The sequence below is a fragment of the Acinetobacter sp. ABJ_C5_2 genome, assembly GCF_044538485.1.
Taxonomy (GTDB): domain Bacteria; phylum Pseudomonadota; class Gammaproteobacteria; order Pseudomonadales; family Moraxellaceae; genus Acinetobacter; species Acinetobacter nosocomialis_A.
This window is the reverse complement of record NZ_JBIUCS010000002.1, coordinates 1-461373: the sequence shown is the minus strand read 5'-3', so window position 1 is coordinate 461373 and position 461373 is coordinate 1. Positions and strand designations below refer to the sequence as shown.

423 protein-coding genes, 10 tRNA genes, 1 rRNA gene, 4 pseudogenes and 2 riboswitches (1 of these 440 only partly in view) are annotated in these 461373 nt (G+C 39.6%); of the genes and pseudogenes, 262 read left to right on the top strand and 176 right to left on the bottom strand.

Going from position 1 to position 461373, the window contains the following annotated elements:
• A protein-coding gene (locus ACH8JV_RS04840) for a PLP-dependent aminotransferase family protein (RefSeq protein ID WP_396519974.1) crosses the window boundary here: on the top strand, positions 1 to 479 show its 3' portion. It extends 955 nt beyond the left edge of the window; only the last 479 of its 1434 coding nucleotides appear in the window; its start codon lies beyond the left edge, outside the window; the stop codon is at positions 477 to 479.
• Between the two features lie 24 nt (positions 480 to 503).
• On the opposite strand, the gene ACH8JV_RS04835 is transcribed toward ACH8JV_RS04840, so the two are convergent.
• The gene (locus ACH8JV_RS04835; RefSeq protein ID WP_396519972.1) at positions 504 to 1049 is read right to left on the bottom strand and encodes an NADPH-dependent FMN reductase; all 546 of its coding nucleotides are present in this window, start codon (positions 1047 to 1049) and stop codon (positions 504 to 506) included.
• 102 nt (positions 1050 to 1151) lie between these two features.
• Positions 1152 to 1766, bottom strand: a pseudogene (locus ACH8JV_RS04830) (ATP-binding protein); the annotation flags it as partial.
• Positions 1767 to 2029: 263 nt separating this feature from the next.
• Here ACH8JV_RS04830 and ACH8JV_RS04825 point away from each other — a divergent pair.
• The 3 genes from ACH8JV_RS04825 (at position 2030) to ACH8JV_RS04815 (ending at position 7656) form a co-directional block, all read left to right on the top strand.
• A complete protein-coding gene (locus tag ACH8JV_RS04825) occupies positions 2030 to 3895 on the top strand; it encodes a hypothetical protein (RefSeq protein ID WP_396519970.1) in 1866 nt (621 codons plus the stop codon).
• Between the two features lie 73 nt (positions 3896 to 3968).
• A complete protein-coding gene (locus ACH8JV_RS04820; RefSeq protein WP_396519968.1) occupies positions 3969 to 6053 on the top strand; it encodes an AAA family ATPase in 2085 nt (694 codons plus the stop codon).
• A 115-nt stretch (positions 6054 to 6168) separates the two neighbouring features.
• Positions 6169 to 7656, top strand: a complete 1488-nt coding sequence (locus ACH8JV_RS04815; RefSeq protein WP_396519966.1) for a hypothetical protein — start codon at positions 6169 to 6171, stop codon at positions 7654 to 7656.
• 5 nt (positions 7657 to 7661) lie between these two features.
• Here the strand turns inward: ACH8JV_RS04815 and ACH8JV_RS04810 are convergent, their stop codons facing one another.
• The 3 genes from ACH8JV_RS04810 to ACH8JV_RS04800 all read right to left on the bottom strand — a co-directional run bounded on the left by ACH8JV_RS04810 (position 7662) and on the right by ACH8JV_RS04800 (position 10438).
• Positions 7662 to 8480 (bottom strand): hypothetical protein, encoded by an 819-nt coding sequence (locus tag ACH8JV_RS04810; protein WP_396519964.1) that lies wholly within the window; start codon positions 8478 to 8480, stop codon positions 7662 to 7664.
• Between the two features lie 177 nt (positions 8481 to 8657).
• Positions 8658 to 10145 carry a YifB family Mg chelatase-like AAA ATPase gene (locus ACH8JV_RS04805; protein WP_396519962.1) on the bottom strand — a complete coding sequence of 496 codons (1488 nt, stop codon included), beginning with the start codon at positions 10143 to 10145 and terminating at the stop codon, positions 8658 to 8660.
• Between the two features lie 65 nt (positions 10146 to 10210).
• Positions 10211 to 10438 carry an accessory factor UbiK family protein gene (locus tag ACH8JV_RS04800; RefSeq protein WP_002048939.1) on the bottom strand — a complete coding sequence of 76 codons (228 nt, stop codon included), beginning with the start codon at positions 10436 to 10438 and terminating at the stop codon, positions 10211 to 10213.
• Positions 10439 to 10717: 279 nt separating this feature from the next.
• Between ACH8JV_RS04800 and glnK the strand changes: the two genes are divergently transcribed.
• The 6 genes from glnK to ACH8JV_RS04770 all read left to right on the top strand — a co-directional run bounded on the left by glnK (position 10718) and on the right by ACH8JV_RS04770 (position 16224).
• Complete coding sequence (gene glnK / locus ACH8JV_RS04795) at positions 10718 to 11056, top strand: P-II family nitrogen regulator (protein WP_000780326.1); 339 nt, start codon at positions 10718 to 10720, stop codon at positions 11054 to 11056.
• 57 nt (positions 11057 to 11113) lie between these two features.
• Positions 11114 to 12511, top strand: a complete 1398-nt coding sequence (locus ACH8JV_RS04790) for an ammonium transporter (RefSeq protein WP_311070224.1) — start codon at positions 11114 to 11116, stop codon at positions 12509 to 12511.
• A gap of 162 nt (positions 12512 to 12673) precedes the next feature.
• Complete coding sequence (gene nrdR / locus ACH8JV_RS04785; protein WP_000543541.1) at positions 12674 to 13132, top strand: transcriptional regulator NrdR; 459 nt, start codon at positions 12674 to 12676, stop codon at positions 13130 to 13132.
• A gap of 15 nt (positions 13133 to 13147) precedes the next feature.
• Positions 13148 to 14233: a bifunctional diaminohydroxyphosphoribosylaminopyrimidine deaminase/5-amino-6-(5-phosphoribosylamino)uracil reductase RibD gene (gene ribD, locus ACH8JV_RS04780; RefSeq protein ID WP_396519960.1), complete on the top strand. Its 1086-nt coding sequence runs from the start codon at positions 13148 to 13150 to the stop codon at positions 14231 to 14233.
• Positions 14230 to 15522 carry a DNA adenine methylase gene (locus ACH8JV_RS04775; RefSeq protein ID WP_001083669.1) on the top strand — a complete coding sequence of 431 codons (1293 nt, stop codon included), beginning with the start codon at positions 14230 to 14232 and terminating at the stop codon, positions 15520 to 15522. Before ribD ends, ACH8JV_RS04775 begins: the two co-directional genes overlap by 4 nt.
• A 42-nt stretch (positions 15523 to 15564) precedes the next feature.
• The gene (locus ACH8JV_RS04770) at positions 15565 to 16224 is read left to right on the top strand and encodes a riboflavin synthase (protein ID WP_004710964.1); all 660 of its coding nucleotides are present in this window, start codon (positions 15565 to 15567) and stop codon (positions 16222 to 16224) included.
• Positions 16225 to 16284: 60 nt separating this feature from the next.
• On the opposite strand, the gene ACH8JV_RS04765 is transcribed toward ACH8JV_RS04770, so the two are convergent.
• From ACH8JV_RS04765 to ACH8JV_RS04750, 4 genes are all read right to left on the bottom strand, one after another.
• Positions 16285 to 16503, bottom strand: coding sequence for a hypothetical protein (locus ACH8JV_RS04765; protein ID WP_396519959.1), 219 nt, complete (start codon positions 16501 to 16503; stop codon positions 16285 to 16287).
• 130 nt (positions 16504 to 16633) lie between these two features.
• Positions 16634 to 17272 carry a hypothetical protein gene (locus ACH8JV_RS04760; RefSeq protein WP_022575135.1) on the bottom strand — a complete coding sequence of 213 codons (639 nt, stop codon included), beginning with the start codon at positions 17270 to 17272 and terminating at the stop codon, positions 16634 to 16636.
• 38 nt (positions 17273 to 17310) lie between these two features.
• Complete coding sequence (locus ACH8JV_RS04755) at positions 17311 to 17718, bottom strand: DNA polymerase III subunit chi (protein ID WP_006581179.1); 408 nt, start codon at positions 17716 to 17718, stop codon at positions 17311 to 17313.
• Positions 17711 to 19159 carry a leucyl aminopeptidase gene (locus ACH8JV_RS04750; RefSeq protein ID WP_396519957.1) on the bottom strand — a complete coding sequence of 483 codons (1449 nt, stop codon included), beginning with the start codon at positions 19157 to 19159 and terminating at the stop codon, positions 17711 to 17713. Before ACH8JV_RS04750 ends, ACH8JV_RS04755 begins: the two co-directional genes overlap by 8 nt.
• A 143-nt stretch (positions 19160 to 19302) precedes the next feature.
• Here ACH8JV_RS04750 and lptF point away from each other — a divergent pair, with 143 nt between their 5' ends.
• The 4 genes from lptF (at position 19303) to ACH8JV_RS04730 (ending at position 24346) form a co-directional block, all read left to right on the top strand.
• Positions 19303 to 20403, top strand: a complete 1101-nt coding sequence (gene lptF, locus ACH8JV_RS04745; protein ID WP_205200467.1) for an LPS export ABC transporter permease LptF — start codon at positions 19303 to 19305, stop codon at positions 20401 to 20403.
• Positions 20403 to 21473: an LPS export ABC transporter permease LptG gene (gene lptG / locus ACH8JV_RS04740; RefSeq protein WP_039249061.1), complete on the top strand. Its 1071-nt coding sequence runs from the start codon at positions 20403 to 20405 to the stop codon at positions 21471 to 21473. Before lptF ends, lptG begins: the two co-directional genes overlap by 1 nt.
• 125 nt (positions 21474 to 21598) lie before the next feature.
• Positions 21599 to 23146, top strand: coding sequence for a 2,3-bisphosphoglycerate-independent phosphoglycerate mutase (gene gpmI, locus ACH8JV_RS04735; RefSeq protein WP_002048914.1), 1548 nt, complete (start codon positions 21599 to 21601; stop codon positions 23144 to 23146).
• A 15-nt stretch (positions 23147 to 23161) separates the two neighbouring features.
• On the top strand, positions 23162 to 24346 hold the full coding sequence (locus ACH8JV_RS04730) for a S41 family peptidase (RefSeq protein WP_396519955.1): 1185 nt from the start codon (positions 23162 to 23164) through the stop codon (positions 24344 to 24346).
• Positions 24347 to 24349: 3 nt separating this feature from the next.
• Here ACH8JV_RS04730 and ACH8JV_RS04725 read toward each other — a convergent pair whose 3' ends face one another.
• Genes ACH8JV_RS04725 through ACH8JV_RS04715 form a run of 3 tightly spaced genes read right to left on the bottom strand, consistent with a single transcriptional unit; the run spans position 24350 to position 28013 of the window.
• Positions 24350 to 25774, bottom strand: a complete 1425-nt coding sequence (locus tag ACH8JV_RS04725) for a sigma-54-dependent transcriptional regulator (protein WP_396519954.1) — start codon at positions 25772 to 25774, stop codon at positions 24350 to 24352.
• Between the two features lie 24 nt (positions 25775 to 25798).
• Complete coding sequence (locus ACH8JV_RS04720) at positions 25799 to 27367, bottom strand: sensor histidine kinase (protein ID WP_396519952.1); 1569 nt, start codon at positions 27365 to 27367, stop codon at positions 25799 to 25801.
• Positions 27368 to 27377: 10 nt separating this feature from the next.
• Positions 27378 to 28013 carry a response regulator gene (locus tag ACH8JV_RS04715; RefSeq protein ID WP_000633799.1) on the bottom strand — a complete coding sequence of 212 codons (636 nt, stop codon included), beginning with the start codon at positions 28011 to 28013 and terminating at the stop codon, positions 27378 to 27380.
• Between the two features lie 211 nt (positions 28014 to 28224).
• Between ACH8JV_RS04715 and pbpG the strand changes: the two genes are divergently transcribed.
• Positions 28225 to 29271: a D-alanyl-D-alanine endopeptidase PBP7/8 gene (gene pbpG / locus ACH8JV_RS04710; RefSeq protein WP_311070215.1), complete on the top strand. Its 1047-nt coding sequence runs from the start codon at positions 28225 to 28227 to the stop codon at positions 29269 to 29271.
• Between the two features lie 106 nt (positions 29272 to 29377).
• Here pbpG and thrC read toward each other — a convergent pair whose 3' ends face one another.
• The 4 genes from thrC to xerD all read right to left on the bottom strand — a co-directional run bounded on the left by thrC (position 29378) and on the right by xerD (position 34000).
• Positions 29378 to 30517 (bottom strand): threonine synthase, encoded by a 1140-nt coding sequence (gene thrC / locus ACH8JV_RS04705; protein WP_019457006.1) that lies wholly within the window; start codon positions 30515 to 30517, stop codon positions 29378 to 29380.
• 54 nt (positions 30518 to 30571) lie between these two features.
• Positions 30572 to 31873: a homoserine dehydrogenase gene (locus ACH8JV_RS04700; protein WP_263612743.1), complete on the bottom strand. Its 1302-nt coding sequence runs from the start codon at positions 31871 to 31873 to the stop codon at positions 30572 to 30574.
• Between the two features lie 244 nt (positions 31874 to 32117).
• Positions 32118 to 32933 carry a DsbC family protein gene (locus ACH8JV_RS04695; protein ID WP_311070214.1) on the bottom strand — a complete coding sequence of 272 codons (816 nt, stop codon included), beginning with the start codon at positions 32931 to 32933 and terminating at the stop codon, positions 32118 to 32120.
• Between the two features lie 146 nt (positions 32934 to 33079).
• A complete protein-coding gene (gene xerD, locus ACH8JV_RS04690; protein WP_396519950.1) occupies positions 33080 to 34000 on the bottom strand; it encodes a site-specific tyrosine recombinase XerD in 921 nt (306 codons plus the stop codon).
• Between the two features lie 143 nt (positions 34001 to 34143).
• Between xerD and ACH8JV_RS04685 the strand changes: the two genes are divergently transcribed.
• The 5 genes from ACH8JV_RS04685 to ftsW all read left to right on the top strand — a co-directional run bounded on the left by ACH8JV_RS04685 (position 34144) and on the right by ftsW (position 39236).
• Entirely contained in the window at positions 34144 to 34404 is a 261-nt protein-coding gene (locus ACH8JV_RS04685; RefSeq protein ID WP_002053176.1) for a FeoA family protein, read from the top strand.
• The gene (locus ACH8JV_RS04680; RefSeq protein ID WP_311086982.1) at positions 34401 to 36257 is read left to right on the top strand and encodes a ferrous iron transporter B; all 1857 of its coding nucleotides are present in this window, start codon (positions 34401 to 34403) and stop codon (positions 36255 to 36257) included. The genes ACH8JV_RS04685 and ACH8JV_RS04680 overlap by 4 nt, the downstream gene beginning before the upstream one ends.
• A 12-nt stretch (positions 36258 to 36269) precedes the next feature.
• Complete coding sequence (locus tag ACH8JV_RS04675) at positions 36270 to 36521, top strand: DUF6587 family protein (RefSeq protein WP_191108825.1); 252 nt, start codon at positions 36270 to 36272, stop codon at positions 36519 to 36521.
• 147 nt (positions 36522 to 36668) lie between these two features.
• Positions 36669 to 38015, top strand: a complete 1347-nt coding sequence (gene murD, locus ACH8JV_RS04670) for a UDP-N-acetylmuramoyl-L-alanine--D-glutamate ligase (RefSeq protein WP_396519948.1) — start codon at positions 36669 to 36671, stop codon at positions 38013 to 38015.
• Positions 38016 to 38039: 24 nt separating this feature from the next.
• A complete protein-coding gene (ftsW, locus tag ACH8JV_RS04665; protein ID WP_004710933.1) occupies positions 38040 to 39236 on the top strand; it encodes a putative lipid II flippase FtsW in 1197 nt (398 codons plus the stop codon).
• Between the two features lie 50 nt (positions 39237 to 39286).
• Here ftsW and gluQRS read toward each other — a convergent pair whose 3' ends face one another.
• From gluQRS to ACH8JV_RS04635, 6 genes are all read right to left on the bottom strand, one after another.
• Positions 39287 to 40270 carry a tRNA glutamyl-Q(34) synthetase GluQRS gene (gluQRS, locus tag ACH8JV_RS04660; protein WP_396519946.1) on the bottom strand — a complete coding sequence of 328 codons (984 nt, stop codon included), beginning with the start codon at positions 40268 to 40270 and terminating at the stop codon, positions 39287 to 39289.
• Between the two features lie 2 nt (positions 40271 to 40272).
• Positions 40273 to 40809 (bottom strand): RNA polymerase-binding protein DksA, encoded by a 537-nt coding sequence (dksA, locus tag ACH8JV_RS04655; protein WP_263612749.1) that lies wholly within the window; start codon positions 40807 to 40809, stop codon positions 40273 to 40275.
• 210 nt (positions 40810 to 41019) lie between these two features.
• On the bottom strand, positions 41020 to 41832 hold the full coding sequence (gene cpdA / locus ACH8JV_RS04650) for a 3',5'-cyclic-AMP phosphodiesterase (RefSeq protein WP_396519944.1): 813 nt from the start codon (positions 41830 to 41832) through the stop codon (positions 41020 to 41022).
• A 4-nt stretch (positions 41833 to 41836) separates the two neighbouring features.
• Positions 41837 to 42463 (bottom strand): NUDIX domain-containing protein, encoded by a 627-nt coding sequence (locus ACH8JV_RS04645; RefSeq protein ID WP_396519942.1) that lies wholly within the window; start codon positions 42461 to 42463, stop codon positions 41837 to 41839.
• A 75-nt stretch (positions 42464 to 42538) separates the two neighbouring features.
• Entirely contained in the window at positions 42539 to 44416 is a 1878-nt protein-coding gene (gene thiC, locus ACH8JV_RS04640; RefSeq protein ID WP_151762841.1) for a phosphomethylpyrimidine synthase ThiC, read from the bottom strand.
• Positions 44417 to 44506: 90 nt separating this feature from the next.
• A riboswitch (TPP riboswitch) is annotated at positions 44507 to 44641 on the bottom strand.
• A gap of 34 nt (positions 44642 to 44675) precedes the next feature.
• Positions 44676 to 45758: a hypothetical protein gene (locus ACH8JV_RS04635; RefSeq protein ID WP_396519940.1), complete on the bottom strand. Its 1083-nt coding sequence runs from the start codon at positions 45756 to 45758 to the stop codon at positions 44676 to 44678.
• 110 nt (positions 45759 to 45868) lie between these two features.
• Between ACH8JV_RS04635 and ACH8JV_RS04630 the strand changes: the two genes are divergently transcribed.
• From ACH8JV_RS04630 to phoU, 4 genes are all read left to right on the top strand, one after another.
• The gene (locus tag ACH8JV_RS04630) at positions 45869 to 46450 is read left to right on the top strand and encodes a TetR/AcrR family transcriptional regulator (RefSeq protein WP_263612753.1); all 582 of its coding nucleotides are present in this window, start codon (positions 45869 to 45871) and stop codon (positions 46448 to 46450) included.
• The gene (locus ACH8JV_RS04625) at positions 46443 to 47348 is read left to right on the top strand and encodes a DMT family transporter (protein WP_396519938.1); all 906 of its coding nucleotides are present in this window, start codon (positions 46443 to 46445) and stop codon (positions 47346 to 47348) included. Before ACH8JV_RS04630 ends, ACH8JV_RS04625 begins: the two co-directional genes overlap by 8 nt.
• Before the next feature lie 96 nt (positions 47349 to 47444).
• A complete protein-coding gene (locus ACH8JV_RS04620) occupies positions 47445 to 48776 on the top strand; it encodes a TolC family outer membrane protein (RefSeq protein WP_396520018.1) in 1332 nt (443 codons plus the stop codon).
• A gap of 107 nt (positions 48777 to 48883) precedes the next feature.
• Positions 48884 to 49606 (top strand): phosphate signaling complex protein PhoU, encoded by a 723-nt coding sequence (gene phoU, locus ACH8JV_RS04615; RefSeq protein ID WP_000075183.1) that lies wholly within the window; start codon positions 48884 to 48886, stop codon positions 49604 to 49606.
• A 314-nt stretch (positions 49607 to 49920) separates the two neighbouring features.
• Here the strand turns inward: phoU and ACH8JV_RS04610 are convergent, their stop codons facing one another.
• The gene (locus ACH8JV_RS04610) at positions 49921 to 50190 is read right to left on the bottom strand and encodes an oxidative damage protection protein (protein WP_002053140.1); all 270 of its coding nucleotides are present in this window, start codon (positions 50188 to 50190) and stop codon (positions 49921 to 49923) included.
• Positions 50191 to 50199: 9 nt separating this feature from the next.
• On the bottom strand, positions 50200 to 51633 hold the full coding sequence (gene argH, locus ACH8JV_RS04605) for an argininosuccinate lyase (protein ID WP_087605894.1): 1434 nt from the start codon (positions 51631 to 51633) through the stop codon (positions 50200 to 50202).
• On the opposite strand from argH, the gene ACH8JV_RS04600 reads away from it, so the two are divergent.
• From ACH8JV_RS04600 to ACH8JV_RS04455, 30 genes are all read left to right on the top strand, one after another.
• Positions 51624 to 52763, top strand: coding sequence for a sensor histidine kinase (locus tag ACH8JV_RS04600; protein WP_263612755.1), 1140 nt, complete (start codon positions 51624 to 51626; stop codon positions 52761 to 52763). The genes argH and ACH8JV_RS04600 overlap by 10 nt on opposite strands.
• A 60-nt stretch (positions 52764 to 52823) precedes the next feature.
• Positions 52824 to 53564, top strand: a complete 741-nt coding sequence (locus ACH8JV_RS04595; RefSeq protein WP_151983946.1) for a LytTR family DNA-binding domain-containing protein — start codon at positions 52824 to 52826, stop codon at positions 53562 to 53564.
• 100 nt (positions 53565 to 53664) lie between these two features.
• Positions 53665 to 54582, top strand: a complete 918-nt coding sequence (hemC, locus tag ACH8JV_RS04590; protein ID WP_396519936.1) for a hydroxymethylbilane synthase — start codon at positions 53665 to 53667, stop codon at positions 54580 to 54582.
• Positions 54583 to 54586: 4 nt separating this feature from the next.
• Positions 54587 to 55354 (top strand): uroporphyrinogen-III synthase, encoded by a 768-nt coding sequence (locus ACH8JV_RS04585; RefSeq protein WP_396519934.1) that lies wholly within the window; start codon positions 54587 to 54589, stop codon positions 55352 to 55354.
• Between the two features lie 8 nt (positions 55355 to 55362).
• Positions 55363 to 56199, top strand: coding sequence for a hypothetical protein (locus ACH8JV_RS04580; RefSeq protein WP_396519932.1), 837 nt, complete (start codon positions 55363 to 55365; stop codon positions 56197 to 56199).
• 9 nt (positions 56200 to 56208) lie between these two features.
• On the top strand, positions 56209 to 57402 hold the full coding sequence (locus ACH8JV_RS04575) for a heme biosynthesis protein HemY (RefSeq protein WP_396519930.1): 1194 nt from the start codon (positions 56209 to 56211) through the stop codon (positions 57400 to 57402).
• Between the two features lie 7 nt (positions 57403 to 57409).
• Entirely contained in the window at positions 57410 to 57850 is a 441-nt protein-coding gene (locus tag ACH8JV_RS04570) for an acyl-CoA thioesterase (RefSeq protein WP_396519928.1), read from the top strand.
• A 194-nt stretch (positions 57851 to 58044) separates the two neighbouring features.
• Complete coding sequence (locus ACH8JV_RS04565; protein WP_002053185.1) at positions 58045 to 58371, top strand: H-NS family nucleoid-associated regulatory protein; 327 nt, start codon at positions 58045 to 58047, stop codon at positions 58369 to 58371.
• A 332-nt stretch (positions 58372 to 58703) separates the two neighbouring features.
• Positions 58704 to 59447 carry a type II secretion system protein N gene (gene gspN, locus ACH8JV_RS04560; protein WP_004710896.1) on the top strand — a complete coding sequence of 248 codons (744 nt, stop codon included), beginning with the start codon at positions 58704 to 58706 and terminating at the stop codon, positions 59445 to 59447.
• Positions 59447 to 60289 carry a type II secretion system protein N gene (locus ACH8JV_RS04555; RefSeq protein WP_396519925.1) on the top strand — a complete coding sequence of 281 codons (843 nt, stop codon included), beginning with the start codon at positions 59447 to 59449 and terminating at the stop codon, positions 60287 to 60289. Before gspN ends, ACH8JV_RS04555 begins: the two co-directional genes overlap by 1 nt.
• A 41-nt stretch (positions 60290 to 60330) precedes the next feature.
• Entirely contained in the window at positions 60331 to 62610 is a 2280-nt protein-coding gene (gene gspD / locus ACH8JV_RS04550; protein ID WP_396519923.1) for a type II secretion system secretin GspD, read from the top strand.
• Positions 62611 to 62650: 40 nt separating this feature from the next.
• Positions 62651 to 63280 (top strand): FHA domain-containing protein, encoded by a 630-nt coding sequence (locus ACH8JV_RS04545; protein WP_016805439.1) that lies wholly within the window; start codon positions 62651 to 62653, stop codon positions 63278 to 63280.
• Positions 63281 to 63345: 65 nt separating this feature from the next.
• Positions 63346 to 64014, top strand: coding sequence for a phosphoglycolate phosphatase (locus ACH8JV_RS04540; RefSeq protein ID WP_396519921.1), 669 nt, complete (start codon positions 63346 to 63348; stop codon positions 64012 to 64014).
• Positions 64015 to 64122: 108 nt separating this feature from the next.
• A complete protein-coding gene (gene trpE / locus ACH8JV_RS04535; RefSeq protein ID WP_396519919.1) occupies positions 64123 to 65616 on the top strand; it encodes an anthranilate synthase component I in 1494 nt (497 codons plus the stop codon).
• Between the two features lie 98 nt (positions 65617 to 65714).
• Positions 65715 to 65790 (top strand) — tRNA-Thr (locus tag ACH8JV_RS04530).
• A 56-nt stretch (positions 65791 to 65846) separates the two neighbouring features.
• Positions 65847 to 65930 (top strand) — tRNA-Tyr (locus tag ACH8JV_RS04525).
• A 36-nt stretch (positions 65931 to 65966) separates the two neighbouring features.
• Positions 65967 to 66042: transfer RNA gene (locus ACH8JV_RS04520), tRNA-Gly, on the top strand.
• A 13-nt stretch (positions 66043 to 66055) separates the two neighbouring features.
• Positions 66056 to 66130, top strand: a tRNA-Thr gene (locus tag ACH8JV_RS04515).
• 159 nt (positions 66131 to 66289) lie between these two features.
• The gene (tuf, locus tag ACH8JV_RS04510; protein ID WP_002157016.1) at positions 66290 to 67480 is read left to right on the top strand and encodes an elongation factor Tu; all 1191 of its coding nucleotides are present in this window, start codon (positions 66290 to 66292) and stop codon (positions 67478 to 67480) included.
• A gap of 60 nt (positions 67481 to 67540) precedes the next feature.
• Positions 67541 to 67616 (top strand) — tRNA-Trp (locus ACH8JV_RS04505).
• Positions 67617 to 67691: 75 nt separating this feature from the next.
• Positions 67692 to 68132: a preprotein translocase subunit SecE gene (gene secE, locus ACH8JV_RS04500; RefSeq protein WP_002157045.1), complete on the top strand. Its 441-nt coding sequence runs from the start codon at positions 67692 to 67694 to the stop codon at positions 68130 to 68132.
• A 7-nt stretch (positions 68133 to 68139) separates the two neighbouring features.
• The gene (gene nusG / locus ACH8JV_RS04495; RefSeq protein WP_002115092.1) at positions 68140 to 68673 is read left to right on the top strand and encodes a transcription termination/antitermination protein NusG; all 534 of its coding nucleotides are present in this window, start codon (positions 68140 to 68142) and stop codon (positions 68671 to 68673) included.
• Positions 68674 to 68782: 109 nt separating this feature from the next.
• Positions 68783 to 69211: a 50S ribosomal protein L11 gene (gene rplK / locus ACH8JV_RS04490; protein ID WP_001074682.1), complete on the top strand. Its 429-nt coding sequence runs from the start codon at positions 68783 to 68785 to the stop codon at positions 69209 to 69211.
• Positions 69212 to 69214: 3 nt separating this feature from the next.
• On the top strand, positions 69215 to 69910 hold the full coding sequence (gene rplA, locus ACH8JV_RS04485; protein WP_002156922.1) for a 50S ribosomal protein L1: 696 nt from the start codon (positions 69215 to 69217) through the stop codon (positions 69908 to 69910).
• 319 nt (positions 69911 to 70229) lie between these two features.
• Positions 70230 to 70736: a 50S ribosomal protein L10 gene (gene rplJ, locus ACH8JV_RS04480; protein WP_002157004.1), complete on the top strand. Its 507-nt coding sequence runs from the start codon at positions 70230 to 70232 to the stop codon at positions 70734 to 70736.
• Between the two features lie 42 nt (positions 70737 to 70778).
• Positions 70779 to 71150, top strand: coding sequence for a 50S ribosomal protein L7/L12 (gene rplL / locus ACH8JV_RS04475; RefSeq protein ID WP_174728237.1), 372 nt, complete (start codon positions 70779 to 70781; stop codon positions 71148 to 71150).
• 304 nt (positions 71151 to 71454) lie between these two features.
• On the top strand, positions 71455 to 75543 hold the full coding sequence (rpoB, locus tag ACH8JV_RS04470) for a DNA-directed RNA polymerase subunit beta (RefSeq protein ID WP_263612767.1): 4089 nt from the start codon (positions 71455 to 71457) through the stop codon (positions 75541 to 75543).
• Between the two features lie 86 nt (positions 75544 to 75629).
• On the top strand, positions 75630 to 79823 hold the full coding sequence (gene rpoC / locus ACH8JV_RS04465; RefSeq protein ID WP_311070310.1) for a DNA-directed RNA polymerase subunit beta': 4194 nt from the start codon (positions 75630 to 75632) through the stop codon (positions 79821 to 79823).
• 180 nt (positions 79824 to 80003) lie between these two features.
• On the top strand, positions 80004 to 80369 hold the full coding sequence (locus tag ACH8JV_RS04460) for a DNA transfer protein p32 (RefSeq protein WP_263612769.1): 366 nt from the start codon (positions 80004 to 80006) through the stop codon (positions 80367 to 80369).
• Between the two features lie 214 nt (positions 80370 to 80583).
• Positions 80584 to 80940, top strand: a complete 357-nt coding sequence (locus ACH8JV_RS04455) for a DNA transfer protein p32 (protein WP_311087016.1) — start codon at positions 80584 to 80586, stop codon at positions 80938 to 80940.
• Between the two features lie 39 nt (positions 80941 to 80979).
• Here the strand turns inward: ACH8JV_RS04455 and ACH8JV_RS04450 are convergent, their stop codons facing one another.
• A complete protein-coding gene (locus ACH8JV_RS04450) occupies positions 80980 to 81465 on the bottom strand; it encodes a DUF4442 domain-containing protein (RefSeq protein WP_263612771.1) in 486 nt (161 codons plus the stop codon).
• 117 nt (positions 81466 to 81582) lie between these two features.
• Between ACH8JV_RS04450 and ACH8JV_RS04445 the strand changes: the two genes are divergently transcribed.
• From ACH8JV_RS04445 to htpG, 5 genes are all read left to right on the top strand, one after another.
• Complete coding sequence (locus tag ACH8JV_RS04445) at positions 81583 to 82461, top strand: alpha/beta fold hydrolase (RefSeq protein ID WP_396480243.1); 879 nt, start codon at positions 81583 to 81585, stop codon at positions 82459 to 82461.
• Positions 82462 to 82565: 104 nt separating this feature from the next.
• Positions 82566 to 83990 carry a Na+/H+ antiporter family protein gene (locus ACH8JV_RS04440; RefSeq protein ID WP_396519917.1) on the top strand — a complete coding sequence of 475 codons (1425 nt, stop codon included), beginning with the start codon at positions 82566 to 82568 and terminating at the stop codon, positions 83988 to 83990.
• Positions 83991 to 84317: 327 nt separating this feature from the next.
• Complete coding sequence (locus ACH8JV_RS04435; RefSeq protein WP_263612774.1) at positions 84318 to 84899, top strand: OmpW family outer membrane protein; 582 nt, start codon at positions 84318 to 84320, stop codon at positions 84897 to 84899.
• A 183-nt stretch (positions 84900 to 85082) separates the two neighbouring features.
• Positions 85083 to 85436, top strand: coding sequence for a lysozyme inhibitor LprI family protein (locus ACH8JV_RS04430; RefSeq protein ID WP_396519915.1), 354 nt, complete (start codon positions 85083 to 85085; stop codon positions 85434 to 85436).
• 102 nt (positions 85437 to 85538) lie between these two features.
• Complete coding sequence (gene htpG, locus ACH8JV_RS04425) at positions 85539 to 87458, top strand: molecular chaperone HtpG (protein ID WP_004710874.1); 1920 nt, start codon at positions 85539 to 85541, stop codon at positions 87456 to 87458.
• A gap of 85 nt (positions 87459 to 87543) precedes the next feature.
• Here the strand turns inward: htpG and ACH8JV_RS04420 are convergent, their stop codons facing one another.
• The 3 genes from ACH8JV_RS04420 to ACH8JV_RS04410 form a co-directional block, all read right to left on the bottom strand.
• Positions 87544 to 88446 (bottom strand): selenocysteine synthase, encoded by a 903-nt coding sequence (locus ACH8JV_RS04420; RefSeq protein ID WP_396519913.1) that lies wholly within the window; start codon positions 88444 to 88446, stop codon positions 87544 to 87546.
• A 122-nt stretch (positions 88447 to 88568) separates the two neighbouring features.
• Positions 88569 to 89708 (bottom strand): hypothetical protein, encoded by a 1140-nt coding sequence (locus ACH8JV_RS04415; RefSeq protein ID WP_396480253.1) that lies wholly within the window; start codon positions 89706 to 89708, stop codon positions 88569 to 88571.
• A 352-nt stretch (positions 89709 to 90060) separates the two neighbouring features.
• Positions 90061 to 90771 (bottom strand): DsbA family oxidoreductase, encoded by a 711-nt coding sequence (locus ACH8JV_RS04410; RefSeq protein ID WP_263612779.1) that lies wholly within the window; start codon positions 90769 to 90771, stop codon positions 90061 to 90063.
• A gap of 177 nt (positions 90772 to 90948) precedes the next feature.
• Here ACH8JV_RS04410 and ACH8JV_RS04405 point away from each other — a divergent pair, with 177 nt between their 5' ends.
• Positions 90949 to 91707 carry a hypothetical protein gene (locus ACH8JV_RS04405; protein ID WP_396519911.1) on the top strand — a complete coding sequence of 253 codons (759 nt, stop codon included), beginning with the start codon at positions 90949 to 90951 and terminating at the stop codon, positions 91705 to 91707.
• A gap of 21 nt (positions 91708 to 91728) precedes the next feature.
• Here the strand turns inward: ACH8JV_RS04405 and ACH8JV_RS04400 are convergent, their stop codons facing one another.
• A complete protein-coding gene (locus ACH8JV_RS04400) occupies positions 91729 to 92094 on the bottom strand; it encodes a MerR family transcriptional regulator (protein WP_396519909.1) in 366 nt (121 codons plus the stop codon).
• A 71-nt stretch (positions 92095 to 92165) separates the two neighbouring features.
• Here ACH8JV_RS04400 and ACH8JV_RS04395 point away from each other — a divergent pair, with 71 nt between their 5' ends.
• Complete coding sequence (locus ACH8JV_RS04395; RefSeq protein WP_396519907.1) at positions 92166 to 92810, top strand: RBBP9/YdeN family alpha/beta hydrolase; 645 nt, start codon at positions 92166 to 92168, stop codon at positions 92808 to 92810.
• A gap of 70 nt (positions 92811 to 92880) precedes the next feature.
• Here the strand turns inward: ACH8JV_RS04395 and ACH8JV_RS04390 are convergent, their stop codons facing one another.
• Positions 92881 to 93597, bottom strand: a complete 717-nt coding sequence (locus tag ACH8JV_RS04390; RefSeq protein ID WP_348900972.1) for a hypothetical protein — start codon at positions 93595 to 93597, stop codon at positions 92881 to 92883.
• 286 nt (positions 93598 to 93883) lie between these two features.
• On the opposite strand from ACH8JV_RS04390, the gene ACH8JV_RS04385 reads away from it, so the two are divergent.
• A complete protein-coding gene (locus ACH8JV_RS04385; protein ID WP_396519904.1) occupies positions 93884 to 94375 on the top strand; it encodes a hypothetical protein in 492 nt (163 codons plus the stop codon).
• Between the two features lie 47 nt (positions 94376 to 94422).
• Here the strand turns inward: ACH8JV_RS04385 and fadA are convergent, their stop codons facing one another.
• Positions 94423 to 95595, bottom strand: coding sequence for an acetyl-CoA C-acyltransferase FadA (gene fadA, locus ACH8JV_RS04380; protein WP_019456791.1), 1173 nt, complete (start codon positions 95593 to 95595; stop codon positions 94423 to 94425).
• Positions 95596 to 95607: 12 nt separating this feature from the next.
• A complete protein-coding gene (gene fadB / locus ACH8JV_RS04375; RefSeq protein ID WP_396519902.1) occupies positions 95608 to 97761 on the bottom strand; it encodes a fatty acid oxidation complex subunit alpha FadB in 2154 nt (717 codons plus the stop codon).
• 477 nt (positions 97762 to 98238) lie between these two features.
• Here fadB and ACH8JV_RS04370 point away from each other — a divergent pair, with 477 nt between their 5' ends.
• From ACH8JV_RS04370 to ACH8JV_RS04325, 10 genes and pseudogenes are all read left to right on the top strand, one after another.
• Positions 98239 to 99243, top strand: a complete 1005-nt coding sequence (locus ACH8JV_RS04370) for a hypothetical protein (RefSeq protein ID WP_396519900.1) — start codon at positions 98239 to 98241, stop codon at positions 99241 to 99243.
• Between the two features lie 171 nt (positions 99244 to 99414).
• Entirely contained in the window at positions 99415 to 100329 is a 915-nt protein-coding gene (gene lpxO / locus ACH8JV_RS04365) for a lipid A hydroxylase LpxO (protein WP_004699120.1), read from the top strand.
• An 80-nt stretch (positions 100330 to 100409) separates the two neighbouring features.
• A pseudogene (locus tag ACH8JV_RS04360) lies at positions 100410 to 100542 on the top strand (hypothetical protein).
• Positions 100539 to 101582, top strand: a complete 1044-nt coding sequence (locus ACH8JV_RS04355) for a DUF1311 domain-containing protein (RefSeq protein ID WP_396519898.1) — start codon at positions 100539 to 100541, stop codon at positions 101580 to 101582. Before ACH8JV_RS04360 ends, ACH8JV_RS04355 begins: the two are co-directional and overlap by 4 nt.
• A 227-nt stretch (positions 101583 to 101809) precedes the next feature.
• Positions 101810 to 102340, top strand: a complete 531-nt coding sequence (locus ACH8JV_RS04350; protein WP_077162870.1) for a CHAP domain-containing protein — start codon at positions 101810 to 101812, stop codon at positions 102338 to 102340.
• Positions 102341 to 102473: 133 nt separating this feature from the next.
• The gene (uvrC, locus tag ACH8JV_RS04345; RefSeq protein ID WP_396519896.1) at positions 102474 to 104273 is read left to right on the top strand and encodes an excinuclease ABC subunit UvrC; all 1800 of its coding nucleotides are present in this window, start codon (positions 102474 to 102476) and stop codon (positions 104271 to 104273) included.
• Positions 104274 to 104393: 120 nt separating this feature from the next.
• Positions 104394 to 105188: a thioesterase family protein gene (locus ACH8JV_RS04340; protein ID WP_396519894.1), complete on the top strand. Its 795-nt coding sequence runs from the start codon at positions 104394 to 104396 to the stop codon at positions 105186 to 105188.
• Positions 105189 to 105306: 118 nt separating this feature from the next.
• The gene (gene pgsA / locus ACH8JV_RS04335; RefSeq protein WP_002156973.1) at positions 105307 to 105894 is read left to right on the top strand and encodes a CDP-diacylglycerol--glycerol-3-phosphate 3-phosphatidyltransferase; all 588 of its coding nucleotides are present in this window, start codon (positions 105307 to 105309) and stop codon (positions 105892 to 105894) included.
• A 62-nt stretch (positions 105895 to 105956) separates the two neighbouring features.
• Positions 105957 to 106067, top strand: a pseudogene (locus ACH8JV_RS04330) (cysteine methyltransferase); the annotation flags it as partial.
• Entirely contained in the window at positions 106064 to 106675 is a 612-nt protein-coding gene (locus ACH8JV_RS04325; protein WP_000171257.1) for an alpha-ketoglutarate-dependent dioxygenase AlkB, read from the top strand. The pseudogene ACH8JV_RS04330 and the gene ACH8JV_RS04325, both read left to right, overlap by 4 nt.
• 194 nt (positions 106676 to 106869) lie before the next feature.
• Here the strand turns inward: ACH8JV_RS04325 and ACH8JV_RS04320 are convergent, their stop codons facing one another.
• Positions 106870 to 107643, bottom strand: a complete 774-nt coding sequence (locus tag ACH8JV_RS04320) for an IclR family transcriptional regulator (RefSeq protein ID WP_001018361.1) — start codon at positions 107641 to 107643, stop codon at positions 106870 to 106872.
• A gap of 495 nt (positions 107644 to 108138) precedes the next feature.
• On the opposite strand from ACH8JV_RS04320, the gene ACH8JV_RS04315 reads away from it, so the two are divergent.
• Genes ACH8JV_RS04315 through ACH8JV_RS04305 form a run of 3 tightly spaced genes read left to right on the top strand, consistent with a single transcriptional unit; the run spans position 108139 to position 111478 of the window.
• Entirely contained in the window at positions 108139 to 110238 is a 2100-nt protein-coding gene (locus ACH8JV_RS04315) for an FUSC family protein (protein WP_396519892.1), read from the top strand.
• Positions 110231 to 110437 (top strand): DUF1656 domain-containing protein, encoded by a 207-nt coding sequence (locus tag ACH8JV_RS04310; RefSeq protein WP_000503613.1) that lies wholly within the window; start codon positions 110231 to 110233, stop codon positions 110435 to 110437. The genes ACH8JV_RS04315 and ACH8JV_RS04310 overlap by 8 nt, the downstream gene beginning before the upstream one ends.
• 39 nt (positions 110438 to 110476) lie before the next feature.
• On the top strand, positions 110477 to 111478 hold the full coding sequence (locus tag ACH8JV_RS04305; protein ID WP_001072475.1) for an HlyD family secretion protein: 1002 nt from the start codon (positions 110477 to 110479) through the stop codon (positions 111476 to 111478).
• A gap of 56 nt (positions 111479 to 111534) precedes the next feature.
• On the opposite strand, the gene ruvX is transcribed toward ACH8JV_RS04305, so the two are convergent.
• The 3 genes from ruvX to recN all read right to left on the bottom strand — a co-directional run bounded on the left by ruvX (position 111535) and on the right by recN (position 114323).
• Entirely contained in the window at positions 111535 to 111975 is a 441-nt protein-coding gene (gene ruvX, locus ACH8JV_RS04300; RefSeq protein ID WP_000127528.1) for a Holliday junction resolvase RuvX, read from the bottom strand.
• Entirely contained in the window at positions 111975 to 112529 is a 555-nt protein-coding gene (locus ACH8JV_RS04295; RefSeq protein WP_001979301.1) for a YqgE/AlgH family protein, read from the bottom strand. The genes ruvX and ACH8JV_RS04295 overlap by 1 nt, the downstream gene beginning before the upstream one ends.
• A 126-nt stretch (positions 112530 to 112655) precedes the next feature.
• Positions 112656 to 114323: a DNA repair protein RecN gene (recN, locus tag ACH8JV_RS04290; RefSeq protein ID WP_396519890.1), complete on the bottom strand. Its 1668-nt coding sequence runs from the start codon at positions 114321 to 114323 to the stop codon at positions 112656 to 112658.
• Positions 114324 to 114437: 114 nt separating this feature from the next.
• On the opposite strand from recN, the gene ACH8JV_RS04285 reads away from it, so the two are divergent.
• The 4 genes from ACH8JV_RS04285 to ACH8JV_RS04270 all read left to right on the top strand — a co-directional run bounded on the left by ACH8JV_RS04285 (position 114438) and on the right by ACH8JV_RS04270 (position 117952).
• The gene (locus tag ACH8JV_RS04285; RefSeq protein ID WP_396519888.1) at positions 114438 to 115748 is read left to right on the top strand and encodes a tetratricopeptide repeat protein; all 1311 of its coding nucleotides are present in this window, start codon (positions 114438 to 114440) and stop codon (positions 115746 to 115748) included.
• Positions 115749 to 115824: 76 nt separating this feature from the next.
• Positions 115825 to 116151: a pyrimidine/purine nucleoside phosphorylase gene (locus ACH8JV_RS04280; protein WP_000099685.1), complete on the top strand. Its 327-nt coding sequence runs from the start codon at positions 115825 to 115827 to the stop codon at positions 116149 to 116151.
• A 101-nt stretch (positions 116152 to 116252) separates the two neighbouring features.
• Positions 116253 to 117002: a 23S rRNA (guanosine(2251)-2'-O)-methyltransferase RlmB gene (gene rlmB / locus ACH8JV_RS04275; protein ID WP_396519886.1), complete on the top strand. Its 750-nt coding sequence runs from the start codon at positions 116253 to 116255 to the stop codon at positions 117000 to 117002.
• A 35-nt stretch (positions 117003 to 117037) separates the two neighbouring features.
• Positions 117038 to 117952, top strand: coding sequence for a DMT family transporter (locus ACH8JV_RS04270; RefSeq protein ID WP_396519884.1), 915 nt, complete (start codon positions 117038 to 117040; stop codon positions 117950 to 117952).
• Here ACH8JV_RS04270 and coaE read toward each other — a convergent pair.
• Genes coaE through pilB form a run of 4 tightly spaced genes read right to left on the bottom strand, consistent with a single transcriptional unit; the run spans position 117949 to position 122373 of the window.
• Positions 117949 to 118545, bottom strand: coding sequence for a dephospho-CoA kinase (gene coaE / locus ACH8JV_RS04265; protein WP_396519882.1), 597 nt, complete (start codon positions 118543 to 118545; stop codon positions 117949 to 117951). The two genes, ACH8JV_RS04270 and coaE, sit on opposite strands and share 4 nt — an antisense overlap.
• 1 nt (position 118546) lies before the next feature.
• The gene (locus ACH8JV_RS04260) at positions 118547 to 119407 is read right to left on the bottom strand and encodes a prepilin peptidase (RefSeq protein ID WP_396519880.1); all 861 of its coding nucleotides are present in this window, start codon (positions 119405 to 119407) and stop codon (positions 118547 to 118549) included.
• A complete protein-coding gene (locus ACH8JV_RS04255) occupies positions 119407 to 120633 on the bottom strand; it encodes a type II secretion system F family protein (RefSeq protein ID WP_396519878.1) in 1227 nt (408 codons plus the stop codon). The genes ACH8JV_RS04260 and ACH8JV_RS04255 overlap by 1 nt, the downstream gene beginning before the upstream one ends.
• Positions 120634 to 120660: 27 nt before the next feature.
• Entirely contained in the window at positions 120661 to 122373 is a 1713-nt protein-coding gene (gene pilB, locus ACH8JV_RS04250; protein ID WP_396519876.1) for a type IV-A pilus assembly ATPase PilB, read from the bottom strand.
• Positions 122374 to 122662: 289 nt separating this feature from the next.
• On the opposite strand from pilB, the gene tpiA reads away from it, so the two are divergent.
• The 9 genes from tpiA to ACH8JV_RS04205 all read left to right on the top strand — a co-directional run bounded on the left by tpiA (position 122663) and on the right by ACH8JV_RS04205 (position 129594).
• Positions 122663 to 123457, top strand: coding sequence for a triose-phosphate isomerase (gene tpiA / locus ACH8JV_RS04245; protein ID WP_263612803.1), 795 nt, complete (start codon positions 122663 to 122665; stop codon positions 123455 to 123457).
• Positions 123458 to 123469: 12 nt separating this feature from the next.
• Positions 123470 to 123799, top strand: coding sequence for a preprotein translocase subunit SecG (gene secG / locus ACH8JV_RS04240; protein ID WP_057054585.1), 330 nt, complete (start codon positions 123470 to 123472; stop codon positions 123797 to 123799).
• A gap of 56 nt (positions 123800 to 123855) precedes the next feature.
• Positions 123856 to 123940 (top strand) — tRNA-Leu (locus ACH8JV_RS04235).
• A 38-nt stretch (positions 123941 to 123978) separates the two neighbouring features.
• A tRNA-Met gene (locus ACH8JV_RS04230) sits at positions 123979 to 124055 on the top strand.
• 89 nt (positions 124056 to 124144) lie between these two features.
• Positions 124145 to 124221 (top strand) — tRNA-Met (locus tag ACH8JV_RS04225).
• A 215-nt stretch (positions 124222 to 124436) separates the two neighbouring features.
• Positions 124437 to 124961 carry a ribosome maturation factor RimP gene (gene rimP, locus ACH8JV_RS04220; protein WP_151283486.1) on the top strand — a complete coding sequence of 175 codons (525 nt, stop codon included), beginning with the start codon at positions 124437 to 124439 and terminating at the stop codon, positions 124959 to 124961.
• A gap of 37 nt (positions 124962 to 124998) precedes the next feature.
• Positions 124999 to 126483, top strand: a complete 1485-nt coding sequence (nusA, locus tag ACH8JV_RS04215) for a transcription termination factor NusA (RefSeq protein ID WP_263612804.1) — start codon at positions 124999 to 125001, stop codon at positions 126481 to 126483.
• A 10-nt stretch (positions 126484 to 126493) separates the two neighbouring features.
• Positions 126494 to 129193, top strand: coding sequence for a translation initiation factor IF-2 (gene infB / locus ACH8JV_RS04210; protein ID WP_396519873.1), 2700 nt, complete (start codon positions 126494 to 126496; stop codon positions 129191 to 129193).
• Entirely contained in the window at positions 129193 to 129594 is a 402-nt protein-coding gene (locus tag ACH8JV_RS04205) for a ribosome-binding factor A (RefSeq protein WP_002157043.1), read from the top strand. Before infB ends, ACH8JV_RS04205 begins: the two co-directional genes overlap by 1 nt.
• Positions 129595 to 129650: 56 nt before the next feature.
• Here ACH8JV_RS04205 and ACH8JV_RS04200 read toward each other — a convergent pair whose 3' ends face one another.
• The 15 genes from ACH8JV_RS04200 to ACH8JV_RS04130 all read right to left on the bottom strand — a co-directional run bounded on the left by ACH8JV_RS04200 (position 129651) and on the right by ACH8JV_RS04130 (position 146038).
• Positions 129651 to 130055 (bottom strand): Na+/H+ antiporter subunit G, encoded by a 405-nt coding sequence (locus ACH8JV_RS04200; protein ID WP_343568488.1) that lies wholly within the window; start codon positions 130053 to 130055, stop codon positions 129651 to 129653.
• Positions 130056 to 130067: 12 nt separating this feature from the next.
• A complete protein-coding gene (locus ACH8JV_RS04195) occupies positions 130068 to 130343 on the bottom strand; it encodes a monovalent cation/H+ antiporter subunit F (protein WP_002053531.1) in 276 nt (91 codons plus the stop codon).
• The gene (locus tag ACH8JV_RS04190; protein ID WP_311070250.1) at positions 130340 to 130867 is read right to left on the bottom strand and encodes a Na+/H+ antiporter subunit E; all 528 of its coding nucleotides are present in this window, start codon (positions 130865 to 130867) and stop codon (positions 130340 to 130342) included. The genes ACH8JV_RS04195 and ACH8JV_RS04190 overlap by 4 nt, the downstream gene beginning before the upstream one ends.
• Before the next feature lie 2 nt (positions 130868 to 130869).
• Positions 130870 to 132681 (bottom strand): monovalent cation/H+ antiporter subunit D, encoded by a 1812-nt coding sequence (locus tag ACH8JV_RS04185; protein WP_396519871.1) that lies wholly within the window; start codon positions 132679 to 132681, stop codon positions 130870 to 130872.
• Entirely contained in the window at positions 132681 to 133049 is a 369-nt protein-coding gene (locus ACH8JV_RS04180) for a Na+/H+ antiporter subunit C (protein WP_000624229.1), read from the bottom strand. The genes ACH8JV_RS04185 and ACH8JV_RS04180 overlap by 1 nt, the downstream gene beginning before the upstream one ends.
• Positions 133046 to 135895 carry a monovalent cation/H+ antiporter subunit A gene (locus ACH8JV_RS04175; RefSeq protein ID WP_396519869.1) on the bottom strand — a complete coding sequence of 950 codons (2850 nt, stop codon included), beginning with the start codon at positions 135893 to 135895 and terminating at the stop codon, positions 133046 to 133048. Before ACH8JV_RS04175 ends, ACH8JV_RS04180 begins: the two co-directional genes overlap by 4 nt.
• A 314-nt stretch (positions 135896 to 136209) precedes the next feature.
• Positions 136210 to 137592, bottom strand: a complete 1383-nt coding sequence (locus tag ACH8JV_RS04170) for an AAA family ATPase (protein WP_396519867.1) — start codon at positions 137590 to 137592, stop codon at positions 136210 to 136212.
• 23 nt (positions 137593 to 137615) lie between these two features.
• A complete protein-coding gene (locus tag ACH8JV_RS04165; RefSeq protein WP_343568494.1) occupies positions 137616 to 139118 on the bottom strand; it encodes a UvrD-helicase domain-containing protein in 1503 nt (500 codons plus the stop codon).
• Between the two features lie 9 nt (positions 139119 to 139127).
• A complete protein-coding gene (gene hisIE / locus ACH8JV_RS04160) occupies positions 139128 to 139901 on the bottom strand; it encodes a bifunctional phosphoribosyl-AMP cyclohydrolase/phosphoribosyl-ATP diphosphatase HisIE (RefSeq protein ID WP_396519864.1) in 774 nt (257 codons plus the stop codon).
• 173 nt (positions 139902 to 140074) lie between these two features.
• On the bottom strand, positions 140075 to 140461 hold the full coding sequence (locus ACH8JV_RS04155; protein WP_014208236.1) for a VOC family protein: 387 nt from the start codon (positions 140459 to 140461) through the stop codon (positions 140075 to 140077).
• A gap of 26 nt (positions 140462 to 140487) precedes the next feature.
• Positions 140488 to 141801 (bottom strand): FAD-dependent oxidoreductase, encoded by a 1314-nt coding sequence (locus ACH8JV_RS04150; protein WP_396519862.1) that lies wholly within the window; start codon positions 141799 to 141801, stop codon positions 140488 to 140490.
• Positions 141802 to 141922: 121 nt separating this feature from the next.
• Positions 141923 to 143542 carry an AarF/UbiB family protein gene (locus tag ACH8JV_RS04145; RefSeq protein WP_311070258.1) on the bottom strand — a complete coding sequence of 540 codons (1620 nt, stop codon included), beginning with the start codon at positions 143540 to 143542 and terminating at the stop codon, positions 141923 to 141925.
• 12 nt (positions 143543 to 143554) lie between these two features.
• Positions 143555 to 144223, bottom strand: a complete 669-nt coding sequence (locus ACH8JV_RS04140) for an SCP2 domain-containing protein (protein WP_396519860.1) — start codon at positions 144221 to 144223, stop codon at positions 143555 to 143557.
• Between the two features lie 11 nt (positions 144224 to 144234).
• Positions 144235 to 145182, bottom strand: a complete 948-nt coding sequence (gene ubiE / locus ACH8JV_RS04135) for a bifunctional demethylmenaquinone methyltransferase/2-methoxy-6-polyprenyl-1,4-benzoquinol methylase UbiE (protein WP_263612816.1) — start codon at positions 145180 to 145182, stop codon at positions 144235 to 144237.
• A gap of 148 nt (positions 145183 to 145330) precedes the next feature.
• A complete protein-coding gene (locus ACH8JV_RS04130) occupies positions 145331 to 146038 on the bottom strand; it encodes an FFLEELY motif protein (protein ID WP_396519858.1) in 708 nt (235 codons plus the stop codon).
• A gap of 209 nt (positions 146039 to 146247) precedes the next feature.
• Here ACH8JV_RS04130 and ACH8JV_RS04125 point away from each other — a divergent pair, with 209 nt between their 5' ends.
• Positions 146248 to 147666, top strand: a complete 1419-nt coding sequence (locus ACH8JV_RS04125; RefSeq protein WP_263612818.1) for a phosphate--AMP phosphotransferase — start codon at positions 146248 to 146250, stop codon at positions 147664 to 147666.
• 22 nt (positions 147667 to 147688) lie between these two features.
• Here ACH8JV_RS04125 and ACH8JV_RS04120 read toward each other — a convergent pair whose 3' ends face one another.
• Positions 147689 to 148195, bottom strand: coding sequence for a hypothetical protein (locus tag ACH8JV_RS04120; protein ID WP_263612819.1), 507 nt, complete (start codon positions 148193 to 148195; stop codon positions 147689 to 147691).
• A gap of 170 nt (positions 148196 to 148365) precedes the next feature.
• Between ACH8JV_RS04120 and ACH8JV_RS04115 the strand changes: the two genes are divergently transcribed.
• The 3 genes from ACH8JV_RS04115 (at position 148366) to recD (ending at position 157563) form a co-directional block, all read left to right on the top strand.
• Positions 148366 to 152001 (top strand): exodeoxyribonuclease V subunit gamma, encoded by a 3636-nt coding sequence (locus tag ACH8JV_RS04115; protein WP_396519856.1) that lies wholly within the window; start codon positions 148366 to 148368, stop codon positions 151999 to 152001.
• A gap of 3 nt (positions 152002 to 152004) precedes the next feature.
• Positions 152005 to 155703 carry a UvrD-helicase domain-containing protein gene (locus ACH8JV_RS04110; protein ID WP_396519854.1) on the top strand — a complete coding sequence of 1233 codons (3699 nt, stop codon included), beginning with the start codon at positions 152005 to 152007 and terminating at the stop codon, positions 155701 to 155703.
• Positions 155704 to 155811: 108 nt separating this feature from the next.
• The gene (gene recD / locus ACH8JV_RS04105; RefSeq protein WP_343568512.1) at positions 155812 to 157563 is read left to right on the top strand and encodes an exodeoxyribonuclease V subunit alpha; all 1752 of its coding nucleotides are present in this window, start codon (positions 155812 to 155814) and stop codon (positions 157561 to 157563) included.
• Positions 157564 to 158280: 717 nt separating this feature from the next.
• On the opposite strand, the gene ACH8JV_RS04100 is transcribed toward recD, so the two are convergent.
• Positions 158281 to 159579, bottom strand: a complete 1299-nt coding sequence (locus ACH8JV_RS04100; RefSeq protein WP_263614938.1) for a serine hydrolase domain-containing protein — start codon at positions 159577 to 159579, stop codon at positions 158281 to 158283.
• 212 nt (positions 159580 to 159791) lie between these two features.
• Here ACH8JV_RS04100 and rpsO point away from each other — a divergent pair, with 212 nt between their 5' ends.
• From rpsO to ACH8JV_RS04085, 3 genes are all read left to right on the top strand, one after another.
• Positions 159792 to 160061 carry a 30S ribosomal protein S15 gene (rpsO, locus tag ACH8JV_RS04095; RefSeq protein WP_001229357.1) on the top strand — a complete coding sequence of 90 codons (270 nt, stop codon included), beginning with the start codon at positions 159792 to 159794 and terminating at the stop codon, positions 160059 to 160061.
• 257 nt (positions 160062 to 160318) lie between these two features.
• A complete protein-coding gene (pnp, locus tag ACH8JV_RS04090; protein WP_396520016.1) occupies positions 160319 to 162406 on the top strand; it encodes a polyribonucleotide nucleotidyltransferase in 2088 nt (695 codons plus the stop codon).
• An 84-nt stretch (positions 162407 to 162490) separates the two neighbouring features.
• A complete protein-coding gene (locus ACH8JV_RS04085; protein ID WP_311087186.1) occupies positions 162491 to 163702 on the top strand; it encodes a magnesium transporter CorA family protein in 1212 nt (403 codons plus the stop codon).
• 246 nt (positions 163703 to 163948) lie between these two features.
• Here the strand turns inward: ACH8JV_RS04085 and ACH8JV_RS04080 are convergent, their stop codons facing one another.
• From ACH8JV_RS04080 to ACH8JV_RS04055, 6 genes are all read right to left on the bottom strand, one after another.
• Positions 163949 to 164278 (bottom strand): chaperone modulator CbpM, encoded by a 330-nt coding sequence (locus tag ACH8JV_RS04080; protein WP_396519851.1) that lies wholly within the window; start codon positions 164276 to 164278, stop codon positions 163949 to 163951.
• Between the two features lie 11 nt (positions 164279 to 164289).
• A complete protein-coding gene (locus tag ACH8JV_RS04075) occupies positions 164290 to 165252 on the bottom strand; it encodes a DnaJ C-terminal domain-containing protein (protein WP_311070267.1) in 963 nt (320 codons plus the stop codon).
• Positions 165253 to 165402: 150 nt separating this feature from the next.
• Positions 165403 to 166014, bottom strand: coding sequence for a LysE family translocator (locus tag ACH8JV_RS04070; protein ID WP_396519849.1), 612 nt, complete (start codon positions 166012 to 166014; stop codon positions 165403 to 165405).
• Positions 166015 to 166151: 137 nt separating this feature from the next.
• Positions 166152 to 167027, bottom strand: coding sequence for an Hsp33 family molecular chaperone HslO (locus ACH8JV_RS04065; protein WP_004699009.1), 876 nt, complete (start codon positions 167025 to 167027; stop codon positions 166152 to 166154).
• Positions 167028 to 167192: 165 nt separating this feature from the next.
• Positions 167193 to 169034 (bottom strand): monovalent cation:proton antiporter-2 (CPA2) family protein, encoded by a 1842-nt coding sequence (locus tag ACH8JV_RS04060; protein WP_396519847.1) that lies wholly within the window; start codon positions 169032 to 169034, stop codon positions 167193 to 167195.
• 75 nt (positions 169035 to 169109) lie between these two features.
• Positions 169110 to 171338, bottom strand: a complete 2229-nt coding sequence (locus ACH8JV_RS04055; RefSeq protein WP_396519845.1) for a primosomal protein N' — start codon at positions 171336 to 171338, stop codon at positions 169110 to 169112.
• 148 nt (positions 171339 to 171486) lie between these two features.
• On the opposite strand from ACH8JV_RS04055, the gene gspF reads away from it, so the two are divergent.
• From gspF to ACH8JV_RS04040, 3 genes are all read left to right on the top strand, one after another.
• Positions 171487 to 172692, top strand: coding sequence for a type II secretion system inner membrane protein GspF (gspF, locus tag ACH8JV_RS04050; protein ID WP_396519843.1), 1206 nt, complete (start codon positions 171487 to 171489; stop codon positions 172690 to 172692).
• Positions 172693 to 172715: 23 nt separating this feature from the next.
• Positions 172716 to 173297, top strand: a complete 582-nt coding sequence (gene gspG, locus ACH8JV_RS04045) for a type II secretion system major pseudopilin GspG (protein WP_396519841.1) — start codon at positions 172716 to 172718, stop codon at positions 173295 to 173297.
• Positions 173298 to 173563: 266 nt separating this feature from the next.
• A complete protein-coding gene (locus ACH8JV_RS04040; protein WP_311070272.1) occupies positions 173564 to 173908 on the top strand; it encodes a hypothetical protein in 345 nt (114 codons plus the stop codon).
• 63 nt (positions 173909 to 173971) lie between these two features.
• Here the strand turns inward: ACH8JV_RS04040 and ACH8JV_RS04035 are convergent, their stop codons facing one another.
• The gene (locus ACH8JV_RS04035) at positions 173972 to 174232 is read right to left on the bottom strand and encodes a DUF2798 domain-containing protein (protein ID WP_002156931.1); all 261 of its coding nucleotides are present in this window, start codon (positions 174230 to 174232) and stop codon (positions 173972 to 173974) included.
• A 232-nt stretch (positions 174233 to 174464) separates the two neighbouring features.
• Between ACH8JV_RS04035 and ACH8JV_RS04030 the strand changes: the two genes are divergently transcribed.
• Entirely contained in the window at positions 174465 to 174803 is a 339-nt protein-coding gene (locus tag ACH8JV_RS04030; protein ID WP_396519839.1) for a tRNA-binding protein, read from the top strand.
• 1 nt (position 174804) lies between these two features.
• Here the strand turns inward: ACH8JV_RS04030 and lnt are convergent, their stop codons facing one another.
• Together lnt and ACH8JV_RS04020 are read right to left on the bottom strand one after the other, a co-directional pair.
• Positions 174805 to 176364: an apolipoprotein N-acyltransferase gene (lnt, locus tag ACH8JV_RS04025; protein WP_396519837.1), complete on the bottom strand. Its 1560-nt coding sequence runs from the start codon at positions 176362 to 176364 to the stop codon at positions 174805 to 174807.
• Entirely contained in the window at positions 176361 to 177200 is an 840-nt protein-coding gene (locus tag ACH8JV_RS04020; RefSeq protein WP_004883488.1) for an HlyC/CorC family transporter, read from the bottom strand. The genes lnt and ACH8JV_RS04020 overlap by 4 nt, the downstream gene beginning before the upstream one ends.
• 184 nt (positions 177201 to 177384) lie before the next feature.
• Here ACH8JV_RS04020 and tusA point away from each other — a divergent pair, with 184 nt between their 5' ends.
• On the top strand, positions 177385 to 177642 hold the full coding sequence (gene tusA, locus ACH8JV_RS04015) for a sulfurtransferase TusA (protein WP_002053527.1): 258 nt from the start codon (positions 177385 to 177387) through the stop codon (positions 177640 to 177642).
• 84 nt (positions 177643 to 177726) lie between these two features.
• Positions 177727 to 178254: a hypothetical protein gene (locus ACH8JV_RS04010; protein ID WP_396519835.1), complete on the top strand. Its 528-nt coding sequence runs from the start codon at positions 177727 to 177729 to the stop codon at positions 178252 to 178254.
• 42 nt (positions 178255 to 178296) lie between these two features.
• Here ACH8JV_RS04010 and ACH8JV_RS04005 read toward each other — a convergent pair whose 3' ends face one another.
• Positions 178297 to 180009: an electron transfer flavoprotein-ubiquinone oxidoreductase gene (locus ACH8JV_RS04005; protein WP_077169109.1), complete on the bottom strand. Its 1713-nt coding sequence runs from the start codon at positions 180007 to 180009 to the stop codon at positions 178297 to 178299.
• A gap of 184 nt (positions 180010 to 180193) precedes the next feature.
• Between ACH8JV_RS04005 and ACH8JV_RS04000 the strand changes: the two genes are divergently transcribed.
• The 5 genes from ACH8JV_RS04000 (at position 180194) to ACH8JV_RS03980 (ending at position 184603) form a co-directional block, all read left to right on the top strand.
• A complete protein-coding gene (locus ACH8JV_RS04000) occupies positions 180194 to 180805 on the top strand; it encodes a DUF1285 domain-containing protein (protein ID WP_396519833.1) in 612 nt (203 codons plus the stop codon).
• A 48-nt stretch (positions 180806 to 180853) separates the two neighbouring features.
• Positions 180854 to 181720 carry a glutamate racemase gene (gene murI, locus ACH8JV_RS03995; protein ID WP_086495901.1) on the top strand — a complete coding sequence of 289 codons (867 nt, stop codon included), beginning with the start codon at positions 180854 to 180856 and terminating at the stop codon, positions 181718 to 181720.
• 120 nt (positions 181721 to 181840) lie between these two features.
• Entirely contained in the window at positions 181841 to 182845 is a 1005-nt protein-coding gene (locus ACH8JV_RS03990; RefSeq protein ID WP_086495902.1) for a DUF4062 domain-containing protein, read from the top strand.
• A gap of 73 nt (positions 182846 to 182918) precedes the next feature.
• Positions 182919 to 183935, top strand: coding sequence for a ferrochelatase (gene hemH / locus ACH8JV_RS03985; RefSeq protein ID WP_343568532.1), 1017 nt, complete (start codon positions 182919 to 182921; stop codon positions 183933 to 183935).
• Positions 183936 to 183958: 23 nt separating this feature from the next.
• Complete coding sequence (locus ACH8JV_RS03980) at positions 183959 to 184603, top strand: MBL fold metallo-hydrolase (protein WP_396519831.1); 645 nt, start codon at positions 183959 to 183961, stop codon at positions 184601 to 184603.
• Here ACH8JV_RS03980 and ACH8JV_RS03975 read toward each other — a convergent pair.
• Positions 184600 to 184794: a DNA gyrase inhibitor YacG gene (locus tag ACH8JV_RS03975; protein WP_004698974.1), complete on the bottom strand. Its 195-nt coding sequence runs from the start codon at positions 184792 to 184794 to the stop codon at positions 184600 to 184602. The genes ACH8JV_RS03980 and ACH8JV_RS03975 overlap by 4 nt on opposite strands.
• 87 nt (positions 184795 to 184881) lie before the next feature.
• Here ACH8JV_RS03975 and ACH8JV_RS03970 point away from each other — a divergent pair, with 87 nt between their 5' ends.
• The 4 genes from ACH8JV_RS03970 to crcB all read left to right on the top strand — a co-directional run bounded on the left by ACH8JV_RS03970 (position 184882) and on the right by crcB (position 187818).
• Entirely contained in the window at positions 184882 to 185520 is a 639-nt protein-coding gene (locus ACH8JV_RS03970; protein WP_396519829.1) for an SAM-dependent methyltransferase, read from the top strand.
• Positions 185510 to 186715: a TIGR03862 family flavoprotein gene (locus ACH8JV_RS03965; protein WP_396519827.1), complete on the top strand. Its 1206-nt coding sequence runs from the start codon at positions 185510 to 185512 to the stop codon at positions 186713 to 186715. The genes ACH8JV_RS03970 and ACH8JV_RS03965 overlap by 11 nt, the downstream gene beginning before the upstream one ends.
• A gap of 77 nt (positions 186716 to 186792) precedes the next feature.
• Positions 186793 to 187203 (top strand): GFA family protein, encoded by a 411-nt coding sequence (locus ACH8JV_RS03960; RefSeq protein WP_000075988.1) that lies wholly within the window; start codon positions 186793 to 186795, stop codon positions 187201 to 187203.
• 44 nt (positions 187204 to 187247) lie between these two features.
• Positions 187248 to 187314: riboswitch (Fluoride riboswitch) on the top strand.
• A gap of 123 nt (positions 187315 to 187437) precedes the next feature.
• On the top strand, positions 187438 to 187818 hold the full coding sequence (gene crcB, locus ACH8JV_RS03955) for a fluoride efflux transporter CrcB (protein WP_396519825.1): 381 nt from the start codon (positions 187438 to 187440) through the stop codon (positions 187816 to 187818).
• Positions 187819 to 188282: 464 nt separating this feature from the next.
• Here crcB and ACH8JV_RS03950 read toward each other — a convergent pair whose 3' ends face one another.
• From ACH8JV_RS03950 to ACH8JV_RS03940, 3 genes are all read right to left on the bottom strand, one after another.
• A complete protein-coding gene (locus ACH8JV_RS03950) occupies positions 188283 to 188618 on the bottom strand; it encodes a HopJ type III effector protein (protein ID WP_119684834.1) in 336 nt (111 codons plus the stop codon).
• A gap of 250 nt (positions 188619 to 188868) precedes the next feature.
• Entirely contained in the window at positions 188869 to 189123 is a 255-nt protein-coding gene (locus ACH8JV_RS03945) for a type B 50S ribosomal protein L31 (protein WP_032027678.1), read from the bottom strand.
• Positions 189124 to 189225: 102 nt separating this feature from the next.
• Positions 189226 to 190524, bottom strand: coding sequence for an ABC1 kinase family protein (locus ACH8JV_RS03940; RefSeq protein WP_396519822.1), 1299 nt, complete (start codon positions 190522 to 190524; stop codon positions 189226 to 189228).
• A 257-nt stretch (positions 190525 to 190781) separates the two neighbouring features.
• On the opposite strand from ACH8JV_RS03940, the gene ACH8JV_RS03935 reads away from it, so the two are divergent.
• Together ACH8JV_RS03935 and ACH8JV_RS03930 are read left to right on the top strand one after the other, a co-directional pair.
• Entirely contained in the window at positions 190782 to 192029 is a 1248-nt protein-coding gene (locus ACH8JV_RS03935; RefSeq protein ID WP_396519820.1) for an SfnB family sulfur acquisition oxidoreductase, read from the top strand.
• 32 nt (positions 192030 to 192061) lie between these two features.
• Positions 192062 to 193312, top strand: a complete 1251-nt coding sequence (locus ACH8JV_RS03930) for an acyl-CoA dehydrogenase family protein (protein WP_396462743.1) — start codon at positions 192062 to 192064, stop codon at positions 193310 to 193312.
• Between the two features lie 33 nt (positions 193313 to 193345).
• Here the strand turns inward: ACH8JV_RS03930 and abeM are convergent, their stop codons facing one another.
• Together abeM and ACH8JV_RS03920 are read right to left on the bottom strand one after the other, a co-directional pair.
• Entirely contained in the window at positions 193346 to 194692 is a 1347-nt protein-coding gene (abeM, locus tag ACH8JV_RS03925; RefSeq protein ID WP_396519818.1) for a multidrug efflux MATE transporter AbeM, read from the bottom strand.
• A 32-nt stretch (positions 194693 to 194724) separates the two neighbouring features.
• Positions 194725 to 195186 (bottom strand): DMT family transporter, encoded by a 462-nt coding sequence (locus ACH8JV_RS03920; RefSeq protein WP_064479811.1) that lies wholly within the window; start codon positions 195184 to 195186, stop codon positions 194725 to 194727.
• Positions 195187 to 195303: 117 nt separating this feature from the next.
• Between ACH8JV_RS03920 and hemW the strand changes: the two genes are divergently transcribed.
• Positions 195304 to 196458: a radical SAM family heme chaperone HemW gene (gene hemW / locus ACH8JV_RS03915; protein ID WP_396519816.1), complete on the top strand. Its 1155-nt coding sequence runs from the start codon at positions 195304 to 195306 to the stop codon at positions 196456 to 196458.
• A 51-nt stretch (positions 196459 to 196509) separates the two neighbouring features.
• Here the strand turns inward: hemW and ACH8JV_RS03910 are convergent, their stop codons facing one another.
• Positions 196510 to 197265, bottom strand: a complete 756-nt coding sequence (locus ACH8JV_RS03910) for an SDR family oxidoreductase (protein ID WP_396519814.1) — start codon at positions 197263 to 197265, stop codon at positions 196510 to 196512.
• Between the two features lie 113 nt (positions 197266 to 197378).
• Here ACH8JV_RS03910 and ACH8JV_RS03905 point away from each other — a divergent pair, with 113 nt between their 5' ends.
• Entirely contained in the window at positions 197379 to 198275 is an 897-nt protein-coding gene (locus ACH8JV_RS03905; RefSeq protein ID WP_396519812.1) for a LysR family transcriptional regulator, read from the top strand.
• Positions 198276 to 198340: 65 nt separating this feature from the next.
• On the opposite strand, the gene ACH8JV_RS03900 is transcribed toward ACH8JV_RS03905, so the two are convergent.
• The 4 genes from ACH8JV_RS03900 to ACH8JV_RS03885 all read right to left on the bottom strand — a co-directional run bounded on the left by ACH8JV_RS03900 (position 198341) and on the right by ACH8JV_RS03885 (position 204004).
• Positions 198341 to 198416, bottom strand: a tRNA-Lys gene (locus ACH8JV_RS03900).
• Positions 198417 to 198438: 22 nt separating this feature from the next.
• Positions 198439 to 198514: transfer RNA gene (locus ACH8JV_RS03895), tRNA-Lys, on the bottom strand.
• A gap of 120 nt (positions 198515 to 198634) precedes the next feature.
• Complete coding sequence (locus tag ACH8JV_RS03890) at positions 198635 to 200476, bottom strand: long-chain-acyl-CoA synthetase (RefSeq protein WP_263612841.1); 1842 nt, start codon at positions 200474 to 200476, stop codon at positions 198635 to 198637.
• 192 nt (positions 200477 to 200668) lie between these two features.
• Positions 200669 to 204004 (bottom strand): Rne/Rng family ribonuclease, encoded by a 3336-nt coding sequence (locus ACH8JV_RS03885; protein ID WP_396519810.1) that lies wholly within the window; start codon positions 204002 to 204004, stop codon positions 200669 to 200671.
• Positions 204005 to 204726: 722 nt separating this feature from the next.
• Between ACH8JV_RS03885 and ACH8JV_RS03880 the strand changes: the two genes are divergently transcribed.
• The 4 genes from ACH8JV_RS03880 to ACH8JV_RS03865 all read left to right on the top strand — a co-directional run bounded on the left by ACH8JV_RS03880 (position 204727) and on the right by ACH8JV_RS03865 (position 207750).
• A complete protein-coding gene (locus ACH8JV_RS03880; RefSeq protein WP_212511967.1) occupies positions 204727 to 205659 on the top strand; it encodes an RluA family pseudouridine synthase in 933 nt (310 codons plus the stop codon).
• Positions 205656 to 206330 (top strand): HAD-IA family hydrolase, encoded by a 675-nt coding sequence (locus ACH8JV_RS03875; RefSeq protein ID WP_106465282.1) that lies wholly within the window; start codon positions 205656 to 205658, stop codon positions 206328 to 206330. The genes ACH8JV_RS03880 and ACH8JV_RS03875 overlap by 4 nt, the downstream gene beginning before the upstream one ends.
• Positions 206331 to 206400: 70 nt before the next feature.
• Positions 206401 to 207096 (top strand): YafY family protein, encoded by a 696-nt coding sequence (locus tag ACH8JV_RS03870; RefSeq protein WP_263612844.1) that lies wholly within the window; start codon positions 206401 to 206403, stop codon positions 207094 to 207096.
• Between the two features lie 48 nt (positions 207097 to 207144).
• A complete protein-coding gene (locus ACH8JV_RS03865; protein ID WP_396519808.1) occupies positions 207145 to 207750 on the top strand; it encodes a glutathione S-transferase family protein in 606 nt (201 codons plus the stop codon).
• A gap of 54 nt (positions 207751 to 207804) precedes the next feature.
• On the opposite strand, the gene ACH8JV_RS03860 is transcribed toward ACH8JV_RS03865, so the two are convergent.
• Both ACH8JV_RS03860 and hcaR read right to left on the bottom strand, forming a co-directional pair.
• Positions 207805 to 208482: a DUF1345 domain-containing protein gene (locus ACH8JV_RS03860; RefSeq protein WP_263612845.1), complete on the bottom strand. Its 678-nt coding sequence runs from the start codon at positions 208480 to 208482 to the stop codon at positions 207805 to 207807.
• Positions 208483 to 208750: 268 nt separating this feature from the next.
• Positions 208751 to 209650 (bottom strand): DNA-binding transcriptional regulator HcaR, encoded by a 900-nt coding sequence (gene hcaR, locus ACH8JV_RS03855; protein WP_396519806.1) that lies wholly within the window; start codon positions 209648 to 209650, stop codon positions 208751 to 208753.
• 712 nt (positions 209651 to 210362) lie between these two features.
• Between hcaR and ACH8JV_RS03850 the strand changes: the two genes are divergently transcribed.
• On the top strand, positions 210363 to 211415 hold the full coding sequence (locus ACH8JV_RS03850; RefSeq protein WP_396519804.1) for an MBL fold metallo-hydrolase: 1053 nt from the start codon (positions 210363 to 210365) through the stop codon (positions 211413 to 211415).
• A 68-nt stretch (positions 211416 to 211483) separates the two neighbouring features.
• Here ACH8JV_RS03850 and katG read toward each other — a convergent pair whose 3' ends face one another.
• The 3 genes from katG to ACH8JV_RS03835 all read right to left on the bottom strand — a co-directional run bounded on the left by katG (position 211484) and on the right by ACH8JV_RS03835 (position 217020).
• The gene (katG, locus tag ACH8JV_RS03845) at positions 211484 to 213640 is read right to left on the bottom strand and encodes a catalase/peroxidase HPI (RefSeq protein ID WP_396519802.1); all 2157 of its coding nucleotides are present in this window, start codon (positions 213638 to 213640) and stop codon (positions 211484 to 211486) included.
• A gap of 515 nt (positions 213641 to 214155) precedes the next feature.
• The gene (gene ptsP / locus ACH8JV_RS03840; protein ID WP_263612849.1) at positions 214156 to 216450 is read right to left on the bottom strand and encodes a phosphoenolpyruvate--protein phosphotransferase; all 2295 of its coding nucleotides are present in this window, start codon (positions 216448 to 216450) and stop codon (positions 214156 to 214158) included.
• An 84-nt stretch (positions 216451 to 216534) separates the two neighbouring features.
• Positions 216535 to 217020, bottom strand: coding sequence for an RNA pyrophosphohydrolase (locus tag ACH8JV_RS03835; protein WP_019458019.1), 486 nt, complete (start codon positions 217018 to 217020; stop codon positions 216535 to 216537).
• Positions 217021 to 217203: 183 nt separating this feature from the next.
• On the opposite strand from ACH8JV_RS03835, the gene ACH8JV_RS03830 reads away from it, so the two are divergent.
• The 3 genes from ACH8JV_RS03830 to ACH8JV_RS03820 all read left to right on the top strand — a co-directional run bounded on the left by ACH8JV_RS03830 (position 217204) and on the right by ACH8JV_RS03820 (position 220246).
• Positions 217204 to 217854: an HAD family phosphatase gene (locus tag ACH8JV_RS03830; protein WP_199943537.1), complete on the top strand. Its 651-nt coding sequence runs from the start codon at positions 217204 to 217206 to the stop codon at positions 217852 to 217854.
• Positions 217855 to 218005: 151 nt separating this feature from the next.
• Positions 218006 to 219445 carry a DUF2252 domain-containing protein gene (locus ACH8JV_RS03825; RefSeq protein ID WP_396519800.1) on the top strand — a complete coding sequence of 480 codons (1440 nt, stop codon included), beginning with the start codon at positions 218006 to 218008 and terminating at the stop codon, positions 219443 to 219445.
• A 54-nt stretch (positions 219446 to 219499) separates the two neighbouring features.
• The gene (locus ACH8JV_RS03820) at positions 219500 to 220246 is read left to right on the top strand and encodes a sporulation protein (RefSeq protein ID WP_396519798.1); all 747 of its coding nucleotides are present in this window, start codon (positions 219500 to 219502) and stop codon (positions 220244 to 220246) included.
• Positions 220247 to 220275: 29 nt separating this feature from the next.
• Here the strand turns inward: ACH8JV_RS03820 and ACH8JV_RS03815 are convergent, their stop codons facing one another.
• Complete coding sequence (locus ACH8JV_RS03815; RefSeq protein WP_396519796.1) at positions 220276 to 221139, bottom strand: LysR family transcriptional regulator; 864 nt, start codon at positions 221137 to 221139, stop codon at positions 220276 to 220278.
• Between the two features lie 117 nt (positions 221140 to 221256).
• Entirely contained in the window at positions 221257 to 221505 is a 249-nt protein-coding gene (locus ACH8JV_RS03810) for a DUF2061 domain-containing protein (RefSeq protein WP_396520014.1), read from the bottom strand.
• A 243-nt stretch (positions 221506 to 221748) separates the two neighbouring features.
• On the opposite strand from ACH8JV_RS03810, the gene leuC reads away from it, so the two are divergent.
• From leuC to leuB, 4 genes are all read left to right on the top strand, one after another.
• Entirely contained in the window at positions 221749 to 223167 is a 1419-nt protein-coding gene (gene leuC, locus ACH8JV_RS03805; RefSeq protein ID WP_002053327.1) for a 3-isopropylmalate dehydratase large subunit, read from the top strand.
• Positions 223168 to 223185: 18 nt separating this feature from the next.
• Positions 223186 to 223833, top strand: coding sequence for a 3-isopropylmalate dehydratase small subunit (gene leuD, locus ACH8JV_RS03800; RefSeq protein ID WP_396519794.1), 648 nt, complete (start codon positions 223186 to 223188; stop codon positions 223831 to 223833).
• A 112-nt stretch (positions 223834 to 223945) separates the two neighbouring features.
• Positions 223946 to 224536, top strand: coding sequence for a hypothetical protein (locus tag ACH8JV_RS03795; RefSeq protein WP_086495924.1), 591 nt, complete (start codon positions 223946 to 223948; stop codon positions 224534 to 224536).
• A 31-nt stretch (positions 224537 to 224567) separates the two neighbouring features.
• On the top strand, positions 224568 to 225647 hold the full coding sequence (gene leuB / locus ACH8JV_RS03790; RefSeq protein ID WP_396519792.1) for a 3-isopropylmalate dehydrogenase: 1080 nt from the start codon (positions 224568 to 224570) through the stop codon (positions 225645 to 225647).
• 58 nt (positions 225648 to 225705) lie between these two features.
• Here leuB and ACH8JV_RS03785 read toward each other — a convergent pair whose 3' ends face one another.
• Complete coding sequence (locus tag ACH8JV_RS03785) at positions 225706 to 226113, bottom strand: hypothetical protein (protein WP_396519790.1); 408 nt, start codon at positions 226111 to 226113, stop codon at positions 225706 to 225708.
• Positions 226114 to 226280: 167 nt separating this feature from the next.
• Here ACH8JV_RS03785 and ACH8JV_RS03780 point away from each other — a divergent pair, with 167 nt between their 5' ends.
• Positions 226281 to 226655, top strand: coding sequence for a lysozyme inhibitor LprI family protein (locus ACH8JV_RS03780; RefSeq protein ID WP_086495926.1), 375 nt, complete (start codon positions 226281 to 226283; stop codon positions 226653 to 226655).
• A 51-nt stretch (positions 226656 to 226706) separates the two neighbouring features.
• Here the strand turns inward: ACH8JV_RS03780 and infA are convergent, their stop codons facing one another.
• Entirely contained in the window at positions 226707 to 226928 is a 222-nt protein-coding gene (gene infA, locus ACH8JV_RS03775) for a translation initiation factor IF-1 (RefSeq protein ID WP_001284370.1), read from the bottom strand.
• A 264-nt stretch (positions 226929 to 227192) separates the two neighbouring features.
• Here infA and ACH8JV_RS03770 point away from each other — a divergent pair, with 264 nt between their 5' ends.
• Positions 227193 to 228203, top strand: a complete 1011-nt coding sequence (locus tag ACH8JV_RS03770) for an AraC family transcriptional regulator (RefSeq protein WP_004710706.1) — start codon at positions 227193 to 227195, stop codon at positions 228201 to 228203.
• Between the two features lie 16 nt (positions 228204 to 228219).
• Here ACH8JV_RS03770 and truA read toward each other — a convergent pair whose 3' ends face one another.
• From truA to asd, 5 genes are all read right to left on the bottom strand, one after another.
• Positions 228220 to 229017 carry a tRNA pseudouridine(38-40) synthase TruA gene (gene truA / locus ACH8JV_RS03765; RefSeq protein WP_019458030.1) on the bottom strand — a complete coding sequence of 266 codons (798 nt, stop codon included), beginning with the start codon at positions 229015 to 229017 and terminating at the stop codon, positions 228220 to 228222.
• Positions 229018 to 229031: 14 nt separating this feature from the next.
• Positions 229032 to 230003, bottom strand: coding sequence for an asparaginase (locus tag ACH8JV_RS03760; protein WP_396519788.1), 972 nt, complete (start codon positions 230001 to 230003; stop codon positions 229032 to 229034).
• Positions 230004 to 230061: 58 nt separating this feature from the next.
• Positions 230062 to 231354, bottom strand: a complete 1293-nt coding sequence (locus ACH8JV_RS03755) for a hypothetical protein (RefSeq protein WP_396519786.1) — start codon at positions 231352 to 231354, stop codon at positions 230062 to 230064.
• Between the two features lie 59 nt (positions 231355 to 231413).
• Positions 231414 to 232775, bottom strand: coding sequence for a FimV family protein (locus tag ACH8JV_RS03750; protein ID WP_396519784.1), 1362 nt, complete (start codon positions 232773 to 232775; stop codon positions 231414 to 231416).
• 148 nt (positions 232776 to 232923) lie between these two features.
• On the bottom strand, positions 232924 to 234042 hold the full coding sequence (asd, locus tag ACH8JV_RS03745) for an aspartate-semialdehyde dehydrogenase (RefSeq protein ID WP_311069523.1): 1119 nt from the start codon (positions 234040 to 234042) through the stop codon (positions 232924 to 232926).
• Positions 234043 to 234229: 187 nt separating this feature from the next.
• Here asd and ACH8JV_RS03740 point away from each other — a divergent pair, with 187 nt between their 5' ends.
• Together ACH8JV_RS03740 and gltP are read left to right on the top strand one after the other, a co-directional pair.
• Positions 234230 to 235351 (top strand): endonuclease/exonuclease/phosphatase family protein, encoded by a 1122-nt coding sequence (locus tag ACH8JV_RS03740; protein WP_396519782.1) that lies wholly within the window; start codon positions 234230 to 234232, stop codon positions 235349 to 235351.
• A 686-nt stretch (positions 235352 to 236037) separates the two neighbouring features.
• Entirely contained in the window at positions 236038 to 237324 is a 1287-nt protein-coding gene (gene gltP, locus ACH8JV_RS03735; protein WP_343568571.1) for a glutamate/aspartate:proton symporter GltP, read from the top strand.
• A 55-nt stretch (positions 237325 to 237379) separates the two neighbouring features.
• Here gltP and ACH8JV_RS03730 read toward each other — a convergent pair whose 3' ends face one another.
• The 3 genes from ACH8JV_RS03730 to ACH8JV_RS03720 all read right to left on the bottom strand — a co-directional run bounded on the left by ACH8JV_RS03730 (position 237380) and on the right by ACH8JV_RS03720 (position 240433).
• On the bottom strand, positions 237380 to 238480 hold the full coding sequence (locus tag ACH8JV_RS03730) for a glycosyltransferase family 4 protein (RefSeq protein ID WP_396519780.1): 1101 nt from the start codon (positions 238478 to 238480) through the stop codon (positions 237380 to 237382).
• A gap of 265 nt (positions 238481 to 238745) precedes the next feature.
• The gene (gene lpxL / locus ACH8JV_RS03725; protein ID WP_396519778.1) at positions 238746 to 239681 is read right to left on the bottom strand and encodes an LpxL/LpxP family Kdo(2)-lipid IV(A) lauroyl/palmitoleoyl acyltransferase; all 936 of its coding nucleotides are present in this window, start codon (positions 239679 to 239681) and stop codon (positions 238746 to 238748) included.
• Positions 239682 to 239800: 119 nt separating this feature from the next.
• Complete coding sequence (locus ACH8JV_RS03720; protein WP_396519776.1) at positions 239801 to 240433, bottom strand: LysE family translocator; 633 nt, start codon at positions 240431 to 240433, stop codon at positions 239801 to 239803.
• Positions 240434 to 240573: 140 nt separating this feature from the next.
• Here ACH8JV_RS03720 and ACH8JV_RS03715 point away from each other — a divergent pair, with 140 nt between their 5' ends.
• Positions 240574 to 241581 (top strand): acyltransferase family protein, encoded by a 1008-nt coding sequence (locus ACH8JV_RS03715; RefSeq protein WP_396519774.1) that lies wholly within the window; start codon positions 240574 to 240576, stop codon positions 241579 to 241581.
• Between the two features lie 20 nt (positions 241582 to 241601).
• Here ACH8JV_RS03715 and ACH8JV_RS03710 read toward each other — a convergent pair whose 3' ends face one another.
• Entirely contained in the window at positions 241602 to 243512 is a 1911-nt protein-coding gene (locus ACH8JV_RS03710) for an ATP-binding cassette domain-containing protein (RefSeq protein WP_396519772.1), read from the bottom strand.
• 32 nt (positions 243513 to 243544) lie between these two features.
• On the opposite strand from ACH8JV_RS03710, the gene ACH8JV_RS03705 reads away from it, so the two are divergent.
• Positions 243545 to 243790, top strand: coding sequence for a SlyX family protein (locus ACH8JV_RS03705; protein ID WP_002053395.1), 246 nt, complete (start codon positions 243545 to 243547; stop codon positions 243788 to 243790).
• A gap of 54 nt (positions 243791 to 243844) precedes the next feature.
• Here ACH8JV_RS03705 and ACH8JV_RS03700 read toward each other — a convergent pair whose 3' ends face one another.
• Complete coding sequence (locus ACH8JV_RS03700) at positions 243845 to 244852, bottom strand: zinc-binding alcohol dehydrogenase family protein (protein WP_396519770.1); 1008 nt, start codon at positions 244850 to 244852, stop codon at positions 243845 to 243847.
• Between the two features lie 99 nt (positions 244853 to 244951).
• Between ACH8JV_RS03700 and ACH8JV_RS03695 the strand changes: the two genes are divergently transcribed.
• From ACH8JV_RS03695 to ACH8JV_RS03650, 10 genes are all read left to right on the top strand, one after another.
• Positions 244952 to 245329, top strand: coding sequence for a winged helix-turn-helix transcriptional regulator (locus ACH8JV_RS03695; protein WP_396519768.1), 378 nt, complete (start codon positions 244952 to 244954; stop codon positions 245327 to 245329).
• A gap of 147 nt (positions 245330 to 245476) precedes the next feature.
• Positions 245477 to 245926, top strand: coding sequence for a hypothetical protein (locus ACH8JV_RS03690; RefSeq protein WP_002053270.1), 450 nt, complete (start codon positions 245477 to 245479; stop codon positions 245924 to 245926).
• A gap of 35 nt (positions 245927 to 245961) precedes the next feature.
• Complete coding sequence (gene topA / locus ACH8JV_RS03685) at positions 245962 to 248598, top strand: type I DNA topoisomerase (RefSeq protein WP_212284979.1); 2637 nt, start codon at positions 245962 to 245964, stop codon at positions 248596 to 248598.
• Positions 248599 to 248684: 86 nt separating this feature from the next.
• Entirely contained in the window at positions 248685 to 249443 is a 759-nt protein-coding gene (locus tag ACH8JV_RS03680) for a hypothetical protein (RefSeq protein WP_396519766.1), read from the top strand.
• 137 nt (positions 249444 to 249580) lie between these two features.
• Positions 249581 to 250153, top strand: a complete 573-nt coding sequence (locus ACH8JV_RS03675; protein ID WP_019458042.1) for an HdeD family acid-resistance protein — start codon at positions 249581 to 249583, stop codon at positions 250151 to 250153.
• Between the two features lie 116 nt (positions 250154 to 250269).
• On the top strand, positions 250270 to 252249 hold the full coding sequence (locus ACH8JV_RS03670) for an ATP-dependent helicase (protein ID WP_396520012.1): 1980 nt from the start codon (positions 250270 to 250272) through the stop codon (positions 252247 to 252249).
• Positions 252250 to 252322: 73 nt separating this feature from the next.
• On the top strand, positions 252323 to 252562 hold the full coding sequence (locus ACH8JV_RS03665) for an RNA-binding protein (RefSeq protein WP_004698872.1): 240 nt from the start codon (positions 252323 to 252325) through the stop codon (positions 252560 to 252562).
• 7 nt (positions 252563 to 252569) lie between these two features.
• Positions 252570 to 252929 (top strand): ASCH domain-containing protein, encoded by a 360-nt coding sequence (locus ACH8JV_RS03660; protein ID WP_396519764.1) that lies wholly within the window; start codon positions 252570 to 252572, stop codon positions 252927 to 252929.
• Between the two features lie 80 nt (positions 252930 to 253009).
• Complete coding sequence (locus ACH8JV_RS03655) at positions 253010 to 253513, top strand: DUF6586 family protein (RefSeq protein WP_004710685.1); 504 nt, start codon at positions 253010 to 253012, stop codon at positions 253511 to 253513.
• Between the two features lie 112 nt (positions 253514 to 253625).
• Positions 253626 to 253904 (top strand): hypothetical protein, encoded by a 279-nt coding sequence (locus tag ACH8JV_RS03650; RefSeq protein WP_002053465.1) that lies wholly within the window; start codon positions 253626 to 253628, stop codon positions 253902 to 253904.
• A gap of 36 nt (positions 253905 to 253940) precedes the next feature.
• Here the strand turns inward: ACH8JV_RS03650 and ACH8JV_RS03645 are convergent, their stop codons facing one another.
• From ACH8JV_RS03645 to ACH8JV_RS03630, 4 genes are all read right to left on the bottom strand, one after another.
• Positions 253941 to 255650, bottom strand: coding sequence for a cation:proton antiporter (locus ACH8JV_RS03645; protein ID WP_396519762.1), 1710 nt, complete (start codon positions 255648 to 255650; stop codon positions 253941 to 253943).
• Between the two features lie 147 nt (positions 255651 to 255797).
• Positions 255798 to 255953 (bottom strand): 50S ribosomal protein L33, encoded by a 156-nt coding sequence (gene rpmG, locus ACH8JV_RS03640; protein ID WP_001205031.1) that lies wholly within the window; start codon positions 255951 to 255953, stop codon positions 255798 to 255800.
• A gap of 12 nt (positions 255954 to 255965) precedes the next feature.
• Complete coding sequence (gene rpmB / locus ACH8JV_RS03635; protein ID WP_000048256.1) at positions 255966 to 256202, bottom strand: 50S ribosomal protein L28; 237 nt, start codon at positions 256200 to 256202, stop codon at positions 255966 to 255968.
• A 167-nt stretch (positions 256203 to 256369) separates the two neighbouring features.
• The gene (locus ACH8JV_RS03630; RefSeq protein WP_311087147.1) at positions 256370 to 257818 is read right to left on the bottom strand and encodes a coniferyl aldehyde dehydrogenase; all 1449 of its coding nucleotides are present in this window, start codon (positions 257816 to 257818) and stop codon (positions 256370 to 256372) included.
• A 112-nt stretch (positions 257819 to 257930) separates the two neighbouring features.
• Between ACH8JV_RS03630 and ACH8JV_RS03625 the strand changes: the two genes are divergently transcribed.
• The 5 genes from ACH8JV_RS03625 to ACH8JV_RS03605 all read left to right on the top strand — a co-directional run bounded on the left by ACH8JV_RS03625 (position 257931) and on the right by ACH8JV_RS03605 (position 261830).
• Complete coding sequence (locus ACH8JV_RS03625) at positions 257931 to 258623, top strand: TetR/AcrR family transcriptional regulator (protein WP_396519760.1); 693 nt, start codon at positions 257931 to 257933, stop codon at positions 258621 to 258623.
• Between the two features lie 74 nt (positions 258624 to 258697).
• Complete coding sequence (purU, locus tag ACH8JV_RS03620) at positions 258698 to 259561, top strand: formyltetrahydrofolate deformylase (RefSeq protein ID WP_004698860.1); 864 nt, start codon at positions 258698 to 258700, stop codon at positions 259559 to 259561.
• Between the two features lie 390 nt (positions 259562 to 259951).
• Positions 259952 to 260779 carry a TonB family protein gene (locus tag ACH8JV_RS03615; protein WP_396519758.1) on the top strand — a complete coding sequence of 276 codons (828 nt, stop codon included), beginning with the start codon at positions 259952 to 259954 and terminating at the stop codon, positions 260777 to 260779.
• Between the two features lie 26 nt (positions 260780 to 260805).
• Positions 260806 to 261426: a MotA/TolQ/ExbB proton channel family protein gene (locus ACH8JV_RS03610; RefSeq protein WP_107972553.1), complete on the top strand. Its 621-nt coding sequence runs from the start codon at positions 260806 to 260808 to the stop codon at positions 261424 to 261426.
• Complete coding sequence (locus tag ACH8JV_RS03605; protein WP_396519756.1) at positions 261426 to 261830, top strand: ExbD/TolR family protein; 405 nt, start codon at positions 261426 to 261428, stop codon at positions 261828 to 261830. Before ACH8JV_RS03610 ends, ACH8JV_RS03605 begins: the two co-directional genes overlap by 1 nt.
• Before the next feature lie 57 nt (positions 261831 to 261887).
• Here the strand turns inward: ACH8JV_RS03605 and msrA are convergent, their stop codons facing one another.
• From msrA to lgt, 8 genes are all read right to left on the bottom strand, one after another.
• Complete coding sequence (msrA, locus tag ACH8JV_RS03600; RefSeq protein WP_032048138.1) at positions 261888 to 262412, bottom strand: peptide-methionine (S)-S-oxide reductase MsrA; 525 nt, start codon at positions 262410 to 262412, stop codon at positions 261888 to 261890.
• Between the two features lie 135 nt (positions 262413 to 262547).
• Positions 262548 to 263045, bottom strand: a complete 498-nt coding sequence (locus tag ACH8JV_RS03595) for an SRPBCC domain-containing protein (RefSeq protein WP_396519754.1) — start codon at positions 263043 to 263045, stop codon at positions 262548 to 262550.
• Between the two features lie 148 nt (positions 263046 to 263193).
• Positions 263194 to 264249 carry a DUF4105 domain-containing protein gene (locus ACH8JV_RS03590; protein ID WP_396519752.1) on the bottom strand — a complete coding sequence of 352 codons (1056 nt, stop codon included), beginning with the start codon at positions 264247 to 264249 and terminating at the stop codon, positions 263194 to 263196.
• Between the two features lie 14 nt (positions 264250 to 264263).
• The gene (locus tag ACH8JV_RS03585) at positions 264264 to 264773 is read right to left on the bottom strand and encodes a dihydrofolate reductase (RefSeq protein WP_032048141.1); all 510 of its coding nucleotides are present in this window, start codon (positions 264771 to 264773) and stop codon (positions 264264 to 264266) included.
• A gap of 44 nt (positions 264774 to 264817) precedes the next feature.
• The gene (gene thyA, locus ACH8JV_RS03580; protein ID WP_002115009.1) at positions 264818 to 265660 is read right to left on the bottom strand and encodes a thymidylate synthase; all 843 of its coding nucleotides are present in this window, start codon (positions 265658 to 265660) and stop codon (positions 264818 to 264820) included.
• Between the two features lie 203 nt (positions 265661 to 265863).
• Complete coding sequence (locus ACH8JV_RS03575; protein WP_343568591.1) at positions 265864 to 266229, bottom strand: hypothetical protein; 366 nt, start codon at positions 266227 to 266229, stop codon at positions 265864 to 265866.
• Positions 266230 to 266240: 11 nt separating this feature from the next.
• The gene (locus ACH8JV_RS03570) at positions 266241 to 266600 is read right to left on the bottom strand and encodes a hypothetical protein (RefSeq protein ID WP_032048365.1); all 360 of its coding nucleotides are present in this window, start codon (positions 266598 to 266600) and stop codon (positions 266241 to 266243) included.
• 73 nt (positions 266601 to 266673) lie between these two features.
• Positions 266674 to 267492 carry a prolipoprotein diacylglyceryl transferase gene (gene lgt, locus ACH8JV_RS03565; protein WP_396519750.1) on the bottom strand — a complete coding sequence of 273 codons (819 nt, stop codon included), beginning with the start codon at positions 267490 to 267492 and terminating at the stop codon, positions 266674 to 266676.
• A gap of 93 nt (positions 267493 to 267585) precedes the next feature.
• On the opposite strand from lgt, the gene ACH8JV_RS03560 reads away from it, so the two are divergent.
• On the top strand, positions 267586 to 268365 hold the full coding sequence (locus tag ACH8JV_RS03560) for an NRDE family protein (RefSeq protein WP_311069614.1): 780 nt from the start codon (positions 267586 to 267588) through the stop codon (positions 268363 to 268365).
• Positions 268366 to 268410: 45 nt separating this feature from the next.
• Here ACH8JV_RS03560 and ACH8JV_RS03555 read toward each other — a convergent pair whose 3' ends face one another.
• The 5 genes from ACH8JV_RS03555 to ACH8JV_RS03535 form a co-directional block, all read right to left on the bottom strand.
• On the bottom strand, positions 268411 to 270603 hold the full coding sequence (locus ACH8JV_RS03555; protein ID WP_396519748.1) for a PhoX family protein: 2193 nt from the start codon (positions 270601 to 270603) through the stop codon (positions 268411 to 268413).
• 204 nt (positions 270604 to 270807) lie between these two features.
• A complete protein-coding gene (locus tag ACH8JV_RS03550; protein ID WP_396519746.1) occupies positions 270808 to 272793 on the bottom strand; it encodes a PhoX family protein in 1986 nt (661 codons plus the stop codon).
• A gap of 176 nt (positions 272794 to 272969) precedes the next feature.
• Complete coding sequence (gene tatC, locus ACH8JV_RS03545; RefSeq protein ID WP_002053474.1) at positions 272970 to 273740, bottom strand: twin-arginine translocase subunit TatC; 771 nt, start codon at positions 273738 to 273740, stop codon at positions 272970 to 272972.
• Positions 273737 to 274174, bottom strand: coding sequence for a Sec-independent protein translocase protein TatB (gene tatB / locus ACH8JV_RS03540; RefSeq protein ID WP_396519744.1), 438 nt, complete (start codon positions 274172 to 274174; stop codon positions 273737 to 273739). The genes tatC and tatB overlap by 4 nt, the downstream gene beginning before the upstream one ends.
• 11 nt (positions 274175 to 274185) lie before the next feature.
• Positions 274186 to 274404, bottom strand: a complete 219-nt coding sequence (locus ACH8JV_RS03535; protein ID WP_002053267.1) for a Sec-independent protein translocase subunit TatA — start codon at positions 274402 to 274404, stop codon at positions 274186 to 274188.
• A 252-nt stretch (positions 274405 to 274656) separates the two neighbouring features.
• Here ACH8JV_RS03535 and ACH8JV_RS03530 point away from each other — a divergent pair, with 252 nt between their 5' ends.
• Positions 274657 to 275532 (top strand): AEC family transporter, encoded by an 876-nt coding sequence (locus ACH8JV_RS03530; RefSeq protein WP_396519742.1) that lies wholly within the window; start codon positions 274657 to 274659, stop codon positions 275530 to 275532.
• Positions 275533 to 275777: 245 nt separating this feature from the next.
• Here the strand turns inward: ACH8JV_RS03530 and rdgB are convergent, their stop codons facing one another.
• The 8 genes from rdgB to ACH8JV_RS03490 form a co-directional block, all read right to left on the bottom strand.
• Positions 275778 to 276404: an RdgB/HAM1 family non-canonical purine NTP pyrophosphatase gene (gene rdgB, locus ACH8JV_RS03525; protein WP_057070025.1), complete on the bottom strand. Its 627-nt coding sequence runs from the start codon at positions 276402 to 276404 to the stop codon at positions 275778 to 275780.
• Positions 276405 to 276463: 59 nt separating this feature from the next.
• Entirely contained in the window at positions 276464 to 276838 is a 375-nt protein-coding gene (locus tag ACH8JV_RS03520; protein ID WP_223237490.1) for a hypothetical protein, read from the bottom strand.
• A 312-nt stretch (positions 276839 to 277150) separates the two neighbouring features.
• Positions 277151 to 277738 (bottom strand): tetratricopeptide repeat protein, encoded by a 588-nt coding sequence (locus tag ACH8JV_RS03515; RefSeq protein ID WP_396519740.1) that lies wholly within the window; start codon positions 277736 to 277738, stop codon positions 277151 to 277153.
• A complete protein-coding gene (metW, locus tag ACH8JV_RS03510; protein ID WP_001217230.1) occupies positions 277735 to 278328 on the bottom strand; it encodes a methionine biosynthesis protein MetW in 594 nt (197 codons plus the stop codon). The genes ACH8JV_RS03515 and metW overlap by 4 nt, the downstream gene beginning before the upstream one ends.
• On the bottom strand, positions 278328 to 279488 hold the full coding sequence (locus tag ACH8JV_RS03505; protein ID WP_311087139.1) for a homoserine O-acetyltransferase: 1161 nt from the start codon (positions 279486 to 279488) through the stop codon (positions 278328 to 278330). The genes metW and ACH8JV_RS03505 overlap by 1 nt, the downstream gene beginning before the upstream one ends.
• 83 nt (positions 279489 to 279571) lie before the next feature.
• Entirely contained in the window at positions 279572 to 281269 is a 1698-nt protein-coding gene (gene leuA, locus ACH8JV_RS03500; protein WP_263612883.1) for a 2-isopropylmalate synthase, read from the bottom strand.
• Between the two features lie 459 nt (positions 281270 to 281728).
• The gene (locus ACH8JV_RS03495) at positions 281729 to 282412 is read right to left on the bottom strand and encodes a Fe2+-dependent dioxygenase (RefSeq protein WP_396519738.1); all 684 of its coding nucleotides are present in this window, start codon (positions 282410 to 282412) and stop codon (positions 281729 to 281731) included.
• A 107-nt stretch (positions 282413 to 282519) separates the two neighbouring features.
• On the bottom strand, positions 282520 to 284808 hold the full coding sequence (locus tag ACH8JV_RS03490) for a TonB-dependent siderophore receptor (RefSeq protein WP_263612885.1): 2289 nt from the start codon (positions 284806 to 284808) through the stop codon (positions 282520 to 282522).
• A 415-nt stretch (positions 284809 to 285223) separates the two neighbouring features.
• Here ACH8JV_RS03490 and tig point away from each other — a divergent pair, with 415 nt between their 5' ends.
• The 4 genes from tig to ACH8JV_RS03470 all read left to right on the top strand — a co-directional run bounded on the left by tig (position 285224) and on the right by ACH8JV_RS03470 (position 289637).
• Positions 285224 to 286558: a trigger factor gene (gene tig / locus ACH8JV_RS03485; RefSeq protein WP_263612886.1), complete on the top strand. Its 1335-nt coding sequence runs from the start codon at positions 285224 to 285226 to the stop codon at positions 286556 to 286558.
• 193 nt (positions 286559 to 286751) lie between these two features.
• A complete protein-coding gene (clpP, locus tag ACH8JV_RS03480) occupies positions 286752 to 287357 on the top strand; it encodes an ATP-dependent Clp endopeptidase proteolytic subunit ClpP (RefSeq protein WP_000289452.1) in 606 nt (201 codons plus the stop codon).
• A 101-nt stretch (positions 287358 to 287458) separates the two neighbouring features.
• Positions 287459 to 288772 (top strand): ATP-dependent Clp protease ATP-binding subunit ClpX, encoded by a 1314-nt coding sequence (gene clpX, locus ACH8JV_RS03475; protein WP_002053318.1) that lies wholly within the window; start codon positions 287459 to 287461, stop codon positions 288770 to 288772.
• A 148-nt stretch (positions 288773 to 288920) separates the two neighbouring features.
• Positions 288921 to 289637 (top strand): DUF2846 domain-containing protein, encoded by a 717-nt coding sequence (locus tag ACH8JV_RS03470; protein ID WP_284084288.1) that lies wholly within the window; start codon positions 288921 to 288923, stop codon positions 289635 to 289637.
• Positions 289638 to 289706: 69 nt separating this feature from the next.
• Here the strand turns inward: ACH8JV_RS03470 and ACH8JV_RS03465 are convergent, their stop codons facing one another.
• From ACH8JV_RS03465 to ACH8JV_RS03440, 6 genes are all read right to left on the bottom strand, one after another.
• Positions 289707 to 290114 carry a hypothetical protein gene (locus ACH8JV_RS03465; RefSeq protein ID WP_347913965.1) on the bottom strand — a complete coding sequence of 136 codons (408 nt, stop codon included), beginning with the start codon at positions 290112 to 290114 and terminating at the stop codon, positions 289707 to 289709.
• Positions 290115 to 290131: 17 nt separating this feature from the next.
• Positions 290132 to 292546, bottom strand: coding sequence for a DUF4116 domain-containing protein (locus tag ACH8JV_RS03460; RefSeq protein ID WP_396519735.1), 2415 nt, complete (start codon positions 292544 to 292546; stop codon positions 290132 to 290134).
• Between the two features lie 235 nt (positions 292547 to 292781).
• Positions 292782 to 293336, bottom strand: a complete 555-nt coding sequence (locus ACH8JV_RS03455; RefSeq protein WP_004710671.1) for a DUF2059 domain-containing protein — start codon at positions 293334 to 293336, stop codon at positions 292782 to 292784.
• A 140-nt stretch (positions 293337 to 293476) separates the two neighbouring features.
• Complete coding sequence (locus ACH8JV_RS03450) at positions 293477 to 295003, bottom strand: fumarate hydratase (RefSeq protein ID WP_396519733.1); 1527 nt, start codon at positions 295001 to 295003, stop codon at positions 293477 to 293479.
• A 226-nt stretch (positions 295004 to 295229) separates the two neighbouring features.
• Positions 295230 to 297374, bottom strand: coding sequence for a phosphate acetyltransferase (gene pta / locus ACH8JV_RS03445; protein ID WP_396480439.1), 2145 nt, complete (start codon positions 297372 to 297374; stop codon positions 295230 to 295232).
• 43 nt (positions 297375 to 297417) lie between these two features.
• Entirely contained in the window at positions 297418 to 298620 is a 1203-nt protein-coding gene (locus ACH8JV_RS03440; protein ID WP_134262239.1) for an acetate/propionate family kinase, read from the bottom strand.
• 760 nt (positions 298621 to 299380) lie between these two features.
• Here ACH8JV_RS03440 and edd point away from each other — a divergent pair.
• The 5 genes from edd (at position 299381) to ACH8JV_RS03415 (ending at position 305731) form a co-directional block, all read left to right on the top strand.
• Positions 299381 to 301234 carry a phosphogluconate dehydratase gene (gene edd, locus ACH8JV_RS03435; protein ID WP_396519731.1) on the top strand — a complete coding sequence of 618 codons (1854 nt, stop codon included), beginning with the start codon at positions 299381 to 299383 and terminating at the stop codon, positions 301232 to 301234.
• A gap of 20 nt (positions 301235 to 301254) precedes the next feature.
• Positions 301255 to 301884, top strand: coding sequence for a bifunctional 4-hydroxy-2-oxoglutarate aldolase/2-dehydro-3-deoxy-phosphogluconate aldolase (gene eda, locus ACH8JV_RS03430; protein ID WP_077169059.1), 630 nt, complete (start codon positions 301255 to 301257; stop codon positions 301882 to 301884).
• Between the two features lie 185 nt (positions 301885 to 302069).
• Positions 302070 to 303428 (top strand): gluconate:H+ symporter, encoded by a 1359-nt coding sequence (locus tag ACH8JV_RS03425; RefSeq protein ID WP_004698779.1) that lies wholly within the window; start codon positions 302070 to 302072, stop codon positions 303426 to 303428.
• 17 nt (positions 303429 to 303445) lie between these two features.
• Positions 303446 to 303958 carry a gluconokinase gene (locus ACH8JV_RS03420; RefSeq protein ID WP_087606373.1) on the top strand — a complete coding sequence of 171 codons (513 nt, stop codon included), beginning with the start codon at positions 303446 to 303448 and terminating at the stop codon, positions 303956 to 303958.
• A 144-nt stretch (positions 303959 to 304102) separates the two neighbouring features.
• On the top strand, positions 304103 to 305731 hold the full coding sequence (locus tag ACH8JV_RS03415) for an NADP-dependent glyceraldehyde-3-phosphate dehydrogenase (protein ID WP_274785914.1): 1629 nt from the start codon (positions 304103 to 304105) through the stop codon (positions 305729 to 305731).
• Between the two features lie 105 nt (positions 305732 to 305836).
• On the opposite strand, the gene ACH8JV_RS03410 is transcribed toward ACH8JV_RS03415, so the two are convergent.
• A complete protein-coding gene (locus ACH8JV_RS03410) occupies positions 305837 to 307102 on the bottom strand; it encodes a glutamate-5-semialdehyde dehydrogenase (RefSeq protein WP_343568604.1) in 1266 nt (421 codons plus the stop codon).
• 299 nt (positions 307103 to 307401) lie between these two features.
• Between ACH8JV_RS03410 and ACH8JV_RS03405 the strand changes: the two genes are divergently transcribed.
• Positions 307402 to 308715 carry an alpha/beta fold hydrolase gene (locus ACH8JV_RS03405; RefSeq protein WP_396519729.1) on the top strand — a complete coding sequence of 438 codons (1314 nt, stop codon included), beginning with the start codon at positions 307402 to 307404 and terminating at the stop codon, positions 308713 to 308715.
• 57 nt (positions 308716 to 308772) lie between these two features.
• Here ACH8JV_RS03405 and ACH8JV_RS03400 read toward each other — a convergent pair whose 3' ends face one another.
• Both ACH8JV_RS03400 and nagZ read right to left on the bottom strand, forming a co-directional pair.
• Complete coding sequence (locus ACH8JV_RS03400; RefSeq protein WP_396519727.1) at positions 308773 to 309615, bottom strand: class I SAM-dependent methyltransferase; 843 nt, start codon at positions 309613 to 309615, stop codon at positions 308773 to 308775.
• 345 nt (positions 309616 to 309960) lie between these two features.
• Complete coding sequence (nagZ, locus tag ACH8JV_RS03395) at positions 309961 to 310980, bottom strand: beta-N-acetylhexosaminidase (protein ID WP_396519725.1); 1020 nt, start codon at positions 310978 to 310980, stop codon at positions 309961 to 309963.
• Positions 310981 to 311172: 192 nt separating this feature from the next.
• On the opposite strand from nagZ, the gene ACH8JV_RS03390 reads away from it, so the two are divergent.
• From ACH8JV_RS03390 to ACH8JV_RS03230, 33 genes are all read left to right on the top strand, one after another.
• The gene (locus ACH8JV_RS03390) at positions 311173 to 313356 is read left to right on the top strand and encodes a carboxy terminal-processing peptidase (protein WP_396519723.1); all 2184 of its coding nucleotides are present in this window, start codon (positions 311173 to 311175) and stop codon (positions 313354 to 313356) included.
• Positions 313357 to 313494: 138 nt separating this feature from the next.
• Positions 313495 to 314793 (top strand): glycosyltransferase family 4 protein, encoded by a 1299-nt coding sequence (locus ACH8JV_RS03385; protein WP_396520010.1) that lies wholly within the window; start codon positions 313495 to 313497, stop codon positions 314791 to 314793.
• Between the two features lie 24 nt (positions 314794 to 314817).
• Complete coding sequence (locus ACH8JV_RS03380; RefSeq protein WP_039250407.1) at positions 314818 to 315369, top strand: phosphatase PAP2 family protein; 552 nt, start codon at positions 314818 to 314820, stop codon at positions 315367 to 315369.
• Between the two features lie 99 nt (positions 315370 to 315468).
• The gene (gene iscX, locus ACH8JV_RS03375; RefSeq protein WP_004698764.1) at positions 315469 to 315669 is read left to right on the top strand and encodes a Fe-S cluster assembly protein IscX; all 201 of its coding nucleotides are present in this window, start codon (positions 315469 to 315471) and stop codon (positions 315667 to 315669) included.
• 113 nt (positions 315670 to 315782) lie between these two features.
• Positions 315783 to 316214 carry a nucleoside-diphosphate kinase gene (gene ndk, locus ACH8JV_RS03370; protein WP_000963851.1) on the top strand — a complete coding sequence of 144 codons (432 nt, stop codon included), beginning with the start codon at positions 315783 to 315785 and terminating at the stop codon, positions 316212 to 316214.
• 122 nt (positions 316215 to 316336) lie between these two features.
• Complete coding sequence (gene rlmN / locus ACH8JV_RS03365) at positions 316337 to 317569, top strand: 23S rRNA (adenine(2503)-C(2))-methyltransferase RlmN (RefSeq protein WP_151682915.1); 1233 nt, start codon at positions 316337 to 316339, stop codon at positions 317567 to 317569.
• Positions 317570 to 317584: 15 nt separating this feature from the next.
• Positions 317585 to 318385, top strand: a complete 801-nt coding sequence (gene pilW, locus ACH8JV_RS03360) for a type IV pilus biogenesis/stability protein PilW (RefSeq protein WP_263612899.1) — start codon at positions 317585 to 317587, stop codon at positions 318383 to 318385.
• Positions 318376 to 319167, top strand: a complete 792-nt coding sequence (locus ACH8JV_RS03355; protein ID WP_263612900.1) for a RodZ domain-containing protein — start codon at positions 318376 to 318378, stop codon at positions 319165 to 319167. Before pilW ends, ACH8JV_RS03355 begins: the two co-directional genes overlap by 10 nt.
• Before the next feature lie 21 nt (positions 319168 to 319188).
• Positions 319189 to 320304 (top strand): flavodoxin-dependent (E)-4-hydroxy-3-methylbut-2-enyl-diphosphate synthase, encoded by a 1116-nt coding sequence (gene ispG / locus ACH8JV_RS03350; protein ID WP_000572095.1) that lies wholly within the window; start codon positions 319189 to 319191, stop codon positions 320302 to 320304.
• Positions 320301 to 321593 carry a histidine--tRNA ligase gene (gene hisS / locus ACH8JV_RS03345; RefSeq protein WP_311069560.1) on the top strand — a complete coding sequence of 431 codons (1293 nt, stop codon included), beginning with the start codon at positions 320301 to 320303 and terminating at the stop codon, positions 321591 to 321593. The genes ispG and hisS overlap by 4 nt, the downstream gene beginning before the upstream one ends.
• Before the next feature lie 28 nt (positions 321594 to 321621).
• Complete coding sequence (locus ACH8JV_RS03340) at positions 321622 to 322320, top strand: tetratricopeptide repeat protein (RefSeq protein ID WP_002053293.1); 699 nt, start codon at positions 321622 to 321624, stop codon at positions 322318 to 322320.
• Positions 322320 to 323465 (top strand): outer membrane protein assembly factor BamB, encoded by a 1146-nt coding sequence (gene bamB / locus ACH8JV_RS03335; RefSeq protein WP_396519720.1) that lies wholly within the window; start codon positions 322320 to 322322, stop codon positions 323463 to 323465. The genes ACH8JV_RS03340 and bamB overlap by 1 nt, the downstream gene beginning before the upstream one ends.
• 188 nt (positions 323466 to 323653) lie before the next feature.
• Complete coding sequence (gene der / locus ACH8JV_RS03330; RefSeq protein ID WP_005066184.1) at positions 323654 to 325063, top strand: ribosome biogenesis GTPase Der; 1410 nt, start codon at positions 323654 to 323656, stop codon at positions 325061 to 325063.
• A gap of 196 nt (positions 325064 to 325259) precedes the next feature.
• Positions 325260 to 325874: a beta-ketoacyl synthase chain length factor gene (locus tag ACH8JV_RS03325; protein WP_114270788.1), complete on the top strand. Its 615-nt coding sequence runs from the start codon at positions 325260 to 325262 to the stop codon at positions 325872 to 325874.
• Positions 325859 to 326662 carry a 1-acyl-sn-glycerol-3-phosphate acyltransferase gene (locus tag ACH8JV_RS03320; protein WP_077162756.1) on the top strand — a complete coding sequence of 268 codons (804 nt, stop codon included), beginning with the start codon at positions 325859 to 325861 and terminating at the stop codon, positions 326660 to 326662. The genes ACH8JV_RS03325 and ACH8JV_RS03320 overlap by 16 nt, the downstream gene beginning before the upstream one ends.
• Position 326663: 1 nt before the next feature.
• Positions 326664 to 326924: a phosphopantetheine-binding protein gene (locus ACH8JV_RS03315; RefSeq protein ID WP_039250423.1), complete on the top strand. Its 261-nt coding sequence runs from the start codon at positions 326664 to 326666 to the stop codon at positions 326922 to 326924.
• A gap of 5 nt (positions 326925 to 326929) precedes the next feature.
• Complete coding sequence (locus tag ACH8JV_RS03310; RefSeq protein WP_170318151.1) at positions 326930 to 327184, top strand: acyl carrier protein; 255 nt, start codon at positions 326930 to 326932, stop codon at positions 327182 to 327184.
• On the top strand, positions 327181 to 327735 hold the full coding sequence (locus ACH8JV_RS03305) for a septation protein IspZ (protein WP_077162755.1): 555 nt from the start codon (positions 327181 to 327183) through the stop codon (positions 327733 to 327735). Before ACH8JV_RS03310 ends, ACH8JV_RS03305 begins: the two co-directional genes overlap by 4 nt.
• 9 nt (positions 327736 to 327744) lie before the next feature.
• Entirely contained in the window at positions 327745 to 329403 is a 1659-nt protein-coding gene (locus tag ACH8JV_RS03300) for an AMP-binding protein (RefSeq protein ID WP_396519717.1), read from the top strand.
• Between the two features lie 2 nt (positions 329404 to 329405).
• Positions 329406 to 330146, top strand: coding sequence for a glycosyltransferase family 2 protein (locus tag ACH8JV_RS03295; RefSeq protein WP_396519715.1), 741 nt, complete (start codon positions 329406 to 329408; stop codon positions 330144 to 330146).
• Between the two features lie 2 nt (positions 330147 to 330148).
• Positions 330149 to 331075, top strand: a complete 927-nt coding sequence (locus tag ACH8JV_RS03290) for an acyltransferase (protein ID WP_396519713.1) — start codon at positions 330149 to 330151, stop codon at positions 331073 to 331075.
• Between the two features lies 1 nt (position 331076).
• Complete coding sequence (gene hutH / locus ACH8JV_RS03285) at positions 331077 to 332612, top strand: histidine ammonia-lyase (protein WP_396519711.1); 1536 nt, start codon at positions 331077 to 331079, stop codon at positions 332610 to 332612.
• Positions 332613 to 332621: 9 nt separating this feature from the next.
• Positions 332622 to 333050, top strand: a complete 429-nt coding sequence (locus ACH8JV_RS03280) for a thioesterase family protein (RefSeq protein ID WP_039250438.1) — start codon at positions 332622 to 332624, stop codon at positions 333048 to 333050.
• The gene (locus tag ACH8JV_RS03275; RefSeq protein WP_104074996.1) at positions 333050 to 333679 is read left to right on the top strand and encodes an outer membrane lipoprotein carrier protein LolA; all 630 of its coding nucleotides are present in this window, start codon (positions 333050 to 333052) and stop codon (positions 333677 to 333679) included. The genes ACH8JV_RS03280 and ACH8JV_RS03275 overlap by 1 nt, the downstream gene beginning before the upstream one ends.
• Positions 333654 to 335969 carry an MMPL family transporter gene (locus tag ACH8JV_RS03270; protein ID WP_396519709.1) on the top strand — a complete coding sequence of 772 codons (2316 nt, stop codon included), beginning with the start codon at positions 333654 to 333656 and terminating at the stop codon, positions 335967 to 335969. The genes ACH8JV_RS03275 and ACH8JV_RS03270 overlap by 26 nt, the downstream gene beginning before the upstream one ends.
• Before the next feature lie 30 nt (positions 335970 to 335999).
• Positions 336000 to 337295: an NAD(P)/FAD-dependent oxidoreductase gene (locus ACH8JV_RS03265; protein ID WP_396519707.1), complete on the top strand. Its 1296-nt coding sequence runs from the start codon at positions 336000 to 336002 to the stop codon at positions 337293 to 337295.
• Between the two features lie 2 nt (positions 337296 to 337297).
• Positions 337298 to 337843, top strand: coding sequence for a DUF3261 domain-containing protein (locus tag ACH8JV_RS03260; RefSeq protein ID WP_396519705.1), 546 nt, complete (start codon positions 337298 to 337300; stop codon positions 337841 to 337843).
• Complete coding sequence (locus tag ACH8JV_RS03255) at positions 337840 to 339042, top strand: beta-ketoacyl-[acyl-carrier-protein] synthase family protein (protein ID WP_396519703.1); 1203 nt, start codon at positions 337840 to 337842, stop codon at positions 339040 to 339042. Before ACH8JV_RS03260 ends, ACH8JV_RS03255 begins: the two co-directional genes overlap by 4 nt.
• On the top strand, positions 339042 to 339467 hold the full coding sequence (locus tag ACH8JV_RS03250; RefSeq protein ID WP_396519701.1) for a 3-hydroxylacyl-ACP dehydratase: 426 nt from the start codon (positions 339042 to 339044) through the stop codon (positions 339465 to 339467). The genes ACH8JV_RS03255 and ACH8JV_RS03250 overlap by 1 nt, the downstream gene beginning before the upstream one ends.
• A gap of 23 nt (positions 339468 to 339490) precedes the next feature.
• Positions 339491 to 340216, top strand: a complete 726-nt coding sequence (locus tag ACH8JV_RS03245) for a 3-ketoacyl-ACP reductase FabG2 (RefSeq protein ID WP_151793694.1) — start codon at positions 339491 to 339493, stop codon at positions 340214 to 340216.
• Positions 340216 to 341442, top strand: coding sequence for a beta-ketoacyl-ACP synthase (locus ACH8JV_RS03240; protein WP_311087117.1), 1227 nt, complete (start codon positions 340216 to 340218; stop codon positions 341440 to 341442). Before ACH8JV_RS03245 ends, ACH8JV_RS03240 begins: the two co-directional genes overlap by 1 nt.
• 11 nt (positions 341443 to 341453) lie before the next feature.
• A complete protein-coding gene (locus ACH8JV_RS03235) occupies positions 341454 to 341888 on the top strand; it encodes an excinuclease (RefSeq protein ID WP_396519699.1) in 435 nt (144 codons plus the stop codon).
• 26 nt (positions 341889 to 341914) lie between these two features.
• Positions 341915 to 342571 carry a 4'-phosphopantetheinyl transferase family protein gene (locus ACH8JV_RS03230; RefSeq protein ID WP_396519697.1) on the top strand — a complete coding sequence of 219 codons (657 nt, stop codon included), beginning with the start codon at positions 341915 to 341917 and terminating at the stop codon, positions 342569 to 342571.
• 71 nt (positions 342572 to 342642) lie between these two features.
• On the opposite strand, the gene secB is transcribed toward ACH8JV_RS03230, so the two are convergent.
• From secB to rsgA, 4 genes are all read right to left on the bottom strand, one after another.
• Entirely contained in the window at positions 342643 to 343101 is a 459-nt protein-coding gene (gene secB / locus ACH8JV_RS03225; RefSeq protein WP_002053511.1) for a protein-export chaperone SecB, read from the bottom strand.
• Between the two features lie 27 nt (positions 343102 to 343128).
• Positions 343129 to 343386 (bottom strand): glutaredoxin 3, encoded by a 258-nt coding sequence (grxC, locus tag ACH8JV_RS03220; RefSeq protein ID WP_000729828.1) that lies wholly within the window; start codon positions 343384 to 343386, stop codon positions 343129 to 343131.
• A gap of 11 nt (positions 343387 to 343397) precedes the next feature.
• Positions 343398 to 343814, bottom strand: a complete 417-nt coding sequence (locus ACH8JV_RS03215; protein ID WP_000443006.1) for a rhodanese-like domain-containing protein — start codon at positions 343812 to 343814, stop codon at positions 343398 to 343400.
• Between the two features lie 97 nt (positions 343815 to 343911).
• Complete coding sequence (gene rsgA, locus ACH8JV_RS03210) at positions 343912 to 344970, bottom strand: ribosome small subunit-dependent GTPase A (RefSeq protein WP_396519695.1); 1059 nt, start codon at positions 344968 to 344970, stop codon at positions 343912 to 343914.
• A gap of 125 nt (positions 344971 to 345095) precedes the next feature.
• On the opposite strand from rsgA, the gene orn reads away from it, so the two are divergent.
• The 3 genes from orn to ACH8JV_RS03195 all read left to right on the top strand — a co-directional run bounded on the left by orn (position 345096) and on the right by ACH8JV_RS03195 (position 347488).
• Positions 345096 to 345662: an oligoribonuclease gene (gene orn / locus ACH8JV_RS03205; protein ID WP_000099436.1), complete on the top strand. Its 567-nt coding sequence runs from the start codon at positions 345096 to 345098 to the stop codon at positions 345660 to 345662.
• 153 nt (positions 345663 to 345815) lie between these two features.
• On the top strand, positions 345816 to 346547 hold the full coding sequence (locus ACH8JV_RS03200; RefSeq protein ID WP_002053496.1) for a Bax inhibitor-1/YccA family protein: 732 nt from the start codon (positions 345816 to 345818) through the stop codon (positions 346545 to 346547).
• 137 nt (positions 346548 to 346684) lie between these two features.
• Positions 346685 to 347488: an enoyl-ACP reductase gene (locus ACH8JV_RS03195; protein ID WP_002027450.1), complete on the top strand. Its 804-nt coding sequence runs from the start codon at positions 346685 to 346687 to the stop codon at positions 347486 to 347488.
• 69 nt (positions 347489 to 347557) lie between these two features.
• On the opposite strand, the gene ACH8JV_RS03190 is transcribed toward ACH8JV_RS03195, so the two are convergent.
• From ACH8JV_RS03190 to ACH8JV_RS03160, 7 genes are all read right to left on the bottom strand, one after another.
• Positions 347558 to 348955: an efflux transporter outer membrane subunit gene (locus ACH8JV_RS03190; protein ID WP_396520008.1), complete on the bottom strand. Its 1398-nt coding sequence runs from the start codon at positions 348953 to 348955 to the stop codon at positions 347558 to 347560.
• A 22-nt stretch (positions 348956 to 348977) separates the two neighbouring features.
• Complete coding sequence (locus ACH8JV_RS03185) at positions 348978 to 350972, bottom strand: MacB family efflux pump subunit (RefSeq protein ID WP_396519693.1); 1995 nt, start codon at positions 350970 to 350972, stop codon at positions 348978 to 348980.
• A gap of 2 nt (positions 350973 to 350974) precedes the next feature.
• Positions 350975 to 352315: a MacA family efflux pump subunit gene (locus tag ACH8JV_RS03180; RefSeq protein ID WP_311069577.1), complete on the bottom strand. Its 1341-nt coding sequence runs from the start codon at positions 352313 to 352315 to the stop codon at positions 350975 to 350977.
• Positions 352316 to 352422: 107 nt separating this feature from the next.
• Positions 352423 to 353412: a DNA polymerase III subunit delta gene (gene holA, locus ACH8JV_RS03175; RefSeq protein WP_019458091.1), complete on the bottom strand. Its 990-nt coding sequence runs from the start codon at positions 353410 to 353412 to the stop codon at positions 352423 to 352425.
• 20 nt (positions 353413 to 353432) lie between these two features.
• Positions 353433 to 353942 (bottom strand): LPS assembly lipoprotein LptE, encoded by a 510-nt coding sequence (lptE, locus tag ACH8JV_RS03170; RefSeq protein ID WP_134262251.1) that lies wholly within the window; start codon positions 353940 to 353942, stop codon positions 353433 to 353435.
• A gap of 27 nt (positions 353943 to 353969) precedes the next feature.
• Positions 353970 to 356594, bottom strand: a complete 2625-nt coding sequence (leuS, locus tag ACH8JV_RS03165) for a leucine--tRNA ligase (protein ID WP_343568630.1) — start codon at positions 356592 to 356594, stop codon at positions 353970 to 353972.
• A gap of 187 nt (positions 356595 to 356781) precedes the next feature.
• The gene (locus ACH8JV_RS03160) at positions 356782 to 357129 is read right to left on the bottom strand and encodes a DUF4124 domain-containing protein (RefSeq protein ID WP_396519691.1); all 348 of its coding nucleotides are present in this window, start codon (positions 357127 to 357129) and stop codon (positions 356782 to 356784) included.
• Between the two features lie 502 nt (positions 357130 to 357631).
• On the opposite strand from ACH8JV_RS03160, the gene ACH8JV_RS03155 reads away from it, so the two are divergent.
• From ACH8JV_RS03155 to ACH8JV_RS03135, 5 genes are all read left to right on the top strand, one after another.
• Positions 357632 to 359356 carry an acetolactate synthase 3 large subunit gene (locus ACH8JV_RS03155; RefSeq protein ID WP_263612922.1) on the top strand — a complete coding sequence of 575 codons (1725 nt, stop codon included), beginning with the start codon at positions 357632 to 357634 and terminating at the stop codon, positions 359354 to 359356.
• Positions 359356 to 359847 (top strand): acetolactate synthase small subunit, encoded by a 492-nt coding sequence (gene ilvN / locus ACH8JV_RS03150; RefSeq protein ID WP_170247650.1) that lies wholly within the window; start codon positions 359356 to 359358, stop codon positions 359845 to 359847. The genes ACH8JV_RS03155 and ilvN overlap by 1 nt, the downstream gene beginning before the upstream one ends.
• A 32-nt stretch (positions 359848 to 359879) precedes the next feature.
• Complete coding sequence (gene ilvC / locus ACH8JV_RS03145) at positions 359880 to 360896, top strand: ketol-acid reductoisomerase (protein WP_263612923.1); 1017 nt, start codon at positions 359880 to 359882, stop codon at positions 360894 to 360896.
• Between the two features lie 327 nt (positions 360897 to 361223).
• Entirely contained in the window at positions 361224 to 363278 is a 2055-nt protein-coding gene (locus ACH8JV_RS03140) for an EAL domain-containing protein (RefSeq protein ID WP_396462486.1), read from the top strand.
• 606 nt (positions 363279 to 363884) lie between these two features.
• Positions 363885 to 364448 carry a TetR/AcrR family transcriptional regulator gene (locus ACH8JV_RS03135; protein WP_396519689.1) on the top strand — a complete coding sequence of 188 codons (564 nt, stop codon included), beginning with the start codon at positions 363885 to 363887 and terminating at the stop codon, positions 364446 to 364448.
• 223 nt (positions 364449 to 364671) lie between these two features.
• Here ACH8JV_RS03135 and ACH8JV_RS03130 read toward each other — a convergent pair whose 3' ends face one another.
• On the bottom strand, positions 364672 to 365244 hold the full coding sequence (locus ACH8JV_RS03130; protein WP_396519687.1) for a TetR/AcrR family transcriptional regulator: 573 nt from the start codon (positions 365242 to 365244) through the stop codon (positions 364672 to 364674).
• 330 nt (positions 365245 to 365574) lie between these two features.
• Here ACH8JV_RS03130 and ACH8JV_RS03125 point away from each other — a divergent pair, with 330 nt between their 5' ends.
• The 11 genes from ACH8JV_RS03125 (at position 365575) to ACH8JV_RS03075 (ending at position 378286) form a co-directional block, all read left to right on the top strand.
• Positions 365575 to 366438, top strand: coding sequence for a hypothetical protein (locus ACH8JV_RS03125; RefSeq protein WP_396519685.1), 864 nt, complete (start codon positions 365575 to 365577; stop codon positions 366436 to 366438).
• 589 nt (positions 366439 to 367027) lie between these two features.
• Positions 367028 to 367555, top strand: coding sequence for a GTP-binding protein (locus ACH8JV_RS03120; RefSeq protein ID WP_396519683.1), 528 nt, complete (start codon positions 367028 to 367030; stop codon positions 367553 to 367555).
• Between the two features lie 30 nt (positions 367556 to 367585).
• Entirely contained in the window at positions 367586 to 367984 is a 399-nt protein-coding gene (locus tag ACH8JV_RS03115; RefSeq protein WP_396464321.1) for a roadblock/LC7 domain-containing protein, read from the top strand.
• Positions 367985 to 368015: 31 nt separating this feature from the next.
• On the top strand, positions 368016 to 368945 hold the full coding sequence (locus ACH8JV_RS03110; protein ID WP_396519681.1) for a hypothetical protein: 930 nt from the start codon (positions 368016 to 368018) through the stop codon (positions 368943 to 368945).
• Between the two features lie 58 nt (positions 368946 to 369003).
• On the top strand, positions 369004 to 369360 hold the full coding sequence (locus ACH8JV_RS03105) for a roadblock/LC7 domain-containing protein (protein WP_396464159.1): 357 nt from the start codon (positions 369004 to 369006) through the stop codon (positions 369358 to 369360).
• A gap of 609 nt (positions 369361 to 369969) precedes the next feature.
• Positions 369970 to 371562 (top strand): peptide chain release factor 3, encoded by a 1593-nt coding sequence (locus ACH8JV_RS03100; RefSeq protein WP_263612928.1) that lies wholly within the window; start codon positions 369970 to 369972, stop codon positions 371560 to 371562.
• A gap of 69 nt (positions 371563 to 371631) precedes the next feature.
• Positions 371632 to 372474: a hypothetical protein gene (locus ACH8JV_RS03095; RefSeq protein WP_396519679.1), complete on the top strand. Its 843-nt coding sequence runs from the start codon at positions 371632 to 371634 to the stop codon at positions 372472 to 372474.
• 87 nt (positions 372475 to 372561) lie between these two features.
• Complete coding sequence (locus ACH8JV_RS03090; RefSeq protein WP_396520006.1) at positions 372562 to 373503, top strand: RsiV family protein; 942 nt, start codon at positions 372562 to 372564, stop codon at positions 373501 to 373503.
• Positions 373503 to 374315, top strand: a complete 813-nt coding sequence (locus ACH8JV_RS03085; protein WP_396519677.1) for a TatD family hydrolase — start codon at positions 373503 to 373505, stop codon at positions 374313 to 374315. Before ACH8JV_RS03090 ends, ACH8JV_RS03085 begins: the two co-directional genes overlap by 1 nt.
• A 124-nt stretch (positions 374316 to 374439) precedes the next feature.
• A complete protein-coding gene (gene acnA, locus ACH8JV_RS03080) occupies positions 374440 to 377196 on the top strand; it encodes an aconitate hydratase AcnA (protein WP_396519675.1) in 2757 nt (918 codons plus the stop codon).
• A 328-nt stretch (positions 377197 to 377524) separates the two neighbouring features.
• Positions 377525 to 378286, top strand: a complete 762-nt coding sequence (locus ACH8JV_RS03075; protein WP_004883258.1) for a ThiF family adenylyltransferase — start codon at positions 377525 to 377527, stop codon at positions 378284 to 378286.
• A gap of 62 nt (positions 378287 to 378348) precedes the next feature.
• Here ACH8JV_RS03075 and ACH8JV_RS03070 read toward each other — a convergent pair whose 3' ends face one another.
• Entirely contained in the window at positions 378349 to 378471 is a 123-nt protein-coding gene (locus ACH8JV_RS03070; RefSeq protein ID WP_001984446.1) for a hypothetical protein, read from the bottom strand.
• Between the two features lie 103 nt (positions 378472 to 378574).
• Between ACH8JV_RS03070 and ACH8JV_RS03065 the strand changes: the two genes are divergently transcribed.
• Complete coding sequence (locus ACH8JV_RS03065) at positions 378575 to 379468, top strand: LysR family transcriptional regulator (RefSeq protein ID WP_396519673.1); 894 nt, start codon at positions 378575 to 378577, stop codon at positions 379466 to 379468.
• 8 nt (positions 379469 to 379476) lie between these two features.
• Here ACH8JV_RS03065 and ACH8JV_RS03060 read toward each other — a convergent pair whose 3' ends face one another.
• Both ACH8JV_RS03060 and dusA read right to left on the bottom strand, forming a co-directional pair.
• Positions 379477 to 379986 carry a hypothetical protein gene (locus ACH8JV_RS03060; RefSeq protein ID WP_002050979.1) on the bottom strand — a complete coding sequence of 170 codons (510 nt, stop codon included), beginning with the start codon at positions 379984 to 379986 and terminating at the stop codon, positions 379477 to 379479.
• Positions 379987 to 380322: 336 nt separating this feature from the next.
• Positions 380323 to 381327, bottom strand: a complete 1005-nt coding sequence (gene dusA / locus ACH8JV_RS03055; RefSeq protein ID WP_396519671.1) for a tRNA dihydrouridine(20/20a) synthase DusA — start codon at positions 381325 to 381327, stop codon at positions 380323 to 380325.
• A gap of 493 nt (positions 381328 to 381820) precedes the next feature.
• On the opposite strand from dusA, the gene ACH8JV_RS03050 reads away from it, so the two are divergent.
• From ACH8JV_RS03050 to ACH8JV_RS03000, 11 genes are all read left to right on the top strand, one after another.
• Positions 381821 to 382960: a phosphoribosyltransferase domain-containing protein gene (locus ACH8JV_RS03050; protein ID WP_396519669.1), complete on the top strand. Its 1140-nt coding sequence runs from the start codon at positions 381821 to 381823 to the stop codon at positions 382958 to 382960.
• Positions 382953 to 383774 carry an HAD hydrolase family protein gene (locus ACH8JV_RS03045; protein ID WP_396519667.1) on the top strand — a complete coding sequence of 274 codons (822 nt, stop codon included), beginning with the start codon at positions 382953 to 382955 and terminating at the stop codon, positions 383772 to 383774. Before ACH8JV_RS03050 ends, ACH8JV_RS03045 begins: the two co-directional genes overlap by 8 nt.
• Positions 383758 to 384909 (top strand): cysteine protease StiP, encoded by a 1152-nt coding sequence (gene stiP, locus ACH8JV_RS03040; RefSeq protein ID WP_396519665.1) that lies wholly within the window; start codon positions 383758 to 383760, stop codon positions 384907 to 384909. The genes ACH8JV_RS03045 and stiP overlap by 17 nt, the downstream gene beginning before the upstream one ends.
• A gap of 4 nt (positions 384910 to 384913) precedes the next feature.
• Positions 384914 to 385795 carry an HpcH/HpaI aldolase/citrate lyase family protein gene (locus ACH8JV_RS03035; protein WP_396519663.1) on the top strand — a complete coding sequence of 294 codons (882 nt, stop codon included), beginning with the start codon at positions 384914 to 384916 and terminating at the stop codon, positions 385793 to 385795.
• A gap of 22 nt (positions 385796 to 385817) precedes the next feature.
• Positions 385818 to 387002 (top strand): TerD family protein, encoded by a 1185-nt coding sequence (locus ACH8JV_RS03030; protein ID WP_396519661.1) that lies wholly within the window; start codon positions 385818 to 385820, stop codon positions 387000 to 387002.
• A 100-nt stretch (positions 387003 to 387102) separates the two neighbouring features.
• Positions 387103 to 387681: a TerD family protein gene (locus tag ACH8JV_RS03025; RefSeq protein ID WP_396519659.1), complete on the top strand. Its 579-nt coding sequence runs from the start codon at positions 387103 to 387105 to the stop codon at positions 387679 to 387681.
• Between the two features lie 58 nt (positions 387682 to 387739).
• On the top strand, positions 387740 to 388804 hold the full coding sequence (locus tag ACH8JV_RS03020; RefSeq protein ID WP_396519657.1) for a DUF475 domain-containing protein: 1065 nt from the start codon (positions 387740 to 387742) through the stop codon (positions 388802 to 388804).
• An 88-nt stretch (positions 388805 to 388892) separates the two neighbouring features.
• Complete coding sequence (locus ACH8JV_RS03015) at positions 388893 to 389468, top strand: TerD family protein (RefSeq protein WP_396519655.1); 576 nt, start codon at positions 388893 to 388895, stop codon at positions 389466 to 389468.
• Positions 389469 to 389547: 79 nt separating this feature from the next.
• Positions 389548 to 390843: a VWA domain-containing protein gene (locus tag ACH8JV_RS03010; protein ID WP_396519653.1), complete on the top strand. Its 1296-nt coding sequence runs from the start codon at positions 389548 to 389550 to the stop codon at positions 390841 to 390843.
• 14 nt (positions 390844 to 390857) lie between these two features.
• Positions 390858 to 391571, top strand: a complete 714-nt coding sequence (locus ACH8JV_RS03005) for a TIGR00266 family protein (protein ID WP_396519651.1) — start codon at positions 390858 to 390860, stop codon at positions 391569 to 391571.
• A 48-nt stretch (positions 391572 to 391619) separates the two neighbouring features.
• Complete coding sequence (locus tag ACH8JV_RS03000; RefSeq protein ID WP_396519649.1) at positions 391620 to 392198, top strand: TerD family protein; 579 nt, start codon at positions 391620 to 391622, stop codon at positions 392196 to 392198.
• An 81-nt stretch (positions 392199 to 392279) separates the two neighbouring features.
• Here ACH8JV_RS03000 and ACH8JV_RS02995 read toward each other — a convergent pair whose 3' ends face one another.
• The 3 genes from ACH8JV_RS02995 to ACH8JV_RS02985 all read right to left on the bottom strand — a co-directional run bounded on the left by ACH8JV_RS02995 (position 392280) and on the right by ACH8JV_RS02985 (position 394891).
• Entirely contained in the window at positions 392280 to 393470 is a 1191-nt protein-coding gene (locus ACH8JV_RS02995; RefSeq protein ID WP_396519647.1) for an MFS transporter, read from the bottom strand.
• Between the two features lie 18 nt (positions 393471 to 393488).
• Entirely contained in the window at positions 393489 to 393896 is a 408-nt protein-coding gene (locus tag ACH8JV_RS02990) for a RidA family protein (protein ID WP_107973555.1), read from the bottom strand.
• 68 nt (positions 393897 to 393964) lie between these two features.
• Entirely contained in the window at positions 393965 to 394891 is a 927-nt protein-coding gene (locus ACH8JV_RS02985) for a DMT family transporter (protein WP_100290527.1), read from the bottom strand.
• Between the two features lie 240 nt (positions 394892 to 395131).
• Between ACH8JV_RS02985 and ACH8JV_RS02980 the strand changes: the two genes are divergently transcribed.
• From ACH8JV_RS02980 to ACH8JV_RS02965, 4 genes are all read left to right on the top strand, one after another.
• Positions 395132 to 396259, top strand: a complete 1128-nt coding sequence (locus ACH8JV_RS02980) for a Re/Si-specific NAD(P)(+) transhydrogenase subunit alpha (RefSeq protein WP_396519644.1) — start codon at positions 395132 to 395134, stop codon at positions 396257 to 396259.
• A gap of 11 nt (positions 396260 to 396270) precedes the next feature.
• Positions 396271 to 396585 carry a proton-translocating transhydrogenase family protein gene (locus tag ACH8JV_RS02975; protein ID WP_000230434.1) on the top strand — a complete coding sequence of 105 codons (315 nt, stop codon included), beginning with the start codon at positions 396271 to 396273 and terminating at the stop codon, positions 396583 to 396585.
• Positions 396586 to 396597: 12 nt separating this feature from the next.
• Positions 396598 to 398052, top strand: coding sequence for an NAD(P)(+) transhydrogenase (Re/Si-specific) subunit beta (locus tag ACH8JV_RS02970; RefSeq protein WP_106440434.1), 1455 nt, complete (start codon positions 396598 to 396600; stop codon positions 398050 to 398052).
• Between the two features lie 203 nt (positions 398053 to 398255).
• Complete coding sequence (locus ACH8JV_RS02965) at positions 398256 to 398819, top strand: hypothetical protein (protein WP_396519642.1); 564 nt, start codon at positions 398256 to 398258, stop codon at positions 398817 to 398819.
• An 86-nt stretch (positions 398820 to 398905) separates the two neighbouring features.
• Here the strand turns inward: ACH8JV_RS02965 and ACH8JV_RS02960 are convergent, their stop codons facing one another.
• Positions 398906 to 399727, bottom strand: coding sequence for an SDR family NAD(P)-dependent oxidoreductase (locus ACH8JV_RS02960; RefSeq protein WP_396519640.1), 822 nt, complete (start codon positions 399725 to 399727; stop codon positions 398906 to 398908).
• 240 nt (positions 399728 to 399967) lie between these two features.
• Here ACH8JV_RS02960 and ACH8JV_RS02955 point away from each other — a divergent pair, with 240 nt between their 5' ends.
• The gene (locus tag ACH8JV_RS02955; RefSeq protein WP_396519638.1) at positions 399968 to 401236 is read left to right on the top strand and encodes a hypothetical protein; all 1269 of its coding nucleotides are present in this window, start codon (positions 399968 to 399970) and stop codon (positions 401234 to 401236) included.
• A 47-nt stretch (positions 401237 to 401283) separates the two neighbouring features.
• On the opposite strand, the gene rsfS is transcribed toward ACH8JV_RS02955, so the two are convergent.
• The 5 genes from rsfS to ACH8JV_RS02930 all read right to left on the bottom strand — a co-directional run bounded on the left by rsfS (position 401284) and on the right by ACH8JV_RS02930 (position 407149).
• Positions 401284 to 401685: a ribosome silencing factor gene (rsfS, locus tag ACH8JV_RS02950; RefSeq protein WP_001047580.1), complete on the bottom strand. Its 402-nt coding sequence runs from the start codon at positions 401683 to 401685 to the stop codon at positions 401284 to 401286.
• A gap of 81 nt (positions 401686 to 401766) precedes the next feature.
• Entirely contained in the window at positions 401767 to 402561 is a 795-nt protein-coding gene (locus ACH8JV_RS02945) for a TIM barrel protein (RefSeq protein ID WP_348884821.1), read from the bottom strand.
• 16 nt (positions 402562 to 402577) lie between these two features.
• Positions 402578 to 403444, bottom strand: a complete 867-nt coding sequence (locus ACH8JV_RS02940) for an NAD(P)-dependent oxidoreductase (protein WP_396519636.1) — start codon at positions 403442 to 403444, stop codon at positions 402578 to 402580.
• An 11-nt stretch (positions 403445 to 403455) separates the two neighbouring features.
• On the bottom strand, positions 403456 to 404244 hold the full coding sequence (locus tag ACH8JV_RS02935) for a crotonase/enoyl-CoA hydratase family protein (RefSeq protein WP_016803787.1): 789 nt from the start codon (positions 404242 to 404244) through the stop codon (positions 403456 to 403458).
• A gap of 97 nt (positions 404245 to 404341) precedes the next feature.
• A complete protein-coding gene (locus ACH8JV_RS02930; RefSeq protein WP_396519634.1) occupies positions 404342 to 407149 on the bottom strand; it encodes an ATP-binding protein in 2808 nt (935 codons plus the stop codon).
• A gap of 172 nt (positions 407150 to 407321) precedes the next feature.
• Between ACH8JV_RS02930 and cysM the strand changes: the two genes are divergently transcribed.
• The 4 genes from cysM to ACH8JV_RS02910 are packed head-to-tail and all read left to right on the top strand — an operon-like array spanning position 407322 to position 412823.
• A complete protein-coding gene (gene cysM, locus ACH8JV_RS02925; protein WP_002054567.1) occupies positions 407322 to 408254 on the top strand; it encodes a cysteine synthase CysM in 933 nt (310 codons plus the stop codon).
• A 12-nt stretch (positions 408255 to 408266) separates the two neighbouring features.
• Entirely contained in the window at positions 408267 to 409085 is an 819-nt protein-coding gene (locus ACH8JV_RS02920) for a 3'-5' exonuclease (protein WP_396519632.1), read from the top strand.
• Positions 409086 to 409094: 9 nt separating this feature from the next.
• Positions 409095 to 410486, top strand: a complete 1392-nt coding sequence (rlmD, locus tag ACH8JV_RS02915) for a 23S rRNA (uracil(1939)-C(5))-methyltransferase RlmD (protein WP_343568696.1) — start codon at positions 409095 to 409097, stop codon at positions 410484 to 410486.
• A 30-nt stretch (positions 410487 to 410516) separates the two neighbouring features.
• Positions 410517 to 412823 carry a bifunctional (p)ppGpp synthetase/guanosine-3',5'-bis(diphosphate) 3'-pyrophosphohydrolase gene (locus ACH8JV_RS02910; protein ID WP_004698623.1) on the top strand — a complete coding sequence of 769 codons (2307 nt, stop codon included), beginning with the start codon at positions 410517 to 410519 and terminating at the stop codon, positions 412821 to 412823.
• A 40-nt stretch (positions 412824 to 412863) separates the two neighbouring features.
• On the opposite strand, the gene ACH8JV_RS02905 is transcribed toward ACH8JV_RS02910, so the two are convergent.
• From ACH8JV_RS02905 to ACH8JV_RS02885, 5 genes are all read right to left on the bottom strand, one after another.
• Positions 412864 to 413865, bottom strand: coding sequence for a CsgG/HfaB family protein (locus tag ACH8JV_RS02905; protein ID WP_396519630.1), 1002 nt, complete (start codon positions 413863 to 413865; stop codon positions 412864 to 412866).
• Between the two features lie 74 nt (positions 413866 to 413939).
• A complete protein-coding gene (lpoB, locus tag ACH8JV_RS02900; protein ID WP_348911196.1) occupies positions 413940 to 414542 on the bottom strand; it encodes a penicillin-binding protein activator LpoB in 603 nt (200 codons plus the stop codon).
• 85 nt (positions 414543 to 414627) lie between these two features.
• A complete protein-coding gene (locus ACH8JV_RS02895; RefSeq protein ID WP_004698617.1) occupies positions 414628 to 415038 on the bottom strand; it encodes a YcfL family protein in 411 nt (136 codons plus the stop codon).
• 19 nt (positions 415039 to 415057) lie between these two features.
• Entirely contained in the window at positions 415058 to 416368 is a 1311-nt protein-coding gene (locus tag ACH8JV_RS02890) for a COG3014 family protein (RefSeq protein ID WP_396520004.1), read from the bottom strand.
• A gap of 459 nt (positions 416369 to 416827) precedes the next feature.
• On the bottom strand, positions 416828 to 417601 hold the full coding sequence (locus tag ACH8JV_RS02885; protein ID WP_396519627.1) for an SDR family oxidoreductase: 774 nt from the start codon (positions 417599 to 417601) through the stop codon (positions 416828 to 416830).
• A 112-nt stretch (positions 417602 to 417713) separates the two neighbouring features.
• On the opposite strand from ACH8JV_RS02885, the gene mazG reads away from it, so the two are divergent.
• The 9 genes from mazG to yjgA all read left to right on the top strand — a co-directional run bounded on the left by mazG (position 417714) and on the right by yjgA (position 424351).
• A complete protein-coding gene (mazG, locus tag ACH8JV_RS02880) occupies positions 417714 to 418487 on the top strand; it encodes a nucleoside triphosphate pyrophosphohydrolase (protein WP_396480528.1) in 774 nt (257 codons plus the stop codon).
• Position 418488: 1 nt separating this feature from the next.
• The gene (locus ACH8JV_RS02875; protein WP_396480530.1) at positions 418489 to 418899 is read left to right on the top strand and encodes a ComEA family DNA-binding protein; all 411 of its coding nucleotides are present in this window, start codon (positions 418489 to 418491) and stop codon (positions 418897 to 418899) included.
• A 125-nt stretch (positions 418900 to 419024) separates the two neighbouring features.
• Entirely contained in the window at positions 419025 to 420488 is a 1464-nt protein-coding gene (gene pcnB / locus ACH8JV_RS02870; protein WP_396519625.1) for a polynucleotide adenylyltransferase PcnB, read from the top strand.
• Positions 420485 to 420967, top strand: a complete 483-nt coding sequence (folK, locus tag ACH8JV_RS02865; protein WP_031982042.1) for a 2-amino-4-hydroxy-6-hydroxymethyldihydropteridine diphosphokinase — start codon at positions 420485 to 420487, stop codon at positions 420965 to 420967. Before pcnB ends, folK begins: the two co-directional genes overlap by 4 nt.
• Before the next feature lie 43 nt (positions 420968 to 421010).
• Positions 421011 to 421820 (top strand): 3-methyl-2-oxobutanoate hydroxymethyltransferase, encoded by an 810-nt coding sequence (gene panB / locus ACH8JV_RS02860; RefSeq protein WP_032047472.1) that lies wholly within the window; start codon positions 421011 to 421013, stop codon positions 421818 to 421820.
• 3 nt (positions 421821 to 421823) lie between these two features.
• Complete coding sequence (gene panC, locus ACH8JV_RS02855) at positions 421824 to 422672, top strand: pantoate--beta-alanine ligase (protein ID WP_212285031.1); 849 nt, start codon at positions 421824 to 421826, stop codon at positions 422670 to 422672.
• A 22-nt stretch (positions 422673 to 422694) separates the two neighbouring features.
• Positions 422695 to 423546, top strand: coding sequence for an RNase adapter RapZ (gene rapZ, locus ACH8JV_RS02850; RefSeq protein ID WP_042076255.1), 852 nt, complete (start codon positions 422695 to 422697; stop codon positions 423544 to 423546).
• On the top strand, positions 423543 to 423812 hold the full coding sequence (locus tag ACH8JV_RS02845) for an HPr family phosphocarrier protein (protein WP_000567533.1): 270 nt from the start codon (positions 423543 to 423545) through the stop codon (positions 423810 to 423812). Before rapZ ends, ACH8JV_RS02845 begins: the two co-directional genes overlap by 4 nt.
• 2 nt (positions 423813 to 423814) lie before the next feature.
• Positions 423815 to 424351: a ribosome biogenesis factor YjgA gene (gene yjgA / locus ACH8JV_RS02840; protein WP_004883153.1), complete on the top strand. Its 537-nt coding sequence runs from the start codon at positions 423815 to 423817 to the stop codon at positions 424349 to 424351.
• 59 nt (positions 424352 to 424410) lie between these two features.
• On the opposite strand, the gene ACH8JV_RS02835 is transcribed toward yjgA, so the two are convergent.
• A complete protein-coding gene (locus tag ACH8JV_RS02835) occupies positions 424411 to 426039 on the bottom strand; it encodes an acyl-CoA synthetase (RefSeq protein ID WP_396519623.1) in 1629 nt (542 codons plus the stop codon).
• 412 nt (positions 426040 to 426451) lie between these two features.
• On the opposite strand from ACH8JV_RS02835, the gene thrS reads away from it, so the two are divergent.
• The 4 genes from thrS (at position 426452) to ACH8JV_RS02815 (ending at position 430241) form a co-directional block, all read left to right on the top strand.
• Positions 426452 to 428374: a threonine--tRNA ligase gene (gene thrS / locus ACH8JV_RS02830; RefSeq protein WP_396519621.1), complete on the top strand. Its 1923-nt coding sequence runs from the start codon at positions 426452 to 426454 to the stop codon at positions 428372 to 428374.
• Between the two features lie 5 nt (positions 428375 to 428379).
• Entirely contained in the window at positions 428380 to 428931 is a 552-nt protein-coding gene (infC, locus tag ACH8JV_RS02825; protein WP_079377112.1) for a translation initiation factor IF-3, read from the top strand.
• 206 nt (positions 428932 to 429137) lie between these two features.
• Entirely contained in the window at positions 429138 to 429758 is a 621-nt protein-coding gene (locus ACH8JV_RS02820; protein WP_000566575.1) for a glutathione S-transferase N-terminal domain-containing protein, read from the top strand.
• 54 nt (positions 429759 to 429812) lie between these two features.
• Positions 429813 to 430241, top strand: coding sequence for a YqaA family protein (locus tag ACH8JV_RS02815; RefSeq protein WP_004698584.1), 429 nt, complete (start codon positions 429813 to 429815; stop codon positions 430239 to 430241).
• Between the two features lie 40 nt (positions 430242 to 430281).
• On the opposite strand, the gene nreB is transcribed toward ACH8JV_RS02815, so the two are convergent.
• Positions 430282 to 431532 carry a nickel resistance MFS transporter NreB gene (gene nreB, locus ACH8JV_RS02810; RefSeq protein WP_396519619.1) on the bottom strand — a complete coding sequence of 417 codons (1251 nt, stop codon included), beginning with the start codon at positions 431530 to 431532 and terminating at the stop codon, positions 430282 to 430284.
• Positions 431533 to 431661: 129 nt separating this feature from the next.
• Between nreB and ACH8JV_RS02805 the strand changes: the two are divergent.
• The 5 genes and pseudogenes from ACH8JV_RS02805 to ACH8JV_RS02785 form a co-directional block, all read left to right on the top strand.
• Positions 431662 to 431769: pseudogene (locus ACH8JV_RS02805) on the top strand (hypothetical protein); the annotation flags it as partial.
• Positions 431770 to 431780: 11 nt separating this feature from the next.
• On the top strand, positions 431781 to 431975 hold the full coding sequence (gene rpmI / locus ACH8JV_RS02800) for a 50S ribosomal protein L35 (RefSeq protein ID WP_002054552.1): 195 nt from the start codon (positions 431781 to 431783) through the stop codon (positions 431973 to 431975).
• An 11-nt stretch (positions 431976 to 431986) separates the two neighbouring features.
• On the top strand, positions 431987 to 432346 hold the full coding sequence (gene rplT / locus ACH8JV_RS02795; protein ID WP_000124858.1) for a 50S ribosomal protein L20: 360 nt from the start codon (positions 431987 to 431989) through the stop codon (positions 432344 to 432346).
• Positions 432347 to 432436: 90 nt separating this feature from the next.
• Complete coding sequence (locus ACH8JV_RS02790) at positions 432437 to 432994, top strand: NADAR family protein (protein WP_396520002.1); 558 nt, start codon at positions 432437 to 432439, stop codon at positions 432992 to 432994.
• Between the two features lie 58 nt (positions 432995 to 433052).
• Positions 433053 to 433556: a GNAT family N-acetyltransferase gene (locus ACH8JV_RS02785; RefSeq protein ID WP_000803553.1), complete on the top strand. Its 504-nt coding sequence runs from the start codon at positions 433053 to 433055 to the stop codon at positions 433554 to 433556.
• Between the two features lie 6 nt (positions 433557 to 433562).
• On the opposite strand, the gene ACH8JV_RS02780 is transcribed toward ACH8JV_RS02785, so the two are convergent.
• Positions 433563 to 434564 (bottom strand): hypothetical protein, encoded by a 1002-nt coding sequence (locus ACH8JV_RS02780; RefSeq protein ID WP_396519617.1) that lies wholly within the window; start codon positions 434562 to 434564, stop codon positions 433563 to 433565.
• Between the two features lie 157 nt (positions 434565 to 434721).
• On the opposite strand from ACH8JV_RS02780, the gene pheS reads away from it, so the two are divergent.
• The 3 genes from pheS to ACH8JV_RS02765 are packed head-to-tail and all read left to right on the top strand — an operon-like array spanning position 434722 to position 438409.
• Positions 434722 to 435702, top strand: coding sequence for a phenylalanine--tRNA ligase subunit alpha (gene pheS, locus ACH8JV_RS02775; protein ID WP_002054514.1), 981 nt, complete (start codon positions 434722 to 434724; stop codon positions 435700 to 435702).
• Between the two features lie 32 nt (positions 435703 to 435734).
• Complete coding sequence (gene pheT, locus ACH8JV_RS02770) at positions 435735 to 438116, top strand: phenylalanine--tRNA ligase subunit beta (RefSeq protein WP_396519615.1); 2382 nt, start codon at positions 435735 to 435737, stop codon at positions 438114 to 438116.
• Positions 438113 to 438409 (top strand): integration host factor subunit alpha, encoded by a 297-nt coding sequence (locus ACH8JV_RS02765; RefSeq protein ID WP_000126166.1) that lies wholly within the window; start codon positions 438113 to 438115, stop codon positions 438407 to 438409. The genes pheT and ACH8JV_RS02765 overlap by 4 nt, the downstream gene beginning before the upstream one ends.
• 172 nt (positions 438410 to 438581) lie before the next feature.
• On the opposite strand, the gene ACH8JV_RS02760 is transcribed toward ACH8JV_RS02765, so the two are convergent.
• Positions 438582 to 438842: a hypothetical protein gene (locus ACH8JV_RS02760; protein ID WP_396519613.1), complete on the bottom strand. Its 261-nt coding sequence runs from the start codon at positions 438840 to 438842 to the stop codon at positions 438582 to 438584.
• 93 nt (positions 438843 to 438935) lie between these two features.
• Here ACH8JV_RS02760 and ACH8JV_RS02755 point away from each other — a divergent pair, with 93 nt between their 5' ends.
• Positions 438936 to 439094 carry a hypothetical protein gene (locus ACH8JV_RS02755; RefSeq protein ID WP_396519611.1) on the top strand — a complete coding sequence of 53 codons (159 nt, stop codon included), beginning with the start codon at positions 438936 to 438938 and terminating at the stop codon, positions 439092 to 439094.
• Between the two features lie 159 nt (positions 439095 to 439253).
• On the opposite strand, the gene rho is transcribed toward ACH8JV_RS02755, so the two are convergent.
• Both rho and trxA read right to left on the bottom strand, forming a co-directional pair.
• The gene (gene rho, locus ACH8JV_RS02750; protein ID WP_001054522.1) at positions 439254 to 440522 is read right to left on the bottom strand and encodes a transcription termination factor Rho; all 1269 of its coding nucleotides are present in this window, start codon (positions 440520 to 440522) and stop codon (positions 439254 to 439256) included.
• A gap of 320 nt (positions 440523 to 440842) precedes the next feature.
• Positions 440843 to 441169 (bottom strand): thioredoxin, encoded by a 327-nt coding sequence (gene trxA, locus ACH8JV_RS02745; RefSeq protein WP_002054512.1) that lies wholly within the window; start codon positions 441167 to 441169, stop codon positions 440843 to 440845.
• Between the two features lie 279 nt (positions 441170 to 441448).
• Here trxA and ppx point away from each other — a divergent pair, with 279 nt between their 5' ends.
• From ppx to ACH8JV_RS02720, 5 genes are read left to right on the top strand one after another with little or no spacing between them, the layout of a single operon-like run.
• Positions 441449 to 442969 (top strand): exopolyphosphatase, encoded by a 1521-nt coding sequence (ppx, locus tag ACH8JV_RS02740; RefSeq protein ID WP_311069605.1) that lies wholly within the window; start codon positions 441449 to 441451, stop codon positions 442967 to 442969.
• A gap of 18 nt (positions 442970 to 442987) precedes the next feature.
• Positions 442988 to 443809 (top strand): acetyl-CoA carboxylase carboxyltransferase subunit alpha, encoded by an 822-nt coding sequence (locus tag ACH8JV_RS02735; protein ID WP_213688850.1) that lies wholly within the window; start codon positions 442988 to 442990, stop codon positions 443807 to 443809.
• A complete protein-coding gene (tilS, locus tag ACH8JV_RS02730) occupies positions 443746 to 445146 on the top strand; it encodes a tRNA lysidine(34) synthetase TilS (RefSeq protein ID WP_396519609.1) in 1401 nt (466 codons plus the stop codon). Before ACH8JV_RS02735 ends, tilS begins: the two co-directional genes overlap by 64 nt.
• Positions 445121 to 445957 carry a pyrroline-5-carboxylate reductase gene (proC, locus tag ACH8JV_RS02725; protein ID WP_079377114.1) on the top strand — a complete coding sequence of 279 codons (837 nt, stop codon included), beginning with the start codon at positions 445121 to 445123 and terminating at the stop codon, positions 445955 to 445957. Before tilS ends, proC begins: the two co-directional genes overlap by 26 nt.
• A 21-nt stretch (positions 445958 to 445978) precedes the next feature.
• Positions 445979 to 446548: a YggT family protein gene (locus ACH8JV_RS02720; RefSeq protein WP_002054582.1), complete on the top strand. Its 570-nt coding sequence runs from the start codon at positions 445979 to 445981 to the stop codon at positions 446546 to 446548.
• 60 nt (positions 446549 to 446608) lie between these two features.
• Here the strand turns inward: ACH8JV_RS02720 and polA are convergent, their stop codons facing one another.
• A complete protein-coding gene (gene polA, locus ACH8JV_RS02715; RefSeq protein ID WP_396519607.1) occupies positions 446609 to 449380 on the bottom strand; it encodes a DNA polymerase I in 2772 nt (923 codons plus the stop codon).
• A 154-nt stretch (positions 449381 to 449534) separates the two neighbouring features.
• Between polA and ACH8JV_RS02710 the strand changes: the two genes are divergently transcribed.
• On the top strand, positions 449535 to 452339 hold the full coding sequence (locus ACH8JV_RS02710; RefSeq protein ID WP_396519605.1) for a DUF2339 domain-containing protein: 2805 nt from the start codon (positions 449535 to 449537) through the stop codon (positions 452337 to 452339).
• Here ACH8JV_RS02710 and ACH8JV_RS02705 read toward each other — a convergent pair.
• Both ACH8JV_RS02705 and ACH8JV_RS02700 read right to left on the bottom strand, forming a co-directional pair.
• Complete coding sequence (locus ACH8JV_RS02705) at positions 452329 to 453246, bottom strand: mechanosensitive ion channel family protein (protein WP_396480550.1); 918 nt, start codon at positions 453244 to 453246, stop codon at positions 452329 to 452331. The two genes, ACH8JV_RS02710 and ACH8JV_RS02705, sit on opposite strands and share 11 nt — an antisense overlap.
• A 9-nt stretch (positions 453247 to 453255) precedes the next feature.
• A complete protein-coding gene (locus ACH8JV_RS02700; protein ID WP_272238692.1) occupies positions 453256 to 454077 on the bottom strand; it encodes a hypothetical protein in 822 nt (273 codons plus the stop codon).
• Between the two features lie 96 nt (positions 454078 to 454173).
• Here ACH8JV_RS02700 and gspE point away from each other — a divergent pair, with 96 nt between their 5' ends.
• Complete coding sequence (gspE, locus tag ACH8JV_RS02695) at positions 454174 to 455664, top strand: type II secretion system ATPase GspE (protein WP_396519603.1); 1491 nt, start codon at positions 454174 to 454176, stop codon at positions 455662 to 455664.
• 56 nt (positions 455665 to 455720) lie between these two features.
• Here the strand turns inward: gspE and ACH8JV_RS02690 are convergent, their stop codons facing one another.
• The 7 genes from ACH8JV_RS02690 to ACH8JV_RS02660 form a co-directional block, all read right to left on the bottom strand.
• Entirely contained in the window at positions 455721 to 456152 is a 432-nt protein-coding gene (locus ACH8JV_RS02690) for an organic hydroperoxide resistance protein (protein WP_000051124.1), read from the bottom strand.
• Between the two features lie 87 nt (positions 456153 to 456239).
• The gene (locus ACH8JV_RS02685) at positions 456240 to 456677 is read right to left on the bottom strand and encodes a MarR family winged helix-turn-helix transcriptional regulator (RefSeq protein WP_396519602.1); all 438 of its coding nucleotides are present in this window, start codon (positions 456675 to 456677) and stop codon (positions 456240 to 456242) included.
• A 158-nt stretch (positions 456678 to 456835) separates the two neighbouring features.
• Positions 456836 to 457213: a DUF4951 domain-containing protein gene (locus tag ACH8JV_RS02680; protein WP_077169007.1), complete on the bottom strand. Its 378-nt coding sequence runs from the start codon at positions 457211 to 457213 to the stop codon at positions 456836 to 456838.
• A 14-nt stretch (positions 457214 to 457227) separates the two neighbouring features.
• Complete coding sequence (locus ACH8JV_RS02675; RefSeq protein ID WP_191106998.1) at positions 457228 to 458052, bottom strand: carbon-nitrogen hydrolase family protein; 825 nt, start codon at positions 458050 to 458052, stop codon at positions 457228 to 457230.
• A 26-nt stretch (positions 458053 to 458078) separates the two neighbouring features.
• Complete coding sequence (gigB, locus tag ACH8JV_RS02670) at positions 458079 to 458600, bottom strand: anti-anti-sigma factor GigB (RefSeq protein WP_396519600.1); 522 nt, start codon at positions 458598 to 458600, stop codon at positions 458079 to 458081.
• Positions 458601 to 458702: 102 nt separating this feature from the next.
• Positions 458703 to 459671 carry an RsbU family protein phosphatase GigA gene (gigA, locus tag ACH8JV_RS02665; protein WP_263612964.1) on the bottom strand — a complete coding sequence of 323 codons (969 nt, stop codon included), beginning with the start codon at positions 459669 to 459671 and terminating at the stop codon, positions 458703 to 458705.
• Between the two features lie 115 nt (positions 459672 to 459786).
• Positions 459787 to 460686, bottom strand: a complete 900-nt coding sequence (locus tag ACH8JV_RS02660) for a VacJ family lipoprotein (RefSeq protein WP_396519598.1) — start codon at positions 460684 to 460686, stop codon at positions 459787 to 459789.
• A 571-nt stretch (positions 460687 to 461257) separates the two neighbouring features.
• On the opposite strand from ACH8JV_RS02660, the gene ACH8JV_RS02655 reads away from it, so the two are divergent.
• Positions 461258 to 461373, top strand: a 16S ribosomal RNA gene (locus ACH8JV_RS02655); the annotation flags it as partial.

The window sequence follows — 461373 nt, the reverse complement described above, 5'->3', positions numbered from 1 at the left end:
CTAAAGTTTTTGCACCCGGTATTCGCTTGGGTTACATCGTGGCATCTTCACCAATCATTCAATCCATTACTGAAGATATTTTATTGATTGATCGGCAAGGTAATAACATTACGGAACTTGCGTTAGCAGATTTAATGCAGCGAGGGGAGATCAAACGACACATCCGTAAAATGAAAAAAATATATCAACTACGCCGTGACCATGCCTTAGCTGAGTTTGAGCGAGTTTTTGCTGAGTCTGTTCAGATACAACCACCTGCGGGCGGAATGGGTTTATGGGTGAAGTTCCAGAAACCATTTACTCAAGATCAGCTTATAAAGTTAAAACAACTCAATATTGATACAGAGCATAAGTTTAAACAAATTGGGTCTTCTAATTGTTGTATTCGCTTGGGTTTTGCTGCTTTATCAGAGAAAGAAATTACTGCTTTAATCGAGAAGCTAAATGAGATTCTTAATAAAAGAACAATGAACTCATAATCTGCTATTTCATTTTAAGAAAGTTCACTCTAATTGATCGTGATACTTTTGAATTTCTGAGACAAAGCTAAGCAGGAACGGTGTAATTTGTGACTTATATTCTTCAGTATGTAGCATTTCAAAAATTTGTTCAGGCGATTTGCTAAGAAGAGAGAAGCGTAAAAATAAATCTTCAAAAAAATTGCTACTCACTGTCGAAAGTACTCTTCTTAAAGAAACTAACATGTCATCACCGCGATTAGATGCATGAACTAGAACAATCGGCTTGTCTATGATTTCAGTACGGGAAACCATCCAGTCAATTGCATTTTTAAGACCACCTGGAATACAACGAATATATTCAGGACTTGAGATAATAATGCCGTCTGCGTCAGAAACCGATTTGATGAAATCTTCCACTACAGTAGGCGTTTTTTCTCCTTCATTATCTGGAGAAAAGATAGGAAGACTATTAATTTGATCGAAAACTGAAAACTCAATACTGGACGGTGCTATATCCTTCATTGCTTTTAATAGCGCTGTATTGGTAGATACTTTTCTTGCACTACCCGAGATAGCCAAAATTTTCATAGCATCCTCTTTTTGCCTTTTTATTTAGGCATTAATAAATTCTTTAATGAACAACTCATATATATATATTAAAAAAGCGGATACACGATCCGCTTTTTTATTTTAAGAATGATTGCCTCGATAAGAGAGTGCTTCTGTGAGATGAGGACTTTGAATCATCTCACTTTGAGCCAAATCGGCAATGGTCCGTGCTACTCGTAAAACCCGATGATAAGCACGTGCAGATAAATTTAAACGCTGCTGAGCCATTTCAATCATTCGCTGTGACGTGTCATCCAGAATAGCGAACTGCTCTAATTGTTTAGGCGAAAGCGCTTGATTTAAACAATTTTGTCTTTGCATTTGTTGTTCATAAGCTGAAATTACACGCTGTCTTACAGCCGTAGAACCTTCAACAGGCGTTGGATCTTGCAGTTCCTGAGCTTTTAAAGGTGGCACATCAATATGTAAATCGATACGGTCTAGTAATGGCCCTGATATACGGTTTTGATAGCGCTTAATACTCTCTGGTGAACACTGACAACGACTGTCTTGATTAAATGCGTAACCACATGGGCAAGGGTTCATCGCTGCAATGAGCTGAAAGTTTGCAGGATAAGTAATTTGCCGCGCTGCTCGTGAAATAATTATTTCTTTTGACTCAAGCGGCTGGCTTAAAACTTCTAATACTTTGCGATCAAACTCTGGAAGTTCATCTAAAAATAAAACGCCTAAGTAATATATTGAAACAACAGATAATATCAACACTTTTAAGTTCTGAATCAACTGTTAAAAATCATCTATTATAAAAAGTATTTACCTATATGCATAATATTGAATTTCCTAATTATTTAAAGAATGTGGATATTGTCAGATTGGTATGTGTAAAAAGTTCAGTTAGGTTAAAGGGTATAACCTTTTACCTTGGGTAGGATAGCTTGAACTTTACAAAATTAAATGCTACTAATGATTGAATTATAAGCAATTTGACGGTTAGTAGAGTGCTAGTAGAAGAATTTCCAGATGATAAAATTGAACGTATAGTCTACGCTACAGGTTCTATTCCGATTACGGATGATTTCGTATCAAATCCTCTAGTAAATATCTTTCTTGTACCAGCTCCTTGGCATTCTAAAACACATGAACCACAACTAATTCAAATTCCGATTGCTGAGCTAGATGTAGTGAGAAGAGGTACTGTTTGGCGTGGCAAAGAAAAAATCTTATATAACAAAAAAATTGGTGAAAGTAGACAACATCAGGATTTTTTTGAATTTAATAAATATTCAAAGGAAAAAGGTGGTGAAGAAACAGAAGTAGATTTTGAAATAAAAGTAATCCCCAATGAAAGCAAGATGATGAAATTTGGGTCGCAAGATGATGATGGGAACTACCTTATTCCATTTTCTTATTTTTCTTTGCCTCTAAATTATAACGGTCAGCCTAGAACTAAAGAAAATGCTAATTATCTAAATCAAGTAAATGTTAAAAATAGTTTTTGCAATGTCTTTACTGATAATGGCATCGAATATGTTATCCCATGTCTAGAAATTTTTACCGCTTTGTATGCTCCCATGAGAAAAGAGCTAAGGCGTATGATCCTGACACATACGAAAGAGGAAATTATTTCAAAGTATGTAGATAGAGATAGTGAGGATTTTAAAATAGGCTCTGATAAGCAAATAACTTTAAGACTAAAAGAAAATTTGGGGGATAGTAGCGCAATATTTCTTGCACACTTATTATTGTCTGATCATACAAATAAGGTATTCGATGAATTTAAAAAAAGTATAGCTTCTAAAGAAAATGATCATCTTAATGTAAGACTTGAAAGCTATTTTACAGGTGAAACAAATATTACTGGCAGGGGAATTTGGTTAAATGAGGAAAAAACTAGATTATTAGTACTTCGTATAGAGTCATTCCAACTTCCAACAGATATTCAAGTAAATATTATTGAAAAAAGAAAACTGAAAAATCCAAAAAACAAAGGATCATCGAATGATAGTAATCAGGGGGAAGAAGAAATAGAGGTTATAAGAACTGTTGTTAAAAAAAAGAAAATTAATCTCACCAATGAACGACCAAATGGCAAAGGTGATAGAAAAAATTATGTACTTTCAGAAGTTCAAACTTCTGCATTAGATGGAACAATAATAAGAACTGTTGAGATGGAATACTCTGAAACAGATGAGGATGCAAATGACAATGAATCTACATATGGTAAAGAAGAAATTAAGATTGTAGATCCTGATAAAGAAGAACTAATTAATGCTTCATCAGGAGAAAAACATACCCACCAAGGTGGAAAAGTGTGGACGAATGAAGTTAAACAAACCAATATTTTGAAAGATCCTCAAAGAGTTCCTCTTGACGTTTTTAATGCAATAATTGAATTGAATCAAGAAGATGATTCTTTTTTTCTGAAAATAGCTAACAAAGATGGCATTGTTTCAAGTTTAATTGATGACTTTAAAATTAGTTATTCTGATTATCGAGGCATTGATGAAAATACTTGGGTTCTAAAGAATAAAAAATACCGAGAAATAATACTTCTTCAATTGTATTTTATATATAAAAAGTTTGAAAATTTTGATTCAAATATGAATTATTATTTAGTTGAGATATTAAGACGTGAAAACTCTTCAGATAGTAATACTGGCTATTTAATAAAATTACCTTATAAATTAGGAAGTAATCACCTTCGAGAACTATTAATAGATTTGGCTGATACACAAGGTCGGTTAGATGAGAAAAAAGATGGTTCTGTTAAGCCTTTTAAACATTCGAAAGGTGGTCTTACTTGGGGTGCAAAAATGAAAAAAACAATTCTTGAAAAGTTTGAAATCAAGTTGGTGGACAATTAGGTTTAAGTTTTACTGATTATAGACTTGTACATATAAGCTATAAATTTTTTATTATAATTATGAGGGTTTGACAGTGTTATTGACTGGATTTCAAGTTGAAAATTTTAGATCAATTGATAAAAGTGAATGGATCGACGTAGAAGACGTTACTGCTTTAATTGGTACTAATGAATCAGGGAAAACTAACTTATTATGTGCTTTGTGGAAGCTTAACCCTGCAAGTAAAGATGGGGACATTAATCTCTTAACTGATGCACCACGTAAACTATATAGTCAGTTGAGGGCTAGTAATAAGGAAACAGTATTTATCCGTACTGAATTTTTATTGAATGACGAAGAGTCTCAACATGTTTCTAATTTAAGAAAAAGACCACCAAATGAGGTAAAAAAAGTTTCTGTTTCAAGAAAATATGATGGTGGATACTATGTTAGTTTTCCTGATGAAAAATCTCCTACTTTAAATCCAGATATTTTTCAGGAATTTATAGAAGAAAGAATCAAAAATATACAAGAACTACAATTGTTAAAAAGTGAAAATGAAGAGAAGCGGGATAATTTCTCTGATGTTTTTAATCAGCTTAAAGACTTATTTGAAAGTTCAGTAATCAATAAGGTACTTATTGATAACGCCAGTTTAATTTTATCAAATTTACGTGATGAGAAAGAACCAAAAACAAGTGAGTTAACTAAAACTTTAAATGAAACAGAAAGCTTTTTAAAAGATCATTCAACTGAAATTGATAGACCTAGTGATGATGAATTAGCTAATTCTAGACTCTATATCGTTAATAATCTTCCAACTTTTGTGTATTACTCAAATTATGGGAATTTGGATTCTGAAATTTATTTACCTCATGTTATTGAAAATATGAGTCGAACAGATTTGGGGGCAAAAGAGTCTGCCAAAGTAAAAACATTAAAAGTTCTCTTTGATTATGTGAAACTCGAACCTCAAGATATTCTGGATTTAGGACGTTCAGATTCAGATGATGAATTGTCAGAGGAGGAAATTGAATTAAAATCCAAAGAAAAAAAAGAACGTAGTATCCTTCTCCAATCGGCATCTACTGAGTTAACTGCAAAGTTTAGAGATTGGTGGAAACAAGGTGAATATAGATTTAGATTTGAAGCCGATGGAAATCATTTTAGAATTTGGGTGTCTGATGATAAAAGACCTGAGGATATTGAGCTAGAAGGACGTAGTACAGGTTTACAATGGTTTCTGAGCTTTTATTTGACATTTTTAGTAGAAAGTAAAGATTCCCATAAGGATTCTATCTTGCTATTAGATGAACCAGGTTTATCTTTGCATCCATTAGCTCAAAAAGATTTATCATTATTTTTTAGAAATTTATCTAAAACAAATTTGATACTCTATACAACTCATTCACCTTTTTTAGTAGATTCTAATCATTTAGATCGAGTGAAAGCCGTATTTATACAAGATGATGGAACTACAAATGTATCTTCTAATTTAAGAGCAAATGAATCTAATCCATCACAGACAAAATCAATTTATCCTGTACATGCTGCATTAGGTCTTAGTGTCTCTGAGATGCTATTTAACAACTGCACACCTGTTTTGGTAGAAGGACCTTCTGATCAAATATATCTCTCAGCAATAAAAACCTTGTTAATTGCATTTGGTGAATTAACGCCTAAGAAAGATATTATTTTTGTTCCTGCCGGTGGTACTAGAGGAGTAAAACCAATTGTTAGCCTATTGACTGGTAAAAATGAGGAATTGCCTAAAATTCTTCTTGACTCAGATAGTCAAGGAGAACAAATGGTACAAGCCTTAAGAAAAGATCTTTATAAGGATAATCCAGAATATGTGTTAGAAGTTTCAAAAATTGTAGATATGGAGCAAGCTGAAATAGAGGATTTAATACCTGCAAATGTAATAATTAAAATGGCAAGATATCAGTTGCGTTCAAATAATCCCGATGTCGAGTTCGAAGATGTATATGAAGAAGGTAAGCCTATTTTGAAGCAGTTGGAAAAATTTGCTCAAGATAATGAGATTCCTTTGGAAAAAGGATGGAAAGTTGATTTTTCTAGATTGGTAAAAAATAATTTATTAAAAACAGATAAAAACAAGATTGATCAGAATGATCTAGAGAGATGGAAGGCACTATTCGAAAAGATATCTATTTAGGATATTTTAAAGTTTAAGTGACATAGTATGTTTTTTGTACTTATTGTAGTATTCTTTATTAAATCAAGTGTTTGCTTCGACTTGCACTTGTTAACATTAAGTATTTAGGATAGAAATGAACTCTTTATCAGATTTAATAATAGTTTTTTTTAAAGTGCTAACTGTGAATTACAGTCTATATTTGGGGAGGATTAAAACTCATTATCCATCAAAAGCGTTGCTAGCGAAGATTATTGAAAATGACAAGAAAATTTCAGAGCTATCTTTAAAAATTAATGAAATAATGTCAATAGCTTCTAACTCTGTTAATGAAGAAGATATTATACAACTAAATATAATAAATAAATTGTTGGATAGAATGGATTGTGAGAAAAGGATCGAGCATATTCCTTTTGAAAATAAAGTTGATATAAAAAAGTATCCTTTATATTTTTGTTGTATAAAAGCTTTAGATTATGCACTGGATACGGTGGAATATAACGATAGTTATCATGATGAAGATGGTAATATTGTATCTAGTCAAATAAAAATAATAGTATGTAATATTTTGAATAAAAGGAGTTTATTTCAAAAATATACTAATGTTTTAAAAGATGATATCGATTTTATTTGTGAGGTTAGAGATAATGGTGGTGAGGATCTGGAGGATTTTCAATATGAAGCTTTGCTAATATTTTTGTTAATAAAAATATATATACTAAACTATTTAAATATTTCTTTGAATTATAGTTATGAGAGGAAAGTTGCACATTATACTAATATTGATGTTGCAATGATGCTGATAGAAAAAAATACAAAATTAAGACTAGTATCTCCAGAATTTATGAATGACCCTTCAGAAGGAAATATGTTATTTAAATTTATGAATATTAGCCCTGAAAGCTCAGATGATTTAGGTAAAGAACAACTTAACTTTTTTTCTTGTTTTACGTTTAATCATAATTCCTTAAATCAATTTCGATTGTATGGTCGGAAGGAACTTATTGAATGTTCAGGTGTCAGTCTAACTATAAATAATAAATTTTTTCAAGAAAATGACTCTTTTAACTTATATAGGTGTATTTATATAGAACCAAAGACAGGCTATCTAGAGGTAGCAAAAAGAAGTAAGTGGTCATTTTTTCAAGAATATGCGGATACAAAGTCAATAGATGACATTGAAAGACTTTATTGGAGATATAGTAAGAGTATTACTTTAAGGAATAAGCTTTTAAGCCATGGTGTTTTATTAATGAAAAGTTTGGCTAATATATATGATAATTCAAAAAATAAAATATTCTTAAAGATATTAGATCATATATTAACATCTTTAAAATTTCTATTTAAACATTTTTCTTTTAAAGAAGAAGAGGAGTGTAGGTTGATGACAATAGGTACGCTATCATCACCAAGTGTTACCTATGATAAGAAATTAAATTCAACATATATTGAATATAGCAAAGATGTAAGTGATTATCTTGATAATATATACTTAGGGGTGGCTTCGAAAGATTTACTAACCGCTATAAAGATTTCTGCTTTAGGTAAATGTTCAAATTTACCAAAAATTAAAGTTTCAGATAATCCTTATAGGGTGTATAAAACAATAGATAAATTATCTTAAATAATTTATCTAGTTTCTATTGGTTTTATCTTATGCAGGATGTTATTTTTAAAGAAGTCATACGGATATAAATTATCAAATTTAATATTTTGTATTTTTTCTAATGATTCATCTGAGATGCCTGTTGCTATAGGAATAAACTTCAACTTAGTGCCGTCATTGATATACCCAGTACTGTAAATATATTTTTGAAAGTTGGTTATTTGATTGAAATGGTTTTCTATTAAATTTTTGTCATTTCCCTTTACTATGATTGGATTGTAAATATCGGTTATTTCAGGGTGATGCCTTTTGATGCTTTTTCCAATAAAATAATTAGGCAAGTAGTCTGCCTCATTTTTTTTATAATGTTGGTACTTGATTGTTAAATCTATTACATTAAATGGTGGTGCATAAACCCAAGCATGAGGGGCTATAAAATCACCTGTATCTATAGCCCAAAAGTGTGTTTGAGGAAGGTTGGCTTCATTAGGATAGTTGATAGTTAAACTTCCTTTTATCACACAATTCCAAACACCGAGTTTATCTAGAATTCTAGATATAACTGTACTTACATCTACACATGCTCCTAAGGTGCTATTCTTTCTAATACTATTGTAAAATAATTTGCAAATTTCTTTTATTATTTGTTCTGTTTGTTCTAGATATTGGTTTGAATAGCTTCTTTTATTAACATATGCAGCATATAGTTCTAAAAACTTAGGATCTTTTTTTTCTTCATTTATAAAAGTTTTATGGTCATAAAAACCTGGAGTATAAAAAGGTATTTTCTTTTTGATAAGAAGTTCTTCTATTTCTGTTAATGATAATTCTATATATTCCATATTTTTGACCCTAAATTTACTAATAATTATTAAATTTATCAATGAACATTAGCAAATGGTAGAAAAATATTTTGTACAGTGGAATTAATTTTTAGAATTAACAGCAGTAATAACTTCTTTGATTAACGACTTATATAAATATTAAAGAACAGCGGACTCATCATCCGCTGCTTCATTTTAAGAATGATTGCCTCGATAGGAGAGTGCTTCTGTGAGATGAAGACTTTGGATCATCTCGCTTTGAGCCAAATCAGCAATGGTCCGTGCTACTCGTAAAACACGGTGATAAGCACGAGCCGATAGATTTAAACGTTGCTGTGCCATTTCAATCATTCGCTGTGAAGTACTATCAAGGACAGCATATTGTTCTAGTTGCTTCGGTGAAAGCGCTTGATTTAAACAATTTTGTCTTTGCATTTGTTGTTCATAAGCCGAAATTACACGCTGTCTTACAGCCGTAGAACCTTCAACAGGTGTTGGATCTTGCAGTTCCTGAGCTTTTAAAGGTGGCACATCAATATGTAAATCGATACGGTCAAGTAATGGCCCCGATATACGGTTCTGATAGCGCTTAATACTTTCGGGTGAACACTGACAACGACTGTCTTGATTAAATGCGTAACCACATGGGCAGGGATTCATCGCTGCAATGAGTTGAAAGTTTGCAGGATAAGTAATTTGCCGAGCTGCTCGTGAAATAATGATTTCTTTTGACTCGAGCGGCTGGCGTAAGACTTCTAATACTTTGCGATCAAACTCGGGCAATTCATCTAAGAATAGAACACCTAAGTGGGATAATGTAATTTCACCCGGTTTAGGGTGAGATCCGCCCCCAACTAGTGCAATTGCTGATGCTGTATGGTGGGGTGCACGAAAAGGACGCTGTCCAAAAGTATGGGGCGTATTTGAAATCGAATAAATGCTAGCAACTTCAAGCGTTTCTTGAGTAGAAAGTGGTGGCAAAATTGAAGGAAGACGTGAGGCGAGTAAAGTCTTACCTGTGCCCGGTGGTCCTTTAAAGAGCAAGGAGTGCCCTCCAGCGGCTGCAATTTCCAGTGCACGACGTGGGCGTAGCTGACCTTTTACATCTGCAAGGTCAAATTTATACGGCATGTCATTTGAGCGGGAAGAGGATTGCACCTGAGATAGCTTAGTACTTCCTAAAAAGTGCTCACAAACTTCTTTTAAATGGCTCACCGGATAACACTCAAGATTTGGTAAATGACTAATATCCTGACTATTATCGACTGGTAAAACAATTTTATGCTGAGCTTGCTGGCATGCCATGGCCAAAGTTAAAGCGCCTGAAACTGGTCTTACATGACCATCTAGTGCTAACTCTCCAATAAATTCAAAGTCTTCAGTGCAGTTCTCTGGAAGTTGACCTGAGGCAATTAATATCCCTAATGCAATCGGTAAATCTAAACGTGAACCATCTTTGGGCAAATCTGCGGGAGCAAGATTAATGGTCAGCCGTTTAGTCGGAAACTGAAATCCACTATTAATAATGGCTGAGCGAACCCTGTCTTTACTTTCCCTCACTGCCGCTTCAGCTAGTCCTACAATCGTCAGAGAGGGTAAGCCTTGACTCACATGCACCTCTACCTCTATGAGAGGGGCTTGCAAACCTAAAAGTCCCCGAGTATAAATTTTAGAAAAAGACATCTTATTGTTCCATTATGGTGCTTAATTTTTAATCGTTGTAAAGTATAAGTGCGCTACATTGGTGCTTATTTTTTATTCTTTAAAGTTTCTTCTAATAGACTCACTTGTTTTTGTAGCTCTTCTAAACGTTGGTTGGCTAAATGAAGTGCAGTTTTTTGTCTTTCGATTTCTTGTTTAGATACGAGGTCTAATTTCTCGACAGTTTCATTTAATAATGCACGTAAGTTTTTTTCTAAATCTTTTTTAGGCTCGTCAATTTGTTCCAAAATAGCCTGTAATAGAGTTTCTAGCATGAGATATCCAAACTGTTGTATTACCTTATGCTCGCCAGTTTAACACTGCTTGAATCTCGGATATAGGCTTCTCGGCTTTTCCATATTGGATAACGATAAAACGAAATAAAAACAGGACTGCAAATTCATTTTATTTTTAGTAGCTCATCTACATCTTGATAACTAAATAGGTTATAAAGAAAGCTCATGCAAAAGATTCATCTCCTCCAACCTTTGAAATATTGGCATGAAAATTGAACATAAAACCTTACTGGTGAAAAGAAGCCGAAGGAAACAAACATGAAGCTTGTAACTGCAATTGTAAAACCGTTTAAATTGGATGATGTGCGTGAAGCACTCTCTGACATTGGTGTACAAGGGATTACCGTAACTGAAGTTAAAGGTTTTGGTCGTCAAAAAGGGCATACAGAACTTTACCGCGGCGCGGAGTATGTGGTTGATTTCTTACCTAAAGTAAAAATCGAAATTGCGATTAGCGATGAAATGGTCGACGCAGTAATTGAATCAATTACACGTGTGGCAAGCACTGGGAAAATCGGCGACGGTAAGATTTTTGTGACTAACCTGGAACAAGTCATCCGTATCCGTACGGGTGAAACAGGACCAGATGCTGTCTAAATTGGCACAAAGCTTGCTGAGCAATAAATAGCTCGCAAATGAGGTTGGGGGACACGAATGAAAAAAATGCTTATGGCGCTGAGTCTAACAGGCGCACTTTTGGGTGGTACTGCCGCTTGGGCAGAAGAGACTGTAACAACACCGACATCTGAGGTTACAGCAACATCAACGTCTGCAGCTCCTGCAACAACTGCAGCAGCACCAGCCGCCGCAGTAACTCCGGCAGCTCCAGCACCGACACCAAAACTCGATACCGGCGATACATCTTGGATTTTAGTGTCAACAGCTTTAGTACTGTTGATGACGATTCCTGGCTTGGCATTATTCTACGGCGGTATGGTCCGTAAGAAAAACGTCTTAAGTACCATGATGTTCAGCCTTTCTGCTGCAATTTTGGTAAGTTTGCTTTGGGTGATTGCGGGTTATTCAATCGCGTTCTCTGGCACAGGTGCATACTTTGGTGACTTGTCTAAAGCTATGCTCAATGGCGTAGGCTTTAATGCACTAAGTGGAACAATTCCTGAAAGCTTGTTTGTTATTTTCCAAATGACTTTTGCCATCATTACTGTCGCAATTTTGAGTGGTTCGATTGCTGATCGTATGAAATATTCAGCTTTCATGGCCTTTATTACAATTTGGGTACTTGTGGTTTATGCGCCAATTACTCACTGGGTCTGGGCAACAGATGGTTGGTTATTTAAAGCAGGCGCATTAGATTTTGCTGGTGGTACAGTTGTACATATCAACTCTGGTGTTGCAGGTTTAGTCGCAGCTTACATGCTTGGCAAACGTATTGGCCTTGGCCGTGAATCTATGGCACCGCATAACTTAACTTTAACTGTAATCGGTGCAAGCTTACTTTGGGTGGGTTGGTTCGGCTTTAACGGTGGTAGTGCTTTAGGCGCTGGTGCTCGTGCAAGTATGGCAATTTTAGTAACTCAAGTTGCTGCCGCTGCTGCTGCGTTCTCTTGGTTAGTTGTAGAACGTATGATTCGTGGTAAAGCTTCTGTATTAGGTGGTGCATCTGGTGCTGTGGCTGGTTTGGTTGTGATTACACCAGCAGCTGGTTTCGTCGGTGTCGGCGGAGCTTTAGTGATGGGCTTAATTGGTGGTGTGGTCTGCTTCTGGGGTATTACAGCACTTAAACGCTTACTCAAAGCGGATGATGCATTGGATGCCTTTGGTTTACATGCAGTAGGTGGTATTGTCGGCGCGATTTTAACTGGCGTGTTCTATAGTGATGAAATCATCAAAGCAGCTAGTGTAACTTTAGCTCCAACATTTGCAGGTCAATTGTGGGTACAAGTTGAAGGTGTACTTGCAACTATGGTTTACAGCGGTATTGCAACTTTCATTATTCTTAAAGTGATTGATATTGTGATTGGTCTGCGTGTTAATGCCGATGATGAACGTATGGGTCTGGATTTAAGCCAACATGGCGAACGTATTGAATAATTCGTAATATATCTGCTGTCTTAAAAAAACAGTCTTGCGCTGTGATCAAAGCGATGCTTTGATCTTGCTCAGGACTGTTTTTTTGTCTCTTAGAATGCTGGTTCTGTAAGTGTAGAAATTTTGCTACACTAGGTCAAAGTAATTGACCCTATTAAGTCCGCTATGCATTGTCCATTTTGCAACGCCGCAGATAGTAAAGTCATCGATTCGCGTCTAGCCGCAGAAGGTTGTCAGATTCGTCGACGTCGTGAGTGTGTAAGTTGCGGTGAACGTTTTACCACTTTTGAAAGCTATGAAGTGGTGATGCCCCGTGTGATCAAATCGAATGGAAAAAATGAACCGTTCGATGAGGCGAAGCTACGTCGTTCGCTTATGCATGCCTTACAAAAGCGTCCAGTGACACAAGAGCAGATCGAAACGGTTCTAAGCGATATTCAATTACAGATTCGCCGTTTAGGTGAGCGTGATGTTAAGTCTAGAACTATTGGCGAAATTGTCATGCAATCTTTATTTGCACTTGACCACGTTGCCTATGTTCGTTTTGCTTCGGTTTATCAAGACTTTCAGGATGTTGAAGCGTTTCGCCGTCAAATTGAGCAAATGCAACAACGTGAGCACTAAACATTTGAGATTTATATGTCTGAGTTGAAACAAGATCAGTACTGGATGCAGCAAGCCATTGAACTTGCCAAACGAGGACTCTATTCGACAAAACCAAATCCAAATGTCGGTTGTGTCATTGTCAAAGACAATCAAGTGATTGGTGAAGGTTTTCATCCGAAAGCTGGTCAACCTCATGCTGAAGTTTTTGCGCTGCGTCAGGCGGGTGAACAAGCACAAAGCGCAACTGCTTATGTGACGCTTGAACCATGTGCTCATTATGGTCGAACTCCTCCATGTGCTGAGGCACTTGTAAAGGCACAGGTCAAAAAAGTGGTTGTGGCATGTCCCGACCCAAACCCGCTTGTTGCAGGTAAAGGTGTTCAAATTTTAAGAAATGCTGGTATCGAAGTAGAAATCGGTATTTGTGAAGATTTAGCGGCCAAACTTAATCAAGGCTTTTTAAAAGCGATGTCTACGGGCATGCCATATGTGCGTTTAAAAGTTGCTTCTAGTTTAGATGGGCGTACTGCAATGGCATCTGGTGAGTCGAAGTGGATTACGGGTTCTGCTGCCCGTCAAGATGTTCAACATTGGCGTGCGATTTCAGGCGTCGTGATTACAGGCATTGATACTGTAATTGCTGATGATTGCCAGCTGAATGTACGTTCACTCCATAATATTGATATCGAGATGGTTGCTCAGCCAAAACGAGTAATTCTAGATCGGAGAGGGCGTTTACCGCTCACCGCTAAAATTTTAGAAAATCCTGAAACTGTCATGGTCATGGGGCCATATCGTCAGGAACTCGCTGACTTAGGCGTGATACAATTAGAAATTCAGCCTTTAAAAACACTATTACAGACCTTATCTAAGCAATACCAAATTTATGATGTGTTGGTTGAAGCTGGCGCAACTTTGTCTACCGCCTTTTTACAAGAAGGTTTGGTGGATGAAATGATCAGTTATGTTGCCCCGACTTTATTGGGGCAAAGTGCAAGAGCCATGTTCAATGCAGATTTTGAATATATGGCACAGCAACTTCGTTTTAAACTTCTTGATGTAATACAACTTGATCAAGATATACGCTTAAGGTTAATCCCTACGCAAGAGAAAGTATGAATTCAGAGCCTTCGGTTTACCACAAACGTCGTCATGCAGCCCGCACGACAGACGAATATCTTTTTCATCAGCTTGTACCATACTTAGGTAACAAGCGCCGATTGCTCCACTTGATTTTAGAAGCTCTGGAAATTACAGGGACGCTGAATAGCAAGAAAAAGAATCCTCCGATTTTTGCCGACTTCTTTGCGGGTAGTGGTGTGGTGTCTCGTTTGGCACGTCAAAACGGTTACCGAGTTATTGCGAATGACTGGGAACCTTATAGCCATGCGTTAAATCATGCGATTTTAGCTTGTGTCGATGCACCTGCGTTTAAAGAGCTTGGTGGATATCAGAAAGCCATCGATTATTTAAATAGGCTGCCTGAGGTTAAAGGTTGGGTAACGCATAACCTTTGCCCACGTAACGATGATGTATACGATCCGTCGCGTGACCGTTTGTTCTTTAAGCGTCGTAATGGTATGCGCATTGATGCGATTCGCCAGCAAATTGCAACATGGCAGGCCCAAGGCGCAATCAATGATGTAGAAATGAGTGCTTTACTTGCGCCATTACTCTACTCAGCAAGTTTTGTGAGTAATACCAGTGGTGTATTTAAAAGCTTCCATCAAGGGTGGGGTGGACGTACACAAACGGCACTAGAACGTATTGAATCATTGCTGTGGCTTACACCTAGCCGTTTTTGTGAGATCGGTGACCGTAAACGCCCAGCTGCTGAAATGTGGTGCGTAGATGCTCAGCATCTAGCAAATCAGATGAGCGGTTTTGAAGTAGATGTAGCCTATCTTGATCCACCTTATAACCAGCATGCTTATAGTAGTAACTACCACGTTTTGAATGCATTGACGTTATGGGATCAAGTCGATTTACCACCGCCAGATACGAAAGGCTATAAAAGTGGTATTGACCGTGCATGGCGTAAAGAGCGTCCAAGTCCGTACAACTCGTCTAAACATGCAAAAGATGCGTATGAAAAATTACTTTCAACCATCAATGCACGTTATATTCTGACCAGTTATTCGACCGATGGTAATATTGAGCCAAAAGATTTACTGATGGCCAATCTGGAGCGCGGGAAAGTCACTTTACTGACTCAAGATGTTCCACGTTATCGCGTAAGTAAACAACGTCAGTCAGAGCGCGCACGTGTGCTTGAGTTTATTGTGATTACCGATACTCATGCCAAACCAGGACCGCCGTTACGTCAATTGTTAGGCCAGCTTTACCACTTTGCCGAGCTAGGTGGTGTAGATACTTCAGGTAACAGTACGCAGCTCGCACTTTGGTAAGCGCTGCAATTTAAGCAGTGTAAAAGATTTGGAGATTGAGCCATGTTTACAGGCATTATTGAAAGTTTAGGTAAAGTAGAAAGCCTGCAAAGTGTAGGTGGCGATGTGCGTTTACGTATTCAAACCGATTTGGATATGTCTGATGTACATTTGGGTGACTCAATTGCAACCAATGGAATCTGTCTCACCGTGATTGAGTGGGGTGACAATTGGTACGCAGCAGATGTTTCTCGCGAAAGTTTAAACCGTACTACTTTGGGTAACTGGAAAGTGGGTCAACGTGTCAATGTTGAAAAAGCGATGCTGCCGACAACCCGTTTTGGTGGACACATTGTTAGTGGTCACGTTGATGGCGTAGGTGAAATTACCGTAGTACGTGAAGATGCTCGCTCAATTTATTATGAAGTGACAGCGCCTGTAGAACTTGCTAAATATTTGGCAGAGAAAGGTTCTGTAACTGTAGATGGTATTAGTTTAACCATTAACCATTTGCGCGGTAATATTTTAAGTTTGAACTTAATTCCACACACAGCAGAACGTACCAATATTGGAACATGGCAAGTAGGTAGCAAAGTTAACCTTGAAGTCGATGTATTAGCACGTTATATCGAGCGTTTATTACTGGGTGATAAAGCTGCTGAACAGAAGACCGAGTCAAATATTAGTATGGCTTTCTTGGCTGAAAATGGTTTTTTAAAATAAAATTTTAAATCGCCAAAATAAAAAAACCGGACGCTTGTTCCGGTTTTTTTATTTTAAAAATTAATGCTTGGTGAGAGTAACCGAATGTGTACCGACCCATGGTTTATTGTGCTGGGTGCGTGTAATTGAAAACTTACCTTTTTCTGACGCTCGTGTAAGCAAGATTGAAAGTGAATTAAAGTCGTTGTGACTCATATAAAGTTCTTGTGCTGAAAATGTCCATTGCTCACCCTGATTAAGCTGCTCAAGTTGCGTTGAAATCTGATGTGGAATGTCCATTTTTACCCTCATTAATTTTCATAAATAACCATGCGTTATTCTAATAATTATTTGAACTAAAAGAATATTATGCATGACCATTTTGTGACAATTAAATGTCATTTTGATGACAAAGAGGGTTTTACAAACTTTACTTTTCTATTTTTTCATCAGAAAACTTAGAATTCTTTAAAATGTACTCAATTTCTTCTTGAGCTGCCGAATTTAGCTTAGCTCGGAAAGCCGTTACAGATTGTTCAATTAAGCTCTCAGCTTCAAGTTCTAAACGAATGCGTAAACTTTCAAGCTCAGATAAGATTTGATCATCGGTAATACTAAGTTTTACGCCAGAAGAGTAGTTAACTGCTGGTGTTTCAGGATTTTTCTGATAACGCGCAGTTTGTTCTGCAACTTCTTGTTCTAGGTGACTGCGGAAAGCTTGTAGAGCTTCTGTTTGTTCACTAAATTTACGAACTTCGTCTGCTTGTAATTCAGCAGCATAAGCTGCTTCCATTGCGCGCTTATCTGCAAGAGACTTTTCTAAAGCAAGCTGACGACGAATACGTGCCTGTTCGATTAACTCTGCTTTTAAGTCAGCATAAGCTTGTTCAATGTTTTGCTGTGACTCTAGTTGGGCCTTCTCGTCATTGAGTACCCAAAGTTGAATAGGCGTCTGAGGCTCTAATAAATCACAAATACGTGCCAAATCCTGTTGATAGGCATGACGGACAGCTTCAGGCGCATTTAACCATCTTTTTTTAAAATCTTGCCCGACATTTAATGCCACCACAGTTCTCCTTTGTTCAACAGTATCTACATTTTAGCGCGTTATAATTTAAAGGTTCGAGGTTCTATACCTAAACGACGATACATTTTAAATTTTTCTCGGCCAATTTGCTTGGCTGCTTCATTATTTTCAACAATTTCTATAATGTGGCTAAAATGATTCACTTGTTCAAGTGCATGATTGTTAAAATTAAATACCAACCAGCCTTGTTCAGATGGTTGTTTAGCCGAAATACATACGGCGGCGTCTGCCTGATCAATCCCATGTGCAATGAAACTGGTCGGATCAAAGCTCCACAATTTTTCATCAAGTGTTTGTTGTAACTGTACATCTGGGCAATACCACCAGATGTTTGAATGCTTCAGCAAAATCTTCCGACATAAACGGCAAGCACTATCGACTTGCCGTTCTTCACTGGTTTCAAACAGATAAAAGCTAACTTTAGCCATTCGTATTTACACGGTTAGCCAAGAATTGCATAAGTAGTGGTACTGGACGGCCAGTCGCACCTTTTGCTGTACCTGATAACCAAGCTGTTCCTGCTACATCTAGGTGAGCCCAACGATAGTCACGAGTAAAACGCTCAAGGAAGCAGGCCGCTGTAATTGCACCACCATGTGGTCCACCAATGTTAGCGATGTCTGCAAAAGGTGAGTCCAATAGTTCTTGATAATCATCAATCACTGGCATGCGCCACACACGGTCAAATGACTGCTCACCTGCTTGTTGAAGCTCAGCTGCTAAGGCATCGTCAGGAGAGAATAAACCGCTTAGCACTTTACCTAATGCAACTACACAAGCACCAGTTAATGTTGCGATATCAACAACGACTGCCGGGTTGAAACGTTTGATATAGGTTAACGTATCGCAAAGAACCAAACGGCCTTCTGCATCCGTATTTAAAATTTCAACAGTTTGACCACTCATGGTCGTTACGATATCACCCGGACGAGTCGCTTTACCCGAAGGCATATTTTCTGCTGCTGCAATCGCGCCCACCACATGGATTGGAAGGCGTGCTTCACATAATGCACGGATTGTGCCGAGTACAGAGGCTGCTCCACACATATCGAATTTCATTTCATCCATGCCAAGGCCTGGTTTTAAAGAAATACCACCTGTATCAAAAGTAACGCCTTTACCGACAAGTACGACAGGGGCTTGTTCAAGCTGTGCTTGGTATTCAAGAGTAACAATACGACCTGGACGCTCAGATCCTTTGCTGACTGCAAGGAAAGCATACATGCCTAAGTCAGCCATTTGCTGCTCATTTAAGACAGTCACTTTGAGTAAATCAGGGAATTCGGCAGCTAAAGCTAAAGCCTGTTCAGCCAAATATTCAGGGAAACAGATATTACCTGGACGGTTTCCTAAGTCACGAGCAAAAGACTGACCAGATTGTACTGCGTGCACTAACGCAAGTTGATTTTCATCAAGACTGGTTTGTGGACTAATTAAATCAACTTGTTGTAACACAAATTCATTTTTTTTCGATTTAAACTCATCATAACCATAAGCTGCTTGAGTTAAGCTTAAGGCGAATAAATAATGGTATTCGACAGGTAATGCAGCAATATCAATTGCGATATGCTTAAATTTATTTTGTGTCGATTTGATAATGGTTTGTGCCAATTTAGCTAACTTAACTGCTTGAAGTTCAGCTGCTTTTCCTAAACCAAGTAGTTGGCTGTGAGGTTGAGTGCTAAGCTGACCAAATAATGGCAGTGTCTCATTGAAGTTAGCTTTATATTGAGTCGCCGTAAGAATACTTTCTAGGTTATTGATTTGATATGTATTGAGGTTGCTTTGTAGCTGTTCTGAATCAACTAAAACCCACAAAGATTCATTAGATGTTTGTTCAGGAAAAGTTGTATAAGTTGTAAATTTCATGGCTGCCGTGATTGCCTATAGAAAGTTATGTTGGATTAAAACATTGAAACACTTTCAAGCATAGCGTTGCAATGTGCGGTTTTATATTTTTAACATTCGGGTAAACTAGCGTTCGTCCCGTTTAGCCTTTTGGAAGTATTAATTTGATTATTCGGCGTTATCTCGTCAAGCAAGTTGTCTCTACCTCATTGGTGGTCATTGCATTATTGACCCTAATCATGATGGGTGGTCGTCTGATCAAATACTTTGGTGTGGCGGCACAGGGGCGTTTAGATGCAAGTATTTTATTTAGCATCATTGGATACCGTTTACCTGAATTTTTAACACTCATTTTACCACTGGGATTTTTTATTGGTTTAATGTTGGTGTTTGGTCGTTTATATGTTGACCATGAAATGGCTGTTTTGAATGGTAGTGGGGTAAGCCGTCATCAGTTAGCGCGTTTACTCATTCCAATGACACTGGTTTATATGGTTTGTCAGTCTGTACTTATGCTATGGATGACGCCGTGGGGACTACGTGAATTTGAAAAACTAACGACGACCCAAGCTGTACGGACAGGCTTTGACTTGGTTCGACCAAGAGAGTTTATTTCTTCAGGGCCTTATACGATTTATGCAGGCTCATTGTCGGAAGACCGTAAAAACCTCAAGGATATTTTCTTTTATCAACGTGCGACCAAAGAAGGCAAGCCAGATGTCATGATTTTGGCAAAAGAGGCAACACGTGTTGAGATGGCTAATGATACAGCCAATGTTGTCGATCTGGTTCAAGGTCGCCGTTATGAAATATATCCGGGACAACCTAAATATACGCAAGCAGAGTTCCAGTCTTATCGTCTGCGTTTAGAAAATGATAAAGACGTCAAATTTGAAAGTAGCGAAGTAGAAGCACTTCCAACTTCTAAGCTATTGGCTAAAACTAATGATCCAGTCATTAGAAGTGAATTGGGATGGCGTTTATTTGGTCCGTTTACCATTATTGTTGCCCTAATGATGTCGGTTGCATTGTCTGAGGTGAGTCCTCGACAAGGTCGTTATTATCGTCTTATTCCATCTATTTTTATTTTCGCGAGCCTGATTGTGCTTATGATTGCGATTAAGACTCGTATTAGTAAAGGTGAATTGGATATTTGGGCTTATCCAGCGGCTTTATTGGTTTATGCAATTGCAGCTGCCTTATTTTCACGTAAACAGAAATTAGGGCCGAAAATCAAGAAACAGATCAAGCGAGTGAAATTATAATGTTAGCACGTCGAATAGTCGCCAAATATGTGACGAAAACCACTGCGCTTGCAATGTTTGGTACCACCATTGTCTTATCTGTTTTGCAAGTCTTGTTTACCTATTTGGGTGAGTTGGGTGAGTTAAAGCCTGACTATAATGCATGGCAAGCTTTTATCTATGTATTATGGGGCGCTCCTCGTTATCTATACGAAATTTTGCCTATCTCGGCCTTAATTGGTGCTGTGATTGGGTTGGGTGCTTTAGCATCCAACAGTGAACTCATCGTGATGCGCTCAGTCGGGATTAGTTTATGGCGTATTGTAGGCTGGGTGATGCGTTCAGCTTTGCTACTCATTGTTTTATCTTTTGCGCTAAGCGAGTGGGTTGTTCCCTATACCAATGAGAAAGCACAAAGTATCAAAAGCCATCGTTCAGTAGCGGCTTTAGGCGAAGTGAAAGGCTATTGGTCGCGAGAAGGGCAGCGCTTTATTTATATTGATTATGCAAACTCGCAAGGGAATCTAAGAGATATTCAGGTTGTCGACTTTGATAAAGAATATCACTTGCAGTCAGTAATTAATGCAGAGCAAGGAAAGTTTATCAAAGATGGTCAATGGTCTTTGCAAAAAGCCAGCCAGACCGACATTCTTACAGATGGTAATTCAATACAAAATAACCATGATCAGCAGTCTTTAGGGTTGGCTTTACAACCTAAATATGTACACATGGTGACTTTAGACCCTGAAGACTTATCTCCAAGTCAGCTCATTAGTTTTATGCGCTATATGGAGGAATATAGCCAAGTTCCTAAAACTTACCAATTGGCTTTCTGGCAAAAAGTTGCCTCTCCATTTTCATTGATTACGCTTGTATTAGTGGCGTGTTCTTTTATTTTTGGTCCACTACGTCAACAGTCAATGGGTTTCCGTTTGGTGATCGCACTCTTTATTGGTTTAGGCTTCTATTACTTGCAAGATTTCTTGGGTTACGCAAGTTTGGTATATGCACCTTCTCCAGCTTGGTTTGTACTTGTACCTATTATTTTAATGTTTGGTGCCGGAAGTTACTTACTTTACCGTGCCCGCTAATTTGAAAGAATATGAATGGCTTTCTCAATGATCTGCATTGGTGAAAGCCATAGGAAAAAATAGAGTCTTCACCGAAAATTCGGTAAGATATTGCGATGAAATTGTAGACAAAAGAGAAATTGATTATGACGGATGCAACTGCTGGCAAGATCCCTCACGTTCTGGTCATTATGGACGGTGTTGGACACCGTGAAGCGATTGAAGATAATGCTTTTCTTGCAGCAAAAACCCCGAATTTAACTGCAATGAAAGCAAAGCATCCAAATAGTCTGATCTCTGGTTCTGGCGAAGATGTAGGTCTACCTGATGGACAAATGGGTAACTCCGAAGTTGGCCATATGAACCTTGGCGCTGGCCGTGTGTTGTACCAAGATTTTACCCGTATTACTAAAGACATTCGTACTGGCGACTTTTTCAAACATGAAGTGTTGATTGACGCTGTTGAAAAAGCAAAAGCGGCAGGTGGTGCAGTTCATATTATGGGCCTACTTTCTGAAGGTGGTGTTCATTCACACGAAGACCATATTGTGGCAATGTGTGAGCTTGCATTAAAACGTGGTGCAAAAGTTTACCTTCATGCATTCCTTGATGGTCGTGATACTCCTCCACGTAGTGCTCAACCTTCATTAGAAAAATTAGATGCTTTATTTGCTCAATATGAAGGCAAAGGGCGCATTGCAACCATGATTGGTCGCTACTTTGCAATGGACCGTGACAATCGTTGGGACCGTGTAGAACAGGCTTACCGTTTATTGACTGAAGGTGAAGCAGTTCGTACTGCAAATACTGCAGTTGAAGGTTTAGAGCTTGCCTATGCAGCTAATGAAAATGATGAGTTTGTAAAAGCAACTCGTATTGGTGATGTGGCCAAAGTTCAAGACGGCGATAGCGTTGTTTTCATGAACTTCCGTGCTGACCGTGCTCGTGAAATTACTCGTGCATTTGTCGAAAAAGACTTCGCTGGCTTTGAGCGTAAAGTTGTACCGAACCTTTCTAAATTTGTCATGCTGACGCGTTATCAGGCAAGTATTGATGCACCTGTGGCATATATGCCTGAAGAGTTGAAAAACTCACTTGGTGAATATTTATCTTCTCTTGGCAAAACACAATTACGTATTGCTGAAACAGAAAAATATGCTCATGTGACATTCTTCTTTAGTGGTGGTCGTGAAGATGAATACCCAGGTGAGAAGCGTATTCTAATTCCATCACCAAACGTTGCAACATATGACTTGAAGCCTGAAATGAGTGCTTATGAAGTAACTGATGAACTCGTTAAGGCAATTAACTCAGGTGAGTACGATTTACTTGTTGTGAACTTTGCCAATGGTGATATGGTAGGTCATACAGGCGTATTTGATGCTGCGGTTAAAGCCGTTGAAGCAGTTGATACATGTTTAGGTCGTGTATACGAAGCTGTGATGGCGAAAAAAGGCCACATGCTTATTACTGCTGACCATGGTAACGTTGAGCAAATGCAGGACTACGAAAGTGGTCAGGTTCATACTCAACATACAACAGAGCTTGTACCGTTTATTTATGTTGGTCCAACACAAGCGACTATTGCAGAAGGTGGTGTACTTGCAGATGTTGCACCGACCATCCTTAATCTAATGCAGATTCCTGTACCTGCGGAAATGCAAGGTCGTAATCTGATTACATTATCTGCATAAGCGATAGGTGACTAAATGCTGCAACACAATATATATAAAGCTTTTTTTGGTAGTGTATTGATGTGTTGCAGCCACCTCGCTCTTGCTGCTCCTGTTGTAAAAGAAAAATTATCGCCTCAGCATGCTGATTCACAAGAATCTGAAGAAAGTTATGCAGAAGTCCCTATTGAGTCGATTCAGCAGTTTGTACAAATTTACGGAATTGTTCGCGATAACTATGTCGATGAAAAGTCGGACGACGCTTTATTTTTACAAGCAATTAAAGGCCTTGTTAGTGGTCTAGACCGTTACTCCCGTTATTTGTCAGCTGAAGAATATCGTCAACTCATTCAATATACCGAAGGTGATCTTGCTTCGGTTGATTTCGCGTTAAGTCCAGAAGCACATATTCATAAATGGATGATTCGTGACCTGAAGGTGGGTTCAGACTCATATAAATTAGGCTTAAGAAATGGCCAAACTATTTTAAAGATCGACAATCAAGAGCTTAAGAATCTGACGCAAGATCAAGTATTTGGTTTGCTTTATGGATCGATAGGGTCAACACTTCAAGTACAGACAGAAGAGTCAAATACCCCAATCAGTTTGGTTCGTAATAAAAAGATTGAAACCGATATTGAACCTGTCATGTTACATAATCAGGTATTGGTCTTAAAAATTAGAGTATTCCAGCAAGATACTGCCAATGAGATTAAACGTTTAATTGAAGAAAATAGTTCTTCGCGTTTAAAAGCCGTATTAATTGATTTACGAAATAACCCAGGTGGGCTGTTATCTGCTGCTGTTGAGTCAGCCGATTTATTTTTAAATCATGGCATTATTGTTTCTACAAAAAGTCGTTCGGAAGGCAATCAGCAATTTCAGGCTTTACCCGGGAATGATTTTCAAAATATAAAAGTTGGTATTTTAATTAATCACCGATCTGCATCAGCAGCAGAAGTTTTTACTGCTGCAATGAAAGAGCATCAACGTGCTTGGGTCATTGGTGAGAAAAGTTATGGAAAGGGCGTTGTACAAAAGCTTTTCCCTTTACCAAGTGGGGCAGCCTTACAAATGACGGTCTCACATTACTACACACCGAACGGTAATATGATTGAAGGGCAAGGTATTCAGCCTAATCAGACCTATCCCTTACCTCCAGAAATGAAAGAAGAAGTTTATTTAGATCGTGTTGCCGATCTACTTCTAAAAAGGAAGTAAGCTTTATACTTCCTGTTCAGTTTCAGTATCTAATCCAAATTTCTTCAAACGATAGCGTAAAGAACGGAAAGTCATTCCTAGTTTTTTAGCTGCTAAGGTTCGATTCCAATGGGTCATATTGAGTGCATTGAGCAAGATATCTTTTTCAATACTTTCTAAATAACGCTCCAAGCCCTCAGTAGGCAATTTCTTTACAGTCTGTGGAGCAGCAGTTACCGGACTCGGTAAGCTTTGAGATGCCGATGTTATTGGATGAGGAATATTTGCTCTTAAAGGTGCAGGATGCAAATGTGGTATATCAATGTTGGCATCGTCACTTAAGGTAATTGCTCGCTCAATCATATTTCTTAATTCGCGAACATTGCCCGGAAAGTGCTGCTGTAACAAGTAAGTTTCAGCTGCTTCGGTTAATTGCTTAGGTGGGGTTTCCCACTCCATACAAATTTTCTGAATAAAGTGATTTGCAAGTAACAAGACATCTTCACCACGTTCACGTAGAGGCGGTAACATCAGGTCCATAACGTGGATACGGAAGAATAAATCCTGACGGAATTTGCCTTGTCTAACCAATAAATCTAAGTCTTGATGACTCGCACTAATTACTCGAAAATCAACATCAATTTCCTGATCGGAACCGACGGGACGAATCTTTTTCTCTTGTACTGCACGGAGCAGTTTAACCTGCATACTTAATGGTAATTCGGCAATTTCATCTAAAAATAAACTACCGCCATGAGCCGATAAAATTAGGCCTTGTTTGTCTTGCGTGGCACCGGTAAAGCTACCTTTTTTATGCCCAAACAGCTCACTTTCCATGAGTTCGGTTGGAATAGCACCGCAGTTAATCGCAATAAAAGGACCTTCACTACGGTTACTCAGCCGATGAACTAGGTTAGCAACTACTTCTTTACCTGTTCCAGACTCACCCGTAACAAATACCGGTGCTTGAGAGCGAGCAATTTTTTTAATTGCGATGCGTAATTGTTGAATAGGCAGAGAACGACCGATTAATAATTTGTTTTCTAAAGCACTCTCGGCAAAATCATACTCTGTTTTTTGCCGATTCAAGGCTTTCTGTAATAACTGATCTAGATGTACTTGGTTGATGGGTTTGCTTACAAAATCAAAAGCACCTGCTTTTAATGCTGCAATTGCAATATCCATATTGCCGTAGGCAGTTAAAACCGCAATGGGTGTGTTGGTGTAATTTTGAGAGACATGTTTGACTAAATCTAACCCACTTCCATCGGGTAGGTTTAAATCGGTTAAACATGCATCGTAATGAAACTGTGTGAAGAGTTGTTTGGCCTGTTCAACCCGATAAGCAAGATGTGTTTTAATTCCCATTCGTGCAAGTGTCATTTGCATTAAAAGGCACAAATCTTCTTCATCGTCTACAAGCAAAACGAGTGGTTGCTGTTCTGCCATTTCCCCAAAAACCTAATAAAAAAATCAATATATTATTGGACATTCTATTCTGAAGCATGCCCCTTGTTTTTGCTCTACATAGGTGAGCTTTGCATGGTTTGCCTCACAAAAACTATGAGACAAGTATAATCCTAAACCAGTTCCATTAATTTCGGTACTAAAAAATGGTTTAAATAATTGAGATATATCACGTTTTGAAACACCTTCACCGTAATCGATCACATCAATATAAATTTTATTTGTTTGTGAATGAATATCGATCATGACATTCGATGAGTCGGGTGCATTATGCCGTAGAGCATTTCGCACCAGATTGATCATGACTTGTCTTAATTGTTTTTCATCAAATAAAAATTTTAAAGAACGATCAGAAATTTTGAGCTGAATAGAATGCTTAACGTCAGATAAATCTTCATCGAGTAATGTATTTATAAAGTAGTTTAAATCAATCTGAATGGGGTGTGTTCTTTCACTACGAGCAAGTCCTAAGGTGTCTTGAACAATACTATCAATGCGTTTGGTCTGTTTGCCAATCATCTGGCGTAAAGTATTTTGTTGTTCTGGGTCGCTGTCTTTAAGTAGCTCATTTGCTTGAACAATTGCAGCAAGGGGATTGCGAATTTCATGTGCAATACTTGCTGAGAGTTGCCCTAAAGCGGCAAGTTTGAGCTGCTGTGCTTGCTGATTAATTTGCTGGGCATCTTGTAAAATAAGCAGTGTTAGCGCTTGTTGCGGAACTAAAAGATGCTGCACTTTAATATTAATAGAATAGGCTGATAGCCGAGACTCAAAAATAAATCGGTCACCTTCTTGTAAATCACCAAACTTCAATATTTCAAATAAATCGGCATGCCATTTAGCCAAAGGATATTTTTCATTGGCAAATTGGGGAGGAATGCCAAGCAGTGAGCAAGCGGCTGGGTTGCTGACAACGATGTCGTAGTTTTCATCTAAAACTAAATAGCCTTCTTCAATTTGTTCTAAAATATAGCGGTTAATATTTTGTAATTGATAAAGTTCTATTGATTGGTGAAAGGTGAGTGCTTCAAGTAATTTAAAACGCTGCACGGCAATTTGTCCAATACCATGCACCACAAAAAATAAGAAGGCCAGTAGGGCGCTATTACTGATCGTGTTTAGATTATTGTAGTCGAACAAACTACCCACGAAGCGTTGGTAAATAACTGCAATGATCGCAAGTAAGGTAATGATTAAAGACATTCTTGCGCTGAGCAAAATTGCCGAGGTAAAGATTGCAATTACATAAAGTAGACTAAGCTGTAAATTTGGTTCACCAACAGAAAAAGTCAGCAAACTCAAACAAATAACATCGATAATAAAAAATAAAGCAAGCTGGCGTGTTGCCTGAGTCGCAACCAATTTAAAGCATAACAACTGGACAAGGCTTAAGAGCGAATAGCCGAGTAGTGTGTAGAAATATAAAGCAGGGTGCTGCAAGCTATTGTCGGTTTGCGCATTGGTTGAAACCAAAATAATAGTCAGGCTAACCGCAATAATAAGACGGTATAAACCATACCAAGTGCCCAAACGAAAAATCGTATGGGACAGGGATGAATTTAAAGGAGAGTGCATGTAAGTCTGATTATGGTTTGATCAGACCGTAACGAATCGCAAGATGTGTGAGTTTTACATCACTATCAATTCCTAACTTTTCAAAAATACGATAACGGTAAGTATTTACAGTTTTCACACTCACAAAAAGTTTATCGGCAATTTCTTGTGCGCTAATACAGTTGACGACCATCATCGCAACTTGCATTTCTCGCTCCGATAATGAATCAAAAGGGGATTGTTGAGTGTCTGATAAATAAGAGCTTGCTAGCTGCTCGGCAATATCAGCACTAAAATATTTACCGCCCTGCATGACTTTATTAATTGCTCGTACCATCTCGGCAATTGGCGCACCCTTGGTGATATAGCCTTTTGCTCCAGCTTTTAGCAATAAAGACGGGTAGGGTTCTTCAGCAAGGCCACTTACAGCAATGACTTTGGTCTCTGGGGCTGTTTGTAATAAACGACGAGTTGTTTCTACACCACCGATGCCCGGCATGTTGACATCAAGTAGTACGACTTGCGGATGTTGCTGGCGAACGATAGCAATTGCTTCTTCCCCAGATTCGGCTTGTCCAATTACCTCAACATCTGCATGATCTTCTAACATACGGCAAATACCCGTACGTACCAGTTCATGGTCATCGACAACTAAAACTGTAATCAAGAAGACCTCCTTTCTTTCAAAAAACAAGTTTTTTGTTACATAAAGCAAAATAAGCTTGCAATGGAATGACAAAATTAGCAATCCTATTCTTCTATAGTGAGCGAATAGTTGTGCACAATTGTGTCGGTAAAGCTTTATACCTTATATCCCAAATGTAAGGCATAATGATAGTAAGCGCAAATGTGTGTCACCCTGAGTCGAGTATTGTGCCGTGAAAAATTCTAAAAAGTCTTTAATGCATGTGCTAAGCATGTCTATTTTGCTTAGTTTGAGTTCAACAAGCTTTGCAGAACTCGTCAATAACCCGTCCTCAGGGAGTACTGGTACTGCAAGTTTAAATTGGTCAGCAGCGGATGCTAGTCAACTTTTAAATGATGAAGATGATGAGCCGACGCCGCAAGGTTCAACTTCTGTAACTACAACTTTGCGTGGCGGTAATGCGCCAAAAGTTATTAGCTCTACACCTAGAGTTGCTCCAATCCGTGATACTGGGGGTTATAACGCCCAGCCGAGTGTCAGCGCACGTGCTGCACTTGTGATGGATGCACAAACAGGTGAGGTCCTTTATAGTAAAAATACCAACGCATCGGTACCGATTGCGTCTATTACCAAATTAATGACAGCAGTTGTAACGGCAGATGCGCGTTTAAACATGTCAGAAGAAATTACACTTGAGCAAATCGATTTTGCTGGTGCAAATGGTAAAAACTCAAGCTCAACCTTACGTGTTGGCGACAAGATGAACCGTGCAGAAGTTCTTCTATTTGCTTTAATGAAGTCTGAAAACCCTGCAGCGGCAGCTTTAGCACGTACTTATCCGGGCGGTCGTCCTGCATTCGTAGCAGCGATGAATGCTAAAGCACGTTCTTTGGGTATGAGTGCAACTCATTATTATGAATCAACTGGTTTAGACCCACGCAACGTCTCTTCTGCGCGTGATTTAGGGATTTTGGCAAGTACAGCATCTCAGTATGGTTTGATCCGTCAATTCTCAACTACACCGACTTATGATTTTAACTTGGGTTATCGCGTGTTGAAATCTAACAACACCAATGCTTTAGTGCGTAATGGTGGTTGGAATATCAACTTATCTAAGACTGGTTATATTAATGAAGCAGGGCGCTGTGTTGTGATGCACACAACTGTAAATTCGCGTCCAGCAGTAATTGTATTGCTTGGAGAGCCAAGTACACAGGCACGTAATAACGACGCAACTAACTTATTAGGTTGGTTGAGTAATTTACCAAAACGTATTTAAGTTCAATATTTTAAAAACGCTTCTTTTAAGAAGCGTTTTTTTATAGCATTTTAAAAAGCATAAAAAAACGGCTGTTTAAAACAGCCGTTTTTATAAAACTCAGATCTTACATATTAGATAAAATTGAATCTTTAACTTGGTCCATCGTTGCATCAATTGACAACATCACTGCATCAGCACATTGTTTAATTGCAGTGTCAGGATCTTTCAAGCCATTACCAGTTACTGTACATACGATGACAGAACCTTCAGCAATTTTACCCGCTTTAATGTCACGGATTGCACCGCCGATAGAAGCAGCAGACGCTGGCTCAACAAATACACCTTCATACATAGAAAGTAAGCGTTGAGCTTCTAAAATCTCGCTGTCTTGAAGTTCATCAAACCAGCCTTTAGAGTCACGTACTACAGCTTTTGCATGGTTCCAGCTTTGTGGGTTACCAATACGGATTGCAGTTGCAACTGTTTCAGGGCTTTCAACTGGAGCACCACGTAAGAATGGAGCTGCGCCAGAAGCTTGGTAACCTACCATTGTTGGTAAGCCTTCTGGTTTAGGACCAGTGAATTGATCAGTCGCAGCATCATAAACAACTTGTTCGAACTGATCAGCAGGTTGGTTTGCTACAGCTTCTGTATAACCCATCCAGTGAGCGGTGATGTTACCTGCGTTACCTACTGGCAAGCAGTGATAATCAGGTGCACGGCCTAAAGCTTCAACGATTTCATAAGCAATGGTTTTTTGACCTTGCAAACGGTAAGGGTTGATTGAGTTTACAATCGTTACAGGTGCTTGATCAGCCACTTCTTTTACTAGACGCATACCATCATCGAAGTTACCACGGATTTGCATAGTGATCGCACCATACATCATGGCTTGAGCCATTTTACCCATCGCAATTTTACCTTCTGGAATCAAAACAAATGCTTTGATACCAGCGCGAGCAGCGTATGCAGCAGCAGCAGCAGACGTGTTACCCGTAGATGCACAGATAATCGCTTTAGAGCCTTCTTCAACCGCTTTGGTTACAGCCATGGTCATACCACGGTCTTTAAATGAACCAGTCGGGTTTAAGCCCTCATATTTCACATAAATTTCAACATCTTTGCCAATAATACGTGGAATATTCTCAAGTTTAATGAGTGGGGTGTTGCCCTCACCCAAAGAGATAGCACGAGTAGTTGCCGAAACTGGCAAACGGTCACGATAACGATCTACAAGACCAGTATAACGATTGGCATTAGACATGATGGTGTTCCAATTAGAGGTGAAGCGGGAGAGGGAATCTTTCCCTCAACCTGATTAACTATCGAGCGATTCTAAACGAATTCTTACGATTTCGCCACGAATAGCAGGTAATGCTTGGATTTGCGCAAGAGCATCATCCATTTTTGATTCAACGATTGGATCGGTCAAAATTACGATTGGAATGAGGTCTTTTAAGCGTGATTGTTGCATGATGGCATCAATACTGATTCCGGCACGGCTTAAGATGGTCGTTACATCTGCAAGTACACCAGTCTGATCTTCAGCATTTAAGCGGATGTAATAACCTGTGGTCATTTCTTCACGGCTTAAAATTGGCATATTTGTTAATGCTTCAAAAGCAAGTTGAGGAATTGTACCTGCGCCATCTTCTGTATAAGAGATGTCACGAACAATATCAATCACATCGGCAACAACCGCAGAAGCTGTTGGGCCTGCACCAGCACCAGCGCCGTAGTACAGCGTTGGACCAACTGCATTTGCCTGAACTAAAACAGCATTTTTAACACCGTTTACGTTAGCAATAAGTTGCTCATCTGGGATAAGTGTTGGATGAACACGTAATTCAATGCCATGTTCAGCACGACGGGCAATGCCTAAATGTTTAATGCGGAAACCAAGCTCTTCGGCATACTTCACATCTTGTGCAGTAATTTTGCTGATACCTTCGGTATAAACTTTATCGAATTGAAGAGGAATACCAAAAGCACAAGACGCTAAAATTGTAAGCTTGTGTGCAGCATCAATACCTTCAACGTCAAAAGTTGGGTCTGCTTCTGCATAACCGAGTTCTTGAGCTTCTTTTAATACATCATCAAATGCACGACCTTTCTCACGCATTTCAGTGAGAATAAAGTTACCTGTACCATTGATAATGCCTGCAAGCCACTCGATATGGTTTGCAGCAAGACCTTCACGGATTACTTTAATAATTGGAATACCGCCAGCTACTGCTGCTTCATAAGCAATTTGCACAGCATTGTCTTCAGCTGCTTTAAATAGTTCATTGCCATGTTCAGCGAGTAAAGCTTTGTTTGCAGTAACAACTTGTTTACCGTGTTTGATCGCTTCCATGATGACTTCGTAAGCAGGGTGAATACCACCCATCACTTCTACAACCACATCTACATCGGGTTGACGAACGATATCAAGTAAGTCTGCGCTTTGTTTAATCCCTTCTAATTCAAGATCTGGACGAGGGCGGCGTGTTCCAACGTGGGTAATTTGAATTTCTCGACCGGTGCGACGTTTAATTTCAGCGGCATTTTCTTGTAGTAGTTTAAGGGCTCCTCCACCAACGGTTCCTAAACCGAGTATTGCCAGGCGAACTGGTTTCACGTCACACTCCATATCATCATTTAATCATTTAGTTGAAGCTAGATCATAGCTAAAAAAAACGCCAGACTCTAGCGCTTTTCGTGCCTGTTCAATCAATTAGAGTGCGATGTTCGGAAAAGCAGAGTAGATCAGTCTTTAAACACTGATAGAAAAAGTATTAATTATTGGAAAAACAAAGCGCTGCGATAAGAGCAGCGCTTTGTTGAAGAGATAGCTGATGAATCATTCATCAGCTTAATGGATGTTATTTATCCAGTTTTTTAACCAATTCATCTGGTGTTAAGTAGCCACCCAAGTACTCGCCATCAACATTATAGATTGCAGGAGTACCATTCACGCCCATGTTTAAACCAAGTTGATATTGTTCGCGAACAGGGTTTTTACATTGCGCAGGTGGAATACTAACGCCTTGTACGGCTTGGTTAAATGCAGCTTTACGGTCTGCACTACACCAAACGGCTTCCATGGTTGGCATGAATTGCTCACCACGTGGCCAAGCAATATAACGAACCTCAATACCCTTTTCATTAATTTCAGGTATGTGCTCATGTAATTTGTGGCAATAAGGACAGCTTGCATCGGTAAACACATAAATCACATGTTTAGCCTTGCCACCTTTCGCTGGGTAAACAATCAAATCTTCATTTTTTAAAGCAGCAAGGTGCTTTTTATTTTCTGAAGCTTGAAGGTTATCGCCAATATTATGCAGCTCTTTACCGCCTAAACGGATGACATCACCTTGAATAAGATATTTACCATCACTGGTTGTATAAATCGACGTCATTCCTTCGAGATTTACCCAATATAAATTAGGAACTTCAGTAGGCTTAATGTCTAAAATTTTGGCGTTGATGTTTGCATTCTTAAATTGTTTTTGCAAAGTTTCAATTAAACGCTGTTTAGCATTACGTTCAATAATAGTTGAAGCTTCCCCAGTAGCAGGTGCGGTCGCTGTGAGCGCATCTTCTTTTTGTGGTTTGTTTTCTTTAGAACAAGCACTGAACAACAAGCTAGAAGCCAAAGCACAGGCAAGAAAAATTTGAGATCGGGTAAAGGACATAGATAACCCTTATTTCATCAGTATTTATAGTCAGAAGCTGCTAAGCATAACAAAAAATCTAGTATGTATTGTTAAAACTTTCTTAACCTTTGTGAACGAAATCAAACGATTGTTTGATGAATTTCAAATAATTCGTTTAAAAATTTTTAACCTCTAGGGTGATGTTTTTCATGTAATTGTTGCATTCTGACTTGTGCTACATGGGTATAGATTTGGGTAGTAGATAAATCACTATGACCCAGTAACATTTGTACTACGCGTAAATCGGCACCATGATTAAGTAGATGTGTTGCAAAGGCATGACGTAAGGTATGAGGCGACAGCTCAGCCTGAATATTGGCTTGTAAGGCATAACGTTTAATCGCATACCAAAAGTTCTGACGACTCATAATTCCGCCATGTTGGGTTAAAAAGAGATAGTCAGTAGAGCTTTTATAGAGTTGAGGCCGAGCATCTTGCAAGTAGCGCTCTACCCAGTCACAGGCATATTGCCCTAAAGGAACCAAACGTTCTTTATTACCTTTACCTGTAATACGTAAATAACCTTGTTTTAAATTGATCAGCTCTAAGCGTAAGTTGATTAACTCAGAAACACGTAAACCACAAGCATAAAGGACTTCAAACATTGCTCGGTCACGTAAGCCTAAGGCTGTGGTAATGTCAGGTGCTTGAATAAGTGCTTCGACGTCTTCTTCTGATAAATCTTTTGGTAAAGCTCGGCCAATTTTTGGTGAGTGATGAGTCGCTACAGGATTATCGCTTCGTAATTTTTGTTCACGTAGAAACTTATAAAACTGACGTAAGGCAGATAAACAACGTGCAATTGAGCGTGGACTTTTTCCTATTTTGGTAAGTTCAATCAGCACATCAGAAATGTCGTCGCTCGTCCATTTCGGCAAACTATTTTTTCTATGAAGTTCACTGCATTGAATAAGGTCAGATAAATAGGCATTTCGCGTATGCGGACTCACTGTTTGTGCAACTAAATAGTCACGAAAACCTTGTAAAAAGCTCAAATGTTCAGGAATTTGAACAGGGCTTGGAATACGCGGTTTTTTATTTATCATAAACAATATCCTCTAAACCACTGTACTTTAAAAGAAACTTTAAGATTTGTCGATTAAAGTAGGTGAGAATTGAAATCTAACCTTATTTGGTAATTATTCTCATTTATATGTATACTAGAAGAAAAGGTTTAGGATCGGATGCGGTGCGTTTATCAGCGTTGAAAGTGAAGCAAGCGGCTACCATCACCAAAGTAGATCGGATGACACAAACGTCCGAGCAACAAGATTTGGTCGCAATTCGTTTGGAAAGCTTGGGCTTTGTACCAGGTACTCGAGTGGAAGTGATTACCAAGGGCATTTTTGGTGGTGATCCGATCTTAATCCAAATTGGCTTTACTCGTTTCGCTTTACGTAAGGCGGAAGCGGAAAAAATCGAGATTCAGTTAGAAGGAGTACCCGCATGAGTGATGCGCTACGTATTGCCCTTGTGGGAAACCCGAACTGCGGTAAAACTTCTCTGTTTAACCATCTAACTGGAACAAGACAAAAAGTTGCTAACTATGCGGGCGTAACTGTAGAGCGTAAAGTCGGTAACTTTCAGTTACCTTCAGGTCGTGCAGTTCGTGTACTGGATTTACCAGGTACCTATAGTTTGCAGGCAACCAGTCCAGATGAAGAAATTACCCGTGATGTCTGCCAAGGCAAAATTGCCGAAGAAGGGCAGCAAGATGCATTTTTATGTATTGTCGATGCGACCAACTTAAAACTGCACTTGGGTTTGGTGCTTGAAATTATTGAATTAGGCCGCCCAATTCTGGTTGTGTTGAACATGATGGATGAAGCGCGTCGTCGTGGTATTCAAATCAATACACAGAAACTCTCTGAGCGTTTAGGTGTTCCTGTTGTTGAAACAGTTGCCGTACGCAACTCAGGCATTGAAAACTTATTGCATGCGCTTGACCAAGAGAAATATACCGTACCGCATACTGAGCTGAGTGGTTTAAGTGGTGGGCATCATCAAAAAATCGAAATGATTTTTAAAGATGTGGTTAATTTTGTCGATCATGATGATAAGCGTACTGATTTTCTAGATCGAATTTTCTTACATCCTGTGTTGGGTTTACTCAGCTTGGCAGTGATGATGTTTATTGTCTTTCAGGCGGTATTTGCTTGGGCTGAACCTTTTAAAGCTGCAATTGAAGATGGCGTAATCCCATGGTTAGGTGAATGGTTAAACGGGGCTATTCATCAGCCTGTGCTACGTAGTTTAGTGGTAGATGGTGTTCTCGCGGGAGCGGGCACAGTATTGGCATTCTTGCCACAAATTTTGATTCTTTTCTTCTTTATTTTGGTGCTTGAAGAATCAGGTTATTTACCGCGTGCAGCGTTCTTGCTCGATAAATTAATGTTTAAAGCTGGCTTGAGTGGCCGTTCTTTTATTCCATTATTGTCGAGTTTTGCCTGTGCGATTCCCGGCATTATGGCAACCCGAAGTATTAGTGATTCACGTGACCGTTTTACCACGATCATGGTTGCACCTCTCATGACATGTTCGGCACGTTTGCCTGTCTATGCCTTGTTAATCGGTGCATTTATTCCAAGTCAAACTGTTTTAGGGATCTTTAATTTACAAGGTTTGGTGCTGTTTGGTTTATACATGGCGGGTATCTTAAGTGCGCTTTGTGTTGCCTTTGTGATGAAGTTCTTGCGTAAAGACAAATCACAACATGCCCTGTTAATGGAGTTACCAAGCTATCGTTTTCCTGATCCAAAAAGTATTGCTATTGGGTTAATGGAACGCGCAAAGATTTTCTTACGTCGTGTTGGTGGGATTATTGTTGCATTAACCATTATTCTTTGGTTCTTGTGTACTTTCCCTCAAGCACCAGAAGGTGCAACGCTACCGGCAATTGATTATAGCTTCGCGGGTATGGCGGGGCACTTGATTCAGCCTTTGTTTGCACCACTTGGCTTTAACTGGCAAATCGTGGTGGCTTTAATTCCTGCGATGGCTGCCCGTGAAGTTGTGGTCGCAGCATTAGGTACGGTATATGCGTTGTCTGGTGCTGATGATAATGCTGTTGCACAGGGGCTAGCCCATTTGATTAGTGCAAACGGCACAGGCTGGTCATTGGCTACAGGCTTGTCTTTATTGGTCTGGTTTGTTTATGCACCACATTGTTTAGCAACCTTGGCTACGGTACGCCGTGAGACAGGTTCATGGAAACATGTGGCAGTCATGACGGCTTATCTCTTTGGTTTGGCTTATCTCATGTCATTTTTAACCTACCAAATTGCATCACGCATTTGGGGTTAATAGGAGGCGCTTATGTTTGATTACCTTATTGTTGCTGTATTGGTGTTGTGGAGTGCCATTGTTGTCTTTAAAAAGGTATTTCCTCAAACGTCCGCTTCAGTATTTCGTGTGCTATCAACCCAGTGTCAAAAGTTGGGCTGGCAGCGTTTGGCGACATGGCTGAAGCCTAAACAGGCTGCTGGTTGTGGCGGCAATTGTGGCTGTTCTACGGATGATGCCCCTGTACAAAAGTCCGCTCCTGTGCAAACGGTGAAGTGGCGCTAATTTTTCTGTATAAAAAGCCATCGAATGATGGCTTTTTTACGCACTGACACAAAAAAAGTAGAATAAAAGTCAAACTGAAAAAGTATTCAAAACAGCAAAGTGCTAACATTTTTGCCATTCTGTCGATTGATAAATTGTGGGGCAAAAATGTTAATACAACGTGGTGGGTTAAAAGTTGTAGCAGGCTTGGGTATATCAGGTGTTTCTGCTGTAAATTTCCTGCATGAACAAGGCTACCAAGTTGCAGTAACGGATTCCCGCCCCACACCTCCCGGACATGATCAAATTCCTGCAGAAGTGAAGACCAGTTTTGGTCAACTCGACCAAGAATTATTACTACAAGCAGAAGAAATTATTTTAAGCCCGGGCCTTGCCCCACAATTACCAGAAATTCAGGCTGCCATTGCTCAAGGGATTTCTGTGGTGGGTGATATTCAGCTACTTCGCCGTGCAACTGATGTGCCGATTGTTGCGATTACGGGTTCAAATGCAAAAAGTACCGTAACCACCTTAATGGGTTTAATGGCTAAAGATGCAGGTAAGAAAGTTGCCGTTGGTGGCAATCTTGGTCGCCCAGCTCTAGATTTATTAAAAGATCAACCAGAGTTATTGGTACTTGAGTTATCAAGTTTCCAGTTAGAAACCACCTCTCACTTAAATGCTGAGGTGGCTGTGGTATTGAACATGAGTGAAGATCACTTGGATCGTCACGGCAACATGTTAGGTTATCACCAAGCAAAACACCGTATTTTCCAAGGTGCTAAGAAAGTTGTATTTAACCGTGATGATGCTTTGAGCCGTCCTCTAGTACCTGATACAACTCCAATGCAAAGCTTTGGTCTAAATGCACCTGACTTAAATCAGTACGGCGTTTTAAGAGATGCTGACGGTACACTTTGGCTTGCTCGTGGCTTGCAGCGTTTAATTAAAAGCTCAGACTTATATATTCAAGGTATGCATAACGTAGCCAATGCTTTAGCGTGTTTAGCATTAGGTGAAGCAATTGGTTTACCTATGGACTCTATGCTTGAAACTTTAAAACACTTTAAAGGTTTAGAGCATCGCTGTGAGTATGTAAAGACCGTGCATGATGTACGTTATTACAATGACTCTAAAGGAACCAATGTGGGTGCGACCCTTGCAGCAATTGATGGTTTAGGTGCTGCGATTGAAGTGAAGAAAGGTAAGGTTGCCCTAATTTTAGGTGGACAGGGTAAGGGCCAAGACTTTGCTCCTTTACGTTCTTCTATCGAAAAGTATGCCAAAGTTGTGGTATTGATTGGTGAAGATGCTCCGGTCATCGAACAAGCCATTCAAGGTGCAACAAAAATTTTACATGCAGCAACGCTTACAGAAGCTGTAGAGCTGTGTCAACGTGAAACACACGCTGAAGATGTGGTATTGCTATCACCAGCGTGTGCAAGTTTTGATATGTTTAAAAGTTATAATGACCGTGGTCAGCAGTTTGTTGCCTGTGTCAATTCGTTGGTTTAAAGAAAATATGATTAGGAATGTAGTATGGCAGGCTTAGCTCAGACCACAATCCAGAAAATCAATCATTGGTATGAACGGATATTGCCGAAATGGCCAGCGGAAGTGACGCCACGTAATGTCTTGATTTTCTGTGTCGTTGCATTGTTATGTATCGGTTCGGTGATGGTAGCATCTGCTTCGATGCCTTATGCAGAATATATGCATGAGAACCCGTTTCACTATGTCATCCGCCATGCAATTTCTATTGCGGTTGCTGGGGTGGTGGCGTATTTGACCTACCGAATCTCACTCAATACATGGTTTAAAAACACTTTCCCGCTGTGGTTATTAACCATGGTGCTGTTACTTGCTGCTCTGGCGGTAGGTTCGGAAGTCAATGGTTCTACTCGTTGGATTAAAATCGGTGGTTTTACCTTGCAGCCTACAGAGGTTGCCAAGGTTATGATGGCAATCTTTACAGCAGACTATGTGGTACGCCGTGCTAAAGAGGTTCGTACGCACTGGAAAGGCTTGCTACGTCTAAGTGGTGTGATGGCAATTACGGTCGGTTTGATTATTGCTGAGCCTGACTTGGGGGCAACGATCGTTATCGTCATGATGATGGTTGGGGTGTTCTTTTTAGCAGGTGCGCCGCCAACACAGTTCTTGATTATGCTTGGTGCGATTGTCACCGGTATTGTGTTTTTGATCTTATTTGAGCCTTACCGTTTCCAGCGTTTGATTTCATTTACTGACCCTTGGGCAGATCCATTAGGTGTGGGTTATCAGTTATCAAATGCACTTATGGCATTTGGTCGTGGGGAATGGTTTGGAACAGGTTTGGGGCATAGTGTTCAAAAGCTATCTTATTTACCTGAAGCGCATACTGACTTTATGTTGGCTGTGTTGGGTGAAGAGTTTGGCTTCTTTGGTATTTCGATTGTCATTGGCTTGTCTTTCTTGATGTTGGCTTGTTGTATCAAAATTGGTCACCGTGCTTTGAAACATCATTATCTTCGTGCGGGCTATTTGGCTTACGGTATTAGTATTATTTTCTTACTCCAGATTTTGGTAAATGCGGGTATGAATATGGGCTTAATGCCAACCAAAGGTCTAACTTTGCCATTTATTAGTTATGGTGGTACATCTTTAATGATGTGTGCAGCCATGATTAGTTTGATCTTAAAGATTGATGCATCAACTCAAGAAGTGAACCCTGAAAGAGAAGAATCAAACTTCTAAAGCATTTCAGTTGTTATAAAAAGCCCGATATCGAATCGGGCTTTTTTTATTTATAAATATATTCCGCCAAGCTCTTGTCCGTGAGGAATTAAATCTACATTCCACTGCGCTACAGCTTGCTTGAGCATCAGTCTAGGCTGATCTAAATCAACGTTTGGTTGGCCTAGTGTTTGTATGGCTTGTTGTAGTAATTGAGGAGCTTTAGTTAAATCGAGTGCTTGAGCAAGATTTTGTTTAGAAAGCTTTTGCCCTTGATCATTCATGGCGAGTGGGAGGTGCATATAGCTGAGTTTAGGATAACCGAGGAGCTGACCCAGCCAGATTTGACGTTCGGTGTTATCTAAGAGGTCTGCGCCACGAACAACGTGAGTAATACCTTGTAGATAATCATCTACAACTACAGCAAGTTGGTAGTTAATAATGCCGTCGCGGCGTTTAAGAACAAAGTCTCCAAGGTCGTATTGCAGATTGGAGCAATGATGTCCTTGTAGGCGGTCATCGAAACAAATTTGCTGATCTTGAACTTTTACTCGAATTGCTTGACCGTGAAAATCAAGATTCAGATCACGGCAGGTACCTGCATAGATTGCATTTGAGCCGAGCATTTTACGGGTGCACTGACAAGCGTAAACCAGACCCTCATTTTTAAGTTGGTCTAATACACTTTCATAAATGTCTAGGCGGTCTTTTTGAAAAATGATCTCGGCATCTGGATCGAACTGAAAAGCTTCAAGTGATGCGAGTATATGGTCTTCACTACCGGGGTAGATACGGGGAATGTCGGTGTCTTCAACACGAACTATCCATCGCCCTTGATGAGCTCTGGCATCACAATAGCTGGCAACAGCCGTAATGAGTGATCCGAAATGTAAAGGGCCGGTTGGCGAGGGCGCAAACCGACCTGAGTATGAGCAGCGATTAAGCGGAACATTGTTCCGCCGCTGCGCAAGAGAAAAGCTATGCTTTTCTGGCAGGCGATTTAACTGCTGCGCAAGAGCAGAGCTGTGCTCGGCTAGAGAATTCTCAACAGTCACAATTAACCGTTATTTTGCTTCTCTTTAATTTCTGCCAAAGTTTTGCAGTCGATACATAACGTTGCAGTTGGACGTGCTTCTAAACGACGTAAACCGATTTCGATACCACAAGTTTCACAGAAACCGTAGTCTTCGTTTTTAATCGCTTCCATAGATTGTTCGATTTTACGAATTAATTTACGCTCACGGTCACGTGTACGTAATTCAATTGCAAATTCTTCTTCTTGGGTAGCACGGTCATTTACGTCTGGCAATGCAGTTGATTCGTCTTGCATCGTATTTAAAGTACGATCAACTTCAGACATTAATTCAGCTTTCCATGCTTGCAGAATTTGTCGGAAATGCTCGAGCTGTCCTTCAGACATGTACTCTTCATTTTTCTTAGGTTGATAAGGTGCAATACCAAATAAACTTGCAGTTGTGCCTACGTCAGAAGTTTTAGGTTTCACTTTACGTGCACGTTTTGCAGAAGCTTTATCACCTTCTACTACAACTTCTGTATGTTCATCCAAAACTTGGTTGTGGTTGTCATTCGCCATAATAGGGCATTCCTCATCATACACGTATTATCTATACGCAAAAAATATGGTGATATGCAAGTGTTTTTATAGAAAACCATCGATGGATTTTTCCATCGGGTCGTCATCATATAGATTTTTCCTGCAAGATGATAGTCATTCCGACCCGTAAATATTTTCAAAACGTGTTTGCACTAGTCATAATTCTATATAAGCATATAAAAAATAGGGCTAATAGCCTGAAATATCAGTATTTATACAGGTTTTAAAATTTTCAAGTCGAAACACTTTTGTTTCAAAACTACCATCGTTATTCAGACGAATGTAACGATAACCTGGTGCATTTTGATCGAGTGCAAAATCGTTACTAAACGGCTTAAACTGTACACTTGTGGAAGGTGTCGAGAAAAATTCGATGCCTTGCCAAATATTCAGAGAGTCTTGATGGACGTGTCCGCAAACTAAAGCTTTTACATTTTTAAATGGGCTTAACGTATCAAGAAGAACATTCGAGTTTTGAAGCTTATGGTGATCAATCCATTTTGATTTCATTGCAAATGGATGGTGATGACAAGCCAGTAAAACTGGATGATCTGCAAATTCCTCAAGTAGATTTGCTAAATTTTCTAATTGTTCCGAAGACAAATGACCATCCACTTTTCCCTTTACCGCGCTATTGAGCATAATCACTCGCCAGTTGCCTAAACCGACCACCACAGGTTCCTGATGGTTTTCGTTATGCAATGGAAAGTGGTCAACATTGTCATGATTGCCGAGAGTCTGGAAAAATGGCAGGCCCAAGGTTTGCATAAAGTTGATGTAACGCTTGTAAGTAACAGGTGTTGGTGCTTGTGCGAGGTCTCCAGTATGAATAATCGCATCGGCTTCGGGATGTTGTTTTAATATCTGTTGAATAATGGCATGGAAACTTTCTTCAGGATTCATCCCCACAAATTCTAGCTGTGGATACTCCAATAAATGTGTATCGGTAATTTGTATGATGACATGATTTTTTTGTGAAAGTGTTGAGACTTGAAAAGTCACCGTCCTACCTCTTCGGATTTATTATCGTTTTGCTGTGTTGAGCCAGCCATTGTAATGCCATAATAACAGGGGCATTTCTTAAACGTCCGCTGTCGAGTAGTGTTTGAATTTCACTATAACTAAACAAATGCAGCTGAATATTTTCACCCTCATCATCTACTCCAAAAACACCGCCTTCAGCGGGTAAATTGGTTTGGGCAACATACAGATGAAATAGCTCTGAACATGCGCCTGCTGATGGATAAAAACTAAATAGATGTTCTAAATCCTGAACTTCACAACCTGATTCTTCAAGGCTTTCGCGTCGAATGCAACTTTCTGGTGACTCATTGCCATCTAACACACCCGCGATAATTTCGAGTTGCCACGGCGATTGAGAGTCGTCTAAAGCACCAACACGGAACTGTTCAATCAGGGCAAATTGTTGTTTTTGATCATTGTAGAGTAGTACTCCGGCCGCTTCAGGCCGATGCACAAGTTCGCGCTGCAATACAGGAGTATATTCACATTGATTAAATAGACGATGTCGAAGGCTGACTTTTTCAACTTGAATAAAACCACGGAACAGAGATTCACGTGATGTTACTTCGACATCTTTAGATGTATAACTTGGACGCTCGACAATACTCATGATTCGATCAGGACGAAATCTATTTATTTCATCCTAACCGAGAATCATGGCTAGGCAAGTGTTTTTTTTGAATATTTACACTTTATGATACAGTTTTTGTCCTTGCTCTTGATAAACCTCTTTCATCGCTTTGAGGCCTTCTTCAACCTCTGAATCGCTATTGGTGAGATTGTTGGCATAGTCGCGGACATTCTGAGTGATTTTCATTGAACAGAATTTCGGACCACACATTGAGCAAAAGTGTGCAGATTTATGTGCTTCTTTTGGTAAAGTCTCATCATGCATGCTGCGCGCTGTATCTGGGTCTAGACTTAGGTTGAACTGATCGTCCCAACGGAATTCAAAACGGGCTTTAGACAAGGCATTATCACGCACCTGTGCACCCGGATGACCTTTGGCAAGATCGGCTGCGTGTGCTGCAATCTTGTAGGTAATAATTCCGTCTTTCACATCTTTCTTGTTTGGTAAACCTAAATGTTCTTTAGGTGTTACATAGCAAAGCATTGCTGTGCCATACCAACCAATCATAGCTGCACCAATAGCAGAAGTGATGTGGTCGTAACCCGGAGCGATATCAGTCGTTAAAGGCCCAAGCGTATAGAATGGTGCTTCTTTACACACTTCTAACTGCAAGTCCATGTTCTCTTTAATCATGTGCATTGGTACGTGGCCCGGACCTTCGATCATGACCTGAACATCATGTTCCCATGCGCGGTGAGTCAGCTCACCCAGTGTTTTAAGTTCGCTGAACTGCGCTTCGTCATTTGCATCTTGAATACAACCCGGACGTAAGCCATCGCCTAAACTAAATGACACGTCATAGGCTTTCATGATTTCACAAATTTCGTCGAAATGAGTGTATAAGAAGTTTTCTTCATGATGCGCTAAACACCACTGTGCCATGATTGAACCACCACGAGACACAATACCTGTTAAGCGGTTTGCTGTAAGTGGAACATAACGAAGCAATACACCTGCGTGAATCGTGAAGTAGTCAACGCCTTGTTCGGCTTGTTCAATCAGCGTGTCTTTAAAGATTTCCCATGTTAGGTCTTCTGCAACACCATCCACTTTTTCAAGTGCTTGATAAATTGGTACGGTACCGATTGGAACAGGTGAGTTACGAATAATCCATTCACGTGTTTCATGAATGTTTTTACCTGTCGACAAGTCCATAATGGTGTCTGCACCCCAACGAGTTGCCCAAGTCATTTTTGCAACTTCTTCATCAATTGAAGAGCCAAGCGCTGAGTTACCAATATTGGCATTAATCTTAACCAAGAAATTGCGGCCAATAATCATTGGCTCAAGTTCTGGGTGGTTAATGTTGGCAGGAATAATAGCGCGGCCTTCAGCAACTTCTTGGCGAACAAATTCAGGCGTAATTTCTTTTAAATTTTTTGCACCAAAGTTTTGACCTGGGTGCTGACGCATATCTACAGCTTCGCGTTGGCGCTGATTCTCACGAATCGCAATATATTCCATTTCAGGCGTGATAATACCTTGCTTGGCATAGTGCATTTGCGTGACATTTTTACCAGCTTTAGCACGGCGCGGGTTTTGAATGTGAGCAAAACGAATGTCAGCGGTACGAATATCTTTTAATCGTTCTTGACCAAACTTTGAAGTTAAACCCGCAAGTACGTCAGTATCGTTACGTTCTTCAATCCATTTTTGGCGAACTGAAGGTAAACCTTTATTTAAATCGATTTGAACGTTCGGGTCGGTATAAACACCTGAAGTGTCATAAACCATAACAGGAGGGTTATGTTCACCACCTAGACCAGTAGGGGTATCGGTTAAAGAAATTTCTCGCATTGGAACCTGAATGTCAGGACGAGAGCCTTCAATATAAACTTTTTTTGAAGCGGGTAAGATGCGAGTTAAATCTTTTGCATCTTGTTCATGTTGTGCTGAAATTTCAGCAGAAGAAAGATTCGTTAACTGGTTCATCACATGATCCTTATGAATAACATCAACGAATCAAGCACGACCAAAAACGATGGCGGATTTATCTTTAACTAGATAAATTGAGGGCTGTAAGTTTTCAGATGGCTTGATTCCTACGCAGGTCTTAACCTGATCAGGTTCAACGGTACTTGTGATCAAACTTGTGTTGCGATAACACGGAATTTACACAATCTCAGCGAGCTATTACTCGCGCTCCGTCAAGCGATTTAAAGACTAACATGTTTTAGGTTGGCTGGCATTGTCAATTTGTATCTATACAGACCGCATCCATGTGGCAGTCACGATAAATTTTGGTATTCCATGGTGACTCTAATTTTAATAACTGTTCAAGCTGTTCATGCACAATCTGATAGGTAGATTTCTTTTGCCCATTTTCATCAGTTAAATCTGTCTTAAATTGAGTATTACGCTCATCTACGGGAGTGGCAATAAACTTCAAAAATTGTTGGGCGGGTTTTGCTAAGCTAGATTGGTTTTGTGTAGATAAGAAACGGATTTGTTGAAGCGCATCTTTATCAATCCATGTGTTTGGAGCAAATTCATCGGACACAGGCGTATTATCTAGACCAAAGAAAATAAAATATCGGTACTCATTAAATAATAATTTTGCATCACTAATAAAATAACTCTTTGGATATTTTTGAATAAATTTTTCCCAAAACAATGCACGTTCGGTGAGCTCTTTCCATGAAATAGCCAAAGCACCATCATCATAGAAAATGTCTTTATTGTCTTTTGCCATACGCGTTAAGAACTCTTTTTGGTCAGTGGGTAGGGCTTTAGCAAAAACATCAACTAAATAGTTCGGCTGACGGCGATAAGTAAACATACCTTCACCTTGGTAGAGGAGTTCAATATAGGCTTGGCCTTCATGTTGAATCAGATATTGATCACGAGTACTAAGCTGATCGAATAACTTTTTCTTGGTTTTCATTGTTTTTTTTGCATCTAATGGTTCTTTTTCTAAAATGGCATAGCCAAAAGCTTCAAACGCTTTTGCTGTTTTTTCATTATATTCTTGTTTTAGAAAACGCTGATACATGGCGGTTGAAGCATTAATCAGCTTCAGTTGTTCATCATTTTTTAATGATGGAACACAGGTTTTGAGTTTTTCATTAATTTGATTTAGGTCCTCTATTTTACTGTTTTGATTAATCGTGTACATAGCTACCATAATTTGTAAGCAGCTACTGTCTTGTTTTTGAGTGGCCTTTTGCTCAGTAGGTTTTTGTTCTTTAGATACAACTTGATCTTGCTCTGATGTTTTATTACATCCAGCTAAAAGTAGTGCGCTACACATACTCATCATTAGAACTTTTTTCATCTTTATATTTTTATCAAAGTGAATATTGCTCAAATTATAACTCGGAAAAAGATTGCATCATTGTTAGAAATCTTTATTATTAGGTAGATCGGTCTACTTAATTAAAAGCTATGAATGATAAAACAGCAAGACAGAAAATTCTCGATGCCGCTTCAACTTTGTTTTATAACGATGGCATTACTGCAACTGGCATTAACTCAGTTACGACTAAAGCTGATGTAGCCAAGATGTCGCTTTATAATAATTTTGCTTCAAAAGGTGAGTTGGTCGATGCCTATATTGCTGCACGGCATCAAGAGTGGCTAGACCTTTACCAAAACCGTTTAGCAACAACAAAAACAGCTAAAGAAGCTATTTTAGCGGTATTTGATGCCTATCAAGACCATGCGGAATTTGCCTATGAGAAGGGCTTTCGAGGATGTGGGCTTTTAAATGCTGCCGCAGAGTTTCCCGCAAATAGTTCAGGTCGAAGTTCGGTAAGACAACATAAAGAAGAAGTTGAGGCTATTGTTGCGGAGCATTTAAAAAAATTAATACCAGACTCACAGCGTGTTAACTATGTGGCTACGCAGCTTTCATTTCTTTTAGAAGGCTCTATGGCAAGAGCAGGCTTAGAAGGTAACAGTCGTCAACTTCTATTCGCAAAGCAAATGGCAGAAGATATTTTAGATCGAGAATGCCCACATGATTAGCCATATTAAAAATAGTAGTTATGGCGGCACAATTGCGATTTTAGTTGCCTCTGTTTTGTGGGGAACAACAGGTACTGCGGCCGCATTTGCACCGACACTTGGCCCACTTGCTATTGGCGCCGCAGCGATGGGTGGAGGAGGTCTTTTACAAGCTTTAGTTGCATCCCGAGCGATACGTGAAAACCGACAATTTATAAGGGAAAATCTTTTAATACTGCTTTTGGGTGTAGCGGCGGTGGGTATTTACCCTTTGGCTTTTTATTCCTCAATGCATTATGCCGGCATTACGATTGGTACTGTGGTTTCAATTGGTTCTGCTCCACTGATCGCAGCAATTTTAGAGCGATTCTTTGATCGCAAAGCTTTGTCTGCCATCTGGTTTCTAAGTTTTATTTGCGGTGTACTTGGCGTAACGATGTTGTCGATGGGTGAAAGTCATGCAGTTCAAGATAGTACAAATCAATGGAATAAATACTTCGGTATTTTTCTTGGTCTTGTCGCAGCTACAACTTATTCGCTTTATTCATGGGCTGCAAAAAGATTAATAGATCGCGGTGTTGCCTCTAAAGCTGCAATGGGCATGATTATGGGCGGTGGGGCAGTTATTTTGCTTCCTACCTTGTTGGTTACAGGTGGAGGGTTATTAGAAAGCTCAACCAATTTACTTGTAGCTGGCTATATGATGCTGATTCCTATGTTTTTGGGTTATTTACTTTTTGGCTTCGGATTAAAAACGGTCAATGCTAGCAAAGCGACCACCTTAACTTTATTTGAACCTTTAGTTGCTGCAATTTTTGCAATTGTGTTGGTAGGTGAGCATGTTTCATGGTTAGGTTGGATCGGCATGTTTTTGATTTTTATTTGTATTTTAATATTATCAAAAACTCGGAACACTTAAAAAAACTAAAACTTTTAATGGCTTGAGTTTGATTCGAATTTTTCTTAGTCTTAAAGCCAAGTTTTATCGTTGATTTAAACAATGAAAATAAAATTAATGCTTGTGGCGGGTTTATGGAGTTTTACCTCGTCGAGTTTTGCTCTGGATTTAGTTGAAACTTATGAGCGCGCGAAACAAAATGATCCGACATGGCAAGCGAATCAACAACAATTTGAAGCAGATCAGCTCAATTTAGGTTTAGCAACGGGTGCTTTACTACCTACAGTTACCTTGTCTGGAAAAATTAATCGTAATAGCCAAACCGTAAAACGTTCAAATTTTCCAGGTGTTGATCAAGAAGGGTTGTCAGATGCTTTGGTGAGTAATACCTCGACCACCAAACAAGCAACTTTATCTGCTCGTCAGCCTCTTTTTCGTATGGATGCATGGGAAGGTTATAAGCAGGTTAAAACCTCAGTTGCACTCAGTGAAATCACTTTAAGACTGCAAAAACAAGATCATGTTTTAAACGTGGCCGAAGCTTATTTTAATGTACTTCGTCAGCAAGCACTTACTGCTGCATATTTACAAGAAGAAAAAGCTTTGCTTGAACAGCTCAATATGATGAATGCCAAGCTTAAAGAAGGTTTGGTAGCGCGTAGCGATGTCAGTGAAGCAAATGCCCAATATCAAAGTGCCAGAGCCAACCGTATTGCGACCAATGTACAGATTTTATTAGCTCAAGAGCAACTATCTGAATATATTGGCCCTTATCAGGATAAGCTTGCCGTACTGCGAAGTGATTTTACTTTTCAAAAACCTTATCCAGCCCAGCTTGATGATTGGTTAAGTTTAGCCCAAAAACAAAATTTAAAGATTCAGCAAGCACGTTTACAACGACGATATGCTGAAGATCAACGTCGTGTGGAAAAAGCTGCACTTTATCCACAGATAGACGCAGTTGCGAGTTATGGTTATACCAAACAAACCCCAGAAACGCTGATTTCGACTGATGGGAAGTTTGACCAAGTGGGCGTAGAGATGAACTGGAATCTATTTAATGGAGGACAGACCCGAACCTCTATTAAAAAAGCCAGTGTAGAGTTAAATAAAGCGCAAGCCCAACTTGATGCTGCCATTCGCCGTGCCAATGTTGATGTAAAAAGTGCATTTATGCAGGTAGATACCGACCGGGCAAAACTTGAAGCAAGAAAGGCGGCAATGGATTCTTCTGCACTTGTTTCTCAAGCTTCAAAAGCCAGTTATAACGAAGGCTTAAAAAGTATGGTCGATGTTTTATTGGCGCAGCGTAATGCTTTTTCTGCAAAACAGGATTATCTTAATGCTCAATATGACTATTTATTAAATGTACTGCGTTTAAAAGCTGCTGTAGGTCAATTAGGTGAAAAAGATCTGGTCGAATTAAACAGCTGGTTAACGTATCAGTAATAAAAAATGCTTTTATCTGAAATTTAATTTTGTCATAAAAATTTAATGATTGATGTGTTTTAATGCTCAATCATTTTATCCCTGCGCCATCATGTTGGAGGCTTCCCTTGAGTCCGAGTAATCCGGTGTTAAGCCATCATATTTCTTCTCAATTTAATGAAGATTTGCAAGATGTGAACACAAAGTTTATGACCATGGGTGGCTTGGTCGAACAACAGGTTGCCAATGCAATTCATTCTTTACTTGATACAGATGCGAATTTAGCAATTGATGTTCAATTTAAAGATAATGCAGTCAATCAATATGAACGTGATATTGATGAAGGTCTGACACTGATTTTGGCGCGTCGTCATCCAGCCGCAATTGACTTGCGTATGGTGATTGCAATGAGCAAAGCCAATACCGACCTTGAGCGTATTGGGGATGAGGCTGCAAAAATTGCCCGTATTGCACAAAACCTCTGTGAAGAGGGTGGATCACCTCGCGGTTACATGGAAACCCGTCATATTGGTAACCAAGTACGTGTCATGATTCACGATGCACTTGATGCTTTTGCACGTTTAGATGCAGATCAAGCTTTACGTGTACTTTTAGCTGATGCGGATATTGACCGCGAATATCAGTCAGCAACGCGCACTTTAATGACCTATATGATTGAAGACCCGCGTCATATTGCTCGTGTGATTAACGTGATGTGGGTTTTACGTTCTTTAGAGCGTATTGGTGACCATGCTCGTAACATTGCTGAACAAGTGATTTATATGGCAAAAGGCTTTGATGCTCGCCATACTAAAATTGAAGAAATTGAAGCGAAAGTTCACGAAAAGTAATAATTGAGCTGAAATATCTAAAGGCCTTGTTTGAAACAAGGCCTTTTTATTTTTTTAAAATAATAGATAAAAAAATGTCCCGAACTTTGGGGGGAAGTTCAGGACAGAAAATCAAGTGCATTAAGAGAAAACATGACAGGGATCATGTCTCACTTGCTATGAATTGATAATAAGGTTGCAACCAATTCATGTCATGTAGAGTCCTGTGCGCTCTATGTAAGGCTTTATATGTTTGTGTAAGTTTCACGTAAAAAAAGGCAGGTCTATGTATATAAACCTGCCTTTTCAATGATGATGGGCTTAGAAAAAACGAATTATTCCGGCTTCCAACCTTCTGCTTTTTCAACGCTTTCATCATTATTGAAGAACTTCTCACGTTGTTCTTCAAGGAATTTTTTCGCTTCTGGATCAAACACGTTTAAACGCTTTTCATTAATCAGCGTAGTTTGGTGTTGTAGCCATTCTTGCCATGCTTGCTTAGAAACATTTTCAAAAAATTCTTGGCCTTTGGCACCAGGAAACGGAGCAAAGTCTAAACCTTCCATTTCCTTTTGGTATTTACGGCAAAATACTTGTCGACTCATTTTGTATCCTTAAGCGTATAACTGTTCTAGACGTGTATGGGCACGAGCAATTGCAGCTTCAACCTGTTTTGGTGAAGTTCCGCCAATATGATCACGTGCATTTACCGAAGCTTCTAGTGTCAATGCTTTATCAAATACGTCTGCTGTGATTAAGTCAGAGAATTGTTGTAATTGCTCAAGTGTTAATTCAGATAAATCTTTTTCTTCAGCAACACCTAATGCAACAGCTTTACCCACAATTTCATGCGCATCACGGAACGCAACGCCTTTTTTCACTAAGTAGTCAGCAAGGTCAGTTGCAGTCGAGAATCCACGAAGTGCAGCTTCACGCATGATTTCAATATTTGGAACCAATGCAGGAATCATGTCTGCAAATGCCATGAGTGAACCACGAACCGTATCGATTGCATCAAATAAAGGTTCTTTATCTTCTTGGTTGTCTTTGTTGTACGCCAAAGGTTGACCTTTCATGAGCGTAAGTAAGCTAATTAAGTCACCAAATACACGGCCTGATTTACCACGGATGAGCTCTGGAACATCTGGGTTTTTCTTCTGTGGCATGATTGACGAGCCAGTACAGAAACGGTCAGGAATGTTCACAAATTTAAACTGTGCAGAAGTCCAAAGAATCAGTTCTTCAGACATACGTGATAAATGCATCATGATTAAAGATGCTGCTGCATTAAATTCAATGGCAAAATCACGGTCAGATACAGCATCGAGAGAGTTTTCAGATACCGCTTCGAAACCGAGTAATTCTGCTGTGTAAGCACGATCAATCGGGTAAGTAGTACCAGCAAGAGCCGCAGAACCAAGTGGCATACGGTTAACACGCTTACGGCAGTCTTGAAGACGTTCAGTATCGCGAACCAACATTTCAAACCATGCCAATAAGTGATGGCCAAAAGTTACTGGTTGAGCTGTTTGTAAATGAGTGAAGCCCGGCATAATGGTATTTACATTTTTGGCAGCCAAGCCCAACAAACCTTTTTGTAAACGCTCTAATAAGCCCAAAATGTCGTCAATTTCGTCGCGTAGATAAAGACGGATATCAGTTGCAACTTGGTCATTACGACTACGACCAGTGTGGAGTTTTTTACCTGTAATGCCAATACGTTGAGTCAAACGTGATTCAATGTTCATGTGAACATCTTCAAGATCGATACGCCATTCAAAGTTTCCAGCTTCAATTTCTGCACGAATGGTGCTCAAACCTTCAATAATGTCGTCTCGTTCTGCTTCTGTCAGTACGCCAACTTTCGCAAGCATGGTAGCATGCGCAATCGAACCAGCGATGTCTTGCTTATAAAAACGTTGGTCAAACTGAACAGAGGCAGTAAATTCTGCTACAAAAGCGTCTGTCGCTTCAGAAAAACGACCACCCCACATACCAGAGGTTTGGTTTGGGGCTGCTGAATTAGGGGGATTTGAAGATGTGGTCATGGTGGCTCAGTAAAATAAAAAAGAGTATATCACTTGCCGAAGCTCAACAAACAAAGTTGTTTTCTACAGCATATCGAAATCAAAATTCCTCCTATTTTTTTACGAAAATTGATCGTTGGCAACATTTATTAGAATTAATTATCGCAAGTAATGTTTTGGCACTGGTTTTAGCATTGGCTGAAGCGCAATCTTGGCATGCTTTAAGCGGGTCACGCCTTTTACAATATATGATTTTTATCAACTGGGTGATTTTGTCTTTTTTTGCCTTAGTTGAATATTTTCAAAATTTTTTTAGTCAGCTTCAGCAAAAATATGCTTTGGCAATTGGCTTTGTTATGCTGCAAGCGATTGTGGTGGTGACCACCCTAATAAGCAATTTTTTTCAATTTGGAATTTTGAAAAGAACAACAGTTATAGCGCAGGACTGGAGCATTTATTTTACCAATGTCCCGTTATATTTAAGTTATGGAATATTACTCGGCGCATTTTGTCTGCGCTATTTATATGTTCGGGAACAATGGTTACATCAACAATATGCAGAGTTAAATGCCCGTATTCAGGCTATGCAGGCCCGTATTCATCCTCACTTTTTATTTAATAGTTTAAATAATGTGGTGAGTTTAATTACGATAGATCCAGATAAAGCAGAAAGTATGCTGATTAGTCTGTCGCGTTTATTTAGAGCGAGTTTTCAAGAATTAAAATTGGTAAGCTTGCATGAAGAAATTGAGCTCAGTAAACAATATTTAATGATTGAACAAATACGTTTAGGTGAGCGTTTACAAGTCGAGTGGAAAGTGGAGCTTGATCCTTTGCAATTAAAGCAGGTCACGATTCCTTTATTGACATTACAACCTTTGTTAGAGAATAGTATTTTTCATGGGGTGGAACCAATGATGGGTAAAGCGACCATTGGGGTATTGGTTGAAATATTGCAAAATCAGGTCAGTATAGTCATTACCAACCCTTATACAGACGATACAATAAAATCACGGAAAGGGCATGGAATCGCTCTTGAAAATGTTAAGCAGCGCTTGAAGGCGTATTATGGGAATTCAGTTAGGTTCCAGGTGTATAAGGGTGAAACTTTATATACCACTATTATGAGCTATCAATACCAATCAAAATAATAAGTCAGTCAGAGTTAACCATAAAAAAATGGACCAAGTTAACGGTGACAAGGAGGATGAATGAAGGTGCTAATTTGTGATGACGAGCCACTTGCAGTGGAACGATTGTCACGTTTAGTTTCAAAGATGGGACATGAGGTTGTCGCAACAGCTCATCATGGCCAAGATGCCTTGGAACAGGCACGGCTTCATCAACCGGATGTGATTTTACTTGATATCCAAATGCCGGGTATGAATGGTCTCGTCTGTGCGGAGCAGCTAAGTCAGCTTAACCCTCGACCTGCTATTGTATTTTGCACAGCCTATGATCAGCATGCTTTGGAGGCGTTTAAGTCACAAGCACAAGCTTATCTTCTTAAACCAATTGATCCAGTAGAACTTGAGCAAGTTTTTAAGCAGTTAACCCAACTTACTCAAGCACAGCTTAATGCTTTGCCGAATCCTGAACTTTTACAGGATTTAAAAACACAAAGACATCAAATTGCTGCTAAAACCTATCGTGGGGTTGAACTGATTCCTGTTGAAAATATCTATTACTTTTTGGCAGATCAGAAATATGTCACGATACGTCATAAAAATGGCAGTGTGTTAATTGATGAAACACTGAAAGAACTTGAAACTGAATTTGCAGATCAATTTATCCGTATTCATCGAAACGCTTTGGTCTCAATTGCTTATTTGGATGGTTTAGAGCTTGTCAGCTCAGGCCAATATCAGGTTCGATTGCGAGGTCTTGATGAAAGACTTTCCGTTAGCCGTCGCCATTTATCTACGCTTAGAGAGCGGATACATCAGCTTTAACCTGTAGCTATCTTATTTCTGCTGGTGAGATTTTACTTGCAATTTTAAGGGATCAAGTTAAGTTTAGGGTGTATTGTTTGACCAGCCCATGCTTGAATTTATGAAAACCTTGAAAATTGCTACACGACAAAGCCCACTTGCTCTTTGGCAGGCAGAACATATTCGTGCCCGTTTACAGGAGCTTCACCCGGATTTAACGGTAGAGCTGGTCAAGTTTGTCACACAGGGCGATAAAATTTTAGATACACCTTTAGCAAAAATTGGTGGTAAAGGTTTGTTCGTTAAAGAGTTGGAAGCTGCTCTTTTAGATGGTCGCGCGGACCTTGCTGTACATTCAATGAAAGATGTGCCAATGGCACTACCAGAAGGTTTAACTTTGGCAGTTATTTGCGAACGTGAAGACCCATTAGATGCTTTTGTTTCAAATACTTTTGAAAAATTTGCTGACTTACCGCAAGGAGCTAGAGTTGGCACATCAAGCTTACGTCGTAAATCACAAATTTTAAAACAACGTCCAGATCTACAAATTATTGATTTGCGCGGCAATGTTGGAACTCGTCTATCTAAACTAGATGATGGTCAATACGACGCGATTATTTTGGCGAGCGCTGGTTTGAAACGTTTAGGGTTAGAACAACGTATTCGTCATTGTATCGAGCCAAATGTAAGCTTGCCTGCTGTTGGACAGGGTGCTCTTGGTTTGGAATGCCGTGCAGATGACCAAGAAGTACTAGCTTTAATACAGCCTCTTTTACATCCAGAGACTGATGTGTGTGTACGTGCTGAGCGTGCATTTAATGCCTATCTTGAAGGTGGTTGTCAGGTACCGATTGCAGGTTATGCAACCTTACAAGATGGCAAAATTCATATTGAAGGTCGCGTCGGAAGTCCTGATGGGCAAACATTATTACGTGCTGAAATGACAGATGAAGCTTATAATGCTCAGCAGTTAGGTGAGAACCTTGCTCGAAACTTACTTGAACAAGGTGCTGGCGATTTATTAAAGGCTCTTTACTAAAGCCATGTTGTTTATTAATACCCGACCTGACTCACGTGCAGCTGAATTAACGGAAGCTTTGCAAAATAAGGGGTATCAGGTCGAGTCTTTACCTCTTTTAGAACTGGTTGCTCAACCTTTTTCAGAATCACTCTTTCAACTCTATCAACAGCTAGTCGGGGCACAAGCTATAGTAGTTGTGAGTCCTACTGCTGTTGAAGTAGGTATGCAGTACTTAACGCAAAGTGGTTTAAAGCTAGATGACTTAAAACATATTCAGTGGATTGCGGTCGGACAAGCCACGGCGAATCGTCTCCATGAATATGGAATTGACGCGCATGTTCCGGATGTGGAAACTTCCGAGGGTATGCTTAGTCTACCTATTTTCTATAATATGCCGCAAACGGGTAGCGTGGCTTTTTGGAGGGGAGAAGGCGGCCGCCAATTTATGATGGATACTTTGCAACAGCAAGGAATTCAGATTTTAAATTTTGTTTTATATCATCGGCAGTGCCCAGAAGTTTCATATTCAACATTCAAACATCTGACACAGAATTCAAATTATAATTTAGAAAAATGGCTTGTCTTAATTACCAGTGAGGCAAGCTGGAAATATTGGTTAGAGCTTTGTTTAAAAAATAATGTACAACCTGATTGTGTATATTTGGTTTTAGGACCACGTCTTTTCCAACTTGTTAAAAAATATCGCGATCAGCAACAGGCTCATTTTCACATTATTCAACTTGAAAATTTATCGCCTTCGGGGATGATTCATCACATTCAGGCATTATAAGGATTTGTATGAGAAAACTTGTTTCTATCATCATTTTGCTGAGCATCGCTTGGTTGGCTAAGCTCAGTTACGATATGTGGCAAATTTCTCGTACTGTTCCAGAGCTTCAGCAAAGTTTACTGCAATCGGAACAACAATATGCCAATTTGAATGATCAATTGGTGGCTTTAAAAAGACAAATACAGCAGCCGAGTAGTGATGTTCAAACAGCACCTTCAATAAATAATGAGATTATTCATTCTGGTATTACGCCAACGGTAGTCATTAAGCAAAAATTAGATTTAATTCAATTTGCGATTGATCAACAACAGTTTATTTATGCGGTGGATCATTTAACTCAACTACAACAGTCCTTGCCTCAATATGAAATTGCCCCAGCATTGCAACACAGCTTAAATCAGGCAATTGAACAGGATAAACAGGCCATACAACAATACGTAATTGCTCAAAACCAGCGTCATCAATTGATTGATGATTTACTACAAACTATTGATAAAAATATTCAGCAAGCATTGGCTCGGCCTAAGCTTGAGATGGATCAATCCGAGTCAGTATCTTGGTGGAAGAAGTGGTTCCGTATTGAAAAAGTAGAAACGCCGTCTATTAATTTAATGAATCGAAGTGTGGTGCTGAAAGAGGTGCAATTAAGATTATTAATTGCTGAGCAGGCATTAAATCAAGGAAAAATGGCAGAGTATCAAAATGAGCTGCAATCAGTAATGCAGAAATTAAATGAAATGCCAGATGCGACCAGTCAGCAGTTGAAAAATCGTATTGCTAAAGTGTCTCACTTATCTATCGTGCCTGTGCCTAAACTATCGACTCTTGGCTTACTTGGCTCATAAGGAGGACATATGAAACATCTCCTATGGGTCTATCTTGTCATTAGCTTGGTACTTTTTGCGGCCTTAGCTTTATTGAGCTATGGCTACGGTATGGGTTATGTCTATATCTACTGGCGCCAATTGCAATTGCAAACAAATGTGTGGGGATTAGTCCTTACTTTTGTCGTGATGAGTTTTATTGCTCAGTTAATATGGCTGTGGATTAAACGTTATTCTTCTCGTGAACAAAGAAAAAGAGAAAATATTTTTCAGTTTAAAAATCTTCATCCTTATGAGCAATTAGGTATCGTCTGGCTATTAGAAGCTGCCGAAGACCAACGCGTCTTTATCGAGCGGGTTTTTACCCAGTCAGGACTTTTAAAAAATATTATTGATGCCAAATTCTTGGTTTTAAGTGGAGATTATCAAAAAGCATTAGATGCTTTGGATCAATCTCCACCTATGGCTTTTGAATTGGCAGAATTACAGCGTATTGAAATATTTTTAGCTCAAAATGAAGCTGAGCGCGCGTTAACTCATCTTGAGTTTTTATATCAGCATCAATTATCGCCGTGGCTTGAAGAGATCGAGACAGCATATCAACAGCGATTAACTGCGTTATGGGGACAGCTTGCTTTACAGCAACCATGGTTATATTTGCGTTCGATGAAATATGGATTATTAGACGCTGAGCATCGTGATTTATGGTTACAGCAACTTCTTCAACAGTTCGATCAAGCTTCAGTTGATGACTTACATGCACTGCAACAGCGCTATCTAGATTTAGAGTCTGAAATTCAAACTCGACCTTATAGCAGTAAATTACTATGGCTAAAACTCTTGGCGCGTATGCCGGAAATGAGTATTCAGCATGAAACATTAACTTTGCATCTTCTCAAAGAGCAATTTGATCCAGAAGTGTTTTATTTGTGGTTCCAGCAACAATTGCTTAAGCAGGTTCCTGACTATGCGGATGTTGAGGAAAAGATTAATCAATTTGAATCTCAATATATGAGTTTGCCGGTTTTAACATTTGCAAAATGGCATGTTTACATGGCAACTGAGCGTCAAGCTGAAGCAGAAATATTATTAAGTTTATACCCAGATAATATTTTAATGAGCTATTTACGTATTAAATCAACCTTAAAAGAAGATGATGAGTTAATCAAACAGTTAAACCTAATCTTTGAAAATGATACGAATTTTTTAAAATTTAAAATTTGAGGTAAAAATGAAAGAACTGTCTGTCTACCCTGTAATATACGACCAGAAAGTAGCATGGGGAGATATGGATGCTTTTGGTCATGTCAATAATGTACAGTATTATAGATATATTGAAAGCTCACGTATTTTATATATGGAAAATGTAAATATATTGACCCCAAATATATATACTGTTGTTGCTTCAAGTCAGTGCAAATATTTAAAACCCGTGTTTTATCCAGATGTATTAAAAGTAGGTGTTCGTGTAGAGGAGATGCGCAATAGCGCATTCCGTATGGCTTATATATTATGGAGTGAGGCACAGCAGCAAGTCGTTGCTACAGGTGAAGCTGTAATGGTCTGTATAGATAAAATGACAGGATTAAAATGTGAAATACCAAATGAAGTAAAAAGTAAAATTATTGAATTAGAAAAATCAGTAGGACATGACTTAATACATTTAGCTTAAATAAATATTAAGAAAATATATTTCAATTATAATTATTAATGTAATTAAAAAGTAAATTTATAGCATTATTCTGACGAACTTGTCTTTCAAACTATTGCTTATTGAATAGATTATAAATACTATTGGTTATGATTTAATGTTTTTAAATTTTGTCTGTATTATTCGAATTGTCTGTAAGACTGGAGTATTTATTAATGAAACCGGATATTAGTGAATTATCTGTTGAAGAGTTAAAACGCTTACAAGAAGAAGCAGAAGCTTTAATTGCAAGCAAAAAAGATCAAGCAATCGAAGATGCTTATAATCAAATTATCGAGATTGCAGAAAATGTAGGTTTTAGTGTTGAACAACTTCTTGAGTTTGGTGCTCAAAAACGTAAAAAAACAACACGTAAATCTGTAGAGCCACGCTACCGTAACAAAAACAACTCTGAAGAGACTTGGACTGGTCGCGGTAAACAACCACGTTGGTTAGTTGCTGAAATTGAAAAAGGTGCAAAACTTGAAGATTTCTTAATCTAATTGTATTGCCTCTTAAAAAGCCAAGCGATTTAGCTTGGCTTTTTTATTTTAAAAAAAAATTAAAACTTTTATTTTAAAAATGAAGTATTCAATAAAGTGTTTGAATTCCTAAATGAATACATTGTTGAGACTAAATTTGCATTTAGTAAGATCAATCGTCAATTTTCATGATTTTGTCATACGTACAACTTATAGTCTTTAAGAAGACGCCAAGCCTGATTGCTTGGTTTTTTTATATGAAGTGAATTGGCGATGTTGAAAAAGTATGCATAATGTCAGACTAGAGAGGAACTCTCATATAAGGACGATAATTTGCATGTTGGTAAGGCTGAATGAAGAAAAAGTCTAAGCAATGGAAGTGGTGGTTTTTTGCCCTCATTGCATTTTTAATTTTTATTATTTTACAGATTCCGGCGACTTGGCTTATCTCTAAATTTTCAAAGAATAATCAAACTGTCCATAATGTAAGTGGCAATATCTGGCAGGGGCAAGCTGACTGGCATCGTGGTGCTTTACGAGGAACCATCCATTGGAAAACCAGACCGCTAGATTTACTTTTATTACGCTTTGCTGCAGATGTTGATATTCATAGTGGTAATACGCAATTAGCAGGAATCATGGCATATGGTTTTGGCAAAAAAGTAATTGTAAGAAATATGAATGGTCAAGTTGCTCCAGAAACACTGAAGCAGATTGTGAACTGGCAATGGCCTGTAAATAGTATTCAACTTAAAGATATCCAATTTAATTATAAAAAAGAGCAGGGCTTTGCAGCGGTTGATGGACAATTGCATTGGGGTGGCGGAGCATTAGTTTATAATATTGGTGATCGTCAAGATCGTATGAATATGCCTTCTTTAAGTGGGCAGTTGGCTGACCACAATGGACAGCTACAAGTTGACATCCGTGATCAGCGAAATCAAAAAATGGCGAATCTTTTACTTGATGCCAATATGATGCTTGATGTTCAACTCACACAGCGTTTATTGCTTAACGTTCCATCTTATGACGGAAAAGCTGGTTTAGATACTTTTGTCATTAGTTCTCGCCAACCATTGTTACAAGGTGGTAACTAATGAAAGCGTGGCTTGATAAATTACAGCAATTACAATGGCAAAAATTAGATCGACTCAGTGTAGTCGTCTTAGCCATTTTAATTTTATGGTTGTGTTGGAAATTGGCTTCATTTTTTTGGTTGGTGATTGCTCCTCCACAAATGATGCAGTTTGATCGGGTAGAACTCGGTTCCCAGCAACCACAAATACCAAACATTAGTACTTTTTCACTTTTTAATGAACCTTCTGCCAATGCGGCTCAGGAAAATGTGAATTTAGAATTACAAGGCGTGATGGTGGGTTATCCAAACCGCTTTTCTTCAGCTGTTATTAAAATTGATAATACTGCTGAGCGTTATCGAGTTGGTGAAACTATTGGTTCTACTTCTTACCAACTGGCAGAAGTTTATTGGGATCATGTGGTATTGCGTCAAGGAAATGGCAGTACTCGCGAACTTGAGTTTAAAGGTTTGCCAAATGGTTTATATCAACCTATGACGCCAGATGCTTCACAACAACAACCTGCTGCTACACCGTCGCAACCTACGGCACCTGTAAATACGACCCAACAGGCCCTGGGACAAGCGATTCAGCAGATGCAAGGTAACCGAGAGCAGTACCTCAAAGATATGGGGGTCAGTGGCAACTCAAGTGAAGGTTATGAAGTTACAGAACGTACACCGTCTGCGCTTAGAAATCAGTTAGGTTTAAGGCCTGGCGATCGAATTGTCTCTTTAAATGGTCAAACGGTTGGGCAAGGGCAAACGGATGTGCAATTACTTGAACAAGCTCGTAGAGCAGGACAAGTGAAAATAGAAATAAAACGTGGTGATCAAGTGATGACCATACAACAAAATTTTTAGTGATAACACGTCACCATAAGAGTTAGGAAATATCGCGAGTTATGGCTTTATTGAATCATCAACGTCCACTTTGGGCATTACTTGCAGCAGCCCCATTGATTGCGACAGTGAGTAGCAGTGCCTATGCCCAAACATGGAAGATCAATTTACGTGATGCTGACTTAACTGCCTTTATTAATGAAGTTGCAGACATTACAGGAAAGAACTTCGCTGTAGATCCAAGAGTGCGTGGTAATGTCACAGTCATTTCGAATAAACCATTAAATAAAGATGAGGTTTATGACCTATTTCTTGGGGTTTTAAATGTAAATGGGGTAGTTGCGATTCCTTCTGGTAATACGATTAAGCTTGTACCAGATAGCAATGTTAAAAACTCAGGAATTCCTTACGATTCTCGAAATAAGGTTCGCGGTGATCAAATCGTTACACGAGTGATTTGGCTTGAAAATACCAATCCAAATGACTTAATTCCAGCACTGCGCCCTTTAATGCCTCAATTTGCGCATATGGCTGCGATTGCAGGGACTAATGCACTAATTGTTTCGGACCGCGCGGCAAATATCTATCAGCTTGAAAATATTATCCGTAACTTAGACGGAACTGGGCAGAACGATATTGAAGCGATCAACCTTCAGTCGAGCCAAGCAGAAGAAATTATCACTCAACTTGAAGCGATGAGTGCAACAGGAGCATCGAAAGATTTCAGTGGTGCTCGTATTCGTATTATTGCCGATAATCGAACCAACCGTATTTTAGTCAAAGGCGACCCAGGAACACGTAAGCGCATTCGCCACATGATTGAAATGCTGGATGTGCCTTCTGCTGATCGTTTAGGTGGTTTAAAAGTTTTCCGTCTGAAATACGCAAGTGCTAAAAGCTTGTCAGAAATTTTACAGGGTTTAGTCACTGGTCAGGCAGTATCTTCATCGAGTAACAATAAGAATTCATCTAACTCATCGAATTCGATGAATAATTTGATTGGGAATAACCAGAACTCTAGTTCAAATACATCGGGTTCAAATGGTAGTTCAATATCTACTCCATCAATTAACCTAAATGGTAATTCAAACAATAATAATCAGAACAATATCTCTAGCTTTAGCCAAAATGGTGTAAGCATTATTGCAGATAGTGCCCAAAACTCATTGGTTGTTAAGGCTGATCCACAATTAATGCGTGAAATTGAATCAGCGATTCAACAGCTTGATGTTCGTCGCCAACAAGTACTTATCGAGGCTGCAATTATTGAAGTTTCTGGAGATGATGCAGATCAACTTGGAATTCAATGGGCACTCGGTGATTTATCTAGTGGGATTGGTTTACTTAGCTTTAGTAATGTAGGGGCGAGTTTATCTTCTATCGCTGCTGGTTATTTATCGGGTGGTTCGGCTGGAGCTGCATCCGCGATTGCAAAAGGTAAAAACGGGGGAGATGGAGCAACTCTGGCTTTAGGAAATTTTGAAAATTCTCGTAAAGCATACGGCGCACTAATTCAAGCCCTCAAAACCAATACAAAATCAAACCTACTTTCTACTCCATCTATTGTGACAATGGATAATGAAGAAGCTTATATTGTTGTAGGTCAGAATGTTCCTTTTGTAACAGGTTCTGTCTCGACGGGATCAGCGGGAACAGTAAATCCTTATACGACGGTAGAGCGTAAAGATGTAGGGGTAACTTTAAAAGTTATACCTCATATAGGTGAAAATGGTACGGTTCGTCTTGAGGTTGAACAGGAAGTTTCGAATGTACAAGCAAATAAAGGGCAAGCAGCAGATTTAATTACCAATAAGCGTGCTATTAAAACGGCTGTATTGGCTGAACATGGCCAGACAGTAGTTTTAGGTGGTCTGGTTTCAGATGATCTTGAGTTTAGCCGTCAAGGCATACCTGGATTGAGTAATATTCCCTATGTTGGACGATTGTTTCGATCAGATAACAGAAGCAATGTAAAACGGAACCTTCTCGTTTTTATTCACCCAACAATTGTGGGTGATGCAAATGATGTCCGTCGTCTATCTCAGCAGCGCTATAATCAGCTGTATAGTTTGCAATTAGCAATGGATAAAAATGGTAATTTCGCAAAATTGCCTGAGCAGGTCGATGATATTTATAATCAAAAAATGACCCCGCCGAGTGTTGCTTCTCAGCCAAAAAAATATCAACAGGTTCCTTCAGGGGGAAAAAGTACGACGGTAATAACCCCAGTAGCAGTAGAGCCAGCAGTTCAAAAGCAAACCTTGCAGTTACCTGATCCAGAAGTGAATCGAACTAAAAATACAGTAACAACTACGACACTGCGTCCAAGCACAGCGCCGTAGTAGCATGTTATGATTGATAAAAAATGAATAGGACATAGGCATGACTTGGAAACTACAAGCAATTACTGGTGAATTTACTGGTCAAGAAATTAGTGTTGATCGTGATATGTTGGTGGGACGTCACCAAGATGCCGATTTGCTATTACAAGCCGCTGAAATTTCACGTCGCCATGCAGCGTTGCTTTTAAAAGACCAATTGCTATGGGTGCAAGACCTTAATTCATCAAATGGTACGTTTGTAAACGATATTCGTATTGAGCAAGAAAAACAGCTTCATGATGGAGATATTGTTCAGTTTGCTAGTTTTAAATTCTCAGTTTTAGCCCCTGCTCAAGAAAATATCGATTTACCTGAAATCGAAGCGGAACCAGTGCAAACTGCTGCACCAACACAAGACTTAAGTGATCTAGGAATGCCAAGCCTTGCAGAGCGTGCTGCAGAAACAGAAGTTCGCCGCGATGGTATGCCGCAGAATGTTTCTATACCAAAGCCTGCACCTATTCCAGAGGGTGTGGATGTCAATGTAAAACAACCATCACCTGTTACTTTTGATGAGCCTGTTTCTCGTGTTGCTGAAGAAAAAGAGCAGCAGAAGAATGCTTCGGTTGGTTTAATCACTATTATTATTTTAGTGATTTTGGCTGTATTAGCATGGTTATTCTTTAAATAATTCGTTGGTGCTTTTACAATCAAGGCATGCTAAACGCATGCCTTTTTAATTTTGAGTAGAAGAAAATGTCTGTTGCACAACTAAGTAAGCGCGATTTAATTTTATTTGATCTGGATGGAACCTTGGTGGATTCCGCTGCCGATTTATATCGGTCTATGAATTTAAGTCTGCAAACACTCGGTTGGCCATTAGTAACAGAAGCACAAATACGTGAATGGGTAGGTAAGGGTGCTTCAAAACTTTGTGAAAGTGTCTTGCTTCATTTGTTTGGGAAACTAGATGCTGAACAACATAAAATTTTACTGCAAAAGTTTCTAGACATATATGGTGCAGAGCTTTGTGTGAATACTCAAATTTACCCTGGTGTACCTGAATTTTTAAAACATTGCCAAACTTTGAATATTAAAATGGCATGTGTGACCAATAAGCCTGTCAAACTTGCTCAAGGGTTACTAGATGCATTAGAGCTTTCTCCTTATTTCCAAGTTGTACTTGGAGGAGATAGCTTACCTGAAAGAAAACCACACCCACTGCCATTATTACATTGCATGGAAAGCCTAAAAACATCTGCTTCACAATCGTTAATGATTGGTGACTCAAGTAATGATATTGAAGCTGCACGCCGTGCCGGAATTGATTGTATTGTGGTTAGCTATGGCTATAATCATGGAGAAAATATCTATGATTGCCAACCTCAGCAAGTTGTTGATAGTCTTGCTGAGTTAATTGTCTAATGAAGAAAATGGAGATAAGAATGAATAAGCGTATGGTTTTTCGATGGCGTGTCTAAATCGAATCTAGAAAAACACACTTTTAAATCGAAACCATATTAGAGATGATTCATGACAACATTAGCGCAATTTGAGCAACTTAAGGCTGCTGGCTACAACACTATTCCAGTTTATCGCCAACGCTTGGCAGATACAGAAACCCCATTATCAGTTTTTGCCCGCTTTAAAGACCAAACACAAGCTTATTTATTTGAGTCGGTTGAGGGTGGAGAGAATTGGGCGCGCTACTCTATGATCGGATTGGGTGAATCGACAGTTTTTTCCTGCAATGCTGGTGTTTTATCTATACAGCGTGCTGATGGGTCAATTACACAACAAGATTGTCTAGATCCGTTCCAATACATTCGTGAATTCCAAAAACAATTTAAGGTACCTCCAGCCGAGCTCTTACCGGATTTGCCAACCTTTACTGGCGGATTAGTAGGTTATTTGGGCTATGACGCAGTCCGTTATATCGAGCCACGTTTAAAGAATGTCCCTACAGCCGATCCAATTACGCTTCCAGATTTATGGTTGATGCTTTCAAAAACAGTTATCGTTTTTGACAATCTTAAAGATACGTTATTTTTAATTGTTCATGCGGATGCAGAGCAGAGTAATGCCTATGCTGATGCACAGCAAAAATTAGATCAATTAGAACAACTATTGGCTACACCAGTCAGTTTACAAGCGAAGCCACATACACCTCCTCATTTTGAATCTATTACTGGTAAAGCAAAATTCTTAGAGACAGTAGAAAAAGTTAAAGAATACATCCGTGCTGGTGATGTGATGCAGGTTGTTCCAGGGCAGCGCATGGTTTCTGATTTTGATGGTGAAGCCTTACAGGTTTACCGTGCATTACGTCATTTAAATCCTTCGCCTTATCTATTTTTAGTTCAAGGGCAAACGATTACTGATAAGAAACCATTTCATATTGTTGGTTCTTCACCAGAAATTTTATCTCGTTTAGAAAATGGCATTGCTACAGTTCGGCCTTTAGCGGGAACCAGACCACGCGGCAAAACTAAAGAAGAAGATATTGCTCTGGAAAAAGATTTGCTTTCTGACGAAAAAGAGATTGCTGAACATTTAATGTTGATTGATCTTGGTCGAAATGATGTGGGACGCGTATCAAAAATAGGTAAGGTCCAAGTAACGGATCAAATGGTGATTGAACGCTATTCACATGTCATGCATATTGTTTCAAATGTACAAGGCGAAGTGCGTGATGATATCGACGCGCTTGACGTGTTTAAAGCGACATTCCCAGCAGGAACGTTATCGGGCGCCCCAAAAATTCGTGCAATGGAAATTATTGATGAAGTAGAGCCTGTGAAACGAGGTGTCTTTGGTGGAGCAGTAGGATATTTAGGTTGGCATGGTGAAATGGATATGTCGATTGCAATCCGTACTTGCGTTATTCGCGATAAAAAAGTGTATGTGCAAGCTGGAGCAGGGCTCGTTGCCGACTCAAATCCAGAATCTGAGTGGAATGAAACCCAAATAAAAGCTCGCGCAGTGATCAAAGCGGTTGAATTATCATCAAACGGATTGATTTTATGAGTTTTTAGCGGTTTTTTTTAAAAAACCGCTTGCATCGTTTGGAAGTTTTGCTAAACTGCACACCGTTCCGATACGAAACGTACGAAACACTAAGAAACGCCGGCATAGCTCAGTTGGTAGAGCAACTGACTTGTAATCAGTAGGTCCACAGTTCGAATCCGTGTGCCGGCACCATTTTAAAGTGTTAAGTTAATTGAGTAAAGAACAGCACTGTAGATAAGTGCGATATTGGTGAGATTCCCGAGCGGCCAAAGGGGGCAGACTGTAACTCTGTTGCGAAAGCTTCGAAGGTTCGAATCCTTCTCTCACCACCATCCTAAACTTCGAATGAAGTGGTTATTACCAACGTTGCGGGAGTAGCTCAGTTGGTAGAGCGGCAGCCTTCCAAGCTGCATGTCGCGAGTTCGATCCTCGTCTCCCGCTCCATCGAAGGATAGTCGCTCTTATAGCTCAGTGGTAGAGCACTCCCTTGGTAAGGGAGAGGTCTCGAGTTCAAATCTCGATAAGAGCTCCAGATATTAAAGTTTGAGTGGATTTCCACAAAGTTTTCAAAAAGCAGGCTATATAGTCTGCTTTTCAAGTATTGGGTGTCTGTTTTTTAGGCGATATGTCGATAAGCTGAGTTAGCTCAGTGCCATTTGTAGTTGGTTCGACGTAAACGAGGAAGATCATCATGGCTAAAGCCAAGTTTGAACGTAATAAACCACACGTAAACGTGGGTACAATCGGTCACGTTGACCATGGTAAAACAACTTTAACTGCTGCGATTGCAACTATTTGTGCAAAAACTTACGGCGGTGAAGCGAAAGATTACTCACAAATCGACTCAGCACCTGAAGAAAAAGCACGTGGTATTACAATTAATACTTCACACGTAGAATACGATTCTCCAATTCGTCACTACGCACACGTTGACTGCCCGGGCCACGCCGATTACGTTAAAAACATGATCACTGGTGCTGCTCAGATGGACGGCGCGATCCTTGTATGTGCTGCGACTGACGGTCCAATGCCACAAACTCGTGAACACATCCTTCTTTCTCGTCAGGTTGGTGTACCTTACATCATCGTATTCTTAAACAAATGCGACCTTGTTGACGACGAAGAATTACTTGAATTAGTAGAAATGGAAGTTCGTGAACTTCTTTCTACTTACGACTTCCCAGGTGATGACACTCCAGTAATCCGTGGTTCAGCTCTTGCTGCTCTTAACGGTGAAGCAGGTCCTTACGGTGAAGAATCAGTTCTTGCTCTTGTAGCAGCTCTTGACTCTTACATCCCAGAACCAGAACGTGCTATCGACAAAGCATTCTTAATGCCAATCGAAGACGTATTCTCAATCTCTGGTCGTGGTACAGTAGTAACAGGCCGTGTAGAATCTGGTATCGTTAAAGTTGGTGAAGAAGTAGAGATCGTTGGTATTAAAGATACAGTTAAAACAACTGTAACTGGCGTAGAAATGTTCCGTAAACTTCTTGACGAAGGCCGTGCAGGCGAGAACTGTGGTGTATTACTTCGTGGTACTAAGCGTGAAGACGTACAACGTGGTCAAGTACTTGCTAAACCAGGTACAATCAAGCCGCACACTAAATTCGACGCAGAAGTATACGTACTTTCTAAAGAAGAAGGCGGTCGTCACACTCCATTCTTAAATGGTTACCGTCCACAGTTCTATTTCCGTACAACTGACGTAACTGGTGCGATCCAGTTGAAAGAAGGCGTTGAAATGGTAATGCCAGGCGACAACGTTGAAATGTCAGTAGAATTAATCCACCCAATCGCAATGGACCCAGGTCTACGTTTTGCGATCCGTGAAGGTGGTCGTACTGTAGGTGCTGGTGTTGTTGCGAAAGTAACTGCATAAGCATAATATAGTGACGAATTACGTCTCAAGTTGAGAGCTTTGGCTCTCAACTTGCTTTATAGGTCAGTAGTTCAATTGGTAGAGCGTCGGTCTCCAAAACCGAATGTTGGGGGTTCGAGTCCCTCCTGACCTGCCATATTTTGAAATAAAAAGCTTGATGCTGGCTTAGTTGTTCATATAATAAGTCGCGAGTTCTACGACGAGTACAAAAATGTCGAATGATAAATCGCGTGACGCATTGAGCGACGCGCCAATTCCTCAAAGAAATAATTCTGCTGAAGTTGTTCGTACTGGTTCGCCTTTAGATATTGTTCTATGGGTGATAGCAATTGCATTATTGCTCTCAGCTACCATGGTGAATCAGCATTTACCAGCGTATTGGGCCCCTGCAAATAATGTATGGGTGCGCGTTGGGGTAATTTTTGCTTGTATCGTTGTGGCTTTAGGTTTATTATACGCCACCCATCAAGGTAAAGGCTTCGTTCGTTTGCTGAAAGATGCACGAGTCGAATTGCGTCGAGTAACTTGGCCAACAAAACAAGAAACAGTCACTACATCGTGGCAGGTTCTATTGGTTGTAGTTGTTGCATCGTTAGTATTATGGTGCTTTGACTATGGTTTGGGTTGGTTAATTAAGTTGATTATCGGGTAAAAGAGCTATGAAACGTTGGTACATTATTCATGCCTACTCTGGTTATGAAAAACAAGTGATGCGTTCACTTACAGAACGAATCCAGCGTAGCGCTGTTGCCGATAGCTTTGGTGATGTCCTAGTTCCTACCGAAGAAGTGGTAGAAATGAAGGATGGTAAGAAACGTAAATCTGAGCGTAAATTCTTTCCGGGCTATGTGTTAGTTGAAATGGAAATGAATGATGATACTTGGCACATTGTTAAAGAATGTCCAAAAGTATTAGGTTTTATCGGTGGTACACCTGAAAAACCAGCGCCAATCACTCAACGTGAAGCAGATGCGATTCTTGCGCGTGTACGTAATACTGGTGAAGCTCCACGTCCTAAGACGATGTTTGAACCAGGTGAAGAATTACTCGTTATTGATGGTCCATTCACAGACTTTAAAGGTGTGGTGGAAGAGGTTCAATACGACAAGTCACGTTTAACGTTGACGATTAACGTGTTTAATCGACCAACTCAGGTTGAACTCGAATTTCGCCAAGTCGAAAAAACGATTTAATCTTAATTGGTTGAAAAGCGCCCGATTTTATCGGGCATTGTTGTTGTAACAGTATTGTTACGTATAAATTGGGGAGCCTAACGGCGCCTGTACCCAGAGGTATTTTAAAATGGCTAAGAAGATTGACGGCTATATCAAGCTGCAAGTTCCAGCTGGTAAAGCAAATCCATCTCCACCAATTGGTCCTGCACTAGGTCAACGTGGTGTAAACATCATGGCATTCTGTAAAGAATTCAATGCTGCTACACAAAAAGTTGAACCAGGTCTTCCAATTCCTGTAGTGATTACTGTGTACAACGACAAGTCGTTCACATTCATCATGAAAACTCCTCCAGCTTCTATTCTTCTTAAGAAAGCTGCTGGTATCCAAAAGGGTTCATCTGTACCTAACAAAACTAAAGTTGGTAAGTTGACTCGTGCTCAATTAGAAGAAATCGCGACTACTAAAGAACCAGACTTAACTGGTGCTGATTTAGACGCGCGTGTTCGTACCATCGCTGGTTCTGCACGTTCTATGGGCTTGGAAGTGGAGCTATAAGACATGGCAAAGTTAACTAAACGTCAAAAAGCCATTGCTGCTGCTGTAGAAGCAAACAAAGTTTACACTTTGGAAGAAGCAGTACAGGTTCTTAACAGCTTACCTGCTGCAAAGTTCAAAGAATCTTTAGACATCTCTGTAAACCTTGGCGTAGATCCACGTAAATCTGATCAGGTTGTTCGTGGTGCTACTACATTACCTGCAGGTACTGGTAAAACTGTACGTGTAGCTGTATTTGCTCAAGGCGCTCAAGCAGAAGCTGCTAAAGAAGCTGGTGCTGATGTTGTAGGTTTTGATGACCTTGCTGAAAGCATCCAAGGTGGAAACCTTGACTTTGATGTTGTAATCGCTGCTCCAGACGCTATGCGTGTTGTTGGTAAGCTCGGTACAATTCTTGGTCCACGTGGTTTAATGCCAAACCCTAAAGTAGGTACTGTAACTCCTGATGTTGCGAATGCTGTTAAAAACGCAAAATCTGGTCAGGCTCGTTACCGTGTAGACAAAGCGGGTATTATCCACGCTGCGATTGGTCAAGTTGGCTTTGATGCTGCTGCAATCCGTCAAAACGTTGAAACTTTAGTTGCTGACTTGAAAAAGTTAAAACCTGCAACTTCTAAAGGCGTATACATCAAAAAGATCACTTTGAGCTCAACTATGGGTCCTGGTCTTACTGTTGATGTAAACAACGTTTCTAACTAAGTTTTAACTTAGTTCTGTACAGAATTTTAAAGTCCTGATTGAGTAGGTAGCAAAAATAGAAATTAGTTTCTATTTTTGCGCAGTCAAAGCAACCCTTTGACTCTTGCTTATCAGGCGGACTTTGAATTGATGAATGAGAATTTATCAGCGTCAAAGACCTCAGGCGAGAAGGCGTTATTTTCGAATAGCGAATTTTCTTAATAACCCAGCCTGCGTAGACGCGGTGGTGTGATTTGTTCCTCCTCCGCGTGTAAGTCGAAAGGCTTACGAATTGGGAGTGTGCCCATTGGGTGCATAAATCACCTTAGGAGGTTTTACAATGGCTCTTCTTATCGAAGACAAAAAACAGATCGTTTCAGAAGTAAGTGAAGTTGCTTCTAAAGCGTTTGCAGCCGTTGTTGCTGACTATCAAGGTTTAAGCGTAGAGCAATTAACAACACTTCGTGTTGAAGCTCGTAAGTTAGGTGTAACTACACGTATCGTACGTAACACTTTGGCTAAGCGCGCATTCCAAGGTACTCAATTTGATATCTTGAACGACAACCTTGTTGGTCCAACAATTCTAGGTTTTTCAACTTCTGAAGATGACATGGGTGCAGCTGCACGCTTGTTTGAAGAATTTGCAAAAACTAACAAAGCATTTGAATTAAAAGCTGCTGCATTTGACGGCAAAGTTTATCAAGGTGCTGATGTTAGCGTTATTGCTAATCTTCCAAACCAAGAGAAAGCGCTTACTATGCTTGCCTCTGTTCTTCAAGCTCCTATTTCGAAATTGGGTCGCCTCATTACAGCGCTCAAAGAGAAAAACGAGTCAGAAGCTGCTTAATCAATTTTACACACCATTCAATATCCATTTGGAGTTATTCTCATGGCTTTAACTAACGAAGAAATCTTAAACGCAGTTGCTGAAAAAACTGTTCTTGAACTTGTTGAATTAATTTCTGCTTTCGAAGAGAAATTCAACGTTTCAGCTGCAGCTGTTGCTGTTGCTGCTCCAGCTGGTGGCGCTGCTGCTGCTGCTGAAGAACAAACTGAATTCAACGTTGAGTTGACTTCTTTCGGTGCTAACAAAGTAGCTGTAATTAAAGCAGTTCGTGAAGCAACTGGCCTTGGTCTTAAAGAAGCTAAAGACCTAGTTGAAGGTGCTCCTCAAGTTCTTAAAGAAGGCGTTTCTAAAGAAGAAGGCGAAGAACTTAAGAAGAAACTTGAAGAAGCTGGTGCTACAGTTACACTTAAGTAATTGTAAAAGGAGTCGGTTTTTAAATCGGCTCCATAAAATGGCTGATGGCTCTTGGGTCATCAGCCTTTTTGCGTTACAATAATCGGCTCGATTTTTGTTAGTTTTGTTTGATTTTTAGAAAAATCTAAATAAAACAAGAAATTTCAAATGTTTACCAATATTTTTCATTTTTAAAAATATTGTTAAGCGTTTTTATACCACTAAAAATTGCAGCATTTGTAAACAGTGGTGGCCATATCGGCCTGCGTAATTCCTTCTGAGCCCGTTCTGCAGGCGGGCTTAGTTTACTTTCCGAGGACTCCAGATGGCATACTCATATACCGAAAAGAAACGGATCCGTAAGAATTTTGGTAAATTGCCCCAAGTAATGGATGCACCGTACTTATTATCGATTCAGGTCGATTCGTACAGAACATTCTTGCAAGATGGCAAAACTCCAAAAAACCGCGAAGATATCGGTCTCCAAGCCGCATTTCGTTCAGTTTTTCCTATCGAAAGTTATTCTGGCAATGCTGCTTTAGAATTTGTTGAGTATAGCCTTGGTAAACCTGAGTTCGATGTACGCGAATGTATTCTTCGTGGTTCGACTTATGCGGCACCAATGCGCGTTAAAATTCGTTTGATTATTAAAGATCGCGAAACTAAATCAATTAAAGACGTACGTGAACAAGAAGTCTATATGGGTGAAATCCCACTGATGACTGAAAATGGTACCTTTGTTATCAATGGTACTGAGCGTGTAATCGTATCTCAATTACACCGTTCACCAGGCGTGTTCTTCGATCATGACAAAGGTAAGACTCACTCAAGTGGTAAAGTGTTGTATTCAGCACGTATCATTCCTTACCGTGGTTCATGGTTAGACTTTGAATTTGATGCAAAAGACCTTGTTTACGTACGTATTGACCGTCGTCGTAAATTACTTGCTACTGTTGTGTTACGTGCACTAGGTTATAACAATGAACAAATCTTGAATTTGTTCTACGAAAAAGTACCTGTGTATCTTGACATGGGCAGTTATCAAATTGACCTTGTTCCTGAGCGTTTACGTGGTGAAATGGCTCAATTTGATATTGCTGACAATGAAGGTAAAGTCATTGTTGAGCAAGGTAAACGTATTAATGCGCGTCACGTACGTCAAATGGAAGCTGCAGGTTTAACTAAACTTTCAGTTCCTGACGAATACTTATATGAGCGTATTACTGCTGAAGACATTACTTTACGTGATGGTGAAGTAATTGCTGCGAACACGTTGTTAAGCCATGAAGTAATGGTGAAGTTGGCAGAAGGCGGTGTTAAGCAATTTAACATCCTGTTCACGAACGACATCGACCGTGGTTCTTTTGTTGCTGATACATTACGTGCAGACACAACAGCGGGACGTGAAGAAGCATTAGTAGAAATTTACAAAGTAATGCGTCCGGGCGAGCCGCCAACAAAAGAAGCTGCTGAAAACTTATTCAACAACTTGTTCTTCTCTTCTGAGCGTTATGACTTATCTCCAGTAGGTCGTATGAAGTTCAACCGTCGTTTAGGTCGTCCTTACGAAGTTGGTACTGACCAGAAGTCACGTGAAGTTGAAGGTATTTTATCGCACGAAGATATTATCGATGTATTACGTACATTGGTTGAAATCCGTAACGGTAAAGGTGAAGTGGACGATATCGACCACTTGGGTAACCGTCGTGTACGTTCTGTTGGTGAAATGACAGAGAACCAATTCCGTGTTGGTTTGGTTCGTGTTGAGCGTGCGGTTAAAGAACGTTTAAGCCAAGCAGAAACAGATAACTTGTCTCCACAAGATTTGATTAACGCTAAACCAGTTGCTGCTGCAATCAAAGAATTCTTTGGTTCAAGCCAATTATCTCAGTTCATGGACCAAAACAACCCATTATCTGAGATTACACATAAGCGTCGTGTATCTGCGCTTGGTCCTGGTGGTTTAACACGTGAGCGCGCAGGCTTCGAAGTACGTGACGTACATCAAACTCACTATGGCCGTGTTTGTCCAATTGAAACTCCTGAAGGTCCAAACATTGGTTTGATTAACTCGCTTTCTGTATATGCAAAAGCGAATGACTTCGGTTTCTTGGAAACACCATACCGTAGAGTAGTAGATGGTCGTGTAACTGATGCAGTTGAATATTTATCTGCTATTGAAGAAGTGGGTACTGTTATTGCACAGGCCGACTCTGCTGTAGATAAAGATGGCAACTTAACAGAAGAATTCGTTTCTGTTCGTCATCAAGGTGAATTCGTACGTATGCCACCTGAAAAAGTGACGCATATGGACGTTTCTGCACAGCAGGTTGTGTCTGTTGCTGCATCACTTATTCCATTCCTTGAACACGATGACGCGAACCGTGCATTGATGGGTTCGAACATGCAACGTCAGGCTGTTCCTACTTTACGTGCTGACAAGCCACTTGTCGGTACAGGTATGGAAGCGAACGTAGCACGTGACTCAGGTGTGTGTGTAATCGCAAACCGTGGTGGTGCAATTGAATATGTAGATGCTTCTCGTATCGTTATTCGTGTAAACGAAGATGAAATGGTTGCAGGTGAGGCAGGTGTAGATATCTATAACCTCATCAAATATACACGTTCGAACCAAAATACTTGTATTAACCAAAATGTTATCGTGAATTTGGGCGACAAAGTTGCTCGTGGTGACATCTTGGCAGACGGTCCATCAACAGACATGGGTGAACTTGCGCTTGGTCAAAACATGCGTGTAGCGTTCATGACATGGAATGGTTACAACTACGAAGACTCGATCTTATTATCTGAGCGTGTTCTTCAAGAAGACCGTTTAACTTCTATTCATATTCAAGAGTTGTCATGTGTAGCACGTGATACTAAGTTAGGTGCAGAAGAAATTACTGCCGATATTCCTAACGTAGGTGAAGCTGCGCTTTCTAAACTTGATGAATCAGGTATCGTTTATATCGGTGCTGAAGTTACTGCTGGTGACATCTTAGTTGGTAAAGTAACGCCTAAAGGCGAAACTCAGTTAACTCCTGAAGAAAAATTGCTTCGCGCAATCTTTGGTGAAAAAGCTGCTGACGTTAAAGATTCATCTTTACGTGTTCCATCTGGTACTAAAGGTACTGTTATCGACGTTCAAGTCTTCACTCGTGATGGCTTAGAGAAAGATGACCGTGCATTAGCGATTGAAAAAGCACAGCTTGATTCTTACCGTAAAGACTTGAAAGAAGAATACAAAATCTTCGAAGAAGCGGCTCGTGAGCGTGTAATTCGTTTACTTAAAGGCCAAGAGTCTAATGGCGGTGGTTCAACTAAACGTGGTGATAAACTTTCTGAAGATTTATTGTCTGGTTTAGAGCTTGTTGATTTACTTGAAATTCAACCGACAGATGAAGCAATCGCTGAGCGTTTAACTCAAATTCAAGTGTTCTTGAAAGAGAAGAGCGCAGAAATCGATGAGAAATTCGCTGAGAAGAAACGTAAGCTTGCAACAGGTGATGAGTTAACAACTGGTGTATTGAAAGTTGTTAAGGTTTACTTAGCTGTTAAACGTCGTATTCAGCCTGGTGATAAGATGGCTGGTCGTCACGGTAACAAGGGTGTTGTATCTAACATCTTACCTGTTGAAGACATGCCACACGATGCGAATGGTGTACCGGTAGATATCGTATTGAACCCGTTGGGCGTACCATCTCGTATGAACGTGGGTCAGATTCTTGAGACTCACTTGGGTATGGCGGCTAAAGGGCTTGGTGACAAAATCGAAAAAATGTTGAAAGAACAGCGTACAGTTTTAGAGTTACGTGAATTCCTAGACAAGATTTATAACAAAGTCGGTGGCGAGCAAGAAGATCTTGATAGCTTGACTGATGATGAAATCCTAGCACTTTCAGGCAACTTACGTGCTGGTGTTCCTTTAGCTACTCCTGTATTTGATGGTGCTGAAGAAAGTCAAATTAAAGATTTACTTGAATTGGCTGACATTTCACGTACAGGTCAAACAGTATTGTTTGACGGACGTACAGGTGAACAGTTTGACCGTCCAGTAACTGTTGGTTACATGTACATGTTGAAGTTGAACCACTTGGTTGATGACAAGATGCACGCACGTTCAACTGGTTCTTACTCATTAGTTACACAACAGCCGCTTGGTGGTAAAGCACAATTCGGTGGTCAGCGTTTCGGTGAGATGGAAGTATGGGCACTTGAAGCATACGGTGCAGCATATACACTTCAAGAAATGCTCACAGTGAAGTCGGATGACGTTGAAGGACGTACTCGCATCTATAAGAATATTGTAGATGGTAACCATTATATGGATCCGGGTATGCCTGAATCGTTCAACGTATTGACCAAAGAGATCCGTTCTTTAGGTATCAACATTGAACTGAAAAATGGTGACTAAGTCGTAAGACTCACGATTTTTTAGGAAAAAACAATATTTGTGACCCAGTCGGGTAAGCGAGGCTTCCCGACACACGGAGAAAAAAATTGAAAGACTTGCTCGATATCATGCGTAAGAAAACGGATTCAGATGGTCATGCGCCAGTTGAGTTCGACCGTATCCGTATTGGTCTTGCGTCACCAGAAATGATTAAGTCATGGTCTCATGGTGAAGTTAAAAAGCCTGAGACAATCAACTACCGTACGTTCAAGCCAGAACGTGATGGTTTATTCTGTGCCAAAATCTTTGGTCCAGTAAAAGATTACGAATGCTTGTGTGGTAAATACAAGCGTATGAAATACAAAGGCGTCATTTGTGAAAAATGTGGCGTTGAAGTAACTACAGCGAAAGTTCGTCGTGAACGTATGGGTCACATTGAACTTGCTTCTCCAGTTGCGCATATCTGGTTCTTAAAATCGTTACCTAGCCGTATCGGTTTATTACTTGATATGACACTTCGTGATATCGAACGTGTATTGTATTTCGAATCATACGTTGTTACTGATCCTGGTATGACACCATTCGAAAAGTATCAACTTCTTAACGATGAAGAATACTTTACAGCTTTAGAAGAGCACGGTGACGAGTTCGTTGCGAAAATGGGTGCGGAAGCAGTTCAAGACTTGTTGAAAGACATTGATCTTGAAGCTGAAATTGCACGTTTACGCGAAGAAATTCCTCAAACAACTTCTGAAACGAAGTTGAAAAAGGCGTCTAAACGCTTGAAATTGATGGAAGCTTTCAAAGACTCGAACAACAAGCCAGAATGGATGGTAATGAATGTACTTCCGGTGCTTCCACCAGATTTACGTCCATTAGTTCCACTTGAAGGTGGTCGTTTCGCGACTTCTGACTTGAACGATTTATATCGTCGTGTGATTAACCGTAACAACCGTTTGAAGCGTCTTCTTGACCTTGCAGCGCCAGACATTATCGTACGTAACGAAAAACGTATGTTACAAGAGTCTGTAGATGCATTGCTTGATAACGGTCGTCGTGGTCGTGCAATTACTGGCTCTAACAAACGTCCATTAAAATCTTTGGCAGACATGATCAAAGGTAAACAAGGTCGTTTCCGTCAGAACTTGTTAGGTAAGCGTGTTGACTACTCTGGTCGTTCGGTAATTACTGTAGGTCCTACTTTACGTCTTCACCAATGTGGTCTTCCGAAGAAAATGGCGCTTGAATTATTCAAACCATTTATTTTCGCGAAACTACAAGCTTCAGGTCAGGCAACAACCATTAAAGCTGCGAAGAAAATGGTTGAGCGTGAGACTCCGGAAGTTTGGGACGTTCTTGCATCTGTAATTCGTCAACATCCAGTTATGTTGAACCGTGCGCCAACACTTCACCGTTTAGGTCTTCAAGCATTTGAACCTATTCTTATTGAAGGTAAGGCAATCCGTCTTCACCCACTCGTTTGTGCTGCGTTCAACGCCGACTTCGACGGTGACCAAATGGCGGTACACGTTCCATTGACACTTGAAGCACAGTTAGAAGCTCGTGCATTGATGATGTCAACGAACAACATCTTGTCACCTGCAAACGGTGAGCCAATCATTGTTCCTTCTCAAGACGTTGTCTTGGGTCTTTACTACATCACTCGTGATGCAGTAAATGCGAAAGGTGAAGGCATGGTGTTTGCGGATACTCACGAAGTAAACCGTGCACTTGCAACTGGTCAAGTTGCGATTCATGCGCGTGTTAAAGTGCGTGTGCATCAAACTGTTATCAATGAAAATGGTGAACGTGAACACCAAACTATTATTGTTGATACAACACCAGGTCGTTGCTTACTTTGGGAAGTTGTTCCACAAGGTTTAAGTTTTGACATGATCAACCTTGAGATGACTAAAAAGAACATCTCTAAGTTAATCAACTCTTGTTACCGTAAACTTGGTTTGAAAGATACTGTTATCTTCGCTGACCAGTTAATGTACTTGGGCTTCCGTCAAGCGACTCGTTCAGGTGTATCTGTAGGTATGGAAGACATGCTCATTCCACCTACGAAACACACAATTATTGATAAAGCGGAAACAGAAGTTCGTGAAATCGAACAACAGTTCGAACAAGGTTTCGTAACTGCTGGTGAACGTTATAACAAAGTTGTCGATATCTGGGCGCGTACAAACGACCAAGTTGCGAAAGCGATGATGGATAACTTGTCTTACACTGTTGTTAAAAACAAACAAGGTGAAGACGAGAAGCAAAAATCATTCAACAGCATCTATATGATGTCTGACTCTGGTGCCCGTGGTAGTGCGGCACAGATTCGTCAGCTTGCTGGTATGCGTGGTTTGATGGCAAAACCGGATGGCTCGATTATTGAGACACCGATTAAAGCGAACTTCCGTGAAGGTTTGACAGTACTTCAGTACTTTATTTCAACACACGGTGCGCGTAAAGGTTTGGCCGATACAGCATTAAAAACTGCGAACTCTGGTTACTTGACTCGTCGTCTTGTAGACGTAGCGCAAGATTTAGTAATTACCGAGCCTGACTGTGGTACAGCGGGTGGTTTGGTAATGACTCCATTCATTCAAGGTGGTGATGTCATCGAGCCATTACGTGACCGCGTATTAGGTCGTGTAACTGCTGAAGATGTACGTCGTGCATCTGATGATGAAGTTGTATTACCTCGTGGTACGTTAATTGACGAGAAAATCGCAGCTCAGCTTGAAGAAGCTGGTGTCGATGAAGTTAAAGTACGTTCAGTAATTGCATGTGAATCTACATTCGGTGTATGTGCTCGTTGTTATGGTCGTGACCTTGCACGTGGTCACTTGGTGAACCCAGGTGAATCAGTAGGTGTAATGGCTGCGCAATCAATTGGTGAGCCAGGTACACAGTTAACGATGCGTACGTTCCACGTAGGTGGTGCTGCGAGCCGAACTTCTGCTGCAAACAGTGTTCAAGTACGTAATAAAGGTACTGTACGTTTCCACAACGTGAAAACTGTACAACATGCGAAAGGTCACTTGGTTTCAGTTTCACGTTCAGGTGAAATTGGTATTGCCGATGAGTTAGGTCGTGAGCGTGAGCGTTATAAACTTCCTTACGGTGCAAGCATCTTGTTGAAAGATGGTGAAATCGTTGAGGCAGGTGGTATCGTTGCGACTTGGGATCCGCATACACATCCATTAGTAACAGAAGTTGCTGGTAAAGCACGTTTCAGCCAAATCGCTGATGGTGTAACTGCAACATCGAAAACTGATGATGCAACTGGTATGACAACTGTTGAAATCTTGCCTGTAACAGCACGTCCTGCTTCTGGTAAAGATTTACGTCCAGCAATCGTATTGGATACGGCTGATGGTGGTGAACAGTTCTATTTCTTACCACAAAACACGATTGTTACCGTTCGTGATGGCGAAACAATTGGTGTGGGTGACGTTATTGGTCGTGTACCACAAGAATCTTCACGTACTCGTGATATTACCGGTGGTCTTCCACGTGTTGCTGACTTGTTCGAAGCACGTAAGCCGAAAGAACATGCGATCTTGGCAGAAGTGTCTGGTATCGTAAGCTTTGGTAAAGAGACTAAAGGTAAGAACCGTTTAGTAATTACTCCAGATGACGGTTCTGAAATTTACGAAGAGTTGATTCCAAAATGGCGTCAAATCAACGTGTTTGAAGGTGAACATGTGAACCGTGGTGAAACCATTTCTGATGGTCCACAAAACCCACATGACATCTTACGCTTGAAAGGTGAAGTTGCTTTAACTAACTACATCGTGAACGAAGTTCAAGACGTTTACCGTCTCCAAGGTGTAAAAATCAACGACAAGCACATTGAAGTTATCGTACGTCAAATGTTGCGTAAAGTTGATATCATCGATGGTGGTGATACAAGCTTCATTAAAGGCGAACAAGTGGATTACATCCGCGTTGTTCAAGAGAACCAAGCTGTCTTGGCTCAGAACAAGTTCCCTGCGAAGTTTGAACGTCAATTGATGGGTATTACGAAAGCATCGCTTTCTACTGACTCGTTCATCTCTGCTGCATCGTTCCAGGAAACAACTCGTGTGTTAACTGAAGCTGCTGTAACAGGTAAAGAAGATGATTTACGTGGCTTGAAAGAAAACGTTGTTGTGGGTCGCTTGATTCCAGCTGGTACTGGTCTTGCATACCACTTAGAGCGTCGTCGTCAAGAAGCAGAAGCTGCAGAACATGAGCTTCATAATGACTTCAGCGAAGTAGACCAAGCATTCAGCCAAGCATTAAACTCAGAGCAATTCTAAGTTTAGACTGGCAATAAAAAAGGCACCTCAGGGTGCCTTTTTTATTTATATTCATTTTTAACAATTAAAAGTTGTAATTACATAAACACATTAAAGAGCCATTATTTTATTACTTAAGCGGGATAAAGACTCCACAAAAACACATTAGGCTACCTGCTTATGAAGACTGGAGTAAATCGAATGAAAAAAATGATGATGATTGCAGGTGTGGGTTTGATGTCAACCACGCTATTTGTCGGTTGCCAAAATGCAAGTCCAGAAAGCAAACGTATTGGTTCAGCCGCTATTGGCGGTGGTGCAGGTGGTGCAGTCGGTAAACATGTGGGCGGTAATATTGGTGCAGGCTTAGGGGCGGCACTTGGCGCAGGCGTGGCAGCGAATGCAAAAGGGTCTAGCAGTAAAACTGTACGTAATAGTGCAATTGGTGCCGGTGTTGGTGCTATCTTAGGTGGCGCAATCATTGGTGGTGATTCAGGCGCCGCTGCAGGAGGAGCACTTGGTGGTAGTGCAGGCGCGGCGTATGAAGAGAAAAAAGGGAAATACTAAAATTACCCTTTAAGATATTTAAAAAAGAAGCTCTTATTTAATGAAGAGCTTCTTTTTTTGTTTTCTTAGTAGGTTGAAATTTAAATAATTAACTCTACATAGAGGGCTTTTACAAAATATCAATCGATTGCCACAGTGCGATAACACAAACTGATCAAATTACTCATAAAAGAAGATTATGCTTTGATAAGAGCACAAAGGAGTGAGTACGGTCATGAAAAAAACAATTGGTTTAATTTCTACTTTAATGTTATCTGCATTTATGTTCACTGGTTGTCAGAATATGAGTCCATCTGACCAGCGCATTGGCGCAGCTGCATTAGGCGGTGCTGTTGGTGGTGGAGTTGGTAACCATGTGGGTGGTGGTATAGGTGCGGGTGTCGGTGCAGCAGCAGGTGCTGGTGTAGGTTCAAATAGCCAAGGCGGTAGTAAGCAAACCACGACCAAGAGTGCGATCGGAGCTGGTATCGGTTCTGTGGTAGGTAAAGCAATATTGGGTGGTGACTCTGGTGCTGCAATTGGTGGCGCAATTGGTGGTGGTGCCGGTGCTGCGATTGAAGAAAAGAAATAAAGTTTACTGATATAAAATAAGCGCATTAGAGCGCTTATTTTATTGTTGAAAAGCTTTTGCTTTTTTACGGCGAATGTAGAGGGTCTTTTGCACTTCAGCAATTCTCACGCCCGATTCATCAAAAATATTTAGATGATATGTTCTGAGTACAGGAGCATAGTTTTCAGCGAGTTCTCGAATCTGTTCAATTTCTGCTAAATCAACTCGGATGTCCGCATAAACAGTACTTCGGCCAGGTGATAAAAAATTAATCTCAGCTGCTTTATCCCAGACAATGTATTTTGATCCTAAGTGGTGCATAAGAATCAGCATATAAAATGGATCAACCATCGAGTAAAGACTTCCACCAAAATGAGTACCTACCAGATTTTGATTTTTCCAGGTCAGCGGCATTTTTACCCGAACATGACAAAGTTCTAAGTTCATGACTTCAATATAAATCCCTGCTCCACGATAAGGTGGGTAGTGGTTAAATAAGAATTTAGAAATTGAAGGAATGTTCTGAAGTTTTTTTAAAATAGCCATAATAGTCAATTTTTTTTATTGCAACACTGGTCATACTAGATAAGTATCATCTTTTTTATATTGATGGCAATGCTTTATCCGATTAACGACATGATCGATTGAAAAACAAAATAGGAAATGATTATGCAGCCAAAGATTTATACAGTAACAACAAGTGACCAACAAACGCTTTGTGCCAAGGCTTGGGGCGATGAGAAAAATACTCCATTAGTTTTAGTACATGGTTATCCTGATAATCAGGAAGTATGGGAATCGGTCATTGAGCATTTAATCAATGATTTTTATATTGTTACTTATGATGTCCGTGGAGCGGGCTTATCATCTATTCCTAAACGAATACGAGATTATCGTTTAGAGCGTTTATCTTTAGATTTACAAGAAGTCGTCGATGAAGTACTCCCAAACCGACAGTTCCATATGGCCGCACATGATTGGGGTTCAATTCAATCTTGGGAGTCTGCAACTGAACCTAAATTTAAAGGTCGCTTGTTATCTTACACGACCATCTCTGGTCCTTGTTTAGATCACGCTGCACTGTTCTTAAGAGATAAATTTAAAACAGATCCTGCAAAGATCTTAAAAATATTAACGAAATCATGGTATATCGGTGCGTTCCATTTACCATTAATTGCTCCAACAGTATGGTCTCTGTTTAGTCCAGAAAAATGGGGCAAAATATTAAAAGACTTAGAACGAAAAGATAATTTACCGTTAAATAGTAATATTTCTGCTGACGGTAAGTACGGAATTAATTTATATCGTGCGAATTTTATACCTCGCTTAACAGCGCCTCGCCAGCGTTATGCACAGTGTCCAGTTAAAGCAATAATTTTAAAATACGATACTTTTGTGAGTCCTGAATATATTACGGAAGCAATGCCAAAATGGGTTGAAAACTTTGAGTATGTTGAGCTTGAAGCAAACCATTGGGCGATTCTGAGTCAGGCTGAAAAAGTGGCAGGCCACATTCGTCAGTTTATTGAATCACAAAGTTAATAAATGCCTGTTTAATTTACAAAACTGATAATTTGGCGATATTTTCGGCTTCGTAGATGCGAATCTGATAGAATATCGCCTTTTGTTTTGTTCTGAATTTGTTCATGAATGCTGTTGTTGTGGCGATTGCTGTGATGTTTTTACTCTCACTAGCACGCGTTTCTGTCGTATTGACATTAGTGGTCTCTGCCATTGTTGGTGGTCTTGTTGCGGGTTTAAGTCTTTCTCAAACGGTTGAAGCTTTTAATGCAGGTCTAGGTGATGGTGCCGAAGTTGCTCTCGCTTATGCCGTATTAGGCGCATTTGCACTTGCTCTTTCTAAATCAGGTTTACCCGACCTACTTGCTCATAAGCTTATTGGTCTTTTGGGAATGGAAGCGGGGAAAAGCCGTGAAACCAAAGTAAAATATTTACTCTTAGGTATTTTACTGATTGCTGCCATTTTCTCTCAAAACCTGATACCAGTTCATATTGCATTTATTCCTGTACTTGTACCGCCATTATTACGAGTCATGAACCATTTAAAACTAGATCGCCGCGCAGCAGCTTGTGTTTTGACTTTAGGTTTAGTGGGTACCTATATTTTTCTACCTGTCGGCTTTGGGGCGATTTTCCTTGAACAAATCTTAATGGGAAATATCAACAAAATTGGTGCTGCTTATGGCTTACATGTAGAACGAGGCATGATGCCAATTGGCATGGCAATTCCAGTTCTAGGAATGGTTTTAGGTACTTTGGTTGCGGTGTTTATTAGTTACCGTAAGCCAAGAATTTATGCAGATCGTACCATTACCCCTGTAACCACCATCGATTTAGATAAACCTCTGCGTGTAACAGCGCAAGATGAAACAGCAGATCTAAAAGCAGATGCAGAAGAACTTAAACATGAAGCAGAGCAAGGCCCTGTAATTGCTAAGAAAACAATTTTCATGGCTTTATTGGCGATAGGCCTCACTTTAGTTGCACAGCTTTATTCTGGCTCAATGATTTTGGGTGGTTTAGTAGGCTTTGCAGTTTTGTCTACAGCAGGCATTTTTAAGTGGCAAGATGCAGATGATGTCTTTGTACAAGGCATGCGAATGATGGCTCTAGTCGGTTTTATTATGATCTCCGCTGCGGGTTTCGCATCAGTCATGACGCATACTGGGGATATCAATCAACTGGTAAAAGGTGTGGTTGAAATCATTGGGGATAATCGTGCGCTTGCAGCTTTCTTAATGCTTTGTATTGGTTTATTTGTCACGATTGGTATTGGTTCATCTTTCTCAAGTGTTCCTGTTTTAGCAGTTATTTATGTGCCTTTATGTGTACAGTTTGGTTTCTCGCCATTAGCAACGATTGCGCTGATTGGAACAGCAGCGGCTTTAGGTGATGCAGGGTCTCCAGCTTCCGATTCAACACTAGGGCCTACAGCTGGCTTAGGAGTAGATGGGCAGCATGACCATATTTGGGATACTGTGATTCCAACATTTATCCACTTTAATATTCCTCTACTCGTTTTTGGTTGGATTGCAGCCATGGTTTTATAAGTTTTTATAATATATTGAATTAAAACCTCCTTAATAATTATCTAAAGATAAGCATTAAGGAGGTTTTTTTATGTTATAAATAAAACATGCATTTAAAATAAATTATATTAAAATACTCGGAATTTAAAGTATATTAAAAAGGTTGGTTATATAAAATAATTCTGATTAATTAAGTTGGAATAAAAACCAATTAAAATGGTTGGTTAATATATAATTTTATTTAAAACAGTTATTTAAAAATAAATATAAAAATAATTTTATAATGGGTGTTGCATCAATTTAAAATAAATGTTTATTATAAATATAAATAAGGTTGGAGATATTAAAGTGTTCAAAAAAGCGTTGGTTATTGCATTAATGGGGATGTCTTCATTTACTTTTGCTGGTAATTGGCAAGTAAAATTTGGTGGTAGTGTTATTGCTCCATCTGAAGATACAACAACTGCTTTAGGTGTGGTAAAGGCTGATAATGAATATGCATTTACACCATCAGTTGAATACTTTTTTGGCGAATCTCCTTTTTCGGCAGAATTATTATTAGCAACGCCGGTTAATCATGATGTTTTATTAGATGGTCAGAAAGTAGCGCGTATTAAACAATTACCACCGACAATTACCGCGAAATATCATTTTAAAAACTCGACTCGTTTTACACCGTATATTGGTATCGGGGCGACAGCATTTATTCCTTGGGATGAACAAGGTGTTGCTGATAAAGTAAAAGAAGATTTTGGTGTAGCTGGGCAAGTTGGTTTTAACTTTCAACCTGCTGATGCAAAAAATTGGGGTGTATTTGTAGATGTTCGCTATGCGGATATTAGCCCAGAAGTTACTTTAACAAATGGTGCTAAATTCGACTTGGATATTAACCCGTTTGTTTACACTTTAGGTTATAGCTATAAATTTTAAGCATAATAATAAATAGAAAAAATATAATAACAAACCTAGACTCAGGCACCTCACATAGATTTTATGTGAGGTTTTTTATTTTATTGTTCTCACTAAAAAAAGCATAAAACAGACAGTTTTCTACATATTCTTTCAACCTTTATTTTTAAACTATTTTTTATATATCTTTAAAGGAATAACCTCATGAATAGAAAATTCGCCATAGGCCTAGCACTTTTAAGTGGTATGGCTTTTACTCACAGTGTGCAGGCTGCTAGTTTCTCTTGCGATGCAGCAAAAACCAAGACGGAATTAAGCATTTGTAAAAACCGTTCTTTAAATGATGCAGATGTCAAAATGGCAACGACTTATCAAATTGTTTTACATGCTTTGCCAATGGGTGGTCGTGATAATCAAAAAGATACGCAGCAGCAGTGGTTGAAAAAAAGAAATGCTTGCGCAGCTAATGTAAGTTGTATTTCCAAAGCTTATCAACAGAGACAACAACAGTTGGATTCTATCTTACAAGATAGGGTATTAAGTCACGGTCCATTTTAGTTAAAGAAAAATTTTTTAATATTCAGGATTGAAAAATTCTAGAAGTACTCCATTCATAAAGCATTCGAGAACAAACAAACTTCAAAATTTAAGGAGTGATTTATGAGTGAACAAGCATCACAAAATTATAGTTTCCAAGCAGAAGTAGCCCAGCTTTTACATTTAGTGACGCATTCTCTCTATTCGAACCCTGAAATTTTCTTGCGTGAGCTTATTTCGAATGCATCTGATGCATGTGATAAGTTGCGTTTTGAAGGAATTAATCATCCTGAATATTATGAAAATGATCCGGACTTACATGTACGAATCAGCTTAAATAAAGAAGATAAAACGTTAACGATTTCTGATAACGGTATTGGTTTAAGCCAACAAGAAGCAATTGATAACTTAGGTACCATTGCAAAATCAGGTACTAAAGACTTCATGTCAAAATTGACGGGTGACCAGAAAGCAGATGCTCAGTTGATTGGTCAGTTTGGTGTTGGTTTCTACTCAGGTTTTATTGTTGCCGATAAAATTACGGTGGAATCACGCCGTGCAGGTTTAGATGCTTCTGAAGGGGTGCGTTGGATCAGTGGCGGTACAGGCGAGTTTGAAGTTCAGCAAATTGATAAAGCTTCACGTGGTACTGATATTATTCTTCACTTGCGTGATGACGCGCTTGATTATTTAGAATCTTATAAAGTTAAGCAGATCGTTAATAAATATTCTGACCATATTAGTTTGCCAATTGAAATGCAAAAAGAAGTTTGGCAAGAAGAGGAAGTCGCTGAAGGTGAAGAACCTAAAGGTGGCCAAATGGTCAAAACTGACGAATGGGAAGCGATTAACTCTGCAAGTGCTTTATGGACACGTAACAAAAGTGAAGTGACTGAAGAGCAATATGTTGAGTTTTATAAAAACTTAACGCATGACTTTGAAGCGCCACTGGCTTGGGCTCATAACCGTGTAGAAGGTAGTACGGAATATACCCAGTTACTTTATATTCCAAGTAAAGCTCCTCATGACATTTTTACACGTGAAGCAAAAGCAGGTATTAAGCTGTATGTAAAACGCGTATTCATTATGGATGATGCGGATAATTTAATTCCAAACTACTTACGCTTTGTACAAGGTGTCGTGGACAGCGCCGATTTACCGCTTAATGTGAGCCGTGAGTTGTTGCAAGAAAGCCGTGACGTTAAGACAATTCGTGAAGGTAACGCACGCCGTGTACTCACTTTGCTTGACGGCTTGGCTAAATCAGAAGATGAAAAAGACCAAGAAAAATTCAAGACGTTCTACACTGAGTTTGGTTCAGTGCTTAAAGAAGGCTTGGGTGAAGACTTCGGTAATCGCGAGCGTATTTTAAAATTATTACGTTATGCAACTTCAACAAATGATGAAGTGGTAACTTCTTTTGCAGACTATAAGGCGCGCATGAAAGAAGGCCAAAAAGCCATTTATTACGTTACTGCTGACAGCTTAGCTGCTGCTAAAAACTCTCCACAGCTAGAGTTGTTTAAGAAAAAAGGCATTGAAGTATTATTAATGGCAGAGCGTGTTGATGAGTGGGCAATGAACTTTGTTCATGAGTTTGACGGTACGCCATTAAAGAATGTATCTAAAGGCGCTGTTGATTTAGGTGATTTGCAAGATGCAGAAGAGAAAAAGGCACTTGAGCAAGCAGCTGAACAATTTAAGCCTGTGGTTGAGAAATTAAGTGACTCGTTGAAGGCTAAAACTAAAGAAGTACGTGTAACAACCCGTTTGGTCGATTCTCCTGCGTGTTTAGTAACAAGTGAAGGTGAATTATCACCACAACTTATTCGTATGCTGAAACAAGCTGGGCAAGCTGTACCTGAAATCAAGCCAATTTTAGAAATTAACCCTGAGCATCCTTTGGTGAAAAAACTTGAAGGTTCAGAACAATTTGATGACTTGGCAAACGTGATTTTTGATCAGGCTGTGATTGCAGAAGGTGGTTTACCAGAAGACCCGGCAGCTTATGTGAAGCGTATTAATAGCCTATTGTTGAAATAATTTTTCGATATAAAAAAAGCCTCTGAACTGTCAGGGGCTTTTTTGTGGATAAAGAAAGAGTTATCCACAACTTAATGATTTTTGGTTAAAAATTAGCTTCCAGATTCATTTGTACACTCAATTGATGCTTAGGATCATCATCAATATGATTAAAAAAATTAAGATCATTTTGCATAAAAATCCAATCTCGCCATATAGGCTGACGCCATGAAAGATAGGGTCCCCAACTATTTACCCGCATGTCATTTTTGGTATATACGCCACCACTATAAATACCGTAAGTCAGACTATTATCTTTTACAAACTCAAATTGTTGAAAAGTCCAATTGCCCCAGTTGTATTCTTCATTTTCGCTCTTATTCACATTAAATTTGTTAGCGAACAGGGTGTTGTCTTGCATTTTCTGCGTTAAGTTGAGCGTTGTTTCAGTATAGTTTCGGCTGGTTGAACCGTAACGAAAGACCTGTTCGGTATCTATGCTTATGTTATGTCTTAAATTCCATTTTTTCTTCGCAAGAAATTGTACGTAAACATCACTGTCTGAATTTGAGCCTAAATCAAGATTATTTTCGAAAGGCATCCATGTTGAAATCGTATCCCAGCCTGCGGTAAGTGGATTACTAACTGAAATATGAGGTGTTGAAGCTTTCTTCTTTTTCTTACCTAAGGTTTTATAAGGGTGCTTGGGCTGAGTTGCACGGCTCCATAACGTATCATTTCCAAACACCGCCATCAGATCCTGAATAAGTGCGGCATCTGAATCATTATTTGTTTCTGCTTCACAGGGTGAAGGTGAAAAAGAGAGAGTGTGACTGTTACTTTTTATGAATAGGATGGACGAATGTAGAGATCGTCTTGTAGAGCGTTGATGTTTGAAAGAAGTAGAGAAAAGTTGCGTATGAGGAATTAAAACCAGCATACCTAAACTATAAATACAAAGTAAGGCTTTAGATTTATATTCGAATGAAAAAGAAGAGCATTGATTCATTTTTCTGAAAATCAGGAATCAAAAGTTAGCTCAGTATTGTAAGGGAAAAAGCTTAAATTTTTATTTAAAAGTATTTTATTTTTCACCACCTTGGAGACAGCCTCCAAGGTGATCTGTAACAATTAGAACAGTGCTTCTAAACGTAAGAATGTGCTGACAAAATGGTTACGGTCTTCACGGTGGTCATTAAAGTAATTGACGTCGCCTTGTACAAAGAACCATTCACGAAAGAGTGGCTGACGCCATGATACAAATGGACCCCAACTGTTTAAGCGTAAATCGTTGTCGTTGTAATAGCCACCTGTATAAATACCATAGTTAAAACGGTTGTTTGCAAAGAAACTATGTTCGCGGAAAACTCGGTTTTCCCATGTTAAATCATCATCTTGATCATCGGCATACGTTAAGCTGAACTGGTTCGATAAGATCGGTTGATTTGGACGAGCATGGGTAAGCTCTAGGTTAGTACGTAAATAATTTTCACTATGAATGCCATAGCGATAAATCTCTTCAGCATAAAACTTAAAGTCATTACGGAGTTGCCAATTTCTCGATGCTTTTAAGCGAACATACACGTCGTCTCCAGAACGGATACCTAGGTCGGCATCTGTTTCAAACGGCAGTTTTTTAGAGAAATTTGACCAACGTAATGCGATTGAACTGTTGTCATCTCGTGTTCGTTTAGTATCAAGTTTCTTATTTGAATCCTGATTTGGGTTTTGGTTAATATTGGCTGGACTATTATTAAATTCGTTATCTAAAGAGTCATCACCAAACACCACGCTTAAGCGTTTCTCTAGCGTAGGGAGTTTAATCTTCCCTCGTATTCTGGGTTTGATTTCAAAGTTATCGTACTCATTCCAATAGTTATCAACCATTACACGGATGGTTGCGGTAGCTGGTTTTTGAGGGTCGACTTCACCAAACCAGTTATCAATTTTTTCAGATGTATGATCAGCCCAATTTCGAATTTTCTTTTGCTTACGGTCAAACCAAGTCTGATCTTCGGTTTGCTCGGTGGGTGGAACAATAGGTTGATTGGACTGTTCCGGAAAAATCGTTGGGGTGGCATCAATCCACCTTGGGATTTGATCTAAAAGATTTTCATCTTTATTTTCTTCGGTTTGTACTCCAGATGACGAACCTTTGACTTGCTGAGTTGAAGAAGAGTTTACTTCTGCATGAGCCATGCATACTGAACCAAATCCTAAAGTTACAAGTGCGAAAAGCTGCCGATACGTAATAACGTGAAATGTTTTCATATCTATCTTTTATGTTTTGTTGTTATTGTCACTTTTGTTGATTTTTCTAATAAAATCAAGAGGACGACACAAAAGTTAAGTAAATTTAACTTTTCTTACATATTTGAAATAAGTTAAAAAGTTTAAGCTATTAGCGAGAATTTTTAAGCAAAAAAAATCCCCCAAACTAGGGGGGTTTTAGATCAAGGAAACTTCAAATTCCGATCATTAAACACATAAAAAACAGAACATTACAGCGCGAATATTCTAAGCCACAATCATAAACACATTTTAAACAATTGAATAGTTCTTTTTTTAGAACGCTCTATTGCTAAAACGGTGATAAAACATACGATTTGTTCACACTTTACAATTAAGACTGTTTATCTTGTGGAATATCACATGTTTCATCATTACAAACAGCTGCGTCATCTTGCTCGATTTCTTCAGCATTTGCTTTGAGCTGTGCTTGTTCTAACACTTGTAAAAACACTTCACGAGGCTGTGCACCTGCAAGCGCAATTCTTTGATCAAATACAAAGAATGGTACGCCAGTTACATTGAGCTGCTCGTGCGCAATTTTCTCGTCATGACGAACGAAGTCAGCCAATTCATTCGTATCGAGTACATATTCAACTTCGGCATTATCAAGGCCAATACGAGAAGCAATTTCCTCTACGACTTCACGTTCACCAATCGCTAAACCTTCAGTCATATAAGCATGGAAAAAGGCTTCTTTTGCTTGATTACCTAAACCTTTACTTTGGGCAAGGTGAATAATACGGTGAGCGTTAAAGCTATTGCCTGAGTTGGCTTTTTGCCATTGGAAGTCGATACCTTCAGAGGCAGCCATGGCCGCAATGTTGCGCTCCATTTCTTCCATCTCTTCATAGGTACGGCCATATTTTTTCGCTAAACGCTCAGTATTTGAAGTGTCATGTGTTGCTGGCGCATTCGGATCTAATTCGAAACTATGCCAATGAATATCAAGTTCAATACCAGCTTCAGCCGCGACATGTTCAAGGCGTTTTTTGCCGATGTAACAGAAAGGACAAACTACATCAGACCAGACATCAACACGCATGGGAGAATCTCATAAATTTTAATTACCCATCATAATAGGGATGATGTGCAAGGATTTAAAGCATTGAATAGCGAATAGAGTGTTGCGTATTATGAAATAAATGACATATAAAGAAGTAAGAGCTCTATTTTATAACTATAAAGAGCAAAACTATAAGAATGGAAATAGGAGGTGTGTATGCGCCGAATTTTGATTGCAATTGCAGGTCTGGTGGTGATTGCAGGTATTGTCTTTTTTTCCTATCAACATATCAAACAGCAACAAGCTAAAGACAGTAGCGAAATGTTCGATGTCGTGATGAATGAAAAAATGAGTGAACTTTATGAGCAAGCTCAAGATTGGTCTAAACCTGTACAACTCGATATTCATGATAAACGGCTTGCAGGACACTATAAGCAAGTCTCAGAGTTTCTTTTAAGTTATTGGGTTCAAAACGTAAATGCCCGCAATGAATATTTAAGAGAACTAAAAGCTGCAAAGTGGGATACTTTTTTAAATGTTGACCGTTTGGACCTTGATAAAAAACAAAAATATGCTGAAACAGAAAAGATGTTGGCGGATGTTCGAAAAGCTTCAGATAAATATCAATCTGAATATGAATCAATTCATAAGACTTTTCTCGCTAAAATTCAGGAATTATCTGTTGATGCAGATACGAGACAACTACTTGAAATGAAATTGGGAACTCAGCAAAAGGCTGATCAGGATCATGCAATTTTTGTGATTGAGCTACAAATTTTAGATGACGCAGAGGAAATGTTTAAACTTCTAAAAAATTATTCGTGGCAAAAGAAAGATCATATGATTCTTTTTCATGAAAATGCTCAAGTTAAAAAATTTAACGAGCTTTACCAGCATGTTTTAAAGCTTAATGCAAAAATTGAAAGTATTAAGAAAAAGAACGTGGCTGCTTTAGAAAATGAGCTAGAAGAATAATTGCAGTATGAGCATCAACTACTATGTATTGGTGCTCTCAGCTTTGCCTTTTATCAAGAAAGATTGTAATAAACTTTGAGAAGTTTGTAGTTTGTTTAACTGCTCAGAGACATGCATCAGTTCTGTTTGTAGCTTTTCTTGAACAATAGGGCAGAGCGTAAATACCCTTTCATCTAAATCAAAACATGGTAATAACACCTGAATGTCTTTTAGAGTCATACCTGCATCATTTAATATTTTAATTTTCCTAATATTTTCAACATCTTTTTGGGTATAACTTCGATAGTTATTGCTTGCGCGGTGCGGTTGTATTAGGCCTAAACTTTCATAATAACGCAGCATACGCGGACTGACTTTTGTAAGCTCGGCGACTTTAGCGAGGTTCATAAAATAGGCTTGACCTTAACAGTGGTGTCATAGTTTAGCATGTTTTTATCTTTCAAAATGGTACTTGTTCAATGATCAGAAAACTCATTTTATTGGTGTTATTCGGATGGATGTCATTTGTTGCAAATGCCAAAACACTGGAACATCAGGAGAAGAACATGCGTCAAATATTTGTACTTCACGGTTATTCGGCTTCTATACATGATCACTGGTTCTTGGACCTAAAACATCAAATAGAAGAAGAAAATACCTCTGTTACTTTAATACCATTTCCAGATTCTGAGCATCCCAATGTAGATGCTTGGCAGAAGGTTTTAGATGAACAGATACCAGAGGTTAATGAAAATACTTATTTTGTGGCACATAGTTTGGGTGTCATTACCTTACTGCACTTTTTGCAAAGACATGGTTATCAACATATTGGAGGAATGATTTTAGTATCTGGATTCTCTGGACCAATTGCAGATTCTTCACCCCTCACAGCTTATATAACAAAGAGCAAAGTCGACACCAATTACTTTAAGGGTATAAACAAAAAGCTGGTGTATTTGTCTGATAATGATGATTTAGTTCCACCAAAACTGACGATTCAATTGGCTAAGGATATTGATGCACCGTACATTACTGTTCCTAATGGCGGACATTTTTTAGGTCGGGAAGGTTATACGTCATTTCCACAATTAGTCGATTCTTTAAAAAAAATGTTAAATGATTAATAAAAAATCCCCGCATTGAGTGGGGATTTTTTATCTTTACTGAAAGTTTGTAATTTTTATTCGTAATCTATTAAGGCTGGTAAATGATACCCATAACTTTCGCAGGTAAAGCGATAATATCGAAAGTTAAGGTAAACGGAAGCAGTGGTAAACTTGCTAGCTTCTCTTTAGTTGATAAGGGCACTTTTCCGCTTTTATCGTGAAGATATTGGATTCTAACGTGATATGGCTTAGATAAAGGGGTTATTGTTTTAAGATTGTTTACAGGAGGATAAACAGTTCCTTTAAGATTTAACTCAAATTTATGTAGTTCTAATGTCTTTTCATAGTCACATGGAACTACACCATATTTTTTAAATAAAGCTGCTTCTTTCTCGTTCAATTTCCTATTAGGTGGGGTGTAAGAAAATCTAATATGTCCGTAAAAACGGTTACTATTCGAAGCTGGAGCATTAAAATCTAGCTCATTACTGATTTGAATATATTGTGGATTTAATTGACTAATTAGTTGAACGAAATCATTACCGCCTTCACTAATAACATAACTATATTTTTTCCCGGCGATGACAATACTGTCTTCTGGCTCATTAGGGAGCGATACTGATGGTTTACCAAATGCAATTACATCATCTTCAATTAAAGTGATCCATTCATATCCTGAGTCATGTTTTGTAAATAGCTCTCGCGTGTTTTCACCAATAATCCGATTACGCGCACAACCAGTGAGAAAGAGACTGACTAGTAAACAGCTTATAAGAATATTCTGATTTAATATTTTAAAGTTCATTATTTCTGTTGAATTCAATGGATTTATAAGAGGCTGACTATAGACAAAAAATCGTAATATTTAAATCTGACAATACGATATGACTTAGCCATATTCAGATTTATTTCTAAAATCTTTTATAGACTTCTTTTTAATGATTTTAAAAATCTAATGTTATTTACCATTTAACCGTTTATCTGAGCCTTACTGAATCCAGATACAGTTTGTTGTAGCCTATTTATAGAGACCTTTATTTGAATCTTCATCTTTTGATTGAAATAGGATGACTGATTTTTTGGAGCTAGTTATGAACTTTCTAAAACAATCAGCTTTAATCGCTGCATTTGCTTTTATGGGTTTACCAACTGTTCAGGCAGAAGAAGTAACGACTTTACCCACTATTCGCGTTATGGCTGAATCTGAGCTACGTGATGAGGTGGGCTTTGTGCCGTTTCAAGAAGATAAGAAGGTACGCCAAGCACTACAACACCATGAATATAAAATACATAATGATATACAGAATGCTTTAGTCCCAGAAGGGATGACGACCATAGATTATCAGCCCGTTATGGCGCAGCCTGATCTCTCACAACTTTCTCCATTTTTACGAGAATATATTCTAGCCGTAGCGGGTGGGATCCAGTCTTCTGACCCAACCAATGGTCTTTTTGAAATGTTAAAGCCGCTGAACATTAACCGAAGTAATGTTGATGCTTATCGTGATGGTACGATGAAAGTAAATCTTAATGACATTATAAATTTACAACAGCAAATTCAAGACGGTTTAAAAGGCCGATAAAATAAAAATCCCCGCATTGAGCGGGGATTTTTCTATCTAGGTGTTAATTAAACACGTTCGATAATCGTTGCAATACCTTGACCAAGGCCAATACACATAGTCGCAAGACCAATTTGAGTATCTTGTTGTTCCATTACGTTTAACAACGTAGTGGTGATACGTGCACCAGAACAGCCTAGTGGGTGACCCAAAGCAATCGCACCACCATTTAAGTTAATGATGTCTTGCTTGTCATAAACGCCTAAGCCTTTCATTACTGATAAGCCTTGAGCAGCAAATGCTTCGTTTAATTCGATAGTTTGAATATCGGCCATCGTTAAACCAGCACGTTTAAGCGCTTTTTGAGTTGCTGGAACTGGACCATAACCCATGATTGCTGCGTCACAGCCTGCGACTGCCATAGAGCGAATTACAGCACGTGGTTTTAAACCTAATGCTTGAGCACGTTCAGCAGACATAAGTAACATTGCAGAAGCACCGTCAGAAAGAGCAGAAGAAGTTGCTGCTGTTACTGAACCACCTTTAGGGTCAAATACAGGTTTTAATGCTTTGAACGCTTCAAGGTTCGCATCTGGGCGAATAACTTCGTCAATGTCACAAAGGATTTTAAAGCCATTTGCATCGTGGCCTTCAACACCAACGATTTCATTTTTGAAACGACCTTCTTGAGTTGCAGCCCAAGCACGGCGATGAGATTCAACACCAAACGCATCTTGTTCTTCACGCGTAATGCCGTTCATGCGACCTAACATTTCAGCAGTTAAGCCCATCATGTTAGATGCTTTCGCATAGTGTTTAGAAGCTTCTGGGTTTAAGTCGATGCCGTGCATCATCCCTACATGGCCCATGTGCTCTACACCACCAATAATGAAAATATCACCTTGGTTAGTTGCAATTTGTGCTGCCGCAGTGTGGATTGCCTGCATAGACGAACCACAAAGACGGTTCACTGTTTGACCAGCAACAGTTTTAGGCAAGTCAGCCAATAAACCGATGTTACGACCAATGTTCATACCTTGTTCTAGAGTCTGGTTTACACAGCCCCAAATCAGATCTTCAACTTCATTTACATCAAACTGGTTACGGGCAACGAGCGCACGTACAAGTTCAGCAGATAAACTGTCGGCACGTACATTACGGAACATACCGTTTTTAGATTTGCCCATGGCAGAACGAACGCCATCAACAATCACAACGTCACGTGGATTTAAAGTAGCCATTCACGTCGCTCCTTAACCGTAGAATTTTTTGTTGTTAGCAGCCATGTCGCGCAACATTTGCGGCGCTTCATAAGCCTTACCTAAGTGTGCATATTTGTTGCAAAGTGCAACGTATTCAGCAACACCTGTTTGGTCGATGTAACGGCATGGACCACCACGGAATGGAGGGAAACCTACACCCATAATCATCGCCATGTCTGCTTCAGATGCAGTTGCTACAATCTTGTCTTCTAAGCAACGAACTGTTTCGTTACAGAAAGCAAGCATCATACGGTCAATGATTTCTTGGTTATCAAATTCGCGTTTTTCGCCAGTTACGAACGGAGCAATCACTTCATACGCTGTTGGATCAACAGTTTTTGCTTTCTTGCCTTTCTTGTCGAGTTCGTATTTGTAGAAACCTACGTCATTTTTTTGACCAAGACGCTTCGCTTCATACATTGCTTGGATTGCACCTTTGTAGTCTGGCTTCATACGGTCAGGGAAACCTTCCGCCATGACTTCTGCACCATGCACACCTGTATCAATACCAACAACGTCGATGAGGTAAGCAGGACCCATTGGCCAACCAAACTTAGACATTACATTGTCAATTTGCTGGAAATCTGCGCCGTCTTTTACAAGAAGGTCAAATGCACCGAAGTAAGGGAACAATACACGGTTAACCAAGAACCCTGGGCAGTCATTTACAACGATTGGTGTTTTACCCATTTTTTGAGCAAGAACGACTGTTGTTGCAATTGCTTCTTCAGAAGTTTTTTCACCACGAATAACTTCTACAAGCGGCATCATGTGAACTGGGTTGAAGAAGTGCATACCAACGAAGTTTTCAGGACGTTGTAATGCTTTTGCCAAACGTGTAATTGAAATTGTAGAAGTGTTAGAAGCAATGATCGTATTTTCACGAACATTTTTCTCAGTTTCTGCAAGTACGATTTCTTTAACTTTTGGATTTTCAGTTACCGCTTCGATCACGATATCAACTTCTTTAAACTCATCGTAGCTTAAAGTAGGACGGATACGAGCAAGTGTTTCCCCCATTTGCGCAGGTTTCATTTTCTTGCGCTCAACTTGTTTAGTTAACAAGCTGTTTGCTTCTGACATACCTAGTGCAAGTTGCGGGTTACCAATATCCTTCATGATAATTGGTGTGCCTTTGCTTGCCGCTTGGTAAGCAATACCGCCACCCATAATACCAGCGCCAAGTACAGCCGCTTGATTTACAGGGTGAGCACCTTTTTCATGTTGTTTAGATGCTTTTTTCACAACTTGGTCATTGATGAATAAACCAATCAATGCACCAGCTTGTGGAGTAATTGCTGCTTTAGCAAAGCCTTCAGCTTCAACTTTTAATGCTTCATCACGTGCAAGGCTTGCACCAGCTTGTAATGAATCAAGTAATAATTTTGGAGCAGGGTATTGAGCTGGGTTTGCTTTAGCAAGTACAGCGCCTTTTGCTGTGTTGAACGCCATCATTTGTTCAAGCGGGTTCAATTTTACAGCATCAAGTTTTTCTTGGCGTTTTGCTTTCCAGTTTAAACGACCAGAAATTGCTTGTTTAACCAAGTCAGTTGCAGCATCAAGTAATTTATCAGCAGCTACAACCGCATCTACAGCACCATCTTTAAGCGCAGCAGCTGGTTTTTTAGGAGCAGCCATTGCCATCCATTCAACCGCGTTATCGATACCAATAACTCGGCTTAAACGAACACTACCACCGAAACCAGGGTAAATACCGAGTTTGATTTCTGGTAAGCCCACTTGTGCAGCTTCTGACATCACGCGATAGTCACACACTAAACACATTTCAAAACCACCACCTAAAGCCATGCCATTAATAGCAGCAACTTTTGGAAGGTCTAAATCTTCAAAGCTATTGAAGATTTCGTGAACAGGCATAAGCCAGTCAACAATCGCTTTTTCGCCTTGGGCGAAGTTTTCGCCAAATTCGGTAATATCTGCCCCAACAATAAATGTAGATTTGCCAGAAGTTACGACTAAGCCTTTAATATCGTTAGTGGCTTTTACTGCTGCGATAGCAGCTTTGAAATCTTCAATTGTTGCACGGTTAAATTTATTGACCGACTCACCTTGTAAGTCAAAGCGGAATTCTGCAATTCCGTCCGCAAGCATTTGGACGGTAATGGCATTGCCAGCGTGGATCATGCCTGATCTCCTTAGTTTTGGAGGATTTCTAAGTTGATGTTATGAAGCGTGTGTACAGCTCCGGTACACATTTATGCTTCGCTAATCTTACGATAACTATATCTAAAAAGAAGCCAACAAGTTGTATCAAGCCGTGACGCAAGGGTCATCAATTGTCTGAAAATTATTTTTTTTAATTTATTTATATGAAAAATATGTTTTTTTATTGGGAGTAATAGCTTGATAAGCGAGGGTCAAAGAGCAAAAAGAGGAAGTAGTAAATAATTAAATTAATCATAAAAGAACAGTGAAAAAATACAGATTTCAGTGGGGAAAGCGCATGCATGAAAAAAATAATAAAGACGGTTGAATAGCCTTGGTTTTTTGAACTGCTAATGGAAATTAATATACTTTGTGAATTATTAGACAGAAAGGGTTGTCTATTTTTTTATCTTTGGATAAACTTTGTGTTATAAAAATGTTAGACAAAGTAATATTATGTTAAAAAATAAGTTTATGATTTTAGCCATCTTACCAATGATGTTGAGTGCGTGTGGCGGTGGTGGTTCTAGTGATAATAATTCCGTAAATAACGATCAAAGTAGTGCATCACAAGATTCTACAGCGAATGGAAGTCGTTACTATTTTATGGATTACAATGCGAATGAAACAGACGCATTAAATATTTCTTATTTTGAAATATTCAATAAAAAATCAACAGATGGATCTTCTAATCAAGCTTTAGGTGAGTACTTGCTCACAGAGAAAAAACTCTATTTGCCAACTGATAGAGCGATTAATGTGATGAATATTAATTCGCTAACGGATTGGACACTGGATCTTATTGGTGATGTTAAAGAGGATTGGAAACTAGAGAGAGTTAATCTTTCTGGTCAGAATATGTTTGACGCTGTTTTACCGGGTTATCGAGCAGTAGGCTTTCCAGTAAATGATGCAAGTACAACTAATGGACGTATATTTCTTAATACTTATGGACAGAATAAATTTCCTGACGGAAGTAGTTGCTATCGTTTAATTTCAAAAAAATCTAATCAAGAGTCTTTTGCATTCAATGTCGGTCAAGATTATGAAATTAACCAGAGTTTTGACGAGTTCGATGCTGACAATGCTTCGTACCTTAATTATTTGAATCAAACTAATCCATTCGGCTTTACTTATAAAGCAGTTAAAGGAACATGGCAAACAGTTCAGTGGACTACAATTTATGATACTAGTCTAGGTTTTGCTGCGAGCGATAGTGTTGCGGTGCAATATCAAGGTAAGCCATACACAGCAAGTTATACAAGTAATATTGGTTGGACTGCTGATCAAGAAGTTAAGCATTGGGAAACATACCTAAAAAATGCCAATGATCCCCAACGCATCCGTTTTGCTCAGTTAAGAATTGCACAATTGAAATCAGGTTGTTATGTCTATAATGAAACTGCTGCAAACGCACTTGTTTCTCTGAATGCGTTAAATTGGAAACCTTATCAAAATTAATTTAAAATCTGAGTTTAAGAAATCTCAAGAATAAATGTTCTTGAGATTTTTTTTTGATAAAAATAATAGTTACTCATATGAGTCTGAATTTTCTTCGAGAGTTTGTTATTATTTCTCCAATTTTAAATTCCTTCGAAGTATTTTTAAAGATGCTTAAATGCGAGTAACTATATGATTAAGTGGATCGTATTAGCGATTTTTGTAATATCTGCATTGTATATCCAACATCGCGGCAAAGTGCGTCACTCGTTTTATCGTCAATTTTTTGACCATTCAACCTTGCTCGCACCGATTAACTTTTTAATGTACATCTTTTCAAAGGTACCGAATCAGCCTTATATCGACACTCAACACTTTAAAGATTTAAAAGTGTTAGATGAAAATTGGGAAATGATTCGAGATGAAGCGAAAGCTTTATATGACCAAGGCGGGATTAAAGCTTCGAGTACCTATAACGACTTAGGTTTCAACTCGTTCTTTAAAACAGGTTGGAAACGTTTTTACCTGAAATGGTATGAGTCGAGCCATCCTTCGGCAGCTGAGCTTTGTCCAAAAACGACAGCTTTACTGAAAACATTACCGACCATTAAAGCGGCAATGTTTACCGAACTTGCTCCTGATAGCCGCTTGGTTAGACACCGTGACCCATACGCAGGTTCACTTCGTTATCACTTGGGTTTGATTACACCAAATGATGATCGTTGTTTTATTGATGTCGATGGTGAAAGATACTCTTGGCGTGACGGTCAAAGCGTTGTGTTTGATGAAACGTATATTCACTATGCTGAAAATAAGACTGATCAAAACCGTATTATTTTCTTTGCAGACGTTGAGCGTCCAATGAAAGTGAAATGGATGGAACGTTTTAATCATTGGTTTGGTCGTAACGTGATGACTGCTGCAAGTTCACCGAATGAAACAGGTGACCAAACGGGTGGTTTAAATAAAGCATTTGGCTATGTGTACCAAATTCGTATTAAAGCAAAAGCATTAAAAGCGAAAAACCGTAAGTTATATTACTTCTTGAAATGGTTCCTCATGCTTGGGATTTTCTTCCTGATTTTTGTGCGACCATATGTATTTTAATCAAAACGCCCGAAAGGGCGTTTTTTATTGTGATTATTTAAATAATTTAGATTTATTTTTATGCATTTAAAACGCTGATTATTAGCGTAGGGAGTATTTTGTTTAAAATTTTAGGTGAATTTTATATTAATTATTGGGATCATAATGCGACTGGTAAATATATACCTTTCTTGTACTTAATAAATTTTAAAAATTTGCGTGGAATATAAATGAATACGGTGATGAAACAAGCTTTAATAATAACTACATTCAGTGCAGCAGTAATATTGACTGGATGTGGTAAATCTAAGCCAGAGCCAAAATCAAAAACAGAAAAAGTTGAGGCAATTTCGGATTGGAGCTGTACGCATCCTGACAATTTAAATCAGATTCAAACTTCTTTGAAAAAAGAATATTTGAAGCAAATTGAGCGTAGCTTAAGACAAAGTCAATATCAGGTTGATGCAGATATTCTTAATAAAATTAATCAAGGTTTGAAGTTTGAAATTAAAAATATTCGTACTTTACCGTTAGAAGATGAAAGCCAAAAAAATACACAGTTAAGTTGTCAAAGCCAATTGGTCGTTTCATTTCCTAAAGGTTTACAAAAACGTGCGGAAAAAGCATATATTGAAGAACTGCGTCACTCTAATGAAGAATCGCAAACGCTTAATGATTATTTTTCGGATAATGAATCATCTTTGACTCTTGAAAATGATCAATTGAAAGGTGAATTTTTCTATAACATTACAAAAACGGATAAAGAGGGGTTGGTGTTTGACTTGCCAAGCCAAAACACTGTGATTGAAGGGTTGGTTTTTGTTGCCACTAAAGCTGTGCAATATGCGGCTTATGTTAAAGAAAATGAGTTGATTGACGAAAATATTGAAGAAAATCGACAAATGTCTGAACAAAATAATGAAGAGCAGACTGCTTTGGCTCAAGAAGCCATGGATGTTCGTAAAAAAGAATTGGATAGCGACAAAGCGAAGCAAGTGGAACGCTTAAATCAGACTTGGGATAAATTGAGCGCTGAGAGAAAAACTCAATTTAAACAAGATCAATCGGATTGGTTTAAAAAACGTGATGTTGAATGCAAAGTACTGGCACAAAAAAGTGTGGAAGAAATTCCCGAAAAGGACTTAGAAACTTACCAAAAGCAATCCGATTATTGGAATGCTGATATGCGTAAGCAAAATCAAGAGATGCAATATACACAGTGCTTTATTCAAAAAACTGCAGAGCGAACAGTTTATTTAAATAATTTAAACTAATCTGAAACCCTCTATAAGTGCTTGGTCAATCGTGTTGAAATAGATGGGATTGACCAATCTTTAGTAAGCTCGAAAGGGATTTTTTATAGAATAAATTCGATAAATTGTTTTTGTGACTCATTTCACAGTGCTGGCAATTTGTTACAACTATTAAAAGCCAACGCATAATTTTGATTCTACAATTGCTCCGTTTTTTCGAAGACTGGTTAGCGGAAGTAGGTTTCAAAATGGCTCATGCTCATCACGTAGCTCATGCACATGTTCACCATATTAAATTGAGAAAAGAAGAAAGTTCTCAGGGTGACTTAAAAACGAAAGCGATGTTAAACAAAGCTTCGGCTGAGACTAAAAAGCATAGCCGATCGACTTCTAAAAGACATAAGGTAGAAGACCAAAATATCGATCTGCATAAGTTCTCAAGCAAACTTGAAAGCATGTCAGCAAAGCACAGTAAAGAAAAATGCGCCAAGAATATCCGTATTGCTTTACAGGCTGCTGGTGCAGATGTTTCAAAGCATCCAGTAGCTGCATCTGACTGGGGGCATACTCTAGAAAAGAACGGCTATAAGAAAATTAAACCAGCATTCAACCGTCCTCAAGAAGGCGATATTTATATTATTGAGCGAACAAGTGGCCACACATATGGTCACATTGCGGGATATACAGGGAATGGCTGGTTCTCAGATTTTCGTCAAAAAACCTATGCGGTGTATAAAGAAAAAGACGTGAAGTACAGTTACTATCGTCTCGATTCTTAAAGACCTACGACATACTTTGTCGGTCTACTTTGTCATCCCTTGTCAAATTTAGGTTCTGGCACAGTAAAGCACTTGAAAAGTAAGGATGAAAACATCACATTAGGTATTCAGTATTAAGCCATGCATGCCAATAGTGAATCAAAACGCTCGTCCTCATATTGAAAAAATTTTAGCCCATATGACCCAGCTTCCAGGCGTTTATAAAATGCTAGGGAAAGATGGTGAGTTGTTATATGTGGGCAAAGCGAAAAACCTAAAAAATCGGGTATCGAGTTATTTTGTTAAAACCATTGAACATCCGAAAACTCAGGCTTTAGTTGCGCGAATTTATGATATTGAAACGCTTGTCACGCGTTCAGAAACTGAAGCGCTGCTTTTAGAACAAAACTTAATTAAACAACATCGTCCGCCTTATAACATCATGTTGCGAGACGACAAGTCATACGTCTATATCTTTGTATCGGCAGATAAACCGTATCCACGAATTGCCAGTGGACGTGGCAAAGGTAAGCACCAAATTGGTAAATTCTTTGGACCTTATCCAAGTGCTTATAGTGCGCGAGATACCTTACTGGTTTTACAAAAACTTTTTAATGTCCGTCAGTGTGAAAATAGTTACTTTTCACAGCGCAAACGTCCATGTTTGCAATATCAAATCAAACGTTGTTCGGCCCCGTGTGTAGGCTTAGTTTCACCAGAAGATTACAAAGATGATGTGAATAACAGTATTCGTTTCTTACAAGGTGACACCAAAGAATTAAACCAAGAGCTGATTGCGAAAATGGAGCAGGCAGCGGCAGATCTTGAATTTGAAAAAGCTGTTTTTTATCGGGATCGATTATCTTTACTCCGTGAAGTACAGGCACAACAAGCTGTTTTCAAAGTGAAAGGTGAGGCTGATATTTTGGCAATTGCCTATCAGGCTGGCGTGACATGTGTGCAGATTATGCATGTACGTAATGGACGTATGCTAGGCGGTAAAAGCTATTTCCCTGACATGTTAGGCGATGACCTTGGTCAAATGCTGAGTGACTTTATGGCAAACTTTTACTTTCAGGTTGCCGATGAAGTACCAAGCGAACTGATTGTGAATACTGCCTTACCTGACCGTAAAGAGTTGGAAGAAGCCTTAGCACAGCAATTTGGAAAGAAAGTCCACATTAAGAGCAGTGTACGAGAAACACGTGCTGAATGGTTAGAACTTGCCGAAATGAATGTTCAGCATGCGATTAAAGGGCAGTTGAGTAACCACTTAGAACTCAATGAGCGTTTCCACCAGCTTGAGCAGGTGGTTGGCCGTCCAATTGATCGTATCGAGTGTTTTGATATTAGTCATACCATGGGAGAAGCACCGATCGCATCATGCGTAGTGTTCGACCAAGGCGGTGCACGTAAACGGGACTACCGACAATTTGCCATTCAAGATATTACCGCGGGCGATGATTATGCTGCGATGCGACAAGCTTTAACGCGTCGCTATAAAAAGGCGATGCTGCCTGACTTGCTTTTAATTGATGGTGGTAAAGGTCAACTTCATATGGCCATGGAAGTGATGCAAGAGCTTGGGCTTGAAGCTTTCATGATTGGTGTATCAAAGGGTGAAGGACGTAAACCGGGACTTGAAACGCTTCATTTTACTGACGGTACAAAAATTCAGTTACCCGAAGATAATAAGGCACTACATTTGATTCAACAGGTGCGTGATGAAGCTCACCGTTTTGCCATTACCAAACACCGAGCTAAGCGTGATAAACGCCGTAGTACCTCAGTTTTAGAGGCAATTCCGGGTTTAGGACCAAAACGCCGTCGAGATTTGTTAACACATTTTGGTGGGATTCAAGGCGTGTTAAAAGCATCGGAAAAAGAGTTGACTGTGGTACCGGGATTAGGTGAAGTGATGGCAAGAACGATTTATAAAATTTTGCATGAGTAGCCACGTATTTAAAATTTGAGTGACAAAAGCGCTCGTAAATTAATAGCTGAATGATCATTCACATGATGGTCAAAATAATGAAAGATACTTCCTAATCACGCACATGACTTAGGGATATGCATGTCATTATTACAGCTATTTGAAGATGTAAAACAAAATGAATGGATTGATATACCCGCAGGGTGGTTACAGGGGCGAACGGTTTTTGGCGGCCTTGTTGCTGGGCTATTAATGCAAAAAGCATACTCCCATATTCAAGATTCAAATAAAAGATTATTAAGTTGTAGTGTTACTTTTGTGGGTCCTGTACAGCAAGGTTCTGCCCGATTGACTATTGAAGTTTTAAGAGAGGGGAAGTCAGTCACTACGCTTGAGGCACGCTTATGGCAAGATGGTGCAGTACAAACCATTTTGGTTGCAAGTTTTGGGGCACCTCGTGTATCGAGTATTGAGGTAAAACAAGAACCCGTTGCTCCTGTATATGTGCAGCCTGAAAATTTATTTGTTATTCCTTTTGCCAAACATATGCCTGAATGCTTTCAGCATTTCGAAGTCTGTTGGGCTGAGGGTAATTATCCAGTGACAGCAAGTGAACATCCGGACTTTGGTGGTTGGTCAAGGTTCTCCCCAAAGCAACATGAAAATCGTCAACTAACATTGCCTGATTTGATTGTTCTTATGGATATTTGGCCGCCGGGTGTTTTGCCCATGTTTAAGCAAGTTGCGCCTGCAAGTTCTTTAACATGGCATATTACTTATATGAACCCAGTCCAGCATCAATTGTGTGACTGGTTTAAATATAAAGTCGTCACAGAACATGCAGCTGAGGGTTATTCCACAGAATATGCATATCTTTGGGACCAAAGTGATCATTTAATTGCAATTTTGCGGCAAACTGTTACGGTATTTACCTAAGCAATCCACTTTCTCGATTCACATATTTCGTATAAAGTGGCTGTTACAGATAGATACAATATTGAAGTATGTGTCTTTGTCTGTTAAAAGATGCGTGAAGACTAAATTGGCGGTGTTTATGACCACAGGGCGAATCCTGAATATCCCAAATATCCTAACTTTGGCGCGTATCGCGCTTATTCCTGTATTTTTGGTGATTGCATATTGGCCGCCTGCAATAGGTATTGGTGAGCATGTAGGAAGTATGACTCGTCATATTATCTTGACTGCAATTTTTGTGCTGGCTGCTGTAACCGATTGGTTTGACGGTTATCTAGCACGAACGTTAAACCAGACTTCAGCATTTGGCCGATTCCTAGACCCGGTTGCAGATAAACTGATGGTCGCAGCTGCACTTATTGTTCTAGTGCAGTGGAAACCTACCATTGCGATGGCTTTTGCTGCAATTGTTATTATTTCACGGGAAATTACTGTTTCTGCTTTACGTGAGTGGATGGCAGAACTTGGTGCGCGAACCAGTGTAGCAGTGTCAACTGTAGGTAAATATAAAACCGCATTTCAAATGATTGCGATTAGTGTATTCCTACTGAATTGGCAGCCTTTAGAAATGCTGGCTTATGCTTTGTTATATACCGCAGTCATTCTGACTTTGTGGTCAATGTTTATTTATTTAAAAGCCGCGTGGCCATATCTAAAGCAGCCATAAACCCAAATAAGATTCTAAAAAGCCTTTCCTTGAGAAAGGCTTTTTTTATTGCAAAGTGCCAGAATAGAGTGACTCTCGCAATTGGTGTGGTTAATAAATATCATTGGCAAAAAGGGCGTAAACTGGCATTGTTAGCTTGGGAGATGGCTAAGCAGCAAGGGGAGATTGCATGACACTAGATTTATTTTCTCCGGAACCTTGTTCAAACTTATTGCCTTATGATGGTGAGGTTCAGGATTATGGATGTATTTTAACTGCCGAAGAAGCTGAACAATATTTTCATTATTTGTACCACCATTTGGCGTGGCGACATGATGAAGCGAAGCTATATGGCAAGCACTTTATAACACCTCGTAAAGTTGCTTGGTATGGAGATGAGCATTATCGATATAAATATTCTGGTGTCTTTCGTGATTCTTTACCGTGGGACAAAGCACTTGCTCAGCTAAAACAGCAAGTAGAGCAGATACTTTCAGAAAAATTTAATTCTTGCTTGGCAAATCTTTATGAAGACGGAACTCAAGGAATGGCTTGGCATAGTGATTCGGATGTGTCTTTAGCTAGAACCACTACAATTGCCTCTTTAAGTTTTGGAGCAACGCGGAAGTTCTCTTTTAGGCATATTCAAACTAAAGAAAAAGTTGAGATGTGGTTACAACCGGGTCAACTTATTGTGATGCGTGGTGAGACTCAACAATATTGGCAACACCGTTTAAATCGTTCAACCAAGATTTTACAACCACGGATTAACCTGACTTTTCGTCAGTTCAAATTTTCATAAGTTTTTTCTAAAAATTGGGCAAGAAAAAAGCCCATGATGGCAACATGAGCTTATTCCTCTGAGGGAGAGCCTACTATTGATGAGCTGCTGATGAAAAGAATCATCAATAGGTGCTAAAATCATAATATGAGAATATTTGAATATTTTCAATGCTTCAAAGTGTAAGAAAACTTTAAATTATCAAAAATATTATTTTAGATCTCGCCCTTTTCTGAAAGTTCCATAAAACGCTGCTCAATCAATGCCGCGTTTTCTTGCAAAATTTCAATCAACTTTTCAATATTTAAAAAATCAAAGCGGTTCTTTGATGCGACTAACGTTAAAGCCAAAGGAACTTCTTTACTCGAAAAACGAACGGGTACAGCAAGTCCTGAAACATTCGGGTCAATCTCGCCTTGCGAGAAATAGAAGCCTTGTTTTTTTATTTTACGCATACGTTGAATAAAGCTAGGTTCGTCTACAGCAAAACCTGATTCAGACAGCTCATGTTGAAAACGTTCATAGTAGTCATGCATGCGTTGTTTGCTTAAATGTGAAACCATCGTTTTTGGTGAAGCCCCAACATAAATTGGGCGTGGGCAGCCTCGACCATATGAAAGTAATTCAGTATCTTTAAAAATCTCATGATGAATATCAATGCAGTAGTCATCATTTAAATAGGTGAGTAAACAGCAAAGTTCAGTACGCTCTACAATATTTCGCATAAATGGCGTGCTGATTTGGACCAATGGATCGGTTGTTCTAGATACATAGTCAAGAACTGCTATTTTTGAGCCTAAAGTGTAATCGCCAGAAGTACCATTAATACGTTTTAATAAGTCGGCTGATACGAGTTCTTTCAGATAACGGTAGCTGGTCGGTTTAGACAAGCCAAGTTCTTCGCAAATAATATCGACATTAATCACTGGTCGTGAAACGGAAAATAAATCCAGTACGGTTAAAATTTTGCCAAAACTTGAAATTGCCATGATGTCTTATTCGTATCCTTAATAAACGGGTCACACTTGAGTTCTTATAACAGAAAAATTGAAGCTTTGTCTCAATTCCAAGATAACTGCCTGATTTAAATATTTTACGCTCAGAATCAGAAAAGTTCTCTTGATTCACACATCATATATGATTAACTAAAAACATATCAAATTATCAAATAAAGATATTTTAGTTGACTAAATCACTTTAATTTGAAAAAATTGTGCAACAAAATATCTAATCGAGAAAGTGGTTTATTCTGCCGGCTTTCTCGATGTCTCTTCTTTCCTAAGCTTGGTCGTATAAATAGCGGTCAAACTGAAATCATCTCGGTACATCATGCAGAGATGTAGGAAAAATCATTGTATTGAAGGATGCTCTCATTAACTCATTTGTCTTATAGACAAATGACAAAGTCGTATTGTCTTTTTTTAAAAGCAAATGGACACTGATGAGCATGCTCATCAGTTCAAATCTATATTTGAGATGAGTTCATGTTATTAAAGCAAATACTGGCTTTCCGCCCGAGTAAGCTTGATCTAATTTTTGCAATAAAGACATTTATTGCCGGTATGTTGGCATTATTTGTTTCGTTCGAATTAGACCTGATTAATCCAATGTGGTCGATCGGTACCGTCCTGATTATCGCCAATCCTTATTCGGGTATGGTGTCGTCTAAGTGTGTTTATCGTTTATTGGGAACGGTAGGCGGGGCCATTATTGCCTTAACCATTACTCCGCATCTGATTAATACGCCGTGGATCTTTACGGTTGTGTTATCACTATGGGTGGGCTTTGCGCTTTATGTGTCTTTATTAGACCGTACTCCTCGCAGTTATGCATTTATGTTGGCAGGTTATTCAACCGCAATGATTGTGTATAACGCGATTACTTATATTGATCAGTACAATATTTTTGATATTGCTTTGGCTCGTGTACTTGAGATTTCAATTGGTGTCATTTCGAGTGCGGTTGTGTCTGCGACTATTTTGCCCATGCATATTGGTTCGGCAATCAAACAGCGTGTAACGAAAACCCTCAAAGATACAGAAAACCTGTTTGCTAATTTGTTAAATGCAGATCAACAGCAAAACAATACACAGCTTTTAGCTGCTATTACTCGTGATACGACCGATATTCATGCTCTGGCAGTTCATTTGAGCTATGAAAAAGGTGAGTTGCATGGGATGACCAAACCTTTGCAAGAAATGCTCCATCAAATGTCGATGGTGGTTGCGAACTTGGTTGCCTTATCTGAACGAATTAAACAGTTACAAGAACTGCATTTTATTGAAAGTCATTCAGATAAATTAAAGCAGCTTTCAGGGCATGTGATTCATTTTCTGGAACAAAAAGATCAGATGACTGATGAAAATATTCTGCAGTTACCTGACGAGTTTGAAAATGATTTCTTGAACTTAAATGATTCGGCTTCTGAACATCAGCAAGTGTTATTGGCTGCAATGAAAATGGATGTGCGTCATTTCATTAGTAATGTTTTAGCTGTAAAAGTTTTATGGCAACGCATCAAGCAAGGTAATAAAGAGATTCCAGATAACATTACCCCAATGACTACGACCTATCCAAGTTTACACCGAGATCATGGTGTGGCAGTCAGAGGTGGTATTAGTGCAGTGCTGATTACATTTATTGTGACTGGTGTGTGGATTCTTTCTGGCTGGAAAGCTGGGTTCATGATGGCACAGATCGGTGCAGTCACTGCCTGTATCTTAACAGCACTAGATAACCCGGTTCCTGTCTTACGTATTTTTATATGGGGCAGTGTGGCTTCGGCGGTTTTAGTTTTTATTTACGCGTTTGGTATTTTTCCTCATGTCACAACATTTTGGGAACTTGGACTCGTTTTATTACCAATGTTCTTGTTTGCGGTTTCCATGATGGCGAATCAGGCACTCATGCCAGTCGGGATGGTGCTAGGTATTAATACCATGATGGGGCTGAACTTGCACAATGCTTACAGCATGGACGCAGTGTCTTACCTAGACAGTTCATTTGGTATGGTCATGGGCGTATTGGTGTCATTAGTCGTTATTGATGTTGTGCGTGCCATGTCACCCGATACCAGTGCAAACCGTATTTTGGCTTTACATTACCGTGCGATGCGTCAAGCCATATACATTCCTTATGGTATTGAATTTAAAGTTCACTTACGGGGGATGTTAGACCGTGTTGGTGTCTTAAATACTAAAATGGTTCAGTCAGAAGAGATTAAAAAATCTATTCAACAGGCTTTAGTTGAATCAAGTGCGATCATTGATTTAAGCCGACTACAAGAGCTAGCAAATCAAGTTCCGATATCTTCGGAATTGGCCCATCACATTGGCCGTTTGCAACAAGATTTAGATGAGCTATTTAGAGCTAAAGAAAATGAAAAAGGTGAAAGTGATGTATTGGTACAGCACATTCACCAAACCTTATTTGAACTTAAACAACTTGCTTCAAATATTGAAGATATGACTCTGCGTCAAAGATTATTTATTTCACTAAATAATATTGCTTATAGCATGTGTCATGTTTCATCAAACCAAATGAATGCAGATCGTACGCTTACAGGAGCCACAGCGCATGGGTGAGTTTAATGTCTACGGTATTTACGTGCCTGCTTTGCTCGTCCAAGCCATTTTTGCATATATATGTTTTCGCTGGTTAAGTCCCTTAACCAACAAATGGATTGCACAAGGCTGGATTGCATTACCCAGTATTTTCAATTTGTGTTTTTACCTTTTACTACTTTTGGTGATACACCAAATTTTTGTTGGGTTAGGTGCTTAAAGATGATTGCCAGATTAAAGATTGAGTTAGGTGAGTAAAATGAATCAATTGGAGTTGAAAAAAGTCATCCGTCCAGTGATTTTGATTGTCGCATTAATGATTGCTGTCTATACCATTGTGCATTTATGGAACTACTATAATGCAGCGCCGTGGACACGTGATGGTCGAGTTCGTGGTGACGTTATTCAGGTCTCTTCAGATGTAGCAGGACTTGTAACGGAAGTATTGGTTCAAGATAACCAGACTGTAAAAAAAGGTCAGGTGCTTTTTAAAATTGATGTCTCTCGCCGAGCTTTAGATGTAGAGCAAGCAAAATCTGATTTGGCAAAAGCAAAAGCGGCCTATGCTCAAGCACAAGCAGGTCTAGCCCAAGCTAAAGCAAACTTGATTAAGTCGAGTACTAACATTAAGTTAGCCGAGAAAAACGCAAACCGTTATTCAAACTTAATGGATGGTGCGATTTCTAAGCAGGAACAAGATCAGGTCTTTGCAACTCGCGATCAATCACACGCGGAACATGAGCAACTCCAAGCTGCTATTCAACAAGCTGAAGCCACTATTAAACAGCAACAGGCACTGGTTGAAGCAGCAACAAGTAATTTACATTTAGCAGAACTCAATATGCACCGTGCGGCTGTTGTGGCGCCAGCAGATGGAACATTATCTAACTTTGATTTGCGTCCGGGTAATTATGTTCAAGTTGGACAAGCGGTTGCAGCATTGCTAGATCGTAAGCAGCTTTATGTTGTGGGATATTTTGAAGAAACAAAATTAGACCGTATTCATATTGGCGATGAAGCAACTGTGCAATTAATGGGTGATAGACAGAAAATTAAAGGCCATGTGCAGGGTATTGCATCGGGTATTGAAGACCGTGAGCGTTCAAGTAGTTCGAAACTGCTTGCAAATGTAAACCCGACATTTAGCTGGGTTCGTTTAGCGCAGCGTGTACCTGTAAAAATTGTATTAGACGAAGCACCAAAAAATGAGTTGGCTTTTGTGTCTGGCCGTACTGCTACAGTACATATTATTGAAAAATAAAAAGTTTAAATTTTTAAACTCAATAAAAAAGCATGTTTGAAACATGCTTTTTTATTTTATGGCGTTAAACCAACAGGATTGCGATACCAGCTCTGAATTAGCAAAGCCGCGGCAAAACTATCGGCTGATAACTTCTTGGCACGACCTTGTTCTTGATAAAAACCAAGTTCTTCTCTTGCCTCACGAGTGGTGAGCCGTTCATCGACCATCCACGTTTCAATATTGGTTTGATGGCGTAAGCGACGTGCAAACTTACGTGCCCGTGTTGAAAGTTCTGACTCGCTATCATCCATATTCAATGGAAGACCAACAATAAACAAATCAGGCTGCCACTCTTTCACAATTTTTAAAAGTTGGTCCCAGTTGGGAATACCATCTTTCATTACAAAAAGTGGTAATGGGTTAGCACTTTCAATTGCAGACTGACCAATCGCCATTCCCATCTTTTGAGTGCCAAAGTCAAAAGCCATAATTGATTTTGATTGCGTTGCGGTCATTAGGCGTGCCCGATTTCAGAAGCCAGCCATGTACGATCTACACCAATTTTTTTATAGGCTGCATCCCAACGATCATCGTACGGCAAGTTAAAAATCAGATCCATGTCGGCATCACAGATAAGCCAGTCACCACGAGCGATTTCATCTTCCAGCTGGTTTTTACCCCAACTCGCATAACCAAGGGCGATTTGGTAGCGGCCAACACCTTCGTTATGCGCAATCGCATCGAGAATATCTTTACTGGTGGTAATACAGACATTCTCACCCACAGCAATAGAAGAGTGCCATGTTGGTTGGCCTGTATGAAGAACAAAGCCTGCCTCAGGGCGTAAAGGACCACCTTGTAAAACCTCATGCGGATTTACATTGTCTGCATCAATGTCTAAATCATTGAGTAGCTCTTTAATTTGGATACCGGCAGGGCGATTGATAATAATACCTTGGGCACCTTCTTCGTCATGACGGGCAAGATAAATTACTGTATTTGCAAAAAAGTCATCTGCCATTTCTGGCGGGGCAATCAGACAACGGTGAGTCATATATTGTTTGGTCACCTAAGCGGTTCTCCCTCAAAAAATGTCGCTATAGGGTCTCTCGACCCTTTTTATCTATATAGGTTCTTTTTATCAACATACAAGAGTTAATCGGATTTCGCCAATCTTTTTCTCTCATTTTCTTTATTAAGTTGAAGAAGCCTGAAATTTAAGTTGACGTAATTGTTTAGCATGCTGCAAGGTTGTTTCATTAATTTCAACACCTCCGGACATGCGCGCTAACTCGGAAATAATTTGTTTTTCATCAAGTTGTACAATAGTACTACTTGCCGGATCAGTTTGTTGTTTTTTGACTAACAAATGTTGATCGGATTGTGCAGCCACCTGTGCTTGGTGGGTAATACATAAAAGTTGGACATGCTGAGCCAAGTCGGCCAATAAACGTCCAACCACTTCAGCTGTACCACCACTAATTCCGACATCAATCTCGTCAAATACCAAAACTTCTGCTTCGGTCTTTTCAGCATTCATGACTTGCATAACGAGTGCAATACGAGAAAGCTCACCACCAGATGCTACACGTGCCAATGGTTGAGGAGGTATGCCTTTATTGGCAGTAAATAAAAGTTGAATAAAACTTAAACCTTCTGCATTTGGTTGTTCTAATGGTTCAAACTTAAACTCAAAATGTGCCTCAGGCAGCGCTAAAGGTTTAACCTGTTCAGTTAATTGTTTTGCAAGTGGAGCAGCAGCTTCACGACGAATATTATCCAAATGCTGGGCTTTTTCTAAAAATTCTTGATGTGACTTTTCTACTTGTTCAGCCAGAGTTTCAGGGTCTTCTAACTGATGTAATTGCTCAAGCTCACTTTGCCAAGTTTCGTACTCTTCTTTCAGTGTTTCTGGTTGAGTACGGTATTTACGAGCAAGTCGATGGAAAACCTCTAGCTTGGAGTTCAGTTCTTCCATCCGTTCAGGATCGAAACTCTGACGGTCAATAAATTGACGTAAATTTGATGTGGCATCATCAATTTCACTTTGCGCATTTAATAACGAATTATAAATTTCGGAAAGCTGCTCACTACGCCCCGCATGAGACTCTAGGCGGCGAATGATCGACGACATTTCTTGAGTAATGTTTTGTTCAGCTTCATCAAGCGCATTTAGACTATAGCTACAGTCTTGCATGATATGTTCATGATGACTGAGGCGATCGAACTCTTGCTCGATTTCTTTGTAATCGGTTTGAATGACTTCCTCAAGCTCTTCAATTTGTAACTCTAAGGTCGCAATACGTTGAAGACGGGTCGCTTGAGCATCGAGCGCAGCCTGATGCTGGCGGATATTACGCTGCCAGGTGCTATAGGCCTCACGAACATCGTTTGCTTCTACATAAAAATTGTTATAACGGTCTAACCAATGCTTTGGATAAGGTGGTTCAAGAAGCTGTTGCTGGCTGTGCTGGCTATATAATTGAACCAATAAACGACCTAATTCTTTAAGCTCAGAGAGACTACTTGGGCGGCCATTCACCCATGCTTTACTACGACCAGTTGCAAAAATAACACGACGTAAATGAATTTCCCCAGAGTCATCATCTAGCTCATGATCTTGTAGCCATTTTGCTTCTGGGCTATTGTCCTGATAAGTAAAAACAGCGGTGATATCCGCCTTGTCCGAACCATAGCGGACATAATTTGTATCTGTACGTTCCCCTAAGCAGGCAGAAAGTGCATCCAGTAATAATGATTTTCCGGCACCTGTCTCACCTGTTAGAACATTAAATCCTTGTTCTATATCAATAGCTAAATGATCAGCTAATGCAAAATTGATTAAAGTTAAATGTGTGAGCATAAACGCATCCAACGCGCCAAATTATGGGTTAAAGATAGAGAAGTTTTGAATTTGCTACAAGTGATCTATTATTCTAACTGAAATAATAGAACAGCAAGATTGCGGATCTTTACAATGAAAAAAACATTAAGCTTACCGAAAGCACCCATAGGAATGATGAACCGCCATAAAAAAATTAATCCTGCTGAAATGAATAAAATTTTAAATCAGCATTTTAATGCATTTAAACAGGCTGCCGCACAAGGCGATTATGCCAAAGCTTATCAGCATGTAAAAAAAGCGGTGAATCTAGTACCACAGCATCCAGGAGCATTATCTGATTTAGCTTATACTGAGCTGCGGTTACGCCGTTATGACGATGCATATCAACATTATATGCAAGCGATTCAAGCAAGTGGTTCCAACGTCAATACAAATTTATATGATGGGTTAACCGAAGTTTGTCATCATTTAGATAAAAAGGAAGAAAAAATCAAATTTGGGCGTTTAGCTATTTCAACCAAAAAAGAACTCACAAAGAATGAGTCTGCTTTAAATATATCTACTCATAAACCCGTGCCATTTAGCTCAAATCCACAAGAAAACATTATTACTTTTTCTTTATTTGGAGCAAATCCACGTTACTGTGAAACTTCAATTTTAAATACTAAGTTAGCTCAAGAGATATACCCAGAATGGACGTGTCGGTTCTATATAGATGATACCGTTCCCGAACTTGTGCAGCAGCGTTTACAAGAAAATGGCGCACAAGTGGTACAGGTGAGTGCCTCACAGAAACAATTATCTGGTTTATTTTGGCGCTTTTTAGTTATGGATGATCCAACCGTTAAGCGCTTTTTGATACGTGATGCTGACTCTATTGTGTCTTATCGTGAGAAAGCTGCCGTCGATGCTTGGCTCAAGAGTGATCAATGGTTTCATTTAATGAGAGATAGCTACTCTCATACTGAATTGATTTTGGCGGGTATGTGGGGTGGATGCTCAGGTATTTTTCATAATATTGAAGCACATATCAGAGATTATGTCGCCACTGGAAAGTATCCGGACAATCGGGTCATAGATCAGCATTATCTTCGTTATCGTGTTTGGCCGACTTTAAAACAAAGTGTGCTTGTGCATGACAGCCAGCAATTTGATGAAAATGGCGTCGATTTTCCGGCTTATGAGTCAGCTTCAATGCAAAATGACCCAGACAATTTTCATGTTGGCATGGATAATGGTTCACCAGTGGTTACAACTGCTGTGACACACCCAACTGCAGAGAAAGTTTATTGGGTTGTATTCGATGAAAATCACGATGAAGTTTGCAGATATGATGCAATAGTGTCGAAGAGTCGAAATATTGAAGTAAATTTACCCCACGCTTTTGCTAAAAAAATTCAGTTACAGCAGTGGAAATTACAAGTCTATCCGTATGAAAACTGATTGATTAGTTATTTAGGCACAATTAAACTACATTCATCATAATTTATATAAATGCGGCATTATCTGGAGAGTGTGCATGAGTTCAACCCAATTTGATCATGTAACGGTCATCAAAAAATCAAATGTTTATTTTGGTGGAGCATGTATCAGCCATACCGTGCAATTTGAAGATGGAACGAAAAAAACATTAGGTGTTATTTTGCCGACTGAGCAGCCTTTAACATTTGAAACACATGTTCCTGAGCGTATGGAAATTATTTCAGGTGAATGTCGCGTTAAAATTGCAGATAGCAATGAAAGTGAATTGTTCCGCGCTGGTCAATCATTTTATGTACCAGGCAATAGCGTTTTTAAAATCGAGACTGATGAAGTACTCGATTATGTTTGCCATTTAGAAGGCTAAGAAATTCCTGTTTAAATCGGGTACACTATGCCCAAAGAAATCCTGTGAAGTTGGCTTTGCAGGATTTTTATTTTTTGCTCAAACGTTGTTAGAGGTCATGCATGGCAAAACCGGAATATTATTATGGCGTTCACTCAGTGGAGTCATTGTTAGAACTTGAGCCGGAGCGCGTGCTGACCTTGTTTACATTGAAGGGGCGCGATGATCAACGTTTACAAAAGATTTTGCAATTGGCTGAGCCTTTTGGAATTAGCGTACAAAAAGCAAGCCGTGAAAGCCTTGAGAAGCTTGCAGGCTTACCATTCCACCAAGGTGTAGTTGCAGCAGTACGTCCGCATCCGACGTTAAATGAAAAAGATCTCGATCAGATTTTGGCTGAAACTCCAGATGCCTTATTGCTGGCATTAGATCAGGTGACAGACCCGCATAACTTAGGGGCTTGTATTCGTACAGCCGCTGCAATGGGTGTTCAGGCCGTGATAGTGCCTCGTGATCGCTCAGCAAGTTTAACCCCAACTGCTCGTAAAGTTGCAGCGGGTGGGGCCGAAAAAGTTAAGTTCATTCAAGTAACAAACTTAGCTCGTACATTAGCCCATCTTAAAGAAACCACTCATACCCGTGTGATTGGCACCATGCTTGATGAAGGTGCATTACCAATTCAAAAATGTGATTTCTCTGGCCCAGTTGTAATCGTGATGGGAGCTGAAGATACGGGTCTACGCCCAATTACTCAGGCACAGTGTGATCATAAAGTTTATATTCCAATGTCTGGAAACTTGCAGAGCCTAAATGTAAGTGTGGCAACAGGTATGGCACTTTATGAGGCTTGCCGTCAGCGTTCTGAGGTATAATTGAGCTGCCTTTCTAGTGTGTAAGCAGTCTTAATATGTCTCCCCGTAAGCAAGGTTATTTCTTTGTACTGGTGACCATGTGCATTTGGGGCGGGTTTACGCTTTTTGCCCGTTTAAATGCACAGTGGCACATCAGTGCTTGGGATATTGCCGCATTACGCTTTGCTATAGCCTTCCTGATTTTGATGCCTATCTTAATTTATAAAAAAGATCTCGCTTTTTTATGGAGTAAGCATGCGGTTATTTTGGCATTGATTGGCGGAGTCATTTATTGTCTTACCGTCTACACCGCGTTTCTCTATGCTCCTGCTGCGCATGCTGCCATTTTTTTAAATGGTTGTATCCCCATCTGTACAGCTATAGCTGCCTATATTTTATTTAGACAACCATTTGATAAGCATACATGGGTGAGCCTCGCGATTATGATCACTGCCTTGGCTCTCATGAGTATGTTGATGTTGCAAGGTAATACTTCTGCTTTTGGCGTGGGGGATTTACTTCTTTTTATTAGTGCGATTTGGTGGGGTGTTTTCACTGTATTACTTAAACAGTGGAAATTGTCTGCTTGGCACTCTATGGCCAGTGTGGCAATTTGGTCAGCAATCATTTACTTGCCTATCTATGTTTTATTTTTGCCTAAGCATTTCATGGAAGTTAGTCCTGTTCATTTAGCGATACAGGGCATTTTCCACGGTATATTTGTCGTTATTATCGCAACTTTGACTTATGTGGCAGCGATTCAGCGACTAGGTGCTTTTAAAACGGGAAGTATTGTGACTTTGGCACCGTTTATTGCTGCCATTTTAGCTGTACCTTTACTTGGCGAGTCATTAAGCCCATCGATTGTGGTGGGCTTAGTCGGAATGGGAATTGGTGCCTTACAACCTTGGCGCTGGTTTAGGCAAGATAGCTTGGCGCAAAAGATTAAGCAACAAAATAAGCAAGATTAGTTTGCACGTTTCAAATAGCTTTGATGTAAAGGCTCTAATTGCTGATATAAATGCTCGAGTAGTCCGTCATTAAACACAATGTCATTAGCAAGTTCGCGTTTACGCTCGCGTGGCATTTGTGCAGCAATAATTTTCTGAATTTGTTCTTGGTCTTGCCCATCTCGCTGGCTTGCACGCTGAATTTGAGTTTGTTCACTCGCATCAACTAATAAAGTGTGATTAACCAATTCATGCTGGTTGGTCTCAAAAAGTAATGGTGAAACTAAAATCACATAAGGACTTTTAGGATTTTGTAATTGTTGAATAATAGATTGACGGATTGCAGGATGGGTAATTTGTTCAAGTGTGTGGCGCGCTTCTGGATTTTGGAAAATATATTCACGTAAGGCGCGACGGTCTAAACTACCATCGGGTTGAAGTACCCAGTCTCCAAAAGTTTGTTGAATTTTTTGAAGGGCAGGTTGGCCCTTTTCAACTACTTCGCGAGCAACAATATCGGCATCGACGACTTGGATTCCTTGGGATTCAAACCATTGTGTTGCAGCTGATTTACCACTGCCTATACCACCTGTGATTCCCAGAATAAAAGCCATCTTAACCTCCCAAATAAATTTTCATAATCTGATCACCCCATAAAAAGGCAACCCAACCTGCAATGGCAATATATGGCCCAAACGCAAAAGGCTGATTGTCATTTCTTAATTTTAATAAAATGATGCCAATGATTGCGCCAAGTAATGATGACAATAACACAATTAACGGCAGCATCAATGGCCCCATCCATGCACCTAATGCTGCAAGCAATTTAAAGTCGCCGTAGCCCATACCTTCTTTGCCAGTGATCACTTTAAATAAGTAATAGACAATCCAAAGACATAGGAAACCAATGAGATAACCCCAAATGGCTGAGTTGGGTGAGGTATAAATATTAAAGGTATTAATACCTAAGCCGAGCGCAGCTAAAGGTAGGGTAAAGCGATCAGGCAATAATTGTGTATCGAAATCAATAAAGGTAAGGGCTATCAGTACCCATGTGAGGACGAGTCCAAAAAGCATTTGTATGGTTGGACCAAACACCATAACCACCACCAGTGAACATAGCATGGTGAGTAGTTCAATCGCTGGATAGCGAATGCTGATCGGGTGCTGACAGTGTCCACATTTTCCTCTTAACACAAGCCAGCTTATGACAGGAATATTTTGATACCAACGAATCGGTTGATGACATGCGGGACATGATGAAGCAGGTTTGCTTAGAGTCAGTTTTTCATGATCAATAATCGGTTGCTCTGGATTGAGGAGCATTTGACATTCTTGTTGCCAGTCTTGCTCCATCATTCTTGGCGTGCGGTAAATCACTACATTAAGAAAGCTACCGATACATAGGCTCACAAGTGCAACTGCAATATAAAGAGCAGTTAAATTTTGAATAAAATAAGCAATGATTTCTTGCATTATACAACTGAGCCCATTTGGAAAATTGGAAGATACATGGCAACAACTAGACCGCCTACCAATACCCCTAAAACCGCCATGATTAAAGGTTCCATCATTGAAGTTAAACCATCAACAGCATTATCAACCTCATTTTCATAGTAGGTCGCCACTTTATCGAGCATGCTGTCTAGCGCCCCAGATTCTTCACCAATTGCAACCATTTGTATAGCCATAGAAGGAAAACGGTTAGATACACGCATGGCAAACTGAAGTTGCTGACCTGTTGCGACATCTTCACGAATTTTCATAACGGCTTGCTCATAGATGACATTGTTGGTTGCACCAGCAGTTGACTCAAGTGCATCAATGAGCGGAACACCTGCTGCAAATGTTGTGGCAAGTGTCCGGCTATAACGGGCAATAATTGCTTTATAAACCAAATCCCCAAAAATAGGTAATTTAAGCGTTAGTTTATCTAAACCATCACGGAACTTTTTACTGCGTTTTTTTGCCTCCAGAAAGGCAGCAATAATTGCACCAATCGCGATAATCATAATAAACCAATATTCTTGCATCCATTTCGACATATTCACGACCATTTGCGTGAATGCTGGTAATTCTGCTCCGAAAGAAGAAAATAGATCTTGGAAGACGGGTACTACTTTAACCATCAAAATAATGGTCACCACAATGGCTACCACAATAACTGTTGCCGGGTATTTCATTGCTTTCTTGATTTTCTGTTTTAACAATTCACTTTTTTCTTTGTAAATTGCAACGCGATCTAGCATCGTTTCGAGTGCACCTGATTGTTCGCCAGACTCAACAAGTGAGCAAAACAAATTATCAAAATATTGAGGATACTTTCTTAAAGCTGAAGCAAAAGTACTACCACCTTCAACTTCACCTTTAATACCAAGTACCACCTCACGCATGGCAGGGTTTTCTAAACCTTCAGCTACAATTTCGAAGCCTTGTACCAGTGGTACACCAGCTTTCATCATGGTCGCAAGTTGTCGAGTAAAAATCGTAATATCAAGTGTTGTTACTTTTTTCTTGAACAAACCTTCAAGAATATTTTTACGTTTCTCACGTATGGTTCGAACAGTAACCCCTTGTTTGCGTAAGGTCACTTTAGCTAAAGCCATATTTTTAGCTGGAAGTTCCCCCTTAATTTTTATGCCCTTACGGTCAACCCCTTCATAAGCAAAAGTCGGCATCATTTGTGCCTTTTTGATAGCCATTAGATTATCCTTATTTTAAATAATGTCTTATTCACTGGTCACACGGTTGACTTCTTGTAGAGAGGTCACACCCTGCATTACCTTTTTTAAGCCTGAACGACGTAGATTATTAAACCCCAGTTTTTCAGAAGCAGCCGCGATTTCTAGAGCGTTGCCATCTTCCATAATAATCTTGGAAATTTCAGGTGTAACTTTCATTACTTCATAAATACCGACACGGCCTTTATAGCCTTCACGACATTCAGGACAACCTACCGGTTGAAAAACGCGAAAGTCTGGATGTGCTAAATCTTGTTCGGTAAAACCCATTTCTAATAAGCTTTGTTTAGGAATATCAGCAGGTATTTTGCACTGAGAGCAAAGACGTCGCGCTAAACGCTGTGCAATAACTAAGTTTACTGATGTTGCAATATTGAAAGAGGGAACCCCCATATTGCGTAGACGGGTTAGCGTTTCTGGAGCACTGTTGGTATGTAGTGTTGACATCACCATGTGACCTGTTTGTGCAGCTTTAATTGCGATTTCTGCTGTTTCCAAGTCACGGATCTCACCGACCATAATAATGTCAGGGTCTTGACGTAGAAAAGATTTAAGCGCGGCAGCAAAAGTGAGACCTACTTTTGGGTTCACGTTAACCTGATTAATACCTTCAAGATTGATCTCCACTGGATCTTCGGCAGTAGAAATATTAGAACTTTCAGTATTTAAAATATTTAAACCTGTATATAAAGATACAGTTTTACCAGAACCTGTTGGCCCAGTAATTAAAAGCATGCCCTGTGGTTTAGCTAAAGCTTCCATAAATAAAGCTTTTTGTTCTTCTTCGTATCCTAATGCATCAATCCCCAGCATTGCACTTGATGGGTCAAGAATACGAAGAACTAACTTTTCACCAAATAAGGTCGGAAGAGAGTTCACACGGAAATCAATTGCTTTGGTCTTTGATAGTTTGAGTTTGATACGACCATCTTGTGGAACACGTTTTTCGGAAATGTCCATTTGAGACATTACTTTTAAACGTGATGCCAAACGGTTCGCAAGTTGTAAAGGCGGATTGGCAATTTGGCGTAACACGCCATCAACACGATAACGTACCCGATATGACTTTTCATACGGTTCAAAATGTAAATCAGAAGCACCCATACGAATGGCATCAATGAGCAACTTATTAATATATTTAACAATAGGTGCTTCATCACCTTGAGGTGTTTCTTCTTCATCCTCTTGAGTGGTAGGGCCATCAAGACTGACATCAAGATCAAACTCTTCATCATTAAAGTCAAAGCTGCTTTCTTCTGCAAAATGTTGACCTAAAACTTTTTCGAGTTTATGGTGCTCGACAATGACAGGCTCAACCATCAGTTTGCTGTTAAAACGGATCGCATCAATCGCTTCAATATTGCTTGGATTACTGGTCGCGACATATAAAATTTGCCCTCTTTGAATAAGTGGCAAAATCCGATGTTTTAAAATCAGTTTTTGATCGACCAGATCTTTAGGAATCTGAGATGTGTCATAAACATCTAGATCAAAATATGGTTCAGCAAACTCAGCAGAAATTGTTTCAGCCAATAAAGAAGGGGAGAGATGAACCTCTTCAATTAAATATGCGACTGTATCCTGCTTAGCTCTCTTTGCTGCATCTAATGCATTTTGCATGGTCGCTGCCGACACATGCTTTTCTTCGACTAAACGCCGAAAAAACCCCGTAAATTTTGGAGATGTATGTAATGCTGACATCTGCCTGCCTATGCTAATGTGTTTATAATTGGTATATGAAAAATTATACTTTTGTTATGTAAAATTACTACCTTATAAAATGTTGCTCTAGTCCTACTCAGACTGTTAAAGCTTGAACCAGTCGAAGTTTTTATAGATTAATTTTTAAAATGTTTAAGTTTGAGTCCTTATAAAGTTTTTTTAATTTCAAAGAGTAGAAAAGATATAAGTAATCCCATTAAAGAAAAGTATCTGAAATTTGTATAAATGCGTGTAGAATGTGCTGCATTTTTGATGAAAGGTGAGCAGTATGTCGGGTACGACGATTACGCCTTGGGTAGTTGGCAACTGGAAAATGAATCCAATGCGTGCTAACGCCAACCAACTTATAGAAGAATTTAAACAATTATTGCAACAAAACCAAATTGCAGATGAAAGCTGCCATGTGGGCGTTGCCCCTGTTTCTATTGCACTTACAACAGTACAGGCGCAATTGCAGGATGCTGCAAGAACAGTATATACAGTTGCGCAGGATGTATCGCGTGTTGCAGGTACAGGTGCTTATACTGGTGAAGTTAGTGCAGAATTATTAAAAGATAGTCAAATTAATTTCGTACTGGTCGGGCACTCTGAACGCCGTGATATTTTTGGCGACAACGTTGAAATTTTGAAGGCGAAACTCCAAAATGCATTAAATGCGGGTTTGACTGTCATTTATTGTGTGGGTGAAAGTCTTGAACAGCGTGAGCAAGGCCATGCAGAGCAAGTTGTTTTACAGCAAATTTGCGATATTGCACCTGTGGTTACTGCTGAACAATGGCAAAACCAAGTCGTGATTGCTTATGAACCTATTTGGGCAATTGGTACAGGTAAAACAGCTTCTCCACAAGATGCACAAGCGATGCACGCTAAAATTCGTGAAGGCTTATGTCAGCTTACTTCAGCAGGTTCAGATATTGCTATTTTATATGGTGGTAGTGTAAAAGCTGAAAATGCTGTTGAATTGGCTGCATGTCCAGACATTAATGGGGCGTTGGTCGGCGGTGCTTCATTAAATGCAGCATCTTTTTATCAAATTGTACAAGCCTTCGCGCAAAGCAAATAACGAGGATAGGGTATGCACTCTTTTGTACTTGTTGTACATATTATTTTAGCTGTACTGATGATTGCATTGATTTTAGTGCAACATGGTAAAGGCGCAGATGCTGGTGCTTCTTTTGGTGGTGGCGGTGCAGCAACTGTATTTGGTGCATCGGGTTCGGGTAACTTCCTTACACGCCTGACTGCTATTTTAACTGCATTGTTCTTTGTAACGAGTTTAACTCTCGCTGTTTTTGCGAAAAAACAGACGACGGAAGCATATAGCCTGAAAACTGTACAAACAACAGCACCAGCTCAAACAACATCGCCTGAAACTTCACCAAATGCACCAAAAACGGGTCAATAATTCGAAATAGGGCTTTCCTTTTGCAGTTGGAAGGACTAGAATGCGTCCCACAAGCTGCGGTGGTGGTGGAATTGGTAGACACGCTACCTTGAGGTGGTAGTGCCTTCGGGCGTGGGGGTTCAAGTCCCCCCTTCCGCACCAACTTTGAACCAGAAAGTTGAGTGCAAGCAGTTTATTGATGCGGGATGGAGCAGTCTGGTAGCTCGTCGGGCTCATAACCCGAAGGTCGTTGGTTCAAATCCAGCTCCCGCTACCAATTTGATTAAGGTGCAACTTAATCAAGCGAATATTGGATAAGTTTACATTGACTTTTTTCGATATTTGTATATAATTTTTGCACGTTGATGCGGGATGGAGCAGTCTGGTAGCTCGTCGGGCTCATAACCCGAAGGTCGTTGGTTCAAATCCAGCTCCCGCTACCAAGTTTCTTAAAAGAGGCTCACAGACAGGTGGGCCTTTTTGCACAGTGGACTATTGTTTTCTGTGCTACATAGGGGCGATTAACGCCCTTTTTTATTGGTTATCGTATCGCTATCGTGTAGTGTCGACATCAATTGGTCAAATAGTCATGCTTCACTATAGTAGGTCTGTGTCGGTTAAAACAACCGATTGAATCGCACGAGAATGACGAGAGTAAATGAAATTATCAAATAAATCCCAAGCATTGTATGACATGATTGCTCCAGCAGTGCAGGCATGTGGTGTTGACCTGTGGGGAATTGAATTCCTTCCACAAGGTAAACGTTCATTATTGCGTATTTATATCGATAGACCGGTTGATGAAAATGCTGAACCAGTGATTAATGAAGATGGTGAAGTAGAACAAGGTCGTGGTATTGGCGTACAAGATTGTGTACGAGTTACACAACAAGTCGGCGCGATGTTGGATGTTCATGATCCGATTTCAGGTGAGTATTCTTTAGAAGTTTCTTCACCAGGTTGGGATCGCCCATTTTTTCAACTCGAACAATTGCAAAGTTACATTGGGCAACAAGTTGCTTTGCGTTTAATTGCAGCAGTAGAAAATCGCCGTAAATTTCAAGCAAAACTCCTTGCTGTAGACCTTGAAAATGAAGAGATTCAGGTTGAAGTTGAAGGAAAGCATGTGCTTGATATCGACAGCAACAATATCGATAAAGCAAACTTGATCTATCAAGATTAAATTTATTTAAATTATATAAGAAATCGGTAGGTGACTTATGGGCCGCGAAATTCTTACCGTTGTAGAAACGGTTAGTAATGAAAAAGGTGTTAGTCGTGAAGCGATCTTCGAGGCTTTAGAACAAGCTTTAGTTGCTGCAACGAAAAAAAGATTTTACGAAGGTACGCATGCTGAAGAAGCTCAGCTTCGTGTAGAGATTGATCGTAAAACTGGTGATTACCGTACGTTCCGTCAATGGACTGTAGTGGCAGATGAAGATCATGAAATGCCAGCTTGCCAAGATGCGATTTCTGACGTTGATCCATCTAAATGGTCAATTGGTGACGTGCGTGAACTCGAAGTAGAATCTATTGAGTTCGGTCGTATTGCTGCACAAATTGCAAAACAAGTTATCGTACAAAAAATCCGTGAAGCTGAGCGTGCTTTAGTTGCTGATGCATACGAATCTAAAGTGGGTGAGTTGATCTACGGTGAAGTGAAAAAACAAACCAAAGATGGCTTTATCATTGACTTGGGTGATAACGCAGAAGCTTATCTTGCTCGCGAAGAAATGATTCCTAAAGAAATCCTTCGTCCAAAGCAACGTGTAAACGCTATCTTATATAATGTTAACCGTGAAGGTCGTGGCGCTCAGTTGTTGTTATCACGCGCTAAGCCTGAAATGTTAATTGCTTTGATGAAAAAAGAAATTCCTGAAATTTCTGAAGAAATTATTGAAATTAAAGCAGCAGCACGCCAACCGGGTGTTCGTGCTAAAATTGCAGTGAAAACAAATGATCACCGTATTGATCCTGTAGGTGCATGTATTGGTATGCGTGGTACGCGTATTCAAGCCGTACAACAAGAGTTAAACGGTGAACGTATTGATGTAGTGGTCTGGTCTGATGATCCAGCTCAATACATTGCTAGCGCATTAGAACCAGCTGATGTTTCAGGCATCGTGCTTGATGAAGATGCAAGAAGTGCCGATATTATTTTTGCAACCAGCGATCAATTAGCTCGTGCGATTGGCTCACAAGGTCAAAACGTTCGTTTAGCTTCTGATTTAACTGGCTACAAACTCGACATGATGCTTGAAGAAGAGTATCGTGCTCGTCAGCAAAATGAAGCTCAGCAATATCTCGACATGTTTGTATCACGTTTAGATATTGAAGAAGATTTAGCAATGGCATTGGTAGAAATGGGCTTCACTTCTTTAGAAGAGATTGCTTATGTTCCTGCTGAAACTTTTGACGAAATTGAGCTTGATGCTGAATTGGTTGAGTTATTGCAAAGTCGTGCAAAAGAAGCAGCTCTTACTGATGCTTTGAAACAGCAAGAAAATATTCAAGAACCGAGCGCAGACCTTCTCACAATGGAAGGCATGACTTCTGAGATCGCTTACTCGCTTGCCGCTCGCGGTATTATTACCGTTGATGATTTGGCAGATCAGGCTACTGACGATATCTCTGATATTGAAGGTCTTGGTCATGAAAAAGCTGGTCAATTGATCATGAAAGCTCGCGAATCATGGTTTAACTAGGAGATGAAATATGACGGACAAGTCGATTAAAGAGTTAGCTCTCAGTGTAGGACGTCCTGTTGAGAAGCTCCTAGAACAGGCTCGCGAAGCAGGTTTGCCTCAACGTACAGCAGACGACATTATTACCACTGAACAACAGGACACTTTAGTCAATCATTTGAAAAAAGTGCATGGTCAGGAAAGTGGTAACACAGGAAAAATTGCGTTGAAACGTAAAACAACCAGTACCGCTAAAGTTGCAAGTACTTCAGGTAAAGCAAAAACAATTAACGTAGAAGTACGTAAAAAACAGGTTTTTGCTAAACCAAACCCAGAACAAATTGCAGCAGAAGCTAAAGCGCGCGCAGAAGCAGACGCTAAAGCACGTGCAGATCAACAAGCGCGTGAAACTGCAGAGCAAAAAGCGCGTCTTCAAACAGAGCAAAAAGCAAAAGCAACTTTAGATGCAATGCGTGCTGCTCATCAACAAGATAGCGCTGCACAGTCAGCTCCTAAAGCTGCTGTTGTAGTGAAAAAACGTGGTGGTGGTACAGTAAAACCTGCACCAAAACCAGCAGAAACATTAGAGCAAAAGAAAGCGCGTGAAGCTCAAACAGCTCAATTAAAAGCAACTGAAGAAGCTGCACGTCGTAAAGCGGCTGAAGAAGCTCAGCAACGTACGCTTGAACAAATGCGCAAAATGGCATCTAAATATTCAAATGACGATGCGACTACCACAATTCGTGTAATTGATGATTCTCCACTTGCTTCAGGTCTTGTTGGCCAAGCTTATGAAGATTCATTCAAGCAAGAAGACCGTGAAATTAAACGCGGTGGCGCAACTACTAACCCGCGTGCTGGTAAGAAAGGCGGCCGTCGTGGTCAAGAAGAGCAAAGCTTCGTTAACCATAACAAACGTGGTTTAAAATCAAGCCAAGCAAATAAGCATGGATTTGAAAAGCCAGTTAAAAAGCAAGTCTATGATGTAGAAATCGGTTCAAGTATTGTTGTTGCCGATCTTGCTCAAAAAATGGCGATTAAAGTACGTGAAGTTATCAAAACACTTATGAAAATGGGTGAGTTGGTTAACCAAGATCAAGCTATTGACCAAGATACAGCGGCACTTGTTGTAGAAGAAATGGGACACAATCCTGTTCTAGTTTCTGATACACAAGCGGAAGATAACTTGCTTGAAGCGGCTGAAGAAGCACGTGGTGAGCAAACAACTCGTCCACCAGTTGTTACGATTATGGGTCACGTTGACCATGGTAAAACATCATTGCTTGACCGTATCCGTCGTTCGAAAGTGGCGGCTGGTGAAGCAGGCGGTATTACACAGCATATTGGTGCGTATCACGTTGAAACAGACAAAGGAATTATTACATTCCTTGATACACCGGGACATGCTGCGTTTACTTCAATGCGTGCACGTGGTGCTAAAGCAACAGATATCGTGGTATTAGTTGTTGCAGCAGATGATGGTGTGATGCCACAAACTGCAGAAGCAATTGACCATGCTCGTGCAGCAGGTACTCCAATTATTGTTGCAATCAACAAAATGGATAAAGAATCTGCTGATCCAGACCGTGTGTTAAATGAATTAACAACGAAACAAATCGTTCCAGAAGAATGGGGTGGTGATGTTCCGATTGCTAAAGTTTCTGCACATACTGGACAGGGTATTGATGAACTCCTTGATTTAATTCTTATTCAATCAGAATTGATGGAATTAAAAGCATCTGCTGAAGGTGCTGCGCAAGGTGTTGTTATTGAAGCGCGTGTTGATAAAGGCCGTGGTGCAGTAACTTCTATTCTTGTTCAAAACGGTACATTAAATATTGGCGATCTTGTTCTTGCAGGTTCATCTTATGGTCGTGTCCGTGCAATGTCTGATGAAAACGGTAAGCCGATTAAATCAGCAGGACCATCTATTCCAGTAGAAATTCTGGGTCTTCCAGATGCTCCAATGGCAGGTGATGAAGTTCTTGTTGTAAATGACGAGAAGAAAGCACGTGAAGTTGCCGATGCTCGTGCTGACCGTGAACGTCAAAAACGTATTGAACGTCAAAGCGCGATGCGCCTTGAAAATATCATGTCGTCAATGGGCAAAAAAGATGTTCCTACAGTGAACGTTGTTTTAAGAACAGACGTACGTGGTACTCTAGAAGCATTGAATGCTGCTTTATATGAACTCTCTACTGATGAAGTAAAAGTTCGTGTAATTAGTTCGGGTGTTGGTGCGATTACAGAGTCTGATGTGATTCTTGCGGAATCTTCAGAAGCTGTATTGTTAGGCTTCAACGTTCGTGCTGATACAGCTGCTCGTCAGAGAAGTGACCAAGACGGTATCGACATTCGTTACTACAGCATCATCTATGAATTGATTGATGATGTGAAAGATGCCATGAGCGGTAAACTTGCTCCTGAACATCGTGAAACTATCTTGGGTGTTGCTGAAGTACGTGAAGTATTCCACTCAAGTAAGTTTGGTGCAGCAGCAGGCTGTATGGTACTTGAAGGTACATTACATCGTAATAAACCGATTCGCGTATTACGTGATGACGTGGTTGTGTTCCAAGGTGAGCTTGAATCATTACGCCGCTATAAAGATGTGGTTGAAGAAGTTCGTGCCGGTATGGAATGTGGTCTTGCGGTGAAAGGTTATAAAGACATCAAAGTACAAGATAAGATCGAAGTATATGATGTTCAATTGATTAAACGGAGTCTTTAATGGCGGGTAGCCAACGCTTAAAGCGAATGGCGGATTCAGTACAGCGTGAGCTGTCTGATCTAATCCGTCAGGAGTTAAAAGATCCGCGTCTGGGTGGTCTAGTGACCATCTCAGCCGTGAAAGTCAGTGCTGATATGGGATATGCTGAAGTTTACGTTACCGTTATGGGGCGTGAGCTCGGTGACGAACAAAGTGAAGCAGCGAATAAAGAAACTTTAGATGTATTGAATAAAGCTTCTGGTTTCTTGCGTCATGAACTCAGTCGTCGTATTAAAACCCGTATTACACCTCGCTTACGTTTCCATTACGATAAGACGAATGCATATGGTAACTATATGTTTGGTCTTATTGAAAAAGCGGTACAAGATTTACCGGAACGTAAGTCAGATGACGAAGAGTAATTCGTACTCAAAATAAAAAAGCCACCTTTGGGTGGCTTTTTTATTTGTTCAAATTTTTATTCCTTAGGAGGTTCCATTGGAGGTTTGCTTTGTGAAAAGCGCTGTCCGATTTTGTAACGATCCCATGGTAATGGGCGTTCAATAGCTTCAGGAACTTCACCACTCAGCGAGCGTAAGCGTAAATGTAGCGCTGCTTGAGCAATTAAATTGGCTGAAACAGGTGCCGTAATAAAAGCCAAAAGTGTAATAAGTAATTCGGCAAAACCAAAGCGACCTTGGAAAGCAAAAAAGATCATTGAAGCAATTAAAAAGCTACCTAAGCCTAATGTGCTCGACTTGGTAGGTGCATGGAGTCGCATAAATAAATCGGGTAGGCGTACCATTCCGATTGAACCGACCAACATAAAGAACGAGCCAAAAACTAGAAAGATCGAAACAATAATTTCCATTGTAAATTGCATTTTGACCTCCCTTTAATCGATCACATGGCCAGTGGTGAAATAACGTGCCAAAGCAGCTGTCGAAACAAACCCTAGCATGGCAACCAATAAAGCCCCTTCAAATAAAGAGGTGGTGGTCCAATAAATACCTAATACCACAATCAGGCAAGTTGCATTTAGAAAAAGAGTATCGAGTGCTAAAAGGCGGTCTACAATTGATGGTCCCATTACCATCCGAAAAAGACACAGCAACATAGAGATCGTGATGGCAATCAAGCTAATGCCAAGTGCATAAGGTAGGATGGTCATGTGTTGTCCTCCGATTTGCTTTTCACATCAAAAATTTCCATGAGTGGAGCCTCATAGCGTTGTTTGATGTCTTGCACATCACTTTCAGTATTTTCTGTACTGAGCGAGTGTACCAAAATGTCACCACGCTCTTGATCAATACCAGCAGAGACTGTACCCGGTGTTGTGGTAATAATCATTGCGAGTAAAGAATTTACTTGCTCATGTTCTGTTTCTAAAGGCACACGGTACCATTTTGGATGCAATTTTTTTGGTGACCCTAACACCAGCTTAGCAACACGAAAATTGGAAACAATAATATCCCACAGTACAACAAAGCATAGTTTTACTGCTGGTTGCCAATGAATGTGCGGTGTTCTAGTAATAAAAGGTCGAACCAATCGCGGAATCACAAGCCCCAAAATTACAGCCATAAGTAGATCGCTCGCATCAAGACTATGCGAGAGCATTAACCAAAAGATGATAATTAAAAAAGAAACAAATGGATGCGGGAACCAGCGGTCAAGCAATTTAGATAGTTGCATTGTTATGGCTCCATAGGTTTCAGTTGACTTTCATCAGCAATGGTTGGTGTTTGCAATTTTTCTTGCTGCTGAATTTGGCGATGTTTATATTCAGAAATATGTACACCGTTGAATGTGTCTTTAGAAATAATGTCCGGAACGAGGTAGGCATTATGATCTTCAACTTCTCCACCGTATTTTGTTTCAGGTAAATAAGTTGAGTCATAAGGCTGGACACTAATGACTTCACCATTTTGATCAGTCTTAAGAATAGATTGCTGATATAAGGCATGATTTTGAATTTGCTGAGCAGTACTTGTGGTGTAGTGCAACACAGGTGAAGCAAACACGACATAAGCCACTAAACCTGCAAGCAAAATATAAATCACTGAATCATTACGTGGCGGTGCTCGTTCAGGTAAAGCACGATAAATAATATACGCAGGATTGATTGGGTCTTCCTCTGGTGGTGAAGCACGCCAGAATAAAATAAATCCGACTCGTGTTAACGCAATAATGCTTAATAGACTGACCACAAGCACAATACCAATGACCCAGCCTTGATATGCAGTTTCAACAGTCGCTTGTAAAATAAATACTTTACCAAAGAAGCCACTAAAAGGTGGTAAACCTGCGAGCATCATTGCAATTAAGAAATAAGTCAGCATCGCTGCTTTTTCTTGCTTAATTCTTGGCGCAATTTTTAAATGGTCTTTAAAATCACCACGCTGTGACGTCATCCAGCCACAGAACAAGTAAAATGCTGCACCAATCAGTGTACTGTGAACTAAATAGAATAGTGCTCCTGACCACGCTTGTGTATTTGACATAGCAATGGCAGTCAATAATGTGCCAATCGAAGACAGCACCATAAAACCAACAAAACGTCTAAGGCGATCTGCACCGATTGCTCCAATCACACCGTATAGAGACGTAATTAAGCCAATTGGAAGTAACCAACTTTTAAAGATTTCTTGGCTAAGTACATCGTTAAATACCGTTCCATTTACACGCAAAATGGCATAGATGCCTACTTTGGTCATAATGGTAAAAATCGCTGCGACAGGTGTACTTGCAACCGCATAAGTTTTTGGTAGCCAAAAACCAACTGGTAGCATGGCCGCTTTAATACCAAACACGACAAATAAGAGTAAGGCGCCAGCGACTGCTAATTTATGCTGGTCTGCATCTAAAGTTGGTAAAAGGCGTGAAACGTCAGTCATATTTAGACTGCCTACACTGCCATAAATCATACCAAGGCCAATTAAGAATAGAGCAGAGGCTAAAAGGTTGATAATGACATAGTGTACGCCAAGCTGAAAACGCGGTTTGCCTTGTCCATGTAGCAACAAGACATACGACGCCATGAGCAAGATTTCAAAGAAAACAAATAGGTTGAATAAGTCGCCTGTCAGAAATGCTCCGCATAATCCCATTAAAAGAAAATGGAATATGGCGTGGAAATAGCGACCTCTGGTATCCCAGTTTTCACTGGCATACCATAAAACTGGAACTGCTAATGCATAGGTTAAAACCAGCATAAATGCAGAAAGTCGGTCGAGTACCAGCACAATACCAAACGGTGCTGACCACTCGCTTAACTGGTAAACCGTGATTTGACCAGTATTTGCAACGATTAGATAACTAATCGCAGTGATTAAACCAGCAATTGCTGAGACGAGGCTAATGCCACGACGCCAAGGTTGTCGCCAATCTTCTTTTAATGCACCGGCGCCAGGGTTACCTAAAAGCAATAAGATAAAACCAGTGAATGCCGGGATGAGGATACTGAAAATTGGTGTATTAGCTTGCCAAAAAGATAAAAAATCAAACATCACGGCTCATCCTCACGTGGGTCGTATGTTGGAGAAATATCTTCTTTAGCATCAACGTGGTCACTACCTGATTCATAACGGCTGCGTAAAGCCAGTTGTACAATAAACGCTGTGGTCGCAAAACCGATAACGATTGCAGTTAAAACAAGTGCTTGTGGAAGTGGATCTGTAATATTGGTGGTTTCAGTCAGGATTGCTGGTGAGCTCACTTGCAAGCGACCCATCGCAAACAAAAATAGGTTAACTGCATAACCGAGTACGGCTAATCCCAATACCACAGGGAAGGTACGTGCACGTAAAATGAGATAGATGCCTGTCGCAACAAGTAGCCCAATGGCAGAGGCCAGTAAGAATTCTAAACTGATCATGATGATTTCTCCCCATGAGGTACAGGACCAGACATACTCGAATGGCGAGAGTCCCCTAATACAGAAATGAGTAGCATAGTGGCACCTACCACTGTGATATACACACCCAAATCAAAGCTTGCTGCTGAAGCCAGATGTAGTTTTCCTAAAACTGGTAACTCAACATAGACGTGCGCACTGGTTAAGAATGGACGTGCCCAGAACCATGCAGCAATACCTGTTAAACCTGCAATTGTTAAACCGGAACCAATCCAGACCTCATAAAGACGACCCGATTGTGCTTTTAACATTTGTTCTGCTTGGTCTTGACCTAAAGCAATGTATTGAATAATCAGTGCCATTGAGGTAATTAAACCTGCAATAAAACCACCGCCAGGGTAGTTATGTCCACGCATAAAGATATAGACACTTACCACCAGCGCTAAAGGTAACACCCAAGAGGCTGTAATGCGGAACATGAGCGGAGATGGGTTAAAGCGATAGGTGAGGCCTTGTGTCATGGTGGTGCCGTGTACGCGCATGCCATCCATAAGACAGAGCGCGCCAATCGCAGCAATCCCTAGTACGGTAATTTCACCAAAGGTATCGAAACCACGGAAGTCAACTAAAATGACATTTACAATGTTAGAGCCGCCGCCAAGTGGTAAAGATTGCTGAGCAAAGAACCATGAAATCGAATTATGGTCACGCGTTAAAATGAGCCACGTAATCCAGCCAATACCTAAGCCACCAATGATTGCTAAAAATGCATCTCTCAAACGTCTAGAGCGAGTAGACTCATAAGGCGTAAGCTGTGGTAATAAAGATAAACTCATCAACAAAAGTACAGTCGTAACCACATCTACCGTAATTTGGGTGAGTGCTAGGTCAGGTGCTGACATAGTAACAAATACCATAGTAACCACGAGACCAATTGCACCACTAATGAGTACAGCTTTAATGCGCTCATGGTGGAACCAGAGCATCATCCAGCAACCCGAGAATAAGGTCAGCCAAAGAACAACTGCAATCCATGGTGCATGTGTGAGTTCGCGTGTACCTGTGGTAAGGCCTTGATTGAGTAAAGGCAAAGTGACCAGAATGATGCTAAAAGCAATCATTAAGAACAGGTAACTTTGTAGTGAACCATTCTCAGTTTTTTGTTTGATTTTACGACTAGTTAATAGCAAATGTTTTAAGAACAAATCGAATAAAACACGACCTTGTAAACGACCAAGTCGTGGATCGAGGTCGATTTTACGAATCATGCCATCTTTTGCTAAAGCAAAATAGAAAAGCGTGCCACCAATCAAAGCAATAATACTCATCACAAGAGGAGCATTAAATCCATGCCAGATTGCAAGATGAGTTCCTGCAAAATCAGGTTGCATTAGACTTGCACGTGTCACGCTATTAACTAAAGGCTCAACCAGTAGGGCAGGGAAAATACCAACAAAAATACATAACGTCGCAAGTAATATGGCTGGTGCTCGCATGCCAATCGGTGGTTCATGGGCATTTTTATTTGGTACTTGTTTACCCAATGGACCATCAAAAAATACGCCGTGCACTAAACGAATTGAATAACTGACTGCAAAAATACCGGCAAGCGTTGCAATAATACTTGCAAAAATAACAGCCGATCCTGAAAGGTTCGCCAACAGTTCGGTAAAGAACATTTCTTTAGAAATAAAGCCATTGGTCAGTGGAACACCTGCCATTGATGCCGCGGTAATCATGGTGAGCGTTGCGGTAAATGGTAACAGCTGCCAAACACCACTTAATTTTCTAAGATCACGTGTACCTGTTTCATGGTCAATAATCCCTGCAATCATAAACAGGGCAGCTTTAAAGGTAGCATGGTTAATAATATGGAAAATTGCCGCAGCAACCGCTAAAGGTGAACCAATACCTAATAAGCAGACAATAAGACCTAAATGACTAATAGTGGAGTAAGCCAATAACCCTTTTAAATCTTCTTTAAAGATGGCAAAGCATGCAGCCATACAGAGTGTCAATAGGCCGACGAACGTGACAATGTTGTGATAAAGCGCGGCACCAATAAAGATAGGTAGAAGACGTGCTAATAAGAAAATACCTGCCTTAACCATGGTTGCAGAGTGCAAATAAGCCGACACCGGAGTGGGTGCTGCCATTGCATTGGGTAACCAAAAATGGAAAGGGAACTGAGCACTTTTAGTAAAAGCACCGAGTAAAATAAGCAAAAGCATCGGAACGAAAAGATGATGACTTTGAATAAGGTCTTTCATTCCGACAATATCATTAATTTCGTAGGTTCCTGTGATTTGTCCTAATAAGACAAATCCACCTAGCATGGCGAGTCCACCCATACCTGTAATGGTAAGTGCCATACGCGAGCCACGTTGAGCAGCTTCGTAATGACTCCAGTAACCCACCAGTAAAAATGATGAAATACTGGTAAGTTCCCAAAACACTAATAAAATAATTAAATTGTTAGAAAGGGAAATACCCAGCATTGCTGCCATAAACAGCATGAGTAATAAATAGAGTTTACTTAATGAATTTTTAGGGCCTAGATAATAATAGGCATAAATATAAATGAGTGTACCGATACCGGTAATAAGAAGAGAAAATAATAAACCAAGGGCATCAAGTCTAAAGCTTAGATTAATTCCTAATTGCGGTAACCAATCCCAACTTTGTTGAATGCTTGCACCACCAAGCACAGTTTTAGCCTGAGTCAGTAATAAACCAAAACTGGTTAAACTGACTCCGATCGCCCCTAAAGCCGTTACTCCACGTGAAAACCGTTGAAGCAATGAAACAAGGGTGGTGCCTAATATTAACGGTAATAAGATAATTATCGGTAGCACACTCGTATCCATATATAATTTAGACCGAAGCCTAAAGGTGAAATTTTAATTTCAGAATAGATAGGAATTCAAAGAGATTTCCAAAGCTTATATTCTGAAAACCCGACCAAATTAGAAAAATAAAGCGAGAAACAAGTTGTATTGCGCAACTTGAATAATAAAAACGCAAAATGAAATTTATTGTACACTAAAAAATCATTAAAAATCTGATGTTATTACATGCGGTAACAACATCTAGTGATTTTTCAGCTCAAAAAACAGATTTCATCGTATATTTAGCGAATCCGGTTTTTATTATAAAAATTGAGCTATATGGATAATAAATTTTAAAGAGATGAGGTTTCTTCCGAAGTATCTCCTGTATGAATCATACGTAATAATTCATTTTTTTGTTGTTCATTTAAGCTTTGGATTTGCTGATACAAATTGTCAATTTGAGTGGTTGTAGGTTCGGTATCAAGTGGCAATGGATCTATATGCGGCGCTAAAACTTCATCTCGGTGCAAGAGGGTGTAAAGGTGTTCAAGCTGCTGCTGAGCCGTATTTAAATCAAGTTGGCTTGCTTTGCCATGTTCTAATTTAAGGCATTGATAAGCAGTTGCATGTTCAAGTAACTCTTCACGGCTTCCAGTCACTATAATTTGTAAACGCGGAAATGCCTGATGAAGTCGATTTAAAATTTCTGAGCAATGCAGAGCATCTAGTTGTGAATCGATCTGGTCAATTAACAAAATTCCTTCGCCTTCAAGGCAAGGGTCTAAGCTCAATGGGTTGAGCAAACAAAGTCTGCGAACCACATCGCCTACGAGTGCAATCCATGTTTTTGTGGTATTGGAAAGTTGTTGAAAGGCTAAAGCTTCACCCTTGTAATGTGCCATAAGTTGAAGACGTGGATGATATTGTAAATAGATGTCTTCAAGTTCTGGAAAAATAATCTTTAATGCCGATTTCAGCGCATATAAATTTGGTGAAGGCAGTTGTTTAGGCTGCCCTGTCAATTCGATTTGAAGTTGACGCAAAAGTTCTTCCTGATTTTGTGGGTTTGATTGTCGGGAAATAATTCGTTGTACAACATGAGCTGCTTGTGCATTTTCAATATCGCTAATTTCACGTAGCCATTCAAAAAAACGAGCAAAGGTGGTAAACGGGATTAAGCTAATTTCATAAGCAGAAATAGACTGAGTAATCCCTGGCAGGTTTTTATTCAGCAAATTTATATCGTTAACAAATCGCTCAGATGGGTAGTAAGCAAGTAAGGGAAGGCCTTGAAGTGGGTCTTTTCTTGTGACTTGATGATAAAGGGTAATGGTTTGATCGAGCTGCTGAGTTTCAACTTGACTAATTCCTACGCCAGTTGCATTTAAGGTTTTAAATAGTTTCCAGCTACAAACAGATGTATCGGTTTGCTGTGCGGATGTGGTTTCAGGCAGTTGCCCGAACTCTGAGGGAATATGAATGCTGACTTCTATTTTAGACTGTAACCGAGAATGGGTAATGTCTTGATCAGGCATAACTACGCCCGGGGTACGAACATCTTTCAAGCGAGCAGGAAACCACGTTAAAGCATGGTAAATATGCTTGAGTAGCATACTTTTACCGGTTGCCTGCTCACCTAAAATTAAAGTAATCGGTTGTTTATCATATTGAAACTGGATCTTTAGGTCATGAAACAGAGCAACATGTTTAAATTGGATGGATTCAAGTCTCATAGGCTCACCTAATTATGAGCGCTTCAACCAACCGACTTACGAAGACTTAAAGGCGCCCTTACTTTTAATTGTTGTATCAGATCATAAAGATGATGGATGTTTAGACTTACTTTAGCACGAGTACAGGCCACGTAAAGTAATCTTAATTCCTCATCTGTAATCTTGTGTTCTAAGCCATTAATTTTAAATTGATAGTCATCTTCAATATGAACACGATTCCACTCTAGTCCTTTTGCTTTATGGGCGGTTGAGATGACATAGTCAGCTTGCTCAAGGGGAGTAATTTTAGCAAGCGCTTTTTTTAATGGATCAGTACCGTGATCATCTACCAGTTTAACCAAAGGTTTGATATCACTTCCTTCATTGGTTTCACAGTATTCATGCACATCATGCCATGAGTTAAACCATGCTAACTCGGGAACGTCTGTAACTCGTTTTCCTTGCTTCAAGAGGCTTGCGGCATCTACAAAACGGTTTAGTTTTTGATGATCTGCCTGCAAACTTACTTTATCGCCGTGAACTAAGCCTGCTAATAAAAGCTCCATTGCGCGAGCATTGGTACGACACAAAATCGCATCACGCATTTTGGTATGTGGCTTATTGACTACACTCGATTTTTGGTTCGGATTACCAAGCAGAGGAACAGTCTCATTTAAACCACCTAACAACGCATTGGCGACATCGGCAATTGCCTCTCCAAAACGAAAGGAAGTCGTTAAGCGAGACTCTGGCAAAGGCAGTTGTTGCATGGCATTTACTGCACCACGCCACGCGTAGATTTGCTGATGTGCATCGCCTACATAAATAACCTGCGTACTTTTTTGACGAAGTAAGATACCCAACATTAAAGGATCAGCATCTTGGGCTTCATCAAATAAGACATAATCGGCCGGAATATTAGGCTCAGACAATGCCCAAAGTTTGAGGTAAATATCGTGACCAATTCCGGCTTGATGATTTGGGTCGATAGACTCTAACCAGCGCCGTTCTACAGCCGGGTAAAGGTGAGTTTGAAGTGCAGTAATATCGTCTGGATGTAACCAGTTGGGTGCCTGAATATGTCGAGGAGCAGGGTATTGTGAGCTAGTCGAACAGAAATAACTCACCGCATTGGCAACAAGACTCGCTAGACGACTTGGCATTAAGACGTATTTTTCATAACGTCCGCCCATCATGCGTCGTAACGTAATTGGTTCTAGTCGATATTCTTTGGCAATAAAGCTTGGACTTAAACGAGGTAGGCGTAATTTATCAGTCACACCTCGTGGTACACTGCGAAATGCGAGTGAGTGAAAAGTACGGCAGTCTACATTGCGATGAAATTTGTTTTGAGCTTCACCAGCAATGGCTTTGTTAAAAGCCAAATACATACCGCGCCGTTCAGGCATGGCATCACTAATCATTTGTAATGTAGTAGTTTTACCTGTACCCGCATAGGCAATCACTTTAAATGATTGCCCAAGACGTCCGTTATCTATGGCAATTGCTTGCTCATAGGTGGCTTTAGGTTTTTCGATATTCGACACTGAGTGATTTTAAACCTTGTTACGGTTAGCTTTTTCAACTAAACCAGATAAACCCTGACGACGAGCTAATTCGTCAATAATAAGTTGTGGATTAAGATCGAAATAACCCAACATGACAATACTATGGAACCACAAATCGGCAGTTTCATAAATCAAGTCATTTAAATTGCTTTCTGTATTTTGAGCAGCGTAGTCTTTCGCAGCAATAATAGTTTCTACGCTTTCTTCGCCAACTTTTTCTAAGATTTTATTGATGCCTTTTTTGTAGAGGCTTGCAACATATGACGTATCCGCTTCTGCTTGCTTACGCTCTTGCATTAATTGCCCCAAGTGAGCAAGCACATCAACTTGTTCAGTTGTATGAACATGATCGTGGCTTTCAGTTTTAGCTTTGTCACCATAAATTGCAGTAGGGTCTTTTAATTGTGCATCGACAATTTCCCAGCCCTGTGGGGTAAGTTTACGGTAGAAACAAGACTCACGACCTGTATGGCACGCGATACCGCCGTGTTGCTCAACTTGTAATACGATTACATCACCATCGCAGTCTAAACGAATTTCATAAACCGTTTGGAAATGGCCTGATTCTTCACCCTTGTGCCAAAGTTTTTGGCGAGAACGAGAAAAGTAAACAGCTTGATTTTTTTCTGCTGTGAGCGCAAGTGATTCACGGTTCATCCACGCCACCATCAAAATACGTCCGGTTTGATGATGTTGAGCAATGGCAGGGATAAGACCTTGTTCGTTAAATTTTACTTCATCGAGCCATTGCGTATTATTCATGAGGAATCACCAAAGAAATATGAACTATAAATTGATTTCAATCAGATGCTAAAAATAGCTTGTATAGTGTACGGCATCAACGTCGCTTTGCGGAAAAATTCTTTGTCCTTTTTGTCTTTGTCAGCGTAATGAATAGCTTGTAACGCTTACCAACCGGTATCTTATTCAAATGACTAAGGCGTGAGGATATTTGAAATCTCAATCAAATTTTGATCTGGGTCGCGAATATAAACTGAAAGAATAGGATGCATTGCACCAGTACGCTCAATCGGACCTTCTTCAATTTGAATATTTAATTGATTAAGGTGTGCAACCACTTCTGAAATGGGAGTGTCTGAAATAAAACACAAGTCGGCAGATCCGGGAGTCGGCTGTAATGCCTTCGGTTCAAACTCGTTGCCTTGCTGGTGTAAATTTATCTTTTGATTTCCAAACTTTAGAGCCTTTCTATTACCTTTAAACGTGATGACTTCAAACCCCAATACGGTTTGATAGAAATGACAGGTAGATTCAATATTTGAGACAGTTAAAACAAGATGATCAAGATGGCTGATTTTCATGTGTTAATCACTATTATTTGGTGGGGTTAATAGTCAGACAGAGATTCGCTTTCTAAATGAAACGCACTGTTTCCTTTAGGCAATTGAGCAACCTGATCATAGTCAAGTTGTTGGAATGGACCAGTCTTTAAGCCTGAAATTGTAATTGCCATTTCTTTTCGAAAATAAGGGATTTGATACATCCACGGAAAAACTAAATCTCTTAAACCTCCAGCCCACCAATGATCAGACTGATAAAGTGGTGTTAATAAGCGACTAAGAAATTGATAAAACTGGGTGGATGAACGGCGAAGCTGGTGGTAGTGCTGCCAGAGCAGGGACCAATCAATATTCTGGTTTTTTTGAGCATGTTGCAATGATTGAGAGAAAGCCCAAGCATCCAATAATGCCATATTTGCACCTTGACCTAACTGTGGACTCATTGCATGAGCTGCATCGCCAATTACCCCAATTCGACCTTGACCAAATTGAGTCATAACGACATCGCGGTAGTTTGCAGATAACCATTTGGGCTGAGTTTGACTGTTATACAAAATTTCTTTCAACCATTCTGCAACTTTGGGCCAACGCTCAGAGACTTGCTTTAACCAAGCTTGTTTAGCCTGCTCATCTTGTAAAAAGCTTTGTAATTGTGGAGTAGGTAAGCTCCAAAATATACTCGAAAGGCGCTGTTGAGGTTCTGTTGGAATGGCGCCTGTAGGAAGAATTCCCATCATAATTTTCGAGCGATCATAAAATTGATGTAAAATTTCAGCATCTAATACTTGGCACTCAGGCACGATACTCCACGCTGCACCCCAAGGGTAGGCTTTGTCAACCTTTACCCATGCTTTGGGGCGTAACTGGCTACGAGCACCATTGGCAATGAGTAGGCCATCAAAGCAAACATCAAACTTTTGGTTTTGATGACTGCCGAATATCCGAACTTCATCGTTATGTTCTTCAAATCTTTCAACAGAATGGCTCATACACCAAGTAATCTGGCTTGAATATTCGCTAAGCTTTTGAGTGAGTAAATGACACAAAGTGGCTCGGTGTATACCTAGTCCATAGAGGTTTGCTGATGCTTCGCGATAATGACTGTTAACTAAAAGACGCTTGTCGGGAAGTTGTCCTTCTAGGCCTGTGACTCTCGCACCTAAGGATAAGGCTTTGTCGAGTACACCTAAATGTTCAAATACAGCTAAGCCAGCGGGTTGTAGTAATAACCCAGCACCGACAGGAGATAATTCATCAACTTGTTCAAAAATAGTAACGTTATTGCCTTCTCGGGCAAGCAAAATGGCAGTGGCTAAACCTGCGGTACCTGCACCAATAATGGCAAAATGAGGTGTTTTCATTGTTTGTTCTTTTCAAGCATTTATGAATGCTAATTTAGCAATGAACAAATAATTGATCTATATTTTTTAAAATTAAAGTGCACCCAAAAAAAATCCCTTGCGAGGGCAAGGGATTTAGAATTTATTTCAATATACGCCAAAGCGCTAATAAGCTACTCAGCACAATTAAAATAATAGAAACAAACCAAGGGCTAATAATTGCAATGGTCAGTAAAATCAGCATGCTACTACCAAACATCCAGCTACGGCGCTGTTGATGTTCCATTTGCAAACGAAGCTGTTGAATTTCACGTAACTGGCGGTCTTGCCAAGCAGACTGGTTCTTTAAACCATTTAGGCTGTCAATAATTAAGCTTGGGAAATCCTGAGCACCTAAAAGCAGGTCAGGTAGTTGCTGGCCGAGTTCTTTTACATTTTTGACTGGGTTCATGTTGGACTTAACCCATTCTGTCAAAATAGGTTTTGCCAATTTCCAGATGTCGAGCTGCGGATAAAGGTCCGTACCTAAGCCTTCTACATGCACCAAAGTTTTGAGTAGCAGCATGAGTTGTGGCGGGATTTCTAAATGGAAGCGACGCGCAATATCCATCACTTGAATTAAGATACCCGCAAAATCAAGTTGGTCCATTGGTTTAGATACCATTGGCCCAACAGTACGGCGCATCTCACGTGCTAAAGCGTCTTGGTCTGTACCTGGTGGAATCCAGCCAGCTTGATGCACAATTTGAATAAGCTGCATAAAGTTGCTGTTCATTACAGCAAGCAACATGCGGGCAACCGTCATTTGGTCATGTTTAGAAAGCTCACCCATAATCGCACAGTCGAGTGCAATAAAGCGTGGATTGCTTGGATTGATGGTTTCTACAAAGACATTGCCGGGGTGCATGTCGGCATGGAAAAAGTTATCGCGGAATACTTGCGTAAAGAAAATAGTTAACCCTTTTTCTGCAAGTTGTGCACGGTCCATGCCTAAACGGTCAAAGGTTGCCGTGTCTGAAATAGGGACACCAGTAATACGCTCAGCCACCATGACATCTTTGGTGTCCATGTACACTTCGGGCACATACATCATGGTTGAACCAGTGAAGTAATGACGCATACGACGGGTGTTATCCGCCTCAATACTCAAGTCCAACTCATTTAAAATGATCTGACGGTAGTCTTGAATAATTTCAGTGAGATGCAACGCGCGAGCAGCTTCTAGGCGACTTTCTAAGGTGTTGCCTAGCCAAGCTAAAATTTCAAAGTCTTGTAAAATCTGACTACGAATGTCCGGACGAGTAACTTTAACCACAACTTCGCGACCATCATGCAATGCAGCAGTATGTACTTGTGCAATTGAAGCAGCAGCAAGGGGCTGGTCATCAAAGCGAGCAAATAGAGTATTTACGTCTGCTTTTAAAGAGTCTTGAATACGTTGTTTGGCAACATTGCTATCAAACGGTTTGACTTGATCTTGAAGTAAGACCAATTGAGCGAGTATTTCAGGTGGAATTAGGTCGCGTCGAGTAGACAGTAACTGCCCAAGCTTAATTGCAAGCGGGCCCATATCTTCTAAAGCTTCTTTAAGCTTCAATGGGTTTTTGCGTTCACGACTAGACCATGCAGCTGGGTGCATCTTAATAATATTTAATGCACGTTGAGCTTTAACAGGTAATTCATCCGCAGGGAACAACGTATCGAGTCTATAGTGCGCTGCAATACGCCAAAGTTCGAGTAAACGTGAAACGTGCGGAATCATATACAGTCTTACCTAGTCTTGAGTGGGTTGTAGTTGTGCATTGAGCTGCTGTAGCTTAGCTTCTAGACGGTCAATGTCTTGATTAAGCTTACGCGTAGCCTGATTTAAATCGTCCATTTCCCAACGTGGGGCAAATAAACCACTGTCTTCTTTTAAGGCATCTTCAGCAAAAAATAGATGGCTTTGCACGGAGCGTTTTAAATGCTTTGGCGCAAATTGAATCTTGCCAATTTCATGAGCGAGTTGAGGGCCAACCCATTTTGATAAATGCGCAGCTAAATCAGGTTCAGCCTGCTGCATAATTCTTTGAATATCCTGTAATAGATGATAATCACCTTGAAGCGGGATATTACCAATCTGGTCTGGATCGCTCACCAATAGTTTGATTAGTTCAACCACATCTTTGACATGCAAAGTGGCTGTGGCTTCAGAAATTTTAAATTGTGGATCAAAAGGGCGTTGTTCAAAAATAGAAGGTTTTTCGCTATGCCCAGTTGCAGTAGGTTCAAGACGTACTTTTTCTTGGTCAAAGAATACATCGACAGAAAGTTGCGGGCTATCGATGACCACACGCAACATTTTGCCCTGTAACTGATTGAGCTGAATGCGGGTTAAGGCATCCAGATCGATCAGATGATGAATGATACGTTCGACTGCACCGAGTGCCAAAATCGACCACATATCGCTATCCCTTACAGTTTGAAACCGCGGTGAACAGCAACAATACCGCCAGTCAGGTTGTGATAGTCACAGTTCTGGAAGCCAGCATTTTCCATCATACCTTTTAAGGTGCGTTGGTCTGGGTGCATACGAATTGATTCAGCTAAATACTTATAACTTTCTGAGTCATTGGCAACCAACTTACCCATAATCGGTAAAGCTGTGAATGAGTAGAGGTCATAAAGTTTTGAGAATGGCTCAAATACTGGTTTAGAAAACTCAAGAATCAGTAAACGGCCACCTGGCTTAAGCACACGGAACATAGAAGCAAGCGCAGCGTCTTTATCTGTCACGTTACGTAAACCAAAGCTAATGGTGACAAGATCAAAACTGTTGTCTGCAAATGGCTCTAATGTTTCTGCATTGGCAAGAACGAAATCGACATTAGTACAACCAGCATCAATCAAACGATCACGACCAACATTCAGCATAGATTCGTTAATGTCTGAAAGTACCACATGACCTTGAGGGCCAACTTCACGGCTAAATACTTTTGCTAAGTCGCCTGTACCGCCAGCAATATCCAACACGTGTTGACCACGGCGAACACCAGACATATTAATTGCAAAGCGTTTCCACAAACGGTGGATACCAAATGACATTAAGTCATTCATCAAGTCATATTTGCTTGCAACTGAATGGAAAACTTCAGCAACTTTTTGTGCTTTATCTTCGGTTTTAACTGTTGAGAAACCAAAGTGAGTTGTTTCACCAACGTTGCCAGTATTGCTAGCACCACGTGGTAAATTATATTTCGGTACAGAACCGCTAACAGGTGTATCTGTTAAGGTTTGCTGTAAAGTTTGTTGTTGCCCTTGAGGAGTACCTTGTGGTAAAGGTGAGCTTAGGAATGGGCTAACTTTGTCTGAACTTTGTGCCTGCTCAGTTGGAGATGTTGGCTTTTGGTTTTCGTTAGACATATTGTCTCTCCTAGACTCAAACTCAAGTGAAACGGAATAAGTTCTGCATGATGACAGATTTTGTCTATTTTTACAGGCATCATCATGCAAATATAATGAATAAAATCTCAACTTCGCGAGGTTGAGTTTTTTCTATGTGCCGACCTTATCACACTCTAAACGGATTCGGATGTCCTGAATGTACTTTTTCAACAATCTGACGTTCTTTTTCCGTAAAAGTCTTAATAAAAGCCTCAGCCGATTTTAATGGTTTCATTGCGCTAAAACCATCCTGAATAAAATCATACATCAATTCAAAGTGATATTTTTGAGCAATACCTTTACACATTTTAAAAGCAGTAAACATCATAAACGAACGCATGTATTTATCGAGTGCTGCTCCTAAATCGTCAAGAAGGGCCAGTTGCAGGTAACGAGCTTCTGCCTGATCAAGCTTGATTAAGGTTAAGCGCATGATCTCGTCAGTGAGTACTGTATCTGCCGGATAGTCTTCAAGAAGCTGTATTGCTACTTGTTCATCAAGTTGAGTTGCAAGTACAGCCAGACTTACCGATTTTGTTCCAGTTTTAATTGCGTTTTCAGGTAGGACTTTTTCTGCTTTATGAGCATATTTTAATAAACGCTCAATTTGAGCAGCAAGCGCATCAAACTCTGGACCACCATATAAACGGTTTAAAAAATACTCTGACATGAGCTTGTGCTCTGGCAAATTAAAAAAGTCGTGATGAGTATCTTTCATCCGCTCTTTTAGCCATGTTTGGACATCTTGCAAACGTTGGGCAAGCACTGGATTATCGTGATAATTAAATGTTTTATATTGTTGTAAAAGATCATCAAAAGCAGCGAGTTTAGACATTTAAGGCTCTAATATTGGGCTATTTGCAAAAAATCATAAGAGGCATTGTAACCTTCTACTATGGCGAGTAGATGTAAAAAAAATGATTTATGCGTCAATTTTTAGACAGAATTTTGGCGCAATGACATAATTTGTATAGCAATTCATCATCTAAGCGCATAAGTTAAATAACGACGAAATTAAACAATAAAAGATTAGAGCAGTGGACTATGAGTGAACAACAACCAAAATTTGAAATTCGAGACGAGGAACAGCTTTCAGTCGATTTGATTGAAGCACAATATGCTTTAAAAGATAGTCGGGGCAAAAAAAATGCTAAAAGTACACTCATTTTAATGAGTGGTATTGAACTGGCTGGAAAAGGCGAGGCTGTTAAGCAGCTTCGAGAATGGTTAGATCCAAGATATTTACGCGTAAAAGCAGATGCACCGCGTGTGCTGACAGATACCGAAGCTTTTTGGCAGTCGTATTCAGAGTTTATTCCGACTGAAGGCCAAATTGTGGTGATGTTTGGTAATTGGTATAGCGACTTGTTGGTTACCGCAACGCATGTATCGGAACCTTTGGATGATGCCCGTTTTGATGCCTATGTTGAAAACATGCGGGCGTTTGAGCAGGATTTAAAAAATAACTATGTCGATGTGATTAAGGTTTGGTTTGACCTTTCGTGGAAGTCACTGCAAAAACGTTTAGATAAAATAGACCCTTCTGAACAGCACTGGCATAAGCTTCACGGTTTAGATTGGCGCAATAAAAAACAATATGACACTTTGCAAAAGTTACGCCGCCGTTTTACCGACGACTGGTACATTATTGATGGCGAAGATGAAAAACAGCGCGATCAATTTTTTGCCCAGTACCTTTTGCAACACATGCGTGAATTGCCTGAACATGAAAGTGAAGTCAAAGGAAAATGGCAGCAGGCAAAGATTCCTGAAAGTTTGTTAAAACCTTCTAAAGAACAGCTCGATAAAGCTGATTACAAAAAAGAGCTCGATAAACTCAGTAAAAAAATTGCCGATACCATGCGTTTTGATAAGCGTAATTTTGTGATTGCTTTTGAAGGAATGGATGCTTCGGGGAAAGGTGGTGCCATTAAGCGAATCGTTAAAAACTTGGATCCGCGTGAATATGATATTCATTGTATTGGCGCACCTGAACGTTTCGAAGCTAGGCATCCTTATTTGTGGCGTTTTTGGAACCGCATTAATGAAGCCGAAAAAATTACAATCTTTGACCGTACTTGGTATGGCCGAGTGCTGGTAGAACGAGTTGAAGGTTTTGCATCGCCTTTAGAGTGGCAAAGGGCATACGACGAAATTAATCGCTTTGAAAAAGATTTATTTGATAGTGAAACGATTGTGGTAAAAATTTGGCTTGCGATTAGTAAAGATGAGCAAGAACAACGCTTTAAAGCCAGAGAAGAGACACCGCATAAACGCTTTAAAATTACCGCGGAAGATTGGCGCAATCGTGATAAGTGGGATGACTATTTGAAAGCGGCAGCAGATATGTTTGAACGAACCAGTACCGAATATGCACCTTGGCATATTGTTGCCACTGATGATAAATATACTGCGCGTTTAGAAGTGTTAAGAGCTATTTTAAAACAGCTGAGAGCAGATTAAACTCTCAGCCGTGAATTTGATTTTAGTTTACAACCGTGCCACGACTTTTTTGTTGAATACGTTTAGCAAGGTTGTAGCTGTCAGTAAGATGCGTTTGGGCTATTTTCTTCATCATAAAATAGCCTAAACCTGCTGCAACAATTTGCCCGCCTAATGGTATAAATTTAGTCACTTGTTTAGTGACAATTTTTCCAAAGAAACCATTAAACGTTTTTTTAACGGTGGTACGCGCGACCACAAAACCTGAAAATTGAAAGCCACGTTTACGCAGTTCATCCCAATGAATGGTTTTTGTTTTTGGATCATAAACGCTGACATGTTCAGGTGCTAAGCCAAAGCGGGAATTAATATCGGGAATAAGCTGTGACAAAATTCCCAAATCTACTACCACGTCAAAAAAAGGAATGGGTACAATTGCTGCACCAGCAGAGACGTAAGCTCTTTTTTGAATGAGCTCGTGGCACTCATCGCGAATTTGTTCCAGATTTAGGCTAGGATCAATATAGTCAGGAATGTTATCAATTTTCATAATGTTTACCTGTAATGGGTTCCTTAAGGGTGCCTTCCAAACACAAGGCAAGTGACACCTAAAGTTAGATTATGCTGTGTTTAAACCAACGTGACATAGTCAGATTCAGTTGTATAGTAATGAATGTTTATGATTTTGTGCATAAATTATGCGAGTAGGATATGAAATAAATGGGCATCCATGTTATTCAAAGTCAACGTATTGATGTGTTGTTGCAGGGCGTACTGGCATCTACGTCCCAACCTTCAACGCATCCTTTACAGGTTTTGAAAGCCCAGCATTTTATTGTGCCAAGTCCTGCGGTAGAGCAATGGCTGATACAAAAACTTGCAGAACAACAAGGAATGAGCGCCAATTACCAGTTCCATCAACGTGTTCGTGGTTTCCAGTGGTATGCCTATCAACAGGTCCTCACAGCGCATAAGGAACAGGTTCGTAAGGCCAATATTCCACGCTTGATTTTTAAATGGCGTGTACATCAGGCATTACAAGAGTTTATTCAGCCTGATGAAATGAGTATAGATGACTCACATCCATTACATTCTATTGTTCAACGTATTTATGACAGCGCAGATCGGCTTGAACAAGGTATTGAGAAGCAGCTAAAAAAACAAAAAATGTTGTATTGGGTTGCCGAGCAGGTTGCCGATTTATTTAGTAACTACATGGTTTATCGGGGACAGTGCCAACGTGGGTGTGAAAATACCTGTACTTGTCCAAATAACTGGTTAGCAGCGTGGGGACAAGGCCGAGCGCTGGATATCGAAAAGTATATTGCGCAGAAAGATAAAGAAATTTCTGCTTTTACTTTGCAGCAAACACAAGAATTAGAACGTTGGCAGCGCTGGTTGTGGCAGCAGCATTTTCATGATGATTTTATGCAAATGCAGCAAATTGACGAGCTGTTTTGGCAGGAGTTAGACCATCCTGAACACCAGAAGAAAGCATTATCTCGTTTGCCGGAGCAAATAGTCGTTTTTACTTTGCTGGATTTACCGCCTAGCCAGCTTCAGTTTTTGCGCCGTTTAGGGCAATACATTGATGTTTTGATTTTGCACTATAACCCTTCACAGGAATATTGGGCCGATAGTGTCGATCCCCTGTGGAAACAACGTTATGACTTAGGTGTGAAAGAGCGTTTTATTGCGAAAAATCCTCAAGCGACCGATGCTGAAATTGCCGATTTCTTTGATAAATTTACGCTTAACTTTAATGCTGAGGCGCGTGAGTCGAGGCATCCGCTTTTAACAAGACTGGGCAAACAAGCCCGCGACCACTTCTCACTACTTTCAAACTTGTCTACTGGTGAAGAAGGTAAATGGGTGGACGCCTTTGTAGATGATTTTCCTGAGAGTCTACTTGGCAAAGTTCAGTCAGATATTTTGCATCTGGTAGAACCACAGCCTAAGCAATATGAACTTGCACCGAATGATGACTCCATTCAAATTCATGTCTGCCACTCAACATTACGGCAACTTGAAGTATTGAAAGAGCAGTTGATTGGCTGGTTGGCTAACCCACATGAACAGCCGCGTCGCCCGAATGATATTCTGGTTTTAGTACCTAATTTGGCAGAAGTAGAGCCTTTAATACGAAGTGTTTTTACTGCTACTGCAACTGAGCAAGGTGTCCATTTACCCGTAAAAATTGCCGGTATTGCGTCGCTCGATGCACTCAATGCATGGCGTGCCGTGATTGGGCGTATTCACCTTATGCAAGGGCGATTTAGCTTTGATGATTTCGCCGACTGGCTTGGTTTACATGCGACGCAGCAGCGCTATGCACTTGAATATGCTCAAGTAGAGCGAGTTTTGGCATTACTGGCCGATGCAGGGTTTAAACGTGGTCTTGATGCAGAGCATCTGAAACGTAGCTTATGTGACGGTGATGATGATTATCGGTATAGTTTTAAATTTGCTTTAGAGCGGTTAGCACTCGGTATTGCAATTCCCGAACATGCTACATTTAATCACGTACTCAGTTACGCTAAGGTTCAACCGGGCGATTTTGAGCTCATTGGTACGCTCATTCAGATTTATCAAGATTTAAATGAGCGCCGTGACTGGCTCATTATGCATGAGCAAAGAAAAGTTCATACTGTAGAATACTGGCTACAAGTGTTGTCACAAGATATTGTCGAGTTTGAACAGGCCGGTGTTGCTGCTTTAAAAACTGCTCGGGAAATTGTGAAAAAACAAGAGCGTATGTTAACGCTCGCGAGTTACTATGCCGAGGCAGAAACAGGTACCTTACGTAAAATTACCTTGCCTTTGCCTTATATCCTCGATGAGATTCAGCGAACTTTAGAAAACCAGACGGCACAAGCTGAACCGACTGGACAGATTACCTTTGCTCAGATTGGACAAATTCGTCCCTTACCTTATCGCTTAATTGTGATATTGAACTTGGATGCAGGACAGTTTCCAAATCGTGATACGCATGTACCATTTGATTTGATGGATGCCTTACGTCAACAACTAGGTGACCGTTCCCGTCTTGAGGATGACCAAGGTGCTTTCTTAGACGCCTTACTTTTAGCTCAAGAAAACTTATGGCTGTTTTATAACGGCTTTGATGTCAATGACGGTGAAGTGAGAGACCCTTCAAGTATTCTTCAAGAGTTCCGTGAACATCTTGCGCTTATTGTAAAACCGGAGCCAGATGCACCCGATCGAGAAGTGATTGAAGGTATTGAAATTCCGTCTCAATTAAAACAACTCTACCATTTACATTATTTACAGCCGTTTGACCCTAAAGGTTTTATGGCTGAGAACAGTTACATTCGTTACCAAGATCACTGGTTTAATGTGGCAATGCAAATTCAGCAAGCATCTGGTGTTCTTAAGCCTTGGGCGAATACATCTTATCCTTTAGAAATACCTGACATGTTGGTTTTAGATAGCCATCAATGGATACAAGATGTGACTTTCCCTGCACGACTTTATTTAAAAACTTTAGGTGTAGAAAATTTAGGAAGTGTGGGGGAGTTAGATCAGAACGAACCTTTGCTTTTAGATGGTTTAGGCCGTTATACCATTCGACATTTTTTACAGCAAAATGAACAACAGGCACAGCCCGAAGCTCTACTTGATCAATTACCTGTAGGCAAAGTTCAATATAGTGCTTGGCAACAGGGTATTTTTGAACAGGAATGTTTGCTTGAGCGTCTTCATCATTATGCACCAGCAGTCACGCAAACCACTCAGCGAAGCTGGCGAATTGCCAAACAGCTGCATATGAATATTACGGTGCCAAAGTCTGAAACTCAGGATTGGGTCAGCATGGAAGCATCAAGTGCTCGGGCAAAAAGACGTGCAAAAGTCTGGTTAGAGTATCTGCTTTGGTTGGCCTATTTAAATGAGGGAAGTGCAGGAACTGAAAGACGCCGTATTGTTGTTTTTAGTGATCAAACCGTAATCTGTAAAGGTATTAGTTCGGAGCAAGCTCGGCATTATTTACAACCGTGGTTTAAGATCTGGCGTTATGCTCAACAGCAGCCACTGGTGCTACCAGCAGCTTTAATGCTAAAGCCTCTGGAAAAAGCTAAGGCATATCAGTGGGAAACAACAAATCCGACAGAAAAAATAAAACTGGATGAGAAGAGCTATGCCGAACTGTTAAAATACTGGAATGAAACAGGGTCATTTACCGCTATCGATATGACACAAAATGAAGCGTGTAAGTTGCATAAGGACTGGCGTTTCATTTTGCAAGAACAAGATGCACAAGCATTGCTTCAACATGCTTGTGATGAGTTTGCATATGACCTGTATCATCCGGTTTTTCAATTTCAATATTCGGAGTAAGGCATGAACTCAAGAGTACAGGTGTCTTATCAACCTATTATTGATATTGAATTTAGTGGATTACATTTAATTGAAGCTTCGGCGGGCACAGGGAAAACCTATACGCTGTCGAGTTTAATGGTGCGTATTTTTCTTGAGAAATATTTACCCCGCCAAGTCATAGCGACTACCTTTACCCGTGCTGCTGCGGCTGAGTTAAAAAGCCGAATTCGTGCGCGTTTGGTCGAAACCTACCGTTACTTAGATGCTAAGCGGAGCCTGACCGAAAAAGAGATTCTTTTACAGGCCGAGCAAGAATCTGACTTATTACTGCAACATATTCTCAAGCATTTTGCGACACGTATTGCCTATGCCTGTGAGCGTTTAAAGCTCGTTATCGATCAGTTAGATGAGCTATTTGTCGGAACACTCGATAGCTTTAGCCAAAAGCTATTACGTGAGTTTGCCTTTGAAAGTGGCAAAATTGAACGTGCTCAAATTACCGATGACGCTAAAACCTATAGCCGTCAACTGATTCATGATGTTTTACGTGAATGGATACAGTCTCAGCCTCAAACCGTGATTGATGCGTTGTATCTGGCAGGTGAGTTAAAAAGTGTCGACAGTTTTGTCAAACTGGTCGAAGACTCACTGAATTTTAGTTCGGCTCACTTTAAACTTCCCGAAAAGCCTACCATTCAGTTTGAACAGCTTGCTCAGCTCAAACAGCTGGCAGCAGAAATTGATATCAGTCTCCTAGAACCGTATTACTCGCTTGATGGCGACCACTATAAACATGTAAGCGGCACAATATTTCGTAACGGGGCTTTTAATAAGTTATTTAGTGAATGTTTGCCACAGTTATTACAAGTTTTAAAGCAAAGCGACAGTATTTTAGTTTTTGATGGGTCTTTGGCAGTACAACGGGAACTCGTTTTTAAGTTTTTAGGTCATCTTGCCGATCAGAAAGTTTTCAAGAAATGTCCTGCCGAAATTTCGGATGGATTTTATCAGCATCCTTGTATTCAGCAGATTCAGCAGTTATTTGGTGTGCTGAAAAACTATGCTGAACAGTTCGATCAGCTTCATATTTATTTAAAAGCCTATTTGTGTGTAGAGGTTAAAAAACGTTTACCGCAGGTTTTACAAAACAAGGGCGAGACGACTTTTTCCCAGCAAATTCGCACTTTGTCAGAAGCTTTAAAGGGCGAGCAGGGGCAACGTTTCGCCGTATTTGTGCAGGCTCGATACCCCTTAATTTTGGTCGATGAATTTCAAGACACTAACCAAGACCAAGATGACATGCTCGCCAGCATTTGGCGTCATCCAGAGCGTTACCAAAAAGGTTGCATGATTATGGTGGGTGACCGTAAGCAGGCAATTTACGGTTTCCGTGGTGGGGATATGCTCACCTTCTTGAATGCCTACAAAGATATTCAGGCAAAGCATGGTCGCGAATATAAGTTAATTCATAACCACCGTTCAGTCGCTGACTTGGTTGAAGTGGTTGATGCCTTATTTCAAAGGCAAATCGACTTTGGTGAACAGGTTCAATATGACCCGATTCGGGCAGGAACTCGACCTCATCCGGTTTTAATTGATCAAAACCAGCCTAATCCGCATCCTTTACGTTGGCTCATGCTAAAAGACAAGGAAACGGAAGCACAGCAAGTCGCGTGGAAAATACGTGATTTACTCAATCAGTCACATGCAGGACAACTTTATTTTCAAAATGATGCTCAGACTCAAACCTTAAATGAAGATGATATTGCGGTCTTGTCGCGTAATCATGATGGTCTTGATAAAGTTCAATTTGAATTAGAATGTTTAGGAATACGAGTTAATCGGCCATCAAAACGAAGTGTTTTTGATTGCACAATTGCTCAGGATGTTGGGGCCTTACTCACAGCGATACTGCATCCTTACGATGAGGCCAAAGTGAAACGAGCTTTGATTAGCCGATTGTTTGCTATGGACCTGAAACAGCTGTTGCAACTTGAGCAAACAGCTGAAGGTTTAAGCCAGTTTATGACAGGCTTTGATGCTATTCGGGAATTGTGGTCGGCTCAGGGCTTTTTAGTGGCATGGCAGCAATGTTTAAACCAATTTGGCATTTGGAAAAATCTGGTTAATGTCCAGAGTAAAGATAATGAGCGGGTCGTGGTGAACTTGCGCCATTTGACCGAAATTTTAAGCCAACATAGCGAGAAATATCAGGGTGCGCAAAATCTCTATCACTGGTATCTCAAGCAATTACAATCACCGCTTGATCGTGAATGGGAGTTAGAGCGTAGGTTGTCGAGTGAAGCTGGCGTACAGCTCATGACTATTCACCAGTCAAAAGGCCTTGAGTTTAAAATTGTCTTTTTGCTTGGGGCCGACAAGCCATTTCGAGAAAATAACAAAAAGCTTAACTTCTCGACCCAAGATATAACGGTTCCAGAGTCGGCTCAAACTCTAACACAACGAGTTGTTGCGATTGCTGATAAAACGTATTTAAACGAAACCGAACTGAAGCAGCATGAAGAACGGGCTTTGGCAGAACAAAACCGCCTTTGGTACGTGGCTTTAACCCGTGCAAGTCATCGTGTTTATGCACTTTTACAAGATACAGATGGCAAGTCTGTTTCAGGTTTAGCTTTTTGGAAAAATAGAGCTGAGCCTTTTCAGCACCGTTGTTGTACCGATGAAATGATTTTGGAGCAACCACCTGCTGCAAGACATTTAAATCAACACATCAATATTATTGAAATACAGGCACAGCATTTTCCTGACCAGCGCTTCTATTCGAGAGGCAAAACCAGTTTTAGTTATCTGGCACAGCATTTAAGACATAAAGTAGGTACAGATTTACTCGCGAGCCAGAGCCATGAAGCTGTTTTAGCCGAAGATGAACTCGATCAAGTTATTTCTGTTGAGGCGACCGTAGCACAGCCAATTAGCTGGATCAAAAGCAATTTTCCGAGAGGGACGCTTGCAGGGAATTTCTTACATGAGATTTTTGAACATATTGATTTTCAATGTTCAGATGAGTGGGTAAGTGAAATACGCCGTCGTTTTAAAAATGATTACAGTAGTTTGTGGCAAGATTTATTAATCAAATATCAAGAAAGCTTCCCCGAAGAACAAGAAGCGGAATATTCGCTTTATCACGCTGTGGCTGAATGGCTGCAAGAGATTCTAAACACACCGTTATATCAAGGTTTTCGCCTAAAGCAGTTACAACCAGAGCACTATTTATCAGAGTGTCCTTTTTATTTGGCCCTGTCAGATCGTGTGTTAGCCATGAAACGTATTCAGCAGCTGTTTGCTGAATATGGCATGGAAATGCCTGAGTTATTAGAGGCTCGTTCCGCACGCTATTTAAATGGTTCGATAGACTTGGTTTATTTTGATGGGCAGCGTTATCACATTGCTGACTATAAGAGTAACTATTTAGGTGAAAACCTTGTCGATTACAGTGTAGAAAGTATTGCTCAAAGTATGTCTTTAGCCAGTTATTGGTTGCAAGCAGGCTTATATTTGGTTGCGCTACATCGTTATTTAAAAGTCAAAATGCAGAATTATGATATTGAGCAACATTTAGGTGGGGCGACTTATCTTTATTTGCGTGGTATGAATGGCGAAGCTGAGCAGGGTTATTATTATTGGCAGCCAAGTACAGAATTTGTTCTACGACTCGATGCTATTTTAGGGTACTTTGCTGAGGATAAAATTGCATAAAAAATGCTGATAAATGATCTAATTTTAGAATTAACAAATACTTGGGGTGTGGATAAGCCTGTCTATAACCATGTGGACAAGCGTGTGGAAAACTAGGTGGATAAGTGTGTGGACAATCTAAATAGCCCTGAACAAAGCGATTTAAGCTGGTTAACGACTTGGAGTACCTTTCTAAATCAAGCCCCGTTTACTGCACAGACACAAGCTCCAGAGGCAGCTTGTTTTTTGCAGCAGCTGATTGAAGCGAGCTTGCAAGGTGATAGTTGCATTGAGATTAGCCCAGAGCAAACAGAAGCACTTGGTCAACTGGTGATATCTGCTGAACAAGCGATGTCTCAAGTTGCCCCTTGTGTCCACGACGGGCAGGGGTTGGCATTATACCGATATTGGAACCTAGAGCAACGCCTAGCTGAGCAAATTCGCCGATTAAAGCAGCAACCAATTCAACCAGTTTCGTGTGAAGAGCATTTAGACTTACTCACTGATCCTCATCAGCGAGCTGCCTTGCAAATGGTGACTCAGCAGAGCTTGAGTATTATTACAGGTGGGCCGGGTACAGGTAAGACCTATACGCTCGCTCGTATTATTGCTGTGCTGAGTCAAGCAATTCCTCATATTCGTGTAGCAATGGCAGCTCCGACGGGTAAAGCTGCACAGCGTATGCAAGAAGCCTTACAAAACTCGTTTAATGACCCTAAGCTTCTTGAGTCGGGGTTGGTTAGTGATGAGCTAAGAAACCAAAGTACCCAAACCATTCATCGATTATTAGGTATGGGGCATAGTCAAACTCCACGGTTTAATCAAAAACAGCCATTGCCTTATGACGTTATTGTGGTGGATGAAGCCTCTATGCTGGATTTAAATCTGGCAACGTTATTATTTGAAGCGGTTCCTGAGTCTTGTCGAATTATTTTATTAGGCGATGCCAACCAGCTTGCTTCTGTAGATGTTGGAGCGGTACTTGCAGATTTACAGCAAATCGAGGCGTTGTCTGAAAACCGTGTTCACCTTCAAACCAGCCGTCGTTTTGCGGAGGGTGCTTTGATTGGTCAGGTGGCACGATTTATTCAAATGCAGACTAGTCAGATCAATCATGAACAAGTTTTGCAGCAATTTGAAATTGATATTGTTCAGGTTTCAGAGTTACGTTCAATTCCTTTAGAAGTTGATATGCCCGATGTGGTTCAGCTTGAATATTTGCCAGAAGAGTCACCTATAGAGCTAGAAACTTACTACCAAAAATTGATGGTGGGTTTTCAAGGCTATGTGCAAAGCCTAAAAGCTTATTTACAAGATGATCGCTCAATTGAGCATATTGAAAATATTGTTAAGTCATTCGATGACTACCGTATTTTAACCGCCGTACGTCATGGACCATTTGGCTTGCAGCAACTTAATCAATATGCCGAACGCTGGTTACAACAACAGCTAGGTATTGTGACTCTAGGAGGATGGTATATAGGCCGTCCTGTCATGATGACTTATAACGATTACCAACTCGGCATTTCAAATGGTGACATTGGTTTATGTTTTGAACACAGAACCCAGCCTCAGCAGTTTGAAGTGTATTTCCCAAGTTTGAATAAGTGGGTTGCCGCAAACCGATTACCTAAAAGTATTCAAAGTGCATTTGCCTTAACCATTCACAAATCGCAAGGGTCTGAATTTACACATACTGCTGTTGTTCTCGATCAGGCCGCCAAGAATTTGTTAAGCCAAGAGCTAATTTATACAGCGATTACACGAGCCAAAAAAGTAGTGAGTTTATTGGTTCATCCAGAGGCTTTATTACAATCTTTTACAGTTCGTACGACCAGGAAAAGCGGTTTAGTTGAAAAAGTTAATCGGTTAGTTCGTTAAGTCAAACTTAATATTTTTGCTCGTGTAAGAAAAAGCTTACATGGATTCGAGATATTTGCTGCTAGAGAACACACCCTGTTTTTGAGATTATAAACGCACAACGAGCTTGGCAAGGAATGTCGGGCAAAATCGCACAATAATAATAACTTAAGTCGAGAGACTGCGAACTTACAATGACGTAGGTGAATAAAGAGGAAACTTACAGCCGCTAAGCCTTGTAGTTTTGGGAGAGACTACAGGGCTTTTTTATATTTTGAGTTTTTATCACGTCAAATAAATTAAATAAATCTTTGTTTGTGTCACGCTATTTCTTCTTCTGATTATCAATCATTTAACTCGAACATATTAATATATTTATTTGTAATATGAGTTTCAAATAGTCATTTTTCGCGTGAATTGTTAAGTTAAATGTTATACAGAACCGTACGTTATTTAGCTGTTGCAGATAAACGCTAAATATTAGACAGACCTGTACGTTTTCGCTTACATGATGATAAGAAAAATACTACTTTTCTTCATAATTGGATATGACAAAATACATCACATAAGGAAATAGAAATAAAAACAACGGAAGTGAATAAAACAAGAAGAAAGATGCAGAAAGCATCTCACATATAACAAGAAAAACAGAGATAAACACGATAAACAAGAACTACAGCGCCAAAAACCCAAGCAGAAATGCTTGGGTTTTTTATTTTATCGCTAAGTTATAACTATTTAGACTAGATCTGTTTCATGTGAATCGCTACCAAACAATGAACGACGCTGATCTCTAGGAATTCGTGGGCATTGGCTAGAAATTTGATAAAGCAAGTTAGCTAGAGCAGGGAGATGAGTGCCCACTACAGATTTTCCAGTGGTTAGTAATGAAACACTAATATCGCGTTCTGGGTCGGCCCAACATAAAATATTAGAGAAACCGAGATGACCAAAAGCTTGTCCAGTCATCGGACCAAATAAACCTACTGGATTGCTACCGAGCATGGGACCTAGTGCATAACGCATCGGTATTAATAAGGTTCGGTCAATGTTAACTCCTGTGGTCGGTAGAGTTGCTCTAAAAATTGTTTTTTCACTTAGAATTTGTTTGCCTTGGTAGCTTCCCCCACTTAAAAGCATTTCAAAGAAGCGGCCAGCTTGTTCGGCACTGGTATAAATGTTACCGGCAGGGCAGATGGTATCCATAAAACGGCTATCATTGGTCACATCTACAGCGAGTTGTAAGCCGCCACCTAGTACATGATTGAGATAGTGATCTGTTCCTAAGCGAGGATGTAAACCTGTTGCACAATTGAGTGCGACTTTGGAGCGATATTCTGGTTTCAAACCATAGTTGAAATAAGGCATATCCATCGGTTTCTCGATGGTCTCATGCACAAATTGGCGAAGGTCTTGTCCTGTGACTCGCTCAATAATTTCACCTAAAATATAACCTGCGGTTACAGCATGATAGGCGAGGTGATTGCCTGCTGGAGAAACGGGTCTTGCTGCATATAAGCGCTTTAAAATTTCATCTTTATCAAAAAGCAGTTCAGGAGTGACTTCTCCATCAACATAAGGAATGCCTCCCCGATGTGCTAATAAATGAAAGATGGTCGCACGGCGCTTCCCATTTACACCATATTCAGGAATGTAATAACTGACAGGATCAAGTAAGTTGATTTCACCTTTTTCATCTAAAAGATGAATCAACATGGCTGTAATCATTTTGGATGCTGAAAATAAGCAAACCGGAGTATCCGGTGTTGCGATGATTGCATTATTTTGCAAACCTTCTGGAGAGTTGCCTTGAGCATAGCCAATGCTTCGATTTAATAAAATTTTCCCCTGTCTACGTAAACAAAAAGTAATGAGCGGATAGTTCCCGGTTTTATAGAGTGACTCAATACTTTTCCAGATCTTTTGAACCTGACGTTCATTCATTCCACCTTGTTCAGCAGGTACCTCATCTTTGTGATGAATGACCGATCCAATATCGTCTGGTACTGGACAGGTGTTGGTCGAAAATATTTTCACACGTCCCTCGCGTTTCTTTCTTTTTATTGAAGGCCAAGTGTGCAGGGTTCGGATGCGTATGTCAGTGTCTAAAATGACAGGTAACTGAAAACAATTTTGCAATCCATATATAGATACCTTAAAATAGGCAACTTGCTGTAGTGATGCACGGCAGTCAGTTGCGCTCAACTGATTCATATCATTTTATTTTTTAAGCATCTCGGAGAAATCGAATGGCTTTAACTAATGCAGACCGCGCAGAGATCATTGCTAAATTTGCTCGCGCTGAAAACGACACTGGTTCACCAGAAGTACAAGTAGCTTTATTGACTGCTCAAATCAATGATTTACAAGGTCACTTTAAAGCTCACAAACACGACCACCATAGCCGTCGCGGTTTAATCCGTATGGTTAACCAACGTCGTAAATTACTTGACTACTTAAATGGTAAAGACCACGAGCGTTACACTGCTTTGATCGGTGCTTTAGGTCTACGTCGTTAATTCGATTTTGCTTTGTTTTCGGTTTATCGCATGTTGCTATGCTTTGTTTCTGGAAAGAAAGTTTCGCCTAATCAACCGTTAGGCGATTTATAGAAGGGGCGCTTGTGCGCTCCTTCTTTGCGTTTAATATTATTTAAAATTTTTGGTCTAGTGTGATGGCTTCTAAGCTTTGTCATTTATCTACCAATAGTTGTAGTCTGAATGCCAAACCTTAGGGGTCTCACTAGAATAAAATTAGGAAAATACAATACATGTCAATGTTTAACATCGTTCGTAAAGAATTCCAGTTCGGTCAACATCAAGTCGTTTTAGAAACGGGTCGCGTTGCACGTCAAGCAAATACAGTTTTAATTACAATGGGCGGCGTAACTGTTTTAGTTGCAGTTGTTGCTCAATCTAAAGCAAAAGCGGGTCAAGACTTTTTCCCATTAACAGTTAACTATCAAGAAAAACAATATGCAGCTGGTCGTATCCCTGGTGGTTACGGTAAGCGTGAAGGTCGTGCTTCTGAAGCTGAAACTTTAATTTCACGTCTTATTGACCGTCCAATTCGTCCATTGTTCCCAGAAGGTTACTTCAACGAAATTCAAGTAACAGCAACAGTTGTTTCTTCTGACAAAACTATGGAAGCTGATATTGCTGCAATGTTAGGTACTTCTGCTGCATTAGCAATTGCAGGTACACCATTCCGTGGCCCAATCGGTGCAGCTCGTGTTGGTTTAATTAACGGCGAATATGTTTTAAACCCGAACTTTGAACAAATGGCTCAATCTGACCTTGACCTTGTGGTTGCTGGTACAGAAGCGGCTGTATTAATGGTTGAATCTGAAGCAAAAGAACTTTCAGAAGACCAAATGCTTGGTGCAGTGCTTTTCGGTCATGACGAAATGCAAATCGCGATTCAAGCAATTAAAGAATTTGCTGCTGCTGCTGGTGCAGTGGAATCAACTTGGGTTGCTCCAGCTAAAAATGAAACACTTCGTGAGCAATTAAAAGCAGCTTTCGAAGCTAAAATTTCTGAAGCGTATACGATTGCAGTTAAACAAGATCGTTATGCAGCATTAGATGCACTTTATGCAGAAGCTTTAGCTCAGTTCGTTCCTGAAAATGACGAAACTGGTCTTGCTGAAGAAGTAAACGAATTATTTGAAGACCTTAAATACCGTACAGTACGTGACAACATCTTGTCTGGTAAGCCACGTATTGATGGTCGTGATACTAAAACTGTTCGTGCGATCGACGTTCAAGTTGGCGTATTAGACCGTGCACACGGTTCTGCATTATTTACACGTGGTGAAACTCAAGCGTTGGTAACAACAACTTTGGGTAACACACGTGATGCGTTAATGGTTGATACGCTTTCTGGTACTAAGACTGACAACTTCATGTTGCACTACAACTTCCCTGCATACTCTGTAGGTGAAACAGGTCGTGAGTCTGGTCCTAAGCGTCGTGAAATTGGTCATGGTCGTTTAGCACGTCGTGGTGTTCAAGCAGTTCTTCCTGCCGCTGACCGCTTCCCGTACGTGATCCGTATTGTATCTGACATTACTGAATCTAACGGTTCATCTTCAATGGCTTCTGTATGTGGCGCATCATTATCTCTTATGGATGCAGGTGTTCCACTTAAAGCACCAGTTGCTGGTATCGCAATGGGCTTAGTGAAAGAAGGCGAGCGTTTCGCTGTACTTTCTGACATCTTGGGTGACGAAGACCACCTTGGTGACATGGACTTTAAAGTAGCAGGTTCTGCAAACGGTATTACTGCACTTCAAATGGACATCAAGATCGAAGGTATTACTGAAGAAATTATGGAAGTTGCGTTAAACCAAGCATTTGCTGGTCGTATGCACATCCTTAATGAAATGAACAAAGTAATTTCACGCGCTCGTCCTGAAATTTCAATGCATGCTCCAACATTTGAAGTAATTACAATTAATCCGGACAAAATCCGTGACGTAATTGGTAAAGGTGGTGCAACAATCCGTCAAATTACTGAAGAAACTAAAGCTGCAATCGATATTGAAGATAACGGTACAGTTCGCGTATTTGGTGAAACTAAAGCTGCTGCTAAAGCTGCGATTGCAAAAATCCAAGCGATTACTGCTGAAGTTGAACCAGGTAAAATCTATGACGGTAAAGTTATCCGTATCGTAGAATTTGGTGCGTTCGTAAACATTATGCCAGGTACTGATGGTCTTCTTCATATTTCGCAAATCTCGAATGAGCGTATTGCGAACGTAACTGACGTTCTTAAAGAAGGTCAGGAAGTGAAAGTACAAGTTGCTGATGTTGACAACCGTGGTCGTATCAAATTGACTATGAAAGATATTGAGCAAGCATAATTGCTTAACTCACTAAAAAAGTCCGCTTGATGCGGGCTTTTTTTATGGCATGATGCAAGTAACACACAAATAGATCGACGTGGTATGCAGGTTTATTATTTTTATCGTCATCAAAAGGATGGCTATGTTTTTTTGAGCCGAGAAAAGCACACTGAACATGTTCTGGAGTTTTTCTGGATTGATAGTGTGAGATCTGATGTTGTTAACCATAATGAAGAATGGCAACAAGAAATTCAGCAGCTTGCAGATGTCGCAATTAATGAATTTCATATGCGAGATATTGCCAATATTGAGCACCCTTGCGCCTTTGATACGCTTGAAGAATATGACCTGCTTATTTTTAGAAAGCTTGTTACACCTGATGATGAAATTAAAAATGGGGAATCACATGAGAGTGTATTTGGCTTAGCCACCACGCCAATTAGTTTTATTTTTACCCCTAAAGTACTCATTAGCGTACGTGAGCAGGGCAACAAGTCGATTGAAAACTATATTCAGCGTCTTGAAAATATTTTATGTAAAACTCTAGAAGAACAAAACAAAACCCGTAAGTTGCCTAATTCACCTGTAGATTTATGTTTACGTCTGCTGAATAGCATGGTGGATGGTTATCTTGATATTCGTTCACCTTTAACCAGACGAGTCGAGCATTGGCAACAGCAATTGCTGCAAGGTAATCGCCGTTTTAAACAATGGCATCAGCTGTTTCATGAAAACATGGCCTTTCAGCAGGTTGAAAATTTATGCGAAGAGCAAATCGAAACCTTACAAGAGTTTCGAGATGAAATTGTAGAAAACTATCATCATGTTATTGGTGAGAAGACGCATAGTTCTCAAGATCTTCTGTTAGTTCGTTTGAATGATTTAATGAGTCATGTCGAACGTATTCAAAAGCATACTTTACGTTTACGTAGCGCTATTCAGTCAGCGATTGATTTGCATTTCTCAGCGATTGCAAACCAAACCAATGAGAATATGCGTATTCTTGCCATTATTACCGCTGTGTTTGCACCTCTCACACTTCTAACCGGTATTTACGGGATGAACTTTGAGTTTATTCCAGGGCTTAAATCGCCAGTGGGTTTTTGGATTATGCTCGGTGTCATGTTGCTCAGTACGGTTTTATTGCTGTACTACTTCTATCGACAGCATTTGGTAGGGCGTGGTGAGAAAAGTGTCATCGATTTATTGGCACAACAGCATCGTGAAGAACGGATGAATTTATTTTGGTTTTTGGAGTATGAACCGATTAAGCAGACATTGAAGGAAGTGGAGAAGATTACTCGGTTGAAATAAATTTTTATTTCTGCACGACGGGGTCTTGCTGAATTGTTATTTAATATAGTCATTAACCTTCGGTTCGACCTACTTTTGTTTCGGCAAAAGTAGGCAAAACCATTGCCATCTGCAAAACCTGTTCAATACCTATTTTTAAATAACAGTATTACAAAAGCATTATCTGATTGATACCACGCAGGTTGCAGATGGCTTTCCCGGCTATCAGATTTCAACTAGGATTTGATGCTGTATTAATGCTATTCCTCAATGAAAATGCTTCAACTGTTTTCTAAGTTGTTGCACTTCATCAATTAAATCTAACATCACCGCAACTGCTGCCAAACTTGCATCAAAGTCACGTTGTAAACGATACGCTTTACGAGCACGAATAACATCTTCACCCAAAAACTGATGTTTTTCAGGGGTATTTTCAATCGCTAAAATATCGTACTCAATGAGCTCTAGAATCCAGTCTGGGCTTTGACCACAGGCTTGAGCAAATTGTTGCAAGTCAAATGTACATTGTTCATCAACGACTTCAGCACTAAAGGTGTGGCCGTCACATACAATTTCTCGATAATGGATGGTTGTCATGATCTTGCTCCCTAATGAGATGAACGAGGTTCGAATGAAGCAAAGGCTTCTGCCAATTGCTGATACGCTTCTTTTTCTTTTTCAGAATGCGCAGGTGGGAATACAATATTTAAAATTAAATAAAGATGGCCTGGCGTTTTATTTGGTATCCCTTTGTCTTTTAAACGTAGCTGTTGTCCTTGTTTTGCATTTTTAGGTAAATTGACATGTAAGGACCCAGCAGGTGTTTTTACTTCAATACCTTGACCTAATGCTGCTTCCCACGGTGCTACATCTATAGTTAAATATACATCACTGCCTTCGACATGAACACGATCTGTATCTTTATATTGAATCTCGATATACAGATCGCCGTTGGCACCACCATTGATGCCACTTTGTCCTTGGCCACTTAGGCGAATTTGTTGGCCTTCCTTCATGCCTTTAGGTATTTTCACCTGTAGGGTTTTTCGTTGTACCTCAGGCTCACCATAAACATTCACAGTCGGAATTTGTAAGGTAATCTGTTGTGTTGATCCATGGTAGGCAATATCAAGATCGACCTCTATACTGGCATGTTGATCTTCACCCCGATAACTACGTTGTTGTCTTTGGTATTGTTGCTGTCCACCACCAAAGCCTGCACCAAAACGACCAAATAAGTCTTCAAAACCACTAAAGTCAGCTTGTTCACCACCGCCGCCTGTAAAGCCTTGACGATAAAAGCGTGCGCCATCAAATCCACCTTGGGCTGCACCTTGACCAAAGCCATTGAAGCCTTGTGGGTGGTCTAACATTTGGTCATATTCAGCTTTTTTTTCGGAATTGCTTAAGGTGTCGTAGGCAACATTAATGGCCTGCATCTTTTCTTCCGCATCTTTTTCTTTGCTGATGTCGGGGTGATATTTACGAGCTAGTTTCCGATATGCTTTTTTAATTTCATCAGCAGAGGCTTCTCGTGTAACCCCTAATTCTTCATAATAATTTTTGGCCATAATGTTTTATCACGATGGTGTTGTTTATTTCATTATGAAACAATTTTTAAGGCTTTCAATGAGCTAGATTGTATAAGAGTTGTTCTCTTACAAAAATGGGGAAGCAAGGTGGAAGAGACATAAGTCAGTTAGGGTTATGCCTCTCATTGCTTAAATGAACGTCTGATATAAACCGTAAACAGCAATCAGTAAAAGTAATAGACCGCATAGGCCGAGTATTTTAGGGTATAAGTGGCTGTTAGATAGGCGACGGAAAAATACATAAACCAAAGATAGGGTTAAAAAATCTAAAACAATCCATGTCAGTGTAAGAAGGACCAAACTGAAATTTAAGTTAGGTGAAATAGAGACAAATTGAGGAAAGAAAGCTGAAAAGAAAATAATATCTTTAGGGTTTGAAATACCGACCAAAAAGCCTTTTTTAAAACCACCGTTTTGTGCAGAAACGGTTTGTATTGCCTCAGGATGCGGAGCTTGGATGACTTCTTTAAGAATACTAAATCCTAAATAGCCAATATAGAGACAGCCTAAAACACGAATAATATTTAAATAGCTTTCATTAATACCGAGTACACCTTTAAGCACGAGTACTGAAATAAAAATTAAAACTAGTGAGGCGAGGTTTGTACCAAAAATGGTTTCCAGTGCTTTTTTATAACCGCCTTTAAGTCCGGCGCTTGCCACCAAAATCATGACTGGGCCAGGAGTCGCAATCATAATAATGACACTGAAAATAAAGAGAAAATAATCAAAATAATTCATGAAATATAAGCATCTTGTTTATTAGGCTATAAAGTAAGCTCATATTAACTGATTTAAAATAAGATGCTGAAAATTATCATCAAAAAACTATAGATAAATAAAAAGGCGGTTTGACCGCCTTTTTATGAGGTGAGTAATTAACTCAAATGTTCGCCAAATAAACCTAGTGCTTCTTCAGCAGTGAACTCATAACGGGTGTTACAGAACTGGCAATCCATTTGAATTGGGTTCTGAGCTTCCAGTGTTTCATGAACAGCATCAACACCAATTTGAAGTAATGCTTTAGCACAACGTTCTTTAGAACACGTACAGCCAAATTTTAAGTGTTCAACTTCTGGCAAGCGTACTTCTTCTTCGTTATAGAGACGATACAAAATCTCATTTGCTGAAAGCTCAGTCAGTTCTTCAGGCTTAAGCGTTTCAGTCAGCATGGTTAAACGTGGCCATAGGTCTTCATCAACCAGTTTTTGCTCTTCTTCATCATGACGAGGTAATAACTGAATGAGTAAACCACCAGAACGTTTAGCTGTACTTGCCAATACGATACGAGTTGGAATTTGAGCAGATAAATCATAATACTGCATCAAACAACCTGCTAGATTTGTTTGGTCAAGAGGTACGATCCCTTGATAACGCTCACCATGCTCGGGTTCGATGTTAATAAATAAAATTGGATTAACTAAAGCACCAAGGACTGTACTGCTGTCAGTTGCTTCAACAAAACGTGGATCTGTTTCGTAGTCTGCTAAAGCACGAACTTCACCTAAGTGATTACATTCAGCCATAGCCCATTTGAAAGAGCCGCTAGCCTGGATTTGCAAGCTGATACGGCCTTTGATTTTTAAAGTACTTGCAAGTAATGCAGTCGCGCTCAACATCTCGCCTAGTAGAATTTTAACCGCAGGCATGTAGTCGCGTTGAGCTAAAATAGTTTGTAATGCTTCTTCTAGATGAACTACTTCACCGCGAACAGGAAAGTCCTCTATATAAAAGCGTTGGCGTAAATCAGACATAATATTCTCCAGGGCCCTAAGCAGATTATAACAACTTCGGTTTAATCAAGCTTAGGGAATGCAGCGAAGCTGCAAGCAGGACAACGGCAACTTTTGTACCGATTGTCGCAATCATTTAGGCAATGTGAATAAGTCCTTAATATAGCCATTTTGCGAAATCTCAAGTTATTCTTCGTGATCTCGTGTAATGTCGATACGATTTGGTTGTAAATGACGCTTTAAGTTAACGTCATGTCTTGAAGTGGCTTGCTGTGCATCGCTTTCAAATAGGTGTTCAAGTTCAGCCAGTGCATTACGATGAGTTTCAAAAACTTTTTGTTCATCGGTATAAATGCTTTGCTGTTGTATGAGTAATTTCTCATCATAATCTCGAAAGATTTCGATATTGTTATAAGCTTGTTCATCGGAAATACCGAGTTCACGTAAAGCGCGATAAGCCATACCTAATGATGATAAATAAGTTTCACGCCAAATATGCTCAACCCCTAAATCTCTTAACAGGTGTACATGGTGCCGGTCACGAGCACGCGCTAGAAGTTTTAAGTTTGGATAGTTCAATCTTAAATGTCGTGCAACATTCATAGAGTCTTCGACATCATCAATGGCCAAAATAAATACTTGGGCTTTTTCAATGCCTGCTGAGCGAAGTAAATCGGGCTGGGTCACATCGCCATAATAGAGTTTGCCGCCGTATCGACGCACAAAGTCCACTTGGTGAAGGTTGTTGTCGATAGCAGTAAAGCCTAAGTGCTGCAAGCGGGCAATACGCGCAATAATTTGTCCAAAGCGCCCAAAACCAGCAATGATAATTGGATTATCTTGCTGAGGAATTTCATCATATTCAGGTGGACGTTCTTTATTAAACAAAGGAATGATTTTAGTTGCCATAATCCAGTAAATCACTGGTGTAAGGACCATCGATAAGGTCACAATCAGCGTAACAGGCTCTAATAAGGCATCGGTTAAAATCTTTTCACTTTTCGCAAGGCTTAAAATGACAAAAGCAAATTCACCACCTTGAGCCAAGCAAGTTCCAAGTAGCAGACTATTGTTCCAACTGTATTTTTTATAGCGGGCAATGGCAGTCAACACGAGGGTTTTGATGACGAGTAAGCCAATCGCTCCACCAATAATGAGCCAAGGCATTTCAATCAGTAACGACAGTTGCGTGGTCATGCCCACAGTCATAAAGAACAAACCAAGTAATAGCCCTTTAAATGGAGCAATACTTGCTTCAAGTTCATGACGGAATTCCGAGTCGGCCAAAAGTACGCCAGTGAGGAAAGCGCCTAGAGTTGTGCTAATCCCTAAAGTATCCATGAGTAGCACAACAGCAAGAATAATAAATAACCCTACTGCGGTAATCAGTTCAGTTGCACCACTTTTTGCAACGAAACGGAAAAATGGACGCATCACATAGCGACTAAATAAGAATAGACCACTGAATGTCGCGATGATGGCAGCAAAATAAGCAATACCATGATGAGTAGATTCAGTTCCTGCCAACAGTGGAATCACTGCCAGTAAAGGAATCGCTGCAATATCTTGGAAAAGCAGAATTGAAAAAGATTGCTGACCGTAGGTGGTATTGAGCTGTTGTTTTTCGGTCAGTAGTTGCAATACAAAGGCTGTAGAAGACAGCGCAAGCGCAAAACCAATGACAAAGCTGGCAGCAAGTTGTTGCTGAAATAGCAGCAATATGGTGAGCATCAGAATTACGCCCGTAATCACCACTTGCAAACTGCCCATCACGAAAATGGAGTCACGCATTTCCCATAAACGTTGTGGACGTAACTCTAGTCCAATTAAGAACATAAGTAAGATCACGCCAAACTCAGCCAGTTCCATAATGGCTTCAGGGTCATGAGCAATATTTAAAACACTTGGGCCAAGAAGGATGCCCGTAAATAAATAACCTAAAACTGTTGCAATCCCTAAGCGCTTACCCAAAGGGACTAAAATCAGAGAAGCTCCAAGAAAAATTGTTGCTTGCAGTAGGAATGACATTCATTACCCCGAATGTATTGATCTTTTTAAGTGTAAAGCCAAAAAGGCTTCTTCACACCATGATATTCAAATCATCTAACTAAATTCTTGCGGGTCAACATCAATAGAGAGTCTGAGTTGATGCTGTCTTGGTGCATGAACCAACTGAGCCCACCATTGTCTTAAGTAAAAATGCAGACGAGCACGGTCGGCAGACAAAATCACCATATGGGCGCGGTAACGTCCGGCTTTACGTTCCATTGGTGCTGGAATAGGCCCCCAGATATCAACAATATCACCTGCAATTTGGCGAAGTTGTTCGGCAGCTTCATTTAAAAAATGCAAGGTATAGTCACGATCTTTCGACTCGGCACGAATTAGGACCGCATAACGATAAGGCGGCAGTAATGCAACCTTCCGTTCAGCTAATGTTTGTTTCGCGACCGCCCGATAGTCTTTTTCGATGAGTGTGGTGAGTAAGGGATGATCTGGCCTTAAAGTCTGTAAATAAACATGGCCTTTGTGTTCTCCACGACCTGCACGACCAGCCACTTGTACAATCAACTGCGCCGTACGTTCTGGTGCCCGAATATCGACACTCAGTAAACCTGCATCAATATCTAAAATAGCAACCAAGGTCACATGCGGAAAATGGTGACCCTTTGCCAACATTTGAGTACCGAGCAAAATTGTTGGTTTGTTTTGATGAATACGATCATAAATTTTTTGCCAACTACCGACACGACTGGTACTGTCACGATCGACCCGAATCACATCATAGTCTGGGAATAACTCTTGTAAGTGCTCTTCAACTTTGGCTGTTCCTGCACCTAAAGTTTTTAAACTCTTCTGCTGACATTCAGGGCAGTGGTCTGGCAAGCGATGAACCGTGCCGCAGTGGTGACAATGTAAATAAGAATAAGGCTGAGTGTGTAACGTAAAATGCGCATCGCAATGTGGACAATTCGCTTGCCATCCACAGCTTTCACAAACCAATACAGGTGCATAGCCACGACGGTTTAAAAAGATTAAAACCTGTTCTTTTCTTGCTAGCGTATTTTTAATCTGTTCGATTAAAGGCTGACTAATACCATGCTGCTTTTTGACAATTTTAAGATCTATCAAATGCATTTTAGGTAAAAGCGCATAGCCTGCACGTTGGTTAAGTTGCAGTGAAGTTAACTTGCCAGTTTCTACTAAGTAATAACTGTCAATACTTGGGGTCGCTGAACCTAAAATAACAGGGCAGCCTTGTAAGTGGCCCCGATAAAGCGCGACATCACGGGCATGGTAACGGAAACCTTCTTGCTGTTTGTAAGACAGGTCGTGTTCTTCATCTAAAATGATGAGGCCCAAACGTGGCAGTGGCGTATAAATGGCTGAGCGAGTTCCTAAAATAATAGAGGCTTTGCCAGTCTGTGCCTGTTGCCATGCTTGTAAGCGTTTAGAGTCATTTAAGCCTGAATGCAATAAAGCAATATCGCAGTTAAAGCGAGACTTAAAGCGCGAAATAGTTTGAGGGGTTAACCCAATTTCAGGAACTAACACCAGTACTTGCTTACCTTGCTTTAACACCTCATGCATGATGTGCAGATAAACCTCAGTTTTACCACTTCCAGTTAAGCCATCTAGTAAAAATGCTTGGTATTGATGCTGTGCATTAATGACGTGCTGAGTTGCCTTCTTTTGGTCATCATTTAACGTAAGTGGCATTTGAGCCAATTGCACAGGTGCTGGGCTAAAATCATGAGGCTCAAGTGTACAGTCTATCAGCCCTTTCTTTTGAAGCGCTTTAAGCGTAGCCGTTTCTACACCACTTAAATTAAGAATATTCTCTGTAGTACCTGTAGGATGTAACTTTAAAATTTGATATGCATCTTGTTGCTTAATGGAGCGCTTTAGCAGAGCTTCAGCATTGTCACAAGGAATGATTTTCCATAAATGAAACAACACATCCATCGGTTTGCCCTGACGTAATAACGCAGGTAAAGCAGTCTGCATCACTTCACCAATCGGAAATTGGTAATATTGTGCTGACCATGTCAATAAATTTAAAACTTGTTCATCTAAAATAGGTTCATCATCTAAAAGTTCAGAAATGGCTTTAAGCTGAAAGTTACCTGTAAATGATTCTTGTGGGTCAACTTTTTCAGTAATGATACCAATCAGGTTTTGCCGTCCAAATGAAATCGCGACGCGTGAACCTACCTGAGCCCGTTCATATTGTGCTTTGGTGAGTGTATAGTCAAAAGTGTCGTACAGATGCACAGGTACGGCAACACGCACACGATAAACAACTGAATCAGGCTTTGGCGTTATGGTCATAGAGGCTCATTTCGTCAATTTTAAAAAACGGCATAGCGTCGTGAAGAGGACTTGGGTATTCTACACAGGCTATAGAATGAATATGAATGATTGCGTAGCATAGATGCAACAGCAGCGACTATTATTTTTGGAAAATTAGAACATTACCATGCCTGCATATCAATTTACTGCTATTGATGCTTCAGGGAAGCAGCAAAAGGGGGTGCTTGAGGGAGACTCGGCACGTCAGATTCGCCAACAATTACGCGATAAAGCATGGACTCCGATTAGCGTTGACCCTGTTGAACAAAAAGACAAGCATCAAAGCCACGGGTTATTCCAGAAAAAGTTTAGTGCTTATGATTTGGCACTGATGACCAGACAACTCTCCGTTTTGGTTGCTGCTGCAATTCCTCTAGAAGAAGCTTTACGTGCCGTGAGCAGACAAAGTGAAAAAGCACATGTGCAAAATCTTTTACTCTCGGTTCGTTCAAGAGTATTAGAAGGGCATTCACTTGCGCAAGGCATGCAACAGTCAGGTCGTTTTCCTGACCTTTATATAGCAACGGTTGCGGCAGGTGAGCGTTCAGGTCATTTAGATCTCATTTTAGATCAGCTATCAGACTACACTGAGAACCGTTTTGCTATGCAAAAGAAAGTTCAAGGTGCCATGATTTACCCGATCATTTTAATGCTCATGTCATTTGGTATTGTGATGGGATTAATGACTTATGTTGTACCCGAGATTGTAAAAACCTTCGATCAAAGCAAAGATGCCTTACCATGGATTACAGTCGCTTTAATGAAAGCGAGTGATTTTATTCGCCATGCGTGGGTGTTTATTATTCTTTTTGCAGTTGTGGGTGTGATTGCCTTTGTACGGTTTTTAAAAACAACGGCTGGTCATTATGCTTTTGATCGCTTAACACTCAAATTGCCATTATTCGGTAAACTGTCCCGTGGTATTAATGCTGCACGTTTTGCCAGTACCTTGTCTATTTTGACTCGTTCGGGTGTGCCATTGGTCGATGCCTTAAAAATTGGTGCTGCGGTGACTAATAACTGGGTGATCCGTGACTCAATTGCGAATGCTGCTGAACGGGTCACAGAAGGTGGTAACTTGGGTACGCAATTGGAGCGCAGTGGTTATTTCCCACCAATGATGGTACAAATGATCCGAAGTGGTGAGGCATCGGGTGAGCTTGACCGTATGCTGGAACGTGCGTCGACTATGCAAGACCGTGAGGTGACGACATTTATTTCAACCTTATTGGCATTACTTGAACCGCTTATGCTGGTTCTAATGGCAAGCATTGTACTGGTCATTGTAATTGCGGTTATGCTGCCAATCGTAAATATGAACAATATGATTTAATAACTTTGATATTAGAGATAATGATGAAAGTAAAAAATATTCAAAGCGAAACAGCGATGAAACAACATAGTGAATCTGTGGTTTCAAATCAGCTTGAGCCAACGAGCCATTCCGAGTATAGCTCTGTATCAGATGTTTATTCCTCAAGCGCTTTCGGACTTGCGGCACGTTCGAATGGTGCTCGAATGAAACGTGCCTCAGGCTTTACCCTTATTGAAGTTATGGTTGTGATTGTAATTTTAGGCGTGTTGGCAGCTTTAATCGTACCGAACGTCATGGGCCGTAGTGAAAAAGCTAAAATCGATACGACTCAAATTACTTTGAAGGGTGTAGCGGGTGCTTTAGATCAGTACAAGCTTGATAATGGGCATTTCCCAACCATGCAAGAAGGTGGACTAGATGCACTTATTAACCAACCTGCTACAGCAAAAAACTGGATGCCAGGTGGTTATGTGAAAGGTGGTTACCCTAAAGACAGTTGGAAAAATGATATTCAATATGTCATTCCTGGAAAAGATGGCCATCCTTTTGACCTATATTCATTTGGTGCAGACGGTAAAGAAGGTGGTGAAGGTAACGATGCCGATATTTATTACCAGCCTTAATTAAAATGTAAGAGAGATTATCGATTTGTTTAAAAAGATAAAACGATAATGCGAATTGATAATCTTTCTTAATCACGAAAATATAATAAATGTTTGAAAATAAAATAATAAAGTTAATAGTTAGATTTGAGATTTAAAATAAGAATTATTCCCATATTTAATAGTTACAAGAAAGTTAAAATATAAGAGAAAATAAGCTATATATTTAAATAAAAGCTTTGCATAATAAATAAAAAAGCACTTTATAAACTTATAGGAGAGATTAAATGAAAGCATTTCTCGTACTTGATGAACTAAACCAGTTTCATTGGGTAATGCTTAAGTCTGTCCTATTGATTTTAGCATTATTACCGATTGCTGAAGTTTCATTAAAGCTATGGTTGAGTACAGAAGGCAGTAGTCAAATCATGATTGGCTTCTTTGCATTAAGTATTGTGAGCGCGTGGTTAATGGTGAGCTTCTTTACGGCATTAAAAGCGAGTGTATGGCAAGCTAAACAGATCTCTTCTAAATATGAGCAATTAGTTTTTAAAGCTTATCGCTATGTACCTATGGTCTTTTTATCAAGCTTAGTTGCTTATTTATCTTTAGAATTATCAATCGCTTTTTAGTGATATTTAAAACCAAATTTTTAAATAAAACGTAGAGGCAGTATCTACGTTTTATTTTTTTGTTTAAGCAGGCTCAACCAATCGTGCTGTGATTTTACGGACGACGGGTAAGACTAAAAGCAGCGTTGGAAAAGCAATTAACCAAGAAATGACCCATGCAGACATCCAGACATTTATAGAAAAGCCTTCTAGTCCTAAACTTCGTAAAGTGCTGACCATGGACACTACAAAAGTCATAATGATGGATAGAAGAAAAGGTAAAACAATAGCTGTATAACGACTTGGAAGTTTCTTAAAATTATAGAAAGTTTTTTGGTTTTCCATTTTGACTCCGTAAACCAACAAACGCCCGCGCCATTCAAAATATAAAAATATTTTGAATAAATAGCTCCAAGCCTTGTTGGAGGTATGTTGGAACGTTGATTGACGTAAACGTTTACGGCTTTTGAATCAGCGGACTTAATTTAACATGGAATTTTCAAATTAAATATAAATAATTTATTTTTTTATATTGTGTATTTTTGATTTGAAGATTTAAGAATATGAGAAATATAAAGTGGAACAGATCGAGTGGAATGATTTTTTAAAAGTAGAACTTCGCGTTGGTAAAATTATTCAAGCTGAGTTTTTTGAAAAAGCGCGTAAACCTGCCTATATTTTACATGTAGATTTTGGTGAAGAGTTAGGGGTACGTAAATCAAGTGCTCAGATTACTAAACTTTATCAATCACAAGATTTGATTGGTAAATTAGTGGTTGCTGTCGTGAATTTCCCTAAGAAACAAATTGGTCCTATTCAGTCAGAATGCTTGGTGACAGGGTTTCATAACGCAGATGGGGATGTTGCACTTTGTATCCCAGAGTTTGAAGTTCCTCTGGGTACAAAACTATTATAACTTAGCGACGTGATTTAAAAGATACATCAGCTTTACGTGGACGATAGATCCAACCTAAAACCAGCAGTAATACCGCAAATCCTAAAATTGGATAATCACCTAAACGGTTATAGAGAGTTTGGCCTTGCATGGCTGGTAAATCACCTCTCAAGACAAACTCTTTATCAATTGGTGCTTGTTCAGTGATATGACCATTTTGATCGATAAACGCTGTTACGCCTGTGTTGGTTGCACGAATAAACCAGCGCCCATTTTCTTTTGCACGCATCTGTACCATTTGTAAATGTTGCCATGGGCCAGCTGTTCCGGTAAACCAAGCATCGTTAGATACAGTTACCAAAAAGTCGCTGTCTTCTGCATTACGGCGTGTCAGGTTCGGGTAAGCCACTTCATAACAAATTGCAGCCGCAAGTGCGTGCCCTTTAATTAAAAGCGGTTTCTGGTTGCTCTCACCACGTGTAAAACCGCTCATGCTAATATCATTTTGCATAGCAGGTAAAACCCATGACAGTAAACCTGACAATGGAATATATTCGCCAAACGGTACAAGACGCTGCTTTTTATAGAGACCGCTTGAGTCGCTACCAGAAGCCATAATACTGTTGTAATACTGAGGACTACCAACTTGATGTGATTTCGCGACATCCCAATAAGGAATGCCGGTTACCCACGCAGTATGGTTCTTTTTCGCCTGCGCATCCATTGCATCCAAAAACGGTTCAATGTCGGTTTGGAAGAGTGGAATTGAAGACTCAGGCCATACAATGAGGTCACGGCCCCATTCAGATTGAGTCAAACCAGCATAAATTTCTAATGTTCTAACTTGATATTCGGTTAGCCATTTTAAATCTTGTGGAATGTTACCTTGAATGAGCGAAACGCTCAGTGGTTTAGCCGCTTTAGGTTGTACAAACTGAATATATGATGCTCCCCATGCACCTAAAACTAATAGGGCAGAAGGAATAACCCAGAAAATACGCTTACGTAGAACTTCGACTAAAGCACACGCTAGTACAATTGCCACGAAGGAAATTGCATAAATACCAAATAGCGGCGCATAACCATCGAGTAGGCGTTCGGTAAAAGCGTAACCTACAAATAGCCACGGGAAACCCGTAAATACCCAAGTTTTAGCCCACTCAAAAACAATCCAGAGAGGTGCGAAAGTCAGGGGTGTTTCTGGGAAGAAACGTCGATAAACCCAAGTTTGAAATGCTGTAAATAAGCCCATCACAAGAGCCATAACAGCAATCATACATACGCTTAGAAACGCATTGGTATCGCCGTATACATGGATAGATGTATAGAGCCAGAAAGCCCCTACAAACCATAAACCAAAACCATAACTCCAGCCAATCGCAAATGCTTGTTTGGCTGAGCGTTTATGCAATGTCGCATAGAGTAGGGCCGGAGACAAAATTGCCAGCCACCACCAATAATAAGGTGCCAGTGCAAAACTGAACACGGCACCTGAAAATAAAGCAATGAGCAATGGAAAAATTAAAGGAAGCTGTTTTTGTTGTTGCGAAGAATCTAACAGCTTTTCAAAGTATGCTCTCATTGACGTACAGCTCGAATCAGATGAATAGTGCGGGCATCTGCTTCAACAATCGTAAATAACCACTTTCCAAGTTCAACAGTCTGACCTTGTAAATCACTGACTAAACCAATTTCTTGAAGCAATAAACCGCCGACAGTTTCTACTTCATCGTCAGAAAAATCAGCATCTAATACAGTGTTGAAGTGTTCAATTGGTGTAAGTGCCTGCACCATCCATGCATTCGCTACAGTATGGTCGCTGTCTGGAACAATGTACTGTGCATCTTCATCAGCAGTATCATGTTCATCTTCAATTTCACCCACGATCTCTTCAAGAATATCTTCAAGCGTCACAAGCCCAGCCGTTGAACCATATTCATCAATGACAATCGCGATATGGGTTTGGGTATGTTTGAGCATACGAAGAACTTGATCTGAACGTGCGCTTTCAGGCACAAATAATGGCTGGCGCATAAGCGAGCCAATATCTAATTTGGTATTTGGTTCAGTCAAAAATGGCAATAAATCTTTTGCCAATAAAATACCGACAACATTATCGGGTTGGTCAGCTGAGAAAACTGGAAAACGTGAGTGAGCAGACTCAACCAATACGTGAAGAATATCAAGTAACTGATCATCTTCTTGCATACTGATCATTGCTGTTCGCGGCGTCATGACTTCACGAATTTTTGTAGCAGGAAGGTCAAGAACACCTTCAAGCATGGCAACAGTATCAGGTTCTAAAAAACGACGTGAATTTTGGACTAGTTTTAATAATTCATCTCGGGTTTCTGGCGCTGTACCTAACCACTTTCGTAAGCCTCGCATTCCCCACGACGGACTCGGTTCCTCTTGCATGATCTTTCCTAAAGACTCAATGTATCAAATGAATACATTGATCATACCGAAGAAAAGGCCCTTATGCATCTATAAAACAAAGTAAAAGACAAAACACATATTGTTATGTAAACACCAGTTACAGTTCATAAGTCAGTGATCGATTTATGCTAAAATGTGAAAATTCTATTTGTTCGAGTTAGTTATGTCAGAACAACCTATTTCACCTACTGTACAACTCAATACACGTGGTTTACGTTGTCCAGAACCTGTCATGATGTTGCATCAAGCTATTCGTAAATCTAAGTCTGGAGATGTGGTTGAGGTCTTTGCAACAGACAATTCGACTTCGTGGGATATTCCTAAATTTTGTATGCATTTAGGTCATGAGTTGCTTTTGCAAGAAGAACGCTTAGATGAAAATGGTCATAAAGAATTTCATTACTTGGTGAAAAAGGGCTAAAGCAAATATTTAAAGCTTTAGCTCCATATTCTTGAATCTAATAAAAAATAAAACAGTGAATACACTTTATTTCAGGACTTAAAGATGAAAAGTTCTCATCTGTGCTTAGGGGTTGCTGTTTGCGCCTTATTTAGTTCAATCGCATATGCAAAAACCTGTGAAATTCCTGTACAAACTATGAATGTCGCAGGTTTAAAGGTTGGGCAAAATATTCGTGAGTTTCAAAAGCTTCATCCTACAGTAAAACAAGTGGTGTTAGGAGGAGATAGTTACCATTTAGAGTTTGCCGATGGGGTGGATGCCCAGATCAAAAAAACAGGCGTCACTGGAATTGGTCATATTGCTTATGATCTAGATACCGGAATGATCACTTCCTTTAGTTTGAGTTTTCTTGATGGCCCTATGGCAAGTTATGAGACGGACTTAGATCTTTTTAAAAGTAGAATTCTTAACAAATTTAAGGTTCCCCAAAAAGGTTGGGTGCAAAAGGATAATAAATATATCTATCAATGTGATGATTATCGAATTGAGATTCATCAGGACTATGGTGCTGCACATACAGCCATTGGGCCAACCGTTATGGTATTTGGTAAAAAATCGAAGATATTCTAATAAAAAAAACTCCCCTCACTTGAGGGGAGTTTTTTTAAGGAATTACATATTTGGATAGTTTGGACCACCGCCGCCTTCAGGCGTTACCCATGTGATGTTTTGAGATGGGTCTTTAATGTCACAAGTCTTACAGTGAACACAGTTTGCTGCGTTAATCTGGAAGCGTTTAGAACCATCATCATTTTCCATGATTTCATAAACACCAGCAGGACAGTAGCGCTGTGCAGGCTCATCCCATTTTGGTAAGTTTACGTTCACTGGAATTGAAGGATCAGTAAGCTTCAAGTGAGCTGGCTGGTTTTCTTCATGTACAGTGTTTGAGATAAACACCGAAGACAAACGGTCAAATGTAAGCTTGCCATCTGGTTTTGGATAGTTTGGCTTAAAGCTAGTTGCATCAACAGTTTTCAATACAGCAAAGTCTTGCTTCAAGTCGTGTAAAGTGAATGGCACTTTAAAGACGTTTTGGTCGATAAAGTTAAATGCACCACCAATCCATTGACCAAATTTATGCATTGCAGGGCCAAAGTTACGAGAGTTATAAAGCTCTTCTTTTAACCAGCTGTTGTTAAATTTGTCAGTGTATGAAGTTAATTCTTTAACGAATAAATCTTCGCCTTCAGTAACGCGAGCAATCGCAAGGTCACCGCCTTTTTCTACACCAGCAGCAATCGCTTCAAATACAGCTTCACCACATAACATGCCTGATTTCATGGCTGTGTGTGAGCCTTTGATTTTTGCAAAGTTTAAGAAACCTGCATCATCACCAATTAAGCAACCACCTGGGAAAGTCAATTTAGGCAATGAGTTGAAGCCGCCTTTCACTACAGCACGTGCGCCGTAAGAAATACGCTTACCACCTTCTAAATATTGTTTAATGAGCGGATGAGTTTTCCAGCGCTGCATTTCCATAAATGGATACATGTGTGGATTTTCATAAGACAAGTCCACGATCATACCCAAAGTCACTTGGTTGTTTTCAGCGTGGTATAACCACCAACCACCAGAAGAACCAGTTTCAGCCAATGGCCAACCAGCACCGTGCATCACTAAGCCCGGCTTATGTTTTGCTGGGTCAATTTCCCAAAGTTCTTTAATCCCGATACCGTAGTGCTGAGGGTCAGCATCTTTATCAAGATTGTATTTTGCAATCAGGCGTTTACCTAAGTGACCACGGCAACCTTCAGCAAAGAGGGTGTATTTAGCGTGAAGCTCATAACCCGGAGTAAAGTTATGCGTTGGCTCGCCATCTTTACCAATACCCATGTCGCCAGTTTGAATACCTTTTACAGTACCATCTTCATGGTAAAGCACTTCAGATGCAGCAAAGCCAGGGAAGATAGAAACTTCTAATTCTTCAGCTTTTTGACCTAACCAACGAACCACGTTACCTAGTGAAATAACATAGTTACCGTCATTGTGCATGGTTTTAGGAACCATCCAGTGAGGTGCTTCTTTAGACGTAGTTTCTGAAAGTAAGAAGAATGTTTTGTCTTCAGTTACAGGTACGTTAAGAGGCGCGCCTTCTTCTTTCCAGTTCGGGAAAAGTTCATTAATAGCACGTGGTTCAAGTACAGCACCAGATAAGATATGCGCACCTACTTCAGAGCCTTTTTCAACTACACAAACTGAAAGATCGGGTAAGTTATTCTCAATCGCTAATTGACGGATCTTAATCGCAGCAGATAGACCTGCAGGTCCTGCACCTACGATGACAACGTCAAACTCCATCGATTCGCGTTCGATGTGTTCCATGTAGGACTCCTCAATACTTAAAGGTGGCAACCGTAATGTCAGATCATCCGGTGCTGCCGTGAGTTTTAATCCATAGGCGCAAATATGCTATTGTGCCTTTTATCGTTTTGGCTAGTATAGTTTTAAACCATGATCTAGCCAATTGGCTGAGTCGTCATATTTTCTCGTCAGCAAGGCATAAACTATGGTAAATCAAAATAATTCCCCATCGGATATGGGAAAAATACCGTTATCTGATGATAAAAACTTAATGAACATTGCACAATACTTAAAAGATGTACAGCAAAGTCACAAAAGGTCAATCCCACCTTTAGAGCAATGGCATCCAAAGCATTGCGGTAAAATGGATTTAACGGTTAAAGCCAATGGAGAGTGGTGGCACGAAGGTCAATTAATCAAGCGCCAAGCCCTATTGGATTTGTTTACCAAAGTCCTATGGAAAGAAGAGGGTAAATTCTACCTGAAAACCCCTGTAGAACAAATTGAAATCGAAGTTGAAGATGAACCTTTATTGGTCAATCAGGTGGATCAGGTCGAAATTTCAGGTGATCAGTTTTTACAACTGACGACGACTAATCAAGATGTGATTTTGGTTGATGTAGAACATCCGATTTTTATGCGGGAATATGCAGGCGAATTACGCCCTTATGTGCATGTCCGATTTGGTATTAATGCGCTTATTCAACGCCAAGCTTTCTATCACCTCGTGAACTACGGAACACTGGTCGAAAATGATAAAGGTGAAACCATTTTGCAGTTAAAAAGTGGTAATTTGCACTTGCAATTAGGCACTTGAGGTTTAAGCTTTATAGAGTGAAATTTTCCGACACTCTCTAGTACTGCCATGACAGCCATACAGCCTTTATTTACTGAATTAGAATCTATGCCTAAAGCATCAGCAGATGCCCCAATTGGTATTTTTGATTCGGGAATTGGTGGAATGTCGGTTGCAGCAGAAATTGCCAGATATTTGCCAAACGAACGTATTGTCTATTATGCCGATACGGCCTATGTTCCTTATGGCCCGCGTTCTGATGAAGAAATTAGAGAGCTTACCGCTCGCGCTGTCGATTGGTTATACCGCCAAGGTTGTAAAATTGCGGTTGTGGCATGTAATACTGCCTCAGCATTTAGTCTTGACCATTTACGTGAACATTATGGCGAGCACTTTCCAATTGTTGGTTTAGTACCAGCATTAAAACCTGCCGTATTACAAACCCGTTCTAAAGTAGTTGCAGTATTGGCAACGCCTGCTACTTTTCGTGGGCAACTTATTAAAGATGTTGTGGAAAAATTTGCTGTTCCAGCGGGTGTTAAAGTCATAACTTTAACCAATTTGGAACTTGTTCCTTGTGTCGAAGCAGGGCAGCAAATGAGTCCTGTTTGTTTGAATGCATTAAAAGAGGTTTTACAGCCTGCAGCCGATCAAGGGGCTGACTATTTAGTGCTCGGTTGTACGCATTATCCGTTCTTAAATGAAGCAATTCATCATCTTTTTGATAACCAATTCACACTGGTTGATTCGGGATTGGCAGTTGCCCGACAAACAGCCCGTATTTTAATAAAAAATGAGTTATTATGTGACCAAATACGTCAGAATGTTGCACGTATTGAATGTTATGTAAGTGGTAATAATGCCGATGCATTGCAACCTGTTTTACAGAATATGATTCCACAAGAATTGACATGGACGCTGCACAATCTGAGTTGAGCTCTGTTGTAGGCATTCAGAAGAAAGCGTTTTTTATATTTATTTTTTCTTATTTGGGGCGGTTCATAGTCTTGGCTTATTTAGGCCATATTAAGATTATGGGGCGATAAGGGTATTGTTATGCTCGATACACGCTATCAGATTTTTATTTCAACGTCAGGTCGCGAGATGCAACCTGAACGTATGGTTCTCTCTCAAACATTAGTCAGTATGGGTTTCTTTGCTTGGGGTTTAGAGTATAGAAGTCCTTTAACTACAACACTTGCCCGTCGGCAAATTGACGAATCGGATTATGTTGTTTTACTGTTAGGTAGTCAGTATGGTGAGCAATCCATTTCTGGTGCTAGCTACTTTGCTTTAGAGTATGAATATGCCTTAAGTCGAGCTAAACCTATTGTGGTATTTATGCATGAACAACCTGAAAGCAGGGATATGCATTTACAAGAGGCTCATCCGCAGCTTAAAGAAAAATTTCTCGCATTTAGAAAAAAACTATTACATGAAGCTCACCACGTATTTTATTTTAAAAGCCCACGTGATTTAGAGCTAGCTGTCCGTTTAAATATACCTTTAATGGTCGAACAACATGTGGGGCAGGGCTGGGTTCCTGCACGTCAAGCGCATCAGTTAGAAGATGAAATTAATCGGTTAAAAAGTAAAGTTTTACAGTTAGAACAACAACTCACAGAGTCATCAACTCAAACCAATGAAGTGGCTCCGCAAGATGTTTTTGCGTTTGAATATCAGATTCAAGCTTTTCAAGATGGTAACTTTAAGGAGCTGAAGCGCCAGAGACAAATGACTTGGTCACAACTTTTAAGTATTTTGGCTAAACATTTTGAGACAGCCATGCCAGAAGAAAACTTTGGAACTTGTCTTAATGAGTATCTCAATCATGCGGGACTAGAGGATGCCCGTCAGGAGCTACCAAGAGCACATGCGGTGGCTGGTGCACAGATTAATCATAAGGCGCTATTCCGCATTAAAAATCAAATGCAATCACAAGGCTGGATTGTTCCAACCAAGACTGATCAACAACATAACTTATGGAAGGTGACGACAAAAGCGCAAAAGCTCTTGCTGAGTTATAAATGGAACCATCGGGTGACTCGATTAAAAGCTTAGAGCAATTCAATTTAGATATGACCATGAAAACTGTTACATTAGTGTCATAAGATGAACTGAAAGGCATTTGCGCATGTCGTTTGAACAAAAACCGAAAGTTACTGTCATTTTAGCGAATTTAGGCACACCGGATGAGGCAACTGTCCCAGCGGTGCGCCGTTTTTTAAAGCAGTTTTTATCTGATCCACGTGTGATTGAAATTCCAAAATTCATTTGGTGGATTATTTTGAATCTGTTTGTTTTGCCTTTTCGTCCAAAAAGAGTAGCGCATGCCTATGCTTCGGTATGGTCTACCGATTCGCCAATGCGTGAAATTGTGTTTGAGCAAACAAAACGTGTGCAGGCTTATTTAGAGCGTGAAAATAAACAGTTTGATTTAACTGTATTACCCGCTATGACTTATGGTAATCCGGGTATTGATACAGTTTTAGAAAAACTAGCAGCTCATCCACAAGAGCATGTCATTTTATTGCCTTTATTTCCTCAGTATTCTGCGACATCTACAGCGCCGTTATACGATGCATTTGCTAAGTGGATTCCTACTCAGCGCAATTTGCCGGGTTTGACCATTATTAAAGACTACTACCAGCACCCCATGTTTATTCAAGCACTGGCAGAAAGTGTTTTAGCTTATCAAGCACAGCATGGTAAGCCTGAAAAACTATTGATGTCATTTCATGGTATTCCACAGCCTTATGCAGACAAAGGTGATCCTTATGCAGACCGTTGTCGCATTACTGCAAAGTTAGTCGCTGAAGCTTTGCATTTGAAAGCTGATGAATGGGCGATTAGTTTCCAGTCACGTTTTGGAAAACAAGAATGGGTGAAGCCTTATACTGACCAGCTTTTAGAAGATTGGGCTAAGCAGGGCGTTAAGTCAGTTCAGGTTTTAAGTCCTGCTTTTTCTGCTGACTGTTTAGAAACGCTTGAAGAGTTAGCGATTCAAAATGCTGAACTATTTCAACAAGCAGGTGGCGGAAGCTATGCTTACATTCCTGCTTTAAACAGTGATCAGGCTCATATTGATTTGCTTGCAGGTTTAGTTCAGGCTAATCTTGATGCCCTTACCCATACCTTAGCCCACCGTTAATTGCGTTTTAGCCAGAGGTTCTTATGCTGCAAGTCAAAATTGTTCCAGTTACTGCTTTTGCTCAAAATTGTTCTTTAGTTTGGGACAGTGAAACAAAAGAAGCAGTTTTGATTGATGCAGGCGGTGACGCTGCTGTTTTGAAGAAAGAAGTAGAAGCCTTAGGTTTAAAAGTAAAGGCGTTATGGCTGACTCATGGGCATTTAGATCACGCAGGGGCAGTGGGTGAACTCGCACAAGAATGGAGTGTTCCTGTTGTTGGTCCGCATAAAGAAGATCAGTTCTGGTTAGATATGATTCAGGAAATTTCAGCACGTTATGGCTTTCCAATTCCACAGCCAGTAAAAGTTGATCAATGGCTTGAAGGCGGTGAAGTGCTAAAGCTCGGTGAAGATGAGTTTGAGGTACGTTTTGCACCAGGACATACACCAGGGCATGTCATGTTCTATAACAAGAATCATGGCTTACTCTGGACTGGCGATGTCCTGTTTAAAGGCTCAATAGGAAGAACAGACTTTCCACGTGGTAACCATGAGCAACTCATTGAATCGATTCAACGTGAATGCTTTAGCTTGCCAGATCAAACCCAATTTATTTCAGGTCATGGTCCAATGAGTACCATTGGCTATGAAAAAAAATTTAACCCGTTTGTCGCAGGTAAAGCGGGTTAATCCTCATAATCATCTTCATGCTGACTACCCTTGTTTTGCTGAGGAGCATCTTGGGTAGGCAGTCTATATTCATCGTTTGCCCAAGCGCCTAAATCAATGAGTTTACAACGTTCAGAACAAAATGGACGAAATTCATTGCCTTCCCAAACACTTGGTTCACCACAACGTGGGCAGGGGAATGTACGTGGCATAAAGCGATATCCTCAAAGTGAAGAGAAATAGATTAGGCAAAAGTCAGGTGACTTGTTAGACTTGTGCCGATTTTTATTTAGTTTGATGTGATTATGCAGATTCGTCAATTTCAAGCACAACGTATGCAAGCGCCTCGTGATTTTACCCCAATTGAAAATACTCCAATTTGTGTAGAAATTGGGGCGGGCAAAGGTAAACATGCTTTGCTATTTAGTGGGCAAAATCCACAGCACACGTTATATGCGATTGAACGAACCCGAGAAAAATTCTTGGCAATGCAAAAGCAGCATAGTTTAGAACCAAGAGATAATTTGGTACCTGTACATGCAGATGCTTTACCTTGGGTGGTACATGCTTTACACCCTGCTCAAGTTGAACATTTCTTTATTCTTTATCCGAACCCAGAACCGCATAATCCGGCACAACGCTGGTTGAACATGCCATTTTTTGAGTTCCTGTTATCACGTCTGAAAACAGGCGGAACCATTACTTTGGCAAGTAATATTCCTGAATATATTGAAGAAGCTGAACAACAGTTATTAAATGTGTGGAAGCTGCCTTATCAAAAAGAAAAAATTGCGCAAACCTCTGCACGTACTCATTTTGAAATTAAATATTTAGAGCGTGGCGAGCTTTGTCAGCAGCTCATTATGGCCAAGCCTGAAGGTTATAAAACTCGATTTGATGAGTTTGCACCACTGCAAGGGCAAACATATGTCGAATAAGCGAGTTGCCATTATCGGTGCTGGTCCGGCTGGTTTAATGGCAGCTGAGGTACTGAGCCAGTATGCTTATGAAATTGATGTGTTTGAGCAAAAACCTTCGGCTGCGCGTAAGTTTTTGATGGCTGGTAAAACGGGTTTAAATATCTCGCATGCCGAACCATTAGCCCAGTTCATTGAACGTTATGACCATGCAGAATGGCTCAAACCGTGGGTTGAAAAATGGGATGCTATCTGGATTCAGAACTGGATGAAAAGTCTGGGAATAGACTCGTATGTAGGTAGTTCCGGTCGTATTTTCCCTGTTGAAATGAAAGCTGCTCCTTTACTTCGTGCTTGGTTAAAACGTTTAGCAGAACAGCAAGTTAAATTCTTTTATCGTCATCGTTGTATTAATTTACAAGGTACAACCGTGACTTTAGAAAACCAAAATAATCAAAGCACTGAAACTTTTACCCAGCAATACGATGCAGTCGTGTTGGCTTGCGGTGCAGTGTCGTGGTCACAATTAGGTAGTGATGGTGCATGGCAGCAATGGGTGGATCAATCCAGTATTGAACCTTTTCAAGCAAGTAATGCAGGAGTATTGCACACTTGGTCAGCTTTTATGGAAAGCTGTTTTGGTGAACCTTTAAAGCGTATCAATGCGTGGGTTGAGCCTAGCCAAGTTACTCATGGCGATATTGTGATTACTCACTATGGTTTAGAAAGTGGTGTCATTTATAAACTTGGACGTGCTTTAAGAGAACAACAAAAACAAGGGAAAAGCTTAAATCTATTTTTAGATTTATTGCCTGATGTAGAGCTTACGCAGTTAGTTAAAAAGTTACAGGCTAGCAAAAAACAATCGCTCACCAATATCTGGCGTAAAGCAGGCTTAGACACAGCTAAAATTAACTTAATTAGAGAAGTGGTTGATAAAGTACTATGGAGTCAACCAGAGACGATGGCGCAAAAAATTAAAGCACTTCAAATTAAGCTAGATGGCTTTAGACCTATTGAGGAAGCAATTAGCTGTGCTGGTGGTGTTAAGCAGAATGCATTAACTGAAAGCTTAGAGCTTAAACAAACCTCAGGTGTTTTTTGCTGTGGTGAAATGCTGGACTGGGATGCTCCTACAGGCGGCTATTTGCTTACAGCATGCTTTGCTACAGGGCGAGCGGCTGGTGAAGGTGCGCATTCATTCTTAGAGAAATAACGGCAAATTCGGTACTATGTTTGATATGTGAAAAGTGTTATTTTTGAGCGATCAATAATAATAGGATTTAAAAGAACATGTCTCAAGCATCACCAGTTTATCAAGGAAGTTGTTTATGTCAGGGTATTCGCTATGAAATTAAGGGCGATATCGGAGATATTATTCAGTGTCACTGCCAAAGATGCCGAAAATCCAATGGAACAGCATTTGCCACCAATGCTCCTGTTAAAAGTACAGATTTTAAAATTACCCAAGGTGAAGACCTCGTCAAAAAATTTGCTGTGAACGGTGTGTATCGCTGGTTTTGTAGCGAATGTGGTTCACCGCTTATTAGTTCGCGTGATGCCCAGCCTGAACTATATCGTGTAAGAATTGGGTCACTCGATACACCATTAGACCAAAAGCCGACAATGCATATTTTTGCTGCTTCAAAAGCAGAGTGGGAAAGCATTTGTGACGATTTACCGCAATACGATGAACGTCCATAATTTAAAAAGTATGTTTTAATCAAATTTTAGATGATTTAATATACTTAAAACGGGGAGATGGCATTCCTCCCTTGAAAAACCGCCGTATTGGCTAATGATGCCTACGTTACCCTCATGTATTTATATCGCTGGGTACGTAGGTTATTGCGTACTCTGCTTATTTTTGGAGTACGCCATGTCACTTTTCCCATCATTTTTATTTGCTCTTTTAGCATCTCACTAAAGGGGTGGTCTATGTATTATCCTTTACTTTCAATTGCTGTAGGTTCAGTGCTAGGGGCGTGGTTGCGTTGGTTTTTAGGTTTAAAACTCAACCCAATTTATCCGCAAATTCCACTGGGTACTGTCACTGTTAATTTAGTCGGTGGTTTTATTATTGGTTTTGCGATGGCTTATTTTGCTCATAGTGATTTAAGTCCGAACTATAAGCTTTTTGTAATCACAGGTTTTTGTGGTGCTTTAACTACATTCTCAACGTTCTCGATTGAGATTGTGACTTTATTACAAAGTGGTAAGTTGGGAATGGCGATGTTGGGGATCTCCATCCATTTAATTGGATCATTAATTTTTACGTGTTTGGGTTTGGCGACTTATCATTGGGTAGCGGGGCATTGAGTTTTTATATTTAAGAATTGACCATGATTTCAAGTTGTGAGAACTCATCGAAGTTGAGTGTTGGGTAGGATTTTCACGACGGAGTCTTATCGTTGAGTTATCTAATGGAAGCAGCTAATTAAGTTACTTTGGTTTTGCCCAAAGTAACCAAAGGCATCTGTCATTCGCAGAACCTGTTCACTGAATCCATTTATCTTATGCTTTGCAAAAACGATCTTTTATTGACACCACGCAGGCTGCGAATGACGTTATCGCGTATCAAATGTAAGGGGCTAATAAAATAATTAAGAAAAATAAGGCATTTACTATCGTGACAGACGGCATGGATGCCGTCGTTTCGCTGTGCTACATGGATGTAGCATCAGCGGGACAAAGGGTTTTGTCACTTTTGCCCTCAAAAGTGAGGCATTGCCTATTAATAGGCTTTAGAAAATCTCATAATTTGAGGCTGTGCTAAAAAATGATTAAGCTTTTTCAGTTAAAGCCTGACCTTCAAACTTCACACCATCCCAACCATTTTGCATAAACTGACGAATATTTTGATGATCAGTTCCTTCTGGTGTAGCCAATACAGATGCGTAGTGTTCTGCAAATAAACTTAAAGTTTGTGCTTGGTCTAACCCTTGTAACTTGGCAAAAGAGAAAACTTTTGCACTGCCTTGATTTTCAGTAGCAGCGTTTTGCTGTGCACCATTTTGAAAAGCTGTTGGAGTATGTTGGTAACGTGCTTCAATATGAGCTAAAACGTCTGAAAATTTTGCTGTGCCTGCTTGTAATTGGGCAAGTAACTCTTGTGCCATAATCTTAAACTTCCTATCAAATGGGGCTTAAGCATAGCATTGAATACATGCTTTGAAAGCTTGGCAATTATAAAAATTGAGGAGTTATTGAAAAAAATCAGAAGAGTTTTTAGACAACTTGTGGATAAGTTTTCTTTTATACACAGTTTAGAAATGATGAAAAAATACACATAAAAAAAGAAGCCTAAGTGGAGGAGATAGTCTTAGGCTTCCAATGTTTTAAGTGTATTGGTCAAATCTTAACGCAAGATTAACTCTTACGATTAAAGCGAGCGAAGCGTTTGTTAAAGCTTGCAACACGGCCTTCATTACTTGCTTGACGTACTTCACCTGTATAGAAAGGATGTGAAGCACTTGAAATATCAAGAGTCACATAAGGATAGACTTGTCCTTGATATTCTTTGGTTTGTTTAGACTGAAGAGTACTACCAATTAAGAAGTAGACGTCTGCATTGGTGTCATGAAATAACACTTGTTGGTAAGCAGGATGAATATCTTTACGCATGAGAGATTGTCCTAAATTATTTTTGATTAAAGAAATGTTATAACATAACATTAAATAAGTCAATGTAACCCTGAAGAGGCTACATTGGATCAGTTCATTGAATTAGTTAGAAGGTGGAACAAGTTCTTCAAATAAATCATTCAGGTTGTCATGTACTTTTAAGTGAATGAGGTTCCAGTAGTGTCCTGAAATGGTTCTATTGACCATTAAGGTATCTGGTGATGGCTTAAAGACATCCCAATATTTTAAAGACTTCTTCACAAGTAACATGCCATCATGATGAGATGAGTTCTCTGCAAAGTCATAGGTTGTGGTAAGCGGACGCAATAACACTTCAATCCAGAGCTTATAAAGGTCACTCGGAAATTTACCTTTCTCGTTCAAAGAGTGCAGGGCAAGTAATTCAGTTTCAATTAAGTCGATATCTTCATGGCGAGCCGCATTCACCAGTCGTTTAAAGCTATACACAATTTCATTGGAAAGTGTTTTAACACTGCCATAGTCATAAATAATCACACTGCCATCTTGGCGGAAGGCAAAGTTACCTGGGTGAGGGTCACAGTGAAAACGTTTTAAAAAGAACATTTCCTGACCTAAAGCACGGATTAGACGACGGCCAATTGTGTTTCGAGTTTCGATAGGCCAAGAACTCGCATTTTCAATACTGTCACCTTGTTCAAGACTTAAGGTCAAAATTCGTCTTGAAGAGTAATCTTTATAAACAGTCGGGATAATAATTTTGTCATCTAACTTGCTATGAAAAGTTTTAAAGACCTCAAGATTTTGAGCCTCAATTTCATAGTTAAGCTCTGCTGACAGACTATCTTGAATCTCTGCAAAAAGTTGATCTTGCAGCTTTTTATCAATTTTAAGTACACCCATTAAACGAAGTGCTAAACGTACTTGTTTTAAGTCACTTTCGCAGGCTTCATCAACACCGGGATATTGAACTTTAACCACAACTTGTTGGCCATTTGGCAAAACTGCTTTGTGAACTTGTCCAATTGATGCAGCAGCAAAAGGTTGCTCATCAAAAGATTTAAAGGCAACGTTGAGCGGTTTTCCAAGCTCACGTTCAACTTGTTGCTGAATCGCAGAAAAAGGCATAGCTGGAGCTTGGCGTTGTAACTTTGAAATTGCTTTAGCGACTTCAGGTGGGAAAATATCTTTATATTGCGATGCAATTTGCCCAACTTTCATGACAGCACCTTTCATTTCGCCTAAGGTGTCTGCAATCTGTAGACCGATATCTTGAAATAACTTAGTTTTTGCAGCCAGTTTCTGTTCTTCATCCGCAGTCAGGTTTCGAATCGAGTTAGAAACGGTTTTTGTTGCAATGCTCGCGGTCATTCCTGCAAGTTTCATAAATCGTTTGCCAGGTGAACTTGCATTCTTTGCCATATCTTCGATACCTCGTTGACTACAACATAATATTGTCTAGTTTTGATCATAGGTGACAAAACTTAAAAAGCCTATATGAAATTGTTTAGCGCATGTAAGAAAATTTTCGAAAAACAAAACGTTATTTTTAAAGTAAAAAATGTGAAAAGCTTTTCAAAATTCATTTCATAAACAAAGCTTTAATATCTATAAAGTCGCTGTTTTTTTAGTGCTAAGGTGAAGGACATGTTAAATAAGAAATAGAGACAATAAAAGTTATGACCAGTCTAAATTCGTCCTATGGGCGCTCTCAAGCGGTTCCTTTATCTGTGTTTGAGCAGTCGAAAGATGCACATATTATTCGTTCTGATGAAGAAGCAATTGAGATTGCCAAGCAACTTGCTCAAGAGTTTGCCCAAGAAGCATCTGATCGAGACAGAGAACGTCGTTTACCCTTAAATGAAATTCAACAGTTCTCACAAAGTGGCCTGTGGGCCATTACTGTGCCGAAGGAGTTTGGCGGTGCTCAAGTCAAGTATCGGACTTTAGCGGAAGTGATTAAAACAATTGCGAGTGTTGATCCATCTCTTGCTCAGCTTCCTCAAAACCATTTGGCCTTTATTGAACATTTAAGACTAGATGCGAAACCAGAGCAACAACAGTTCTTCTTTAATTTGGTGCTAAGAGGAATTCGTTTCGGTAATGCATTTTCGGAAAAACATAGTAAGACAGTCGCGGACCTCACGACTAAACTTCAAAAGACCGAACATGGTTATGAAATTAATGGCAAAAAATTCTTTGCAACGGGTGCCTTGCTTGCCCACTGGATTCCAATTGTTGCCGTAAATGAACAGGGGCAACCTTATGCTGCACTTGTGCCACGTGAAACATCTGGGGTCAATATTATTAATGACTGGTCTGGTTTTGGACAACGTACTACAGCGAGTGGCACGGTAGAACTAAATCAGGTGCCAGTACGTGAGGAATATTTAGTTCCGATTTACCAAGCATTTGAACGTCCAACACCAGCAGGTGCTATTTCTCAGTTTATTCAGGCTGCAGTCGATGCTGGTATTGCGCGTGGTGCAATTGAGGAAACAATTCAATACGTCAAAAATCACAGCCGTGCATGGATTGATTCAGGTCTGGAAAAAGCCAGTGATGACCCTTACACAATTGCAAATATTGGTGACTTAAAAATCAAACTACGTGCAGCAGAAGCGGTCCTTGACTTGGCTGGAGATGCAATTGATCAGGCCATTGCTGACACCACCGAAGAACATGTAAACCAAGCCACACTATTGGTTGCCGAGGCAAAGGTACTTACTACAGAAATTGCTATTTTGGCAGCCAATAAACTTTTTGAGTTATCGGGTACGCGTTCTACTTTATCTGAACTCAACCTTGACCGTCACTGGCGCAATGCCCGTACCCACACTTTGCATGACCCTGTGCGTTGGAAATATCACATTGTTGGTAACTATTATCTCAATGGAGTTCAGCCACCTCGTCATGCATGGAGCTAAATTGAAGAAAAAACAAAATTAGGAGAATAACGATGACAACAGCCCAAATTGAATTAGAAGAATTATCGGTAGGTGCCGATTATGAGAAGGTTGCAAACAGATTTCGTCCCGTTTTTGAAAAAATTGCGCAAGGTGCAATTCAACGGGAAAAAGAGCGAATTTTACCTTTCGAGCCGATTCAGTGGTTAAAAGAAGCCAAGTTGGGTGCTGTACGAGTACCCCGTAAATATGGTGGAGATGGGGTTTCATTACCTCAACTGTTTCAGCTTTTAGCAGAGTTAGCAGAAGCTGATTCCAATATTGTGCAAGCTTTACGAGGTCATTTTGCATTTGTTGAAGACCGTTTGGTTGCTCATAAAGAGCACTCACAAGAGGTCTGGTTTCAGCGCTTTGTACAAGGTGATTTAGTCGGAAATGCATGGACAGAAGTTGGAAATGTACAGATTGGTGATGTCGTGACACGAGTCACTAAAGACGCTTCGGGTAACTTGGTGGTGAATGGTGAAAAGTATTATTCAACTGGCAGTATTTTTGCAGACTGGATTGATTTGTTTGCTTACGATGAAGTGAATGACCGTCATGTGATTGCTGCTATTTACCGTCATGAAACAGGCGTGAGCGTGCTTGATGACTGGGATGGCTTTGGTCAAAAGACAACGGGCAGTGGTACTTTAAAAGTACATCAGGTTCATTTGCCAGCTTCACACCTCATTCCATTTGATCAACGTTTTAAGTATCAAACCGCTTTTTATCAGGTGGTGCACCTTGCAACATTAACGGGTATTGCGCGTGCCGCAGTTGAAACGTTTAGTCAGGAAATTCGTGAACGTAAACGTATTTTCAGTCATGGTAATGGTGACTTGGTTCGTCACGACCCACAAGTTTTACAAGTGGTGGGTAAGGCATCCGCTCAAGCGTATGCAAGTGAAGCAATTACCTTAAAAACCGCTGAGGCATTGCAAAAGGCCTATGAAAGTCATTTTGCCGAATCTGAAGTGAAAGAGCACCAGTTTAATGTAGATGCCGAGCTTGAGTCGGCACAAGGGCAGGTCGTAATTTCTAACTTAGTGCTTGATTTAACAAGTCAGTTATTTAATGCCTTGGGTGCATCGGCAAGTAGCCAAGTTAAACAACTTGACCGTTTCTGGCGTAATGCACGGACTGTGTCTTCACATAATCCGCTTATTTACAAAGAAAAAGTGATTGGAGATTGGGAAGTAAACCGGACAGATTTACCATTTGTTTGGCAAATTGGAGCAAGTCCGCGGGCAAAGTCTGCATAAAATAAAAAAGCCGATGTTTCATCGGCTTTTTTATTAGGTTTGACTTAATCGTTTGGTGTTTAAATAAAGCCGTGAGAGCAGTAAAACACAGGCAATGCTTAAGCCAATAATTAAACCTAACCACACGCCAGCTACGCCCCAATCGGTATAACGTGCTAAATAAAGCCCGATTGGAAAAGCAATCACCCAATATGCCATAAGCGTAATCCACATCGGTGCTTGGGTGTCTTGCATCCCTCTTAAACAGCCGGCAGCACTGACCTGTAGGGCATCCATCAACTGATAACCCATTGCAAACCAGAGTAAATACATAGCCACAGGTACAACGTTTATATCTTGAGTATAAACCGAGACAATTTGTTCACGGCCTAGGGCAATAAATGACATGGTTAATAGAGCAAAAAGTATTGCTGTGCTCAAACCAATCTTTTGCACTTGGTACATGGAAGCCCAGTTCTTTTCACCATAATAGGTTCCCACGCGAATGGTTAAGGCAATCGCAAGTGAAAGCGGAATCATAAACAGTACCGAAGTAACTGAAATTGCCACTTGATGCGCGGCAATAAACACTTCACCTAGTGGACTAAGGACCAATGCCCCTGTACTAAAAATACTCACTTCAAAAAACACAGCTAAACCAATTGGCAGACCAAGCTGTAAAATTCTTTTAACCCAAGTCAGGCTAATTTTATCGAATCTGCTAAAAATAGACGTGTTTCGATAAGCTGAAGCTTTATAAATATAGCCTGCTAATGTAATCAACATGAGCCATTGTAAAATGGATGTTGCAAAACCACAGCCTGCGCTACCCAAAGCAGGTATTGGTCCTAAGCCATGCATAAAGATCATGTTTAGAGGAATTAAAACCACTAAGGCCAATAAGCTAATGACCGTGACAGGGCGAGGGTGACCTAAAGCCTCTGAATAACCACGTAGCGCTGCGTACATGGTGACGGCTGGCATACCTAACCCAATGGCATGCAAGAATAAACTTGCTTTAGGTCGTAAGCTTTCTGGGACACCGAACACGTGCAAGAAAAACGGCATAAGCTGCAAAATGAGCATAGCCATTACACCTAAAATAATGGCAACCCATAATGACTGACGAACAATGACAGGAATTTGTTCTGTATTTCTAGCGCCTTTTGCCTCGGCAACTAATGGCGTAGTGGCAATCATGATCCCACTAAACAGAAGCATAATAGGAACCCATAAGCCTACACCCACTGCAATAGCAGCTAAGTCTGCTGCAGATAAATGCCCTGCCATAATGGTGTCAATTAATCCGAACCCTGCTTGAGCAAACTGCGTAATTAAAATAGGTAGCATTAAATGGAAGAGTTGTTTTAATTCAGTCCGAAACGACGTGACATTCGACACAAAAGGTACTCTTTATAAATATAAAAATAAAACTAGCGTTGCAAGGTGAGTAATACACCAACAAAGATGACCACTCCACCTAGAAACCGTTGCCATGTAACAGGTGTCTTTTCGGTACCTAACCAGCCAAAATGGTCAAGTAACATAGAAATGACCAATTGCCCAAAAACGACTAACCCTGTGAAGGTTAAAAAACCAAGCTTAGGTGCAGTATAAATGCTCATGCTAATTGCATAAACCCCAAGAAATCCTCCAGTCCACAGAAGCCATGGAATATTTGATATTTCACTTAAAGTAGGTTTCTCGGCACTTTGGAAGAACACCATAATGGCTAAAACAATAGTACCTATGAAAAATGATAATAATGCCGCTTGCAAAGGTGAGTGTAATTGCTCACGAAGCTGAGCATTAATTGCAGTTTGAAAAGCCATGGCAACACCGATTCCCATAGCTAAGGGTAAGATCAGGAAAAGTTGACTAGAGAATTTCATCATTTTTATCAATATTTAAGTATGTTTAAAAACAGTCTAAAGCAATTAAGGTATGTTTTCATAAGCCCATTGATGCAGTCATGTTAAAATAGAAATATTGTGTAAATTGGACCTTGTTCCTTGGCTGTATTAAATCCTGCTTCTGTTCCCTTATCTTTATATATCCACATGCCTTGGTGCGTGCGTAAATGTCCCTATTGTGACTTCAACTCACATGCCGTGCCTGATGGTGCGCTTTCGGCAGAACTCGAGCAAACTTATCTAAAAGCATTGGTAGCCGACTTTGAAACTCAAGTTGAGATGGCCCAAGGGCGTTCAATTCACAGTGTATTTATTGGTGGGGGAACGCCTTCACTCATTTCTGCCAAAGGTTATGCATGGCTATTTGAACAGCTTAAATCGCTACTTAACTTTGAAGATGACTGTGAAATTACTTTAGAAGCTAATCCGGGAACACTAGAACATGACCCGTTTGCAGGCTATTTAGAAGCAGGAATTAACCGTTTATCGATTGGTGTGCAGACTTTTAATGCTGATCATTTGCAAAAGCTTGGACGTATTCATTCAGCAAATAATGCTATGGATGCAATTGAGCAGGCACGACAAGCAGGCTTTAAGCGAGTTAATGTGGATTTGATGCATGGTCTGCCTGAGCAAACGTTAGAGCAAGCACTTTATGATTTAAAGATGGCTGTAGAGCATGGCGCGACACATATCAGTTGGTATCAACTTACTATTGAGCCAAATACCGTATTTTTCCGAACTCAGCCTGTTTTACCTTTAGATGAAGTGTTAGAAGATATTCAAGAGCAGGGCGAGGCTTATTTAAAAGCAAATGGCTTTATAAACTATGAAGTGTCAGCTTGGCGTAAAGAACAACCTTCAGCCCATAATTTAAATTACTGGGAGTTTGGTGATTACCTTGCGATTGGTGCAGGTGCACATGGCAAAGTAACACAGCCAGATGGGGTGTATCGTTTCCAAAAGACACGTTTGCCAAAAGACTACTTAGCTAAAGTTCCAGCCGAACATTTGCAAATGAAAAAGATTGAGGCAGATGAGCTACCTTTTGAGTTTATGATGAATGCTTTACGTCTAAATGATGGCGTAAAAGCTGAGCTATATGAGCAGCGCACAGGTTTAAGCCTAAATCACCTAAATGGGGTGCTCACTTCACTACGAGCTAGAAAGCTATTGGTAGAGGATGACGCTCGTTTAGCTTGTACTGAGCAGGGGCATATTTTCTTAAATTCGGTACTCGAAGAGTTCTTATAATCCAATAGTCCTAAAGAAAAAGCCGCACAATGAGATGCGGCTTTTTTAATTTTAGCGGGTGGTATAACCCCCATTTGCAAAAATGGTTTGACCCGTAATCCACCAGCCGTCGGTGACTAAGAAGCGAACTAGAGGTTCAATATCTTCAATTTTGGTGAGTCCACCTAAAGCTGAAGCTGATTTATGGTAAGCGACTGCTTCGGCAGACTCCTGACCATAAAAGAATGGTGTGTCCATTGGGCCTGGTGCAACCGCAGTCACAGAAATTTGGCGATCTCCAAATTCTTTTGATGCAGCGCGGGTGTAATGCTCAACAGGTGCTTTTAAACCTTCGTAGGTTGAATAGAGACCCGTGTAGGCTGCCAGAAGAGAGGTTACGATTGAACAGATTTTTCCGCCGTTATTTAAATGTCGACCCGCCGATTGAATAAAGAAATAAGCAATTTTTGAGTTGATATCGCTCATGCTATCAAACTCTTGTTCGGTGGTTTCTAAAAATGATTTCTTTAAAACTTTTCCAACTGTATTAATGGCAATATCAATTCCACCAAAATGCTGTTTGGTATCTACGAAAAGTTTTTCGATGTTATCGATATGAGTTAGGTCTGCCTGAATTAAAACAGCATCTACACCGAATGCTTTTACATCTGCGAGTGTTTGTTCGGCATCCGCTTGTGTCTCTGAACTATTGTAGTGAATTGCGATTTTTGCGCCTTGTTCTGCAAATTTACGGCTAATGAGTCCACCTAAGTTTTTTGCACCGCCAGTAATCAGTACAACTTTATCTTTAAGCGTATGAGTTGCCATGATGGTTATTCCTATGATGACTTGTTTTAATGTGTTTTTAGTCTAGATTGGCGGTAATTTTTGATCAATTATGCTAGTTTGGTTTAACTATTCAGAAAATACGAACAATTAAAATGGATCGGTTGCAGCAATTTTTTATTTTTACAGAAGTCGCTAAACGGCAAAGCTTTAGTGAAGTGGCGCATCGACTCGATCTACCTCGCTCAACGGTAACCAGCGCCATTCAACAACTTGAAACTCACTATGGCGTACGCTTATTTCACCGCACCACCCGTAAAGTAAGCTTGACGCAAGATGGACAGCGAATATTGCCAGAGTGCCAAAACTTGTTATTTGACTATGAACAATTAGAACAACTGATCCAGACGCAAAAACAGCATTATCGCGGCACATTAAAAATTTCAATGCCCAGTCGTATCGTGCATCAAGTGATTATTCCTGAGCTGTCAGATTTTTATCATCGTTATCCAGATATTCATTTGCAGCTTAATAGTTCTGATGACATGACTGACTTAATTGAAAAGGGGATTGACTGTGTTGTTCGGGTAGGCGAGTTAGATAGCAGCAGTTTAATTGCAAGATTGATTGGTCATTTGGTCATGGTGAACTGTGCAAGTGCTGGCTATTTAGAACAGTACGGAACTCCTAAACAGTTAGAAGATTTATCTCAGCACAAACTGATTAACTACGCAGGAGCCGTAGGTGAAAAGCAGGGTGAATTTGTATATCAAGGGGGAACCGTGATGATGGATAGTGCTTTAAGCGTAAATAATACCGAAGCTTATAGTGCTGCGGCCTGTGCAGGGTTGGGAATTATTCAAGTTCCTTACTATGACGTTCAAGATAAGATTGAGCAGGGAATCTTGGTTGAGGTGCTTAGTGCTTATAGTGCACCATCACTTCCACTTAATATTTTATATCCGAACCGAAGTTATATTCCAAAACGATTAGAAGTCTTTATGAATTGGGTGGAAGAGGTTTTAAATCGCAAATGCATCGTCATCTTTTAGTCATAAAAAGAAAATAAGATAACAATAAAAAAAGCCTCTCAAATTGTGAGAGGCTTTTTAGAATTTGGTGGGTCGTCCGCGACTCGAACGCGGGACCAACGGATTAAAAGTCCGCTGCTCTACCAACTGAGCTAACGACCCAAATAGGTTCAAAACAGATAAGTGGTGGGTCGTCCGCGACTCGAACGCGGGACCAACGGATTAAAAGTCCGCTGCTCTACCAACTGAGCTAACGACCCGTATCGTTTTGATGTCGCGTATTTTAGCAAGTTATTCAACTAACACAAGAGGAAATTTAAAAACATTTGCATGATTGCCTATAAAAAGCACGATTTCCTCTTGTTTAGCTAAAAAATGAACTAAAAACGGTATTTATATGCCTGAATATTGTCAAAAATTTCAGTTGTGATGTCGCAGTAACTGCTTGCACCAGGCAATAAAGCGAGTAAACGTTCAGAAGTTTTGCTTGGATTAAACGCATCTTCTTTCAGTTTATTCTTCTGATATTTAAAAGTACCTGTTGTTTCGACCTTTTTTTGTACACGTAAAAACACCGGTACAGCATAAGCAGGCAAACACTTCTTAAATACAGATACCATTTCGGTTAAATCTGCATCATTTAGCTCTTCACCATCTGCCAGCGTGATGGCTGCCATACCAGCACGGCCATTGGTATTTGGAATTTCTACACCATAAACAACAGCTTCAGCAATTTTTTCGTATTCACATACCATGTTTTCCACTTCAGTAGTCGATACATTTTCACCTTTCCAGCGGAAAGTATCGCCTAGACGGTCCACAAACTGAGCATGACGGAAACCAATATCTCGAACTAAATCACCAGTGTTGAAATAAGAGTCGCCTTTTTTGAACACATCTTTCCAAATCACTGATTTGTTCTTTTCAGGGTCTGTATAACCGTCAAATGGAGAGCGACTAGTAATTTTGCCAATTAATAGACCTACTTCACCTGCTTTAACTTTTTGACACCAGCCGTTTTTGTCGCGGATTGGTTCATTTTTCTCTTTATCGAACTGAACAATGGCATATGGTGTAGGAGAGAAGCCAACTGTGTTGTCAAAGTTGAAAATATTGCTAAATCCAACGTTACCTTCGCTCGATGCATACAGTTCAAGAACTTCTTTAACACCGAAACGTTGTTTGAACTTGTCCCAAATATTTGGGCGCATACCATTACCGATCATTTTGGTGACACGGTGGTTACGGTCTAGTTCGGTAACAGGAGCATCCATTAAGTAGCGACAAAGTTCGCCAACATAACCAATTGCAGACGCATTAAATTTTTGAACATCTTTCCAGAATGCGCTGGTTGAATATTTACGTCGAATTGCAAGTGTTGCACTTCCTGCGATGACACCACACCAGCAAACCACCACACCTGTTGCATGGTAAAGCGGTAAGGTAACGTACATAACGTCATCTGGGCCTAAGTTTAAGATGTGGCCATAAGTGCCATACGCTAATGTCCAGCGACTATGCTTGAAAATAACAGCCTTTGGTAAACCTGTTGTACCAGAGGTGTAGATATAGAACAGACCATCATTACCCGTCACAGAACGAGTAGTCGATGGGTTAAATTTTGGAAATTGATCAATTTGTTCAGCTAGATTCGCATAACCTTGAGGTGCTGTACCTGAGTTTTGACGAGTTGCCTGATCTGCGAACCAATGGAAACGGTCTTTAGGCACATTTAAGTCTTGGCGAATTTCATCAATAGCAGCTCGAACTTCTTCACCAGCAATAACGGCAATTGGTTTTACTAGATTGATGCTATGAGCGAGAACTTTACCGACTTGGGAAGTATTCACAAGTGCAATGGTCACCCCAATTTTAGCTAAACCAACAATTGTTGCGATTAGCTCAGAGCGGTTTTCAATCATTACAGCAATGACGTCCCCTTTACGCGCTCCGAGGGAAAGGTAGTAATGGGAAATCTGGTTTGCCCATTCATTTAAAGCTTCATAAGAATAACTTTGATCTTCAAATAATAATGCTGTGCCTTTCGGATTTCGTTTAACAGCTTTTTCAAAAGCAATACCCAAACCTGTTGGAGTATGTGATGTTCTTAAATAAGCCTGTTTAAGACCATTTAGGATATGGGGTACTTTGGGAATGAAGCTAGGAAGTCTTGTGGCAACATCACCAAGCGTAATGATATCGGTCTGTGTTGTCTGGCTCATATCAATCCTATTTATTTTTCGATCAATCCAAAAAAGGTTGTGTGGGCAAAAAGTCCAATAGTTTTCATGGTTCACCATGCTTTTAAAACTTTTCTTCTAGTGCAATCAACCTAATTGGTTAAAAATAACAAAAAAAACCTAGTCATCGAAATGACTAGGTTTGTTTAAATTAGCTGCAATTGAGCAAATGGCTTACTCAGCTACAGGATTAGCTTTTTTTGGCGGACGGCCACGAGGACGACGAGGGCGACTTGGTTTGTCCTTGTCGGCTTTAGCGTCTTCTGACTCAGCATCAGCTGTCGCTTCAGTTGGAGCTGCTGTTTCATCAACGGCTGCTTTCGCTTTGCTTGCTGCTTTTGATGGCGTAGGTTCTTTTGCTACAGGAGCTTCAGCTACTGTTTCTGTAGTTTTTTCTTCTACAGGAGCAGCTTCAGGCTGTGCAACTTCAGTTGACTGATCAAGCTCAAGCGGTTGTTGCTTTGATTCAACAGGCGCTTGTGTTTCAGCAACAGGAGCAACAACAGTTTCTTCTACTACAGGAGCAGGCGCAGCTACTTCTTCTTGAGTAGAGTGTTGTTGTTTCACTTGCTCAAATGCTTGCTCCGCAGCTAATTTTGCTAAACGGCGACGTTCACGTGGGTCATTTGCAACACGTGGAGTCGGTGCTTGCGATGGAGTAAGCGGAAGCACTGGTGCTGGTTCTGCTTCTTCAGCTGGTTTATGGCTTGGAAGTTCTGCATCACGAGTTACCGGTTTTTTCTCTTCTGTTTCAGAAGTTACTTCAACTACTAAGGTACTTGCGTACTGTTCTGCAAACTTCTGCAATGCACGATTAAACGTTGGTACTAAACCAAATTGTTCAATCAATACTGTGCAGTCTTCACCATATACATGACGAATTAAGCTACCAATTGTGTACTGTGCCAAAGTTGGAATTTGCGATGGCGCAATAGATGGCACAGCAGCTTTAGCTTGTTTCGCCTCACGTTGCTGACGACGACGCATACGAGGGTCATTGCTAGCACGTTGGATTTGTGGCTGAGCAGCTTGTTCAGTTGGCTGAGCTTCATTTTTTGCTTCAGCAACAACAGCTTTCTCTTCTACAGCAGGAGCTTGTGTTGGCTCTGGAGCAACTTCAGCAGGAGCAGACTCAACATGTTCAACTTGACGTTCAGGTGTAAGCGCAACAATTTCGCTTTGACCTTGATCAACATTGATAATTAAAGCAGTGTTCATGACATCAAGCTTAGGCGCATCAATCACATCAACTTTAATTTGTTTTTCATCAACAACAACTGGTGCCGGCGTATTTTGATTTTCATTTAATACGCTTGGATCGCGGTGGCGATTTGGACGGTTTGGACGTTGTTGATTATTACGATCACGACGTGGAACAACATTTTCAGTTTGTTGTACATCATTATTTTGATGTTGCTGATCTTGCTGTTGTTGACGTTTTTGCTGACGCTTTAACTCACGTTGCTCTTGGCGTGACAACTGAACCACTTCTTCATGAACTTGGTGTTGTTGTTCATGAGCTTGATGATGTTGTTCACGTTGCTCTTTATGTTTACGCTTTTTGTTGTTCTGACGTTGTTGTTGAGATTTATCATCTTTTTCAACATGTTCACGAACTTCTTGTTTCACAGGTGACTGTGAAATATAAGCGTTATTTGTTTGAACTGGCGCAACTTCTGCAACAGCAGGTACGGCTACTTGACCGAACTGACCACGGCTAACAGCACCAGTATTTACCATTTGCTCAATCGCAGCAGCTGCATTTTGTGCTGAACGAGATTGATCAACAGTTTGCGCTTGTTTTTGAACAAATAAGTTTTCTAACCATGCACAAGGACTTGCTGCTTTTTGAGCTGCAGGCTGTTGTGCTACAGGTTGAGTTGCATGGCTTGTCTTTTTCTGAGCAGAACCATTTTTTGAAGCAGGAGCTGTTACATGAGCATGGCCATGATCTGCTTCTTCTAAATGCCATTCAGAAGACTCATAACCTAACTCTTTCTCACTCGAACGAGTTGCTTCAGTACGTTCATAACTAGATGGAGCAAAACCATCTGGGTTATAAGCAATTTCGTAATGTGGAGTTTCTAAGTGCGGGTGCGGTAATACAGTTACGCGTACACCAGAAGTTTGCTCTAAATACACCAGACTATGGCGTTTTTCATTAAGCAAGAAGGCTGCAATTTCAACTGGAACTTCAACTTGAACTTCACCATGACGTTCACGAAGAGCAATCTCTTCAACTTTACGCATGATTGAAAGAGAAAGCGAACGTAGGTCACGAACCATGCCTGTACCATGACAGCGAGGGCATACATAACCTGTTGCTTCTTCAAGCGATGGACGTAAGCGTTGACGGCTCATTTCCATTAAGCCAAAACGAGACAACTGACCGAACTGGATGCGGGCACGATCGCTTTGGGTTGCTTCACGCAGTTTTGCTTCAACCATACGTTGGTTGCGTTCTTTAGTCATATCGATGAAGTCGATGACAACTAAACCGCCAATATCACGAAGACGAAGTTGACGAGCAATTTCTTCAGCTGCTTCAAGGTTTGTGTTCAGTGCAGTTTCTTCAACATCATGTCCGCGAGTTGATTTCGCAGAGTTAATATCGATTGAAACTAAAGCTTCAGTCTGATCAATCACGATTGAACCACCAGAAGGAAGTTTTACTTCACGCTCGTAAGCAGTTTGAATTTGGCTTTCAATACCAAAATGAGCGAACAATGGCTCGTTTAAAGTATAAGTTTTTAATTTGTCTAATTGACGTGGCATGACTGCTTTAACAAAGTTATACGCTTCGTTATAAGCTTGTTCGCTATCAATTAAGATTTCAGCAACGTCATCACGTAAGTAATCACGAATCGCACGTGTTACAACGCCAGCTTCCTGATGCACAAGCATCGGAGAAGGGCCTGAACTTGCTGTACTTTGAATTTGTGCCCAAAGGTCAAGCAAGTGTTGTAAATCGAGCTGTAATTCTTCTTGAGTACGGCCAATACCAGCGGTACGTACAATAACGCTCATACCACGAGGTACATTTAACGATGCCAAGATTTCTTTTAACTCTTCACGCACTGAACCTGAAATTTGACGGCTAATACCACCACCTTTCGGGTTGTTTGGCATAAGAACCAAATAACGGCCTGCAAGAGAAATAAAAGTAGAAAGGGCTGCACCTTTATTACCACGTTCTTCTTTTTCAACCTGAACTAAAAGCTCTGTGCCTTCAGTAATAAGTTCACGAATGTTTGAAGTTTGACGTGGGTCTGCCTGAAAATAGCTATTCGCAATTTCACGCATAGATAAGAAGCCTTGACGACCTGCGCCGTATTCAACAAAAACAGCTTCTAATGAAGGTTCTACGCGGGTGACATGGCCTTTATAGATATTGGATTTTTTCTGTTCTCGGGTACGATTCTCTAAATCAAAATCGTAAAGACGATTACCAGTGATAAGTGCAACGCGAACTTCTTCGGCATGAGTTGCATTAATCAACATACGTTTCATGGGTGTGACACCTAATAGTGACTCACACAAACAAACCTAACAAACTTAAAGGTTCTGAACGAACATCGAACATGACGGATCATTTCCCAGATCTCAAAATACTTGTGGTCTGAGTCATCTGTTACCGGCTACATTTAGCCTTAGCTTCGATTCTCGTCTGTGATGTAGGCAATACTGCTTCAACCTTTAAATCGGAATTCCCTTTTGCTTCACTGGCGGGTGAGCGGTGCATTGGTTAATGACTTTCACTGTCATTGGGCGCGAAGTGACTTCTTTATTGGAAGTTTGATACGGAATGCTCATCGTATCGGTGCTTTCGGCAGTTCCAATGCATCAACGCTTTAGCCTGAAGGCAACATTAAGGATCGATTTGTCTGATGTGTATCAGTTTACGTTCCATAACCAACTAGAGTTGGTAACATATTTTTTTGAACAAACTGAATTAAACGCAACAGTTTGTCATTTTGCCGATATAATAAGCCTTCGGCGTCGGCATAATTCTTTAGGACCTGTCCGAGCTGGTGATGAAAGCATCATTTTGATTGAGGTTTCAATCAGGGAAATTTCCCTTTAGATGTTCACTTACGGTGGTATCCGTGCGCTGACTATATCAAACCTTGCAGCATCTGCCTATGGGCTAAGCTTAGATTTCTTGTGAAAAAACTAAGCCAATCGGTCATTTATTAATCAAATTTCGTAAAATTTCAGGTTTAAATATTAGTATGAATTCTACACAGCAATGGCAAAGTGTCACTTGGTTTGAGGTGGATGAGCATCAAGCAGGACAACGAATCGATAATTTCCTGTTTTCACGTTTGAAGGGTGTACCAAAGAGTCGAATTTATCGTTTGATTCGTGAAGGTCAGGTTCGCGTAAATAAAAAACGTATTAAAGCCGAGACCAAACTTGCAATTGGGGACCAGATTCGCGTTGCGCCTATTCGCTATGAACAAAAAGATGAAACGGCTGTTCCTGTAAGCGACGGTGTGGCACAAAGTTTATTAAGCCGTGTAGTTTACGAAGATGAAGGACTATTAGTTGTAAATAAACCATCAGGTATTGCCGTACATGGTGGTAGTGGTGTGGCATATGGTTTGATTGAGGCACTGCGTGCGGCGACTGGTAAAAAATATTTAGAATTGATTCACCGTATTGACCGTGACACATCTGGTCTGGTCATGATTAGTAAAAAGCGTAGCACTTTAAAGTTGCTACAAGATATGTTGCGTGAACACAAAATTCGTAAGACTTATGCAGCCATTGTAAAAGGTCAGGTGAGCCTTGATAAACAACTCATTGATGCGCCTTTATTCCGTTACGAGTTACCAAATGGCGAGCGTCGTGTACGTGTATCTAAAGAAGGTAAGCCAAGTAAAACTGAATGGGTGGTTGCAGAACGCTTTAAAAATGCCACGTTGGTACATGCGTCACCTCTATCAGGCCGTACTCATCAAATTCGTGTACATGGTCTAAGTATTGGACATCCATTAGTGGGTGATGATAAATATGGTCACAACACTGCTTATGCGGGTCCTGAAGCACGCCGTTTGTGTTTACATGCGATGCGTTTAGATATTCCGGGTTATCCGACTATCGAAGCACCTTTACCAGAAGACATGACCCAGTTATTAGAGGCTTTGAGAGTAGCAAAATGAGTCTGAAAACCGAATTAGTGATTTTTGACTGGGATGGTACTTTATATAATTCTGTTGGTCAGATTGTTGCAAGTTTACAGCATGCGGCAGAGCAGCATGAGTTAACTCTGACTGATGAAGCTGCAAAAAGTATTATCGGTTTAGGTTTACCGGAAGTGATGCAAACTTTATTTCCGGAAGCGCCAGAGCTACATGAATCGATTTTAAAAGCATATGGCGATCACTATATTGCAAACTCGACAAGTGATGCATGGTTTGATGGTATTTCTGAACTACTCCATGATTTAAAAGCCCAAGGTTTAAAACTTGCTGTAGCGACAGGTAAAAACCGCCGTGGCTTAGACCGTGTGATTGCAAAAACACAGAGTACTCATTTGTTTGATGTGACTCGCGCAGCCAATGAAACTCGTTCAAAACCAGATCCGCTCATGTTGCAAGAAATATTGACTGTAACTGGAGTAAGTGTCGAGCGTGCAGTCATGATTGGCGATAGTAGCTATGACCTTGAGATGGCACAGCGTTTAGGTATGCCACGTATTGGTGTTGGCTATGGTGTGCATTCGATCGAAGTTCTACAACAGTTCCAGCCTTTAACGATTGCTAAAGATGTACCTGAGTTGCATAACTTTTTAAGAGAGTACGCAAAGTTATCTAAAGCAGATGTAGCGTAATTTAGAATGATATAAGAAGGGGGAATTTATTCCCTCTTATTGTATGTCCAATAACAATAAGACGAGAAAAATGAGCCGTTCTATTCGTTTGTTAAATCTTTTACAACAACTCCGTGAATTCCGTTATCCAGTTACTGCCCAAGTCTTGGCTGAACGCATGGGAATTAGTGTTCGTAGTATTTACCGAGATATTGATAGTCTACGTGCACAAGGTGTGAGAATCGATGCATCAGCAGGTTTAGGGTTTCAGCTTAAAGAAGATATTGTATTGCCACCAATGACGCTCAATGAAAATGAAGTTGAAGCTATTTTTTTGGCGTTGTATTGGTTGAAGAGTGTACCTGATCAATCTTTACAATCGGCATCTACCTCAATCTTAGCTAAATTAAATTCTGTTTTGCCTGAGCATCGTCAATATTTATTACAGCAGACGACTTTAAGAGCATTTAACACATGGCTACCTGTAGATGAAAAACAAGTCGAACAGATACGTTTAGCCATTCGGCAGCAAGTCAAAATTTCGATGCATTATCATGATGAACAACAGCGAAGTAGCGTTCGAACTTTGTGGCCTTTTGCCTTGGGATATTTTAATGACAAAATTGTGTTGGCTGCATGGTGTGAACTAAGACAGGACTTTCGGCATTTTAGAATGGATCGTATTCAACACTTGAGTTTAACCCAAGAGTTATATCCATCATTTAAACAGCAACTGTTCCAGCAGTGGTGGGCACAAGAATCGCAAAGGACTACTGACAAAAACTGACAAAAGATACTTGTAGACTAGAACCACGATAAACAAGGAGCCATAAAAATGAGCCTTAAACTTTATACTAACAAAGAATCGCGTGGTGTAGTTATCGACTGGCTTTTAGTCGAGCTTGGTGTTGAATGTGAGCGTATTGAAGTCGCATACCGAACTGAGATGAAATCACCAGAATATTTAAAACTTAATCCTTTTGGAAAGGTACCTGTATTGGTAGATGGCGATGTCGTTATTTATGAGTTAGGGGCAATTTGTGCATATCTAGCGGACAAGTTTAGTGACAAAGGTTTAGCACCAGCCTTGAATGATCCAAAGCGTGGTTTGTACTATCGCTGGTTATTTATGATGGCAGGCCCTTGGGAAGCAGCTGGCGTCGATAAAGCTTTAGGAATACAAGTAACTCCTGAGCAAAAAATGTTTGTTGGTTATGGTGATTACAACGATGCTTACCAAGCTTTGGTTCAAGGATTAAGTGAAGCAAATCCATATTTATGTGGTGAACAGTTCACCGCAGCAGATGTAAGTGTCGGGGCGATGCTGCTATGGCAATTAAAAATGAATGTGATTGAATCACATCCTGCCATTACCCGTTATGTTGAAACGATCAAGCAGCGTGAAGGTTTAAAACAAAGTACTATGGGGCAACTGCTGTAAACCGAATATTTTTACAAGTCACCCAAATGGGTGACTTTTTAATTTCAAATGACTTTAATTTGTAAGAAAACCAGCAGCCACGTTAATACAAATCGCCAAAATGGTCGTGTTAAAGCCAAATGCGAGTACGATATGAAATAAGTTGAGCAAACGCATATGTCTGGTGGTGACCGATACATCTGCTGTTTGTGCTGAGGTACCAATAATATAACTAAAATACAAAAAGTCGGGATACGTTGGATTTTTGGTTCCCGGAAACTCTAGTCCACCATTTTCTTCATTTCTGGACAAAGCCATATAAAAATCGTGAGCATAATGTAGAGCAAAAACGGTATGCATAAAAAGCCATGCTGAAACAATGGTGAGCAAAGCCAAAGCGACATGTCCTAATTTTGCATAATGATCAGAGGGCAACTGAGATAGCTGTACTAAAATAGCAACCAGACACATAGAAATTGCAAGTAAAACAATGAGCATAATGACCCATTTACTTTCGTCTTGTTTTTTAGCTTGCTGTTGCATTTGTGAATGATCGGCACTTTTCATCAGTTTCCAAACATGGAGTAAATACAAACTGATGGCACCATTCCAACTTGCCAATAAAATGGTAGACCATTTCCATGAAGTGAACCATGTCAGTAAGCCCGCCGCAATAAAACCAACAAATAAAGCAATAAAGAAGTGAGGGCGGTTTTGTATACTACGTCCTAAGTGCTGTAATAGTCCTACCATTTAATCAACGCTCCTTATGCTTATAGTAAATATATTATTTTTTACTGTTTGGTTAATTTAACATTAAGTTTTATATATGCTTTATACCTTAGATTATCTTTTTTATTTTAATATTTATTGATAATCTAAAATATAAGAAAACTTGTTGCAAATTAATTAATCGATAAAAAGTATCAAATAAATTTCAATTTAATTTACTTCATACTTTAATTTAGATTTTTTAGACCATTTATTATTTAATAATAAAGATATATTTACTCGATAGTGCTTAATCTAGATTTTTGTCGAGATGGAATACTTTATTGAGTTGATCAATAAACTTTTTAACACCTACAGACTCTGTATTTTTACGATAGCTAACAAATAAATCTAAAGATGGTAATTCAACATCTAAAGGACGAACTACAGTGTTAGAAACACCTAGTGGTGCGACATAAGCTGGTAAAATCGTACAACCTAGACCTGAACCAATAGAATTAATATTGAGTAAAATACTATCGGCCTTTTGTACTATATTGAGGTCAATACCATTGGTTTTCGTAAATTCCAAAATCGTATTGTGTAGAGTGTTAGATTGTTCAGCAGCAGGAATAATAAAATCAATACCATGCAGAGCTTTTACTGGAATACGTTCGTATTTGGCGAGTGGATGATTTCTTGGTAATAAAAAAATTAAAGGTTCTGTTAAAACAAATTGGCTTTGTATTTCATCAGTTTTAGTATTTTCACGGGTAAACGTGATATCCAGCTCACCTCTTTTTAGGGCTTTGAGTTGCTCTGTATTGTTTAAACTTGATAACTCGATGGTAAGGTCAGGATGTTGTAAGCGTAGATTTGGAAGTACGTATGGGAAGATTTTCATTTCTGCAATGGGGACGAAACCAATACGTAATAATTGCTGTTTCGCCTTTGAGACTTGGCGTGCCATTGCTACCGCTTTATCTGCTTGAGCAAGCGTTAAACGGGCATGCTCTAAAAATACTTCACCTTCTTCTGTTAACTCGACCTTACGTTTTGTGCGGTTTAAAAGCCGTACCCCGACATCTTCTTCTAAATCTTTAATTTGTTGACTAAGAGAGGGTTGAGCAGTATAGAGTTTGAGAGCGGCCTTACTAAAATTTAATTCTTCAGCAACAGTGATGAAATATCGAAGATGGCGTAATTCCATAAGACTAATCCAAAAAATGTCTTACTATGATTTAAGTAAAGTATAAAGCATAAAACTATATAGCGTGAAGGTGGTTTAGATATTTATAAAATAAATGAAAATTTATAAATCATTATTAATTTAATATGAAAAATTTTTTAATTATTAATTTATAAAATATATTAATCTACCTTCACAATCAAATTTATTTTAAATTTTAGTAATAAATTTTAATTAGTTTTAGGAAATCACTTAAAGTTTTCTCATATTATGAAAAAAGAATAATTAATTCAATTGTTGAGGCTCTGATTTTGCGAACAAAAAATGTGTCTAGAGTATTTTTTTAGTAAATGTATCATACTTATATTTCTATATTTTTTTAGTTTTTCTCATTTTATTTATGTTCAATAAAATTTGATGAATTTAAGCAACTTTAAAAATAATGGATTAACTAAGATAAAAGTAGTTCACCCCTCAGTTATAGGTTACCTATTATATACTATTGTTATGTTATACAGTAGCTTTTAATAAGAACTGTAAGTAACGAATCACAAACTCAACACATCTAAACATTTTTTTGTGGCACTTTAGATTGATGTATGTCGGCGGCGACAAAATAAAGGGATATTTATATGATAAATAAGTGTAAGTGTCATAGCTTAATTTATTTAAATCGCTAAGATAGAAAACAGAATGATTCATCCTCCTGATGCTACAGCCATAGAATAAGCCCATGAAAGACAAGCCGACATTAACTTATCAATTGCCGACTCAGTCCTGTTGGACGCATACATGGATAAAACCGCCTTTTTGTCATCCTGAATTGGGCCATGAAAAAGACACACGCTTTTATAATCAGCAGCCTAGATCGCCTGCACGAGGATCGAAAGAATTATTGCGTTGGTTAGTGACTCGTGAATCTTATACATGGAACGTCGATATTCAGAATGAGTATGAGGTACGTGTTAATACGCCAATTGCTTTACCGCAGAATCGTCCTCATGCGGATTTAGATGATTGGCAAGTGTGGTTTGTAGGTCACGCTACTGTACTCATTCAAATTGGTCCATATAACTTTATTACCGACCCAGTTTGGTGTGATTATGCGAGTCCACTGCATGGACGTGGTCCGCGCCGTGTATGTCCAGCGGGATTTGCTTTGGAACAGTTGCCAACCATTCATGGGGTTCTACTCAGCCATAATCATTATGATCATATGGATTTAGCAACGCTTGAATGGCTACATAAAAAATTCGCTATGCCGATTTATACAGGGCTTGGCAACGGGTTTTACTTGCCTAAAGAGTTCCATGTTATTGAAATGGATTGGTGGCAGGAAATTCCTTATCACGAGTTAAGAATTGTTTATACACCTGCTCAACACGGTTCGGGGCGGGGCTTACGTGATCAAAATAAAGCACTTTGGGGCGGCTTTTCGGTTTTAGCAAAAACAGGACATTGTTTTTTTGCTGGTGACACTGGCTATGCAGGGCACTTCAAACAGATATATGCACGTTATGGCGCACCGCGTGTTGCCTTACTTCCAATCGGAGCTTATGAACCTCGTAAACTAATGAGCTATGTTCATATGAATCCTCAAGATGCAGTTCATGCACATTTAGATTTACAAGCGCATCGGTCTGTTGCGATTCACTATCGAACTTTTCAGTTAACAGATGAAGATCGGGAAGATCCTGAACATGCGTTAGCTCAAGCAATTAAAGCATCATCAAAACTTGCTAATCCTTTTTATTGCATTCGAGAAGGGCATAAATTGACTGTCTAAAACGCTATTATTTTTATATTAAAAAAGCCAGTTCAATTTGAACTGGCTTTTTATTATTTTGACTAAAATTAAGCTAAGTCAAAACGGTCAAGATTCATAACTTTTGTCCATGCTGCAACAAAGTCTTGAACAAATTTTTCTTTACCGTCGGCTTGAGCATAAACTTCTGCTAATGCACGTAAGATTGAGTTCGAACCAAAGACTAAATCATTACGTGTCGCAGTAAATTTGACTGCACCGGTCTTACGGTCTTTGCCTTCAAATACTTCACTTGTTGAATCAACAGGTGCCCATACATTCGACATGTCGAGTAAGTTAGTAAAGAAATCTGTGCTGAGTACACCAACTTGCTGAGTGAATACGCCATGTTGTGATCCATCCCAATTGGTGCCCAGTACACGTAAACCACCAATTAATGCAGTTAACTCTGGTGCAGTCAAAGTCAGTTGTTGAGCTTTATCAATCAATAAGATTTCAGCTGGTGTGTTGATACCTTCTTTCTTCCAGTTTCTAAAGCCATCAGCAGCGCCGAGTAGTAATTGGAATGTTTCAATATCGGTTTGACTTTGTAATGCATCAACGCGGCCAGGAGCGAATGGTACGCTAACGTTGAAACCTGCCGCCTGAGCAGCTTGCTCTACACCAACGTTAGCTGCAAGCACAATTAAGTCAGCCAATGACAATTGAGTTGATGCTTTGAGTTCTTCAATTTTAGTTAAAGTCTCAACAGCTTTTTTATTTACTTCCCAACCACGTTGAGGAGCTAAAGCAATACGTGCACCGTTTGCACCACCGCGTTTGTCTCCACCACGGAATGTTGATGCTGATGCCCAACCAAGAGAAACTAACTCACCAGCAGATAATCCTAATGCAGCGATTTTTGCTTTTGCATCAGCAATGCTTGCAGCAGATGGAATAGCGCTGGCAGCAGGTAATGGGTCTTGCCAAATTAAATCTTCAGCAGGGACTTCAGGACCTAAATAACGCGCTTTTGGACCCATATCGCGGTGAGTTAATTTGAACCATGCACGAGCAAAAGCATTTGCAAATGCTTGAGGGTCGTCATGGAAGCGACGAGAGATCTTTTCAAACTCAGGGTCAAAACGTAAGGTCAAATCTGTAGTCAGCATTGTTGGCTTACGTTTAACTGATGGGTCGAAAGGATCAGGAATGATTGCTTCGGCATCTGCTGCTACCCATTGAATTGCACCAGCAGGTGAACGCTCTTGTACCCACTCGTATTTGAATAGGTTTTCAAAGAAGTGATTGCTCCATTGTGTTGGAGTTTGTGACCAAATCACTTCTAAACCTGAAGTAATCGCATCTTTACCAACACCTGTACCAAAGCTATTTGACCAGCCAAAGCCCATTTGCTCAATTGGTGCTCCTTCTGGATCAGCATGAACATGGTCAGCAGAGGCTGCACCATGAGTTTTACCTAAAGTATGACCGCCTGCAATCAAAGCAACAATTTCTTCATCATCCATTGCCATGTTGCCAAAAGTCGCACGAATAAACGGCGCAGCTGATCTTGGGTCACCACTAGCTTCTGGGCCTTCAGGGTTCACATAAATTAGACCCATTTCGGTTGCAGCAAGGTTACTGCCTGCCAATGCTTCAGAGTTACGATGAGCTAACCATTCTTTTTCATCACCCCAGTTTACATCGTTGTCTGGTTCCCACACATCTTCACGGCCTGCACCAAAACCAAAGGTACGGAAGCCAGAAGACTCAAGTGCAATGTTTCCGGCAAGAATAAATAAATCTGCCCATGATATTTTTTGACCGTATTTTTGTTTAACTGGCCATAATAAACGACGTGCTTTATCTAAACTTGCATTGTCAGGCCAGCTATTTAAAGGGGCAAAACGTTGTTGACCACGACCCGCACCACCACGGCCATCACCCATACGATAAGTACCGGCAGCATGCCATGCTAAACGAATAAATAAACCTGTGTAATTTCCCCAATCGGCTGGCCACCAATCTTGGGAATCGGTTAATACATTTTTGATATCGGCTTTGAGCGCGTAGTAGTCAATTTTTTTAAATTCTTCGCGGTAATTAAAATCTTTACCAAGTGGGTTAGAGCGTTCCGAGTGTTGATTGAGCAAGTCAACGCGTAATTGATTTGGCCACCAGTGCAAATTAGTCGTGCCACCACCGACTGTGACTTGCGGTTTTGAGTTATGACCTGAAAAAGGACATTTTGATTCGTTTGACATGATTATATTCTCTCTGGGTAATATTTATTTGAGCTCTTAATGGAACCGAAGGCTCATTTTCCTGGACTTCTGGGTTAAAAAAATGATGCATATCGAATAAAGGAATGAGAGAACAAGTGGTGAGATAAACCGTTTTAAAATTTTTCACTGTTATGTCAGCTCATCATTTTTACTCAACAATACATGAGTTTCCTTTGTTTATTATTCCTTCAATTTACTGCATGAAGGCTAAAAAACAAGTGGGAAAATGGTTCGACTTTTGCAAATAATGATGCATGGCATGAGCTCCTTAATCATTGAAACATCGCAATATCTTTCAATTTCGTTCTTTAAATATACTAGAATCTGATCATTTATTTTTCAAATGGATTAAATTGGCTATATTAATAGATAAAACCGATTTTAACAGTGAAGTAAAATTGTTGAGTACGGTAAATGTGAATCTGAAAATAAGAGAGAAAATCTAAAAAATAGTTCAATAAAAAAGGAGAGTTAAAACTCTCCTTTTAAAGTATTTATACGGTGACAAGACGGTTAGATTTAACCATATCGGCTAAACCATGCGTTTTAAAGTAGTACTCAAGCCAGCTTTTTACAATAAGCGGGTTATTCATTTTCATGACATCATCAAGTAACTTTTGGGCATCTGTCATGGGTACATGACAAATTGCTTTACGCACACGTAAGATGTTGCTTGAACTCATAGAAAGGGTATTAAAGCCCATTGCCATCAGTAAGATTGCGGATAACGGATCGCCCGCCATCTCACCACAAATACTTACCGGTTTTTGGTACTTGTGACATTCCTTTACCAGTCGGGTTAGGGCACGCAAAATGGATGGATGGAAGTGTGAATATACGCTGGCCACATGTGGATTATTACGGTCCACTGCGAGCAAGTATTGAGTTAAATCATTTGAACCAACCGAGAAGAAATCGACAAGCTCTGCAAACTCATCAATTTGTAGCAGTACACTTGGTACCTCTACCATAATCCCGATTTTTGGTTTAGTAATTTTAACTTGCTCTTCTTCTTGCACAGCTATCCAGTCACGCTCAAGTAAATAAAGTACTTCTTCGACTTCACTGACTGTTGTCACCATTGGCAACAGAATATGCAAGTTATTTAAACCAATACTGGCTTTGAGCATTGCACGGATTTGTGCCGAGAAAATCTCTGGATGATCGAGCGTAAAACGAATACCACGCCATCCTAACGCCGAGTTTTCTTCTTCAATACTGAAGTATGGTAAGTCTTTATCGGCACCAATATCGAGAGTTCGCATCACCACTGGTTTATTGGCAAAGTGGCTCAACTGTTGACGATAGATAGCACGTTGTTCTTCTTCACCTGGGAAACGTTCCCGCAACATGAATGGAATTTCACTTCGATATAGGCCCACACCTTGCGCGCCGCGTTGTACGCCGCGAACAACATCAATCATGAGACCTGTATTTACAAAAAGTTGAACTGATACTCCATCTGGAGTAATCGCTTCTTTGGTCTCATATTGTTTGAGATCTTTTGCGATTTGCTCATCTTCTTTTTGAATTTCTTTATAGCGTTGACGTAAACGACGTGGAGGGTTTACAAAAACACGGCCCTGATACGCATCCACAATCATTTCTGCATCATCAAGCGTGTTAACAGGTAACTCAGTTACACCAACTACTGTTGGAATACCCAATGCACGTGCCACAATTACCATATGCGAGTTAGCAGCACCTTCTGAGGTTACAATGGCTGCAATATTATCGACCGGTAATTCCACGAGCGCAGCAGTACTAATTTCTTCACCAATTAAAATACTGTCTGGGCTGAGTTCACGGTGGCTTGAATCTTCTTCTTGCAAAGAAGCTAAAATACGCCGTCCTAAATCTTTAAGGTCGGAAACTCGTTCGCGAAGATAGTCATCTTCCATTTGCGCAAATAGGGCAGTGTGTTTTTCAATGACACGGCGAACAGCACCTTGTGCCCAATGACCATCACGAATCAGATCTTTAATTTCTGCAGGTAATGCATTTTCATCTAGCATTCTTAAGAAAACGCTAAATAAAGCGCGTTCTTCTGCCATGAGTGAATCATGCATTTTTTCATCTAAAGAACGAATCTCTGAACGAACTGATGAAATCGCTTGATCTAGAAGTCGGAGTTCATGGCTAATATCTTCTGCTTCACGGTCAGGCACTGCACCCAAATCGGCAGGTGGATATAAAATAATAGCGCGACCTAACGCAACACCACCTGCACCTGAAGCACCTTGGAAGGTTTTATAGGCAGGCCCATTGCTTGGCTTACGAAATACATCGATATTGCCAACCGCGTGAGCATGTGCAATTACCCCAGAAAGTTGAGCGCAGAGCGTAACTAAAAAGGATTCGGCTGCTTCGCTAAAGTCTTGAGGAAGTCTATTTTGGACAACTAAAACGCCCATAACCTTACGACGGTACATGACAGGTACGCCGAGGAATGAGTTATAAATTTCTTCGCCCGTTTCAGGTAAATACAAGAAGCGCTCATGCTTTGGTGCATTGTCAAGGTTAACAATTTCTTCACGTTGCCCAACCAGACCGACCAAGCCTTCACCTAACTGCAATGAGACATGACCAACTGATTCTGGATTTAAGCCTTTTGAGGCCATCAAGACATAACGCTGGTTGCGTTCATCGAGTAAATAAATAGAGCAAACATCCACTTTCATGGCCTCAGCAACCTGATTGACCATAATGTCTAACGATTCATGCAAACTCACGGACGCATTAATCTCTTGGACAATGCGTCTTAGAGTGTCGAGTTGCATGTTTGACATGGATGTATACTCCAGTATTTTTTAGACTATGAATGTATTTATAACAGCACTTTTAATAAAAATCATTTGCTAGATAAATGATTTTTAGGGTAATTGTTGCAACGGCAACTGTGTACACAACTCCACCATGGCTTTCCGGTAAACATCACGCTTGAAGTTCACCACTTGACCAAGAGGATACCAATAGCTAACCCACTGCCATTCGTCGAATTCGGGCGGGTCAGAGAGGTTTAACTGAATATTTTTTGCAGGCGCAGTTAACTTCAGTAAAAACCATTTTTGTTTCTGTCCGATACATACGGGGTCAGAGTCTGACCGAATGTACCGATGTGGCAAACGATAACGCAGCCATCCCTTGGTTTGCGCAATAATCTGGACATGTTCGGGCAATAAGCCGATTTCTTCTCTCAGTTCTCGAAAAAGTGCCTGTTCAGGGGTTTCTCCAAACTGGATGCCTCCTTGTGGAAATTGCCAAGCATTGTGACCAATGCGCTTTGCCCATAAAACCTGTCCATCATCGTTTGCCAAAATGATCCCGACATTGGGTCGGAAACCTTCTGAGTCGATCATTTGGCTACCTAAATATTTATCTATATCGTTGACTTTAATCGCGGGGACAAACACTTTTTTATGTCCAGCTCGAAAAGATCAAAGTAAAATGTTTAAATTGCTACGATCTTAACGAATTTCTATCGACTAGCGGAGATAGATTTACATTTTTTTTCTTAAATTTCAGTTTAAACGAGAATTTTCATGAAACTGGCGTTGTTTGATTTAGACCATACCTTGTTAAATACCGATTCAGACCACTCGTGGGGTGAATTTTTAGTCAACGAAGGTTTGGTTGATCCGGTTCATCATCGTCAGATGAATGATAAATTTTATGAAGATTACAAAGCAGGCCAACTTGACCCATATGCTTATAATGAATTCGTTTTCGGTTTCTTAACAAAGCATGACAATAACTACTTAACAGAGCTTCACCAATTGTTCATGCAAAAAGTGATTCGTCCACAAATGCGCCCTAAAGGCTTCGATGCGATTAAGAAACATCAAGACCTTGGTCATACCATTGTGGGTATTACGGCAACGAGTGATTTTATTACCGCGCCAATTTTCCGTGAATTTGGTATTACTGAAATTTTAGCGACCAATGCCGAAGTGGCTGACGGCAAATATACCGGTAAAGTTGCGGGCTTGGCATGTTATCAAAAAGGTAAACTTGCACGTCTTGACGACTGGTTAGCTGGACGCAGTGTATCTGAGTCTTGGGCGTATTCAGATTCAATCAATGACCGTTTTTTACTTGAATATGCAACGCATGCGATTGCGGTAAATCCTGATGACCGTCTTGAAAAGTTAGCTCAAGAGCACAACTGGGAAATTCAGGACTGGTCGATTTAAGATTATCGAGTTGGAAGAGCTATGTATTAGATAAGCTCTTTCAGCTCTTAATTCATTATATTTAAATTATTTTTTATATTTCTTGAAAATCCTAATCCAAAAATAAATATTGATAAGTTCAATAAAAATAAATTTTAAAAATGAGGTAATAATGTCAAAAACACCACAGATTAAATTACCAAAACAACTTTGGAATGATCAAAGTGTTGATTTAACACGCCATCGCTATCAGGGAAAATTACTGAGTAAAAGTGAAGGCTTTAAATTAGGTAAAGCTCAACGTAAAAAAGTACCGCGTGAACAGTTATCAAAGCTTTCTGAACGACCACAAGGTACAACTGCTTTAACGATCTATGATTGGAGTAATCAAGGACGGTTAGAGAAACTCAAACCGATTCGTGCAAAACGGATGAGTGTTTCACCATTTACATTTTATCGTGGCATGCCTTCTTTGATGCTATTTGACCAAGCATGGGAGCAGGTAAATACAGGTTTATTTCAACAAATTTGTGGTGATTGTCATTTAAGTAATTTTGGTGGTTTTGCAAGTCCAGAACGTAACCTGTTATTTGGAATTAATGATTTTGATGAAACTTTAGTTGCCCCGTTTGAATGGGATGTAAAACGTTTAGCAACCAGTTTTGTGATTGCGGCACGTGATATTAATCTTGCAGATAAAGTAGGTTTAAGAGCAATTAAAATAATGCTGAGTAGTTATCGTCAGCACTTATTAGAAAGTGCGAAACTTTCACCACTACAAGTTTGGTATGAAAAAATTGATGCCATTACCTTATTAGAAAATACTGAATGCCGGAAACTTAGAAAGAAAAGCGAAAAGGATATTGATTCGGCACAGAAAAAAACGGTGTATTCTGTTTTGCCGAAGCTTACCCAACAGGACCAAGAGACAGGATTGCGTCATTTTGTAGATGATGCGCCGTTATTATGGCATCCAAGTGGAGATGAACTATTTAGTAAAGATGTTGATGTATTCTTTCAACAATATCGTGATTCCTTGAAATATGATCGCCAAGTCCTTTTTGATCGTTATCAATGTACAGATGTGGCTTTTAAAGTGGTTGGTATTGGAAGTGTTGGTACACGATCAGCCATAGCATTATTTCAAGATGCAGATCGGGAACCGTTAATTTTACAAATGAAAGAAGCGAATCCATCAATTCTTAGTCCGTTATTTGTAGAAAAAGTAAATCACGAAGGTGAACGTGTGGTACATGGTCAGCAACTCATGCAGGCTGCAAGTGATATATTTCTTGGATTTTCTTCAATATCGAATCAACATTTTCATGTCCGTCAGTTACGCGATATGAAAATATCTTTTAATATTAATGATATGGATGAAGAGTATTTCTATAAGTATGCTGAAGATTGTGGCTTAGCTTTAGCGCATGCCCATGCAAAATCTGGAAATGCAGATGTACTTATGGGATATCTTGGAGAGGGCGATACGATTGTAGACGTATTACAAACGTATGCAGAAGAATATGCAGAGCGCAATTTAAACGATTATCAACAATTTATAAATGAAGTTGCAGAGGGTAAAATTCCACTCGCTGGAGATGATGCGCTTTAAGAATAAGTATGCTGTTACAGATGACATGAAATAATCCGAAAGGTTAGAGAAAAAATGTTTAATAAAATTATGTCTGGTTTGGGTCTTCAAGGCGTAACGGTAGAAACCGTTTTACACAATCCAAACTTGCAAGCAGGTGAGACACTGCATGGGGAAATTAGCTTCAAAGGGGGATCATCTGATAAAGAGATTAATGGTCTTTATTTGAAGTTGATGACAATGGCAGAAGTTGAATCTGGTGACCATGAGTTTAATCAACCTTTGGTCTTACAAGAGTGGTTAGTAAATTCTCGTTTTTTATTGCCTGCACATCAAGCTTATTCCTTCCCTTTCAGTATTCAATTACCATTTGAGACACCGATTACCGAAGTCGCTTGTCGAAGAAATGGTACACGTGTTTGGATTCAAACTCATATGGATGTTGATTGGGGATTAGATGCAACTGATCGTGATTATTTAAAAGTACTGCCAACTCCCGCTATGCAAATGTTTTTACAGGCCATGCAGCGATGTAGCTTTATTTTATCAACAGTTGATGTAGAAAAAGGTCAACTTACTGCACGAAATTTTAGATCAACAATTGGTTGTTACCAAGAACTTGAATTTGTCTCTTCACGTATGTTTAGTGGGTTTAATGAGGTTGAAGTCTCTTTCGTTGCAGAACCTAATCAAACTCACGTTATGCTTGAAGTTGACCGTCATTTTCGATCAGATCAACTATTAACGATCACCATTCCACATCATATGCTTGATGAAAACCAAATGGTGCAACAAATTAGAAGCCTCTTGAAGCTTGGATAAATTAAATTAGATGCTTAAATGAGTGTCTTTTATGCATCCTGCATCATTTTAATCAATTCTTGCATAGCTCTAGATTGAGTACGTGCAGGGTGCCATACCATACCTAATTGGCGATTCATCTCGACATCTAAATCAAGCTGCTGCATATCCTGATTCAGTAGAGTTTTTGGTAAAACTGACCAACCTAAACCAATAGAAACCAACATACGAATAGACTCAAGAGGGTTATTACTCATGGTGATTTTTGGTTTAAGTCCTTGTTTTTCGAACTCAGCCAAAGTGATTTGGGCTGTATAAGTCTGTGCGGCAGGCAGCAAACTTGGATATTCAATTAAATCTTGTAAGGTTAAATTCTTTTTTTGAGCCAATGGGTGAAATGGAGCAGCTACAAAAACTAAAGGATCATTCCAGATGGTAATGTAGTTAAGACGTTCATCACCTGAAGGAGGAAGCGTTAAAAATGCAAGCTCTAAATCACCAGCAAGGACCTGTTCATGTGCTTGTTCTGAGTCAACAAAATGTACGTCTAAAGTGACTTGTGGAAACTGCTGAACAAAATGCTTAAGTGGGGCAGGCAAGTGATGCAGCCCGATGTGATGGCTCGTCCCGATTTTTAAACGGCCTTGTATTTGCGTTTGTTCATGACTCAGTGTGTGGTGAATATCTTTAAGTTCATTTAACCAGTTTTTGACTTTTGGCAATAATGAATGTGCAGCATGAGTGGCTTGAACCCCACGTCCTGCCGACTCAAATAGCTTTACGCCGAAGTATTCTTCGAGGCTATGAATACGTTTGGTGACAGCAGGCTGGGTAATAAAGAGTTGATCTGCAGCTACAGAGATAGACCCTGTTTCCATAACTTTTACAAAAGCTTCAAAGGCTGCAAGATTCATAATACAACTCTACTTGGAATAGAAAAATCGAGAGAGGCTAAAGTCGCCAAGCCAAAATCGTATCATGCTTGCAGCTAAACGTTCTATAAACTTGTGATTTGGCGTATTAATCTTAACCTAAGCAGTTGTCTCTTTTTCGCTTAAGGCTGAAATACGACGGTCTTTTGCTGCCCATACTTTTTCATGAAAGAAAAATGCAAATGCTTGTACTGTTGGTTCTAACATACTTAAGGTTAAAGCCATCCAAATGTTACCTGTTACAAAGTACGCGACTAGCATTGCTACCGTAATATGCATAATGTAGTAACTTAAGGTTTTCTTTAATGTACGTTGGTTATTTACAACGAATTTTTGAATATTAGCCATCATCGTTCTCTCTACCTATATTTGATATTTTTAGTATAGAGATAAGAGTATAAGATTAAAAATGGATTATGCAAATGATAATCATTAACAAATCCGATTTGTATATTTTGAACAATATTAAGATAAGTAGGAATGATTCCTAAAAGTTTTCTAATTTATAAAAATGATAAATTAGATTTATGTGAAACTCTGGCTATAATCGAAGAAAGATTAGAATTACCCAGTCCAATGGAGCAAGACGACATGGCAGGCAAAACTTTATATGACAAATTGTGGGATGACCACGTAGTTACAGAGCGTGATGATGGTTCGTGCTTACTTTATATCGACCGTCATTTATTGCATGAAGTAACAAGTCCACAAGCATTTGAAGGTTTGCAACTTGCGGGTCGTCAACCGTGGCGTTTAAGCGCAAACGTAGCTACACCAGACCACAACGTTCCAACATCTAAAAAAGAGCGTGATCAGGGCATTGCAGGTATTGAAGATGATACATCGCGTATTCAGGTTCAAACCTTAGATGATAACTGTAAGGCATTTAATATCGTTGAATTTGGTATTAATGATATTCGCCAAGGTATTGTGCATGTTGTTGGTCCTGAGCAAGGCTTAACTTTACCGGGTATGACGGTAGTATGTGGTGACTCGCATACAGCAACTCATGGTGCCTTTGGTTGTTTGGCACATGGTATCGGGACATCTGAAGTTGAACACGTTTTAGCGACACAATGTTTGATTCAGAAAAAATCAAAAAATATGTTGGTTCGTGTTGATGGCGTTTTAGGTAAGGGCGTAACACCAAAAGATGTTGTGTTGGCGATTATCGGTAAAATTGGTACTGCTGGTGGTACGGGTTACGCAATTGAGTTCGGTGGTCAGGTTTTCCGTGATATGTCGATTGAAGGACGTATGACGGTATGTAACATGGCGATTGAAGCGGGTGCACGTGTGGGTATGGTTGCAGTTGATGACAAAACCATTGAATACGTAAAAGGCCGTAGCTACGCACCAAAAGGCGAGCAGTGGGAACAAGCGGTTGCTTATTGGAACACTTTACATTCAGACGATGATGCTGTTTTTGATGCTGTAGTTGAGTTAAATGGTGCAGAGATTGAACCACAGGTATCTTGGGGAACTTCACCTGAGATGGTAATTCCAGTATCTAAAGCTGTACCAACTTTAGAACAAGCGAAAGATGACGTACAACGTAGTGACTGGACACGTGCGTATCAATATATGGGGTTAAACGCAGGTCAGGCATTGGCTGAAATTCAACTTGACCGTGTATTTATTGGTTCTTGCACTAACTCACGTATTGAAGATATCCGTGCTGCTGCTGAGGTGGTTAAAGGCCGTAAAGTGGCTTCTAGCATTAAGCAAGCGATGATTGTTCCGGGTTCTGGTTTAGTTAAGCAACAAGCAGAAAAAGAAGGTTTGGATAAAATTTTCTTAGAAGCTGGTTTCGAGTGGCGTGAACCGGGTTGTTCAATGTGTCTAGCCATGAATGCAGACAAGTTGCAACCGGGCGAACACTGTGCATCGACATCAAACCGTAACTTTGAAGGTCGTCAAGGGAATGGTGGCCGTACTCACTTGGTAAGTCCGGCAATGGCAGCAGCGGCTGCAATTGCAGGTCATTTTGTTGACGTTCGTTCATTTTAATTCGGTCTGGAGCAAACCATGAAAGCTTATACAGTTGAACAAGGTATCGTTGCACCATTAGATCGTGCCAATGTCGATACAGATTTAATTATTCCAAAACAGTTTTTAAAATCGATTAAACGTACTGGGTTTGGCGACAACTTATTTGATGAACTTCGTTATTTAGATGAAGGCTATCCGGGTCAAGATAACTCGGTACGTCCAAAGAACCCTGACTTTGTTTTGAACCAACCACGTTATCAAGGCGCAACTGTTTTAATTGCTCGTACGAACTTTGGTTGTGGTTCAAGTCGTGAGCATGCACCTTGGGCATTAAATGAATATGGTTTCCGTACCGTTATTGCACCAAGCTTTGCAGATATCTTCTTTAATAACTGTTTTAAAAATGGCATGTTACCAGTCATTTTGCCTGAGAATATTGTTGATCAGCTATTTAAAGAATGTGCTGCAAATGAAGGATATCAATTAACTATTGATTTAGCTGCGCAAGAAGTTCGCACGCCAACCGGCGAAGCTTTTAAATTCCAGGTAGATCCATTTCGTAAGCATTGCTTGTTAAATGGCTTGGATGATATTGGTTTAACTCTTCAAAATGCGGACGCAATTCGCGCTTATGAAGAAAAAACTAAACAAGTTCGTCCTTGGGTATTCCAAGAGATAAATTAACCTTTTGGTACATTTTAAACATAGTCATGGCGTCGTGTTCAAACTCTTGCTAACATGCTAAAGCATAACAACAGCTTAAAATTATGCACTAGATGAGGATTGGGCTTGAACAATGAAGAGGAACGTTACTCATAGCTTTTTGTTGGGCCTGTGCGCAATAACACTGAGTGCTTGTCAGAGCACTCATAATGTAGTGGATACTGTTCGTATTAAGCAGGCTGAACAAGAACATTTGGGGCAAAATGCAGCAATATATTGTTCGGGCGCAAAAAGTTGCGAATTTGAACGGCTAAATGATATTACTGTTGTTGATGCACAGACACGCAGAATTAGTAATCAGGCAATTCATCAAGGAATTGTAAGATTAAATGGTTCGGTGTTGAGTCAAAGCAATAGCTTGTATCTATCTGTGCCTGCGAAACAATATGAAGTGGTGATTCGTTACTATCCGATTTCTCCAGATCGGGCAGAAACAATTCATGTTATTCACCAATTCAAAGCTAATCACCGCTATATGTTTAAAATGTACCGAGACAAATCTAACCGTTCGGGTAGTTTGCTGAATGTTTCTGTACCAGATCCATTATGTGTTGACTTAGAGCAGGATGGGCGTGTAATTCGCCGTTTTTGTCGACCATTTGATGTAACCACAGGACTCGGTGAATTTCTTGAACAGAAAAAACTAACACCACGACAGTCATAACGCTGTCTTGTCTTTGAAAATGGAAAACTTCATGTCTAAACAGATTTTAATTTTGGCTGGTGATGGAATTGGTCCTGAAATTGTTGGGGCAGCAGAAAAAGTATTAAATAAAGTAAATGAAAAATTTAATTTGTCGTTGACTTGGGAACATGGCCTATTGGGTGGTGCGGCGATTGATGCTCATGGTGAACCGTACCCAGCTGTAACAAGCGAGCAAGCAAAGAAAGCTGATGCCATTTTATTAGGTGCCGTTGGTGGACCAAAATGGGACACCATTGAACGCTCTATTCGCCCTGAACGTGGTCTTTTAAAAATTCGTAGTGAACTTAACTTGTTTGCTAACTTGCGCCCAGCGATTTTATACCCACAATTAGCCGATGCTTCTAGCTTAAAGCCTGAGATTGTTGCTGGTTTAGATATTTTAATTGTTCGTGAATTAACTGGTGGTATCTACTTTGGTCAACCACGTGGTATTCGTGAACTCGAAAATGGTGAAAAACAAGGCTATAACACTGACGTTTATTCTGAAAGTGAAATTAAACGCATTGCAAAAGTGGCTTTTGAACTTGCAGGATTACGTGGCGGTAAAGTGTGTTCTGTAGATAAAGCAAACGTTTTAGAAGTGACAGAGCTTTGGAAGCAAACGGTTACTGACTTACAGCAAGCGAACTATCCAAATATTCAGCTTTCACATATGTATGTGGATAATGCTGCAATGCAACTTGTACGTGCGCCTAAACAGTTTGACGTAATCGTTACAGGCAACTTGTTTGGTGATATCTTGTCTGATGAAGCAGCAATGCTTACAGGCTCAATTGGTATGTTGCCATCAGCTTCTTTAGATGAGAGTGGCAAAGGCATGTATGAACCTTGTCATGGTTCGGCGCCTGATATTGCAGGTCAAAATGTGGCAAACCCATTAGCAACCATTCTTTCTGTTGCAATGATGCTTCGTTATACCTTCCGTGAAGAAGCTGCTGCTAAAGCAATTGAAGATGCAGTAGGGCAAGTACTTGATCAAGGTTTCCGTACAGCCGATATTATGTCTGAAGGCATGACTAAAGTAGGTACAGCTGAAATGGGTGAAGCTGTTGTAGCTGCTCTTACTTAATCGCTACTTTGGTAAAAAACGCAGCCTAATCGCTGCGTTTTTTTATTGTCGAAAAGTTTTAACAGGCTTTGCCCTGATATTGGATTGATTCAGCAATATCATTTTTAAGCTGAAAAATAACTTTGCAACTAAAATTAACATCGTAAGAATTGCTCCCTAAAGACCCCGATTGAATAGGGACTGGATTACCACCCATCTCAACATTGCTCACCATAGGAATTGGAATACTTAAGGGCCGCAAAATTGTGTAGATGAGTTGATTTGGTGTTTTTTGTGGAACATGAGCAATTTGAAAACCAAGACCACGTAAGTTTAGTTCTTGTTGAATGGTGGTCGACGATTTGCCCAGAAAGCCTTTTAAATATTCCTGTAAGTCGACAGATTGGCGTGGGGTAGTTGCACAACCGTTAAAATGAATAAGTATCACTGAGAGTAAGCTTATTCGACATAGGGTCTGTATATTCATTTTTCTCTCTACCACATTATATTTATTATTAGATAACGGTAGGTTGGATTGCCTAGCTTGTAAAGAAAAAAAGGAAGTTTATGATAAATGGAGAATGAGTTTATCTAGGGATTCATACTCATATCCAAAAGGCTTTATAATTATTTTGCAAAAAACTTAAGGAAAACATGATGAAAAAAATACTTTTAGCATTTTTATGCAGCTTTGGAGTAACAGCAGTATATGCCGATAATTGTGACACTACTCGTAATACTTATGATGATATTTACTGTACAAATAAAATCTATGCGAGTGCTGATGCAGACTTGAATAAAAACTATCAGGCATTAAGAGCAAAATTGAATACGGCGCAAAAAAATACGCTTAAGAAGTCTCAACTTGCTTGGATACGTCAACGTGATGCTGAATGTACAGATTCAAATAGAAATAGTGTAGACGTGCAATGCCGTTTACAGACAACGCAAGAAAGAAACCATTGGCTGCAAGAAAGATTGCGTGAATGCCAAACAGTCGGATGTAAAACCAGTCGATTAAGTGAATAAATAACGCAATAAAAAAGCCACTTCATGATGTGGCTTTTTTGCATTCACTAATTAGCGAGCACGGTACGTAATACGACCTTTAGTTAAGTCATATGGAGTCATTTCGACTTTCACACTGTCGCCAGTAAGAATACGGATATAGTGTTTACGCATTTTACCAGAAATGTGTGCAATAACTTCGTGACCGTTTTCAAGACGTACACGGAACATCGTATTAGGAAGCGTTTCGGTGACAACGCCTTCGAACTCAATGAGTTCCTCTTTATTGGCCATAGCCTACCTGATGATCAAATTGGAAAGGCGCAAATTATAGTCAATTTATTTAAAAAAAACAAGATAGACATCTTCTTGTTAAAGCATCTGGTTAAACTATGACTAGTAAAAAAAGATGCAATTTTTTTCACAAAACAACTCTAATTCTGTTGTCAGTTTGGTCAATCAACGCTAATCTAAAATCATAGTTATTAGGGACTGTTCATGAAAAAAGAGTCAACAGCTCCTAAGTATCAATGAAGTATCTACATGGAAGGGCACTGCGTGGGTCAGCTAACAGATGCATCAGTTGTATTACGTTTTGGCTATCAAGCAATTCGTCGTGCAGGATTGCCAACAGAAGAAATATTAACTAAAGCGGGAGTCGCTTTAAATCAGGTCGATACTAATGCACGTACTCCGTTAAGTGCACAGTATGCCTTTTGGACTGCAGCTCAGGAAGTCAGTAAAGATCCAGACATCGGTTTGCATTTAGGTGAACATTTGCCTTTATACCGCGGTCAGGTGATTGAACATTTATTCATTAGTAGTGAAACCTTTGGTGAAGGGCTTAAGCGAGCTTTGGCTTACCAACGTCTAATTAGTGATGCATTCGATGCGAAACTAGTGGTTGAAGATGGACGCTGCTATTTGACTAATGGTGAGCAAGTGGGAGCCGACAACCTTGTAAATCGTCATTTTTCAGAATGTGCGATTTCTGGTGTGCTTCGATTCTTCAAATTTATTACTGAAGGGCAGTTTCATCCTATCTTCATCGATTTTAACTTTAGTGAAGGTGCTTCGGAGGACGAATATTTCCGAGTTTATGGCTGTCCGGTAAGTTTAGGGCAAAAAGAAACAAGACTATATTTTGATCCTGCCATTTTAGACTTCCAGCTTTGGCAAGCAGAGCCTGAACTATTGCAATTGCATGAGCAGCTCGCAATTGAAAAGTTACAAGAACTTGCTCGTTATGATTTAGTGGGTGAAGTTCGTCGTGCGATTGGTTCGACACTTGAAAGTGGAGAAACCACGCTAGAAACTGTAGCAGCTCAATTAAATATTACACCGCGCCGTTTACGGACACAGTTAAGCGAAGCAAATACTAGTTTCCAGCAAATACTTTCTGACTATCGCTGTCGTTTGGCTAAAAAACTTTTGGCAAATACCAGTGAGAGCGTGGAACGTATTGTGTATTTAACGGGTTTCTCTGAACCAAGTACGTTCTATCGTGCGTTTAAACGATGGACCAATGAAACACCAGTTGAGTACCGTAAGCGTAAACAACACCGTTAATAAAAATGGGTTAAGCCTACTCAGGTAGGTTTAACCAATGTGGCCCAAGTGGTGGCTGTGGCAAGTCAAATTGCTCAGGGTAATAACATTGAATAAAGTAGAGACCATCAGGTGGAGCAGTGACACCTGCAGCTTTACGATCTTGTGCCGCAAACATCGCATCGATATGGTCTATTTCATACATACCTTGACCAATTTCGAGTAAGCATCCAACAATATTACGCACCATATGGTGTAGAAAACCATCTGCTTGAATATCTAAGACCAAGTAGCGGCCATGTTCAAATAGACGGCAATGCGTTACATGTCGTACAGGCTTATTGGACTGGCATGCTGCTGCGCGAAAGGTTTCAAAGTTATGCGTACCTTCAAATTTGCTGGCAGCTTTAATCATCTTTTGCACATCTAGCTGTTGGTAAATGTGCGTGACCTGTTTATGTAAGAGGGCTGGGCGACAAGGAGCGTTATAAATAACATAGCGGTAACGTCGAGCCGTCGCCTTAAAGCGTGCATGAAAGTTTTCATCCATCAGTTTAATCCACTGAATGGAAATATCTTTAGGTAACTGGCTATTTGCTCCTCTCAACCATCCCATTTCTGGACGAATGGCGTTCGTATCGAAGTGTGCCACCATATTCGTTGCATGTACTCCCGCATCTGTTCGGCCCGCACCGTGAAGTGCAATAGGTTCATCTGCGATTTTGCTGAGTACACGCTCAATGGTTTCCTGAACGCTGGCAACGCCTGGCTGTTGTGTTTGCCATCCTCGATATTGAACTCCGCTAAACTCAATACCGACCGCATAACGTTGCATAGCTTTACCTCTATTTAATGCAAATTTTCATTCCAATGGCTGAGCCATTGTTCTGGGGTTGGGTATTTTAAATAGATTTGAAGTGCTTTTGCATAAAGATCTGCATGACTATGCGCATCATTAATGACAATTTTTGCAGTTTTGGCCCAAGCACTAATTGCATAACGTTGGTCAATGCCGCCAAAGGTCACTTGTGTCGCCAAGATTGGAACACAACCATGAGCATACAATTCATCTAAGATTGCCAATAGTTCAGGGTTTACTGCGATATTGCCTGTACCAAAGCCTTGTAACACCAAAAAGTGTGGTGGGGCAGGAAGTAAGTGACGTAATTGCTGTACCAAGTGCTGTGTTGCAATCGGTTGCATCATCCAGTTTAAAATTTGGAATGAAGCTGCTTTTTCAATTTGAGCATCTTGTACGATCAATTCATTTTGCTGAGGCGTAAACTCAACTTCACTACTTAAACCTGAAAATGCATCGAGTTCAGTTGTATGCGTTTTTAAAGCAGTTTGTGCATGGAATACTTGATGATGGAATGCAAGATATGCACCTACAGGTAGGGCAATCACCTGTTCTAATGCAAGATATAAGTTCTCAATTGCATCAGTAAATTCACGAGTATTATCACCTTGAACATTGAGTAACGGGTATTGGCTACCAGTAATCACAATATGACAGCTTTGGCCTAAAAAGCGGGCTAGGGTTGCAGCCGCATAACTGAGTGTATCTGTACCGTGAATAACAACGAAATGTTGATAGCCTTCAAGTTGTAGTTGTTGTATGCGTTGAATGAGGCGTAACCAATCAGGTGCCGTACATGCACTGCTATCGACAATATTGGGTGCAGCAAAGCAGTCGACTGTTAAGTGTGGGGGAATCACTTTTTCAAGTTGAGGCAAGAATTGGTCATAAGGCATAGGAGCTAAAGGTTCACCAATGCAACCAAAAGTACCACCCATATAAAATAAGGCTATTTTTTTCATATTTTTGCAGGCATAAAAAAGCAGTCATCTCTGACTGCTTATGGTAAATCGAACAGTTCTAAGAAGCTATGCGATTAAGTAGGTTTTTCGCATGTTGTTGTTGTTCTGTGTTGAATTTTTGCTCATCAGCCTGTAGTAAATTGCGTGCTGCTTGGTTCGCTCCAAACTTAATGTATTGCTCAGCCAACTTTAAGTCGAGTTCATTTTCATTTACTTGTTTTAATTCTGGAAAAGCTTCTAGAAGTGGATCTTCTATTTGAGCTTGCGTAACAACTTCATTGACTACATCTATAGGGTTTTGAGTTTCAAGCTCTGGTGCTGTAACTAAGGCAGGCTCATCTAACGAAAACTCAAGCGGTGCGATCGAAGTCACTTCTAATGGCGCTTGTTCTACGAGTGTAAGTTCATCTAATGATGTAGCTTGTTCAACAGATTTCGTCTCTGAACTTGAAGGATTTAAGTCAAGGTTGAAATCTAATGTATTGACGCTACTCTCTTGATCTGCTTTTACCTCTACTGCTTGAGTTTTTTCTTCAGTTTCATGCTGAGGTGCCAAGTCAAAAGAAAACTCTAAATCAGCTAGCTCATTTGTTTCCTGAGATGACGATACTTCTGGTTCTTGCGGAGAAGTTGATACTTCTGTTTCATGTACAGGTTGGCTGGTATTTTCTGTGGCCGCAGTTTTTTCGAATGAAAAGTTAAATTCTAACGGTTCAACTTCAACAGCAGGTTCTTGTTTTACCGGTGTATAGTCTTTCTGCAAGTCATCAAAAGAAGCTTCAGAAGAACTTGTTGTTAACTGGTCAAACTGAGCTGTTGTATCAGGTGTATTTTTTGGCTCTTCATACGTTTGAGCCTGAGGAAAATCAATAGCATCAGGTTGTCTTGAAGACTCATATTCTTTTTGTCTTGCTTCTGCTTTAATTGCGATTTCATTTAATGCCAAGCTGCGAATATGGCTAATAAGTTGTTGAATCGCAAATTCATCTTTTTGAGCAATATGAACTTCAAGAAGTAATAAATACAATTCGTGTTGGGTATTGTCTTTCTTTAGTGCCTGATTGACTTGAGCTTCGGCCGCAGAAAACTGTTTTTCTTGAATGAGTTGTTGAATATTTTGACGAACAGCTTCTGGTACCGGACTACTTTGTGGAAGAGCAGGAGCGACTTCTTCAACTACACTGGCTTTATTTTTTTCGCGAGAGCTTTTACTCGATTTGGCGCTCGCTTTTTTACCTGCTTTTTTACTTATACTTTTTGAGGAGGTGGTCTCTTGTTTTTGGCCATTCTCACGCTTTTTTAAAACAACGGCGACCACGAGTAATATGATAAACGGAATCACATATAACATTACTTTCCCCTTAAAAAATAAAATTTTGCAATATAAAGCGAGCTAACTCTGGTTTTAACTTAATGTTTTTGCTTGTGAGTTCGTTGCTGTGCTTGTAACTGCTGTTGTAACTCTGCCAAACGCGCATTCAGAAGTTGAATACGTTGGTCTTTTAAACTTAAAGTTTGATTTAGTTTGGTTACATTCCTTTGTAATGTAACGGTTTTTTCTCGAGTTGTCATAACTTTTACTGCTAACTCAGTATTGTTTTGACCTTGTTGTGTGCTCTTTTTTGCACTTCCATGAGTAGAATTTGGGCTGTTCTCTGCCACAATGCTCATTTCAGCTTGTTGTAAACGATATTTAGCTCTGCCAGAAGATGGTTTTGCTAAGTTGGCTTCACTCGATTTAGGTTTTGGATGTGAAGCTTTAGCTGTATTTGCTGCTGTTAAGTTTAGTGAGATTCCCTGACGTAAACGGTTTACATCACCTTGAATAAACGCATGTCGGTTTTGAGCTTGGATATCTCGCATGACTTTAGCCACAGGTTGTTTGGTCTGTGCTGCAATACGATTGGCAATAGTCCATAAAGACTCATTCCGTTGTACAACATATTTACCGGTAGGTGCTGGGCCTTTATAGGTGCTGATTTTTTGCTTTTTCGGTGTATTTTTACTTAATACATTTTTGTGTTGAGCAGGGTTAGCTTGGGCTGCTTTTTTGACTGTCGTTGTTTGATTGTCATTACTTGGTTTAAGAGGCGTAGATGGCTGTTTTTCTATAGCAGATGGCTCAGTACTCATTGCTGCGATAGTTTGCTGTGGCGCTTGAGTCGAAGGTTTTTCGGTAAAAGGCGTCGCAGGAGCAGAGCTATTTAAAGCCGGAGCAGTTCCAGTACTAATATTTAGATTACGTTCATTAGCTGGAGTTTCGGCTACGGTTGTTGCTGTCTCAGCAGGTGTGTATCGAGTACTTTCAGGTAAGTTTAACGCGATGTCTTTTTCATTTACGATAAATTGCGGTGAAAGTGGACTTTCGTTAGCAGCGACCTTTTTTATAGGTGATGGCTTTAAAACGGTTTTAATATGTTGAAGACGAGTTGCATTACCTTCACTGACTTTTACGACAATATTCAGTTCAGGATCAATAATAGGGCGAGATGAGGTAATTACAATAACGCCAGAACCTTGGCCATTTTGTCGCGTATAAAAATTCAAGTTACCAGGAGGTTGATGAGTGACTCCTAAACCATTAAGGTCTTCTTGCGTGGCTAAACTGACTTGCAAGGGCGTATTTGGATCGGCTTGCTGAAAATTCATTTCTGCATACAGTAATTCCCCAGGCGCAGATTGAATTTGAATAGGATCTAATGTAATCGCATAAATAGAAGGCGAAGACATAATGGTGAAAATGGCAATTTTTAATTTGTTATATGCAGTCATCTCAATCCATGACCTGATCAGTCGTAAAGTCGTTCAAAATTATACAATAATGAAATGTAAATAAATTGTTAATTTTTCACAAACCAGTTACGAAAAAGCCGATCAAATGTGATCGGCTTTTTATTTTGACTGAATGATTCAGGTCAAATTATGAGCTTTTGTATTCTACTAAAATACGTAACATACGACGTAAAGGTTCAGCAGCACCCCAAAGTAGCTGATCGCCTACTGTGAATGCACCGAGATACTCTTTACCCATATTGAGTTTACGTAAACGGCCTACAGGTACAGTTAAGGTACCAGTCACAGCTACAGGTGTAAGATCAGTCATAGATGCTTCACGTGTATTTGGTACAACTTTAGCCCACTGGTTTGAGTTGCGAATCATATCTTCGATCTCATCAAGCGGAACATCTTTTTTCAGTTTGATCGTTAATGCTTGAGAGTGGCAACGCATTGCACCGATACGAACACAGTGACCATCAATAGGAACGATTTGAGAGTTACCTAAAATCTTGTTGGTTTCAACTTGACCTTTCCACTCTTCTTTAGATTGACCGCTTTCAAGCTGTTTATCAATGTAAGGAATTAGTGAACCCGCAAGTGGCACACCAAAGTTCGCAGAAGGGAAACCTTCACCACGTTGTAGCTCAGCAACTTGGCGGTCAATATCAAGAATTGCAGATTTAGGATCATCTAACAACGTCTTGGTATTGTTGTATAAATAACCCATACCTGTTAACAACTCACGCATGTTTTGTGCGCCAGCACCTGATGCTGCTTGATAAGTCATAGCAGTCATCCACTCAACCAAATTGTTTTGGAAAAGTGCGCCTACGCCCATCAACATAAGTGATACTGTACAGTTACCACCCACGAAAGTTTTAGTACCTTTCGCTAAACCGTCTTTAATCACGTTAAGGTTAACTGGATCAAGAACAATGATTGCATCATCAGACATACGTAAAGTAGATGCAGCATCAATCCAGTAACCATCCCAACCAGTTGCTTTTAACTGTGGGAAAACTTCAGACGTGTAGTCACCACCTTGGCAGGTAATAATGACATCCATTTGCTTCAGACTATTAATGTCTGTAGCTTCCATAAGTGCTGGGGCAGTCTTACCACCAAATGAAGGAGCTTCACCACCTGCATTACTGGTAGAGAAGTAGAATGGCTCAATATGAGCAAAATCATTCTCTTCAACCATACGTTGCATAAGGACGGAACCGACCATCCCGCGCCAACCGACCAGACCTACTTTCATGTCATTTTGCCTCGGTGCGTTAAAATTGTTAGGGGGAGTTGAGTGTATCAAAAGTGCTCACAACTGCAAGCGTTACAGAATCAAAACAGCAATTTTATTGAGTAGAATATCTTGTTTATGTTACATACAAAATTGATAAAGATGACAAAAACATTAAAAAACAAATCATCTTAAAAGAGTAATTTCAATGATTTATATCGAAGTTCTATCTGTAGTGGTGATTTGGTTGACTTTCTGGTCACTTATTCCTCGTGATGAGTGGTGGTTTAGAGGGGCTGATTTTCCGCGATTACAAATTCTATTTCTTGGCTTAATTTCTCTAATTGGCATGTTGTTTTGGCCGAATGAATGGAATATCGGGCGTGAGCTTTTGCTTGCGGTGCTCATCGCGGCAATTGCTTATCAGCTTAAAATGGTTTTGCCTTATACATTGTTTTGGAAAAAGCAGGTTAAAAAGGTCAAACAACAGCAAATAGATCCCAAAAAGCAAATTTCACTTATCGTTTCCAATGTGCTCATGCCTAATGATAAATATCATTTGCTTCTTGAACATGTGCGGTCACTCAAACCTGATTTACTTCTTACTTTAGAAACAGATAAAACGTGGGAAAATGCTTTAAAAGAAATTGAAGCGGATTACCCTTACCGTGTGCCTGTACCTCTCGATAACTTATATGGCATGCATTTATATAGTCGACTACCGCTTAAAAATGTTGAAGTCAAATTCATTTTAAGTGATGAAATTCCTTCTATCCATACTACGGTTGTCTTACGTTCTGGGATGCCTGTTCAGCTCTACTGTTTACATCCAAAGCCGCCTAGTCCAACTGAAGCAAAAGATTCAACATTACGAGATGCAGAGCTTCTGATTGTTGGAGATCAAATTAAGGATTTAGATGAAAGTTGTATTGTGATGGGGGATTTAAACGATGTAGCGTGGTCACGGACAACCCGTTTATTTCAGCGTATTAGTGGGTTGCTCGATCCGCGAGTTGGGCGACATTTTATAAATACTTTTCATGCAGACTATCCTTTATTACGTTGGTCACTCGACCATATCTTTCACAGTACAGACTTCGGTTTGGTAAAAATGCAGCGTTTATCTCATATTGGATCAGATCATTTTCCTGTCTACGTCGTTTTACAAACAGGTCGAATATTTGAAGAAATTCAAGAAGAAGTAGAGCAAACTCAAGATGATGAAGAGGAAGCTCAAGCTGCGATACAAGAAGGTATTGCTAAAGCTGAAAAAGAAGAAAAAATAGTAACTGATGAAATTGCGGAGCCTTATAAAGAGAAAAGTATATAAAAATAAGTTGTAAGCAATATCGTACAAAGATTTGAGTCTAGGTCCAATAGGCAGGGGGAGCTAAAACCCGTATTCTACATTCATCGGCACACGGAAGCGGGAATGGATAATCCCAAGTAAGGATGCTCTAAGCTGATATGGAAGACATCACGGATACGATGTTAGAACGGAAGCGATAAAAAGAATTATATACCCTGAAAGCACAACCTCATTTACCCGAGTTTTGCAGGACGCAGAACTCGGGTTGATATTTATATAAATACCATTAATTAATTGTAAATTAAAGAAATTTTTTTAAGGTTATCTTAATTTTAAAATCTATTTAATATAGGTAGTAGTTCATAAATTTTTTATATATCAAAGCTTTTTCCGATGAAAATAGATACAAAAATTTTTTTTGTTAAGTTTTTGTTTTTATAGATTATTGAGGAATAAATATAGGCTTTGGTCTATTTAGACATAAATTGGACTTGTTTAATTGGCAAATCTCAATAGAATGTGCCGATCGTTGACATGTTGGATCGTCAACAGGCATTGTTGTTTACTTCGCCGGATCGGCGGGTTGTGATTTGCTTGTGTATTTAAATTTCTGTTTGGAAATTACTGCACATATTGAGGTTTCACTATAAGAATAGTGTTCTTCTCCCTCTCATATTTGATACTTTGCGGTGCATAAGGATTGTCTTATGAAGAATTTTAAATTTAGCCTTGCGTGGCAAATTTTAATTGCTTTAATCCTAGGGATAGTTGTCGGGGCTGTTTTACATAACCAGCCTGAAATCAAAGATAGTATTGTAACTAATGTTCTTACTCCATTAGGTAAGATCTTTATTAGCCTGATTAAAATGATTGTTATTCCAATCGTTTTCTCTACATTGATTTTAGGTATTGCTGGTGTTGGCAGTACAAAAAGTCTAGGGCGTCTTGGTTTTAAAACCATTCTCTATTTCGAAATTATTACTACTATTGCTATTTTAGTTGGCTTGGTTGCAGCGAATATCTTCCATCCAGGTTCAGGCATTGATATGTCTCAGCTGGTTCAAACAGATATTTCTCAATATAAGCATACAACTGAAGAAGTTCAGTCACAGTCTCATGGCATCATGCAGACAATATTATCGCTTATCCCAACGAACATTATTAGTTCAATGGCGCATGGCGAAATGTTACCAGTGATTTTCTTTGCTGTACTTTTTGGTATTGGTCTATCTTCATTACCAGCTACGACGAAAGACCCATTATTAAATGTATTTCATGCTGTATCGGAAACAATGTTCCGTGTAACGCACATCATCATGAAATATGCGCCAGTGGGTGTATTTGGTTTGATCGCTGTAACTGTTGCAAACTTCGGTTTCGCTTCACTTATTCCATTAGGTAAATTGGTTGTATTGGTTTACGGTGCAATCTTGTTCTTTGCTTTAGTGGTACTTGGTTTAACTGCAAAAATGTTCAGTATCAATATCTTTACTTTGCTTAAGATCTTGAAAGATGAATTAATTTTGGCGTATTCGACTGCAAGTTCGGAAACAGTTTTACCGCGTATTATGCAAAAAATGGAAGCTTATGGCGCGCCAAAAGCGATTTCTAGTTTTGTAATCCCAACAGGTTATTCATTTAACCTTGACGGTTCTACGCTTTACCAAAGTATTGCAGCAATCTTTATTGCACAGCTTTACGGTATCGAAATGTCAATCAGCCAACAAGTTATTTTGGTTGTAACATTAATGATTACTTCTAAAGGTATCGCAGGTGTTCCTGGCGTATCATTCGTAGTGTTATTAGCGACATTAGGTAGTGTTGGTATTCCTGTAGAAGGCCTAGCATTTATTGCTGGTGTTGACCGTATTATGGATATGGCACGTACTGCGTTGAACGTTGTAGGTAACGCGCTTGCGGTACTTGTAATCAGTAAATGGGAAAAACAATACGACTATGAAAAAGCTGCTGCTTATGAAGCAACATTTAAATAAGACTGCTTTCTTTTAGTTGTAAAAAACCCGCGATCATCGCGGGTTTTTTATTACGTTATTTCAGTACACTTTGATATAGCTCAAGGGTCTGATCGCACATATCTTTTAAACTGAACATTGTTACAGGAGCAACTGTTTGAGGTTGTTCAATATGATGTTTTACTTTTTCTACTAAGGCTTTTTCATTTTCAGCTTCAACAAGACCTTGCGGATATACATTAGATAAAATCTCGGCAACACCTCCACGGTTCCAGCCAATCACCGGTGTACCGACTGAGAGCGCTTCTAATGCTGTTCTACCGAATGTTTCTGCTTGATTGGATAGAGAGAGCACGATGTCGCTAAAAGCGAGCCATTCACGTATATCTGAGCGATGTCCTACAAAGGTGATCTTATCAGCGAGCCCTTTGCTTTGAATGGTGCTTTGCAACTCACTTAAATAGGCCTGTTTTTTAGCATCGGCACCACCCACAACAACAGCATGTAGTTGAGGATATTGCGACTGAAGTTGCTGTATCAGTTCAATTAAACTTTCATGTCCTTTTAAACGCGTAATACGGCCAGGCAAGCATAGTAAAAATTTATTTTCGAGTTCAGGAAAGTCATTAAAAACTTGATTAAACCACTGTGCTGAGGGTTGGTAGTTATGCGGGAAAGCAGCTGGATCAATCCCTCGATAAATCCGGACAATATCTTGTGGTGGACAGTTTTTATAATGGTTAGTGATATATTTAACTACGCTGTCAGAAACGGCAATTACTTTTTCAGCTTGAGTCATAATCGCACTATAACGATTAACTGAATAGAAACCATGTACTGTGCTGATGAGGTGAGGGCGCTTATGGGCTGGTATTCCTTTTAAGGCAAAATGAGTAAGCCAAGCAGGGACACGTGAGCGGACATGAACAATATCGGGTTGATGCTCTTCAATAAGCCGACGTAAAGGGCGAATTTGCCATAAGCTCGATAAAGATTTTTTATGAATCGGTAGCGTTAAGTGTTTAGAGCCCTCAGCTTCAAGTTGAGATACTAATCGTCCGCCGTTTGATACAACCAAAGATTGGTGGCCTTGTGCAACTAGTGCACGTGCAATTTCCAGTGTGCCGCGTTCTACGCCACCGCTATTGAGTTCTGGGAGAAGTTGCATCACTTTCATTGTTTTTTGCCTTATACATTCATAAAAGATGGACCATCTACAGATACATCATTTCAAACTAAATCATTATCCGGAATTTACTATCGTGATAGCGACATGGATGTCGCTGTTTCGCTGTGTTACATGGAAGTAACATCAGCGGAACAAAGGATTTTTGCTTACTTTTTATCCCTAAAAAGTAAGGTCTGCCTATTCGAAAGTATTTGAATTTCACTTTAAATTGAGGCTATGCCTAATACCAATTTAAAATCATTGCAGCTTTATCTTAATAGATCTCTTCATATCCTTCAGGACGTGTCTTAAATCGACGATGAAACCACATATATTGAGTTGGTGCGATACGAAGCTGGTTCTCAATAATCTTATTTACACGGATTGCATCATCGACTTCATCTTCACTTGGCATATTGTCGACTGCAGGTTCAATCAAGATATGATATTTAGGGTTCTGTACATCGCCATGACGATAAAAATATAAAGGGACAGCAACCGCTTTCGAGATTTTTAATAAACGACGGTGGGCCGTTACTGTAGCTGCTGGCACTCCAAAAAATGGTGCCATAACACCTTGTTTGAGTCCAAAGTCTTGGTCGGGGCTATACCAAATTGCATCACCATCTTTAAGGTGGCGAATTAAGCCCCGCATATCATCATGATCAATTTGTGCTTTATAAATGGTTGCTCGACAGCGATAAATTAGCATGTCGAGTAGGGGATTATTTTGAGGGCGATATACAACATCTGGTTCAAAATATTGAGCACATACATAACCACCAGCATCAAGCAAAGTACTGTGAGTTCCTAGTAATAAAACGCCTTTGCCTTGTGCTTGAGCATTGGTAATGTGTTCTAAGCCTTCAATCGTGACACGGTTTTTAAACCAGTACGGCTTATACCATGCGTTCAAGGTCTCAAAAATACCAAGCATCATATCTACAAAAACTTGTTTTGCTTGTTGCTGTACTTTTTCAGGTGACCATTCGGGAAAGCAAACTTCTAAATTACGAATAGTAGTTTTGCGACGAGATTTTAAATATTTCCAAGCGATATTTGCTAACCCGTGAGCCAAACGCCATTGAATCGCCCACGGTAAAATAGCCAAAAGCATGAGGAAAGTAATCGCAATCCATATACCCCAATATTTAGGCAATAAAAAGGACCACTGAAACTCACCGGGCGTATAAGGCTGCTTTTGGCTCATAACGATATAAAAAATTGAAAAAGTTAAAACTGCCAAAAGTGTATCACGAACTGAATTTATCGTCGTAATACACAGGAGTAAATTGAAGGTTTAGAGTCTGTAAAGAAAAATAAAGTGGGTTATCGGCGGTGTTCTAAAAGAATACGAACAGCGAGTCCGGCTAATACGGTACCCATAATCCAGCGTTGGATGCTTGCCCAAAGCGGTTTTTGTTGTAGAAAGAGCGCAATGCTACCTGCAGAAAACACAATCAGTGCATTTACTGAAACACTTACAAAAATTTGTATGGTTCCGAGTTGAATAGACTGCGCTAAAATACTGCCTTGTTGTGGGTGTATAAACTGTGGCAATAAAGACAAATACATAATCGCAATTTTGGGATTAAGTAGATTTGTTAAAAAGCCCATTAAAAATAATTTTAATGGTGAATCGATAGATAAGTCTTTTACACTGAAAATAGGTGCAGCATTTGGACGTAATGCTTTCCATGCAAGCCAGAGTAAATATATGGCACCTACAATACGAATCGTGTCATAGGCATATGGAACTGCGACCACAAGTGCCGTAATCCCGAAAGAAGCGCAGAGCATATAGAATACAAAACCAACCGCAACGCCACCGAGGGAAATAAAACCTGCGAGTTTGCCCTGACTAATGGAACGAGATATAAGATAAATCATGTTTGGACCTGGGGTGATTACCATCGCCAAGCAAATAAGTCCGAATGCCAAAATTTGAGAGAGGTCTAGCACGGAAATATCCTTAAATATTATTATACTGATAGGTATATCATAATTAATTTGTATACAGCGAAACTTTACTTATTGTCTTTTTGAATCAAAAAATAAGAATAATTCAGTATGATATGAATATCTTGATTTCATAGAAATTTATGAGAAATCTCCATATCGATGCCACAAAAGGTGTCTTAATTTTTCTGGTTGTATTGGGTCATTACCTTGAAAGGTTAATTGGCTGGAACGAACCTCTAAATCAAGCGACTTTAGGGGGCATTTACTTTGTTCATATGCCAGCTTTTATTTTTATATCGGGCATGTTTTTTAAAGAAGAGAAAATCCTAGAAAAGTTAATTTACTTTTTATCATTATATTTACCATTTCAACTTTTATTTCAATTGCTTGATGCCTTCTATAACGGAAGTTTATGGAATTGGTCGTTTCATTTGGTATGGTTTGCTAAGCCTTATTGGGTGCTATGGTATTTATTTGGCATGGTGGCTTGGACGTTTTTAGCTTTTTTCCTAAAAAAGACGGCATATCCAGTTCTGTTTTCAATCGTTTTAGCTTTACTTATTGGATGCTCACCCATCAATAATTACAGCTATTCGATAGGTCGAATTTTTGTTTTTCTACCTTTTTTTATGGTGGGGGCGATCTATGGTAAAACCATTTTCCAGTATATTCCGCAGTTGCCTTATGCAAAGTTATTTGCCGTTATTACATTATTCATCATTACTGCTGTAGCGGCTATAAGTCATTATAGTTATTACTGGCTATTTGGTAGTTTGTCATATTTTCAACTCCATATAGATCTATGGCAGGGAATACTGATTCGCAGTGTAATTATGTTGCTATCGGCTATGGGTGTTTTGAGTTTATTTGTACTCACTCAAAATTTTAAACGACCTTGGATCGGTTTAGGCCAAAAAACGCTGCCAGTTTATATATTGCATGGTTTTGTAATTATTGTTTTGACTCATCAATTAAGTTTTAAATATTCGGTAGAGATCAATATTTTTATTAGTCTCGTTTTGGCTATCCTGACTTGTATGGTTTTGCAGTTACAGATATTTGAACGTTTAATTCGTTTCATCTCTTTATTTGTTTATAAACCTTTTATGGCATTACTAGAAATTCTAAATCCAAAAAAAGGGCTTTAATTAAAGCCCTTTTTTATTGATTAACTGCCTTTACTCATTTGCTCAAGTTCATCCCAACGCTCTAATTTTTCAAGCAGTAATTCTTCAATTTCTGCTAGGCGTTGGCTTGCTTGAGTCGCAGCATCTGCATCGGACACAAACCACGAACCATCTGCAAGTTTGTCAGAAAGCTCGGCTTGTTCAACTTCCAGTTTCTCGATTTCAGCAGGAAGTTGCTCAAGTTCACGTTGGTCTTTATAGCTCAATTTCACCTTTTTCACGGTACTTTGAGCGGCAGTTTTTTCAGCTTCAGCTTTTGCCTGAGCTTTCTTAACGTCAGATTTCTGGTCTACTACTTTGTCATCTGGACGTTGTAGTAAGTAATCTTGGTAACCACCAATGTATTCTGCAATATTGCCTTTGCCATCAAATACCCAAGTAGAAGTGACAACGTTATCCATAAATGCACGGTCATGCGAAATAAGTAATAGCGTGCCTTTATATTCAGAAAGCATCTCTTCAAGTAGCTCAAGAGTCACCATATCCAAGTCATTGGTTGGTTCGTCCATCACAATCAGGTTCGATGGTTTAAGTAATAATTTAGCAAGCAAAATACGGTTACGCTCACCACCAGAAAGGGCTTTTACTGGTGTACGTGCACGTTCAGGTGAGAACAAGAAATCTTGTAAATAGCTGTAGATATGACGACGGTTGCCATTTACATCTACAAAGTCAGAGCCTTCTGAAACGTTTGCCATGACTGTTTTTTCAAGGTCTAAGGCATTACGTAATTGATCAAAATAGGCTACTTCTAACTGTGTACCAGTCTTAACAGAACCACCGTGCTCAATTTCACCTAAAATGGCTTTAATTAACGTTGTTTTACCAACACCGTTATCGCCGACTAGACCAATACGGTCGCCACGCATGACTAGTGTAGAGAAATCTTTAATCAGTGGTTTGTCGTCATAAGATACGCTTAAGTGCTCAATATCAAATACTAATTTACCAGAGCGATTTGCTTCTTGAGTCGCCATGCTCACTTTGCCTTGTTGTGAGCGGCGAGCTTTCGATTCTTCACGTAAAGCTTTTAATGCACGAACACGGCCTTCGTTACGGGTACGACGTGCTTTAATGCCTTGGCGAATCCAAGCCTCTTCTTCAGCTAACTTTTTATCAAATAAAGCATTTTGTTTCTCTTCTGCTTCCATTTGCTGAGCTTTTAGCTCTAAATAGCGTGAATAGTTACCTTCGTAGCCACGTAGGATGCCGCGGTCAAGTTCAACAATTCGAGTCGCAATGCTATCTACAAAAGAGCGGTCATGCGAAATAAATAGAAGCGTTAAATTATTTTGATCGAGTAGGAATTTTTCTAGCCACTCAATACTTTCAACATCTAAATGGTTGGTTGGTTCGTCTAGAAGGAGTACGTCTGGCTGCGTTAAAAGAGCACGAGCGAGTAGAACACGGCGTTTACGTCCACCTGAAAGATCTGCCAAATCTGCATTTGGGTCGAGTCCCATTTTACTTAATAGGGCATTCACCTTGTTTTCAAGCGCCCAACCGTCTAGTTGGTCTAGCTTGTGCTGAAGGTTACCCATACGGTCGCAAGCTTCCATATCTCCTAACATACAAGCGTCGGTTGCTTCATGATAAGCTCTGAGTACTTCAGCAGCTTCTCCTGCGCCGTCTGCCACGATGTCAGCAACTTTGCCAGAATCCATTGGGACGTCTTGGGCTAACATAGAAACCGTTAAACCATTTTGAATAGAAACTTCACCAGAATCGGGTAATAAGCTTCCCTCGATGAGTTTAAGTAAAGTAGACTTACCTTCACCATTACGCCCAATTAAACAGACTCGTTCGCCACGTTCTAGATTAAAGTTCGCGCCATCGAGCAGGGCAGGTCCGCCAAAAGCAAGTTGGACATCCCTTAGGGTAATATAGGCCATAATGTTTTCCAGAATCTCAAATGAGGATTTAAATGACTAAACCACCATATCATGATGATCAAGCGTCATTTTCCGCACCCATTGAAGATTTGCAAGTGCGAATTACATTTTTGGATGATTTAGTTGAACAATTAAATCAACAACTCGCTATTCAAACTCAGGAAATAGCTGATTTGAAAAAACAAATGCAATTACTTTATCAACGTGTGGAATCTTCGGATTTATCAGAAGGCATTGCACCTTTTGATCCATTAACGAATAAACCCCCGCACTATTAATAAAAAGGCAAGTTCAATACTTGCCTTTTTATTAGGGGGATATTTTAATTTTACTTAAAAACCATGTAAGACGATCTTACCTTTTGTCGTACCTCTCTCAATTTGCTGATGAACCTGTTTTAAATTTTCAGCATTAATTGGACTTAAAACTTCAGTCACTGTCGTTTTGATTTTCCCTTCATCAACCAGCTTGCTGACTTCATTTAATACTTCACTTTGTTTTTGCATATCTTCAGTTTGAAACATTGAACGTGTGAACATAAATTCCCAATGCACAGACACAGACTTCGATTTAAACGGTTTAATATTTAACTGTTCAGGGTCATCAATTAAACCAAAATGTCCTTGTGGTGCAATCAACTCTACAATATCTGCTAAATGCTGATCTGTTTGAGTGGTCGAGAACACATATAAAGGTGCATTTAAGCCTAATTGTTTGATTTGTGGAGCTAAAGGTTCACGATGATCTAATACATAGTCAGCACCCAGTTGTTTGACCCATTCTTTCGTTTCAGGGCGCGAAGCTGTCGCAATAATTGTAAGGTTAGTTAACTGTTTAAGAAGTTGAATGGTAATTGAACCTACACCACCAGCCCCACCAATCACCAAAATAGTCGTATTAGCTGGTGCAGTCTTTGGAACTTGCAAACGATCAAATAGCATTTCCCAAGCCGTGATTGCTGTTAAAGGGAGAGCTGCTGCTTCAGTTGCTTCTAAAGTTTTCGGTTTATGACCAACAATACGTTCATCAACCAATTGCAACTCACTATTACTGCCTTGGCGATTTAACGCACCTGCATACCAAACAACATCACCTGCTTTAAATTGAGTGACTTTATCTCCAATCGCTTCAACTACACCTACAGCGTCCCAGCCAAGCACTTTCCAACCAGATTCAGCACTTACATTTTTACGTATTTTGGTATCGACTGGATTGACCGAAATAGCCTGTACGCGAACAAGCAGATCATGGCCCTCTGCAACGGGAGTGTCGAGTTCAATATCAACGAGTGATTCTGGCGATGTAATGGGACCTGCTTTTTGATATGCCACAGCTTTCATAATTGTGATTCCTCTTGTTGAGAGTTTGATCATAACGTAAGCTTAAAAATAGTGACTACAGACAAATAACGCTCATAGTGTCAAAAAGGATACTGTAAAATGGCAAAAGCTCGACATTCAAGTTTTGACTGCTCACCGGGTTGCTCAGTTGAAGCCGCGATCAGTTTGATTGATGGCAAATGGAAATGTGTCATTCTTTGGCATTTATTAAATGAAGGAACTTTACGGTTCAATGAAATTCGTAAACGAGTTCCAAGCATTACGCAAAGAATGCTCACCAATCAGCTTCGTGAGTTAGAACAAGATGGCATTATTCACCGTGAGGTTTATCCTCAAGTTCCCCCTAAAGTTGAATATAGCCTGACTGATTTGGGACGTGGGCTTGAGCAGATTCTTCTTGCTCTAAAAACATGGGGGGATGCACATCTGGATCGGTTTGGTAAGTTATCTACTCTTGAAACTGAAAAGAGCGCCTAAATATTGTGCCTAGATTGCTAAGAATATCTATGAGGAAATGTTGTAGTTTTTAACCTCGTCGGTTAATTGGACATTATTTTTATGATGTAACTTGCGTTTTCTGGTCAGCTTATGCAACTCTAATAAAAGAGATTAATAGGTTTTGCTATGGACAATATCGGAATTTGGGTTACCGTTATCATTGTTCTTTTCGTGCTAGGCTCCATTTTTGGTTTAAGAGTGAGTCCACGTGAAAAGGCACTAGGTATTATGCGAGACAAAGCCCGCAAAATGGGGCTACATCCACGCATAATTGCCGCACCTGAATGGACACATGTCCCGATGGCAACTGAAAAGCGTGCCAGCATGGTTGCTTATTATAGTGTATTGATCCCCGATGCTCGTTTAACGCTCATGCGTGCTCGTGTTATAGACGGAAAATTAAAAGTAGTGCAGGGTGATGAGAAATTTAATGATTCTCCCATTGCATTAAAAGGGATTTATGCTATTGATATGCAGGCAAACTGTGTAGGCCTTTATTGGGATGAGGAATCGGACCTAAAAGCCACGCAATTAGATGAGATGAAGGCTTATCTGTTGGCCTTGGCTGAAGCCTGATTTTTAAATTTATTGGTATAGGAATAACATTTTATATGGCGAATACCTCGCGCTCTGCATCTCAAAGCACAGCATCTACTGCCTCTGCTGCACATAAACGTGCCTTAGTGATTGTGGAGTCGCCTGCCAAAGCGAAAACCATCAACAAATATTTAGGTTCGCAGTACATTGTTAAGTCTTCTGTGGGTCACGTACGTGACTTGCCAACAGGTGGCAGCAAATCAACAGAGAAAAAGCCGGCTGCCCGGACAAAACTCACTGAAGCTGAAAAAGAACAAAAAGCCCAATCTGCGCTGATTAATCGTATGGGTGTCGATCCGGAACATGACTGGAAGGCACACTATGAAGTTCTACCTGGCAAAGAAAATGTTGTTGCTGAACTCAAGAAACTTGCTAAAGATGCAGATGCAATCTATCTCGCAACGGACTTGGATAGAGAAGGGGAAGCAATCGCTTGGCACTTACGCGAAGTGATTGGTGGTGACGATAGCCGTTATCACCGTGTGGTATTTAACGAAATTACTAAAAATGCCATTCAAGAAGCATTTAAACAACCAACTCGCCTAGACTTAAACCGTGTAAATGCACAGCAAGCGCGTCGTTTCTTGGACCGCGTTGTGGGTTTCATGGTCTCGCCATTACTTTGGGAAAAGATTGCCCGTGGTTTGTCAGCAGGTCGTGTACAGTCTGTGGCTGTAAAACTTGTTGTTGAACGTGAACGTGAAATTCGTGCTTTTATTCCAGAAGAATATTGGCAAGTTTTTGCAGATACGCAAGCCAAAAAAGATGACATCCGTCTTGAAGCAGTTAGACAAGCAGGTAAGACGCTTAAACTGAAAAATAAAGCGGAAACTGATGCTTTATTAGAAGTTTTAAAGAACGCTGAATATAAAGTTGCACAGCGTGAAGATAAGCCGACTAAGGTGAATCCGAGCGCACCATATATCACTTCGACTTTACAACAAGCTGCAAGTACACGCTTAGGTTTCTCTGTGAAGAAAACCATGATGCTGGCGCAGCGTTTGTATGAAGCTGGTTTTATTACCTATATGCGTACGGACTCAACATTCTTGAGTGATGACGCTGTAAATATGGTTCGTGCTCATATTGAAAGCCAGTTTGGTGAGAAATACTTACCAGCTAAGCCAAACCGCTATGGTAACAAAGCGGGTGCTCAAGAAGCCCATGAAGCAATTCGTCCATCAAATGTTGCACTTACAGGTGACCAGCTTGCAGGTGTAGAGCGTGATGCTCAGCGTTTGTATGACTTGATTTGGCGTCAATTTGTTGCTTGTCAAATGACTCCAGCAGAATACCTATCTTCAACTTTAACCGTTGAAGCTGGCAATGTTGAATTAAAGGCAAAAGGCCGTACGCTTGTATTTGATGGCTTTACAAAAGTTCGTGGTGCTAATAAATCTGACGACGACATTATTTTACCTGCAATTAAAGTAGGTGAAATTTTAAAATTAGAAAAGCTAGACCCAAGTCAGCACTTTACCAAGCCACCAGCTCGTTTTACTGAAGCATCTTTAGTGAAAGAACTTGAAAAACGTGGTATTGGTCGTCCGTCAACTTATGCTGCCATTATTTCTACGATTCAAGAACGTGGTTATGTCAAATTAGAAAATCGCCGTCTCTTTGCAGAGAAAATGGGCGAGATTGTGACAGACCGTCTTGATGAAAGTTTTAATAACCTGATGAATTATGCCTTTACGGCAGATTTAGAAGGTCAGCTTGACCGTGTAGCAACGGGTGAGCGTAACTGGAAAGAATTACTAGATACATTCTATGGTGATTTTAAAAAGCGTTTGACCAATGCTCAAGGCGAGCAAGGTATGCGCCGTAACCAACCAGTTGAAGTACCAGCAGTACATTGCCCTGAATGTTCACGTCCAATGCAAATTCGTACGGGGACAACAGGCGTATTCTTAGGGTGTTCAGGCTATAACCTGCCACCTAAAGAACGTTGTAAAGGAACCTTGAACTTAACGCCAGTTGAGTCTTTAGCAGCGTTATCTGATGATGATGGAGCTGAAACGGCTGACTTGATGTCAAAGCATCGCTGTCCAAAATGCGGTACAGCAATGGATAGCTATGTAATTGATGGTGGTCGCAAACTACATGTCTGTGGTAACAACCCAGACTGTGATGGCTATGAGCTTGAAGAAGGCGAGTTCAAGATTAAGGGTTATGATGGCCCAACTATTCCTTGTGATAAATGTGATGGTGAAATGCAGCTTAAAACTGGTCGCTTCGGCCCGTATTTCGCTTGTACAAGCTGTGACAATACTCGTAAAGTCTTGAAGAGTGGTCAACCTGCACCACCACGTGTAGAACCAATCAAGATGGAACATTTGCGTTCAACCAAGCATGATGACTATTTTGTGCTGCGTGATGGCGCGGCTGGTCTGTTCTTGGCTGCAAGTAAGTTCCCGAAAATTCGTGAAACTCGTGCACCAAAAGTTGCTGAGCTTCGTAGTGTGGCTGACCAACTTGATCCAAAATACCAGTTTATTTTACAAGCTCCAGATGTAGACCCTGAAGGTAATCCAACTATTGTGAAGTTTAGTCGTAAGAATCAATCACAATATGTGGGATCTGAAACACCAGAAGGTAAACAAACTAAATGGAGTCTGATTTATCAAGATGGTAAATGGATTGAAGGCTAAATAAGACAGATGAAAAATGCTAGCTCAGCTAGCATTTTTTATATCAATAACAATAAAAGAAAATTTAATTTTTATGGGGAAAAAGAATGTGGAAAAACATTCGGATTTTGTGTTTATTGATTATTTTATTAATCGTTGCAGTTCAAGCATGGCGTGACCAGAACCAAGACTGGAATCAGCCTGTTATCGTGGTATTGCATCCAGTAAATGCGGATGGCTTACAAACCACACAAGCTTATATTCATCAGCTACAAAACGCTGATTTCCAAACACTCAAAAGCTACCTAAGTGAGTGGTCACAGCATTATCGTGGGCAGTCCAGCAACTTTGAAATTCGTTTAGGTCAAGAACTACAGCAAAGACCGCCTGTGGTCCCGCAAAATGCCAATATCCTGAATGTAATTTGGTGGAGTTTAAAGTTTCGTTTTTATGCATGGCGACAACAACAGCCTGAAGATAGCGGAGCGTCACTTAAGCTTTATTTAAATTATTATGATCCAACTTATCAAAAAGTTTTGGTGCATTCGACTGCTTTAGAAAAAGGCCGTATTGGTAGCGTTAATTTGTTTGCGACCAAAACACAAGCTTCACAAAATCAGGTCGTTCTTGTGCATGAGTTATTACATGGCTTTGGCGCAAAAGATAAATATGATTTAACAACAGGTCAGCCGATCTATCCATTAGGTTATGCAGAACCTGAAAAAGTGCCTCTTTACCCACAAAAGTTAGCAGAAATCATGGGTGGTCGAACGCCATTGTCTGAGCAGACCAATAAAATGCCGAGTGATTTACAAGAAACAGTCATAGGTTTACCAACAGCTCAAGAAATTGGTTGGTTGAAATAAAATTGTGGATAAATACTGTTTTATCCCCATCAATTGTTAATAAACGATGCAGATCTTATACAGACAATAAATGTGAAGTACATCACTATAATGACATTATATATACTTCCTAATACCTGATAATAAGAGTAGCCATGATGAAAACTGTAGGTAATGATTTAGTTCGTAATCAGCTACATGCTGATCGTAAATGGTATCTAATATTAGGCTTCGTGCTCATTATTTTCGGTTTAGTCTTATTTAGCTCATTACCATTTGCAACATTTTCGGTTGTTTTCCTATTTGGTATTTTAATGATGATAGGTGGTGTTCTACATTTGATTGCCGCCTTAAGTGTATTTAAAGGCGGTAGCCGATGGCTTTGGGCACTTTTTGGAGTGCTGTATTTAATGGCTGGCTATTACGCATTTTCTACACCTGTGACTACAGCTGTAGTTTTAACTAGCCTGTTATCGATTGCACTGATTATTGCTGGGGTCATCCGCACCATAAATGCATTTTTATTAAGACCAATTGCAGGGTGGGGCTGGACCTTATTTTCAGGGTTATTAACCCTCGCTACAGGTATTTTAATTTTAGTTTCTAAGGACTCACCATTTTGGGTATTGGGAATGTTTTTGGCAGTAGATATTTTATTTCAGGGCATTAACTTTTTAGGACTTGCTTCTGCAATTAAACATTTACCTGCTAGCTCAAAAACAGTTTCTTAAATTAAATAGCGAATAAAAGGGCACTTAAGGTGTCCTTTTTTGTTTTTAGTGAGCTAGGGTCCATCTCATGGCATGGGTCTGTTAAACTACGCCTTGGTGTTTTAGCGATGTGTGTTATGAGTTTTGCAAAGTTAATTAATGAATTAAATGCTCAGCAAAAAAAGGCAGCAACGACTACGGCTCAAAACTGTCTGGTTTTGGCTGGAGCAGGCTGTGGCAAGACTAAAACCATTGTTGCTCGCGCAGCTTATTTAATTGATCAGGGGTTACCTGCAAATCAAATCCAGATTTTAACGTTCACGCGCCGTGCTGCGAGTGAAATTGTGGCAAGGGTTGAACAGCATGTGGGGGCACAAGCCAAAGGCCTTCGTGCATCAACCTTTCATACCTTTTGTATGTACTTGCTACGCCGTAATCCACAAGCTTTTGGTTTGACCCAATTTAGTATTATTGATCGAGATGATCAGTTACTCATGTTTCGCTTATTGAGAGGTAAAGACAAAGATAACGTTTTACCTAAAGCAGCAGAGCTGTGTGATTTGTATTCTTATGCTCGAAATACGCAATCTAAGCTTTCAGAGGCATTACTCAAGCAATTACCTGAAGCATATGAGTACAAGGCACAAATTGCGGAGCTAATGAAAACCTATGAACAACGTAAAAGAGAGCGTAATTTTTTAGACTATGACGATATTTTGTCGATTGTCGCTGTTCATTTACAAAATTCCGAAGCACTCACGAACTGGGTTGCTGGTTTCTGCCAAGCTTTATTGGTTGATGAAATGCAAGATACCAACCCTTTACAGTGGGCACTTTTGCAGCCCTTGATTGGCAAGGTGAAATTGTTTTGTGTGGGTGACGATGCCCAGTCGATTTACGGTTTCCGTGGGGCCGACTTTGAAAACATTCATTCTTTTAAAGAACGAATTCCTGATGCGGTTATTCATACTTTAGATTTAAATTACCGCTCAACTCAAGAAATATTGGATTTATCAAACTGGTTATTAGCGCATAGCCCAATCGATTATGAAAAACAGCTACAGGCATATCGTGGCAAAGGGCAAAAGCCACAGCTCCACTTGTTTGGTAATGAATTTGAAGAAGCCAATTGGATTGCACAAGACTTAATAGAACGACATCAGCAGGGTGCAAATTGGTACGACCATATGGTGTTAGTTCGTTCTGGCTACAGCGCTCGCTATTTGGAAGGGGCATTTATTGCTGCTGAAATTCCGTATCGTTTTATTGGGGGCGTAAAGTTACTGGAATCCGCACATGTAAAAGATGTGCTCAGTCTCTTACGTATTGTGAGTAACCCGCAGGATGACTTAGCGTGGATGCGCTTTTTAACCTTATGGGATGGCATTGGTGACGTTGGGGCCAGTAAGTTAGCACAAGAGTTAATGGGTATTGCTGAAGTTGAAGAGCGTTGTCAGCGTTTGGAGCGTCATGGAAAAGTCCCTTTACAGGCTATTTTGATTTTGAAACAGCTTGATGTGCTACAGCAGCATGTTGAAGCAAGTATTGGTTTGGCACTCGATGCCCTAAGTGAACAGTTAGAGCAAAACTATAAAACTAAAGACTGGTCACGTCGTGTTAGAGATTTTGATCTGGTTAAACAGCTGGCGCGTAAGCATGCCTCACTTGGTGAGTTTCTTGAAGAATATGTGCTTGAACCTATTTCAGTTTCTGAAATTGAAAAAGCGGGCGATGATGATTTAGTGACCTTAATTACAATTCATTCGGCTAAAGGTGCAGAGCAAAAAGTATGTTATGTACCGCATGTCTCGCCAAATCAGTTTCCATATGCGCGTGCGCAGGGTGATTTTGATGAAGTAGAAGAAGAGCGCCGCGTATTGTATGTTGCATTAACACGTGCAGAAAATGAATTGATTTTGACCAAGCAAAATCTTAATACATGGTCACAAGACACATATGATGAACAAGGTCGTAAAATCGAAAGTTATTTCCTAAATGATCTACCTGCGCATTTAGTTCAGGCAAAAATTCATCGTCAAGTTCCACAGCCATTTGCCAAAAAACAATGGAACACTTCACGAACAGTAAACTTAGGTTTTGGTATCGATCTCGACTAAACTACTGTATAAGACACTGTGAATACTCAAATGTATATTGGCCTTTATTTTGAAGGCCAGTCAAGGTTGGAAAATGAAAATATTAGTTCGTAATTTAGATCGTTTAGTGACTGAAGCTGAAGTTTTAGAGCTGTTTAAGGCTTATGGTAAAGTTGAGTCTTGTGTTGTTGTAACCGATAAAGAAACAGGTAAATCAAAAGGTTTTGGCTTTGTCGAAATGCCGAATCCACGTGAAGCGATCAAAGCCATTAAAGGCTTAAATACACTTAAAGTAAAAGGTTACGGAATTCGCGTTAAAGCCGCTGAAGAGTAATGCGTTTATGCAACAATTTTTAGCTCTTTCTGTGGTTGCTCCAAATGGAACCCGTATAGCCCAAGGTGTAAAGACACTAGAAGTTTGTTCATGGGTGCCTACAGAGTTGCCTCTTAAAGATCTATTAATTGTTGAAAACCAGAATTTTTTAATCAATGATGGTGATGAAGAAGAGGGAATAGCTGTCGCTTTGGTCGATGTTGTCTCTATTCATGTTTGGCAAAATGATGAGATTGAACCTGCCTGTAATACTGGTTGGAGTGAAGGATATTTCGCTTGGGTTCTAAGTAATGTGCGTCCAGTGAAGCAGCAGTTGAAAGTGCAGGCTAAACGAAAAATTTATCAAGTCACTTTGGATTTTCCATAAATAACGTTGATTTTATCAATGGAGTCGTTAAGCTAAGAATAGCCATATTGATGGCAATTTTAGAACAGGAAAGTTTAGTTATGTCACGTGTTGCTCGTTATCATGCCGATCGTACCAATCAAAAACTCTATTTTGCGCGTTTAGCGTGTCAACAAGCAGAGCAAACTGATCATGTACAGCAGGTTCAAGCGTATCGTGAAACAGCTGTCTTTCACTTGCATGGTGCGATGCTGGCATTTCTGCAAGAACTGGTACGTTACTATCGTTTAAACGATTCACAGCCGACATTAAAATCGATTGAAGAGCATATGGCGGCAAAAGGACAAGTTTCTCCTGAAGTTTCTGTTTTGCAGCAATTGGCAAAAGATGGTTTTGTGGCCGAGTTAAAGCGTGCTTACCGTATGTGCCAGTACGCGCCGGAACCAACAGAACCAACACCGGAAGAAGAAACATCTTCTAATTTGATCATTAAAGTGACTCAGGGACCCCAGTCATGGTTACCTGATGTGAAAATTTTGCGTGAATGGCATAGAGAGTTAAGTCATTTAATTGATGGTTTTCGTAACGAAATGGTCGAGTTCTAAAATTAAACTGTCTGAGCGCTTGAAATTTAATCCCAGTGCGCCTATATAAATAAGACGAGAGATGCAAAGTGCAAGGGTGCTTTGCCACCATGTTGAAACATGGAGGAAGTATATGTCTATACAGCAATTGAAAGAGTTATTTGGAAATCAAGAAGCAGTGTTGGAGTTAGTCCAACTCGAAGGTGGTGAGCTCGCCTTGCGTAATGCTGGTTCTGAAAAAGAGCCTTTGGTTAAAATTCAATTTAGTGATGAACTAAAAGAGATATTAGGCGAGCAAACGCCTATCGTTGCCCAACATATGATTCAAGCTGCTTTATTTGGACTGCTCGAAAAGCAGGTCAATGAATGGCAGGCTGAAGTTGTAGATGAGCAGCCTAAATTCCTAAGTTAAAAAAAGCGTACTCTTGAGTACGCTTTTTTGTATGCGTTAATGATGTGTTGACTGATGCGCCAGTTCGATTTGATTTAAAATATGGTGGCTCATATTCTTTGCCATTTCTTCTTTTGCATAGAAGACTTCACCAAGATTTTCATCTCGAATAACTGCTGCTTCTTCTTTACTTTCTGCACAAATTAAAACCTGAATTTGAGGGTTTAATTGTTTGGCAATATCCACAATTCGGTGAATATCTAAAATATCCATAGGGGAAATCACCAATAGTCGTGCATGCATGATATGCGCCTGAATTAAAACTCCAGGTTCAGTTGCGACACCACTCACGGCAGCAATATTTGCTTGACGTAGCTTTTCTACAATTTCACGATTTTCTTCTGCAATCACGACTTTAATATTCTGATTAATCAAATTTTCAGTAATACGTCGTCCAACACCACCATACCCTACGATTACCACTTGATCACGCAGGTAAGCTTGGTCAACTTCATCTGGCAACATCGCGAGTGGGTCACCACTGCGCTCAAGAAGTCGTGCTAAATGAGAGCGTTCACGAATCCAGCGTTGTACAGGTTCAACTGCCGAGAAAACAAAAGAGTTAAGCGTAATTGAGAACAAAGCACCTGCTAAAATCAGGTTTTGAGCTTCTAGCGTTAATAGACCTAAAGAAACGCCAAGTGTTGCCAAAATAAATGAGAACTCACCAATTTGTGCAAGGCTGGCCCCGACGGTCAAAGCAGTATTAATTGGATAGCGGAAGAATAAAACCAATGCCATTGCAGCAAGCGTTTTACCTACCATAATAATCGCGATAACTGCCAAAATATGCAGTGGACGCTCGATAAGGATATGTGGGTCAAACAACATTCCTACCGAAACAAAGAATAAAATCGAGAAAATTTCACGTAGAGGAAGGGTTTCTTCTTCTGCACGGTGGCTAAAGTCGGATTCTTTTACGACCATACCTGCAAAGAAGGCTCCTAAGGCCATTGAAACCCCAAAGATGGCATAAGAGCCATAAGCGATCGAAACAGCAGCTGCTACGACAGTCAGCGTAAATAGCTCTCTTGAACCTAAGCGAGCAACAAATTGCATAATGATAGGAACAACACGCTTACCTACAATCAGCATAAAGGCAATAAAGCCAATCACTTTTAATAGGGTGATTCCAAGCGTTAGCCAGATGTTTCCTTCTGCGCCTGCCGGTGCTTTTCCACCAAGTAAAACCGCTGTAGCTGGAAGAAGTACTAAAACAAGTACCATCACTAAATCTTCAACTAACAGCCAACCTACCGCAATTTTGCCGTTTACAGAGTCTAAAAGACCACGGTCTCCTAAAGCTTTTAATAATACAACGGTACTCGCACACGATAAGCTTAAGCCAAAAACCAATGCTGAACCAAAGCTCCAGCCCCATAACATTGAAACGCCAACGCCAAGTAAGGTGGCAACCGCAATTTGTAAAATCGCACCAGGTAAGGCAATACGTCGAACTTGTAAAAGATCATTTAATGAAAAATGCATCCCAACGCCAAACATGAGGAACATTACACCGAGTTCAGCAAGTTGGTTGGCAAGATGAATATCTGCTTCTATGCCAGGGGTATTAGGACTAATAATAATTCCGGCAATTAAGTAGCCGATAAGAGGGGGAAGTCGTAGTCGGGCGGCAATATAGCCAAAAAAAAGGGCAACGCCGAAACCAACAGCAAGTAAAATAATTAAATCTACGTCATGCGGCACTAAAAACTCCTTTTACGTGAGTTAGGCTAAAGACAAGCATAAAAAATGCCAAGGCGGAATATGTAGAAAGTTTAACAAAAAGGCGGGTATAAAAAAAATGCAAAAAAAAACGACTTCTTAAAGAAGTCGTTTTTTTCGACGCTAAAATTATTTGATTTTAGCTTCTTTGAAAATCACGTGTTGACGGATTTTTGGATCAAATTTTTTGATTTCCATTTTTTCCGGCATAGTACGTTTGTTTTTAGTCGTGGTATAGAAATAACCTGTACCAGCTGAAGAAACGAGACGAATCTTATCACGCATTGCTCAGACTCCTTAGATCTTTTGACCTTGAGCACGAAGGTCTGCAACAACCTTTTCGATACCCAATTTGTCAATAATACGCATACCTTTAGTGGTTAAACGAAGACGTACAAAACGTTTTTCGCTTTCTAACCAGAAACGGTGGTGGTGCAGGTTCGGCTCGAACCGGCGCTTGGTTTTGTTGTTGGCGTGTGAGACGTTGTTACCAACGACTGGACGCTTGCCGGTAACTTGGCAAACCTTAGACATGGTGTAACTCCATTGATTTAGCCAACAGCAAATCTGTGGCCAGTCATACTAAATGTAAACGGATGAATTCATTCAAGGGGCGTTTTATACCAAAAATACGATTAAAAGACAAGCGAAATTGGTAAAAACGAGGCATGATCTAGTGTAACAGATCATGCCTTGATCAGTTAACGCAACAAGGTTTTCGAAATGAAGCGATGAATTGGTTTATTGAACGGTGGAAGAATGTATTTCAGGCTATAAAGTTTTGGATTTGACATCACCGAACGTTCATGTGAAAGTCCGAAAAAGCCTTCTGGTCCGTGATATTTGCCCATACCTGATGCCCCAATTCCGCCAAATGGCAAGTCATCTTGAGCAACATGGGTAATGACCATGTTAATTCCAAAATGTCCTGAATGAGTATGCTGAGAGATATAATCGGCGCGTGCCTGATCATAGTCAAAATAATACATTGCTAAAGGACGTGGACGACTATTAATGAACTCAATGACCTCTTCTATTTGGTCATACTCTAAAATTGGTAGAACAGGGCCAAAAATTTCATTTTGCATAATATCCATTGCAGTTGTTACACCAGTCACTAAAGTTGGTGGAATTTTGCGGACATCATCTAAAATTTCATTTTGCGGATTGATTTCAACAATACGAGCACCTTGATCACGGGCATTTTCAAGATAACCTTGAATCCGGTTATACTGTTTATCATTAATAATAGAAGTGTAGTCTTGGTTGTTGCGGAAATGAGGATACATTCCAGCCACAATCAGTTTAAAGTTCTCAATAAACTCGGCAGTTTTCCCGCGTGGCAAGAAAATATGGTCTGGCGCAACGCAAGTTTGGCCTGCATTCCATAGTTTACCCACAGCAATACGCTGTGCGACATCTTTCATATCTACAGAAGCATGTACCAGAGCAGGGGATTTACCACCCAACTCAAGAATAACCGGCACAAGGTTTTGAGCTGCGGCTGCCATGACTGTTTTACCAACCGAAGTCGAGCCTGTGAAAATCATTTTGTCGAAAGGCAGATGACTAAATGCATCAGAAATGACGCCACCGCCGTTTACTACAGCAACCAGTTCTTGTGGGAATGCTTCAGAAAGTGCATTTTCAAGAATCTGACCAAAATTTGGAGATGCACTCGAAATTTTGATCATGGCATGGTTACCGGCAGCCAAAGCACAGATGAGTGGTCCAACAGACAGTAGTAACGGGTAGTTCCATGGTGTAATAATGCCAATTACACCCATTGGTTGATATTGTACCCAACCTTTTGCTGGCTGATGTAATACACTGATATGGCGTTTTGATGGTTTCATCCATCCGGTTAGGTTCTTACTGTAATACTTGATTTGTTCAAGACAAGTAAGTAACTCACCAATTTTGGTTTCCATAATGGCACGATTGCCATAATCAAGGTTAATTGCTTCGGCAATCTGATCTTGATATTTTACCAAGACTTTTTTAAGACGAGCTAAACGATCAATACGCTCTTTAGCAGTGGGTACCGGATGACGTAAGTAGGCAATCTTTTGCTGCTCAAGCAAATCTTGTAAATGCTTAACATCATAAGGAACCTGAGTCTCTGGATTTGTTTTTGTTTGACTGTTCATCGGTACTTACCAAATATACTGATATACTTATTTTTTAGAGTAAATACTCTAAAGAGTCAAGTTGGTTTCTGTGTGCAAGTCTTAACCATATGAATTAACGAAGGTTATTAAAATGTCTCTACCTAAAGCTCTGAAGACAAAAGACCGGATTTTACAAATCAGTTTGCAGCTCTTTAATGAGCGTGGCGAACGGTCTGTCACTACCAATCATATTGCTGCAGAGCTGGGGATCAGTCCTGGAAACTTGTATTATCACTTTCGAAACAAGCATGAAATTATTAAGGAATTAATGTATCAGTATCAGATCGAGACTTTAGAAATGCTCTCTTTACCTGAAGACAGACCATTAACCACCAACGACAAAATTAGTTATTTTCAGGTGCTCAGCGGTCAGTTGTGGAACTATCGCTTTATTCATCGCGATGTTTATCACTTAGTTGAAAGTAACGAAGACTTTAAGAAGATCTATCCGCGCTTTGCGGGACAGGTGATGCAGCAAGGACAAAGAATTTATCAGGCCTTTGTCGATGCGGGTCTTATGAAAATGACAGCTTCCGAAATTGAAGCACTCATTATTAACCTTTGGATTGTCTTAACCAACTGGACCAACTTTTTATATATGTCCGGACACATTAGTGACAATAACCACCTTGAGGAAAAATGGGTTTGGCAAGCATTACGCCAAATGGTTTTCTTAGAGGGCCCTTATTTAATGGGTGAAAGCCGTGCGACTTATGAACAATTGCTCGAATCACTTGGACCTTCTGATCTTTTTGCAAGCTTGTCATCCTTAAAAGATGAATAGTTGTGCTTGCTTATTTAGAGCGCTAGAATACTCGGCTTATTAAAAATTTGTCTCAATTAAGTGATATTAACAAAATGAATATGACCACTGCCAATACAGCCCGTTTACTGATTACTTGTGAAGACAAGCCTGGGATCGTACAGGCTGTATCGAGCTTTTTGTACCATCAAGGTGCAAACATTACCGCGCTTGATCAGTATGCGACGGAAGCTCAAGGCGGACGTTATTTCATGCGTGTTGAATTTGAACTTGATCATTTACAGTCGCGTAAAGATGCATTAATTCAAACATTTGCTGTCAACGTTGCTGAGCGCTATGGCATGCAATGGCGTCTTGCATTCGTAAACGAAATTAAAAAAGTTGGTATTTTAGTTTCTAAAGTCGACCATGCTTTACTTGAGTTATTGTGGCGTCATGCACGTGGGTCGTTACCTTGTGAAATTACGCATGTGATTTCTAACCATGAAGACTTGCGTGAATCTGTTGAAAACTTCGGTATTCCATTTACTGTAATCAAAGTAACTAAAGACAATAAAGCCGAAGCTTATGCTCAAATTGATGAAATGATGCAAGGTAACGACTTATTAGTTCTTGCACGTTATATGCAGATTTTAAGCGAAGATTTTGTTGCAAAATGGGAAATGAAAATCATCAATATTCACCATTCATTCTTACCTGCTTTCGTTGGGGCAAACCCATATAAGCAAGCCTATGAAAAAGGTGTGAAGTTGATTGGTGCAACAGCTCACTATGTGACTGCTGACCTAGACCAAGGCCCGATTATTGAGCAAGACGTTGAACGTGTAAGCCATGATTATAACGTTGAGCAGTTACGTGAGCTTGGCGAAGATGTGGAACGTAATGTGTTAGCTCGTGCTGTTAAATGGCATTTGGAAGATCGCATTATTGTAGATGGTAATAAGACAGTTGTTTTCTAATTACCCTTATATTTTTAAAAGCACACTTTTGAGTGTGCTTTTTTATGGCTAAAATAAATTTAAAATGTTATAACATAACCTTAATTTGATGTTCTATTGGTTATTCTCAATATTGTAACTACTTAATGTTTTTTTAAGTTGAGCACGATTTGATAAGTAGTCTATGGAACTAACAAATTTTAGTGTGTTGTCTAAGCATGAGAAAAGTAAGGTGATATCACTTTATGAAGTTAGATTGCACAATGCTAGAGAATGTTTTCGCAAAAAAATTAGTTGCAAATGAAAACACTTCTCATTTATTATTGTGGCACTTTATTGTTCTATCCGATGTTTGAAATCGTTTCTATAAATTGAAGTCGAGATCATCATCCATTAGGTAATTAGATTCTTATGAGTCAATCTTCCGCAGCCTTAAACTCTCCCAATCCGATGAAAAAGAAAGTCATCACGGCCCTAATTGCGGTTGCAATTGGTCATATCGGGGTCTTATGGGCAGTTAGCCACATTAAGCCTGCTGAACTAAAGCCAATTGACAAGAAGCCTTTACAGGTACGTTTTTTAACAATTAAAGAAGATGCTCCATCGCCACCTCCTGCAAAAGTAGAGCCGATCAAGCCCAAGGTAGAGCCTAAACCTGTAGAGAAGAAGGTAGAGCCTAAACCTGTTGAAAAGCCAAAAGTTATTGCTCAGAAAGTACAGAAGGTAGAACCAAAGGTTATTCAACAAGATGATACCCAAGAGAAATTAAAGAAACAGCAAGAGTTGGAAAAGCAGAGATTAGAGCAGCTTCAACGGGAACAAGCGTTAAAAGATCAACAAGCTCGCGAACAGGCTTTAAAAGATCAACAAGCTCGTGAACAAGCTGCAAGAGATCAACAAGCTCGTGAGCAAGCTCAAAGTACTTCGGTTGAGAAAGTGAGTAAAGGTGATGTTGAATGGGCAATGGGACAAAAATGGGTTGATAAACAAGTTCAAATTGCTGTAAATGAATTCGCAGATAAGTACTCTACGATCAAGGGGCAATTTGCGCTTACCTTAAACCTTAGCGTAAATGAGAAAGGTAAAATTACCTCGGTGACTGTGGCAAAATCTACTGGTAATCCAAAAATTGATCAAAAAATGATTCAAGTTATTAGTCGACAACGGTTCAAACCATATATGGTAAATGGGGTTGCGAAGCCTTTTACAGTACCGTTACCACTGGTTATTGGATTTTAATTTATACATAAATCAGGAGTTCATCTATGAACTTTGCAGTTTATTGGCAACATGCAGATGCAGTGAGTAAAACCCTGTATTTCATCTTATTGGCAATGTCGATTGCTACCTGGACAGTTTTCATCTTACGTTTGATGGGGACTCGCCAACTAAAACAACAAGCTTATGCTCAACTCTCTAAAGCTATTAGTTCGCTAAAAGCGAAGTTACAGCCTTTGAGTTTTGAACAGCGTAAAGCAGTTGCAGAGCAAGCATTATTGCGCCAAATTTCTGCTGAAAAAGTCAATGCTGAGAAAGGTATTTCTGTTTTAGGAACAATTGCTTCAATTGCACCATTTGTTGGTTTGTTTGGTACAGTATGGGGTATTTTCCACGCGTTGGTTGCTGTAGGTAAGAGCGGACAAGCAGGATTGGCTCAAGTGGCTACACCAGTAGGTGAAGCACTTATTATGACTGGTCTTGGTCTTGCAGTTGCGATTCCTGCGGTATTGGCTTATAACATTTGTGTACGTGCTAACCGTGGTCTTGCTCATGATTTACAAGATCAAGCACACAGTTTGTTAATCGATACAATGTTGCAGCAAGACTCAACTGTAAAGTCTGATGTTAAAACTGCAGAACAAAGTTATGTTGGAGGTCAAGCTTAATGGCTTTTCAATTGGGTGAAGACCACGATAGTGGCATAAATGAGATGAACCTCATTCCGCTAATCGACATTATGTTGGTGTTAATGATCATCTTTTTGGTCACAGCAACAGTTGCCAACCCATCGATTCCATTAACACTGCCTAAAACAACTGCTGAAATTATTGATCCACCACCAAAAGCAATTACGATTAGTATCAATGCAAATGGTGAAGTGGCTTGGGATACTCAAGTAATTAGCCTTGATGAGCTTCAAAAACGTTTCCAAGAAGCAGGTCAAGGTTCGGTTAAACCAACCGTTCAACTTCGTGCTGATAAAGAGTCGAAGTACGATACTGTGGCTCAGGTAATGTCTCGCGCCAGTGAAGCCGGACTGAGCGATATTGCCTTTGTCAGTGAAAACTAAAATTTAGTTTACTCAATAAAAAAGCAACCAATTTGGTTGCTTTTTTATTGCTCTGATTTATTGATCTTTCATCAGATGCTGGAATTTACTATATAGCTTGAGCAACTTAGGTGGAATCGCAAAGTTGCAATAACCTTGTGAAGGATTCTTTGCATAGTAATTCTGATGATATTCTTCGGCCGGATAGAATGTCGGGACAGGAGACAGCTCAGTCACAATATCAAGATCGTCATCTTTTAACGTTTGAATCGTATGTTCTGCTGCCTGTTTTTGCTCTTCATTATAATAATAAATAACAGAGCGGTACTGAGTACCAATATCATTACCTTGGCGGTTTAAAGTCGTTGGATCATGCGTTGCAAAGAAGACATCAAGTAACTGTGAATATGTAACTTGTTGTTCATCAAAGTCGATGAGAACTACTTCAGCATGCTGAGTGTCACCTTGACATACTTGCTCATAAGTTGGCTGAGTTGTATGCCCACCAGCATAACCACTTGTTACTTTTTCTACACCACGTATTTGTAAAAATACGGCTTCGACGCACCAAAAACAGCCGCCGCCAAATAATGCCTGTTGCATTGTTTTTCCCTCTATTTCCTGCCTATTACAATAGGGTCTATCTATCTAGATTACAAAGTAAAGCGTGTATAAAAAAGTAAAGAAAAAGAGAATAACTTATTTAGTTTTCGATAGCCACCAACAGATCCTCTATATTTAAAGGGTTTTTAAATAAGCTTCTAAATTGGAGAATGTTCCATTAAATCCTTGCGTCATTCCATCGCGTGCAGAATCAAAAGTTGAGTTACCAATATCGTCAGAGTTCCACGGTTGCCAAGTAATTGTGACTTTTGTTTTATTATCAATATCTTCAAAAGTTGTGGTTGCTAACATTTCTAATGGCCATGTCGGTGACATAGGGTGTCGTGTGTTGTTACCGTCTTTGTCTGAAAAAGATTGAATAAACGTTAATCGCTCATTAGGTACAATCTCACGAAACACTTGCTTACCCCACATTTGTGTTCCATCGGGTCCTTCTAACCCATAGTGATAAGTTCCACCAACTCTAAAATCCATTGAGGTATGAATGATTTTGAAATTTTTTGGACTCATCCAATTTTGTAAGTGATTCATATCAGTATGTACCTTGAATACAAGATCACGAGGTGCATTAAATACTTTAGAAATACTAAATGGTGTAATTTTTTCTGTCATGATTATTTTCCTTTATTAGAAAACTGGTTAATTTAAAATTTGAATAAGTTATGGAATTACTTTGTAATTTTTGCAGATTATTTTCAATGCTATCAAATTGTTCTTCTGATATTTGGCGAAAATGAGCCTATAAAATATCAAGCAGACTCTAGTTAACTTTGGGTAAACCTTGTCGCACAATTTGAGAGAAGTGTTCACTACTCTGATCTGAGAGTTGTTCAAAATGCTCAGTACGTGGATTGATATGTGCGATTTGATACCACTGCTTTAAACTAATATTTTGATTGAGCGCTTTAAGATCATATAAATAATTAGGTAAGTAACCTGAAGCGATTAGACGATAATCTTTAGGAAGCTGATATGGATTAATGGCTTGAACCATATCAAAAATCAAGGTTGTACAATTACTTGTGAGGGTGTTGTACCATTTGGGCTGTGCACGTAGCTCATCTGACTTTTTAAGATATTCTAAAAATAGCGCTTTTTGTTCTGAACGTGGCATATTGACTGGGAAATTATAAACTTGCTCTTTACGGATGTTGCTACGCGTGTAGACAATATCTTTTTCATCAGACGCAATTAAGCTCAGTTCATATTTTCTAAAAAAGCCACCCACTGCCGAAAACTCTTCAGTTTTTTCTTTGCGAATTTCGATTGAAAAAACTAAAGGCTGTTGATTCTTAAATTCGAAACTGACGAGTGTATGGGCAATTTGTGGCCCCATCCAGTAAGAGGTAATAATATTTATGCCATTTAACTGGTTCAGGTCAAAAGTACGGGTTTCCCAGCGAGCGTCATAAGTACCATCGGGATGCCAGTTGAAGTTACGTACATTGTGCAAAGTAACAACGTTGCCGTGTTTTTCGTAACTTAGCATATTGGCAACTTCAGGGTTCCAGTCACGGTCTTGACGCGCAGTAATTGAGAAATACCAAACCAGAGAACAAGCAAAAGCTAAAAGATAAATTAAGATATCTGTACGACGGCTAATGATATGACCATTGAAGTATAAGCCAGCCATACTTAATGCAAAGGCAATCCATATGCCGATAATAATGCGGCTGCCTAACCAGCCAAAAGGTTGTTGCACCCAAAGCGCTAAACATACCCAAATACTGGAGAGCACAATAAACAACGTGAATAAACCATGTAAAGCGCCGAAGAGGAGGGCGATAATAAATTCACGTGTTCCGATATTGTGCATAGGCGGCCATAAAATTATTTTTTATAAGTTGCAAATTCGAATGAAGTTCCTGTTTTTTCATCTACTTGCTGCTCACTCGCAGTTTTATGAAATTCACTCGGTATAGTTGGATAATGTGCATCACCTTGTACATCTAAGTCAACATGAGTGAGCTCGAGACGGTCTGCAATTGACAAGGTTTGCTTAAATATTTCACCACCACCAATGATGAAAAGCGCCTGCTTTTCGGTGTTTTTGGCGTCTTCTAAAGCTGCGTTTAAAGCATCTTCAATTGAATACGCAATTTTTACGCCGTCAAAGTGCCAGTTAATATCACGGGTAATTACCCAGTTCACACGGTTCGGTAGAGCACGGCCCATAGACTCAAGGGTTTTACGGCCCATGATGACCACGCCACCCTGGGTGATTTCTTTAAAGTGTTTTAAGTCGGCAGAGATATGCCATGGCAACGCGTTGCCTTTACCAATACAGTGATTTTTGTCCATTGCGACAACGTGGACAACTTCTACATTTTGCCATGCCATAATCTTATTCTCTAAACCGTAATCTAATGAAATTTAAGCCGTCGTTATACTGCAACCGGAGCTTTAATTGCTGGATGTGACTCGTAACCTACAATCTCGATATCTTCAAATTTGAAATCGAAAAGGTCTTTAACTTCCGGATTAAGTTTTAATTGGCAAAGTGGTAATGGTTCACGCGTTAATTGTAGTCGTGCCTGCTCGAAATGGTTGGCATAAAGATGCGTATCGCCACCTGTCCAAACAAAATCACCTACGCCTAAACCGCATACTTGAGCAATCATATGGGTGAGTAGAGCATAGCTCGCAATGTTAAAAGGTACACCTAAGAACACGTCAGCACTACGTTGATAAAGCTGACATGACAATTTATTGTCTTGTACGAAAAACTGGAAGAGTGTGTGGCAAGGTGGCAATGCAACTTGTCCAGCTTCATTCGGGTTCCAACCAGAAACGATTAAACGGCGCGAATTTGGGTTAGTTTTGATTTCGTTAATTAACCATTTAATTTGGTCAAAACCATCTTGGTTATAAGTACCGTCAGCATTTTTAGTTGCGCCGAAATTACGCCACTGATGGCCATAAACTGGGCCTAGTTCATGTTCTGGGCGGCCAAAACGAGCTGTTTGTTCTGCTGTTGCCCATTCGTCCCAAATTGAAACTTTATTGTCTTTTAAATATTGGACGTTGGTGTCGCCTTTTAAAAACCAAAGTAACTCAATCACAATAGAACGGAAGTGAACTTTTTTTGTGGTGAGTAAAGGAAAACCTTTAGAGAGATCAAAACGCATTTGATGACCAAATACAGAACGGGTTCCTGTGCCTGTACGGTCGCCTTTGTCACCGCCATTATCAAGGATATGTTGTAGAAGGTCTAAATATGCACGCATAACACTCTCGAGTTCGGATTAATTCCATCAAATAAAAGGGAAAGATAGGTTAGATGATATATAAATACTCAAATGTATAAATACATAAATGTGTAAATACATAAATATGTAAATACATAAATGTGTAAATACTCAAAGATGATACCTGTTGTAGCTCAAGATGAAAATCTAAAAATAGTTCTATGGCATTTCAGGAGACATAATTAGTCAAAACGCTTGGCACGATTTTGATAAATTGAAACAAGAAAAAATCCAACCAGTACAAAGCCTAAAGCTTGTATCGTTACGATCCAATTGTGCTGAGGGGGTAATATCCACACCACAATAGCAACAATAATGAAAGGGTAAATTCTGAGCATAAACTGGAAGTTAGATTTATATGAACTACGAGCTGGAATTTTTGTTTGTAAATATTGCCCGAAATGAAGCCCGAAACCTAACACAAGGCTAAGAATAGTATAAGTCGGCGATAAAGGCTGGACTTGATTGGCTGCATAAATTGCAGCACAAACCACAATAATGAAGATGAGTTTGATGTGACGCGGTGCGTTGTACCAATAAGCCAACATAAAGAATGAGCCTATTTGTTAAATAACGATTGTGGTGAAAAAATAAAAGCAGCAAGCGCCATAAATGCGATGCCTTGAACGCCCCAGATCAGTAAGTTCGGCATCGCTTTCACAAAAATAAGTGCAAACAAGAGTGCAATAGGAACCCATGTAAATAGGCGGTAAAGTAAACCGGTTGGATTACTTTGAGCAAAATGCAATTTAAAGTAACGGCAGATTAAAAAAATAACCCCAGTTCCCGTAAACATTAAAATAGTATCTAACGGTAATGGTTGATATTGATATAACCCAATACAGATTAAGAGGGTAATAATTAAGATCATTAATTTTTTAAAAGACGGGACTTGCTTGTTAAACCAGAATTCCAGCATGGTGAATCTTCTTTCTTGGGAGATAAAAACTGTAGCATAAAAAAGAGGAGTCGAAACTCCTCTGATTTAGATGTTAACGGTTCTTTTGTGGGCCCCAGTCATAAATTTTCTTTTGGTAGGCATACCACATCATCCAAAGGCCAATGAGTAGCATTGGAACGGTAAGGATCTGACCTTTAGTCATCCAACCAAATAAAATGAAACCTTGATCAGCATCTGGCTGACGGAAGAATTCCATTACAAAACGTGCAACACCGTAACCCATTAAAAATAGCGCTGAAACGGCCATACGTGGGCGAGGTTTTGAACTAAACCACCATAAGATAATGAATAAAATTAAACCTTCACAAAGCGCTTGATAGATTTGAGAAGGGTGGCGAACCAAATGTAATGGATCGGTTGGGAAAATCATTCCAAATGGATAATTCGGATCTGTAACCGCACGACCATATAACTCTCCACCAATAAAGTTACCGAAGCGTCCGAACATTAAGCCTGTCGGTACACACGGGGCAATAAAGTCGAGTGTTTGGAACCATGTTTTTTGATATTTTTTACACCAGAATAGCATTGCAATCATGACGCCTAAGAAGCCGCCGTGGAAGCTCATACCGCCAGTCCAGACTTGGAATAACCAGATTGGGTTTTCAAGGAATTTATCAAACTCATAGAAAAGTACATAGCCGATACGTCCGCCGAGTACAACACCTAAAGCGCCGTAAAACACCAGATCGGAAACCATGTCCGATGTCCAGCCATCACGCTGTTTGGCACGGTAGGAAGCGAGTCCCCAAGCACATAAAAATGCCAATAAATACATGAGTCCATACCAATGGACTTGAAGAGGTCCTAGATGTATTGCGACCGGATCGATATTAGGATAGGTCAGCATTGCTGCTCCTTGATCTTACGTTTTGACAGATTGTAGCGGAATGATGTGAAAAATGTTGTACATTCAATGTGTAAACATAGGGAACAAGAATCAATGTGTATTGTGGCTTTAGCATGGCATGTTCTGGATGATATGCCCTTGTGTCTTATTTCAAACCGTGATGAGTTTTATCACCGACCAACCGCATTGTTGCATCAATGGGAACATACACCCATCATTGCTGGGCAAGACTTACAGTCCGGTGGCACTTGGATGGGCGTTACGCCACAGGGCCGATGGGCTGTGTTAACCAATTTCCGTGATGGACGTGATAAACAGCAATACGAGACTTCTCGTGGTCATTTAGTTCAGGCTTTTTTAGAGTCTGATTTATTGCCGATTCGTTTTGCTCAACAATTGGAACAACAGCAACAGAACTTTGCTGGTTTTAACCTGTTTATGGGAAATGTTGATCAGGCAGTCTATATGAGTAACCGTGGTGAGGCTCCTCAAGTATTAGCCAATGGCGTGTATGTAGTTTCGAATGGTTTAATGTCCGATCACTGGGAGAAAACCAGACATTTAAGAACCCGTTTTACGCAAGAGTTCTTGCCTATGCATCAGCACAAAACAGAAGAGTTAAGCTTGCAACATGCAGCGTGGGATATTTTAGAAGATGAGCGTAAGGTCACCACAGCATTGTTGCCAAATACGGGCATTCAACCAGAAATGGAAGAATTATTATCATCGACTTTTATTCAAAGCCCAGTATATGGAACACGTTGTTCGAATTTTTTAAGAATGACCAATAATGAATGGATATGGTTGGAAAAGACCCAGCAAGGTGAACATAGCGGCCAAATTGTACAGCAGCAGATACCTCTAAATCGTTAACAAAATGCCGATCAAATGATCGGCATTTTTCTAGGGAGAAATAAATTAACCAGCAATAACGCCGCCATCTTTACGGGTAATAACTACAGTTGCCGAACGTGGGCGCGCAGTTTTGTTGCTTGGGTCTTTTTGTGTGGCAGGCCAGTTACTTTCTGGTTTTGCGTAACTTGGAGAGTCTTCACCAGGGTGCTGAACATTAATGAAAATAGCCTTGTAGTCCGGTGTCATGGCAATACCAGTAATTTCACATTGCTTTGGTCCGACTAAGAAACGGCGTAATGTTGCGTCTGTAACTTTAGCACCTGTTATGGTTTGCTGACCATTTGATGTAGTTGCCGCACCGCCATCACCAATTTGACCTGGTAGGGCAGCAAGCATCATACAGTTGGTGACATCTGTATAAGCACCGTCATCTGTTTCAATCCAGAGAACACCGCGTGGGTCAAACCACATACCATCTGGAGATGAAAAGTCGTTATTGTCTGTTAAACCTGACAAGTTGATGTTTGAAGCCATCGAAGCTTCTGCACCAAATAGGTAAATATCCCACTTGAAGGTTTCGGCAGTTGTTTTGTCATCGACTTCTCTAAAACGAATGATATGGCCGTTCACATTTCCTTTTTGTTCTTTTGTGCCTGCATATAGGTCCGTATAGTTACGAGGGTTGGCTGCATCTGTAGGGTAATCTTTACCACGGTTTGAGTTGTTGGTGAGTGTGACATAAATTTCGCCATTAATCGGGTTAACGGTTGCCCATTCTGGGCGGTCCATTTTTGTTGCACCGACTGAATCTGCTGCTAAACGCGCAAAAGTGACTACGTCTGCCTGAGATTTAAATGGATAGGTAGTGTTACTTTCATTTAAACCATTTTTACCGTAGGCAAGTTCAATCCATTGACCTGAACCATCGTTATTAAATTTGGCAACATACAACTTACCTGAGTTCATGTATTTGTCACCGGCTGCATAGCCGCCGTTTATATCTTTTGTGTCCCACACTGCGGTTGAAACAAACTTATAGATGTATTCACCACGAGAGTCATCACCCATATAAAATGCGATTGGCTGACCTGCTACGGCACGACATGCACTGTCTTCATGGGCAAAACGGCCTAATGAGGTACGTTTAACCGGATTTTGACGGTTATCAAATGGGTCAATTTCAACCATCCAGCCAAATGTGTTTGGTCCATTTCGATAATCTTGGGTTGCTTGAGCCGCTTTTACATCGGCATTCCAGCGGTCATATAGGTCTTGTGCCTCTACTTGACCAATTGCGGTTTCCCAGCCGTAGCGAGAACTTGACCCTGCTTTAAGGCCATAGCGTTTAAGGGCAATAATTTCTTCTGGAGTACGTAGCGCATCATCAGTTGTGCTACGGGCAAAATAACCGATGAAGTTTTCTTCCGTGGTTAAGTATGTTCCCCAAGGTGTATAGCCATTACCACAGTTGTTGTGTGTACCACGAGTTTGTCGGCCAGCAGGTGAAAAGCGCGTTGAAAGTAAGTTAGACCCTGCTGCTGCACCTGCAAAGTCCATGACTGTAGAGCCTGTAATACGTCTATTAAAAATAGAGTTTTTTACAACTTCTACTTTTTGTGTAGCAGGGTCTTTTTTAATATGTACTACAGAAACGCCATGAGCATTGGTTTCGCGAATGACTTCGTCTTCAGGACGGCGTCCATCAACTTTGGTTGGACCTTTAGGGTGCAAAAAGGTTTGGTTGATGTATTCGTGGTTCATCACCAATAAACCTTGTGCAGAAACAGTTTCATCAAAACGGTTTGTTGATGTGTTTAAACCAAAATAGTGCATACCATCGTGGCAGTCGCCAGAGCGAAACTGGAAGCTTGGACCAGATGGAATATTGTTATCGTCCCAATCACCAAAAGAAGGATTAATAGAGTCACCTAAAGCGTAAATCACATTTGCCTCATAACCTTCCGGTACGGTCACAATATCATTTAAATTTTTAGCAACTGGCGTAAAGGTAAGTTTTTCAGGCTTTTTATTCGGATCGACTGGAGCAGTTCCACCGTTGTTGGAGCCAGAGTCATCGTTATTATCATTACAGCCCGTTAAAGTAGAGGCTAAAGTTAGTGCCACAGCCCCACTTGCTGCTTTAGTAATGAGACTACGACGACTTACGTATTGGTCTAAAACATCACGAAAGTGAATATTATTCGAAGTGTTGTTGTCTAGTTCCTGATCTTCATGATATGGGGTCAAATCGTTCATATTAAATTCCTAATTCAAAATAAGTTTTTTCTAAATGTCTTGATTAGCTTAAGTTTTGAATATGACGAGGTCTTGACGTTTTAATGATAACTTAATGAAAAATTTGATCGTTTAGTCAAAAAGAAAAGTACTTTTGATTTTTATGGGTGTTTTTAAATAAAAGAAACCTGCATAAAGCAGGCTTCTTTTGAGTTGCGGTAAGAATTATTTCTTCACAACAGATGGTGCTAGAGGGTCAGCCGTAATATAACCAACCGCCGCTGCAAAACGATCTTTGTAGTTTGCACGAACAAGAGGATCAAGAGTTGCTTTTACTTTATCGTGTAATGGAGATTCCCAATCACCCGGATGCTGGAAGTTACTCATGATGTAAGTCCAGCCATTCACTGCATCTACCGCATGTAAACCTGTCGATTCAGCACCAGCAGGTGTTGATAAGATACGGCTTAATTGTTTGGTATCTACGTTATATGCCCATAAGAAGTTATTTACGTGCATACCACTGTCTTCACCAATGAAGAGCGTACGTAAGTTTTCAGAGAACTTAATGTTATCTGGGTTTGCAATTTTATCTGCATTTGCAAGGTTACCCAAAGCATCAGCAGTGGTGAGGTCTTCACCCACTAAAGCTGCTGGCGGTTCCATATGAGTCGATACCCATTCACTGTTAATGAGCTGACCTTTATTGTCGACTTGGCTGCCTTTTAAAGTGTGTGCATAAACTGCACCAGCTTTTGGACCCTGTACTTGAATATCAGTGGTTTTATCAACCATAGAAGACTGTACATAAGACATCGCAGAGTATGCGATTTTGTCTTTAATATTGACAGTTGTGCCTTCCATTTTGGTGAAGCCCATACTTGCGCCCACTAAAGCTGCATAACGATGCGTTTCTAAGAAAGCCGCTTCACGCTCTTTACCCGGTACAAGTTTGACCCAGTTATTTTTGCCGCTATAACGGATTTTGGTATAGCTTGCATCTTGAGGATCTGTAGTTTTTACATCCATCAAGTCTGAAATCTTGTATTGATCTGCCCAGCTTTTTACTTCTGCACTTGTTGCATGACCAAGGTTAATCCAAGAAATATCACCTGCACCAGCGCCTACGCCTGAGGTTTGCTTCCATTTAGCAACATAGAGCGTACCCGCAGATAAGTCTTTTTCTTTATCGGCAACAAACATGAATAAACCGCCATTCGTTGCATCATCACCCATCAATGCAGTGCGGTTATCTGGCATAACTTGAATAAGTTCGTGCGAGATACGACCTAAACAGTAATGTTTTTTGATTGAACCTGTACCATCTGTATTTACAGTAACTTCTGGTAAATGACCGTAGTGGTATGGGTTACCTTTGGTACTGTCACCAAATAAGTTTTTGCTAAATACTGGTAAGTAGCTTCCAGCAATGTTGTTTGCGTCTGGTTCGTATTCTTCACTAGAAAGGTGAGTTCCCCATGGAGATAAGCTTGCGCCACAAGTAATCCATAAACCGTTTACTTTAGACGTATCGACATTGTGGTATTTAACCAGTGTTAAATGGCCAGTTTTAGGGTCTTGGTCTAAAGTTAAAATCGCAATTGGAGATGGTAGTAAGCCATACATAGACGCTAAGCTTTGGTCACGAGTCGTATATTCAAACTGAACAACGTGAAATACAGGGTTGCCAGTAACACCTAAAGCTTGTTTGTCTGCATCGGTAAAGTCACGGCCTGTTGCTTGTTTAAAGCTAATTAAAGAGCTTCCATCTGGACAGTCAGAGAAGAATTGACGTTCTTGACCAGGCTTTGATTTATCAATAATTGGTTGATTATTAATATCAACATAACCACCCGCTAGAATTTTTCCACCTTTACCGTCTGCAACCAGATCGCCTGTGGTAAAGAATGGCTTATACGCTAATGTATAGTCAGTTTTTGAGCCATCTTCCCAGCTAATTGAAAGACTTGATCCAACAGTTGTTGTTGCCATCGCTGCTGGGTTTGCTAAAGATGGTGCAGCCATTGAGGTAAACGTTGCATTTTTAAAGTTTACTGTTGGTGGTGGAGTAACAACATCTGAATCATTATTGCTGTCATTACAGCCTGCTAACGTTGCTGCCGTAGCCATCGCACCTAATGGAAGAAAAGGAATCCCCGTAAACCATTTTAAAATATCGCGACGTGTTGGGTGGTTAGAAGCAGTTGTCATAATAAATCCGTAACTTTTGTGTGTATATTTGTTGAGTCGATTCTATGGATTGGAAATGACACTTTTCTTACATTTTTAAGTCACTTTGAAGACAGTTTATAATTTGATTAATTAAGGCGATTTAAAAGTAAAAAGCCCAAATCTTAATATTTGGGCTTTTAAAGAGAAGTTTTAAATTATTCAGCAGTCTGGCTTTTTCTCTTCTCAAGAATTTTACCGAACAGTAGACCTATTTCAAAAAGCAACCACATTGGAATCGCTAGCATCACCATTGAAATCGCATCTGGCGGAGTAATAAACATAGCAACAAAAAAACATCCCACAATAATAAAACGTCTTTTTTCAGCAAGGCTTTGAGTATTTACTACGCCAATTAAAATCAGTAATAAGGTTGCGATAGGAATTTCAAAAGTGACACCAAACACTAAAAATAGCTTTAAGCAGAAGCTTAAATAACTATTAATGTCGGTCATTGGTGCTACTGTTTCAGGTGAAACGCTAATAAAGAAATGTAATATTGCAGGCAAGGTAATGTAATAAGCAAAAGCGACGCCTGCATAAAATAGAACAATACTACCGATCAGTAACGGTAGCGCTAAATGGCGTTCTTTTTGATAAAGCGCAGGGCGAACAAAAGACCATATTTCATAAAGAATAAATGGCATTGCAAGCATAAGTGCGACAAATAAATTAAGTTTAAATGGCGCCATGAAGGTTGCTGTTACATCTGTTGCAATCATTGAAGATGACGCAGGGAGTTGTAACCTTAAAGGCTCAGATAATAATTGGTAAGTATTATTTCGAAAGGGTAGTAAACAAAAGAATAAGAATAATGTTACCCCTACAATCCTGAATAAATGGCGTCTTAAAACCACCAAATGATTCATGATTGGCATTTGGTCTAGGTTTTCTTGACTATTTACAGTGGTTGAAGGCAGTTGGTTCATACGGCAATCTTCAATTCAACAGGAGATGTTTCTGAAATATCAATTTGAGGAACTAAAGGCGTAAGTTTGGCAACATACGGCACTTTGTAATGGTCTGATATAGGAATACATTTCCGAATAGGCTTTTGTGTTGTTTTAGGTTTTTCAGTAACTTCTAAATGTTCTGAAATCTGCTGTTTTTGTATTTCTTCAAGCTGCTGTTGTACTTTTCGTTCCAATGCTTCGATGCGGTTAAGTTCCTCTTGCATTTCTTTGCGGAACTCAGAAAGACGCAGCTCCTGATCAATCTCGTTTTGCAAATTGGTAATATAGCGTTTTAGTCGAACATACCAACGACCTGCAAAACGTGCAGCTTCGGGAAGCTTATCTGGACCTAAAACTAAAATTGCAATAATTGCAAAACAGAGTAGCTCTGTCATTCCTACATCAAGCATGGGACAAACCTTTAGCTTTTCACTGATGTGCTTTCAGATGTTTTAACTTGTGCGTCAATCGTACGAGGAGTATTTAAAGATGCAGCTTCGTCTTCTTCACGAACTGATTTTTTAAAGTCTCTTACTGCACCGCCAACATCTTTACCGATATTTTTTAATTTAGATGTACCGAACAATAAAATAACGACGATTGCGAAAATAACGACATGCCAAATAGATAAACCAGCCATGATTTTATACCTCTTTTTAGTTCGCTTTATATCAACAGGTTGCCATGACAAGAATGTGACACTTATATTTCATTTTTAAGACAGTATTTATAAGTCGTCAGTTACGGTTAGATTTTTTAAGGATATTCATCGGAGTAATTTTAAATTTTATTTAACTTAGGTTTTAGACTAATTTACGTGAAATAGGCCATACATTTCAAAATTAAAAGGTGTAGCATAACAAGCTGTTTTTAACGAGCAAGAGGAGAGGACGTGGCATTATTACTGCCTGTATTGGCATTTATCACAGGACTTCTACTTGCTCAGACCTCCATTTCAGAAACCGTAAAACCTATTCTCTCAGCTTGGCTTGCACGACTCCTGATTCCGATTGTGATTATTTACAACATGGTCTTTTATCAATCAGGAAGCTTGAGCTTAATGCTCTTTAGTTTTGGTTCGGCGTTCATTATTTTCTTTGCTTATTTGGCTTTATTTAAAGACCGCTTATTGGCACTTTGCGTAAGTTATACCAACATGGGGTGGCTTGGTTTTCCTTTCGCTATGGCTTTATTCGGTCCTGAAGCAACTGCTCCGATTGTGGCTTTATATATTGGAATGTCGCTTTTTGGCAATGCTTGGGCTGTTACGGCAGTCACTACCGCACCACAAAGTAAGCTCAATATATTAAAAAAAGTTTTAACTTCCCCTCCTTGTATATCGATATTCTGCGCTGTGGTGCTCAGGCTCTTAGGTGCTCAACATATTGAACATCCAGCCATACATTGGGTCTATGAAGTTGCTAAATTTGCAATGACTTTTGCTGGTATGTGTGTGCTTGGAATGTGGCTACGCCGTACCAGAGTTTATGCAAAAGACTTAATTTACAGTACCAAAGCTCAAGCCTTTAAAGTGGCCTGTGGATTTGTACTTTGTGGATTAAGTTATAGATTTTTACCGATTCCAAATATAAATCAGCACATCGGTGTAATGTTTTTAATGTTTTGCTTGCCACCGGCAGCCAATATTGTAGCTCTGGAAACCCATTATCAAGGGACGGGGAGATCTGCGGCTTATATCGCATCGGGGACGATTGTGAGTTGTGTGTGTATTGCGATTTATGCAGTGTTTTTACATCTTTATTTCTAAGTAAGATGATTAGATCAGACTGCCTTTGAATAGTGGTTATATGCTTATTTTGTGTATGTAGGCAATACTTTACTTTTGTTTCGTCAAAAGTAACAAAACCATTTGTCGAACTGACGACACATCCTGAGCGATTCCCGAAGCACTGCTTTGGGAATCAGCGCAAGGCAGTGACGGGCGACATCCATGTCGCCTAGCACGATAGCAAATGGCTTTAACGTTAAACTAAATAAATGCTATATAAAGTTTTACTTCTGTAAGCTCTCTCTGAATAACTGCATCGCTTGTCCACGATGACTAATCTTATTCTTATCTTCTTTAGACAACTCAGCGCTAGAAACTTGTAGCTCAGGTAACCAGAATAGTGGGTCATAACCAAAGCCATTTTCACCACGTGCAGCTTCTAAAATTTCGCCGTGCCAAATGCCTTGGAAAATTTGTGGTAAAGGGTCTTCCGCATGAGTCACTAAAGCAAGTACGCACACAAACATACCTTCAATAGCTTCACCATTTTTACGGTATGGCAAAAGGTCATTTAATAACTTAGCATTATTCGCTGCATCGTCACCATGTTCTCCAGCATAACGTGCTGAATAAATACCAGGTGCACCACCTAAAACCGGAACACAAATACCTGAGTCATCAGCCATAGCAGGTTTCCCTGAAATCTTAGAGGCATGACGCGCTTTAATAATGGCATTTTCAATAAAGCTTAAACCGTCTTCAATGGCGTCGGGAATATTAAGGCGACCTTGAGGAATAATTTCTACAGGTAACTTAAGCTGTTCAAAAAGTTTTTCAAACTCTGCGACTTTACCTTTGTTATTACTTGCAAGGACTAAAGAGCCCTGATCAAACCAATGTGGGGTAGACATAAGATAAACCGATCTAAATTTTGCGTATTTTAACCCATTTTAAAAATTATATAGCTGAATTATGAATATGATTGAATAGAACATTTTTTCCTATTAAAAATGATTCGGGCTGTATAGTTTTCTGTCTCGATCAAAGATGTTTGTTGTGGGAGCTTACTTTTGCAATCAAAAGTTACACCTCCAAAAATTGAAGGGAGATTGAAGTCAATATAAGAGATAGGGTAAAAATGCTCTTGGGAATAAAGAGGGAGTTGAAAATGAAATTTATTGTTTGACTTTATTTGTATATCACTGATTTCGGTATCTGTATTCTTTCTGAGTGTTGGTAGCATCAAGATCGTTTCACGTTGTAGATGGGTTGTGATAAACGGGAAAAAGTAATCAGACTCATACATCCCATAAGCTGCTGAATTTATTTGTTCTAACTCTTTCATGAAATCCTTTTGTGTATAGCCATTTTTATAAGAAGTAATTTGAATCGTGAAATTTAACATTTGAGAATGATCGAAAAAGAATGGCTTTAGTATCTGAAATATAATAAGACCACTAACTATAATAAAAATACTGATATAAATTGACAGTTTAAATTCATTCTTATTAAACATTAATTTTCTATTCTCTATAAGTACTGATTTAACAGCAAAATTAGCCTTACGGTTTTTTATATGATACAGAAAAGAACTATCGCAATAAAAAACCGACTCTCACAAGTCGGTTTTTAGATCTTTCAATAGATCTAAGCAAGATTATTGAGCTTGAATCCATTTATCCGCACGGTCGCGTGCCATACGAATTTGCTCTTGAGTTAAGTTTGCGGCAAGAGCTGTCTTTTTACCTTCAGATAAGCTAATCACTTTATTGTCGAGCATGCCATCACGAGTTGAAAGCTCATACCACTGGTAAGCACCTACGTAGTTTTTCTTTTGCTCTTCCATCATCGCGAGGTTATAGCTTGCGCGGTTATCACCATTGCTTGCAGCTTTTTCGAAATACTTACGAGCCATAGACTCATCTTTCTTAATACCAATGCCGTCGGCGTACATACGGCCTACATTTAACTGTGCTGGTGATAAACCTTGGTCAGCAGCAGCTTTAAACCAAGTAAATGCTTGTTTATCGTCTTTTGCTACATCTTTACCGTATTGGTAACGTGTTCCAAGATAAAATTGTGCGCCAGCTTGGCCAGCTTGAGCTGCTTTTTGAAGGTCATGAATCCCCATTGTGGAGAAGCGCGCAGCCTGGCTAGCAACCGATTGTGGCTGGGCGATATAATCTGCATGAGCCTGCATACTTAGCAGTCCTGCAATTAGTGTGCTAAATAATGTCTTTTTCATAGTGCACTCACTCGATAAATAGCGACTTCACCAAACAAATTCGGAACATGTTTGCTTAACAGGCTTCCCTGCTGGTTTCCATTGACGGCGAGTCGATTAATAATTTGTATTTGATTTTCCGCACACAGTGCTTCGAAATCTTTAAACGTACATAAATGAATGTTGGGGGTGTTATACCACATATATGGTAGAGCATCCGATACAGGCATCATCCCTTTTAATGCTAGAAAAGAGCGAGTCTTCCAGTGTGCAAAGTTTGGAAAGGTAATAATGGCCTGTTTTCCCACACGCACCATGTCTCTTAATAAAACATCGGGTGCATCTACGGCTTGCAAAGCTTGTGCCATGACCACATAGTCAAAAGACTGGTCGGCAAAACGGCTCAAACCGAGATTCAAATCTTGTTGAATAATATTTAACCCGCGACTGACGGCAATTGCAATCTTTTCTTGATCAATTTCTAAACCATAAGCACGAATTTGATGCTTTTGGCTCATATGAGCGAGTAATTCACCGTCACCACACCCTAAATCGAGTACGCTAGAGCCGGGTTTAATCCACTTTTCTGCCAGTTGTTGATCAATACGCATTAGCTTGCCTCCAGTGATGTCGATTTTAAATGTTCTTCACCGCCTAAGAAAGCGCGCAGTGTTTTGACATACAGTGGAATCGGGAATAAAAACGAGTCATGACCTTGTTCAGCATCAATATCGAGGTAACTTACCGGCTTATGGTTGGTAATGAGCGCATCTACAATTTCTTGTGAACGGCTTGGTGCAAAACGCCAGTCAGTTGTGAACGAAACAATTAAGAACTGGCATTTGGTTTTACTCATCGCATCTGTAAGTGAATGACCGTACTCACGTGATGGATCAAAATAATCCAAAGCTTTGGTCATAATCAGATAAGTATTGGCATCAAAGTTACGGCTAAACTGTTCACCTTGATAACGCAGATAGCTTTCGACCTGAAACTCGACATCAAAACCATACATAAATTTGCCTGATTTTAAATCACGACCAAATTTCTGTTTCATCGCTTCTTCAGAAAGATAGGTAATATGGCCGACCATACGAGCCAAAATTAGGCCTCGTTTTGGATAGCTATCATTTTCTAAATAACGACCATGATGGAAGTCTGGGTCAGACAAGATGGACTGACGTGCCACCTCGTTAAATGCAATATTCTGTGCTGAAAGCTTTGGCGCACTAGCAATAACGACACATTTTTGTAAACGGTCAGGGTAGTCTACCGACCATTGTAGTGCTTGCATGCCCCCTAATGATCCGCCAACTACTGCATACCAAACACTTACTCCTAAACGGTCAGAAAGCATGGCTTGAGTTTTAACCCAGTCGCGTACTGTTACTAATGGAAAATCTGGTCCATAAGGGCGATTATCATTTTCAGGGTTTGGTGAAGTTGGACCAGTCGATCCACTACATCCACCAATATTGTTGAGTGCAACTACAAAAAAATTATTTGTGTCGATTGCCTTACCCGGGCCAATACAGCTATCCCACCATCCAGCTTTTTTATCATCTTCATGGTGATAGCCCGCTGCATGATGATGTCCGGAAAGGGCATGACAGATCAAAATCGCATTTGATTTATCTGCATTTAAAGTGCCGTAAGTTTCAACCATTAACTCAAAGCGTGGTAAAACACGGCCACATTCAAGATGTAAGGGTTCTTCAAATTGGAACTTTTGCGGAGTGACTAACCCCACTGAGTCAGCTGGAAAAGACACGGGAACATTTCGCCTTTTAAATCTTTCAGGAATAAAAAGAAAGGATACCAAGCTAGGTATCCTTTCCAAAGTCTTTTTTTTAATTAAACAGCGGCGGCAACAACCTGATCTGTACTTAAAACACCTTGATCAATCAAACGGTTGGTACATGCAATAATTGCTTCAATTGATGAGGTGACTGTGTTGTCGTGAACACCCGCACCAAACGAGCCTCTACCAGTACCTTTCACTTGAAGTTCAATTAAGGTTAATGCTTTGGCATTTGCACCTGAACTAATACTACGTTCTTCATAGTTCAATACGTCAATTGGTAATTGAAGTGCATTTAAGAATGCAGAGATAGGACCATTACCTTCGCCACGTAATTGTTGAGTTTCACCTTCAACGTCGATCTCAAGTTCAATGATTTGAGTACCATTTATGTCAGATAACTTATAGTTTTTGACTGTGTAATGGTGGTTCTTCACATCGACATATGCGTCTTTAAACAAGGTCCAGATTTCTTTGGCATTAATTTCTGTACCATTCTCATCAGCATATTGTTGAACAACCTGACTAAATTCAATTTGTAAACGGCGCGGCAATACAACGTTGTAGTTTGATTCCAATAAGTAAGCGATACCGCCTTTACCAGACTGGCTATTTACACGAATTACAGCATCGTAGTCACGGCCCAAGTCTTTCGGGTCGATTGGCAAGTAAGGCATATCCCAGATTTCTTCGTTTTTCTGGTATTCGAAGCCTTTTTTGATTGCATCCTGATGTGAACCAGAGAATGCAGTAAATACCAAGTCACCTGCATATGGATGACGAGGGTGTACAGGTAAACCAGTACATTCTTCAACTGTTGCAATCACTTCATTAATGTTAGAGAAATCTAACTCTGGCGCTACACCTTGGGTGTACATGTTCAATGCAATTGCTGCAACGTCAACGTTACCTGTACGTTCACCATTACCAAACACACAACCTTCAACACGGTCAGCACCGGCCATAATGGCAAGTTCTGATGCAGCAATACCACAGCCGCGGTCATTGTGGCAGTGAACAGAAATAATCACGCCATCACGACGTGCCAAGTTACGATGCATCCATTCAATTTGGTCTGCATAAACATTTGGCGTAGAAACTTCTACAGTCGCTGGCAAGTTTAAAATCACTTTATGATCTGGACGTGCATCCCAAATTTCTGTGACGGCATCACAGACATCTTTTGCGACTTCTAATTCGGTTGCAGAGAAACATTCTGGGCTGTACTGGAAAATCCAGTCAGTTTGAGGATATTGCGCAGCATACTCTTTCACTTTCTGAGCTGCATTCACCGCCAACTGTTTTGCGCCATTTACATCTACATTCAACACCTTTTGGCGGAAGGTTGGAGAGTTAGAGTTATAAATATGCACAATTGCGCGCTTAGCACCTGCTAAAGCTTCGAAAGTACGCTCAATTAAATGGTCACGTGCCTGAACCAAAACTTCAATGTACACATCATCAGGAATATGATTTTCTTCGATTAACATGCGGGTAAAATCGAAGTCAATTTGAGATGCAGACGGGAAGCCGATTTCAATATGTTTAAAACCGATTTTTACAAGCATTTTGAACATTTTGAATTTTTGTTCCATGTTCATTGGTTCAAAAATTGCTTGGTTACCATCACGTAAATCCGTGCTCATCCAGATTGGCGCTTTTGTAATTTCGTTATTTGGCCATTGGCGATCTGGTAAATCGACTCGCTGGTACATACGGCGGTATTTTTTGCTAGGGTCAGCCAACATCATGAGAAAACTCCTTATCTCGTAGCACGGTTGCTCTAGGTATCGTGTGAAAGGCAACGTTCTACAGTTATATATGGTATCTAATACAGAAAAATTAAAGGGAATTTAGAAAGGTCTGCTCTAAAATGCAGACAAAAATTTATACGCGCGCGAGGCGCAGCATCAGGAGTTCGAGATGATGTCTTGCTTGAGTAGGCTGGGCAAACAAGTGATTCGTTTTCATCTATAGACCATGTAATAGTAAGTTTGGTGGTTTGCTAATATGCTTATTGTTTAGATATATCACATCTAAACAATGATTACACGTTGTGCAAAAGTCTTATACACATTTTAATTTCAGTGTTCAGAAAATAATTTTCTAATTTTGCATTGTTCTATATTTTATCGAAAATAATTTTCATTATTTTGCCTTATTGAGATAAAAATAATTAATTAGACTAAATAAGGCAAAAATAAATAGAGTTACAGTTCTGACCACATACGGATAAGGTTGTGATAGATGTTGGTGAGTTTCATGACTTCAATATAACTATCACCATGTGATTTCCGTAGTTCACGTATGCTTTCATCTAAATTAAAGAGAAGATGTCGTTTACTATCGTCGCGTACTAAGCTTTGTACCCAGAAAAAAGAAGCAAATCGAGTACCTGATGTAATACTACTGACTTCATGCAAGCTAGTAGAAGGGTAGAGAACTACGTCACCAGCAGGTAATTTAACTTCGTGATAACCATAAGTATCTTCAATCACTAGGTCACCCCCCTCATATTCATCTGGTTCGCTTAAAAATAAGGTACAAGATAAATCGGTACGAATTTGTTCCGCTGTACCACGGATAAGACGAATTGAGTTATCTACATGGAAACCAAAGCTTTCATGTTCATCATAACGATTAAAAAGCGGTGGAATAATTTTGTGGGGTAGGGCTGCTACTTGAAACACAGGATTTTGCCAAATTGCTTTAATGACAATATCACTTAAGTGATGTGTAAGCGGGTCTTGTTCAGAGAGTTGTTGATTTCTTTTAACAGAGGCAGACAAAGTGCCGGCAGTTACTTTACCACCTACCCAATTTGCCTCTTTCATGAGCTTGCGAAACTCGGCAACTTGCTCTTTGCTTAAAACATTCGGGATATGATGAATCACAGCAAACACCTTTTAAGTAGATACTTTATTTATAAAGATAGCCTCATTACGAGGCTATCTTTATATCTGCTTTAATTAATACCATAAATAAATTATGGAATTAAATTTTAGTATTTAAAGTTAATGGCTAAAACGGCGTTACGACCATTGCCTTCAAATGCATAGTGAGCCGGGTGAGCACTTGTAAAATAGCGTTTATCAGAAATGTTATTGATATTAAGCTGTAAGTTTACGTTCTTGTTGACATCGTATTTAGCCATAGCATTGTAAATGGTATAAGTTGGCAAATATTTGTCTTCAAGCATTGTTGCGCCAGTATTTGTATTGGTAAATACTTTATCGCGGTATTCGGCACCAGCACCTAGAGTTAACTTAGGTAGTACTCGATAAGTAGACCACAATGTCGCACTATTTTTAGCGACGAATGGGAGCGGTTTACCTTCTTGTGCAACTGCGTTATAAGCCGCTTTTGTCAATTCACTATCTAAATAGCTATAACCCGCAGAAACTTCCCATTTGTCGGTTACTTTACCGTTGAATCCGACTTCGAAGCCATCAACTTTACTTTCACCAGCATTGGTTGTGGTATTGGCATCAATAGCGATACGAGTATTTTGTTTCTCGGTACGGAAAATAGCAGCAGTTAAGTTTGCACGATTATTGAATAGATCCCATTTAGTACCAACTTCGAAAGTACGTGCTTTTTCTGGAGATAAATCATTTGCTTGTTGAGAAGAAGTAGATAAAGCATCTGCACCATCACCTTGGTCTACCCCAACCGGATTTGCAGAAGTTGCGAAACTTGCATAGATACTGCCATTTTCAGTTGGTTTATAAACTAAACCAGCTTGATAAGAGAAGTAGTCACTATCATTTTCGAATTTTTGACCAGCTGCAATACTTATGTCATTTGTGTAGTTGCCGCTCGTACTTGTTTTATCGATATCTTTAACAGTTTTATAAATATTTTTATTATATTTACGTTCAGTTTCGAATTTATCCCAACGTATACCTAAATTTAAAAGCCATTGTGGATTAAATTCGATGCTATCTAATGCATAAAGAGAAACAGTACGGCTGCGAGTTGTATACTGATTTTTGATGCTGCCTAAAGTATCAGTAAATGCTCCATTCATGGGGTTGTTGACTGAAGTACACCAGCCATTCGAAAGAGCACTACTTACAGGACAACTGGTGTTATGGACAGTAGATGTTGTGCCAGAGGCATCAGTAAACGTATAAACCCCTTGATTTGATTGTTGGTAGCTCCACTCGGCACCTGTATTAAAAGAGTGTTTAAGAGTACCAGTATTGAATTTACCTTTTAATGCAAGCTGATCGCTATAAGCATCTGTGTCTACAATCCGACTTAAAGCACGACGTGAAATAGTACCGTTTTTCGTTACATTACCTTTTGAGTCATCTGCATTGGTATAGATGTAATCTGATTTAGATTTTGTGTAAGACATCGTATTTGATAATGTTAAATCATCAGCGAGATCATGTTCTAATTTAAACGTACCGATATGGTTTTCACGTTTATCAAAATCACGAGCTTTCCAACCGTAATACATGCCTTGTTTTACATCAATTGGTTTCCCACCAACAGGAAGGAATGGAATACCTGCATCTGGTTCATCATTACTACGTAAATAGTAGTAGCTCAATGTTCCTCGAGTTGCTGTATCTAGGCCAAATGCAAGACTTGAAGCAATACCAGCGCGAGCATATTCAGCACCATCATTTGAACCAGCTTTTTCATTTTCATGGCCCATAACTACAACTCGGCCAGCAACACCATTACCAAAGTCTTTGTTTGCATCAAGTTGGATATGGCGATAGTTATCGGTACCACCTTGAACACTACCTTGGTAAACATCACCTTCATGAGCAACTTTAGGAATCAGGTTAATGCTGCCCCCAACACCACCACCGCCGCCAAGAGCTGAAGAAGATCCTTTAATGACTTCAACTTGCTCAATAGCGAACATGTCACGATTTTGAGAAGTTGAATTACGAACACCATCAACATAGACAGAGGATTGAGCGCTATAGCCACGAATATATGGCATATCGGTAAATGGGGTACCGCCTTCACCTGCACCTAAAGTAATACCTGGTTCATAGCGTAAAGCTTCGAGTAGGGTGTTAGAGTTTGAATCTTTAATTAATTTTTGAGAAAGAATAGAAACGGATTTTGGAGTATCTAAAAGGGGAGCAACTAATTTTGAATTTGCCGACTCATCTACTTTTAAAGATTCTTCGTGAGTTGCTTGAGTATGAATAGTTGGTAGTTGTGAAACAGTTTCTTGTGCCATTGCAGTCGTTGCAATCATAGAAAGGGATGATGCGATTGCAGATGAAACAATTTTTTTACGTGTTCTAATCAATGACATGACTTTCAGGACTTAAATATAAAACGTTATGCGAATAATAATAATTCTTATTTATATGTACAGTTTGTGTTAATTGGATTTGTCGATAGGATTGTGAAGAAAATATGAAAGATTTAATCGGATTTTGTCGCTAAAAATTGCTAATTAATTAATTATTATTAATTTTTATGAAAAACGATAATTATTGATAAATTAATTGTAATTTTAGATTTATGAAGCATAGCTAAAAAATTACTTTAGCTAAAGGTTGAATTAAAAAAAATTAAAAAATCATAAAATTATTGTGAAATTTACTGGAAAAACGGCCTTCAATTTACTGATCTGATCGGTTAATTTTGTATATCTTGAAAGTTGTCATATAATACAGCACTTTTTTAAAAACTGTTCCTACTAACTAATTTTTATCGAGGAAGCCATGCAAGTAACGACTGAAGCGGTTTCGGGCGTTGCCCGTCGTTTAAATGTTTCTGTACCGACGAGCCGTATTAACGAGCAATTTGAAGCTCGTTTGAAGCGCACTGCCAAAACTGTGAAGATCAACGGCTTCCGTCCGGGTAAAGTACCTGCAAACGTTGTTCGTCGCGAATACGGTGCAAGTATTTATCAAGAAGTTGTGAATGACATCATTCGTGACAGCGTATTCGAAGCAATTCAACAAGAAAAAATCAATGCGGTAGGTATGCCGAACATTGAGAAAGTTGAACATAAAGAAGATGCTTTAGTTTTTGAAGCAACTGTAGAAGTTTATCCTGAAGTTGAAGTAAAAGCATTTGACGGCTTAGAAGTTGAACGTAAAACAGCTGAAATTAAAGACGCTGACGTTGACACTATGATCGAAAACTTGCAAAAACAACGTCAAACTTGGGCTGTAACCAAGGGTATGGCGAAAAAAGACATGCAAGTGACTTTTGACTTCGAAGGTTCTATCGACGGTGAGAAGTTCGAAGGCGGTTCTGCTGAAGACTTTAAACTTGTGTTAGGTTCAGGTCGTATGATTCCTGGCTTCGAAGACGGTATCGTTGGCATGAAAGCTGGTGAAGAGAAAGTAATTGATGTGACTTTCCCTGAAGATTACCAAGCTGAAAACTTAGCTGGTAAAGCAGCTCAATTCAAAATCACTGTGAAGCAAGTTGAAAAACCTAAACTTCCAGAGATTGATGCTGAATTCTTAAAAATCTTCGGTGTTACTGAAGAAGAAGGCGTTGAAAAATTAAAAGCTGACGTTCGTAAAAACATGGAACGTGAAGTTCGCAATGGTTTACGTAACCAAGTTAAACAAGCTGCATTTGATGCTCTTGTTGCTGCTAACGAAGTTGAAGTTCCAGCTGCAATGGTTGCTCAAGAAATTGACCGTCAACGTCAACAAATGGTTCAACAGTTCACTCAACAATTTGGTGGTGCTGGTGCTCAATCTTTTGACAAGAGCATGCTTCCTGACGAATTGTTCAAAGAACAGGCAGAGCGTTCTGTTAAACTTGGCGTATTAGTAAGCAAAGTTTTAGCTGATGCTAAACTTGAAGTTGACCAATCACGTGTTGATGCTTACATCGACGACATGGCTTCTTCTTATGAAGATCCAACTGAAGTGATCGAATACTTCAAAAACGACGCTCAACAACGTGCTCAAATCGAAGCTGTTGTATTAGAAGATCAAGTTGTTGATCACATCTTAGCTGCTGCTAAAGTGACTGACAAAGCAGTATCTTACGAAGACTTGTTGAAAGAACAACAAGCTCGCCGTATGGGCTAATCTTTTGAGAAGTCAGGAAAAGGCGCTTTAGGCGCCTTTTTCATTTTTAGGTATGTGGTTAATTTGAGTACGTCATTAAGTACTTAGGTATAAATAATATAATATTTCAGTGCGAACCTTTTGCAATTTGAGAAATTATCCCGCATATTGTTGCCATAGGTTAAGTCACAAAAAATTTAGGAATAAATAACGTATGTATGTTCCAACAATTGAAAATGCTTTAGTTCCTGTTGTGGTTGAACAATCTTCTCGCGGCGAACGTTCTTTTGATATTTATTCACGACTTTTACGTGAGCGCGTCATTTTTCTAACTGGTGAAGTTGAAGACAACATGGCAAATTTGATTGTTGCTCAAATGTTGTTCTTGGAAGCTGAAAACCCAGATAAAGATATCCATCTTTATATTAACTCGCCAGGTGGTTCAGTCACTGCTGGTATGGCGATTTATGACACGATGCAATTTATCAAACCTGATGTAGTGACATACTGTATGGGGCAGGCTGCATCTATGGGCGCATTTTTATTAAATGCTGGTGCTAAAGGTAAACGCTATTGCCTTGAAAATGCACGTGTAATGATTCACCAACCATTAGGTGGATTCCGTGGTCAGGCATCAGACATTGAAATTCACGCACGTGAAATTCTATTTATTAAAGAACGCTTGAATCGTTTGATGGCAGAACACAGTGGTCAAGACTATGACACGATTGCTCGTGATACCGATCGTGATAACTTTATGACTGCACAAGCAGCAAAAGAATATGGCTTAGTCGATCAGGTATTAAGTAAGCGTCCATAAGGGGAGTTTTTAAGTGGCTTGAGTTGTCGGAAAACGCCTCCATATAGTCATTTAACCCTATCGCTTGCCCTCATATTTAAGATTCTATTTGTGGAGAGAATATGTCCGAACATCCTCAAGGACAAAAACATTGTTCATTTTGCGGTAAAACGCAGTCTGAAGTCGGGAAACTGATTGCGGGCGAGGACGCATATATTTGTAATGAGTGTGTAGATGTCTGCTTAGACCTTGTACAAACCAGCCAACAGGTTGAAGCAGGTGACTGGGCGAGCAAGGCATTGCCAAAACCACATGAAATACGTGCTGCGCTTGATCAATATGTGATTGGTCAGGATCTTGCCAAAAAGACATTATCTGTTGCCGTTTATAACCATTATAAGCGTTTGAAAGTCGGGCAATCTGGTCATGTGTCTAAAGATGTGGAAATTGCTAAAAGTAACATTCTACTGATTGGACCTACCGGTTCAGGTAAAACATTACTTGCTCAAACATTGGCTCGTTTGTTAGATGTTCCGTTTGCTATGGCAGATGCGACTACTTTAACTGAAGCGGGTTATGTTGGCGAAGACGTTGAAAATATTGTACAAAAGCTTTTGCAAAAAGCGGATTACGATGTAGAGAAAGCTCAAAAGGGCATTATCTATATCGATGAAATCGACAAGATTACACGTAAATCTGAAAATCCGTCGATTACGCGTGACGTTTCTGGTGAAGGTGTACAACAAGCATTGCTTAAGATGATTGAAGGTACTGTAGCTTCAATTCCACCACAAGGTGGACGTAAACATCCGCAGCAAGAGTTCATTCAAATTGATACCTCAAATATCTTATTTATTTGTGGTGGTGCATTTGCTGGACTGGAAAAAATTGTACAACAGCGCCAAGAGAAAGGCGGAATTGGCTTTACAGCTGACGTGAAGAAAAAAGATGAAAGCAAGAAAATTGCTGAATTATTCCGTCAAGTTGAGCCAACTGACTTAGTAAAATTTGGTTTGATCCCAGAATTTATTGGTCGTTTACCAGTTATTGCAACGCTTGAAGAGCTTGATGAAGAAGCATTAATGCAAATTTTGACAGAACCAAAAAATGCATTAACTCGCCAATATCAATACTTGTTCAACATGGAAAATGTTGACCTTGTATTTGAAGATTCAGCTTTACGTGCAGTTGCTAAGCGAGCGCTTGAGCGTAATACCGGAGCTCGTGGTCTACGTTCGATTTTGGAAAATGTTTTACTTGAAACGATGTATGACTTACCAAGTCGTACAGATGTAGGAACAGTTTTCATTAATGAAGCAGTCATTAATGGTGAAGCTGAACCTGTTTACAAGCCAGAACGTCAGCCTAAAGAAACAGCAACTCATGAAAGTGTTGCTAAGGCAGATTTAAAAGTAATTGATTCGAAGTCTGCTTAGATTTCATTCATCTAAAAAAGCATGAATCGCGTGAGTGATTCATGCTTTTTTTGTTTTCAATTCATGTAGGTGGTGTTAATCTAAAAAAACAAAATACGCATAGTTTTGCGATATAGAAAAATCAAAAGAAAACGCTTTGAGGGATGTCATGCGTTATTTAATTATTGTATTAAGTTGTACCGCATTACTTGTGGGTTGCCAAAGTTCATCACACTTAGCAAAAAACTCAGGTGAGCTGACTGCGACTTTACCTAAAGTTGATGTAGATAAAGCACCCGGTGTATTTGATCAATACCATGTGGGTGGTTTTAGCATGGGTGGATGGGTCAACCAAAAATTAGGTCAGACATTTGTACCGATTAAACCGCAAAATGAACATGCAGCAGTTGTTTATCTTTATCGGCCAGACACCAAATGGAACCGTCAGGAAATTGCAGCCATCAATTTGTTTGTAAATGGCAAACGAATTCCAAGCTTATTACATAACCATTATTACTGGATTGAATTGCCGGCAGGAAGTTATCGTATTTCTGCAAGTCGGCCTTTATTAGGTATTCATTTCCAAGAGCCAAAATATATTGATATTACGGTCGATGCCGGAACGTCTTATTATTTAAAATACGATGAAGAAAATAAAATGGACCGTGGTGAACACACTGGCCCATTTATGTTAATGCAGGAAAATATCGGACGTAGAGAGATAGCATTTACTGAGCTTAAATCTTCTAGCTATAATTTTGTTGCTGAAGATACTTCAGGAAAAATACGTCATAAACCGCAAGAGCTAAAACCAGCTAAATATGATGAGAAGTCAGATGTCCATCTGATTAAACCATTTAAGTTATGGAACCCTTTAACGTGGTAATCATACTAATGAGTAAAAAGTGGAAGAACAGAACTTCCACTTTTAATAATAAGATTATTTTTAAAGATATTAACCCAAATCTAAGGTTAAATAATGATGGTGTATTGCACTATAATTTAGAATTGGAATTAATCGGCTTTTTACAATTTGCATAAATGTATATGAGTCATATTGCTCCCCTAGATTTAGATCAGCAATCTTACTCAGCTCAGTTAAGTCAATATAATTAAGCCTTTGGGCATACATTTCTACAGTTTCTGGACTCATTATATAAACTCCCTCAGCAACTTCGTGGCATAAAAATCGTGTTGAAAATAAGTCCTTTTGATGTAAAAGATTTAAATGTTCATGGTGGTAATGCTCAAAAGAAGTTCGATATAGATCTTTATCTTCTAGTAAAAAATTAAAAAAATTAGGACTAGCTTTAGCCTGTTCCAATTTGTTTTCTGATATTGATGATAACCATAGTGAATTCATTTTTAATTTCCCAAAAATTAGAAGTTTTGCTGTATTTCTTTAATATCTATTAAATACTGTTGTTTTAATACTTCAAAATCATATTGCTCCATATCATCAAATTTTAAATGATGAAGTTTTGCTGCTATAAATATACGTTGCTGATTGATTAAAGCTCTATTATTTGACCACAAGAGTGGTTTCATATATTCGATAAGTTCTATAATTTTATTTTTGGAAACAAATTTAATGAAAATAAGTAAGCCATTATAGCGAAGTAAAGGACTATTATTTATTTTTAAATTTTGCTCGAATTGCTGAAAAATATAATTAGCAATCTTAATTTTACTATCATCATCAAGTAATTCGATATACTGATATAATAGTTCTCTACTGATATTTTGAACAGTATCTAAAGATAAAATCAACCATGAGTGAATAATTTTAGGATTAATAATATCTTTTGATTTTTTCCATTTTAATTCGGGAAGCTGATTTAAGTCTAAAAATGCTATTTCATTTTTTTTATATTTAGACATTACTTTTTTGGCTTCTAATAGTAAATATTCAGGGTTTAGATAATCTGAAATATTAGTTCCTATTTTACTCAAAAATGTTACGATAATATAATTTAAACTACCATCTTTTCCTTTTTTGAGAAGTTGAATAAGATACTCTTGATTTGATGAGGTTGGAAAGTCCGATAACCAAATAATTAGATCAATCAGAATATTTTTAGTTTTATATGTTTGAATTAATTGTTGAATATATATATCAATATGTGGAATTTTAGAACAAAATTTTCTAAAATTTTTTCTAAAATTAACTTCGCTAATTAAGTGTTTTATATTGTTGGCTAATAAATCAAAGTTATTAATCATAAACTGTTCAAAGTTTTTTGTCCTTATTAAAATCTGTGTAGCAATAGAGCTTTCTGAACTATTCATCAGATGGTTTAAAATAAATGCATCATTGACTTCTGGATAAATTAGGCTTAATTGATCAATCAAAAAATAAATATCAATATCTGCTACATGTAGGCCTTTAATTAATTCAATATAAGGCAGGTGTGTTTCCCACGTAATTTTAAAGAATGATCGATAATAACGAGATGGGAGTGTTCTTTTGATATTTTTATCAGTTAGCATCTTGTCAAATAAAGGCTTTAAACGAATGTAATGATAGAGATTAAATTCATCTAATTTGAAAACTTGGCTTTCTTCAAAAAAAGCTTGATGATAGGCAACAAAAGTTCTAGGCTCAATTTGTATGTTTTCACCATTTAATCCATCGATCCAATTTAACCAAAAACTATCTTCCTGATAGCGGTTTTGCCACCATGATTGATGGATAGTTTCCAAAGTTTTAATAGGGTCTAATTTTTGCTGAATATAATTATCAGGTTGTACAATACGAGATTTTTTAAATTTTGATAAGTCAAAAGATATATGAGAGCTTTTTTTTGTAATTTGAGTTGATTTAGAGATTTTTTTAGGAAGTTTTAGTTTTAGTTCTTCATCTCTAATGTAATTGTATGCTTCTGCATTATTTTGAATCGCAGCATAACATAGATCATAAGTCTGATTCTTTAAATATTTTAAAGCCAAGCCATTTTGTTGTATCGCAGCTAAGCAAATTTCAAAATCCTGTTGTTGGACATATTTTAAAGCCAAGCCATTTTGTTGTACTGCAGCTAAGCAAATTTCAAAATCCTGTTGTTGGGCATATTTTAAAGCTAAGCCATTTTGTTGTACTGCAGCGAAACAAATATTATAGGTTTGTTCTTTAACATAGCTTAAAGATAAGCCTTGTGTTTGGACTGCTGCTAAACAGATTTCGGGTGTTTGTTGTTTTACCCATCTTAAAGCTTCACCACTTTGCTCTACTGCGGCTAGGCATAACAGTGTGTTTTGTTCAGGAATGTACGCTAAAGCACTACCATTGGTTTGTACAGCAATTAAAAATAAATTTTCATCTGGTTCGGTAATATATTCTAAGGCATAGCCACTTTGCTGAACTGCCAGTAAACATAGTTCAGGAGTCTGTCGATGTGCATACTTAATGAGTTTGCCATTTTTTTGAATTAAAGCACGATAAATTACATCATCGGGTTCTTTGATGTAAGAATAAAGCTCATCAAGACTCCAATATGATGTTGCTTCAATTGCAGCTAAACAAATTTCGGTTGTTTGTTGTGGAACATTCTCTAAAATGTGGTAGTTTTCTTGAATAGCTTTAATCCAAAAATCATCTGTTTGATAAAGTTGTGGAATTAATGAAATTACTTTTTCCCTATTATTAATTGAACTATGTGTTAAAGCTAAAAGGCAGAGTTCTTCATTAAATTCATTGATATAAGCTAGATTTAATGGATTTTTTTTGATTTGTCCGACCGTTAAGTCTTTCCCATTTTTTTGCCCAACAACTGTAGATGCTTTAAGTGCTTTTGACATTTATTACTTTTCCCCTTAAATAATATGTTCATCATACTAACGTTGGTTGAGTAGAATAAAAAGATATTAATAAAATTAAGGCGTTAGGTTATGTCGCGTAGAAAATTCAAGTATTAAAAAAGGGGGTATTCCCCCCTAACTTGATTATTCGTTCTTCATTAGTTTTTTATTTATAGATTGTGTGACATTATATGAATAATTATGTGATTTAAATCAAACATAAAAAAGGGAAAAGTTAAGACTTTTCTTTATCTTTCATCAATGGCGCAATAATTTTAAGCATCTCTTCTTGCATGTGATCACGTGCTTTAGGGTCATTAAAGGTTTGTTGACCCAGCTCCATCATATATTCTGAAATTTGTCCCATAATCTGTACGTTTTTACGCGTAATCGATTGGCCTTCTGGGGTTTTCAAAAATTTCAGATTTGCCTGAACTTCTTCTTCAGTATATGTCTTTAAATAAATATCTTGTAAGGCTTGCGTAGTTTTTGGGCTACTAATGAGCTGGTTACTCGAATCTTTTAAAAGTAAGCCTAACTTTTTCGCTGCCTCTTTTTCTTTCGGGCCTAAAGTTTTGATGCCCGTAATATTAGTGATGATCTGTTCAGCTTGTTGATCATAATAAGGCGTTAATTCATTAATTGATTCTTTAAGCAAATAATCAATTTGGCTCATTTGCATGAGTTCTTTCACTGAACTTAATTTGGCAGGAGAAGCAAATAAGCTTGTTGTAATACAGCTTAGGCAGAGGCTGATTGAGAGATTTTTAAGAATAGGGCGGATAGTCATGAAATGACCTATATGCAGTTTATGGCGGGTGGGTGTATTTATTAATAGCACAGATTGGTGAATCAATTGTTACAATTCTTTTCAATTTCCAAAAAAATTATAAGGCATAAAAAAAGCACCGAATTCGGTGCTTTTCTTGATTAGCCTACTGCGGCATCGATTACTGGAATTTTTCCAATTTTCGCTTGCCAGATTTTTGGAGCCACTGCGTGAATTGATGTACCGTTTACATCAACCGCTACAGATACAGGCATATCTTCAACTACAAATTTGTAGATTGCTTCCATACCTAAGTCAGCGAAGGCAACAACTTCAGCTTCACGAACAGCTTTAGATACGAGGTAAGCTGCACCACCAACTGCCATGAGGTAAGTTGCTTTGTTGTCTTTGATTGCTTCAATTGCTGTTGGACCACGGTCAGCTTTACCAATCATACCGAATAGACCAGTATGCTCGAGTACTTTACGTGTGAATTTGTCCATACGTGTTGCAGTTGTAGGACCAGCAGGACCAACAACTTCATCACCCACTGGATCAACAGGACCAACGTAGTAAATGAATTTACCTTTAAGATCAACTGGTAATTCTTCACCATTGTCGATCATTTCAACCATACGTTTGTGCGCCGCATCACGACCTGTGTACATTGTACCGCTAAGAAGTAAAGTGTCGCCTGGTTTCCAAGAATCCATTTCTTCTTGAGTAATGGTATCAAGGTTTACACGTTTAGACTGTGAAGAGTCCCAAGTTACTGATGGGTAGTCTTCAAGTTTTGGTGCTTGAATATGAGCTACGCCTGAACCATCAAGCTGGAAGTGAGCATGGCGAGTCGCAGCACAGTTCGGAATCATACCAACTGGTTTACCAGCAGCATGACATGGATAATCTTTGATTTTAATATCAAGAACAGTCGTTAAACCACCAAGACCTTGTGCACCAATACCAAGAGCATTTACTTTCTCAAAGATTTCGATACGAAGTTCTTCGATTTTGTTTTCTGGTCCACGGCGAAGTAATTCGTCCATGTTGATTTCTTCCATGAGTGCTTCTTTCGCAAGCATCATGGCTTTTTCAGCAGTACCACCAATACCGATACCGAGCATACCAGGAGGACACCAACCTGCACCCATAGTTGGAACAGTTTTAAGAACCCAGTCAACAATCGAGTCAGATGGGTTAAGCATAGCAAGTTTAGATTTGTTTTCTGAACCGCCACCTTTCGCAGCAACAGTAATATCTACTTTGTTACCCGGTACGAGTTTGTAGTGAATAACAGCAGGGGTGTTGTCTTTTGTATTTTTACGACCGAATGCAGGGTCAGCAAGTACAGATGCACGAAGAACGTTGCTGTTTTCAAGGTAACCTTGGCGAACACCTTCATTTACTGCATCGTCTAAGCTCATTGTTAAATCGAATTTAACATCTAAGCCCACTTCAAGGAAAACGTTAACAATACCAGTATCTTGGCAAATTGGACGATGACCTTCCGCACACATGCGAGAGTTAATTAAAATCTGTGCAATTGCATCCTTTGCAGCTTTGTTTTCTTCGCGATCATAAGCACGGCTCATCGCTTGGATAAAGTCTTGCGGGTGATAGTACGAAATAAACTGTAGGGCGTCCTTGATTGATGTAATCAAGTCATCTTGTTTGATAATCGTTGTCATACCAAAAAATCTCTTGAGCGGGCTGTTAGCTAGCGGGCTAAATTATATGACAAAAACACAATCTTGTGGGGGATTGGTTGATCTTTTGACCGAAAGTCGAATAAGACCAATGCTAAGTGATTTAAAACTAAGAACAACCAACTGCTAAGGCAGTTATTTGAGAATAAAAAAAGCCATTTGAGCGGACATCAAATGGCGAGAGGTAGAAAAGATTAAATGATATTAATTATTTGGCAGCAGCTTGTTGTTCAGCCTGAATTGCTGTTAATGCAATAGTAAAGACGATGTCATCTACTAAAGCACCACGAGACAAGTCATTGACTGGTTTGTTTAGGCCTTGCAACATTGGTCCAACGCTGACTACATTTGCTGCACGTTGTACTGCTTTATAGGTCGTGTTACCTGTATTTAAGTCTGGGAAAATAAATACATTGGCACGACCAGCAACACGTGAGTCAGGTGCCTTTTGACGACCCACACTTTCAACAGAAGCTGCATCGTATTGGAGTGGACCATCAATCAGTAAATCAGGGCGACGTTGCTGAGCAATTTGAGTCGCTTGTTGTACTTTCTCAACATCCGCACCTGTTCCAGAGGTTCCAGTCGAGTAGCTGATCATGGCAATACGTGGGTCAATTCCAAACGCTTTTGCAGAGTCAGCAGACTGAATCGCAATTTCAGCAAGCTGGTCGGCTGTAGGGTCTGGGTTAATTGCACAGTCACCGTAAACATAGACTTCATCTGGTAAAAGCATAAAGAATATGGATGAAACCAGTGAGTAAGAAGGTGCGGTTTTAATCAGTTGAAAAGCAGGGCGCACGGTGTTCGCTGTTGTATGAACTGCACCAGAAACCAAACCGTCTACATGATCTAGCGCCAGCATCATGGTGCCGAGAACTACGGTGTCTTGTAATTGATCTTTGGCTTGTAACTCGTTGAGTTTACCTTTGCGCAGTTCAACCATTGGTGAAACATATTGGTTGCGAATACTGTCCGGATCAATAATTTCTAGGTCAGCTGGTAGTTCAATACCGCGTGCTTTTGCAACGTCTTGTACTGCATCTGGTTTTGCTAGCAAAATACAATGCGCAATACCACGCGCCTGACAAATAGCAGCTGCTTCAATAGTACGTGGCTCATCGCCTTCTGGAAGCACAATTCGTTTTTTAGCTGCAATTGATTTTTGCACTAACTCATGACGGAATGCAGAAGGAGAAAGGCGTGGAGTTGCACCGTTATTACTGTGCTGTTTAAGCCATTCGACATCGATATGACTTGAAACAAAACGAGTCACTTGCTCGGCACGTTCAGTGTCATCGATTGGAATTTCATTACCAAAATCAGATAAGCGCTGTGCCGTTTCCAGTGTGTTTAAACGGGTATGTAAAATTGGTAAGCCTTGTTTGATAGCGCTTTGGCAAAACTCTAAAAGCTCAGGGGCAGGTGCTTCACGTTCGGTCAGTACCAAGCCTGCCAATGGAATACCGTTGCTGGTTGCCAAGCTACCTGCAAGTAAAACGTCGGTACGTTCAGATGCACTAATAATCAGTTCGCCAGCAATGAATTTATTCAGTTCATATTCAATGCTTGAGGCAATTAAACTTGAATGCAAAATACGACGTGTTTTCGCTTCGCCTTGATGTACCCATTGACCGTCAATCACGTTCGCGATGTCTAAAGTTCTAGGTACACTTAAGGTATTACTAAATGGGACTAAACCAATAATGGGTAAATCGTTCGATCCAAAGTAGCGATTATATTTTTGCAGCTCTGTCGTAAATTTTGCGATGTCTTCAGTCGGTCGTAACGATGGATCAAACGCAACAGGAATCTGAGCTGTTTCCTCAGATAACCCGCGTGTACGCATAAAGAGTACACCTGCTGTTCGGTTTGAAGTTGCACCGCCAAACTGACGCAAGTGAGCTTCAACTTTCTCGGCTGTTTTACGTGGGTTTTGAATGTCAGCAGTGCTCACTAAAACCACTTCTGCATCGAGGGCTTGAGCAAGACTTGCATTAAGCTCACTGGCAAAATGGTCTTGTCCATTTGGCAATAGGCCTTCAACAATAATGACATTGTTGTCTGCTGCAATACTACGATGAAGACTTACTGCTTCTTCAAGTAGCTCATCAACTTCACCTGACGCAATGCGTTGGGTTAACTTTTCATGAGAAATGGATTGAACAGTTTTACCTTGAAATAAATGACCAAATAAAGATGTAGTTCGGTCTAAATTTTCTTGATCTACCTGAGAAAACGGTTTTAAAAAGCCTGCTTTAATCCCATTACAATCAAGTGCATAAATCATACCTAAGCAGGCAGAGGTTAAACCAACCCCTTCACCTGTAGGAATTAATAAAATTGTATTCATATAAACCTATAAATAAATGAATAGCGTTTTTTGACTTCTGTAATTAAGCAAGGCTAACTTCAGGAGATGTATTTTGTGCAACGTCTACAACCTGACGAGTTTCTTTGGCAATACGGCCTTCTTCATCGGTTGGAATCACCCAAATTTGTGGGCCTGTACCACTATCGATACGACCTTCTGTGCCACGTTTTAAATTGTTGTTCTGGTCTTTATCGAGCTGTAAACCAAAGTGAGGTAAATAAGCTAAAGTTTTTTCACGAATGTAAGCTGAGTTTTCACCAATACCACCTGTGAAGATCAGGCCATCAATGCTCGGTAAACCACAGCTTAAGGCAGCAAGTGATTTTGCAAGGCGGTAGCTAAATACTTCAATTGCAAGACGCGCATCTTCGTTGCCATTTTCAGAGGCTTCAATCACTGTACGCATATCGTTAGAGAGTTGTGATAAGCCGAGTAAGCCACTTTCGTTATTCAAAACTTTATCGATTTTCGCCAAGTCCCAACCAAGATTTTTTGCAAGGAAACTGTGTAAGCTTGGGTCGACATCCCCACTACGGGTTCCCATCACAACGCCTTCAAGCGGAGTAAGGCCCATAGAGGTATCAACACTTTGTCCATTCCATACGGCACATGTCGAACTACCATTGCCCAAGTGTGCTGTTAACCAACCGCCTTTTTGGAAATTACCAGCCAGTTCACTACCGCGGTCAGACACATAAGCATGACTTGTGCCGTGGAAGCCATAGCGGCGAACGTTATGATCTGTATATAAAAATTTAGGGATTGCATAACGGTATGCATGCGCAGGCATGGTTTGATGAAATGCAGTGTCAAATACGGCAACTTGAGGTAATTCAGGAAATAGGCGCATCGTTGCTTCAATCCCGATTAAGTGGGCTGGGTTATGAAGCGGTGCAAGAGGAGTAGCTGCACGAATACGTTCTATAATTTCAGGAGTAAGTAATTCAGCTTTGGTGAGGCTTCCACCATGTACGACACGGTGACCGATTGCTTGAGGTTTATAGTTTGCAAGACGTGCAAGTAAAGTTTCTAAAGCTTTGGCGTGGTCAGCATAGGGAATTGAGAGCTCTAGTGGTTCTCCACCGACAGTAATTCCTTTAATACGAGCATCAGCCGCCCCTAAGTTTTCTGCTAAACCATAAATACGATCTTCACGACGGTCTGAAACCAGCGCGTATTTAATAGATGAAGAACCGCAATTAATAACTAATACTGATGTAGCCACGTTGAAATACCCAAGTCCTGATTTAAAAATAGTTTTCCTAACTTCCTGATCAAAAGGCATTAATTGCAACATGCATTAAGAGCAGGTTGTGATGTTTTAACATGTGTTGTTTTTCTGTCCAAGATAGACTTTAGCCCATTAGACTTAAGCACTATCGACCATCAAATTTTTTATAACTAATATTCGTTGAGTATAAAGCTTAACCACTGTATTTATTGTTTTTTTGTAGAAGAATTAAACAGTTTTTTGTATGTATTTATGAAAAGTAAATTTTGAATCAATGTAATTTTCAACTATTTGGTATAAATTTTTTAAGAAAAAAGAAGTGTTGTTATTTTAATCAAACTAGAGGGGAGTATTACAAATAATATACGTAATTGAAATTAAGTTTTAATAGTTTATATATAGGATAAAAAGGATAAATTATAAACATTTTTAATATTAAACTAAGTATAAAAAAGTCAGTGCTCACCCATTTATAAAGATATTTTATTGCTTTGATATTATGAGAAATTTCTCATAGTTATTAATCTTTAATTTACCCGTAAATATAGTTAAAAATAAAATCATTTCCTTGTTTAAAACTTAAACATTATTTGTCTTTAATGCTAAGGGCTAGGGTATTGCTCGGAGTTATAAGGGCTTGCATGTCGCTTTTTGCCTTAATAATATTATTCATCCCTCTGCCAAATGATCGTTAAATATATCATTTGGTCTATTTTGTTTTTCCGGCTTATCCGGTTGTACAGGAGCGTCCAGCATGGACTTGCCGAACCCAATATTGGCAAAAGTTACCGAGCGTGTAATCGCGCGTAGCCAAAAAACTCGTTCTGCATATTTACAACGCATTGAACATGCCCAAGGTAAATTTCCTGCTCGTGGAGCACTCTCATGTGCCAATCTCGCGCATGGTTTTGCCAGCATGGAAGATAATGAAAAATTAATTATTAAAGTTGGCCGTGAACCAAATATTGGCATTGTGTCTTCATATAATGAAATGCTTTCAGCACATGCCCCTTATAAAACCTTCCCAGACATTATAAAAACAGCTGCCCGTGAAAATGGTGGTGTTGCTCAGTTTGCTGGTGGTGTCCCAGCAATGTGTGATGGCATTACTCAAGGTAATGCCGGTATGGAATTGTCATTGTTTTCACGTGAAACAATTGCGATGAGTACAGCAATTGCACTTTCTCATAATATGTTCGATGCCGCATTGTGTCTCGGCGTATGCGATAAAATTGTACCGGGCTTACTGATTGGTGCCTTACAGTTTGGTTATCTACCGACTATTTTTGTGCCTGCGGGTCCAATGAGTAGCGGTTTATCGAATGATGATAAAGCTAAAATTCGTCAACAATTCGCGACTGGTCAAGTGGGCCGAGATGCCTTACTTGAAGCTGAATCGGCTGCCTATCATGGTCAAGGCACATGTACCTTCTACGGTACTGCTAATAGTAACCAAATGCTGATGGAAGTCATGGGTTTACATTTGCCAAGCGCTGCATTTGTTCACCCTCATACGCCATTACGTGATGCGCTCACTGCTGAAGCTGCTAAGCGTGTACTTGACTTAACTGCTGAGCGAGGCAACTACACACCAATCGGTCATGTGATTGATGAAAAAGCAATTATAAACGGCATTGTCGCTTTACTGGCTACAGGCGGTTCAACCAACCATACGTTACATCTTATTGCGATTGCACGTGCGGCTGGCATCTTAATTGACTGGGATGACTTTGATGAGTTGTCTGCTGTTGTTCCATTGCTCGCAAAAATCTATCCAAATGGTAAGGCCGATGTAAACCATTTCCAAGCAGCGGGTGGGGTGGCATTCCTTATTCGTAACTTACTTGAGGCAGGTTTGTTGCATAGCGATGTAACAACAGTCGCTGGTAAGGGTTTACAGCACTACACCAAAGAACCGAAATTGATTGACGGTAAGCTCACTTGGGTTGACGGTGTGGTTCAAAGCCTTGATGACAAAGTACTCCGTAGCATTGATGCGCCGTTTCAGCCAGATGGTGGTTTGCGCTTAATGCAAGGTCGCCTTGGTCGTGGTGTTATCAAGATTTCTGCGGTTGCGCCAGAGCACCGTAAAGTTAGAGCTCCAGCAATTGTGTTTGATTCTCAAGAAGCGGTACAAGCAGCGTTTGACCGTGGCGAATTACACCGAGACTTTATTGCGGTTGTTCGTTTCCAAGGTGCACGTGCGAATGGTATGCCTGAGTTACATCGTTTGACGCCTGTGTTGGGTGTTTTACAAGATCAAGGTTTCCATGTTGCATTAGTCACTGACGGTCGTATGTCTGGCGCTTCAGGCAAAGTGCCTGCAGTGATTCACTTGTCTCCAGAAGCCTTACTTAACGGCCCGATTGGCAAAGTTCAAACCGGAGATATGCTGGTTATTGATGCTGAAGCTGGTGTACTCGATATTGAGTTAGATGAACAAACTTGGCAGTCACGCTCTGTTGCACAGCCAGAACATCAGGCAGAAAACGAAGTCGGTTTTGGTCGTGAATTATTTGGTGTATTCCGTGCAGCAGCAGCACCTGCTGAACATGGTGCATCTGTGTTTGGTTCACTTGTTGGTGAAGAGCCACAAGCGCCTATTTGAGACAAAGGAATTACAACGTAATGAGCAAGATTGAAGATGTGGTCAAATTAGGCCCAGTAATTCCCGTGTTGGCCTTTGACTCTGCCGAACAAGGTGAACATGTATCACGTGCATTGCATGCTGGCGGTGTAAAAGTACTGGAAATTACTTTACGTACTGCTGCTGGTTTGGCTGCTATTGAGCGAGCGTCTCAGTTGGCAGACGACATTGTGGTGGGGGTGGGAACAATTACCAAGCCTGAGCATTGTGCTCAAGCTAAAAAAGCAGGCGCTAAGTTTGGTGTATCTCCTGGTTTGACCAAAGACTTACATTTGGCTGCGCAAGATGCTGGCTTACCTTTATTACCAGGAGTCATGACACCAAGTGATCTGATTCAGGCGATTGAGTTGGGTTATGACATTGTGAAGTTTTTCCCAGCTCAGCAAGCAGGTGGGGTCGAGATGCTCAAAGCATTTTATGGTCCATTTCCAAACTTGCGTTTTTGCCCGACCGGTGGAATTACAGCAGAGTCAGCACCAGATTTCTTGAAGCAACCTAACGTAGTTTGTGTGGGTGGTTCATGGTTGACGCCTAAAGCTGCTGTTGCTGAACAAGACTGGGCTGAAATTACGCGTTTAGCTCAAATTGCGAGTCAGTTGAGAGCATTGTAAATGTAGTCAATATTTATAAAAAATGAAGTGCATTCTATGTGCTTTAAAGGCTGTATTGATGTGACCAGTTTGTGCTGGTCACACCTAAATATAAAAAATTAATGTCTTAACAGTAGGAATTACTGTGGTTGAAGACCTTTGTTTAGGCAGTGTGCCTAAATAATAATTCCAAGGAGAAGTGTCCCATGGAGACGGTTCAGGGTGGCATGTTGCTGATCTACACTGTAATCGCGATTATTGCATTGGTTGTTATGATCGCGAAGTTCAGAATTTATCCCTTTTTAGTTCTTATCATTGTTTCACTCGGTTTAGCTTTAGCTGTTGGCATGCCAATGGGCGATATTGTTAAGTCATATGAAGCTGGTACTGGTAAAACCTTGGGCCACCTTGCGATTGTAATCGCGCTCGGAACGATGCTCGGCAAAATGATGGCCGAGTCAGGTGGTGCTGAACGAATAGCAATTACTTTAATTAAATGGTTTGGTGAGAAAAATATTCACTGGGCCATGATGTTTATTGCTCTTATTGTTGGTCTTCCCGTATTTTTCGAAGTCGGTTTTGTTCTACTTATTCCAATTGCGTTCAACATTGCTAAACGGACAGGCAAGTCCTTATTAGTTGTTGGTTTGCCTATGGTTGCTGGTTTGTCGGTTGTACATGGTTTAATTCCGCCACATCCAGCAGCTTTGCTGGCAGTGCAGGCATATCATGCTGATATTGGTAAAACGATTGCTTACAGTTTAATAGTCGGTGTTCCAACAGCTATTGTGGCTGGGCCTTTGTATGCACTCTGGATTAATAAATACGTCAAATTGCCTGAAAATAACCCTTTAGCAAAGCAGTTTGTTGATGCAGATACGACTAAGACTCGTGAGCTACCAAGCTTTGGGATTACCTTATTTACGATTATGTTGCCTGTTGTACTCATGTTAATCGGAAGTTGGGCTGATCTGTTCTTTGCACCAAAAACTTTCGCAAATGATGTACTACGTTTTATTGGTACTTCTGATATCGCATTGCTTATTGCTGTACTGGTCAGCTTTATTACCTTTGGTACGATGCAGGGCTTTAACCGTGAACAAATTGAAAAATTCTGTGGCGGGTGTTTAGCTTCTATTGCCGGGATTATGTTGATTGTAGGTGCAGGTGGCGGTTTTGGTGGCATTTTGCGTGACACCGGTATTTCTGATGAGATTGTATCTACAGCTTTGAAGGCAAATTTATCGCCGTTATTGTTAGGCTGGTTTGTCGCAGCATTAATTCGCTTGGCTACAGGTTCTGCAACGGTTGCTATGGCTACCGCTTGTAGCATTGTTGCTCCAATTGCAGCTACGGCTGGCGTTGCTGTTAGACCGGAACTCTTAGTCCTTGCGACGGGTTCAGGTTCATTGGTGTTCTCACATGTAAATGACGCAGGATTTTGGCTAATCAAAGAATATTTTGGTATGACAGTAGGGCAGACACTCAAAACTTGGTCGGTATTAGAAACGATCATTTCGGTGTTGGGTTTATCTTTCACGCTACTGCTTAGTACTATTTTATAATTAAAGGTGAGTAATCCATGATTGTGATTGCAATGGGTGTCTGTGGAACAGGTAAAACCCTAATCGGTGAGTTGTTATCAGAGCGTTTGGCTTGTGAGTTCCTCGATGGCGATACGCTTCATTCAGCTGCAAATAAAAGCAAGATGAGCCAAGGTATTCCTTTAACTGATGAAGACCGTTTGCCGTGGTTACAAGCCATTCGTCAGGCGATTGAAACCAAACAAAGAGATGGTGAAACGGCTGTATTTACATGCTCATCTTTAAAGCGGATGTATCGCGATATTTTAAGAGGGCAGGACCAGAATATTAAGTTTGTATACTTAAAAGGTTCTTATGAGCTGTTGCAGCAACGTCTTGCTGAGCGAGCAGGCCATTTCTTTGACCCATCATTGCTACAAACTCAGCTAGATACATTAGAGGAACCTGATGTGAATGAAGCAATTGCTATTGATATTGCGCTCACACCAGAACAGATCATTGAACAAGTCATCCAGAAGCTAGGGGTGACTGATAGTGTGTGTCGAGGATAACCTCATTTAAAACTCACATCTTGATGGCTCTATAGCCTGAGGCCCAAGCAAGGTGAATACCGGTAACAGTACTGGTATTCACACAAACTAGACCTGTTCATAACAGGCTAGGTTTAAATTTATAAATAATTGGAGATAAGAATAATGAGCCATTCAAATAATTTACAACATAAATTTCCCCCAGTAGATAGTATTCCTGACAGCGTACGTCTGCCATCTCAGATTCATCAGCGTATCTCATTAGTGGATGGTGAGTTGAAGTTATGGGCTGGTTCAACCAAGAAGACATTCTCTCCAATCTGGATTCAGCAGCCTGACGGTAGCTTGCAGCAAGTTGAGCTTGGTAGTTATCCAGTCATGGGTGAGAAAGAAAGTGACGAAGCGTTAGAAGCGGCAGTACGCGCCTACAATAATGGTCGTGGTGAATGGCCAATGATGAAAGTTGGTGAGCGCATCGCCTGTATGCAGAATTTCATTCAGCGTATGGTGGAACAGCGAGACCTCATTGTTAAACTGATAATGTGGGAAATTGGTAAGAGCTTGGCGGACTCCGAAAAAGAGTTCGACCGTACTGTCACCTATATGCGTCAAACGATTGATGCCCTGAAAGATCTGGATAATGCCAACTCCCGCTTTGTAATTGCTGAAGGTACGATTGGTCAAATTCGTCGTACCCCATTAGGCGTAGTGTTGTGTATGGGACCATACAACTACCCGCTGAACGAAACCTTTGCTACCTTGATTCCGGCCATGCTGATGGGCAACACGATTATCTTTAAACCACCTCAATTTGGGACCTTGCTGTTTGAACCATTGTTGGAAGCATTCCGTGATTCATTTCCAAAAGGTGTGATCAATACCATTTATGCGCCAGGTTCATTGGTAGTACCACATTTGTTGGCATCTGGAAAAATTAATGTATTGGCATTGATTGGTTCTAGTAAAGTGGCCGATCACTTGAAAAAACAACATCCTAAATCTCACCGTCTGCGTGCGATTCTAGGATTAGATGCAAAGAATGCAGCCATTATTCTGCCAGATGCTGATTTGGATTTGACAGTGAAAGAGTGCCTGTTAGGAGCATTGTCGTTTAATGGTCAGCGTTGTACTGCGCTCAAAATGCTGATGGTGCATCGGTCAATAGCTGACGAATTTGTTAAGCGCTTAACGGCTGAACTGGCTAAACTAAAAGTGGGTATGCCATGGGAAAAAGGTGTATTTATTACTCCATTGCCAGGTATGCACCGTACGACCTATATGACTGAAGTCATTGAAGATGCCGTGGCAAAAGGAGCTAAAGTCGTTAATCCGGAAGGTGGTGAATTCTGCAAAACCATGTTTTATCCAGCCGTAGTTTATCCAGTGACAGAGGGTATGAGACTGTATCGAGAAGAACAGTTTGGTCCAGTGGTGCCTGTCTCTGTTTATGATGACATTGAAACTGTGCTGGAATATGTTACGACTTCGGATCATGGTCAGCAGGTGAGTATTTTTGGTAGCGACCCCGAGCAAATTGGTCATTTAGTCGATACACTTGTACATCAAGTTTGTCGTGTAAATATCAATTGTCAGTGTCAACGTGGTCCAGATGTATTCCCATTCGGTGGCCGTAAAGATTCTGCCGAAGGTACACTGTCTGTGCATGATGCGTTACGTGCTTTCTCTATCCGCGCTATGATTGCTGCTAAACAGACCGATGATAGCAAAGGCATGCTGGCCTCTATGGTGTCTGAGCACTATTCTAAATTTGTGAATACCGACTTTATTTTCTAAAGAACATATGACTAAAAAAACCAGCCTTTGGGCTGGTTTTTTATTGGAGCTAACAAAATAAAACGCCTGATATTGATCAGGCATTTTATTTAAATAAGAGAGGACTTATTGACGAATTTGACCGTCACCTAACACAATCCATTTTTGAGAAGTTAAGCCTTCTAAACCAACTGGACCACGTGCATGAATTTTATCTGTTGAGATACCAATTTCAGCACCTAAACCATATTCAAAGCCATCAGCGAAACGAGTTGAAGCGTTAATCACGACTGAACTTGAGTCTACACGAGCCAAGAACTGACGAGCCAAAGTGTAGTTTTCAGTTACAATGGCATCGGTGTGATGTGAACCATACTTATTGATATGGTCAATTGCTTCATCAATACCACTAACCACTTTAACGGCAAGAATTGGTCCTAAATATTCGGTATACCAATCTTCTTCTGTTGCAGGTTTGACAGTCGTACCCAAAATACGACGTGTTTCTGGACAACCGCGTAACTCAACTTGTTTTTCAGCATACAGTTCAGCAATACGTGGTAAGAAAACGTCTGCAATTTTTTCATCAACAAGCAGTGTTTCCATTGCATTACAAACACCGTAACGATGAGTTTTGGCATTCAATGTAATTGGTAATGCTTTTTGTAAGTCAGCTTGAGCTTCTACAAACACATGACAGTTACCATCAAGATGCTTAATGACAGGAATACGAGCTTCATTGGTTACACGTTCAATTAGGCTCTTGCCACCACGTGGAACAATTACATCTACGTATTCTGCCATGGTAATGAGGTGGCCAACCGCTGCACGGTCAGACGTTTCAATGACTTGTACCGAATGCTCAGGTAAACCAGCAACTTTTAAACCATGTTTAATCGCTTCTGCGATGGCTTTATTTGACTCAAGTGCTTCTGAACCACCACGTAAAATAATGGCATTGCCCGATTTAATCGCTAAAGATGCAGCTTCTAGTGTTACGTTTGGACGTGATTCGTAAATCATACCAACGACACCTAAAGGCACACGCATTTTTCCAATTTGAATACCTGTGGGGCGATATGCAAGATCCGTAATTTCCCCAATTGGATCGACAAGCGCGATCACATCTTTTAAACCTTGCAACATCCCTTTAAAGCGTGCGGGTGTAAGCTCAAGACGATCAAGTAAGGCGCTATCAAGCTTGTTGTTACGGCCTTTTTCCATGTCGAGTTGATTCGCCGCCAAGATTGCTGCCTGATTATTTTCTAAAGCAGTATAAATAGCAGAGAGTGCATGATTTTTAAGCGAAGTTGAAGCACTTGTCAAAACGCGTGAAGCCTCACGTGCTTGTTGCCCGACTTTTTGCATGTATTGTTCAATTGAATCTTGCATAGCAGTTTTTAATCATTTACCAATGACTACGATAGTAGCAGTCAAATGCGGAACAATGAATGGCTTTTTTTCAAAAATGTGACCGCTATAAAAAAACATTTAAATATTTTGAAAACTATTAGCGGCTTAAACAAGATGAGCGGTCATTTCAGCGATTGCGTATATTTCAGACAATTGTTTAGAATGGACTTGTGCAATACAAACTAATACAAATTTTAAAGATTTGTGCATAAAAGATTACATGTTCAAGAAGGAACTCTTGCAGCATAAAAAAATTACAGCAAGGAGGAAGCAAGGATATGAATTCCATTATTCAAATGGATTCGGAGATAAACCAAGCTTATGCCGGTTTTGGGTTTTTCGATATCTACCATAGAGATAGTTTTAAACAACCAGCTCGTACCACATGGATTGACGGCTGGAAAATTGAATACATGGCGATTGCAGACCCAAAAACCATTCACAAAACACCGATTGTGATTGTTGGTGGTGCTTTTCAAAATTTTAACTCTTATAAATATTGTGTTGAGCAACTGTTTGAAAGTGGTCCGGTCATTCTAATTGACTTGCCATCTATGGGTGCAAATCAACAAATTACCAATCGGGATACTGGAATTTCTGCTGGAACATTAGAACTACCTGATTTATCAGAAATGTTAGGTCGCTGGTTAGATATTGTCGGAATTCAAAAAGTTTCTGTAATGGGAATGTCGTTGGGTTCAGTCGTTGCTTCTTGTTTTGCCTATCACCGTCCAGATTTGATGGATCGCATGATTTTGATGGGTGTTATGCAAAAGACCCGTAAAAGCTGGCGAATGATTTTGGAAGAATCGCTCAAACTCATGCAAGAAAACCGTATGGAAGAGTTTGGGCAAGCGGTAATTTTATATTTGGTCAATCATGCCAAGTTAGATAAAACCCGTATGTCACCTACAGCTAAAAAATTATTTTTTAGGCAAATGGCTGAGTTTACGGGTACCGAGCGTGAACGTTATGACATTAACTGTAATCGACTTTTGCGTTTAACAGATGTGCCGATTCCAAAGTGTAAAACACTGGTTGCAGCAGGGCAGTATGACAGTTTTACTCTGCCTCATGAAAATGCCAATTTTGCTTTGCAATGTCCAGATATGGAATTTGCTCTCATTGCCAATGCCGATCATGTACCACAGCTCCAGCGTCGTAAAGAAACCATGAGTTTGTTTACTTCATTCTTAAAAGGTGAATCTATCCAAAATTTGGATGGGATTATTCCAATGACGCGTGAACAAATGCAAAGTATGGAACGTCGAGGTGAAGAACGGATTTCAGTTCTTCAACCTAAAACGAAACTGAGCCACCGTGAATGTAAAACGGAAGTGTCAGTGACGATTGCAGATGTCACTTTCTTTGGGATGTACTTGAAGTTAGATGATGTGACACAGCTCGTTTTTGTAAATGAACACCCACGGGATCTGGCTCTGCATCTAGAAGATGAGGAAGGCCCTTTCTCGATCGAATGTTTAATCTTTGAAGCTACTGAACAAGGAATCCGTGCTTTATTTAAGCATGGCAGTTTTGAGCTTGCTGATCGTTTAAGTCGTTTTATTGTCCGTCAAAAACAAACTGCTTAATTAGGTTTTTATAAATGGAAGCTCGTTTATTTCGAGCTTCCATTTTTTTTATATTTATTATTTTGTTTGGGCGTGAATGGTCCAAACTAAGTCGCCTAAATGTTCTTCACCTCTCTCTTTAGAAACTTGTCCAAAGAATATTTGTGGTTGTTCAACACTTACCTGATTAAATCCTGCATCTTCAAAAAAGTCTTTCACTTCAAGTGGCGTTTTAAAGTGAAAACTAAAAGAGCTTCGAGACATAAGTTTAAGTAATTTACTGCTGTTCCAGATAATACTGGCGAGTTTATTTTTAACGGGTTCAGGGTAAAGGTCGGTTAAGTAATGGAACTTTTTAAAAGAAGTTCCGTAGTGAGCAATCGACTGGATCAGTTGTTTTAATAAGTCTTTATCAAAATAGTTAATCAAACCTTCACTAATCACAACCAGTGGGCGGTTCGGGTCAAACACTTCAAATGCTTGAGCAAAAGCATCTGTAAATAAATCGACTGATAAAATCTCAGGTGCATTTTTTTCAATTTGTTGTAGGGCATTTTGTTTGGTTTGTGCCATATCGGGTAAATCAAGTTCTCGATAGGTAATAGAAGGGTAATGCTGCCTAAACCACCAGCCACGTGGTGATAAACCACAGGCAATTTCAAGCACCTGTAAATCAGAGTTTTCTTGAATTAACTTCTCTAAATTATGATCAAGCATGGTATGGCGCTGCTTAAGCGTCGTGCGCATGCTGCCACCCACATATTTCTCTGCCCATGATTCTATTGGATGAACCAAATATGCTAGTGATTTGCCTTTGGCTGTAGCAAGTGCTTCATGAGAGATCCCCATTTGATACCAGATATAACCCGTATAGTGGGCTGTAAAAGAGATGTGGCGGTGTTTTGAAAGGTGTTGTGTCATTCGTCCTGAACTCGATTTATTGTTTTTGTGTGATCTTAATTACCTAAGCATCATAAGATCTTGCATTGAAATTATGTCATTTAAGCTGACTAGTGCATCACGCCGGAGTTTTGCTGTTTTAAACATTTCATTTCGGGATTAACCTTCGGTTCGACCTACTTTTGTTTCGACAAAAGTAGGCAAAACCTGAGGTACGAATAGCAAAGATTAATTATCTTTGCCGTACCGTAAAACGAAAGCTATGCTTTAGTAAATGCTACGCACTTCGTTTGTCTTGCGCAATGCGAAAGCGCTAACGCTTTTGCATTGCTCAGGTTGCAGATGACGTTTTCACGTATCCATACTTTAGAGTGAGCTTTTAAACTCTTCAATGGCTGTTTTGACAGCTTGCCAGTCATTTCCAAGCGATAAAGTTTCACCAACTTGGATTTGTGGAATTTGACCACGCATGCGTTCAAGGCGTTCTTGGTTTGGTAGCTCTAAGTTCGCAATACCTTCAAGTGCTGTACATGCTGCACTACGGTCATTACATACCAGCCCCATATCACAACCCGCTGCCAGAGCGGCCTGAATACGCGCATCTGCACCACCAGCGACGCAAGCAGCTTGCATGCTTAAGTCATCAGAGAAAAGTACGCCATTAAAATTCAAACGTTTGCGTAGAACTTCTTGAATCCAGAAAGGTGAGAAACCTGCCGGATTTGGGTCAACCTGATCATAAATCACATGTGCAGGCATGAGTGCATCTAGCTCAGGCATAAGCTTAATGAAACTTTGCATGTCATGGTTATAAATTTCATCATAGCTACGGCTGTCGATTGCTGCAGCGACATGTGAGTCGGCTTTTACCGAACCGTGGCCTGGGAAGTGCTTGCCGGTATTTGCCATACCAGCTTTTTTCATACCGCGCATAAATGCGCCAGCAAGCGGGGCAATATCCTCAATGTTTTTAGAGAAGCCACGGTCACCAATGACATCACTAATGGCATTAAGGTCTAAAACTGGTGCAAAACTGAAATCGATCCCCACAGCCAAGACTTCGGTTGCCATTAACCAGCCACACTGTTCAGCCAGTTCAAGCGCCTTTTGTGGTTGGGTGATATAGAGTTCGCCAAAGCGGCCCATCGCTGGTAATAGTGTAAAGCCAGCTTTTAAACGTTGAACTCGACCACCTTCTTGATCGACAGCAATCAAAATATCTGGGCGAACTTGGCGCATATGGTCGGTTAAAGCACGGACTTGTTGTGGTGATTCAATATTTCGTGCAAATAAAATCATGCCACCGACTTGCGGAGCTTGTAATAGTTCAATATCTTCTTTAGTAAGTTCTGTGCCGGCAATGTCCAGCATCAACGCGCCAATCATATTGGTTCCATTTGAATTTTGATTGAAAAACAATAAGCGAATTTTGCAATGATTTGCTACATTTTGTCAGTACAGAATATGATAAAACTACACGGTATAAACAATTTAGTTGGTTAAGATGTTGAATCTGCTTAGTTCATATCGAAAACAGAGCGTGTAAGATACGAACACCCAAGGAAGTATTAAGAATTTATGAAACTTCAAACTATAGCTTGTGCAGTAGCAATCGCGACTGGCGGTTTATTCTTCTCTCATACGATGAACGAAGCAAGAGCAGCAACCAATACAGCTGCTGTTTCTCAATCGATCCAGCCAACGCAAGAGCAGGCCTTGGTGGCTCGTCAACTGGCAACTTTAGTTGATCGCCAACATTATTTAAATATGCGTTTGGATGCGAATACATCTAACCGTATTCTTGATATGTATTTAGACAGTCTTGATCCAGACCATTCATTATTTTTAGACGCTGAAGTTCAAAATTATAAAAAACTCTATGGTTCAAATTTTGGTGCTTCATTAAAAGCGGGGAACTTAACTGGACCGTTTGCAATTCACCAGCAATATCGTGAACGCTTAAAACAATTTTACGAGTTCATGTTGGCTGAGTTGAAACAACAACAGAACTTAAAGCAACCAAATAGCTATATAGAAGTAGATCGCGAAAAAGCGCCGTATTTTAAAACAACGGCTGAGCAACAGAATCACTGGCGTAAAATGCTGGTTTCACAGTTAATTAATTTAACCATTAGCCGTGAAGAAGAGCAGGCAAAACAAAAGGCACTTAAAGAAAACCCGTCACTTGCTGATGGTCAAGATTTAAAAGGTCCAGAAGATTTAACGCCAGCTCAGACTTTGACTAAGCGTTATACACGTCAGCTTGAAAGAATTAGTCGTGTAAAAAGCGATGATGTTTTAGATAAAACATTAAATGCAATGTTAGCGACCTATGATCCTCACAGTAACTATTATCCGCCAATTGATGCGATTGAACTAAATCGCCAAACGACTTTGCAGCTTGAAGGGATTGGGGTATCGATTCGTCCAGAGCGTGGCAATGAAGATTACACCAAGATTGAAACCATTGTAGAAGGTGGTCCTGCAAGTAAGTCTGGTCAAGTGAAATCGGGAGATCGAATCGTTGGAGTCGCTCAAGAGGGCGGCAAAATGATCGATGTGGTTGGTTGGACAAGTTCGGAAATTGTTGGGCTTATCCGTGGTAAACGTGGCACTAAAGTCACGCTAAAACTTCTTGGTGCTGGTGCATCAATGAGTCAGGCACGTAATGTGACTTTAGTACGTGATGTTATTCAAGAAGAAGATGCAGGTGTTCGCTCACGTACAGTTGAAGTGACACGCGATGGTAAAAAGCATGTATTAGGTGTGATTGAAATTCCATCGTTCTATTTTGACTATCGTTCACGTCGCGCTGGTCAGCAATATCGTTCAGTTTCCGAAGATACTGCAAATGCTTTTGAGGCATTAAAAGCGAAGAAAGTAGAAGGTATTATTATTGACTTGCGTAATGACCCGGGCGGTTCATTAGAAGAAGTTGCACGTATGCTTGGGCAAGTGATTAAGTCAGGTCCAGTTGTGCAAATTCGTGATGGCAACGGCAATGTCAGTGTATTTGAAGACAATGATGGCGGTCAGCAAATCTATACAGGTCCACTCGCTGTATTGGTGAACTTGGCATCTGCTTCAGCAAGTGAGATTTACTCTGCGGCAATTCAAGACTATGAACGTGGCATTATCATTGGTAGTACAACTACAGGTAAAGGTACAGCTCAGGTCCAACTTGATACTTTGGCATACGGCCAAGCGACTTTAACGCAACGTAAATTCTACCGTGTTACAGGTGGTAGTACGCAAAACAAAGGTGTAGTGCCAGATATTAAGCTTGTCGATATCTATAACGAAGAGTTTGGTGAGCGTAAATCGAAAAACGCATTGAAGTGGGATACCATTCCTACCGCACCATTTAAGCGTGAAGGTTCTGTTCAACCTTATGTTGCGAAGTTGTCTCAATTCTCTGAACAACGTGTTGCTGTCGATCCTCAGTTTAAATATTTAAATAAACGTACAGCAATCGCAAAGGTTACGAGTGACCAAAAACAGGTTGTACTTGATATTGATAAGCGCCGTGCAGAGCTTCTTAGTTTAGAAAAGCAAACTTTAGATGCTGAAAATGAACGTCGTGCAGCAACAGGTCAAAAACCTTTTGCAAACTGGGAAAGCTACCAAGCTTCATTAGATGCATTAGCTGAATCTCGTGCCAAAATGAAAGCTAACCAACGTCCTGCGTTGCCAGAAGAAGAAACATTTGTGAATGAAGCGGCAAATGTACTTATGGATTATGCAAAATTGCAAAACCGTTAAGTTCTTTTGTCTGTTTTACGAAAAGCACGCTGTTCTCAGCGTGCTTTTTTAATTTTTTATGTCAGTAAACTGTCATGCATTTATCATCAAAGTGTCAAGAAAGCTGCTTAATCTTTAAGCATGAAAATAAATACATTGATGGATGGCGCTATGCAAGGCTCATACGCGACAGCACTATTAAAACAACAGCAACTCCCTGAAAGCTTCCAATTCTATTTTAAACAAAAACAGCAGTTGTCTAATACTCAGGAATTGCACCAACTCCACGGGTTGGTTCGTCCTCGTTTAAAAATTGCCATTGTGACAGAGACATGGCCGCCAGAAATTAATGGCGTAGCACTCTCGCTATTACAGTTATGTCAAGGTTTGCAAAAACAAGGGCATAAAATACTACTGGTTCGACCTGAACAAAAAGCGAAGTGTCATGATTTTTTGCCAGAGCAAGAATGTCTCGTCATGTCACAAGCGATTCCCAAATATCCAACGCTGCAATTTGGCTGGCCTCAATATTTAAAAGTTTCAAAAGCTTTTGAAAAATTTATGCCAGATGTTGTGCACATTGTGACGGAAGGGCCTCTAGGCTTAACTGCTATGCAAGCTGCGAAAGCAAAAGACATTCCGGTTTCTAGTGGCTTTCACTCACCATTTCAAGATTTTAGTCGATTCTTTGATCTGGCTTTTTTAGTTAAGCCAATTCAAAAATATCTTTGCTGGTTTCATAACAACACGCAAGTGACCTGTGTTCCAAGTAAAGATACAGAAGAAGCTTTACGTGGTTTCGGTATTACCTGTCCACTTATTGTGGTTGGACGAGGTGTCGACACTACACGCTTTTCACCAAAGCATCGCTCAGAAAGCCTACGCCAGCAATGGGGTGTCGATGCCGATACTCGTGTCATGCTGTATGTAGGGCGTTTATCACCAGAAAAAGAAGTGCAATTGATTGTTGAAAGTTATGCAACCATGCAAAACATGCAGCAACATAAAACTAAACTGGTTGTGGTAGGAGATGGTCCGGATCTTGCTCGATTAAAAGCATTACCTGAAGCGAGACATGTTATTTTTACAGGTAGTTTGCGTGGCCAAGATTTGGCGGCTGCCTATGCAAGCGCAGATGTATTTGTATTTGCGAGTCAAGTTGAAACGTTTGGTAACGTAGTTTTAGAGGCAATGGCGAGCGGTTTGCCGGTTATCGCGTATGATTATGCATGTGCACATCAATATTTAGTCCATAACGTAAGTGGTTGGTTAAGTCCACTTGGGCAGAAAAACCATTTTATACAACAAATTTATCAACTCCCTTCAGTACAACAACTTAGAGAAATGGGCATGCAAGCCTGTCATAAAGTACAGCAAAGCGGTTGGCAACTTCCGGTACAACAATTAGAACAGGCATTTTATCAGGTGGTGAAGGAATCCTCGGTGGACTTCACCTAAGTATCCTAAAATAGGAGAACGACCATGAAATTAAAGAATGCAAAAATAAAAATACTCGATCTCGATTTGAGAGGCTGTTTATATCTCAATCATTTTTCTCACTCACAACGTGTGGCTTTATTCTTCAAAATTATTAGCCGTGCAGGCGATGGGCCATTTTGGTACCTCATGCTGGCAATTGTATGGGGAATGCATGGCATTACCTACAGTTTGCAAATTATCTATTTGTTAATTGGCGGCTCTATCGGAACGGCAATTTATAAATTTCTAAAACATAAAACGACGCGTCCACGCCCATACCAAGTCCATCAAGTGATTGTGCTTGGTGAAAGACCACTTGATCACTTTAGTTTTCCATCTGGCCATACGTTACATGCAGTGATGGTGACAATTGTGTTGGGATATATCCAACCTGTGTTATTAGCCGCTATGTTACCTTTCATGGTGCTGGTTGCGTTGTCTCGCATGGTGCTTGGGCTTCACTACCCAAGTGATGTGATTGTGGGTGCGCTGATTGGTGCGGCAGTGGCAAGTATCATTATATTTGTAGCGCCATTATTAAACATCGCTTTATAACGAACAGTAATTTTTATCAGCTTAAGCTATCGATTAGGTTTGTGGATTTGCTAAAGTACACAGTTCGTGATTTAGCAGATTAAACAGATAGGAGCCGCTATGGGCTTACGTTGGACAGATACGATTGATATTGCCATTGAATTGTCAGAAGCACATCCAGAAGTTGATCCGCAATGGATCCGTTTTACCGATTTACATGCATGGGTATGTGCATTACCAGACTTCAGTGATGACCCAAATAAATCAACCGAAGGATTGTTAGAAGGTATCCAAATGGCCTGGATAGATGAAGTTCGCTAAAAACAGTAGAAAAAATCGCAACTTTTACACATTCAAAGCTGATTATTGCCTATGACATCGGTATAATGCTGCAAATTTTTTAAAGTTTAAATCTTAAAATAAAGGAGCCACTCATGGCTATTGAACGTACTTTGTCTATCGTAAAGCCTGATGCTGTGTCTAAAAACCACATCGGTGAAATTTTTGCTCGTTTCGAAAAAGCGGGTTTAAAAATTGTTGCGACTAAAATGAAACACCTTTCTCAAGCTGATGCTGAAGGTTTCTATGCAGAGCACAAAGAACGCGGTTTCTTTGGTGACTTAGTTGCATTCATGACTTCTGGTCCAGTTGTAGTATCTGTTCTTGAAGGCGAAAACGCAGTTCTTGCTCACCGTGAAATTTTAGGTGCTACAAACCCTAAAGAAGCGGCTCCTGGTACTATCCGTGCTGATTTCGCTGTAAGCATCGACGAAAATGCTGCTCACGGTTCTGACTCAGTTGCTTCTGCAGAGCGTGAAATTGCTTACTTCTTTGCTGACAACGAGATCTGCCCACGCACTCGTTAATCGAAAGCATTCAAACCAGATAAGTGGTATACTACTTATCTGGTTTTTTTATTCTCTCAAGAGCATATTGTCTGATTCTTGAACAATATCTTCTGTTTTTGACATGGTTTAGGTAAATACACATGAGTTCTGCAGTGGTCGTTTCATCTGAAAATCTTGATGGACAGCAGCAATCTTCGTCCACGCCAGCATCGCCTGCTGCCGAAAAAGTGAATTTACTCGGCATGTCACGCGCGCAATTAGAAAAATTCTTCGAAGATATTGGTGAGAAAAAGTTTCGTGCCGGACAGGTCATGAAATGGATTCATCAGTACTTTGTTACTGATTTTGCTGAGATGACCAATATTTCAGGAAAGTTGCGTGCAAAACTTGAACAAATTTGTGAGATTAAAGCTCCTGAGGTGGTTCACCGTCACTATTCAAAAGATGGCACACGTAAATGGGTGTTTCGCGTAGGTGAGGGTGCGGGTTCATTAGTTGAGACTGTATTAATTCCTGCCGAAGATAAAACAGGATTACGTAAAACGCTTTGTATTTCCTCTCAAGTGGGCTGTGCATTGGACTGCTCATTCTGTTCAACAGGTAAGCAAGGTTTCCAACGTGATTTAACGCCAGATGAAATTATTGGGCAACTTTGGATGGCAAACTATTCTTATATGGAAGAAGTGCCTGTTGCTGAACGTGAGCGTTCAGTGACCAATGTCGTGATGATGGGTATGGGGGAGCCATTGCTCAACTATGACGCCGTATTAAGCTCAATGCACATTATGCTTGATGACTTTGCTTATGGCATGTCAAAACGTCGTGTGACTTTATCAACGTCAGGTGTTGTACCAAAAATTGACCAGCTTGCGAAAGATATTGATGTTGCTTTGGCAATTTCTTTACATGCGCCAAACGATGAACTACGTAATGAATTAGTGCCTATTAATAAAAAATATCCATTGGCTCAGTTGATTGCAGCATGTCAGCGTTATATTGCCAAAGATGGTAATGAAAGTGCACGTAAACATGTAACCATCGAATATGTCATGTTGGAAGGTGTGAATGACCAACCTGAACATGCACAGCAAATGATTAAATTATTAAAAAACCTACCAAGTAAAATTAACTTGATTCCGTTTAACCCGTTCCCGCACGCGCCATATGGTCGCTCAAGCCGAAATCGTATTATCTCGTTCCAAAAAACTTTGTCTGATGCCGGATTTGTGTGTACGATTCGTCAAACACGTGGTGATGATATTGACGCTGCATGTGGACAGTTAGTGGGTCAAGTAGCTGATAGAACCCGCCGTGCTGAACAGTGGCAGAAAAAAGTTACACAGCGTCAAGAGATTTTACGTACACAAGGATAAAGTTGAGGGAAAACTTTGAGTACTCCGAAGTTAAAGATCATGTTATGTATGGGGGTTGCAGTTGCATTTCTGGCAAGTGGTTGTCAGACTTCGCCAACACTAAAAAAGGACCCGGAAAAAGCAGTGAAGGTGCGTACGCAGCTTGCTGCAGAATACATTCGTTCTGGTGACTTGGATTCTGCAAAGCGTTCCCTTGATCAAGCCTTAAGTGTCGATAGTCGTGATGCAACGGCAAATATGATGATGGGTATTTTATTGCAACAAGAAGGCAGTAAACCCAATTTAGAAAAAGCAGAACATTATTTTAAACGTGCAATTTCTTCTGAGCCAGATAATGCTCAGGCACGTAATAATTATGGTACGTATTTGTACCAAATGGAGCGTTATAATGATGCCGTCGAGCAATTCCGTATTGCTGGTGCAACATTAGGGTATGATCAACGCTATCAAGCCTTAGAAAATCTTGGGCGGATTTATTTAAAATTGGGTGATATTGCGAGTGCTGAAAAAACATTCAAACAAGCACTCCTTGCTAACCGCGACTCTTACATTTCAATGTTAGAGTTAGCAGAAATTTTTTATTTGCAGCAGCAGATTCCGGCTGCTACACAAATGTATGAACAATATGTTCGTACAGTGGGGCAGAAAAATCAGGGTGCTCGCGCACTTTGGATTGGTTTAAGAGTGGCTCGAGCCAATGCGGATAAAATGGGAATGCAAGTTTTAGTAAACCAGTTACGTGCTTTATTCCCGGAAAGTCCAGAATATCAACGTTATTTGCAATTACAGTATAGTACTGAGGCCGTATGGAAATAAATCCTAATTCACAGCAGCCAACTGGCTCAAGCTTACCGACTTCTGCTTTAGGAAATATTCAACGTCCTGGTGAGTATTTACGTCAAATTCGTGTTTCTCAGAAAAAAGAATTAGAGCAAGTATCTTCAGATTTAAATATGCCGCTTAAAACGCTCAGTGCGTTAGAGCAAGACGATTATAAATCTTTGCCAGAAGCAACCTTTATCAAAGGTTATTATCGTTCTTATGCAAAATATTTAAATGCTGATGCAACTGCAATTATTCAGCGTTTTGATGAGATTTATGCAAACGATACAGGCCTTTTGCCAAATCATGCTTTAAACAACTCACCAATTAAAATCATGGGTAAATTACCGGGTTCTAATAGTGATCGTAACAAGAAGTGGTTAAAGCGTGCATTGCTTGCGATTTTGATTATTGCTGTCGTGTCATTGATTGTGATGGGTGTCCAAAAATGGACTTCAAACAAAGAAGAAGCTGAGGCGCCAAAAGCGAATCAGTCTAATGTTGAAGTTTTACCTATGAAAGGAAATGCCTCTGCAACAGCGGGTGATCAATTGGTGTTAAACTTTAACCGTCCAACTTCTGTTCATATTGTAGATGCAACAGGGAAAGTTTTAGCTACGGGTCGTCAGGCATCGACTTTAACCTTAAATGGTGAGTCTCCATTCCAGATTCGTCTTGATGACGCAACAGCTGTGTCATTAAGTTTAAACCAAGAACAGATTTCATTGTCTCCATATACGGTAAACGGTAAAGCTGAATTCCGTTTATCCCGCTAATACCATGAGTTGAGCGATACAATGATAGAGAACCCAATTAAACGTCGACCAACGCGTAAAATCCGTGTTGGTTCGGTCTATGTCGGCGGCGATGCACCTATTAGCGTGCAAAGTATGACAAATACCGAAACTTGCGATGTCGATGCAACAGTTGCTCAGATTGAACGTTGTGTTGATGCAGGTGCAGATATTATGCGTGTTTCAGTTCCTTCTATGGAAGCAGCTGAAGCCTTTGGTGCGATCCGCAAACGTGTTTCAGTTCCATTAGTGGCTGATATTCACTTTGACCATAGAATTGCTTTAGCAGTTGCAGACTATGGTGCAGACTGTTTGCGTATTAACCCGGGTAATATCGGTTCAGACCAGAAAGTTCGTGAAGTTGTGGCTGCTGCACGTCATCATGGCATTTCTATGCGTATTGGTGTGAATGCGGGTTCTCTAGAAAAAGATTTGCAGAAAAAATATGGCGAGCCTACAGGGCAGGCACTGCTTGAGTCGGCCTTACGTCATATTGATATTTTAGACCGTCTAGATTTCCATGAGTTTAAAGTCAGCGTAAAAGCATCAAATGTGTTTTTAACCATGGATGCCTATCGTTTGCTTTCACAACAAATTGATAATCCATTGCACTTGGGTGTAACCGAGGCTGGTATTTACCGTACAGGTACTGTGAAATCAGCGATTGCTCTTGGCGGGTTATTGATGGAAGGCATTGGCGATACCATGCGTATTTCGCTTGCTGCTGAACCAGAAGATGAAATCAAGATCGGTTTTGATATCTTAAAATCGCTTGGCCTACGTTCTAATGGTATTAACTTTATTGCGTGTCCAAGTTGTTCTCGCCAAGAATTTAACGTGATTCAGGTGATGCAGGCCTTAGAAGAGCGCCTAGAAGATATACGTACACCAATGGACGTTTCAGTTATTGGTTGTAAGGTAAATGGCCCAGGTGAAGCAAAAGAAGCAGATATCGGGGTTGTTGGGGCTGCGCCTCGTTCACTGGTTTATCGTAATGGTGAGAAAAGCCATTTAATTGATACCAATCAATTGGTTGATGAAATCGAAACAATGGTTCGTCAACGTGTTCAAGAGCTTGAAGAAGCTAAATCTAAAGAAATTATTCGTAGTTCATCATGAGTTCAATTGTCGCAATCAAAGGTTTTAATGACGTCTTACCAACGCAAACAGCAGCGTGGAGACGTCTCGAGCAGCATTTAGCATCGTTAATGGATGCTTATGGTTACCAACAAATTCGTTTGCCGATCGTTGAACAAACGGGACTGTTTAAACGTGCTATTGGTGATGCAACTGATATCGTTGAAAAAGAAATGTACACATTCTTCGATAAAGGAAACCCACCTGAATCATTAACTTTGCGTCCAGAAGGGACTGCGGGTTGTGTACGCGCGTTGGTTGAACATAACTTGTTGCGTGGTGCTACGCCGCGTGTGTGGTATATGGGACCTATGTTCCGTTATGAAAAACCACAAAAGGGCCGTTATCGCCAGTTCCATCAGTTCGGTGTAGAAACTTTTGGTGTAGCGACTCCTGATATCGATGCAGAATTGATTCTTTTGACAGCTCGTTTGTGGAAACGTATGGGCGTTGATCACATGGTTCAGCTTGAGTTGAATACTTTAGGTGAAACAGATGAGCGTACAGAATACCGTAATGCTTTAGTTGCGTTCTTAAATGAACATAAAGATGCTTTGGATGAAGATTCACAGCGTCGTTTAACGACAAATCCATTACGTATTTTAGATTCTAAAATTGAATCGACCCAGAAAATTTTGGAAAATGCGCCGAAATTACATGACTTCTTAAAAGAAGACAGCCTAAGCCATTTCCAACAATTACAAGATTATTTGACTGCTGCAGGCGTTAAATTTGTAATTAACCAAAAATTGGTACGTGGTTTAGATTACTACAATAAAACTGTTTTTGAGTGGACAACGACAGCACTAGGTTCGCAAGGTACAGTATGTGCAGGCGGACGCTATGATGGTCTGGTTGGTCAATTAAAAGGTAAGGCTGATCAGTCTGTACCTGCTGTTGGTTTTGCAATGGGGATGGAGCGTTTATTGCTTCTACTTGAGCAAGTTGAACAAGCTGAAACTGTACGCGATTGTGAAGTTTTCTTGGTTGCAGAGCCCGCTTATCAAGCTAAAGCATTAGTTTTGGCAGAGCAATTACGTGATCAGTTAGAAGCTGCTAATAGCAATGTTCGCATTAAAACGGGTTCACAAGGCAGTATGAAGAGTCAGATGAAAAAAGCTGATCAAGCTGGGGCCGTTTACGCCATGATTTTGGGTGAACGTGAATGGGAAGCACAGCAGCTTGCTATCAAAGAGTTAGCAACAGCTGAGCAGTCTCAAGTTGCATTGGCTGAACTCGTACCATTCTTAATTGAAAAATTTACAAAATAAACTGAAACATCTGGAAAAGGACAATCACATGAGCTTAAGTGATGAAGAACAATTCGACAGCTTAAAGTCGTTCGCCAAAAAATATGGTTCTGCCATGATTAGCGGGATTCTCATTGCATTGATTGCCTTTTTCGGGTGGGAATATTGGCAAAAAAGAAATCTTGCAACGAGCCAAACAGAAACTGCAAAAGTACAGCAGTTAATGGATGAGGCAAATGCAACAGCCGATAATCCAAATGCTTTAGCTTCAATCACAGCTTCAGCAGATAAACTTGTAAAAGATGATATTGATTCAGTTCAGGCGATACAAACTCAATTTGTATTAGCAAAGCTTGCATATGAAAAACAAGATTATGCTGCTGCTGAAAAAGCTTTGAAAAAAGTTGAAAACTCAAAAGTAAAAGATGAAGGACTGATTCAGGTTGTAAAATTGCGTTTAGCAGATGCACAATTAGCGCAAAACAAATATGATGAAGCTCTAAAAACCTTATCTGGTAATGTCGATCCGGCATTTAAAGCAACAGTAGAAGAGTTACGTGGTGATATCTTTGTTGCGAAGAAAGATATTGATTCTGCTAAAAAAGCGTATCAAGCTGCATGGGATTCGTTACTGGAACGTAAACAAGAGCGACAAATTTTACAAATTAAACTCGAAAGTGTTGGCGTTTTAGTTGAAGATCCACAGATTGAGCGCCCAATTTTGGAAACACAGGTGGAAGAGTCTTAATGAATCAGAAATTCAAACTGCCTTTGGCAATTGCAATCGCATCAGCTGTACTGGTGGGATGTTCTAGCAACAAAGTAAAAGAAGCAAAACCAAATCCACTACCGAAATTGACTGAGTCGAAAAAGTCTCTAGTACCGGTGTTTTCGCGCAGTGTTTCTTCTACGAATAAGGCAGATCCATTACGTTTACAACTTGATGCTAGTGACGGTGTTGTTTTTACACTTGACCCTAAAGGCGAAGTTGCTGCATATCGCGGTAAACAACGTCTTTGGGAGAAAAAAGTAAGTAAATTGGGCTTAAGCTCTGGTGTTGAAGCTGCTGAAGGTATTGTTGTTGTGGGTAACAGCAAAGGTCAGTTATTTGCTTTAGATCAAGCTACAGGTGAGCAAAAATGGACTGCACAATTATCTGGTGCATTATTAAGTCCTTCTTTAGTTCAATCTGGACGTGTGATTACGATCGCAAACGACGGTACTGTATTTGCACATGATGCATCATCAGGACAACAAGTTTGGGCATACAAATTGCCAAACGTTCAGTTCAGTTTGCGCGGTCAACCATCACCAGTCAGTCTTGATCCACGTACTGTTTTAATTGCTTCTGCAAATGCATATGTTTATGCAATTGATACGATCAGTGGTATTCCACGTTTCCAACGTCGTGTTGCGGTAAGTGAAGGTCGTTCTGATATTCAACGTCTAATTGATATTGATGGTGATCCGGTTGTTGCAGGCCAGCTTATGGTGACAACCAGCTTCCAAGGTCAAGTCACAGTGACTGATTTGGCTTCTCAACGCGTAGTTTGGAGTGAAGATTCAAGCAGCACCAAACGTCCAGAAGTTTATGACAATAAAGTATTTGTTTCATCAACTGATGGTAAGTTGACTGCTTATGATTTATCTACAGGCGAAAAGCTTTGGGAAAATGAAAGTCTCTTAAATCGTCATTTAAGTAACCCTGTTGTGTTGGGATCCGACCTTATTGTTGGCGATTTAGATGGTGTTTTACACCAGATCGACCCAGCAACAGGTAAATTGGTAGGTCGTTCTAAAACAAGTGGTGAGGTCAATACATTACGTGTTATTGAGAATCAGCTCTACGTTGCGACCCGAAAAGGCGATTTAAGTATTTGGCAGAATCGTTAATTTTGTTCGCTTGTGCTAAAATAGCCGCTTAACAAATTACGCTGTTAAAAAATATCGGGGTGTTTGAATTAAATCAGTTCAAAGCCCCGTCTTTTATTATGGTCATATCTGACCTTAAAATATATCTCCTGTACTGTTTCTAATGCTCATGCCATGAGATATGGCTGGTCTTGAATTAAGGTTATTGTATGAAACCCGTTATTGCGCTCATTGGTCGTCCGAATGTCGGAAAATCAACGTTATTTAACCAGATTACCAAGAGTCGTGATGCACTTGTAGCCGACTTCGCGGGTCTGACTCGTGACCGTAAATATGGTGATGCGACTTATCAAAATAAGTCTTTCATTGTTGTTGATACTGGCGGTATCGGTGAAAGTGAAGGCGGTATCGATAACTACATGGCCGAGCAGTCAAAAACAGCCATCAACGAAGCAGATATTATTATTTTTGTAGTTGATGCACGTGCTGGATTGTTAGCTTCTGATGAGCAAATTGCTCGTGAACTCCGTACTTTAGGCAAGAAAATTTATCTTGTTGCGAACAAGGTAGATGGCGTACATGCTGAAGCTGCTTTAGTTGAGTTTTATAAACTTGGTATGGGTGAACCATTACAGGTTGCAGCGAGCCATGGCCGCGGCGTACAGCAAATGCTTGAAGATGTACTTGCGGAAGTTCCAGAAGATGAAAATCCGGAAGAGCATGACAAAGATACAGGCTTACGTTTAGCCATTATTGGTCGTCCGAACGTTGGTAAGTCAACATTGGTAAACCGCTTACTTGGTGAAGACCGTGTAGTGGCGTTTGACCAACCGGGTACAACTCGTGACTCTATTTATATTCCGTTTGAGCGTGAAGGCCGTAAATACACCTTAATTGATACAGCTGGTGTGCGTCGTAAAGGTAAAGTTGATGAAATGATTGAGAAGTTCTCAATTGTGAAAACTTTACAGGCAATGAAAGATGCTCACGTTGTGGTTGTTGTAGTTGATGCGCGTGAAGGTATTGTTGAGCAAGACTTACACTTAATTGGTTATGCGCTTGAAGCTGGTCGTGCCATGGTTATTGCCATTAACAAATGGGATAACATGTCTGAATACGACCGCAAGCAATGTAAGCTTGACGTTGAACGTCGTTTTGACTTCATTCCTTGGGCAAAAATTCATTTAATTTCTGCACTGCATGGAACAGGGGTAGGTGATTTATATCCTTCTATCCACCGTGCTTATGAGTCTGCAAACTTAAAAGTTTCACCAGCGAAATTAACTCAAATTTTGAGTGATGCGACAGAAGCTCACCAACCTCCAATGATTAGTGGTCGCCGTATTAAAATGCGTTATGCGCATATGGGCGGACAAAACCCACCGACTATTGTGATTCATGGTAACAAGGTTGATAAGACACCTGCGGACTATCGCCGTTACTTAGAGAACGTGTTCCGTAAAGTGTATAAACTTGAAGGTACACCAGTTCGTATTGACTTTAAAACTTCTGAAAACCCATTTGAAGGTCGTAAGAGTCAAGTTGATGAACGTACAGCTGCGCGTCGTCGTCGTTATATTCAGAAATTCAAAAAAGCGGAAAAGAAATTTAATCGTTAATCTGTATTCATGTAAAAAAGCCCAAAGTCATCTTTGGGCTTTTTTTACAAAGAATTAATACAGAACAAAGATTTATGAAAAAGTGTGATTGATAAACGTAATTTTTTGTAAATTTCATAACGAATGCTATAATCCATTTTTTTATAAAATAATCTATATTCCGAAAGAATAATGCTGCTTAAGGTTCTTTTTTAGCATGGTAACATTACATCTTGCCCAGTTAACGCTTACACATGCCCAACCTTCTTACGCGGCACTTGAGTGTATTCCCGCCATGCAAAGAAGGCGTCTGTCACCCTTGGCTAAATTAGCGCTCAATAGTGCAATTAGTACTTTAGATGGACAGCGTGTTGATTATATTGTTTGGGTATCACGTTATGGTGATGAAGCCAAAACATTAGGAATATTACAAGATGTTCTGCAAGGCCAAACACCATCACCTACGCAGTTCTCTACCTCAGTTCACAATGCTATTTCTGGTTTGTATTCTATTTTATGTCAGGATGACACTCCATCTACCAGTCTAAGTTGTTCATGGACAGAAGGATTAATAGAAGCTTACGCTGCATTAAAAGCTTTACCACGTATTCAGCGGGTTTTAGTCGTTGCCTACGATGAACCCTTACCAAACATTTATAGCGAGACTATTGATTTTCCTGCCTATGCAATGGCTGCCTTAGTAAGTCTGGATCAGCCTAATTTACAGTTTACTGAATGGTCACCTACAGATGAATTAGACGGTCTGACATTTTCTCGTTTTTGGCAAAGTGCTGATCTTTCTATGTCTGAATATGGGTGGAAAAAATGCTAAACCTTAAAAAGTTAAAGCAAAAAAGTAATTATTGTTGGCGGGTAGCTGCTACAGGTTTTAGCTTTGCGAGTTTTGGTATAGGTGGTATGGCAATCGCGGCAGTCATTGCACCTGCATTGAAAGTGACCACATCAGATCCAGAAAAACGCCAACAATATGCACAAAGTATAATTAAGCATAGCTTTAAAGGCTTTACTGAAATGATGGTTAAGCTTGGTATTATGACCTATTCGGTAGAAGGCCTGGAAAAATTAGAAAATAGTCGCCAAGAACTTGTCATTGCCAACCATCCGACTTTGATTGATGTTGTAGTACTAATTGGTATGATGCAGCAAGCTAATTGTGTGGTGAAGGAATCTCTTTGGAGCAATCCATTTACCAAAGGACCAGTACAAAGTGCAGGTTATATTTTAAATGCAGGCTCTAAGCAGTTTGTCGAGGATTGTGTTTCTCGGCTAAAAGAGGATAATGCCGCTTCTCTTTTGATCTTTCCGGAAGGTACTCGGACTGAAAAAGGAATGATCCTCAATGAGTTTCAGCGAGGGGCCGCAAATATTGCCATTCGTGCAAATGTGCCAATTCGCCCAGTAGTGATTACATGTGCTCCATCTACATTAACCAAAAATGAAAAATGGTATCACGTACCATCTCGGCCGTTTCATATAGAAGTGAAGGTACTAGATGCAGTGTATGTAAAAGATCTATTAGAAGATTTAACGGTAGGACCTAAACAAGTTCGTGAGTTAAGTCGTAGTTTTTACAAAATTTTTGATGAAGAGTTATCTTGAAATGAGCAATCTTGCTGATGAACTAAAGCAAATGATTATTGATGTTTTAGCACTAGAAGATATTACTATTGCCGATATTGATACAGAAGCTCCATTATTTGGAGAAGGTTTAGGATTAGACTCGATTGATGCCCTTGAGTTAGGACTTGCTTTGAAAAAACGTTACAACATCCATTTAAGTGCAGAATCGGATGAGACCAAACAGCACTTTAAATCAGTTCAAAGTTTGGTTGCGTTGGTCGAAGCGCAGCAGCAAGCATAAGGAGTGTGATGATGTTATCTCAAGAACAAGTACTGGCAAAACTCCGTGAATGGATGGAAGATTTATTTGAAATCGAACCTGAGTCTGTACAGTTAGATTCAAACTTATATTCAGATCTAGATGTAGACAGTATTGATGCAGTTGATTTGGTAGTGAAGATTAAAGAGCTAACAGGTAAACAAGTAAAACCTGAAGACTTTAAAAATGTAAGAACTGTGTTAGATGTAGTGACTGTTATTCAGAACATGACTGCTGAATGAAAATGTTAATTAAAGGGATAATTACAGCACTTTTTGTGCTGTATCCCTTTATTGTGGGCTGGAGTTTATCGCACGGACAATTTGTCTGGGTAAGTGCATTGCTTATTGGGCTAGGTGTTTTACGTTTATTTAGTAAAGGTAATCACCTTTTATGGCCTTTAACCAGCCTTGCTATTGTTTGTGGTGGCTTAAGCTTACTACTACAGGATCATGCATGGTTAAAGCTGTATCCGGTTGGGATGAGTTTGGGCGCTTTAGGTATTTTTGCATTCACCTTAATCAAACCTCCTTCTATGATTGAGCGTTTTGCTCGGTTGATTGAACCTGATTTACCACCATCAGGTGTTCATTGGACTAGGCAGGTCACTAAGGTCTGGTGTGTTTTCTTTTTATGTAATGCATTAATTGCATTCATTACGGTTTTTTTTACTTCGACTCAAATTTGGGTCATTTATAATGGCTTTATTTCTTATGTGCTGATGGGCATGTTATTCCTTGGCGAATTTATTTTGCGTAAAAGGCATCAGCGTTTACATTCTTCAAATCACTAATTCAAAATTATGCAGTGTCATTTTCAGAAATTCATCGATTCGGTTCAGCCACTTTGCTTAGGCAGTGCTCTGCATTCAACTAGCTTTAATTATTTTTGGCAGGATGTGGCCTTACAAGCCGGTGCAATTGCTCAATTAGAAAATTTAACTTGGGCTTTGTGGGAAACAGATAGCTACGAATTTTTGGTTTTATTGTTTGCTGCATTATTGGCTAAAAAGCAGGTGCTGTTACCGCCAAATCGAGTGCGTGAATTAGAACAGGACTTTGCAGCACAGCATATTTATTTTTTAAAACGTCAAAGTGTTGAATCAGTTGCTCCCTTATCTTTAACGTTGGATGATGACTTTTTAGAGCAGGCACAACTCTATTTTTATACTTCTGGTTCAACAGGGCAGCCTAAAAAAATTCCAAGAACCCTAAAACAATTACTCAATGAGGTACAAGGCTTAAGCCAAAGTTTTGTTTTTGAAAATGATGCTATAGCTATTGCAACGGTGAGTCACCAACATATTTATGGATTACTGTTTAAGCTACTTTTACCTCTTGCAACAGGGCGTTGTTTTTATATACCGCAAGTTGCTTATCCAGAAGATGTTGTACAAGTTCAAAAGCAATTAAAAACACTGAGTTTAAGTAATTATTTGATTTCAAGCCCAGCTTTATTAAAACGCTGGACAACCGACGTGGTTTTAGAACAATGCCAGATGGTGTTTAGTTCTGGTGGCAAACTAGAAAGTGGCGTTCGTCCTTTAGTCAATTGCTTAATTATTGAAGTTTTAGGAAGTTCGGAAACGGGGGGCATTGCCCATCGTGCTAAAGATGATGACGTATGGACGCCTTTTGCGAATGTGGCTATTCGTATTGAAGACCATCAGCTCATGGTCAAAAGTAATCATGCTTATGAAGATAACTGGATTACCACAGGTGATCGTGCTGAATGGGTAGATCACATGTGTAAGAGTTTTCAGCTTTTAGGGCGTACCGACCGAATTATTAAGCTTGAAGAAAAGCGTTTGAGTCTAGATGCGATTGAACAAAGTATTCAAGCCTTAGACGAAGTCAAACAGTGTCATGTACTGGTGTTTGAGCATGAGCATCGTCAAATGCTGGGTTGTATTGTTGTTCTGACAGAGCAGGCTCGTGAGCAGTTGCAAAAGCAAGGTAAGGCAGTCTTTGTTGGCCATTTAAAACAGCAGTTGAAAGATCATTTAGAAACCTTAGCAATTCCACGTCAATGGCGTTTTTTAAGTCAGCTACCGCAAAATACACAGTCTAAACTCGATAAAAGTTATTTGAAAACGCTATTCAAGCCGATGTTGCAACCTGTTGTGCTGTCACAGAGTCAAAGTGCAGATGACTATATTTTTAGTCTTGAGTTTCCACCTGAGTTAGCATGTTTTAAAGGCCATTTTCCAAACCAGCCTATTTATCCAGGAGTGGGGCAAATAGGTTTTTTACAACATTTTGCTAAATCAATTTGGTCCGATTTAAATTGGTGCCAAGGGTATGAGCAGTTAAAATTCCAAAATCTCATTTGTCCTTATGCTGTCGTGCAACTCAAGCTTTCTCGAAAAGAGCATAAGGTGAGTTTTGAATTACGTGATTCAGAACAGATTCTAGCTTCAGGACGACTATTATTTGCTTTGCAAACGGAAGTAGAGGGTTAAAAATGCAGACCAACTATGGCTTTGTTATCCCAGTCTATAATCATCCACATTTCTTAGCAGACTTGATTGCTAATTTGGATGGTTTTCATCTGCCGATTGTGCTGGTAAATGATGGAAGTGATGCCGCATGTAGCCAAATTTTAAGAGACTTGGCAGAGCAATACTCTCAAATTCATTTAATCGAGCATGAGGTAAATAAAGGCAAAGGCCAAGCTGTAATAACCGGATTACGCGCAGCACATGCGCTTGGTTTAAGTCATGCATTACAACTCGATGCCGATGGTCAGCACTGCTGGGATGACATTCCAAAATTTCTGGAACAGTCTCGGCAGCATCCAGATGCGATGGTGATTGGTCAGCCATATTTCGATGCCTCTATTCCCAAAAAGCGCCTATATGGACGTTACATTACCCACTTTTGGGTGTGGTTAAATAGTTTATCGTTTGAGATTAAAGACAGTATGTGTGGTTTCCGAGTGTATCCACTTGAGAGCACCATTAAGGTATTGAATAGCGCTAAATTCCAACCACGTATGGGTTTTGATAGTGAAATTTTAGTGCGTTTAAAATGGGAAAATACACCTTTCATTAATGTCCCGACGTCAGTGGTTTATCCAGAGCAGGGGATTTCCCATTTTCATGCTTGGCGAGACAACTTAGGCCTAAGTAAGGCACATGCAACTCTATTTATGGGGATGCTGATTCGTTTGCCAAAACTGTTAAAACATAAGCTGCAAGGTTAACCATGACACAGTCAGCTTCTCCAAAATGGAATGATATTAAAGAGCGTGGTGGCATGTTGCCATTAATGTTAATGCTTTGGTTTTATCGTTTTGGTGGACGCTGGTTATGTAAATTGGTGCTGTACTTTGTGATTATGTGGTATTGGTTATTTGCAGTTGCAGCAAGACAAGCTTCACTACTCTACTTACGAAAATTACATCGTTTTGCGGGAGCCAACTCTCCATTTACATATGAGCCAACGTTGGGGAATAGCTACACTCACTTTATGCAGTTCGGCGAATGTATTTTAGATAAGATCGAGGGCTGGCTAGGCAATATTCCAGAACAAAAACTGGAAATTTTTGGACATGAGTATTTTCATCAGCACTACCAAAAGGGCGCTCTAATAGTTGTTTCGCATTTTGGTAATATTGAGTTGCTTCGCGCAATAAAATCAGACCATCCACAGAAAATTAATGTGTTGGTTTATCAAAAACATGCAACGAAATTTAATGATTTTCTCAAAAAAATAAATGATAAAGCAGATGTTTGTCTTTTATCTGTCGATGAGCTCGGTATTGAAACGGCTATGTTGCTACAAGATAAAATGCAACAAGGTGAGTGGGTCATTGTTGCAGCAGACCGAGTGCCTGTACAGTCAGATCGTGTACAGCAGCTAGAGTTTTTAGGGGAAACTGCTGCATTTCCACAAGGCGCATGGATTTTGGCAAATTTGCTTAAAGTACCGGTCATAGCCGTATTTTGTTATCGCATGCAGCAACAATTTCAAGTGCATATCCATCTCATTTCAGAGCAGGTAAATTTACCACGTGCCCACCGTATTGAAAGTATGCAAAGTGTGACCCGAACCTATGTAAATGTATTAGAGCAGCATTGCATGCGAGCTCCTTATCAATGGTTTAATTTTTATAATTTTTGGACGAAATAACATGCGTGTGTTAACCGTAGGGGAACAACCACTTTGCATTGAAGATGTTGTTGCTGTAGCCAGAGGCGAATGTCAGGTTGCTTTACCTGCGTCTTCTGAATGGCGTGAACTGATTCAAAAAGGAGCTGATTTTCTCGATCAGTTACTTGAAGAAGAAGGCGTTATCTATGGTGTGACGACGGGTTATGGCGACTCGTGTTTGGTTGAAGTTCCATTGCATCAGGTCAATGAATTACCGCTACATCTTTCTCGTTTTCATGGCTGTGGTTTAGGTGAAAACCTTGATGTAATCACCGCACGTGCAGTCGTTGTTACTCGTTTATGTTCATTGGCACGTGGTTATTCAGGTGTGTCGATTGCTTTGCTGGAACGCTTAGTTTGGTTGCTCAATCAAAATGTGATTCCGGTTATTCCATCTGAAGGTTCAGTGGGGGCAAGCGGTGATTTAACACCATTATCTTATATTGCTGGAACTTTGGTTGGTGAGCGTGATGTTTATGTCGATGGACGAATTGTTCCGGTTGGTCAAGTGTATGCCGAAAAAGGGTTACAGCCTTTAACACTCAGACCGAAAGAGGGCTTGGCCCTTATGAATGGTACTGCGGTGATGACGGCAATTGCATGTTTAAATTATAAAAAAGCAGAGCAGATTGCTTTTGCAAGTACTTTGATTACTGCGTTGAACGTATTGGCATTGGAAGGTAATCCAAGTCATTTCGATGAAGTTCTGTTTGCACAAAAGCCGCATCCAGGGCAGCAACAGATTGCCAAGCAATTACGTGATTGGCTGAACAGTGAAGTACAAACCGCACATCAGAGCCCACGCCTGCAAGATCGTTACTCATTACGCTGTGCGCCGCATATTATTGGCGTGTTTGAAGACTCAAAAGTATGGTTACGTCAGTTTATTGAAAATGAGCTGAATTCGAGTAATGACAATCCATTAATTGATCCTGTCGGCATGCGTGTGTTGCATGGTGGTCACTTCTACGGTGGACATATTGCACAGGCAATGGACAGCTTAAAAATTATGATTGCCAATATTGCTGACTTGATGGATAGACAGATTGCACAGTTGGTCGATCATAAAATGAATCATGGTTTACCGCGTAATCTAACAGGTGCAACGGCTGAACGTTTACCACTGAATCATGGTTTTAAAGCTGTACAGATTGGAGTCTCCGCGTGGACAGCCGAGGCTCTAAAAAACACCTTAGCTGCTTCAATTTTTTCACGTTCAACCGAATGCCATAACCAAGACAAAGTCAGTATGGGAACCATTGCTGCACGTGATGCGAGCCGTGTGATTACTTTGACACAGCAAGTAATTGCAGCGCTGTGCTGTGCAAGTGTACAGGCGATTCATTTGAAAGGTTTAACGGAACAATTAAGCCCAACATTACAAGCCTTCATGCAATGGACCTTACAAAGCTTTGCATTTGTCGAAGAAGATCGACCATTACAAACCGAATTACAACAGATTGTTGATCGTTTAGACCAACTTGAATTGTTTAATCAACCAGAATTTATGGGATAAGGTGAGCGAATGCATGCGGATGTAATCATTGAGATTCCATTTCATGATGTTGATACCATGAATGTGGTTTGGCATGGACACTATTTAAAGTATTTTGAAATTGCACGCTGTAAATTGCTTGATCAATTTCATTACAACTATATGCAAATGAAAGAATCTGGTTATGCATGGCCTGTGATAGAAAGTCACGTCCGTTATGCATATGGTATTGAGTTTGAACAAAAGATTCGGGTTCGGGCTATTTTAAAAGAATGGGAAAACCGTTTAAAAATAGACTATTTGATTTTTGATGCCGAGTCTGGAAAGCGTTTAACCAAGGGCTATACCACACAGGTTGCTGTAAATATTGCAAACCGTGAAATGTGCCTTCAGTCACCTCAGGTTTTATTTGAACGTTTAAATGCGTGGTCTGAGTTTCAACCAACGAGGGGAGCATGATGTCTAAATTTGTTAAAACTTTAGGGATAGGTCTCACAGTATGGATGGGCAGCTTGAGCGCCGTTTATGCGGCCTCGACAGAAGTGACACAGATTTTTCAGCAGTTGGCACAAACGCCGATTGTCCGTGCTGATTTCGAGCAGCAAAAGAAATTACCGTCTTTGAATAAAACTTTTGTATCCAACGGTTCTTTATTATTTGCCAAATCTTATGGTGTGGCATGGCAAATTAAACGTCCGGTACAGGCGGATCTCATTGTTACTCCAACCAAACTGGTACAAAAAACTCAGCGAACATTTAGCCAGATTCAAATTGATCAATCGCCTTATAGTTCTGTTGCAACACTCTTTTTGCAGTTAATGTCAGGCAATGAACAAGCCTTGGCAAAGAACTTTAATGTAGTGAGTGCAAACTATAGTCCAGCGGGCTGGAATATTAGTTTAACGCCAAAAAGTAGCTTATTTAAAAAACTGTTTGTGCGTGTAGATGCTCAAGGTCAACAGTATGTAAACCAAATTGTGATTACTGAAAAAGCCAATAATTTGACCACAATTCGCTTTAGTCACCAGACTTCTAAACCGACGACTTTAATGGCTGCCGAGCATGCGCTTTTCCAATTGGCAAAATAAATTTACTGTACTGTGGCTAATCGCGCTCTTACTCATGGCTGTGGGGTTGGGTATAACATGGCTTAAAAAAGATATTCATATTCAGACGGATATTTTTGCGTTATTGCCGAAAATGCAGCAGGACCCGCAGCTTGCACGTACTCAGCAGTATATGAATGAGCAACTCAATAACAAAGTATTTGTTGTAGTTGATGCTAAAGATGAGTCTGAGATACAACGCGCGACGGAGCTTTTAACGGTACAAGCCAAAAGCAGTCCATTATGGCAACCTTTAAAACCACAGCTTGATTTTGATCAATTTGCAAAGCAGCTCTATCAACATCGGGTAGGTTTGTTAAGTGAGCAAGACCAGCAGTTACTACAAAAGCAAGATTATTCGGCACTTAGCGAACAAAGCTTAATGCAGATGATGAGTCCGGGCCTACCTGTGACAGCAGAATCACTTAAGCAAGATCCATTACTCTTGTTTACTCGTTATGCCATGCAATTGGCAAAGCCATCCCAGCAAGATATTGAAATGGAGCAAGGCTTTGCGACTATTCATCATGATCAGGGGCTTTCACGGTTATTTGTATTACAGTTAACCCAAAGCCCATATAATATTGATTATCAAGAACAAGTATCGAGCTGGATTGATCAGACCAAACAAAAATTAGCTGCAATGGGGCTAAATTCCCATTGGACGGGAACGATTTTATTTACAAATTTTGGAACGCAATCGGCTAAAGAGGAAATCTCGACCATTGGTGTTGGTTCGACATTAGGTCTGATTTTTCTGGTGTGGTTTGGTTTCCGCTCATTACGTCCTATGGCGACAGAATTTATTGCTGTTTCGACCGGAAGCTTTGTTGCATTTGCAGTGACTCACTGGATATTTGGGGAAATCCATCTCATCACTTTAGTATTTGGTGCGAGTCTGATTGGGGTTTGTGTCGATTTTTCTTTTTACTTTATGGCAATGCAATCTCAGCATCGCAAGCTAGGTGGTTTCCAGATTTTATTACCTTTGTTGCCTAGCTTATTTATGGGCTTAATGACCACCTTGGTGGCTTATGTCTTTTTGAGTTTTACACCATTTCCCGGGTTTAGACAAATTGCGGTATTTTCAATTGTCGGATTAACTGCGGCTTGGATTAGTAGTGTGCTTTTGTTACCAAGACTACCTGCACTTAATGCCCAGCCAGCCATACATGCTTTGTCATGGATTGGACAAACACGACTGTGGTTTCAGCAACGTGCAAAAATACGCTATAGCTTGATTGCGACTATTTTAGTTGCGGGGACAGCTAGTCTTTTCTACCTTAAAACAAACGATGATATTCGTAATTTGCAAGGTATGGATGCGAGCTTAAAGCAGCAGGATCAAACTGTACGCGAACAATTTGGACAACAACAAGGCAGTGATTATTTTGTGGTAAAAGCCGCCTCTGCAAATGAAATGCAGCAACAGGAACAACAACTTATTGGACAGTTGCAGCAGTTACAGGCAAAAGGGGAAATTTCTGCGTTTCAAGCTTTGGGACAGTGGATTCCACCGTTGGTTCAACAGCAACATAATGTGCAGCTATTACAAAGTATTCCACGCTCGACTTTAGAACAATATGCACAAAGTATGGGGCTAAATGTGGCTGATGTTTTGCAATGGCAACAGCAGCTCGCGAAACAACCCTTATTGGATTTCGCCGTATTTAAAGATCATCCTTTAGCTTTTTTACAGCTCCAAGCGAATGAGCGTTTGGTTATGGTGACAGGAATAAAACATCCAGAGGTTTTAATAGGGCTACAGTCTCAATATGTGCATTTTCAGCAACCGATTGCAACAATGTCGCAAATGTTTGCCGAGCATAGAGTACAGGCTCAGCATCTTCTGATTTATGCATTAATTGGATTAACACTAGGCTTAGCCGTTATTTATGGCTTAAGTTCGATTGTGCCTTTGGTTCTGCCTGTGAGTTTGGCTTTATTGAGCACTTTTGCTGTTCAGGCGTGGTTAGGTGTAGAAATTAATTTGTTTAGTATTATGGGTACTTTCCTGATTATTGGGATTGGTGTCGACTATGCAATTTTTTATCGACATGGGCATGATCATCCACAAGTAGTTGGAATGGCGTTATTTTTATGTATGATGTCGACCTTACTTGGCTTTGGATTACTTTCATTTAGCCATACGTATGCAATTCACTGTTTTGGTTTGACGGTTTTATTTGGGGTTATTTTCTCATTCATCTATGCGACTTTATTCACCCCGGCAGATGAAAAACATATCGTGAATTTACAAGACCATTCATAATTTGAATAAATTAAAAAGGAAAGTCGTGCTATGAGCACTTTAGAAAAAATTGATGTAGTGATTATTGGGGCGGGTCCATCAGGAAGTTCAGCTGCGGCACTTCTGCGCAAAAAAGGCTATAAAGTTGCGGTTTTGGAAAAGCAGTATTTCCCACGGTTTTCAATTGGTGAGTCATTACTACCGCAATCTATGGCGTTTTTAGAAGAAGCCGGTTTACTAGAAACTGTTCGCGAGCATGTCGAGCAATATGCGTTTCAATTTAAAAATGGTGCGGCCTTTTTACGTGGTAAACAACGCAGTTTTTATGACTTTACTGAAAAATTTACGGATGGGCCGGGGACGACTTGGCAGGTTCGCCGTGCCGATTTTGACAATTTACTTGCTAAACAAGCTCAGGCTTATGGGGCAGACCTTCGTTTTGGACATGAAGTTTTAGATGTAGACGTAGCACTGGAACAGCCTATTCTTACGGTATTAGATGAAAATCAGCAAAGCTATCAAATTCAAACCAAGTTCTTACTTGATGCAAGTGGGTTTGGTCGAATTTTGCCAAAATTGTTAGATTTAGAGAGTCCATCAAACTTTCCGGTACGTCGTGCATTGTTTACTCATATTGAAGATGGAATTACGGATGATCCTGAGTTTGACCGTAATAAAATTTTAATTACGGTACATGAAAAAGACCACCGTGCATGGTATTGGCTGATTCCATTTGCTGATGGCCGAGCTTCTTTTGGTGTAGTGGCTGAACAAGATTTTTTTGACAAATACACAGTTGAAAATGCTGCCGATAATGAGCCAGAGGCAATGTTGAAACGCATTTTAGCTGATGAACCAAGCTTGTCAGAGGTACTACGTCAAGCTAAGTTTGATACACCAGTACGTACTTTGGTGGGCTATTCTGCCAATGTTAAGCATTTGGCAGACCGCAACTATGCACTTTTAGGAAATGCAGGTGAGTTTCTTGATCCAGTGTTTTCATCAGGTGTGACTATCGCGTTAAAATCTTCCAGCTTGGCGGTTCCTTTGGTTGAGCGTGTTTTGCAAGGTGAACAGGTAGACTGGTTGCAAGAATATGAAAAACCGCTGCGCCGTGGTATTCAGGTGTTTCGTGCCTATGTTGAGTCATGGTATGAAGGTGAATTTCAGGACGTCGTTTTTTCACAAAATCAGAATGATGGCATTCGCCGTATGATTTCTTCATTACTGGCGGGTTATGCATGGGATGAAAAAAACCCAATTCATAAAAATGCCAAACGTAGACTTAGCACCCTAGCAGAATACTGTCGTGAAGGCTTAACGCAAGAACAGGTATTAGAGGTATAAGCATGCAGCGCAAATGGATGATGATATTACTTGGTGGTTGCCTATGTTTTACGGGCTGCCAAGTGATGCCACATGCGAAAGGTTTACAAAGCCCCTTATGGCAAACTCAAGCTTATCAAAGACAAGATCAGGTTGAAGTTCAGTGGAAAAAGCAAAGTTTTAGTTTTTTGCTTTATCAGCAACAGCAGGGAACTGTACTGGATATGGTCGCTTTGAGCTTGACTGGACAACAGCTGTTTAAATTACAGTTTGATGGGCAACGAGTTCATGTAGAGCAGCGTATTGACCAAATGCGCTTATTACCTTTTGAATTTGTGGTACGTGATCTTTTATTTGCGACCTACCCAAAATTTTCAAGCTTGGGACAGCAAGCTGTAGAAATGAAGCAACAGGCTGATAATCAGGAGATTTATATTGATAAACAGCCTGTATTACACATCAAGAAAGGTCAGGGAAGTATCGAATTACTTAATCAGCAAGTTCCTTATAGCATGACGCTAAGTTCGATTGAAAATACCTTGCAGTCTCAAAAAAGCAGTACACCATGAGCGATTCATCTATAAATAATTCTGCTCAAATGGCAGTCGGCATACAGTTCAGTGTAGGTTTATCTGCATTAGGTTGTGAACCTGATCAAATCAAACAAGCATTACAACAGCCGCAGCAAACCTTAACTTTGCGTGATGATTTAATCGCTGATCGTAATGTTTGGGTGGGACAATATACGCACTCATTGTGTTCGAGTGTGCCCGATGCTTTACAGTCTGTCGATTCTCGTAATTTAAGATTTGCTTTGACTGCTTTAGCAAAAATTGAAACCGAACTAAAAAGTTATACAGAGAAGTTTCCATCAAAACGTTTAGCGATTGTGGTTGGAACCTCTACTTCTGGTATTTCTGATAGTGAATTATTGCTTAAGCAATATTTTGAAGGACAAACTCAGCAACTCATTTCTCACCGACGTCAGGAAATGAGTTGTTTAGCAAAAGCCTTACAACAGTATTTAAACTGGGAAGGGCCAGCATATACCATCTCTACTGCTTGTTCCTCAAGTGCTAAAGCATTGGCTGCTGGGCAGCGTTTGCTACAAGCCGATTTAGCTGATGCAGTACTGGTCGGTGGTGTCGATACTTTGTGTCAACTCACACTCAATGGATTTAATAGCCTAGAGAGTTTATCTAGCGATATTTGTCAGCCATGTGGGGCTGAACGTGATGGTATTAATATTGGTGAAGCCGCAGCCTTCTTTTTGCTCACTAAAGAACAAACACCTGTCATGTTAATGGGCGCAGGAGAATCAATGGATGCATGGCATATTTCTGCTCCGCATCCGGAAGGTAAAGGTGCTGCGATCGCTATGAAACGCGCGTTGGAGATGGCAAATATATCTGCACAAGATATTGGGTATTTAAACCTTCATGGAACTGCAACTCCACAAAACGATGCCATGGAAATAAAAGCTGTACGACAAGTCTTTGGCGATTATCGAGTTGCCTTAAGTAGTACCAAGCATAAAACTGGACATTGTCTTGGTGCAGCTGGTGCTATAGAAGCGTTTATTTGTGAGCAGGTTTTAAAAGATCAGAGCTGGCTACCATTGCATCGAAATGTTGAGATTGATCCGGATTTGGCCGACCAAAACTATGTGCAAAATGCCGAACTAAAACAATCCATTCGCTATGTAATGAGTAATTCTTTCGCTTTTGGGGGAAGTAATATTAGTCTTGTTTTTGGAGTGATGCCCTAATGAAACTGGAGGCAATTCAATATATTCCTCATGAACAACCGATGGTATTTATAGACCATTTAACTGAGGTTGCAGAAGGGCGAGCACAAGCTGAGCTAACCATTACACCTGAGCTTATGTTTTGTGAAGCAGAAGGTTTACCGACATGGGCTAGCATTGAAATTATGGCGCAAACCATTAGTGCTTACTCAGGCTGGCAAGGCCAACAGTCAAAACAAGCACCAAAAGTCGGTTTCTTATTGGGAACGCGTAAATTAAATTTACCCATCCCTTATTTTTCCTTAGGTTCTCGATTGATCATTCAAATAGAACAACAATATTTTCATGAAGGACTTGGGCAATTTTCCTGTGAAATTCAATATGCTGAACACTGCATTCAAGCAACGTTAAGTGTATTTGAGCCAACAGAATCACCATTTGAATAACCACAAAGAATTAGGAATACATTGTGACAAGACGAATTTTAGTAACGGGTTCAAGTCGAGGAATTGGGAAGGCGATTGCATTACAACTGGCAAAGGCTGGTTTTGATGTAACGGTACATGCACGTTCGCGTCAGGCAGAGGCCGAGCAAGTCGTACAAGAGATTCAGGCATTAGGACAAAATAGCCATTATTTAATGTTTGATGTAAATGAGCGCAGTACGGTTCAGCAAATTTTAGAACAAGATGTCGAGCAGCATGGTGCTTTTTATGGCGTGGTTCTCAATGCTGGGCTTACCCATGATGGTGCTTTTCCTGCACTCACTGATCAAGACTGGGATGAAGTGATTTCGACTTCATTAGATGGTTTCTATAACGTTTTAAAACCGCTCATTATGCCAATGATTCACTTACGCAAGGGCGGGCGTATTGTCACTTTATCTTCTGTGTCTGGAATTATGGGTAACCGTGGTCAGGTGAACTATAGCGCTGCAAAAGCAGGTTTAATTGGTGCGACCAAAGCCTTGGCACTAGAGTTGGCGAAGCGAAAAATTACCGTGAACTGTGTTGCACCGGGGCTGATTGAAACCGAAATGGTCACCGATGAAGTTAAAGAACATGCACTGAAAATGATTCCGTTACAACGCATGGGACAGGTCGATGAAGTGGCGAGCGTAGTGAAATTTTTATGTTCAGATGAAGCCTCTTATGTCACCCGACAAGTGATCTCTGTAAATGGGGGACTCATTTGATGAAGCGCGTTGTTGTGACCGGAATGGCAGGAATTACCTCTTTAGGTGAAACTTCCGACGAAATTTTTTCTCAATTTAATGCAGCGAAAAGTGGCATCCGCTATATGCCTGAATGGGAACAGTATGTTGACCTTCGGACTAAGCTTGGTGGTCCAGTCGAAACATTTCATGTTCCTAAGCACTTTAACCGTAAAGTGACCCGTGGTATGGGGCGTGTTGCGCTCATGTCTGTGGTATGTGCTGAAACAGCTTTGCAAAATGCTGGTTTACTTGGGCACGAAATTTTGTCCAGTGGTGAAACAGGCGTTGCATTTGGTTCTTCTGCTGGGAGCGTAGAGGCTGTAGGTGAGTTTGCAAGCATGTTGCTTCATCAGAGCATGAGTAAGATTAATGCAACCACTTATATACGTATGATGGCCCATACAAGTGCTGTCAACATGACCGTGTATTTTGGCCTAAAAGGCTTAACTTTACCGACGTCTAGTGCTTGTACTTCTGGCTCTATGGCCATTGGTCAAGCTTATGAAGCAATTAAGTATGGCAAACAACTGGTCATGATTGCGGGTGGTGCAGAAGAGCTCAGTGCTGCGGGCGCAGCTGTTTTTGATGTTCTATTTGCCACAAGTAATATGAATGATCAGCCAGAAAAAACACCACGTCCATTTGATGCAAAACGAGATGGTTTAGTGATTGGGGAAGGAGCAGGCTGTTTAATTTTAGAAGAATACGAACATGCTAAAGCCCGCGGTGCACATATCTATGCTGAACTTATTGGATATGGAAGCAATACTGATGGCCAGCATGTAACTAAACCTGATGCTGAGATGATGGGGCGTTGTATGGAGTTAGCGCTTAAAGATGCATCTTTGCAGGCTAGTGATATTGGTTATGTAAATGCACATGGCACATCGACCGATCAGGGGGATGTAGCAGAAAGTCAGGCGACAGCAAAAGTTTTAGGACGTAAGCCAATTAGTTCATTAAAAAGTTATTTTGGACATACGCTGGGTGCATGTGGCGCTATTGAAGCTTGGCTCAGTATTGAAATGATGAACCGTAATTGCTTTATTCCGACATTAAATCTAGATGAAATTGACCCGCTTTGTGGAGATCTGGATTATATCGTTCAGCAGCCTAAAGCACTCGATGCAGATATTATTATGAGCAACAATTTTGCTTTTGGTGGGATTAATACTTCACTTATTTTTAAACGTGTTAAACAATAAGGAACACAACAATGTTAAATAAGAAAATTTTATTGGTAGCAATGCTGAGTGCTGGTTTTACTGCTACCGTTCAGGCTGCTGATGAAGTACATCATTTAAACTTTAAAGAAGCTGTAGACCGTGCCGTAGCAGATGGAACTTTGGATGGCTCTGTAAAATTTTATTTAAGTGGTACAAAGTCGGGCGGTAAAGTTATTCAAAAAGACGTAGTAACCAATAAAAAGACCAATGGTTTTGCTAAATCAGCAGAAGCTTCATGTGATTGGGTTTTACGTTCAGCGCTTATTCAAATGCAAAACAATGCTAAAGCACAAGGTGCAAATGCAGTGACCAATATTGTGAGTTATTTTAAGTCAAATGAAACACGTAGTACGACGACTTATGACTGTTATAAAGGCACAATGATGGCTGGCGTAACGCTTAAAGGCGACATCGTTAAATTTTAATTTATTTGGTAAATAGGGTAGAGATAATGTCTGAGCATATTATAGAAGTTTATACACAGGCATTATCTCAACTTCTTTTAAAGTCGAAACAAGACTTTCCCGACTTTCGTACATTTAACGATTATAAAAAGCAGCAGATACAACATATTAAAAATAAGCTATTAGCTCAAAAGCTAAATGTAACCCCAACAGATTTGGTATTTGCGAAACATGAGTATGGCAAACCTTATTTGTTAAATCATACGTTGCATTTTAACCATTCACATAGCCAACAATATTATGCTTTGGCGCTAAGTGAGCGAGTTAAAGATATTGGTATAGATGTTGAAGAACTTGACCGTAAAGTACGTTTAGATAGTTTGGCACAACATGCTTTTCACCCTGATGAATATGCAACATGGCAAAATCTAGAACAAGATAGAGAGTATTGGTTTAAAGTCTGGACCACTAAAGAAGCTGTTTTAAAAGCATCAGGCCTTGGTATACGTTTAGATTTAAATACGTTAAATACTCAAGCACACCCCACCAATCATGGCGGATTATGTTCGCATGAACTTATTGGAACATTTGCTTATCAAAACTTTGTCTCGGGTAACATGATTTTAACGGTCGCATGGCGTTCAGAGCAGTCTTGCCGTGGGTTTCAGTTCCCTTCTATTCAGCTTCATTCACTTGAAGAATAGAGTGAGCCAAATAGCACATATAAAAAAACCGCGAATTACGCGGTTTTTTTAGTTTAGAGCAAGCTATAAAATTAAGCTTGGCCTTCAACAGCAGCAGCTTGAGCACGTTCCATATTTGCTTCAAACTCTGCATCAAAGTTGATTGGAGTAAGAAGTAATTGTGGGAAGCTACCCTTAGTGACTAAGTCGTTTACAGCTTCACGTAAGAACGGGAACAAAATGTTCGGGCAGTATGCACCCAAAATGTAAGGTAAACGGTCTTCTTCGATGTTATCGATTAAGAAAATACCAGATTGAGTTACATCTACGATGAACGCTGTTTCATTGTCGTTATTGGCTTGAACCACAACTTTTAAAGATACTTCAAAGTGAGTTGGGTCAATCTTTTCAGCAGCAGAAGAAAGATTGATGTTAAGTTCAGGTTGCCATTGTTTAGTAAAAACTTGTGCCCCTGGAACCTCAAAAGAAATATCTTTTGTATAAATACGCTCTAAAGCTAATTGTGGTTGAACTTGTTGTTCTTCGCTCATTGTTTTTTCCTTAATATGGATGCGATGTTAAGCCAATAATTCGTCGAGTTTACCTTCACGCTCTAAAGCATAAAGTTGGTCAAAACCACCGATAAACTGATCATTAATAAAAATTTGTGGAACAGTACGGTGGTTTGTACGTTGCATTAATTCAGCACGTACTTCTGGTGCTTCAACAGAAAGATTTACTTCTTTGTAAGCAACACCTTTACGCTCAAGTAATTGTTTCGCGCGAACGCAATACGGGCATACAGAAGTTGAGTAAACAATGACATTTGCTGCCATAACAATTCTCCTTAAGCTTTTGGTTTGCTTTTAACGAGAGGTAAGCCTTGAGCTTTCCAGTTACTGATACCACCATCAAGGCGATAGCTGTCATGGTGAGCAACTTTCTGTAAAGCGCTACCAGCAACTTGCCCTAGGTTACAGATAAATACCAATGGACGGTCACTTGCTTTTAATTCATCAGCATGACTTGCAATTTGGCTATAAGGAATATTGCGGCTACCACTAATGTGACCTTCGCGGAAGTCTTTGCTATCGCGTAAGTCAATCAAAAGAGCATTTTTCGCTTTCACTAAAATACCAAGCGACTGTGGAGAAATTTTACGACCGTTACGTTGACCTTCAAAAATGAAGAACAATACGATCAAGACTCCGAGTGTACCAAACAAAATGGGGTGATTCCCCATAAACTCTAACCAGCGTTCCACAAGTCACCTAAAAAAATTAAAAACAAAATTGACCTAGAGTATAGCGTATATAGATGGTGATCAAAATCACCACTTCAAGGGCAAAAGGGGTAGAAAATTAGTTTTTTTGCTGCGCTTCTTGAATCTCATCGATTAAACGTAAGAAGCTATCTAAACGCCGTGGCAAAATTTCACCTGCTTCAACAGCCTGTTTTAAGCCACAGTTCTTTTCATGAGTATGCGTGCAATTACGGAACTGACATGAACCTAAATGCGCTTCAATTTCAGGGAAGCCCATACGAATTTTTTCTAAATCGAGATGCCAAAGTCCAAACTCGCGAATTCCCGGCGAATCAATTAAGGCACCCTTTTTACCAAAGTTGATTAAGCGCGTAGAGGTTGTCGTGTGTTGGCCAAGTGCAGAGTTTTCAGAAATGATATTGGTTTTCTGCTCGGCATCTGGAATAAGTACATTAATAAGTGAGCTTTTACCAACCCCTGACTGACCGACAAAAGCAACGGTTTCACCATCAAGTCGTTGAGACAATGCTGAAATATCGCCTTTAGAATGACAAATCAAGCTCTCATAACCTAAATCTTCATACTCTTTAAGCATGTCGAGAATCGGGTCATTTTCAGTGAGTAAATCCGATTTATTCAGCACTAAAAGAGCAGGAATATTTGCATCTGCACATGCTACTAAGTAGCGGTCAATCAAAGTAGGTGCAGGTTCTGGAAGCGGAGCAAAAACAATAACGATTAAACTGATATTTGCTGCCACAGGTTTTACTTTGTGATAACGATCTGGACGAGTAAGCAGTGAAGTACGTGGGTGAATTGCAGTAATAATCCCTAAGCCTGTGTTAGGGTCTGCTTGCCACTTCACTCGGTCACCCGTGACCAGTAATTCAAGATTTGTACGCGTGTGACAGCGCCAAATACTTTTTAATTCAATCGGTTTCCAAAATGGTTCTGGTTCGCCTTCGGCAACTTGAGGTTTTTCTGGGTGATGCTCGGGTACAGAAAGTGCCTGTACTTCAAGTTGACGGCCATAGTGCTGTACAACCAGCCCATCTAGATCTTGTGAAGTATCGACTTCTTCTTGGCGAGTTTTATGCTGTTTTTCAATACGGCGTTGCTGTTGCTCAGTTAAACGACGCTTACGAATTAGAGCCATTCATATCCCAAAAAAACCATTGTTAGAAGACCGCAAAAATAGCACGAAGCTGGTATGGAATTACAGCGCAGAAGCAAGAAATTTGCTACTATTGATGTTTTTACGGCATTTTAGAACGTACATACATGAGCAGTACTTTAAATACACGATTAATTTGGATTGATCTGGAAATGACCGGTTTAGATACCGACAACGACCAGATTATTGAAATCGCAACAATTATTACAGATGATCATTTAAATGTACTTGCCGAAGGTCCGGTTTTGGCTATTCATCAACCTGATCGTATTTTAAATGCAATGGATGAGTGGAATACTCGCCAGCATGGTCAGTCAGGTTTAATTGAGCGAGTTCGCCGTAGTAAATTAACAGCTCGTGACGCTGAGTTACAGACTTTAGAATTCCTAAAAAAATGGGTTAATCCAAAAGTTTCACCAATGTGTGGTAACTCGATTTGTCAGGATCGCCGTTTCTTACATCGTCTTATGCCTGAGCTTGAGCAGTATTTCCACTATCGTAATCTTGATGTATCTACGGTAAAAGAGCTCTCAAAACGCTGGCGTCCTGAAATTATGAGTGGTCTGAAAAAGAATGCATCACATTTGGCGATGGATGATATTCGTGACTCAATTTCTGAACTTAAGTATTACCGTGAATACTTTTTCATTATGAATACTGATGGTAAAGATTAATTACCTTGTTCAAGTCATATGAAAGGGGGCAGTAGCCTCCTTTTTGCTGTTTAAAGGACATTGTTACAATAATGCCAAGGGCTCATTTGGCTTTCATATTCATTTTGCTTAAAATGATGTTTTAAGTTTATTTATTATAAAAAGAGAGCATTTATGCAAAGTAATAACCCGATACTGACCCGCGTTGAAACGGTCAGTGATTACAGTCAACCGATGACCGTGCAAGGTGCGATTCAAAAATCTGTGATGTTGACCATCATTGCTGCCGCAGTGGGTGTCGCTTTATTTTTCTATGCAGCCTTTACTGCAAATGTTGGTATTGCTTACGCAGCTTCAATTGTGGGTGCAATTGGTGGTTTGGTTTTAGCTTTAATCACAACGTTTAAACCAACGACTGCACCAACTTTAGCAATTCCTTATGCTCTATTTGAAGGAGCATTTATTGGCGGTATTTCGTTTACTTTCCAGTTGAAATATCCGGGCGTTCCTCTTCAAGCATTATTGGCAACCTTCGTCACTACTTTGGTGATGTTTGGTCTTTATAAGTTCCAAATTATACGCGCAACTGAAAAGTTCAAATCAGTTGTAATCTCTGCATCTTTGGCGATTTTTATTGTATTTATCGTGCAGATGGTTATGCGTTTAGCATTTGGTTCAAGCATTCCTTATATTTTTGAAAGTAACTGGTTAGGAATTGGTTTTGCTGCATTTGTTGCAGTCATTGCTTCACTTAACCTGATTTTAGATTTTGACTTGATTGAAACCAATGCAGCATACCGTGCTCCAAAATTCATGGAATGGTTGTGTGGTATTGCGTTGCTTGCAACTTTAGTCTGGATGTATATTTCGTTCTTACGTCTACTTGGTTTATTGTCTGACGACTAAAATTTAGATTATAAAAAGTCGCTCCTGCATAGGGGCGATTTTTTTTTCGTGCGATTTTTGAAAAAAGATGCATTATGCAATTTCGAAAAACGTTGAATATTGGCATTATGCTGAAAATTGTTTTGAGTGAGATCGGCATGACACAAGGACTTTTAGCAGGTAAACGCTTTTTGATTGCAGGCGTTGCTAGTAAATTATCAATTGCTTATGGTATTGCACAAGCATTACACCGTGAAGGTGCTGAGCTTGCATTTACTTATCCAAACGAAAAATTAAAAAAACGTGTAGATGAGTTTGCTGAGCAATTCGGTTCTAAGCTTGTGTTTCCATGTGATGTTGCCGTTGATGCTGAAATTGATAATGCATTTGCGGAACTTGCAAAACATTGGGACGGTGTAGACGGTGTTGTGCACTCAATCGGCTTTGCACCTGCACACACGCTTGACGGTGACTTCACTGACGTGACTGACCGTGACGGTTTTAAAATTGCTCATGACATTAGCGCATACAGCTTTGTTGCAATGGCACGTGCTGCAAAACCTTTATTACAAGCTCGCCAAGGTTGCTTATTAACTTTGACTTACCAAGGTTCTGAGCGCGTTATGCCTAACTACAACGTAATGGGTATGGCGAAAGCTTCTTTAGAAGCTGGCGTTCGTTACTTGGCATCAAGCTTAGGTGTTGATGGTATTCGTGTAAACGCAATTTCTGCGGGTCCAATCCGTACTTTAGCTGCTTCTGGTATTAAATCTTTCCGTAAAATGTTAGATGCCAATGAAAAAGTTGCACCGTTAAAGCGTAACGTAACCATTGAAGAAGTGGGTAACGCAGCGTTATTCCTATGCTCACCTTGGGCTTCAGGTATTACTGGTGAAATTCTATATGTAGATGCTGGTTTCAATACTGTAGGTATGAGCCAATCTATGATGGATGATGAATAAGTTTTAAAATTTATTCAGACATAAAAAAAGCCGTAGTTGAAGGACTACGGCTTTTTTACTGGGCGCAAGTTATTGCGGCAGTTCTTTTACAGGTGAACCACCTAATGCTTGCATAAGGGTGACATAAGCGTTGTATTGGCTTTGTTTAGTTTCAACAAGACTCAAGCGCGCAGTACGTGTAGTTTGCTGGGCATCGAGAAGTGTTTTTAATGCAACCGCACCATAACGGTAGCGGACTTCTGTTAAACGTTCGGTTTTTTCTGCAAGTTCAACATTACGTTGTTGCAGCTCTACTTGTTTGTCGAGTTCTGTGCGGCTTGATAATGCATTTTCTACATCAGCAAAAGCCTGATAAAGCGTTTGGCGATATTGAATAATCGCTTTTTCATAATCAAGGTTGCTAATCGCGATATCTTTTTTCATATCGTTATATTGTAAAAACGGTAGGCTCAAACTCGCCCCAAGCGTGAGGGCAGGGTTACGTAATAACTCCGTTAACGATGTACTGCTTGAACCTAAACTACTGGTTAAGCTAATTGACGGATAGTAGCTTGCTTTAGTTGCATCTTTGGTTGCTAGTGCTTTTCTCAAGCGAAGCTCGGCTGCTTGCAAGTCAGGGCGACGTGACAAAATATCCGCTGGTAAACCAGCACCAATGGCAGGCAACGCTGTACGTGGTAAACGCTGTGGTTCTTGAATGTTGAGTTGCTGTACTGGTTTATGCAATAACACTGCAATCGCTGTACGCGTTTCAACAAGCTGTTGTTCAATTTGGCTTAAACTTGCTTTTTGGCTTTGAACAGACTGTTCGGCTTGCGTGAGGTCTAAGCCTGAAACTGCACCTGCTTTATACTGAGTTTGAACTAACTGATAAAGCTTTTGTGAAGTGGCTAAGCTCTGCTGCGCAGTTGCATAACGTTCATTTAAGTAGCCCAGTTGCCAGTAGAGTTTCGCTGTAGTGGCAATCAGGCTTTGCCCTGTAGACTGTAAGTCTTGTTCAGTCGCTAAAGCTTCCCATTTACTTGCTTCGGTTTGACGAGCAAGCTTGCCAAACAAATCAAGTTCATAACTTACGCCTGCACTTAAGGATAGTCCTTTAGCACTATCATCGCCTGAATTTAAATCGAAACTATGACCTGTAGAAACATTTGAACTGGTACGCAAGCCTTGTTGATTTGCAGTTAAATCAGCTTTCAAGCGAGCTTGCTTTAAGGTGATCCCTGCAACAGCCAAATCGCTATTGCGCTCTAATACGTTGCTTACAAGCTGGTTGAGCTGTGCATCGTTAAAAAGTGTCCACCAACGGTCAGAGTATTGTGCAACTGATACAGTTTTCGTTTTAGTTGGATTGTCGTACTGAAAGCTACCCGGAACCTGTACAGACGGTGCTTGGTAAGGTGTTTTAACCATCGCTGCACATCCCACAAGAGAACTGGTGAGGAGAAGTGCTGCGCTAAGTTTAGTCATTGAAAAAGACATGCAATTTTCCTTATTCTCGTGATAGTGCTGCAACAGGGTCGAGTTTTGCGGCATTTTTGGCAGGCAAGAAACCGAATACGACACCAATTAATGTTGAGCAAACAAATGCAGCCACAATAGAAGTCGTCGAATATGCCACTGCAAAATTACCTGCGGCCACTTTGTTAATGAGCTGTCCTAGGCCGAGCGAAAGTAATACGCCGAGTACACCACCAATTAAACACACTAAAATTGCTTCGATTAGGAACTGCTGCAAAATATCACTTTGTCGAGCACCGACAGCCATACGCACCCCAATTTCTTGAGTACGTTCAGTCACCGAAACCAACATAATATTCATTACACCGATACCACCAACCACCAAAGAAATGACAGCAATTGCTGAGACCAGAAGCGTCATGGTGCTGGTTGTTTTCTCAATGGTTTGGCGAATACTGTCACTGTTCATGGTGAAAATATCTTGGGCACCATGTCGTTGTGTTAATAGGTTAACAATCGCGTTTTCAGCGGCGCTGGTCGAGTATTTATCGTTAATACGTACGACAATATTACGAACATGGGCTTGCCCTAACATACGGCTCATGACCGTGGTATAAGGCATATACACGTTGAGTGTGTCATCTGAACCCATACCGCTAGTTTGAGGCTCTACAATCCCGATAATACGAGCCGGCACACTACCCAGTAATACCACTTGCCCAATTGGGTTGGTGCCATCACTAAAGAACTGTTTTTGAGTATTGGTATCAATGACTACATCTTGCGAACGATCTCGCACACTACGCTGGTCAAAGGTTTGACCGTCTTTAAAGACAAGTCCCTTTACGTCAAAGAAGTCGTTACTTACACCATTAATGGTCGCATTCGCTTCATTTTGTTGATAACGCATAGTCTTGGATGTGCTGACCATTGGACTGACCGCACTCACATAAGGCTGCGTCATTAATGCGTCGGCATCGGCAGGCACCAGCGTTTTAAAATTGGCTGTTTTGGAGTTGTCACCAAAACCACGACCTTGGAATACCGTAATTGTGTTAGTACCGAGGCCACTAATATTTTCCAAAATCTGCTTTTGTGAACCATTACCCAGCGCTACCACCGTTACGACAGATGCAATACCAATAATGATGCCTAGCATGGTTAAAAAGGTACGCATACGGTGGGCATTCATGGACAGTAAAGCCATTTGGAACGCTTCAGATAAGCGGTCTAAAGTTGAACGCCAAGCTGAAATACTTTTGCCTTTTTTCTGCTTATTTTGTAGAGCAGGGGCTGCATCTGGGTCAGTTTTAACTTCTTCGGTAGATTGGTCTGGAACATTAGGACGGTCACTAATAATTTCGCCATCACTAATTTCGATAATACGCGTTGCATTTTTTGCAACTTGCATATCGTGTGTAACCAAAATAATGGTGTGGCCAGCCGCATTGAGTTCACGCAAAATTCGCATAACCTCAACACCACTATGTGAGTCGAGTGCACCTGTTGGTTCGTCGGCTAAGATTACATCGCCGCCATTCATTAAGGCGCGGGCAATCGAAACACGTTGCTGTTGACCACCGGAAAGTTGGCTCGGTCGGTTTTGAGTTTTAGTGCCTAAACCTAATTCAGTGAGTAGGGCAGTTGCACGTTGTTTACGATCCGAAGGAGTAACACCTGCATAAACAGCTGGAACTTCAACGTTACCTTCGGCAGATAAGTCACCGAGTAAATGATAACGCTGGAAAATAAAACCAAAATATTCGCGGCGTAACTGCGCTAACTGGTCGGGTTCTAGCTTACCGGTTTCTTGACCATTAACCTTATAACTCCCACTTGTTGGGCGGTCCAGACAGCCCAAAATATTCATGAGCGTTGATTTACCAGAGCCGGACTGGCCGACAATGGCAACCAGTTCACCTTCATAAATAGTAAGGTCAATGCCTTTTAAAATTTGAATCGTGCTTTCGCCAGCAGGGAATTCCCGGACCAGATTGCTGACTTCAAGCAAAGCTTGTTTTGTCATGCTTACATTCCCATTGGACCGCTACGGCGACGGTTATTACCACTATTTGCAGAAGCTGCAGAGTTTTCTGAACTATCAGCAATCACAACTTGGTCACCTTGTTTTAATCCGGCAAGTACTTGTGCGTTTACACGGTTGTTAATACCCACCAAAATTTGCGTTGGTTTAGTCGTACCATCTGCTTGTAAAATACGAACGACACTCAGCGTTGCTTTGCCTTGTTCAATAAGTTGTTTTTGTTCAGGAGTTAAATTTAAGCGTTCTAAACGAGCACCATTACCTTCATGTTTTCGCTCTGCTCTTGGTGTAGAGCTTGCTTTGTCAGCTGACTGACCAGGTTTTCTTTGACCAGAAAATTGTTTACTACTTAAAGCAGAAGATGGAACCAATAAGGCATTTTTTGCTGAATCTAATACGATATAAACTTGAGCAGTCATATCAATACGCAATTTGCCATCTGTATTTGGAACGTCAAATAAAGCATTGTAGTAAACAGCTGAACTGCTAGTTGAACTTGTTGTACTGTTTGATTCACTCGAAATTGAATCTGGAGCTGGCTCAATCTGGCGTAATGTCGCATAACGCTTGCTGTCATCGCCTAGAGTAGTGAAGTAGACCTGTTGGCCTTTTTCTACTCGCATAATATCGGCTTCACTCACCTGCGCTTTAATCGTCATATTTTGCAGTTTTGCAATTTTAACGATTGTAGGAGCACTTTGGTTCGCGTTTACGGTTTGACCTTCTTCGGTCACAATCGCAACAACCGTACCATCAGTTGGTGCAACAATACGTGTATAGCCAATATTTGTTTGTGCTGTTGAACGCGTAACTTTTGCAGACTCAATTTGTGCATCTAATGCTTTAACTTGTGCCTGAGCAGTTTTATAAGCAGCTTCAGCTGACTCTAAATCTGCACGAGGTGTTGCATCTTGAGCATACATTTGTTGCTGACGACGATACTCAAGTTGTTTTTCATTTAAAGATGCCACTTGTTGAAGGCGCTGTGCTTCTAAGTTTTTAATATTGGCATCGGATGTTTTCAAACTGTTCTCTTGGGTAGTCGAGTCAATTTGTGCAATGAGTTGACCTTGTTTGACCTGATCGCCAAGCTGTACATACATCTTTTTAACCTGACCAGATACCTGAGCACCGACACTAATCAGTTTGGTTGCATCAAGCGTACCGGTTGCAAGTACATTATTCTCAATATCTCCGCGAGTTACCTCAGCTGTAATATATTGAGGTTGCTGTTGTTTAGGCTTTAAAAACTTCCAAGCTAATACAGCAATAACGGCTATACAGACGACAATAATAACGAGTTTAATTGGCTTTATTTTTGGCATGGCGAGAGGTCAGAAAGTCTAAAATTTTAATTAGTATAAGAGTCAATTGAGGATAAAACGTGAATTTTTATGATATTTCAATCAAGCAGGCAAAGGATTTGACTGCTCTATTGTATAAATAATGTTTTCCCACACAACTCGGCAATTGCCTGTTGCATCAAATGTTCGGCATTTTCATTAGACATGCCTTTAATTGCCGCATCGATTTGCAAGAGTAGAGTAGACCAGCCTAAAAACTGCTGTGGATTGAGTCTTCTTAACGCTTGCTGATATAAGCTAACTTTTGTTTTCCAAATACCGAGCTGCAATGCATTATGCGGTTGTTCGAACAACTGCATGAGTAAACGCATTTCTTTACTTAATGTCCATAAAATTAGGCTTTCAGGTTCACCAGAACCAATTAAATACTGGAAAATCTTAATCGACTGCGCGAGATTACCTTCTAATAAAGCATCGCTTAAGTCGTAAGTGGTGTAACGGGACTGATCTTGTAGACATGCATATAGCTGTTCAATTTGAATCAACTTTTGGTCTGGGAAAGTATCTCGTACACGCATCAAGCTATTTTTAGCGGCGAGTAAATTGTGCTCGTGATGCTGCATGAGCCACTGCCAAGCGTCATTGTCGAGTTGAATTTCGAGCTTCTCTGCTTCAGCAGTTAAAATTCTTTGACGGTCTTGCGGATAGTTGGCAGTCAAAGCAACAACAACGCCGTTTGCTTCGACAACTTGGAAAAAAGCAGACTTTAAACTGCTACTGTCTTGTTTAGGTAAAACAATTAATAGTAGGTTAGTTTCATTATGTTGAATATAGCTTTTAAGCTGTTTTAGACCATTTGCATCGGGCTTGATATTGCCATGAACTTCAATCGCAAGTTGCTGCGAAAATAAAGACAAGCTGTTCAGTGCATTAAAAACATTTTTCCAGTCACTCACGCTACTAATATCATAGCGCTGTCTTTCAATGTCTTGTTGCTGCCAGCTTTTGCGGAAAGTATCTAATAAGTTTTGTTCAAGTAATGGTTCCTGTCCATGCAGAATCCACGCACCCCGAGCTTCCGGAATGCGTTTAAGGGCTTGTAAATAGTCAAGTTTCATTACTTAAGAACAAATAAATCTTATGGTTGAGCTTTTGGTAAGCGGTTTGCTGAAATTTGACGAGTAATTTGCTGTGCAATGTCATCAATCACAATACGTTGTAAGTAACCTTCTTGCTGGTTCTCAGTGTTAACCGTTGCTAAGTCGTATTGATAACTACGAGATGCAGTTAAAGTACGCGGCTCGGTAATTTTATTACCTTGACGGTCTTCAATTTGGAAAGTCACAGTCAAGCGTAATAACACTTCTGTAAGCTTACCATTTAGAAGTTGACGACGCGGTGTGTACTCTAAAACATGAAGAACATACGCATCATTGTCATTGCTGAACTGAACGCCATTTGCAGCTAAATACACTTTTAATTGTGTTTCTAGGTCATCGGTTTTTGCCGGTAACTCAAGGCTTAACTTTTTATAAACAAGTGGAGTCGCAGTCGGGTTAGTTCCTTTTAAATGGAAACCACACCCGACTAAGCCTGCACTAAGGCCTAAGGTTAAAACAACAGCGGCTAAACGTTGGGCTAAGTGCATGCTTGATCCTCTCATTAATACCTGTAATTAAACCACGAGGTTAACCAATTTGTTTGGAACCACAATTTCTTTTTTGGTTGGTCCTGTTAAGAACTGTTGCACTTCTGGTAATGCTTTAGCTTGAGCTAATAATTCATCTTTAGAAATATCAACAGAAACTTCAAGTTTACCGCGAAGTTTACCATTTACTTGTACAACAATCGTTTGGGTATTACGTGTTAACGCAGAAGCATCAACTTCTGGGAAGATCGCTGCTGTTAAGTCCGTACCAAACTGAGCCAATAAAGTTTGGCTTAAATGCGGTGCAAATGGCGCAAGTAAAGTTAATAATGTTGTGATTGCTTCACGTTCTACAGCAATGTCATTGTCATCTTTTGCTTCAAACTTGTTGCTTGCGTTTAACAATTCCATCAATGCAGCAATTGCAGTGTTGAATGCATGACGACGTTCAATATCATCACTTACTTTTTGAATCGTTTCGTGAGTCTTACGACGTAAATCTTGAGCATCTTTAGACAAGTTCGCTGTATCGATTGCAGTTGCAGCGTTTCCTTTTTCAAGGAAGCTTGCTACAAGACGCCATACACGTTTCAAGAAACGGTTAGCACCTTCAACACCTGCATCAGACCATTCTAAAGATTGATCTGGTGGAGCAGCAAACATCATAAATACACGTGCTGTATCTGCGCCGTATTGATCAATAATGGCTTGTGGGTCAATACCGTTATTTTTCGACTTAGACATTTTTTCTTGTCCGCCGATAATCACTTCTTGACCGTCACCTGAATATTTTGCAGAAATGATGCGACCTTTCTCATCACGTTCTAATTCGATGTCAGCAGGGTTGAACCAAGTTTTCTTACCATTTTCTGCTTCACGATAGAATGTATCTGCAAGCACCATGCCTTGAGTTAACAAGTTAGTAAATGGTTCATTACCTTGTACAACGCCTTCATCACGCATTAATTTGTGGAAGAAACGTGCATAAAGTAAGTGAAGAATCGCGTGTTCAACACCACCAATATATTGGTTTACAGGAAGCCAGTTTTGAGCTGCTTCAGGTTTAACCATACCGCCAGTGAAGTCTGGAGACGCATAGCGTGCGTAGTACCAAGATGACTCTACGAATGTATCCAATGTATCTGTTTCACGGCGTGCATCGCCACCACAGCAAGGACATTTCGTTTCATAGAATTCAGGCATTTTATTAAGCGGGTTACCTGAACCATCTGGAACAACGTCAGTTGGTAATACAACCGGGAGTTGGTCTTCTGGAACTGTGACTTGACCACAAGTATCACAGTTAATCATTGGAATTGGACAACCCCAGTAACGTTGACGAGAAACACCCCAGTCACGTAAACGGAATTGAACTTTAGAGTTTGCTAAACCTTGTGGTTCTAATTTCGCAAGGAATGCATCAAACGCAGCTTGGAATTCTAAACCGTCAAACTCGCCAGAGTTAACAAGTTTACCTTCTTTAGAACCGTACCATTCTTGCCACTCAGTTGCAGAGTAGTCTGCATCGTCAGCGCCTTTAGCATCAATTACTTGTTTAATTGGTAAGTTGAACTTGTTCGCAAATTCAAAGTCACGTTCGTCATGTGCTGGTACAGCCATCACTGCGCCAGAACCATAAGACATTAATACGTAGTTTGCGATCCAGACAGGAAGGTCTTCACCAGTGACAGGATGTTTTACAAACAAGCCTGTTGCCATGCCTTTTTTCTCGGCTGTTGCCAAGTCAGCTTCTGCAACTGAACCCATGCGGCATTCTTCGATAAATGCAGCCAATTCAGGGTTGTTTTCAGCAGCTTTAAGCGCAAGAGGGTGTTCTGCTGCAACAGCAACATATGTCACGCCCATAAGCGTGTCAGCACGTGTTGTATAAACAGTTAGGCCGTCAGCATAAATTTCGGTATTGGCAGATGGGAAAGTAATTTCCATACCAGTAGAGCGACCAATCCAGTTACGTTGCATGGTCAACACTTGTTGAGGCCAGCCGTCTTGTAAAGTGTCTAGGTCATCTAATAATTCTTGTGCATAGTCCGTAATACGGAAGTAGTACATTGGAATATCGCGTTTTTCAACCAATGCACCAGAACGCCAACCACGGCCATTTTCAACTTGTTCGTTTGCCAAAACTGTTTGGTCAACTGGATCCCAGTTCACTGTTGAAAGTTTACGGTAGATCAAACCTTTTTTATAAAGTTGAACGAACAACCATTGTTCCCAGTGATAGTACTCTGGTGTACACGTTGCAAATTCACGGTCCCAATCTACAGATAGACCTAATTTTTTTAATTGGTCACGCATATAAGCGATGTTTTCAAATGTCCATTTTGCCGGAGCAACTTTATGGGCAATTGCAGCGTTTTCCGCAGGTAAGCCAAACGCATCCCAACCCATAGGTTGTAATACGGTTTCGCCTTTTAAACGGTAGAAACGGCTAATTACGTCGCCAATTGTATAGTTACGCACATGACCCATGTGCAGTTTGCCACTTGGGTAAGGGAACATTGACAGGATGTAACGATGTTTACCTTCGACAGTGTCGGCAACTTTAAAGACTTTACGATTTTCCCAATCTTGTTGGACGGATGGTTCAATCGTGTTTGCTTGATATTCTGGGTCAATGTGAGAAATAGTCATAGACGTAAGCTATACAACGAAAATTGAAATGAAAGATTGCTGCACAGCATAGCGCAAAATACAGGAAAATGTCAGTTTTTAGATCACGATTTTATCTTTTAATATGAGCTATAAAAATTTCCCAACTCATTCTTCTTTATTTTAAATCCAAGAAGAGTGGTGAAAGTATTCACCACCCTCATTTTACTTATCGTGGTGCTGAAGCGGATGGGGCAGGTGGTGCAGGTGGAACTGCTGCTGCGGGTGCAGTTTTTTCCTGCACGGCATTAGGTGTTGCTGGTACGGTCTTATCTGTTTTATCTTGAGCCGGTTGTTCAGGGCTTGGTGTCGAATTTTTTACAGATGGCTGAGTGCCATAAGTCGAAACTTTGTTCAAATGTTTCGCGCCTTTAGGCGGTGGTGTGGTGGTGTAATGTGTCGAACCACTTTGGTCTACCCATTTATAATATTGCTCTGCCTGACTTTGAGTTGAGCAAACTAAAATTGCTGTTGCCGCTGCTGTATACAGGCTTGTTTTTAAATAAGATAAATTCATATTAGATGTTCCCCAAAAAATACTGACTATATTTAAATAAAGTTCAAAAATAAGCAATTTAGAATGCAGGGTTTTATATAAAAAAGAGTGATTTTTTAATAAAAATGGAGAGGGAATGAACAAATATTCGGCTCAATATTAGCTTAAAAAAACAGCAGCTAAAAAATTTTATGGAAAAACCATTTCTTTATTCTTGACTTTGTATATAGAAACAACAAAAATGCTTTCTCTAGTTTTATATGTATTTACTCGATCACCCTTCGAATAAATATCATGTTTTGTAATAGACATTCTCTCTAGCCGAGAGATTGATTTTACTAAAGTATGTATATCCAGACATGCTTTATTAATGTTAAAACAGCTTATACGGCTGAAAACAGAAATTTTTCTATTGCGACGAAAACTAGACAATATGTGTGCTATAACAGTGCAGACAATTCAATGAATGAAACACTATTTGTGCCTTCCATAAATAGTGATAAAAATTTTAGGGTGAATCACGTTGGAACTTTTATCTGGTGGTGAAATGCTCGTTCGTGCTCTTGCGGACGAAGGCGTTGAACATGTTTTTGGTTATCCAGGCGGCGCTGTATTACATATTTATGATGCGCTATTTCAACAAGACAAAATCAATCATTACCTCGTGCGCCATGAGCAAGCTGCTGGTCATATGGCAGATGCATACTCGCGTGCTACAGGTAAGACTGGCGTAGTACTGGTCACTTCTGGCCCAGGCGCAACCAATACAGTAACTCCAATTGCAACAGCTTATATGGACTCAATCCCAATGGTGATTTTGTCTGGCCAGGTTGCATCACATCTTATTGGTGAAGACGCTTTCCAGGAAACTGACATGGTTGGTATTTCACGTCCTATCGTGAAACACAGCTTTCAGGTCCGTCACGCGAGTGAAATCCCTGCAATTATTAAAAAAGCATTCTATATCGCTTCAAGTGGGCGCCCTGGTCCGGTTGTAGTCGATATTCCTAAAGATGCGACGAACCCTGCAGAAAAGTTTGCATACGAATATCCTGAAAAAGTGAAGATGCGTTCATATCAACCGCCTTCACGTGGCCACTCTGGTCAAATTCGTAAAGCAATTGATGAGTTACTTACTGCAAAACGTCCTGTTATTTATACAGGTGGTGGTGTCGTTCAAGGGAATGCTTCTGCTTTATTAACTGAACTTGCGCATCGTCTTGGTTATCCGGTAACTAACACACTTATGGGGTTAGGCGGATTCCCGGGTGATGACCCTCAGTTTATTGGCATGCTGGGTATGCATGGTACATATGAAGCCAACATGGCAATGCACAATGCAGACGTAATTTTGGCAATTGGTGCGCGTTTTGATGACCGCGTAACAAATAACCCTGCCAAGTTCTGCCCGAATTCAAAAGTGATTCATGTCGATATCGATCCTGCGACCATTTCAAAAACGATTATGGCGCACATTCCTATCGTTGGTGCAGTAGAGCCTGTTCTTCAAGAAATGTTGGCACAGTTAAAACAGTTAAATGTGTCTAAACCAAATCCTGAAGCAATTGAGGCTTGGTGGTCTCAAATTAATGAATGGCGCAAAGTTCATGGTTTGAAATATGAAAACCTATCTGATGGCACCATGAAGCCACAGCAGGTTGTTGAAGCTTTATATAAAGTGACCAATGGTGATGCCATCATTACTTCTGACGTTGGTCAACATCAGATGTTTGGTGCACTTTATTATAAGTACAAACGTCCTCGCCAATGGATCAACTCTGGTGGTCTTGGCACCATGGGTGTTGGTTTACCTTATGCAATGGCTGCGAAGCTGGCTTTCCCAGATCAGCAAGTTGTTTGTATTACGGGTGAAGCTTCAATTCAGATGTGTATTCAGGAACTTTCAACCTGTAAACAATATGGCTTGAACGTAAAAATCTTGTGCTTGAATAACCGTGCATTAGGTATGGTTAAGCAATGGCAAGATATGAACTATGAAGGTCGTCATTCAAGCTCTTATGTTGAATCATTACCTGACTTTGCCAAGTTAATGGAAGCTTATGGTCATGTAGGCATTCAAATTGATCATGCCGATGAACTTGAGTCGAAGCTTGCAGAAGCAATGGCAATTAATGATAAATGCGTATTTATCAACGTTATGGTTGACCGCACAGAACACGTTTATCCAATGTTGATTGCGGGTCAGTCTATGAAGGACATGTGGTTAGGTAAAGGGGAGCGTACATAATGAGACACATTATTTCTGTACTCGTTGAAAACGAAGCTGGTGCGCTTTCTCGCCTTGTTGGTTTATTTAGCCAACGTGGATATAACATTGAAACACTTAATGTTGCACCAACCGAAGATCCGACATTATCGCGTCTGACTTTAACGACTTATGGCGATGACCATAAAATCGAACAAATTACGAAACAGCTCAACAAACTTGTTGAGGTGGTAAAAGTAGTTGATTTATCAGAAGGTGCACACATCGAACGTGAACTCATGCTAATTAAAGTAAAAGCATTAGGAGCTTCACGTGCCGAAATTAAGCGCACTGCGGATATTTTCCGTGCGCAAATCGTAGATGTGACACCAACGACCTATACCATTCAAATAGCAGGGACAACTGAAAAATTAGATGGTTTTATCGATGCACTTGCAGAAAACACCATTCTAGAAGTCGTTCGTTCAGGGGTATCTGGTATCGCCCGTGGCGAAAAAGTTTTAGCCATTTAATTTTTTAAAAAGTATTTTAGCGGAGAACACAAATGCAAATTTTTTACGATAAAGACTGTGACTTATCAATCATCCAAGGCAAGAAAGTAGCGATTATTGGTTACGGTTCTCAAGGTCATGCACATGCACTTAACCTTAAAGACTCAGGCGTGGACGTAACTGTAGGTTTACGTGCAGATTCAGCTTCTTGGAAGAAAGCTGAAAATGCTGGTCTTAAAGTTGCTGAAGTTCCAGCAGCAGTTAAGCAAGCTGACCTCGTAATGATTTTGACTCCAGATGAATTCCAATCACAACTTTACCGTGATGTGATTGAGCCAAACATCAAAGAAGGCGCGACTTTAGCATTTGCTCATGGTTTCTCTGTTCTATATAACCAAGTTGTTCCACGTAAAGACTTAGACGTAATCATGGTTGCGCCTAAAGCTCCTGGTCACACAGTACGTTCAGAATTCCAACGTGGTTCAGGTGTTCCTGACCTAATTGCAATTCACCAAGATGCTTCTGGTAATGCACGTAACGTTGCGCTTTCTTACGCTTCTGGCGTAGGTGGTGGCCGTACAGGTATTATCGAAACTTCATTCCGTGAAGAAACTGAAACTGACTTATTCGGTGAGCAAGCAGTTCTTTGTGGTGGTGCAGTTGAACTTGTTAAAATGGGCTACGAAACTTTGGTTGAAGCTGGTTATGCACCAGAAATGGCTTATTTCGAATGCTTACACGAACTTAAGTTAATCGTTGACTTGATGTTCGAAGGCGGTATCGCTGACATGAACTACTCAGTTTCTAACAACGCTGAGTACGGTGAATACGTAACTGGTCCTGAAGTAATTAACGAACAATCTCGTGAAGCAATGCGTAATGCATTAAAACGTATTCAATCTGGTGAATACGCGAAGATGTTCATTCAAGAAGGTGCGTTGAACTACCCATCTATGACAGCTCGTCGCCGTCAAAATGCTGCACACGGTATTGAGGTAACTGGTAACAAGTTACGTGCGATGATGCCTTGGATTCAAGCGAACAAAATCGTAGACAAAGAGAAAAACTAATACTCTTTTCTATTGTTTTAAAAAAACCCTGCTAAATGCAGGGTTTTTTATTTTAATTGTTCTAAATTGAGCTTAAAAAAACATCATTAAGGTCAATTGACCTAGACTTAAGAAATTCTATATTTTTCATATAATTGGATGCTTAATTTTTGGTTACTTTATTGATTTCTAAAGTAAAAAATGCTTGACCAAATGTTAGATAATGTTATTGTTTATAACTGACTAAAAAAGTCGAATTTACTAATTTTCTTTAACGTGTTTAATTGTATTTTGTGCAATGAATTGAACAAAATAAAAAAAAGTATTGAATAATCATGGAAGTCCAGTATGGGTCATGTTGATTACGATAGCACATTGATCGTCGGCTCTTTTATTGCGGCTGGCGTTATCTGCTATATTGTGATTTCCATGGAGCAGTTAATATTTAAGCAAGCTTATAAAAAAGTTGAACCGCTTATTTTATTACTGAATGGTTTATTGCTCGCAGCAGCCATTAGTATTGTCCATATCGTAGGCATGCAGGCTTACCATTTATTTGAAACAGCCTACTCTAATATTTCTTTAGTAGTACTTTCTTTTGGAATTAGTGCTGTACTTTCATGTATCTCAATTTGGCTCACTACTCGCTTTACACTACCATTATTTAGGTTGGTTTTAAGTTCAGTCATTATGGGAATTGGTATTTCCGCTTCGTACTATGTAAGTATGTTGGGCTGGAATATTGATATTTATAAGAAAGATTACACGTCATTTCTCATTTTATTTTCTGTCTTAATTGCCATGAGTGGGTCGGGTTTAGCTTTCTTGCTAGCCTATAAATTAAAAGAGAGCGAACGTAATCGGGTGAGTTTAAAACTCGCTTTTGCAGTCATGATGACCTTAAGCATTATGGGTATGCACTATACAGCACTCATTGCGACCAATATTACCGATAAATTTGTGAGCCAATATCAGGCTGAACATGACTTGCTGCTGTTTACCATTATTTTGGTCACTTGTTTGGTGCTGGTCGCGAGTTTTATTGTTGCAGTGCTGGAGCAGCGACTAAATCAACGAAATTTAGAACTACGTAAAGCCAATAAAGAACTCGCCAATCTCTCCATTCAAGATAACTTAACTAAGCTACCAAACAGACTTTATTTAGTTGATTACGCAGAAGTTCTTCTTTCAGACCATCGTTATAAAGACCAAAAAATTGCTTTTCTCTATATCGATTTAGATCGGTTTAAATCGGTAAATGATGCGTTTGGACACCACATTGGTGATCAACTGCTTATACAAATGGCCAATCGCTTACATTGGCAACTCAATGAAAAATGTAAGTTGCTTCGAATTGGTGGGGATGAGTTTTTATTAATAGCTGAAAATACTGATATCGATGGAGCAGTGCATTTAGCAGAAAAAGTATTGCAGCTTATTCAAGAAAGTTACCAAATTTCTGGTAAAGAAATTAATATTTCGGCAAGCCTTGGTATCGCACTGTTTCCAGAACATGGGCAGAATGTTCAAGACCTGCTGATGAATGCCGACGCTGCGATGCTCATGTCAAAAGAGCAGGGCCGCAATACTTACACCGTCTTTAGTTATTCTACCCATCAACAAGAAACAAGAAGTCAGTCAAAACTGATCAATGATTTATATAAAGCAGTCGATGAAAAACAATTTGTTCTCTATTACCAACCGAAGTTTAATACCAACCTTGAGATTTGCGGGGTAGAGGCACTCATTCGTTGGAACCACCCAACTTTGGGTATGCTCACGCCACATATGTTTATTGGCGGTGCAGAAAAGACGGGTTTAATTATTCCAATGGGATATTGGGCTCTTGAGCAAGCCTGTCAGCAAATTCAGGAATGGGAACGCAGCAACACTCAGTTTTATCCAATTGCAGTTAATTTATCGGCCTTACAGTTTGAAAATAAAAAGCTCTTTAGTACCCTCGAAGGCTTGTTAAAAAAATACCAAATTCAGCCGCATCACCTTATTGTTGAAATTACCGAATCCACAGCTATGCGGCATATCGACTTAAGCATTCGTGCTTGTGAACGATTGCGAGATATGGGTATTCGTGTGGCAATTGATGACTTTGGAACAGGCCACTCAAGCTTCTTATATTTAAAAGATTTACCAGTCGATGAACTTAAAATTGACCGTGGTTTTATTGTCGATTTAAAACCGGGCTCAAAAGAAGAAGTTATTTTAGAAAGTATTATTCACTTGGCGAAAAAGCTAGGTTTAACCGTAACAGCCGAAGGGGTGGAGACTCAGCAGCAAGTCGAAATTTTAACGCGTTTAGGTTGTCAGCAGTTCCAAGGTTACTTGTTGGGTATGCCTGTAAATGTAGGGCAACTGATTCAGTCACAAGGCGCTCATTTTGTTTAATCTAAACTTTGGGTTAAATTAAAAAATACTGGTTTATATAATATCTAAAATAATAATTTAGTTAATCTAATGAAAAACAATAAGAAATTTAAAATCTTGGCATAAATTCCACATTGACACTTTAAAACTCTCAGATTATGCTTTGCCTGCTGGCCTACATTGCCAGGTGGTTTTGACAGACCACATACGACCGCATCAGAGTTTTCCCTTCTGAGGGATAGTTCTGTGTGTAAGCTCCTCGTCTCCTCCCGTAGCGGTAGGACGGGAGAGGGACACCTTCGGGTGTGCTGGCGTCGTACCAGTCTGTCAACCCTCTTTCGTTCAGCCACCATAATTCTAAATTAATGCTTTGGCAGAACTCCAAATATAAGGAGTTGGCTATGCATACTATTTTTATACCACCAGATTAGTCTTTAACAGGGTTTGATTACTTTTGAGTTTTCAGACTTTAGTTCGTCACGACTAAAAAATCATATGAACAATAAAACTTGAGATGCGTTAGGGCCATCTTTGGGGCCTTTGCATGCTTTTTTTGCCTAAAGCAAAAGTTGCAGCCGTTTTCTCTCATTTAGACACAACAAGAAATTATTTTATAACGGTACATATATGCCATATTCAGATCTCTCATTTCGCGCGTTAAGTGCGTTGCATAAGTGTCGCTACCTTTTTAGTCAACATGGCTTTCACAACGTCGGCGTCGACCGCCTTGTGAGAGAGGCAGAGGTCCCGAAAGCCTCATTTTATAACTATTTCCACTCTAAACAGCGGTTGGTTGAAATGTGCCTAAACTTTCAAAAAGATGCCTTAAAAGAGCAAGTACACTCAATCATTTACATACAAAAAGATTTAGCCTTACGTGAAAAGCTCAAGAAGATTTTCTTTTTACATGCCAATTTAAATGGCAACTATTACTTATTATTTAGAGCTATTTTTGAAATTGAAAAAATCTACCCGACAGCTTATCAAGTGGTGGTGCAGTATAGGCATTGGCTCATTAACGAAATCTGTAATTTGCTTTTAACCCTAAAGAAAGAAGCCACCCAACAAGATGCTTATATGTTTTTGTTTGTCATGGATGGGGCGATTATGCAATTACTCGATGTAAACAGGGGAGATACACGAGATATGTTACTGGTGTATATTTTAAAGAGTATATTTATGAGTGATTAATTAATTTAAATAAATACTTTTTTAATCTTATAGTTTTATTAATCAATATTTTTAAATATTGAGATTATTTAAAAAAAGCCGTTATGTGTTTAAACATATCGGCTTAATTTATAAGATTAACAAGAAGCAATAAGCCTAATTGAATAAGAGAGTTTTAAAAAAAACCTATCAATCGTTAAAAAAGATTTGTTAATGCAGTTTACAAAAAATAACTTAAAGTTATTTAAGCGGCTGCATAACTTTGTCTTGTTTCAAGCTCAATCAGCTTATTTATATAAGACCATGTTTCTTCAGCGTTAATTTCAGGCTTATTAATGGTGCCATCAATAATAAGCCCATCTATAATGTTAAGAAAAAGACTACTTAAGACTTTAGGGTCTTCAATTTCTAAATCTAAAAATATAGACATCACTAAATTGAAAATCCAGTGTCTATATTCATTTACTTGAGTTTTTATAGATGGATACATCTGTAAAACTTCTATAGTCGCTTTCTTAAATAAGCAACCATTAAAATCTTCAGTGTTAATCCAGTCCATATACCAGTTAAAAACACTTTTAAGTTTGTTTAACGGGTCATGGGTACTATTAACCTTTTCTAATAGGGAGGCTTGAACCTCTACAATTCTTCGTTGAAGACACTCTTCAATTAAAACTTCCTTAGAAGAGAAGTACTTATAGAAAGTCATTTTTGCAACATTGGACTCAGCAATAATTTTATCTACCCCAATAGAGGTATAACTTTTCTGATTAAAAAGGGTCATTGCTGTTGTTATAATCGTTTCTCTTTTTGACATTGGTTGCCCCGTCATAGATATTTTTTGATTAACTTTGCTATTGTAAAGTATGAAAGCTTAAATAAAACTTATTTTATGATATTTAAAAAACCATATTTATTCAATAGTTTGGTATATTTTAAAAGATAACAATATATGTATTTTATTGGCAATAGTTTACTTTTTTAAATAATATTAATTAATCCATTGATTTGTTGAGATAATGAACATAATATCGATTCGTTAAGTATGGGTATACGGAATTTATCCTTTTAGCGACTGAGTGCGAAATGGAAATAGAGGGATGGCCCTTAGCTTAACTATAAGAAAAACTTTTTATAGAGAATGATTATGTCAAAAAAATTTGAAGACTTTGATAATCCAAGACAAAAAGCATTACAAGGTATGAAAAACAGTATTTCTGCCCAACAGTGGGAAGAAAACTTACAGTTTCTCAAACATTTAAGGAATAGAATTGCACATTTGCCAGTAAGTCATCATCCAGCCATTGAAATATTAAATAACGGTTATCTTGATAAACAAACCTTGACACGTATTCATTTAGAATACCGTCATGCCATCGTACAAATTTTTACTGATGCTTTGTTAAAAGCACAGTTTCTCACAAAGCAATTGGAACCAAAGCTTCACTCGGGCGCTAAAATGTTTCCACGGGTGTTATTAAGCTTAAATATATTGGATGAATTCGGTTTTAGACCGGGTTTAGGTAAAGATAATTATTATTTAGGGAACCCTGAATATGCACATTATCCATTATATGAAGACTTATTAAATGACTATGGTTTGACTGAGGCTGACCGTCGTAATTATAAACCTTCAAAAATTGCAGATCAGGTGAGAACATTCTTAGAAGATTCTTATGATAGCTATATCAATGTCGTGGCTTTATTGGCTGTGGCAGAAGAAGAAGTCATTCTGTTTAGTCCACCATTACGACAAGCAACCAAGTTTATAAATATTGATGTTGAGGGTGGTGGTTATTACCACGTACATGGCGTTTCAACAGATGAAACGGCAGAAGCTGCCGATGATGACCATCAAGATGACTTGTGGTTTGCATTAGCACAAGCCATTACCAAAGATGATTATGAAAGCTTGACCAAAGTATGTCTTGAGTATTGTGCATTGTGGACTGAGTTTTGGGACGCACAAATTGCCGATATTCAATTTATTGAAGAAAAGAAACTGGCATAAGCGTCTAAGTTTATTCATAAAAAGCCTGTTTATATTGAACAGGCTTTTTTAATGGTGAAAGCCATGAGTTCTTTAGGGTTTCAACAAGTGAAATGCTAGAGCATTAAGAATGCCAATAACAGTCTTAGGAGCATTATTTATTGCAGGGAAATATTCTTATGATGTATTTGATCCATATCTTTTAGTTCAGCTAATGGTGTGAACTACTACCTTATTATAGCCAATATGTGAACCAATCACACATTTTGATGGAAAAAACAACGATTAGATAATATTTTTTTACTTCCTCATCTTATTAGTTTTTTAGATAGAAAATAGTGACATTAATTGTCACATTTTATAGGAAAACATTCTTTTTCCCTAAGACTACTAAGGAAAGTTTTACCATTTGGTAAGTAAAAAATGTCACCAATTTAAAAAAGCCAATAAAAATATTTATAAAACTTATTATTTACTCCTGTTTAAACTCATATTCAAAAATATGCATCTATTGACACTATAATAATAAAACCTTTAACCTTAATTAAATATTTACTGGTTGGTTTTAAATCTTCTAAATAATATGGAGGTTTATTTTGGGTTGTATAATATGATTTTACAACGCTATAAAATAGTTTTCGGTGGAACAATAGGGGCTGGAAAAACGTCGGCAATTAAAAGCTTATCCGATATTCCAGTTTTATCCACTGAAGCTTTAAATACGGATCATCAAACACATAATAAATTACTCACTACTGTGGGAATTGATTATGGAGAGGTGATATTAGAAGATAATACAATTGTTGGTTTATATGGGACTCCTGGACAAGAGCGTTTTAATTTCATGTGGGAAATTATTTGTCAGGGGGCACTAGGTGTTATTATCTTAATTGACCATTCAAATCCTGATCGTCTAAACCATTTAAAATATTATATTGATGCTTTTAAAAAATATGATGTTCATATGGTTATTGGTATTACGCATCTTGATCAGGATTCGAATCTACAATTAAAAATCTATCGTGATTATATGAAAATATACGAACATCATTATCCATTATATGCTGTTGATGCTCGTATAAAAAATGATATTTTGCTATTAACTGAAACATTGATTACCAATATTGAAGTTAATTAAATTATCTTCTAGAGGTTAATTATGGAATCAATGACTGTTATAGACAATCAAACAGACGAATTTAAACAATTTTCAAAGAATGTTGTTTCTGCACTACTGCATCAAACAAAGCATATAAACCTTTGTATGCTCTGTACTACTGATGGATTTGAGATTACCACTGCAAGTAAAAAAAATTGGAGTAATACTGGAAAAATTGCGGCGGTGAGTAGTTCTATCATGGCACTTATTTCAGCATTTATCTCTGAAATTCATTTAGTAAATTGTCAAACAATTACTTTAGATACAGAAACAGGAAAAGCTTTTCTGAGTATTGTCCCTCATGACAAGTTTCCTTCAGTACTTGTTGTGATTACAGATAAAAATGTTCTCCTTGGTGAAATCCTGCATGAACTTAAAAAAGTAATTGCACATTTACATCAGTATTAAAATTTTATTTATGTGAAATCATCATTTTTATATGAAAAATACTCTCTACCTCACGATTTTTGGTTTAAATTCTGATACCTCAGATCAACTAAAATCAGCGATCCAAAATGCTTTTCCTCAGGGAACCCTTTTGGAATGGACAACTTTGGCTCATCCTGAGTTAGATTTTATTTTCATCAATGATGCTTTCTTCCATTCTCAGATTATTCAGAATATTATTTCTACACATAAACATATTAAATATCTAAGATTAGTAAATTCTCCTGAAAAATCAGGAATGATTAATAATGGTATACTCTACTATCCATTTTTAAAATCCAATGATTTATTATCTTGGTTAGTTGATAAAAAAAATTATCAGATTACTTTAAACCATGAAGCAACCTTATCTTTTGATGAAATATTTACAGAAAGAAATGGTTTTATTCGCCTATATGATCATATAGGTAATATTGCAATTATTGATGCGCGTACTGAACGTGTTTTTGTTGATCCTGAACGAGACCATATTATTTTTAATCATCAAATTAAACAAAGCTATGCTAAAAGTTCTCTAGTTAATGAACTCTTAAAATCTTTTGTTTTATTTGATTTGAAAGTTTGGTTATGGCAGGTTCTTTATCAGTCTACTGAGATTTTAGAGTTATCTAATATTCAAGATAAACAATGTTATATTCTTAATGAATGGCCTCAAGTTAATGGTTTTTCAAATAGAAAAAAATTATTAAAAATATCAGCCTTTTTCTCAAAAGGTGCAGAGGTTGAATATGTTGTTCAAAATTCTGAATATACTTCAACACAAGTTAAAAAATTTATTTTAATGACACAGTTATTGAGAATGAGTGAAAGCATACCTTCTGCCCAAGCTAAATTTAAAATAGAAACTGTTCAAACTTATCAAAACTCTTCGGGGGTATTCTCAAGTTTTCTAGGAAAGTTAAGAAGAAAACTTGGAATATAAAAGATGTTAATACATCTATTATTTGGCATTTTGCCTTTTTATACAATTGGAGTAATTTATGGCACGTTTAGAGCTTGATAAACTATCAGCTATTGATGGTTTTGTTGCTGGGGCATTAGTTGATAGTGAAAGTGGTTTAGCATTATCGACTGTGGGGAATGGTCTTGATATTGAACTTGCAGCAGCAGGAAATACAGAAGTTTATCGTGCTAAGCAAAAAGTAGCTAAAACGTTAAATCTAAATGACAATATCGAAGACATTCTCATTACTTTAGACAAACAATATCATTTACTTCGTCCATTAAGTGATAATCCAGCATTATTCTTATATATTGTTTTAGAACGTAGTAAAGCAAACCTTGCAATGTCACGACATGAACTACGTGCTTTTGAAAAAGAATTAGATTTTTCTTAATTCAAAAAAGCATTAGTTTAAAATTGTAAAACAAAAGAATGAACATGTTTAACAAACTGTTCATTCTTTATGAAAAAATTATGCATTCAATTTTACAAATTATTTCCCCTTTATTTAGATACTGATATCTTTCTTCTTCGTAGTCTTGTTTCAAAACAACTGAATGGTCTTTTTTGTTAAAAGATTAGAATGAAATCTCTATGCCCAATTTGTTTGTAGGTAAAATCAGTAAATAGCCCTTGCAGCAACATTATTTCTTATCTTAATTCTCAATCCCTCTGATTTGATGCAATAAGTTGCTTTTGTTTTAGCGTTATCAGTATGTGATAACTGTTTTTCCATCCATCTATACCGCTCAATTCATTTAAATATGTTGACGCAGTAGCTCTGAACCAGAAGAGAAGTTTCATAGACTTTAATGTGAAAAATTCTAGAAGTCGTGAACATAATCTACTTAGTAGTGACTTCTAGTTTTGAAATATGTGGACAACTCCAGACTTGTCCACAAAGTCGATGAAACACTTTATAAATCTGCTACAATTACGCCAATTTTTTATTTTGATCGACTTTAGATCTTCGGCACTGCAATCTCCGCAGTAGGTGTATTTCATGAGTTTTAAAGATGAGTTAGCGGCACAGGTCGCTCAACGACGCACATTTGCTATTATTTCCCACCCCGATGCCGGTAAAACCACCATGACAGAAAAACTGTTGTTATGGGGTAAAGCGATTCAGGTTGCAGGGATGGTAAAAAGCCGTAAATCTGACCGTGCAGCTACATCTGACTGGATGGAAATGGAAAAAGAACGTGGTATTTCGATTACCACGTCTGTTATGCAGTTCCCATATAAAGGTCACACGATTAACTTACTCGATACACCGGGGCACGAAGACTTCTCGGAAGATACGTATCGTACGCTTACCGCGGTTGACTCTGCACTTATGGTGATTGACGGTGCAAAAGGTGTCGAAGAACGTACCATCAAATTGATGGAAGTGTGTCGTATGCGTGACACACCAATTATTTCTTTCGTTAACAAAATGGACCGCGAAATTCGTGAACCACTTGAGTTGTTAGACGAAATTGAAAACGTTTTAAATATTCGTTGTGTACCGATTACATGGCCACTTGGTATGGGTCGTGACTTTGCTGGTGTATACAATATTCTTGAAAATAAATTGTATGTGTACAAAGCAGGTTTTGGTTCAACCATTACCGATATTGAAGTGCGTGATGGTTATGATCATGCCGATATTCGTGACAAAGTAGGCGAGTTGGCTTGGGCTTCTTTTGAAGAGTCGCTTGAGCTAGTACAAATGGCAAATGAGCCATTAGACCGCGAGCTTTTCTTACAAGGTAAACAAACGCCTGTTCTATTTGGTACAGCATTAGGTAACTTTGGTGTCGACCACGTTCTAGATGCATTTATGAACTGGGCACCTGAACCTAAAGCTCACCCAACGCAAGAGCGTGTGGTTGAAGCGAAAGAAGAAGGTTTCTCTGGTTTTGTATTTAAAATTCAAGCCAACATGGACCCTAAACACCGTGACCGTATTGCCTTCATGCGTATTTGTTCTGGTAAGTACGAGAAAGGCTTGAAAATGAATCACGTGCGTATTGGTAAAGAAGTCCGCATTAGTGATGCGTTGACTTTCTTGGCTGGTGAGCGTGAGCATTTAGAAGAAGCATGGCCGGGCGATATTATTGGTTTGCACAACCACGGTACAATCCAGATTGGTGATACTTTCACTAGCGGTGAAAACCTGCACTTCACTGGTATTCCACACTTCGCGCCAGAAATGTTCCGTCGTGTACGTTTGAAAGATCCATTAAAGTCAAAACAGTTGCAAAAAGGTTTGAAAGAGTTGTCTGAAGAAGGTGCAACTCAGGTGTTTATGCCACAAATTAGCAATGATTTGATTGTGGGTGCAGTTGGTGTGCTTCAGTTTGACGTTGTTGCTTATCGTTTGAAAGAAGAATATAAAGTTGACTGTGTTTACGAGCCAGTAAGTGTAAATACGGTGCGTTGGATTCATTGTGATGATGACAAGATTCTTAATGAGTTCAAGAAAAAAGCACACGACCAGCTTTCAATTGATGGTGGCGGTCACTTAACGTATCTTGCTCCAAGCCGAGTAAACTTGCAGATTATGCAAGAACGTTGGCCTGATATTCAGTTCCGTAACACACGTGAACACTAAGCACTTAAATGTGACAAACAGCTTCGAATAGAAGCTGTTTTGTTTTGAAAAATAAGAAAGGATGATGAAATGAACTTGAGTAAAAAGGCCATTATTGCGCTTGTAGTTGCAGTCATAGCACTAATTTCTGCTATTTCTGCATTTGTTTGGAAAAGCACTCATTCCTCATCATCTTCTCAAAAAAATCCGGTTTCTGCTCAAGAGCATCCTACTGAGAAAGCAGAGGTTTTACCTTATTTAAACTTGACTGAAACCAAGGCAAATTATGCAGTTCCTTTTTGTGAAAAGAAAAACTGTATTGATGTCGATATTCAAACCATAAAAACCCAAGACACTTGGCTAAATAGCTGGATTGAAAAAAGTCAGGCGAAAGTTATACAGACTCAAATTGATTTAAAAAAAGATTTGAGCTTGCAACAAGCAGTAGATGCTTATGTTAAAAAGTCGGACGAATGGCAAGAGAAATATTCTAAAAACCGTGCCTACGAATTACACATTCATACGCGTATTGCTTCGCAGCGCAATCAATATGTGCTATTGCAGTTAGGGTTAGACAGCAAACAAGAAGAAGTCACGATAAAAGATCGTTATTACTTTTTCGTGGCTGATCGTAAATTGCATAAAAGCTTAACTTTGCTTGATGTACTTCAAAAAGACCAACAAACCACTGTGCATCAAATCGTGCAAACGGCTTATCAGGACTGGCTGAAAAAACAAAGTGCTGACGTCAAAAAAGACGCACCAAAAACTTTGTATTGGGGACAAGCAGACTGGTTCTTTGATGGTGAGGGTGTAGGTCTGCACTATCAGGCAAATCAGATTACGAAAGATGCCCCTCAGCTCGATATTTATTTAACAACAGAGCAAACTAAAAAAATATTACAACCTGAGGTTTATGAACAAATGTTTTAAGTTGGTAGCAGAATTTGCAACCTACTTATAGATGCGCTAACTTCATATGAGTTATGCATAATCTTCTCAGAATAAAGGCAAAATATGATGTTAACTTCTAAGGCCTCGCTACGTTTAACGCTACTTGCTTCTGCACTATTTTTAGTGGCATGTCAGCCTAAAAGTGATCCTAAAGAGTCGAAAGATCAGCAAAAACCAGCAGTGGTTGAGCAAAAGCCTGTGGAGCTGACTTTAAAAGGGGAAACAGTGCAAAGTAAGGTGGTTTTACCTGACTGTAGTGGTAAAACTTGTCCTGAATTTACTGTAGAGCGCTTGCAAAGTAACTATCCGTTTATTGATAAGATTATTGACCAACAAGTTTTAAAAGCACTCGGCCAGATTCTTGAGATTGCAGAACCAGATGCAAAAGCAGCAAAAGTCGATAAAAAGACAGAGGCTTCAGCAGTTGTCGCTACAGATCAACCAGATAGTTTCGATGCTCAGGTTCAACGCTATGCCAACTCATTTATTGGTTTAGACAAGGAACTAAAAGAGTTAAGTAGTAATCATCAAATTAACCTTTTAATGAAGCCTAAAATCATACAGTCGCAAGGTAAAGTCGTAACTGTTGTGGTTAACAGTAGTAGCTATTTGGGTGGGGCGCATGGTTCGGCTGCACAACACTATTACAATTTTGATTTAAAAGAGGAAAAGCAGGTCAAACTTGAAAACTTGCTGCGTCCAGAGAAAAAAGCGGCTTTAGAAAAGTTAGCACATGAGGCGTTTAAAGCTTGGGTGACTGACTCAAAACTTGCCAATAGTGTGAGTGAATATGAACAAGCTTGGCCATTTAAACTCACCGAAAACTTCTTGCTCGGTGATCAGGGCTTGATTCTTCAATATGGTGAATATGAAATTGGGCCTTATGTTGTTGGGTTGCCTCGTTTAGTCATTCCGTATGACCAATTACAAGATGTGTTGAAAGAAGAATATTTGCCACAGCCTAAGGCTAAACCTGCTTCGGCACCAGCTGCAAAAAGTGCTAGCTAATGCATTTGTTTGATACCCATACCCATTTTGATGTTGCCGATTTTGATGAAGATCGGCAACAGTTAGCACTCGAGGCTAAAAAAGTGGGTGTAGATGCTTTGGTGTTAATTGGCTTTTTACAGTCACGTTTTAATGAGTTGGTCCACACCCATCATCAGCTCAAGCAGTGGGATAATGTACCCACTTCTTATTTAGCGCCGGGGTTGCATCCGTTTTATATTGAACAACACAGGCCAGAGCATCTTTCTCATCTTGAACAAATTTTACAGCAAGAAGACTGCGTGGCAGTCGGTGAAATTGGCTTAGATACTTTTCTGAAAGAGCATAAGCAGCCCGATGTATATGCCAAGCAAAAACAATATTTTGCTGACCAGTTAGAACTAGCAACCCAATACCAAAAACCAGTGCTGCTTCATATCCGAAAAGCACACGGGGATGTGCTTGCATTATTAAAAGCGCATAAGTTTAAATTGGGCGGCATTGCTCATGCCTTTAGCGGTGGAGTAGAAGAGGCAAAAGGCCTGATTAAGCTCGGTTTTAAAATTGGTATAACAGGACAAATTACCAACCCAAATGCGAAAAAGCTTCATACGGTTGTGCAGGCCATAGGGGCGGAGCATTTAGTGATTGAAACGGACTGCCCAGATATGACACCGCTTTGCTGCCAAACCTCTACTGAGCAGCATACCCGAAATACGCCTGTGAACTTACCTTATGTATTACAAAGTTTGGCCGAAAATTTAAATATGGCTGAGTCAGATTTAGCTGAAAAACTTTGGAAAAACTCTCTATCTGCTTTGAAATTATCGTAATAAAAATCAAAGATTAGAAATAGTAACTAAAACAAAACACAGTGATGAAAAAAGAAGCTTAAAGTAAGAAAACAACATGTAAAAACGTGAAAAATAACATTGCCAGACATGGGAGGATAACCCAATGGCTAAGTATAGCAATATCAATAGTTTTAATGCTCTACAGACGCTAACAGTAGGTTCCAGCAATTATCAGATTTTTAGCTTAACCCAAGCCGAGAAAAAGCTAGGTGACATTGCCAAACTGCCGAAATCATTAAAAGTACTGTTGGAAAACTTATTACGGTTTGAAGATCAACACAGTGTTAAAACGGAACACATTCATGCTTTAGCAGAGTGGCTAAAAACCCGTAGCTCAGATCAGGAAATTCAATATCGACCTGCACGGGTTTTAATGCAAGATTTTACCGGTGTTCCTGCGGTCGTTGACTTAGCTGCAATGCGTGCTGCAATGGCACAAGCGGGCGGCGACCCTGAAAAAATTAATCCGTTATCACCTGTAGACTTAGTCATTGACCACTCTGTGATGGTGGACTATTTTGCCGATGATCAGGCTTTTGAGGAAAACGTTCAAATTGAAATGCAGCGTAATGGCGAGCGATATCAATTTTTGCGTTGGGGACAATCTGCATTTAATAACTTTAGTGTTGTGCCACCAGGTACCGGTATTTGCCATCAGGTCAATTTAGAGTATTTAGCTCAAGCAGTATGGCTAGGTGAAGACAACGGGCAAACTTTTGCTTTTCCTGACACATTGGTCGGTACAGACTCACATACCACCATGATTAATGGTTTAGGTGTATTGGGTTGGGGTGTGGGTGGTATTGAAGCAGAAGCTGCCATGTTAGGCCAACCTATTTCTATGCTCATTCCTGAGGTGATTGGTTTTAAACTCACAGGCAAATTACAAGAAGGGATTACGGCAACAGACTTGGTACTCACCATTACTCAAATGCTTCGCCAAAAAGGCGTAGTGGGTAAATTTGTCGAGTTCTATGGCGATGGTTTAGCCGATTTACCACTTGCTGACCGTGCGACCATTGCCAATATGGCACCTGAATACGGTGCAACGTGCGGTTTCTTCCCAATTGATGAAGTGACTTTAGGTTATTTGAAGCTAACAGGCCGTCAAAATGACCGTATTGCACTGGTTGAAGCATATAGCAAAGCACAAGGCTTATGGCGAAATGCAGGTGATGAACCTGTTTTCACAGACACTTTAAGTTTAGATATGAGTACGGTTCAGGCAAGTTTGGCAGGTCCAAAACGCCCTCAAGACCGTGTGCTTTTGTCAGAAGTACCTAAAACGTTTAATGCACTCATGGAATTAACGCTTAAACCAGCTAAAGAAGCTAAAGAGCGTTTAGAAAATGAAGGTGGTGGTGGTACGGCTGTAGAAGCGGCCAAAGCCAATATTCAGCATGAAAGCCCATCTTGTGTGATTGAAGGACAGGAATATCCGTTAAATCATGGCGATGTTGTTATTTCAGCGATTACTTCATGTACCAATACTTCTAACCCAAGCGTAATGTTGGCGGCAGGTTTACTTGCTAAAAAAGCCATTGAAAAAGGTTTGCAGCGCAAACCTTGGGTAAAAAGTTCACTTGCGCCTGGTTCTAAAGTCGTGACCGACTATTTATTGGCTGCTGGACTTACTCCGTATTTAGATGAGTTAGGCTATAACTTGGTTGGTTATGGTTGTACCACGTGTATTGGTAACTCGGGTCCTTTACCAGAACCTATTGAAGAAGCCATTCAGTGTCATGATTTAAACGTGGCATCTGTACTCTCTGGTAACCGTAACTTTGAAGGGCGCGTACATCCATTGGTTAAAACCAACTGGCTTGCATCACCACCACTTGTGGTTGCTTATGGTTTAGTTGGGAATATTCGTACCGATTTAACAACTCAACCAATCGGGCAAGGTAAAGACGGGCAGCCTATTTACTTAAAAGATATCTGGCCAAGTCAGGCAGAAATTGATGCCGTCTTACAAAAAGTAAATACCGATATGTTCCACAAAGAATATGCTGCGGTGTTTGATGGTGATGAAAGCTGGCAATCGATTCAGATTCCAAAAAGTAAAACTTACGAATGGGCTAATGACTCGACTTATATCCGCCATCCGCCGTTCTTTGAAGGCATTGGTGAACCACCAAAACCAATTAAAAATATTGAACAGGCGCGTATTTTGGCAGTGCTTGGTGACTCGGTAACAACCGACCATATTTCACCGGCCGGTAATATCAAAAAAGACAGTCCGGCAGGCCGCTATTTACAAGAGCAAGGTGTTGAGCCAAAAGACTTCAACTCTTATGGTTCACGACGTGGTAATCATGAAGTCATGATGCGAGGCACGTTTGCCAATATTCGTATTAAAAACGAAATGCTCGGCGGTGAAGAAGGGGGTAATACCATACATGTGCCAAGTGGTGAGAAGCTTGCTATTTATGATGCCGCAATGCGTTACCAACAAGAGCATACACCGCTTATTATTATTGCTGGTAAAGAATACGGAACAGGTTCTTCACGTGACTGGGCTGCCAAAGGTACGAACTTGTTAGGTGTTAAAGCTGTCATTGCTGAAAGTTTTGAGCGTATTCACCGTTCAAACTTGGTGGGTATGGGCGTGTTGCCACTCCAGTTTGTTGATGGACAAACTAGGCAGTCGCTCAACTTAACCGGTCATGAGGTTATCTCGATTCGTGGTTTATCGGATGGTATTCAGCCTCATGAAATTCTTGAAGTTGATGTGAAAGGGCCAAATGGGGTAGCCAGCCACTTTAATGTGTTATGCCGAATTGATACGTTAAATGAGGTTGAGTACTTTAAAGCGGGTGGTATTTTGCATTATGTACTGCGGAATTTGATTGCTGGTTAATGTTTTCTTGAGATTAATACCAATCAATATTTTATTGGTTGGTATTTGGAGAATTATCACGACGGGGTCCTCCCGTAAAAAATTCTAATAGCAGTAGCTCATAACCCTACTTTTGTTTCGGCAAAAGTAGGCAAAACCATTGCCATTCACAGAACCTGTTCAATATTAATTAGCATCTTACGTTTTGCAAAAACAGTATCTTGTCGATGCTCGACAGGCTGTGAATGGCTTTGGTACCAATCAGATAGCTGGCTAGTGCCAAGTAGCAATTTGGTTTTGAAAAGCAGTAAAATACTCCCCGTGTTTTATATCCCTTCAAAGAGTAGCAATGACCGATCTCCAACAAGATGAATATGACCGCCGTTTTGCAGGTGTAGCCAAAATTTATGGTGATTCATCGTTCCAGCACTATGAAAAAAGTCATGTGATGGTGATTGGTATTGGTGGTGTCGGCAGTTGGGCGGTAGAAGCTTTAGCACGTACAGGTATTGGCGAGATCACACTAGTCGATATGGATGTAGTTGCAGCATCAAATGTGAACCGTCAGCTACCTGCAATGACATCAACTCTGGGCTGTGAAAAAGTTGAAATTATGGCGGAACGTTGTCGCCAAATTAATCCGCGTATTAAAGTTAATATTATTGATGACTTCTTAACACCTGAAAATGTCACAGAGCTTTTAAACCCTGTACCAGACATTGTTTTGGACTGCATCGATGACGTTAAGGCAAAACTGGCTTTAATGCTTCATTGTCGTTTTAATAAAATTCCTTTAATTGTGTCGGGCGGAGCAGGTGGTAAGCTCGATCCACTTAAAATCCGTGTGGCTGATTTATCAAAAACAGAACAAGACCCAATGTTAGCGAAGCTACGTAGTCAACTTCGTGCTCGCGGCATCTGTAAAAAGCCAAAAGAGAAATTTGGCATTACCTGCATTTATTCTATCGACAACCCATTTTCTAGTGCAGATGTCTGCCCATCGGCTGGGTTGCGCTGTGGTGGCTATGGTTCAGCGGTGGTGGTGACTTCAAGCTTTGCCATGATTGCTGTAGCCGAAGTTTTGAAAAAACTCGATTTAAAGAAAGCCTAATTTAAATATTGAAAAGGCATGCGCTTATGTGAGTGCATGCCTTTTGTTTTGGGAAAAACTATTTAATCATATAGCTCTATGTTGTCTTGTTTGGGCTGTGTGGGTAATTGCTGATCATAAAATTTAAAGCACCATAAAATTAAAATAACGATGGTGCATATTGCGAAACCTTTTAAATACTTCATGAAGAATTCAATCAAGTGAATGGTCTTGATTAAAATTCTAGTCAAGGTTATTCATCTAATCTAATATAGAAAATAGACCAAATGATCTAATTTTGAGATGATAATGCTCACATTAAAACAATTCCAATATTTCATAAAAATTGTTGAAGAAGGGAGTTTTACTGCTGCCTCAGAAAAGCTATTTATTGCTCAGTCTGCTTTAAGTCGACAAATGAAACTATTAGAAGAAGAAATTGATTTTCAGTTGTTTGACCGTACTGACAAAAGAGCAAAACTCACGGCAGCGGGAGAGGTCTTCTATAAGAAAATAAAAGATAACTTGCTTTACTTAAATGAAATTATTGACCTGTCTAAAAGTGTGTCGGATGGGAAAAACCGTCAGATTAAAATTGCTCATTCAAGCAGCATTGTTATGGAGCATAAAAAGGTACAAATATTAAAAGAAGTTAGCTTAACCCAGCAGCTGAGTTTTGAGCTGAATACCTTGTCATCAGAACAACAGATCTTAGCGTTAATGAATGGTGAAATTGATATTGGTTTTATTCGGCCACCCGTTCGGCACACATTAGATGAGATGAGTGTTGTTAAGTTATATGAAGAGCCATTAATGGTGGCTGTGCATATTGATCATGCCAAATTTGCTAAAGAAGAAAAGGTTTATTTAAAAGACTTAAAAGATGAGTATTTTGTATCTTCACCTCATGCTGAAAGAGGGGGCTTAAGTTATTTGGTCGCAAATCTGTGTTTAGCTGCAGGATTTACCCCACAAAAAGCCCCGATTCAGTCACGGAAGGTTTCACAGCTACAATTGGTTGCTGCAAATTTGGGAATCAGTATAGTTCCTGAAGAGTTCAAACAAATTTTGCCTAATCAGGTAAAGCTTTTACCCTTGGCAGATCATTTGTCACTTTCAGAAGTTTTATTGGTCTATAGAAAAGATCATGATGAAATGATTCAGCGCTGTGCCGAGCAAATTCATCAAATGTTTTTACCTTAAAAAGTTAATTAACCTAATCTATAGTAAGTGTAGGTAACGTTGTCGTCTTTGTAGACGTCATAACTGCTTTGTTTGAAGTCTGACACCCATTCACTGCCTGTGTAACCAGCAATATGTCCATAAACGTGATTGCGGGTTCTGTGAATGATGTAAATGTCGCCTTCTTGAGGCTCATCAAAAGCTGGGTTAATTTCTTTATAGCCAATTTTTTTCAGGGTATCGCCCCAATCAGATGCTGCAATTGGGTGGTTTTCAACATCGGCACCAGCAGATTCAAGTGCAAGACGAATGCTACGTGCACAACGAGCTTTGCTGCGTCTAGAGGTAACACTTTCTAATTTTGCTACGAATTTTTCTACATCTATGGCTGGAGGGGTGTTGCTTTCAGTGCGGTGATTATTGGGTTTCATGGTGAAGGGATAAGGAAGGCTTGGTGTGCTGTGTGATACAACAATCGCTGCCTGATTTGAATCCTGATACATATAGTTATCAGCTACTTGTCCGTCATAAATAATCATCGTGAAATCTCTACCCGTACTACCTATATCCGTATTTAGAAAATCACCACCTACCTGTGGCGTTCAGAGATACTAATTGCCCAAACTTAAAAGTTTTGTTTATGTTATGTAATAACGTATCTTTTTTCCAGTTTTTATTTCTGACTGAGAAAAAATAGCCTAGTTGAAATAGCGACTAAAAGCAGTGAAATTTAATTGTTTGATATTATTCATTATAAATAATTAATCAGAGCTTAAATTTGAATATTTTGAGCCGACATTTGCGAATATACTCAAAATCTAAGTCTCTGATTTAAAATGCCACATTTTCTTACAATTTAAGAAGGTTAAGCAGGCTTAAACCTGATGCTCTTTTACATATTCTTCAGTACGAATAATGGCAGCTTGCATGTTTTGAATTGCATTCTCGACATCAGCTAAAGTTTTTGCATTTCCACCGCTCAATGCCTGACGCCATTTACGGGCACCCGGTAAATTTTGGAATAAACCTAAAATATGACGGGTAATGATAGAGAGTGGCGCACCTTCAGCCAGGCGTTGTTCGATATAAGGCAGCATTTGTTCCATAATATCGAAACGGTCTGGTGCTTCTAGGTTCCAAAGTTGGCCAAGCTCAGCAAGTAGGTAAGGGTTGTGATAGGCTTCACGGCCAATCATCACACCATCAACGTGCTGTAAATGAGCTTGAGTTTCGGCAAAAGTTTTAATTCCACCGTTAATTTCAATGGTCAGGTGTGGACGTTCTTGCTTTAAACGGTAAACATCTTCATAACGTAGTGGTGGCACTTCACGGTTTTCTTTCGGAGACAAACCTTTCAATATCGCAATACGTGCATGCACAACAAAATGAGTACAGCCTGTTGCCGCAACGGTGTCTACAAAGTGCAGCATTTCTTCGTAAGACTGCATGTCATCAATACCGATACGGTGCTTTACCGTTACCGGAATATTCACCGCTTTTTGCATGCTATGAATACATTCAGCGACCAAGTCTGGTTCTGCCATTAAACATGCACCGATTTTATTATTCTGGACGCGGTCACTTGGGCAGCCTACATTGAGGTTGACTTCATCGTAACCCCAGTCTTCAGCCATTTTTGTACAAGTGGCAAGCTCTTGAGGATTTGAACCACCGAGTTGCAGTACGATTGGGTGCTCTTGAGCATTGTAGTCTAAATGACGTTTTGCATCGCCAAATAGAATCGCACCTGTAGTCACCATTTCTGTATAGAGCACAACGTTTGGGTTAAACAAGCGTGCAAAGAATCGGTAGTCCTTTGTAGTCCAGTCCATCATAGGCGCGACAGAAATACGAGGTTGTAACGATTGAAGTGATTGCATAGCCAATAGACCCAAAAGTCGCTAAATTAAAGAAAGGGCAGCATTATACGGGGTTTAACCTTGAATCGACAGAGGCTTTTAACCGTATAATTTATAACCGCCCTTGGAGTGGATATAGAAAGATGATTTTTAACAAGTTACGTTATGGCTGAGCTAGCTGCTTTTTTTGTAAGAAAGCTTCAAATAAATTTAGTAGTTAATTTAAAGCAAAGCTACTATTAAGCTGTTCAGGTCATTTAATAAATCAAATTTAATTAAAACTGTTAGGAACCCATCCATTTATATACTTCATAGCTAATTTCAGACTTCCAGAATGTTTGCTTGTAAATTGATCGATAAGGATAAGATCTATAGTTTAATGATTTTTATCTTAAAAATTAATTATTAATCATAAAAATATAAAGTATCGATCACTATAAGAAGCAAATTTTTTAGTATTTGTGTAATATAAAGACCGTTATGTATATTTTTTTAATTTAGATTTAAGAAATAAATGATTGAGATAAAATTACAGCGTGGAAAATTATATTTACAACCTGATAAAAATAGCTCTTGGAAATGGCAGAATTTATTAGATTTTGCTGAGCGGATAAACCCCAAGCGAGCTTTTTTATTTGTTTCTAAAGTTTTAGGTCGACATATTCCTGTTAGCCCTGATGTGATGCGTCGTGCTTTTACCGATTTGGCTGAATCGGTGCCTGATGATTTACCAGAACCAGTTATTGTGATTGGAATGGCTGAAACAGCAGTCGGTTTAGGGGCAGGGGTACATCAGGTCTTACAGAAGCGTTATTCTGATGCAATTTATATAACGACAACACGCCATCCAGTTAAAGGTGCGCCCTTACTAGCCCGTTTTTTAGAAGAACATAGCCATGCGCAAGATCAATTATTATATGGATCACCTGATGCAGATATCCAAAAGAAGATTTTAGCCAGTAAAAGTATTGTTTTGGTAGATGATGAAGCTTCTACAGGAAAAACCTTTATTAATCTTGTGTCAGCTCTTCAGGCGGTAGGTTTTGATCAGCTCTCACATATTGTTACAGCGACGCTGGCAGACTGGTCAGCAGGAATTCATATTGCGGGATTAAATTGTCAATCTATTGCTTTGATGAAGGGCAAATGGAAATGGCAAGATGCAGAAAATCCTCCTCCTATTACTATGCCAAAAGTCGACACTGTGGCATTTGGAAAATTTAATACTTTACCTGAACCTACTTGGGGGCGTGTACCGGTTTATGATACCTCTGCCTATATTCGTTTAAAAACTAAACCCGCAGAGCGAATTTTAGTTTTAGGAAGTGGTGAGTATGTTTGGTCTTCTTTTTTATTGGCAGAAGATTTGCAAAGACAAGGTGCTGAAGTGAAATTTAGTGCCATTACCCGCTCACCTATTGCAATAGGACACGCAATCCAGTCTGCTTTAGCTTTTCCAGATAACTATGGATTAGGTATTCAAAACTTTGTTTACAATATCAACCCTTTAGAATATGACCGTATCTTGATTACTGTGGAAACATCTGCTGACTCGGTCGCTACGAGCTTATTAGATGCAATTCCAAATGCTGAAGTAATCAGTGCAGTAGAATTTCCACATCAAACTGTGAATTTGTATGGTGCAAATGAATAACTTTTTATCTGATGCGCCTAATATGTTGACGCCTTTAATGCTAGTTGATCTGGATGATACTTTATTTCAGACCCATCGTCGCATCACTCCTCAAGCTGACTTTAAGATGGTGACAACGGATAAGCAAGGACAACCATTGGCATACATGAACCCGATTCAACAGCATTTTGTACAATGGTTGCTACATAACACGCATTTAATTCCAGTAACGGCAAGAAGCGCAGAAGCATTGTCCCGTGTACATTTACCTTTTGATTACGGTGCTGTGTGTTCACATGGCGGAACAGTATTAAATGCGGATTTCAGTGTGAATCAAGAATGGCATATACAAATGCAGTGTGCACTAGCACCTTATCAAAAAAAACAGCAGATCTTAATTGAGGTGCTACAGAAGCAAGCCCTTGAGTTTGGTTCTATTCGAACTTGGGTTGTTGATGAGCAGGGCTTGGGTTTATACGTGGTGGCTAAACAAAATACAGAAAATGATAATCCTTATGCACCGAATTTCTTACCACAACTCTTAAATACATTAAGTCCAACACTTCTAGAAGATTTCTATTTTCATTTAAATGGCAATAACTTAGCGTTAATTCCAAAACCAGTCAGTAAAGCCAATGCTGCTCGTTTTTTATTGCAACGATTCGCATCTCAACAACGTCCAATTCTTGGTTTTGGCGATAGTTTATCGGATGTCGAGTTTTTGAACTTATGTCATTGGTGGGGAATGCCTAACCATAGTCAGTTAAATCGTTGGGTAACACATAATTTGACGCAGCAATATAAAGAAGAAGGATATTATGGCGATTATCAGTAAAGACAGGGCAAGTGAATTAGTTTTAAAGCATGGGTTTAGTGGCAGCTATCAAAAAAAACAAGTCACTTTTCTATTGAAACGTACTTATATTGAACCGATAGATACAATTAAAAAAGAGCGTCTAATTCAATCTGGGGAAAAGCATTATTCGCAGATGATTAGTGTGGAGAGTGCGCCAACAGAACGACATTTACAATTATTTGAGCAAGCAATGCAACAAGGGCAGCAGCGCCTAGCAAAAGAAGTTCAGCAATTGGCACAGGCCTTGGTTAGTCATTTTGCTACACCAATCGTTTTAGTAAGTTTTGTGCGGGCAGGAGTACCTTTAGGTGTACTGCTTTATCATGCTATACGAGACTTGGGGTGCGAATGTATACATTACGGTATTAGTATTATTCGAGATCGTGGCATCGATTTTGCTGCATTGGAAACTATTATTGCTAAACATGGACATGATTCGATTGTGTTTGTGGATGGTTGGACAGGTAAAGGTGCTATCCGTCAAGAATTACAGCGTAGTTTAAGTAATGATTCCCGTTTTAATGGGAAGCCTATACCATTAGTTGTGTTATCAGATATTGCAGGTTGTGCGTGGCTGGCGGCTAGTGGAGAGGATTGGCTGATACCATCGGGTATTTTAGGCTCTACAGTTTCTGGATTAATTTCCCGAAGTATCTGTGAGGGTGAGGTCTTGAGTGCCAAAGAGCTTAACGCCAATAATATTGATCAATGGCATAGTTGTATTGAGTACCCTCATTTAAAAGAATTTGATACGTCTCAGCAATTTATTGAGCAAATCAACCAGCTCCGAAGGTCATTAAATCCCCAAAGTAATGCGGTCTGGACAGAAGCATATCAACAAGTGCAGCAAACCCAAAGCCAGCATGTAATACGAGAACTGGCAAAAAAATACAATATTCAAAATATTAACCGTATAAAACCAAGTATTGCTGAAGCAACCCGAGCTATTTTAAGACGTGTACCTGAACTGGTTTTACTGCGTGATGCAGATGATCCAGATACTGCTTTACTACGTCATTTGACTTGTATCACAAAAACACCTGTGCAAATTGTAGGTGATCAAATCGCTCCTTATAAAGCGATCACATTAATTCAAAAATTGGGGAAAGATTAGCTTCATGTTATCTGCATTATCTCTAGGAGCAACTTTATATATGCCAGCTACTCGTCCAGATTTGTGGCAAGTGGTAAATGGTGAAAAATATCCTGAGCTCCGCTCTTTAGTAATTTGTTTAGAAGATGCAGTTGCTGAGCATGAAATTGAATTTGCCAAGAAAAATCTCAAATTATTATTACAGCAAATTCAACAACGGCAACATAGGACACAACATCCTAAGATTTTCATTCGCCCCCGTCATATCATGATGGCTGCTGAGTTGGCGGAATGGTCAGAAATTCGTGCCTTAGATGGAATGGTATTGCCAAAGTTTGGTTTGACTAATTTTAAGCAGTGGGTGGAGGTACTTCCATCAGAACTTGCTTATATGCCTACCCTTGAGACAGCAGAGTGTTTTGATATTGGACAAATGAAAGAGTTGAGAGAAGCCCTGCCTGAATTTCATAAAATTATTGTTCTTAGAATTGGGGGAAATGACTTACTAAATTGTTTGGCCTTACGTCGTCCAAATGATATCACGTTGTATCAAACCCCAGTGGGTACATTAATTGCCAATTTAGCTGGTCAATTTTTACCTCATGGTTTTGCATTAAGCGCGCCAGTTTGTGAACATTTTAGTCAAGTGAAATTATTGCAAGATGAGTTGTATTTAGATTTACAGCATGGCTTATCAGGCAAAACGGTGATTCATCCAGCTCAAATTTCAATTGTTCATCAAGCTTATCAGGTTAATGAAATTGAACTAAAGCAGGCCCAAGATATTTTATTAGATACAGGTAAAGCCGTATTCGCATGTCATGGAAGTATGTTGGAACCAGCTACACATCGTCGTTGGGCAGAAAGGATTCTGGAAAGATCAAAAATATTTGGGTTAAAAATATAAAATTAAAATGGGAGAGAATTCAATGCAACAACTCATTACAGGTGCCAATCTGGTCTTAACCTCTGCACAATTTCATTTGAAAGTTAAAACAACATTACCAACGAATATTGGTCTAGATGTAACCGCCTATCTATTAAACTCTCAAGGTAAAGTGCGTGGTGATGCTGATATGGTTTTTTATGGCCAAAAGCAGACACCAAATTGTAGTGTTGATTTAATTGAAACGACCCACAAAGTGCCTTATTTAGCTCAATTTAATATTAATACACAAAAGTTGGATGTTGATATTCACAAAATCGCTATGTGTGCGACGGTTGATGGTGAAGGTGTACTAAATACCATTCAGGATATTCAAATTGAATTATGGGAAAATGGGCAGCTCACTGCTACTGCAACTGTAAAGAGTGCCGAAAAAACAGAAAAGGCACTGATTTTGGCGGAAGTTTATCGCCATAAAGATCAATGGAAATTACGTTTTGTAAATCAGGGTTTTAATGGGGGCTTAAAGCCTTTATCTGAATATTTTGGTGTCGAAATTAGTGATCAACCTCCTGCACCTATACCACCTACTCCTGTAACGCAGCCGAAAATTAATTTAAGTAAAATTACTTTAGATAAACGTAATAGTCAGATTAATTTAAAAAAACAGGCACAAGGGTTTGGAGAGATAAAAATTAATCTGAATTGGAATCAGGGTTCTCAGCAGACACAATCAGGTGGTTTCTTTAAAAAGCTTCTTAATCAGAATCAGGGAATTGATCTCGATTTGGGATGCCTTTTTGAAATGCAAGATGGTACTAAATCGGTAGTTCAGGCATTAGGAAAGAGATTTGGTAGTTTTAACGATTTTCCATATATCCAGCTTTCTGCAGATGACCGTACTGGCGCATTAAAAGAGGGTGAATGGCTCCGAATTAATGGACAGAATTGGCAACAGATTCATCGCGTAGTGCTATTTGCTTTCATTTATGAAGGTGTACCGAATTGGGCTGAGACAGATGCAGTAGTGACGATTTATGTTCCCGATCAGCCACCAATTGAGATTGGTTTAACTGAAGGACAGCCTTTAGGTATGTGCGGTATTGTTGAGTTAGTGAATCAGAGCGGTAGTATTCAGGTCCAACGTCATGTGCGTTATGTGCCAGGTCACCGAGAGCTAGATCAAGCATTTAATTTCGGCTTACGTTGGGTTGCAGGTACTAAATAACATTTAAATTAAAGATAAAACATAAAACATAAAGACTTACTTATATACGAATCATTGAGATTGTGAACTGTCGATTGTTAAGAAGTGGAGAAAATGCAAAATGGCAATTAGTTTAAATAAAGGTGGAAATTTATCCTTAAGTAAAACAGACCCTAATTTGGTCCGAGTCTTAATTGGATTAGGGTGGGATGAACGTGCAACTGATGGTGCTGCGTTTGATTTGGATGCGAGTGCATTTTTACTCACAGCTAGTGGTAAGGTTCGTGGTGACCATGATTTTATTTTTTATAATCAACTTAAATCACAAGATGGTTCGGTAGAACATACAGGGGATAACCGTTCGGGTCAGGGCGATGGTGATGATGAAACTTTGTTGGTTAATCTTTCAAAAGTTGCTCCTGAAGTTGAAAAAATCGCAATTACAGTAACCATTCATGATGCTCAGGCAAGAGGTCAAAACTTTGGGCAGATTGCAAATGCATTTATTCGGGTAGTAAACCAAGATACAAATGTAGAAGTCGTACGCTTCGATTTGGCCGAGGACTATTCTACCGAAACGGCAATGGTGTTCGGAGAAGTGTATCGCCATAATGGGGAATGGAAATTTAGAGCGGTCGGTCAAGGTTACGCTGGGGGATTGGCTGCAATGTGTCAACAGTATGGTATTCAGGTTGGCTAAAATTATCATTTCAATAAATAAATGATGAATACCGTTAAATTTTTATAAAAGGTAAAAAATGAAACATTTTCGTTTCTCAATTTTTTTTAGCATGATCTGTTTAGGATTAGCAGCGTGGTGGGGCTTTACTCATGGGCCGAATGCAGGCTTTTCAATGATGCTTAAAGCATTATTGATTACTGGTGTATTGGCTGTTATGGAAGTCTCCTTATCTTTTGATAATGCAGTTGTAAATGCTTCAGTATTACGGAACTGGGATGAATTCTGGAAAAAGATTTTTCTTACCGTAGGGATTCTGGTCGCTGTATTTGGTATGCGTTTAATTTTCCCTTTATTAATTGTTGGCGTAACTGCTGACATGGGAATGATTGAAGTTGCTAAGTTAGCGTTAAATGATCCTAAAGCATATTCCGAGAAGTTGTTAGCTCACCATGCTGAAATTTCAGCTTTTGGTGGTATGTTCCTGCTTTTGGTATTTTTGAACTTCTTATTTGATGATGGCAAAGATACACATTGGTTCCACTGGTTGGAGGCACATCTATCTAATTTAGCAAACATTCCTGCAATGTCTGTATTTGTATCGCTCATCGCTCTACTTATTATGTCAGCATTTGTTCCTGTAGAACAGAAATTGATTGTGATTGTGGCTGGTATTTGGGGCATTGTTGTATACATTGGTGTTCAAGTAATTGGTCACTTACTAGAAAGTAGTGATGATGAATCAAGTGAAGAGCAAGTATCAGGTAAGTCTACTAATCTGGTTAAAGCGGGTATTGGTGGTTTCCTTTATCTTGAAGTTTTAGATGCTTCATTCAGTTTTGATGGTGTTATTGGTGCATTTGCAATCACAAATGATGTTGTCATTATTATGTTGGGCTTAGCAATAGGTGCAATGTTTGTCCGTTCTATGACTATTTATTTGGTTGAGCAAGGTACATTAGAAGCCTTTATTTATTTAGAACATGGTGCACATTATGCCATAGGGGCATTGGCTGCAATTATGTTGTACACTGGAACAGGTGGGCATGTTCCTGAGGTCGTAACAGGCTTAATTGGAATTGCGTTCATCGCATGGGCTGTATTATCCTCGATTGCTTATAGTAAAAATCAGACACAAGCTTAATAAAAATTAATGGATATATCATTTATTATGATCTCCATTATTCTAATCTAATAAATAATGAGTTTAAATTTAATAAGGAGTAACTCACATGGCAATTAGTTTAACTAAAGGCGGTAACGTTAGTTTAACAAAAGAAGCACCAGGTATTACCAAAACAACTGTGGGCTTAGGTTGGAATCCACGCGTGACTGATGGAACAGCTTTTGACCTTGATGCTATTGCATTTTTAGTTAATGAAAATGGTAAGGTCCGTGCAGATAATGACTTTATTTTCTTTAATAATCTAAAATCATCTGATGGTTCAGTAGTTCACAATGGTGATAATCGTACAGGGGAAGGTGCTGGTGATGATGAAACATTAAGCGTGGACTTAAGTAAGGTTCCTGCTGATGTTTCAAAAGTGATCTTTGCTGTAACGATTTATGATGGTCAAGCTCGTAACCAAAACTTTGGTCAAGTTGCGAATGCTTATATTCGCGTAACTAACGATGCGGGTGGTAGTGAGATCGCACGTTATGACTTATCTGAAGATGGTAGCACTGAAACAGCTATGATCTTTGGTGAACTTTATAAACACGGTAGTGAGTGGAAATTCCGTGCTATTGGTCAAGGTTTTGCTGGTGGGTTAGGGCCTTTAGCAGCTTCCTATGGTGTTTCTGTTTAAGAGAAATTTGAAAGATAGTGTTTAGGCACTGTCTTTCTTCTTTATATTTATAAATGATAAAAACAGGTTGTTTTTTTATATGTTGAACCTAGTTCGCGGACAAAAAATAAAATTAAATGATATTTTACAGGGGCAATCCTCTTTTTATATCCAAATTCAATATCAAGCAGATTTTGAGTTAGATATCGCTACTTTCGGGCTTGATTCACAGTATCGTTTAAGTGATGAACGATATATGACATTTTATAATCAACCTGAAACGCCATGTCAGGCTGTAGGTTTGCTTGAAAATAATACTGATTCTAGCCATTTCAAAGTTGATCTTCAAAAACTTCCTTTGAGCATTCATCATTTAGTTTTAACTGCTGCAATTGATGGTCATGCTGTTATGTCTAGTGTACAGAAAATAACTGTCAAAATAATGAATCTACAAAATCAGTTTATTGCTGAATTAGAACTCAATAGCCAGTTATTTGATCAAGAACGTGCCACTATGCTTATTGAAATCTATCGTAAAGATGGAGTTTGGCGACTGGCTGCGATTGGACAAGGTTTTAATGATGGCTTAGCTGCATTAATTCGTTATTTTGGTGGCGAGGTCGCAGATGAAGGTGTTGTGCAGAAAGAGTCTACAGGGCAACAATCGAGTGTTGAGCTTAAGAAAAAACTGTCACTGGAAAAAGCAGAGAAAACAGGTAACGCTTCAATTATTGATCTAACTAAAAAATCTCTGGTTCAGTTAGAAAAAAAGAATTTGCTTGGTGTAACAGCAAGAGTTGCACTGGTGCTTGATGCTTCAGGATCAATGGATTGGCAATATCGCCGTGGGGATGTGCAAAAGGTGGTTGATCGTTTGATGCCATTGGCAATCCATTTTGATGATAACGGAAGTTTTGAATGCTGGGCATTCGCTGCAAAAACGACACAACTAGATGATGTTGTTTTAACGAATGTTAATAATTTTATTAATACAACTCATCAAGGTTGGAAAAATTGGTCGGTTGGAGCACGATACAATGAAGAAATTCCAGCAATTGAAGCTGTAATTAATTATTTTCAGAAGTTTAATGATCAAATTCCAACTTATGTTTTATTTATTTCTGATGGTGGAGTTGGAAGCCGTCGAGAAATGAAAAAAATATTATCTCAAGCTGCCAAGCTTCCAATTTTTTGGCAATTTGTTGGAATTGGCGGACGTGATTATGGTGCACTTGAAAAGTTAGATGAAATGTCTGGTCGTATTGTTGATAACTGTAATTTCTTTAGTTTAGATCGGATTGATAGTGTTTCGGATGAGCGTTTATATGAATTGTTATTAGAGGAATTTCCTGATTGGTTAAATGCTGCCAGACATCATCAAATTGTTAGGAATTAAAAAGGATCAATAAAATGGCACATTTTAGTTTGGTGGGTTCGCCAGAACCGTTCTTACATGTTGCAATGCGTCGTGGTGACCGGATCTATTGTGAAAGTAATGCAATGGTCATGATGGAGGATGCTCTCGAGTTGAAGGGGCGGCTACAGGGTGGCTTGATGCAATCCTTATTACGTCGATTTGCTAATGATGAATCTTTATTTCAACAGCATATTGAAGCTGTACGAGGAGATGGTGATTGCTTATTGTCTGCTTCACTAGATGGGGATATGCAGATTCTTGATGTTGGCGCGACTCAATATATCTTAAGTGATGGTGCATTTGTTGCTGCACACGACTCAGTTGATATTAAAGCAAGATTAAATAATAGTCTTGGTGGAGCTTTCTTTGGCAATACTGGTGGTTTCCTTGTTATGGAAACCAGTGGGCAAGGTCAAGTTGTGGTTTCTGGTTGTGGAACCTTGTTTGAGCTAGAAGTAGAGCCGAATAAAGAGGTTGTTATTGATAACGGGCATGTGGTCTGCTGGGATTCGCGTTTAAATTATCATTTATCTGTTTCAACTTCACAGAATAGTGGTTTTCTTGGCAACTTGGTGAATAGTGTAACCAGTGGTGAAGGCATGGTATTGCGTTTTTCTGGTGCTGGCAAAGTCATCATTTGTTCAAGAAACCGGAACAATTTTTTACAGTGGTTGATGTCAAAATTAAACCGACAGCAGTCTCATTAAAAAAGTAAAAGTAATCGTCGTTATAGCCCTAATAGAGAGATCAATAATATGGCAATTAATTTAGAAAAAGGTCAAAAAATCAATTTGCAAAAAGCAGATGGAAGTAGCCTTCAGCAAGTTTTCTTAGGTGTTGGTTGGGATGTCGTAAAAAGTAAAGGTTTTTTAGGTTTTGGCGGTGGTGGTAATATTGATCTTGATGCTTCTGTCATTTTATTTGATGAAAATAAAAAAATGCTTGATGTTGTCTACTTTGGTCAACTACAAAGTAAAGATGGGAGTATTCGTCATTCTGGAGACAATTTAACAGGCGCTGGAAGTGGTGATGATGAAGTGATTCGTGTCAACCTTAATCAAATTCCAGCGCAAGTAAAATCTTTGGTGTTTACTGTTAATAGTTTCCGCGGTCAGAGTTTTGAGAAAGTGGAAAATGCATTTTGTCGTTTGGTTGATCAATCAAGTAACCAAGAAATTGCAAGTTATAAACTTTCCTCGCAAGGGGCGCATACAGGCCTGATTATTGCAAAAATTTATCGTCATAATGATGCATGGAAAATGCATGCAATTGGTGAAAATGTACATGGACGTACCTTTCAAGATATCGTTCCTTACGTTTTACCTCATATTTAATTTTGTATTTGATTAAGTAGCTTTTCCACCATTGTTCAAAGCAATGGTGGATTATAGAAAGATGATTTTTAACAAGTTACGTTATGGCTGAGCTAGCTGCTTTTTTTGTAAGAAAGCATCAATCACACTAAACAAAATGCAAAACACAACGAGTCCAACACCGGCAAGACATGTCATGGTCCATCCGCCATGATTCCAAGCAAAAATTCCTAATGCTGAACCAGCTGCACCACCAATAAAATAAGTCGTCATATAAATGGCATTAATACGTGATTTAGCATCTGGACGTAAGCGAAAAATAATGCTTTGGTTACTGGTGTGAACGAGCGCGAGTGCCAATTGAATTAATGCAAAACCAATAACATAAGTAGAAAGTAAAGTTTGTCCGAAATAGAAACAAACCCAGCTCACCAAAAATAGCCCACAACCCATCCAAGTAAGTAATCTTGTGTAGCCTTGATCGGCGTATTTGCCAATATAACGTGTTGATAACGCACCAAAGATACCGACTAGAGGGACTAGTCCGATAAATAGATCGGGTAAATGATGTGCCGAGGTAAGAAGTAGAGCAATGGTGGAATACAAAGTACTGACTGCTGCAAAGGCAAAAGCACCCGTAAGCGCTCTTAATAATAATCGCTTTTCTTGCTTTAAAAGCTGAGCCATGGAAACAAAGATTTGTCCATAGTTCATTTTCATACGCAAGACATAAGGCAAACGGCTTTTTAAAGTAAATGCCAATAGCAGCATTAATACACCGCTTACCACATAAACCACTTTCCAGTGGAAAAGATTGGAAAATAAGCCTGCCAGACTGGTAGAGAGTAAAATCCCGACCAATAATCCACTCATTAAAAAGCCAATAATCTCGCCTGTTTTTTCAGGTTTAACTGTCATGGTTGCAAGTGGAATAAGCACTTGAGCTGCAACAGAAAACAAGCCCGCTAAAATTGTACCAATCCAGAGCATAGGCAAGTTAACAGCAAACGCAGAAGTAAATAGACCAACTGCACAAAGCACCATCAAAAATGGAATAGCCTTGGCTTTATTGACGATGTCACCCATCGGAACAATAAAGAGCAAACCGAGAGCATAAGACACCTGAGCAAATGTTACTGTTAAAGCGGCTTGCGCTTGAGTTACTGCAAACTCTTGCTGAATAGAGTGAATTAGTGGTTGACAGTAATAATTCACACCTGCACATAAGCCACATGCTGCTGCCATCAACCAAAGCAAAGGTTTATTTTGACTGATATCTTCAGGGGTAGACATGATGTTCTCTCAGTTTTATTAAGTATATGCCGTTGCTTCAACTTCAATAAGCATGCGTTCTAATGCAAGGCGTGGCACAGGAATGAGCGTGCAGGCTGGAAAAGGATGATTTTTCCATAGATTTTGCATGATTTTAATTAAAATTTGGTGTTTTTCATCCGAGTGGTCAACAATTAAAACTCTTAAAACCGCAATATCAGAAATTTTTGCATCTGCCGCAGTTAAAGCATGTTGAATGTTATTAAAAACTTGAGTGGCTTGTTCTTGAAAATTTGAGCTCAGCTCACCTTTTGAATCTTCACCACCTTGACCTGCAACATGAATAATATTGTTAAAATTTTGGACTACGGCAACATGACTGTAAGCATTTGGTGTTGGATTATATAAAGTAGAGGGATTTATGATTTTAAAAGTTTCTTTATTCATTGGAACTCAACCGTTCAGTAAAATTTAGATGAGTATCCAACCTCAACTTAAGTTGAGGTCAAGCGAATTTAGTGTTTTAGTCTTTTCTTTCTAAGCGTAATCATCATGACACCTACAATATTGAGTAGGCAGCCGACCCATTGCCACATATTAAGATGTTCATTTAAGAAAAGAACGGCAAGTAAAATTGTTAAAACCGGTCCAATCGAAGCGATCATTGCAGATTGTGATGCGCCCAGACGTTCAATGCTTTGTATGAGCATAACGGTGGGTAATACGGTGACTAAAAAGCCTAAGCCGACCCCATACCAAATGACGCTTGAGGGAAGTTGTAATATAAGCTGAATAGGGTGAGGTGTACTCAAAGCGTAATGTGTTAATGCACCAATACAGGCGATAGTGAGCGCTAAGCCTGTGAAGTTCCAAGAACCAAATTTTTTAATTAATGGTGGTGTTAGCAGTAAATAACCTGCAAAAGCTACAGCGCTTGCAAATACAAAACTTGTTCCCAACCAAAAATTGCCCTGAATTGGTGCATTGTTGTGCTCTTGAAGCATCACCAATACGGTTCCACCATAACTAAGAAAAATGGCGAATAAACTTTTTACATCTAATTTTTGTTTATAGAGCAGGCTTGATGCGATCACGGTAAGTGTTGGATATAAAAATAAGATAATCCGCTCTAAAGAGGCGCTAATAAACATGAGACCCATGAAATCGAGCCAACTAGCGAAGTAGTAGCCTAATAGACCAGCAAAAATTAAAATTAGCCAATCCTTCTTTTTTATGCCCTGATTATGATGCCTATTGAACCAGCAAATGAGTAGAAAGAACGGTAAAGCGCTTAACATGCGTAAAGCCATCAGGACTGTACCGTCTACTAATGGAGAAAGGGCATAAGTCTGTTTAATAAAGATTGCTTTTGTGCTGAATAGAAAAGCAGAACAAAGCGCAAAAAAAGACCCAATTTGAAACGAAGATAAAGAAATTTTCATATACAGGACTGTATAAGAGAGACTATTGTCTGCAAAAAAAAAGAAAAATCTTCCTATATTACACTCCAAGTCAAATATCGTGAATCATCAGTTCAAAATATGGGTATTTATTAAATAAATAGTGGGTGGTATTTTCAAAAAGTTCAATTAGAATCCAAATTCTGTACAAAGAATACACATGGGGGAAACATTGCAGTTTGCAATGTTTTTGACAATGAGAAATTAGCTTGAGGAACGCTCATGCAGATCGGAATCCCAACCGAAACTGTCGTCGGTGAAAATCGTGTAGCTGCTACGCCAGAGACAGTAAAGAAGTTGATTAGCGCTGGTCATAGCGTTGTGATTGAACGTGGTGCTGGTGTAAAGGCTGCGTATATTGACAGTGCTTATGAACAGGTCGGTGCAACCATTACGGATGATGCCTATACGGGTAGTCAAATTATTTTGAAAGTTCGTGCGCCACAAGGCGGGGAAATTCAAAAACTTGCAGCAAATACAGCTGTTGTAGCAATGTTTGATCCTTATCGTAATACCGAGCTAGATCAATTTGCTAATCAGCAAGTATCTGCTTTTGCTCTGGAATTGCTTCCTCGTACGCTTTCTCGTGCACAGAACATGGATGTATTGTCTTCTCAGGCAAACTTGGCTGGTTATAAGTCAGTTTTACTTGCTGCTGCCGAATATCAACGCATGTTCCCAATGCTTATGACTGCTGCTGGTACTGTGAAACCTGCACGTGTTGTGATTATGGGGGTTGGGGTTGCAGGTCTTCAGGCGATTGCTACTGCAAAACGTTTGGGTGCAGTTGTTGAAGCAACAGACTTACGTCCTACAGCTAAAGATCAAGTTGAGTCTTTAGGTGGTAAATGGTTAGACGTACCAATGTCTGAAGAAGAGCAACAACGTGCGGCAGATGCAGCAAAAAATGGTTATGGCTGGATGCCGGGTGAGCAATACATTAAAGACCAAGCTGCGATTGTAGATAAAGCTGTTTCTAATGCCGATATCGTGATTACAACCGCATTGTTGCCAGGTCGTGATGCACCGCGTCTGATTAAAGCTGAAACTGTTGCCAAGATGAAACCGGGCTCTGTCATTTTAGATATGGCTGTTGAAACTGGCGGTAACGTTGAAGGCTCTAAAGTTGGCGAGACTGTGTTTACAGAAAATGGTGTGAAAATTTTGGGTATTCCAAATATTCCAGCCACTGTTGCGACAGAAGCTTCTGCATTATATGCACGTAACGTTTTTAATTTCGTAGAGACTTTATTCGACAAAGAGAAAAACTTTGCGATTAATCAAGAAGACGAAATCCAAAAAGCCCTATTGGTCACTCATGGCGGTCAAGTGCTGCTTAAGCGTGGTTAAGGAGATCTCTCATGGTTGAAACTATTACAATTTTCGTCCTTGCCATCTTCGTAGGTTATTACGTTGTTTGGGGTGTTACACCAGCTTTGCACACGCCACTTATGGCGGTAACCAATGCATTGTCATCAATTATTGTTGTTGGTGCGATGCTACAAACAGTGGGTCTACCTGTTTTAGGTGTAGATGCTAATGTTGCATTTCAAAGTGTGAATGTGGTGAGTGTACTGGGTGCGATTGCAGTATTTTTAGCAAGCATTAATATTTTCGGTGGCTTCGCAGTAACTGCGCGCATGCTGGAAATGTTCAAGCCTAAGCAAAAGAAATAAGAGGGCTTTGACATGGAATTTATTCAAGCAAATGCAAACTGGTTGTACCTTGTAGGCGCAATCCTCTTTATCTTGACGCTTCGTGGCTTGTCTGGCCCTAAAACAGCAATTCAAGGTAACCGTTACGGTATGATCGCAATGGCGATTGCAGTTGTGACAACCTTCTTTGTTGCCAACAACCCAGTGATCTGGATGATTGGTGGTGCAATGGTGCTTGGCGCGATTGTGGGTATTGCACGTGCACGTACTGTACCAATGACTCAAATGCCTGAAACTGTTGCACTTATGCACTCATTGGTAGGTTTGGCTGCGGTTTTAATTGCAGTTGCTGCAATTTTGCATAATAACCAGCTTACAGCATTGTTTGCTCAAAATGAGGCAGCATTAACAGCGGCTGGCGTGCAACATGCACACATGAGCAAGGTTCACCTATTTGAATTGTTTGTTGGTTGTTTCGTTGGTGCAATTACCTTTACAGCATCTGTATTTGCTTACGGTAAATTGGCTGCGAAAAAATGGGCTAAAACAATCTCTGGTGCATGGGTTAAACCTGTTCAAGCACTTATCTTTGTTGCGATGTTGGCTTGTGGTTTCTACTTCTTCACAACTGGCAACATGACTGCTTTCTGGGCAATGACAGCACTTGCACTTGCATTTGGCTGGGTATGGATTGCACCGGTAGGTGGTGGTGATATGCCTGTTGTGGTATCGCTTCTTAACTCGTTCTCTGGTTGGGCAGCAGCAGGTATTGGTTTTACACTAGAAAACAACATGTTGATCGTTGCAGGTTCGCTTGTTGGTTCATCTGGTGCGATTCTGTCTTACATCATGTGTAAAGCAATGAACCGTTCAATCATCAACGTATTGTTTGGTGGTGCAATGGGTGGTGCGGCAGTTTCGACAGCTGCTAAAGGTGAACAAGTTCAACGTAACTACCGTTCAGGTTCTGCTGATGATGCTGGCTTCTTAATGTCAAATGCAGACAGTGTTGTGATTGTACCGGGTTATGGTATGGCGCAAGGCCGTGCACAAAATGCTGTAAAAGAGTTATGTGAAATTCTGAAAGAGCAAGGTGTTCGCGTTCGTTTCGCAATTCATCCAGTTGCAGGCCGTATGCCTGGTCATATGAACGTATTGCTTGCTGAGGCAGACGTAGCATATGAAGACATCTTGGAAATGGATGAGATTAACTCGGATTTCCCTGCAACAGACGTAGTACTTGTCATTGGTGCAAACGACGTTGTAAACCCTGCTGCGAAAGATGATCCAAGCTCGCCGATTTATGGTATGCCGATTCTTGAAGCTCATAAAGCACGTACAATCATGGTGATTAAGCGCTCTATGGCAACAGGTTATGCTGGTCTAGACAACGATTTGTTCTATAACGAAAAAACAATGATGATCTTTGGTGATGCTAAGAAAGTTGTTGAAGATATGACTAAAGCAATTAATGGTACAGGTCACTAAACTGGCCTAATCAGGATTTTAAAAGCCACCCTAGGGTGGCTTTTTTTATTAAAGGTATTGTAGTGCTGTGACGTTGAATCTATCAACGAATAAAATGAATTGATTTTGGTGACTAGAAGCAAGATTGGCGCTATTTGAAAAAATGAAAATATCTTATAGACTAAAAATACTGATAATAATGCACTCATGCATATCTTTAAATTATGATTGAAGTCACAGTTCAAGAAGCACATGAAGACTATCCAATAAAAAAGATTATATTAAATGATTTAGATGTTGGTATGGAGCGATCTATTTGGGTATCTTCCAAAATTACCTGTTTAGATAAAGATAATAATTTTATCTATGAAGAAATAACCATAATTAATCGTTTAAATCGTATAGGTATAATTGAAATCTATGCAGGAGAAAATTATAAACTGGTTGCCTATCAAGAAATTTTAAATGATAGAACAAAGAATATGTCTAGAGTAGATGATTATATTTTTATGGATGATAAATTCATACTGATGGCGAGTTGTATAACTGAATTTAATAAGGATTTATTAGGATCTAGAACCAATCACTTCGATAGAAATGGGAATTTATACTCTTATGAAATAAGTAATTATGAACTACATCATTCTCAAGAATATGGTAAGAATGGTAGGGAGTTGGGTTTCTGGAATCTGCATTTTATGGAGCATGAAGATATTTATAGAACTACAGCTAGTGTAACTCGTGAGTTAGAACAAGGTGTAATTGAAAAATATAGAATTAATGATTAAAACTCTAAATTAATTAATGGTACAGATCGCTAAATTACTTTGAAATAAAAAACCACCTTCGGGTGGTTTTTTTTGCTTTTGGGGATTTAAAGAAAATTTTCTACTAAGTCGATTGATTGTTGGTAGAGATCACGTGCCAGTTGCTGGTTTTTAGCATGTGACGATTTCCAGTCAGGCATATGTGCACTGACATATTCGCCATTGCGGCTTTGCCATGAGTCTCCAATTGCCATTTCCGTAATAAGTTTTGCAGGAACTGAAGTTGGAACTAAGCCTAATTTCATGGCCGCATAAACTGGTTTTGGTAAATCGCGATAAATATCTGAAGCGACACCACCAGGGTGTAATGCATTATTTGTAATTGTACTACCAGTAAGTTGTTCAGCTAGTGCATTGCTGAAGAGTAAGTTTGCAAGCTTGGATTGCCCATAATAGAACAGGGGGTTGTAAAAACCTTCTGCACGAAATTTATTAGGTTTAATTGAACCAGCCCAATGAGCAATAGATGCAAGATGAACAATACGTGCTTGAGGAGATTGTTGTAAAACTGGGAGTAACTTTTGAGTAAGTAAGAAATGACCTAAATAATTAACGCCAAATTGTTGCTCAAAACCATCTGCTGTGAGCTGTTTTGTTCTTGCAAATAACCCAGCATTATTAATGAGTACATCAAGATTGCCATATTTATCTGCAATTTCATCTGCAGCTTTTCTGGTTAACTCAAGACTGTTTAGGTCAAGGGAAACGATATCGACTTGCCCTTGGTCAAGTGAGCGCAGTTTGTTTTGTGCTTCTTGAGCTTTTTGAGGGTTTCGACACGCCAAAATGACATGTTGCCCTTGTTTTATAAGTTGTTCTGCTGTGGCAAAGCCAATTCCTGTGTTGGCGCCTGTAATGAGTATCTTCACTTTTTAGTGCTCCAGTTATGCTATTTATTGATGAGACTTTAAGAATGGTTATAGTGCTGTAATTTTGACAATTTGTCATGTCAAATTTAAAAATGGCTGATGACTAGCTCGTAAGGTAGGCTTATAAGAAAATGATAACTCTATTATTCTATAATTTTCTGGAAATATTAAAATCTAACTTTTTAATTTTATTGAATTAAGTTTAATATATTGATCTTTAAAATTTATAAATCAAATAAAATGAACATAGATGAGATTAGGGTAAAAATTAATCAACTTTATCTTTGGGATGGTTACCAGCGCGAAGCTGCACTCCGACAATTATCAGGATGTTTCGAGCCATCCTTATTTCCACATTTGCTACGTAAATTAAGTGATTATGTGCAAGTTAATAGGCATCTCGCAGCTCGTCATTTATTAGAGTGGGCAGAACGGTCAGATTGTGCGGATTTATGTATCACTTATTTTTTAGACATTGAAGCAATTAAAGGAAGAATTCGAATTGTAGGAGAGATTGAAGATATATTGATGGATAAAATTCATCAAAATTTAGATAAAGTAAAATTGGTTTTATTGTCTAGACAGGGGAAATTGAGTAGAGCTTTATTTAATTATATCCAATCTAACCAATTAATTATTGAATCAGAGTTGCTTGAGATTGCTAAAAATGCAAATGATCAGTGGATTAGGTACTATTGGATTAAGTTTGCTGTAAAGCAGAATCTAGACTTTTTAAGGTCGGAATTTCGACAATCAAAATATGTAGATGTAAAAAAAGTTCTTTTGAATCGTTTGTTGGAATTAGATGCATTAGATAATGAAATTTTGCTGTTTGCTTTAAATAGTAAGTACTTATCTATTGTGGATTTTGCTATCTTTGTATTGAAAAATCGTAATTTTGATTTTAATAACTATTTTATGCAATTTCAAAATAATCAGCTTGAGAATACAAGTGTAAAAAAATGCTTATTACAAATGATAATTTTAGAATGGAATAAACAGGATTTTTATTTATATATAGATAAGTTAAATGATAAGTCTATTTTATTTATGATTTTATATAGAGCGCTTAAAATGAAGTATATTTCATTGGGCGAAGTAATTAATTTGTTCTATCGTAAAAAATTAAAGCTTCCATTTTATTTGCTTCAGAAAATTACTAAGTTGAGTACTGAGCTTAAAGAGGTAGACGAACTTTATTTACTAACTACAACACCAATTAGCTTTGTACAAAGATTAGAATTTTTTGAGAACTTATCTTTTTGGGGTAAAGTGGAGTGGTTGATTCATATTGAGAAATATTGTCAAACAGATGATGAAAAGGAAGTGTTGAGGGATTCTATTAAAATGGTACTGAATTTGGCTAAATACCAATACTATGCCCCTTTATGGAAAAAAGAGGACAAGGAAATATATTGGATCTTGTTTCAAAATATGGGGAATATTTTAAATCTCATAGAAATATACCCACAAGAATATGAAAATTTAAAAAAACTAATAACCAAATGATATTAAAAAAGCGGCTCAAAAGAGCCGCTTTTTTAAAAGCAAAAATTTTATGCGACTGACTCTGGGGCAGTACGCCATAAGCTTTCTAAATCATAGAATTTGCGGGCAGTTGGTAGCATCACGTGTACTACAACAAAACCAAGATCAATTAAGATCCATTCGGCATCTCGTTCGCCTTCAACGCCAATCGGGCGGAAACCAGCTTTTCGAGCTTCTTCTGCAACATTGTCAGCAAGTGCTTTGACGTGACGAGTAGATGTACCACTCGCGATGACAATAGCATCCGCAACGTTGCTAATAGAACTAACATCTAACTGTAGAATATCTTTTGCTTTTACATCAACTAAAGCGTCATGGACGACTTTGAGACAAGCTTGTACGTCTTTATTTGAGGTGTTCATTGCGAAATCGTGAGAATTAGACACGCTGGGCGATGGTTCTAAATTCATATAGGGTATATTTTCCTGACAATTACTCACTATCTAATATAGTGGTTTTCGCGCTAAATTTCAAACAAAACTAGTAACAGTTTATATATTTACATCATCGGAAAAATATTTCTTTTTCCATGTAAATGACTGATTTGACCCGTTTTTAGGCTTGTATTCTGCCGCAATGTAGCCTTCATAAGCGCTTTGCTTAATCCAAGAAAAAATTTGTTCATAAGGGATTTGAGCTGTGTCGGGTTCATGGCGTCCCGGACAATCTGCAAACTGAATATGGCCAATCTGGTGAATATTTTCTTGTAAACCTTCAAGTACATCTTCACCCATCATTGCCATGTGGTAACAGTCATACTGCATTTTTAGGGCAGGGTGATTGACTGCTTCGAGCATTTCTTGGGCTTGGGCAATGTTTTGTACTAAAAAGCGTGGCATATCTGTGCCATTAATCATTTCAAATACAGGTTCAATACCCTGTTCTGTAAGTAAATGACAGGCCAATTTTAAATTGCTTGCGAGTGTTTTAAGGCAAGGGAGTAGGTCTGAATCTTGAGGTTGCTTACCTGCCAGAATATTAACACGAGGTACTTTTAAGGCAGTGGCATAGCGAATAGCTAACTCTAGTGCTTCACGAAATGCTTTTTCTTGACCCGGTATACCTGCCAAACCATTTCCACCCTGCATAAGATCACCAGCAGGAACATTAATTAAGCATAAACTTAGGTTGTAACGTTCAAGTTGGTCTTGAATATCGGAAATGGAAAGTTCGTATGGGAATTGGATTTCTACATGTTCAAAGCCCTCTGCATGGGCTAATGCAAAGCGTTCAATTAAAGAAACTTCGGTAAAAATCATGGATAAGTTAACGGCAAGACGACCCATATACAAACTCCGTTTATTATTGCTCTACTACTTGAATCATAGTAGCTAAATCTTTCTCAGCAAAGCCATTTTTTTGGTGAGTTTGTAGCTGTAATAGAGCTTTTTGTGCAACAGGGATGTCTAAATTAACATTCTTAGCTAATGTTACCGCGTTGTTAAGATCTTTAGATAATGTTTGAACTTTCCACTGAATAGGCTCGAATGTATGAGTTGCCATACGTGGTGCAAGTATTTGAAAAGGCTTTGAGTCAGCAAAACCACCGGCTAGGGCGGGAGCGAGTAATGTCGTGTCTACACCTGCACGGTCTGCTAGTGCTACAGCTTCAGCAATAAGAGCACTGTTTGCTGCCACAATCAGTTGATTGCAAATTTTAGTGGCTTGCCCCGTACCTGTATCGCCCATACGTGTTACACGTTGGGAAAGCACATTGTAAACAGGACTTAAAGCTTCAATAGTTTGAGCCTCTCCACCTGCAAAAATGACAAGTGTACCTTGTTCGGCACCAGCGGTTCCCCCCGAAACAGGAGAGTCAATCCATGTCGTATGTTGTGACGCGGCAGCCTGAGCAAGTGCTTTTGTTGCAGCAACGGACAGGCTTGAAAAATCGACAATAACTTGATTTGCTTTTAAATGAGGCTGGATTTGTTCAAATACGGCTTGCACAGCTTTATCGTCAGCTAAACAAGTTAAAACTATAGGGTATTGTCCGATGTTTGAAAGATCGAGAGCGTGTGCGCCAATATCGATAAGTTCTTCACAAGCAGATGCTGTTCTGTTCCAGACAGCAACTTGAAAACCTGCTTGAATAAGACGGCTAGCCATGCGGCTTCCCATAAGCCCTATGCCTAAAAAGGCAATAGGTGTATTACGATCAAAATTCATCTTCAATGCTCTTATCTATATTGGCGTGGTAAAAATTTAACTTCCGGATGTTTATCTTTTTTACGAGCAAGTTTGCTATTTTTACCAAGTAATAATTTAAGTTGCCAGATTTTTTCTAGACGTAATGATTTTTCTGGTTGATGCTCCATTGCATCTAATACGCGTTTTGCAGCAGTCAAAGCATCTGGTGAGCGTTGCAGCATTTCTGAGGCAATCGCATTTGCTTTTTCTAATGGATTTTCACTTAAGTGAGTTACAAGGCCAATATCTTTTGCATAGTTTCCGTCAAATACACGGGCAGTTAAGGTCAGCTCTTTTGCAAGATCAACACCTATCAAACCCTTAAGTGAGCGGGTAAGTCCCATATCTGGTACTAAACCCCAGCGACTTTCCATAATCGACATTTTAGTCTCTGGGTGAGCAATACGGATATCGGCAGCCAGCGCAAGTTGCATCCCCGCACCAAAACAATAACCTTCAAGTGCGGCAATCACAGGTACAGGTAAGTTCTGCCAAATTAGAAATGCTTTTTGGAAAAGGCTTTGTCCCGGCTTTACAAGTTCCCAAATCGCAAATGCGGAGTTCTTAGGATTGTTAAGGTCAGATAAATCAATACCAGCACTAAATACTTGTGCTTCACCAGTTAAAATTACACAGCGGATATCTCGGTCTTTCTGTATGGCTTTAGCCGTTGAAACGAGTTCTTTAAGGAGGGCAAAACTCATGGCATTACGTTTATCGGGACGGTTTAGATAAACTGTCGCAATGCCATTATTCTTTTCTATACGTAAAAGTGCCATGAAATTCCCGCTTATTTTTTTATCGATAAGCGGAGCATAACATGGCTTGAAATTGGAAACATGACAGGTCAGTCATGCCTTTTTTATAGATTCTTGTTTAGTCCGGTATCACCAAAATTTGATGAGCTGCACTCTCTACTTCTTTAATGACAAGTCCTAACTCATCAAAACGTTGCATGACTTCTTCGATGAATCCGTCATCGGCTCTACGACGCTCTTTACGTAATGTCGAAACAAACTGTTCGAAGTCACCAGTGACTTGTTGAAGTTTTGGCGTACCGACATAGCGAGTTGCACCGTAGAGGCGATGTAACACATGTTCAAGCTGAGGGAAGTCTTCCAGCTCAATGAGCTGCTGCATTTCATCTAACTCAGTTGGAAAACTGTCTACCAGCATTTTAAGTAAGTCTTGAGCAAGATCTTCTTTATTTGCAGCCAATTGTAGGCTTTGCTGCCAGTTTAATATGTCTGGGTCTAATGCTTCGGCAACAACATGATGATCTTTATCTAAAGCTTGCGCAGTGAAATTGTTTTTGGTCCATTGCGTTAAAATCTGAATGATTTGCTCCATTTGAATTGGTTTGGTGACATAGTCATTCATACCCACTTTAAGAAGCTTTTGCTTTTCATCAGCAAGGGCATGGGCTGTTAATGCAATAATTGGAAGCTGCATTTCGCCATCTAGCGTTGACTCTAGCGAGCGGATCGCGCGCGTAGTATCAATACCTGACATAACCGGCATTTGAATATCCATAAACACTAAATCAAACGGCTTGAGTTTTTGGTCAATGCGTTCTTGAATGATATTTAGCGCCTCTTGTCCACTTAAGGCTTTAGTGGTTTTAACATTTAACTCACCTAACAATGCTTCTAAAACAATTAAGTTTGGTAAGTGGTCATCGACCGCTAAAATATGTAAACCCTGACCATTAAAGTCTTGTTGTTCCTCTTCAAAAATAGGTTGGTCACTTAATAATTGAATGAGTCCGCTACGGCTTAAAGGTTGATAAAGTGGGCGAGCGCGATATTCAGTGAGCATGTTTGGCTCAAGTGTCATTTGATAGCCGTAAACTGCTAAGTTGCCTTGATAGCGACTACGAATTTCTTTAAGTAAAGCCTCAGTATCGCCGCTATGATCAACAATAAGCCATGTGTTGTCTTTCTGATCAAGATGCTTTAAGCGGCTAAACAAGTCCAGAATCGACTGCGTTTCGATATGTGGAACTTGGTAATTTTCAAGATAGTATCGTAAAACACTTGCCGTTGCTGGATGTGCTAAATAAGACACTACTTGTAAGTGTTCGAAGTGAGGGTGTTCTATCTCATGCTCTTCATCTACAGCAAACTGTGCAGTAAACCAGAATGTTGAACCTTTTTCTGTTGGTGCACGCTCTTGGTTATCTTCAAAACCAATTTGACCATGCATGAGATGAACCAGTTGTTTGGAGATTGCGAGACCTAAGCCTGTGCCACCAAATTGACGTGTAACAGATGCATCACCTTGTGAAAACGACTCAAATAATTTTTTACGGTCAGTACCGCTTAAACCAATACCACTGTCTTGAACGCTAAAATGCAGCAAACATTGACCAATGTCGTCATGTTCCATACGTACACGAACAATAATTTCGCCGTCTGGCGTGAACTTGATTGCATTTGAAATTAGGTTGGTTAAAATTTGCTTAAAGCGTAAAGCATCCCCAATGACTTCTTGAGGAATGTTGTCTGCATAATAAAATGCCATAGCAATATGCTTTTGGGCAGCCAAAGGTGACAACATATCCATGACATCGAAAATAGCTTCTTCTAAATCAAACGGTGCTGTCTCAAGCTCTAATTTACCTGCATCAATTTTTGAGAAATCTAATACATCGTTAATTAATGCTAATAAATGGGCAGAAGATTTTCGAATAGTTTGTAGATAGAGATTTTGTTCGTTACTCAGGTTTTGTTGGCGAAGTAATAAATGAATAAAGCCATCAATACTGTTAAGCGGCGTACGAAGCTCATGACTGATATTGGCAAGGAAAACAGATTTTGCCTGATTTGATGAAATGGCTTGGTCACGTGCCTGACGGTAAGTAATATTTTGAACTTCGAGAGTATCTAATGTTCTGCGTAAGTCTTCTTCGGTTTGTTCTGTGTGTTCTTTAAGTTCTAAAAAACTAAAATGTAGTCTTTTCACTACACTTGCGATATCGCGCTGCAGTAAGCGTAATTCACCAGTACTGTTAATAACCATGTGCTGGTCTAAAGTATCTGCATTAAGTCGCTGTAGCTGCATCCGAATTTCGTACATTGGTGCAACCCAACGGCGAGAGAAGAAATTTAGACAGAGCAAAAGTAATAATAAAGTCATTAGACTGGTAATAACTAACGCAATCAGAATGCGATAACGTGCCAATTCTAGTGGTTGATTATCCATTTCAATCACTAGCCAAACAGGGGCTTTCCCTGTGGTATTGCTGACTCGAATACCATAAATGTTGTTATTGTTATAAGAGATCGGACCAAAAAAACTATTGTTTTGCGTAAAGTTAGGCCAGTAACGATTATCTCGGTAACCTACACTTAAGTATGTTTGACCATTACTATCAATTAAAGCAGCACGCTTTAAATCTTTTTCACTGAACATGCTTTGCATAATGTTTTGTGCATGATCATATTCATCAGGTTTTAGCTCTACCAGTGTGTAGAGGTTTTTGGCGATTTCATTATAACGAGCCAAAATAGCCGAAGCGTGATGCAGTTGCTGTTGTTTTGCAGAGTGAGAGGTTTCAGTTAAAACCAGAAAAGCACCAACACCGGTTAAAATCATCATGGGCACAAAAATAAGAGCAATCAATTGCCCATATGCATGATTCAGACGTAAGCGTTTCGATAAGGTTTTATTGAAATTAGACATGGCTACATCGGATTGATCTCTCTGTAGGGCATATTATCACGCTTTATTTTAAAACAGACGGCATTTTATAACTGACTGGGCTTTAATCACTTTCATTAAAAAGCATAGTGAAATGGGTGCAGTACCGATCATTTTTTCATACAATAGTGCCACCCCGATTTAGGTGTTGATCATGAGTAATACACAACCTGATTTTTTAGCCGACGAATTTTTGTTAGATCACTATGTAGGTAAAACACCTTTAGTCCGTTTGCAGCGCTTGGCTTGTCATACGCAGGCAACGGTTTTAGCAAAATTGGAAGGTAATAATCCGGCAGGTTCTGTAAAAGATCGCCCTGCATATAACATGATTATGCAGGCAGAAAAGCGTGGTCAAATTAAACCGGGCGATACGTTAATTGAAGCAACTAGCGGCAATACAGGTATTGCGTTGGCTATGGTTGCGGCAATGCGCGGCTATAAAATGAAACTTATAATGCCAAATAACATGAGCCAAGAACGCAAAGATGCGATGTTAGCTTATGGCGCAGAACTGATTGAAGTGACTCCACAGCAAGGTATGGAAGGCGCACGTGATTTAGCTTTGCAAATGGAAAAAGATGGCAAGGGTCATGTTCTAAACCAATTTGGTAATCCTGATAATGTTGAAGCTCATTACCTGACGACAGGTCCTGAAATCTGGAAGCAAACTGGCGGTAAAATTACTCATTTTGTAAGCTCAATGGGTACAACCGGTACCATTATGGGTGTTTCTAAGTATTTAAAAGAACAAAATCCAGACATTCAGATTGTGGGTTTACAACCAGCTGACGGTTCAAGTATTGCGGGTATTCGCCGCTGGCCAAAAGAATATTTACCAACAATTTTTGATAGCAGTCGTGTAGACCGCATTATTGATATTCCTCAAATTGAGGCTGAAAAAACCATGCGTAAATTAGCGCGTATGGAAGGTATTAGTGCTGGTACATCTTCGGGTGGTGCGGTTTGGGCATCCATCAAGATTGCAGAAGAAAATCCGGAAGCTGTTATTGTGTGCATTATCTGTGACCGTGGCGATCGCTACTTGTCTACAGGTCTGTTCTCAGTACAGGACGATAACTCATAATTGAGAGAAAGAATGCGTTTCCCAACTTTAGTTTTTGACATTGAAACTTTAACTGATTTAAAAGCGGGAGCGCATTTATATCATCTTGATTTGCCAGAGGCAGATGTTGAACAGGCACTCACAAAAATCCGTCGCCAAGAATCAGGTATGGATTTTCAGCGTTTGCCACTGCATGAAATCGTTTGTATCTCTGGTTTATGGATTGATGAATCGGGTTTTAGACTGTTTTCTTTTAGTAGAGAGCACTATTCAGAAGCTGAAATTTTACAGAAATTTCTATCTATTTTTGACAAGCGCCATCCTACTTTGGTGAGTTGGAATGGCTCACAATTTGATTTACCAGTTATTTTGTTCCGTGCCATGTATCATGGCCTTTCTGCACCGGGCTTGTTTGATCAAGGTGAGCTTGATAGCCAGAAACGTTTTAATAATTACCAAAACCGTTATCACCACCGTCATATTGATTTAATGGATGTGATGGCAATGTTTAATGGCCGTAATTTCCAGAAACTTGATGAGGTTGCCTGTATTTTAGGTTTACCAGGTAAACGTGGTGAATCGGGGTATCATGTTCCTGAATATGTACGTGCTCAGCAATGGTTAAAGTTAACCAGTTATTGTGAAGGTGATGTACTCAATACATGGTTTATTTATTTGCGTTGGTTGTTACTTAAAGGCCAAATTAATGTAGATGAACATAACCACTGGATTAGTTCCAGTATTGAATATTTACAGACTATGCCTCAACAGGCCGATTTTCTTGAAGTGTGGCAACATACCTCAAAACACACTGATTTTACGTCCCACTATTTTAATCCTTTAGATTTTTAGGTTCATTCTTTGAAACAGCAAGCCAAATCTCGCAAAGCTCAGCAACCTGAATATATTTTTCAGGTTGAAACTCTTTCTCATGAGGGGCGAGGAATTGCGCACTATGGTTCTCATCCGGATCATCCGGCAGATAAGCATGGTAAAAAGGTATTTATCCGTTATGCGTTGCCTGGAGAAACCGTAAAGGCTCAAATTACGCATGAGGCTAAACGCCTTGAAGAAGCTGAAATGATTGAGCTTTTAGCAGAACCTTCGCCAAATCGCGTAGAGGCAGTTTGTCCTCATTATGGTATTTGTGGTGGCTGTAGCATGCAGCACATCCATCCAGATGAGCAAATTCGCTTAAAGCAAAATGTACTTCAGTCACATTTGCAACACTTTGCAGGTATTCAACCTGAACAGTGGCTAGAGCCAATTCGATCTTTACAAAGTGATTATCGTCGTCGAGCGCGTATTGGTGTGCGTTATTTGCCAAAACCAGATCGTTTGATTCTAGGTTTCCGTGAGCATCATAGTAATCGTTTAACTTCTATCCATACATGTAGTGTTTTGGACAAAAAGTTATCAGATAGCCTGCCAGAATTGCGTACTTTACTCCAAAGTCTAAAAGGCAAAGCGCATATTGGTCATGTAGAATTAGCAAAAGGTGATGAGGAAACTTCTTTATTGGTTCGTCATGTAGAAAAATTAAACAGTTCTGATGTCAACCAATTAAGACAATTTGCGTTACACAAAGGCTGGCAATTGTATTTGCAACCTAAAGGTCCTGAAAGTCTTCGTCGTATTGATGAAGAGCAAGGTGCTATGCGGTTACATTATGCTTTAAATGCATTTGAGGTAAATTTTGCTTTTTCGCCATTGGATTTTACGCAGGTCAATGGCACAGTAAATGAACAAATGGTGCAATTGGCATGTGAATTGCTTCAATTGCAGCAGGGTGAAAGGGTACTGGATCTGTTTTGTGGATTAGGTAATTTTTCGCTTCCACTTGCACGATGTGTTGGTGCAAATGGACAAGTTGTGGGTGTGGAAGCAAGTGAAGAAATGGTGCAACGAGCAACGGATAATGCCAAGTGTAACAATCTGGTGCAAGCGAGCTTCTTTTCACAAGATTTAACAAAAGATTTTTCGCATCATTCTTGGGCAAATCAAGGATTTGATGCATTATTGATTGATCCTCCTCGTGCTGGTGCATATGAAATTATGCAGTATGTACCAAACTTTGGAGCAAAAAGAATCGTTTATGTATCATGTAATCCAGCAACACTAGCAAGGGATGCGGGTGTTTTGGCTCAACATGGGTACCAGTTAAAAAAAGCAGCGGTTATGGACATGTTTACGCACACAGAACATGTTGAATCAATTGCTTTATTTGAAAAAATTCAAGAGATAAACGATTAAAAACATGAGTTACATATCCAGGAGAATGGTATGGTCACAGTACGTGAACAGTTACCTGAACAACTAACTGAGTTGTCAGAGGAAACGACTGTAGAGCATGCCGCCGAAACACAAGTCGGTTTAGCCTCATGGTTGGATCGGGTTCGTGAAATATTAGATGGGGCAGAGCTTAAACAACTCGAAGAGGTTGCGCATTTAACCCTGCAAAAAGAGTTAGATTCAACGGTTAATCATCGTTCCAATACATTTGCTACTGGTGTTGGAATGGCTGATATTCTTGCGCATTTGCATGTAGATGAAGACACTTTATCTGCTGCGATGCTTTATCGTAGTGTTCGTGAGGACATTACTGATATAGAAGAAGTGAGGCGCAAATTTGGTGAGCAAGTCTATAACCTTGTCAAAGGCACTTTGGCAATGGGTAAGCTTTCAGAGCTCATTGAAAAAAATAAACGATTAGAAGACCATTTTAATAATAACCAGCGGGAACATTTAAGCGGCATTTATAAAATGCTGATTTCTGTGACCGAAGATGTTCGTGTTGTTTTAATTAAGTTAGCTGAGCGTACTTATTCTTTACGTGAGTTGGCGAACTCGTCACGTGAGCGTCAAGAGCGTGTCGCGCGTGAAATTCTAACTATTTATTCTCCATTAGCGCACCGTTTGGGTATTGCACAGCTTAAGTGGGAACTAGAAGATTTAGCTTTCCGCTATTTGGCACCAGACCGTTATAAAGAGATTGCTTCTTTACTCAATGAAAAGCGTCTTGAGCGCGAACACTATATTCAGTTCGTGATCGACCGCTTGAAAAATGAGTTGGCGTCTTACGGTATTGAAGCTGAAATTACCGGTCGAGCAAAACACATTTATTCGATTTATCGAAAAATGAAGAGTAAAAACCTAAGTTTCGATCAGCTTTATGATATTCGTGCCTTACGTGTGTTGGTCAATAGCGTACCAGAGTGTTATCACTCATTAGGTATTGTTCATCAAATTTGGCGTCATATCCCGCATCAGTTTGATGACTATATTACCAACCCAAAAGCCAATGGTTATCGCTCATTACATACTGCTGTAATTGCTGAAAATAAATCTTTAGAAGTACAAATCCGTACTCATGAGATGCATGATGAAGCAGAATTAGGTGTGTGTTCGCACTTTAACTATAAAGAAGGCTCAAAGAATACCGACCACTCTTTTAACCATCGTTTACATTCGCTTCGTGCTGTTTTGGAACATTACCAAGAACGTAATGAAACCACAGTACATCAAAATGAAGACGAGACAGAAGGCTTTGATCAACTTCAAGACTTTGAAGGTTTTGAAAAGATTTATGTCTTTAGCCGTGATGGTGATATTAAGGAATTACCACGTGGTTCAACTGTTTTAGACTTTGCTTATCATGTGCATACAGAGGTAGGAAATAAATGTTATGCAGCGCGTGTTAACCAGCGCTACGTGCCATTAACCTATACGTTAAAAACAGGTGAGCAGGTTGAGATTTTAACCAAGAAAGATCGTGAACCAAACCGTGATTGGTTGGTGAACTCTTTAGGTTATATCAAGACATCTCGTGCACGTGACAAGCTACGTCACTGGTTCAGACAGCAAGATCGTAGTAAGAACCTTGAAGTTGGTCGTGAGTTATTGAACAAAGAATTGTCTCGATTGGCGATTCACCCTAAGAGTATCGATCTTAACGACTACTCATCGCATTTCAATGTGAAAACAGGCGATGATATTTTGGTTAATCTGGTTAGTGGCGATATAAGCCTACATGCCTTGATTAACCAGATTAATCGTCAAATGCATCTGGATCAGGATGAGCCTGAACTGGTACTTAAGCCAACATTAAACCCACGTGCCAGCCATACTTTGTCTGCACATGGTATTTTGATTGATGGTTTAGATAACGTAGAGCTACATATTGCACAGTGTTGCCAACCAGTCCATGGTGAATCAATTGCTGGTTATATCACATTGAACCGCGGTGTAAGTATTCACAAAGTCTTGTGTTCTGATTATCAACGTATGATCAAGCAAGAGCCAGAACGTGCTGTTGAAGCCGATTGGGAAATGCAGCCAACTCGTGGTCAAAGTGTTCAAATTGTAGTTGAAGCTTATGATCGTCGTGGCTTACTCAAAGATTTAACTCAAGTGATTTTCTCTGACCAGATTAATATCCGTCAGGTGAATACAATTTCTGAGGCTGATGGTATTGCCAATATGAAGTTGCTCATTGAGGTCAAAGGTCTGGCTCAGCTTTCACGTTTGTTAGCTCGTTTAGAACAGCAACCTGGAATTATTAGTGCACGACGCATGATTCAAGGTGTTTAACTAGATTGAGAAAAGGCCGTCAATTGACGGCCTTTTTTATTTACCAATGAATTGGTTTTTCGCTAGAACCAGCGGGAAGATCAGCATCTGATAAAGGAGAAGAATTTACTTGATTATCAAAACTATCTGGATTCTGAGAAAAATTTGGTCTCAAAGATAAACCACGTAATACATCATTAACCACTTGATCTGCAAAAATTTCTGCACTAGATGGAGGAGTGTCTTGGGTAACTAAATTACCGATATTTGTTTGGAGTGGTTGCTTGATAGAACCAGCTGCTGCGATTTTACCTGTATTTACTTCGATTACACGCCAATTGAGTTTGATCGCATCTCGTTCAGCGGAAACCGTACCGTAGAAAGATTGGCCTTGTACAGTACGAGCCTCATTAATTCTACCTACAAGGATATAGTCCGCACCTACTTTTTGGGCTAATCTTGCCATTTCTGCTGGAGCACCGTCCCATGCAAGGAATGCATTTTCTGTTGCCATTTCATCAACATAGTCCCGACTCACTAAGCTGAGCTGTTTCGAATTTACCATTTGTGTACCAATGAGGTCCGCTACTTCTTGCACGAACTCATATGGATTTTCCTCTGAGGCTAAATTAAATTTTGACTCAACAACTTGAAATGGAAAAACAGCAATTCTACGTAAATGTTGATCAGCTACACTTGATTGATATTTAGCAATATAAGCTCGAACCCGAGCTTTGTAGTTTTTACCTGAACCTGAAACGCTGAGAACTTGAAAGCGATTGATAGCACCAGATGATTCTGTTTGAACACTAAAAACAGGTGAGCTTTTGCCTTGATATGACCAATGCTGATTTGTCATGACCATATTAACTTCTTCGGCCATTCCTATTTGTGGGCTGACTTTGGTTCCATTTACAGATTGGGCTGCGGTGAGTAAAGCTTCTGCAATAGCTTGTTGTTGTGTTGGTCCACTACCAGAAGCTTCTTTCATAACTTCTTGTAAAGCGGCAAAACTTGAGGTTGCAGTTAGACTTAATAGAACTGCACAAAATATTGTTCTCATAAAGGCTCTTTTTATTCATATAGCATGGCAATAGGTAAACAGTGCCATGCTAGAAAGTAATTAAGTAGAAATGCTTATAAGCCGAAAGTTGATTTCTTTGCAGATTTACGGATTTCTTTTTCGCTGGTCCATTCCACAATACCTGTTTTTAAATTCAGTAGTTTTAAAGTAAATTTGTAGTAAACATCACTTTTTCCACCTGAATTTTTTACAATGCTAGATAAATTACCATTGAGCATATATTCAGCACCAATCTGTGAGCCAGCTTGTACAGCTGTGCGTTTATCTACCATTCCACTACGTTGTTGATAAGCCATTTGATCTGCAACAGCGCCTACAGAAGTCATATCTACAAAACGGAATTTGCCAGAATTAATTAAACGGTTTTGAATGGTATCGGTGATAGATTCAGTATCAATATGTTCTTGGGATTTATTCTTGATCTTATCAACGAATAAAACTGGACGACGATTTTTCGTCATATCAATAATTGGTGGAAAAGCCAACATGTCATCCACCATTTTTGTGGAAATTTGCTGTAAATCTGTAGAACCAAAATCTTTGGTTAAAGTTTCAATAGATTGCGCATCGCCATAACTAACACTTTGTGAAGCACAGCCTGAAAAAAGTGCAGCACTGCTGATGGTCGTAATCAGTAGTAGTGATTTAAATTTCATTTAAATATCCTGTCTCTATATTTCAAACAATATTGTGAATTTTGTGCAGGGAAATTAAGGATAAAAGTTTAATTTCCCATGGGGTTTAGTCTTTTTTCATATAAATCAAAACATCAACTGCACCAGGATTAGGGGCAACCGATTGGACTGTTTTAACTTCGCGACCTTGTAATGAAATAGGTTTCCAAATAGCACCTTCTGGATTGATCTCCGTTCCTTCTGCATCAAACCATACAATTTTGTATTGGAAACTTTGCGCATAGAACCAACCATTCTTTAGGGCAAGAGATGCTCGTTTAATATCACCTAGAGTCGTCATGTTGACTCGACTAACGCCAATACGCGTAGCTAAAATAGGATTATTGGTTTGGGTGCGTACCGCACTATTACCTGTAGTAGGGTCAGTTTTTGTTTGCATAGCATTAGGAGCTGTACAACCTGTAAAAAGTACAGATGTAATTGTGAATAGACTCAAACAAATTATGGTCTTTTTCATTTTGAGAATCCTTTAATAATTAATGAGTAATGGAAAAACTATCTGTTAAAATTTCTTGATTTGCATCAATGCCATGAATAAAGACGGTTTGATTTGGTTTAACATCAATGCTGATTTCTTGAACCGTATAAGCATTTCTAAGCTGGATAGTATGTGTACCTGCGGGTAATGTGAGGCGAGCAAATTGAGCATTACCTGGTAATGTATTCCACGCACGTACATCGGCTTTTTCTGAAGCAGTGTTGTAAATATTTCCAGCAATTTGACCGATAGCGCCGAGACGATTTCCGAGTTCTTTTTGAACCATATATTTTGCTGTCGTGCGTGTAATCTGCGTAGCCATATTGGCTGCTACGTTTTCTTTTAGCGTTTTTACTGCTAAAGCACCTATATCTGTTAATGTTGATGTATTCGTCACAGATCTACCATTTACTAGAACCTGAAGACTTGCTGGACTGCTATAAGTAGAGGGGTTGTAACTAGCAAAAGAAATATTGACCAAACCATCTGGAGTTGGGAGGGCAAGAGTATTTGAGATTTTTTGCGGTACTAAACCCTGTTCTAGAAAAATAACAACGGGATACTGTCCAGATTTTTTATTAGAAGCTGTATCTAAACGTTTAACATCATTTTTAATAAATTCATTGGGTTGTAATTCATAAGCTTTTTTGAAGTCGACGAGAGCATCATTTTCTTCTCCCAAAGCTTCCCAAAGTGTCGCGGCCATATAAAAGGCGTAAGCATTTTGATAGGTGTTTTTAACTTTCCCAGCAATTGTATCTAATCCAGCGAAAGCTTCATCTAGACTTTCGGAAGTATCTGTTCCAGCTTTCTGTTTAGCTTTTTCTGTTTCTTTTGTATGGGCAAGTTCAATTTCTCGTTGAATACGTTGAGCAATACGCATTTCAACTCCTGCACTTTCTGTGTTATTCAGTGCTATAAAATTAATTGCCTGATAGACATGTGCTAGTACTTGTTCATACTCTGGAATTTTATAAGGAATCACACTGTCATTGCTCACAATTGAAAGAGCTTTGAATCCGAGTTCAGAGGCACTTATTTTCGCTTTATTATTGCGCTGTTCTAATAAGACAAATGCAGCTTCAAAAGATTTTTCACTTTCTTCATATTGATGGTTTGTCTGTTGTAATCGGGCTTTTTCAAGTAAGTAAAGTGCAGCATCACTTCCTTTCGCTTTTTTATCTAAGAATTTGAGCGTTTCTTCTGTAATTGGTTGTGTGACATTTGCACGAAAATTCTGTGCGGTTTGGTTGTAGTCATCAAAAAAGCTAGCGTGTGTGATTGAAGCAAGGGAAGTCAGTAAAAAAATATTAAGAAGTGTTTTATGGAGTTTAAAATGTCCTTTTTTGGGAATAATTTTCACAAAAAACACCTATAAGTTTACAAAAATAAACGCAATATAATTTTATAAACTAACCATTTCAATCATTTTCTTTATTATTAAATTTTTATTTTTCTAATGAAATTATTTATAAAGTCTTATGGAATATAGCTTTGAGTTCTATTTTAAAAATATTTTTTAATGATTTATTTGTTTGTAAAACAAACTAATTAAAATAATTTTATGTAAATCAAAGAAAATGAAAGTCTATTTTTTATGCATCATAATTTTAAATAATTTCATAAAGTAGAATAGGTGTTAAATTAATGAAATTCTTACTTTTAATTAGTCTACTTTTTAAACATTAGAGGGTTTTTCTAATTAATACAATTTATCTAAATAAATAATCTATAAAAAAGGCCATCAATTGACGGCCTTTTTTATAAGCTACTTTCTCGATAAATAAATATTAGTTAACCGATTTAAAAACTGTGGGCTTATGGTAGAGAGTTGATAAAGCAATTTGGTTTTTATACCAACTGGAGTGTGCGTAGGTGTCCAGAAATGAGCTTTTTTCTCGACAAGTGAAAGCACCTGTTGAGCAATATCGTTGGGTGTTAAATCGACTCCCATGTTTTGAATACTGCCAGCATCCATATTATTGACCATCGCAGTTTGTACAAATAACGGCATCACATCTAACACGCGAATACCATATTTTTTCCATTCCACATCTAAACCTTCGGTAATTCCTCTAACTGCAAATTTACTGGCCGAATAAGAAATGAGATCAGCTTGTCCGTAAATTGCAGAAGCTGAAGAGAGGTTAATGACGCGTGCAAAAGAAGCTTGCTTTAAATAAGGAAGTGCAGCATGGCAGCCATTGATGACGCCGTTTACATTAATATTGATTGTTCTTTGGTGTGACTTAATATCGATATTTTCAAAGGCTCCAGAATATAAAATTCCTGCGTTATTCACTAAAATGTTAAGCTCGCCAGCCCAGTCGGTAAATTCTTTTAATATAAGTTGCCACTGGCTGTAATCACTGACATCTAAATAGCCAGCACATGCATTAGGTCCTAACTCTGTTGCTAAGCTTTGAGCAAGTGATTCGTTAATATCATAAATGCCTACTTTATATCCTTGGTTGTAAAATACCCGTGCAATTTCTGCTCCAATACCTTGAGCTGCGCCACTAATCAGAATGCTATGTTTCATCTTTTTTTCTCTTTATCGGTACAATAGGACGAATGATTTGCCGCTTTAATTTTGATCATAGCAAATTAAGATTTTAAATTTACTGACCGACTTTTTGAACTTGAGGGTTACCATGGATAAATTGCTTAAAATTATGCAAGAGCTACGTGAGAAATGTCCGTGGGATCAACAGCAAACCCCAATGTCACTGACTAAATATGCAATTGAAGAAGCATATGAAGTCGAAGCTGCTATCCGTCAGGGCGATATTGATGAAATTCGAAATGAGTTGGGTGATTTGTTACTACAAGTTGTATTTCAATCGCAAATGTTTAGCGAACAAGGGGCGTTCAATTTTCAAGATGTAGTTGAGGCAATTAGTGAAAAATTGGTACGACGTCATCCACATGTTTTTCAAGCTGATCAATTTAATAACTTAACACCCGAACAAGTCAGTGAGTTATGGAAACAAATTAAACAACAAGAAAAGCAAGGCAAGCCACAATCAAGATTAGATGAAATTAAACATGGGCCAGCACTGTCTCAAGCACAGGAAATTCAAAAAAATGTCGCAAAAGTCGGGTTCGATTTTGAAACAGTAGAAGATGCTTATACCAAATTAGAAGAAGAACTAGATGAGTTTAAAGAAGCGCTAAAAAATCAAAATATTGATGAAATTCAAGATGAATTTGGAGATTGTCTGTTTTCATTGGTCAATGTAGGACGTAAGCTTAATATTTCAAGTGAAACTTCACTTTTATCGACCATACATAAATTTAGAAGTCGTTTTGCTTTTATTGAAGAGCAAGCCATAAAACAGCAAAGAACATTAGAAGACATGACTTTGTCTGAGATGGATGAATTGTGGAATCAAGCAAAACGACAATTACAATCAGGGGAAAAATGACATGCGATACAGCATGAGACTTTGGAAAAATAAGTGTTTTATTTTAATGATGTTGTGCTTAGGGGTAATTTCACCTTCGGTTTTTGCTCAATCTTTTGACCAGAACTTTCAAGAATGGAAGGCTAAACAGCAGATGTATGACCAAAAGTTAAACGTCTCTAAGCCTTCTCATTCTAATGCTTCTAAAAATTCTTATACTAAGCGTTTTAATGTCTCCACAGGGCAAATTCACTTGAATCAGGCCACTGTAAATGAGTTTCAGCAGTTAAAAGGCGTAGGTGAGAAAAAGGCGCAAGCGATTGTAGAATATAGACAGAAGAACGGAAGTTTTAAAAATATTGACGAAATTAAAAACGTCAAAGGAATCGGACCAGCTATTTTTGAAAAAAATAAATCACGTTTAGCCTTATAAAAGTTGTGTTCGTCAATTATCATTTCCTGCGCAATCTAAAGAGAATCAAATTGCCCTTTGTGTGTGTTAGAGCTATGATTAGCGACAACTTGTTATTTACGTCCTGACGTAGGAGACAGCGTCTTTTGCAAACCTTGCGAGCGTCAAAATGTGGTTTGTCCACAGCCCAACTTCCTTCTTCGATTTTAGATGTGATCGATAGTCTGAACAAAGCAGGCTATGAAGCTTATATTGTTGGGGGTGGTGTCCGTGATTTAATGCTAGGACTCAATCCTAAAGATTTCGATGCAGTCACCAATGCAACACCTTCTCAAATTAAAGAAGTTTTTGGTCGTCGATGCCGAATTATTGGCCGTCGATTTGAATTGGCACATGTCTATTCAGGGCGTGAGCTAATCGAAGTTGCTACTTTCCGTGCCCCTCCTAAAAAAGCAGTCACCAATGCTTCAGGCATGATTTTGCGTGACAATAACTGGGGAACCATCGAACAGGACTTTGCTCGACGCGATTTTTCTATCAATACGCTTTACTACCAACCACGTAAAGGTATTGTGCTCGATTTTTGTAAAGCAATTGATGATGTCAAAAATAAGACTTTGCGTTTATTGGGCGACCCTGTACAACGTTTTGAAGAAGATCCGGTGCGTATGCTACGGACGTTACGTTTTGCAGCGAAGTTAAACTTTAAAATTGATCCAGCGATTCTCGATATTTTTGATGTTGAGATGACGCAGTTGCTTCGTGATGTTTCTCCGCACCGTTTATACGATGAGTCTCAGAAGCTTTTCACAATGGGTCATTTGGCACGTGTATTACCAATGCTGATTGAATTTGGCGTGTGGAAACAGCTTTTTGCTGATATTCGCCCAGATTTGACGCCATTTATTCAACGTGCTGCAAAAAATACAGATCAACGTATTCAAATTGGTAAAACCATTAACCCTGCATTTTTTTATGCAGTTTTATTGTGGCAGCCATTTTTAGAACGTTGTGACTTTTATTTAACGAAAGGTGTAGTTCCAGCTGAAGCTCGTGCCCAAGCTGGTTTAGATGTTTTAAAACGTCAAGCCACACGTACAGTCATTCCTCGTTTTGCCGAAACTTTTATTCGTGAAGTTTGGGAAATGCAAACTCGATTGCTTAATCCAAAGCCACAGCAAATTGAAGCATTGGCAAGCCATGCGCGTTTCCGTGCAGGCTTTGACTTCTTATTACTTCGTGAAAAGTCAGGTGATGACACAACACAAGGAATGGGAAGCTGGTGGGATGCTTACCAAGAAATGTCAAATGACGAAAAAGAAGCTGCGATTAGCCAATATAATCGTCAAAAAGCGAAAAGTCGTCGTAAGGTTGCTGCTGAACTTGTTGAAAACAATAGAGTTGATGCAGAAATTGAGCCTTTGGTGGATGTTCCAGAGCCTCGAAGCCGTCGTGGCAAGAAAGAACGTGCACGACAAGAGCAGTCTGTTGACCGTTTTATGGAAAAATCTTCCGCATCACAAACCAATATGACGAGCGATCACCCAATCTTAAAGCGTAAGCGGGTACAACGTGATTTGAGCCAAGTTATTTTTGGACCTACGCAATGACAGTAACCACATATATTGGCTTAGGAAGTAACCTAGGTGACTCACGCCAAATTTTGTCTGAAGCGATAGCCAAGCTTAAATCTATTGGTGAAGTGAAGGTATCCAAACTGTACCAAAGCCCACCGATGGGTCCTCAAGATCAACCGAATTATCTAAATGCAGTAGCTCAGCTAAAAACTGAGTTACTTCCGCTTGACTTACTCGACCATTTACAGCGTTTTGAACAGGAAGCTGGGCGAGTGAGACTCCGTCATTGGGGAGAGCGAACTTTAGATCTTGATCTACTGATTTATGGCAATGAAAAAATACAAAATGAGCGCTTAACTGTGCCGCATGTAGGAATCTTGCAACGAGATTTTGTTGTGATTCCTTTATTAGATTTAGACGCTGATTTACATATCGATGATCAGCCACTTAAAAATTTAGAACTCTTACAGCAGCCGACGCTGACTGTACTTGCTGATGAGTCTTGGGCTTAAGCCTGACTTATACGTTCTGCAAACTCCTGTAGAGGATACCATCATGATTAGTCTAAGTGACTTAAGAAAATTTAAAGCCGAAGGACGTAAGTTCTCTTGTCTAACTTGTTACGATGCAAGTATGGCAAAAGCAATGGAACTTGCTGAAATTGATACTATCTTAATTGGTGATTCTCTTGGAATGGCAATTCAAGGTCGTGACTCAACTTTACCTGTAACTGTTGAAGACATGGCTTATCATACAGCGGCGGTGCGCCGTGGTAATCAGCATGCATTGATTATGACTGATCTACCATTTATGAGTTATGCCACTTTAAACGATGCTTTGCAGAATGCGAAAACAGTTATGCAAGCTGGTGCCCAGATGATCAAAATCGAAGGCGGTGCATGGCTAAGTGAAACCGTACAAGTGTTAACACGTAATGGTGTACCTGTATGCGTACATTTAGGTTTAACCCCTCAGTCTGTACATGTATTTGGTGGTTATAAACTACAAGCTAGAACCCGTGAAGCTGCTGATCAACTGATTGCTGACTGTACGGCTGTAGTTGAAGCGGGCGCGGCAGTATTATTACTTGAATGCGTTCCTGCACAATTGGGCCAAGAAATTGCTGAGTTATTCCCGAATACTCCTGTAATTGGTATTGGGGCGGGTAATGCGACTGATGGTCAGGTACTTGTAGTACAAGACATGTTAGGTTTGACATTTGGCAAGGTTGCACGTTTTGTGCGTAACTTTATGAAAGAACAATCTGGTGAAACAGCAATTTTAGATGCGTTTAAGGCTTTTCACGCTGCTGTACAGGACCAGTCGTTCCCAGCCAAAGAACATACTTTCCAAGTTGAGCTGTAATTCATGAAAACAGAAACCACTATACAAGGCTTAGCTGCTTCTTTAAATCCTGCTAGAGCTGCACGTAAAATCATTGGTTTTGTCCCAACTATGGGAAATCTACATGAAGGACATCTAACACTTGTTCGTGAAGCGAAAAAGTTATGTGATGTAGTAGTTGTGAGTATCTTTGTGAACCCGACCCAATTTGGTCCAGGTGAAGATTTTGATAACTATCCACGTACTTTAGAGCAGGACAGTCGTCTACTTGCTGATGTTGGTTGTGATATTATTTTTGCGCCTTCAGTTGAGCAAATGTACGGTACACAGCCTCGTTTAACTAACATTAGTGTTAGCCAAATTACGGATGACTTGTGTGGTAGTTCACGTCCGGGACACTTTGATGGCGTAGCACTGGTTGTCACAAAACTCTTTAATATTGTGCAACCGAATTATGCTTTCTTTGGTCAAAAAGATTACCAACAGTTAGCAGTGATTCGCCAGTTTGTACAAGACTTAAATATTCCATTAGAAGTGATTGGCGTGCCAATTGTTCGTGCGGCCGATGGTTTAGCGCTTAGTTCAAGAAATGGTTATTTGACTCCTGAACAACGTCAAACTGCACCAGTCATCTATCAAGGTCTAAAGCAAGCTGAAGAGCAATTACACCAAGGTAAAGATTTACAACAAGTCTTGGCAGATTTAAAAACGCTGTTGACAGACAATGGTTTTGTTGTGGATTATGTGGAAGCTCGTCAGCCAAACTTGTTAGCTGTTTCTCAGTTTGATCGCGATATTGTGTTATTTGTCGCGGCTAAATTGGGTGCAACACGTTTAATTGATAATTTACAAGTTGCCTTTACACCTCAATAATACATAAAAGGACAGCCATGCCATGAAGCGTATACTTATCGTGACAGGACAGTCTGGTTCAGGAAAATCTTCAGCTCTTCAGGTATTAGAAGATTTGGGCTATTACTGTATTGATAATTTACCTTTGGCATTGCTGCCTGAAATTGTGGCAAAGCTAGATCATGAAAACAATCTTGAGCAACTGGCTTTAGGTGTAGATGTCCGAAGTACACGGGCTGATATGCAAGAGTTCGACCATGTTTTTGAGCAATTACAAAAACATGGTACGGTTGATGTGATTTATCTGACGACACAAGATCAGGATTTGATTGCACGATTTAGTGCTTCGCGTCGTCCACATCCGTTGGCGAACCGTTTCAAAAGCCTTTTACAATGTATTCATGAAGAAAAGCAGTTACTGATTCCAATTCAGTTCCGCGCTACCGTTCATATTGATACTACAGATAAAAGTGTTCATGATTTAAAACATATTTTGCTGTCGAAATTAGGGCAGTCAGATAATCTGATTGTTATATTGCAGTCATTTGGTTATAAACATGGCATTCCTTTAGATGCCGACTATGTTTTTGACGTACGGCATTTACCAAATCCGCATTGGGATTTAGAATTACGCCGCTTTTCTGGTTTAGACGAGCCAGTTAAGCAGTTTTTAGAAGCAAGTCCGCAAGCAAACGAAATGTTTGAGGACATACATCACTTCTTAAAAAAATGGTTGCCGGCATTTGCTGAAGGGCATCGTCACTATATGACGGTTTCAATAGGTTGCACAGGCGGCCAGCATCGTTCAGTTTATATGGTAGATAGACTAAAACAAGCACTTGAGGCAGAATGGTCTGTTCAGGTCTTACACAGAGAAATGAAGCACTGGTCATGATAGACACAACTGTTGATGTAATTAATAAACTCGGTTTACATGCACGTGCATCAGGAAAACTGATAGAGGTCACTACGAAGTTTCGTTCTTCAATTCAGATTGGTAAGGGCGATCATTTAGTAGATGCAAAGAATATTATGTCGTTACTGATGTTAGGTGCAGGAAAAGGGACCACTTTACGTTTGGTCATTGATGGCACTGACGAAGAACAGGCATTAAATGAAGTACAGGCGTTATTCGCCGCAAAATTTTATGAGGCAGATTAATCGTGGCACGTCGTCCCCAGCGTTATACTGAAGAAGATTTTGATTCTTTAGAAGGACGTGCAAGTAAAACCGAACAGAAAAAAGCAGTTCAACGTATGGCTGCTTTAGGTGAGCAGTTAGCACAACTTTCTATCAAGCAAATTCAAAAGCTTCCAGTTGATGAGCGTTTAATTGATGCTCTTTTAGAAGTCCAGAATATTAGTTCGTTTGAAGCGCGCCGTCGCCAGTTTCAGCGTGTTGGTAAACTCTTGCGTAATGAAGATGAGACAGTCATTTTATCTTATTTGACTCCTCAACAAGGCGCGAAAAAACAAGCTCAACTTATGCGTTGGGTAGATCGTATGATCGAGCAGGGCGACCCTGCAATTAATGAGTTTAGTAAAATCTATAATGCATCAGAACGTCATACTTTGCGTCAGCATGTGTTAAGAATTAACCGTGATAAAACTCAGCAAGTTGCAGAAGCAGATCTTGAAGCATCTAAAGGTAAGTTTATTAACTACGTGCAGCAAGTCGCTTTATTGTCAGATCAAGGTTAATACCGTTTTAACTAAAAAAAGCGACATTAAATACGTCGCTTTTTTATTTCTGATATTCTTTAAACGCGTTCTTTTGCCCATTCACGCAAAATGAATTTTTGCAATTTGCCTGTTGAGGTTTTTGGAATTTCAGTAATCACTACATCTTTGGGAACTTTAAAACGCGCCAGTTCTTTTTGACAATGTGCAATAATTTCTTCAGGAGTCACTGTAGCACCTGTTTTTAATTCAATAAATGCACATGGTACTTCTTGCCAACGTTCATCAGGTTTTGCTACAACAGCCGCCGTTAAAACTGCTGGATGTTTATATAAAACGTCTTCCACCTCTAAAGATGAGATATTTTCTCCACCTGAAATAATAATATCTTTGGAGCGGTCAGTGATTTTTGCATAGCCATCTGGGTGGCAAACCGCTAAGTCTCCAGTGTGGAACCAACCGCCCGCAAAAGCTTCTTCAGTTGCCTTAGGATTTTTTAAATATCCCTTCATGACAATGTTGCCACGGAACATAATTTCTCCCATGGTTTCGCCGTCATTCGGAACGGGCTGCATCGTCTCAGGGTCTAGTACTCGCATACTATCTTGAAGTGGATAAGGCACACCCTGACGAGAGTGTAGTTGCGCTTGCTCGGTAATGGAGAGATCGCTCCATCCGGCCTGAGAGGCACAAAGCGCAGATGGCCCATAGGTTTCAGTTAAACCGTAAACGTGGTTGACATTGATTCCAATATTTCGCATACCTTCAATCACAGCGACAGGTGGTGCAGCACCTGCCACCATAACTTCAACATGATGCTGTATGTTTTGTTGTTTTTCTTTCGGTAGGTTAATAATCATGGACAGGACAATAGGAGCACCACAGAAGTAATCAACCTTATGTTTTGCAATAAGCTGCATCACCAGTTCAGGATCGACTTTACGCAAACAAATATTGGTTCCGCCACTTGCTGCAATACTCCATGCAAAGCACCAACCGTTACAATGGAACAGAGGAAGTGTCCATAAATAAACAGCTCGAGGTTTCATGCCACAGGCTAAAATATTACTAGCCGCATTCAAATAAGCACCTCGGTGATGATAAACCACACCCTTAGGGTTACCTGTTGTGCCGGAAGTGTAATTTAAACTAATCGCATCCCATTCATCTTGTGGTAAATGCCATTCGAAATTAGCATCGCCTTGAGCTATCCATTCTTCATATTCAAACGAACCAAGAAATTGGTTTTCACCCTCATATTCTTCATCAGCGACATCAATCACGATAATATGTTGGTTTGGAATGAGTGATAGAGCTTCTCTGGCTAAATTAACAAACTCAGGATCAACTAAAAGTACTTTAGTCTCAGCGTGCTCTAGCATAAAAGCGATGGTTTTAGCATCTAAACGGGTGTTTAGGGTATTAAGAACAGCACCTGCCATTGGTACAGCAAAATGGGCTTCAATCATTGCTGGTACATTTGGCAATAAAACTGAAACGGTATCGTTTTTAGTTATGCCCAATTGTTGAAGTTGAGAGGCAAATTGTCGGCAGCGCTGATAAGTTTCTTTCCATGAAATCTGACGGTTGCCATGAATGATAGACGCTTGGTCTGGATAGATATAAGCTGCACGTTCTAAATAGCGCAGAGGGGATAACGCAACAAAGTTTGCGGGTGTGCGTGGTAATTCATCGTATGCACTAACCATGTGAAATAACTCCATGTTCTATTTTTTAATTCATTCTTTGAAAATATGACTTAATATTAATCAAAGCATTAATGCTTTAGTCTTAAACATAAATACCCCTCAGTCAGGAAATGAGCACAAATGCTATTTTCAACATCTTAAAACAGTTCTGATGAATAATTATCCTATTTATGTATTTCTTAAAATTTAGGTAGAGCACTTATTAAAGTCACTTATTGCTGTTTACCGTATAAGCAAAATGTATTTATGATTTTATGAGCACAAAGGTTTTCACTTGGCTTGAACAAGTGTAAAATCTTTCAGGTTTTTTAATTTTGATTTACACCGTTTTTATATTTTGAGGCTTGCCTCGATCATAATCTCGCGGTGAAATGCTCCTTCGTATAGGGCATCACTCCTTAAGGATTTTTCTATGCCAATTATCACATTGCCAAATGGCGATCAAAAGAGTTTTGATCACCCTGTATCTGTTATGGAAGTCGCTCAAAGTATTGGGCCTGGTTTAGCAAAAAATACTGTTGCTGGACGAGTAAATGATCGCTTAGTTGATGCATGTGACTTAATTACCGAAGACTCGACCTTACAAATTATCACTCCAAAAGATGAAGAAGGTCTTGAGATCATTCGCCACTCTTGTGCACACCTTGTAGGGCATGCAGTAAAGCAACTTTTCCCTGAAGCAAAGATGGTGATTGGTCCAGTCATCGAAGAAGGTTTCTATTACGATATCTGGATGCCACGTCCTTTTACATTGGATGATATGGCAGCAATCGAAGAGCGTATGAAAAAGCTCATCGATCAAGATTATGACGTTATCAAAAAAATGACACCGCGTGATGAAGTCATCAAAGTATTCACTGACCGCGGCGAAGAATATAAATTACGTCTTGTGGAAGACATGCCTGAAGAAAAAGCAATGGGCTTGTACTACCACCAAGAATATGTAGATATGTGTCGTGGTCCGCACGTACCGAACACAAAATTCTTAAAATCATTCAAGCTTACTAAAATCTCTGGTGCTTACTGGCGTGGTGATGCGAAGAATGAACAGCTTCAACGTATCTATGGTACTGCTTGGGCTGATAAAAAACAGTTAGCAGCTTACATCAAGCGTATTGAAGAAGCTGAAAAGCGTGACCACCGTAAAATTGGTAAAGCATTAGACTTATTCCATATGCAAGAAGAAGCACCAGGTATGGTGTTCTGGCATGCAAATGGTTGGACTATTTATCAAGTACTAGAGCAGTACATGCGTAAAGTTCAGCAAGACAATGGTTACCAAGAAATTAAAACTCCGCAAATCGTAGACTTTACGCTTTGGGAGAAATCTGGTCACGCAGCAAACTATGCAGAAAACATGTTTACGACTCATTCTGAAAGTCGTAACTATGCTGTAAAACCAATGAACTGTCCTTGTCACGTTCAAGTGTTCAACCAAGGATTAAAATCTTATCGTGATTTACCAATTCGTTTAGCTGAGTTTGGTTCTTGTCACCGTAATGAACCATCTGGTTCTTTACACGGTATTATGCGTGTTCGTGGCTTTACACAAGATGATGCACATATCTTCTGTACTAAAGAACAGATCGGTAAAGAAGTTGCAGACTTTATTAAACTCACTTTAGATGTTTATAAAGATTTTGGCTTTGAAGAAGTTCAAATGAAGTTATCTACTCGCCCGGAAAAGCGTGTAGGTGATGACGCACTTTGGGATTTAGCTGAAAAATCTTTAGCAGATGCTTTAGATGAAGCTGGTCTTAAATGGGAATTGCAGCCGGGTGAAGGCGCATTTTATGGTCCAAAGATTGAGTTCTCTTTAAAAGACTGTCTTGGTCGTGTATGGCAATGTGGTACCATTCAGTGTGACTTCAACTTGCCAGTTCGTTTAGACGCTTCTTATGTAACTGAAGAAAACGAACGTGATCAGCCTGTAATGTTGCACCGTGCAATTCTTGGTAGTTTTGAGCGTTTTATTGGTATACTAATTGAACACTACGCTGGTTTTATGCCACCTTGGTTGTCACCTGTACAAGCATGTGTCATGAACATTACCGACGCTCAAGCGGAAGCAAGTGAGCAAGTTGTGGCAAAACTCAAGGAAAATGGCCTTCGCGCTATTTCTGACTTGAGAAATGAAAAAATCGGATTTAAGATTCGTGAGCGTACTCTAGAGCGCATTCCTTACCTGTTAGTTCTTGGTGATCGAGAAGTTGAAGAAGGTACAGTGAATGTACGTACTCGCTCAGGAAAAAATTTAGGTACTATGTCAGTGGATGCTTTCATTGACTTAGTGAAATCTGCCGTCGCCGAACGTGGCCGGTATATTGTGGAGTAAGAAAGATTAAACAGCCTGACCGTAACCAACAACAAGGTGCAAAGAGTAACCGTCCAGCAATTAACGATGAGATCCGTGCAAAAGAAGTACGCCTCGTCGCTGCTGATGGTGAGCAAAAAGGAATTGTTTCATTAAATGAAGCACTGCGTGCTGCTGAGGATGCAGATCTTGACCTTGTTGAGATTGTCGCAAACGCTGAGCCGCCTGTTTGTAAAATCATGGATTACAACAAGCACTTGTTTGACCTGAAACAGAAGCAAAAAGATGCCAAGAAAAAACAGCATCAAGTGCAAGTGAAGGAAATCAAACTACGCCCAGCAACTGATGTAGGTGATTATCAAGTTAAGCTTCGTGCTATTTTGAAGTTCCTTGAAGAAGGTAACAAAGTCAAAATCACCTTACGTTTCCGTGGTCGTGAAATGGCTCACCAACAACTTGGTTTAGCTCAATTACAAAAGATTGAAGCAGACGTAGCTGAGTTTGGTATTGTAGAGCAAGCTCCGAAAATGGAAGGTCGACAAATGGGTATGTTACTTGGACCGAAAAAGAAAAAGTAATACTCATAAAAAAGCACTGCAAAAGCAGTGCTTTTTTTTGCCTGTCATTTCGTGATTTAGTATCTTTAAAATGCGATTTAATAACTTTTTAAACCAAACTTACTCTCAAATTTTATGTGTTTTTTGGTGTTGGAGATATCATTGTATTAGCCAAAACATGATATAACGCAAGACGCAGTCATGATAACGATGAATAGGAAAATAGAATGATTGATCTATATTATTGGGGAACACCCAATGGACATAAAATCACAATTGCCTTAGAAGAAATGGGACTGGATTACACCCTTTATCCAATTAATATTTTAGAAAATGATCAATTTCAACCAGATTTCCTGAAAATTTCCCCGAATAATAAAATTCCTGCAATTGTCGATCAGGACGGTCCACGTGGTGAGCCAATTTCAGTATTTGAATCTGGTGCGATCTTACAATATTTAGGTAGAAAAACTGGCTTATTCTATCCAACAGATGAACAAGAGCGAGTTGAAGTTGAACAATGGCTCATGTGGCAAATGGGTGGACTAGGGCCTATGCTTGGGCAGAATCATCATTTTAACCGCTTTGCGCCAGAGAAAATTCCTTATGCTATAGACCGATATGTAAATGAGACTAAGCGTTTATATGGCGTATTAAACAAACAACTTATAGGGCAAAAATTTGTTGCGGGGGAATACTCAATTGCTGATATGGCAATTCTGCCTTGGATCTTGCGATATGAATGGCAGGGGATTCAATTAGAGGACTATCCATATGTGCAAGAATATATTGTCCGCCTAACAGCACGTCCTGCGGTACAAAAAGCTTTATCAATTAAAGTCATCTAATTTTGCTTGGTAGCGCAATGAATAAAGTGAAAGGTAGTTTGGTTTTAATTTAATATGCTAAGTTACTTTTTACTTTTTTTGAGTGCTTTTGGAGCGGCTACATTATTACCGCTACAATCAGAAGCTGTACTCGCTGCTTTATTATTAAAAAATCAACATTCCGCTTTTCTTCTCATTTCAATTGCTACTTTCGGAAATGTACTCGGTTCATGTGTGAACTGGTGGTTAGGTTTAAAAATAGAACAGTTTAAACATAAAAAATGGTTCCCAGTTTCTGAAAAACGTCTAGAACAAGCTCAACGTTTTTATCATAAGTATGGCTTTTATTCGCTGCTTTTAAGTTGGACACCTGTGATTGGTGATCCAATTACTTTGGTTGCTGGCTTATTCAAAGAAAATTTTTGGCGCTTTTTATTTATGGTTCTTATTGCTAAGGCTGGGCGTTATATTTTCATTTATTGGGTAATTACAGACTTTATTTAAAGTAAAAGCATCCGAAGATGCTTTTATTAAAAGGATTTAATTAGTCTTCTGAGCTTTTGGTAATGTCGACTTTAAATAGGTCGTTGGTTTTTAACCAACAGAACGTGACCACTGCAAGTGTCATACAACCACCAAAAATAGTCGCGGCAATCGTTCCCAAATATTTAGCTGCTAGGCCTGATTCAAATGCACCCAATTCATTACTAGATGAAACGAACATTCCATTTACAGCCGCAACGCGACCACGCATATTTTCTGGCGGGAAAATTTGCAAAATGGTTTGTCTAACCACAACTGAAATACTGTCACAAGCACCTGTCATCGCCAGTGCAAATAGTGATAACCACATATTGTTTGAGAAAGCGAAAAGGATTGTAAATATACCAAACCCAGCAACTGCTAATAGCATGTTACGCCATGCGTGCTGAGTTGGAGGAAAACGAGTCAAAGCAATCATGGTAATGAGGGCACCAATAGATGGCGCGGCACGTAGATAACCTAAGCCTTCTGGTCCCACTTTTAAAATATCTTCGGCAAAGATAGGTAGTAGGGCAATCACACCTCCAAATAAAACAGAGGCAAGGTCTAATGAAATAGCCCAGAGAACTATTTTGGTTTTCCAGATAAAGCGGAAACCATCACCTAAACTTTCTAATACATTGGTAGTTTCAATTTTAGGAAAGCTTCGTTTTTGTAATAAATTAATCAGAATAAAACAGATGCTGAGTAGGGCTGCAACACTAAAAAGACTGGTTTCTCTGCCTAAATAAGCAAGCATAAACCCACCTAGCATAGGCCCAATAATCACACCACTTTGCCAACCAATCGTTGTCCATGTTGCGCCATTGGCATAAAGCTCGCGTGGAATTAAGAATGGTTTCAATGATGTAGCAGAGGGATTATAAAACCCGCGTATGGTACCTAAGCCAAAAATGACTGCATAAATACCCCAAGAAAGGAAATTTACGCTGATATGGCCTAAACCATACAGATGGAACAACAGCCACAAAACTAAAGGTAGAGGCACTGAGAAAAATAAACAGATTTTCATGATGACCTGTTTATTAAACTTATCAGCAAAATAGCCACCCCAAAGGGATAGGGCAATAAATGGAATGGCTTCTGCGAGACCAATTAAACCTAAAGTTAGAGGATCTTTGGTAATTTGATAAAGTGAATAAGCAACAATAATTTCTTGAATCAAAATTGCTAACGTTAAGCAAAATTGATTAATGGTAACAATAGAGAAATCTCTATAGCGCAGTGCAGCGAATGCATCATGTTTCTGCATTTGAAATATCGTATGTTGATAATTTGAACATATTATAGAGCTAAACAAGCCATGATGTTGAATTTATTAGCAGTGACCAATCTCTAAATAAACAATATAAATTTTTAATTTGTTAAGACATCAATCCAAAAAAATGCTACGAGTAGTTTTAATTTTAGTCAGCATGCTATAAAATACGCGCTTCCTTACCTGCAGGTCGATTTTGCAATGGTGCAATCGCGCCGAACAGGTGCCTAAAAGAGGTTACTATGGCTAAGTTAAAAACTCGCCGTGGTGCAGCTAAACGCTTCAAAGCGACTGCAAACGGTTTTAAGCGTAAACAAGCGTTCAAGCGCCACATCTTGACCAAAAAATCTGCTAAACGTATCCGTCAATTACGCGGCTGTGTAATGGTTCATGTTTCTGACATGAATTCAGTTCGTCGTATGTGCCCATACATCTAAGGAGATTATAAATGGCTCGTGTAAAACGTGGTGTAGTGGCTCATCGTCGTCACAAAAAAATTCTTGCTCGCGCTAAAGGTTACTATGGTGCTCGTTCACGCGTTTACCGCGTAGCGTTCCAAGCGGTAATCAAAGCTGGTCAATACGCTTACCGTGACCGCCGTCAAAAGAAACGTCAATTCCGTGCTCTATGGATTGCGCGTATCAATGCTGGTGCTCGTCAAAACGGTTTGTCTTACAGCCGTATGATCGATGGCTTGAAAAAAGCTCAAGTGATCATCGACCGTCGCGTATTAGCTGACATCGCTATGCATGATGCAGTAGCATTTGCTGCTTTAGCTGAAAAAGCTAAAGGCGCATTAGCTGCATAAGCTTAGAGATTCAAAAAAAGACCGCTTTTTAGCGGTCTTTTTTATTTTTAGTGGTTCTATTTTAAAAAAGAAAATAATCAGAGATAAATGATGAAAGACGAAAAATTTCTAAATGATTTAATTCAAAAAGTACAGCAAGGTCACCAGTTCAAATATTTATATTTCTGGGGACATACTCCTAAGAAAGCTAATCTTATTGATAAAAGCTGTTTTAGCCAGTGGTTTCCTGCGCAATTTAATGTAGAAGGTATTGAATACTTTACTGCTGAGCACTATATGATGGCACAAAAAGCAAAATTATTTAATGATAAAGAAATTTTTGCACAGATTTTGCAGGTTAAACATCCGAATGAAGCGAAGCAATTAGGCCGTAAAGTACGTAATTATAATGAACAGATATGGCAAGAAAAACGTTTTGACATCGTGGTGCAGGCGAATTTTGCTAAATTCTCACAGCATCCGGAGTTAAAAAAATTCTTATTAGCAACAAAAGACCGTATTTTGGTTGAAGCATCTCCAGTCGATAAAATTTGGGGTGTTGGTATGGCGCAAGACCATCCACACATTCAAGATCCATCTCTATGGCAAGGACTAAATTTGTTGGGTTTTGCTTTAATACATGTTCGAGAGTTACTTTTAACTGAGTAGATTAGTACGAGACGAATTAATGCTTCACTCTAAAAAGTAGTGACATGAGGGAAGTGAATTGAAACCATTAAATGACACAGATATTCGTATAGCATCATTTAAGGATGCATTGTCTATTGCAGAAGTACATGTACAGAGTTGGAAAGAAACCTATACAGGTATGATTAAGCAAGAAATATTGAATAAGCTTAACGTACTAGATAAACAACAGTTATGGAAAGAGATAAGTAGAAGTCCTGATCATAAGTTATTTATCTATACTGAAAATGGAGTAGTGAAAGGCTTTCTCGATGGTTATTTAAATCCGGAAAATAATATTGCTGAAATTCGTGCTTTTTATTTATTAGGAGAAATTCAAAGAAAAGGAGTAGGGCGTGCGTTATTCCAAAAGTTCTATCAATGCGCTTTAAATCAAGGTTATGCTTTTATTCGTTTAGAGGTTTTTAATAAAAATCCAAGTCGCTTCTTCTATGAAAAAATGGGAGCCAAATTAACTGGTGAAGCCGAACTACCAGAGTTCGGCCTCGGAATAACAGAACTATTTTATGAATGGGAACTTTAATCTTGATTAAAGACCAAAATAATAAGCTAAGGCACAAATAATTATTGTCAGAACAATAAGCTTGATTACACCTGTTCCTCCAGCCTTATGATGAGGTGCTTTTAAATGAGCTGCGGACTCATTCGTTGCATCAAAAGGAGAAGGTTTCTCAACAGGTTTTAATTGAGCTGTTTGATAGTGATTTGCTGCTTTCACAATAAGTTTTGCAAATAGGTCGTCAGTTTTGTGGGTAAAGTTTCTTAAGTTAATAATTTGTTCTTGGTCTAAGTCTTCCCCTAAAGGATCATTTGCGGTGCGTTTTTTCTGCTCTAAATAATCTGATAAGGCCTGAGTGCGGTAGAGGAGTTGATGTGCACAATCTGCTGGGTAGCTTTCAGGTATAAGTGCAAGAGTTGGTTGATGCTCTACCGAAATTTGATGTGTTGACCCATCAAAATATTTTTTCTGAAATTCTGGTTCTTCAAAACCTGCTGCATACTTACTTCGAAATAACTCAGTTTCCATAAAGTTTGCAATTTCATCCCATTGAGGTGCTTTTAAGTCAGCTTCAACTTTTTTAGATAATTTTTCATTCAATTCAAAACGCCAGAAAGTCTCTAAGCGTAAATCGCTGCGTTGAGTCAGAGGCGGCTCAAACTCGTTATCGCTGCTGTACCATTCGGCAAGCTCATGTCCAAAAATCCATGCGATTTTTTTATTGTTTTGATGGCTTACAATAAAATGGGTATAGGGTAAAAGTTCTACATTATTATTTGGATTTTGCTCTTCATTTAAGATGGTTGATAAGTGAAGAGAGATTTGGGTTGTTCCCTGTTTTTTGAGTGCTTCTAGCCAAACTTGGAAATGTTGAGCAAGTAAATGCTGTGAAACTAAGTCACGAAACTGAAAACTATGTTGGTCAAAAATATGATGTTGTCGCCATTGGTTGAAGCTTAAATTCTGGCGAAGGTATTCATTACCGTAGGTCACAAGTGTAAGTTGTTGTTTCCAAATCTGATTGAGCGCCATAATAATTGATCTCATTGACGATAGTATTATTTTATACGTTTTATCTTTTTGTTGCCTAATACATTTTTCATGATGGATAAACTTCATCAATACGGTGAAAAACTGTTAGAATGCAGTGTTTTATTATATTTTTAAATTTGTTGCTTTGAGAGTTAATATGTCACTGGAAGCCCTGACCACAGAAGCGCTTGCTGCCATTGCAGCAGCTCAAGACCTTGTTGCACTTGATCAGGTGCGTGTGCAATTTACAGGGAAAAAAAGCCAGCTTGCAGAACAATCGAAAGCATTAGGGAAAATGGACCCTGAAGAACGTAAAGTACAAGGTGCTGCGATTCATGCTGTTCGAGAAACAATTAATAGCGCTTTAACTGAGCGTCAAACGGCATTACAACAAGCTGCGCTAGCGCAAAAACTAGCAAATGAGACCATTGATATTACTTTACCAGGTCGTGGACAGCGCATTGGTACAGTTCATCCTGTTACTCAAGTACAAGAACGTATTTGCCAGTTCTTTACTAAAGCTGGTTTTACAGTTGCAACAGGACCAGAAGTTGAAGATGACTATCATAACTTTGAAGCATTAAATATTCCTGGGCACCACCCTGCACGTGCCATGCACGATACTTTCTATTTCGATGCAAACCATTTGTTGCGTACGCATACTTCTGGTGTGCAAATTCGTACCATGGAAACAAGTCAGCCGCCAATTCGTATTGTATGTCCGGGCCGTGTATACCGCTGTGACTCAGACCAAACGCATTCGCCAATGTTCCATCAAATCGAAGGTTTGTACGTTGCTGAGAACACCAGCTTTGCTGAATTAAAAGGTTTATTAATTAACCTACTGAATGAATTTTTTGAGAAAGATTTAAAAGTACGTTTCCGCCCATCATATTTCCCATTTACAGAGCCTAGTGCAGAAGTAGATATCATGGATGAGCGTGGACGTTGGTTAGAAGTATTAGGCTGTGGCATGGTACATCCAAATGTATTACGTGCTGCGGGTATTGATCCTGATAAATACAAAGGCTTTGCTTTTGGTTTAGGGGTAGAGCGTTTTGCAATGTTGCGTTATGGCATCAATGACTTGCGTATGTTCTATCAAAATGATGTGCGTTTTTTACGCCAATTTGCCTAACATTTTTTCAGGATTAAATAAGGTTTATAAAGATGAAGATTAGCGAAAATTGGTTACGCACATGGGTTAACCCAGCCATTGATAGTGATACATTATCTGATCAGTTGACTATGCTTGGTCTTGAGGTAGATGAACTAGCACCTGTTGCTAAGCCATTTACTGGGGTTGTGGTTGGTGAAGTTTTAACAGTTGAGCAACACCCTGATGCAGATCGTCTGCGTGTCACAACAGTGAATATTGGTTCAGGTGAGCCTCTGCAAATTGTATGTGGTGCTCCTAACGTTCGTGCTGGCATGAAAGCACCTGTCGCAACTATTGGCGCAGTATTACCAGGCGATTTTAAAATCAAAAAAGGTAAGCTTCGGGGTGTCGAGTCACAGGGTATGCTGTGCGGCGCTTCTGAAATTGACCTTGAAGATAAAATCGATGGTTTACTTGAGCTACCTGCCGATGCTCCAGTAGGGGTAAACATCCGTGAATACTTAAAACTTGATGATAACGTCATCGATATCAGTATTACACCAAACCGTGGTGACTGTTTCAGTATCCGTGGTATCGCACGTGAGATTGCAGTAATTAACCAACTGCAAATGAATGAGCCTGAAATCAAATCAGTTGATGCGACAATCACTGATGAGAAAAAAGTAGTGATCAGCACGGATGGTGCTCCACGCTACTTAGGACGTGTAGTTAAAAACGTGAATATAAAAGCTGCAACTCCAGAGTGGATGGAACAAGCTTTAGCACGTTCAGGAATTCGTACTCACAGTATTCTGGTTGATGTAACGAACTATGTCCTCATGGAATTAGGTCAGCCAATGCATGCTTTCGATTTAGCTAAAATCGAAGGAACTGTACATGTACGTCAAGCTCATCCACTAGAAAAGTTGCAACTTTTGAATGATCAAGAAGTTGAGTTGCAAGAAGATGTGATGGTGATTGCAGATGACCAGAAAGCACTAGCAATCGCTGGTATTATGGGCGGTCTAGCATCAAGTGTAACTGATGATACGGCTGATATCTTCTTGGAGAGCGCATTCTTCGCTCCGCTTGCGATTGCTGGGCGTGCTCGCCGTTTTGGTTTACATACAGATTCTTCGCAACGTTATGAACGCGGTGTAGATTTTGAATTGCCATTAATTGCGATGAATCGTGCTTCTCAGCTCATTCAAGAATTAGCGGGTGGTGAGTTTGGTCCTATCACTGTAGCTGAAAAAACTGATTTACTTCCAAAACGTGAAGCTATTGAACTCAAGCAAGCTCAAGTAGACCAATTATTGGGATATCAAGTTGCTGCTGATTTCATTACAGATGCTTTAACTCGACTAGGGTGTAAAGTAACTGTTAAAGCTGAAGGTGAGTGGAGCGTTGTTCCACCATCACATCGCTACGATATGGCAATTTATCAAGATTTGATTGAAGAAGTTGCACGTATTGATGGTTATGACAATATCCAGATTAGCTTACCAAGTATGGATGTTCAGCTTGCTAAGTACCAAGATCGTTTTGAAATTGCACAACTACGCCAAACAGTAGTCACTTTGGGTTACCAAGAAGCAATCAGCTTTAGCTTTGCTGATGCAAAACTTGAAAAGCAGTTAAACCCGCAAGTAAATCCACTCATGCTAGCAAATCCAATTTCAAGTGATTTAGCAGTAATGCGTAGCACATTGCTTTCTAGTTTAATTCCTTGTGTACAATATAATTTAAACCGTCAACAAAGCCGTGTGCGTTTCTTTGAGCTTGGTTTGCGTTTTGATTATCAAGATGCCACTTCTATTCAAGACTTAAAGCAAATCCCGACATTAGCGTTAATTGCTGTAGGTTCTCGTGAACCAGAATCATGGCATGCTAAGCCACAGCCAATGGATTTCTTCGATTTCAAAGGTGAAGTAGAAGAAGTTTTAGCTGCTGGACGTGTCAAAGTCGAATATGTTCGTTCAGAGCGTGCTTGGTTACATCCAGGACAATCTGCTGAAATCTTAGTTGATGGCCAATCAATTGGTTACCTAGGTCGTTTGCATCCATCTTTAGAAAATGAGCTCGATTTGAGCACAACTTGGGTTGCTGAGCTTGATCAGGCAGCAGTTTTGCAATCTTATGTATCTAATTTTACAGAATTATCACGTTTTCCTTCGGTTAGACGTGATATTGCGCTTTTAATCTCTGATAATATAAATGTTAGAGATATTCAGCAGTTAATCGAAAAAACTGGTGGAGAGCTTTTAGACTCTACTTGGTTATTCGATGTGTATACGGGGCAGGGTGTCGAAGAAGGTAAGCGCTCATTAGCGTTTGCATTATTATGGCAACATCCTTCACGTACGCTTGAAGATGCTGAAATTAAATCTGGTATGGACAATATAATCCAAGTGTTGGAAAACACTTATCAAGCGACATTGAGGGCCTCATGACAGCACTAACTAAAGCAGACATGGCTGATCATTTAAGTGAGTTAACCAGCTTAAATCGCCGTGAAGCAAAACAAATGGTCGAGTTGTTCTTTGACGAAATTAGCCAAGCGCTTATCGCGGGTGAGCAGGTTAAGCTTTCTGGTTTTGGTAATTTCGAACTTAGAGATAAACGCGAGCGTCCAGGACGTAATCCAAAAACAGGCGAAGAAATTCCGATTTCTGCACGCCGTGTAGTGACCTTTAGAGCGGGTCAGAAATTTAGACAACGCGTTGGAAATGAGCAGATCGATTGATCTGCTTTTTTTATTTATAATTTTAAATAAACCTAGAATAAATATTTCTTAATATTAGAAAAGTATGCTTAGCCGTTGATACATCAAATCTATTTTGATGCGTAAACATAAAATTTAGGTATAAAAAAAGAGGACATAAAGTCCTCTTTTTTTATCTAATCTAAAATATAGATTAGTGTGCAGCAGAAGCAGCAGCGTCAGAAGCAGCAACGTCAGAAGCAGCAGCAGCAACGTCAGAAGCAGCAGCAGCAGTTTCAGAAGCAGCAGCGTCAACAGCAGTAGCAGCTTCAGAAGCAGCAGCAGTAGCTTCAGAAGCAGCAGCTACAGCTTCAGAAGCAGCAGCAGCAGCAGGAGCTTCTTCTTTCTTAGTACAACCAACGAAAGCTAAAGTAGCAGCAACAGCAGCAGCAACAGCGAATTTTTTGAATAACATGGCATCACTCTCACAAAAAAAATTTGAGATTAAAAAAACCTAAGTTAGGCTGTTTTGCTTTTATTATTCCTAAACGTAGCTAGGTAACAACGCATGGAGCAGTCTAACTGGTCTGCCGCTATGCTATCACTGCGCATGTTGAAATACTACTGTCACCTGTCAAAAAAGCGCAGAAAAATCGAAAAAACAGTCTGTTTTTTAACAGAAAAAAACAATCAAATAGATTGGATATATTGGAAAAGGTATAAGTAAACTGCTAAAAAACATAATTTTTTTATATTAAAAATATTTGTTTTCAAAAGCTTAAATATATACTTACACAAGGAATAGTAAAATGTAATTTTGTGTAAAGCATGTCAACCAAATAAAAAAGCTACTCATGAGAGTAGCTTCTTGGGAACAACTTAATGATTAAGTTGAAGCTTTACGTTTCATTTGATCAAAGAAATCATCATTTGTTTTGGTTTCTTTCATACGGTCAAGTAAGAATTCCATAGCAGCCAACTCATCCATAGGATGAAGGAGTTTGCGAAGGATCCAGACTTTACGTAATTTATCTTCATCCATTAAACGTTCTTCACGACGTGTACCTGACTTCTTAATATTCATGGCAGGGAAGACACGTTTCTCAGCAATACGGCGATCAAGTGTAATTTCTTGGTTACCTGTACCTTTGAATTCTTCGTAAATTACATCATCCATTTTACTGCCAGTTTCAATAAGCGCAGTAGAGATGATTGTTAAAGAACCGCCTTCTTCGATGTTACGAGCAGCACCAAAGAAACGTTTTGGACGTTCTAATGCATGTGCATCTACACCACCAGTTAATACCTTACCTGATGAAGGGATTACAGTGTTATATGCACGAGCCAAACGTGTAATAGAGTCAAGCAAAATCACAACATCTTTTTTATGTTCAACAAGACGTTTTGCTTTTTCAATGACCATTTCAGCTACTTGTACGTGACGTGCAGGTGCTTCATCAAATGTTGAAGCAACGACTTCACCGCGTACAGTACGTTCCATTTCAGTTACTTCTTCTGGGCGCTCATCAATGAGTAAAACAATAAGGAACACTTCCGGATTGTTTCTCACAATAGATTGAGCAATGTTTTGAAGTAACATTGTTTTACCCGCTTTTGGCGGTGCAACAATAATCGAACGTTGACCTTTACCAATTGGGGCAACTAAGTCGACAACACGAGCAGTTAAGTCTTCTGTTGTACCATTACCTAGTTCCATAACCAATTGTTCGGTTGGGAAAAGGGGAGTTAAGTTTTCAAATAAAATTTTATTTCGAGAATTTTCAGGCGTGTCATAGTTAATCTGATTAACTTTGAGTAACGCGAAATAACGCTCACCTTCTTTCGGAGGGCGAATAGTACCTGTGATGGTATCACCTGTACGCAAGTTAAAGCGTCGGATTTGTGAAGGACTCACATAAATATCATCCGGACCTGCTAAATACGAACCTGCGGCAGAGCGCAAAAAACCAAAACCATCAGAGAGAATTTCAAGAACGCCGTCACCAAAAATTTCTTCGCCATTCATTGCATGGCGTTTCAAGATGGCAAAGATAATATCTTGCTTTCGGTTACGAGCCATACCTTCAAGGCCCATAAATTCAGCAATTTTAATTAGTTCGCCGATTGGTTTTTTCTTGAGTTCAGTTAAATTCATAAGGGTCAGAATTAGGAAAGAGTAGAGTGTGGTTTAAAAGAAGAAAAATCGCTCGCATACAAAAAAGAGTATCGCAATTGTATTTACACAATAACAATTCAGAAGTCTGATTAACTGTTTCGAAGAGAAATGTGAAAAAACAATTTCTGTTGCCGAGTGGCGATCTTTATGTTTGTGTCTTGTAAGAAGCCGGACAGAAGACGATTCCCTTCAGTGCCTCTTGAGCATGCAATATAAGTGAGATCAGCTAATTTGTCAATTTATAGCCGAAAAAAATACGCTATAGAGATATAGCGTATTTTCATCTGTAACGTTTCGTCTTAAACGTTTTCGTCAATGAAGCTAACGAGTTTAGAACGAGGTACAGCACCGATTTGCTGAGCTACTACTTCACCATTTTTGAAAAGTAATAAAGCAGGAATATTACGGATATTGTATTTCACTGCAGTATCTTCACAAGAAGTCACGTCAACTTTAACGATTTTTACTTTACCAGCATATTCACTTGATAAATCTTCAAGAACAGGTGCAATTGCTTTACAAGGTGCACACCAACCTGCCCAGAAGTCAACAAGTACAGGTGTTTCTGCATCTAGAACATCTGCTTGGAAGTTATCATCAGTTGTATTTACAATAGTCGCAGACATGGTAGGGCTCCAATTTTTAGAAAAAAGTGCTATCACTATATGAGGATATAATCTCTATCAGTATTACATAGCTACTTAGTTCAATGTAAGGGTTTGATGCTATTATTCAAGGCTTAACTGAATTTGTCTAATGGATGCTCACGATATTCACCATCGGCTTGTACAATCGTTTAACAAATAGAAAAATATCGATGTCTATTAATTGTTGATGAAAATGGCTTTTCAATTGCATTCTTGTGAATTACTCTAGGCGTGAATTGTTATGGGTTTAGTTCAATAATGTCTGATTTTCTGATTGATGAAGAATTACTTGCTGCCATAGATATGGGGTCGAACAGTTTTCACCTTGCAATTGCACGGGTAGATCACGGTGAAGTTAAAAAAGTGGCTTCAATGTCAGAAAAAGTACAGCTTGCGGCTGGTCTTGATGAAAATAAAAATTTAACAGAAGCAGCACAACAACGTGGATTAGCATGTTTAGCTCGTTTTGTGGGACGTTTAAGTTCTGTTCAACCCAATCGTTTAAGAATTGTGGCAACCAATGCTTTACGTCAGGCTAAAAATGGTCATGAATTTATTCAAAAAGCGGCCGAAATTTTACCTAAGCCTATTGAAATTATTGCGGGTCGTGAAGAAGCACGACTGATTTACCTTGGTGTATCTCACACGATGGCTAACGGTGGACGTCGTTTAGTTGTGGATATTGGTGGGGGATCTACCGAGTTTATTATTGGCGAAGAGTTTGAGCCAATTTATACCGAATCATTACAAATGGGATGTGTAGCTTATACAAAAGCCTATTTTGCTGATGGTGAAATCACACAAAAAGCATTCGATAAGGCAGTAGTTGCTGCCCGTAAAGAACTTTCAGCAATCGCAACGACTTATAAGATGGAAGGTTGGGATACTGTTGTTGGTTCAAGTGGAACTATTAAAGCCTGTCGTCAAATTATGGTGAATATGGGGTTAAGTGACGAACAAGAAAATGTCACTCGTGAAGGCCTCTATAAACTTAAAGATAAGTTACTTAAGTTCAAAAATATTTCTGAAATTGATTTTGAAGGACTTCGAGAAGACCGACGAGCAGTTTTGCCAGCCGGATTGGCAATTTTGTACGCAGTTTTTGAAGTATTGGAAATTGAATATTTGGCATATTCTGATGGTGCATTGCGTGAAGGAGTCATGTATGACCTGTTAGGTCGTTTTAAGCATGAAGATATCCGAGATCGTAGTGTACAAGCCCTTATGGGGCGCTATAACGCTGATCCGAAACAAGCAGAACGAGTTGTAAATACAGCTCAACAGTTATTTGATGGTGTGGCAAAACCACTTAATTTAACGAGTGAAGACAGTGACTTACTGCGCCGTGCTGCATATTTGCATGAAATTGGTTTAGCAATAAGTCATGGTGGTTACCATCGTCATGGTGCTTATTTATTACAGCATTCTGATATTCCAGGTTTCTCACAAATTGATCAAAACCATCTTTCACATTTGGTTGCTCATCATCGTCGCAAATTACGTAATGATGTAAAAAATGAAGTTTTAAAGGCTGGCGGTTATAAATTACTTTACTTAAGTTTATTACTTCGCCTTGCAGTTTTACTCAACCATAGTCGTAGTGATCAGATGCTTCCTGCCATTGAATTGACCATTATAAATGATCAACAATGGCAGCTTAGTGTTTCTGGTGATGCCAAACAATGGCCATTGTTAGTTGCCGACTTGCATGATGAGCAAGAGCAGTTTAAGCATTGGGACATTGAATTGAATATTCAGTCGGAAAAATTTATCGATTAAAGGGATAATATTCGACCTATGAAAAAAGCTACTCAGTCCAAAGCGTGGACAACGGTTCAAATTGCACGTCATCCTGATCGTCCGCAGTTTCTAGATTATGTCGGTGAAATCTTTACAGAGTTTGATGCCTTGCATGGTGATCGTTTGTTTGGTGACGATGGTGCGATGGTAGGTGGTCTTGCTCGTTTTGACGGTCAACCTGTGATGGTCATTGGACAACACCGTGGTCGTAGTACCCGTGAAAAATTAAAGCATAACTTTGGTATGGCGAACCCTGAAGGTTACCGTAAATCTCAGCGTTTATTAGATATGGCTGAGCGTTTTAATCTTCCGGTGTTCACATTTATTGATACGATGGGCGCATATCCAGGTGTTGGTGCTGAAGAACGTGGACAAGCTGAAGCAATTGCTACTAGCCTTGCTCAACTTTCAAGTTTGAAAGTTCCTGTTGTTGCAACAGTACTTGGTGAAGGTGGTTCTGGCGGTGCTTTAGGTATTGGTGTTGCAGACCGAGTAATTATGTTATCGCATAGTATTTATTCTGTAATTTCACCAGAAGGTTGTGCTTCTATTTTATGGAAGACTGCTGAAAAAGCGGCTCAAGCGAGTGAAGCTTTAGGTTTAACAGCAGATAAACTACAATCTCTAGGTATTGTTGAATATGTAGTAGATGAAGGTGAAGGGGCTCATTTAGACCCTGAGCGTGTTATGCAAAACCTAAAAGTGGTTTTGAAGCAAGCTTTGGAAGAGTTGCTACCAATGGATGCAAATGAACGATGCGAAGCACGTTATCAACGTTTAATGAAGTTTGGCAGCGAAAATTTAGGCATCACGTCTTAAAGCAGGCTCAAGAGTTTTCAGAAAATAGTTCTTTTCTTATTGGATGTAGTGGTGGCATGGATTCAATGCTACTACTACATTTAATGGCTCAAATTTTCCCTCAAAAGATCCGAGCAATTTACATTGATCATCAACTGCAAGAACAAAGTGCAGAATGGGGGGAATTTGTTGCCAGTCAGTCAACAAATTTAAATATTCCTTATATTATTCAAAAAGTTCAGATTTCTGATGGGAATCTGGAAGCTCAAGCACGTCAAGCACGTTATCAAGCTTATCAGCAACATTTACAAAAAAATGAAATTCTATTGCTTGCTCATCATCAGCAAGATCAGGCCGAAACAGCTATTTTACGGTTATTGTCAGGTACAGGTGTAGATGGACTTGCTGCGATGCAAGCCATTGATTACCGTGCAAACATGACAATTTGGCGCCCTTTTTTGGATCTAACACGTGAGCAAATTGCTTTTTGGACTGCTCAGCTTGAAGTTAAGTATATTGATGATCCAATGAACTATGATACCCATTACGATCGTGTGTGGTGTCGTGAAGAGCTTTGGCCATTTTTAACAAAACGATTTCCAAAAATGCAGCAGGCATTGAGCCGAACCAGTTATCTCATGCAAGATGCTTCTGAAATTTTAGAAGAGGTTTTGAAAGCCGATTTAAAGCATTGTGGAACAGCTGAATGCTTAGATTTAATTAAACTATTAGATTTGTCATCTGCCCGTCAACGTCAATTACTTTCTGCTTGGATGAAGGGTGATGGGCAATATCGGCCTGCATTTGAAATGGTCGAGCGCTTAAAGACTGAAGTTATTGAATCTAAGTCAGATGCTCAAGCTGCTTTACATTGGAACCAGTTTTACTATGTTCGTTATCAAAATATACTCTATAGGTTAAGTAAACAGGTTTATCTTGCTGAAACTTTAAATCCGGTTGAAGCTGAACTCGAGCATACATTTAAATTAGAAGAAAAGTGGCAGGGGGCTTCTGGAAGTTTTTATATTGTGTCTAAAGAAATTGGTTTAAGTCATTCTTTATTAAATAAAGAATTAAAAATAATTCGACGTCAAGGCGGTGAAAAAGTCCATTTATATGGTCGTGTTGGGCAATGGCCATTAAAAAAAGCGATTCAAGAGGCACATATTTTGCCTTGGCTTCGTCATACAATTCAAATATTAGTCATAGATAATGTTATGCTTGGGGTTTTTACACCGAAGGGATTTTGGTTGGCTCAGTCTCCGTATTGTGAGCAAGGGGGATGGCAACCAGATTTAATTTCTCATTTTTGTGATCTGGTAAATGGCGAATATGGTTATGACAAGTGCAGTAAATAGTAATATCTGTTTTATTGGTGGTGGTAATATGGCTCAAGCGTTGATCGGCGGGCTGATTTCAAGAGGTTTGCCGCCAACACGTATTACCGTTTCAGATCCAGTTGAACAAATCCGTCATTTATTACAAGAAAAAGAAGTTCATGTAACCCAAGATAATGTGGCTGCAATTAAAAATGCAGATGTTGTAGTACTTGCTGTAAAACCACAGGTTTTAGCAAATGTTCTACGCCCGTTGAAAGGCCTATTATCGGATAAACTGGTTATTTCGATTATTGCTGGTGCGGAAATTAAGACAATATCAAATCTTATTGATAGCGAACGAATTGTACGTGTTATGCCGAATACGCCAGCATTAGTTCAAACTGGCGCACATGGTATTTATGCGACTGATGTGGTTGGTGCTTCAGACCGTGAATTAACGAGTCAAATTTTAGCAGCAACTGGTTTAACAATTTGGGTAAACTCCGAAGCTCAAATTGATGCGGTAACGGCAGTTTCAGGTTCAGGTCCGGCTTATTTCTTCTACCTCATGGAAAGTATGATCCGCGCAGGTAAAAATCTAGGGCTAGATGAAAAAGTTGCAACTGCATTAACACTTCAAACAGCATTAGGTGCGGCTCAAATGGCAATTACGAGTTCAAATACTCCGTCTGAACTACGTAAAAATGTGACTTCACCGAATGGTACAACACAAGCTGCACTTGAAGTTTTTGATCGTGCACAAATCTCTCAAAATATTCAATCTGCATTAGCTGCTGCACAGAAACGTAGCCAAGAATTGGCTCAAGAACTGAGTGACAGTGCAAAATAGCTTTAATAGGATAAGACAACTATGGGTGCAAATTCTGCGCTAATTTTTGGAATTTTAATTAACGTTGCGATTTTATTGGTCTTTTTCCGGTTCTTAATGCAATTGGCGGCAGTAAGTCCTTATAATCCTGTGGTTTTATCGACAGTAAAGGCGACGAAGATTGTTGATATTTTTGGCCGTATTTTTCCAACGGTTGCAAAAGGCCGGTTCAATTTAGCCGCGTTAGTTCTTTTAATTATTTTATATTTACTGAAAATTTTCGGTGTGATGTATCTTTCAGGTTCAATGCCAAATAGTCCGATTCATTTAGTGATTCTGACATTTGTGACGATGATCCAAGATTTGATTCGTTTCTGCCGTTATTTAATTTTCGCGACAATCATTTTAAGTTGGGTGGTTATGTTCACTCAATCTCGTTCACCTTACATTGAGGTGATTCAAGATTTAGCCGAACCATTATTAGCGCCGTTCCGTCGTTTACTACCTAACATGGGGATGATTGATTTATCTCCAATTTTGGCTTTCTTGGCACTCTATATTGCCGAAATTTTAATGAATGAAGTCGCTAAAGTTCTTTTAACTGGACTTTAAGTTGAGACGATAAAAAAGGGCTGTATTTCACAGCCCTTTTTTTATTGGTTTATTGATGACTTAGTGTGCATCATCCCAGTTTTGTCCTTGTCCAACTTCAACCACTAAAGGCACGGAAATTTCGACAACGGATTCCATGACACTTGCGATTTGCTTAGAAAGTTCTTCGGCAATGTTTTGATCGGCTTCAAACACTAATTCATCGTGTACTTGAAGTAGTAGCTTTGCTTGATCTTTTGGCAAGATTTTATCAACTGCAATCATTGCAATTTTAATAATATCAGCCGCACTACCTTGCAAAGGTGCATTAATCGCAGCACGTTCAGCAGCCTTACGTACCATCACATTTCGTGCATCAATATCTGGTGTATATAGACGACGGCCTAGAATAGTTTCAACAAAGCCTTGTTCCGATGCTACTTGGCGGGTACGTTGCATATATTCATAGATGCCAGGGTAGCGTTGGAAATATTGCTTAATATAATTTTGCGATTCTTGACGTGTGAAACCTAACTGGCGAATCAAGCCAAACTCAGACATACCATACAGTAGACCAAAGTTTACGGCCTTAGCTTGACGACGTTGATCATTGGTCACATCTTCAATCGCAATACCCAATACTTCTGCAGCAGTACGGCGGTGAACGTCTTGTCCGTGCTGGAACGCATGTACTAAAGCATCATCTTGAGAAAAATGAGCCATTAAACGAAGTTCAATTTGCGAGTAATCGGCTGCTAGTAAAACTCGTCCTTCTGGTGCAATGAATGCTTTACGAATTTGACGGCCAATTTGTCTACGAATTGGAATATTTTGTAAGTTCGGATCAGAAGAGGAGAGACGGCCTGTCGCTGTGAGTGCTTGATGATAACTCGTATGTACACGATGCGTGTCGTTATGAGATTGCTCAACTAAACGGTCAGTATAAGTACTTTTAAGTTTTGCTAAACCTCGATGCTCTAGAATAATTTCCGCTAAAGGATGTTCAATTTTTTCTAAAACACTTTCACTGGTGCTGTATTGTCCAGTTGCAGTTTTTTTGCCACCTTTGATTCCTAATTTATCAAATAGTATTTCGCCGACTTGTTTAGGTGAAGCAATATTAAAAGTTTCATCTGCAATTTCCATCGCTTGATTTTCAAGCCCTTCCATTGTTTTTGCAAATTCAACGCTTAACTTGTCTAGGAATGCATGATCTAGACGTATACCATCTTCTTCCATGCCTGACAAAATGCGAGCAACCGGCATTTCGATGTTGTATAAAATATTTTCTAATTCAGGGTGTGCTTTGAGCTTATTTGAAAGAACTTCATATAAACGATAGGTCACATGTGCATCTTCTGCTGCATAGTGAGCAGCAACTTCAATCTCAATTTGATTAAAAGTTTTCTGCTTTGCACCCTTACCAGCAATTTGTTCAAAAGTGGTGGTTAAGTGGCTTAAGTAGACACGAGCGACATCATCCATGCCGTGGCGAGTCGCCGCTGCATTTAATACATAAGATGCCAGCATGCTATCGAAATACCAGCCTTTAAGTTCTATACCGTGGTTTGCAAAAATGTGTGCATCATACTTGAGGTGATGACCAATTTTTTTAACTGCTTCATTTTCTAGCACAGGTTTAATTTGAGCCAGAACTTGTTCACGATTCAGCTGCTGCGGTGCATTTTCATAGTTATGTGCTAAAGGCACATAGTATGCATCTTGTGCATCAAACGCGATTGAAAAACCAACCATCTCGGCAATACGGTAATCAAGACTTGTAGTCTCTGTATCAATAGCAAAATGATCGGCATTTTGTATGCGTTGCCAGAGCTGATCCCATGCTTCTTGAGTTAAAACAGTATGATAATTTGCAGTCCCAAGCTGGTCATCTTGACTAGTTAAGCTTGCTTGATCTTCGGTTTCTATAGATTCAGCAGGTTTAACTTCGTTTTGAACCACTGTCTGTGATGCTTGCTGCTTATAGCTTGAACTATTTGGGTTGTTTGGATGATCAAGCGACTGTAATTGGTTTCTAAACTCAAGCTCAGTATAAAGATTACGTAGAGCCTCTACATTTGGATCGGTAAGCTTTAATTCATGCCAATCGAGTTCTAAAGGGAGATCACACACAATACTGGCTAATTGGTGATCAAGCTTAATATTGTCTAAGTTATCTTTAATATTTTGGCTAAGTTTGCCTTTAAGCTGGTCTACATTAGCAATGATATTGTCTAAAGTGCCATATTCAGTCAGTAACTTGGCTGCTGTTTTTGCACCCACGCCTGGAACACCCATAATACCGTCGGATGCATCACCCATTAGTGTTAAATAGTCGATAATCTGATTTGGCCAAACGCCAAATTTTTCAAATACACCATCGGTGTCCATTACACGATCTTTAAAGCTATCTTCAAGTTTTACATGGTCATTGACGAGCTGAGCCATGTCTTTATCTCCTGTTGAGATAAGTACATGATGACCTTCGAGTACGGCACGTTTAGCAAGTGTGCCGATAATGTCATCAGCTTCAGCACCCGGAAGACTATATAAAGGAATTCCTTGCGCTTTAATTAATGCATGCAAATATGGAATTTGTTGAGATAACTCTTCAGGCATGGTTGGGCGATCACCTTTATAAATAGGTGAAAGCTTATGACGGAAAGTTGGCTCAGGCGTATCAAAAATGACAGCCATATGTGTTGGCTGCATACGGCGCATCAGTTTTTGAATTGCAGAAATTGCTCCACGTATTGCATTGGTATGTAACCCTGTAGAGGTCGTCAATGGTGGTAATGCATGATATGCACGAAATAAAAAATAGGACCCATCAACCAAGACAAATGGTGGCATTGAACAATTCCTTAATTTGAATTAGGGGTATTTTACGTGAAAACGGCTATGAATGCAGGTTTATGATTTTTGCAGTATTTTGTATGTATAAATATACGCTTGTATTGGCTTGAAGTAAGATGACATGTAATGAAGGTGTCATATTGCTAAGCCCATGTATAAAAAAGACAAACAGGGAATGATCGTCGTTTTGATCGCTTTGACTTTGTTTTTAGCCATTTCAATTGGTTTTAAATTTCAGAGTGCCGTTGTTGCTTTATCTATTGTGCTGACTGTCATACTGGTTCAGTTTTTATCAAATCTGCACCAACGTTTAATTCATTTAGAACAACAGTTTTCTCAGCAGAAAACGCCACTTTATTCTATTCATATGCAAAGAACAGTGATTTATGCAGCCGTCTTGGTTGCATTAGTTGCTTATATCAATCATTGGATGTGGATTGCTGGTGGGGCTTTGCTGGTTTTATTGCTATGTTTGATTCAAACCATCAGTACATTTCATACTAGACTGTTGTTCCTTGAGTCAGCAAAGCAAAATGTTTATGTAGATGAAACCATAAATACAGAAGTTATAAATCCTGTAATAGAACAAGTTAGTTCCAATAATACGGACATGCTAGTCCCAGCGGGAACGGCACCTTTAAATCAAACAGAACAACCAGTTCATGTACAAAGCGCATGGTGGCAACCAGCAGTCGATTGGATGGTTCATGGCAATCCAATTTTAAGAGTTGCTGTTGCTGTGCTTATGGTTGGGGTGGTGCTCTTGCTGCGTTTTGCAAGCGAACACTGGCAGTTAAGCTTAGGTGTTAAGCTGGGCTTTATTGCAATTGCTGGAGCTGTATTAACGGCATTTGGATATACCTTACAAAAGAAAAACCAGCTTTTTGCTGTGGCATTACAGGGTGTAGGGCTTGCGGTTGTGTTCCTGACGCTTGTGTTCTCACATCATTTTGGTGTGATTGCCAATATCACTACAGCAAGTATTTTATTTGCTATTTTATTAGCAATTACGGTATTCCTGAGCTTAAAACAGCAAGCAATTTATTTAGCAATATTAGCACTCGGTATGGCTTATGCAGCACCTTTAGTTATTCCGCAATATCGCCCAGATGTGATTTTCCTGTTTAGTTATTACTTTGTAATTAACCTTGCGGTTGCTGCTGTTAATTTTATTCAGCCTTGGAAAGTTTTAAATCAAATTGCTTTCTTTGCCACAATGTTTATTGGTGGTAGTGCAATCGCATTTTATGCAGAACCCGCAAAGTTTGATACATTAGACTGGATCTTATGGTGTCATATTGTCTTGTTTATTTGGCTTAGTGTCCGTTATAGCCAAAATATATCTCGGACTTCAGCACATGAAAAACAAGAGGGCATTCGTTTACCGCCACTCTTAGATGTGGGTCTTATTTTTAGTGTACCTGTACTGGGCTTTACACTTCATGCCTATTTAGTGCATGAGTCTACTCAAGCGTTGACGATTGGTGCTGCTGTTTTGGCGGGAACCTATGCGGTATTAACGTATTGGATTAAAAAATCCCATCCCCAGCTTTCGGTCCTTGCAAAAAGCTTTTTCATTCTTGCTGTTGCATTTTTTGCCTTAATTTTTCCACTTGCAAAAGGAGCGCACTGGACTGCTATTGGCTGGGTTGCACAAGGTACGGCTTTAATTGTGTGGGGCGTAACTGAACGCTACCGTTTAAGCCGATATATTGGCGTGATTTTAGTTTTACTCAGCTCACTTGCACTGTTTTATCAGGTTTGGGCGAATGAAGAGTTTCCAACGCTAAGCACTAGTATTTATGCAATTGCCCAATTTATTTCGGCCTTTTATTTATTGCAATACAACAGTAAAGAGCAACGCTATTTTAGCGCAAGCATGTTTAGTGGCATTTTCTTATGTTTAGGCATGTACGCGGGCGCTGTAGCTGGTGTGGAAATAATGGCATGGCATCATCATGGTTTGAGTCCATATTTGATGTTTGCCATAGCCTTGATAGCAGTATTTAGTGCAGTTATTCATTATAAGCTTCGTGTCCAATGGGAAAGTTTACAGTTACTTTTAATTAGTCTGTTACTGTTACTAATTTTGGGGGAAGCCTTTACTAGTCAAGTTTTTATATTGTTTAAATGGATAGACTCATTACAGCAAATTACTTTCCTAGTCGCTACCATTATTCTTAGCGGCTTATTTATTATGGCTCAACCGCAGTCGGGTGAATCTGGATACTTAAAAGTCTGGGCTGGTTTAAGTTGGTTATCATTGGCGATAGTTGGTGTGGCTATTTTCCCACAAATGCCAATTGTGGCTTTGTCTTTTATTCCTGTGGTTTATTCGTTTTGGGCGTATAAGTCTCATAAAACGACATTGTTGCATCAAATTCCAGTGTGGTGTTTAAGCTTACTGTGGTTGCTTGTAGTGAGTGTAGATAGCCATTCTGCTGAGTATCTTTATTTTGTTCCTTTAATTAACTTGACTGATTTTCTTTCAATTTCGGTATTTGCAGGTCTACTCTTTATTATTTACCAGCATGATTTTGATCAAGATAAATCACTGGAGTGGACTTTTAAAATTACAACAATTCTAGTGGGGTTGTTGGTATTCAGTAGTGTGGTGGTCAGAGGCTTGCACCATTACTGGGCGACACCACTATGGGGTGCTGCAATTTGGACAAACGGAATAGTCCAGTTAAGTTTGACATTGCTCTGGGTTATTTTGGCATTTGTATTGACTACATTCTCTAGTCGAAAAATGATTCGTCAACTCTGGTTTGTAGGTGCTGCACTTTTAGGGATTGTTGTATTAAAGCTGATTTTGCTTGATCTATCGCAAAGTGCGACATTAACTCGAGTTATTTCGTTTATTGGAGCAGGTGGGGTAATGTTGATTATTGCTTATCTTGCACCATTACCACCGTCATCTTCTGTACAGAAGAATCAAGAGCCTAAGCTTTAGGCTCTTGTTTTAATCCCTTTTGATTACTGTATTGATCGATATCATCGTCAGCAAAAATATTAGATGGTCGATCAATCAAGCCCATTTTAGGAACAGGAATTTCGATTCGGTTATCTAAAAAACCATTACGGATACGTTCTTGCATTTCATCTCGAACTTTTAAAGAATTTTCTTGTCGACACCACATTGTAAATAAAAGCTCAATCGATGATTCCCTAAATGCAGTAACCGTAACTGCCGGTTTTGGATCATCTAATACGAGTGGATAATTTGATGCGACATTCAGTAAAACCTCACGTACTTTAATAATGTCTTCATGGAAGTTGATTGCGAGTGTAATTGGAATACGCCGTATCGGATATTTAGATAAGTTGTGTACAGGCGCACGAATGAGTTGTTCGTTTGGCAAGCGAATATAGACGTTGTCGAGTGTAAGTAGCTTAACCGAAAGCAAATCAATCGAGATCACTTCACCTTCGATGGTATTGCCACGAATAAGAGTAATTTGAATGGTATCACCGACTTCAAATGAACCTTCCCCAATCAAAAATAGACCACTAATCAGGTTACTGGCAGATGTTTGCGAAGCAAAACCCAGTGCTACTGTTAAAATCCCTGCTGCGCCAAGGAAGACACTGAGTTTAAATCCTGCCTCTTTTAAACTCGTCATAATGAAGAGTAAGAAAATAAAATAGAAAATACCACGGCGCCATACAAGGCGTTGATGAGCATTAAAGCGTGAGCCAATGGTTCTAATAAATGTATTTGAAATAATACGGGCAAGAACAAAACCAATAAAGCACAGTACAACACCGACTAAAATTTCACTAATACGTTCGGTATTAATATTGGTAAATATACTTTTGAGGCTATCAGCGATATCTCTAGGAATATTTGAATCAGCCATAGAACCCCCTTAGAAAAATGAATCAAACATATTAAATAGTGCACCACCAGGTGAACGTGGGGGATGTACGTAAGTCACCTCACCGGCAAGAGGAGGCGTACGGTTTTCAATACGAATGCGGGCAGGGCGATCAGACCCTTCATAGTAAACTTTAATTTGAGAAGTCCATAAGCGTCCCGTACTTTCACTATAAAATAGCGGTAGGGCCGTCACTGGTACATTCATGCGGTCAAAGCGTAATTGATGATTACTGGTATTATGGAAATCAATTGGTGTAACCGCACGGAATGCGCGTGGTGTTAAGAGATTTAAGTCGGTACGCCCATCAACAGAGGTTGCGTAGCAAATTTCACCTTGCTGGGCATTTGGGCCAAACCACGTATCTTTAGGCTGAATTACAGGAATCTCAAATAAAGGCTCATGCTGACTTTCGACCAAACCAGCAATCCAGAGAGGAGTACTAATATAAAGAGTCCCTCGCTGACCTGCTGGAATATAAATAGGATCAACAGGTTTAATCACAACAGATCGGTCTGCCAAACGAGGCATGAGTAGAAACTTTGGATTAGTTTTCCGAAACATGTAACGTTCGACTTGAACAGAATGTGGGAAACCGAAATTAGCATCCGGGATGATGTGCCAATCTTGTTCATTATCATCTTGAAGAGTGGGACGATAATATTCGATACGCCATTCTTTTATGCCACGCGTTAAACGAAAGAGCATTGAACCGAATTGCCATGCTTTGGACTGGTTAATTTCAAAGTGCTGCTCACCCCACCATTTTAAAGAATTCTGGGGGCGAGGCTGATATTCATTATTTTCAAACAAGACGTAAAATTCCTCTACCGAGTTGTTAAACAGACTTCACGCTGTAATCTGCTTAGAGTACACTCAAAATCATCTTACTCATCATTATAAATTGTGATGCAAATATTGAAACAAATACAAGTTCCATATAGTTTTGCCAAGCGTCATGGTGTTTTATTTCGTTATGACGGTGATCAAGTTTTTATTGTTAGACGTCAAAATACAGAAAAAATTGCATTGCAGGAAGCAAGACGAATTTTGGGGAAGCCTGCACATTATCAGCTATGTACTGAGCAAGAGTTTAATAGCTTATTGAGTACGAGTTATGCGGGGGATACAGGCGAATCTCAACAAGTTGCGGCTGGCTTAGAAGACCACCCAGATTTATTAAGTTTGGCCGATCAGGTTCCTGAAACAGAAGATTTAATGGATCAGGAAGATGACGCGCCTATTGTGCGTCTGATCAATGCACTTCTCTCTGAGGCAATCCGTGTAGGTGCTTCAGATATTCATATTGAAGCTTTTGAAAAGAAATTATCTGTACGTTTACGGGTGGATGGTCAATTACGCGAAATTGTGCAGCCGCGCCGTGAACTGGCCCCGTTACTTGTTTCACGTATTAAAGTTATGGCAAAACTTGATATTGCCGAAAAGCGTGTACCGCAAGATGGACGTATTTCTTTGCGTCTTGCTGGCCGTGAAGTTGATGTTCGTGTTTCAACTTTGCCTTCGTCTCATGGCGAGCGAGTAGTTATGCGTTTGCTTGATAAACAAGCGGGTCGTCTTAATATGACTCACTTGGGTTTAATGGCAAGTGACTATGAACGTTTAACTCAATTGGTGCATCGTCCACATGGCATTATTTTAGTCACAGGTCCTACTGGTTCGGGTAAAACAACGACTTTATATGCGGCCTTATCTGATCTAAATGACAATACCAGAAATATCTTAACTGCCGAAGATCCAATTGAATATCAACTTGAAGGTATTGGTCAAACTCAAGTGAATACCAAAGTGGATATGACATTTGCTCGTGCTTTAAAAGCAATGTTACGTCAAGATCCTGATGTGGTGATGGTGGGCGAAATTCGTGATTTAGAGACTGCTGAAATTGCGGTTCAAGCATCTTTAACAGGTCATTTGGTTTTATCGACGCTACATACCAATACTGCTATTGGTGCAGTGACTCGTCTTAAAGATATGGGGATTGAACCCTTCTTATTATCAAGTTCTTTAATTGGGGTGGTTGCGCAGCGTTTGGTTCGTACTTTATGTCCACATTGTATGACATGGCGTGAAGCCGATACTTTTGAGAAGCAAGTTTTTCAGCATATTTCCCATGAACCAAGTTTAAAGTTACCAGAGGCTCAAGGGTGTGATCAGTGTTCTCATTTAGGGTTTAATGGCCGTACAGCGATTTATGAAATTGTACCTATTGATGAACCTATGCGCCGTCTCATTCATGGTAATGCAGCTGAATTTGAATTAGAAAATCATGCTCGCCAGTACTCGGGTTCTATTCGTGATGATGGCTTGCGCAAGGTAATTTTAGGTAAAACCACACTTGAAGAAGTATTGCGTGTAACCAATGAAGCAAATGAAGCATAATCTGTAAGATATAAAAAATGCCCGATTTAACTCGGGCATTTTTGAAATGACAAAAATTATTCAGTCACAATATTAAAAGTCACATCAATATTGTTGCGAGTCGCATTTGAATATGGGCAAACAATATGAGCTGCTGCAACTAACTTCTCAGCTTCTTCACGGTCCATACCAATTAAGTAAACATTTAACGTTACTTCAATACTAAAACCTGTAGGAATTGGACCAATACCAACTTCACCTTCAACATAAGCATCTTTGCTAATATTAAATTTATCGCGGTTTGCAACGAATTTTAAAGCACCCAAAAAGCACGCTGAGTAACCAGCTGCAAATAATTGTTCTGGATTAGTTACAGCACCACCAGCGCCGCCCATTTCTTTAGGCACACCAAGTTGTACGTCTAACACACCGTCTGATGAAGTTGCACGACCATCACGGCCACCAGTTGCTTTAGCTTTTGCACGATACACAACTTTTTCTAAAGACATCTTTTAATTCCTAAATTAAATTGAATACAAGTATATCGTACACGACTTAATTATTTTAACAAGCCAAAATTGTAAAAAAATGGGTGATTATTTAGCTATATTTGTACGAAGTTGTGTCAGCTGATCTTTCAGATCAAGTAGGGTGGTCATGTCACAAGAACTTGCTTCTAAAATATGAGCAGGAATATTTACGGCTTGTTCTTTAAGTATTTTCCCTTTTTCACTTAGTGTAATAATCACTTGGCGTTCATCTTCTTTTGAACGTGTGCGATTCACAAGTTGCATTGCTTCTAATTTTTTTAAAATGGGAGTTAAGGTAGAAGATTCTAAAAATAGTTTGTTGCCAATTTCTGAAACAGTGATCTCATCTTTTTCCCATAGGACCAACATCACCAAATATTGAGGATAAGTAATGCCTAAAGGAGTCAAAAGTTTTCGATAAAGCTGATTAAGTGCTAAATTTGTTGAGTAAATGAGGAAACATAATTGATTCTCAAGCTTTAAATTTTGACAGTCTTGGTCCATATATTCCTCAGAAAACTAAAAGATGCTTTTCTAGTATATCGCTTTATATCTGATTTCTTAAATGCTCATAATTCTGAGCTATTGATAAAAATGAGATAACGCAAAAAAAGAGTAATCGAAAGATTACTCTATAACTTTAGAATATGAACTTGAAACAGTTACCAGAGATCGGCAATTTTTTTCATTAAACGAGCACGGTATTTTGCAGTTGGGTTATTTTCATTACGTTGCTGTTCTTGTTCATAGAAATCTTGCCAAGCTGTAATCATTTCTAAGGTTGTTCCTTGTTTTTTAATCATAGAAACATCAGCAGGTTGAATATTTTCTAAACGTTGCCTTGCGCCTTCAGCCCCAGTTCCCCAGCCAATAATCCGCTGACCAAAAGCAGGTAGAGGAATGTTTTTTGGAGTAGGTGGAAGAACATCTTGTTTCAGCTGCAAATTTGGAGAAACAAAATGATTCGTTGCACCAAACTCAGCTGCATAACAGTGAATATTTGCCCCTAAGCAAAAAATGCTAAATAAGTATTTCCACATGAATAATTAAGCTTTTAATAGTGAATTAATTTACGATGCGTCATTAAAGGCATTGATGTACGAACAAGCTCTTGAGCAGATAAATCAAAAGGTACAGTAATTAAACCATTGCCTTCATATTCAATCATACTTAAAACTTGTCCACGGCTATCAGTTGCTCCTGCATGTCCCCACGTTTGACGTTTTTCCCCATGCCAACCTTGTTGCGCTGCTCCTAGAACATAACATTGACTGTCCATTGCACGTGCTTGTAACAAAAGCTGCCAGTGCATTTGTCCTGTTGTATAGGTAAATGCTGCTGGAGCAGTCAATAAATGAGCACCTTGTTGTCTGAGAGTTAAAGCTAACTCAGGAAAACGCAAGTCATAACATACCATTAGCCCAATGTTGCCAAAAGGGGTAGATGTGACTACAACGTCTGTTCCAGGTTCAAAGAAACGAGATTCTTGATATCCACCAACTGCATCGCCAACTTGCACATCGAATAAATGTATTTTGTCATAACGTGCTTCTGTACCTTCAGGACTGATACATAAGCTTACTGTACGCACTCGGCCATCTTGTATGATAGAGCCATCTGGACGAAATGGGCACGGCAGAGTACCTGCAACAATCCAGATTTGATATTGATGCGCAAGTTTCTCAAGTCTTTGCTGGATCGATTCAAATTGCTCAGCTGTTTCACGCTGTTTACCAGCAGCGAAACATACAAAGTTTTCGGGAAAAACAATTAAGCTGGCATTTTGAGCACTGCTTTGCTGAATCAATGACTCGATTATTTGAAAGTTGCTTTCAATGTCATCTTGAGAATTCATTTGAACAACTGAAACAAGAGTCATATACAAATCCAGATTAGCAATAAAATTTAGGCATTTTGCTTATCAGATACTTGTTCAAGCGTGTCTTGTTCTTTCTGCAATTGCTTAACAAGTGGCTCAAACATATTCTGATTATTTGCATTGAGTTTCATCAATGTCTTATGTGCATCCAGAACAGTTCTTAGCATCGCATTATGAGTAATGTGTTCATCCGTTAGCGTTAGAGTGCATACGCTAGGATCACCACAATAATTCAGAATGACAAAAACCTGCCCTAGCCCCATGCTGTTGGCTAAGGTTGTGATATCTGGATTGGTAGATAGCATCACAGCTTGAATATGATGAGTCTGTTTCAGTTTTAAACCTAGCTTGGCTAGGATACCTAATACAGTACTATCAATAAATGTTGTTTTGGTTAAATCAACGATTGCACCAACAACATTCTCTTGCTGTTCAATTCTGTTTAAAAGTTTGTCTAGACTTATACAAGAATGGGCTCGCACTTCACCAATAAGTTTGAAAATATGCGTTCCATTTAAGCTTGCATATTCAACATGACCTGTTGACATATAAATGCCATTTTCAGAGAAGGATAGAAAAATTATCACATAGTGCCATCTCAGACTCAAGAGTCCTTAAGTCGTATATTTTTTAATTGATTGATTTTTAAATTAATTCATTCGACAAAGACTAAAGATGGCAATGTCATCAGCAACATGATCAGGGGCTTGGAATGATTGATTTTGCAAATGTTGGACCAATTGTTGAAATTGATCATTCAATCCACCATCAAATGGTTCTAGTGCTCCATCTGAACAAACAATGAAACGCGCATGACGATTTAATGTACATACATGTTCTTCAACTTCCAATTCGTCAGTTAAGCCCAGAGGAAAGCTACTAGTCGTTAAAATTTTTGGGGGTTGATTAGGTTCAAAAATAATTGGAGGAGGGTAGTGACCTGCACTAGACCAGCGAAGATTATGCGTTTCAAGATTTAAAATACCGACCACGATCGTAATATGTTTTTCAATATTCTCTTGAACGAGCATTCCATTTAATTTTTTGATCAATTGTCGCGGTGTTTTTGAACGGCCATGAAATGCAGCCATCCATGAAGTCAATAAACTGCTTGTGACACCATGTCCCGATACATCAGCAAGATAAAATAAAACTTCTTTATCATTTAATTTCCAATAATCATACCAGTCCCCTGATAGATAAGCGGAAGGTTGAAAAAAAGTTTCAACTTCATAATTTAATAAATCAATAGGATTTGGTAATAACCGTTTTTGTAATTCTGCTGCGGAAGGTAAGTCACGGCTATCTTGATTACGTTTATATTGAGCATCAATTCTGGTTAATGCTTTATTTAAATCTTGAGGTAACTGGTTCCATACCCATCCAGCAAGAGCACCTGCTTCCCATGCCTGAGCTAAAGCACTACCTTCATGCTCAAAAGCAATCACAATTGTAGGCAAACGCCATTTATGAGTCAGGAAATCTTGTACATCTGCAATTGCAATAATTGTTGGGTCATATAAATCGAGATCATCTATGTGAATGACTTGTAAGTCTGGTAATGCATCCAGAGCTTGCTCTAATAAAGGGATAGAGCGGGTCGGTTTAATAAAATACATAGAAGATATGGTAGTCCTTTTACAAGATCACTTTATCCATCATAGAGGATGTATGATCAAAATCAAGGTATTGCCTTTTTATATAAACAGCACAATACCCTGATTTCTTCTTTAATTATTTTTTAGTTTTAGTATGACTATCGTCTGGAACATCTTCAGATTCGTCATCATCAATGAAAGATACATCTGCTGAATTACCTTTTTTCTCAGCAATCTGGAATGCCTTACGTTGGAGATATAAATCGCGAATCATCGCATATTGATCACCTTGTATAGTTTGATCCAAATCTAGATATTGAGCACGTGTATCAATGGCCTGTAACACATTGGTTGACCAGTAAAGACCATCTTGATTATCCATAATATACTTTTGTGGACGAGCCTGAGAATCTACAGCTAAGCCAATACCATCACGTAATGTGCTTGGTCCAAAGAAAGGCAACATCAAAAATGGTCCAGAAGGGACGCCATAGTAACCAAGAGTGACACCAAAGCTTTCATCTTCAGGCGGAAGACCTAAGCGACTAGCAGGGTCAGCTAAACCTAAAGTTGTTAATGTGTTAACAGTAAATCGACCAAGTGTCTTTGCTGCACGTCCAGGGCGTCCTTGAATTAACTGGTTAACAGCATTCCATGGCTCTCCAAGATTTTTGCGGAACTGGCGATAAGAACCACGCACATCTTCTGGAGTTTTCTCATTATATTGAACTGCAACGGGACGAAGAATATTGCGGTCTAACATGTCATTAAAAGAATAAATCGGTCGGTTTAATGACTGTAATGGATCTTTGACTGTATCCGGTTGAGCAGCATTTGCATTGATTTTTAAATCTTTAGCTTTTAGCGCTTTCAAGTCTTTAATAATTTGTGAGCGGGGGCGGCCCTGCTGAGCCTCTGTCGAAGTAGCATCTTCCGAACTAGCGGCAGATTCTTCAGTAAGATTTTCCTGAGCGTGTGCTGAGGTATAAAGACCCACAGCTAATAAGCTCGATAATAGTAAATTAGAATAATTCATATAATTCCTTAACCGCTAGCCAGGCTCTGTTCAATATGCAGTTGGATAGAGATATATTTTAATACAAAAGCGATAAGCTATTATCAATGTAAAATTGGTCAAATAATATAGAAAAATGACTAAAAAGCCTAAAAATTGACCGGTTGAATGATAAAGTTTGAGAAAGGGCTTGCAAAGGGATCTTAATGGTCTATAATGCACATCCATCGGCGGTGATGCAGATAGAAACTTGTTGAAAAACAGTTACTTAGAATTGAGTTGGTTGCTTTGAGTAATGAATTTGATGTTAAGTTGGTTTTGAGAATAAGTTTTAAAAATATCGAAATTACCTGTTGACTTTTAAGAGATTAAGAGTAATATAGCCGACCTAGCTTGCTGGTGACGAACCAGGAAGAAGATCATTAAGAGAATTGAAGAACAACTTGTGTGGATTTTTACTGATTGATTAATCGAAATAATTTTCATTGATTGATTGGTTTAAATTACTCGAAGTTTATTTGAGCGAAATTTAAGTCAGTAATTGATGAGCCAGAATTGGTACCTTGTCTATAAATAAGGTACAAAATGATTTTAACTGAAGAGTTTGATCATGGCTCAGATTGAACGCTGGCGGCAGGCTTAACACATGCAAGTCGAGCGGGGAAAGGTAGCTTGCTACTGGACCTAGCGGCGGACGGGTGAGTAATG

Bases quoted from the DNA above. Each gene is read 5' to 3' on its own strand.
- ACH8JV_RS04835 (WP_396519972.1), bottom strand. From the start codon at position 1,049: ATGAAAATTTTGGCTATCTCGGGTAGTGCAAGAAAAGTATCTACCAAT.
- ACH8JV_RS04815 (WP_396519966.1), top strand. From the start codon at position 6,169: ATGAACTCTTTATCAGATTTAATAATAGTTTTTTTTAAAGTGCTAACT.
- ACH8JV_RS04810 (WP_396519964.1), bottom strand. From the start codon at position 8,480: ATGGAATATATAGAATTATCATTAACAGAAATAGAAGAACTTCTTATC.
- ACH8JV_RS04805 (WP_396519962.1), bottom strand. From the start codon at position 10,145: ATGTCTTTTTCTAAAATTTATACTCGGGGACTTTTAGGTTTGCAAGCC.
- ACH8JV_RS04800 (WP_002048939.1), bottom strand. From the start codon at position 10,438: ATGCTAGAAACTCTATTACAGGCTATTTTGGAACAAATTGACGAGCCT.
- glnK (WP_000780326.1), top strand. From the start codon at position 10,718: ATGAAGCTTGTAACTGCAATTGTAAAACCGTTTAAATTGGATGATGTG.
- ACH8JV_RS04790 (WP_311070224.1), top strand. From the start codon at position 11,114: ATGAAAAAAATGCTTATGGCGCTGAGTCTAACAGGCGCACTTTTGGGT.
- nrdR (WP_000543541.1), top strand. From the start codon at position 12,674: ATGCATTGTCCATTTTGCAACGCCGCAGATAGTAAAGTCATCGATTCG.
- ribD (WP_396519960.1), top strand. From the start codon at position 13,148: ATGTCTGAGTTGAAACAAGATCAGTACTGGATGCAGCAAGCCATTGAA.
- ACH8JV_RS04775 (WP_001083669.1), top strand. From the start codon at position 14,230: ATGAATTCAGAGCCTTCGGTTTACCACAAACGTCGTCATGCAGCCCGC.
- ACH8JV_RS04770 (WP_004710964.1), top strand. From the start codon at position 15,565: ATGTTTACAGGCATTATTGAAAGTTTAGGTAAAGTAGAAAGCCTGCAA.
- ACH8JV_RS04765 (WP_396519959.1), bottom strand. From the start codon at position 16,503: ATGGACATTCCACATCAGATTTCAACGCAACTTGAGCAGCTTAATCAG.
- ACH8JV_RS04755 (WP_006581179.1), bottom strand. From the start codon at position 17,718: ATGGCTAAAGTTAGCTTTTATCTGTTTGAAACCAGTGAAGAACGGCAA.
- ACH8JV_RS04750 (WP_396519957.1), bottom strand. From the start codon at position 19,159: ATGAAATTTACAACTTATACAACTTTTCCTGAACAAACATCTAATGAA.
- lptG (WP_039249061.1), top strand. From the start codon at position 20,403: ATGTTAGCACGTCGAATAGTCGCCAAATATGTGACGAAAACCACTGCG.
- gpmI (WP_002048914.1), top strand. From the start codon at position 21,599: ATGACGGATGCAACTGCTGGCAAGATCCCTCACGTTCTGGTCATTATG.
- ACH8JV_RS04730 (WP_396519955.1), top strand. From the start codon at position 23,162: ATGCTGCAACACAATATATATAAAGCTTTTTTTGGTAGTGTATTGATG.
- ACH8JV_RS04725 (WP_396519954.1), bottom strand. From the start codon at position 25,774: ATGGCAGAACAGCAACCACTCGTTTTGCTTGTAGACGATGAAGAAGAT.
- ACH8JV_RS04720 (WP_396519952.1), bottom strand. From the start codon at position 27,367: ATGCACTCTCCTTTAAATTCATCCCTGTCCCATACGATTTTTCGTTTG.
- thrC (WP_019457006.1), bottom strand. From the start codon at position 30,517: ATGTCTAATGCCAATCGTTATACTGGTCTTGTAGATCGTTATCGTGAC.
- ACH8JV_RS04695 (WP_311070214.1), bottom strand. From the start codon at position 32,933: ATGTCCTTTACCCGATCTCAAATTTTTCTTGCCTGTGCTTTGGCTTCT.
- xerD (WP_396519950.1), bottom strand. From the start codon at position 34,000: ATGATAAATAAAAAACCGCGTATTCCAAGCCCTGTTCAAATTCCTGAA.
- ACH8JV_RS04680 (WP_311086982.1), top strand. From the start codon at position 34,401: ATGAGTGATGCGCTACGTATTGCCCTTGTGGGAAACCCGAACTGCGGT.
- ACH8JV_RS04675 (WP_191108825.1), top strand. From the start codon at position 36,270: ATGTTTGATTACCTTATTGTTGCTGTATTGGTGTTGTGGAGTGCCATT.
- murD (WP_396519948.1), top strand. From the start codon at position 36,669: ATGTTAATACAACGTGGTGGGTTAAAAGTTGTAGCAGGCTTGGGTATA.
- ftsW (WP_004710933.1), top strand. From the start codon at position 38,040: ATGGCAGGCTTAGCTCAGACCACAATCCAGAAAATCAATCATTGGTAT.
- dksA (WP_263612749.1), bottom strand. From the start codon at position 40,809: ATGGCGAATGACAACCACAACCAAGTTTTGGATGAACATACAGAAGTT.
- ACH8JV_RS04645 (WP_396519942.1), bottom strand. From the start codon at position 42,463: ATGAGTATTGTCGAGCGTCCAAGTTATACATCTAAAGATGTCGAAGTA.
- thiC (WP_151762841.1), bottom strand. From the start codon at position 44,416: ATGAACCAGTTAACGAATCTTTCTTCTGCTGAAATTTCAGCACAACAT.
- ACH8JV_RS04635 (WP_396519940.1), bottom strand. From the start codon at position 45,758: ATGAAAAAAGTTCTAATGATGAGTATGTGTAGCGCACTACTTTTAGCT.
- ACH8JV_RS04630 (WP_263612753.1), top strand. From the start codon at position 45,869: ATGAATGATAAAACAGCAAGACAGAAAATTCTCGATGCCGCTTCAACT.
- ACH8JV_RS04625 (WP_396519938.1), top strand. From the start codon at position 46,443: ATGATTAGCCATATTAAAAATAGTAGTTATGGCGGCACAATTGCGATT.
- ACH8JV_RS04620 (WP_396520018.1), top strand. From the start codon at position 47,445: ATGCTTGTGGCGGGTTTATGGAGTTTTACCTCGTCGAGTTTTGCTCTG.
- ACH8JV_RS04610 (WP_002053140.1), bottom strand. From the start codon at position 50,190: ATGAGTCGACAAGTATTTTGCCGTAAATACCAAAAGGAAATGGAAGGT.
- ACH8JV_RS04600 (WP_263612755.1), top strand. From the start codon at position 51,624: ATGTGGTCATGGTGGCTCAGTAAAATAAAAAAGAGTATATCACTTGCC.
- argH (WP_087605894.1), bottom strand. From the start codon at position 51,633: ATGACCACATCTTCAAATCCCCCTAATTCAGCAGCCCCAAACCAAACC.
- ACH8JV_RS04595 (WP_151983946.1), top strand. From the start codon at position 52,824: ATGAAGGTGCTAATTTGTGATGACGAGCCACTTGCAGTGGAACGATTG.
- hemC (WP_396519936.1), top strand. From the start codon at position 53,665: ATGAAAACCTTGAAAATTGCTACACGACAAAGCCCACTTGCTCTTTGG.
- ACH8JV_RS04585 (WP_396519934.1), top strand. From the start codon at position 54,587: ATGTTGTTTATTAATACCCGACCTGACTCACGTGCAGCTGAATTAACG.
- ACH8JV_RS04580 (WP_396519932.1), top strand. From the start codon at position 55,363: ATGAGAAAACTTGTTTCTATCATCATTTTGCTGAGCATCGCTTGGTTG.
- ACH8JV_RS04575 (WP_396519930.1), top strand. From the start codon at position 56,209: ATGAAACATCTCCTATGGGTCTATCTTGTCATTAGCTTGGTACTTTTT.
- ACH8JV_RS04570 (WP_396519928.1), top strand. From the start codon at position 57,410: ATGAAAGAACTGTCTGTCTACCCTGTAATATACGACCAGAAAGTAGCA.
- ACH8JV_RS04565 (WP_002053185.1), top strand. From the start codon at position 58,045: ATGAAACCGGATATTAGTGAATTATCTGTTGAAGAGTTAAAACGCTTA.
- gspN (WP_004710896.1), top strand. From the start codon at position 58,704: ATGAAGAAAAAGTCTAAGCAATGGAAGTGGTGGTTTTTTGCCCTCATT.
- ACH8JV_RS04555 (WP_396519925.1), top strand. From the start codon at position 59,447: ATGAAAGCGTGGCTTGATAAATTACAGCAATTACAATGGCAAAAATTA.
- gspD (WP_396519923.1), top strand. From the start codon at position 60,331: ATGGCTTTATTGAATCATCAACGTCCACTTTGGGCATTACTTGCAGCA.
- ACH8JV_RS04545 (WP_016805439.1), top strand. From the start codon at position 62,651: ATGACTTGGAAACTACAAGCAATTACTGGTGAATTTACTGGTCAAGAA.
- ACH8JV_RS04540 (WP_396519921.1), top strand. From the start codon at position 63,346: ATGTCTGTTGCACAACTAAGTAAGCGCGATTTAATTTTATTTGATCTG.
- trpE (WP_396519919.1), top strand. From the start codon at position 64,123: ATGACAACATTAGCGCAATTTGAGCAACTTAAGGCTGCTGGCTACAAC.
- tuf (WP_002157016.1), top strand. From the start codon at position 66,290: ATGGCTAAAGCCAAGTTTGAACGTAATAAACCACACGTAAACGTGGGT.
- secE (WP_002157045.1), top strand. From the start codon at position 67,692: ATGTCGAATGATAAATCGCGTGACGCATTGAGCGACGCGCCAATTCCT.
- nusG (WP_002115092.1), top strand. From the start codon at position 68,140: ATGAAACGTTGGTACATTATTCATGCCTACTCTGGTTATGAAAAACAA.
- rplK (WP_001074682.1), top strand. From the start codon at position 68,783: ATGGCTAAGAAGATTGACGGCTATATCAAGCTGCAAGTTCCAGCTGGT.
- rplA (WP_002156922.1), top strand. From the start codon at position 69,215: ATGGCAAAGTTAACTAAACGTCAAAAAGCCATTGCTGCTGCTGTAGAA.
- rplJ (WP_002157004.1), top strand. From the start codon at position 70,230: ATGGCTCTTCTTATCGAAGACAAAAAACAGATCGTTTCAGAAGTAAGT.
- rplL (WP_174728237.1), top strand. From the start codon at position 70,779: ATGGCTTTAACTAACGAAGAAATCTTAAACGCAGTTGCTGAAAAAACT.
- rpoB (WP_263612767.1), top strand. From the start codon at position 71,455: ATGGCATACTCATATACCGAAAAGAAACGGATCCGTAAGAATTTTGGT.
- ACH8JV_RS04460 (WP_263612769.1), top strand. From the start codon at position 80,004: ATGAAAAAAATGATGATGATTGCAGGTGTGGGTTTGATGTCAACCACG.
- ACH8JV_RS04455 (WP_311087016.1), top strand. From the start codon at position 80,584: ATGAAAAAAACAATTGGTTTAATTTCTACTTTAATGTTATCTGCATTT.
- ACH8JV_RS04450 (WP_263612771.1), bottom strand. From the start codon at position 81,465: ATGGCTATTTTAAAAAAACTTCAGAACATTCCTTCAATTTCTAAATTC.
- ACH8JV_RS04445 (WP_396480243.1), top strand. From the start codon at position 81,583: ATGATTATGCAGCCAAAGATTTATACAGTAACAACAAGTGACCAACAA.
- ACH8JV_RS04440 (WP_396519917.1), top strand. From the start codon at position 82,566: ATGAATGCTGTTGTTGTGGCGATTGCTGTGATGTTTTTACTCTCACTA.
- ACH8JV_RS04430 (WP_396519915.1), top strand. From the start codon at position 85,083: ATGAATAGAAAATTCGCCATAGGCCTAGCACTTTTAAGTGGTATGGCT.
- htpG (WP_004710874.1), top strand. From the start codon at position 85,539: ATGAGTGAACAAGCATCACAAAATTATAGTTTCCAAGCAGAAGTAGCC.
- ACH8JV_RS04420 (WP_396519913.1), bottom strand. From the start codon at position 88,446: ATGAATCAATGCTCTTCTTTTTCATTCGAATATAAATCTAAAGCCTTA.
- ACH8JV_RS04415 (WP_396480253.1), bottom strand. From the start codon at position 89,708: ATGAAAACATTTCACGTTATTACGTATCGGCAGCTTTTCGCACTTGTA.
- ACH8JV_RS04410 (WP_263612779.1), bottom strand. From the start codon at position 90,771: ATGCGTGTTGATGTCTGGTCTGATGTAGTTTGTCCTTTCTGTTACATC.
- ACH8JV_RS04405 (WP_396519911.1), top strand. From the start codon at position 90,949: ATGCGCCGAATTTTGATTGCAATTGCAGGTCTGGTGGTGATTGCAGGT.
- ACH8JV_RS04400 (WP_396519909.1), bottom strand. From the start codon at position 92,094: ATGAACCTCGCTAAAGTCGCCGAGCTTACAAAAGTCAGTCCGCGTATG.
- ACH8JV_RS04395 (WP_396519907.1), top strand. From the start codon at position 92,166: ATGATCAGAAAACTCATTTTATTGGTGTTATTCGGATGGATGTCATTT.
- ACH8JV_RS04390 (WP_348900972.1), bottom strand. From the start codon at position 93,597: ATGAACTTTAAAATATTAAATCAGAATATTCTTATAAGCTGTTTACTA.
- ACH8JV_RS04385 (WP_396519904.1), top strand. From the start codon at position 93,884: ATGAACTTTCTAAAACAATCAGCTTTAATCGCTGCATTTGCTTTTATG.
- fadA (WP_019456791.1), bottom strand. From the start codon at position 95,595: ATGGCTACTTTAAATCCACGTGACGTTGTGATTGTTGATGGCGTTCGT.
- fadB (WP_396519902.1), bottom strand. From the start codon at position 97,761: ATGATCCACGCTGGCAATGCCATTACCGTCCAAATGCTTGCGGACGGA.
- ACH8JV_RS04370 (WP_396519900.1), top strand. From the start codon at position 98,239: ATGTTAAAAAATAAGTTTATGATTTTAGCCATCTTACCAATGATGTTG.
- lpxO (WP_004699120.1), top strand. From the start codon at position 99,415: ATGATTAAGTGGATCGTATTAGCGATTTTTGTAATATCTGCATTGTAT.
- ACH8JV_RS04355 (WP_396519898.1), top strand. From the start codon at position 100,539: ATGAATACGGTGATGAAACAAGCTTTAATAATAACTACATTCAGTGCA.
- ACH8JV_RS04350 (WP_077162870.1), top strand. From the start codon at position 101,810: ATGGCTCATGCTCATCACGTAGCTCATGCACATGTTCACCATATTAAA.
- ACH8JV_RS04340 (WP_396519894.1), top strand. From the start codon at position 104,394: ATGTCATTATTACAGCTATTTGAAGATGTAAAACAAAATGAATGGATT.
- pgsA (WP_002156973.1), top strand. From the start codon at position 105,307: ATGACCACAGGGCGAATCCTGAATATCCCAAATATCCTAACTTTGGCG.
- ACH8JV_RS04325 (WP_000171257.1), top strand. From the start codon at position 106,064: ATGACACTAGATTTATTTTCTCCGGAACCTTGTTCAAACTTATTGCCT.
- ACH8JV_RS04320 (WP_001018361.1), bottom strand. From the start codon at position 107,643: ATGGCAATTTCAAGTTTTGGCAAAATTTTAACCGTACTGGATTTATTT.
- ACH8JV_RS04315 (WP_396519892.1), top strand. From the start codon at position 108,139: ATGTTATTAAAGCAAATACTGGCTTTCCGCCCGAGTAAGCTTGATCTA.
- ACH8JV_RS04310 (WP_000503613.1), top strand. From the start codon at position 110,231: ATGGGTGAGTTTAATGTCTACGGTATTTACGTGCCTGCTTTGCTCGTC.
- ACH8JV_RS04305 (WP_001072475.1), top strand. From the start codon at position 110,477: ATGAATCAATTGGAGTTGAAAAAAGTCATCCGTCCAGTGATTTTGATT.
- ruvX (WP_000127528.1), bottom strand. From the start codon at position 111,975: ATGACCGCAACGCAATCAAAATCAATTATGGCTTTTGACTTTGGCACT.
- recN (WP_396519890.1), bottom strand. From the start codon at position 114,323: ATGCTCACACATTTAACTTTAATCAATTTTGCATTAGCTGATCATTTA.
- ACH8JV_RS04285 (WP_396519888.1), top strand. From the start codon at position 114,438: ATGAAAAAAACATTAAGCTTACCGAAAGCACCCATAGGAATGATGAAC.
- ACH8JV_RS04280 (WP_000099685.1), top strand. From the start codon at position 115,825: ATGAGTTCAACCCAATTTGATCATGTAACGGTCATCAAAAAATCAAAT.
- rlmB (WP_396519886.1), top strand. From the start codon at position 116,253: ATGGCAAAACCGGAATATTATTATGGCGTTCACTCAGTGGAGTCATTG.
- ACH8JV_RS04270 (WP_396519884.1), top strand. From the start codon at position 117,038: ATGTCTCCCCGTAAGCAAGGTTATTTCTTTGTACTGGTGACCATGTGC.
- coaE (WP_396519882.1), bottom strand. From the start codon at position 118,545: ATGGCTTTTATTCTGGGAATCACAGGTGGTATAGGCAGTGGTAAATCA.
- ACH8JV_RS04260 (WP_396519880.1), bottom strand. From the start codon at position 119,407: ATGCAAGAAATCATTGCTTATTTTATTCAAAATTTAACTGCTCTTTAT.
- ACH8JV_RS04255 (WP_396519878.1), bottom strand. From the start codon at position 120,633: ATGGCTATCAAAAAGGCACAAATGATGCCGACTTTTGCTTATGAAGGG.
- pilB (WP_396519876.1), bottom strand. From the start codon at position 122,373: ATGTCAGCATTACATACATCTCCAAAATTTACGGGGTTTTTTCGGCGT.
- tpiA (WP_263612803.1), top strand. From the start codon at position 122,663: ATGTCGGGTACGACGATTACGCCTTGGGTAGTTGGCAACTGGAAAATG.
- secG (WP_057054585.1), top strand. From the start codon at position 123,470: ATGCACTCTTTTGTACTTGTTGTACATATTATTTTAGCTGTACTGATG.
- rimP (WP_151283486.1), top strand. From the start codon at position 124,437: ATGAAATTATCAAATAAATCCCAAGCATTGTATGACATGATTGCTCCA.
- nusA (WP_263612804.1), top strand. From the start codon at position 124,999: ATGGGCCGCGAAATTCTTACCGTTGTAGAAACGGTTAGTAATGAAAAA.
- infB (WP_396519873.1), top strand. From the start codon at position 126,494: ATGACGGACAAGTCGATTAAAGAGTTAGCTCTCAGTGTAGGACGTCCT.
- ACH8JV_RS04205 (WP_002157043.1), top strand. From the start codon at position 129,193: ATGGCGGGTAGCCAACGCTTAAAGCGAATGGCGGATTCAGTACAGCGT.
- ACH8JV_RS04200 (WP_343568488.1), bottom strand. From the start codon at position 130,055: ATGCAATTTACAATGGAAATTATTGTTTCGATCTTTCTAGTTTTTGGC.
- ACH8JV_RS04195 (WP_002053531.1), bottom strand. From the start codon at position 130,343: ATGACCATCCTACCTTATGCACTTGGCATTAGCTTGATTGCCATCACG.
- ACH8JV_RS04190 (WP_311070250.1), bottom strand. From the start codon at position 130,867: ATGCAACTATCTAAATTGCTTGACCGCTGGTTCCCGCATCCATTTGTT.
- ACH8JV_RS04185 (WP_396519871.1), bottom strand. From the start codon at position 132,681: ATGTTTGATTTTTTATCTTTTTGGCAAGCTAATACACCAATTTTCAGT.
- ACH8JV_RS04180 (WP_000624229.1), bottom strand. From the start codon at position 133,049: ATGATCAGTTTAGAATTCTTACTGGCCTCTGCCATTGGGCTACTTGTT.
- ACH8JV_RS04175 (WP_396519869.1), bottom strand. From the start codon at position 135,895: ATGGATACGAGTGTGCTACCGATAATTATCTTATTACCGTTAATATTA.
- ACH8JV_RS04170 (WP_396519867.1), bottom strand. From the start codon at position 137,592: ATGAGACTTGAATCCATCCAATTTAAACATGTTGCTCTGTTTCATGAC.
- hisIE (WP_396519864.1), bottom strand. From the start codon at position 139,901: ATGAATAATACGCAATGGCTCGATGAAGTAAAATTTAACGAACAAGGT.
- ACH8JV_RS04155 (WP_014208236.1), bottom strand. From the start codon at position 140,461: ATGAAAATCAGCCATCTTGATCATCTTGTTTTAACTGTCTCAAATATT.
- ACH8JV_RS04150 (WP_396519862.1), bottom strand. From the start codon at position 141,801: ATGAAAACACCTCATTTTGCCATTATTGGTGCAGGTACCGCAGGTTTA.
- ACH8JV_RS04145 (WP_311070258.1), bottom strand. From the start codon at position 143,542: ATGATTCCGCACGTTTCACGTTTACTCGAACTTTGGCGTATTGCAGCG.
- ACH8JV_RS04140 (WP_396519860.1), bottom strand. From the start codon at position 144,223: ATGTGGTCGATTTTGGCACTCGGTGCAGTCGAACGTATCATTCATCAT.
- ubiE (WP_263612816.1), bottom strand. From the start codon at position 145,182: ATGTCTAACGAAAACCAAAAGCCAACATCTCCAACTGAGCAGGCACAA.
- ACH8JV_RS04130 (WP_396519858.1), bottom strand. From the start codon at position 146,038: ATGTCTAAACTCGCTGCTTTTGATGATCTTTTACAACAATATAAAACA.
- ACH8JV_RS04125 (WP_263612818.1), top strand. From the start codon at position 146,248: ATGAGTGAACAACAACCAAAATTTGAAATTCGAGACGAGGAACAGCTT.
- ACH8JV_RS04120 (WP_263612819.1), bottom strand. From the start codon at position 148,195: ATGAAAATTGATAACATTCCTGACTATATTGATCCTAGCCTAAATCTG.
- ACH8JV_RS04115 (WP_396519856.1), top strand. From the start codon at position 148,366: ATGGGCATCCATGTTATTCAAAGTCAACGTATTGATGTGTTGTTGCAG.
- ACH8JV_RS04110 (WP_396519854.1), top strand. From the start codon at position 152,005: ATGAACTCAAGAGTACAGGTGTCTTATCAACCTATTATTGATATTGAA.
- rpsO (WP_001229357.1), top strand. From the start codon at position 159,792: ATGGCTTTAACTAATGCAGACCGCGCAGAGATCATTGCTAAATTTGCT.
- pnp (WP_396520016.1), top strand. From the start codon at position 160,319: ATGTTTAACATCGTTCGTAAAGAATTCCAGTTCGGTCAACATCAAGTC.
- ACH8JV_RS04085 (WP_311087186.1), top strand. From the start codon at position 162,491: ATGCAGGTTTATTATTTTTATCGTCATCAAAAGGATGGCTATGTTTTT.
- ACH8JV_RS04080 (WP_396519851.1), bottom strand. From the start codon at position 164,278: ATGACAACCATCCATTATCGAGAAATTGTATGTGACGGCCACACCTTT.
- ACH8JV_RS04075 (WP_311070267.1), bottom strand. From the start codon at position 165,252: ATGGCCAAAAATTATTATGAAGAATTAGGGGTTACACGAGAAGCCTCT.
- ACH8JV_RS04070 (WP_396519849.1), bottom strand. From the start codon at position 166,014: ATGAATTATTTTGATTATTTTCTCTTTATTTTCAGTGTCATTATTATG.
- ACH8JV_RS04065 (WP_004699009.1), bottom strand. From the start codon at position 167,027: ATGTCTGATTTACGCCAACGCTTTTATATAGAGGACTTTCCTGTTCGC.
- ACH8JV_RS04060 (WP_396519847.1), bottom strand. From the start codon at position 169,034: ATGTCATTCCTACTGCAAGCAACAATTTTTCTTGGAGCTTCTCTGATT.
- ACH8JV_RS04055 (WP_396519845.1), bottom strand. From the start codon at position 171,338: ATGACCATAACGCCAAAGCCTGATTCAGTTGTTTATCGTGTGCGTGTT.
- gspF (WP_396519843.1), top strand. From the start codon at position 171,487: ATGCCTGCATATCAATTTACTGCTATTGATGCTTCAGGGAAGCAGCAA.
- gspG (WP_396519841.1), top strand. From the start codon at position 172,716: ATGAAAGTAAAAAATATTCAAAGCGAAACAGCGATGAAACAACATAGT.
- ACH8JV_RS04040 (WP_311070272.1), top strand. From the start codon at position 173,564: ATGAAAGCATTTCTCGTACTTGATGAACTAAACCAGTTTCATTGGGTA.
- ACH8JV_RS04035 (WP_002156931.1), bottom strand. From the start codon at position 174,232: ATGGAAAACCAAAAAACTTTCTATAATTTTAAGAAACTTCCAAGTCGT.
- lnt (WP_396519837.1), bottom strand. From the start codon at position 176,364: ATGAGAGCATACTTTGAAAAGCTGTTAGATTCTTCGCAACAACAAAAA.
- ACH8JV_RS04020 (WP_004883488.1), bottom strand. From the start codon at position 177,200: ATGCAAGAGGAACCGAGTCCGTCGTGGGGAATGCGAGGCTTACGAAAG.
- tusA (WP_002053527.1), top strand. From the start codon at position 177,385: ATGTCAGAACAACCTATTTCACCTACTGTACAACTCAATACACGTGGT.
- ACH8JV_RS04010 (WP_396519835.1), top strand. From the start codon at position 177,727: ATGAAAAGTTCTCATCTGTGCTTAGGGGTTGCTGTTTGCGCCTTATTT.
- ACH8JV_RS04005 (WP_077169109.1), bottom strand. From the start codon at position 180,009: ATGGAACACATCGAACGCGAATCGATGGAGTTTGACGTTGTCATCGTA.
- ACH8JV_RS04000 (WP_396519833.1), top strand. From the start codon at position 180,194: ATGGTAAATCAAAATAATTCCCCATCGGATATGGGAAAAATACCGTTA.
- murI (WP_086495901.1), top strand. From the start codon at position 180,854: ATGACAGCCATACAGCCTTTATTTACTGAATTAGAATCTATGCCTAAA.
- ACH8JV_RS03990 (WP_086495902.1), top strand. From the start codon at position 181,841: ATGCTCGATACACGCTATCAGATTTTTATTTCAACGTCAGGTCGCGAG.
- hemH (WP_343568532.1), top strand. From the start codon at position 182,919: ATGTCGTTTGAACAAAAACCGAAAGTTACTGTCATTTTAGCGAATTTA.
- ACH8JV_RS03980 (WP_396519831.1), top strand. From the start codon at position 183,959: ATGCTGCAAGTCAAAATTGTTCCAGTTACTGCTTTTGCTCAAAATTGT.
- ACH8JV_RS03975 (WP_004698974.1), bottom strand. From the start codon at position 184,794: ATGCCACGTACATTCCCCTGCCCACGTTGTGGTGAACCAAGTGTTTGG.
- ACH8JV_RS03965 (WP_396519827.1), top strand. From the start codon at position 185,510: ATGTCGAATAAGCGAGTTGCCATTATCGGTGCTGGTCCGGCTGGTTTA.
- ACH8JV_RS03960 (WP_000075988.1), top strand. From the start codon at position 186,793: ATGTCTCAAGCATCACCAGTTTATCAAGGAAGTTGTTTATGTCAGGGT.
- crcB (WP_396519825.1), top strand. From the start codon at position 187,438: ATGTATTATCCTTTACTTTCAATTGCTGTAGGTTCAGTGCTAGGGGCG.
- ACH8JV_RS03950 (WP_119684834.1), bottom strand. From the start codon at position 188,618: ATGGCACAAGAGTTACTTGCCCAATTACAAGCAGGCACAGCAAAATTT.
- ACH8JV_RS03945 (WP_032027678.1), bottom strand. From the start codon at position 189,123: ATGCGTAAAGATATTCATCCTGCTTACCAACAAGTGTTATTTCATGAC.
- ACH8JV_RS03940 (WP_396519822.1), bottom strand. From the start codon at position 190,524: ATGGCAAAGAATGCAAGTTCACCTGGCAAACGATTTATGAAACTTGCA.
- ACH8JV_RS03935 (WP_396519820.1), top strand. From the start codon at position 190,782: ATGACCAGTCTAAATTCGTCCTATGGGCGCTCTCAAGCGGTTCCTTTA.
- ACH8JV_RS03930 (WP_396462743.1), top strand. From the start codon at position 192,062: ATGACAACAGCCCAAATTGAATTAGAAGAATTATCGGTAGGTGCCGAT.
- ACH8JV_RS03920 (WP_064479811.1), bottom strand. From the start codon at position 195,186: ATGATGAAATTCTCTAGTCAACTTTTCCTGATCTTACCCTTAGCTATG.
- ACH8JV_RS03910 (WP_396519814.1), bottom strand. From the start codon at position 197,265: ATGGCAACTCATACGCTTAAAGATAAAGTTGTACTGATTACTGGCGGT.
- ACH8JV_RS03905 (WP_396519812.1), top strand. From the start codon at position 197,379: ATGGATCGGTTGCAGCAATTTTTTATTTTTACAGAAGTCGCTAAACGG.
- ACH8JV_RS03890 (WP_263612841.1), bottom strand. From the start codon at position 200,476: ATGAGCCAGACAACACAGACCGATATCATTACGCTTGGTGATGTTGCC.
- ACH8JV_RS03885 (WP_396519810.1), bottom strand. From the start codon at position 204,004: ATGAAACGTATGTTGATTAATGCAACTCATGCCGAAGAAGTTCGCGTT.
- ACH8JV_RS03880 (WP_212511967.1), top strand. From the start codon at position 204,727: ATGAATTCTACACAGCAATGGCAAAGTGTCACTTGGTTTGAGGTGGAT.
- ACH8JV_RS03875 (WP_106465282.1), top strand. From the start codon at position 205,656: ATGAGTCTGAAAACCGAATTAGTGATTTTTGACTGGGATGGTACTTTA.
- ACH8JV_RS03870 (WP_263612844.1), top strand. From the start codon at position 206,401: ATGAGCCGTTCTATTCGTTTGTTAAATCTTTTACAACAACTCCGTGAA.
- ACH8JV_RS03865 (WP_396519808.1), top strand. From the start codon at position 207,145: ATGAGCCTTAAACTTTATACTAACAAAGAATCGCGTGGTGTAGTTATC.
- ACH8JV_RS03860 (WP_263612845.1), bottom strand. From the start codon at position 208,482: ATGGTAGGACTATTACAGCACTTAGGACGTAGTATACAAAACCGCCCT.
- hcaR (WP_396519806.1), bottom strand. From the start codon at position 209,650: ATGGAATTACGCCATCTTCGATATTTCATCACTGTTGCTGAAGAATTA.
- ACH8JV_RS03850 (WP_396519804.1), top strand. From the start codon at position 210,363: ATGAAAGACAAGCCGACATTAACTTATCAATTGCCGACTCAGTCCTGT.
- katG (WP_396519802.1), bottom strand. From the start codon at position 213,640: ATGTCAAACGAATCAAAATGTCCTTTTTCAGGTCATAACTCAAAACCG.
- ptsP (WP_263612849.1), bottom strand. From the start codon at position 216,450: ATGTCAAACATGCAACTCGACACTCTAAGACGCATTGTCCAAGAGATT.
- ACH8JV_RS03835 (WP_019458019.1), bottom strand. From the start codon at position 217,020: ATGATCGACTCAGAAGGTTTCCGACCCAATGTCGGGATCATTTTGGCA.
- ACH8JV_RS03830 (WP_199943537.1), top strand. From the start codon at position 217,204: ATGAAACTGGCGTTGTTTGATTTAGACCATACCTTGTTAAATACCGAT.
- ACH8JV_RS03825 (WP_396519800.1), top strand. From the start codon at position 218,006: ATGTCAAAAACACCACAGATTAAATTACCAAAACAACTTTGGAATGAT.
- ACH8JV_RS03820 (WP_396519798.1), top strand. From the start codon at position 219,500: ATGTTTAATAAAATTATGTCTGGTTTGGGTCTTCAAGGCGTAACGGTA.
- ACH8JV_RS03815 (WP_396519796.1), bottom strand. From the start codon at position 221,139: ATGAATCTTGCAGCCTTTGAAGCTTTTGTAAAAGTTATGGAAACAGGG.
- ACH8JV_RS03810 (WP_396520014.1), bottom strand. From the start codon at position 221,505: ATGGCTAATATTCAAAAATTCGTTGTAAATAACCAACGTACATTAAAG.
- leuC (WP_002053327.1), top strand. From the start codon at position 221,749: ATGGCAGGCAAAACTTTATATGACAAATTGTGGGATGACCACGTAGTT.
- leuD (WP_396519794.1), top strand. From the start codon at position 223,186: ATGAAAGCTTATACAGTTGAACAAGGTATCGTTGCACCATTAGATCGT.
- ACH8JV_RS03795 (WP_086495924.1), top strand. From the start codon at position 223,946: ATGAAGAGGAACGTTACTCATAGCTTTTTGTTGGGCCTGTGCGCAATA.
- leuB (WP_396519792.1), top strand. From the start codon at position 224,568: ATGTCTAAACAGATTTTAATTTTGGCTGGTGATGGAATTGGTCCTGAA.
- ACH8JV_RS03785 (WP_396519790.1), bottom strand. From the start codon at position 226,113: ATGAATATACAGACCCTATGTCGAATAAGCTTACTCTCAGTGATACTT.
- ACH8JV_RS03780 (WP_086495926.1), top strand. From the start codon at position 226,281: ATGATGAAAAAAATACTTTTAGCATTTTTATGCAGCTTTGGAGTAACA.
- infA (WP_001284370.1), bottom strand. From the start codon at position 226,928: ATGGCCAATAAAGAGGAACTCATTGAGTTCGAAGGCGTTGTCACCGAA.
- truA (WP_019458030.1), bottom strand. From the start codon at position 229,017: ATGCAACGTTATGCGGTCGGTATTGAGTTTAGCGGAGTTCAATATCGA.
- ACH8JV_RS03760 (WP_396519788.1), bottom strand. From the start codon at position 230,003: ATGAAAAAAATAGCCTTATTTTATATGGGTGGTACTTTTGGTTGCATT.
- ACH8JV_RS03755 (WP_396519786.1), bottom strand. From the start codon at position 231,354: ATGTTATATGTGATTCCGTTTATCATATTACTCGTGGTCGCCGTTGTT.
- ACH8JV_RS03750 (WP_396519784.1), bottom strand. From the start codon at position 232,775: ATGACTGCATATAACAAATTAAAAATTGCCATTTTCACCATTATGTCT.
- asd (WP_311069523.1), bottom strand. From the start codon at position 234,042: ATGAAAGTAGGTCTGGTCGGTTGGCGCGGGATGGTCGGTTCCGTCCTT.
- ACH8JV_RS03740 (WP_396519782.1), top strand. From the start codon at position 234,230: ATGATTTATATCGAAGTTCTATCTGTAGTGGTGATTTGGTTGACTTTC.
- gltP (WP_343568571.1), top strand. From the start codon at position 236,038: ATGAAGAATTTTAAATTTAGCCTTGCGTGGCAAATTTTAATTGCTTTA.
- ACH8JV_RS03730 (WP_396519780.1), bottom strand. From the start codon at position 238,480: ATGAAAGTGATGCAACTTCTCCCAGAACTCAATAGCGGTGGCGTAGAA.
- lpxL (WP_396519778.1), bottom strand. From the start codon at position 239,681: ATGAGCCAAAAGCAGCCTTATACGCCCGGTGAGTTTCAGTGGTCCTTT.
- ACH8JV_RS03715 (WP_396519774.1), top strand. From the start codon at position 240,574: ATGAGAAATCTCCATATCGATGCCACAAAAGGTGTCTTAATTTTTCTG.
- ACH8JV_RS03710 (WP_396519772.1), bottom strand. From the start codon at position 243,512: ATGGCCTATATTACCCTAAGGGATGTCCAACTTGCTTTTGGCGGACCT.
- ACH8JV_RS03705 (WP_002053395.1), top strand. From the start codon at position 243,545: ATGACTAAACCACCATATCATGATGATCAAGCGTCATTTTCCGCACCC.
- ACH8JV_RS03700 (WP_396519770.1), bottom strand. From the start codon at position 244,852: ATGAAAGCTGTGGCATATCAAAAAGCAGGTCCCATTACATCGCCAGAA.
- ACH8JV_RS03695 (WP_396519768.1), top strand. From the start codon at position 244,952: ATGGCAAAAGCTCGACATTCAAGTTTTGACTGCTCACCGGGTTGCTCA.
- ACH8JV_RS03690 (WP_002053270.1), top strand. From the start codon at position 245,477: ATGGACAATATCGGAATTTGGGTTACCGTTATCATTGTTCTTTTCGTG.
- topA (WP_212284979.1), top strand. From the start codon at position 245,962: ATGGCGAATACCTCGCGCTCTGCATCTCAAAGCACAGCATCTACTGCC.
- ACH8JV_RS03680 (WP_396519766.1), top strand. From the start codon at position 248,685: ATGTGGAAAAACATTCGGATTTTGTGTTTATTGATTATTTTATTAATC.
- ACH8JV_RS03675 (WP_019458042.1), top strand. From the start codon at position 249,581: ATGAAAACTGTAGGTAATGATTTAGTTCGTAATCAGCTACATGCTGAT.
- ACH8JV_RS03670 (WP_396520012.1), top strand. From the start codon at position 250,270: ATGAGTTTTGCAAAGTTAATTAATGAATTAAATGCTCAGCAAAAAAAG.
- ACH8JV_RS03665 (WP_004698872.1), top strand. From the start codon at position 252,323: ATGAAAATATTAGTTCGTAATTTAGATCGTTTAGTGACTGAAGCTGAA.
- ACH8JV_RS03660 (WP_396519764.1), top strand. From the start codon at position 252,570: ATGCAACAATTTTTAGCTCTTTCTGTGGTTGCTCCAAATGGAACCCGT.
- ACH8JV_RS03655 (WP_004710685.1), top strand. From the start codon at position 253,010: ATGTCACGTGTTGCTCGTTATCATGCCGATCGTACCAATCAAAAACTC.
- ACH8JV_RS03650 (WP_002053465.1), top strand. From the start codon at position 253,626: ATGTCTATACAGCAATTGAAAGAGTTATTTGGAAATCAAGAAGCAGTG.
- rpmG (WP_001205031.1), bottom strand. From the start codon at position 255,953: ATGCGTGATAAGATTCGTCTCGTTTCTTCAGCTGGTACAGGTTATTTC.
- rpmB (WP_000048256.1), bottom strand. From the start codon at position 256,202: ATGTCTAAGGTTTGCCAAGTTACCGGCAAGCGTCCAGTCGTTGGTAAC.
- ACH8JV_RS03630 (WP_311087147.1), bottom strand. From the start codon at position 257,818: ATGAACAGTCAAACAAAAACAAATCCAGAGACTCAGGTTCCTTATGAT.
- ACH8JV_RS03625 (WP_396519760.1), top strand. From the start codon at position 257,931: ATGTCTCTACCTAAAGCTCTGAAGACAAAAGACCGGATTTTACAAATC.
- purU (WP_004698860.1), top strand. From the start codon at position 258,698: ATGAATATGACCACTGCCAATACAGCCCGTTTACTGATTACTTGTGAA.
- ACH8JV_RS03615 (WP_396519758.1), top strand. From the start codon at position 259,952: ATGAGTCAATCTTCCGCAGCCTTAAACTCTCCCAATCCGATGAAAAAG.
- ACH8JV_RS03610 (WP_107972553.1), top strand. From the start codon at position 260,806: ATGAACTTTGCAGTTTATTGGCAACATGCAGATGCAGTGAGTAAAACC.
- ACH8JV_RS03605 (WP_396519756.1), top strand. From the start codon at position 261,426: ATGGCTTTTCAATTGGGTGAAGACCACGATAGTGGCATAAATGAGATG.
- msrA (WP_032048138.1), bottom strand. From the start codon at position 262,412: ATGCAACAGGCATTATTTGGCGGCGGCTGTTTTTGGTGCGTCGAAGCC.
- ACH8JV_RS03595 (WP_396519754.1), bottom strand. From the start codon at position 263,045: ATGACAGAAAAAATTACACCATTTAGTATTTCTAAAGTATTTAATGCA.
- ACH8JV_RS03590 (WP_396519752.1), bottom strand. From the start codon at position 264,249: ATGCACAATATCGGAACACGTGAATTTATTATCGCCCTCCTCTTCGGC.
- ACH8JV_RS03585 (WP_032048141.1), bottom strand. From the start codon at position 264,773: ATGGCATGGCAAAATGTAGAAGTTGTCCACGTTGTCGCAATGGACAAA.
- thyA (WP_002115009.1), bottom strand. From the start codon at position 265,660: ATGCGTGCATATTTAGACCTTCTACAACATATCCTTGATAATGGCGGT.
- ACH8JV_RS03575 (WP_343568591.1), bottom strand. From the start codon at position 266,229: ATGTTGGCTTATTGGTACAACGCACCGCGTCACATCAAACTCATCTTC.
- ACH8JV_RS03570 (WP_032048365.1), bottom strand. From the start codon at position 266,600: ATGCTGGAATTCTGGTTTAACAAGCAAGTCCCGTCTTTTAAAAAATTA.
- lgt (WP_396519750.1), bottom strand. From the start codon at position 267,492: ATGCTGACCTATCCTAATATCGATCCGGTCGCAATACATCTAGGACCT.
- ACH8JV_RS03560 (WP_311069614.1), top strand. From the start codon at position 267,586: ATGTGTATTGTGGCTTTAGCATGGCATGTTCTGGATGATATGCCCTTG.
- ACH8JV_RS03555 (WP_396519748.1), bottom strand. From the start codon at position 270,603: ATGAACGATTTGACCCCATATCATGAAGATCAGGAACTAGACAACAAC.
- ACH8JV_RS03550 (WP_396519746.1), bottom strand. From the start codon at position 272,793: ATGACAACTGCTTCTAACCACCCAACACGTCGCGATATTTTAAAATGG.
- tatC (WP_002053474.1), bottom strand. From the start codon at position 273,740: ATGAACCAACTGCCTTCAACCACTGTAAATAGTCAAGAAAACCTAGAC.
- tatB (WP_396519744.1), bottom strand. From the start codon at position 274,174: ATGCTTGATGTAGGAATGACAGAGCTACTCTGTTTTGCAATTATTGCA.
- ACH8JV_RS03535 (WP_002053267.1), bottom strand. From the start codon at position 274,404: ATGGCTGGTTTATCTATTTGGCATGTCGTTATTTTCGCAATCGTCGTT.
- rdgB (WP_057070025.1), bottom strand. From the start codon at position 276,404: ATGTCTACCCCACATTGGTTTGATCAGGGCTCTTTAGTCCTTGCAAGT.
- ACH8JV_RS03520 (WP_223237490.1), bottom strand. From the start codon at position 276,838: ATGAAAGAGTTAGAACAAATAAATTCAGCAGCTTATGGGATGTATGAG.
- ACH8JV_RS03515 (WP_396519740.1), bottom strand. From the start codon at position 277,738: ATGAAAAAGACATTATTTAGCACACTAATTGCAGGACTGCTAAGTATG.
- metW (WP_001217230.1), bottom strand. From the start codon at position 278,328: ATGCGTATTGATCAACAACTGGCAGAAAAGTGGATTAAACCCGGCTCT.
- leuA (WP_263612883.1), bottom strand. From the start codon at position 281,269: ATGATGTTGGCTGACCCTAGCAAAAAATACCGCCGTATGTACCAGCGA.
- ACH8JV_RS03490 (WP_263612885.1), bottom strand. From the start codon at position 284,808: ATGTCATTGATTAGAACACGTAAAAAAATTGTTTCATCTGCAATCGCA.
- tig (WP_263612886.1), top strand. From the start codon at position 285,224: ATGCAAGTAACGACTGAAGCGGTTTCGGGCGTTGCCCGTCGTTTAAAT.
- clpP (WP_000289452.1), top strand. From the start codon at position 286,752: ATGTATGTTCCAACAATTGAAAATGCTTTAGTTCCTGTTGTGGTTGAA.
- clpX (WP_002053318.1), top strand. From the start codon at position 287,459: ATGTCCGAACATCCTCAAGGACAAAAACATTGTTCATTTTGCGGTAAA.
- ACH8JV_RS03470 (WP_284084288.1), top strand. From the start codon at position 288,921: ATGCGTTATTTAATTATTGTATTAAGTTGTACCGCATTACTTGTGGGT.
- ACH8JV_RS03465 (WP_347913965.1), bottom strand. From the start codon at position 290,114: ATGAATTCACTATGGTTATCATCAATATCAGAAAACAAATTGGAACAG.
- ACH8JV_RS03460 (WP_396519735.1), bottom strand. From the start codon at position 292,546: ATGTCAAAAGCACTTAAAGCATCTACAGTTGTTGGGCAAAAAAATGGG.
- ACH8JV_RS03455 (WP_004710671.1), bottom strand. From the start codon at position 293,336: ATGACTATCCGCCCTATTCTTAAAAATCTCTCAATCAGCCTCTGCCTA.
- ACH8JV_RS03450 (WP_396519733.1), bottom strand. From the start codon at position 295,003: ATGACAACGATTATCAAACAAGATGACTTGATTACATCAATCAAGGAC.
- pta (WP_396480439.1), bottom strand. From the start codon at position 297,374: ATGAATACAATTTTATTAATTCCTACAGGTGAAGGGGTTGGTTTAACC.
- edd (WP_396519731.1), top strand. From the start codon at position 299,381: ATGGACTTGCCGAACCCAATATTGGCAAAAGTTACCGAGCGTGTAATC.
- eda (WP_077169059.1), top strand. From the start codon at position 301,255: ATGAGCAAGATTGAAGATGTGGTCAAATTAGGCCCAGTAATTCCCGTG.
- ACH8JV_RS03425 (WP_004698779.1), top strand. From the start codon at position 302,070: ATGGAGACGGTTCAGGGTGGCATGTTGCTGATCTACACTGTAATCGCG.
- ACH8JV_RS03420 (WP_087606373.1), top strand. From the start codon at position 303,446: ATGATTGTGATTGCAATGGGTGTCTGTGGAACAGGTAAAACCCTAATC.
- ACH8JV_RS03415 (WP_274785914.1), top strand. From the start codon at position 304,103: ATGAGCCATTCAAATAATTTACAACATAAATTTCCCCCAGTAGATAGT.
- ACH8JV_RS03410 (WP_343568604.1), bottom strand. From the start codon at position 307,102: ATGCAAGATTCAATTGAACAATACATGCAAAAAGTCGGGCAACAAGCA.
- ACH8JV_RS03405 (WP_396519729.1), top strand. From the start codon at position 307,402: ATGAATTCCATTATTCAAATGGATTCGGAGATAAACCAAGCTTATGCC.
- ACH8JV_RS03400 (WP_396519727.1), bottom strand. From the start codon at position 309,615: ATGACACAACACCTTTCAAAACACCGCCACATCTCTTTTACAGCCCAC.
- nagZ (WP_396519725.1), bottom strand. From the start codon at position 310,980: ATGATTGGCGCGTTGATGCTGGACATTGCCGGCACAGAACTTACTAAA.
- ACH8JV_RS03390 (WP_396519723.1), top strand. From the start codon at position 311,173: ATGAAACTTCAAACTATAGCTTGTGCAGTAGCAATCGCGACTGGCGGT.
- ACH8JV_RS03385 (WP_396520010.1), top strand. From the start codon at position 313,495: ATGGATGGCGCTATGCAAGGCTCATACGCGACAGCACTATTAAAACAA.
- ACH8JV_RS03380 (WP_039250407.1), top strand. From the start codon at position 314,818: ATGAAATTAAAGAATGCAAAAATAAAAATACTCGATCTCGATTTGAGA.
- iscX (WP_004698764.1), top strand. From the start codon at position 315,469: ATGGGCTTACGTTGGACAGATACGATTGATATTGCCATTGAATTGTCA.
- ndk (WP_000963851.1), top strand. From the start codon at position 315,783: ATGGCTATTGAACGTACTTTGTCTATCGTAAAGCCTGATGCTGTGTCT.
- rlmN (WP_151682915.1), top strand. From the start codon at position 316,337: ATGAGTTCTGCAGTGGTCGTTTCATCTGAAAATCTTGATGGACAGCAG.
- ACH8JV_RS03355 (WP_263612900.1), top strand. From the start codon at position 318,376: ATGGAAATAAATCCTAATTCACAGCAGCCAACTGGCTCAAGCTTACCG.
- ispG (WP_000572095.1), top strand. From the start codon at position 319,189: ATGATAGAGAACCCAATTAAACGTCGACCAACGCGTAAAATCCGTGTT.
- hisS (WP_311069560.1), top strand. From the start codon at position 320,301: ATGAGTTCAATTGTCGCAATCAAAGGTTTTAATGACGTCTTACCAACG.
- ACH8JV_RS03340 (WP_002053293.1), top strand. From the start codon at position 321,622: ATGAGCTTAAGTGATGAAGAACAATTCGACAGCTTAAAGTCGTTCGCC.
- bamB (WP_396519720.1), top strand. From the start codon at position 322,320: ATGAATCAGAAATTCAAACTGCCTTTGGCAATTGCAATCGCATCAGCT.
- der (WP_005066184.1), top strand. From the start codon at position 323,654: ATGAAACCCGTTATTGCGCTCATTGGTCGTCCGAATGTCGGAAAATCA.
- ACH8JV_RS03325 (WP_114270788.1), top strand. From the start codon at position 325,260: ATGGTAACATTACATCTTGCCCAGTTAACGCTTACACATGCCCAACCT.
- ACH8JV_RS03315 (WP_039250423.1), top strand. From the start codon at position 326,664: ATGAGCAATCTTGCTGATGAACTAAAGCAAATGATTATTGATGTTTTA.
- ACH8JV_RS03305 (WP_077162755.1), top strand. From the start codon at position 327,181: ATGAAAATGTTAATTAAAGGGATAATTACAGCACTTTTTGTGCTGTAT.
- ACH8JV_RS03300 (WP_396519717.1), top strand. From the start codon at position 327,745: ATGCAGTGTCATTTTCAGAAATTCATCGATTCGGTTCAGCCACTTTGC.
- ACH8JV_RS03295 (WP_396519715.1), top strand. From the start codon at position 329,406: ATGCAGACCAACTATGGCTTTGTTATCCCAGTCTATAATCATCCACAT.
- ACH8JV_RS03290 (WP_396519713.1), top strand. From the start codon at position 330,149: ATGACACAGTCAGCTTCTCCAAAATGGAATGATATTAAAGAGCGTGGT.
- hutH (WP_396519711.1), top strand. From the start codon at position 331,077: ATGCGTGTGTTAACCGTAGGGGAACAACCACTTTGCATTGAAGATGTT.
- ACH8JV_RS03280 (WP_039250438.1), top strand. From the start codon at position 332,622: ATGCATGCGGATGTAATCATTGAGATTCCATTTCATGATGTTGATACC.
- ACH8JV_RS03275 (WP_104074996.1), top strand. From the start codon at position 333,050: ATGTCTAAATTTGTTAAAACTTTAGGGATAGGTCTCACAGTATGGATG.
- ACH8JV_RS03270 (WP_396519709.1), top strand. From the start codon at position 333,654: ATGCGCTTTTCCAATTGGCAAAATAAATTTACTGTACTGTGGCTAATC.
- ACH8JV_RS03265 (WP_396519707.1), top strand. From the start codon at position 336,000: ATGAGCACTTTAGAAAAAATTGATGTAGTGATTATTGGGGCGGGTCCA.
- ACH8JV_RS03260 (WP_396519705.1), top strand. From the start codon at position 337,298: ATGCAGCGCAAATGGATGATGATATTACTTGGTGGTTGCCTATGTTTT.
- ACH8JV_RS03255 (WP_396519703.1), top strand. From the start codon at position 337,840: ATGAGCGATTCATCTATAAATAATTCTGCTCAAATGGCAGTCGGCATA.
- ACH8JV_RS03250 (WP_396519701.1), top strand. From the start codon at position 339,042: ATGAAACTGGAGGCAATTCAATATATTCCTCATGAACAACCGATGGTA.
- ACH8JV_RS03240 (WP_311087117.1), top strand. From the start codon at position 340,216: ATGAAGCGCGTTGTTGTGACCGGAATGGCAGGAATTACCTCTTTAGGT.
- ACH8JV_RS03235 (WP_396519699.1), top strand. From the start codon at position 341,454: ATGTTAAATAAGAAAATTTTATTGGTAGCAATGCTGAGTGCTGGTTTT.
- ACH8JV_RS03230 (WP_396519697.1), top strand. From the start codon at position 341,915: ATGTCTGAGCATATTATAGAAGTTTATACACAGGCATTATCTCAACTT.
- secB (WP_002053511.1), bottom strand. From the start codon at position 343,101: ATGAGCGAAGAACAACAAGTTCAACCACAATTAGCTTTAGAGCGTATT.
- grxC (WP_000729828.1), bottom strand. From the start codon at position 343,386: ATGGCAGCAAATGTCATTGTTTACTCAACTTCTGTATGCCCGTATTGC.
- rsgA (WP_396519695.1), bottom strand. From the start codon at position 344,970: ATGGCTCTAATTCGTAAGCGTCGTTTAACTGAGCAACAGCAACGCCGT.
- orn (WP_000099436.1), top strand. From the start codon at position 345,096: ATGAGCAGTACTTTAAATACACGATTAATTTGGATTGATCTGGAAATG.
- ACH8JV_RS03200 (WP_002053496.1), top strand. From the start codon at position 345,816: ATGCAAAGTAATAACCCGATACTGACCCGCGTTGAAACGGTCAGTGAT.
- ACH8JV_RS03195 (WP_002027450.1), top strand. From the start codon at position 346,685: ATGACACAAGGACTTTTAGCAGGTAAACGCTTTTTGATTGCAGGCGTT.
- ACH8JV_RS03190 (WP_396520008.1), bottom strand. From the start codon at position 348,955: ATGACTAAACTTAGCGCAGCACTTCTCCTCACCAGTTCTCTTGTGGGA.
- ACH8JV_RS03185 (WP_396519693.1), bottom strand. From the start codon at position 350,972: ATGACAAAACAAGCTTTGCTTGAAGTCAGCAATCTGGTCCGGGAATTC.
- ACH8JV_RS03180 (WP_311069577.1), bottom strand. From the start codon at position 352,315: ATGCCAAAAATAAAGCCAATTAAACTCGTTATTATTGTCGTCTGTATA.
- holA (WP_019458091.1), bottom strand. From the start codon at position 353,412: ATGAAACTTGACTATTTACAAGCCCTTAAACGCATTCCGGAAGCTCGG.
- lptE (WP_134262251.1), bottom strand. From the start codon at position 353,942: ATGCACTTAGCCCAACGTTTAGCCGCTGTTGTTTTAACCTTAGGCCTT.
- leuS (WP_343568630.1), bottom strand. From the start codon at position 356,594: ATGACTATTTCTCACATTGACCCAGAATATCAAGCAAACACGATTGAA.
- ACH8JV_RS03160 (WP_396519691.1), bottom strand. From the start codon at position 357,129: ATGAATTTATCTTATTTAAAAACAAGCCTGTATACAGCAGCGGCAACA.
- ilvN (WP_170247650.1), top strand. From the start codon at position 359,356: ATGAGACACATTATTTCTGTACTCGTTGAAAACGAAGCTGGTGCGCTT.
- ilvC (WP_263612923.1), top strand. From the start codon at position 359,880: ATGCAAATTTTTTACGATAAAGACTGTGACTTATCAATCATCCAAGGC.
- ACH8JV_RS03140 (WP_396462486.1), top strand. From the start codon at position 361,224: ATGGGTCATGTTGATTACGATAGCACATTGATCGTCGGCTCTTTTATT.
- ACH8JV_RS03135 (WP_396519689.1), top strand. From the start codon at position 363,885: ATGCCATATTCAGATCTCTCATTTCGCGCGTTAAGTGCGTTGCATAAG.
- ACH8JV_RS03130 (WP_396519687.1), bottom strand. From the start codon at position 365,244: ATGTCAAAAAGAGAAACGATTATAACAACAGCAATGACCCTTTTTAAT.
- ACH8JV_RS03125 (WP_396519685.1), top strand. From the start codon at position 365,575: ATGTCAAAAAAATTTGAAGACTTTGATAATCCAAGACAAAAAGCATTA.
- ACH8JV_RS03120 (WP_396519683.1), top strand. From the start codon at position 367,028: ATGATTTTACAACGCTATAAAATAGTTTTCGGTGGAACAATAGGGGCT.
- ACH8JV_RS03115 (WP_396464321.1), top strand. From the start codon at position 367,586: ATGACTGTTATAGACAATCAAACAGACGAATTTAAACAATTTTCAAAG.
- ACH8JV_RS03110 (WP_396519681.1), top strand. From the start codon at position 368,016: ATGAAAAATACTCTCTACCTCACGATTTTTGGTTTAAATTCTGATACC.
- ACH8JV_RS03105 (WP_396464159.1), top strand. From the start codon at position 369,004: ATGGCACGTTTAGAGCTTGATAAACTATCAGCTATTGATGGTTTTGTT.
- ACH8JV_RS03100 (WP_263612928.1), top strand. From the start codon at position 369,970: ATGAGTTTTAAAGATGAGTTAGCGGCACAGGTCGCTCAACGACGCACA.
- ACH8JV_RS03095 (WP_396519679.1), top strand. From the start codon at position 371,632: ATGAACTTGAGTAAAAAGGCCATTATTGCGCTTGTAGTTGCAGTCATA.
- ACH8JV_RS03090 (WP_396520006.1), top strand. From the start codon at position 372,562: ATGTTAACTTCTAAGGCCTCGCTACGTTTAACGCTACTTGCTTCTGCA.
- ACH8JV_RS03085 (WP_396519677.1), top strand. From the start codon at position 373,503: ATGCATTTGTTTGATACCCATACCCATTTTGATGTTGCCGATTTTGAT.
- acnA (WP_396519675.1), top strand. From the start codon at position 374,440: ATGGCTAAGTATAGCAATATCAATAGTTTTAATGCTCTACAGACGCTA.
- ACH8JV_RS03075 (WP_004883258.1), top strand. From the start codon at position 377,525: ATGACCGATCTCCAACAAGATGAATATGACCGCCGTTTTGCAGGTGTA.
- ACH8JV_RS03070 (WP_001984446.1), bottom strand. From the start codon at position 378,471: ATGAAGTATTTAAAAGGTTTCGCAATATGCACCATCGTTATTTTAATT.
- ACH8JV_RS03065 (WP_396519673.1), top strand. From the start codon at position 378,575: ATGCTCACATTAAAACAATTCCAATATTTCATAAAAATTGTTGAAGAA.
- ACH8JV_RS03060 (WP_002050979.1), bottom strand. From the start codon at position 379,986: ATGATTATTTATGACGGACAAGTAGCTGATAACTATATGTATCAGGAT.
- dusA (WP_396519671.1), bottom strand. From the start codon at position 381,327: ATGCAATCACTTCAATCGTTACAACCTCGTATTTCTGTCGCGCCTATG.
- ACH8JV_RS03050 (WP_396519669.1), top strand. From the start codon at position 381,821: ATGATTGAGATAAAATTACAGCGTGGAAAATTATATTTACAACCTGAT.
- ACH8JV_RS03045 (WP_396519667.1), top strand. From the start codon at position 382,953: ATGAATAACTTTTTATCTGATGCGCCTAATATGTTGACGCCTTTAATG.
- stiP (WP_396519665.1), top strand. From the start codon at position 383,758: ATGGCGATTATCAGTAAAGACAGGGCAAGTGAATTAGTTTTAAAGCAT.
- ACH8JV_RS03035 (WP_396519663.1), top strand. From the start codon at position 384,914: ATGTTATCTGCATTATCTCTAGGAGCAACTTTATATATGCCAGCTACT.
- ACH8JV_RS03030 (WP_396519661.1), top strand. From the start codon at position 385,818: ATGCAACAACTCATTACAGGTGCCAATCTGGTCTTAACCTCTGCACAA.
- ACH8JV_RS03025 (WP_396519659.1), top strand. From the start codon at position 387,103: ATGGCAATTAGTTTAAATAAAGGTGGAAATTTATCCTTAAGTAAAACA.
- ACH8JV_RS03020 (WP_396519657.1), top strand. From the start codon at position 387,740: ATGAAACATTTTCGTTTCTCAATTTTTTTTAGCATGATCTGTTTAGGA.
- ACH8JV_RS03015 (WP_396519655.1), top strand. From the start codon at position 388,893: ATGGCAATTAGTTTAACTAAAGGCGGTAACGTTAGTTTAACAAAAGAA.
- ACH8JV_RS03010 (WP_396519653.1), top strand. From the start codon at position 389,548: ATGTTGAACCTAGTTCGCGGACAAAAAATAAAATTAAATGATATTTTA.
- ACH8JV_RS03005 (WP_396519651.1), top strand. From the start codon at position 390,858: ATGGCACATTTTAGTTTGGTGGGTTCGCCAGAACCGTTCTTACATGTT.
- ACH8JV_RS03000 (WP_396519649.1), top strand. From the start codon at position 391,620: ATGGCAATTAATTTAGAAAAAGGTCAAAAAATCAATTTGCAAAAAGCA.
- ACH8JV_RS02995 (WP_396519647.1), bottom strand. From the start codon at position 393,470: ATGTCTACCCCTGAAGATATCAGTCAAAATAAACCTTTGCTTTGGTTG.
- ACH8JV_RS02990 (WP_107973555.1), bottom strand. From the start codon at position 393,896: ATGAATAAAGAAACTTTTAAAATCATAAATCCCTCTACTTTATATAAT.
- ACH8JV_RS02985 (WP_100290527.1), bottom strand. From the start codon at position 394,891: ATGAAAATTTCTTTATCTTCGTTTCAAATTGGGTCTTTTTTTGCGCTT.
- ACH8JV_RS02980 (WP_396519644.1), top strand. From the start codon at position 395,132: ATGCAGATCGGAATCCCAACCGAAACTGTCGTCGGTGAAAATCGTGTA.
- ACH8JV_RS02975 (WP_000230434.1), top strand. From the start codon at position 396,271: ATGGTTGAAACTATTACAATTTTCGTCCTTGCCATCTTCGTAGGTTAT.
- ACH8JV_RS02970 (WP_106440434.1), top strand. From the start codon at position 396,598: ATGGAATTTATTCAAGCAAATGCAAACTGGTTGTACCTTGTAGGCGCA.
- ACH8JV_RS02965 (WP_396519642.1), top strand. From the start codon at position 398,256: ATGATTGAAGTCACAGTTCAAGAAGCACATGAAGACTATCCAATAAAA.
- ACH8JV_RS02955 (WP_396519638.1), top strand. From the start codon at position 399,968: ATGAACATAGATGAGATTAGGGTAAAAATTAATCAACTTTATCTTTGG.
- rsfS (WP_001047580.1), bottom strand. From the start codon at position 401,685: ATGAATTTAGAACCATCGCCCAGCGTGTCTAATTCTCACGATTTCGCA.
- ACH8JV_RS02945 (WP_348884821.1), bottom strand. From the start codon at position 402,561: ATGGGTCGTCTTGCCGTTAACTTATCCATGATTTTTACCGAAGTTTCT.
- ACH8JV_RS02940 (WP_396519636.1), bottom strand. From the start codon at position 403,444: ATGAATTTTGATCGTAATACACCTATTGCCTTTTTAGGCATAGGGCTT.
- ACH8JV_RS02935 (WP_016803787.1), bottom strand. From the start codon at position 404,244: ATGGCACTTTTACGTATAGAAAAGAATAATGGCATTGCGACAGTTTAT.
- ACH8JV_RS02930 (WP_396519634.1), bottom strand. From the start codon at position 407,149: ATGTCTAATTTCAATAAAACCTTATCGAAACGCTTACGTCTGAATCAT.
- cysM (WP_002054567.1), top strand. From the start codon at position 407,322: ATGAGTAATACACAACCTGATTTTTTAGCCGACGAATTTTTGTTAGAT.
- ACH8JV_RS02920 (WP_396519632.1), top strand. From the start codon at position 408,267: ATGCGTTTCCCAACTTTAGTTTTTGACATTGAAACTTTAACTGATTTA.
- ACH8JV_RS02910 (WP_004698623.1), top strand. From the start codon at position 410,517: ATGGTCACAGTACGTGAACAGTTACCTGAACAACTAACTGAGTTGTCA.
- ACH8JV_RS02905 (WP_396519630.1), bottom strand. From the start codon at position 413,865: ATGAGAACAATATTTTGTGCAGTTCTATTAAGTCTAACTGCAACCTCA.
- lpoB (WP_348911196.1), bottom strand. From the start codon at position 414,542: ATGAAATTTAAATCACTACTACTGATTACGACCATCAGCAGTGCTGCA.
- ACH8JV_RS02895 (WP_004698617.1), bottom strand. From the start codon at position 415,038: ATGAAAAAGACCATAATTTGTTTGAGTCTATTCACAATTACATCTGTA.
- ACH8JV_RS02885 (WP_396519627.1), bottom strand. From the start codon at position 417,601: ATGAAACATAGCATTCTGATTAGTGGCGCAGCTCAAGGTATTGGAGCA.
- mazG (WP_396480528.1), top strand. From the start codon at position 417,714: ATGGATAAATTGCTTAAAATTATGCAAGAGCTACGTGAGAAATGTCCG.
- ACH8JV_RS02875 (WP_396480530.1), top strand. From the start codon at position 418,489: ATGCGATACAGCATGAGACTTTGGAAAAATAAGTGTTTTATTTTAATG.
- folK (WP_031982042.1), top strand. From the start codon at position 420,485: ATGACAGTAACCACATATATTGGCTTAGGAAGTAACCTAGGTGACTCA.
- panB (WP_032047472.1), top strand. From the start codon at position 421,011: ATGATTAGTCTAAGTGACTTAAGAAAATTTAAAGCCGAAGGACGTAAG.
- panC (WP_212285031.1), top strand. From the start codon at position 421,824: ATGAAAACAGAAACCACTATACAAGGCTTAGCTGCTTCTTTAAATCCT.
- rapZ (WP_042076255.1), top strand. From the start codon at position 422,695: ATGAAGCGTATACTTATCGTGACAGGACAGTCTGGTTCAGGAAAATCT.
- ACH8JV_RS02845 (WP_000567533.1), top strand. From the start codon at position 423,543: ATGATAGACACAACTGTTGATGTAATTAATAAACTCGGTTTACATGCA.
- ACH8JV_RS02835 (WP_396519623.1), bottom strand. From the start codon at position 426,039: ATGGTTAGTGCATACGATGAATTACCACGCACACCCGCAAACTTTGTT.
- thrS (WP_396519621.1), top strand. From the start codon at position 426,452: ATGCCAATTATCACATTGCCAAATGGCGATCAAAAGAGTTTTGATCAC.
- ACH8JV_RS02820 (WP_000566575.1), top strand. From the start codon at position 429,138: ATGATTGATCTATATTATTGGGGAACACCCAATGGACATAAAATCACA.
- ACH8JV_RS02815 (WP_004698584.1), top strand. From the start codon at position 429,813: ATGCTAAGTTACTTTTTACTTTTTTTGAGTGCTTTTGGAGCGGCTACA.
- nreB (WP_396519619.1), bottom strand. From the start codon at position 431,532: ATGCAGAAACATGATGCATTCGCTGCACTGCGCTATAGAGATTTCTCT.
- rpmI (WP_002054552.1), top strand. From the start codon at position 431,781: ATGGCTAAGTTAAAAACTCGCCGTGGTGCAGCTAAACGCTTCAAAGCG.
- rplT (WP_000124858.1), top strand. From the start codon at position 431,987: ATGGCTCGTGTAAAACGTGGTGTAGTGGCTCATCGTCGTCACAAAAAA.
- ACH8JV_RS02790 (WP_396520002.1), top strand. From the start codon at position 432,437: ATGAAAGACGAAAAATTTCTAAATGATTTAATTCAAAAAGTACAGCAA.
- ACH8JV_RS02780 (WP_396519617.1), bottom strand. From the start codon at position 434,564: ATGGCGCTCAATCAGATTTGGAAACAACAACTTACACTTGTGACCTAC.
- pheS (WP_002054514.1), top strand. From the start codon at position 434,722: ATGTCACTGGAAGCCCTGACCACAGAAGCGCTTGCTGCCATTGCAGCA.
- pheT (WP_396519615.1), top strand. From the start codon at position 435,735: ATGAAGATTAGCGAAAATTGGTTACGCACATGGGTTAACCCAGCCATT.
- ACH8JV_RS02765 (WP_000126166.1), top strand. From the start codon at position 438,113: ATGACAGCACTAACTAAAGCAGACATGGCTGATCATTTAAGTGAGTTA.
- ACH8JV_RS02760 (WP_396519613.1), bottom strand. From the start codon at position 438,842: ATGTTATTCAAAAAATTCGCTGTTGCTGCTGCTGTTGCTGCTACTTTA.
- ACH8JV_RS02755 (WP_396519611.1), top strand. From the start codon at position 438,936: ATGGAGCAGTCTAACTGGTCTGCCGCTATGCTATCACTGCGCATGTTG.
- rho (WP_001054522.1), bottom strand. From the start codon at position 440,522: ATGAATTTAACTGAACTCAAGAAAAAACCAATCGGCGAACTAATTAAA.
- trxA (WP_002054512.1), bottom strand. From the start codon at position 441,169: ATGTCTGCGACTATTGTAAATACAACTGATGATAACTTCCAAGCAGAT.
- ppx (WP_311069605.1), top strand. From the start codon at position 441,449: ATGTCTGATTTTCTGATTGATGAAGAATTACTTGCTGCCATAGATATG.
- ACH8JV_RS02735 (WP_213688850.1), top strand. From the start codon at position 442,988: ATGAAAAAAGCTACTCAGTCCAAAGCGTGGACAACGGTTCAAATTGCA.
- tilS (WP_396519609.1), top strand. From the start codon at position 443,746: ATGCGAAGCACGTTATCAACGTTTAATGAAGTTTGGCAGCGAAAATTT.
- proC (WP_079377114.1), top strand. From the start codon at position 445,121: ATGGTTATGACAAGTGCAGTAAATAGTAATATCTGTTTTATTGGTGGT.
- ACH8JV_RS02720 (WP_002054582.1), top strand. From the start codon at position 445,979: ATGGGTGCAAATTCTGCGCTAATTTTTGGAATTTTAATTAACGTTGCG.
- polA (WP_396519607.1), bottom strand. From the start codon at position 449,380: ATGCCACCATTTGTCTTGGTTGATGGGTCCTATTTTTTATTTCGTGCA.
- ACH8JV_RS02710 (WP_396519605.1), top strand. From the start codon at position 449,535: ATGTATAAAAAAGACAAACAGGGAATGATCGTCGTTTTGATCGCTTTG.
- ACH8JV_RS02705 (WP_396480550.1), bottom strand. From the start codon at position 453,246: ATGGCTGATTCAAATATTCCTAGAGATATCGCTGATAGCCTCAAAAGT.
- gspE (WP_396519603.1), top strand. From the start codon at position 454,174: ATGCAAATATTGAAACAAATACAAGTTCCATATAGTTTTGCCAAGCGT.
- ACH8JV_RS02690 (WP_000051124.1), bottom strand. From the start codon at position 456,152: ATGTCTTTAGAAAAAGTTGTGTATCGTGCAAAAGCTAAAGCAACTGGT.
- ACH8JV_RS02685 (WP_396519602.1), bottom strand. From the start codon at position 456,677: ATGGACCAAGACTGTCAAAATTTAAAGCTTGAGAATCAATTATGTTTC.
- ACH8JV_RS02680 (WP_077169007.1), bottom strand. From the start codon at position 457,213: ATGTGGAAATACTTATTTAGCATTTTTTGCTTAGGGGCAAATATTCAC.
- ACH8JV_RS02675 (WP_191106998.1), bottom strand. From the start codon at position 458,052: ATGACTCTTGTTTCAGTTGTTCAAATGAATTCTCAAGATGACATTGAA.
- gigB (WP_396519600.1), bottom strand. From the start codon at position 458,600: ATGTCAACAGGTCATGTTGAATATGCAAGCTTAAATGGAACGCATATT.
- gigA (WP_263612964.1), bottom strand. From the start codon at position 459,671: ATGTATTTTATTAAACCGACCCGCTCTATCCCTTTATTAGAGCAAGCT.
- ACH8JV_RS02660 (WP_396519598.1), bottom strand. From the start codon at position 460,686: ATGAATTATTCTAATTTACTATTATCGAGCTTATTAGCTGTGGGTCTT.